394 protein-coding genes, 7 tRNA genes, 2 other RNA genes, 9 pseudogenes and 1 riboswitch (2 of these 413 only partly in view) are annotated in these 461,373 nt (G+C 41.7%); of the genes and pseudogenes, 250 read left to right on the forward strand and 162 right to left on the reverse strand.

Annotation, left to right across the window (positions count from 1 at the left end):
• From hpf to hisC, 6 genes are all read left to right on the forward strand, one after another.
• A protein-coding gene (hpf, locus tag O4M77_RS02685; RefSeq protein WP_004783414.1) for a ribosome hibernation-promoting factor, HPF/YfiA family crosses the window boundary here: on the forward strand, positions 1 to 136 show its 3' portion. Its footprint begins 197 nt before the window's first position; only the last 136 of its 333 coding nucleotides appear in the window; its start codon lies off the left edge, out of view; it ends in the stop codon at positions 134 to 136.
• Between the two features lie 135 nt (positions 137 to 271).
• Positions 272 to 523: a BolA family iron metabolism protein IbaG gene (gene ibaG, locus O4M77_RS02690; RefSeq protein ID WP_004783413.1), complete on the forward strand. Its 252-nt coding sequence runs from the start codon at positions 272 to 274 to the stop codon at positions 521 to 523.
• A gap of 7 nt (positions 524 to 530) precedes the next feature.
• Entirely contained in the window at positions 531 to 1,787 is a 1,257-nt protein-coding gene (gene murA, locus O4M77_RS02695) for a UDP-N-acetylglucosamine 1-carboxyvinyltransferase (RefSeq protein WP_323713776.1), read from the forward strand.
• Positions 1,787 to 2,488: an ATP phosphoribosyltransferase gene (gene hisG, locus O4M77_RS02700; RefSeq protein WP_005234128.1), complete on the forward strand. Its 702-nt coding sequence runs from the start codon at positions 1,787 to 1,789 to the stop codon at positions 2,486 to 2,488. The genes murA and hisG overlap by 1 nt, the downstream gene beginning before the upstream one ends.
• Before the next feature lie 187 nt (positions 2,489 to 2,675).
• Complete coding sequence (gene hisD, locus O4M77_RS02705; protein ID WP_166139574.1) at positions 2,676 to 3,977, forward strand: histidinol dehydrogenase; 1,302 nt, start codon at positions 2,676 to 2,678, stop codon at positions 3,975 to 3,977.
• A gap of 118 nt (positions 3,978 to 4,095) precedes the next feature.
• Positions 4,096 to 5,187, forward strand: a complete 1,092-nt coding sequence (hisC, locus tag O4M77_RS02710; protein ID WP_323713777.1) for a histidinol-phosphate transaminase — start codon at positions 4,096 to 4,098, stop codon at positions 5,185 to 5,187.
• Between the two features lie 99 nt (positions 5,188 to 5,286).
• Here the strand turns inward: hisC and O4M77_RS02715 are convergent, their stop codons facing one another.
• Positions 5,287 to 6,618 (reverse strand): anthranilate synthase component I family protein, encoded by a 1,332-nt coding sequence (locus O4M77_RS02715; protein WP_180053002.1) that lies wholly within the window; start codon positions 6,616 to 6,618, stop codon positions 5,287 to 5,289.
• Between the two features lie 261 nt (positions 6,619 to 6,879).
• On the opposite strand from O4M77_RS02715, the gene O4M77_RS02720 reads away from it, so the two are divergent.
• The 6 genes from O4M77_RS02720 (at position 6,880) to O4M77_RS02745 (ending at position 15,087) form a co-directional block, all read left to right on the forward strand.
• Positions 6,880 to 7,947, forward strand: coding sequence for a DUF6160 family protein (locus O4M77_RS02720; protein ID WP_323713778.1), 1,068 nt, complete (start codon positions 6,880 to 6,882; stop codon positions 7,945 to 7,947).
• A 189-nt stretch (positions 7,948 to 8,136) separates the two neighbouring features.
• Positions 8,137 to 8,970, forward strand: a complete 834-nt coding sequence (locus tag O4M77_RS02725) for a C39 family peptidase (RefSeq protein ID WP_179993145.1) — start codon at positions 8,137 to 8,139, stop codon at positions 8,968 to 8,970.
• 38 nt (positions 8,971 to 9,008) lie between these two features.
• Positions 9,009 to 10,262 (forward strand): hypothetical protein, encoded by a 1,254-nt coding sequence (locus O4M77_RS02730; protein WP_323713779.1) that lies wholly within the window; start codon positions 9,009 to 9,011, stop codon positions 10,260 to 10,262.
• Between the two features lie 12 nt (positions 10,263 to 10,274).
• Positions 10,275 to 11,939 (forward strand): OmpP1/FadL family transporter, encoded by a 1,665-nt coding sequence (locus tag O4M77_RS02735; protein WP_005234148.1) that lies wholly within the window; start codon positions 10,275 to 10,277, stop codon positions 11,937 to 11,939.
• Positions 11,940 to 11,946: 7 nt separating this feature from the next.
• Complete coding sequence (gene filE, locus O4M77_RS02740; RefSeq protein ID WP_323713780.1) at positions 11,947 to 13,131, forward strand: putative pilus assembly protein FilE; 1,185 nt, start codon at positions 11,947 to 11,949, stop codon at positions 13,129 to 13,131.
• Between the two features lie 21 nt (positions 13,132 to 13,152).
• Positions 13,153 to 15,087, forward strand: coding sequence for a hypothetical protein (locus O4M77_RS02745; RefSeq protein WP_323713781.1), 1,935 nt, complete (start codon positions 13,153 to 13,155; stop codon positions 15,085 to 15,087).
• Between the two features lie 36 nt (positions 15,088 to 15,123).
• Here O4M77_RS02745 and O4M77_RS02750 read toward each other — a convergent pair whose 3' ends face one another.
• The gene (locus O4M77_RS02750; protein ID WP_159124039.1) at positions 15,124 to 16,428 is read right to left on the reverse strand and encodes an IS4 family transposase; all 1,305 of its coding nucleotides are present in this window, start codon (positions 16,426 to 16,428) and stop codon (positions 15,124 to 15,126) included.
• A 107-nt stretch (positions 16,429 to 16,535) separates the two neighbouring features.
• Entirely contained in the window at positions 16,536 to 17,084 is a 549-nt protein-coding gene (locus O4M77_RS02755; protein WP_166136775.1) for an NUDIX hydrolase, read from the reverse strand.
• A gap of 123 nt (positions 17,085 to 17,207) precedes the next feature.
• Between O4M77_RS02755 and O4M77_RS02760 the strand changes: the two genes are divergently transcribed.
• The 12 genes and pseudogenes from O4M77_RS02760 to O4M77_RS02825 all read left to right on the forward strand — a co-directional run bounded on the left by O4M77_RS02760 (position 17,208) and on the right by O4M77_RS02825 (position 27,975).
• Positions 17,208 to 17,822 carry a CoA pyrophosphatase gene (locus O4M77_RS02760; protein WP_034705731.1) on the forward strand — a complete coding sequence of 205 codons (615 nt, stop codon included), beginning with the start codon at positions 17,208 to 17,210 and terminating at the stop codon, positions 17,820 to 17,822.
• Positions 17,823 to 17,836: 14 nt separating this feature from the next.
• The gene (locus tag O4M77_RS02765; RefSeq protein WP_159124261.1) at positions 17,837 to 18,367 is read left to right on the forward strand and encodes a gamma carbonic anhydrase family protein; all 531 of its coding nucleotides are present in this window, start codon (positions 17,837 to 17,839) and stop codon (positions 18,365 to 18,367) included.
• 140 nt (positions 18,368 to 18,507) lie between these two features.
• On the forward strand, positions 18,508 to 19,173 hold the full coding sequence (tsaB, locus tag O4M77_RS02770; protein WP_180053744.1) for a tRNA (adenosine(37)-N6)-threonylcarbamoyltransferase complex dimerization subunit type 1 TsaB: 666 nt from the start codon (positions 18,508 to 18,510) through the stop codon (positions 19,171 to 19,173).
• A 16-nt stretch (positions 19,174 to 19,189) separates the two neighbouring features.
• Entirely contained in the window at positions 19,190 to 20,014 is an 825-nt protein-coding gene (locus O4M77_RS02775; RefSeq protein ID WP_034705726.1) for an undecaprenyl-diphosphate phosphatase, read from the forward strand.
• Positions 20,008 to 20,826 (forward strand): class I SAM-dependent methyltransferase, encoded by an 819-nt coding sequence (locus tag O4M77_RS02780; protein ID WP_323713782.1) that lies wholly within the window; start codon positions 20,008 to 20,010, stop codon positions 20,824 to 20,826. The genes O4M77_RS02775 and O4M77_RS02780 overlap by 7 nt, the downstream gene beginning before the upstream one ends.
• Positions 20,827 to 20,950: 124 nt before the next feature.
• Positions 20,951 to 22,351: a C13 family peptidase gene (locus O4M77_RS02785; protein WP_159124258.1), complete on the forward strand. Its 1,401-nt coding sequence runs from the start codon at positions 20,951 to 20,953 to the stop codon at positions 22,349 to 22,351.
• A gap of 39 nt (positions 22,352 to 22,390) precedes the next feature.
• Positions 22,391 to 23,227 (forward strand): S-formylglutathione hydrolase, encoded by an 837-nt coding sequence (fghA, locus tag O4M77_RS02790; protein WP_179993140.1) that lies wholly within the window; start codon positions 22,391 to 22,393, stop codon positions 23,225 to 23,227.
• 160 nt (positions 23,228 to 23,387) lie between these two features.
• Positions 23,388 to 24,434, forward strand: a pseudogene (locus tag O4M77_RS15905) (YjgN family protein).
• 11 nt (positions 24,435 to 24,445) lie between these two features.
• On the forward strand, positions 24,446 to 25,540 hold the full coding sequence (locus O4M77_RS02810) for a M48 family metallopeptidase (RefSeq protein WP_323713785.1): 1,095 nt from the start codon (positions 24,446 to 24,448) through the stop codon (positions 25,538 to 25,540).
• 251 nt (positions 25,541 to 25,791) lie between these two features.
• A complete protein-coding gene (gene rpe / locus O4M77_RS02815; RefSeq protein ID WP_034170624.1) occupies positions 25,792 to 26,478 on the forward strand; it encodes a ribulose-phosphate 3-epimerase in 687 nt (228 codons plus the stop codon).
• Positions 26,479 to 27,105: 627 nt separating this feature from the next.
• Positions 27,106 to 27,423 (forward strand): quaternary ammonium compound efflux SMR transporter SugE, encoded by a 318-nt coding sequence (sugE, locus tag O4M77_RS02820; protein ID WP_159124254.1) that lies wholly within the window; start codon positions 27,106 to 27,108, stop codon positions 27,421 to 27,423.
• 69 nt (positions 27,424 to 27,492) lie between these two features.
• On the forward strand, positions 27,493 to 27,975 hold the full coding sequence (locus O4M77_RS02825) for a methylated-DNA--[protein]-cysteine S-methyltransferase (RefSeq protein ID WP_034170626.1): 483 nt from the start codon (positions 27,493 to 27,495) through the stop codon (positions 27,973 to 27,975).
• Between the two features lie 133 nt (positions 27,976 to 28,108).
• On the opposite strand, the gene O4M77_RS02830 is transcribed toward O4M77_RS02825, so the two are convergent.
• Positions 28,109 to 29,071 (reverse strand): IS30-like element IS18 family transposase, encoded by a 963-nt coding sequence (locus O4M77_RS02830; RefSeq protein ID WP_125279924.1) that lies wholly within the window; start codon positions 29,069 to 29,071, stop codon positions 28,109 to 28,111.
• Positions 29,072 to 29,157: 86 nt separating this feature from the next.
• Between O4M77_RS02830 and O4M77_RS02835 the strand changes: the two genes are divergently transcribed.
• Positions 29,158 to 29,748 carry a nuclease-related domain-containing protein gene (locus O4M77_RS02835; RefSeq protein WP_323713786.1) on the forward strand — a complete coding sequence of 197 codons (591 nt, stop codon included), beginning with the start codon at positions 29,158 to 29,160 and terminating at the stop codon, positions 29,746 to 29,748.
• Between the two features lie 32 nt (positions 29,749 to 29,780).
• On the opposite strand, the gene O4M77_RS02840 is transcribed toward O4M77_RS02835, so the two are convergent.
• From O4M77_RS02840 to paaZ, 3 genes are all read right to left on the reverse strand, one after another.
• The gene (locus O4M77_RS02840) at positions 29,781 to 30,716 is read right to left on the reverse strand and encodes a tRNA dihydrouridine synthase (protein WP_323713787.1); all 936 of its coding nucleotides are present in this window, start codon (positions 30,714 to 30,716) and stop codon (positions 29,781 to 29,783) included.
• 197 nt (positions 30,717 to 30,913) lie between these two features.
• The gene (locus O4M77_RS02845) at positions 30,914 to 32,353 is read right to left on the reverse strand and encodes an MFS transporter (protein ID WP_323713788.1); all 1,440 of its coding nucleotides are present in this window, start codon (positions 32,351 to 32,353) and stop codon (positions 30,914 to 30,916) included.
• A gap of 206 nt (positions 32,354 to 32,559) precedes the next feature.
• A complete protein-coding gene (gene paaZ, locus O4M77_RS02850; RefSeq protein WP_323713789.1) occupies positions 32,560 to 34,671 on the reverse strand; it encodes a phenylacetic acid degradation bifunctional protein PaaZ in 2,112 nt (703 codons plus the stop codon).
• Positions 34,672 to 34,933: 262 nt separating this feature from the next.
• Between paaZ and paaA the strand changes: the two genes are divergently transcribed.
• From paaA to O4M77_RS02905, 11 genes are all read left to right on the forward strand, one after another.
• Positions 34,934 to 35,878, forward strand: coding sequence for a 1,2-phenylacetyl-CoA epoxidase subunit PaaA (gene paaA / locus O4M77_RS02855; protein ID WP_034170631.1), 945 nt, complete (start codon positions 34,934 to 34,936; stop codon positions 35,876 to 35,878).
• A 28-nt stretch (positions 35,879 to 35,906) separates the two neighbouring features.
• Positions 35,907 to 36,194 (forward strand): 1,2-phenylacetyl-CoA epoxidase subunit PaaB, encoded by a 288-nt coding sequence (paaB, locus tag O4M77_RS02860; protein ID WP_004783374.1) that lies wholly within the window; start codon positions 35,907 to 35,909, stop codon positions 36,192 to 36,194.
• Positions 36,195 to 36,210: 16 nt separating this feature from the next.
• Positions 36,211 to 36,966: a 1,2-phenylacetyl-CoA epoxidase subunit PaaC gene (gene paaC, locus O4M77_RS02865; RefSeq protein ID WP_262738328.1), complete on the forward strand. Its 756-nt coding sequence runs from the start codon at positions 36,211 to 36,213 to the stop codon at positions 36,964 to 36,966.
• Between the two features lie 28 nt (positions 36,967 to 36,994).
• Positions 36,995 to 37,495, forward strand: coding sequence for a 1,2-phenylacetyl-CoA epoxidase subunit PaaD (gene paaD / locus O4M77_RS02870; RefSeq protein WP_180003062.1), 501 nt, complete (start codon positions 36,995 to 36,997; stop codon positions 37,493 to 37,495).
• Positions 37,496 to 37,559: 64 nt separating this feature from the next.
• On the forward strand, positions 37,560 to 38,618 hold the full coding sequence (gene paaE / locus O4M77_RS02875) for a 1,2-phenylacetyl-CoA epoxidase subunit PaaE (protein WP_323713790.1): 1,059 nt from the start codon (positions 37,560 to 37,562) through the stop codon (positions 38,616 to 38,618).
• 64 nt (positions 38,619 to 38,682) lie between these two features.
• Positions 38,683 to 39,474, forward strand: a complete 792-nt coding sequence (gene paaG, locus O4M77_RS02880) for a 2-(1,2-epoxy-1,2-dihydrophenyl)acetyl-CoA isomerase PaaG (protein WP_312157332.1) — start codon at positions 38,683 to 38,685, stop codon at positions 39,472 to 39,474.
• 442 nt (positions 39,475 to 39,916) lie between these two features.
• On the forward strand, positions 39,917 to 41,128 hold the full coding sequence (pcaF, locus tag O4M77_RS02885; protein ID WP_323714081.1) for a 3-oxoadipyl-CoA thiolase: 1,212 nt from the start codon (positions 39,917 to 39,919) through the stop codon (positions 41,126 to 41,128).
• Between the two features lie 58 nt (positions 41,129 to 41,186).
• Entirely contained in the window at positions 41,187 to 42,479 is a 1,293-nt protein-coding gene (paaK, locus tag O4M77_RS02890) for a phenylacetate--CoA ligase PaaK (protein WP_323713791.1), read from the forward strand.
• Positions 42,480 to 42,539: 60 nt separating this feature from the next.
• Positions 42,540 to 43,481 carry a phenylacetic acid degradation operon negative regulatory protein PaaX gene (gene paaX / locus O4M77_RS02895; protein WP_159123525.1) on the forward strand — a complete coding sequence of 314 codons (942 nt, stop codon included), beginning with the start codon at positions 42,540 to 42,542 and terminating at the stop codon, positions 43,479 to 43,481.
• A gap of 42 nt (positions 43,482 to 43,523) precedes the next feature.
• Positions 43,524 to 44,123, forward strand: a complete 600-nt coding sequence (locus tag O4M77_RS02900) for a gamma carbonic anhydrase family protein (protein WP_323713792.1) — start codon at positions 43,524 to 43,526, stop codon at positions 44,121 to 44,123.
• A 141-nt stretch (positions 44,124 to 44,264) separates the two neighbouring features.
• On the forward strand, positions 44,265 to 45,044 hold the full coding sequence (locus O4M77_RS02905; RefSeq protein ID WP_323713793.1) for a class I SAM-dependent methyltransferase: 780 nt from the start codon (positions 44,265 to 44,267) through the stop codon (positions 45,042 to 45,044).
• A gap of 55 nt (positions 45,045 to 45,099) precedes the next feature.
• Here the strand turns inward: O4M77_RS02905 and O4M77_RS02910 are convergent, their stop codons facing one another.
• Entirely contained in the window at positions 45,100 to 45,909 is an 810-nt protein-coding gene (locus O4M77_RS02910) for a cytochrome C assembly family protein (RefSeq protein ID WP_004783358.1), read from the reverse strand.
• A gap of 138 nt (positions 45,910 to 46,047) precedes the next feature.
• Between O4M77_RS02910 and ffh the strand changes: the two genes are divergently transcribed.
• From ffh to O4M77_RS02925, 3 genes are all read left to right on the forward strand, one after another.
• Entirely contained in the window at positions 46,048 to 47,454 is a 1,407-nt protein-coding gene (ffh, locus tag O4M77_RS02915) for a signal recognition particle protein (RefSeq protein ID WP_004783356.1), read from the forward strand.
• A 159-nt stretch (positions 47,455 to 47,613) separates the two neighbouring features.
• Positions 47,614 to 48,189 carry an RBBP9/YdeN family alpha/beta hydrolase gene (locus O4M77_RS02920; protein ID WP_323713794.1) on the forward strand — a complete coding sequence of 192 codons (576 nt, stop codon included), beginning with the start codon at positions 47,614 to 47,616 and terminating at the stop codon, positions 48,187 to 48,189.
• 137 nt (positions 48,190 to 48,326) lie between these two features.
• The gene (locus O4M77_RS02925; protein ID WP_323713795.1) at positions 48,327 to 48,932 is read left to right on the forward strand and encodes an RBBP9/YdeN family alpha/beta hydrolase; all 606 of its coding nucleotides are present in this window, start codon (positions 48,327 to 48,329) and stop codon (positions 48,930 to 48,932) included.
• On the opposite strand, the gene O4M77_RS02930 is transcribed toward O4M77_RS02925, so the two are convergent.
• Both O4M77_RS02930 and O4M77_RS02935 read right to left on the reverse strand, forming a co-directional pair.
• Positions 48,886 to 49,626, reverse strand: coding sequence for a type III pantothenate kinase (locus tag O4M77_RS02930; protein WP_323713796.1), 741 nt, complete (start codon positions 49,624 to 49,626; stop codon positions 48,886 to 48,888). The two genes, O4M77_RS02925 and O4M77_RS02930, sit on opposite strands and share 47 nt — an antisense overlap.
• 14 nt (positions 49,627 to 49,640) lie before the next feature.
• Entirely contained in the window at positions 49,641 to 50,396 is a 756-nt protein-coding gene (locus O4M77_RS02935) for a biotin--[acetyl-CoA-carboxylase] ligase (protein WP_284880215.1), read from the reverse strand.
• A gap of 27 nt (positions 50,397 to 50,423) precedes the next feature.
• Between O4M77_RS02935 and O4M77_RS02940 the strand changes: the two genes are divergently transcribed.
• From O4M77_RS02940 to rlmF, 6 genes are all read left to right on the forward strand, one after another.
• Positions 50,424 to 51,227 carry a sulfite exporter TauE/SafE family protein gene (locus O4M77_RS02940; RefSeq protein WP_180138565.1) on the forward strand — a complete coding sequence of 268 codons (804 nt, stop codon included), beginning with the start codon at positions 50,424 to 50,426 and terminating at the stop codon, positions 51,225 to 51,227.
• 194 nt (positions 51,228 to 51,421) lie between these two features.
• Positions 51,422 to 52,117, forward strand: a complete 696-nt coding sequence (locus O4M77_RS02945) for a GntR family transcriptional regulator (RefSeq protein ID WP_005234246.1) — start codon at positions 51,422 to 51,424, stop codon at positions 52,115 to 52,117.
• Between the two features lie 11 nt (positions 52,118 to 52,128).
• Positions 52,129 to 55,581 carry a chromosome segregation protein SMC gene (smc, locus tag O4M77_RS02950; protein ID WP_323714082.1) on the forward strand — a complete coding sequence of 1,151 codons (3,453 nt, stop codon included), beginning with the start codon at positions 52,129 to 52,131 and terminating at the stop codon, positions 55,579 to 55,581.
• Between the two features lies 1 nt (position 55,582).
• Positions 55,583 to 56,578 (forward strand): cell division protein ZipA C-terminal FtsZ-binding domain-containing protein, encoded by a 996-nt coding sequence (locus O4M77_RS02955; protein ID WP_323713797.1) that lies wholly within the window; start codon positions 55,583 to 55,585, stop codon positions 56,576 to 56,578.
• Between the two features lie 90 nt (positions 56,579 to 56,668).
• Positions 56,669 to 58,705 carry an NAD-dependent DNA ligase LigA gene (gene ligA / locus O4M77_RS02960; RefSeq protein WP_323713798.1) on the forward strand — a complete coding sequence of 679 codons (2,037 nt, stop codon included), beginning with the start codon at positions 56,669 to 56,671 and terminating at the stop codon, positions 58,703 to 58,705.
• A 222-nt stretch (positions 58,706 to 58,927) separates the two neighbouring features.
• Complete coding sequence (rlmF, locus tag O4M77_RS02965; protein ID WP_159123532.1) at positions 58,928 to 59,902, forward strand: 23S rRNA (adenine(1618)-N(6))-methyltransferase RlmF; 975 nt, start codon at positions 58,928 to 58,930, stop codon at positions 59,900 to 59,902.
• A gap of 120 nt (positions 59,903 to 60,022) precedes the next feature.
• On the opposite strand, the gene O4M77_RS02970 is transcribed toward rlmF, so the two are convergent.
• Positions 60,023 to 61,090, reverse strand: coding sequence for an SDR family oxidoreductase (locus O4M77_RS02970; protein ID WP_034170652.1), 1,068 nt, complete (start codon positions 61,088 to 61,090; stop codon positions 60,023 to 60,025).
• Between the two features lie 338 nt (positions 61,091 to 61,428).
• On the opposite strand from O4M77_RS02970, the gene ftn reads away from it, so the two are divergent.
• On the forward strand, positions 61,429 to 61,893 hold the full coding sequence (ftn, locus tag O4M77_RS02975) for a heteropolymeric bacterioferritin subunit Ftn (RefSeq protein ID WP_004783337.1): 465 nt from the start codon (positions 61,429 to 61,431) through the stop codon (positions 61,891 to 61,893).
• Between the two features lie 53 nt (positions 61,894 to 61,946).
• On the opposite strand, the gene O4M77_RS02980 is transcribed toward ftn, so the two are convergent.
• From O4M77_RS02980 to O4M77_RS03000, 5 genes are all read right to left on the reverse strand, one after another.
• Positions 61,947 to 62,366 (reverse strand): biopolymer transporter ExbD, encoded by a 420-nt coding sequence (locus O4M77_RS02980; protein ID WP_323713799.1) that lies wholly within the window; start codon positions 62,364 to 62,366, stop codon positions 61,947 to 61,949.
• A 20-nt stretch (positions 62,367 to 62,386) separates the two neighbouring features.
• Positions 62,387 to 62,812 (reverse strand): biopolymer transporter ExbD, encoded by a 426-nt coding sequence (locus O4M77_RS02985; protein ID WP_323713800.1) that lies wholly within the window; start codon positions 62,810 to 62,812, stop codon positions 62,387 to 62,389.
• A 15-nt stretch (positions 62,813 to 62,827) separates the two neighbouring features.
• Positions 62,828 to 63,712, reverse strand: coding sequence for a MotA/TolQ/ExbB proton channel family protein (locus tag O4M77_RS02990; protein ID WP_179992868.1), 885 nt, complete (start codon positions 63,710 to 63,712; stop codon positions 62,828 to 62,830).
• 39 nt (positions 63,713 to 63,751) lie between these two features.
• A complete protein-coding gene (locus O4M77_RS02995) occupies positions 63,752 to 64,456 on the reverse strand; it encodes an energy transducer TonB (RefSeq protein WP_175966796.1) in 705 nt (234 codons plus the stop codon).
• A 137-nt stretch (positions 64,457 to 64,593) separates the two neighbouring features.
• Positions 64,594 to 67,251: a TonB-dependent receptor gene (locus O4M77_RS03000; RefSeq protein ID WP_323713801.1), complete on the reverse strand. Its 2,658-nt coding sequence runs from the start codon at positions 67,249 to 67,251 to the stop codon at positions 64,594 to 64,596.
• A gap of 725 nt (positions 67,252 to 67,976) precedes the next feature.
• On the opposite strand from O4M77_RS03000, the gene O4M77_RS03005 reads away from it, so the two are divergent.
• Genes O4M77_RS03005 through O4M77_RS03030 form a run of 6 tightly spaced genes read left to right on the forward strand, consistent with a single transcriptional unit; the run spans position 67,977 to position 77,432 of the window.
• Entirely contained in the window at positions 67,977 to 69,734 is a 1,758-nt protein-coding gene (locus O4M77_RS03005) for an ABC transporter substrate-binding protein (protein WP_323714083.1), read from the forward strand.
• Positions 69,735 to 69,756: 22 nt separating this feature from the next.
• A complete protein-coding gene (locus tag O4M77_RS03010; RefSeq protein ID WP_323713802.1) occupies positions 69,757 to 71,559 on the forward strand; it encodes an ABC transporter substrate-binding protein in 1,803 nt (600 codons plus the stop codon).
• A gap of 19 nt (positions 71,560 to 71,578) precedes the next feature.
• Positions 71,579 to 73,582, forward strand: coding sequence for a M3 family metallopeptidase (locus O4M77_RS03015; RefSeq protein WP_323713803.1), 2,004 nt, complete (start codon positions 71,579 to 71,581; stop codon positions 73,580 to 73,582).
• Between the two features lie 17 nt (positions 73,583 to 73,599).
• Positions 73,600 to 74,538 (forward strand): ABC transporter permease, encoded by a 939-nt coding sequence (locus O4M77_RS03020; protein WP_004783323.1) that lies wholly within the window; start codon positions 73,600 to 73,602, stop codon positions 74,536 to 74,538.
• Positions 74,539 to 74,545: 7 nt separating this feature from the next.
• Positions 74,546 to 75,694 carry an ABC transporter permease gene (locus tag O4M77_RS03025; protein WP_034170660.1) on the forward strand — a complete coding sequence of 383 codons (1,149 nt, stop codon included), beginning with the start codon at positions 74,546 to 74,548 and terminating at the stop codon, positions 75,692 to 75,694.
• 10 nt (positions 75,695 to 75,704) lie between these two features.
• A complete protein-coding gene (locus O4M77_RS03030; RefSeq protein WP_159123538.1) occupies positions 75,705 to 77,432 on the forward strand; it encodes an ABC transporter ATP-binding protein in 1,728 nt (575 codons plus the stop codon).
• A 201-nt stretch (positions 77,433 to 77,633) separates the two neighbouring features.
• Here the strand turns inward: O4M77_RS03030 and rluB are convergent, their stop codons facing one another.
• The 3 genes from rluB to O4M77_RS03045 are packed head-to-tail and all read right to left on the reverse strand — an operon-like array spanning position 77,634 to position 80,101.
• Positions 77,634 to 78,677: a 23S rRNA pseudouridine(2605) synthase RluB gene (gene rluB / locus O4M77_RS03035; RefSeq protein ID WP_323713804.1), complete on the reverse strand. Its 1,044-nt coding sequence runs from the start codon at positions 78,675 to 78,677 to the stop codon at positions 77,634 to 77,636.
• A gap of 42 nt (positions 78,678 to 78,719) precedes the next feature.
• Positions 78,720 to 79,310, reverse strand: a complete 591-nt coding sequence (gene scpB, locus O4M77_RS03040) for an SMC-Scp complex subunit ScpB (protein WP_005234269.1) — start codon at positions 79,308 to 79,310, stop codon at positions 78,720 to 78,722.
• Positions 79,307 to 80,101, reverse strand: a complete 795-nt coding sequence (locus O4M77_RS03045; RefSeq protein WP_180104952.1) for a segregation and condensation protein A — start codon at positions 80,099 to 80,101, stop codon at positions 79,307 to 79,309. The genes scpB and O4M77_RS03045 overlap by 4 nt, the downstream gene beginning before the upstream one ends.
• A gap of 449 nt (positions 80,102 to 80,550) precedes the next feature.
• On the opposite strand from O4M77_RS03045, the gene O4M77_RS03050 reads away from it, so the two are divergent.
• On the forward strand, positions 80,551 to 81,114 hold the full coding sequence (locus O4M77_RS03050; protein ID WP_284880205.1) for a hypothetical protein: 564 nt from the start codon (positions 80,551 to 80,553) through the stop codon (positions 81,112 to 81,114).
• Between the two features lie 26 nt (positions 81,115 to 81,140).
• On the opposite strand, the gene O4M77_RS03055 is transcribed toward O4M77_RS03050, so the two are convergent.
• The 6 genes and pseudogenes from O4M77_RS03055 to O4M77_RS03080 form a co-directional block, all read right to left on the reverse strand.
• The gene (locus O4M77_RS03055; protein WP_323713805.1) at positions 81,141 to 81,413 is read right to left on the reverse strand and encodes a hypothetical protein; all 273 of its coding nucleotides are present in this window, start codon (positions 81,411 to 81,413) and stop codon (positions 81,141 to 81,143) included.
• A 38-nt stretch (positions 81,414 to 81,451) separates the two neighbouring features.
• Positions 81,452 to 82,069: an L-threonylcarbamoyladenylate synthase gene (locus O4M77_RS03060; RefSeq protein WP_323714084.1), complete on the reverse strand. Its 618-nt coding sequence runs from the start codon at positions 82,067 to 82,069 to the stop codon at positions 81,452 to 81,454.
• Positions 82,070 to 82,526: 457 nt separating this feature from the next.
• The gene (locus tag O4M77_RS03065; protein ID WP_323713806.1) at positions 82,527 to 85,598 is read right to left on the reverse strand and encodes a vWA domain-containing protein; all 3,072 of its coding nucleotides are present in this window, start codon (positions 85,596 to 85,598) and stop codon (positions 82,527 to 82,529) included.
• Between the two features lie 399 nt (positions 85,599 to 85,997).
• Positions 85,998 to 86,447: a hypothetical protein gene (locus O4M77_RS03070; RefSeq protein ID WP_323713807.1), complete on the reverse strand. Its 450-nt coding sequence runs from the start codon at positions 86,445 to 86,447 to the stop codon at positions 85,998 to 86,000.
• A 177-nt stretch (positions 86,448 to 86,624) separates the two neighbouring features.
• Positions 86,625 to 87,175: pseudogene (locus O4M77_RS03075) on the reverse strand (Sua5/YciO/YrdC/YwlC family protein).
• Positions 87,176 to 87,306: 131 nt separating this feature from the next.
• Positions 87,307 to 87,969 carry an elongation factor P hydroxylase gene (locus tag O4M77_RS03080; RefSeq protein WP_323713808.1) on the reverse strand — a complete coding sequence of 221 codons (663 nt, stop codon included), beginning with the start codon at positions 87,967 to 87,969 and terminating at the stop codon, positions 87,307 to 87,309.
• Between the two features lie 97 nt (positions 87,970 to 88,066).
• On the opposite strand from O4M77_RS03080, the gene O4M77_RS03085 reads away from it, so the two are divergent.
• The 6 genes from O4M77_RS03085 (at position 88,067) to lysM (ending at position 91,863) form a co-directional block, all read left to right on the forward strand.
• Positions 88,067 to 88,624, forward strand: a complete 558-nt coding sequence (locus tag O4M77_RS03085; RefSeq protein ID WP_004783305.1) for a YceD family protein — start codon at positions 88,067 to 88,069, stop codon at positions 88,622 to 88,624.
• A gap of 77 nt (positions 88,625 to 88,701) precedes the next feature.
• Complete coding sequence (gene rpmF, locus O4M77_RS03090) at positions 88,702 to 88,884, forward strand: 50S ribosomal protein L32 (protein WP_004783304.1); 183 nt, start codon at positions 88,702 to 88,704, stop codon at positions 88,882 to 88,884.
• Positions 88,885 to 89,130: 246 nt separating this feature from the next.
• A complete protein-coding gene (fabD, locus tag O4M77_RS03095; RefSeq protein WP_125278771.1) occupies positions 89,131 to 90,117 on the forward strand; it encodes an ACP S-malonyltransferase in 987 nt (328 codons plus the stop codon).
• Positions 90,114 to 90,848: a 3-oxoacyl-ACP reductase FabG gene (gene fabG, locus O4M77_RS03100; protein WP_159123542.1), complete on the forward strand. Its 735-nt coding sequence runs from the start codon at positions 90,114 to 90,116 to the stop codon at positions 90,846 to 90,848. The genes fabD and fabG overlap by 4 nt, the downstream gene beginning before the upstream one ends.
• A gap of 86 nt (positions 90,849 to 90,934) precedes the next feature.
• Positions 90,935 to 91,171 (forward strand): acyl carrier protein, encoded by a 237-nt coding sequence (gene acpP, locus O4M77_RS03105; RefSeq protein WP_004783299.1) that lies wholly within the window; start codon positions 90,935 to 90,937, stop codon positions 91,169 to 91,171.
• A gap of 182 nt (positions 91,172 to 91,353) precedes the next feature.
• The gene (lysM, locus tag O4M77_RS03110; RefSeq protein WP_180017045.1) at positions 91,354 to 91,863 is read left to right on the forward strand and encodes a peptidoglycan-binding protein LysM; all 510 of its coding nucleotides are present in this window, start codon (positions 91,354 to 91,356) and stop codon (positions 91,861 to 91,863) included.
• Between the two features lie 125 nt (positions 91,864 to 91,988).
• Here lysM and O4M77_RS03115 read toward each other — a convergent pair whose 3' ends face one another.
• The gene (locus tag O4M77_RS03115; protein WP_004783295.1) at positions 91,989 to 92,456 is read right to left on the reverse strand and encodes an Lrp/AsnC ligand binding domain-containing protein; all 468 of its coding nucleotides are present in this window, start codon (positions 92,454 to 92,456) and stop codon (positions 91,989 to 91,991) included.
• Positions 92,457 to 92,596: 140 nt separating this feature from the next.
• Here O4M77_RS03115 and O4M77_RS03120 point away from each other — a divergent pair, with 140 nt between their 5' ends.
• From O4M77_RS03120 to O4M77_RS03135, 4 genes are all read left to right on the forward strand, one after another.
• Positions 92,597 to 93,856, forward strand: coding sequence for a D-amino acid dehydrogenase (locus tag O4M77_RS03120; protein WP_034701616.1), 1,260 nt, complete (start codon positions 92,597 to 92,599; stop codon positions 93,854 to 93,856).
• 35 nt (positions 93,857 to 93,891) lie between these two features.
• Entirely contained in the window at positions 93,892 to 95,004 is a 1,113-nt protein-coding gene (alr, locus tag O4M77_RS03125) for an alanine racemase (RefSeq protein ID WP_323713809.1), read from the forward strand.
• Positions 95,005 to 95,042: 38 nt separating this feature from the next.
• Positions 95,043 to 95,405 (forward strand): RidA family protein, encoded by a 363-nt coding sequence (locus O4M77_RS03130; protein ID WP_323713810.1) that lies wholly within the window; start codon positions 95,043 to 95,045, stop codon positions 95,403 to 95,405.
• A gap of 152 nt (positions 95,406 to 95,557) precedes the next feature.
• The gene (locus tag O4M77_RS03135) at positions 95,558 to 96,997 is read left to right on the forward strand and encodes an amino acid permease (protein WP_323713811.1); all 1,440 of its coding nucleotides are present in this window, start codon (positions 95,558 to 95,560) and stop codon (positions 96,995 to 96,997) included.
• Positions 96,998 to 97,051: 54 nt separating this feature from the next.
• On the opposite strand, the gene O4M77_RS03140 is transcribed toward O4M77_RS03135, so the two are convergent.
• Positions 97,052 to 97,504, reverse strand: coding sequence for a CopD family protein (locus O4M77_RS03140; RefSeq protein ID WP_004783286.1), 453 nt, complete (start codon positions 97,502 to 97,504; stop codon positions 97,052 to 97,054).
• A gap of 23 nt (positions 97,505 to 97,527) precedes the next feature.
• Positions 97,528 to 98,757: a beta-ketoacyl synthase N-terminal-like domain-containing protein gene (locus O4M77_RS03145; RefSeq protein ID WP_005234293.1), complete on the reverse strand. Its 1,230-nt coding sequence runs from the start codon at positions 98,755 to 98,757 to the stop codon at positions 97,528 to 97,530.
• Positions 98,758 to 99,032: 275 nt separating this feature from the next.
• Here O4M77_RS03145 and O4M77_RS03150 point away from each other — a divergent pair, with 275 nt between their 5' ends.
• From O4M77_RS03150 to rimI, 7 genes are all read left to right on the forward strand, one after another.
• Positions 99,033 to 100,535 carry an EcsC family protein gene (locus tag O4M77_RS03150; RefSeq protein WP_180053772.1) on the forward strand — a complete coding sequence of 501 codons (1,503 nt, stop codon included), beginning with the start codon at positions 99,033 to 99,035 and terminating at the stop codon, positions 100,533 to 100,535.
• A gap of 155 nt (positions 100,536 to 100,690) precedes the next feature.
• Entirely contained in the window at positions 100,691 to 101,065 is a 375-nt protein-coding gene (gene rpsL / locus O4M77_RS03155) for a 30S ribosomal protein S12 (protein WP_004783283.1), read from the forward strand.
• A 180-nt stretch (positions 101,066 to 101,245) separates the two neighbouring features.
• Positions 101,246 to 101,716: a 30S ribosomal protein S7 gene (gene rpsG, locus O4M77_RS03160; RefSeq protein ID WP_004783282.1), complete on the forward strand. Its 471-nt coding sequence runs from the start codon at positions 101,246 to 101,248 to the stop codon at positions 101,714 to 101,716.
• 131 nt (positions 101,717 to 101,847) lie between these two features.
• Positions 101,848 to 103,983 carry an elongation factor G gene (gene fusA / locus O4M77_RS03165; RefSeq protein WP_159123545.1) on the forward strand — a complete coding sequence of 712 codons (2,136 nt, stop codon included), beginning with the start codon at positions 101,848 to 101,850 and terminating at the stop codon, positions 103,981 to 103,983.
• Between the two features lie 94 nt (positions 103,984 to 104,077).
• Positions 104,078 to 105,268, forward strand: coding sequence for an elongation factor Tu (gene tuf / locus O4M77_RS03170; protein ID WP_004781663.1), 1,191 nt, complete (start codon positions 104,078 to 104,080; stop codon positions 105,266 to 105,268).
• A gap of 234 nt (positions 105,269 to 105,502) precedes the next feature.
• Complete coding sequence (locus O4M77_RS03175; protein WP_323713812.1) at positions 105,503 to 106,384, forward strand: metal-dependent hydrolase; 882 nt, start codon at positions 105,503 to 105,505, stop codon at positions 106,382 to 106,384.
• Positions 106,385 to 106,497: 113 nt separating this feature from the next.
• Positions 106,498 to 106,956 carry a ribosomal protein S18-alanine N-acetyltransferase gene (gene rimI, locus O4M77_RS03180; RefSeq protein WP_323713813.1) on the forward strand — a complete coding sequence of 153 codons (459 nt, stop codon included), beginning with the start codon at positions 106,498 to 106,500 and terminating at the stop codon, positions 106,954 to 106,956.
• A gap of 27 nt (positions 106,957 to 106,983) precedes the next feature.
• Here the strand turns inward: rimI and O4M77_RS03185 are convergent, their stop codons facing one another.
• The 3 genes from O4M77_RS03185 to trxB all read right to left on the reverse strand — a co-directional run bounded on the left by O4M77_RS03185 (position 106,984) and on the right by trxB (position 109,595).
• Positions 106,984 to 107,799 (reverse strand): arginyltransferase, encoded by an 816-nt coding sequence (locus O4M77_RS03185; protein WP_005234302.1) that lies wholly within the window; start codon positions 107,797 to 107,799, stop codon positions 106,984 to 106,986.
• 21 nt (positions 107,800 to 107,820) lie between these two features.
• The gene (aat, locus tag O4M77_RS03190; RefSeq protein ID WP_034704429.1) at positions 107,821 to 108,552 is read right to left on the reverse strand and encodes a leucyl/phenylalanyl-tRNA--protein transferase; all 732 of its coding nucleotides are present in this window, start codon (positions 108,550 to 108,552) and stop codon (positions 107,821 to 107,823) included.
• 83 nt (positions 108,553 to 108,635) lie between these two features.
• A complete protein-coding gene (gene trxB, locus O4M77_RS03195; RefSeq protein WP_004783272.1) occupies positions 108,636 to 109,595 on the reverse strand; it encodes a thioredoxin-disulfide reductase in 960 nt (319 codons plus the stop codon).
• Between the two features lie 238 nt (positions 109,596 to 109,833).
• Between trxB and O4M77_RS03200 the strand changes: the two genes are divergently transcribed.
• Positions 109,834 to 112,884, forward strand: a complete 3,051-nt coding sequence (locus O4M77_RS03200; protein WP_180002417.1) for a DNA translocase FtsK — start codon at positions 109,834 to 109,836, stop codon at positions 112,882 to 112,884.
• A gap of 61 nt (positions 112,885 to 112,945) precedes the next feature.
• On the opposite strand, the gene O4M77_RS03205 is transcribed toward O4M77_RS03200, so the two are convergent.
• The 6 genes from O4M77_RS03205 to O4M77_RS03230 all read right to left on the reverse strand — a co-directional run bounded on the left by O4M77_RS03205 (position 112,946) and on the right by O4M77_RS03230 (position 117,510).
• Entirely contained in the window at positions 112,946 to 113,233 is a 288-nt protein-coding gene (locus O4M77_RS03205; protein ID WP_004783267.1) for a PA4642 family protein, read from the reverse strand.
• Between the two features lie 248 nt (positions 113,234 to 113,481).
• Entirely contained in the window at positions 113,482 to 113,754 is a 273-nt protein-coding gene (gene minE / locus O4M77_RS03210) for a cell division topological specificity factor MinE (protein ID WP_004783265.1), read from the reverse strand.
• Positions 113,755 to 113,756: 2 nt separating this feature from the next.
• The gene (minD, locus tag O4M77_RS03215; RefSeq protein WP_166137968.1) at positions 113,757 to 114,569 is read right to left on the reverse strand and encodes a septum site-determining protein MinD; all 813 of its coding nucleotides are present in this window, start codon (positions 114,567 to 114,569) and stop codon (positions 113,757 to 113,759) included.
• Positions 114,570 to 114,633: 64 nt separating this feature from the next.
• A complete protein-coding gene (gene minC, locus O4M77_RS03220) occupies positions 114,634 to 115,344 on the reverse strand; it encodes a septum site-determining protein MinC (protein ID WP_180002419.1) in 711 nt (236 codons plus the stop codon).
• 157 nt (positions 115,345 to 115,501) lie between these two features.
• Positions 115,502 to 116,566 carry a preprotein translocase subunit SecA gene (locus tag O4M77_RS03225; RefSeq protein ID WP_323713814.1) on the reverse strand — a complete coding sequence of 355 codons (1,065 nt, stop codon included), beginning with the start codon at positions 116,564 to 116,566 and terminating at the stop codon, positions 115,502 to 115,504.
• Positions 116,567 to 116,583: 17 nt separating this feature from the next.
• Complete coding sequence (locus O4M77_RS03230; RefSeq protein ID WP_180138560.1) at positions 116,584 to 117,510, reverse strand: acyltransferase; 927 nt, start codon at positions 117,508 to 117,510, stop codon at positions 116,584 to 116,586.
• A 253-nt stretch (positions 117,511 to 117,763) separates the two neighbouring features.
• Between O4M77_RS03230 and O4M77_RS03235 the strand changes: the two genes are divergently transcribed.
• The 9 genes from O4M77_RS03235 (at position 117,764) to O4M77_RS03275 (ending at position 127,302) form a co-directional block, all read left to right on the forward strand.
• Positions 117,764 to 118,417 (forward strand): OmpA family protein, encoded by a 654-nt coding sequence (locus O4M77_RS03235; RefSeq protein ID WP_159124472.1) that lies wholly within the window; start codon positions 117,764 to 117,766, stop codon positions 118,415 to 118,417.
• 135 nt (positions 118,418 to 118,552) lie between these two features.
• Positions 118,553 to 120,592 carry a DNA helicase Rep gene (gene rep / locus O4M77_RS03240; RefSeq protein WP_159124471.1) on the forward strand — a complete coding sequence of 680 codons (2,040 nt, stop codon included), beginning with the start codon at positions 118,553 to 118,555 and terminating at the stop codon, positions 120,590 to 120,592.
• 65 nt (positions 120,593 to 120,657) lie between these two features.
• The gene (dut, locus tag O4M77_RS03245) at positions 120,658 to 121,110 is read left to right on the forward strand and encodes a dUTP diphosphatase (RefSeq protein ID WP_004783254.1); all 453 of its coding nucleotides are present in this window, start codon (positions 120,658 to 120,660) and stop codon (positions 121,108 to 121,110) included.
• Positions 121,111 to 121,529: 419 nt separating this feature from the next.
• Positions 121,530 to 122,948 (forward strand): phosphomannomutase/phosphoglucomutase, encoded by a 1,419-nt coding sequence (locus tag O4M77_RS03250; protein ID WP_179992930.1) that lies wholly within the window; start codon positions 121,530 to 121,532, stop codon positions 122,946 to 122,948.
• 10 nt (positions 122,949 to 122,958) lie between these two features.
• The gene (gene argB, locus O4M77_RS03255) at positions 122,959 to 123,867 is read left to right on the forward strand and encodes an acetylglutamate kinase (RefSeq protein ID WP_159123314.1); all 909 of its coding nucleotides are present in this window, start codon (positions 122,959 to 122,961) and stop codon (positions 123,865 to 123,867) included.
• 268 nt (positions 123,868 to 124,135) lie between these two features.
• On the forward strand, positions 124,136 to 124,984 hold the full coding sequence (locus tag O4M77_RS03260) for a class II glutamine amidotransferase (protein WP_166137974.1): 849 nt from the start codon (positions 124,136 to 124,138) through the stop codon (positions 124,982 to 124,984).
• 294 nt (positions 124,985 to 125,278) lie between these two features.
• Positions 125,279 to 125,734 carry a bacteriohemerythrin gene (locus tag O4M77_RS03265; RefSeq protein ID WP_004783243.1) on the forward strand — a complete coding sequence of 152 codons (456 nt, stop codon included), beginning with the start codon at positions 125,279 to 125,281 and terminating at the stop codon, positions 125,732 to 125,734.
• A 159-nt stretch (positions 125,735 to 125,893) separates the two neighbouring features.
• Complete coding sequence (locus tag O4M77_RS03270; protein WP_180002422.1) at positions 125,894 to 126,973, forward strand: hypothetical protein; 1,080 nt, start codon at positions 125,894 to 125,896, stop codon at positions 126,971 to 126,973.
• Positions 126,973 to 127,302, forward strand: a complete 330-nt coding sequence (locus tag O4M77_RS03275; protein ID WP_323713815.1) for an RnfH family protein — start codon at positions 126,973 to 126,975, stop codon at positions 127,300 to 127,302. The genes O4M77_RS03270 and O4M77_RS03275 overlap by 1 nt, the downstream gene beginning before the upstream one ends.
• A gap of 103 nt (positions 127,303 to 127,405) precedes the next feature.
• On the opposite strand, the gene O4M77_RS03280 is transcribed toward O4M77_RS03275, so the two are convergent.
• Positions 127,406 to 127,804, reverse strand: coding sequence for an outer membrane protein assembly factor BamE (locus tag O4M77_RS03280; protein ID WP_004783238.1), 399 nt, complete (start codon positions 127,802 to 127,804; stop codon positions 127,406 to 127,408).
• A 112-nt stretch (positions 127,805 to 127,916) separates the two neighbouring features.
• On the opposite strand from O4M77_RS03280, the gene fur reads away from it, so the two are divergent.
• A complete protein-coding gene (fur, locus tag O4M77_RS03285) occupies positions 127,917 to 128,354 on the forward strand; it encodes a ferric iron uptake transcriptional regulator (RefSeq protein WP_004783237.1) in 438 nt (145 codons plus the stop codon).
• A 67-nt stretch (positions 128,355 to 128,421) separates the two neighbouring features.
• Here fur and O4M77_RS03290 read toward each other — a convergent pair whose 3' ends face one another.
• Entirely contained in the window at positions 128,422 to 129,543 is a 1,122-nt protein-coding gene (locus O4M77_RS03290; protein WP_323713816.1) for a PilT/PilU family type 4a pilus ATPase, read from the reverse strand.
• Between the two features lie 27 nt (positions 129,544 to 129,570).
• The gene (locus tag O4M77_RS03295; RefSeq protein ID WP_004783232.1) at positions 129,571 to 130,608 is read right to left on the reverse strand and encodes a type IV pilus twitching motility protein PilT; all 1,038 of its coding nucleotides are present in this window, start codon (positions 130,606 to 130,608) and stop codon (positions 129,571 to 129,573) included.
• A gap of 123 nt (positions 130,609 to 130,731) precedes the next feature.
• Between O4M77_RS03295 and O4M77_RS03300 the strand changes: the two genes are divergently transcribed.
• Positions 130,732 to 131,421 (forward strand): YggS family pyridoxal phosphate-dependent enzyme, encoded by a 690-nt coding sequence (locus O4M77_RS03300; protein ID WP_323713817.1) that lies wholly within the window; start codon positions 130,732 to 130,734, stop codon positions 131,419 to 131,421.
• A gap of 31 nt (positions 131,422 to 131,452) precedes the next feature.
• On the opposite strand, the gene O4M77_RS03305 is transcribed toward O4M77_RS03300, so the two are convergent.
• From O4M77_RS03305 to O4M77_RS03315, 3 genes are read right to left on the reverse strand one after another with little or no spacing between them, the layout of a single operon-like run.
• Positions 131,453 to 132,559 (reverse strand): acyltransferase family protein, encoded by a 1,107-nt coding sequence (locus tag O4M77_RS03305; RefSeq protein WP_323713818.1) that lies wholly within the window; start codon positions 132,557 to 132,559, stop codon positions 131,453 to 131,455.
• Positions 132,560 to 132,562: 3 nt separating this feature from the next.
• Positions 132,563 to 136,174 (reverse strand): AAA family ATPase, encoded by a 3,612-nt coding sequence (locus O4M77_RS03310; protein WP_323713819.1) that lies wholly within the window; start codon positions 136,172 to 136,174, stop codon positions 132,563 to 132,565.
• 8 nt (positions 136,175 to 136,182) lie between these two features.
• Positions 136,183 to 137,436 carry an exonuclease SbcCD subunit D gene (locus tag O4M77_RS03315; RefSeq protein WP_323713820.1) on the reverse strand — a complete coding sequence of 418 codons (1,254 nt, stop codon included), beginning with the start codon at positions 137,434 to 137,436 and terminating at the stop codon, positions 136,183 to 136,185.
• A gap of 629 nt (positions 137,437 to 138,065) precedes the next feature.
• Here O4M77_RS03315 and O4M77_RS03320 point away from each other — a divergent pair.
• Positions 138,066 to 138,512, forward strand: a complete 447-nt coding sequence (locus O4M77_RS03320; protein ID WP_125279465.1) for an ABZJ_00895 family protein — start codon at positions 138,066 to 138,068, stop codon at positions 138,510 to 138,512.
• Between the two features lie 195 nt (positions 138,513 to 138,707).
• Entirely contained in the window at positions 138,708 to 139,613 is a 906-nt protein-coding gene (locus tag O4M77_RS03325) for a TIGR01777 family oxidoreductase (protein WP_323713821.1), read from the forward strand.
• On the opposite strand, the gene thiO is transcribed toward O4M77_RS03325, so the two are convergent.
• Together thiO and hemB are read right to left on the reverse strand one after the other, a co-directional pair.
• Positions 139,602 to 140,723, reverse strand: a complete 1,122-nt coding sequence (gene thiO / locus O4M77_RS03330) for a glycine oxidase ThiO (RefSeq protein ID WP_313661269.1) — start codon at positions 140,721 to 140,723, stop codon at positions 139,602 to 139,604. The two genes, O4M77_RS03325 and thiO, sit on opposite strands and share 12 nt — an antisense overlap.
• A gap of 20 nt (positions 140,724 to 140,743) precedes the next feature.
• Complete coding sequence (hemB, locus tag O4M77_RS03335) at positions 140,744 to 141,757, reverse strand: porphobilinogen synthase (protein ID WP_261634960.1); 1,014 nt, start codon at positions 141,755 to 141,757, stop codon at positions 140,744 to 140,746.
• A gap of 105 nt (positions 141,758 to 141,862) precedes the next feature.
• Here hemB and O4M77_RS03340 point away from each other — a divergent pair, with 105 nt between their 5' ends.
• From O4M77_RS03340 to O4M77_RS03350, 3 genes are all read left to right on the forward strand, one after another.
• Positions 141,863 to 142,360 (forward strand): thioesterase family protein, encoded by a 498-nt coding sequence (locus O4M77_RS03340; RefSeq protein ID WP_034703122.1) that lies wholly within the window; start codon positions 141,863 to 141,865, stop codon positions 142,358 to 142,360.
• Positions 142,361 to 142,623: 263 nt separating this feature from the next.
• Positions 142,624 to 143,769 carry an HlyD family efflux transporter periplasmic adaptor subunit gene (locus O4M77_RS03345; protein ID WP_179992940.1) on the forward strand — a complete coding sequence of 382 codons (1,146 nt, stop codon included), beginning with the start codon at positions 142,624 to 142,626 and terminating at the stop codon, positions 143,767 to 143,769.
• Between the two features lie 6 nt (positions 143,770 to 143,775).
• Positions 143,776 to 145,302: a DHA2 family efflux MFS transporter permease subunit gene (locus O4M77_RS03350; RefSeq protein ID WP_284880526.1), complete on the forward strand. Its 1,527-nt coding sequence runs from the start codon at positions 143,776 to 143,778 to the stop codon at positions 145,300 to 145,302.
• Between the two features lie 50 nt (positions 145,303 to 145,352).
• Here O4M77_RS03350 and glpK read toward each other — a convergent pair whose 3' ends face one another.
• Positions 145,353 to 146,837, reverse strand: coding sequence for a glycerol kinase GlpK (gene glpK, locus O4M77_RS03355; protein ID WP_284880527.1), 1,485 nt, complete (start codon positions 146,835 to 146,837; stop codon positions 145,353 to 145,355).
• Between the two features lie 130 nt (positions 146,838 to 146,967).
• On the opposite strand from glpK, the gene ssrA reads away from it, so the two are divergent.
• From ssrA to O4M77_RS03395, 8 genes are all read left to right on the forward strand, one after another.
• Positions 146,968 to 147,327, forward strand: a transfer-messenger RNA (tmRNA) gene (gene ssrA / locus O4M77_RS03360).
• 183 nt (positions 147,328 to 147,510) lie between these two features.
• Entirely contained in the window at positions 147,511 to 148,650 is a 1,140-nt protein-coding gene (locus O4M77_RS03365) for a tyrosine-type recombinase/integrase (protein WP_323713822.1), read from the forward strand.
• Positions 148,651 to 148,977: 327 nt separating this feature from the next.
• Complete coding sequence (locus O4M77_RS03370) at positions 148,978 to 151,587, forward strand: hypothetical protein (RefSeq protein WP_323713823.1); 2,610 nt, start codon at positions 148,978 to 148,980, stop codon at positions 151,585 to 151,587.
• Positions 151,588 to 152,030: 443 nt separating this feature from the next.
• The gene (locus O4M77_RS03375) at positions 152,031 to 153,002 is read left to right on the forward strand and encodes a YagK/YfjJ domain-containing protein (RefSeq protein WP_323713824.1); all 972 of its coding nucleotides are present in this window, start codon (positions 152,031 to 152,033) and stop codon (positions 153,000 to 153,002) included.
• A gap of 316 nt (positions 153,003 to 153,318) precedes the next feature.
• Positions 153,319 to 154,350, forward strand: coding sequence for a DUF932 domain-containing protein (locus tag O4M77_RS03380; RefSeq protein ID WP_323713825.1), 1,032 nt, complete (start codon positions 153,319 to 153,321; stop codon positions 154,348 to 154,350).
• A gap of 137 nt (positions 154,351 to 154,487) precedes the next feature.
• Positions 154,488 to 155,552, forward strand: coding sequence for a YqaJ viral recombinase family protein (locus O4M77_RS03385; protein ID WP_416359241.1), 1,065 nt, complete (start codon positions 154,488 to 154,490; stop codon positions 155,550 to 155,552).
• Positions 155,553 to 155,639: 87 nt separating this feature from the next.
• The gene (locus O4M77_RS03390) at positions 155,640 to 156,530 is read left to right on the forward strand and encodes a hydrolase or metal-binding protein (protein ID WP_323713826.1); all 891 of its coding nucleotides are present in this window, start codon (positions 155,640 to 155,642) and stop codon (positions 156,528 to 156,530) included.
• Positions 156,531 to 156,614: 84 nt separating this feature from the next.
• On the forward strand, positions 156,615 to 156,845 hold the full coding sequence (locus O4M77_RS03395) for a helix-turn-helix transcriptional regulator (RefSeq protein WP_323713827.1): 231 nt from the start codon (positions 156,615 to 156,617) through the stop codon (positions 156,843 to 156,845).
• 74 nt (positions 156,846 to 156,919) lie between these two features.
• Here O4M77_RS03395 and O4M77_RS03400 read toward each other — a convergent pair whose 3' ends face one another.
• A complete protein-coding gene (locus O4M77_RS03400; RefSeq protein ID WP_323713828.1) occupies positions 156,920 to 157,324 on the reverse strand; it encodes a hypothetical protein in 405 nt (134 codons plus the stop codon).
• Positions 157,325 to 157,519: 195 nt separating this feature from the next.
• On the opposite strand from O4M77_RS03400, the gene O4M77_RS03405 reads away from it, so the two are divergent.
• The 8 genes from O4M77_RS03405 (at position 157,520) to O4M77_RS03440 (ending at position 172,524) form a co-directional block, all read left to right on the forward strand.
• On the forward strand, positions 157,520 to 160,228 hold the full coding sequence (locus O4M77_RS03405) for a type I restriction-modification system subunit M (RefSeq protein ID WP_323713829.1): 2,709 nt from the start codon (positions 157,520 to 157,522) through the stop codon (positions 160,226 to 160,228).
• Complete coding sequence (locus O4M77_RS03410; protein ID WP_323713830.1) at positions 160,221 to 161,435, forward strand: restriction endonuclease subunit S; 1,215 nt, start codon at positions 160,221 to 160,223, stop codon at positions 161,433 to 161,435. Before O4M77_RS03405 ends, O4M77_RS03410 begins: the two co-directional genes overlap by 8 nt.
• Positions 161,436 to 161,451: 16 nt before the next feature.
• A complete protein-coding gene (locus O4M77_RS03415) occupies positions 161,452 to 164,751 on the forward strand; it encodes an HsdR family type I site-specific deoxyribonuclease (protein ID WP_323713831.1) in 3,300 nt (1,099 codons plus the stop codon).
• Positions 164,751 to 165,449: a SprT family zinc-dependent metalloprotease gene (locus O4M77_RS03420; protein WP_323713832.1), complete on the forward strand. Its 699-nt coding sequence runs from the start codon at positions 164,751 to 164,753 to the stop codon at positions 165,447 to 165,449. Before O4M77_RS03415 ends, O4M77_RS03420 begins: the two co-directional genes overlap by 1 nt.
• Before the next feature lie 199 nt (positions 165,450 to 165,648).
• The gene (locus tag O4M77_RS03425) at positions 165,649 to 167,292 is read left to right on the forward strand and encodes a PspC domain-containing protein (RefSeq protein WP_032068274.1); all 1,644 of its coding nucleotides are present in this window, start codon (positions 165,649 to 165,651) and stop codon (positions 167,290 to 167,292) included.
• A 29-nt stretch (positions 167,293 to 167,321) separates the two neighbouring features.
• Positions 167,322 to 168,272, forward strand: a complete 951-nt coding sequence (locus tag O4M77_RS03430) for a hypothetical protein (RefSeq protein ID WP_223241183.1) — start codon at positions 167,322 to 167,324, stop codon at positions 168,270 to 168,272.
• 12 nt (positions 168,273 to 168,284) lie between these two features.
• Positions 168,285 to 170,804, forward strand: a complete 2,520-nt coding sequence (locus O4M77_RS03435) for an Hsp70 family protein (RefSeq protein ID WP_032068270.1) — start codon at positions 168,285 to 168,287, stop codon at positions 170,802 to 170,804.
• 7 nt (positions 170,805 to 170,811) lie between these two features.
• Positions 170,812 to 172,524, forward strand: coding sequence for an AAA family ATPase (locus O4M77_RS03440; RefSeq protein ID WP_323713833.1), 1,713 nt, complete (start codon positions 170,812 to 170,814; stop codon positions 172,522 to 172,524).
• A 47-nt stretch (positions 172,525 to 172,571) separates the two neighbouring features.
• Here the strand turns inward: O4M77_RS03440 and O4M77_RS03445 are convergent, their stop codons facing one another.
• The 3 genes from O4M77_RS03445 to O4M77_RS03455 form a co-directional block, all read right to left on the reverse strand.
• Positions 172,572 to 172,919 carry a hypothetical protein gene (locus O4M77_RS03445; RefSeq protein ID WP_323713834.1) on the reverse strand — a complete coding sequence of 116 codons (348 nt, stop codon included), beginning with the start codon at positions 172,917 to 172,919 and terminating at the stop codon, positions 172,572 to 172,574.
• Positions 172,920 to 173,084: 165 nt separating this feature from the next.
• Positions 173,085 to 174,512: a hypothetical protein gene (locus O4M77_RS03450; protein WP_104426533.1), complete on the reverse strand. Its 1,428-nt coding sequence runs from the start codon at positions 174,510 to 174,512 to the stop codon at positions 173,085 to 173,087.
• A 26-nt stretch (positions 174,513 to 174,538) separates the two neighbouring features.
• Entirely contained in the window at positions 174,539 to 175,393 is an 855-nt protein-coding gene (locus O4M77_RS03455; protein ID WP_104426532.1) for a hypothetical protein, read from the reverse strand.
• A gap of 325 nt (positions 175,394 to 175,718) precedes the next feature.
• Between O4M77_RS03455 and O4M77_RS03460 the strand changes: the two genes are divergently transcribed.
• Positions 175,719 to 177,584: a hypothetical protein gene (locus O4M77_RS03460; protein WP_228203543.1), complete on the forward strand. Its 1,866-nt coding sequence runs from the start codon at positions 175,719 to 175,721 to the stop codon at positions 177,582 to 177,584.
• A gap of 157 nt (positions 177,585 to 177,741) precedes the next feature.
• On the opposite strand, the gene O4M77_RS03465 is transcribed toward O4M77_RS03460, so the two are convergent.
• On the reverse strand, positions 177,742 to 178,473 hold the full coding sequence (locus tag O4M77_RS03465; RefSeq protein WP_104426531.1) for a Fic family protein: 732 nt from the start codon (positions 178,471 to 178,473) through the stop codon (positions 177,742 to 177,744).
• A gap of 695 nt (positions 178,474 to 179,168) precedes the next feature.
• Here O4M77_RS03465 and O4M77_RS03470 point away from each other — a divergent pair.
• Positions 179,169 to 179,252, forward strand: a pseudogene (locus O4M77_RS03470) (IS5/IS1182 family transposase); the annotation flags it as partial.
• A gap of 53 nt (positions 179,253 to 179,305) precedes the next feature.
• Here the strand turns inward: O4M77_RS03470 and O4M77_RS03475 are convergent.
• The 3 genes from O4M77_RS03475 to O4M77_RS03485 all read right to left on the reverse strand — a co-directional run bounded on the left by O4M77_RS03475 (position 179,306) and on the right by O4M77_RS03485 (position 181,058).
• Positions 179,306 to 180,238 carry an IS5-like element IS17 family transposase gene (locus tag O4M77_RS03475; protein ID WP_099475569.1) on the reverse strand — a complete coding sequence of 311 codons (933 nt, stop codon included), beginning with the start codon at positions 180,236 to 180,238 and terminating at the stop codon, positions 179,306 to 179,308.
• A 111-nt stretch (positions 180,239 to 180,349) separates the two neighbouring features.
• Entirely contained in the window at positions 180,350 to 180,598 is a 249-nt protein-coding gene (locus O4M77_RS03480; RefSeq protein ID WP_004730515.1) for a hypothetical protein, read from the reverse strand.
• A 103-nt stretch (positions 180,599 to 180,701) separates the two neighbouring features.
• Complete coding sequence (locus tag O4M77_RS03485; RefSeq protein ID WP_323713835.1) at positions 180,702 to 181,058, reverse strand: hypothetical protein; 357 nt, start codon at positions 181,056 to 181,058, stop codon at positions 180,702 to 180,704.
• A gap of 260 nt (positions 181,059 to 181,318) precedes the next feature.
• On the opposite strand from O4M77_RS03485, the gene O4M77_RS03490 reads away from it, so the two are divergent.
• The 7 genes from O4M77_RS03490 (at position 181,319) to O4M77_RS03520 (ending at position 192,916) form a co-directional block, all read left to right on the forward strand.
• Positions 181,319 to 183,052, forward strand: coding sequence for an AAA family ATPase (locus O4M77_RS03490; RefSeq protein ID WP_323713836.1), 1,734 nt, complete (start codon positions 181,319 to 181,321; stop codon positions 183,050 to 183,052).
• Positions 183,053 to 183,943: 891 nt separating this feature from the next.
• Positions 183,944 to 184,753 (forward strand): S8 family serine peptidase, encoded by an 810-nt coding sequence (locus tag O4M77_RS03495; RefSeq protein WP_323713837.1) that lies wholly within the window; start codon positions 183,944 to 183,946, stop codon positions 184,751 to 184,753.
• Complete coding sequence (locus O4M77_RS03500; RefSeq protein ID WP_323713838.1) at positions 184,668 to 186,794, forward strand: autotransporter domain-containing protein; 2,127 nt, start codon at positions 184,668 to 184,670, stop codon at positions 186,792 to 186,794. Before O4M77_RS03495 ends, O4M77_RS03500 begins: the two co-directional genes overlap by 86 nt.
• Before the next feature lie 606 nt (positions 186,795 to 187,400).
• Positions 187,401 to 187,551: riboswitch (cobalamin riboswitch) on the forward strand.
• Between the two features lie 126 nt (positions 187,552 to 187,677).
• Positions 187,678 to 189,486, forward strand: coding sequence for a TonB-dependent receptor domain-containing protein (locus O4M77_RS03505; RefSeq protein ID WP_323713839.1), 1,809 nt, complete (start codon positions 187,678 to 187,680; stop codon positions 189,484 to 189,486).
• Positions 189,487 to 189,829: 343 nt separating this feature from the next.
• Entirely contained in the window at positions 189,830 to 190,963 is a 1,134-nt protein-coding gene (locus O4M77_RS03510; protein ID WP_323713840.1) for a 5-methyltetrahydropteroyltriglutamate--homocysteine S-methyltransferase, read from the forward strand.
• Positions 190,964 to 191,122: 159 nt separating this feature from the next.
• The gene (locus O4M77_RS03515) at positions 191,123 to 191,419 is read left to right on the forward strand and encodes a hypothetical protein (RefSeq protein ID WP_323713841.1); all 297 of its coding nucleotides are present in this window, start codon (positions 191,123 to 191,125) and stop codon (positions 191,417 to 191,419) included.
• A 105-nt stretch (positions 191,420 to 191,524) separates the two neighbouring features.
• Positions 191,525 to 192,916, forward strand: a complete 1,392-nt coding sequence (locus O4M77_RS03520; protein WP_174659441.1) for a methylenetetrahydrofolate reductase C-terminal domain-containing protein — start codon at positions 191,525 to 191,527, stop codon at positions 192,914 to 192,916.
• Here O4M77_RS03520 and O4M77_RS03525 read toward each other — a convergent pair.
• Positions 192,913 to 193,581 carry an epoxyqueuosine reductase QueH gene (locus tag O4M77_RS03525; protein WP_323713842.1) on the reverse strand — a complete coding sequence of 223 codons (669 nt, stop codon included), beginning with the start codon at positions 193,579 to 193,581 and terminating at the stop codon, positions 192,913 to 192,915. The genes O4M77_RS03520 and O4M77_RS03525 overlap by 4 nt on opposite strands.
• Positions 193,582 to 194,024: 443 nt before the next feature.
• Between O4M77_RS03525 and O4M77_RS03530 the strand changes: the two genes are divergently transcribed.
• The 7 genes and pseudogenes from O4M77_RS03530 to O4M77_RS03560 all read left to right on the forward strand — a co-directional run.
• A complete protein-coding gene (locus O4M77_RS03530) occupies positions 194,025 to 195,326 on the forward strand; it encodes an MFS transporter (RefSeq protein WP_067728744.1) in 1,302 nt (433 codons plus the stop codon).
• 353 nt (positions 195,327 to 195,679) lie between these two features.
• Positions 195,680 to 196,678 carry a putative oxygenase MesX gene (locus O4M77_RS03535; RefSeq protein ID WP_166137904.1) on the forward strand — a complete coding sequence of 333 codons (999 nt, stop codon included), beginning with the start codon at positions 195,680 to 195,682 and terminating at the stop codon, positions 196,676 to 196,678.
• A 43-nt stretch (positions 196,679 to 196,721) separates the two neighbouring features.
• On the forward strand, positions 196,722 to 197,750 hold the full coding sequence (locus O4M77_RS03540) for a methionine synthase (RefSeq protein WP_166137901.1): 1,029 nt from the start codon (positions 196,722 to 196,724) through the stop codon (positions 197,748 to 197,750).
• A 97-nt stretch (positions 197,751 to 197,847) separates the two neighbouring features.
• Positions 197,848 to 198,342, forward strand: a complete 495-nt coding sequence (locus O4M77_RS03545; protein ID WP_166137898.1) for a flavin reductase family protein — start codon at positions 197,848 to 197,850, stop codon at positions 198,340 to 198,342.
• A 43-nt stretch (positions 198,343 to 198,385) separates the two neighbouring features.
• Positions 198,386 to 199,186, forward strand: a complete 801-nt coding sequence (locus tag O4M77_RS03550) for a sulfite exporter TauE/SafE family protein (RefSeq protein WP_166137896.1) — start codon at positions 198,386 to 198,388, stop codon at positions 199,184 to 199,186.
• A gap of 83 nt (positions 199,187 to 199,269) precedes the next feature.
• Positions 199,270 to 200,187: a LysR family transcriptional regulator gene (locus tag O4M77_RS03555; RefSeq protein WP_166137893.1), complete on the forward strand. Its 918-nt coding sequence runs from the start codon at positions 199,270 to 199,272 to the stop codon at positions 200,185 to 200,187.
• A gap of 483 nt (positions 200,188 to 200,670) precedes the next feature.
• Positions 200,671 to 200,943, forward strand: a pseudogene (locus tag O4M77_RS03560) (IS982 family transposase); the annotation flags it as partial.
• 5 nt (positions 200,944 to 200,948) lie between these two features.
• Here O4M77_RS03560 and O4M77_RS03565 read toward each other — a convergent pair.
• From O4M77_RS03565 to fahA, 5 genes are read right to left on the reverse strand one after another with little or no spacing between them, the layout of a single operon-like run.
• A complete protein-coding gene (locus O4M77_RS03565) occupies positions 200,949 to 201,596 on the reverse strand; it encodes a CoA transferase subunit B (protein ID WP_323713843.1) in 648 nt (215 codons plus the stop codon).
• Positions 201,597 to 201,598: 2 nt separating this feature from the next.
• Positions 201,599 to 202,300, reverse strand: a complete 702-nt coding sequence (locus O4M77_RS03570; RefSeq protein ID WP_323713844.1) for a CoA transferase subunit A — start codon at positions 202,298 to 202,300, stop codon at positions 201,599 to 201,601.
• Between the two features lie 21 nt (positions 202,301 to 202,321).
• Positions 202,322 to 202,897: a VOC family protein gene (locus tag O4M77_RS03575; protein ID WP_004783206.1), complete on the reverse strand. Its 576-nt coding sequence runs from the start codon at positions 202,895 to 202,897 to the stop codon at positions 202,322 to 202,324.
• A 20-nt stretch (positions 202,898 to 202,917) separates the two neighbouring features.
• A complete protein-coding gene (gene maiA, locus O4M77_RS03580; RefSeq protein WP_323714086.1) occupies positions 202,918 to 203,556 on the reverse strand; it encodes a maleylacetoacetate isomerase in 639 nt (212 codons plus the stop codon).
• 20 nt (positions 203,557 to 203,576) lie between these two features.
• Positions 203,577 to 204,860, reverse strand: a complete 1,284-nt coding sequence (fahA, locus tag O4M77_RS03585) for a fumarylacetoacetase (protein WP_323713845.1) — start codon at positions 204,858 to 204,860, stop codon at positions 203,577 to 203,579.
• Between the two features lie 188 nt (positions 204,861 to 205,048).
• Between fahA and O4M77_RS03590 the strand changes: the two genes are divergently transcribed.
• Positions 205,049 to 205,870: an IclR family transcriptional regulator gene (locus O4M77_RS03590; protein WP_051065369.1), complete on the forward strand. Its 822-nt coding sequence runs from the start codon at positions 205,049 to 205,051 to the stop codon at positions 205,868 to 205,870.
• 257 nt (positions 205,871 to 206,127) lie between these two features.
• On the opposite strand, the gene O4M77_RS03595 is transcribed toward O4M77_RS03590, so the two are convergent.
• Complete coding sequence (locus O4M77_RS03595) at positions 206,128 to 207,075, reverse strand: IS30 family transposase (RefSeq protein ID WP_323713846.1); 948 nt, start codon at positions 207,073 to 207,075, stop codon at positions 206,128 to 206,130.
• A 187-nt stretch (positions 207,076 to 207,262) separates the two neighbouring features.
• Here O4M77_RS03595 and O4M77_RS03600 point away from each other — a divergent pair, with 187 nt between their 5' ends.
• Complete coding sequence (locus tag O4M77_RS03600) at positions 207,263 to 207,694, forward strand: hypothetical protein (RefSeq protein WP_004783196.1); 432 nt, start codon at positions 207,263 to 207,265, stop codon at positions 207,692 to 207,694.
• Between the two features lie 350 nt (positions 207,695 to 208,044).
• On the opposite strand, the gene O4M77_RS03605 is transcribed toward O4M77_RS03600, so the two are convergent.
• The 4 genes and pseudogenes from O4M77_RS03605 to O4M77_RS15910 all read right to left on the reverse strand — a co-directional run.
• Positions 208,045 to 209,271 carry an aromatic amino acid transaminase gene (locus O4M77_RS03605; protein ID WP_004783190.1) on the reverse strand — a complete coding sequence of 409 codons (1,227 nt, stop codon included), beginning with the start codon at positions 209,269 to 209,271 and terminating at the stop codon, positions 208,045 to 208,047.
• A 29-nt stretch (positions 209,272 to 209,300) separates the two neighbouring features.
• Complete coding sequence (locus O4M77_RS03610) at positions 209,301 to 210,701, reverse strand: amino acid permease (protein ID WP_004783189.1); 1,401 nt, start codon at positions 210,699 to 210,701, stop codon at positions 209,301 to 209,303.
• A gap of 170 nt (positions 210,702 to 210,871) precedes the next feature.
• The gene (hppD, locus tag O4M77_RS03615) at positions 210,872 to 211,933 is read right to left on the reverse strand and encodes a 4-hydroxyphenylpyruvate dioxygenase (RefSeq protein WP_159123271.1); all 1,062 of its coding nucleotides are present in this window, start codon (positions 211,931 to 211,933) and stop codon (positions 210,872 to 210,874) included.
• Positions 211,934 to 212,437: 504 nt separating this feature from the next.
• Positions 212,438 to 212,594 (reverse strand): annotated as a pseudogene (locus O4M77_RS15910) (MFS transporter); the annotation flags it as partial.
• A gap of 274 nt (positions 212,595 to 212,868) precedes the next feature.
• Here O4M77_RS15910 and O4M77_RS03620 point away from each other — a divergent pair.
• From O4M77_RS03620 to O4M77_RS03745, 26 genes and pseudogenes are all read left to right on the forward strand, one after another.
• Positions 212,869 to 213,351 (forward strand): VOC family protein, encoded by a 483-nt coding sequence (locus tag O4M77_RS03620; RefSeq protein WP_004783184.1) that lies wholly within the window; start codon positions 212,869 to 212,871, stop codon positions 213,349 to 213,351.
• Between the two features lie 505 nt (positions 213,352 to 213,856).
• Positions 213,857 to 214,846, forward strand: a complete 990-nt coding sequence (gene bioB / locus O4M77_RS03625; protein ID WP_034590041.1) for a biotin synthase BioB — start codon at positions 213,857 to 213,859, stop codon at positions 214,844 to 214,846.
• Positions 214,847 to 214,933: 87 nt separating this feature from the next.
• Positions 214,934 to 215,656 (forward strand): alpha/beta hydrolase, encoded by a 723-nt coding sequence (locus O4M77_RS03630; protein WP_262737715.1) that lies wholly within the window; start codon positions 214,934 to 214,936, stop codon positions 215,654 to 215,656.
• Between the two features lie 87 nt (positions 215,657 to 215,743).
• Positions 215,744 to 217,024, forward strand: coding sequence for an adenosylmethionine--8-amino-7-oxononanoate transaminase (gene bioA / locus O4M77_RS03635; protein ID WP_034589968.1), 1,281 nt, complete (start codon positions 215,744 to 215,746; stop codon positions 217,022 to 217,024).
• On the forward strand, positions 217,021 to 218,190 hold the full coding sequence (locus tag O4M77_RS03640) for an 8-amino-7-oxononanoate synthase (protein ID WP_004783177.1): 1,170 nt from the start codon (positions 217,021 to 217,023) through the stop codon (positions 218,188 to 218,190). The genes bioA and O4M77_RS03640 overlap by 4 nt, the downstream gene beginning before the upstream one ends.
• The gene (gene bioC / locus O4M77_RS03645; RefSeq protein ID WP_004783174.1) at positions 218,187 to 218,939 is read left to right on the forward strand and encodes a malonyl-ACP O-methyltransferase BioC; all 753 of its coding nucleotides are present in this window, start codon (positions 218,187 to 218,189) and stop codon (positions 218,937 to 218,939) included. Before O4M77_RS03640 ends, bioC begins: the two co-directional genes overlap by 4 nt.
• The gene (bioD, locus tag O4M77_RS03650) at positions 218,936 to 219,586 is read left to right on the forward strand and encodes a dethiobiotin synthase (protein WP_004783173.1); all 651 of its coding nucleotides are present in this window, start codon (positions 218,936 to 218,938) and stop codon (positions 219,584 to 219,586) included. Before bioC ends, bioD begins: the two co-directional genes overlap by 4 nt.
• A gap of 452 nt (positions 219,587 to 220,038) precedes the next feature.
• A complete protein-coding gene (locus O4M77_RS03655) occupies positions 220,039 to 220,434 on the forward strand; it encodes a transposase family protein (protein ID WP_323713847.1) in 396 nt (131 codons plus the stop codon).
• Complete coding sequence (locus O4M77_RS03660; protein WP_004783171.1) at positions 220,382 to 220,852, forward strand: IS5/IS1182 family transposase; 471 nt, start codon at positions 220,382 to 220,384, stop codon at positions 220,850 to 220,852. Before O4M77_RS03655 ends, O4M77_RS03660 begins: the two co-directional genes overlap by 53 nt.
• A 344-nt stretch (positions 220,853 to 221,196) precedes the next feature.
• Positions 221,197 to 222,358 (forward strand): annotated as a pseudogene (ampC, locus tag O4M77_RS03665) (class C beta-lactamase).
• Between the two features lie 274 nt (positions 222,359 to 222,632).
• Positions 222,633 to 223,550 carry a LysR family transcriptional regulator gene (locus O4M77_RS03670; protein WP_323713848.1) on the forward strand — a complete coding sequence of 306 codons (918 nt, stop codon included), beginning with the start codon at positions 222,633 to 222,635 and terminating at the stop codon, positions 223,548 to 223,550.
• 205 nt (positions 223,551 to 223,755) lie between these two features.
• Entirely contained in the window at positions 223,756 to 224,238 is a 483-nt protein-coding gene (locus tag O4M77_RS03675) for a VOC family protein (protein ID WP_323713849.1), read from the forward strand.
• Positions 224,239 to 224,568: 330 nt separating this feature from the next.
• On the forward strand, positions 224,569 to 225,270 hold the full coding sequence (locus O4M77_RS03680; protein WP_323713850.1) for a VIT family protein: 702 nt from the start codon (positions 224,569 to 224,571) through the stop codon (positions 225,268 to 225,270).
• A 531-nt stretch (positions 225,271 to 225,801) separates the two neighbouring features.
• Complete coding sequence (locus tag O4M77_RS03685) at positions 225,802 to 227,142, forward strand: MFS transporter (protein WP_323713851.1); 1,341 nt, start codon at positions 225,802 to 225,804, stop codon at positions 227,140 to 227,142.
• Between the two features lie 40 nt (positions 227,143 to 227,182).
• Complete coding sequence (gene nirB / locus O4M77_RS03690) at positions 227,183 to 229,729, forward strand: nitrite reductase large subunit NirB (protein WP_323713852.1); 2,547 nt, start codon at positions 227,183 to 227,185, stop codon at positions 229,727 to 229,729.
• Positions 229,730 to 229,753: 24 nt separating this feature from the next.
• The gene (gene nirD, locus O4M77_RS03695) at positions 229,754 to 231,364 is read left to right on the forward strand and encodes a nitrite reductase small subunit NirD (RefSeq protein WP_323713853.1); all 1,611 of its coding nucleotides are present in this window, start codon (positions 229,754 to 229,756) and stop codon (positions 231,362 to 231,364) included.
• Positions 231,365 to 231,659: 295 nt separating this feature from the next.
• Positions 231,660 to 234,437, forward strand: a complete 2,778-nt coding sequence (locus tag O4M77_RS03700) for a molybdopterin-dependent oxidoreductase (protein WP_323713854.1) — start codon at positions 231,660 to 231,662, stop codon at positions 234,435 to 234,437.
• Entirely contained in the window at positions 234,437 to 235,060 is a 624-nt protein-coding gene (locus tag O4M77_RS03705; protein ID WP_323713855.1) for an NTP transferase domain-containing protein, read from the forward strand. The genes O4M77_RS03700 and O4M77_RS03705 overlap by 1 nt, the downstream gene beginning before the upstream one ends.
• 226 nt (positions 235,061 to 235,286) lie before the next feature.
• A complete protein-coding gene (moaA, locus tag O4M77_RS03710) occupies positions 235,287 to 236,348 on the forward strand; it encodes a GTP 3',8-cyclase MoaA (protein ID WP_278364551.1) in 1,062 nt (353 codons plus the stop codon).
• A 1-nt stretch (position 236,349) separates the two neighbouring features.
• Positions 236,350 to 236,616: a MoaD/ThiS family protein gene (locus O4M77_RS03715; protein ID WP_004809395.1), complete on the forward strand. Its 267-nt coding sequence runs from the start codon at positions 236,350 to 236,352 to the stop codon at positions 236,614 to 236,616.
• 1 nt (position 236,617) lies between these two features.
• Positions 236,618 to 237,208: a molybdenum cofactor biosynthesis protein MoaE gene (locus tag O4M77_RS03720; protein WP_323713856.1), complete on the forward strand. Its 591-nt coding sequence runs from the start codon at positions 236,618 to 236,620 to the stop codon at positions 237,206 to 237,208.
• 22 nt (positions 237,209 to 237,230) lie between these two features.
• Positions 237,231 to 238,154 (forward strand): bifunctional molybdenum cofactor biosynthesis protein MoaC/MoaB, encoded by a 924-nt coding sequence (gene moaCB / locus O4M77_RS03725; protein ID WP_323713857.1) that lies wholly within the window; start codon positions 237,231 to 237,233, stop codon positions 238,152 to 238,154.
• Entirely contained in the window at positions 238,154 to 239,383 is a 1,230-nt protein-coding gene (locus tag O4M77_RS03730; protein ID WP_323713858.1) for a molybdopterin molybdotransferase MoeA, read from the forward strand. The genes moaCB and O4M77_RS03730 overlap by 1 nt, the downstream gene beginning before the upstream one ends.
• A 15-nt stretch (positions 239,384 to 239,398) precedes the next feature.
• Positions 239,399 to 240,160, forward strand: coding sequence for a molybdate ABC transporter substrate-binding protein (gene modA, locus O4M77_RS03735; RefSeq protein WP_323713859.1), 762 nt, complete (start codon positions 239,399 to 239,401; stop codon positions 240,158 to 240,160).
• A gap of 26 nt (positions 240,161 to 240,186) precedes the next feature.
• Entirely contained in the window at positions 240,187 to 240,870 is a 684-nt protein-coding gene (gene modB, locus O4M77_RS03740; protein WP_323713860.1) for a molybdate ABC transporter permease subunit, read from the forward strand.
• Position 240,871: 1 nt separating this feature from the next.
• Positions 240,872 to 241,513 carry an ATP-binding cassette domain-containing protein gene (locus O4M77_RS03745; protein WP_323713861.1) on the forward strand — a complete coding sequence of 214 codons (642 nt, stop codon included), beginning with the start codon at positions 240,872 to 240,874 and terminating at the stop codon, positions 241,511 to 241,513.
• Here O4M77_RS03745 and O4M77_RS03750 read toward each other — a convergent pair.
• From O4M77_RS03750 to O4M77_RS03765, 4 genes are all read right to left on the reverse strand, one after another.
• On the reverse strand, positions 241,503 to 244,055 hold the full coding sequence (locus O4M77_RS03750) for an EAL domain-containing protein (protein ID WP_323713862.1): 2,553 nt from the start codon (positions 244,053 to 244,055) through the stop codon (positions 241,503 to 241,505). The genes O4M77_RS03745 and O4M77_RS03750 overlap by 11 nt on opposite strands.
• A 144-nt stretch (positions 244,056 to 244,199) precedes the next feature.
• Positions 244,200 to 244,727, reverse strand: coding sequence for a GGDEF domain-containing protein (locus O4M77_RS03755; RefSeq protein ID WP_323713863.1), 528 nt, complete (start codon positions 244,725 to 244,727; stop codon positions 244,200 to 244,202).
• A 39-nt stretch (positions 244,728 to 244,766) separates the two neighbouring features.
• The gene (locus O4M77_RS03760) at positions 244,767 to 245,699 is read right to left on the reverse strand and encodes an IS5-like element IS17 family transposase (protein WP_099475569.1); all 933 of its coding nucleotides are present in this window, start codon (positions 245,697 to 245,699) and stop codon (positions 244,767 to 244,769) included.
• 732 nt (positions 245,700 to 246,431) lie between these two features.
• Complete coding sequence (locus O4M77_RS03765; protein ID WP_004783133.1) at positions 246,432 to 246,929, reverse strand: Dps family protein; 498 nt, start codon at positions 246,927 to 246,929, stop codon at positions 246,432 to 246,434.
• A gap of 665 nt (positions 246,930 to 247,594) precedes the next feature.
• Between O4M77_RS03765 and katE the strand changes: the two genes are divergently transcribed.
• From katE to O4M77_RS03800, 7 genes are all read left to right on the forward strand, one after another.
• Positions 247,595 to 249,718 carry a catalase HPII gene (gene katE / locus O4M77_RS03770; RefSeq protein WP_323713864.1) on the forward strand — a complete coding sequence of 708 codons (2,124 nt, stop codon included), beginning with the start codon at positions 247,595 to 247,597 and terminating at the stop codon, positions 249,716 to 249,718.
• A 57-nt stretch (positions 249,719 to 249,775) separates the two neighbouring features.
• Complete coding sequence (locus O4M77_RS03775; RefSeq protein WP_166135421.1) at positions 249,776 to 249,985, forward strand: hypothetical protein; 210 nt, start codon at positions 249,776 to 249,778, stop codon at positions 249,983 to 249,985.
• A 51-nt stretch (positions 249,986 to 250,036) separates the two neighbouring features.
• On the forward strand, positions 250,037 to 251,020 hold the full coding sequence (locus tag O4M77_RS03780; protein WP_323713865.1) for an acyl-CoA dehydrogenase: 984 nt from the start codon (positions 250,037 to 250,039) through the stop codon (positions 251,018 to 251,020).
• Positions 251,008 to 251,790 carry a PIG-L family deacetylase gene (locus O4M77_RS03785; protein ID WP_323713866.1) on the forward strand — a complete coding sequence of 261 codons (783 nt, stop codon included), beginning with the start codon at positions 251,008 to 251,010 and terminating at the stop codon, positions 251,788 to 251,790. Before O4M77_RS03780 ends, O4M77_RS03785 begins: the two co-directional genes overlap by 13 nt.
• Positions 251,783 to 252,397 (forward strand): class I SAM-dependent DNA methyltransferase, encoded by a 615-nt coding sequence (locus O4M77_RS03790; protein WP_323713867.1) that lies wholly within the window; start codon positions 251,783 to 251,785, stop codon positions 252,395 to 252,397. The genes O4M77_RS03785 and O4M77_RS03790 overlap by 8 nt, the downstream gene beginning before the upstream one ends.
• Complete coding sequence (locus O4M77_RS03795) at positions 252,394 to 253,107, forward strand: glycosyltransferase family A protein (protein ID WP_323713868.1); 714 nt, start codon at positions 252,394 to 252,396, stop codon at positions 253,105 to 253,107. The genes O4M77_RS03790 and O4M77_RS03795 overlap by 4 nt, the downstream gene beginning before the upstream one ends.
• A gap of 204 nt (positions 253,108 to 253,311) precedes the next feature.
• Complete coding sequence (locus tag O4M77_RS03800; protein ID WP_312309261.1) at positions 253,312 to 254,559, forward strand: MFS transporter; 1,248 nt, start codon at positions 253,312 to 253,314, stop codon at positions 254,557 to 254,559.
• A 29-nt stretch (positions 254,560 to 254,588) separates the two neighbouring features.
• Here O4M77_RS03800 and O4M77_RS03805 read toward each other — a convergent pair whose 3' ends face one another.
• Both O4M77_RS03805 and otsB read right to left on the reverse strand, forming a co-directional pair.
• Entirely contained in the window at positions 254,589 to 256,022 is a 1,434-nt protein-coding gene (locus O4M77_RS03805; RefSeq protein WP_323713869.1) for an alpha,alpha-trehalose-phosphate synthase (UDP-forming), read from the reverse strand.
• A complete protein-coding gene (gene otsB / locus O4M77_RS03810) occupies positions 256,015 to 256,860 on the reverse strand; it encodes a trehalose-phosphatase (protein ID WP_323713870.1) in 846 nt (281 codons plus the stop codon). The genes O4M77_RS03805 and otsB overlap by 8 nt, the downstream gene beginning before the upstream one ends.
• Before the next feature lie 414 nt (positions 256,861 to 257,274).
• Between otsB and O4M77_RS03815 the strand changes: the two genes are divergently transcribed.
• Positions 257,275 to 258,097, forward strand: a protein-coding gene (locus tag O4M77_RS03815) for an IS5-like element ISAba27 family transposase (RefSeq protein ID WP_302699744.1) whose coding sequence is annotated in 2 segments (ribosomal slippage) — positions 257,275 to 257,655 and positions 257,657 to 258,097 — 822 coding nt in all. Because the reading frame shifts where the segments join, the coding sequence is not laid out codon by codon here.
• A 215-nt stretch (positions 258,098 to 258,312) separates the two neighbouring features.
• Here O4M77_RS03815 and O4M77_RS03820 read toward each other — a convergent pair.
• Positions 258,313 to 258,507 (reverse strand): hypothetical protein, encoded by a 195-nt coding sequence (locus tag O4M77_RS03820; protein WP_125279298.1) that lies wholly within the window; start codon positions 258,505 to 258,507, stop codon positions 258,313 to 258,315.
• Positions 258,508 to 259,020: 513 nt separating this feature from the next.
• Between O4M77_RS03820 and sbmA the strand changes: the two genes are divergently transcribed.
• The 5 genes from sbmA (at position 259,021) to O4M77_RS03845 (ending at position 267,160) form a co-directional block, all read left to right on the forward strand.
• Entirely contained in the window at positions 259,021 to 260,214 is a 1,194-nt protein-coding gene (sbmA, locus tag O4M77_RS03825; protein WP_323713871.1) for a peptide antibiotic transporter SbmA, read from the forward strand.
• A gap of 616 nt (positions 260,215 to 260,830) precedes the next feature.
• Complete coding sequence (locus O4M77_RS03830; protein WP_323713872.1) at positions 260,831 to 261,814, forward strand: hypothetical protein; 984 nt, start codon at positions 260,831 to 260,833, stop codon at positions 261,812 to 261,814.
• Positions 261,815 to 262,226: 412 nt separating this feature from the next.
• The gene (locus O4M77_RS03835) at positions 262,227 to 264,266 is read left to right on the forward strand and encodes a M13 family metallopeptidase (RefSeq protein ID WP_323713873.1); all 2,040 of its coding nucleotides are present in this window, start codon (positions 262,227 to 262,229) and stop codon (positions 264,264 to 264,266) included.
• A gap of 193 nt (positions 264,267 to 264,459) precedes the next feature.
• A complete protein-coding gene (locus O4M77_RS03840; RefSeq protein WP_323713874.1) occupies positions 264,460 to 266,508 on the forward strand; it encodes a M13 family metallopeptidase in 2,049 nt (682 codons plus the stop codon).
• Positions 266,509 to 266,665: 157 nt separating this feature from the next.
• On the forward strand, positions 266,666 to 267,160 hold the full coding sequence (locus tag O4M77_RS03845; protein WP_323713875.1) for a hypothetical protein: 495 nt from the start codon (positions 266,666 to 266,668) through the stop codon (positions 267,158 to 267,160).
• Between the two features lie 40 nt (positions 267,161 to 267,200).
• Here the strand turns inward: O4M77_RS03845 and yddG are convergent, their stop codons facing one another.
• The 3 genes from yddG to O4M77_RS03860 form a co-directional block, all read right to left on the reverse strand.
• The gene (gene yddG, locus O4M77_RS03850; protein ID WP_323713876.1) at positions 267,201 to 268,136 is read right to left on the reverse strand and encodes an aromatic amino acid DMT transporter YddG; all 936 of its coding nucleotides are present in this window, start codon (positions 268,134 to 268,136) and stop codon (positions 267,201 to 267,203) included.
• A 536-nt stretch (positions 268,137 to 268,672) separates the two neighbouring features.
• Positions 268,673 to 269,659: an IS110 family transposase gene (locus O4M77_RS03855; protein WP_096911503.1), complete on the reverse strand. Its 987-nt coding sequence runs from the start codon at positions 269,657 to 269,659 to the stop codon at positions 268,673 to 268,675.
• Between the two features lie 447 nt (positions 269,660 to 270,106).
• Positions 270,107 to 270,517 carry a hypothetical protein gene (locus O4M77_RS03860; RefSeq protein ID WP_257226153.1) on the reverse strand — a complete coding sequence of 137 codons (411 nt, stop codon included), beginning with the start codon at positions 270,515 to 270,517 and terminating at the stop codon, positions 270,107 to 270,109.
• Between the two features lie 97 nt (positions 270,518 to 270,614).
• Here O4M77_RS03860 and O4M77_RS03865 point away from each other — a divergent pair, with 97 nt between their 5' ends.
• Positions 270,615 to 271,787 (forward strand): hypothetical protein, encoded by a 1,173-nt coding sequence (locus O4M77_RS03865; RefSeq protein WP_163171869.1) that lies wholly within the window; start codon positions 270,615 to 270,617, stop codon positions 271,785 to 271,787.
• A 17-nt stretch (positions 271,788 to 271,804) separates the two neighbouring features.
• Here O4M77_RS03865 and O4M77_RS03870 read toward each other — a convergent pair.
• A pseudogene (locus O4M77_RS03870) lies at positions 271,805 to 271,984 on the reverse strand (DDE transposase); the annotation flags it as partial.
• 86 nt (positions 271,985 to 272,070) lie between these two features.
• On the opposite strand from O4M77_RS03870, the gene tnpA reads away from it, so the two are divergent.
• The 3 genes from tnpA (at position 272,071) to tnpC (ending at position 274,486) form a co-directional block, all read left to right on the forward strand.
• Entirely contained in the window at positions 272,071 to 272,454 is a 384-nt protein-coding gene (tnpA, locus tag O4M77_RS03875; RefSeq protein WP_004828545.1) for an IS66-like element accessory protein TnpA, read from the forward strand.
• On the forward strand, positions 272,451 to 272,786 hold the full coding sequence (gene tnpB, locus O4M77_RS03880; protein WP_000618087.1) for an IS66 family insertion sequence element accessory protein TnpB: 336 nt from the start codon (positions 272,451 to 272,453) through the stop codon (positions 272,784 to 272,786). The genes tnpA and tnpB overlap by 4 nt, the downstream gene beginning before the upstream one ends.
• A 74-nt stretch (positions 272,787 to 272,860) precedes the next feature.
• Entirely contained in the window at positions 272,861 to 274,486 is a 1,626-nt protein-coding gene (gene tnpC / locus O4M77_RS03885; protein WP_154320205.1) for an IS66 family transposase, read from the forward strand.
• 33 nt (positions 274,487 to 274,519) lie between these two features.
• Here tnpC and O4M77_RS03890 read toward each other — a convergent pair.
• The 4 genes and pseudogenes from O4M77_RS03890 to gatC all read right to left on the reverse strand — a co-directional run.
• Positions 274,520 to 275,650 (reverse strand): annotated as a pseudogene (locus O4M77_RS03890) (IS4 family transposase); the annotation flags it as partial.
• 111 nt (positions 275,651 to 275,761) lie between these two features.
• Positions 275,762 to 277,237 carry an Asp-tRNA(Asn)/Glu-tRNA(Gln) amidotransferase subunit GatB gene (gene gatB / locus O4M77_RS03895; protein ID WP_200229983.1) on the reverse strand — a complete coding sequence of 492 codons (1,476 nt, stop codon included), beginning with the start codon at positions 277,235 to 277,237 and terminating at the stop codon, positions 275,762 to 275,764.
• On the reverse strand, positions 277,237 to 278,715 hold the full coding sequence (gene gatA, locus O4M77_RS03900; RefSeq protein ID WP_004783101.1) for an Asp-tRNA(Asn)/Glu-tRNA(Gln) amidotransferase subunit GatA: 1,479 nt from the start codon (positions 278,713 to 278,715) through the stop codon (positions 277,237 to 277,239). The genes gatB and gatA overlap by 1 nt, the downstream gene beginning before the upstream one ends.
• Before the next feature lie 52 nt (positions 278,716 to 278,767).
• The gene (gatC, locus tag O4M77_RS03905) at positions 278,768 to 279,082 is read right to left on the reverse strand and encodes an Asp-tRNA(Asn)/Glu-tRNA(Gln) amidotransferase subunit GatC (protein ID WP_005234479.1); all 315 of its coding nucleotides are present in this window, start codon (positions 279,080 to 279,082) and stop codon (positions 278,768 to 278,770) included.
• A gap of 132 nt (positions 279,083 to 279,214) precedes the next feature.
• Here gatC and O4M77_RS03910 point away from each other — a divergent pair, with 132 nt between their 5' ends.
• From O4M77_RS03910 to O4M77_RS03935, 6 genes are all read left to right on the forward strand, one after another.
• Positions 279,215 to 280,261 carry a rod shape-determining protein gene (locus O4M77_RS03910; RefSeq protein ID WP_005234480.1) on the forward strand — a complete coding sequence of 349 codons (1,047 nt, stop codon included), beginning with the start codon at positions 279,215 to 279,217 and terminating at the stop codon, positions 280,259 to 280,261.
• A 16-nt stretch (positions 280,262 to 280,277) separates the two neighbouring features.
• A complete protein-coding gene (gene mreC, locus O4M77_RS03915; RefSeq protein ID WP_004783097.1) occupies positions 280,278 to 281,135 on the forward strand; it encodes a rod shape-determining protein MreC in 858 nt (285 codons plus the stop codon).
• Positions 281,122 to 281,613 (forward strand): rod shape-determining protein MreD, encoded by a 492-nt coding sequence (gene mreD, locus O4M77_RS03920; RefSeq protein ID WP_166139624.1) that lies wholly within the window; start codon positions 281,122 to 281,124, stop codon positions 281,611 to 281,613. The genes mreC and mreD overlap by 14 nt, the downstream gene beginning before the upstream one ends.
• A complete protein-coding gene (locus tag O4M77_RS03925) occupies positions 281,601 to 282,167 on the forward strand; it encodes a Maf family nucleotide pyrophosphatase (protein WP_323713877.1) in 567 nt (188 codons plus the stop codon). The genes mreD and O4M77_RS03925 overlap by 13 nt, the downstream gene beginning before the upstream one ends.
• A 39-nt stretch (positions 282,168 to 282,206) precedes the next feature.
• The gene (rng, locus tag O4M77_RS03930; protein WP_005234484.1) at positions 282,207 to 283,661 is read left to right on the forward strand and encodes a ribonuclease G; all 1,455 of its coding nucleotides are present in this window, start codon (positions 282,207 to 282,209) and stop codon (positions 283,659 to 283,661) included.
• A gap of 132 nt (positions 283,662 to 283,793) precedes the next feature.
• On the forward strand, positions 283,794 to 283,967 hold the full coding sequence (locus O4M77_RS03935) for a PA1571 family protein (protein WP_004783090.1): 174 nt from the start codon (positions 283,794 to 283,796) through the stop codon (positions 283,965 to 283,967).
• Between the two features lie 157 nt (positions 283,968 to 284,124).
• Here O4M77_RS03935 and O4M77_RS03940 read toward each other — a convergent pair whose 3' ends face one another.
• Together O4M77_RS03940 and O4M77_RS03945 are read right to left on the reverse strand one after the other, a co-directional pair.
• Positions 284,125 to 285,507 carry a wax ester/triacylglycerol synthase family O-acyltransferase gene (locus tag O4M77_RS03940; protein WP_323713878.1) on the reverse strand — a complete coding sequence of 461 codons (1,383 nt, stop codon included), beginning with the start codon at positions 285,505 to 285,507 and terminating at the stop codon, positions 284,125 to 284,127.
• Positions 285,508 to 285,679: 172 nt separating this feature from the next.
• Positions 285,680 to 286,414, reverse strand: coding sequence for a phosphoadenylyl-sulfate reductase (locus O4M77_RS03945; protein WP_323713879.1), 735 nt, complete (start codon positions 286,412 to 286,414; stop codon positions 285,680 to 285,682).
• A 208-nt stretch (positions 286,415 to 286,622) separates the two neighbouring features.
• Here O4M77_RS03945 and thrH point away from each other — a divergent pair, with 208 nt between their 5' ends.
• Positions 286,623 to 287,240, forward strand: coding sequence for a bifunctional phosphoserine phosphatase/homoserine phosphotransferase ThrH (gene thrH / locus O4M77_RS03950; RefSeq protein WP_179993412.1), 618 nt, complete (start codon positions 286,623 to 286,625; stop codon positions 287,238 to 287,240).
• 74 nt (positions 287,241 to 287,314) lie between these two features.
• On the opposite strand, the gene O4M77_RS03955 is transcribed toward thrH, so the two are convergent.
• From O4M77_RS03955 to O4M77_RS03975, 5 genes are all read right to left on the reverse strand, one after another.
• A complete protein-coding gene (locus tag O4M77_RS03955; RefSeq protein ID WP_323713880.1) occupies positions 287,315 to 288,535 on the reverse strand; it encodes an OmpP1/FadL family transporter in 1,221 nt (406 codons plus the stop codon).
• 278 nt (positions 288,536 to 288,813) lie between these two features.
• Entirely contained in the window at positions 288,814 to 289,782 is a 969-nt protein-coding gene (locus O4M77_RS03960; RefSeq protein WP_253105210.1) for an IS30 family transposase, read from the reverse strand.
• A gap of 169 nt (positions 289,783 to 289,951) precedes the next feature.
• Positions 289,952 to 291,223 (reverse strand): OmpP1/FadL family transporter, encoded by a 1,272-nt coding sequence (locus tag O4M77_RS03965; RefSeq protein ID WP_323713881.1) that lies wholly within the window; start codon positions 291,221 to 291,223, stop codon positions 289,952 to 289,954.
• Between the two features lie 337 nt (positions 291,224 to 291,560).
• A tRNA-Arg gene (locus tag O4M77_RS03970) sits at positions 291,561 to 291,636 on the reverse strand.
• 91 nt (positions 291,637 to 291,727) lie between these two features.
• Positions 291,728 to 293,080: an amino acid permease gene (locus O4M77_RS03975; protein ID WP_004783078.1), complete on the reverse strand. Its 1,353-nt coding sequence runs from the start codon at positions 293,078 to 293,080 to the stop codon at positions 291,728 to 291,730.
• A gap of 332 nt (positions 293,081 to 293,412) precedes the next feature.
• Between O4M77_RS03975 and prpF the strand changes: the two genes are divergently transcribed.
• Positions 293,413 to 294,603, forward strand: a complete 1,191-nt coding sequence (prpF, locus tag O4M77_RS03980; protein ID WP_004783077.1) for a 2-methylaconitate cis-trans isomerase PrpF — start codon at positions 293,413 to 293,415, stop codon at positions 294,601 to 294,603.
• 228 nt (positions 294,604 to 294,831) lie between these two features.
• On the forward strand, positions 294,832 to 295,740 hold the full coding sequence (locus O4M77_RS03985) for a farnesyl diphosphate synthase (RefSeq protein WP_323713882.1): 909 nt from the start codon (positions 294,832 to 294,834) through the stop codon (positions 295,738 to 295,740).
• A gap of 82 nt (positions 295,741 to 295,822) precedes the next feature.
• Here O4M77_RS03985 and putP read toward each other — a convergent pair whose 3' ends face one another.
• The 5 genes from putP to O4M77_RS04010 all read right to left on the reverse strand — a co-directional run bounded on the left by putP (position 295,823) and on the right by O4M77_RS04010 (position 300,597).
• Positions 295,823 to 297,334 (reverse strand): sodium/proline symporter PutP, encoded by a 1,512-nt coding sequence (putP, locus tag O4M77_RS03990; RefSeq protein WP_200229996.1) that lies wholly within the window; start codon positions 297,332 to 297,334, stop codon positions 295,823 to 295,825.
• Positions 297,335 to 297,547: 213 nt separating this feature from the next.
• Positions 297,548 to 298,399: an SPFH domain-containing protein gene (locus tag O4M77_RS03995; protein ID WP_005234507.1), complete on the reverse strand. Its 852-nt coding sequence runs from the start codon at positions 298,397 to 298,399 to the stop codon at positions 297,548 to 297,550.
• A gap of 3 nt (positions 298,400 to 298,402) precedes the next feature.
• Entirely contained in the window at positions 298,403 to 298,885 is a 483-nt protein-coding gene (locus O4M77_RS04000) for an NfeD family protein (protein WP_323713883.1), read from the reverse strand.
• Positions 298,886 to 298,985: 100 nt separating this feature from the next.
• On the reverse strand, positions 298,986 to 299,903 hold the full coding sequence (locus O4M77_RS04005; protein ID WP_323713884.1) for a patatin-like phospholipase family protein: 918 nt from the start codon (positions 299,901 to 299,903) through the stop codon (positions 298,986 to 298,988).
• A 64-nt stretch (positions 299,904 to 299,967) separates the two neighbouring features.
• Positions 299,968 to 300,597 (reverse strand): 1-acyl-sn-glycerol-3-phosphate acyltransferase, encoded by a 630-nt coding sequence (locus O4M77_RS04010; RefSeq protein ID WP_180052667.1) that lies wholly within the window; start codon positions 300,595 to 300,597, stop codon positions 299,968 to 299,970.
• 133 nt (positions 300,598 to 300,730) lie between these two features.
• On the opposite strand from O4M77_RS04010, the gene O4M77_RS04015 reads away from it, so the two are divergent.
• From O4M77_RS04015 to O4M77_RS04025, 3 genes are all read left to right on the forward strand, one after another.
• On the forward strand, positions 300,731 to 301,972 hold the full coding sequence (locus O4M77_RS04015; protein WP_323713885.1) for an MFS transporter: 1,242 nt from the start codon (positions 300,731 to 300,733) through the stop codon (positions 301,970 to 301,972).
• A gap of 136 nt (positions 301,973 to 302,108) precedes the next feature.
• Complete coding sequence (locus O4M77_RS04020; protein WP_323713886.1) at positions 302,109 to 303,281, forward strand: porin; 1,173 nt, start codon at positions 302,109 to 302,111, stop codon at positions 303,279 to 303,281.
• A gap of 137 nt (positions 303,282 to 303,418) precedes the next feature.
• On the forward strand, positions 303,419 to 304,114 hold the full coding sequence (locus tag O4M77_RS04025; protein ID WP_323713887.1) for an HAD family hydrolase: 696 nt from the start codon (positions 303,419 to 303,421) through the stop codon (positions 304,112 to 304,114).
• 2 nt (positions 304,115 to 304,116) lie between these two features.
• On the opposite strand, the gene O4M77_RS04030 is transcribed toward O4M77_RS04025, so the two are convergent.
• On the reverse strand, positions 304,117 to 304,794 hold the full coding sequence (locus O4M77_RS04030; protein WP_104426479.1) for a DUF421 domain-containing protein: 678 nt from the start codon (positions 304,792 to 304,794) through the stop codon (positions 304,117 to 304,119).
• Positions 304,795 to 305,272: 478 nt separating this feature from the next.
• Here O4M77_RS04030 and O4M77_RS04035 point away from each other — a divergent pair, with 478 nt between their 5' ends.
• The 3 genes from O4M77_RS04035 (at position 305,273) to O4M77_RS04045 (ending at position 307,588) form a co-directional block, all read left to right on the forward strand.
• Positions 305,273 to 305,959 (forward strand): carbonic anhydrase, encoded by a 687-nt coding sequence (locus tag O4M77_RS04035; RefSeq protein WP_200230797.1) that lies wholly within the window; start codon positions 305,273 to 305,275, stop codon positions 305,957 to 305,959.
• Between the two features lie 142 nt (positions 305,960 to 306,101).
• A complete protein-coding gene (locus O4M77_RS04040) occupies positions 306,102 to 307,145 on the forward strand; it encodes a molecular chaperone DnaJ (RefSeq protein WP_323714087.1) in 1,044 nt (347 codons plus the stop codon).
• 68 nt (positions 307,146 to 307,213) lie between these two features.
• A complete protein-coding gene (locus O4M77_RS04045; protein WP_323713888.1) occupies positions 307,214 to 307,588 on the forward strand; it encodes an endonuclease domain-containing protein in 375 nt (124 codons plus the stop codon).
• 139 nt (positions 307,589 to 307,727) lie between these two features.
• On the opposite strand, the gene O4M77_RS04050 is transcribed toward O4M77_RS04045, so the two are convergent.
• The 3 genes from O4M77_RS04050 to O4M77_RS04060 are packed head-to-tail and all read right to left on the reverse strand — an operon-like array spanning position 307,728 to position 312,499.
• Positions 307,728 to 308,723, reverse strand: a complete 996-nt coding sequence (locus tag O4M77_RS04050; RefSeq protein ID WP_323713889.1) for a 5'-nucleotidase — start codon at positions 308,721 to 308,723, stop codon at positions 307,728 to 307,730.
• Between the two features lie 2 nt (positions 308,724 to 308,725).
• Positions 308,726 to 309,580: a hypothetical protein gene (locus O4M77_RS04055; RefSeq protein ID WP_323713890.1), complete on the reverse strand. Its 855-nt coding sequence runs from the start codon at positions 309,578 to 309,580 to the stop codon at positions 308,726 to 308,728.
• Positions 309,581 to 309,604: 24 nt separating this feature from the next.
• Complete coding sequence (locus O4M77_RS04060; protein ID WP_323713891.1) at positions 309,605 to 312,499, reverse strand: valine--tRNA ligase; 2,895 nt, start codon at positions 312,497 to 312,499, stop codon at positions 309,605 to 309,607.
• Positions 312,500 to 312,674: 175 nt separating this feature from the next.
• Between O4M77_RS04060 and O4M77_RS04065 the strand changes: the two genes are divergently transcribed.
• From O4M77_RS04065 to O4M77_RS04080, 4 genes and pseudogenes are all read left to right on the forward strand, one after another.
• Positions 312,675 to 313,370 (forward strand): hypothetical protein, encoded by a 696-nt coding sequence (locus O4M77_RS04065; RefSeq protein WP_180002252.1) that lies wholly within the window; start codon positions 312,675 to 312,677, stop codon positions 313,368 to 313,370.
• Positions 313,370 to 314,176: an SDR family oxidoreductase gene (locus tag O4M77_RS04070; protein WP_159122835.1), complete on the forward strand. Its 807-nt coding sequence runs from the start codon at positions 313,370 to 313,372 to the stop codon at positions 314,174 to 314,176. The genes O4M77_RS04065 and O4M77_RS04070 overlap by 1 nt, the downstream gene beginning before the upstream one ends.
• Before the next feature lie 266 nt (positions 314,177 to 314,442).
• Positions 314,443 to 315,717: a glutaminase gene (locus tag O4M77_RS04075; RefSeq protein WP_125279214.1), complete on the forward strand. Its 1,275-nt coding sequence runs from the start codon at positions 314,443 to 314,445 to the stop codon at positions 315,715 to 315,717.
• A gap of 121 nt (positions 315,718 to 315,838) precedes the next feature.
• A pseudogene (locus O4M77_RS04080) lies at positions 315,839 to 316,224 on the forward strand (endonuclease domain-containing protein).
• 32 nt (positions 316,225 to 316,256) lie between these two features.
• On the opposite strand, the gene dhaK reads toward O4M77_RS04080, so the two are convergent.
• Both dhaK and O4M77_RS04090 read right to left on the reverse strand, forming a co-directional pair.
• On the reverse strand, positions 316,257 to 317,987 hold the full coding sequence (gene dhaK, locus O4M77_RS04085) for a dihydroxyacetone kinase subunit DhaK (RefSeq protein WP_323713892.1): 1,731 nt from the start codon (positions 317,985 to 317,987) through the stop codon (positions 316,257 to 316,259).
• A gap of 224 nt (positions 317,988 to 318,211) precedes the next feature.
• Positions 318,212 to 320,500, reverse strand: a complete 2,289-nt coding sequence (locus tag O4M77_RS04090; RefSeq protein WP_323713893.1) for a hypothetical protein — start codon at positions 320,498 to 320,500, stop codon at positions 318,212 to 318,214.
• A 41-nt stretch (positions 320,501 to 320,541) separates the two neighbouring features.
• Between O4M77_RS04090 and O4M77_RS04095 the strand changes: the two genes are divergently transcribed.
• Positions 320,542 to 321,474 (forward strand): IS5-like element IS17 family transposase, encoded by a 933-nt coding sequence (locus tag O4M77_RS04095; RefSeq protein ID WP_099475569.1) that lies wholly within the window; start codon positions 320,542 to 320,544, stop codon positions 321,472 to 321,474.
• Positions 321,475 to 321,605: 131 nt separating this feature from the next.
• On the opposite strand, the gene metH is transcribed toward O4M77_RS04095, so the two are convergent.
• The gene (gene metH, locus O4M77_RS04100) at positions 321,606 to 325,292 is read right to left on the reverse strand and encodes a methionine synthase (protein WP_323713894.1); all 3,687 of its coding nucleotides are present in this window, start codon (positions 325,290 to 325,292) and stop codon (positions 321,606 to 321,608) included.
• A gap of 516 nt (positions 325,293 to 325,808) precedes the next feature.
• Here metH and O4M77_RS04105 point away from each other — a divergent pair.
• A complete protein-coding gene (locus O4M77_RS04105) occupies positions 325,809 to 327,428 on the forward strand; it encodes an inorganic phosphate transporter (RefSeq protein ID WP_323713895.1) in 1,620 nt (539 codons plus the stop codon).
• Between the two features lie 415 nt (positions 327,429 to 327,843).
• Here O4M77_RS04105 and O4M77_RS04110 read toward each other — a convergent pair whose 3' ends face one another.
• The 4 genes from O4M77_RS04110 to O4M77_RS04125 all read right to left on the reverse strand — a co-directional run bounded on the left by O4M77_RS04110 (position 327,844) and on the right by O4M77_RS04125 (position 331,231).
• Entirely contained in the window at positions 327,844 to 329,385 is a 1,542-nt protein-coding gene (locus O4M77_RS04110; RefSeq protein WP_323713896.1) for a hypothetical protein, read from the reverse strand.
• A gap of 167 nt (positions 329,386 to 329,552) precedes the next feature.
• Positions 329,553 to 330,311, reverse strand: a complete 759-nt coding sequence (locus O4M77_RS04115; protein WP_323713897.1) for an ABC transporter substrate-binding protein — start codon at positions 330,309 to 330,311, stop codon at positions 329,553 to 329,555.
• A gap of 3 nt (positions 330,312 to 330,314) precedes the next feature.
• Positions 330,315 to 330,497: a hypothetical protein gene (locus O4M77_RS04120; RefSeq protein WP_257220288.1), complete on the reverse strand. Its 183-nt coding sequence runs from the start codon at positions 330,495 to 330,497 to the stop codon at positions 330,315 to 330,317.
• Between the two features lie 116 nt (positions 330,498 to 330,613).
• Positions 330,614 to 331,231: a rhomboid family intramembrane serine protease gene (locus tag O4M77_RS04125; protein ID WP_004783040.1), complete on the reverse strand. Its 618-nt coding sequence runs from the start codon at positions 331,229 to 331,231 to the stop codon at positions 330,614 to 330,616.
• A 158-nt stretch (positions 331,232 to 331,389) separates the two neighbouring features.
• Between O4M77_RS04125 and nfuA the strand changes: the two genes are divergently transcribed.
• Positions 331,390 to 332,028 (forward strand): Fe-S biogenesis protein NfuA, encoded by a 639-nt coding sequence (gene nfuA / locus O4M77_RS04130; protein WP_034705129.1) that lies wholly within the window; start codon positions 331,390 to 331,392, stop codon positions 332,026 to 332,028.
• A gap of 191 nt (positions 332,029 to 332,219) precedes the next feature.
• Positions 332,220 to 334,274 (forward strand): TonB-dependent receptor domain-containing protein, encoded by a 2,055-nt coding sequence (locus tag O4M77_RS04135; protein WP_323713898.1) that lies wholly within the window; start codon positions 332,220 to 332,222, stop codon positions 334,272 to 334,274.
• Between the two features lie 50 nt (positions 334,275 to 334,324).
• On the opposite strand, the gene O4M77_RS04140 is transcribed toward O4M77_RS04135, so the two are convergent.
• From O4M77_RS04140 to O4M77_RS04150, 3 genes are all read right to left on the reverse strand, one after another.
• The gene (locus O4M77_RS04140) at positions 334,325 to 335,476 is read right to left on the reverse strand and encodes an IS4-like element ISAbe18 family transposase (protein ID WP_323713899.1); all 1,152 of its coding nucleotides are present in this window, start codon (positions 335,474 to 335,476) and stop codon (positions 334,325 to 334,327) included.
• Positions 335,477 to 335,591: 115 nt separating this feature from the next.
• Positions 335,592 to 336,599 carry a hypothetical protein gene (locus O4M77_RS04145; RefSeq protein ID WP_323713900.1) on the reverse strand — a complete coding sequence of 336 codons (1,008 nt, stop codon included), beginning with the start codon at positions 336,597 to 336,599 and terminating at the stop codon, positions 335,592 to 335,594.
• 14 nt (positions 336,600 to 336,613) lie between these two features.
• Positions 336,614 to 337,651 carry an alpha/beta fold hydrolase gene (locus O4M77_RS04150; RefSeq protein ID WP_286965212.1) on the reverse strand — a complete coding sequence of 346 codons (1,038 nt, stop codon included), beginning with the start codon at positions 337,649 to 337,651 and terminating at the stop codon, positions 336,614 to 336,616.
• A gap of 308 nt (positions 337,652 to 337,959) precedes the next feature.
• Here O4M77_RS04150 and O4M77_RS04155 point away from each other — a divergent pair, with 308 nt between their 5' ends.
• Positions 337,960 to 338,574, forward strand: coding sequence for a carbonic anhydrase (locus tag O4M77_RS04155; RefSeq protein ID WP_323713901.1), 615 nt, complete (start codon positions 337,960 to 337,962; stop codon positions 338,572 to 338,574).
• 34 nt (positions 338,575 to 338,608) lie between these two features.
• Here the strand turns inward: O4M77_RS04155 and O4M77_RS04160 are convergent, their stop codons facing one another.
• A complete protein-coding gene (locus O4M77_RS04160; RefSeq protein ID WP_312318997.1) occupies positions 338,609 to 339,238 on the reverse strand; it encodes an arylesterase in 630 nt (209 codons plus the stop codon).
• 11 nt (positions 339,239 to 339,249) lie between these two features.
• On the opposite strand from O4M77_RS04160, the gene O4M77_RS04165 reads away from it, so the two are divergent.
• Positions 339,250 to 339,975: an ABC transporter ATP-binding protein gene (locus O4M77_RS04165; RefSeq protein WP_323713902.1), complete on the forward strand. Its 726-nt coding sequence runs from the start codon at positions 339,250 to 339,252 to the stop codon at positions 339,973 to 339,975.
• Position 339,976: 1 nt separating this feature from the next.
• Positions 339,977 to 342,472 carry an ABC transporter permease gene (locus O4M77_RS04170; RefSeq protein WP_323713903.1) on the forward strand — a complete coding sequence of 832 codons (2,496 nt, stop codon included), beginning with the start codon at positions 339,977 to 339,979 and terminating at the stop codon, positions 342,470 to 342,472.
• Between the two features lie 3 nt (positions 342,473 to 342,475).
• Here O4M77_RS04170 and O4M77_RS04175 read toward each other — a convergent pair whose 3' ends face one another.
• Positions 342,476 to 343,306, reverse strand: coding sequence for a rhomboid family intramembrane serine protease (locus tag O4M77_RS04175; RefSeq protein ID WP_323713904.1), 831 nt, complete (start codon positions 343,304 to 343,306; stop codon positions 342,476 to 342,478).
• 77 nt (positions 343,307 to 343,383) lie between these two features.
• Between O4M77_RS04175 and mtgA the strand changes: the two genes are divergently transcribed.
• Complete coding sequence (gene mtgA, locus O4M77_RS04180; RefSeq protein WP_004783023.1) at positions 343,384 to 344,058, forward strand: monofunctional biosynthetic peptidoglycan transglycosylase; 675 nt, start codon at positions 343,384 to 343,386, stop codon at positions 344,056 to 344,058.
• Positions 344,059 to 344,169: 111 nt separating this feature from the next.
• On the forward strand, positions 344,170 to 346,251 hold the full coding sequence (gene ppk1, locus O4M77_RS04185) for a polyphosphate kinase 1 (RefSeq protein ID WP_034704182.1): 2,082 nt from the start codon (positions 344,170 to 344,172) through the stop codon (positions 346,249 to 346,251).
• A 47-nt stretch (positions 346,252 to 346,298) separates the two neighbouring features.
• On the opposite strand, the gene O4M77_RS04190 is transcribed toward ppk1, so the two are convergent.
• From O4M77_RS04190 to rubA, 5 genes are all read right to left on the reverse strand, one after another.
• Positions 346,299 to 346,895 (reverse strand): DNA-binding response regulator, encoded by a 597-nt coding sequence (locus O4M77_RS04190; protein WP_323713905.1) that lies wholly within the window; start codon positions 346,893 to 346,895, stop codon positions 346,299 to 346,301.
• 232 nt (positions 346,896 to 347,127) lie between these two features.
• Positions 347,128 to 348,036: a LysR family transcriptional regulator OxyR gene (oxyR, locus tag O4M77_RS04195; RefSeq protein WP_005234587.1), complete on the reverse strand. Its 909-nt coding sequence runs from the start codon at positions 348,034 to 348,036 to the stop codon at positions 347,128 to 347,130.
• Between the two features lie 13 nt (positions 348,037 to 348,049).
• Positions 348,050 to 348,988, reverse strand: coding sequence for an esterase EstB (gene estB / locus O4M77_RS04200; protein ID WP_218945715.1), 939 nt, complete (start codon positions 348,986 to 348,988; stop codon positions 348,050 to 348,052).
• A 57-nt stretch (positions 348,989 to 349,045) separates the two neighbouring features.
• Positions 349,046 to 350,224 (reverse strand): rubredoxin reductase RubB, encoded by a 1,179-nt coding sequence (gene rubB / locus O4M77_RS04205; RefSeq protein WP_159122822.1) that lies wholly within the window; start codon positions 350,222 to 350,224, stop codon positions 349,046 to 349,048.
• An 88-nt stretch (positions 350,225 to 350,312) separates the two neighbouring features.
• Complete coding sequence (gene rubA / locus O4M77_RS04210) at positions 350,313 to 350,477, reverse strand: rubredoxin RubA (protein ID WP_004783011.1); 165 nt, start codon at positions 350,475 to 350,477, stop codon at positions 350,313 to 350,315.
• Positions 350,478 to 350,955: 478 nt separating this feature from the next.
• On the opposite strand from rubA, the gene O4M77_RS04215 reads away from it, so the two are divergent.
• On the forward strand, positions 350,956 to 351,498 hold the full coding sequence (locus tag O4M77_RS04215; protein WP_004783009.1) for an adenine phosphoribosyltransferase: 543 nt from the start codon (positions 350,956 to 350,958) through the stop codon (positions 351,496 to 351,498).
• A gap of 39 nt (positions 351,499 to 351,537) precedes the next feature.
• On the opposite strand, the gene O4M77_RS04220 is transcribed toward O4M77_RS04215, so the two are convergent.
• Entirely contained in the window at positions 351,538 to 352,032 is a 495-nt protein-coding gene (locus tag O4M77_RS04220; RefSeq protein ID WP_034704192.1) for a YqiA/YcfP family alpha/beta fold hydrolase, read from the reverse strand.
• 387 nt (positions 352,033 to 352,419) lie between these two features.
• Between O4M77_RS04220 and lysS the strand changes: the two genes are divergently transcribed.
• Positions 352,420 to 353,946 carry a lysine--tRNA ligase gene (gene lysS, locus O4M77_RS04225; RefSeq protein WP_034704199.1) on the forward strand — a complete coding sequence of 509 codons (1,527 nt, stop codon included), beginning with the start codon at positions 352,420 to 352,422 and terminating at the stop codon, positions 353,944 to 353,946.
• 271 nt (positions 353,947 to 354,217) lie between these two features.
• Positions 354,218 to 355,669, forward strand: a complete 1,452-nt coding sequence (locus O4M77_RS04230; protein ID WP_159122821.1) for a capsule assembly Wzi family protein — start codon at positions 354,218 to 354,220, stop codon at positions 355,667 to 355,669.
• Between the two features lie 344 nt (positions 355,670 to 356,013).
• Here O4M77_RS04230 and trpS read toward each other — a convergent pair whose 3' ends face one another.
• Positions 356,014 to 357,027, reverse strand: coding sequence for a tryptophan--tRNA ligase (gene trpS, locus O4M77_RS04235; protein WP_005234596.1), 1,014 nt, complete (start codon positions 357,025 to 357,027; stop codon positions 356,014 to 356,016).
• Between the two features lie 190 nt (positions 357,028 to 357,217).
• Here trpS and O4M77_RS04240 point away from each other — a divergent pair, with 190 nt between their 5' ends.
• The gene (locus O4M77_RS04240; RefSeq protein ID WP_284879836.1) at positions 357,218 to 358,144 is read left to right on the forward strand and encodes a DUF808 domain-containing protein; all 927 of its coding nucleotides are present in this window, start codon (positions 357,218 to 357,220) and stop codon (positions 358,142 to 358,144) included.
• 48 nt (positions 358,145 to 358,192) lie between these two features.
• Positions 358,193 to 359,095 (forward strand): neutral zinc metallopeptidase, encoded by a 903-nt coding sequence (locus O4M77_RS04245; RefSeq protein ID WP_284879837.1) that lies wholly within the window; start codon positions 358,193 to 358,195, stop codon positions 359,093 to 359,095.
• 49 nt (positions 359,096 to 359,144) lie between these two features.
• Here the strand turns inward: O4M77_RS04245 and O4M77_RS04250 are convergent, their stop codons facing one another.
• Positions 359,145 to 359,699 carry a hypothetical protein gene (locus O4M77_RS04250; protein ID WP_179992116.1) on the reverse strand — a complete coding sequence of 185 codons (555 nt, stop codon included), beginning with the start codon at positions 359,697 to 359,699 and terminating at the stop codon, positions 359,145 to 359,147.
• A gap of 217 nt (positions 359,700 to 359,916) precedes the next feature.
• Here O4M77_RS04250 and O4M77_RS04255 point away from each other — a divergent pair, with 217 nt between their 5' ends.
• Together O4M77_RS04255 and O4M77_RS04260 are read left to right on the forward strand one after the other, a co-directional pair.
• Complete coding sequence (locus O4M77_RS04255) at positions 359,917 to 361,416, forward strand: cation:proton antiporter (protein WP_004782994.1); 1,500 nt, start codon at positions 359,917 to 359,919, stop codon at positions 361,414 to 361,416.
• 65 nt (positions 361,417 to 361,481) lie between these two features.
• Positions 361,482 to 361,778: an MGMT family protein gene (locus O4M77_RS04260; RefSeq protein WP_284879869.1), complete on the forward strand. Its 297-nt coding sequence runs from the start codon at positions 361,482 to 361,484 to the stop codon at positions 361,776 to 361,778.
• Positions 361,779 to 361,817: 39 nt separating this feature from the next.
• On the opposite strand, the gene O4M77_RS04265 is transcribed toward O4M77_RS04260, so the two are convergent.
• Positions 361,818 to 362,258, reverse strand: coding sequence for a universal stress protein (locus O4M77_RS04265; protein WP_004782991.1), 441 nt, complete (start codon positions 362,256 to 362,258; stop codon positions 361,818 to 361,820).
• Between the two features lie 417 nt (positions 362,259 to 362,675).
• Positions 362,676 to 363,089, reverse strand: coding sequence for a hypothetical protein (locus O4M77_RS04270; RefSeq protein WP_081400934.1), 414 nt, complete (start codon positions 363,087 to 363,089; stop codon positions 362,676 to 362,678).
• A gap of 325 nt (positions 363,090 to 363,414) precedes the next feature.
• Here O4M77_RS04270 and O4M77_RS04275 point away from each other — a divergent pair.
• A tRNA-Met gene (locus tag O4M77_RS04275) sits at positions 363,415 to 363,491 on the forward strand.
• A 201-nt stretch (positions 363,492 to 363,692) separates the two neighbouring features.
• Here O4M77_RS04275 and O4M77_RS04280 read toward each other — a convergent pair.
• From O4M77_RS04280 to gltA, 3 genes are all read right to left on the reverse strand, one after another.
• The gene (locus O4M77_RS04280) at positions 363,693 to 365,318 is read right to left on the reverse strand and encodes an NAD+ synthase (RefSeq protein WP_323713906.1); all 1,626 of its coding nucleotides are present in this window, start codon (positions 365,316 to 365,318) and stop codon (positions 363,693 to 363,695) included.
• A 372-nt stretch (positions 365,319 to 365,690) separates the two neighbouring features.
• Positions 365,691 to 366,194 carry a hypothetical protein gene (locus O4M77_RS04285; RefSeq protein ID WP_159122815.1) on the reverse strand — a complete coding sequence of 168 codons (504 nt, stop codon included), beginning with the start codon at positions 366,192 to 366,194 and terminating at the stop codon, positions 365,691 to 365,693.
• Between the two features lie 169 nt (positions 366,195 to 366,363).
• Positions 366,364 to 367,638, reverse strand: coding sequence for a citrate synthase (gene gltA / locus O4M77_RS04290; RefSeq protein WP_004782984.1), 1,275 nt, complete (start codon positions 367,636 to 367,638; stop codon positions 366,364 to 366,366).
• A 1,004-nt stretch (positions 367,639 to 368,642) separates the two neighbouring features.
• On the opposite strand from gltA, the gene sdhC reads away from it, so the two are divergent.
• The 9 genes from sdhC to sucD all read left to right on the forward strand — a co-directional run bounded on the left by sdhC (position 368,643) and on the right by sucD (position 380,673).
• Positions 368,643 to 369,041 (forward strand): succinate dehydrogenase, cytochrome b556 subunit, encoded by a 399-nt coding sequence (sdhC, locus tag O4M77_RS04295; RefSeq protein ID WP_034705238.1) that lies wholly within the window; start codon positions 368,643 to 368,645, stop codon positions 369,039 to 369,041.
• Positions 369,041 to 369,406, forward strand: coding sequence for a succinate dehydrogenase, hydrophobic membrane anchor protein (gene sdhD, locus O4M77_RS04300; protein WP_004782980.1), 366 nt, complete (start codon positions 369,041 to 369,043; stop codon positions 369,404 to 369,406). The genes sdhC and sdhD overlap by 1 nt, the downstream gene beginning before the upstream one ends.
• Positions 369,407 to 369,418: 12 nt before the next feature.
• Complete coding sequence (locus O4M77_RS04305) at positions 369,419 to 371,317, forward strand: FAD-binding protein (protein ID WP_004782979.1); 1,899 nt, start codon at positions 369,419 to 369,421, stop codon at positions 371,315 to 371,317.
• A gap of 14 nt (positions 371,318 to 371,331) precedes the next feature.
• On the forward strand, positions 371,332 to 372,042 hold the full coding sequence (locus tag O4M77_RS04310) for a succinate dehydrogenase iron-sulfur subunit (RefSeq protein ID WP_004782977.1): 711 nt from the start codon (positions 371,332 to 371,334) through the stop codon (positions 372,040 to 372,042).
• An 822-nt stretch (positions 372,043 to 372,864) separates the two neighbouring features.
• Positions 372,865 to 375,687, forward strand: a complete 2,823-nt coding sequence (locus O4M77_RS04315; RefSeq protein WP_180104507.1) for a 2-oxoglutarate dehydrogenase E1 component — start codon at positions 372,865 to 372,867, stop codon at positions 375,685 to 375,687.
• A gap of 18 nt (positions 375,688 to 375,705) precedes the next feature.
• Positions 375,706 to 376,926, forward strand: a complete 1,221-nt coding sequence (gene odhB / locus O4M77_RS04320) for a 2-oxoglutarate dehydrogenase complex dihydrolipoyllysine-residue succinyltransferase (RefSeq protein WP_005234619.1) — start codon at positions 375,706 to 375,708, stop codon at positions 376,924 to 376,926.
• Between the two features lie 60 nt (positions 376,927 to 376,986).
• Positions 376,987 to 378,420 (forward strand): dihydrolipoyl dehydrogenase, encoded by a 1,434-nt coding sequence (lpdA, locus tag O4M77_RS04325; protein WP_004782973.1) that lies wholly within the window; start codon positions 376,987 to 376,989, stop codon positions 378,418 to 378,420.
• Between the two features lie 184 nt (positions 378,421 to 378,604).
• The gene (sucC, locus tag O4M77_RS04330; protein WP_004782971.1) at positions 378,605 to 379,771 is read left to right on the forward strand and encodes an ADP-forming succinate--CoA ligase subunit beta; all 1,167 of its coding nucleotides are present in this window, start codon (positions 378,605 to 378,607) and stop codon (positions 379,769 to 379,771) included.
• A gap of 11 nt (positions 379,772 to 379,782) precedes the next feature.
• Entirely contained in the window at positions 379,783 to 380,673 is an 891-nt protein-coding gene (sucD, locus tag O4M77_RS04335; protein WP_004782969.1) for a succinate--CoA ligase subunit alpha, read from the forward strand.
• A 101-nt stretch (positions 380,674 to 380,774) separates the two neighbouring features.
• Here the strand turns inward: sucD and O4M77_RS04340 are convergent, their stop codons facing one another.
• From O4M77_RS04340 to O4M77_RS04350, 3 genes are all read right to left on the reverse strand, one after another.
• Positions 380,775 to 382,493, reverse strand: a complete 1,719-nt coding sequence (locus tag O4M77_RS04340) for a flotillin family protein (protein ID WP_159122812.1) — start codon at positions 382,491 to 382,493, stop codon at positions 380,775 to 380,777.
• A 51-nt stretch (positions 382,494 to 382,544) separates the two neighbouring features.
• Entirely contained in the window at positions 382,545 to 383,180 is a 636-nt protein-coding gene (locus tag O4M77_RS04345) for a YqiJ family protein (RefSeq protein WP_004782965.1), read from the reverse strand.
• A gap of 269 nt (positions 383,181 to 383,449) precedes the next feature.
• A complete protein-coding gene (locus tag O4M77_RS04350) occupies positions 383,450 to 383,992 on the reverse strand; it encodes a hypothetical protein (RefSeq protein ID WP_166136988.1) in 543 nt (180 codons plus the stop codon).
• 317 nt (positions 383,993 to 384,309) lie between these two features.
• Here O4M77_RS04350 and cysD point away from each other — a divergent pair, with 317 nt between their 5' ends.
• From cysD to O4M77_RS04380, 6 genes are all read left to right on the forward strand, one after another.
• Complete coding sequence (gene cysD, locus O4M77_RS04355) at positions 384,310 to 385,224, forward strand: sulfate adenylyltransferase subunit CysD (protein WP_034170514.1); 915 nt, start codon at positions 384,310 to 384,312, stop codon at positions 385,222 to 385,224.
• Positions 385,225 to 385,393: 169 nt separating this feature from the next.
• Positions 385,394 to 387,007: a sulfate adenylyltransferase subunit CysN gene (gene cysN, locus O4M77_RS04360; protein ID WP_323713907.1), complete on the forward strand. Its 1,614-nt coding sequence runs from the start codon at positions 385,394 to 385,396 to the stop codon at positions 387,005 to 387,007.
• Positions 387,008 to 387,155: 148 nt separating this feature from the next.
• Positions 387,156 to 387,422: a hypothetical protein gene (locus O4M77_RS04365; protein ID WP_180016796.1), complete on the forward strand. Its 267-nt coding sequence runs from the start codon at positions 387,156 to 387,158 to the stop codon at positions 387,420 to 387,422.
• 254 nt (positions 387,423 to 387,676) lie between these two features.
• Positions 387,677 to 388,192, forward strand: coding sequence for a PadR family transcriptional regulator (locus tag O4M77_RS04370; protein WP_323713908.1), 516 nt, complete (start codon positions 387,677 to 387,679; stop codon positions 388,190 to 388,192).
• Positions 388,193 to 388,201: 9 nt separating this feature from the next.
• Positions 388,202 to 388,513, forward strand: coding sequence for a DUF3861 domain-containing protein (locus O4M77_RS04375; protein ID WP_180002281.1), 312 nt, complete (start codon positions 388,202 to 388,204; stop codon positions 388,511 to 388,513).
• Between the two features lie 18 nt (positions 388,514 to 388,531).
• Complete coding sequence (locus O4M77_RS04380; RefSeq protein WP_034704953.1) at positions 388,532 to 388,792, forward strand: DUF2798 domain-containing protein; 261 nt, start codon at positions 388,532 to 388,534, stop codon at positions 388,790 to 388,792.
• Positions 388,793 to 388,810: 18 nt separating this feature from the next.
• On the opposite strand, the gene O4M77_RS04385 is transcribed toward O4M77_RS04380, so the two are convergent.
• Positions 388,811 to 389,161, reverse strand: a complete 351-nt coding sequence (locus O4M77_RS04385) for a thioredoxin family protein (protein WP_323713909.1) — start codon at positions 389,159 to 389,161, stop codon at positions 388,811 to 388,813.
• 24 nt (positions 389,162 to 389,185) lie between these two features.
• The gene (locus tag O4M77_RS04390; RefSeq protein WP_323713910.1) at positions 389,186 to 389,626 is read right to left on the reverse strand and encodes an N-acetyltransferase; all 441 of its coding nucleotides are present in this window, start codon (positions 389,624 to 389,626) and stop codon (positions 389,186 to 389,188) included.
• A 129-nt stretch (positions 389,627 to 389,755) separates the two neighbouring features.
• On the opposite strand from O4M77_RS04390, the gene O4M77_RS04395 reads away from it, so the two are divergent.
• From O4M77_RS04395 to O4M77_RS04405, 3 genes are all read left to right on the forward strand, one after another.
• Positions 389,756 to 390,748, forward strand: a complete 993-nt coding sequence (locus tag O4M77_RS04395; RefSeq protein ID WP_323713911.1) for an NAD(P)H-quinone oxidoreductase — start codon at positions 389,756 to 389,758, stop codon at positions 390,746 to 390,748.
• A gap of 237 nt (positions 390,749 to 390,985) precedes the next feature.
• Entirely contained in the window at positions 390,986 to 391,186 is a 201-nt protein-coding gene (locus O4M77_RS04400; RefSeq protein ID WP_159123322.1) for a hypothetical protein, read from the forward strand.
• Positions 391,187 to 391,325: 139 nt separating this feature from the next.
• Entirely contained in the window at positions 391,326 to 392,231 is a 906-nt protein-coding gene (locus O4M77_RS04405; protein ID WP_323713912.1) for a helix-turn-helix transcriptional regulator, read from the forward strand.
• Between the two features lie 131 nt (positions 392,232 to 392,362).
• Here the strand turns inward: O4M77_RS04405 and O4M77_RS04410 are convergent.
• Positions 392,363 to 392,448: transfer RNA gene (locus tag O4M77_RS04410), tRNA-Leu, on the reverse strand.
• A gap of 11 nt (positions 392,449 to 392,459) precedes the next feature.
• A tRNA-Cys gene (locus O4M77_RS04415) sits at positions 392,460 to 392,533 on the reverse strand.
• 153 nt (positions 392,534 to 392,686) lie between these two features.
• Here O4M77_RS04415 and folD point away from each other — a divergent pair.
• Together folD and O4M77_RS04425 are read left to right on the forward strand one after the other, a co-directional pair.
• Positions 392,687 to 393,535, forward strand: a complete 849-nt coding sequence (gene folD / locus O4M77_RS04420) for a bifunctional methylenetetrahydrofolate dehydrogenase/methenyltetrahydrofolate cyclohydrolase FolD (RefSeq protein WP_323713913.1) — start codon at positions 392,687 to 392,689, stop codon at positions 393,533 to 393,535.
• Positions 393,536 to 393,798: 263 nt separating this feature from the next.
• Positions 393,799 to 394,467: a class I SAM-dependent methyltransferase gene (locus O4M77_RS04425; RefSeq protein WP_034704932.1), complete on the forward strand. Its 669-nt coding sequence runs from the start codon at positions 393,799 to 393,801 to the stop codon at positions 394,465 to 394,467.
• Between the two features lie 55 nt (positions 394,468 to 394,522).
• Here O4M77_RS04425 and O4M77_RS04430 read toward each other — a convergent pair whose 3' ends face one another.
• From O4M77_RS04430 to O4M77_RS04440, 3 genes are all read right to left on the reverse strand, one after another.
• Positions 394,523 to 394,945: a hypothetical protein gene (locus O4M77_RS04430; RefSeq protein ID WP_034590028.1), complete on the reverse strand. Its 423-nt coding sequence runs from the start codon at positions 394,943 to 394,945 to the stop codon at positions 394,523 to 394,525.
• Between the two features lie 136 nt (positions 394,946 to 395,081).
• Positions 395,082 to 396,434, reverse strand: coding sequence for an MFS transporter (locus O4M77_RS04435; protein WP_218945520.1), 1,353 nt, complete (start codon positions 396,432 to 396,434; stop codon positions 395,082 to 395,084).
• A gap of 366 nt (positions 396,435 to 396,800) precedes the next feature.
• Complete coding sequence (locus O4M77_RS04440; protein ID WP_034706283.1) at positions 396,801 to 398,630, reverse strand: phosphoenolpyruvate carboxykinase (GTP); 1,830 nt, start codon at positions 398,628 to 398,630, stop codon at positions 396,801 to 396,803.
• Between the two features lie 414 nt (positions 398,631 to 399,044).
• Here O4M77_RS04440 and O4M77_RS04445 point away from each other — a divergent pair, with 414 nt between their 5' ends.
• The 4 genes from O4M77_RS04445 to groL all read left to right on the forward strand — a co-directional run bounded on the left by O4M77_RS04445 (position 399,045) and on the right by groL (position 402,913).
• Positions 399,045 to 399,983, forward strand: a complete 939-nt coding sequence (locus O4M77_RS04445; RefSeq protein WP_323713914.1) for a diacylglycerol/lipid kinase family protein — start codon at positions 399,045 to 399,047, stop codon at positions 399,981 to 399,983.
• A complete protein-coding gene (locus O4M77_RS04450) occupies positions 399,964 to 400,740 on the forward strand; it encodes a metallophosphoesterase family protein (RefSeq protein WP_323713915.1) in 777 nt (258 codons plus the stop codon). The genes O4M77_RS04445 and O4M77_RS04450 overlap by 20 nt, the downstream gene beginning before the upstream one ends.
• A 178-nt stretch (positions 400,741 to 400,918) precedes the next feature.
• Complete coding sequence (locus O4M77_RS04455) at positions 400,919 to 401,209, forward strand: co-chaperone GroES (protein WP_004646315.1); 291 nt, start codon at positions 400,919 to 400,921, stop codon at positions 401,207 to 401,209.
• A gap of 69 nt (positions 401,210 to 401,278) precedes the next feature.
• On the forward strand, positions 401,279 to 402,913 hold the full coding sequence (gene groL / locus O4M77_RS04460) for a chaperonin GroEL (protein ID WP_312331763.1): 1,635 nt from the start codon (positions 401,279 to 401,281) through the stop codon (positions 402,911 to 402,913).
• Positions 402,914 to 403,193: 280 nt separating this feature from the next.
• On the opposite strand, the gene O4M77_RS04465 is transcribed toward groL, so the two are convergent.
• The gene (locus O4M77_RS04465) at positions 403,194 to 404,162 is read right to left on the reverse strand and encodes an IS30 family transposase (RefSeq protein WP_253105210.1); all 969 of its coding nucleotides are present in this window, start codon (positions 404,160 to 404,162) and stop codon (positions 403,194 to 403,196) included.
• Positions 404,163 to 404,435: 273 nt separating this feature from the next.
• Positions 404,436 to 404,813, reverse strand: coding sequence for a hypothetical protein (locus tag O4M77_RS04470; RefSeq protein WP_179992096.1), 378 nt, complete (start codon positions 404,811 to 404,813; stop codon positions 404,436 to 404,438).
• A 510-nt stretch (positions 404,814 to 405,323) separates the two neighbouring features.
• Between O4M77_RS04470 and O4M77_RS04475 the strand changes: the two genes are divergently transcribed.
• Positions 405,324 to 407,000 carry a YadA-like family protein gene (locus tag O4M77_RS04475; protein WP_323713916.1) on the forward strand — a complete coding sequence of 559 codons (1,677 nt, stop codon included), beginning with the start codon at positions 405,324 to 405,326 and terminating at the stop codon, positions 406,998 to 407,000.
• 70 nt (positions 407,001 to 407,070) lie between these two features.
• Here the strand turns inward: O4M77_RS04475 and O4M77_RS04480 are convergent, their stop codons facing one another.
• Positions 407,071 to 407,577 carry a copper resistance protein NlpE gene (locus O4M77_RS04480; RefSeq protein WP_179992094.1) on the reverse strand — a complete coding sequence of 169 codons (507 nt, stop codon included), beginning with the start codon at positions 407,575 to 407,577 and terminating at the stop codon, positions 407,071 to 407,073.
• A gap of 230 nt (positions 407,578 to 407,807) precedes the next feature.
• Between O4M77_RS04480 and O4M77_RS04485 the strand changes: the two genes are divergently transcribed.
• Positions 407,808 to 408,962: a helix-turn-helix transcriptional regulator gene (locus O4M77_RS04485; protein WP_323713917.1), complete on the forward strand. Its 1,155-nt coding sequence runs from the start codon at positions 407,808 to 407,810 to the stop codon at positions 408,960 to 408,962.
• 38 nt (positions 408,963 to 409,000) lie between these two features.
• On the opposite strand, the gene O4M77_RS04490 is transcribed toward O4M77_RS04485, so the two are convergent.
• Complete coding sequence (locus tag O4M77_RS04490; RefSeq protein ID WP_323713918.1) at positions 409,001 to 410,185, reverse strand: hypothetical protein; 1,185 nt, start codon at positions 410,183 to 410,185, stop codon at positions 409,001 to 409,003.
• Positions 410,186 to 410,494: 309 nt separating this feature from the next.
• On the opposite strand from O4M77_RS04490, the gene O4M77_RS04495 reads away from it, so the two are divergent.
• Positions 410,495 to 411,073: a 1-acyl-sn-glycerol-3-phosphate acyltransferase gene (locus O4M77_RS04495; protein ID WP_125278720.1), complete on the forward strand. Its 579-nt coding sequence runs from the start codon at positions 410,495 to 410,497 to the stop codon at positions 411,071 to 411,073.
• Between the two features lie 64 nt (positions 411,074 to 411,137).
• Here O4M77_RS04495 and O4M77_RS04500 read toward each other — a convergent pair whose 3' ends face one another.
• The 3 genes from O4M77_RS04500 to O4M77_RS04510 form a co-directional block, all read right to left on the reverse strand.
• Positions 411,138 to 411,461, reverse strand: a complete 324-nt coding sequence (locus O4M77_RS04500; protein WP_125278719.1) for a hypothetical protein — start codon at positions 411,459 to 411,461, stop codon at positions 411,138 to 411,140.
• A 132-nt stretch (positions 411,462 to 411,593) separates the two neighbouring features.
• The gene (locus O4M77_RS04505) at positions 411,594 to 412,355 is read right to left on the reverse strand and encodes a 3-oxoacyl-ACP reductase (RefSeq protein WP_323713919.1); all 762 of its coding nucleotides are present in this window, start codon (positions 412,353 to 412,355) and stop codon (positions 411,594 to 411,596) included.
• 84 nt (positions 412,356 to 412,439) lie between these two features.
• Positions 412,440 to 413,189 (reverse strand): sulfite exporter TauE/SafE family protein, encoded by a 750-nt coding sequence (locus O4M77_RS04510; RefSeq protein ID WP_323713920.1) that lies wholly within the window; start codon positions 413,187 to 413,189, stop codon positions 412,440 to 412,442.
• 244 nt (positions 413,190 to 413,433) lie between these two features.
• Here O4M77_RS04510 and O4M77_RS04515 point away from each other — a divergent pair, with 244 nt between their 5' ends.
• Positions 413,434 to 413,640, forward strand: a complete 207-nt coding sequence (locus tag O4M77_RS04515; RefSeq protein WP_004782913.1) for a hypothetical protein — start codon at positions 413,434 to 413,436, stop codon at positions 413,638 to 413,640.
• A gap of 75 nt (positions 413,641 to 413,715) precedes the next feature.
• On the opposite strand, the gene rsmD is transcribed toward O4M77_RS04515, so the two are convergent.
• The gene (gene rsmD, locus O4M77_RS04520; protein WP_323713921.1) at positions 413,716 to 414,273 is read right to left on the reverse strand and encodes a 16S rRNA (guanine(966)-N(2))-methyltransferase RsmD; all 558 of its coding nucleotides are present in this window, start codon (positions 414,271 to 414,273) and stop codon (positions 413,716 to 413,718) included.
• Positions 414,274 to 414,276: 3 nt separating this feature from the next.
• Positions 414,277 to 416,319, reverse strand: a complete 2,043-nt coding sequence (gene mrdA, locus O4M77_RS04525; RefSeq protein ID WP_323713922.1) for a penicillin-binding protein 2 — start codon at positions 416,317 to 416,319, stop codon at positions 414,277 to 414,279.
• A 234-nt stretch (positions 416,320 to 416,553) separates the two neighbouring features.
• Between mrdA and O4M77_RS04530 the strand changes: the two genes are divergently transcribed.
• From O4M77_RS04530 to O4M77_RS04545, 4 genes are all read left to right on the forward strand, one after another.
• On the forward strand, positions 416,554 to 417,072 hold the full coding sequence (locus O4M77_RS04530; protein ID WP_034170492.1) for a hypothetical protein: 519 nt from the start codon (positions 416,554 to 416,556) through the stop codon (positions 417,070 to 417,072).
• Between the two features lie 65 nt (positions 417,073 to 417,137).
• Positions 417,138 to 418,454 (forward strand): membrane protein, encoded by a 1,317-nt coding sequence (locus tag O4M77_RS04535; protein WP_034170491.1) that lies wholly within the window; start codon positions 417,138 to 417,140, stop codon positions 418,452 to 418,454.
• 82 nt (positions 418,455 to 418,536) lie between these two features.
• Positions 418,537 to 419,196: an adenylate kinase gene (adk, locus tag O4M77_RS04540; RefSeq protein WP_004782907.1), complete on the forward strand. Its 660-nt coding sequence runs from the start codon at positions 418,537 to 418,539 to the stop codon at positions 419,194 to 419,196.
• Between the two features lie 82 nt (positions 419,197 to 419,278).
• The gene (locus tag O4M77_RS04545) at positions 419,279 to 419,488 is read left to right on the forward strand and encodes a hypothetical protein (RefSeq protein WP_034170490.1); all 210 of its coding nucleotides are present in this window, start codon (positions 419,279 to 419,281) and stop codon (positions 419,486 to 419,488) included.
• Between the two features lie 34 nt (positions 419,489 to 419,522).
• On the opposite strand, the gene nth is transcribed toward O4M77_RS04545, so the two are convergent.
• Positions 419,523 to 420,236, reverse strand: a complete 714-nt coding sequence (gene nth / locus O4M77_RS04550) for an endonuclease III (protein ID WP_323713923.1) — start codon at positions 420,234 to 420,236, stop codon at positions 419,523 to 419,525.
• Between the two features lie 4 nt (positions 420,237 to 420,240).
• Positions 420,241 to 421,032, reverse strand: coding sequence for an RnfABCDGE type electron transport complex subunit B (locus O4M77_RS04555; protein ID WP_323713924.1), 792 nt, complete (start codon positions 421,030 to 421,032; stop codon positions 420,241 to 420,243).
• A gap of 347 nt (positions 421,033 to 421,379) precedes the next feature.
• Between O4M77_RS04555 and gdhA the strand changes: the two genes are divergently transcribed.
• Positions 421,380 to 422,723 carry an NADP-specific glutamate dehydrogenase gene (gene gdhA, locus O4M77_RS04560; RefSeq protein ID WP_004782901.1) on the forward strand — a complete coding sequence of 448 codons (1,344 nt, stop codon included), beginning with the start codon at positions 421,380 to 421,382 and terminating at the stop codon, positions 422,721 to 422,723.
• 70 nt (positions 422,724 to 422,793) lie between these two features.
• Here gdhA and O4M77_RS04565 read toward each other — a convergent pair whose 3' ends face one another.
• The 3 genes from O4M77_RS04565 to rlmH form a co-directional block, all read right to left on the reverse strand.
• A complete protein-coding gene (locus O4M77_RS04565; RefSeq protein ID WP_323713925.1) occupies positions 422,794 to 423,576 on the reverse strand; it encodes an META and DUF4377 domain-containing protein in 783 nt (260 codons plus the stop codon).
• Between the two features lie 139 nt (positions 423,577 to 423,715).
• Positions 423,716 to 424,492: a class III extradiol ring-cleavage dioxygenase gene (locus O4M77_RS04570; protein ID WP_323713926.1), complete on the reverse strand. Its 777-nt coding sequence runs from the start codon at positions 424,490 to 424,492 to the stop codon at positions 423,716 to 423,718.
• 106 nt (positions 424,493 to 424,598) lie between these two features.
• On the reverse strand, positions 424,599 to 425,081 hold the full coding sequence (gene rlmH, locus O4M77_RS04575) for a 23S rRNA (pseudouridine(1915)-N(3))-methyltransferase RlmH (protein WP_004782895.1): 483 nt from the start codon (positions 425,079 to 425,081) through the stop codon (positions 424,599 to 424,601).
• A 155-nt stretch (positions 425,082 to 425,236) separates the two neighbouring features.
• Between rlmH and O4M77_RS04580 the strand changes: the two genes are divergently transcribed.
• Complete coding sequence (locus tag O4M77_RS04580; RefSeq protein WP_004782894.1) at positions 425,237 to 426,196, forward strand: M28 family peptidase; 960 nt, start codon at positions 425,237 to 425,239, stop codon at positions 426,194 to 426,196.
• A 63-nt stretch (positions 426,197 to 426,259) separates the two neighbouring features.
• Here O4M77_RS04580 and lon read toward each other — a convergent pair whose 3' ends face one another.
• From lon to O4M77_RS04605, 5 genes are all read right to left on the reverse strand, one after another.
• Entirely contained in the window at positions 426,260 to 428,686 is a 2,427-nt protein-coding gene (gene lon / locus O4M77_RS04585) for an endopeptidase La (RefSeq protein WP_034703702.1), read from the reverse strand.
• A gap of 147 nt (positions 428,687 to 428,833) precedes the next feature.
• Complete coding sequence (locus O4M77_RS04590) at positions 428,834 to 429,415, reverse strand: 5-formyltetrahydrofolate cyclo-ligase (RefSeq protein ID WP_159123362.1); 582 nt, start codon at positions 429,413 to 429,415, stop codon at positions 428,834 to 428,836.
• Positions 429,416 to 429,704: 289 nt separating this feature from the next.
• A non-coding RNA gene (gene ssrS / locus O4M77_RS04595) (6S RNA) lies at positions 429,705 to 429,889 on the reverse strand.
• 97 nt (positions 429,890 to 429,986) lie between these two features.
• Positions 429,987 to 430,274 (reverse strand): cell division protein ZapA, encoded by a 288-nt coding sequence (locus O4M77_RS04600; protein ID WP_005234746.1) that lies wholly within the window; start codon positions 430,272 to 430,274, stop codon positions 429,987 to 429,989.
• Complete coding sequence (locus O4M77_RS04605) at positions 430,271 to 430,828, reverse strand: hypothetical protein (RefSeq protein ID WP_004782884.1); 558 nt, start codon at positions 430,826 to 430,828, stop codon at positions 430,271 to 430,273. Before O4M77_RS04605 ends, O4M77_RS04600 begins: the two co-directional genes overlap by 4 nt.
• Before the next feature lie 65 nt (positions 430,829 to 430,893).
• On the opposite strand from O4M77_RS04605, the gene O4M77_RS04610 reads away from it, so the two are divergent.
• The 3 genes from O4M77_RS04610 (at position 430,894) to O4M77_RS04620 (ending at position 433,647) form a co-directional block, all read left to right on the forward strand.
• Entirely contained in the window at positions 430,894 to 431,526 is a 633-nt protein-coding gene (locus O4M77_RS04610) for a UPF0149 family protein (protein WP_159123338.1), read from the forward strand.
• Positions 431,527 to 431,679: 153 nt separating this feature from the next.
• Positions 431,680 to 433,014 (forward strand): Xaa-Pro aminopeptidase, encoded by a 1,335-nt coding sequence (gene pepP / locus O4M77_RS04615; RefSeq protein WP_004782881.1) that lies wholly within the window; start codon positions 431,680 to 431,682, stop codon positions 433,012 to 433,014.
• 393 nt (positions 433,015 to 433,407) lie between these two features.
• Positions 433,408 to 433,647, forward strand: coding sequence for a DUF378 domain-containing protein (locus O4M77_RS04620; protein WP_034703714.1), 240 nt, complete (start codon positions 433,408 to 433,410; stop codon positions 433,645 to 433,647).
• Between the two features lie 190 nt (positions 433,648 to 433,837).
• On the opposite strand, the gene O4M77_RS04625 is transcribed toward O4M77_RS04620, so the two are convergent.
• Entirely contained in the window at positions 433,838 to 434,839 is a 1,002-nt protein-coding gene (locus tag O4M77_RS04625; RefSeq protein WP_323713927.1) for an acyltransferase, read from the reverse strand.
• A gap of 1,242 nt (positions 434,840 to 436,081) precedes the next feature.
• On the opposite strand from O4M77_RS04625, the gene O4M77_RS04630 reads away from it, so the two are divergent.
• From O4M77_RS04630 to O4M77_RS04645, 4 genes are all read left to right on the forward strand, one after another.
• The gene (locus O4M77_RS04630; protein ID WP_004782875.1) at positions 436,082 to 436,522 is read left to right on the forward strand and encodes a BLUF domain-containing protein; all 441 of its coding nucleotides are present in this window, start codon (positions 436,082 to 436,084) and stop codon (positions 436,520 to 436,522) included.
• Positions 436,523 to 436,934: 412 nt separating this feature from the next.
• Positions 436,935 to 438,143 carry a 2-octaprenyl-6-methoxyphenyl hydroxylase gene (ubiH, locus tag O4M77_RS04635; RefSeq protein WP_034703738.1) on the forward strand — a complete coding sequence of 403 codons (1,209 nt, stop codon included), beginning with the start codon at positions 436,935 to 436,937 and terminating at the stop codon, positions 438,141 to 438,143.
• Positions 438,140 to 439,387 (forward strand): FAD-dependent monooxygenase, encoded by a 1,248-nt coding sequence (locus tag O4M77_RS04640; protein WP_166138271.1) that lies wholly within the window; start codon positions 438,140 to 438,142, stop codon positions 439,385 to 439,387. The genes ubiH and O4M77_RS04640 overlap by 4 nt, the downstream gene beginning before the upstream one ends.
• A gap of 174 nt (positions 439,388 to 439,561) precedes the next feature.
• Positions 439,562 to 439,813 carry a hypothetical protein gene (locus O4M77_RS04645; RefSeq protein WP_004782870.1) on the forward strand — a complete coding sequence of 84 codons (252 nt, stop codon included), beginning with the start codon at positions 439,562 to 439,564 and terminating at the stop codon, positions 439,811 to 439,813.
• Between the two features lie 68 nt (positions 439,814 to 439,881).
• Here O4M77_RS04645 and rsmI read toward each other — a convergent pair whose 3' ends face one another.
• Positions 439,882 to 440,724, reverse strand: a complete 843-nt coding sequence (gene rsmI / locus O4M77_RS04650) for a 16S rRNA (cytidine(1402)-2'-O)-methyltransferase (protein WP_323713928.1) — start codon at positions 440,722 to 440,724, stop codon at positions 439,882 to 439,884.
• 10 nt (positions 440,725 to 440,734) lie between these two features.
• On the opposite strand from rsmI, the gene O4M77_RS04655 reads away from it, so the two are divergent.
• The 4 genes from O4M77_RS04655 (at position 440,735) to O4M77_RS04670 (ending at position 443,814) form a co-directional block, all read left to right on the forward strand.
• Positions 440,735 to 441,694 carry a penicillin-binding protein activator gene (locus O4M77_RS04655; RefSeq protein WP_180104595.1) on the forward strand — a complete coding sequence of 320 codons (960 nt, stop codon included), beginning with the start codon at positions 440,735 to 440,737 and terminating at the stop codon, positions 441,692 to 441,694.
• A 9-nt stretch (positions 441,695 to 441,703) separates the two neighbouring features.
• Positions 441,704 to 442,117 (forward strand): YraN family protein, encoded by a 414-nt coding sequence (locus tag O4M77_RS04660; protein ID WP_159123344.1) that lies wholly within the window; start codon positions 441,704 to 441,706, stop codon positions 442,115 to 442,117.
• 136 nt (positions 442,118 to 442,253) lie between these two features.
• Positions 442,254 to 442,946, forward strand: a complete 693-nt coding sequence (locus O4M77_RS04665) for a BON domain-containing protein (RefSeq protein WP_159123345.1) — start codon at positions 442,254 to 442,256, stop codon at positions 442,944 to 442,946.
• Positions 442,936 to 443,814 carry an alpha/beta hydrolase gene (locus tag O4M77_RS04670; protein WP_323713929.1) on the forward strand — a complete coding sequence of 293 codons (879 nt, stop codon included), beginning with the start codon at positions 442,936 to 442,938 and terminating at the stop codon, positions 443,812 to 443,814. The genes O4M77_RS04665 and O4M77_RS04670 overlap by 11 nt, the downstream gene beginning before the upstream one ends.
• A 68-nt stretch (positions 443,815 to 443,882) precedes the next feature.
• Here O4M77_RS04670 and nudC read toward each other — a convergent pair whose 3' ends face one another.
• The 3 genes from nudC to dnaQ all read right to left on the reverse strand — a co-directional run bounded on the left by nudC (position 443,883) and on the right by dnaQ (position 447,805).
• Entirely contained in the window at positions 443,883 to 444,662 is a 780-nt protein-coding gene (nudC, locus tag O4M77_RS04675; protein WP_323713930.1) for an NAD(+) diphosphatase, read from the reverse strand.
• Entirely contained in the window at positions 444,662 to 446,305 is a 1,644-nt protein-coding gene (locus O4M77_RS04680; protein ID WP_323713931.1) for a chemotaxis protein, read from the reverse strand. Before O4M77_RS04680 ends, nudC begins: the two co-directional genes overlap by 1 nt.
• Positions 446,306 to 446,431: 126 nt before the next feature.
• Positions 446,432 to 447,805, reverse strand: a complete 1,374-nt coding sequence (gene dnaQ, locus O4M77_RS04685; protein WP_323713932.1) for a DNA polymerase III subunit epsilon — start codon at positions 447,803 to 447,805, stop codon at positions 446,432 to 446,434.
• Positions 447,806 to 448,013: 208 nt separating this feature from the next.
• On the opposite strand from dnaQ, the gene O4M77_RS04690 reads away from it, so the two are divergent.
• The 5 genes from O4M77_RS04690 to O4M77_RS04710 all read left to right on the forward strand — a co-directional run bounded on the left by O4M77_RS04690 (position 448,014) and on the right by O4M77_RS04710 (position 456,613).
• The gene (locus O4M77_RS04690; RefSeq protein WP_323713933.1) at positions 448,014 to 451,316 is read left to right on the forward strand and encodes a lytic transglycosylase; all 3,303 of its coding nucleotides are present in this window, start codon (positions 448,014 to 448,016) and stop codon (positions 451,314 to 451,316) included.
• A 16-nt stretch (positions 451,317 to 451,332) separates the two neighbouring features.
• Positions 451,333 to 453,165: an extracellular solute-binding protein gene (locus tag O4M77_RS04695; RefSeq protein WP_323713934.1), complete on the forward strand. Its 1,833-nt coding sequence runs from the start codon at positions 451,333 to 451,335 to the stop codon at positions 453,163 to 453,165.
• A 22-nt stretch (positions 453,166 to 453,187) separates the two neighbouring features.
• Positions 453,188 to 454,231, forward strand: a complete 1,044-nt coding sequence (gene yejB, locus O4M77_RS04700) for a microcin C ABC transporter permease YejB (protein WP_004782850.1) — start codon at positions 453,188 to 453,190, stop codon at positions 454,229 to 454,231.
• Entirely contained in the window at positions 454,231 to 455,241 is a 1,011-nt protein-coding gene (locus O4M77_RS04705) for an ABC transporter permease (protein ID WP_323713935.1), read from the forward strand. The genes yejB and O4M77_RS04705 overlap by 1 nt, the downstream gene beginning before the upstream one ends.
• A 127-nt stretch (positions 455,242 to 455,368) precedes the next feature.
• On the forward strand, positions 455,369 to 456,613 hold the full coding sequence (locus tag O4M77_RS04710; protein WP_180053185.1) for an NADH:flavin oxidoreductase/NADH oxidase family protein: 1,245 nt from the start codon (positions 455,369 to 455,371) through the stop codon (positions 456,611 to 456,613).
• A gap of 66 nt (positions 456,614 to 456,679) precedes the next feature.
• On the opposite strand, the gene O4M77_RS04715 is transcribed toward O4M77_RS04710, so the two are convergent.
• The 7 genes from O4M77_RS04715 to O4M77_RS04745 form a co-directional block, all read right to left on the reverse strand.
• The gene (locus O4M77_RS04715; protein WP_323713936.1) at positions 456,680 to 458,101 is read right to left on the reverse strand and encodes an iron-containing redox enzyme family protein; all 1,422 of its coding nucleotides are present in this window, start codon (positions 458,099 to 458,101) and stop codon (positions 456,680 to 456,682) included.
• Between the two features lie 314 nt (positions 458,102 to 458,415).
• Positions 458,416 to 458,491: transfer RNA gene (locus tag O4M77_RS04720), tRNA-Glu, on the reverse strand.
• 45 nt (positions 458,492 to 458,536) lie between these two features.
• Positions 458,537 to 458,612, reverse strand: a tRNA-Glu gene (locus tag O4M77_RS04725).
• A 24-nt stretch (positions 458,613 to 458,636) separates the two neighbouring features.
• Positions 458,637 to 458,712, reverse strand: a tRNA-Glu gene (locus O4M77_RS04730).
• 131 nt (positions 458,713 to 458,843) lie between these two features.
• Entirely contained in the window at positions 458,844 to 459,755 is a 912-nt protein-coding gene (locus tag O4M77_RS04735) for an alpha/beta hydrolase (protein ID WP_323713937.1), read from the reverse strand.
• A gap of 248 nt (positions 459,756 to 460,003) precedes the next feature.
• Positions 460,004 to 460,894 carry an alpha/beta fold hydrolase gene (locus O4M77_RS04740; protein WP_323713938.1) on the reverse strand — a complete coding sequence of 297 codons (891 nt, stop codon included), beginning with the start codon at positions 460,892 to 460,894 and terminating at the stop codon, positions 460,004 to 460,006.
• Between the two features lie 84 nt (positions 460,895 to 460,978).
• Positions 460,979 to 461,373, reverse strand: the 3' end of a protein-coding gene (locus O4M77_RS04745) for an amino acid permease (RefSeq protein WP_323713939.1). It continues 1,018 nt past the right edge of the window; 395 of the gene's 1,413 nt are visible here — the last part of the coding sequence; its start codon lies beyond the right edge, outside the window — the gene reads right to left on this strand; its stop codon occupies positions 460,979 to 460,981.

A 461,373-nucleotide genomic window follows, 5' to 3' on the forward strand; every position in this document is an offset into this window, starting at 1 on the left:
ACCGGGTATTGAGTTTTTTGCCCATGCCAATGCTGATGACATGTATACCTCGATTAAAATTTTGACGGAAAAATTAAAAAAACAGATTGACCGATATCGCGAAATGCAGCTGAATCATCAGAGTTTAGCCATTTAAGCGACCAAATGGGGAAAAAGAGGTTTTTAAAAGCCTCTTTTTTTATATATATAATGTATGTGACTAATGAATTATTTTTTACATTTATAGTAAAATGACTCGTTTTACACCCTTAGTCCTATAAGAGGTCTTGTGATGAATAATGAACAGCTCGCTGAAATTTTAAAAGCCGCTTTTCCTGAGGCGGATGTTGCTGTGAGTGGTCAGGGCGGAAAATTCGATCTCCGTATTGTGGATGATCAGTTTGAAGGTAAACGTCCGGTTGCACGTCAACAAGCTGTTTATGCTCCTCTCAATTCCCATATTGCCAGTGGTGCAGTGCATGCTGTGACCATTCGTGCATTGACCAAAGAAGAATGGCGTAAAGCAAGCTTATTTGGAGCTTAATCAATTAATGGATAAATTCTTAATTCAGGGCGGTATTAAGCTCGACGGTGAAGTGCGTATTTCTGGTGCAAAAAATGCAGCGCTTCCATTATTAGCAGCAATGATTCTTGCTGATACGCCAATCACACTTAAAAATGTTCCAAATCTAAAAGATGTAAATACCTTGGTAAAGCTGATCGCAGGTCTTGGGATCACGATTAGTTATGAAGGCGATACAGTTATTGCAGATACCTCTACTTTGGATAACCAGTTTGCACCTTATGAACTCGTAAAAACCATGCGTGCTTCTATTTTGGTGCTTGGTCCTCTATTGGCGCGCTACGGTAGTGCAAAAGTATCCCTGCCAGGTGGATGTGCGATTGGTTCTCGTCCAGTCGATCAGCATTTGAAAGCACTAGAAGCTTTAGGTGCCGAGATTGAGGTTGAGGCCGGCTATGTCCATGCTAAAGTCGATGGTCGTCTGAAAGGCGGTGAAGTTGCCTTTGATATGGTGACTGTGGGTGGTACTGAAAATATTCTGATGGCTGCAGTATTGGCGGATGGTGTGACTACGATTCGTAATGCGGCTCGTGAACCTGAAATTACCGATCTTGCCCAAATGCTGATCAAGATGGGTGCGAAGATTGAAGGTCTGGATACCGATACGCTAGTGGTAACCGGTGTAGAAAGCCTGCATGGCTGTGAATATGCAGTGGTTGCCGACCGTATTGAAACCGGTTCTTACTTGGCTGCTGCAGCCATTACTGGTGGACGTGTTAAAACCACGCATACAGATCCGGCTTTAATGGAAGCTGTACTGGATAAGTTTGAGGAAATGGGCGCAGAAGTCACTCGTGGTGATGACTGGATTGAACTGGATATGATGGGTAAACGTCCGAAAGCAGTGAGCTTCCGTACCTTGCCACATCCAGATTTCCCAACAGATATGCAAGCCCAGTTAATGGCAGTCAATGCCATTGGCCGTGGATTTGCCACAATTTCTGAAACGATTTTTGAAAACCGTTTTATGCATGTTCCTGAATTGGCTCGTATGGGAGCCAATATTCAGGTCGAAGGTAATGATGCTGTCGTAACAGGTGTAGAAAAACTTTCTGCAGCGCCTGTGATGGCAACAGATTTACGTGCTTCATTCTCTTTAGTTCTTGCAGCACTTGCAGCCGAAGGAGAAACATTGATTGACCGTATTTATCATATTGACCGCGGTTATGAAGATGTCGAAGCAAAGTTACAAGGTTTAGGTGCCCAAATTAAGCGAGTAAGTTAATGAGTGATATGAGAAACGATGATCCAAACTTTGACGTAATGGGCAATTTTGATCATGGTTTAACGTTAGCATTAAGCAAGGGCCGTATCTTAAAAGAAACTTTACCTCTGCTTGAAACGGCAGGGATTAATCTGCTGGAAGATCCGGATAAATCACGAAAGCTGATTTTTCCAACCACGCATAAACAGGTGCGTATCCTGATTTTACGTGCCTCTGATGTGCCGACTTATGTTGAGAATGGTGCGGCAGATATCGGTGTAGCAGGTAAAGATGTGTTGATGGAACATGGCGCGCAAAATGTCTATGAACCATTAGATCTTAAAATTGCCAACTGCAAATTGATGACAGCAGGTAAAGTCGGCATGGAGCGTCCGAAAGGCCGTTTAAAAATTGCGACTAAATACGTGAATCTGACCCGTCAATACTACGCGAGCCTCGGTGAACAGGTTGATGTGATCAAGCTTTATGGTTCAATGGAACTTGCACCATTGGTGGGTTTAGGTGATTACATTGTTGACGTGGTCGATACAGGCAATACACTGCGTGCCAATGGTCTTGAGCCACTTGAAGAAATCTGCAAAGTCTCTTCACGTCTGATTGTGAACAAAGCCAGCTTTAAACGTAAGCAAGCATTGCTGAATCCAATTCTTGCCCAGCTTGAACAAGCGGTTGAAGCACGCGAACAGGCGAAAAAAGCTTAAATTTACGCTGTATTAAAGACCGTCCACTTTGGGCGGTTTTTTATTTGTGTTCAAAAAGATAAGAAGTCTAATGCTTTCATCAATTTTATCAAAAGCTATTTCCAATAAAACTCATAGCACAAGTCTGTTCTAGCTACCGACAAAGTCTTTGAAAACAGGTAAACTAAAGCCTTCGAATTCAAACCTTATGGGTAAATTGATGCGACGTTTATCGACACAAGATCAAAACTTCAAGCAAGCGTTTGCTGACTTGTTGGCTTTTGAAACCGTGAATGATCCTGAACTTTTAAAAACTGTAGACCAAATTATTGCTGACGTACGTCAGCATGGTGATGCTCATGTTCTTAAATTGACTCAGCAGTTCGATCGACATCCAGCGCATCAATTTTCAGATTTGGAACTGACTCAAGAGCAACTTAAAGCAGCTTTCGAAGGCTTAACGACTGAAGTGCGTGAAGCTTTAGAATTGGCTGCAAACCGTATTCGCGAATTCCATCAGGCACAAAAACAGGATGGTTGGACGTATGTCGATGCTCTAGGTAATACCTTGGGTCAGAAAGTGACGCCATTGGATCGCGTAGGGATCTATGTACCAGGTGGCTTGGCTTCATATCCATCTTCGGTGTTAATGAATGCTGTTCCTGCACATGTGGCAGGTGTAGGTGAAATTGTTATGGTGGTGCCTGCTCCAAATGGTGAACTGAATCCATTGGTCTTGGCTGCTGCCTATCTGGCTGGCGTACACCGTGTATTTACCATTGGTGGCGCACAAGCGGTTGCTGCATTGGCCTATGGTACAGAAACCATTCCACGTGTCGATAAAATCACTGGTCCAGGTAACCGTTTTGTGGCTGCGGCAAAACGTGCAGTATTTGGTCAGGTCGGTATCGACATGATTGCTGGTCCTTCAGAAATTCTGGTCTATGCAGAAGGGCAGAACAATGCCAAATGGTTAGCGATGGATTTGTTATCTCAAGCTGAGCATGACACTGTTGCTCAAGCTGTATTTATTACGCCTGATGAACAGCTTCTCAATGAAGTAGAACAAGCAATTGAAGAGCATTTGCTAGCTCTACCAAAAGCAGAAATTGCCCGCACTTCAATTGCCAATCGTGGTGCATTAGTGCTTGTGAAAGATCGTGCTGAAGGTATTGAGCTGATTAACCAAGTAGCACCTGAACATTTAATGCTGTGTTTGGATGAAGCTCAAGAAATGGCTGAAGAGATTCGCCATGCCGGTGCGATCTTCATGGGACGTTATACGCCTGAAGCGATTGGTGACTATTGTGCAGGTCCAAACCATGTATTACCGACATCGGGTACAGCACGTTTCTCATCACCACTGGGTGTGTATGATTTCCAGAAACGTTCAAGCCTGATTATGTGTTCTGAAGATGGTGTGAAAACCCTTGCGAAAACTGCAGATGTTCTGGCACAGCAGGAAAATCTGGATGCGCATGCCCGTTCAGCACGCTACCGTTATCAGTAATTAAATACTTATATTAAATAAAAGATATTTCTTTCCCTTCGGGAGAGGTTAGGTAAGGGGAATTATTTGACCTCTCCCTAACCCTCTCCTAAAAGGAGAGGGAATTTGAGAATAGAAAATGTCGAATATCACAATAGAGCAAATGCGTTTTTGGAGCCCTGAAGTCCGTGAGCTAGAGCCTTACGTTCCAGGCGAACAGCCCAAAATTCAAAACCTTTTAAAATTAAATACCAATGAAAATCCGTATCCACCATCACCGAAAGTCGTGGAAGCGGTGCAAAAAGTTTTAGCCAATGGCGCAGATGTTTTACGTCTTTATCCAGATCCAGATGCATCTGAATTAAAATATGCCATAGCTAAACAGCAAAATGTTACTGTTGAAAATGTCTTTGTAGGCAATGGTTCTGATGAAGTCTTGGCACATATTTTTAAAGCCTTCTTTATTCAGGAACAGCCACTGCTTTATCCAGATATTACCTATAGCTTCTATCCGGTTTATAGCCAGTTCTTTGGTGTCAAAACCAAAATCTTGCCACTCAATGAAAATTTTGAAATTGTGGTAGATGATTATAAACAGCCAAATGGCGGCATTATTATCACCAATCCGAATGCGCCAACCAGTATTGCGCTTAGTTTGTCTGCCATTGAAGAAATTCTGCAGGCGAATCCTGATTCAGTGGTCGTCATTGATGAAGCCTATGTAGATTTTGGTGCTGAATCAGCAGTGAGTTTGATTGATAAATACGAGAATCTAGTAGTCTGTCAGACGACTTCAAAATCCCGCTCTTTAGCAGGCCTACGTGTTGGTTTCGCGATTGCTCAACCTCATCTGATTGCGGCGCTTGAAGCGGTAAAAAACAGCTTTAACTCTTATCCAATGGATCGTTTTGCGATTGCGGCTGCAGTGGCTTCATTCGAAGATCAGGAATACTTTGAAGCACAAAATGCTAAAGTGATTGCCAGTCGTGAAAAACTGGTTAATCAGTTGAATGAGCTCGGTTTCAAAGTCTTGCCATCAAGTGCGAACTTTATTTTTGCTTCACTACCATCAAAAGATGCAGGTGAGTTAGCAGCTGAATTACGGGAACGCGGCATTATCGTACGTTACTTTAATAGACCTCGTATCAATCAATTTTTACGTATTACCATTGGTACAGATGAGCAAAATCAGCGTTTAGTGGATACATTGAAAACCGATATTTTGGCGTAATCCCAAACCTTCTATTTAATAAAGAACAACTCTATTCCTCTCTTTTTAAAGGGAGGTTAGGAGGGATTAAAAATGCGACTCGGTTGAGCCGCTTTTTATTTATTCGGGTTTATACCAGGTATTGAGTAAATCCAGCATGGCCTCGACTTTATCAAAACACTCCTGATATTCTGCATCACAGTCAGAAGAAATCGTAATTCCGCCACCAGCCCAAAGTGAAACCTCATCTTGATATTTCTGAATCGAGCGAATCAGAATATTCCAGCTTCCTGTTCCATCAAAATTAAAATAACCTAATGAACCACAATACGCTCCACGTGGAGCACCTTCTAACTCTTCAATAATTTGCATGGCACGAATCTTTGGTGCACCGGTAATTGATCCACCTGGAAGTGCAGACAGCAATACATCAAAAGGATGCACACCTTCTTTTAAGGTCGCTTCGACTTCGCTGACCATATGATGTACCTGATTAAATGACTCAATATTGAATAGTTTAGGTGTCTTGACTGAACCTGTTTCTGCATAAACACTGAGGTCATTGCGTAGTAAATCTACAATCATGACATTTTCAGCCTGATCCTTCTTTGAGTCTTTTAAGCGTTGTTTGGATTGCTCATCAAGCACCGGATCGGCAAAACGTGGCATGGTACCTTTAATCGGTTTGGTGACAATTTTTCGATGTGCTTCAAAATCAATAAACAGTTCAGGTGAACAGCTCAATAATTCAAAATCACCTATACGAAGATAGCCCGCATATGGCGCATTGGTTAATGTCCAGAAAGCATGTGCAGTTTCTAATAATGAACCTTCAGCCAGTGCTGTAAATTCCTGGGTCAAGTTAATCTGGTAACAATCACCGGCTAGAATATAATCCTGAATATCCTGAAATGCCTGTGCATAGCGAGATTTGTCCCAACGTGGGCTGCAAAGGGTTTTTAATTGAAATTGTGATGGTATAGAGGCTTGATTTAATAGATTTTGAAGATGATTGAAAATATCTTCTGCTTGCAGATCATGACTATAGAATACCCATTGATCAGCTTCAAACTTAATATAAGAATCAAACTGACCGATAAATAGGCCAGGTTGAGCTCGTTCTGGGTACTGGGTGTGCTGTCGAGCAGCGTAATCATAGCCAATAAACCCAACATAGCCCCCAGAAAATTTATTCGCTTTAATATCTGGAGTTTGCTCAAGCTCTAAGATGAGTTCAGCTATATCAGCCTGATATTGCTCGATATCCACTCTCTTAAATGACTGAATTTGTCCATCCTGCACCATGAAATATTTCTGTGCACAGCAGGCAATAAAAGGCTGCCCATTATTATTTAAATATATCAGGTGATCTAAGGGGCTTAATGCATACAATAGATCTTTAAGCTGAAGAGATGCAAAACTTAAAGGACAATGGTAAGTAGCTTCGTTCATTCAGTAGCGCATATTCCGATATGAGCCGGTATTTTATATCAAGAATAGGAAAAAATATTTCTAAATCATCAAATACCGTTTGTCGGTAAGCTCAATATTGCGACCAACGACAGTTGATCAAAATATGACTCGACGTTAAGTTAAGTGGGCGAGCAAAATTACTCAAGGAAAGATGCTTTGCGTTGTCAGAAAATAAAAAACACAACGTCGGCACTGAGTGATTCACAACCAAAAAAAATAGTACTCTTGGGAGAGTAAACAATGAAAAAATTCACAAAATTGGCTTTAGCTGCTTCAGTTGCTTTTAGTGCAAACGCAATGGCGATGCAATCACTGGACGATGCATCTCTAAGCGCGACTACAGGTCAGGACGGTTTGAAAATCGGTATCGGTATTTCAAAAATTGAAATTGAAAAACTATTTATCCATGATAATGATGGTTTAGCTGAAGATTCTACTGCAACAGCGGGTGTTATTGAAATTTATAATAATGATGGAGTTGTTCTTCGCCCTGGAGAGGCTGCTAAGGGTATTGTGGGTGGTACTGGTGAAGCAGGTGCGATCTATATCAAAGCAAATGGTAAAGGTAGAACAACAGCTAATGGTATCGTGATTGGTGCAAACTACGATGACAATGGTGCGTATTTACTAGCTTCACGTAACCTTGCAGATTTAACCATTGACTCAGATGCTGGTGCTGGTAACCCGTTTATCAACATTGCAGCAGAAGTATCTGGCTTAGATATCAACATCGGTGAAATTGGGGTTGTGGGATCAGCTTCATCTCTTACAGATTATGAAAGTGGTTTAGCTTCAGCTACTAGTATTCGCCGTGGTGGTGCTGGTAAGGAAAATGCGATTTTATCTGGCCTATCACTTAAAACAGGTCCAATGTCTGCCAATATTCAATTAGGTGCTGCTCCACAGGGTGCAATGATTAAGTTGAATGCAACAATGACTGGCGGCTTAACAATTACAGATTTGGGTATTTTCGATAACTCAACAGCTGGTCAACAAGTTGCTACAGGTGTAAACACCTCAGGCCCAGGTGAAATCTTCATTGAAAGCATCAAGTTAACCGATGCTGGTACTAAAGATTTGACATTGAACCAAAGCATCAGTGTATTTGGCGAATCAACTGCAAACGATGGTTTCATTCGTATTGTGAGTACAAGTGGTGCACATGATAACTATGTGAAAGGTATTCACCTAGGTAGCCAAAATGCAGCATCAATTGGTGATATGGAAATCCAAGGTCTGCAAACTTACTTTAGCCCTGGAACTGGCCAATATGCAAAAGGTGCAATTATTACCATTTCTGGTCACTAATTTTTACCTTAAAAAAGCGCGTGTTTACACGCGCTTTTTTTATGACTACAACATCTATCTAAAAAAATAAAAAAAGACTGTATTTTTTTGAAAAAGAAGGTATCTTTCTAGTTACAGGGAAGTAGAGTGAAGACTCTATAAAAAGAAAAATTAGGCACATCATGCCAATGATAAGAAAAGTAAAAGAATATGTTAGAGATTGCATTGGGCTCGGCATTGATGTATTACGCTGCCAAAGAAGCTCTGGATATTAAAAAACAGCCACCAGGCGCTGTTCACTATACTGAAGTTCTTGATTCAAGAAATGATTCTTTCGTACGTATGCACCGCGAACATGTGGAAGTCAAACCTGCACTGTTAGACCAGTTTCAGGGGATTGTGCGTCAGGCTTACGATTATAGTTGTGGTTCAGCAGCACTTACGACTTTATTAAATGGCTATGTGGGTACTCGGCTGGATGAGCAGCAAGTCATGAATGGCCTAATGAAATTTGGTGAAACGGATAAAATCATCGAACGTCGTAGCTTTTCCCTTCTTGATATGAAGCGTTTTGTTGCTGCCTTAGGCCTGGAAAGTGGTGGCTATCGCGGAGAATTTGAAGATCTGGTTAAACAGGGACAACCCGCCATTGTTCCTATTTCCTATGCAGGATTTAAACATTTTGTCGTGTACAAAGCTTATAAAAATGGACGGGTGTATGTTGCCGATCCAGCACTGGGTAATATCAGTTTTGATGAACAGCGATTTAAGGAAGTTTGGGAAAACAATACTTTATATTTAATTAATGTTCCTGAACAATATCGAAAAAACTTTTTGGCATTAAAAGAGTCGGATATGCGTCATGTCGAAGATGCAACCATTAACCGTTATGCTTTAGTTGATATGCAGTATCCACAGTTCTATATGGATAAAATTGCCGATAAAGCATCGACCATCCGCATGGATCGTAACCGTAATGTAGATTCAGAAAAATTTGGGGAATATCAATATAATTTTCTCAGACTTTATTACAAGAATAAATAAAACGAAAAGATGGCTATAGAAAAATTAAAAATGGTGAAATGGATATGAACAGTAAATGGATGAACAAGACATTCTTGGCGCTCAGCATTCAGATGGTCATGGGAGTGGCATGGGCTGCGGATGAGCCTGAACTGGGTGAGTATGAAACGGTTGAGGAAGAAGTAGTCGAGACTGCTGCATCCGTTGATATTCAGCCTGAACCAGCAGCAACTCAAGCTGTAGAAGAACCTGAACTTGGGGGGTATGAAACAGTTCAGGAGGAAGCTGTAGCAGAGCCTGAACTGGGAGGATATGAAACCGTTCAGGAAGAAGTTGTTGTTGAAACAGCTGCACCTGCTGAAGCTCCAGCCACTCAAGCAGTAGATGCATCTCAAGCCTTACAGAAAAAAGAAGGAGATGCTACTCAGGAAGCAAGTCTAGAAGAAGTATTTACTTCAAATGAGCGTCAATACTCACTTATTAAACAAGGCGAAATTTCATCCTATTACGATATTGATTATACCTATTATCGAGATACACAACTCGATATGGAAATGGCACAGGGCCAGTTGTATCAGCTCCGTGTTCAGGAAAATGCAACACATAGCCTGACCAATACTTTCACTTTTCAGTACGGGGTGAAAGATAACCTGACCTTAACAGCTTCCTTACCTTTAGTGGCTAAAACAGATTTATTAAAAGATACCTCTACAGCAGGATTAGGGGATATTAGTCTAGGTGCACGTTGGGAGCCATTCCCTTTAAAAGCAGGTCGTTTACCACTTATTTTATTTGCCAATTTGTCGACTAAAACAGGTGATAGCCCATATGAAATTAATGCAGCAAAAGATCTGGCTGCAGGTAAGGGGTATTACTCAGCAGGTGTAGGGGCGAGTACACGTAAATATATTGATCCAGTGGTGCTATTTGCCTCTGTTTCTGCAAATTATGGGTTTAAGGAATCAGGCTTAGATCAGCGTCGTGGTACACGAATTATTGAAGAATTTGAACCAGGAATTAGTGGTGGTTTCGCTTTCGGTTTTGCTTATTCATTTAACTATGATGTTTCCATGACTATGTCTTATCAGCAAAGCTTTAATACTGGTGCCGAATTTAAGTATCACACGGGTGAAAGCTATTCAGCCGCTGATCAGACTAGCTCGACTTTTGCGATTTCTTTAGGAGTGCGTGTATCCCCAGAAACCATTGTAAATGGTACGGTCGGATTAGGGCTGACCGAAGATGCACCAGATGTTTCACTGGGACTTTCATTCCCACTTGATATTTTAGGTTTCGGTAAGAAATTCAGTTAATAGGGGTGTCGTATGAAAAACATTCGACTTAGCCCGTTATTAACAGGAATTATTCTTGCGGGCTGTTCAAGTTATACCTTTGCACAATTAGGGACCAACCTTTCTGTTGACCTGCGTGCATTGTCTATGGGGAACGCAGTTACTGCAGATCCGCCAGGAGTGAATGCAATTCACTTTAACCCGGCTGCATTGGCTAAAATTGAAGGCTTACAAACCGAACAGCAAATTATTGTTGCGAACTTTGATATTCAGCGTGAATTTACGGTTCCTGCTGGATATAACGTTTTTGGTTATTCAGATGATCCAATGGTCTGTAATGATGGACCTGAAGTGTCTTCTGATTTATGTACAGATTTTAAGGGCCCAGTGAAGGGTGATGTAGAGTATGTCAGTCTCTACGTACCAATTTTGAAAAAAATGGTGGATTTGGGTGAAGGCCTCCCGATGGCAGCACCTACCATGGGGGTCTCTTATAAACCACCAGGCTCTAAAGCAACTTATGCAACTGCCGTTTATGCACCACTAGTGGCAGGTTTTGGTCATGAAGATGGTAATCCTGCCAATTTTATGGGACAACAGGTTGCTCTGGAGCGGATTACATATTTATCTCCATCAATTGGTTATGAAGTCAACGACCAGCTTTCGATTGGTGCTTCAATCGGGATGTCTTATCAAGCCATTGCCATGAAAACAGATTTACGTTTTCCCAATGAGCTGATTGGCATGTTGCGTATGATTGATGAAGTCGTATGTACACCATTTAAAGAAAATTCTGACATCATTACTGATATCTTGTTGCTCGGGATCTGTAATGCTGATGAAGGAATGAACCCATTTGGTAAATTTGGCCAAATGCAACTTTCATTAGAACAAAATTTAAGTCCAAGCTATAACCTGGGTGTTCTATGGGAGCCTACTGAAGATTTCAGTTTTGGTATGGTTTACCAGAGTGCTGCCAAAATGCGCTTAAAAGGTAAATATCATATCGATAATGCCAAAGCACCACAGGAAATGATTAAAGGTCTGATGACCTCCCCAACTGGCCAGATTTTAGCTGCAATTCTTGGTTTTCCAAATTATATCCCTTCAAGTGAATCGGGTCTGGTTTCCATGGATTTCGAATACCCAGCTCACTTTCAGGCGGGGATCAAATATAAGGTAATGCCAGATCTACAAGTCAATTTTGATATTGGCTGGACAGATTATGCTGCTTGGGACCAATTCAAGTTTGAGTTCGACCGTACCCTGTCTGCCTTGAAGATTGCCAAACTGTTATCTGCCAATGTAACGGATTCTTCACTTGCATTACCGCTTAGGTTTGAGTCGCCATGGAACTTCGGGATCGGAGTAGAGTATTCAGCAACTGACCGACTGAAACTTCGTGCTGGCTATGAACCACGTACCAGTGCCATTCCAAAAGATAAACGCAATACTATGGTACCGATTAATGGTGCGCAGCTATTTGGTTTAGGAGTGGGCTACCGTTTTGACGCAGATACGGATCTGGATCTATCTATTGGTTTCTTACGCAGTAAAGATAATATTCCAGCAAATACCAGTAGCCTAGCGAACCAGACCGGGGTAAATAACCTGTTACTGAATCCATATGCAGGCTTGAATGTCAAAACAGATACCAAGATCACAATTTTAGGTTTGAACTATCGCACCCGTTGGTAAGGAAGAAATGATCAGAACAGGGAACTTAGGGATAAAAATGGTACTGGCATTAAGTCTGGTACCATGGTCTTTTTATACAAATGCCAGAGAGTTTATTACGATCATTGGGCCCGATGGGCGACCATTAGTTGTGCCACGTCAAAATAATGAGCAGAAAGAAACAACAAAAAACCAAGCGGCCACTACTCCGAAAAAATTGACTACGCCCGTTACATCTACTGCACAGGATCTGAAAAAATCCGAGCCAAAGGCGGTGGAAAAAAGTGTGACAACAGGTGAGCAAAAAAATAATATGGTTGTACAACCAGTACAACCAGTACAACCAGTACAACCAGTACAACCAGTACAACCAGTACAACCAGTACAACCAGTACAACCAGTACAACCAACTAAACACGTTGAGTCTAGATTACCGCAACAATTACCACCAGTGGCACAGCCTCAAATCTATGAACCTGTCATTCAGACAGTACCTGATCCTGTTCAAAAACAGGGTTTCAGTCAGATTGAAGGTGTGGAATATGTGGATAGTGAATATCTGGAAAATAAAGAATTTAATCTGGAAGGTAAAAAACGTTTCTACAGCATGCCTGAAGGGATAGTTGATAAAAATATTGGGTCAACACGTGTACAGACGATTGAGCGTGAAAAAGGAGTGGGACAGTCGATTATAAAATCCTTGTTTCAGCAACCTGCTGTAGATTCTGGTCCAGTCGTACTGGCCCAAACCTACTACCGTATTTCTCAGCCTGAATCTGTAGAAAGCTTAGGTAAGCAGTGTTTTAAAGATAAAAAAGTTAAGAATGCGAAAGAGATTAGTGCAGGTAAATCCATTAATCTGTGGCCACGGGCACCGCTGAAATCAGATGAGTTTGATTATGAAATTGTGAAGCTAAAATCTGATATTAAAAATATTCAGATTCAGTCTTATGCTTCCCGTCAGAATAATCCTGCCTATTACTGGCCATTTGTTGTATTTCTGGATGAACGAGGCTGTGTTTTAGAAGGGGCGGGCGGTTTTAAAAATCAGGAAGCACAAGCCAATATTATTCAACATGAGAAGATACAGGGAATTATTCAGATTCCTGCGCAAAGCCAATATGTATTAATGACCCCACTCGCTTCAGCCATAGATGTTGAAGACAAGATGCTGACAAATTATGGACAACTAAAACTAGTCGCCATTCGATAAGGACGATTCGAGTAGAATAAGATGAAAAATAAAATATTATATCCATTTGCTTTCACTGCTTTATTTGCCGCCCTCAGCGGATGCGGAGGTGAAAGTGCGAATGTCATACCAGAACAAAATGATGAAGCCACCACGAACGGTTCATGCTCTGCTACTGCAACGAATTGTCTGGAATGGGGGCTTGAATATCCAATTGATGGTCTTAATTTTAATTGTAGTGGTGATAAAGAAAATACCTTTATTACTTTATTTGACCAAAATGATGGGGTGGCGTCAGGTACTTGTCAAAAAGCAGATAGTATTGAATTTTATCTGAAAAGTTTTAGTGATACCAAAATCAAATTGGGTACTGTGAAGCTTTCTGAATATATGAACCTCAGTACATCGAGTCAATTACCCCGACTAAGTGTACTTGATATTGCCAAGGGAATTACTGGTCGTAATATTGCCAGAATCGAACAGACAGATCCAACCGTACAGGTGGCGATGAAACTGGTCAAAATCTGGCAGACCTTGGCACTGGAAAAAGGCCGTATCTATAATCCGACGGATGTACAGCCCTTGTATATCACAGAAGATATGCGAAAGAATCTGGGCAAAATTAATAAAGATATCAGCCTGACAGATGCAAATTTGGCAGAAATCCTTAAACCTTTTATTGATATTAGCCAGATTAGTGATGATCAGGCCTTTGAAGTTGTAAAAAAACTGGCCAATATTGCCAGCGCAGCAGTATATCAACCGGAATTTTCTCTGTTCTCAACTTCAGGCATTATTAGCAGTAACTTGACTGGTTCTGATGGTCTGGCGGGTTGTAATAAATCTGTATGTGACATTAAAGATAAAACGACTAAATATTTATTTGGACATTTTATCCTGATTACAGACCGCCAGGGTTATACCTTCGGCAGTGGACTACAGTGGCGCGATACCCAATTAAAACTGGGCTCCAATAATCTGGGATCTTTGGGTGGCATTAATGCGGAATTGATCCGTAAAGTCAAACCACAGCAAATTACGGCAGTACCGCAAACCAGTTGGATTAGCCCTGCCACGAGAATGCTTTCATCAAATGCACCATATAAAATGAATGTGGCTAACAACAGCAATCCATTAGAAATTTACCAAGGTCGTTTGCTGAGCGATTATGTGATTGCCGGTAAAGAAGCATTTTATAAGATGGCCACAGGTAAGACTGAACTCAGCGATGCTGATCGTGCCAGTCTTGGCTTATGGCGTTTTAATGCCGATGATGACAACTATAGTGGCTCAATTGATCTTTATAAAATTTTCCCGATCAGCTATCTGGATCGTCAAGTCTTTAGAACAGCTGAAAATGTAGAGCCAGGTGAAGAATATATTTTCCCAATGTATGGCAACATGGAGTTTAAATTTAGCGAAAACTCAATTAGCCCTGTTACAGTGGGTGTTGTGATTGATAGTAATGGTGATGTGCGTACCAATATGCAGTCCGCGAGCAATCTTGCAACTGATAGCATTAATGGTTGCCAGGGAGATATCTTACCGGCTGGACTTAAAGACAATAACGGCGTTCAACAATATCGTCTCGGTACCTTAGGCCGTGCATTTATAGATGAAAAAACAGTATCTATGCGACTGGTCTTCGCTGATCCTGTATTTGGTTCATTAAATGGTGCCTTGGTAGGTATGAACTCCACTATTCAGGCTTCAACCAATACAGATGATAAGATTGTGATTGGTGGGGCATTACTCAATTTATCTAATGTATTGAATGGAACCAGTCGTGTGGGCTTTACCAACTCAGCTGGAGAAAGTGTAGGCTGGGCAAATACTTATGCCAGCTTCCAGAAAGTCTATAACAACAATAATACTGATGAAACGACAGAAGAGACCAATCTGGCCAAGCTAAGTGGCGGAAGTGTTTCATTCAAATTAGCGGATTGTTATAACATCAAAACTAAAAACAAATCATGAAATAAAAAAGCCCATCAAATGATTAATGCCAGTCAGTTAAGAAATTGACTGGCATTTTCTTGGGTATTTCAGTGGTTTACCTTTCACAACTCTTGGGCAACTTCTAACCCTCCTCTCAGGCAAAACATACCTCCTAGATTTCTCCAGTAAACTTTCTAGATGTTTGGGTAAATTTCCTGCGGAGTCTAAAGAGTCGAATCTTAATATATTAAGGATGCCGATAGATGCAATATGAAAGCTGATTCTCAAAGGACTGACTTTTGCACGTTGAGCCATATATTTCATTTGTCTTCTTAGAATATTATAAGCAATGAAGACACCCCATAATTCTTGATAAATTAAATCAGGTTGCTTGCTCCTCAAATGCTTACTTTCCTGTAAATCACTTTTGATTTCTCGGTAACACATTTCTATTTCCCAGCGCTGAGCATAAAGCTTTGCTAAGGCTAGCAGTGGATATATCTTTGAATCTATTAATGAAGTGATATAGCGTCTAATTTTTCCTGCCTGCTCAACTTCAATCAAACGCGCTTCCCAATAATCCCCTAATGTTGAATTCAGCTTCTTGGCTCTTGCTGATATTGGCATCCTGATATGAAAGTCATGCTGGGAATTACGCTTAATGATCTCATAGCGTAAATTATCTTTTGCGCGCATAAGCCAATGGCTTGCCTCTGCACGTGTTTGCCATCCTATTAGAAAATCAGCAGAAAAATAGGCTCGATCAAACAGAGTAATACTATGCGATGGAGGACATAATCGATTTGCCAGTGTAAGTTCACCTTGATCCATGCTACCTATTTGGGCATCAATGATTTCATGGGTGTTGGTATTCACCAGACAGGTTGCTCTCACTTGCGGATAAGGTGCTACCGCAGTTTTACCCTTAGATGAGCCAAAGTGTGCAAAATTCTCATCTGTATAAGGCATAGACCAAACCACCCCGTCAACAGCACATACACTAAGGCCATGAAAGTTTGAGTATTGCTGTTGGGATTCTTCAAACCAGGCTTGGCTGAGTAGAGAAAACAAGGCATTCAAGGGCTCTCGCCCTAAGCGTTGTCGTGCTTGTACTGCTGCACTGGGAACGCAATATTCTGTGGTACCAAACACAAGTTTTAGTTGCTCTACCACATACCCGATCGGTTGATCTCGAAACAGGGCAAGCCCAATCACCAGCCATACCACATGTTCGGCAGGTAATTTTCTTCTCCTGATAGAAGCCTTACCTGTTTGACGCAGGCTCTCTTCAATCCAATTTAAATCAATGAATTCACTGAAATGGCTAAGTGAAGGTAGAGAATGTTGAAGAGTACAATCTAAATTTTCAGATAAAGTCATAAAAAAATGAGCGTATTGGCATACACTCATTTTTACTACATTTTTCTAATGTCTGCTTAACTGACTGGCATTACATCAAATGATGGGCTTTTTTATAAAAAGACATTTTAACCTGTATGATCCAAACGAGTGCCCAAGGTCTCAAGATGCATCGGGAAGTTATTGGTTTTACGGTCTTCAAAATAATGACGGAGTGTATGTTCTACACTCGGGAAAGCCAGTTCACTCCAGGGAATTTCATCTTCATCAAATAAACGTGCTTCAATGGTTTCTTCACCTGCACCAAATTTTCCATCAATCAGTTGAGATTTAAACAGGACATAAATCTGGCCAATCCGCGGAATATTGTACATGCAGTACAGCTGTTCAATATCTACTTCAGCTTCGGCTTCTTCACGGGTTTCACGTGCTGCGCCCTGTTCCATGGTTTCAAACAGTTCCATATAACCGGCAGGGAGGGTCCACAGTCCATAACGTGGTTCAATCGCACGGCGGCAGAGCAGAACTTTATCTTCCCAGAGCACCAATGCACCGCAAATCACTTTTGGATTAATGTAATGAATATATCCGCATGTAGTACAAACCTTGCGAACCTTCTGATCGCCTAAAGGAATTTTCTCTGTTGTTTTATGTCCACAGTTCACACAGAAGTTCATATTCATCATCAATGATAACAGTAAGGTCAGGATAACTGAAAAATCAAAATTTGGCATCATTTCTATCCCGCCAAATCAAAAATCAGCTATGATGAAATTATAGTCGCATAGGGAGCTGAATGAATGGATGAGCTGGGATTAATACAACGCTTGCAGAAACATTTACGATTTTCCAAACGGATTCAAACTGCACAGGCTGCTGTATTAATTGCGATCACAGATGAAGCTGATCCCAAAGTTTTGCTGACACGTCGTTCAGCTTATATGAATAATCATGCAGGGGAAGTCTCTTTTCCAGGGGGTAAACGCGACCCGCAAGATACCAGTAATATTGTAGTGGCTTTGAGAGAGGCGTATGAGGAAACGGCGCTTAACCCATTTGATGTGCATCTGATCGGGGATCTCCCGATGCAAAAGGCACGTAATGGAATGCTGGTCAAACCTGTGGTAGGTATAATTCCGCCTACCATTCAACTCATTCCTCAGCCGACGGAAATTGACCGGATTTTCTTTGCTTCCTTACAGCATTTGCTGGAAGCCCAGCCGATGCCTTATGAAGTACGGTTTGCCCAACAGTCTTTATATTTTCCAAGTATGCGGGTGGAAAATGAGATTGTCTGGGGACTGACCGCACGTATGCTGATCTCACTATTTCAGTACGGGCTTGACTATAAAAAAGACTGGCCATTTTTACTTAATTCACCTGCGTTTAAACGCTCAAAATTTTTTAACCGTTGAACAGGATTTCAGCCATGTTATATCAGTTTCAGGGACATACACCAAAAGCAACATATCAGCCATGGGATGGTTGGGTGGCACCTACAGCGACGGTCATTGGGCAGGTTGAATTAGGCAAGCAGGTGAGTGTCTGGTTTGGCGCCGTCGTTCGTGCAGATAACAGCAAAATTCGGTTAGGTGACTTCACTAATGTTCAGGAAAATGCAGTGCTACATACTGATGCCGGAATTGAAATGAACATCGGAAATTATGTGACCATTGGTCATCAAGCCATGCTGCATGGTTGCACGATTGGCGATAATAGCCTGATCGGGATTCAGGCAGTGATCTTGAATCATGCGGTGATTGGCAAGAATTGTATTATTGGTGCCAATGCTCTGATTCCAGAAGGAAAAGTGATTCCTGATAATTCGGTGGTAATGGGCTCACCAGGCAAAGTCGTGAAAACTTTAGATGAAGCCAGTATTCAGAAACTGAAAATGAGTGCCATGCACTATGCTGAGCATTTCCAGAAATTTCAGGACCTGGAAGAAGTACAGCTTTAGGCTGTTATCTGAATAATGTCCTCAGTTAAGCCTAGAATTTTCTAGGCATTTTTGTATCTGGCTTGGGAAAATCTCGCCTAGAAGATATGAGTGGAGTATTATATTCGACGTTTTTTATATTCTCTGAATTAAGGTTGTGCATGAAAGTGCTGGCATTGGAGACTGCCAATGAGCAGTGTTCCGTTTCTGTGATCGATGATACTCAAGAACTATTTTTTCAGCTTGATGCGCGCGCCAAGGCACAAACGCAAACCATTCTCCCAATGATTGAACAAGGTCTCAATGATCTGGGCTTGGCTGTATCTGATCTGACAGCGATTGCCTTTAGTCGTGGCCCGGGATCGTTTAGTGGTGTTCGTATCAATGCGGCTGTGACCCAAGCTTTGGCTTGGTCAAATGATCTGCCTGTAATTCCGGTATCCACTTTACAAGCTTTGGCGCAAGCGGCATATCGTTTGCATGGTTTAACTACAGTAACTGCCGTACTGGATGCACGGATGAATGAAGTCTACGTGGCCAGTTATCAGTTAGATGCTCAAGGGATTATGCAGGCTGTTGATGAAGAACAGCTTTTGAGTTATGAACAAAGTGCTGAAGCAGTAAAATTTACTGTGGTGGGTTCAGGTGCCAATCTAGTTCAAGAAACAGCATCTGAATATAAAAATGTCAGTGCAACAGCGCAGGATATTGCCATGATTGCGCGTGCAGCAGCAAAAACAGAAAATTGGGTCAGTGCAGAATTGGCACTTCCGGTATATTTACGTGATAACGCATGGAAAAAAATTCCAGAACAAGGCAAAGCATAATTAATCAGGATTAAGCATGGATCTTTTACTGCTGCTGAAAGCAGCAATTATGGGTATTGTTGAAGGTATTACTGAGTTTTTGCCTATTTCCAGTACTGGGCATCTGATTTTGGCTTCAGAATTAATGAATTTCTGGACTAAACAAAAAAGCGATGTTTTTGTCGTCGCAATTCAGATGGGGGCAATTGCCGCGGTTATTTATGAATATTGGGCACGGCTTTGGGGTGCAGCAACCGGGATCGTAAGTGGTGAACCGCAAGGACGCCGTTTAGGGATTGGCCTGATTCTGGCCTCTATTCCCATTGTGCTGATTGGTCTGACCCTAGGGCAAACTGTAAAAGAACTGCTATTCAATAATATTGCAATTGCCATTGGCTTGATCGTCGGTGGTCTGATCATTATCTGGATTGAAAAGAATCCACCTAAGGTACGTGCCCAGGAAGTTGAAGATCTAACCGTAAAAGATGCGATCTGGATTGGTCTGATTCAGGTCTTATCCCTGATACCGGGAACTTCACGTTCAGGTGCGACCATTATCGGGGCGATGTTCCTTGGCGTATCACGTAAGGCTGCAACTGAATTTTCATTCTTCTTGGGGATTCCGGTTATTATCGGTGCAGGCCTGCTCGATCTGTATCAAAGCTATGATGTTTACAGTACCACAGAAGACTGGACGGTTCTGGCAGTCGGTATCATCGTATCGTTCATCTCGGCGCTTTTATTAATCCGTGCCTTGGTAGCCTATGTGGCAAAACGTGATTTCATGGTTTTTGCCTGGTATCGCATAGCCTCAGGTTTACTGATTTTATTATTTGCCTTTACAGGTTGGAGATTATGGTAAGCACGATTCGCTTATATACCGAATCTGAGTATCAAGAGAAAGCACAGCACTTCGAGGCTGTGCTTTCTTCTCGTGGTGTAGAGGTTAGTATTGAGGTTATTGAAAAGCTGAATGCACGTTTCTTGCGTTTACATCCCGAACTGGCCCTGTGTGTTGATGCTGACGGCCTATGGCTCTGTGCCAATGGCATGAAAATGCAACCAGATTGGCAAGCAGAAGTAGGGCGTTTAAAACGTGCCTCTTTAAAATCGGAAATGATTGCTCGTGCTTGTAACCTCGGAGAAAAGCCGACTCTTATCGATGCGACAGCTGGTCTAGGTCATGACAGTCTGTTGATGGCACATTTGGGTGCTCAGGTGACCTTGGTCGAACGACATCCTATTTTATTTACCCTACTTGAAGACAGTCATAGTCGAGCCAAAAAGGATGCTTTCCTAAGTCCGGTGGTTAACCGGATTCACCTGGTTTTTTCCGATTCTGCAGACTATCTGAAATTACAGGCTGAGCAGAATGCGGTCGTCGATGTGGTTTATCTGGACCCGATGTTTCCACAACGTGACCAGAATCAGCAGGCACCGAAAAAGCAGGCACAGGTGAAAAAACAAATGCAGTTATTACATTTGCTTTTACCGGAAGATGGTGAAATGGATCTTGGAGATAATCTGCTGGAACTGGCACAAAAAATTGGCAAGCGGGTGGTGGTGAAACGTCCTCGTCTGGCCGTATTTTTAGCTGGAAAAGAGCCAAATCATCAATGGTCTGGTGATGCTTGCCGTTTTGATGCCTATTTTCAGCATGAACTGGTTACTTAATATGAGAATTGCTTCAAAATAGATCAAGGATTTGTTATATATTTAAAAATTGGCATTGATAAAACTTATATCAAGCATAAACTTATTGGGCACATTAGCGAGCCACTCATCTCCCTGAAATCATATGATCGACTTTAAACCCTCCATCAATTTTTGGCACGATTTTAAAAGCAACCAAATTGCCGGGATGTGGTTATTTCTGGGATCTCGGCGTTCGCTGCAACTGGTGCGTCCCTCTATTCTACAACTGGTGTTCTGGGGCATTTTGGGCGGCTGTGCTAATAGCCTGTTTAGCTGGCTCAGTTCCGGCCGCATGGGAGATTTTAACTCTCAAGGTTTGATCAGTTATGCACTTTGGCCCTTTATTGCCTTGATTGTCGGGATTTTCTTGTCCCAGCGAGTGAATAATCCTCGTCTGATGCTGGTGCCTGCATTACTCTGGCTAGTGCTGGATACGCATATCATGCTGTTCCAGAGCCTGATCCAGTATCTGGGTGATCTGGATTATCTACCCTATATTTTCTACGCCTATATTCCGACCCTATTTGTCATGCTGTTTGTCTGGCAAAGTCTGGCTGTGGTCTGGGTAATTTCACGTGAATTAAAATGGCCGTGGTGGGAACGGGCACTGATTATGCTGGCCACCCTGTTTACTTTGGTGGTGTGGCAGATTTCGGTGAAAGATCAGCCCATCTGGAAAGTTGAAGAAATTCCACCAAGTTTTGCTGAAGATGCTTTCTATACTCAGCCGATCTTGCTGAACAAGGCACTAGATGCAATTGAATATGGCGAATTTGCACAATCGCACTGGTACTTCATGGGCGTCGCTGGCGCGAGTTATCAGGATGTGTTCTATTCAGAAATAGAGCGGATTAAAAAGCAGTTTGATACCCGGTTTGGGACTTTCGGCCGTTCGATTATGCTAGTCAATCATCCGGCAACACGGACTGAAATTCCACTAGCTTCCAAAACCAGCATGGAATTGGCCTTGCGCCGTATTGGCCAGCAGATGAACCGGGAAAGTGATGTGCTGTTCCTGTACATGACCTCGCATGGCTTGCCAAATGAATTTGAAATGGAAAATGCACCGCTAGATCTGGCATCAGTTGATCCAAAATGGTTGCGTGATACTCTGGATGCCTCAGGTGTACGCTGGCGAGTGATTGTTATTTCTGCCTGTTTCTCAGGTAGTTTCGCTTCGGCTTTGCAGAATGATAATACTTTAATTATCACAGCCTCTGCTGCTGACCGTCAGTCTTTCGGTTGTTCAAACGAAGCTGATTATACCTATTTCGGCCGTGCTTTCTTTGATGAGGCCATGCGTGAAAATAACAGCCTGAAAGCCTCTTTTGAGCAGGCCAAGACTACAGTGGCTAAATGGGAAGCAGCTCAGGGATTTGAACCGTCAGAACCACAATGGGTGATTGGCAAAAACATGGAATTGATGTTGCCACAACTGGAACAGCGTCTTTTCCCTCCAGCGACGACCACTTCAGCATCTCCGTCTGTCGCTTTGACTCCATAAACCAATCTACAACTTTAGAAAATAGAAAAAGGAATGATGATGGAACTGGTACAGAATAATCGAAGCTTTGAGGGTGAACAGCGGATTTATAGCTTTGAGTCTAAAATATTAAAAAAACCAACCAGATTTGGAATCTTCCTGCCGCCACAAGCTCTGGAAGGCCAAAGTTGTCCTGCTTTGTTTTATTTAGCTGGCCTGACCTGTACTGAAGAAACTTTTGCAATCAAGGCACATGCCCAGCGTCTGGCGGCCCAGCTTGGTCTTATTCTGATTACACCAGACACTTCTCCGCGTGGAGATGATGTTGCCAAAGGGGATCACTGGGATATTGGGCAAGGTGCCGGATTCTATATTAATGCCACTCAAGCACCGTGGGCTGAACATTATCAGATGGAAAGCTTTATCGTCGATGAGTTGTATGAACTGGTGTGTGAAGAGTTCGTAGTTCAGGCAGATAAGATCGGGATTTTCGGTCATTCCATGGGTGGACATGGCGCTTTAACTTTGGCTTTTAAATATCCGGAAAAATTCTGTTCAGTTTCGGCATTTGCACCGATTTGTGCACCAAGCCAATGTCCATGGGGTGAAAAAGCATTCTCAAATTATCTGGGCGAAAACCGCAAAGAATGGTTGAAGCATGATGCAACTGCGCTGGTTCAGGAAAAAGGTGCACTGTTTAGCGATATCCTGATTGATCAGGGCTTTTCTGACCAGTTCTATAGCCAGCTGAATCCGGCGTTATTTCAGCAAGCTTGTGATGCCGTGAACCAGAAATTAACCTTACGTGAACATCAAGGTTATGATCATGGTTACTATTTTATTCAAAGCTTTGTAGATGACCATCTACAATTCCATGCTGTGCAATTAAATCCATAAGCCAAGCAGTAAAAGCGAAGCAAACTTAAAAGTACAATGAAGCTCCAAAAATAGGTCATGTTTTTGGAGTTTTTTATATGAATATCAAATAAATATAATAAAAATGGCATATAAGTTGCTATTCAAAAATCAGGTAGAACCAGTTGCAGTTAAGAACACGATGCACAATAAGCCTGAACCAGAGATTGACCAGCCATCACCTTCACTAGAAAAACATAACTTCCGATTTCATGGCAGTGCCACGGAATATTTTAGAATCTGGATGGTGAATCTGATGTTAACCATCATTACGCTTACTTTGTGTAGCCCTTGGGCAAAGGCACGCCGTATCCGCTATTTCTACGGTAATACCCAATTGTTAAAACATCGCTTTGACTTCATTGCCATGCCAAGCCGAATTCTGCTAGGTCGTCTATTGGCATTGGAGTTGTATGTGGTGACAGTGATCTTGACCAATTACTCCATCTTGGCCACCAGTTCATTATTTCTGATTGCTGCGATCTGCCTACCCTGGTTAATTCGGATGACTCTGAAATTTAAGGCTCGGAATAGCAAATATGGTAATGTCCGGTTTCATTTTAGTGGAAGTAATCGAGAAGCCTATAGAGTCTTATGGCTCGCGATATTGGTCAACATTTTTACCCTGTTTCTTTTCAGCCCAGTGGTGATCTGGCTATACAAACGTTACTGCTTTAATCATTTATCGATCGGACAACTTCAGTTCAGGCTGGGGATTCAGTGATCTAAATTTATGTCGGCAGTCTATATCCCCTTATGTCTGTGTCTGCTGATTGGCATTGCATGGAGCGCAGTAATCGTTTACTGGGTCGATTTGATCGGTACAAACCTGTTTACCTTAGGTGTTGTATTGAACTATCTGTTTTGTCTGGCCTTGGTCTGGCCGATGATCTCTGCACGTTTATATATATACACCTGGAATCATGTAGAGCTTGGTCAAAGCTATTTTAAAACCCGGGTAACGACATGGCGCTATAGCTGAATTGTACTGAGTAACTGGATTGTGCGTGCGCTCAGTTTGGGACTCATGACCCCTTGGGGGAGCATACGTCTATATGAATATCAACTGGCTAACCTGGAACTCTATCTGGCAGAGAACGAAACTAATCTAAAAAATATCTTGCAGCGTGATCCAAGTGCTATAGCCGATGAAGTACTGGATATCTTTGATTTCGATGCATCGTTATAGGGGCAAGTAGGATGAAGCGACCTGTTGAAGTCAGATTTTATGATGGGATTTTGGCTGAAGCTCAGTGTGCATGGATTGTCCCTGATCAGCAACGCGGGATTGCCTTGAAACTCAGTGAAGAAACACCCAAGCAAGTGAGTGAAGCTGACTTTTATTTTACTTATCCTGATATGGCGTATATTGGCGGGGTCGGAGGCGTAAACCGATTATCGAACTGCCTGAAGATTAAATCCAAAGAAATCTATCATGCCATATGGAAATTTGAAGGTTCTCCACTCCTGATTTTCTTCTCGATGATTATCGTGATATGTGCGGTAATTTTTATTCTTAAATGGGGGATTCCTTATACCGCCCAGCAGCTCGCTCAATTATTTCCCGAACAGACCTTGATCGAGGTAGGAAATCAAACTGAGCAGAAATTAATTGAGCAAACTGAGCCATCTAAGCTCTCCGCAAAGCATCAATCACGTCTAAAAAAATTGTACGAACAAAAAATTGCAGTAGGGAAACCTGCTAAGATTATTTTCCGTCAAGGCGGAGAAACTATGGGACTTAATGCAGCTGCGATTCCAAACAATACCATTATTGTTACCGATGAACTGGTCAAGCTCAGTGGCGCAGATGAAGAAATTCTTGCAGTACTGGCGCATGAACAAGGTCATCTGGTACAAAAACATAGCATGCAAAAAGTGATTTCCAACCTGGGTGCAGCAGGACTATTTGCCTTGGTAACAGGAGGCTTAAGTGATGTCGTGGCGGCATCTATAGCGGTACTCGCCGATGCGGGATATTCACAGGCACTTGAACTTGCTGCGGATGATTATGCCATGCAACATTTACATCAACAGCAGATATCCAGTATTCATTTGTCGAACTTTTTGCAGCGGGTTGAAAACGCTAGAATCTTGGCAGAGCAGAGTAAAACGATAAAAATGAAAAACTTTACCCTGAATATTGATGGAAAAGAACGGCAAATTACCGAGTCTGAACTGAAATGGTTGCGTTTGATTGGAAAACTCAAAAAATATCTGGAATCGCATCCCGAGCTGGACAAAAGAATTGAACGGATTCATGCATTCGAAGAAAAAATGAGCCAACCTGTTTAGCCCTGATATTGAGTATAAAAATTCATATCTCTATATCCTGAGGATCGAGGCGTGTTTAGCCTCGATTTTTTATTGATGGATATGCGAGTTTTCCTGTCTTAATCAATCATTTTCATCCAGGCCAAGTGATATTAAGCATAAATACTGTCCAGCGTTACATAGCATTGTATTCACATAACATCCAAGTCACAGTAGCAGGACTGGATTTGGTATAATGAGAAAAATCCAATTTCAGTTAGCCAGGTCCTTTCATGTCCAAGCCTTATTTAATTGCACCTTCTATTTTGTCTGCCGACTTTGCCCGTTTAGGTGAAGAAGTTGAAAATGTACTTCAGGCTGGTGCAGACGTTGTGCATTTCGATGTTATGGATAATCACTATGTACCCAATTTAACCTTTGGCGCAGGTGTATGTAAGGCATTGAAAAAATATGGTATTCAGGCACCTATTGATGTACATCTTATGGTGAAACCTGTAGATCGCATGATTGGTGACTTTCTGGAAGCAGGCGCAGATATTATTACGTTTCATCCGGAAGCATCTGATCATATTGACCGTTCTTTACAGTTGATCAAATCGGGTGGTGCTAAAGCCGGTCTGGTATTTAATCCAGCGACACCATTGCATTATCTGGATTATGTACTGGATAAGGTTGATCAGGTATTGCTAATGAGTGTGAACCCTGGCTTTGGCGGACAGAAATTCATTCCAATGACTTTGGATAAATTACGTCAGGCGCGCAAGATTATTGATGCTTCAGGTCGTGATATCCGCTTAGAAGTAGATGGCGGTGTGGGACCAGCAAATATTCGTGAAATTGCAGAAGCTGGTGCAGATATGTTTGTGGCCGGTTCAGCGATTTTTGGCAAGCCAGATTATAAAGCTGTGATTGATGAAATGCGTAGTGAGCTGGCTAAAGTCGGTCAAATTCAACTTTAATCTCTAAAATGTTTAAGGTGTATAAATCTGTGGATAACTTTATGGATAAGTGTGTAGATATCTATGTTGATAACCATATGGATATGTTGCATATTTTGTAATCGTTTGTAGCCTGATTGATTGCATCTTAGACAAAATTTGTATAAAAAGAACTCAATTTGGGTTCTTTTTAGATATGTCAGCCCTTGATTTTAGTGATCGTTTATTCATCAAAGGTTAATAATCAAGCCAAACAAAAAGTGATCAATAGGTCTTAGTTTTGTGTTTCATTGTGTAAGATCTCCATGCTATTTTTAAATTTAATTCATGTGCATAACTTAATAATATGGACTTATTCCTTGTTTGTTTTTCTTACTCAAGTCTCTGTAATGCCATAACACGATGTCCCATGTTGGCGTTCCTTAAGATAGGCTGAAATCTTGAAGTTGTCCTGAGCATTTGAGTAAGACATGGTTAAGTTAATTCTCATTCAGTCAAATTTTGTAAACGGCAGTTTGGTTTTGTCATCTGTTTTATAAGATGTTTATTTTTTTAGGGGGAACGACCTCCCTTGTTGATTAAATTTATAAAATTCAACAAGAAAAATCGTCAGGACGGCCTGACTCTGTTAATTAGGAGGAAGGCAATATGGCCTGGATTATACTTGTATTCGCTGGACTATTTGAGATTGTCTGGGCCTATTCCATGAAGCTCTCAGAGGGTTTTAGCAAACTCACACCGAGTATTTTTACGATTGTTTTTATGGTGCTCAGTTTTGTATTGCTGGCCTATGCCATGCGTACTTTGCCTCTAGGAACTGCCTATACCATCTGGACGGGCATTGGCGCAGTCGGCTCATTTCTGGTCGGTGTTATAGTTTTAGGTGAACCTGCTTCTGCTATGCGTATGCTCGCTGCGGTGCTGATTATCTCCGGACTTGTTTTGATGAAATTATCCTCCTCCTAAGAGCTGTTGAGCAGTTCTGATTTCGAGTAAAATAAAAACTGGCAAGCTTGATTCTGTAGGAGTAGGGCCATGCAGCTCAGTTATATTTATATGGACTCGCCTGTAGGGCAGTTGCAGCTGGTTGCAAATGAAACGGCGCTGGTAGCTGTACTCTGGGATTGTGAAAAACCGAATCGGGTTAGATTGGCAACTCTGGTTGAAGATCCACAGCATCCTGTATTGATAGAAGCTCGGCGTCAGCTTCAAGAATATTTTGCCGGTCAGCGCAATGTTTTTGAACTGCCTTTAGATTTTGCCGGTACTGATTTTCAAAAAAAAGTCTGGCAGGCTTTGCTGAATATTCCTTATGGACAGACCCGAAGCTATCGGGAAATCGCTGAACAGGTCGGTAATGTTAAAGCAGTACGCGCCGTGGGTGCTGCCAATGGTAAAAACCCGATCTCGATTATTGCACCTTGTCATCGGGTGATTGGCAGTAGCGGTAAGCTGGTAGGCTTTGCGGGTGGTCTGGATAAAAAAGAAATTCTGTTAAATATTGAGCGAACCCATTAAGATCAAAATCATAAAATTAATGAAAATTAAAATATGGATCAGTTCGTAACACTAATCTTAGGCCAACTCTGGTCCAGTTTATGATGGGTTCTTCTACTTTTTATTGGTTTAATCATTTTTAAGTTAGGCGGATTCAAGCGGCAAGTGCAACAGTATAAAAACCAGCCATAACTTCACTCGGTGTATACCAACCTAGTGTTTTTCTAGGACGATGGTTGAGTGCAAATTCTATCTGCTCTATTTGTTCGTTTGACACGCCATCAAACGATGATGATTTTGGCAGATATTGACGGATTAAACCATTCGTATTTTCATTTCTAGCTCGCTGAATAGACTTGTAAGGATCAGCAAAATACGTCTCTATGCCAGCATCAGTAATTCTTTTGTGTTCGGAAAATTCTTTGCCATTATCAAATGTCACACTATAAGCATGGCTCATTTGTAAACGATCTAATGCACAAGTAATCGTTTGAGAGGATGCTCTTGTTGGCCCTAAATGAACAATATGTACATACAGGCTCTTTCGATCAACGAGAGTCAATAAAGCACCTTTATGATGTTTACCAATCACCGTGTCACCTTCGAAATCTCCTAAACGTTGTCGTTGATCAATGACCTGGTCTCGGCAGTGAATACTTGTTTTATCAATGATTTGACCCCTACGATCCGTGTTTTTGTAACCGCGTTTTCGATATTTCTTCTGATGCCTTAAATGTAGATGAAGTTTACCGCCTTTTGATTTATCTTGATAAATGTACTGGTAAATCCACTCATGTGAAGGTACATCCAGCCAACCGCGTTGTGTTAAAGCACCTGAAATTTGTTCGGGTGACCAGTCCAAACCAATCAAATAATCAATATAAGCGAAGGCAAATGCTGTCATTGATGATGAAGGACGGTACCGTCTTTGACTTGCAAATTTAGCTGCCTGTTGAGCTCTATATCCACGTTGCCCAGTATTTCTTTTTAATTCACGGTAGATGGTTGATCGTGAACGTCCTAATTCCCGAGCAAGGGTAGCGATTGAACTTTTACTTTTCAAAGTAGCATAAATTTCGTATCTTTCATCTTGAGAAAGTTGGGTGTATTTCTTCATTGTGTGCTTTCCAATTGCGAGTTGAAAAAGTCTAATGATTCTATGAATACACCTAACTTTTTCAACTAACTACAAATGTGTTGCACTTGGGATTTGAATCTGCGTTATTTAAACCATTTTTAAAAGGGAAGCTGGGAGAGTTCGCTGTTGCCACGCATGTCAAACTTTATCTGAAAGACCCTGAGTATCGGTTATTAAACGATTTGACTCTTCCAGATGGAGAAGGGAGCACAACACAAATTGATCATTTCTTATTAAGTCCTTATGGCCTGTTTGTGATTGAAACCAAAAACTATAAAGGCTGGATCTTTGGTAGCGAGCGACAAAAAACCTGGACGCAAAAACTTTATAAAAATAGCTATAAATTTCAAAATCCGATTCATCAGAATTATAAGCACATCAAAGTTCTGGAGCAGGTGCTGGTTGATATTATTGAGCCAGACCAGCTGCATTCTGTGATTGTATTTATGCCAGATGCGGTATTCAAAACCCCAATGCCGAATTATGTATTTCGGGGTGCAGGTTGGACAGATTATGTAAAAAGCTTTAATCAGCGAGTTATTTCTGATACCAAGATTAAACATATCCAGATTCGATTGGAGAAGGAAGTACTAGAAAAATCCTGGAAAATTAATCGTGAACATGTCGCAAATTTAAACAGGCGGCAATCCGAATAAAAAAGCCTTTGAATCATTCAAAGGCTTTTTTCTTAATTTTTCGAGGCTTTTAGCTTTTCAGTAATTTCAACCAGCTGTTTAATCCGTTTGACCTCATCCCAGAGTGCTTTAGCTTCAGGATAATGCTTGGACATCATCCCCAGCCATTGTTTGTAACGGCCGACCATATTCATTTCCTTTTTATAGGAACCATTCAGGAAACGGATTTGCAGTTCAAGCAGTTCATTCCAGGTGATGAGCGGCTCATCAGAATTCTGGCGAATACATTGGGTCAGATCAGGTGTAGTGACCGCACCACGGCCAATCATCAGATCTTCACAGCCCGATTCTAGCTGACATTGCTTGGCGTCGGCATTGGTCCAGATTTCACCATTGGCAATCACATTGATTTTTAAGGCTTCACGGATCGGTTGCAGCTGATCCCAGAAGGCTGGCGGAGTATAGCCATCGGCCTTGGTCCGCGCGTGGACGGTGACCCAGGCCGCTCCAGCATCTTCAATGGCATGTGCATTTTCCATCATGAAGTTGCGATCCATATAACCCAGACGCATTTTCGCCGAAACCGGGATATGTGTGGGCACTGCATCACGAACAGCTTTGACCAGTTCATAAACGACTTCAGGTTCATCTAGCAGTACTGAACCACCACGATGACGGTTTACGGTTTTGGCTGGACAGCCGAAATTCATGTCAATTGCAGGGGCGCCCATGGCAGCGACTTTCACTGCATTGGCTGCCAGCATTTCCGGATTATTTCCGAGAAACTGTACATGCACCGGCGTGCCGGCAGCAGTTTTGCCGTCATTTAACAATTCAGGGCAGTAGGTGTGATAGATATGATCCGGCAGCACCGAATCCGTGACACGAATAAACTCGGTTACACACCAGTCGAAGCTCCCGACGGATGTCAGTACATCGCGCATAATCGGGTCAGTTAAGCCTTCCATGGGTGCAAGAACAAGTTTCAACGGTCAACACCTGTTAATTCGAAAAACGGTGTTATACGGCTTTTTGGTGGGAATGTCCAGGCAGTTTAATTTTCATATGAATTGCAGAAAAAGATTGAGTGTGAATGAGTATCTATTGATCTTTTGTGATCTAAATAAAAAACCTTAAATCGGCTGATTTAAGGTTTGGATTTAAAGCTTGAAAATCTAATATTGTCTTAATCGATTAGTTTTTCGACTTTCATACTTTCACGATAATACTGACAGCCTTTATACAGCAGGAACACACCAACCAGGCCGGCTATCGCATTGACGATAGAAATTGAATTTCCCACCATTAAGGTATTCTCATAATATCGGTCTGTAATCAGCGCCACAGCAGTTGTACCCACACCGAGTGCAATCAGGTTAGAAATCAACAGGAATTTGGCTGATACCTGAGAGCGCAACTGGTTCGGTGTCAGCATCTGGGTAGCAGCTGCTGATGCTGGAATCGGGAAGGTGGAGAAGAACATCGCGACAAAGATCAGTGCGAATGAAAGCTGCATATTGTCGACCTGAGTAAATAGCACACTTGGAATGATCAGGGCAGCACAGCCAATTGCACCGGCACGGATTGCTGCATCGCTATAGCCACGTTTAGAAAAGAAGTCGATCAGCCAGCCACAGAATAGGGCGCCTGAAGTATTTGCGACAAGAATAATACTTCCAAGGATATATCCGGTCTGGCTTGCATCCAGGCCAAAGTGACGCATGTAGTAGGCCGGTGCCCAGCCGAGCAGGGAATACAGCATCATAGTGTAGAAAGAGAAGCCAATAAAATGACAGAAGAAAGTCCTTCTATGGGTTTTGATAAAACCCATCGAATTCTTAAAAGATGCTTTCACTGCGACACCATTCGCATCCATTTTCAGGCCTTTACGTTCTGGTTCACGTACGGTCAGAATCATTAGTAATGCCAGCAATACACCCGGTAAACCGACAATCATAAAGGTCAGCTGCCAGGTTTTGATTTCACCAATCATCGGTAAAGTGACAAAGCTCACATCTTTGAGCAGACCAATCACATAACCACCGATCAGGAAAGCCAGTCCTGAACCGATAAAAGCACCAATGGCATATACGCCTAGCGCACGGCCCAGTTTATGTTTCGGGAATAGATCCGCCACAATGGAATAAAAGGCAGGAGATAGGGCTGCTTCACCGGCACCGACACTGAGGCGAGCCAGGAACATCTGGATAAAGTTTTTACTGAGGCCACAGGCTGCAGTGGCCAGACTCCAGAAAGCGATCCCAACCGAAATAATTTTCACACGTGATTTCTTGTCGGCCAGTGCGGCGATCGGTACGCCCATAAAGGCATAAAACAGCGAAAAGGCCAGCCCCTGCAATAGGCTGAACTGGGTATCACTGAGCATCAAGTCGGCCTTAATCGGCTCAATCATCAGGGATAAAATCTGACGGTCTACGAAAGACAGAATGTAGGCCACCATACAGATGATTACCACATACCATTGATAGCTGCTACGTTCCGGAGTTGCTGGTGGAATTTCTGTAGCCACCTGTTCAGGGATAGGCGTAGTAATTTTTAGATGAGAATCGAGTGGTTGGACGTCATTGTCAACCTTGTCTATGACCAATGTTTTTTCATTCATCATGCAACATCCTGTGCAAGTTATAGTGATTGGTTTATTTGATACAAATTTAATTATTTTTATTTTTAATGTGTATCAATTAATCTAATCTAGGAGTAATTTGCACAGCCGTCAATATGTCTGGATTAAAAAGATACAATTATTTTTAAATCAATAAAAAAGGGAATCAAATAGATTCCCTTCTTACTTTAAGTGTCTGAAAATATTTGTTAAGCAGCTTTTTCTACGAGAGTTAGGATGTCATAGGTCGCGACCAGTTCATTGCGCTGGTTTTTCACCTTGATGTCCCAGACCACGACACCATGCGGTCTCTGCTCATCACGCAGCGGTTTTGGGGTTTTCTGCTTGCAGGTCAGTTCTACCTGAATGGTATCACCAATTTTCACCGGTTCTACGAAGCGCAGGTTGTCCATGCCATAGTTGGCAATAACTGGACCTGGAGCAGCATCAACAAACAAGCCGGCAGCGGCAGAGACAATGAAGTAACCATGTGCGACGCGTTCACCGAACAAGGATTCCGCAGCCGCAATCTTATCCATATGTGCATAGAAGTAATCTCCACTTAAACCACCAAAGTTGACAATATCAGCTTCAGTAATGGTACGGCGTGCAGTCAGCAGGCGTTCACCGATCCGCAGTTCATCAAAGGATTTCTTGAATGGATGCACGCGGTCTTCAAATACCTCCGCACCCGCGGTCCAGCTATGACCAACCTGAGTCAGCACATTTGGTGAGCCTTGAATAGCAGTACGCTGCATATAGTGTTTCACTGCACGCAGACCACCGAGTTCCTCACCACCGCCAGCACGCCCCGGACCACCATGCACTAACAATGGCAGTGGTGAACCATGACCGGTACTTTCCTTAGCGCTTTCACGATCCAGAATATGCACACGACCATGCCAAGGCGCGATCTTGCTGAGTAGCTGTTCAATATTTTCATCATGGTTACGCACGATTGAAGCGACCAGACTGCCTTCACCACGAGCTACTAATGTTGCCAGTTGTGGTAGGTCACTATAGGGCATCAATGTAACCACTGGGCCAAAGGCTTCGATATTATGAATCTGTTGGGCCTGTACCGGATCTTTACATAACAATACTGTTGGTGGATAGAAAGCAGATTTTTCCGGATGTGCGACCTGGATGGCAAAGTCCTGGCGCAGGTGGCTACCTATGATGATTTCAGCTTCCTGTGCCAGCTGTTCTACCTTGGCAGCAACATCATGCTTCTGTTTAACGCTGGCCAGAGCACCCATGGTTACGCCGTCCTGTGCAGGATCACCGATGACTACTTTCTGTAATTTTTCAGTCAGGCGTTGCTGTACGGTATCGAGCAATGCTGCTGGCACAAAGGCACGACGAATTGCAGTACATTTTTGGCCGGCCTTGGTTGTCATTTCACGGAAGACTTCACGCACAAACAGGTCAATGGTTTCATCGTTGGCTTGCTGGGTCAGAATGGCGCTGTTCACCGAGTCGGCTTCCATGCTGAATGGAATAGAGTGGGCATTCAGGTGTGGATGAGCACGCAGTTTCTGGCCGGTAGCAGCCGAACCTGTGAAAGTAACGGTATCCTGTGCATTCAGGTGATCAAACAGGTCATAAGTCTGTCCGCAGATCAGCTGCAGAGCACCTTCTGGTAGTAAATTGCTGGCTAAAATGTCTTTAACGACTGTATGTGTCAGTTCTGCACCTTCTGTTGCTGGCTTGACAATACAAGGTACGCCGGCTAGTAGAGTAGGTGCAATTTTTTCTAGCATGCCCCAGATCGGGAAGTTAAAGGCATTAATATGCACTGCTACACCAGCTTTTGGGCTCAGGATATGTTTGGCACCAAAGCTACCCTGTTTGGATAGTGGAATCCAGGCATCTTCCACCAGTGCCGTTTCATCGCTGAGTTCACGGCGAACCAGACTTGAATAGGCAAACAGGGTGCCAATCCCACCTTCAATATCAATCCAGGCATCTTTGCGGGTACAGCCAGTTGCGGCTGCCAAGCGGTAATAATCTTCCTTACGTTCCAGTAAATATTGTGCCACCTGTTTCAGGGCGTTGGCACGCTGGTGGAAGGTCCAGTGGGCAATGGCAGCACCTTTCTGTTTGGCATATTGCATTACGTTATGCATGTCGATGCCGTGGCTACTGACTTGGTAAATCGCTTCACCGCTAATGGCGTGATAAACCGTACGCAAGTCATTTTGTGCGCTATGTTCACCACCTAAAACCAGTGAACTCAATACTTTAACTTTAGCTGAGTAATTCGCCTGTGTGTCGTCCTGAAGATCCGTGCTCTGGGTTGTGCTGTCCAGTTCCAACATTGTATAACTCCATTTATGATACGTTGTTGAGTTTATTTTTACTTTTGATGTTTCATAAATTGCAATCAAAAAGCTTAAATGTCAATCATAATCCGCAAACAAAAAAGTAACTTTGATGTAATTAAAAATTTAAAAACAATAAAAACAATAGCTTAATAGAAAATGCTTTTAAAAAATATATGATACTTAAAAAATAGTATTGATTTTATATTTGTATCGTTTTAATTTGATTGTATCAGCACTTGGGATAAGTGAGACAAACATGAATAAGCAACAACAAACATTCGATCAGAAGATAGAGCAGGACATTTCGATTGAAGCGAAGGACTGGATGCCGGATGCCTATAGAAAGACCCTGATCCGCCAGATTGGCCAGCATGGACATTCAGAAGTGATTGGCATGCTGCCAGAAGGTAACTGGATTACCCGCGCACCGACTTTGAAACGTAAAGCGGTATTGCTGGCTAAAGTACAAGATGAAGCAGGGCATGGCCTATACCTCTACAGTGCAGCAGAAACGCTTGGTGCAGACCGTGATGACATGATGGAAAAGCTGATTGCTGGCCGCATGAAATATTCATCCATTTTTAACTATCCAACCCTGACCTGGGCAGATGTTGCTGCGATTGGCTGGCTGGTAGATGGGGCGGCAATCGTCAATCAGGTGGCGTTGTGTCGTACTTCTTATGGTCCTTATGCACGTGCCATGGTACGTATCTGTAAAGAAGAAAGTTTCCACCAGCGTCAAGGCTTTGAGGCCATGATGCAACTGGCACAAGGTACGCCAGAACAGAAACAGATGGCACAGGATGCAGTGAACCGTTTCTGGTGGCCGGCACTGATGATGTTTGGTCCAAGTGACGACAATTCTCCAAACAGTGCACAAAGCATGCAGTGGAAAATCAAATTATTCAGTAATGATGCATTGCGTCAGAAATTTGTCGACAACACTGTGCCGCAAGTATTGCAGCTTGGCCTGACTGTGCCGGACCCAGACCTGAAATTCAATGAAGAAACTGGCCACTATGAATTTGGTCAGGTGAACTGGGATGAGTTCTTCGATGTGCTGGCAGGTAAAGGTCCATGTAACCATGAACGTATCGAAGCGCGTCGCAAGGCTTGGGAAGACGGCAAATGGGTGCGTGAATCAGCAGCAGTTTATGCCAGCAAGCAACAGCAGCAGTCAGATCAACGAAAAATCGCTTAAGGCAACGGAATAGCACAAGGATATGCAAATGAACAAGAATAACTGGTCTTTATACGAAGTATTTATTCGCAGCAAACAGGGTCTGAGCCACCGTCATGTCGGCAGCCTGCGCGCCCCTGATGATGAAATTGCCCTGCAAAATGCCCGTGACGTCTATACCCGTCGCAATGAAGGTGTAAGTATCTGGGTCGTGAAATCTGAACTGATTACCTCATCTCAACCAGATGAAAAATCGGAGTTTTTTGATCCTTCATTGAACAAGGTCTACCGTCATCCGACCTTCTATCACATTCCAGATGGCATCGAACACATGTAAGGTGGAGGGCAGAGTAATGACGAATCAGGTATTGGCACAATTTTTACTGCATGTTGGCGACAGCCAGCTCATCCTTTCACACCGTCTGGCGGAATGGTGCGGTCACGCACCGGAGCTGGAGCTGGATATTGCACTGGCAAATATCGGCCTAGACTTACTGGGTCAGGCACGTACAGCACTGAGTCTCGCCGGTGAAATTGAAGGGCAAGGTCGTGATGAAGATAAACTGGCTTATTTTCGTACCGAGCGTGAATACCGCAATTTGCTGTTGAGTGAACAGCCAAATGGTGACTTTGGTCAAACCATCGTACGTCAGTGGTTGATGGATCATTACCATGCTTTGCTGTTTGCAGCACTCAGCAATAGCAAGAATGAAGACATTTCTTCATTCGCCATCAAGTCGCTGAAAGAGGTGAAATACCATTTGCGTTTTTCAACCTCATGGATGGAACGTCTGAGCTTAGGTACTGCAGAAGCACATGAAAAGATCCAGAATGGTCTGAACCAGCTATGGCGCTTTACTGAAGAGCTGTTCAGCCTGACTGCAGATGAACGTCAGCTGGTTGATGCTCACCTGATTCCGGATCTGGAACTGCTGAAACCGAAATGGTTGGAAACTATATCTGCTGAGTTGCAACGTTTTGAACTGAGCTTGCCAGAAAGTGGTGCTTACCGTAGTGGCGCCAAGCAGGGACTACATACCGAACATCTGGGTTATGTACTGGCGGAACTGCAATATATGCAGCGCAGCTATCCAGGCATGAACTGGTAAATCCAGCACATCACAGGGAGTGAGTGGCATGAATTTGATTAGACATGTAGAAGATCAATGCTGGGAGGTCCTGGCACAGGTTTCCGATCCGGAAATTCCAGTCCTGTCAGTCCTTGACCTGGGCATGATTCGTGGAGTGGAGATCAACCCACAGGATGAAATCGTGGTTCGATTGACCCCCACTTATAGTGGCTGTCCGGCAACCGATCTGCTCAAGGCGGAAATCACCCAGGCATTTGCAGCACATGAGCTGACGCCGGTCAAAGTCGTGGTCGATCTGTCAGAAGCATGGACCACTGACTGGATGAGTGAGGAAGGTAAACATAAATTGCAGCAATACGGTATTGCTCCACCTAAAGGTGAATCGAATAGCTGCGGCACTCATGTTGCACTCAGTGATGGTATCCAGTGTCCACATTGCCATAGCCATCACACCCGATTACTCAGTGAATTCAGTTCAACCGCTTGCAAGGCGCTGTACAAATGTCAGGAATGCCTGGAGCCGTTTGACTATTTTAAATGTATTTAAGGGCTTAAGCGCACAAGCCATAACAATAAAGCGTGAGATCGCCACAGCTTAGAAGGATTTTGAAATGAGCCAGTTTATTCCGTTAACCATTAAATCGATTCAGCCTCAGACTGAACAGGCAATTTGCATTGCTTTTGAACTGAGTCCAGAACATGCCGATAGTTTTCAATATCAGCCGGGCCAACACCTGACCATCCGTCATATGACAGGACAGGAAGAATTGCGCCGTTGCTATTCGATCTGTAGCGATAGTGATGAAGACATGAGTATTGCGATCAAGAAAATTGATCAGGGCCAGTTCTCGACCTGGGCCAATGAAAATCTGAAAGTCGGCGATGTACTGGAAGTGATGCCACCACAAGGTGTGTTTTTCCAGAAAGCGGCCAAGACTGGTGGTAAACATTATCTGGGTTTTGCTGCAGGTAGTGGCATTACACCAATTTTGTCTATTGTCAAAGCAGTGTTGAGCCGTAAGCAAGATGCCACTTTTACACTGGTTTATGGTAACCGTTCCTGGAAACAGACCATGTTCTCTGAACAGATCATGGATCTGAAAGACCGTTTTAAAGAGCGTTTGCAACTGATCAATATTTTCTCGCGTGAGCTAAATGACAGCGAGATTTTCAATGGTCGTATTGATGAAGAAAAATTGCAGCAGTTGTTCCAGGCAGGCCTGATTCCAGCAGAAACCGATCACTGCTTTGCCTGTGGCCCTGAAGAAATGATGAATGCAGTAGAAACCGTTTTGCCAACCCTTGGGATCGAACGCAGCAAAATTCACACCGAACGCTTTAATACCGGTACTGCACCAAAAGCCTCTACACAGCAGAGCGAAAGCCGTACCGAGGAAAAGGTCAACATCATTCTGGATGGTCGTGAGCTGATCATCGAAGTGTCCAAACAGGATGACAGCATTCTGGATGCGGCTTTACGTGCTGGTGCAGATCTGCCATATGCCTGCAAGGGCGGGGTATGCGCAACCTGTAAATGTAAGGTGCTGCAAGGTGAAGTGGAAATGGCAATCAACTATAGCCTGGAAGAAGAAGAAATCCAGAAAGGTTATGTGCTGAGCTGTCAGGCGCGTCCAACCACTCGAAATGTTCGTCTCAGTTTCGACGAGTAAAGATTTTAAATTAAGCACCATGCAGATAAATGCATGAACGAAATAGAAACTTAAAAGGTGTGTAATGGATTACCAAACAATTATTGTTGAAGAAAAAAATGCAGTGGGCTACCTGACTTTTAATCGTCCTAAACAGCTCAACAGTTTTAATGAAACCATGCATCAGGAAGTATCTTCTGTCGTAAAACGCTGGGCGCAAGATTCAGCAATTCGCGCAGTGGTGATTTCTGCAGAAGGTCGTGGTTTCTGCGCTGGTCAGGACCTGAACGACCGTGTAGTAGATCCAAATGCTGATGCTCCAGATTTAGGTTTATCCATTGAAAAATACTACAACCCGCTGATTAAACTGATTACTGAAATGCCAAAACCGGTGATCTGTGCCGTAAATGGTGTAGCAGCGGGTGCAGGTGCCAATATTGCTCTGGCTTGTGACATCGTGGTAGCAGCGAAATCTGCTTCATTTATTCAGGCCTTCTGCCGTCTCGGTCTGGTGCCAGATTCAGGGGGTACCTGGTTCCTACCACGCCTGGTTGGCCGTGCCCAAGCGATGGGTCTGGCGATGCTGGGTGACAAAATCTCGGCTGAACATGCGCTACAACTCGGCATGATCTGGCAGGTAGTTGAAGATGATCAGTTAAAAGCAGAAGCTGAAAAAATGGCTGAACATCTGGCGACTCAGCCGACTTATGGTCTATCCCTGATCAAGAAAGCGATACATGCCGCTGCAGACAATAATCTGGATGAGCAACTGATTCTGGAGCGGGATCTGCAACGTCTGGCAGGCCGTTCTAATGATTATCGTGAGGGCGTTCAGGCCTTTATGCAAAAACGCACACCACAATATAAGGGCTGCTAAATCTGCCGGAGATGGATTTGACTCGGCTCAAAGTTGTGCGATTTTTTCCTTTCAGTTGTCGCTTAGCCACTTGGTCGAGTTGAATTATTCCTGACAGGTATGAATATGATACCTATTTGATCTGATGGTTAGCTAGGTCCTATGTTATATGTTGTATTACTCTGATAGTAAATGAAATCTGAAAACATGGGTTTACGTAATATTTTTCTAATCAAGCTATTGATATGTAATTTGTTTTTTATTTTATTTATTCAGATAAATGATTCGGGTGAGTAAATAGAATTTAATATGACACAAATTTACAAATCTTAAAAAATATGTATCGTATTTTTGGTGAAGAGTGATACAACCTGGTATATATTGAACTAAGCAGACAGCGCTAGGACAGGCGCAACAAGTATCGCCAACACAGTTACGTGTGGCGGGCTAAGGAATAAAAATGATGGAACATGTTTATATTTTTGACGGTATTCGTACCCCAATTGGTCGTTACGCAGGTGGTTTGAGCAGTATTCGCGCCGATGACCTTGCTGCTTTACCGATCCAGTATTTAAAACAGCAGCATCCTAACCTGCCATGGGCAGAAGTTGATGAAGTGATTTTAGGCTGTGCCAATCAGGCCGGTGAAGATAATCGTAATGTCGCGCGTATGGCAGCACTTTTAGCGGGCCTGCCGGAAAGCGTACCTGCTATTACTGTAAATCGTCTCTGTGCTTCCGGTCTGGATGCGGTCGGCCTGGCAGCACGTGCAATTAAATCGGGTGAAGCGCAATTTGTAGTGGCCGGTGGGGTAGAATCCATGAGCCGTGCGCCATTTGTACAATCCAAGCCAACCACAGCATTTAGCCGTACTCCGGAAATTTATGACACCACCATTGGCTGGCGTTTTATCAATCCAAAATTCAAGGCAGGTTTCGGCGTAGATAGCATGCCGGAAACGGCAGAAAACGTAGCTGAAAAATATCAGATTAATCGTGAAGATCAGGATCTGTTTGCTTATCACAGTCAGCAAAAAACTGCACAGGCACAGCAGAATGGCATTTTTCAGGCAGAAATCCTGCCAGTAGAAATCAAAGGTGCTAAAGGTTCTACTCAGGTGATTACTGAAGATGAGCATCCACGTGCCGATACTACTTTAGAAAAGTTATCTTCTTTAAAAGCACCATTTCGAAAGGAAGGTGGTTCGGTAACTGCGGGTAATGCGTCTGGTGTCAATGACGGTGCAGCCTGTGTGCTACTGGGTAATAAATATTTCGCAGAACAATATGGACTGAAACCGCTAGTACGGGTGGTAGGAATTGCCAGTGCAGGTGTAGAGCCACGCTATATGGGGATTGGACCAGTACCAGCGATACAGAAAGTATTAAAACAGACAAACTTAAGTCTGGAACAGATGGATGTGATCGAACTGAATGAAGCCTTTGCCGCACAGGCACTTGCAGTGCTACGTGAGCTAGGCCTTCAGGATGATGATCCACGAGTCAATCCAAACGGGGGTGCTATTGCCCTTGGCCATCCACTCGGAATGAGCGGTACACGACTCGTGATTACTGCCATGAAAGAATTACAGCGCAAGCAAGGAAAATATGCCCTTTGTACCATGTGTGTCGGTGTTGGACAGGGTGTCGCACTGATTCTGGAAAATGTGGCTTAAGGACTGAATCAAAAGAGAAATCATCAGCAGTCAGGATGACTGCAGCAGGAGCAAGAATATGAATAACAATGCAATGGAACAGATTGAAACCGCTTCAGTAGATGAATTACGTAGCCTGCAATTGGAACGTATGAAAAAAATGCTGCAGCATGCCTATCAGAACAGTACGGTTTACAAGAAAAAGTTTGATGAAGCCGGTGTGCATCCGGATGATCTGAAATCACTGGAAGACCTGGCAAAATTCCCCTTTACCACCAAGCAGGATCTGCGCGAAAACTATCCATTTGGCATGTTTGCTGTGCCTCAGGAGCAGATTGTCCGTGTACATGCTTCTTCAGGAACCACAGGTCAGCCTACTGTAGTCGGTTATACCCAGAATGACATTAATACTTGGTCAGATGTGGTGGCACGCTCGTTACGTGCAGCCGGACTCAGCAGTAAAGATACGATTCAGGTATCTTATGGTTACGGCTTGTTTACTGGTGGCCTAGGTGCACATTATGGCGTAGAACGTCTGGGTGCCACCGTAATTCCAATGTCAGGTGGCCAGACCGACAAGCAGGCACAGCTGATTCATGATTTCAAGCCAACAGCTTTAATGGTCACGCCATCTTATTGTCTGAACATTATTGAGTGTCTGGAGAAAAAATTCGGGACTGCCAAGGACTGTTCCATCAAGACCGGGATCTTTGGTGCGGAACCTTGGACCAATGAAATGCGCCGTGAAATCGAAGAACGTCTGGGTATTGATGCACTGGATATTTATGGCCTGTCTGAAGTGATGGGGCCAGGTGTGGCGATGGAATGTCTGGAATCCAAAGATGGACCTACCATCTGGGAAGACCACTTCTATCCTGAAATTATCCATCCGGAAACTGGTGAAGTATTATCTGATGGTGAATTAGGTGAACTGGTATTTACCACTATTACCAAAGAAGGTATGCCAGTGATTCGTTACCGTACCCGTGATCTGACACGCTTATTGCCAGGTACAGCACGTACCATGCGTCGTATGGACAAGATTGTCGGTCGCAGTGATGACATGATGATTATTCGTGGTGTGAATGTGTTCCCATCACAAATTGAAGAGCAAATCCTGCATATTCCGCAGCTTATTCCAAATTATCAGATTCAGATTTGTAAACAGGGTCACCTGGATACATTGCATATTCGTACCGAAATGCGTAAAGATAATGCTATAAATATGACACACCAATTGGCAAATCAGCTGAAAGTACAAATCAAGACCATGGTCGGGATTAGTGTCAGTGTGGAAGTTTTACCGGAAGGTAGCTTGCCACGCTCTGAAGGTAAGGCTCAGCGGGTGTTTGATATCCGAAAGTCCGCTTAAATACGTCTGGATGACAGGCTCAGGTCTGTCATCCGGCTTTAACAAGGTAAATTGAACGTAATGAATCCGAAATTAAAACAAGTAATTGATGATTTCATTCAGAATGAGACCCTTAGTGGAACCTCATTGGTAATGACGATTTTTGGTGACAGTATTTATCACCGCGGGGGAGTCATTAGTCTTGCCAGCCTGATTCAACTGATGGATGTATTCGGCTTCAATGAGCGTTCTGTGCGTACCGCTGTATTCCGTCTGGTACAAAATGGCTGGCTGAGTTCAGAAAAGATTGGCCGCACCAGTTATTACCGTATTACCGAAAGCAGCCGTCAGCGTTTTATTACCGCAGACCAGAAAATTTATAGCTTCCAGCATAATGAATGGGATCAGAAATGGGATCTGGTTCTGCTCAGTTCAGTTGAACTGGAAAATAAACAGACACTGAAAAAAGAACTGGAATGGTTAGGCTTTGCCAATATCGCGACCAATGTCATGGCCTATCCGGGGTGTGATCAGCAGAAACTGCAAAACCTCTTACTGAATAACAAGATGACTGATCAGGTGGTAGTATTCCGTGCAGAAACCCTGCAGCTTTGGCAGGAATCTTATCCAACCATTAAACGCATGGTTGAGACTAACTGGCCAATCCCGGAACTGCATCAGCGTTATGAAAAATTTATTAGCGATTTCCGTGAATTTTTCTATCTGGTGGAAAATGAAGAGGAACTGGATCCGGTACAAGCCTTTCAGATCCGTATCCTGCTGATCCACCAGTATCGCCGTATTTTATTGAAAGACCCGAATCTGCCATTTGAACTATTGCCAACAGACTGGTTGTCACTGATTGCACGTAACTTAAGTACCAATCTATATCAGGCGGTATTTGCAGCAGGAGATGAGTTTTTTCTGGAGACTGCCCGGACAGCGGAAGGTCTTATGCCACCTGCGCATCCACAATTTTATAAACGTTTTGGTGGTTTAAAGCAGCCGGAATTGACCTTTTAATATTTAAAAAAATCATGAATGTAATAGCTCAAGGAGGAGTCTATGCCATGTTATGCGATTGATGGGGTGATTCCTGTCGTCAGCCCTGAAGCTTATATCCATCCTACGGCTGTGCTGATCGGTGATGTGATCATTGAAGCCGGAGTTTATATTGGTCCGTTCGCTTCGCTGCGTGCCGATTTTGGCCGGATTCATATCCAGAAAAATGCCAATGTCCAAGACTCCTGTACCATCCATGGATTTCCGGACAGTGTGACCTTGGTTGAAGAATATGGCCATGTCGGTCATGGTGCCATTCTGCATGGCTGCGTGGTACGAAAAAATGCCCTGATCGGTATGAATAGTGTGATTCTGGATGAGGCCGAAATCGGGGAGAATGTCATTGTTGGGGCCAACAGTACAGTCAAGGCTAAATTCAAAGTACCAGCAAATAATCTGGTACTTGGCAGTCCGGCGAAAGTAGTTCGTCCTTTAGAAGAAAAAGAAATTGTCTGGAAAAGCCATGGCACCGAGCAATATATCCAGCTCACTGCACGTTGTTTGAATACCTTGCAGGAAGTAGAAGCTTTAACTGAAGATTCCGCAGAGCGACGTGATTATCAGAACTTTAAAGCGGATTATCAGATCAAGCAAAATAGTTAAACTCGCTGATTTTTCAAAACTATAAATAATTAAAATACGCTAATTTTTTAGTTTTAAAAATTATTGGAAATGAAACTAAATTACTATTGCCGCCTTTCTGGATCGAGTTAAGCTGTGAGAAAACAGGTCAGGAAAGTGCAGATGGAAAGTCAGGAATTTAAAGACCATTTCTCCCAGCAGTCCCAAGATTATGCCTTGTTTCGCCCGCATTATCCGGATGTTTTGGGAAAGATATTGGCAGAGTTGGCACCGAGTACGAAAGTAGCTTTAGATGTTGGCTGTGGCTCAGGACAGTTTTCAGGGGTTTTGGCACATTATTTTGATCAGGTGATTGCCATTGATGCGAGTAGTGAACAAATCGCACAGGCCCAACCTCATCCGAAAATTCAATATCATCAGGCCTTAGCCGAAGAAATCCCATGTGTTGACCAGAGTGTGGATCTGATTTCAGTTGCACAGGCTGCACATTGGCTGGATCTGGACAAGTTCTATGCGGAGGTTCGCCGTATTGCAAAACCCAATGCCATTCTGGCTCTTATTAGTTATGGGGTATTCAGCATCGATGAAGAACATCTGAATCATTATTTCAGACATTTTTATGAAGTGACCATTGCGCCCTATTGGGCACCTGAACGTCGCCATGTCGATGAAGGATACAAAAATCTGCCATTTCCATTTCAGGAAATTTCTGTGCAGCCGCCGGTATTACAAGTCGAGTGGAACTTTTACCAACTGATAGGCTATATGAGTACCTGGTCAGCCGTAAAAGCAGCCACCCAGGCACTCGGACATAATCCGCTGAATGTACTGGCAGATGCCTTATTGCCAGAATGGGAAGATCCAGAATTGCCCCGGGTGGTGAGTTGGCCGCTATCGCTACGAGTGGGAAGGATAAATCCAGATAAAGGAATGGATAATTAAATAAAAAGCCCAGTCTTAGCTGGGCTTTTATAATACCGATCGAAGATCAATCAGCTTATTTATTTAACAGCATTTCTAGCACAAATTTGGAACCGATAAAGCCGAGCGCCAGCAGGCCAAACCCAAGCAGGGTAAAGCGCACTGCTTTCTGACCACGCCAGCCAAATTTCCAGTGGCCGATCAGTAATGCACCATAAACCAGCCAGGACACAATACTAAAGGCAGTCTTATGGGCCAGATGCTGGGCAAAGAAATTATCGATGGTAAAGAAGCCGAAACCCAATGCCAGTGTCAGTAAAATGAAACCGGTCATCAGCATATCGAACAATAAAGATTCCATATCCTGATAGGAGGGCAACAGATTCACCCAAACCCGACGTTTCTGTTTTTTCTTCAGTTCACGATCCTGAAACCGCAAAATGACGGCCTGAATCGTCGCCATCAATAACACAGCATAAGCGGATAGGGACAAGATAATATGAATATCAAGACCTAGGGAATTCTGTGCAATGACTTTCGCTGGCTGGGTAAAACTGAAACCGAGAATCAGGCCGGTCGCAGCGACGGGAATACCAATCAGGTTTAGCGCAATAATCGGCCGATAGGTACTGTAAATGATACTTAGCAGTAGCATTAGCCCTGAAGTAAAGGAAAGTAAGGCGAATACATCATAATTCATCCCCATCGGGGTATACATGTCACCTGATAAAACCAAAGCATGCAGTACCAGTCCGACTAAAGCTGTTAAGCCGACAAACCATTGATTTGGAGTACGTTTAGTCATTAAATGAATGAACAGATACCAAAAAGAGGAGGTATAAGCGATTAATGCTAAGATCGTGTAAACCAAGGGTAGGCTAAGCATGTCAAACCTTTTTAAGGGTGATGAATATTCATTTATATAAATTCAGTGCGAACTACAGTATCCTATAGCATTCTATGCATAAATTTTCTATTTTAAGAAACAATTTTTTGCTACTGGCTATTTTAAGCGGATTTTGCAATGTTTGATACCTTAACAGAACGACTCACGCAGAGTTTAAGAAATGTTACTGGCTCAGGGCAGCTAACCGAAGACAATATTAAAGATACGTTACGTGAAGTACGTATGGCACTTCTTGAAGCCGACGTTGCGTTACCTGTAACTCGTGAATTTATCGCGAAAGTTAAGGAAGAAGCATTAGGCCAGGAAGTGATGACTCAGTTATCACCAGGGCAAGCCTTCGTCAAAATCGTCTATGACGAATTGACCAAAATGATGGGCGAGGCTAATGAAAGCCTTGACCTTGCAGCAAAACCACCGGTGGTGGTACTGCTTGCCGGTTTGCAGGGTGCGGGTAAAACCACGACTGCAGCCAAACTTGCGCGCTTCCTGCAAGAGCGTCAAAAGAAAAAAGTAGCTATGGTGTCTGCCGACGTTTATCGTCCGGCTGCGATCAAGCAGTTACAGACAGTGGCTGGTGAAGTTGGCGCGATTTTCCTTGAATCGAGTGCTACTGAAAAACCAATCAGCATCGTTAATCGTGCAATTGAACAGGCAAAAATCCAGTTTGCCGATGTGTTGATTGTCGATACCGCAGGTCGTCTGCATATCGATGACGATATGATGGAAGAGATTAAAGAGCTGCATGCAGCGATTAATCCGACTGAAACCCTATTCGTGGTTGATGCCATGACCGGTCAGGATGCGGCAAATACGGCCAAAGCATTTAACGATGCGCTTCCTTTGACGGGTGTGATCCTGACCAAAACCGATGGTGATGCGCGTGGTGGTGCAGCACTGTCTGTTCGTGCGATTACTGGCAAGCCAATCAAGTTCCTCGGTATGGGCGAAAAACTGGATGCGCTTGAGCCATTCCATCCGGAACGTGTGGCACAGCGTATTCTGGGCATGGGTGACGTGCTTTCTTTGGTCGAAGAAGTTGAACGCAAAATCGACAAAGAAAAAGCCGAGAAAATGGCGAAGAAATTGCAGAAAGGTGGTAGCTTCAACTTTGAAGATATGCTGATGCAATTCGAGCAGATGAACAAGATGGGCGGCATGATGGGCTTCCTGGACAAACTTCCAGGCATGAGCAATTCTGGTATTCAAGATGCGATTGCGCAGGCGAATCCTGAAAAGCAAGTGAAGAAAATGGAAGCGATTATCCAGTCGATGACCATTAAGGAACGTCGTAACCCTGACCTGATGAATCCAAGCCGTAAAAAGCGTATTGCGGCAGGTTGCGGTATGGAAGTGTCAGAAGTCAACAAGCTGATCAAACAGCATGCGCAAATGGCGAAGATGATGAAGAAATTTGCTAATCCGTCGGGTATGGCAAAAATGATGAAATCACTGAGCGGTCTGCAAAAACAGTTTGGTGGTGGCGGTGGCATGGGTCCACTGTTCGGCGGGAACGACAAAAAATAAATGTTTTAAGTAAGAAAGGCGCGTATAGCGCCTTTTTTATTGTCTGTATTTTCTTTTATATCCAGTTTAAACAAAACAACATTTGCTTACCCAAATTTCTAGAAAAATCAGGCAGACTCGAAAACATTCGAAATAAAATAATATAGAAGGATGTATCTAATGACTCAAGTGATTGTGGTGCATGGCTATACCGCAAGTCCTGAAGAAAACTGGTTTCCATGGATTCAGGAAAAAGCCCAGCAGGAACATGTCAGCTTGAAAGTACTCAGACTTGACCCGTCAACTACGCCAAAATTAGAGGTCTGGGAACAGCAAATGCGTGAACAGATTGACGGGATTGACGAAAACAGTATTTTTATTGCACATAGCTTGGGATGTCTGGCTGCATTACATTATTTAAGTCGCGAATTAAAAAATCAGAGAATTAAACAACTGGTATTAGTGGCCGGTTTCAATGGCAGACTGGGACGTCTGGAAGAAGTTAATCCGTTCATTGACGTGGCTGAAGTGGATTTTGATTTACTAAAACGCCAGATTGATGAACGTGTAGTGATTTATTCGGAAGGTGATGATCGGGTTCAGCCTGACTTTAGTTTGGAACAGGCGGAAAGTCTGGATGCAATCGTAGTCTGTGCCGAACATCAAGGGCATTTCATTAATTCTCAAGGCTGTATTGAACTGCCAGAAGTCTGGCGAGTGATTCAGCCTTATCTGATCCAATCTTCCACTGAATAGGGAGGATGATGAACAGATTGGTTCAATGATGACAGGATGAAGTTGAATAAGGAATATTGAATTTCATCCGCTAATAAATAATTAAAAACTTAACTTTTGTCGGAGCATTTTGCTCTCAATATAATAAGTACAATGCTATGAAAAATATAACGAAGAAAGTCTATATCGTGCCTGACTATCAGGCGACCTCAAATGACCACTGGTATCCGTGGTTGAGCCGGCAGATCAAAGACGCGGGATTCGAGGCCAAACGGATCATGCTGGCTAATCCCTTTCAACCTGATCTGGAAGAATGGCAGCACAACCTGAAACTGCAGATTCCGCACCTAGATGAGCATAGTTTTATTGTTGCGCATGGCCTGGGTGGCTTGAGTGCTCTAAAGTTTCTTGAAGAACACTATAGCCGTACACAATTGAAAATTGGCGGGCTCATATTAGTCGCAGCTTTTGATACACCCCTGGTGGCCTGGTCGGAACTGAATAAAATGGTGCAGGCAGTAAAGCTAGATCTGAACAATCTATCACATGGTGCCAAACGCTTTGTAATGCTGCTTTCCAGCAATGATCCTTATGTACCTGCACCGATTTCACTGCGTTTGGGCCATAGCCTGAATGCACAGATTTTTGAAATCAAAAATGCAGGGCATTTTAACAAGCTGGATGGCTATGCCGATTTTTCAAAGTTGCTCGAGCTGCTCAAACTGTGTCTGGCAAATGATCTGCAAAATGCTGCAGGCCTTTAAGTAATAAGTCTGGTTCAATAATAGGCTGAAACCGTTCGAGATGCTGGGCAAACAGCGCAGCATCTCCACCAGTCAGGATCAACTGTGCCGGAAAATCTTGCAGTACTTTTTCAATGGTGCTGAGCAGACCGAATAAAATGCCATGATGCACGGCATCAATGGTATTGCGCCCAGGACTGAGTTCCTCGAAAGCTGCATCCGGGATTTTAATGCCTTTGGTATTCTGGATCAGGGAATCGCGTTGTAAATACAGATTCGGCAGGATATAACCGCCGAGATGTTTCTGACCTTGGGCTAGATCAATGGTCAGGGCAGTCCCGCAGCTAATTACACAATAATTTTTCTCAGCTGACTTGGCAACGGCCAGCACCTGCAACCAGCGGTCAATCCCAAGCTGGGAAGGATCATCATAGCCACAGATCAAACCGGCATAGCGTGCCTGTACCGTGGCAAAAACTACAGGAATGTTCAGGCAGGTCAAAATCGATTGAATTCGGACATTATTTGCTTTGTCTAGTACTGAAGAAATTCCGACCTGATGCAAGCCCAAACTCTTAAAATGCTGAATCAGACCGAGAAGTAAGTCGGCAGGGGATTGCAAATGCATTTCCGCAGCATGTTCAATGATCTGGTTCTGCTCCGTAATCCAGTACTTGAGTCGTGTATTGCCGATATCCAGCCATAGTTTTTTCATTGAATGATGCCTGTTCAGCCACCGTTTTTAAGACGGAGTTGCCCCTGATAAAATGTCTGCGTACCTGCATCCGTTTCGATAATGACCGCACCATCGTCTTGAATGCCGAGGAAAGTTCCGGAATATTGGCCTTGAATATCGGTAAATTCAACTGTTTGCTGGAAAAATGCAGCATATTGGTTAAACCGTGCTGGCAGATTCTGACTACCATAATTAAACCATTCACCCGCTTGTTGAATAGCCAGATACAACTCGGCAATCAGATCTACACGTGAAGCATGCGGTAGTCCCAATTCAGTCAGAGAAGTCACCTGCTGGTCTGGAATGCTTTCCGTGAGTGGACTGACATTGATCCCGACACCAACTACCACCTGTTGGGTCGAAATCGGTTCAATCAGAATGCCGCCCCATTTCCCCTGCAGGCTGTACAGGTCATTGGGCCATTTCACTTGCAAGTCCAGTCCTTTTAGACTTGGCATTTGCAGGATATTTAACGCAATTTCCAGCGCCAGACGACCATCGATTGCTTTTTGTGTATGCAGCAATGTGCTTAAATAGATGTTCCCCTCAGGAGAAATCCACTGACGTTGACGCTGTCCACGTCCTTGGGTTTGCACGCGGCTACACACCAGTACCTGTTGTACCCCTTTGGTTGCCAGTTCCCGGACATCGTCATTGGTCGATGTGGTAATGGGCTTGATCAGCAACACTTCAGGAAGCTGGCCTGCTTGACTTAAACGTTGCTGCAGTTCGCGAGTTTCTACATCCATTTGAATCTAAACGTGGTAAATGTCGTTATGGAGTTAATCATATATTTATTGATTGGTGCAATTGCAGGATTTGCCGCAGGCCTGTTTGGCGTTGGTGGTGGCCTGATTATCGTGCCAATTCTGTACATTGTTTTTACCCAGCTCCAGTACGATCCAAGCGTGATTATGCATATGGCAGTCGGAACTTCTCTGGCCACAATTATTGTGACCTCAATCAGTTCGGTGATGGCACATCACCAAAGAGGAGCAGTGTTATGGGATGTAGTGCGTAATCTGGCACCTGGCCTGGTCATTGGCTCATTCTTGGGAGCTGGTATTGCAGATTATTTATCGGGCCAAGGTCTGCAATTGCTGATTGGCTTCTTTGCAGTCTGGATTGCATTCAGAATGTTTAGAGGCGTGCATTATCAGGTTGATCCGAATCAGAAATTGCCTTCAGCCGCATTACAGTTGGCAGCGGGTGGTGGCATTGGCGTGGCATCGGCCATATTCGGGATTGGTGGCGGCAGTTTGACTGTGCCTTTCCTGAATCGTTGTGGTGTCGTCATCCAGAAAGCAGTAGCCACTTCTGCTGCCTGCGGTTTGCCGATCGCAGTGGCTGGTGCCTTAGGTTTTATCTGGTTTGGTCAGAAAGCTGAAGTCGAAGTACCAAATACGATTGGTTATATTCATATTTATGCGTTTATTGGTATTAGTGTGATGAGTTTTATCACTGCAAAATTTGGTGCAAAAGTGGCGCATTTATTATCACCAGTTCTATTAAAAAAATGTTTTGCGGCCTTATTGACTACAGTTGGTCTGTATTTTATCTATCAAGGCTTTACTGCCTGAACTACTCATTTTTTATCAGCTAAATTTTTTGAGGAGAATGGGTCACTATTCTCCTTTTTCTTTGACTGGGTTGGCTGTATAGACACAAGATTGTCTGACAATGTCAAAGTATTTTCTGCAAAAAAGCCGTTTAATAACTGAAAAGTCATCCAGAATGACTGCACTTGCATCAATAAAAATAAGACAGGAACAGTATGCAACAACAAGAAGCACACAGTTTGTCTGAACAGATTGCCAAGCATATCAGTGAACAGATTATCCGGGGTGAACTGGTTGAAGGCGAACGCATCCAGGAACTCAGAATTGCATCGGAACTTGACGTCAGTCGGGGATCAGTCCGTGAAGCCTTGCTCTTGCTTGAACGTACCCAGCTGATTGAAATCTTCCCGCGTCGTGGCGCCATTGTTTCGGAAATGTCGGCCATGCAGGTTCGTGCCCTGTTTGACCTGACCTCTTTATTGCTGGGGCAGATGGTACATCGCATGGCAGAGACCTGGCGCAGTCATGAGGCAGAGCGCATTCAGCTACTATTAGAACAATTGGAAGCCGAAACCCGCCAAGGCCATACCGAAAAGTTTTATGATTTGATCTTTCAGGGAATGGCCCAGCAACAGGAGATGGTCGGTAATCTTTACCTGATGCGCTACTATCAGGAACTATTACCATCTTTACGCCGTAGCTATTTTCTGACCCTGAATATTTCAAGACGTGAGCTACAGGAATCTTTTGAATTATTTAAACTGGTGACGGAAGCGATTTTAATTCGTAAATCCCATCAGGCGACGTTATTTATGGAAGATTTTTGTCGACACTTGCGCAACCTTGTGTTGGAATCTCTGACACGGATGAAACAAATTGAACTCGCGTGGGCCAGACGCTCACGACGTTAAATCAGGACACTATGCGTTTAAGCAGTTTAAAACTTTCAGGCTTCAAATCTTTTGCTGACAGTACCACCTTACACTTCAAGGATAACCGGACTGCAGTGGTGGGACCCAATGGTTGTGGTAAATCAAATGTGATTGATGCCATACGCTGGGTGATGGGTGAGTCCAGTGCGCGCCAACTACGTGGTGGCAGCATGCAGGATGTGATTTTTACCGGAACAGCCAAGCGCAAACCGGTGGGCATCGCCAGTGTAGAACTGCGTTTTGATAATACTTATGGCAAGCTGGGCGGTGCGTATAATGCCTATAATGAGCTGGCAGTGCGTCGTCAGGTCAACCGTGATGGCAAGTCTGAATATTTCCTGAATGGCACTAAATGCCGACGTCGTGATATTACCGATATTTTCTTGGGAACCGGTCTGGGGCCGCGTTCTTATGCAATTATTGAACAGGGCATGATTAACCGTCTGGTAGATGCCAAGCCGGAAGAAATGCGGGTTTTTATTGAAGAAGCTGCCGGGGTTTCCCGTTATCAGGCACGTCGCCGCGAGACCATGCTGCATCTGGATCACACGACGCAGAACCTGTCGCGTCTGGAAGATATTGCCTCTGAACTCAAGTCTCAGCTTAAAACCTTGAAACGCCAGTCAGAAACTGCCATTCAATATAAGGAACTGGAAGGCCAGATCCGTACCATCAAGATTGAAATCCTGTCGTTCCAGTGTGAGCAGAGCCAGCGTCTGCAAGAAGAATATACTGTGCAGATGAATACGCTGGGCGAGAATTTTAAGCTGGTACGTTCTGAATTGACTACTGTTGAGCATGATCTGGGAGCGACCAGTGAACTGTTCCAGCGCTTGATTCAACAGTCCACACCGCTACAAACTGAATGGCAACAGGCTGAGAAAAAGCTCAGCGAACTGGAAATGACCCTGCAGCAAAAGCAGTCCTTATTGCAGCAGAACTCAAGCAGTCTGGTGAAGCTGGAAGAACAAAAAGCACAAACCAAAGAACGTTTACAGCTGATTGAATTGCAACTGGACACCCTGCATCAACAACTCGAAGATCAGACTGCACAATTGCAGAAGCAGGAAGGTCAAAGTCAGGAACAAAACCAGGGTCTGACTGATCTGAAATCCCAGCAAGGCACAATTGCTGCCCAGTTTGCTCAAATTAAAACCCAGGTTGAGCAACAGCAACAACGTAAACAGCAAATGCTGGCGCAAAGTGAACAGCTGGCTAAAAATATTGTCCGGATTGAACAGCAAAAAGAAACCTTGCAACAGCAGGCAGCACAAATTCAGCAGCAGGCGCAGCAAGATGAGCTGGAACAGTATCAGACTGATAGAGCTGAAACTGAACAGCAAATCACTGGCTTTGAGGCTCAGCTCAAAACACTGAAAACTGAGCTTGAGCAGCTACAGGCAGAACAGGCAAGCCAGCAGCAATTGCTCATGCAGCTGAAATCAGAAATTCAGGTGCTGCAATCAGAACGCAAAAACCTGAGCCAGTTACTGACCAAAGCCAATCCAAACGCCAAAGCGGATGCGGTGCAGTTAATGCAAGTGCTGAAGCTGAATCCACAGGCCAAAGCTTATGCCAGTTTGATTGAAAAGTTCCTGGCGAAATGGCTTTCTGCACAAGTATTAGAAGAAACTGAGCATTTTCTGGAAAATAGTGCACGCCAGCTCAAAGCTCAGACGACACAGGATAATATTCAGCTTGATGGACTCCCTTGTTTAGCAGACTGGATTGAAGCACCTCAATATTCGCTCTGGCAACAGGTGGCCGTAGCTGAGAACTTTAAACAGGCGCTTGGTTTACAAACGCAGTTGCATACAGGCCAGTCGATCTTAAGTCTGGATGGCTATCATGTCGGTCCCGACTGGATGATTGCACTGGATTATGATGAAGCCAGTCAGGCGGGACAAGGGGCACTGAGTCATCGTATCCGTCTGGATGAAATCGAGCAGCAACTGGCTCAGCTTGAACCGAAATTCGCAGATCTAGAGCAACAGCTTCCTGAACTCACTGCTCAAGTAAAAGCTTTGCAAAGCCAGATTCAAAGCATCAATGAGCAGCAGAAGCAGGCACAAAAGCAGTTACAACAGCTTGATCTGAACATTGCCAAAGTTCAGAGTGCGACGCAGGCCTTTGCGGTACAGAAACAGCAATTGCAGAACCAGTTACAGCAACTGGATGAGCAGCTGGAAGAAGATGCGATGCAGAAAGATGATCTGGAAATTGATCTGCATGCACTGAATCTGAAACTGGAACAGGCACTGCCCAACTACAAGACCTTGCAATTTCAGTTGGAAGAACTCAATGCTCAACTTGAAGACTCACAGCTAGTCACTCAGCAGGCGCAGCAGGAATTAGAAGTACTGCGCCGTCAAACAGTACAAAGCCAGCAGCAGGCTGAACTGCTAGAAAAAGACCAGCTGTTTTTAAAAGAACAATATCAGCAGATTATTGCGCAAATAGAACAGGCCAAAAAGTTTGTCGATCCGGTACAGCTGGAATTACCTGCTTTACAGAGCCAGTTCAATGAACAGGCACTGATCACGGAAAAACTGCAAAAAACCTGGGCAGACTGGCAGATCGAGCTGAATCAGATCCAGAGCAAGCAGCAGCACCTGAATGAGCAGCGCCATACTTTCCAGCAGCAAGATGAACAATTGCGTACTGAACTTGAAGCCAAACGTCTGGCCTGGCAGGCAGCAAAATCCGATTTACAGCATTATTCAGAGCAGCTGAAAGAGTTGAATAGTGAAGTAATTTCAGGGCTAAATATTGATGTAAAAGTACATCAGGCTAAACTGGAAAAAGCACAGGCTCAATTCGATAAACTGGGTGCGGTGAATCTGGCAGCTTCTGAAGAGTATGAAGAAGTTTCGAAACGCTATGGCGAACTCAGCCATCAGATTCAGGACCTGGAAAATACCGTTGAACAGCTGCAGGCAGCAATGAAAAGTATTGATCAGGAAACCCGTAAGCTGTTTATGAATACTTTCGATCAGGTCAATGCCGAGCTGCAAAACCTGTTCCCGAAAGTATTTGAGGGTGGTGAGGCGAGTTTAAGTCTTGAAGATGGATGGCAATCGGGTGTAAAACTGATGGCACGCCCACCAGGCAAGCGCAATAGCTCACTGGCACTGCTTTCTGGTGGTGAAAAGGCTTTAACTGCATTAGCACTGGTCTTTGCAATTTTCCGCTTAAATCCGGCACCATTCTGTGTATTGGACGAAGTGGATGCACCGCTGGACGATGCCAATGTGGGACGTTTTTGTAATTTAGTCAAAGAGCTTTCTGAACAAGTGCAATTTATTTATATTACCCATAACAAACTTGCAATGATGATGGCGACTGATCTTTTAGGTGTAACCATGCCTGAACCGGGAACCTCAAAATTAGTGACAGTAAATTTGGAACAGGCAAAAGAATACGGCTTAGCTGCGGAGGTATAACATGGAAATCACCACAATTATCGGGATTGTTATTGCAATTGTGATTATGCTATTCGGCATAAGACTGATCTTGAAAAAACCTGCGGAGGCTGTACCGTCACTGGATGCGGATCTTCATATTGATCCTGACAGCCAGACTCCGGTTATTCCGAGGCATGTACGTTCTCAACTGTCTAAAACCGAAAGTCCGGCAGCTGCACGTGTTGAACCGAGTCTGAATGAAGAAGTGGTAGACAACATTGCACCTGAGACAGAACAAAAAGAAGCAGTCAAAGTAGAGCCAACTTTGACTGAAACCGCCCAGCCAGAAACCAAAGCAGCAAGTCCGCTCGATACACAGGTGGTTGCAGAGGAAGCAGCCAAAACAGAAGAAAACACTACGTCAGCTGAACAAGAAAACAAGCCTGAAACAGTAGAAGTAGCAGAAGAAGAAAAAGAGCCTAAAGCCGCTGAATTTAGCCTGAATAGTAATATTGAAAAAGCTGAAATTTCTGACTTTAATGATGAAAGCAGTATTCTGGATGCACATCTCCATGAGCAAAAAATTGTGGATGAAGAATGTTCGCTAGCCAATGCTGAAACGATTATGTCATTGCATGTTTATCCACAAGGCCGTGCACTGTCAGGTGAAAAAACCTTAAAAGTTTTACTGAAATATGGCCTGCGTTATGGTGAGTTGGCATGTTTCCATCGCTATAGTGAAGATGGCTCAAAATTGCTATTTTCGGTGTTGCGTATGGCGGATACCGGTATGGAAGGTTTTGACCTAGAAACCCTGTCGACTGAAGAAGTCAAAGGTCTGGCATTCTTCTTGGCTTTACCGCATAGCGATGTACAGAATGCTTTCGATACCATGGACAGCATTTCTCGTCTGATTGCGCGTGAAGTGGATGGTCTGGTTTATGATCAGAACCAGCAGGAAATGACCCCGCAATTACGTGAATTCTGGCGTCATCAGGCGATTGATTATCGTGCTGGGCAGACTGCAGAAGTTTAAGCTTCTTGAAACTAGATATTAAGATTTTTTAATAGCCAAAACTGAAGAATATACAGGGCGGGCTTTTCCGCCCTTTTTTATGGTGAAATTATGACCCAAGATGCCACTGTCATTGCGCAAATGCGTCAATTGATTCAACTGATTGCCAAACATAATCATGCTTATTATGTGATGGATCAACCTACGATTGAAGACAGTGAATATGATCAGCTCTTTCACCAGCTCAAAGCTTTAGAAGAACAATATCCACATTTACAGCAGCCGGACACACCGACAGTCAAAGTAGGTGGACAAGCCCTTTCTAAATTCGTGACCGTAACGCATGCGGTGCCAATGCTGTCTTTAGGTAACGTATTTAACAAAGAAGAACTATTTGCTTTTGCGCGTCGTATTGAAGAGCGTTTACCCAATCAAAAGATCGAATACGATGTTGAACTGAAATTTGACGGTCTGGCGATTTCACTCTGGTATGAACATGGCGTACTGGTTCGTGGTGTCACCCGGGGTGATGGGGAAACTGGCGAAGATATTACCCAGAATGTCAAAACTATCCGTAACCTGCCAAAAATTTTATGCGAAGGGAATTGTAAACCTCCAGAACTACTAGAAGTACGTGGTGAAGTTTTAATGCCGAAAGCAGGTTTTAAAAAATTAAATAAACATTTAAAAAAGCATGGTGAAAAAGAATTTGCAAATCCACGTAATGCTGCTGCAGGTAGTTTAAGACAATTAGATTGTCAAATAACAAAAACACGTCCCTTAGCTTTTTATGCTTATGGAATTGCTCAGTGTCAACCTGGAAATAATATAGAAACGATTGCAGAAAATTTAGATTGGTTAGAGCAATTTGGATTTGAAAATTATAACCATTGGGTAGTAAACAGTATTGAGGAAGTACAAGCTAAATATGAACAACTAATTATCGAGAGACCTAATTTAAGTGTTGAAATTGATGGAATGGTTGTAAAAGTAAATAGCTTAGAGCAACAAAAAAAATTAGGATTTATTAGTAGAGCACCACGCTGGGCGACAGCTTATAAATTCCCTGCAGTGGCTGCATTGACCACCGTCGAAAATATTGACTGGCAAGTGGGCCGTACCGGGACTCTAACGCCTGTGGCACGATTGAATCCGGTTGCTGTGGGCGGCGTGACGGTTTCCAATGTGACCCTGCATAATATTGGTGAAATTCACCGTCTGGATGTAAGAATCGGGGATACCGTCAGCGTTTATCGTAGTGGTGACGTGATTCCTAAGGTTGAAAAAGTCTGGCCAGAATTCCGTCCTGCCGATGCAGTCGAAGTCCATTTGCCAGAAAATTGCCCGGTCTGTGATTCTCCAGTCGTGATGCCGGAAGGCGAAGCTTTGGCTCGTTGTTCTGGTGAGCTGTATTGTGCGGCACAACGCATTGAAACCATCCGCCACTTTGTTTCACGTAAGGCCATGGATATCGAAGGTCTGGGCGATCGCTGGGTGGAGTCACTGTTACATCTCAATCTTTTAAAAGATGTCTCGGATATTTATCACTTGCATGAGCATCGTGAGCAATTACTGCAAATCGAAAAAATGGGTGAAAAGTCCGTTCAAAATCTCATTGATTCGATTGAGAACAGCAAGAAAACTACATTGGCAGCGTTTATTTATGCGCTCGGGATTCGTGGCGTAGGTGAAACGACAGCACGTATGCTGGCCAATACTTTCCAGACTCTCGACGCTTTACGTAGTGCTGATGTAGACGCTTTAAAGAAAACACCGGATGTGGGTGATATTACCGCAGAATGGATTGTTGATTTCTTCCAGGCACCGCATAACTTGGAAGTATTGGATCGCTTGTTGGCTGCCGGTATTCATTGGGATGCGCCAATTGCACCAACGCGTCAACCACTGAATGGTGAAAGCTGGGTAGTGACTGGAACTTTAAGCTCTATGGGACGTGATGAAGCGACGCAATTACTGCAAGCCTTAGGTGCACGGGTCAGTGGCAGTGTCTCTAGCAAGACCAAATGCGTGGTGGCGGGTGAAAAAGCCGGTTCTAAGCTCGATAAAGCAGAAAAACTCGGTGTGCCCGTGATCAATGAAGCGCAATTTATTGCTTTGATGAAGGAGCATGGGCAAATCGAAGAATAATTAGCTCTAAACAATGACTCAAATAAAAAAGACACCCAGGATGATGAATCTTAAGGTGTCTTTTTTATTGCTAGTTCAAAACTATAGGTGAATGAGAGGGGAGGATAGACAAATACAAGGACGGGTTCGGTAATGTAAGTTGAATTCACGTACAATAGATTCATTTGCAGGTATAGATCCTGCCTGATTGATTCTGTTCTCCCTTTGATGATTGGCATACACATGGCGCAAGCAAAGAAATCTTTTCCGCAACAAAAATCGCAATTACATGCACGAAATCTGCATCGCAGTCGTTATGATTTTCCTCAGCTGATCAAGACTTGTCCGGAACTTGCGCCTTTTGTCAGCCCGAATCAATATAACGATCTTTCAGTCAATTTTTCTGATCCACTGGCTGTGAAAATGCTCAATAAAGCATTGCTCAAGCATTTTTACGGCATTCAATATTGGGATATTCCTCAAGATTATCTTTGCCCACCGATTCCGGGTAGAGCCGACTATATTCACTATTTGGCTGACCTGTTAAGTCTCAATAATAACGGTCAGATTCCAACAGGACACGCCGTTCACGTATTAGATATTGGGGTAGGGGCGAACTGTATTTATCCGATCATTGGGCATCGTAGTTATGGTTGGAAATTTGTCGGCTCAGACATTCATTCGGCATCGGTTAAAAGCGCTCAATTTATCGTGGAGGCAAATCCGAATCTCAGGAAGGGGATTCAGATTCGATTGCAGAAGACACCCAGCAATATCTTCAAAGGTGTGATTAAACCTTCAGATCGTTTTGATTTGACCCTGTGTAACCCACCATTTCATGCTTCGCAAGATGAGGCAAATGCCACAGCAACGCAAAAATTACGCAAACTTGGCAAACCGGTTGATCGCTCTAAGGTGGTGTTAAACTTTGGCGGACAAAAGAACGAGCTGTGGTGTGACGGTGGAGAAGAACGCTTTGTTTGCCAGATGGTACAAGAGAGCACACAGTTTGCTGAGCAATGTCTTTGGTTTAGTACACTGGTTTCTAAGAAAACCACATTGCCTATGCTGTTAAATACCTTGCGTAAGTGCGGTGCAGTGGATGTAAAAACTATTAAAATGACGCAGGGGCAAAAAGAGAGTCGTTTTGTGGCTTGGACTTTTCTAGATACAAAGCAACAGCAAGCGTGGAAAAATGCGCGTTGGACTTCTGCTTAGCTTGTTTTTATGCAGGAATAGTGAGCTTGTGGGCGCATAAGTCGGTGTAGTAGCTCAAATTTAATCTGACAGACACCATAAAAAATCGGTCACTGTCAGATCAGGTTTGAGCTCGTATAATTAAGGAATATATTTCTTCACCACACCATCATCCAGCAATTGCTGGAAATGTTCGACCAAGCTTTCTTTTACTGGACGATATTCCAGACCGAGTTCATCCTTACTTTTTTGTGCATTAAAGAAAATTGGATAACCCATATTGAGTTCAACAAATTTACGGCTAAAGCCGGCCAGAGGACCAAAAATCTTGAAGGCCGTTTTTGGCAACTGGTTGCGTGGAAACGGGAATTTAGGACCAAACGCTTCACGCAGGATTTTACCCATTTCTAGCAGGCTCAAAGTCTCACTACAGATAATATAACGGCCATGCGCTTCCGGATTAAATGCAGCACGGATATGGGCTTCCGCAACATCTTGAACATCCACCACACCATTCCACATTGGTGGAACACCCAGCAAGGTCATGCCATTGGCAAACTGTTGCAGAACTTCCACACTGCCTGATTGAGTATTAGGCGTTAAGGATTCCCCAAAGACCAGTGCCGGATTGATACAGATCAGGTCCCAGCGATCCTGTGCTTCCGCCATTTCCCAAGCTTTGCGTTCTGCCATGACTTTGGAATATGGATAAGGCTGATGGGTTTCTGAACTGGTGGTATTCCAGTGAGATTCATCAAAACTGGTATGCTCGGTTTGCAAAATATCAATCGCATCGCCATACGTTGAGGCAATACTTGAGGTGACAATCACACGTTTGACAGATTCAGTTTTATTGACGCTATTCAGCACATTTTGCGTACCCAGAATTGCCGGTTCAATAATGTCTTTGAGCGCATCTTTATAATTGGTGACCACAAAAGGCGAGGCCATATGAAAGACAATTTCACAACCTTCCATGGCCGCATCAAAAGAACCGGGCTTGAGCAGGTTAGCTTCAAACAGCTTTAAGGTCCCCGGGCTGCTGTCTGCAATTTGTTCAAGGTGCGTATAACTCTGGGTTTTATTCAGGTCACGTACAGTGGCGTGTACGGTATAACCTTGTTTTAAAAGTTTCTGGATCACCCAACTGGCGATATAGCCAGATGCGCCGGTGACCAGGACAGGTGCTGTGCTATGTTGTAATGTCATATTTAAACCGTTGTTGTTTTGACTTCTTTCATCGTAGGCACAATTATGCATGAACCAGGCCAAACAGGTGAGTCCAAGATAAAAATAAGCAACAAGATAAGTGCTTATTAATATTTACAAAAATTAACGTTTGAATATTCCAGCTTGCTGGATTGAATAAAAACGGAACGAAAAATGCAAGATATTGTTTTATAAATGGGATTTGGCCGAACAGAGAGCGTAAATGCAAGTGCTTCTCATTTTAATTATATAAAAATCAGACATTTACCATAATTTTACTTTTGCAAATCAAAAATCTTTTCTCCATAATAAGATGATAAAAGCAGGGAGTAATTCAAATGCGCGGTAATCCAGAAGTCGTAGATTATTTAAATATGCTGATCGGTGGCGAACTGGCTGCTCGTGATCAATACCTGATTCACTCTCGTATGTATGAAGATTGGGGTCTGACGAAAATCTTTGAACGCATCGACCATGAAATGCAGGAAGAAGCACAGCATGCAGATGCCCTGATTCGTCGTGTCCTGTTCCTTGAAGGTACGCCAAATATGCAGCGTGACGATATTGAAGTTGGTGAAGATGTGGTGACCTGCCTGAAAGCTGACCTGAAGCTTGAGTATCATGTCCGTGAAAAGCTGGCTCAAGGGGTAAAACTTTGTGAAGAGAAGGGTGATTATGTGACCCGTGACATGCTGCGCCAGCAAATGTCAGATACGGAAGAAGACCATACTTACTGGTTAGAAAAACAGTTACGTTTAATCGAGCTGATTGGTCTGCAAAACTATATCCAGTCGCAAATGTAAGATATTGAATAATAAAAAACCCAGCACATGCTGGGTTTTTTGATTCTGTAGATTTAAGAATTGTTATTGCTGACAATCCCGATTTTTTTCACTTCCAGACGCTGAGCCGCAGCCATCACCATCGCGATATGCTTGTATTCAGTTGCACGATCAGCCTTGATTTTAATCTGATCCTGATCGGCTTTTTGCGCCACGGTCTTGAATAAGGCTTCCAGCGCTTGAGCATTGGCCACCGGCTGATCATTCCAGAAGATCTGGCCTTGAGCATCGAGACGCAAATTCACAATCTCTGGCGGTTTTTCCTCAGTCGGTGGTGGTGTACCATTCGGCAGGTTGATATTAATCAAATTATTCGGCAATGGAATAGTGATAATAAACATAATCAGCAAGACCAGCATGACATCAATCAATGGTGTCATGTTGACGTCCAGCATTACATCATCATCCTGATTTGAGCCAACATTCATTCCCATAACTGGATTCTCCCTCAATCTTAAGGTGAAGTGGGCGGGGTCGTGACAAATGCAATCTTGCCAATACCTGCTTGCTGGGTAGTACTGATGACCTGATCAATCGCTTCAAAAGCTGTTCTTTGATCACCGCGAATATGCACCTCAGGCTGAGGACGTTTCTGGGCTTCTGCCTGTAAACGGGTCAGTAAAATTGCCTTGTCCGGAATATAGGATTCATTCCAGAAAATATCGCCATTTTTATTGACTGCCAGCTGGATATTTTCCGGCTTGGTTTCATACGGGACATTACGTTCTTCAGGCAGATCGACCGGTACGGTATGAATTGCAACCGGTACTGTAATCAGAAAAATAATCAGCAGTACCAGCATCACATCAACCAGAGGCGTGGTATTAATGGTACCAATGACCTCATCATCGCTGTCGTTTGAATTGACCATCATTCCCATGGTTGACCCCCATTTTTATTTTGTGTCGCGGTGAACAGGATTGTTTGAGCTGATTTCGCCGCTCAGTAGTACAGCATGCAGGTCAGAACCGAAGGTACGAACTTCTTCCATTACAGCTTTATTACGGCGAGTTAACCAGTTGTAACCAAGTACTGCCGGAACTGCCACAGCCAGACCGATTGCAGTCATGATCAGTGCTTCACCGACCGGACCAGCAACTTTATCGATTGATGCCTGTCCTGAAATACCAATTGCAGTCAAGGCATGGTAAATGCCCCAAACGGTACCAAACAGACCTACGAAAGGTGCTGTAGAACCGACTGTAGCAAGGAAGGCCAGACCGCCACTCAGATGGCTTTGAATCTTGTCGACTGCGCGTGAAATAGAAATCGTAACCCAGGTATTAAAGTCGATACGCTCAAGTAAAGTACCGCCATGGTTTTTGGTTGACTTGATGCCTTTTTCAGCGATAAAACGATATACGCTGGCTTCATCCAGATTTTGCGCTGCATTGTCCAATGAAGAAGATTCCCAGAACTGATGCTCTGCTTCTTTGGCTTGTTTGCGAATCTTGCCTTGTTGCAAGCACTTGGTGATCATGATGTACCAGGTACCGATTGACATGATCACCAGAATGAACAGGGTCACTTTAGACACCATGTCACCTTCTTTCCACATGGCTTCCAGACCATAAGGGTTGCTGGCAGGTTTTTCAGCTGCAGCAGGTGCTGGCGGTGTAGGCTCAGCGACAGTCGCAGGAGTTGGGGTTGCCGTTTCAGTGACTGTCGTTGCAGGTGTAGGGGATTCTTCAGCAAATACGGTTTGCAAAGGTAGTAAAGTACTTGCCGCAATGACACTTGCAGCAGTGATATTTTTTAAAGTGTGTCGTGCGTTTTTCATAATGAATCTCCTCATTTTGTTTTTAATCTGTTGTCTGGATCAGTCCAAGATAAATTCGTAGGGAATGTCGTACCAAGATTCTTGTGGTTCACCATTTTTCATTGCAGGTTTAAAGGTACATAAGCTGAAAGCCTTGGACGCTGCACGGTCAAGTGAACGGCTGCCACTGGATTTTTTTACTTTGGCATCTTTCACTTTGCCGTCGGTATTCACAAAGACAGAGATCAGCACATTACCTTGCTCTTCATTCATTAATGCATCACGTGGATAATCTGGACGCTTACAGCCAGCTTCACCTTGAGATACGCCGCGTGTAACGCCAGTTGGTTGCGGTGGAGCAGCAGGTGCCGCTGCAACAACTGGAGCTGGTGCAGCCACCGGACTTGGGGATGGTGTTGCTGCAGCTACAGGCGTTGGTTCTGCAACCGGTTGAGTGACTGTTGGTGTAGGCTGTGTTTTCTGTACCGGAACCACTTTTTCTACCGGTTTAACCTCAGGAACCTGTGCCACTTTTTCTACAATTTTAGGTGGCTCAGGTGGGGTTTCTTTAGGTGGCTCTGGTTCTGGTGGTTTAATATCCTGAATAATCATCAATTCAACCGGTTCTTCTGACGGTTTGATGATGTCTTTTGCCATACCTGCCATTAGCACCAGGCCCACCAGGATATGCAAGAAAATCACGACACCAATTCCAGTCAACTTTTTGGCGGAGCTTTTTTCTATGTCTTCAAACGTTGTGCTCATCATGACTCCTGGAATTTAAGACAAACAAGAAATAACGGTTTATTTCAAAGCTGATGTAGCTGCATTATTTTTTGTTTGGCTAAAATGATATGAATACTGCAAATACAGCATGGCGCTGTATTTGCAGAAAGCTTGTCTTAGAATTTGTAAGTACCACGGATGTAGTAAGTACGACCTGTAGGATCTGAGTAACGAGGGTCATAACCGTATTGGAAGTTATCCAGAACATCAGATGCAGCAGGCTCTTCATCAAAGATGTTGAGGATACCGCCAGTCAACTCCAGGTTTTTGAAGCCTTTATAAGTTGTTGCGAAGTTATAAAGTGTGTAGTCACCCACATCACGTTCGCCAGAGTAGTCTTCATAACCACGAGTGAACTGTTGTTCAAAGATCATTTTCCAGTCTTCATAAGACCAGTTCAGGTTGGCAACATGTTTCCAGCGAACTACTGCCGGGTCTTCATATTTGCCTACCAGACCAGACCATTCACCGCCTGGTTCACTTTGGTAGTCCAGATTGATCACGTAAGTACCATCAATACCGAAACCGAAACGACCAGTAGATGTTTTAGGTGTCAGGTAGTTCAGGCTCAGGTCTACACCTGAAGTTTTTAAACCGCCAGAGTTCATCAGGGTAGTACGGATGTGCTGGATACGGCCTTCGCTATCACGTACGAAACGGTCAGCATAAAGGTCTGGATCATCAAAGATTGATGATTCACCCACTGTACCTACCAGACCATCGATCTCGATATTGAAGTAGTCAGCAGTGAAAACCAGATTTTTGATTGGTTCAAATACTAAACCAGCAGTGAACGATGTAGATTCTTCTGGTTGCAGATCAGGTGAACCACCTTGGGTACGCTTGAACTGGGTATTACATTCAACCTGGTATTTAGGTTCGACTGGCGTGCCACCTGGACATAACACAGGGTCATTGTATTTTGCACCTGTCCAGGTTTCACTGATTGGCGCGTTGATTTCGTACAAGCTTGGTGCACGGAAACCGGTGCTATATGATGCACGGAACATGACTTCCTTCATTGGTTCCCAACGAAGACCAACTTTCGGGTTGAAGGTATCACCGAAGTCGCTGTAGTCATCATAACGGGCAGCAATTTGAGCTTCCAGACTTGGCAAGATTGGAATCTGGAATTCAGTGAAGAATGCTGTGATGTCACGATCACCCTTACTGATTGGTTTGCTCGGATCAATACCAGAACCTGGTACTTGAGCCACGATTTCAGAGTTTACTTTCGCTTCCCAGTCCTGAGTCGTGAAGCTGCCACCGAAGGCAAAGCCAACATCACCTGCAGGTAATTCAAAAATTGGACGACTAATCGTAAAGTCTGCAGTTGTAGACTCTAAAGAGGCGATGTTAGTTTCGCCATTAATCACAAATGATTCCCAAGGGGTATCGCCTGGACGTGCTGGACCGAATGGGTTGATACGACCTTCATTCAATGCAGTTTGCAGGTTGCTACGGTGTAAGTAACCACCTGTAAATTCATCAGTTGCTTCGCTTTTCGCGTATGACACGCCTGCGTTGATATCCCAGCCTAATGCCTCACCTTCAATACCGGCAAAGAAGCGGTGTGAGTCATTGGTTGACATACTTTGACGGTTACCTGCCTGAGAACGGAGGTAAAGTTGAAGTGGGTCACCGCTTAACTCACCATCTGTAATAGCCGGAGTAATACCATTACCTGGATAATATTGGCTGCTTGAAGGTAAAGTCACGGTACGGCCATAAACGTCTGGTGCAATTGAAGTGGATACTTCAGAACGTGTAAACACGTATTCACCAACCGCATTTAATGAATCATTAAGCTTGAATGTACCTTTACCTAATGCAGACAGTGTTTCAACCTGTGGTTTGATCGCAATTAAAGCCTGCGTATTCAGGTAGCAGAAGCCGTCATCTGGAGAAGACCATGGAACATTATTACAGTCATCTGGATATGGGTTACCTAAATAACCAGTGGTTGGATCATAGATGTTTGCCGGGAAGCCACTTGCAGAGCCGGCATCAATACCTAATTCAGGAATTACACCACCACGGCGGCTGACTTTACGCTGTTGAGCATGGATCTGGTTAGATTTACGGTAGTCCAAGACACCCATGACGTTAAAGCCATTTTCATCCAGATCACCGAAACCACCGAAGATCGCAGCCTGTTGTTTCTCACCACCTGAATGTTCGGTTTCATGTAAGGCTCCGGTAACGCCTAAGCCATTGTATTCAGATTTGGTGATGAAGTTGATTACCCCCGCAATCGCATCTGCACCATAAACTGCAGAAGCACCATCACGTAAAATCTCAATACGGTCAATCATCGCCATAGGGATGATGTTTAAGTTGGTACTATCTGTACTGAATGCACTATAGGCAAGACGGCGGCCATTTAAAAGCACAAGCGTTTTGTCTGAGCCTAGACCACGTAAGTTGGCTGTAGAACCTGAAGTATTACTTGCACCTACATTTTGAGCAGTAGAGAAACCAGCCTGGTTGGCGCTGACTTTTACTAAAGCTTCTTCAACAGTAGTTACACCCTGGTTCGCAAGATCTTCACCTTTGATGACGGTGATTGGTGAAGAACTTTGTGCAGCAACCCCCTTGATTGATGAACCCGTCACTGTCACTTTCTGAACTTTAGTTGGCTGTTCAGCAGATGCAGCTTCTTCGGCATGGGCCAGCGGCAGACACATCATACTTAAGCTGAGTGCGCTTAACTTGAGTAGTCTTTTGCTGACGGTTGGAGCCCCCATAGATCCGACCAATTTATTTTTTTTCATCGTAAATTTCACCCTTTTGTTATGTGAAGTAGTGCTGGGTTGATCTAAGCAAGGCGGATGCCAACTTATAAAATTTTATATTTTTATATTTTTAAGTAATTGAAAAATATTAATTTAATTGAATTTGGTTTGATTTAGTCGAGTTATACTGAAGAAAAATTAAGAAGTCTGTGTATCGAATCTAAAGAAAGAAGGAAGTGAGACCCCTGTCAAAGCAATAAATAAATATTTAATGAATAAGAAAGTAGTCCAAAAATGAGAGGGAAATTGAATAAAGTTTAATCATGGTGCATAATTTTTACATAAAATATACAATATTTTTTTAAAATAAATTATTTATAATACAAGTACTTGTGTTTATTTATTGTTTACCTAAAGGTATACAATAGTGCAATAAGATGAAACAGGGTTGAGTTATTTTTGTGCGAAATGAACTTTAGTGAGAATTTTAAGGATAAAAATTTAATTAATGATTCATGGAAAATATTATGTTATTCATAATGTTTTAAATAATTAATAAAAATAAACTTTTTTCAGTTAAAAACAGGAAGAAATCCCTATTTTTTGCAAGGATGGCATGAAATTCGCTTTGTTCAGTTTATTCCATCTGTCCAGCTTTGACCCATCCATTGAAGCAAATATGGGATGATGTATTTAAAACTTCCTATAGCAATAAAACTTCAAGATAAAGAATAGGTACAAATTTGAAATCAGCACTTTTTAGTATGACGATTTTGGCCTTGGCTATGAGCTCGGGGCAAACTGCCTGGGCAAAATCATCTGCACATCCGGATAAAATTTTAAACCTGGCTTTCGAAGCACCTGATGATGGTTTTGATATGGTCAAAACCTATAATTTTTATAGTGGTAGCGTAGCTGAGGCCATTTTCGAGCCTTTGTTGCGTTATGACTATCTGGCCCGGCCTGCAATTTTGGCTCCGAATACCGCCGAGTCTTTACCCGTGGTTAAACAGGATGGCAAAGTTTATACTTTTAAAATCAAGCCAGGAATTTATTTCAGTCCGGATCCGGCCTTTCAGGGCAAGAAGCGTGAACTGGTTGCTCGGGATTATATTTATTCCATGCAAAGGGTGATGGATCCGAAAAATCATTCGCCTTCTTTTTCCTTTATCGAAGGCAAAATTCTTGGCGCGGATCAAGTTATCCAACAAGCCAAAAAAACGGGCAAATTTAACTATGATGCTCCGATTGCCGGTTTAAAAGCTCTAGATAAATATACTTTACAAATTACCCTGACCCGTTCAGACCTGAACTTTCCTTACATTCTGGCCTATGTCGCTTTTGCTGGTACTGCACGTGAAGTCATCGAACATTATGGCGATCGGGTAGGTCAGCATCCAGTCGGAACAGGGGCATACCAGTTACATAAATATGTGCCGCGTAGCCGTATTGAATTAACCGCTAATCCAAATTATCGCGGTTTTGTCTGGAACTTTAAGGGGGATGGTTCAGAGTGGGATCAACGGATTGTTAAAGCCATGCAAGGCAAGCAGATGCCGCAAATCGGCAAGGTCAAGATCAGTATCATTGAAGAAGAACAATCACGTTGGCTGGCCTTAAAATCTGGACAATTAGACTATGACAAACTGACTGCAAGCGGCGCTGAACAGGCACTGGAAAATAAACAGCTGAAAAGTGAATACAAGAAAAAAGGCATTCTGCATTATCCGAATAAAGAACCGGAAATCACCTATACCATCATGAATATGCGTGATCCGGTGATTGGTGGGAACTCACTGGAAAAAATTGCACTACGCCGTGCCATTGCCTTGTCCTATAACCAGAAAGAAGCCATCCAGCAGCTATATAAGGGGCATGCTGTTAAAGCTGAAATGATTCTTCCTGAAGGCGTGGGCGGATATAACCCGAATTATAGAAGCAGTATTGCCTATAACCCATTACTCGCCAATAAACTGCTCGATCGTTTTGGCTACAAGAAAGGCGCCGATGGTTATCGTACCTTGCCTGATGGCAAACCATTGGTTCTGAAAATGAACTCGACCAGCTCAAGTTCTTCCGTCATTTCTGCGGAACTATGGAAAAAGAACCTGGATGCAATCGGAGTAAAAGTTGAATTTAAAGTCAGTAACTTTGCCGACAATTTAAAAGAAGCCACCCAGTGCAAACATATGATGTGGGGTGGCGCCTGGATTGCAGATTATCCGGAAGGGGAAAACTTTGCCCAATTGCTGTATGGCCCAAATGCCCAGCAAGGTAACCTGAGCTGCTATACCTCTAAAGCCTATGACGCGCTGTATCAAACTGCGATGAAACTGCCGCCTCAGCAACGTACTCCATATTATGAGCAGATGAACCGCCAGATGGAGGCAGATAATCCGTGGATTTTGCACAATACCCGGGTACGCAACTGGCTGATTCACCCACAGGTACAGGGCTTTAAGGCACATCCGGTGACCAGGGCAGTTTGGCAATATCTGGATATTGAACCTGTTAAAAAATAACTTGAGAAGATTAAGAACCAGTATGAATGTGAATACAAACACTTTAAAAAAGCTGGCCAGTGGGGTTTTAATGGCCAGTTTAATGATGGCAGGTGCTGCACCCACATGGGCTGCCAATCCTGCCAATCCGAATAAAGTCTTAAAAACGGTCTTTCCTGCGGCTGAAACCGGTTTCGATCCCGGTTATATCCATGACCGTTATTCGGCCAAGATTAACTCGGCAATTTTCGAAACCTTATATACCTATGATTATCTGGCCTCACCAGCGAAACTGGTGCCATTGACTGCGGTAGATATGCCTCAAGTCAGTGCAGACGGTTTGACTTATACCATTAAAGTTAAAAAGGGCATTTACTTTGCAGATGATCCGGTCTTTGGCGGTAAAAAACGTGAACTGACCGCCTATGACTATGCCTATTCTCTAAAGCGTCTCTTAGATCCAAAACTTAATTCACCAAATAGCTGGTTGCTGGATGGTCGGATCAAAGGGCTGGAAGCATGGACAGCCATGGCGAAAAAAAATGGCAAAGTCTATGAAAATCCATTTGAAGGTATTCAGACTCCAGATCGCTATACCTTGGTACTCAAGCTGAATAATCCGGATCAGAACTTTCCGATGTTGCTGGCCCACGGTCCAGCTGCCGCAGTTGCACGCGAAGTCATTGAAAAGTATAAAGACAAAGCTGGCTGGGTAATGAGTAAGCCGGTCGGTACAGGGCCTTATGTGCTTAGCCGCTGGACACCGGGATCACGCATTATCTTAAAGCCGAATCCGGCTTACCGTGGTTTTGTCTGGAATTATAAAGCCAATAGTGCAGCAGACCAGGCGATTGTCAGTGCGATGCAGGGCAAAAAAATGCCTCAAATCGGCACCATTGATGTGCGTGTCATTGAAGAAGCCCAATCACGGATGTTGTCATTCAAGAAAAATGAATTGGATCTGGTTGAAATCGACGGCGATCTGGTCGTGCAGGCATTGGATGGTGACAAGTTAAAACCTGAACTGGTCAAGCAAGGCATCAAGCTGTCGCGCATGTTGGAGCCATCGATTAACTACCATTATTGGAATATGCAAGATCCGGTAGTAGGTGGCTTTACGCCAGAAAAAATAGCCTTACGTCGTGCGATGGCAATGGCTTTTTCTGTTGAAAATATGATTAGCGTATTACTAAAAGGAGATGGTGCAAAACTACACATGCCTATTCCGCCAGGAGTTGCAGGCTATTCACCCGCTTATAAAACCAGTACGCCATATTCGGTCAAGGCAGCCAACATGTTGCTGGATCGCTATAACTATAAGATCGGTGCGGATGGCTGGCGGAGAACTCCTGAAGGCAAACCTCTGGTGATTGAACTGATTACAGCCAATACCAGTCGTGGTCAGCAACAGGGCGAATTCTGGAAAAAGACCCTAGATAATATTCATATCAAACTGACCAGTAAGGCCATGCCATTTGCTGAAGGCATTAAGCTGGAAAAGCAATGTAAAACCATGTTTAAAAGCTCTGCATGGATTGCCGACTATCCGGATGCTGACAACTTCATGCAGTTGTTCTATGGCAAAAACGTCAATGTCACCAATAATGCCTGCTTCAAGCATGCGGAATATGACCGTTTATATGAACAAAGTCAAAGCATGCCACCGGGTCCTGAACGGGATCTGGTTTATCGCAAAATGACCCGTATTCTAGAGGTCAATATGCCAACCATGATGCTGTATAGCACTTACCGTAATGCACTAGCGCAACCTCATGTTATTGGACACAAGTCCCATCCGATTCTGTCCACAGAATGGATGTATATCGATATTGATACTAAAAAGTAAGAAAAAGCTGGAGATGATGATGACATTAAAACACTTGAAATTTACCACACTCTGTCTGGCGATGATCGGGGGATCTCAAACCGTCATGGCAGAGACCCAAACCCAGCTTTTGCCTTTATTCAAGGCTGCAGAAATTCCGGCATTGTGCGATGCCAATCTGGATAAAATGCAAAAAGATATCCAGAAATTTGAAAGCCAGAAAATCAAAAATAAGGCTGAAGCCCGTCCTTATCTGGCAGCTTGGGATACATTGCAGGCATCAATTGGTGATTTTGTTTCACCTATCGGTTTATATAGTAATGTCGATCCTGATCCGGCCTTGCGTCAGGCAGCAGATGACTGTGAGCTGAAAATCAGTAAATACCTGACTTCCATGTATCAGAGTCCAAAACTCTATGCCCAGTTCAAGAAACTGAAAGCCACAGATCCGGTCGATGAGAAATTCCTGAAAGATATTCTGAATCAATTTGAAAAAACCGGGGTACAACTCAGCGCAGAGAAGCAGAAGCGTCTGAAGGAAATTATTGAAGAAAGTACCAAACTGGGGCAGGACTATTCCAAGAATGTACGTGATAATCCTGAAAAAGTTGAATTCACTGCTGCAGAACTGAAAGGTTTACCTGCGAGCTATATCGCCGGTTTAAAGAAAAATGAAAAGGGCAATTATCTGCTCGGCTTCGACTATCCGGAATATCAGCCATTTATGGAGCTGGCAGAGAGTGATGAAGCACGTAAACGCTATCAGACTGCCTATACCCGCCGAGGGACTGAGAAAAACCTCGAATACATGAAAAAGGCCATTGATCTGCGTTATGAACTGGCCCAGCTATTCGATAAAGACAGCTATGCGTATGTTGCCCTAAAAGATCGCATGGCCAAAACTCCAGAAGCAGTCAATAGTTTTCTGGATGAGGTCTATGCCAAAGTTGCGCCATTAGAAAAGCAGGATGTTGAAGAATTACGTCAGTTCAAGGCAGAAACCTTAAAAATTCCGCTGGAAAAAGCAGAGATTGAGCGCTGGAGCCAAGGCTACTGGAGTGAAAAACTGCGTCAGGCCAAATACAAGGTAGATCAGGAAAAACTGCGTGATTATTTCCCGACTGAAGCGGCGCAAAAATGGTTATTTGCCGTATCCTCCGAATTATATGGGATTGAATTCAAGCCGGTAAAAGTCAAAGCCTGGCACGATGAAGTTGAATACTATGCCGTGCATGACAAAGCCACTGGTGAGTTTATGGGCGGACTTTATGTCGATAAATACCCGCGTGAAGGCAAATATGGCCATGCTGCAGTCTGGGGCGTTTATGGTGGCAGCCGTTTAAATCATCGCCGTCCGGTCTCTGTTTTGGTGACCAACTTCAACCGTAAAGGTCTGAACAGTAATGAGCTGGAGACTTTTGTACATGAAATGGGTCATGCGCTACACGGAATATTATCGAAGACCCGTTATACCGAGCAGTCAGGTACATCGGTAGAGCGTGACTTTGTTGAAGCACCTTCGCAAATGTATGAAGAGTGGGCGCGCCGTTTCGAGACTTTATCTAAAGTAGCGGATTACTGTGAACCTGCTTGTCCTCGTGTCGATGAAGCCATGACCGAGCGCTTAAAGAATGTGAAAAATTATGGTCGCGGCCTGCATTATGCCCGTCAGACTTTATATGCTCAGTACGACATGGCCCTGCACGGTAAAGATGCGAAAAGTATTGATCCATTAAAACTCTGGCAGGATATGGAAAGTAAAACTGCGTTGGGCTCTGTTCCAGGTCAGCAATTCCCGGGTCAGTTCGGACATTTGATGGGTGGCTATCAGGCGGGTTATTACAGCTATATGTGGTCTGAAGTGCTGGCACTCGATATGTTGTCTGCTTATGGTGACCATCTGATGGATCCAAAAGTCGGCATGCACTATCGCGAGACTGTACTAGCACAAGGCGGACAAAAGCCGGGCGATCAGATGGTTAAGGATTTTCTGGGCCGTGATCCGGACAGCAAAGCTTTCTTTAATGAAATTTCAGGACATTAAGTCAAGGAAGGAAAGCGATGCTGGCATATATTATTCGAAGGATTTGGCAAATGATCCCCACCATGCTGGGGGTGATTCTGCTGATATTCCTGTTATTTAACTGGGTCGGAGGAGATCCGGCCTATATCTTGGCCGGTAAAATGGCCAATGCTGAGCAGATTGAAAATATCCGCCAGCAGCTCGGGGTCGATCAACCTTATTACGTACAACTGTGGATTTTCATCCAGCAGATTTTGACCTTTGATTATGGTGTGAGCTGGAGTACCGGTGAGTCGGTATCCCAGATTATTACCACGCGTTTGGGGCCATCACTGACCATTTTGATTCCACTCACGATTCTGCAAACGATTGTTTCAATCATTCTGGCGCTCGGGGTGGCTTCAGTGCGTGGTTCGCTGACTGACCGCATGATCATGATGCTGTGTACCATCGGTATGTCGATCAGTATTCTGGTCTATATCATCGTATTCCAGTACGTCTTGGCTTATGAACTGAGCTGGTTCCCGGTACAGGGCTGGAGCGATAACTTTACTGAAAATTTATTCAAATATGCACTATTGCCAGTATTAATCATGCTGGTGGTGAGTATTGCACCGACTTTACGTCTCTACCGCAGTTTTGTTCTGGATGAAGTCAATCAGGATTATGTCCGTACCGCACGTGCCAAAGGTCTGGGCGAAAGCCGCATTCTGGGCGTGCACGTACTGCGCAATGCTTCGATTCCAATCATTACTGATGTCATGGCGGGACTTCCGGCTTTACTGATCGGTGCTTTCCTGATTGAACGTTTCTTCGGTATTCCTGGCATTGGCCGTGAAGTGATTATCGCAGTTGAACGTTCTGACTTTCCGGTAATTAAAGCGATTACGGTCTATGTTGCGGCTGCGACCATGTTATTTAACCTGATTGCCGATCTGATCTATAAATGGGTCGATCCACGTGTACAGTTGAAGTAGGTGAATTATGCTGAGTGCGATATTTAAAAAAGAGCAACATGCTTCAGCAGTGCCTGAGTCTGCTTCAACCGGATTATGGCAGCTGGCGTTGCGTCGTCTGAAACGTGACCGTATTGCGATGTTCTCCCTATTTGTGGTGCTGTTTTATCTGCTGATGTTGCTGCTTTCCATGACAGGTGTGATTGCCAAGGACTGGAATAAAGAAGTAGCGGTGAGTTATGCACCCCCAAGCTTTATCTATACACCGTCTATGCCTGGAGCGGCAGGTGAAGATCAAAGTACTGAATCTGCCGTAGTACCAGTTAATCCAGTTGATCCTTTAAAAGATGTGATTGCAGAACTGGAAGCAGAAATTGCTGCTGAACAGGGCGCAGGTGTGATTGATTATTATGGTGTAGTCGATCCACTGGCTGAAGATATGAAAGCCATTGATCAGGAATTAGGGGGGCAGTTACTGGATCAGAGTAGTGAGCTTAAACAGAGCCTGTTCTTTGGCGCAGATAAATGGGGTCAGGATGTACTACTGAAAACCATTAAAGGTGCAGAAACTTCAATCTTGGTTGGCCTGATTGCTGCGCTGGTTGCGGTGGTGATTGGTACAGTACTTGGTGCGATTGCTGGCTATTTCGGTGGTTGGGTCGATGATGTGTTGAACTGGTTCTACAATATCTTTACTTCTATTCCTTATCTGTTGCTGGTGTTAGCGATTGCAGCAGTACTGCAACAAAAAGGGATCTTATCGATTATCCTGATTTTGGGTCTGACCGGCTGGACCGGGGTATTCCGCCTGGTTCGTGCGGAATATATGAAGCATACTGCACGTGAATATGTACTGGCAGCGAAAGCCATTGGGGTAAGCAATATGCGCCGTATCTTCGTGCATATTTTTCCGAATGTCAGTCATATCGCTTTGGTTCAAATGTCCATTCTTGCAGTGGCCTTTATCAAGTCCGAAGTCATTCTCAGCTTCTTAGGCTTTGGCGTACCGATTGGTGTGGTGTCATGGGGTAGTATGCTGAATGAAGCGCAAAGCGAGCTGATTTTAGGCAAATGGTGGCAGTTGACTGCGGCATCGGTGGCGATGGCGGTACTGGTGACAGCTTTCTCAATGTTTACTGATGCATTACGTGATGCATTAGATCCAAAACTGAAATAGGAGCGCAGCGATGTCTGAAATGAATCCAAGCACAGCACCCGCGTTACTTCGCGTAGATAACTTACGTGTCAGTTTTAAAGGTGAAAATAAACAATATGTGGAAACGGTCAAAGGAATTTCATTTGAAATTCCGGCCAATACCACAGTGGCGTTAGTCGGTGAATCCGGAAGTGGTAAATCTGTGACTTCATTAGCAGTGATGGGACTTTTGGCGCCAGAAAATTCTAAGGTCGCTGAAGACAGTCAGATCCTGTTTGAAGGTCGGGACTTATTGAAACTTAAGTCGAGTGAAATGCGTCAGATCTGTGGCAAGGAAATTGCCATGATCTTCCAGGAACCGATGTCCTCATTAAATCCGGTGTTTACCGTAGGCATGCAGATTTCTGAAATTCTACGCCTGCATTTGGGCATGAATAAAAAGCAGGCCCGTCAAAGAACACTGGAACTTTTGCAGGAAGTCGGTATTCCTTCACCGGAAACCAAGATTGATGCTTATCCGAGTCAGTTATCTGGTGGACAGCAGCAACGGGTCATGATTGCCATGGCCATTGCCTGTGAACCGAAACTCTTGATTGCTGATGAACCAACGACGGCATTAGATGTGACTATCCAGAAACAGATTCTGGACCTGCTTGAATCCTTGCGTCAGCGCCGTCAAATGTCGATGTTATTCATCAGTCATGACCTAGCGGTAGTTGGTGAAATTGCGGATCAGGTCATTGTAATGCGTTATGGCGAGATTCGTGAGCAAGGTTCGGTGACAGAAGTCCTGAACAATCCTCAGGATATTTATACCCAAGCCTTGTTGCATTGCCGTCCACAGCTGTCGCACCGTCCTTTGCGTTTGCCGGTGATTAGCGACTTTATGAAACAGGATAGTCTGGCGCATGACCTGCATGCGAACGCTCCGCTACAACAGGAGCGTTCTCGTGGTTTAAAAGGTAATGAAGAGATTATTCTGGATGTGCGCGATCTGAAAAAATCTTTCTATAGCCGTAAAGGCCTATTTGGCAAAGATGAATTTCAGGCCGTGAAAGGGGTGTCTTTTCAGCTGGCTAAAGGTAAAACCTTAGGACTGGTTGGTGAATCAGGCTCTGGCAAAACTACAATCGGTTTGCTATTGATGCGTTTACAGCAGGCCACAGGCGGCAAGGCGTTGTTTCAGGGTAAAGATATCTTGTCGATGACGGAAAAAGAGTTTACGGCCTATCAACGTAAAATTCAGATCATTTTCCAGAATCCGTATGCTTCGCTGAATCCGCGTTTTACCGTGGGACAAATCCTGATGGAGCCGATGCAGATTCATCATATCGGCAAGGATGATGCAGAACGTAAACAGATGGCACTGGATCTGCTGGAACGGGTCAGCTTGCCGGCTCAAGCTTTCTATCGCTATCCGCATGAGTTCTCAGGTGGTCAGCGTCAGCGGATTGCAATTGCACGCTGTCTGACCTTAAAGCCTGAAATCCTGATCTGTGATGAATCCGTGTCCGCACTGGATGTATCGGTACAGGCACAGGTGCTGAACTTATTGCAGGATTTACAGGATGAGTTTGGTCTGAGTTATATCTTTATTTCGCATGATTTATCAGTAGTGAAATATATTGCTGATCAGATCATGGTGCTAAATCATGGTGATCTGGTGGAAATTGCCAACTCAGATGACCTGTATCAGTCTCCGCAACACGACTATACCAAGCGTCTGCTAAGTGCGATTCCCCAGGGTATTCCGCAGTAACTTGCTAAAACACGAAATAAAAAAATGTCCACATTGCTGGGCATTTTTTATGATGGGAATTCACTTTCAGGAAATAGGAGGGAGATATTCGCCTTTTATATCGGGTTCTATTGAGAAGACTAGGGATAGATAAAATTAGGTCATTATTATTGTTCTTGCAAAAAAAAAGAGCCACCGAAGTGACTCTATCTTATTCAAAGCCTAGAACTTTTTAAAGCCTTTATTCGCACCATATAAACCGCGTGGTGCATTACCTTCACGGTTTTCGCGGCGGCCAAACTGGTTCTCTTCACGGTTGTCACGACGTGCAAACTGGGTGCCATTCTGGTTTTCACGACGACCAAAGCCTTGATCATCGCGACGTTCACGGTTGTTGTATTGCGGCTGCTGCTCATCGGTATCACGGCGTTGCTGACGCAGGTAACCACCACGGCGCGCTGCCATTGGTTTTTCCTGCATACGCTCATTACGACGTTTCGCCATACCGAATAAGCCGGTACCTTGACGCGGTTTCAGCTCAACTGATTTGGTCAGGTTGTCGATATCCTGTTTATCCAGTTCAATCCAGCGACCTGTACGAAGTTCACGTGGCAGAATCACGGTACCATAACGGGTACGTAGCAAGCGGCTGACTTTCAGACCTTGTGATTCAAAGATACGACGAACCTCACGGTTACGACCTTCTTTCACGACAACTTGATACCAACGGTTGATCCCGTCACCACCCAGTTCAGAGAATGATTCAAACTTCGCAGGACCATCATCTAGCACCACGCCTTTCAGCATGTTGTTTTTCAGTTGTGGAGTCACTTCACCCATGACACGAACCGCATATTCACGTTCGATTTCATTGGATGGGTGCATTAAACGATTTGCCAGTTCACCGTCATTTGTGAACAGTAACAGACCGGTCGAGTTAATATCCAGACGGCCGACCATGACCCAGCGATCGCCTTGAATTGATGGCAGGTTGTCAAATACTGTTGGACGCTGTTCAGGATCATTACGTGAACAGATTTCGCCTTCTGGCTTGTAATAAATCAGAACACGACGACGGATTTCGTCTTCGATCTGGAACTGCACTTTACGACCATCGATGCGAAGCTCATCACCTGGTTCGATTCGTTCACCCACTTGGGCAATCTGCCCATTCACACTCACACGACCTGCGGCAATGACTTCTTCCATATAACGGCGAGAACCCAAACCAACACGTGCAAGCACCTTTTGCAACTTTTCACTCATGACAGCATAACCTTAGAAATAATTATTCAACAGTTCACCTATTTATGACTTCGGTGCATTCGCATCGAGCGCCATAAAAGCTTCCTTGGCATCCTGCAGGGGAGGCAATTGGCCTAAAGAATTTAAGCCAAACGCATTTAAAAATTGTGGCGTTGTCACTAACAACGCAGGTCTTCCAGGGAGTTCACGAAAGCCGGATTCTTTAATCCAGTTCCAGTCAAACAGCGTACGCAAAATCTGACTGTTATTCGTGACACCACGAATTTGTTCAATATCAGCTCGGGTCACTGGCTGATGATAAGCAATCACCGCAAGCATCTCCAGTAATGAAGGGGACAGGCGTGTCGGTCGCTCAGGCCAGGTCTGTGCAATAATATTACGATATTTTACACGCACTTGAAAACGGTAACCTTGCACAGTTTCAACCAGTTCAATAGAACGGCCATGCATCAGCATGGAAAGCTGTTGTAAATACTGGCGCAGCTCCTGCTTGCTATAGCGATCCTGAAATGCTTCTTTCAGTCGAGCTAAGGAAACCGGGGAGTCACTGGCAAAAATAATGGCTTCCAGCTGCATCAGAATTTCATGCAGATTATCTTCCGCAGACAAGGAGATATTATGTTCTGTGTTCATGCGTGTGCTCCTTGAATTGCGAGCGGTGCCTCAACACCTGAGGCAATAATTTGAATTTTTTGCTGGCGGGTGAGTTCTAGCACGGCCATAAAGGTCACGACTACACCCATGCGTCCCTGACTTGGCTTGAGTAAGTTATCAAAAGACAAGACTTCACCGGATTCCAGACAGCTTTCAATATAGGCAATCCGTTCTTCGAGTAAAACAGGCTCCTGTTGTACCTGATGAATGACCGGTTCAGGACGGTTAAAGACACAAAGCAAGGCATCACGCAGCAGATCGGCACTATGACCTTCATTGGGCTGGATAAACTCGCCTAAGTGAACATTGGTCTGAAAGGTATCACGTTCCAGAATCGTCATCTGACCCAGACGTTCTGCAGCTTGTTTGATCCGTAAATAATTTTCCAGACGCTCAATCAGGTCCTGTTTTGGATCCTGTTCAACTGCAGCCACGCTTTTCGGTTTAGGCAGTAATAAACGGGATTTGAGATCGGCCAGTAAAGCAGCCATCACCATATAATCCGCAGTTAGCTCAATATTCAGGGATTTCATCGCATCCATATAGGACAGATATTGGGAGGCAATCGGCGCGATATCAACCTGCAACAGGTCAAAACCATTTTTCTGGATCAGGTAGATTAAAAAGTCGAGGGGGCCTTCAAAATGTTCTAACAGAATTTCAAACGCTGCTGGAGGAATATACAGATCCTCTGGAATCGTATTTTGCCATTCATCCAGAACCCGGATGTTTGGAGCAGATTCCATAGCGTTATGAGGCATTTGAGTCATTACAATTATAAGCCACGCGAATTTTCAAAGGCATGAAATGGCTTATTCCCCGAGCTCTTGTCAGGAGAAAAAGCACATAATTTAGTAGTTGGCATTGTACTGGAAAATTGTCGTTAAATAAAATAGATATGCATTCAAAAGCAAAAAAACCATATTTATTTTAGGAGAAATTTTATTTTTTTAATTTGGTAAAATGCACAAGTCTGATATTAAACAGCATATTAGCTAAAATTAAATACAATATAGTCTGGGTGGCTTAAGAAACTGTAACTTCATATAGAAAATTTTTAAAAGATTCTCAACACCTATTAAATAGTGACTGAGTTAAAGCTCATCAGGAAATATGTGATAAAAATAAGAAAAAACAGTTATCTATCGCCTAAAAAATAAACTAATATAGCCAAAAAAATATTGATAAATAACAATCATAGATCAGGTTAATTATAAAAATGCCAATCATACTTGTGTTAATCGGCGTCATCGGCTTAGGGGTATTCTGGGGCTATCCTCAATATCAGCTCATGCAGCTTGAAAATGAAATGCGTACCAATCTGAAGTCTGGCGGCTTTTCCAGCTTTGTCGAGCAGGCCAAACCAGTGATGCAGGCCATGAAACTGGATTTTAGCGTACTGGACCAGTATCCTCATATTCGTTTCTATATGCGTAATACGCTTTATACGGGCAAAGATTTACCCGACGGTGTTACTGCAATGGTCAAAACCATGAGCTGTAATTCTATTGATTCTTTTAGGACTATGGAATCCACAGCCCGGACTGCGTTATTGAATGTGCTTGAAGAGGATCAAATCACTTTTCATGTTTCAGTCAAAAACAGGTTTGGTGCTGAACTTGCAACTCATCAGCAAAAACTGTCGGAATGTCCCAACTTCTTGCAGTTAAAACATTATAAAGAAGGTGATCCGTTACCCCCAATGCCAAGTTTGAATAATCAGGTTCCTTCGGTTGCACCAGCGGTCAGTACATCTACTCAGGATCGTGCAGCGAGCTATTAAATCTTGGCATGCGTGATAAGGTTATTTTAATTCTGCTCTCGCAATACATATTCGATGATACGTTGGCAGGTAGCTGCCAGACAAATATTGTTCGTTGAATAAACTTGTAAAAGCTTTCTTGCCATCGCGACATCAAGAAAGTATGAGTATTCAATATTGTTGATATTCAGATTTAATTCTGGCTTGGAATTTTTATCGATAGATATTGCCTTGGATTCCAGTGTCCAAGGCAATTCAGCATAGATCAGATGATCGGCAGGAAATTCATTCAGGTTCAGGAGGATATAAAACAAATCCATTTTATTTTCTTCTGAGACTTCATTAGAAGCAGCTTTATTTATTCAAAAGCACTGACATCACCAACACCACGACGAATCACTTCAGGCTGATCTCCTGATAAATCCACAATAGAAGTCGTACTTAATGTGCCTAGTCCACTGTCGATAAACACATCAATACGCTTACCAAGCTGCATTTCAATGTCATAAGGATCATCAAGAGGATCAGTGTGGTCTGGCAGGATGAGTGTTGAAGTTAGCAGCGGTTCGCCCAGTTCTTGAAGCAGCATCTGACACACAGGATTGGTAGGGATACGCAAACCAATGGTTTTTTTCTTTGGATGCATTAAACGTTTAGGCACTTCGCTGGTTGCCGGAAGAATAAACGTGGTCACAGCAGGTGTATTATTTTTCAGCAAACGATAGACGGCATTGTCGACTTTGGCATAAGTCGCAAGATCGGATAAGTCACAGCATAAAATAGCGTACTGATGTTTGGCATCTAAACGACGAATTTGTGCAATGCGCTCCATGGCTGACTTATTTCCAATCTGACAACCAATGGCATAAGCGGCATCCGTTGGGTAGATCACAACATCGCCTGCACGAATACGTTCAACGGCTTGGTTAATCAAACGTGGTTGCGGATTGTCTGGATGTACACGTAAATGCAGCATCATTCTGCTCCTGAATGATTGATAAGGCTATGATATTGAAATTAATGCAATGAAAATATCTTTATTTGTTATTTTTTGAATATTCAATGAAAAATGCTAAATAAAAATCAACTCTTCAATTGGACTGAAAAACAGGTTGAATCATCCAACCCAATATGACTATTTCAAAAGGTGAATAACATTGTATTGAGGGTACACCTAGTCATTAGAAACTTTACATCTAACTTACGACGCATTAAATGCTGCTGGACACATCCCATCAAGATGTTAATGGTGCCTAATTCCTCAAATATCTCTATATCATCACACACATACACATCCGCTATCTCGCGTGTTTTATAGAGTCTCTTTTTAATTGTTTCGTTTAGAGACTAAGCTAATGATGCATTTAGTGACATCATTAGCTTAGGATTACATACATTGAAAAATCTCAGGACATCTCATAAGACTTTTTAAACTACTTCAGCTTTCTTCGTAGGAGAAGCAAACTCACGATTCCACCAATGAAGAACAAAGACATACTGCCTGATTTGGTTTTTTTCTTCGCTTCGCTCTCTTGTTCTCGGTAAATGCTGAATTGGATCGACTTCACGCCACCAATATGTGTGATTTTATCTGCCTCAGGTGCTAAATCATAATCATCATTATTTTTTAACTCTAGTGTGAAGTGATTGGTATGTTTAGAGAATGGGATTGCCTGACTTGAAGATAATGCTTGATTGAAACTAAAATAATCTTTAGCAATCACATTGTTATGTAGATATAGATTTAATTTCGCCCCCATCTTAACATTGCCGGTTAAAGAGAATTTACTCAAGTCATAATCATAATCATCTGATTCAGTATGATCTAATGAAATGGAAGAAGTTTGACTGAATTGGACATCCTGAGGTGCAGCGTAAGTTAAATAGCCTCGTTTTTGGCGTGAAAACATTGAGACTACATTGGCTTGTTGCCAATCTGCGATTCCATCATCATTGCCATCAAAATCAGGATTTAAACCATAACCACCTTGTTCAATACGATCTGAAATTCCATCGTTATCAGTATCTTTATCTAACTCAAACACGTAATTAAAGGTCTGCTGCTCACCCTTACTATTGGTCGCTGTGACCAATATCAGATGCTGTGCATTGAGTTGTGCTTCACCAGTTGTAACATCAATAGAGATCTGTGCTTCTGTGTTGCGATCTAAAGTCACTTCTTGATTTGAAATTGCCTGAACGTTCGCGGCATCAGATTGGGTTGTAATGGTATAGGTGTCTTTTAAATCAAAATTCTTCAGCTTAAAGCGAAGTTGTCCTGTTGCGTTAGGCATTAACTCGGAAGCATTGGCTAATTCTAACAGGAAGCTGCGTGGTGAAATTTGAATTGCATAGATACGTTCAAAAAGTTGATTGGACGCATTTTTAGCTTTGATGACAACACGTGCAGTTTCTGCAGTCACGTCAGTGACACCCGAAAAATTAGTATCATTTTCCCTAGAAAGCTGGACTTCTTTAAGTACAGCACCTTCACGATCAAGTAAGAATGCAGATGCCTCAATCATGCCTTGAGAGAGTACCAATTCGATACGATTTTGACCAACAACGGGCTCATTGCCGTAATTTTGATAACCTTCATGACCAAATTTACCTGTCGGTGTCGGATCAAGAAAACGTACCGCTTTAATGTATGTTTCACTCGAAATATCTGAGCGAATACTATAGTCTGCTGTTGAATCTGGACTTAAGCGAATGCGCCATTTACCTGGACTTGGATTGGTGACTTTCAAACCTTTACCACCAATGAATTCATTGACTTGAATATCAGTTGAAGGTGAGATCTCTACACCATTTGGAGCAATAAAGCGGATATCGCCATTGCTCAAGTTGGTTAAAATCGATAAACGTTTAGCATTTGGTTCAACATTGACTTCAAAAATGCGCTCTTCTTTAAGCTGTCCTGTGCTGATCAATGCAGGTTGTGTATTGGTTGCCATATTGTCGATTGCAATCGAAGTAAATGCGGCACTAACAGCCTCACTAGTGTGGTCAACAAGAATCACTTGACCACCTGAGGCATGTGCAACTTCATAATAGCTTGGGTCAATAGGGGAGCAAGAACCTGAAACTGCGTAATTGATGGTGATATTCTTTTCTTTTGCAATTGCACTAATTTGACCAGCTAAGTGTCGATCATTTGATGAAGCATCGGTGAATACAAATAATTTACTTTGTGAAGGTGCTGCTTGAACGGCTTTTAAAATACCAGTATTGGCCTTTTCAGGACAATCACCACCGGCATGTGCATACAGGTTGGCTACAGCATTTTTAATTGTTTCTGCATCAGCAATTTTAACCTCACCGACATGAGGATCGTTAAATGAAACCATTAAAAATTGGCGCGTTAATATACTTGAGTCATCACTGCCTGCTTCGTTAAGGACACGGTCAATCAAATTTTGAATTTGATTTTTTACACCATTAATAATGTCACTCATACTGCCCGTATCGTCGATAATGAATCCATATAATGGTTCATCTTCAATGCCGAGTAGTGCTTTGATCATTTTGTCTTGATCTTCTGCGGTACCAAAGCGCTTGATATCTGAGATTAATTGACTTAGAAATACTTTTGTGTGTTGAGCTGCTTGATTCGATGCTCGACTATGGATCTCTGTGGGTGTTGTCCGATCTTTTAGTGTTTCTACGTCATCTAAAGGAGCATATGGTACGTCTTTGGATATGCCTGATAACCATAAGCCAGACATTTCCACACCATGATCGCATTTCACACCGCCGATATCACTTGCAGTAGATGTGCCTAAAAAAGAACGTTTAGTGAAATAGCCAGTGGTATATTTTGTTTTGTCTAAGCCTTTTTCGATAAGTTTGAAATTACCACCATTGGTTGAGAAACCACCAATAGGTTTGCTAACAGACCAAGATCGTGATTGGCAGACAGTGATGTCTTTTGCCCATGCTGAAATCGGTGAGGTTTTTGTAAGTGGTTGATAAGTAGTGACGTGAGTGTTTAAGTCTGCAAAATTGCTATGGGCATAGAAATCTTGAATTGTATGGAGCGCTTTACCTAAGTTTCCACGTGCATGCCCTAAGCTTTGTGGATTTTCAGTTTTAATATATTCGGAAAGTAGATAAATTACCTTAATTTTCAGGGCCTCAATACGGCTACGACATTCGTCAATTAATTCATCATCGCAGTGGGCAACTGGATTAGTAAGTTCTCCTTCTAGGTCAATTTTTTCCCCTTTGACTTTAAAGCTTGCCCAAGCTTGGTCAGTAGAACGGTTTCCTTGATAAACGTGTTCAGCAGCTTCAGGCGTGAAAGAAACAGTTTTACCATCATTGAGTTGTGTTGAGAATTTATCGATGGAGAAACCCGCATAGTGGTAGTTTTCATCTAAAATGCCTAAGGTGATCTTTTTATGACCATGAGCGGTTTCTGTGGGTTTAAACGCTTGTAATGAGATAGTCGTGGTTAATGCACCTGCCATAGAGAGTGCGACAACGAGATATTTGATTTTCATTTTTCTAAGACCTTATTTTAATTATTTGCACACTTGCTGAGCGAGTTGATCAATCGCATGTTGAATGCTTTGGGTGCTCATTTTTAGACATTGCTTTGGCTTGTTATTATTTTGATGATCGATGCAAACCGAATTTTCTTTTTTATTTATTCGAATAAGTGCAATAGTATTCGTATTACATTTGACGTGATATGTCTTAATCTTTGATCCTTTTAAAGAATGGTCACTGATTTGATAAGCATGGCTAGCTGTGTTCAACAAGAACCCCGTGACGAGCGTGATTAATATTCTATTTTTATAGAAGTTCATAGTTTTCTCTTGTTATGGTAGTGTTGATAAAAAAAAAGTTGTTATTTGTATTAATTTTTATGATGCATATTTTGATAAAATCGATTTGCATCAATGTCTATAAAACAAAAACTGTAATAATTTAGATGCTGATGAGCGTTGATAAAATATCGAACCCAATTTGCTATTTTTACAGGTTTCATGAAGTGTCACTGTATCAGACACAATTAATTTTTTTTCTTCCCCTATATGATAACGATAAAGTTTTAAGTGAAATTTAGACTTATTTTTTAGGTGTTCTGCTTTATCAAGATGCAGAATGTAATACTGAGGATAGGTTGTAAAAAATTCTAACGGTTCTGTTGAAACACCATATTTTAAGTTAGATAAATAAAAGCTTCCCAATTGAGATGGATGAATAAAAATTTTATGTCCATCTACTGCTACTGCAATCGTCTGTTTTTGATCATTATATAAATGGCTGATGCATGTATCTCGATTTGCCTCTGATTGATATTGCTGTTGTTGTACAGGTAAAAAAACAGTTTGTGAAAATGCCATGGAACAGGGCAGAGTAAATATCAAAAGCTTAAGGCATATCGTTTTTATTTTAAAATTGAGCATAAAAAAACCATTGTAAATTTTTAATTAAAATTATTGTTTGATAGAATTATATACAATTTGACAAGAATGTGCGATATCTGCACTCAAAACAGTGAGCACATGATTCAAACGTAGTTACTCACTGATAAGGCGGTGAATGACTTCAGATTGATCACCTGATAGATCCATAATAGAGCTTGTGCTCAATGTACGTAGACCACTATAAATACATCCATGCGTTTACCAAGTTGCCTTTTAATATCGTAAAGATCATCAAGCGGATCTGTCTGACTGGGTAAGATCAAGGTTGAGGTTAACAGCGGTTCGCCAGGTTCCTGTAATAACATTTGGCAAACAGGATTGCTCGGAATAAGTAAGCCAATGGTTTTTTCTTGGAGCGCATCAAACAACGAGGCACTTCGTTAGTTACTAGAAGAATAAAAGTGCTCATGGCAGATGTATTATTTTTCAGCAAATAATATGCGGCATGATTAACTTTTTCATAAGTCGCAATAGTAGATAACTGATAGTGAAGAAGGGCATCTTGGTGCTTAGGGCTTAAGCTACCAGTCTGGACAATCTATTCATCGTATTTTTATACTTGATCTGGCAGCCCATTGTATAGGCTGCATCAGTTAGTTTAACAATTGCATCGCCAGTACGCATACATTTCATAGCTGTGAGATGAAACGCGGCTACAGATTATCTAGGTGTACATGCATATGCATTATAAATGCCTACCTCAGATCCTGTGCTGAGTTTATGGTGAGATAGACCGCATAGAACATGCAATCAATCACGCTAAATTTGTATAAATTTAATCAAGCATTTCACGAATAAATTCGTCGGATTGTAAATTTTTGCCACCGCGGGTACAGGCACAAATATAGCTAATGAAGCGGGCTGCATCACGTGGTAATTTAGCTTCACCTGAAAAATAGCGTTGTACTTGAGCATAGACATCGTCTTTAAAACTGCTGCCATCGCCACCTTCACCCGTTAGATTGTCGAGCGATACACGAAACTTACGTCCGAAGGCTTTAGAGAATAGCCATTCAATTGCCTGTGGCTTAATTTCCACCTGTTCAAACAAAGCTTGCTGCTCGGCAGTGCGCCCATCGGGTGCATACCAATAGCCCAGATCTGGTAATAAGCGACGTTTTTCACCTGCAATCGTCCAATGACTAATTTCATGTAGGGCACTATTAAAGAAGCCATGAGCGAATTGAATTCGGGCAGGCATATTGTCTGTGGCAGGGAAATATTCAGGTTCAAAATCGCCTTTAACCAAGGTCACATTCAGATGGGAAAACCAATGATTAAAGTGTAAGATGAGCCAATCAACCTGTTCTGATTCTGTTTGTAAATTGGCCCATGGCGAGAGTTGCACTTGTGGACGTGAGCTGTCAGAATTAGAGCTTGAAAGTGTGCTAACAAGTGATGAAACATTCACTTCTGTTTGCGGCTGCAACAGATGCATGACTGAAATTACCCAATTGGTCTGTCTAAATAAGTACAAAATTGTATCTTAATCTTTGACAGAGTTCTGATGAATTTGTAGAATTGCCGCCTTAATTATGTCAGCAAATACCTTTCCGGCACAGATTGAGCCGTTTAAATGGGCTGAACAGGGCTTTAAATGGTCAGGTCAACTGCCTTTATCCCGCTTTGTTCGTATTGCTCGTGAAGCTGTTGGATCAATTGATGATCAATTGATTAACATAGACTGTAAGCTATCAATGGATGCCTATCATCGCATTGCATGGTTGGATGGTCATGTTGAAACGAAAGTTCCAATGGAATGCCAGCGTTGTCTGGAGACCGTTGAAATCGAACTCGTTTCAGATTTTCATCTAGCTCTTGTGGATGATGAGTCACTGATAGAGCGCTTGGATGAGGATGCTGATTTCATCGTCTTAGGTGAAAGTGAAGCAACGACGAAGGGTTCATATGATGCACCTGCCACCGCTGACTTACTCGCACTGATAGAAGATGAATTGTTATTGTTGATGCCGCTGTCTCCTAAGCATGACGTTTGTGAGCATAAGCATCAACCTGCCGCAGAAGAAGTTGTTGAAGAAAAACGGGATAATCCGTTTGAAGTTTTGGCAGCTTTGAAGGGTAAACTTAACTAATTTTTGTGTTATACTCATGCGTATAAGACAATCGAATTTGTTCTGATCCATTTTTTCGATATTTGTAAGGAGCCATCATGGCCGTTCAGCAAAACCGTAAAAGTCGCTCTCGCCGTGACATGCGCCGTTCACATGACGCTTTAACTGAGAATGCATTAACTGTAGACCAAACTACTGGTGAAACTCATCGTCGTCACCACGTATCTAAAGATGGTATCTACCGTGGTCGTCAATTATTCGCTAAAGCATCTGCTGAATAATTGATGATGTATTAAGCGTTAAAGCTTAGTAGAAAAAATGGGAGCGTTAAGCTCCCTTTTTTTATGCCTGATTTTATGCACAGGTTTTGCGGTCATCCTGTGAAGTCGCGGTTTTTGTTGTATTTGGCAATTACCCAAGCCAAAATTACGTGTTAAATTGCGCTCCACAATGGGTAAGGTGATCTGATCGGCCAATTTTTAGGTCTAAGAAAAGATTCGCACCTCTTGAATGAAAGGATTTTATTTATGTCTGCTAAACAACTCGAACAAGCAGCTCAAGCAACTAAAACTGCATTTGTGTTCCCAGGCCAGGGTTCACAAAAAGTCGGCATGCTCGCTGAACTTGCAGAACAGTTTAGTGGTATCCGCAATACATTTGCTGAAGCATCTGAAGCGGTGGGTTTTGATCTGTGGCAGATTGCACAGACGGGTGAAGGTCTGGATCAAACCGAATTTACTCAACCGGTACTATTAACAGCATCCATTGCTTTATGGCGTGTATGGTTAGAGTTGGGTGGGGTAGCACCAAAATATATGGCGGGCCATTCACTCGGTGAATATAGCGCGTTAGTTGCAGCGGGTGCTTTAAGTCTGGGTGATGCAGTCAAGCTGGTGAACCTGCGTGGTAAGTTGATGCAAACTGCTGTACCTCAAGGCGTAGGTGCAATGGCAGCGATTCTGGGTCTGGATGATGCCAAAGTGATCGAGCTTTGTGCACAAGCAACAGCAGCAGGCGAAGGTTCAGTTGAAGCAGCCAACTATAATGCTCAGGGGCAAGTCGTAGTTGCCGGTAATAAAGAACGTGTAGAAGCCGTGATGGCACTAGCGAAAGAAAATGGCGGTAAAGCGATTGCACTGCCAGTTTCAGTTCCTTCACATTGTTCACTGATGAAACCTGCCGCTGAGCAGTTCGCAACAGCTTTGGAACAAACTGCCATTGAGATGCCACGCATACCTGTATTACAAAATGTAGGCGCAAAAGCAGCTGCGGACGTGAGTGAGCTTCGTCAGGCTTTGACTGAGCAGCTGTATGAGTCAGTACAATGGACTAAAACACTACAATTCCTTCAAGATGAAGGCGTTGAGTACATTGTAGAATGTGGCCCAGGTAATGTACTGGCCAATATGGCAAAACGTTTACCAAATATCGAAAAAGCACTTCCATTAGATACTCAATCTCGTCTGGAAGATGCGCTTAACACCGTATTGGTGGCAGAAGGGAAAATTGCATGACACAGGAACGTAAAGTTGCCTTGGTGACAGGTGCAAGCCGCGGCATTGGTGCTGCAATTGCACAACAATTAATTCAAGACGGTTATTTTGTCGTAGGTACTGCAACTTCTGAAGCGGGTGCAGAGAAACTTAACGTACAATTTGCTGAACATGGTGCCGGTAAAGTTTTAGATGTACGTGATGGTGCTGCGATTGATGCACTGGTCAGCGATATTGAGCAAAACTATGGTCCTGTGCTGGTACTGGTGAATAATGCCGGTATTACCAAAGACAATCTGTTATTGCGTATGTCGGAAGACGACTGGGATGATATTTTAAACATTCATCTGAAAGCTGTTTATCGTTTATCTAAACGTGTGCTGAAAGGTATGACTAAGGCACGTTTCGGCCGTATCATTAATATCAGTTCTGTGGTGGCGCATTTTGCTAACCCAGGTCAGGCGAACTATTCAGCTGCCAAAGCAGGTATTGAGGCGTTTGGTCGCAGTCTGGCTAAAGAAATGGGTAGTCGTCAGATTACTGTCAATGCTGTTGCACCAGGCTTTATCGCGACTGAAATGACTGAACAGTTAAGTGAAGAAATTCGCAAGAAAATGAGTGATCAAGTGGCTTTAAACCGTTTAGGTGATCCACAAGATATCGCGAATGCCGTAAGTTTCCTGGCATCGGACAAAGCCAGTTACATTACAGGTACAGTCATTCACGTTAATGGTGGTTTATACATGAGCTAAACGGCACATGTATTAACTTTCCAAATTTTATAGATTCAATTAAACTAACGGCATTAAAAACGCCACAAGCAATGAGGAGAATTCCTGTGAGCGATATCGAACAACGCGTTAAACAAGCGGTTGCAGAACAACTTGGTATTAAAGTCGAAGAGATTAAAAACGAAGCATCTTTCATGGATGACTTAGGTGCTGACTCTCTAGACCTAGTTGAACTTGTTATGTCTTTCGAAAATGACTTCGACATCACTATTCCTGATGAAGATTCTAACGAAATCACAACTGTTCAATCTGCTATTGACTATGTTACTAAAAAACTTGGTTAATACTGATTTTCAGCTTTGCTGAACCTAAAGACCACCGCAAGGTGGTTTTTTTGTGCCTGTAGAATAGAAATAGGGTGATTTTACAATCGATAACCTTTTGCTTACCAATGACTAACTTTGTATCTGCTGCTTTCCTTGTACAAATAAGAATGATCTGATGAATAACAAGAATGGAGTCCACTATGGGTCTTTTTGATTTTGTAAAAGGCATTGGTAAAAAGAACACTGCAGCTGCGGAACCACAACAGACACCGGCAGCAACTCAACAGGCACCTGCAGCTGCACCTAAGGCAGCACCGGCTGAACCTTCTGCACAGGAAATAGCAAATAAGTTGTTAGGGCATGTCAAAAGCCTAGGACTGCCAATTACAGGATTGTCGATCAGCTATAACTCAACCTCAGATCTGGCAACCGTACGCGGACAGGTACAAAGTCAGGCGGATCGTGAAAAGATTATTTTAGCGGTAGGAAATGTTGATCATGTCGCTAAAGTGGATGACCAGCTGACTGTAGCGAATCCGGAACCTGAAAGTAAGTTCTATACGGTTAAATCGGGTGATACCTTATCTAAAATTTCGAAAGAATTTTATGGTGATGCCAACCATTACAACAAGATTTTCGAGGCAAATCGCCCTTTACTGAAAAATGCGGATGATATTTTCCCGGGTCAGGTACTACGTATTCCTGCCTAGTTTTAGATAATCATCAATATAAATTAATAAAATTTTATTTTAAACTTATCTAATTCAGATAAACGGTTCACAACAAAGCCCCTTATGGGGTTTTGTTGTATCTACCACTTGAACCCTTGTCAGAATTAGATTCCTACATCCAGATATGAACTTTCCTTTACTTCTTCCATCACCACATAACTATGTGAGGAAGCAGAAGATGGGAGCTTTTTTAATAAATCCCCAAGCAGACGCCGGTAAGCACTCATTTCCTTTAGGCGTGCTTTCACCAGATAATCAAAATCTCCCGAGATCAGATGACATTCCAGCACTTCAGGAATTTCACTTAAGTCACGCGCGACCTGTTCAAATACATCACCGGATTTGGCAGAAAGTTTGATTTCCAGAAACACTAACAGGTTCTTTTCCAGCTTTTCCGGATTGAGCCGGGCATGGTAACCCATGATGATCCCATCCCGTTCCAGTCGCTTGACCCGCTCGGAACAAGGTGTGGTGGAGAGGTTGACTCGGGAGGCAAGTTCACTAATGGCAATGCGTCCATCGCGCTGCAAGATATCTAAAATCATGCGATCAATGCGGTCTAATTTACGCATCTATTATTCCCTTAATTTTTAAAAATGACGCGAAAAATCTAGTGAATTTGCTGAATATATTAGTTTAAAACAGTGAAATTCACTATTGATCCAAAAATATACTGGTGAAATAAACTATAAATGTCATTGAGGGTAATGTCATGCGCGTAATTGTATTAGGTGGTGGTGTCATTGGTGTAACAAGTGCCTACTATCTTGCGCAGCAGGGAGCAGAAGTGACTGTCCTTGACCGTCAGGCAGGTCCAGCTGAAGAAACCAGTTTTGGTAATGCAGGCCAGATTTCTCCTGGTTATTCGACACCGTGGGCAGCACCTGGCATTCCATTTAAAGCAGTGAAATGGATGTTCCAGCATCATGCACCATTGGCGATTAATGTCGATGGTAGTCTGTGGCAGTTACAGTGGATGGCTCAGATGCTGAAAAACTGTAATGCCCAGCATTATGCAGTGAATAAAGAACGTATGGTGCGGGTCGCTGAATATAGCCGTGACTGTTTACGTAATCTACGTCGTGATATCGGCATTTCTTATGAAAACCGTTCTAAAGGAACCTTGCAGATTTTTCGTAAGGAAGCACAGCTCGATGCAGTGCAACGTGATATCGAAGTGCTGAAAGAAACCGGCGTGGATTTTGAATTGCTGGATCGTGAACAGCTAGCAAAAGTTGAACCGGCACTGGCAGAAGCTAAAGATAAACTGGTAGGTGGTTTGCATCTGCCAAATGATGAAACTGGAGACTGCTACCTGTTCACCAATGCGCTGGCCAATTATGCCAAAGGCATGGGCGTACAGTTCAAGTTTAACCAGCATGTTGAAAAACTGCTGTTTGAAGGTGACCAGATTAAAGGTGTGCTGGTCAACGGTCAGGTATTGACCGCAGATAAATATGTGCTGGCTTTCGGTAGCTATTCCCGTGATTTCCTGAAGCCGTTACACCTGGATCTGCCGGTGTATCCGGTTAAAGGTTATTCATTGACCATTCCAATTGTGGATCAGACTCATGCACCGCAATCGACTGTGCTGGATGAAACTTACAAGATTGCATTGACTCGTTTTGATCAGCGCATCCGTGTCGGTGGTATGGCAGAGCTGACAGGCTTTAATTTGGGTCTGAATGAAGATCGTCGCGCAACCTTGGAAATGGTCACTCGTGACCTGTTCCCGGGCGGCGATATGGCGCAGGCCAGTTTCTGGACCGGCTTACGTCCAATGACGCCGGATAGTACACCAATTATTGGACCGACACGCTTTAACAATCTGTTCCTGAATACTGGGCACGGTACGCTTGGCTGGACCATGGCCTGTGGCTCAGGAAAGCTGATCAGTGATCTGGTACTGGGTCAAGCACCTGAGATTAGTACTGAAGGCTTGTCGCTGAATCGTTATCAGCAGGTTGCTTAAGCTTTTAAGGATTATCAGTTTCAGGGAAGAAATTTATGCCACGTCCAATACACGCGGTGATTCATCAACAGGCATTGCAACATAACCTGCAAGTTGCACGTTCCTGCGCACCTCAAAGCCAGGTCTTTGCAGTGGTTAAAGCTGATGCCTATGGGCACGGTATTGAGCGGGTTTATCCCGCATTAAAAAGTGCTGATGGTTTTGCCTTTCTGGATCTTACTGAAGGAAAGCGTTTGCGTGCCTTAGGCTGTGACAAACCCTTATTGTTACTGGAAGGCATTTTTGGCCTTGAAGATTTATTCGACTGCGCCAAGTACGGGATAAGTTTTGCAATTCATGCCCAGCATCAACTGGAATGGTTAAAAACCTTTGTCGACTTACAACCAGACGTACAGTTTGATGTCTTTTTAAAAATGAATAGCGGAATGAACCGGCTCGGTTTTGTACCTGAGCAGTATCCTGTGGCTTTTCAGGAATTAAAGAGCATTGAGCAAGTACGCTCCATCAGTCATATGACCCATTTCTCCGATGCGGATGGCATGCGATTTGGACAGGAAGGTATTGAACATCAACAACTGGTCTTTACCGAAACCATTCAAAATCTGCCGGGCAAAACTTCACTCAGTAATAGTGCTGCCATTCTGCGTCATCATCAGCATATACAGTCAGACATTGTACGTAGCGGCATCATGCTTTACGGCAGCTCACCTGACTATCCCGCCCATACGATTGATCACTGGAACTTAAAGCCGACCATGAGTCTGCGTAGCGAACTGATCGCGATTCAGCAGGTTCGGGCAGGAGACAGCATTGGTTATGGCTCTACTTTTATAGTTGAGCAAGATATGCAGATTGGAATTGTGGCCTGTGGTTATGCGGATGGTTATCAGCGAATCACACAAACTGGAACACCAGTTTTGGTAGATGGGATTCGAACCCAAACGGTCGGTCGCGTCAGTATGGATATGCTGGCGGTTGATCTAGGTTCTGTACCTGATGCGCAGATTGGTAGCGAAGTTGTGCTGTGGGGACAATCCATACACGGCACAGTATTGCCGATTGATGAAGTGGCCGCGGGTTCGGGTACGGTTGGCTATGAGCTGATGTGTGCCATTACTCAACGTGTGCCCGTGCAGATTGAAAGCTAAAGATTAAACAAATATTAGAAATAAGAGAGGATAAAATTATGACGGAACATGCAGATATTCAGCGTTTGAACAGCAATCAGGTGATGAGTGCTGTCACCATTCACAATAAAACGGTGTATTTATCAGGGCAGGTGCCGGACAGCACCAGTCTAGATATTCGTGGTCAAACGCGTGAAGTGCTCATGAAGATTGATCAACTCCTTAAACTGGCAGGTACAGACAAAAGCCGTCTGTTATCTGCACAGCTCTTTGTTAAAAACCTGGAAGACTTTCAAACCGTCAATGCACTCTGGATTGAATGGCTCGAGGGATGTGGCACACCAGCACGCGCAACCATTCAGGCGGATCTGGTAAATCCCGCCTGGTTAATTGAAATTGCAGTGATTGCAGCACTCCCTTAAGTTGCTTCAGATTTTTATATCTCCCAACTTGATTTTGTAAGCACATCAGGCCTGATCATTTAATCCATTAAATGAAACTGCATCTGCAATCAGGATTTCAGGAAGAAATCCGATCAGATAAGCGAAGGCTTGATGTGAAAAAGGAACCGAATATGAATACAGCCTCTTCTAAAGATGATGCATCATCATCTCCCCATGAATTACAACGTAAGCTCTCTAACCGCCATTTGCAGTTAATTGCCATTGGTGGTGCCATTGGTACAGGCCTGTTTATGGGTTCTGGTAAAACGATTGCACTGGCAGGGCCTTCAATCTTGTTTATCTACATGATTATTGGAGCCATGTTCTTTTTCCTGATGCGTGCATTAGGGGAAATCCTGTTATCCAATTTGCACTATAAATCCTTCATTGATATGGCGCATGACCTGATTGGTCCGGGGGCTGGCTATTATATTGGCTGGTCGTACTGGCTGGGCTGGATTCTGGTCGGTATTGCCGACTTAGCGGCAATTATCAATTATCTGAATTTCTGGCTGCCACCCGATATGGCTTTTACACCCATGGGACAGGCCATGATCAGTGCGGGCTGTGTATTGCTGGTACTGGGAATTAACCTGCTGACCGTGAAGCTGTTTGGTGAAATCGAGTTTTGGTTCGCCCTGATTAAAATTCTGGCGATTCTGGGCCTGATTGTGATTGGCGGATATATGATCTTCAGCGACTTCCAGGCACCAAGTGGATCGGCTGCCAGCCTGACCAATGTCTGGGCCTATGATGGTATGTTCCCTAAGGGCACAATGGGCTTTCTGGCTGGCTTCCAGATTGCGATGTTTGCTTTCGTAGGTGTAGAGCTGCTGGGTACGATGGCGGCTGAAACCAAGGATCCGGAAAAGAACTTGCCTAAAGCAGTGAATGCGATTCCTACGCGAATCATCCTGTTCTATGTATTGTCTCTGCTGGTGATTATGTCTGTAACGCCGTGGGTAGAAATTCCTGCTGATCAAAGCCCTTTCGTGACCCTTTTCCTGCATGCGGGTATTCCAGTGTCAGCCATTATCATGAATCTGGTGGTGCTGTCTTCTGTGATGTCCTCCATGAATAGTGGCGTGTTCTCTACCAGCCGGATGCTGTTTGGTCTGGCACGTGATGGTCAGGCACCTCAGGCTTTGGCTGAGCTTTCAAGTCGCGCAGTTCCGGCTAAAGGTCTGTTATTTTCTTGTGCCTTTATTATGGCAGGTGCGACTTTCCAGTACTTTGTACCGAACACGATGGAAGCCTTTACGCTGGCCAGCTCACTCTGTGTGATTCTGTTTATCAGTATCTGGGGGCTGATTATGGTGTGTTATATCCGTTACCGTAAACAGCAACCTGAAAAACATGCCACTTCGACCTTCAAGATGCCGGGCGGAATCTGGATGTCCTATCTGGTGCTAATCTTCTTGTTCTTTGCCTTAGTTATTTTAAGTCTGGAAGCAGATACCATGAAAGCACTGATGATTAGCCCGCTGTGGTTGGTGATTTTGTTCGCCACCTATCATACTTTGTATAAACCACGTCTTCGTAAACGTCAGCAACTTCTCTCCGGAGAATAAAGTGCAGACATAAAAAATCCCCGATCAATCGGGGATTTTTTATTTTAGGGAATTTTAGAAAGTAGGTTTTACCACCACTAAAATCACTACTGCAAACAGGATCAAGGTTGGCATTTCATTAAAGAAGCGCCAGAACTTGTGTGACTTGTAATGGGCATTTTCCATCAGTTTCTTACGATAATAACCACATACCAAATGGTAAATGACTAGCAAGCCAACCAAGCCGACTTTCAGATAGAACCATAAGGCTTCATGGTAATGACGCGTTGCATCACCCCAATCGACTAGAAAGTGTGCTGTGATCAGCGTGGCGACCATAGCTGGCCACATAATCCCGCGATACAGCTTGCGTTCCATAATTTCAAAGCGTTGATGACTTACGACATCTTCGCTCATGGCATGGTAGACATAAAGCCGTGGCAGATAGAACAATGCAGCAAACCAGCAAACCACAGCAATAATATGTAATGCTTTTACCCACAAGAAAGCATCAGAAGGAGCATCCATCAAGTCACCCTAAAATGGGCGGCTTAGCCTTCCCATTTTTTGAAAACGAGACAAGCATTTACGCCGCCGAAACCGAAACTGTTACTCATCACAGTATTCAATTTTGCGTCACGTTTTTCAAGTACGATATCAAATGGTTTTGCGCCTTCATCCAGTTCAGTCACATTGATGTTTGGTGCAATAAAGTCATTTTGCATCATCAGGATAGAGTAGATCGCTTCCTGTACACCTGCAGCACCCAGGCTGTGACCTGTCATAGATTTAGTCGAGCTGAGTGGAGGAACCTGACCTTCACCGAAGGCACGTGCCATAGCTTTAAGTTCAGTAACATCACCTGCTGGGGTAGAAGTACCATGTGTATTCACATAGTCAATTTTATCTACACCATGCTGTTTGGCTTCTTCTAGAGCCATCAGGATACAACGTGTTGCACCTTCGCCAGATGGAGCAACCATGTCAGCACCATCAGAGTTAGCTGCATAAGCCACAACCTCAGCCAGAATATTCGCGCCACGTGCCTGAGCATGTTCCAGTGACTCAAGCACCACAAAACCGCCACCACCAGCAATCACGAAACCGTCACGGTCTGCTGAATATGGACGAGAAGCTGTTTCAGGTGTGTCGTTGTATTTAGAGCACAGTGCACCCATCGCATCAAACAGCAGGCTTTGAGACCAGTGATCTTCTTCGCCACCACCGGCAAGCATTAGATCCTGTTTGCCTAATTGAATCAGGTTATAAGCATAACCAATGGCATCGGCAGAAGTTGCGCAGGCGCTGGTAATCGAGTGGGCAATCCCTTGTAATTTGAATGCCACACCGACGTTTGCTGTAATGGTATTCGACATGTTACGTGGTACGAAGAATGGACCAACTTTGCGTGCGCCTTTTTCTTCCAGCAATTTTGTCATTTCTACTACAGAAGCTGTCGAGTTGCCACCTGAACCACCCGCAATACCATAACGTGGATTATTCGCCAGATCTTCCTGCTTTAAACCCGCATGCTCAACAGCAGCCACAGCAGCATTATAGGCATACATCGCGCACACGCCCATAAAGCGTTTCAGCTTACGGTCAATACCATCAAAATCCTGTTCAGCAGCAGCGCTAACATGACTCTTGAAATTCAGTTCAGCATAAGTCGGATTAAAACGTGTTCCTGAAATCCCGTTTTGTAAAGAGTGATTCACATCCTCTAATGTATTACCAATGCACGAGTTAATACCCATACCAGTGATGACAACACGTTTCATCTACAGATCCTTATAGTTTATCTCTGGGGCAGCGGGAGATATCTGGCGTTGATAAGACAGCAAAATATAGCGCTGACCCCTATTTCACAATGCAGAACATCATAGCAGAAAGATTTTTGAAATCTTATGGCAAATGTTATGCCGTGTGACAGTAGGTTGAGTTTATAAAGTACTGTGTAGAGCTTTTACTAAATGAAACAGAATAAGGTTGAGATAAATGCTGACTACACCTAGTATTTATACCAAATACAAGCACGTGCATGCTGAGGTAAAAAATGGTAAATGCTAATAATAAACAATCTAATGGTCTGATTTCGAATGCCTTTGGAGTGGCGAAAAAGTTCAGTTCAACAGGTTTGGAACTGTTAAATCATGTTGCACCAGATTCTGTGACTAAAACCTTCAATACCGATCATGCTGTTGATGGCTCGGCAAAAGTCAAAAGCCCTTTTGCTTCAAAAAAATATGAAAATCCTAAAGACATGCTACGCGAACATCTTCCAAATGTTTCCCGTCAGCTGCTGGGCCGTCGTTTTAATACCGTGAATAATGTCGCGCATTTTGTTTCTCCCCAGCTGGCCGACAAAGTATCTGATTACTTTTATAATCACCTGAATCAGTTCAGCAATCAGATGAGTTCGGTTGATGCCATTCTGAATGAAGCAGGGGCGAAGGATCTGGAAGAACTGACTCAGGATACTACGCGTTCTCAACGCATTTCTCAGGCATTTGCTGAACAAAATAAATGGATGGCGACAGTACAAGGTGCGGTAAGTGGTGTCACTGGGGTATTGGGAACTGCGATTGATATTCCAGCTTCTTTACTGATGGCACTGCGTACCATCTATCAAGTGGGACGTTCTTATGGTTTTGATTTGAGCAAGGAAGATGATCAGGAAATCGTACAGCATATCTTTAGACAGATTGATCTCAGTCTGATTGCAGAAAAACAAGCACTCTTAATGGGGCTTAAAGCGCTGAGCAGTACCTTAAAGACACATGACCTGTCCCAGCTACAGACCATGCTCGGGTCAAGCAATGATATAGAAACACTGAAAAAATGGCTCAGTAATCAGGATGGCAGCATGAAGTGGGAATGGATGAACCATTTTCCGAAACTGTCTTTATTAGAGCAGCTAACCAAACTGACTCCATTGGCAAGTGCAGGGATTGGTGCAGTCTATAGCCATCGCTTTGTGAATGATGTGAACCAGAAAGCTCAAGAAGTATTCTCGCATGCTCGTCAGTATTTGCAGCAGCATCAGGATCTAGGTTTGTCGCCATATGCTGCCTATGAAAAAGCCGTTGACCTGCTCCAGCAGGCGACCCCGAAGCTGATGGAAAATCTTGATCATTCAGCCGCTGATAAAGATAAGCCAATTCTAGATAAAGAAATCCCAATTGAAGGCAATCAAACCATCAAGCAAGTCAAACTGGTTAAGAAAGAGCAGGAAAGCTTGAGCCCGGAAGAAGCTGAAGTGAAAAAAGATGAAAAGGTCAGTGAAGGTCTGGATGAATTGACCGATAAACTGGTTGAACATGCCGACGCTAGACAGGAACAAAAACCGGCTATTCCAAAAGATTCTTTTGATGCAGATGCAGCCCTAGAAGAAGAGCTCGGCTTGCAGGAAAATGACACAGAAATGTTACAGGCAGCCGCTGAAGAAGAGACGGATACAAACAATCCAGAAAACTCCGAGACTGCAGACAAACAAACGCAAGCTAAGGAAACTACGGAAGATGTTACAAAAAATGCTGCCACGAAATCGAAAAAATGAATGATTTTCACCATAAAATAAACGCTTAAAGTCGAGATGCGATCGTGTTTTGCCTGACTCCGGCATATTGACCGATTTTGCATCTTGACATACAATTGCATGCCCTCAAAAAGTAGTATTTTTTTGGGGCTTTTTATTAACGGGAGAATTGCCACATGGCAACAACAAATCAGTTGATCCGTAAGGGTCGTACGACTTTAGTTGAAAAATCTAAAGTTCCTGCGTTGAAGGCTTGTCCACAGCGCCGTGGTGTTTGTACACGTGTTTACACAACTACACCTAAAAAACCTAACTCAGCAATGCGTAAAGTTTGCCGTGTTCGCTTAACTTCAGGTTTCGAAGTTTCTAGCTACATCGGTGGTGAAGGCCATAACCTGCAAGAGCACAGTGTTGTTCTTATCCGTGGTGGTCGTGTTAAAGACTTACCAGGTGTACGTTACCATACCGTTCGTGGTTCTTTAGACTGTGCTGGTGTTAAAGATCGTAACCAAGCTCGTTCTAAATACGGTACTAAACGTCCTAAGAAATAATCTTTCGAGATTAAGCTCTTAGTTCGCTAGAACTGCAATCCTTTATCGTCTCGCTTGTCTGATTTCTGCATTTAATTTTGTGAAAATTCAAGCGACGTGTAGTAAGGCCAGCGAATGCACACGACACTTTGTGCTACTGCTGGATTAACCTGAAGTGTCATATTTATAGGTAGTTTTAAAATGCCAAGACGTCGCGTAGTCGCTGCTCGTGAAATCCTTCCGGATCCTAAGTTCAGCAGCCAAACAATCGCTAAATTCATGAACCACGTAATGCAAGATGGTAAAAAATCTATTGCTGAAAGTATCGTTTACGGTGCTTTAGACCGCGTTCAAGAAAAATCTAAAGTAGATCCAGTTGAATTTTTCGAGACTACTCTTGAAAAAGTTCGTCCTATGGTCGAAGTAAAAGCACGCCGTGTTGGTGGTGCTACATACCAGGTACCTATGGAAGTGCGCCCATCCCGTCGTACTGCCTTGGCTATGCGTTGGTTAGTAGATGCTGCTGCTAAGCGTTCTGAAAAAACTATGGCTTTACGTCTTGCTGGCGAGTTGCTTGATGCAGCTGAAGGTAAAGGCGCAGCGGTTAAAAAACGTGAAGATGTGCACCGTATGGCTGAAGCCAACAAAGCCTTCTCTCACTATCGCTTCTAAGCGGTTAAAACAGCCCCTATTCAGGAGGATGATGAGCCAGTTTTCGCTGTTTTGTCATCGAATCGCTTTAAGCTGCCCAGCAGCTTAAAGCGTCCTGTTTTAAACAACAAAATTTAGGAATGCAAGAAATCATGGCTCGTCAAACCCCAATTTCTCGTTACCGTAACATTGGTATCTCAGCGCACATTGACGCTGGTAAAACAACGACTTCTGAACGTATTTTGTTCTACACAGGTGAGAGCCACAAACTAGGTGAAACTCACGAAGGTTCGGCAACTACGGACTGGATGGAACAAGAGCAAGAACGTGGTATTACCATTACTTCAGCAGCTGTAACATGCTTCTGGAAAGGTATGGGCAACCAGTTCGAACAACACCGTATTAACGTTATTGACACCCCAGGACACGTTGACTTCACAATCGAAGTTGAGCGTTCTATGCGTGTTCTTGACGGTGCGTGTATGGTTTACTGTGCTGTAGGTGGTGTACAACCTCAGTCTGAAACTGTATGGCGTCAAGCGAACAAATATAAAGTTCCACGTATTGCGTTCGTTAACAAAATGGACCGTACTGGTGCGAACTTCTTCCGTGCGGTTGAACAAATGAAAACTCGCTTGGGTGCTAACCCAGTGCCAATCGTTGTTCCAATCGGTGCTGAAGAAAACTTCCAAGGTGTTGTTGACCTTATCGAAATGAAAGCGATTATCTGGGATGAAGCATCTCAAGGTATGAAGTTTGAATATGGCGACATCCCAGCTGACCTAGTTGATACTGCTAATGAATGGCGTACAAACATGGTTGAAGCAGCTGCGGAAGCATCTGAAGAGCTTATGGACAAATACCTTGAAGAAGGTGATTTGACGAAAGAAGAAATCGTAGCTGGTTTACGTACGCGTACGCTTGCAAACGAAATTCAACCGATGATGTGTGGTTCGGCGTTCAAAAACAAAGGTGTTCAACGTATGTTGGACGCAGTAATTGAATTCCTTCCAGCGCCGACTGACGTTGAAGCAATCAAAGGTATCTTAGACGACAAAGACGAAACTGAAGGTTCTCGTGAAGCGTCTGACGATGCACCGTTTGCTGCGTTAGCGTTCAAAATCATGAACGACAAATTCGTTGGTAACTTAACGTTCGTACGTGTTTACTCTGGTGTTCTTAAAGCGGGTAGCCCGGTTTATAACCCAGTGAAAATGAAACGTGAGCGTATCGGCCGTATCGTACAGATGCACGCAAATGACCGTCACGACATCGAAGAAATTCGTGCGGGCGACATCGCGGCATGTGTAGGTCTTAAAGATACAACAACTGGTGATACATTATGTGATGAAAACCACGTAATTACACTAGAGCGTATGGAATTCCCAGAGCCAGTAATTGCACTTGCAGTTGAGCCTAAAACTAAAGCTGACCAAGAAAAAATGTCAGTTGCTTTAGGTCGTTTGGCGAAAGAAGATCCATCGTTCCGCGTACGTACTGACGAAGAATCTGGTCAAACAATTATTGCTGGTATGGGTGAGCTTCACCTTGACATCATTGTTGACCGTATGAAACGTGAATTCAACGTTGAAGCGAACATTGGTAAACCAATGGTTGCTTACCGTGAAACGATCAAAAAATCTGTTGAACAAGAAGGTAAATTCGTTCGTCAAACAGGTGGTAAAGGTAAATTTGGTCACGTATACGTACGTCTTGAGCCAATGGACCCTGAATCTGGTAAAGACTACGAGTTCGCTGAAGAAGTTGTCGGCGGTGTAGTACCGAAAGAATTCTTCGGTGCGGTTGACAAAGGTATCCAAGAACGTATGAAGAATGGTGTCCTTGCTGGTTACCCAGTAGTTGGCATCAAAGCGACATTGTTCGACGGTTCTTACCATGATGTCGACTCTGACGAATTATCGTTCAAAATGGCGGGTTCTTACGCATTCCGTGATGGTTTCATGAAAGCAGATCCTGTTCTTCTTGAACCAATCATGAAAGTTGAAGTAGAAACTCCAGAAGACTACATGGGCGATATCATGGGTGACTTAAACCGTCGTCGTGGTATGGTTCAAGGTATGGACGATCTTCCTGGCGGTACTAAAGCAATCCGTGCTGAAGTTCCACTTTCTGAGATGTTTGGTTACGCAACTCACATGCGTTCTATGTCTCAAGGTCGTGCGACTTACTCTATGGAATTTGCTAAATATGCTGAAACTCCACGTAACGTGGCTGAAGGCATCATTGCTAAGTTCCAAGCTGGCGGCAAAAAAGGTGACGACGAGTAATCTTTCGATTACTATATTGCCTAACTAAATTTATAGTTAAAATCTAATACTCATGCAGGTTTACTGCATGAGTAATCTACAAAGGAAGATGAACATGGCTAAGGCTAAGTTTGAACGTAATAAGCCACACGTTAACGTGGGCACAATCGGTCACGTTGACCATGGTAAAACAACTTTAACAGCTGCGATTGCAACTGTATGTGCTAAAAAATTCGGTGGTGAAGCGAAAGACTACGCTGCAATCGACTCTGCACCAGAAGAAAAAGCACGTGGTATTACAATTAATACTTCACACGTAGAATACGATTCTCCAACTCGTCACTACGCTCACGTAGACTGCCCGGGCCACGCCGATTATGTTAAAAACATGATTACTGGTGCTGCTCAGATGGACGGCGCGATCCTTGTATGTGCTGCGACTGACGGTCCAATGCCACAAACTCGTGAACACATCCTGCTTTCTCGTCAGGTAGGTGTACCTTACATCGTTGTATTCTTGAACAAATGCGACCTTGTAGACGACGAAGAGCTTCTTGAACTGGTTGAAATGGAAGTTCGTGAACTTCTTTCTACTTACGACTTCCCAGGTGATGACACTCCTGTAATCCGTGGTTCAGCACTTGCTGCACTTAACGGTGAAGCTGGTCAATACGGTGAAGATGCAGTTGTAGCTCTTGTTGAAGCGCTTGACTCTTACATCCCAGAACCAGAACGTGCAATCGACCAAGCATTCTTGATGCCAATCGAAGATGTATTCTCAATTTCTGGCCGTGGTACAGTTGTAACTGGCCGTGTTGAAACTGGTATCATCAAAGTTGGTGAAGAAGTTGAAATCGTGGGTATCAAAGACACAGTTAAGACTACTGTAACTGGCGTTGAAATGTTCCGTAAACTTCTTGACGAAGGCCGTGCTGGTGAGAACTGTGGTATCTTGCTTCGTGGTACTAAACGTGAAGACGTACAACGTGGTCAAGTACTTGCTAAACCAGGTTCTATCAAACCGCACACTAAATTCGATGCAGAAGTATACGTACTTTCTAAAGACGAAGGTGGTCGTCACACTCCATTCCTTAACGGTTACCGTCCACAGTTCTACTTCCGTACAACTGACGTAACTGGCGCGATTTCTTTGAAAGAAGGCGTTGAAATGGTTATGCCTGGTGACAACGTAGAAATGTCAGTAGAACTAATTCACCCAATCGCAATGGACCCAGGTCTACGTTTTGCGATCCGTGAGGGTGGTCGTACAGTTGGTGCTGGTGTAGTTGCTAAAGTAACTGCATAATCGCTGATTGTGTGAAAAAAGCGTCCCTTTGGGACGCTTTTTTTATATCTGTAAATTCAACCTACTCATTTTCAAGCATATTTAAATTGTCTAACAATATATTTACAAGCTGTCCTTAAGTGATATTTCACTGACCTTATCTACCCTTATGTGAAAAATTCAACGCAGTAATATAACTATAAGAATTTTAATAATTAGATTTCAGCTCTATATAGAACTGATGGGAGTAAGTGTATGAATGCTCAAGTGAAAATTACCAATCGTGCAGGCGCAAGTTTTCCGGTACGTCGTATGAGTTTTGATTTTGATCAAGTGCCAGAATACTGGATGAATGGTTCAGCAGGACTGACTCACTTTATGACTGCACTCTCTGCATTATTCCCGGCAGGCGAAAAATTCTTTATTGATTCTGTTCGCGCTGTACGTCAGCACCCAGCAATTAAAGACAATGAAGCATTGCAAAAAGAAATTTCTGCCTTTATTGGTCAGGAAGCCATGCATACCCAGGAACATGTTGGCTTTAATGCCTCAGCGCAACGCCATGGCCATGATGTTGATACGCTAGATCATTATACTGACCGAGTCATTCAAACTGCACGCAAAATCTTTGCGGCAGTCGGTAAGCCAGTTGGTATTACCCAGGAAATGGTCGACCTCACTGCGACGACTGCACTAGAACATTTTACTGCGACCATTGCATCTCAGTTACTGACCAATCAGCATATTCAGGAACTGATGAAAGATGACACCATGAAAACCATGTGGCTCTGGCATGCAATTGAAGAGAATGAACATAAGGCCGTGGCCTATGATGTATTCGAAGGTGTTTTCGGTAAAGGTTTAAAATCTTATCTACTGCGTACCACTTCACTGGTTGAAGCGATGGTCACGCTATTCTTTGTACAAAGCTACTTCGTATTGCGTTTATTGAAAGAAGACCGTCAGTTAAGTCTTGGAGCTTTAAAAGAAATCTATACTTATGGTTATAGCCCATCTAAAGGAATTATTACCGGTATGGGTAAAGAAATGCTGATGTACTTTAAACCTGGTTTTCATCCAAATGATCATGACACCCATAGCTTATTACAAAGCTGGAAACAAAAACTGGGCCTTTAATTTAAAACTAGATTAAAAGACTGAAGAGCAACCTAAGTTGCTCTTTTTTTTGCTCGATTTTTTAAATAAAGTTTCTATAATGCGGAGGTTAATTCTAGATAAGATGAACGAAGATGATTCGTTTGATGCAAGCTGCGGATGTGCCAGCTGTTGCCAAGATTGAAATCAAAGTACAATCCCATCCCTGGACCTTTAAACAATTTGAAGATGCTGTTACTGCCTATCAAAGCACTGTGATTGAACAAGCAGGGCAAGTCGTAGGGTTCTGCATTTTACAGCCGGTGTTGGATGAAGCCAATTTATTACTGATGGCAATTGATCCTGCGCAACAGGGCAAAGGTTTAGGTTATCAGTTGCTAGATGCCTCAATTGCATTATTGAAAAATAGTCCAGTACAAATCTTTCTGGAAGTACGGGAAAGCAATACTGCTGCAATTAAACTGTATGAAAAAACCGGTTTTCATCAGATTGATCTGCGCAAGAACTATTATCCGAATTCGAATGGCACTCGGGAACATGCCATTATTATGGTGAAGTCCTGTACTGATGATTTTGCCAGCCTGTTTAAATAATATTCCAGCTCTTATTTGACGACTAAATTACTTGATAATGGGATTATTCCATCCGCTAGGCAAGGTCGTCATCAAGGAGTTTCCCAGATGTTCAATCTCCACAGGGGTAAGGGTGCGGTTTAATCGGCGCCATTGCCCGTCAATCAATAATTCAAGTGGCAGGTATTGAGACTTGTAGTTCATTTTGGCTGAATGTGGCACCCAGTAGCCCAGATAAACAAACTGTAAGCCAAGTTTTTGAGTGTGCTCAATCTGTTTCAGAATCGCAAAGGCACCAAGGGAACGGCGGTTCTCATCAGGATCAAAGAAAGTATACACCGCTGAAACGCCATCATCGAGCAGGTCACAAGTCGATACACTGATGAGACGGTCATCTTTCCATAATTCCAGAAAGAAACTATCGGTACAGCTTTGCAGTAAAAACTTTTCGAACTGGTCACGGCTAGGTGGATACATATCACCATCTGCATGACGTTCATTAATATAACGTTCATAGAGGGCGTAATGTATATCTGTGGCCTGTTCAGGATGGGTAATTTTAACCGTCAAATCCTGATTACGTTTCCAGGCTTTTTTTTGCGAGCTGTTCATTTGGAATTCATGAACAGGAATACGTGAAGATAAACATTGACGGCACAGGTGGCATTCAGGCCGATAGACAAAATCACCACTACGACGGAAACCGGTACGAGAAAGCTCGGACAGCGTCACTACATCAATACGGTGCGCTGGATCAAGAAAAACCATGCGCGCGGACTTGTTGGGCAGATAGCTACAGTCATGCGGCGGCGTAATATAATACTGTAAATCGTTCAGTAGGGACTGTGGTTGATAAGAGTTCATAACAAGTGCCCTCTGTTATTTTCATTCACTTAATCGCGCAGACTGCGCTATTGTTTTACTTGAAAATACACCGTCTTGATACTTTTTCCAATTGATCGCAGGCTGTTTTATCACATCTTGTAACGATTTAAGATATGTATGGCGAGAAATTGTACAGGCACCTAGACTCATCAAGTGATCATTCACCAATTGACAGTCAATCCAGGGCAGCTGATTTTCTCTGCCAATCAGCATCAGGGCATAGAAAGCCATTTTAGAAACATCGGTTTGGGTACTAAACATGGATTCACCGAAACAGCCCTTGCCGATAGTCACCCCATAGAGTCCACCTACTAGGCGATCTTCATCCCAAACCTCAATACTATAACCATAACCCGCATTAAACAGGTCGCAATAACCTTGAATGATCTCTTCACTAATCCAGGTCTCATCTGCATAAGCGCGAGGCAATGAGCAGGAACGGATGACTCTTTCAAAAGCATGATTCACCGTAATTTTATAATCCTGTTTTTTCATGCTTCGAAGCAGGGATTTACTTGGATGATAATCTTCTGGCCGAATAATACAGCGTGGTTCCGGACTCCACCAGCAGATCGGATCACCTTCAGAAAACCAGGGGAAGAGACCATGGGTATAGGCCTCATACAAAGTAGAAGGGGAGAGGTCTGCACCGATACAAATCAGGCCTTCACCCTCAAGATCTGCTTCTTCAGGATTGGGGAAAATGTACTGTGAAGGAGGAAGAAGATGCATGCAGAACCCTGATCTTGAAATAGACTGTTTTTATCATACATAAAAAAACCGCCCATGATGGACGGTCTTTTTATTTTCGCTGCTTAGTCTAATTTGCCCATGGCATCGAGATATTTTTCTGCATCCAGTGCCGCCATACAGCCTGAACCTGCAGAGGTAATTGCTTGACGGTAGATACTGTCTGCGATATCGCCTGCAGCAAATACACCCGGGATAGAGGTTTGAGTGGCATTGCCCGCGGTACCACTTTGAACCTGAATATAACCATCACGCAGTTCTAGCTGGCCTTCGAACATAGTGCTATTTGGTTTATGACCAATAGCAACAAATAGACCTGATACTTCAACGTCCTGAGTTGAATCATCTTGAGTTGATTTTAAACGTACCGCAGTGACGCCAGTGGTATCACCCAACACTTCTTCTACCTGATGATTCCAGATAATGCTGATTTTTCCTTCTTTTTCTTTTTCAAAAAGATGGTCTTGCAGGATTTTTTCAGAACGTAACGTATCACGACGGTGAACTAGAGTCACGTGAGAAGCGATGTTAGAAAGATATAATGCTTCTTCAACAGCGGTATTACCACCGCCCACAACCATCACTTTTTGCTCTTTATAGAAGAAACCGTCACAGGTTGCACACGCGCTCACGCCTTGACCCATAAATGCAGCTTCTGATTCCAGACCCAGGTATTGCGCAGTTGCACCAGTACAAATGATCAGGGCATCACAAGTAAACTCTTCCATATCGCCTTTCAGGACGAATGGACGAACGTTAAGGTCAACTTCATTGATATGATCATAAACAATTTCAGTACCAAAACGTTCTGCATGAGCCTGCATACGTTCCATTAAAGCTGGACCAGTCAGACCTTCAGGATCGCCAGGCCAGTTATCTACTTCAGTCGTTGTGGTTAATTGACCACCCAGTTGCAGACCTGCAATCAGGGTCGGTTTTAAGTTTGCACGCGCTGCATAGACTGCTGCGCTATAGCCAGCAGGGCCAGAACCTAAAATAATCAGTCGTGAGTGACGTGCGCTCATTCGCTGTATCCTTTTTTATTTAGAAATTTATTGAATTATACGTGAAACTGTATAACAGTGGTGTGAGATTAAAGTCGATATTATTGATCATCGAAATCGATTTGGGCTATATAGAAGAAGTACACAATAATGCATCTTTTTTGATGCAACAGGTGCATAATATGCATTTTATTGCGACGCTTTTTTTGAAGCATACCAGCAAAAGAATATTCATGAAGAATTGGTTACAGGACAGTATATGACAGCGGTGTCGAGTGCCTATGCACAGCGCTTAGTAATGACATTATTTTTAGTCTCATTTGGGATTTATCTGTTTCTTGCAACAGTGACCTATACACCATTTGATCCGGGGTGGATGCATATCTCTAGTGATACGCAGACAGTTTCAAATGCCAGTGGGGTTGCAGGGGCCTGGATTTCAGACCTGTTATTTGGTTTTCTCGGTTGGGCAAGCCTGCTGATCCCTGTGTATCTGTTTATGGAAGCAATCCAGGTCTGGTGGCCGCGCAGCTTCCTGAACCGTCCATTCCGTTATGCTGCCCAATTCTTCCTGTTATTGACTACATCGGCGTTGCTGTTCCTGTTCTGGCAAGTTCCAGCCGATACGCTGGATAATTCTTCAGGCGGGATCATTGGCTATGAACTGGGCCAAAGTCTTGAACAATTACTAACTGTCTATGGCGCAGCTTTTTTCTTGCTGGTGCTTTGGGTGGTTCTGTTTACCTTGGCATTTGGTGTGAAATGGAACAAGACCTGGAGCAGTCTCAAGGCAACACCTGCTTATCTGCAAGACCTGTTCTACCGTAATGTGCCAGAAGGTATGTCTGATTTTGACCGTACCGCACCTGTAATTAAAAAAGAAGCGGTAAAAGCAGCTGCCAAAAAAGTGACAGTACCAGTCACTGCCGCACCTGAGCATGATCTGGTAGAAGTCGACCCTGTAGTTCGCGATCATGTCGCTGAACGCCTGTTTGAGGATTTTGCAGATAAAGAATCGCACCAGCCTCACCACTATGAAGAAGATATTTCTGAACCTGTACAGACATCAGCTTCAGAACCTGTTCAGGAACAAGCACCGCGAACAGTAGAGCCGGATCGTGTGGTGGCAACAGGGGAGGTGTGGCGTGCGTTACATTCCAATGAAGACCAGCGTCACAAGCAGGATATCGATGCTTTGCTTAAAGCTGCAGAAGAAGAGCAAGCTGATTTTTCTCCTGATGCATTTGCAGCTGCGTCAACGAATCACAATGCTCATGAAGTGACATCATCATCTACCGCCAAGAATAATCTGGACTGGGATGATGATGAAATTTTTGATGAGTTATTGGCCGCAGTCCCGCAAGGTAAAACCGCAACGGATGTGCATAGCCCGTTCAATTCAGCAGCAGCTGAAAAATCCCTCAGAATTGTAGAAGATGCTGGAACAATCAGCTCAACTGCGGCTGCTCCACTTATGGCTGCACATGCGATTAAAAATACCAGCCTGGAAGCGGACTTTGAGGATCTGGACGATTTACTGGTTGAAGCTGATGAACCAAAACCTGCACCTGTACGTGCATCAAGTTATGCCCAATCTTCTGCTTTTGTTCAGGCACCGATTCAGCGTGTAGAGACAGCAGCTCAAACCGCAGCGACCAATGCAGCAGTTCGGGAAGCATTGTCCAAAGAAGAATTTATTGAAGCTTGGCATGAAACTGCCGGTAAGCCTCAGGATGAAGACGAGTTTGACTTCGATGCGCCACTGACCGATGCCGCTGGTCGTCCAATGTCACGTGCCATGCAGGTCGCTGAGCGCCGTAAAGACCTGTCACCATTGCCGGGTCTGGAATTGCTGGATAAAGTCGATCCGAACAAAAAAGTGAATTTCACTGAAGAGCAATTATCCCGTTTATCAGAACTTCTGGAAATCAAGCTTCAGGAATTTAACGTTAAAGCTAAAGTGGTCGAGGCTCAGCCAGGCCCAGTCGTGACCCGTTTTGAACTGGACCTTGCGCCTGGTGTGAAAGCTTCCAAAGTCACTAATATTTCACGTGACTTGGCCCGTTCGATGTCAATGGCTTCAGTACGTGTAGTCGAAGTTATTCCAGGTAAGCCTTATATCGGCATTGAAGTTCCGAACAGTAGCCGTGAAATGGTGCGTTTGATTGAACTGGTACAGATTCCAAAATTCAATGATCCAGATGGCATTTTGTCGATGGCCATGGGTAAGGATATTTCGGGCAATCCGGTGATTACTGAACTGGGTAAAGCACCGCATATGCTGGTAGCAGGGACTACGGGTTCTGGTAAGTCGGTGGCGGTTAACTCGATGATTCTATCGATGCTATTGAAGTACACACCAGACCAGTTACGCCTGATCCTGATCGATCCGAAACAGCTTGAATTGGCCAACTATAACGATATTCCACACCTGTTAACCCCAGTTGTGACCGATATGAAAGATGCAGTCAGTGCCTTGAACTGGTGTGTGAATGAAATGGAACGTCGTTACAAACTGATGTCTTTCCTGAAAATTCGTAAGCTCAGCGACTATAACCGTAAGGTAGAAGAGGCGCTTGCCAATGGTGAAGAGCTATTTGATCCAACCTGGAAAGCGAGTGAATCAGTCGCAGGGGAACGTGCACCGCGCTTAACGCCATTGCCATCGATTGTGATTGTTGCCGATGAGTTCGCGGATATGATCATGCAGGTCGGTAAGAAAGCTGAAGAGATGATTACCCGTCTGGCACAAAAATCCCGTGCTGCCGGTATTCACCTGTTACTGGCAACTCAGCGTCCCTCAGTAGATGTGATCACTGGTCTGATCAAGGCGAATATTCCGACACGTGTCGCACTTCGTGTGAACTCGAAAATCGACTCACGTACCATTCTCGATGCAGGTGGTGCAGAAGATCTGCTCGGTCATGGTGATATGCTGTTCCTTGGCCCGGGTAAAATTGAGCCGGAGCGCGTACACGGTGCCTTTATTGCCGATGATGAAGTGAACCGGATCTGTGATGCATGGCGTGAACGTGGGGCGCCTAACTATGTGGATGAGATCCTGACTCCATTTGATGAAGAACCGTCTAGTCGCGGCTTTGAGGATGGTGGAGATGGTGGATCTGATCGAGATGCGCTGTATGATCAGTGTGTGGCTTTTGTTTTGGAAACCCGCAAAGCATCAACTTCATCTTTGCAGCGTAAGTTCAGTCTGGGTTATAACCGTGCTGCACGGATCATTGACCAGATGGAAGAAAATGGCATTGTCAGCTCAATGGGTGCCAATGGGAAGCGTGAGATCTTGGTTTAAATCCAGAATCTCTAGCGATTAAAAAAGCCTGCTTTAAGCAGGCTTTTTTATGCATTACAACTTATGCAAATTTTTCTAATACTGCGAGGAACTCGGCACTTTGACGCGGATAAGTGGCAATCACGTCATGAATGCGCTGTCCTTCCGGATTGGTGGCGTTAAGATCGCGACCGTCTGCGACAAATTTGGTTAGTAGGCGTTCATAATCAAAAGGGCGCATATGCTTGAATGCATGATAAAGTACATGAAAATCTGCATTGACGCCTGCAGGAGGAAGCTGATTCAGGTAGGCATATACACGCTCATCTGACCATTCTTCGTTAAAGGTCGCTGGTTGAGATAATGCCATCGCAATCTCCTTGATGTAATTCTTCGGCATGAAAAAAGGCAAAATATGAGTTCGCAAGAGGCAAAGTCTTATCATGCACTTTGTCTATTCGAAGTATCACTTCACGTTTTGAGATGAGGTAAAAAAATACTAATTACTATCAAGTCTACGCGAAGCCAAGCTTCTGGTCTTGCGTCTCAACAAAGCGGCGCTTTGTTGAGGCTCATATTTTGCCTTGAATCAATTTACTTGACTAATCAAAATTCAGATTATCGCTCTTCAGGTAAATTGATATTCATTTCAAGCATTTCAATGTTTGCTTCAGAACGTACCTGCATCTGAATGTGCTGTTCATCAACCCCGCGGACGTAGCGATTGACCACTTGCATGATCTCTGTCTTCATCTGGTCAATTTTATCCTGACTCAAACGGCGCCCCAAACCCTGTTCAGAAGCAACAATGACTTTCAAACGGTCTTTCGCGGTTTGTGCGCTTGATGGTTTATCCTCGCTACTAAAAAGTTTACTCCAGAATCCAGCCATGTTTACGCTCCAAATAATCGTGCTAACCAGCCCTTAGGTTTTACTTCAATATGACGGTAAGGACGCTCTTCACCCAGGAAACGTGCTACAAGGTCATCATAAGCCTGACCTGCGGCAGATTCGGTAAAGTGAATCACTGGTTTACCTTCATTCGATGCCTGTAGAACGCTTGGACACTCAGGAATAACACCTAAGGTTGGAACACGTAAAATATCTTTAGAAATATCGTCAATCGTTAACATTTCCTGTTTATCGGCACGTTCCGGATTGAAACGGGTAATACACAGGTGTTTACGGATGCGACCTTCGTTTTGTTCTACTTTTTTAGTTTTACTGTCTAGCATGCCAATGATGCGGTCAGAGTCACGTACTGAAGAAATTTCAGGGTTAGTCACAATGATAGCTTCATCTGCATGGTACATGGCTAAAATGGCACCACGTTCAATACCTGCAGGTGAGTCACACACGATATAATCAAATTCCTGTGAAAGCTCATCCATTACACGTTCTACGCCTTCATCAGTTAAAGCATCTTTATCACGTGTTTGTGAAGCAGGTAAAATATATAAATTTTCAATATCTTTATCGCGAATCAGTGCTTGTTGTAATCGTGCTTCGTTATTGAGAACATTTACAAAATCATATACTACACGGCGTTCACAGCCCATAATCAAATCAAGGTTACGCAAGCCTACATCAAAATCAATTACCACAGTTTTGTGGCCACGTAGGGCTAAACCTGTTGCAAAAGATGCACTTGTTGTAGTCTTACCTACGCCACCTTTGCCTGATGTTACGACAACAATTTTCGCCACCGAATCCACTCCTGTTATGGTTCAAATCCCCTATAAAATGGGGTTTTTGGTGTTTATTTATACATTAAAATTGTAGAGCTTCAAATACAAGCTCTTGTTGATCATTCAAGTAAATATGCACGGGTTTTTTCACAACATTCGGTGGAATGTCGTCGGCCACACAGTAAGTACCTGCAATAGAAATCAGTTCGGCCTCCAGCGCATGGCAGAAAATACGCGCTGCAGTATTGCCACCCGCACCTGCAATCACACGGCCACGCGCGCTGCCATAAATATGGATATTGCCTGAAGCAATCACTTCTGAACCACTGTTTATTCCGGCCGTAATAATAATGTCACCCTGATTCTGCACAATGCATTGGCCGGTGCGCAGAATTTCATCGTGATAAGAAGTCACATGCGCGACGATCGGTGCTGCATCAGCTTTTTCATCGTCAGCAGCAGATTCGGATTTGACTTCCATGACCTGTTCTTTGGTCGCCTTAATTTCCTGTAACTGACGGTCTGGTGGCAGAACAGGGAACTGAATCGCACGAGCCTGATCACCCAGAATCCCTTCAGTCACCGCCATAGGCTGAACTTCGAGATCAATCAGTAACTGGATCAGGGCAATCAGTTCCTGGTCGACTGAACTTTCAATTACCGCCAATGTGCCTGGCGGAAAAGCCGCTTGTAATTTTGGTTTCAGTTGCTGGCGGATTGCATCATGATCATTGGTATCGAGGCTAATGCGTAGCGCATTGACCATTCTGCCTTTTATCCGTATGTCAGCCATAATTTTTCCTTAATACTTCTGACTTGCTGTTTTATGTCGAAGCAATGTTGTAAATAGTGCAAATCCTAGAACAAATTTCGTTAATTCTCTAGCGATCCAAGTTATTTTTTTATACGAATAGAATCCACTTATCTTAGCCGATTCCACAAATGAAAACTCATCTATCTATTGAGCCCTGATTTTGTTCGTGTTCTTCTAAAATCTGTTGCCACTGTTTTACTTTGACCTGTTTTTGAATGGCTTCAAGTGTTTCAAAAACAGCCGATTCGACTAATTTATCAATATGTGGATTATGTTCAATCTGAATCTGGCTAATCTTATCTGAAATCATGGCAAAAGTCGGGTTTTCTTGTGATCCGCTATGTGTAAAAGGATCGATCAGGCCTTGAGTGATATTTTCTCCCAGACGTTGACCAATACTCTGGATCTGGCGTTCCAGCCGTCCACCCACAATGGGAATCAGACGCAGAAGCTGGGTGAGCTCAGGTGTATCTTCAATGGCCTGATTGACGACTTGCCCGACATTTTTTGAAATCATGAAGCGCTGTGCCTGTAATTCCTTGCCCAAAGACTCTTGCAAGATATCTGTCAAAGCAACAGCCAGTAATTTACGGTGATGTTCCACCAAATCATCAATTAATTGTTTATGTGATGTGCTGGTGCTGAGTTCACGTTTAATGCCATCCAGTAACGTCAATACTACACGGCTCGAAAGTTCTTCCATCAGCAGGTTATAGTAGAAATTACCCCGTCTATACCAGCTTGCCGGTATGACTTTGTATCCATGGCTATGCAGGTTGTAGCCAATCGCGACTGCACGTAACAAACGCAGAAAACGTAGCTGTGGGATGATGGATAAAATTTCATACCAGTGCACAAAGGGAAAGAACCACCAGCGGGCATGGTGGCGTATAACAATGGCAATGAACCAGCGAACGATGAGTTCAATAATCAGGAAGGTGGTAAACCATCCCTCGGTAATCATTACCCAGGGACGTAATTCACTTTTATAAAACTGCAAGACATCAGGCAAGCGAATGAAGTCAAACAACCAGTGCCCAAAATCGCTCATCAGAATGGCATTGGCACAGAGACAGAACAAATTGATGATGATGACAACCATCATGAAAATGTCATAAATCAGTGCAATTTTCCAGCCCCAGGTGCCTTTGCGAATAAACTTAAATGAGCTGGACACGAGGTCCGGGTTGTCGTTCTTCATAGTCTCTCTGGCAAATGTCAGGCAGAAGCGGAAATCAGGTTCTGCTGCATTTGCTCAATTAATTGGTCTTTTTCAGTCCAGATTTGGTCTACCCATTGCTGGAAACGCGCACGGTAATCTGCATCATCTTCATAATTGCCGCCGAGTACCCAGTCTGGAATGTCAATTTTTCTCAAGTTCACGGCAATACGCGGGACTTCGCCTAACCAGAATTCCCCATAACCTGGCACACCGTCAGGATAAACAATAGTCATATCCACCAGTGCATCAATTTTGTCCCCCAGAATGTTCAGTGCCAGCGCGAGACCGCCCGCCTTAGGCTTCAACAAATGCTTATAAGGCGATTTTTGCTGTTCATGCTTTTCTGGGGTAAAACGTGTACCTTCCAGATAATTCAGCAAGGTAAATGGCTGGCTAACCAGTTGTTCACATGCCTTACGTGCTTCTTCCATATCCCGATATTTCAGGGAAGGGTTTTTGGCAATCTGTTCCTTGCTATGCCTTTTCATCATCGGGAAGCCCAGAATTTTAAAGGCTTGACCTACAAATGGAATAAAAATTAGTTCCCATTTTGTAAAAAAGCGGGTGAGAGGCATACGCGTTAAACCGAAATACTGGTTTACCGTGGTATCCACCCAGCTCTGATGATTACAGGTCATTAAATAACGCCCCTGCATGTTCAGATCCAGAGATTCGTCAATACTGATTTGCCATTCGGTATTTTTCAGGACATTGTCAATCAGCCAGTTATTTACGCCCAACCAGCTATTGGTAATCTTGATATTGGTTGCATCAATCTTAGAAGATTTCTTAAAAAGTTTGGTCAGCCCCAAAGCCAGTACGGGTGGTCCATGAAAAAAAGTACTGCCAGTCATGACAGATGTCACCGTGAGGCCACGGGTAAGTTTTTTTAAAGTCGTTTGTTGCTTGCTTTTAGATGACATATAAAAACAGTCCCAGAGAATAATCGTCTAAATTTCATCACATTTTGAACAATATAGAGGGAGTTGAGCGAATAGAAAAGTCCGATCGTTAAACTATGAAGAAACTATGATGAAATTCAGGAAATTGGTTACACATAAACATTATAAAATATTACTAAAAGATTTATTATTAACAAAAATTCAATGGTTATCCCATTATTTTTAAATCATTATCTGACCTAAGATACAAATTACACTACAAAGGAGGCATGCAATGCGTGCACTATTAATTTCAGCAGCTGTAGCAGGGGCAGTAGCACTTACAGGTTGTCAAACTACTGGCAATAACCTGGGTGGTGTTGAGTACGACAAAACAGCTTTGGGTACAGTAATTGGTGCTGCTGCAGGTTATGGTATTTCTAAAAGTAATGCCAATACTAGCCGTCAAAACAACCGTGCAGCTGCAATTGGTGCAGTACTTGGTGGTGCAGCGGGTGTTTACCTTGACAATAAAGAGAAAAAATTACGTCAAGCGACTGCGGGTACTGGTGTAGATGTAAACCGTAATCCAGACGGTTCAATCAACTTGGTAATGCCTGGTGCGATTACATTTGACACTAACAAGTCAAACATCAAACCAAACTTCTATGCAACATTGAATAAAGTTGCCCAAGTTCTGACTGAAGACAGCCAAAGCGGTATCTTGGTAACTGGTTATACAGACAGCACTGGTAATGACTCAATCAACATTCCATTGTCTCAAGCACGTGCACAATCTGTTGCGAACTACCTTGCTGGTCAAGGCGTAGCACGTACTCGTATTAATGCACAAGGTCTTGGTTCAGCGAACCCGATCGCAGACAACTCAACTGCGGCTGGTAAAGAACAAAACCGTCGTGTTGAAATCGCAGTATATGCCGTTCAGTAATCACTGATTTTGCAGAAAAACCACCTTCGGGTGGTTTTTTTATGTCTGAAAGATGACGCAGGAAAATGAATTTTCAATTAGGCATCTGGGCATGAGATGACTATAATCGGAGCCGAATCTAGAAGAGGAAGCCATATGTCACTCGCCAGTCAGTTAAATGACAAGCAACTTGAAGCCATGAAATATACTCAAGGACCCTTGTTAGTACTTGCCGGAGCGGGTTCAGGCAAGACCTCGGTAATTACAAGAAAAATCGCATATTTGGTCAAGCATTGCGGGATTCCGGCCCACCGGATCACGGCAATGACCTTTACCAACAAGGCAGCACGTGAAATGAAAGAGCGTGTCACCAAATTGCTGACCCGAGAAGAAGCCAAGGGCCTTTCAGTCTCGACCTTCCATACTTTTGGTCTAAATTTATTACGTTTAGAGCTCAAACACACACCGCTAAAAAATAATTTTTCGATTCTGGATGCCGATGACTGTAAGCGGATTCTGATGGATCTGATGCATCGCGATAATCTTTCAGGTGCTGAAAGCAAAGAATTGATCGCCAAAGCCATGAAGATGATTTCGGACTGGAAAAACGATCTGATTCCGCCAGAGCAGGCGCATACCACCTGTGAAACACCAGAAGATGTTCAGTTCGCGCATTTATACCAACTTTATGAGCGAAATCTGCGTGCCTATAACGCTGTCGACTTTGATGACCTGATTGTCATGCCAACGCGTCTGTTACAGGAAAATGCCGAAGTTCGGGATAAATGGCAGAACCGTGTACGCTATTTGCTGGTCGATGAATATCAGGATACCAATACGGCACAGTATATTCTGGTGAAATTACTGGTTGGGGTTATGGGCCAGTTCACTGCGGTAGGGGATGATGATCAGTCAATTTACGCCTGGCGTGGTGCTAAACCTGAAAATATGGCGCTGTTACAACAGGATTTCCCGAATCTGAAAGTGATCAAGCTGGAACAGAACTATCGTTCCACTAGCCGTATTCTAAAAGCTGCCAATACCGTAATTGGCAACAACCCGCATATCTTTGATAAAAAGCTCTGGTCAGATAAAGGTCACGGTGAAGTGATTCGGGTCATCACTTGTCGTAATGATGATGATGAAGCAGAACGCGTAGTGAAAGACCTGATCACGCATAAGCTGATGAATGGTAAAAACTGGAAAGATTACGCGATTCTGTATCGTGGTAATTTCCAGGCACGTATTCTGGAAACTCAGCTGCGCCAGATGCAGATTCCTTACAAGCTCTCTGGCGGTCAGTCTTTCTTTGCGCGTGCAGAGATCAAGGACATTATGAGTTACCTGCGTCTGATCATTAACCCGGAAGATGACAGCGCTTTCCTGCGGATTATTAACACACCGAAACGTGCCATTGGCCCGGTGACGCTGGAAAAACTCGGTCTGTTTGCCCAGGAAAATAATCTGTCTCTACTGTCAGCAGCAGGCGATCAGCGTTTAACTATGGTCATTCCAAAGAAAGCGACCACACAACTAGCAGAATTTTCAGATTTCATTAATAACTTTACCCGCAACTTGCTGGAAGACGATGAACCTGTACCAATCATCCGTCAGATGATGGTGGAAGCCGGCTATATTGACTATATCAAGGAATCCGCAGCGACGCCGGCACAGGAAAAAACCAAACTCGATAATATTGAAGTGCTGTATAGCAGTATTCAGAGTCTGATCAATCGTGCAGAAGATGTCGATGAGAAAAATATCGAAAGTGTCATCCGTAAGATGGTGCTTCTCGATATGCTGGAACAGCAGCAGGAAGAAGAAGATACCGATAAGGTTAACCTTCTGACCTTGCATGCATCCAAAGGTCTGGAATTCCCTTATGTCTACTTAATCGGACTGGAAGAAGAAATTCTGCCACATAAGAACTCGATTGCTGCCGAAACAGTCGAGGAAGAACGCCGTCTAATGTACGTGGGGATTACTCGTGCGCGTCAGGGCTTGACTATTACCTTGGCTGAGCAACGTAAGGCGGGTGGACAGATGAAACAGATGACCCCAAGCCGCTTCCTGGATGAGCTTCCAGAAGATGAACTGGAGTGGTTAGGTCGCAAGAAAAAACTTGCAGGCAATATTGATCCAAAACAGCAGGCTCAGCACTATCTGGATAATTTGCGTGCCTTGATTAAACGGTAAAAGTAACAGAACGCTACAATTTTGATTCTTTAAATTTTTTGATATTAAACAACAGGAATAAATACATGAAAGTTCAGGTGAAAGTCCTTGATTCGCGTCTGGGGCAGGAATGGCCATTGCCGACTTATGCAACAACTGGCTCAGCAGGACTCGATCTTCGTGCATGTGTCAACGAAACGACTGTAATTGAACCAGGTCAAACAGTTTTAGTAAAAACTGGTTTGGCGATTTATATTGAAGATCCAGCATTTGCTGGTTTGATCTTGCCACGTTCTGGTTTAGGTCATAAACACGGGATTGTTTTAGGTAACCTGGTTGGCTTGATCGATTCAGATTACCAAGGCGAGCTGATGGTCTCTGTATGGAACCGTAGTCAAACTGCATTTAGCCTGGAACCTGGTGAGCGTTTAGCCCAATATGTATTAGTCCCTGTGGTACAGGCTGAGTTTGATCTGGTGAATGAGTTTGAAGCAACCGAGCGTGGCGCAGGTGGTTTCGGTCATACTGGTAAAAACTAAAATTAAAGGATGACTTAACTTGGATGTTCTGGGTTAAGTCATCTTTTTTTAGAGTTTTAATCATAAAAACAATAAAAAAATGACAGAGCTATTTAATAAACTTTATTCTTGAATTTTATTTCAATGAAAAATATTTAAATAAATTTTTAGTATCATTTAAATAGAAAAATAAAATCATTCAGAATTTAAGAAAATAGATGATAAATAATGCAAGAAGTCATTTTTAGTCAGGTTTATTTATTTTACTAGTTATACAAATTAAATACATAAAAGATTAATAATTATACTTTTATAATTGATTGTCACATTCAATTCATATAAAAATACAGAGTCTTAAAACAAAAACAAATGTTTAAAGTCATGATGATTGCTTAATCATTATTTTATCTCCTTATATTCAATAGTGAAAAGAACAGTTTATGGGATCCATGAATCAACCCTTTCCGGCTCACATTTTTCGTGCCTACGATATCCGGGGTAAAGTCAGTTTACTCAGTACAGGTGTGATTGATGCTATTGCGCATGGTCTGGCTCAGCAATATCAAGCTGCGGGGCAGACTCGGGTTGCGATTGGCTATGATGCCCGCATCAGCAGTCCGGCTTTTGCTGAAACCATTCGCCGTATTTTTCAGGACTATGCTATTGAAGCTGCCATTATCGGCTGTTGTTCCAGTCCGATGTTGTATTACACAGCGCGTCAGTTTGATGGTAATGGTGTGATGGTCACGGCCAGCCATAATCCTAAAGAAGATAATGGAATTAAATGGATTATTGTAGGGGAGCCGCCTTGTCCCGAGATGATTCAGCAGGTCGCACAAAAAGCAAAACTTCATGTAAATAGTTCTTTATCGTGTTTGAATGATTTGCCTCACCAAATTATTCCCGAATTTTGTCTGCAATATCAGCAGGAAATGCTTGAAGATATTCAGTTGAAGCGCCCATTTAAAGTAGTGCTGGACGGTCTGAACGGTTCAGCAGGACGTTGTGCCAACTTGGTGCTGCAAAAACTAGGTTGTGAAGTTACCGCCTTACGTTGTGAAGCCAATGGGCATTTTCCTGATCATGCGCCTGATCCTTCTCAGGAAGCACATTTACAAACCTTACGTCAGGTCGTCATGCAACAGCAGGCGGATCTGGGTATTGCCCTAGATGGTGATGGGGACCGGTTGGTACTGGTGGATGAGCAGGGTGTCATTATTAGTGCTGATCAGCTTCTCTGTTTATTCGCAGAAATTTGTATGACTGGCACAAAAGCATGTCAGTTTGTTTATGACGTTAAATGTTCAACCCTGATTCGCGATACAGTTCAACGCCTGGGCGGAAAACCGGTGATGATTCGTACTGGTAGCTCATTCCTGCGAAAATATCTGGCGCAGTCCCAGCATCAGGCCATTTTTGGTGGTGAATATGCCGGGCATTATGTTTTTAATGACGGACGTGGCTGGGGCTATGATGACGGTCTTTATGCAGCGCTTCGGGTCATGGAATATCTGGATCAGAAAAGTATGACTTTAAGTAAGGCCTTGCGCGCTTATCCAAAACGTCATGGGACTGAAGATTTATATATTTCCACTCATCAGGTGCAGCCTGTTGAGCTTTTAAACTTTGTTGAGCAGCAATCTACGCAATTAAATGCACAAATCAGTAAAATTGACGGGATACGTCTTGATTTTGATGATGGTTTTGGCATCATTCGAGCATCCAATACGGGTGAATATTTCACGGTGCGCTTTGATGCCAATGATGCACAAGGCCTGAATGAAATTCGACATCTGTTTGTATCCATGTTGCGTGACCGTTATCCACAGATCGCTCAAGACATTTTAGATGCTCAATAAGGAGAGGCGAATGCCAAATCAGCATACAGGCATCGACAAAGCACAAATTTTGACTGAAGCTTTGCCGTATATCCAACGCTTTGCGGGTAAAACCCTGGTGGTAAAATACGGTGGCAACGCGATGACGGATCCTGAGCTAGAAAGCTCTTTTGCACGTGACATCGTTTTATTAAAAACAGTCGGTTTAAATCCGATTGTGGTACACGGCGGTGGTCCACAAGTCGATTCTATGCTGAAACAGCTAGGTCGTGAATCTGACCGTATTGATGGTATGCGCGTGACAGATCCGGCAACCATGGAAGTGGTCGAGATGGTTCTGGGCGGTAGCGTAAACAAATCAATTGTGAACCTGATCAACAAACATGGTGGCCGTGCAATTGGTTTAACCGGTAAAGATGGCAACCTGTTACGCGCCAAAAAGCTGTTAATGGAAAAGACGGCTGAAGACGGTTCAATCCAAAAAGTAGACCTGGGTATGGTCGGCGAAGTCGTTGGGGTGAAAACTGATGTACTGGAAATGTTTACCAACAGTGATTTCATTCCAGTGATTGCACCACTCGGTGTCGATGAAGAAGGCAATACCTATAATATCAATGCCGATCTAGTCGCGGGTAAAGTGGCAGAAGCATTAGGGGCAGAAAAGCTGATTCTTCTGACCAATATTACCGGTGTGCTCGACGAAAATAAAAATCTGCTGACCGGTTTAACGACTCAGGAAGTTGATCGTCTGATCGAAACAGGTGTGATCTATGGCGGCATGATTCCTAAAGTCGGCTGTGCGCTTGACGCAGTAAAAGGCGGCGTGATCAGTGCACATATCGTGGATGGTCGTGTACCACATGCGAGCTTGTTAGAAATCTTTACTGATCATGGTGTAGGAACTTTAATTACCAATCGTTCTAATCCACATCGTCCATAAAGATAAATTGAATATCAAAGAGTCTCACTTGAGGCTCTTTTTTATTTCTTTTATTTTAAGATTTTGATCACTAGAAATATGAAAGTTAAATCTAAAGTATTTATTTTTAAGCTAAGTTTTGAAGCTTAAACTCCTTTTGCTAAATTAAATATAAAAAAATAGTTTATTAGCATTTTTAGCGCATAGCATTGCAATGATCGAGATTTGAAAAGGTTCAGCCTGTGATGCACAATAACCTTAAGAACACTCTGTGACCTGAATGAAGATTATGTGCCAGCTACTGGGAATGAATTGTGCGACACCAACAGATATTACCTTTTCATTTCGAGGTTTTTCTCAGCGGGCGGGGATTACCTCAGATCATTCTGATGGTTTTGGGATTGCTTTCTTTGAGGATAAGGCCTGCCGATTATTCGTTGATAATCAGTCTGCTGTTGAGTCACCCATTGCAGAACTAGTGCGCAATTATCCAATCAAATCCCGTAATGTAATTGCACATATCCGTAAAGCGACACAAGGCAAAATTAATCTGGAAAATTCGCATCCGTTTAGCCGTGAATTATGGGGACGACAATGGATCTTTGCTCATAATGGTGATTTAAAAGATTTTTTACCTGAGCTTTCTGGACGTTTTACGCCAGTTGGCAATACTGACAGTGAGCGTGCTTTCTGTTATTTGCTGGATCAGCTGGTGAAACATTTTGGTTATGATGAACCGAAGCTGGATCAGGTTTTTGATTTGTTGGCCGAGATTTCTCCATCCATTGCAGAGCATGGCACTTTTAATTTCTGTCTGTCCAATGGTCAGGCTTTATTTACCTATGCAACGACTAAACTGCATTGGCTGGTTCGTGAATATCCATTTAAGCCAGCCCAACTCATTGATATCGAAGTTGAAGTTGATTTTAGCCAAGTCACCACGCCTGAAGATCGGGTCGCTGTGATTACCACAGAGCCGCTAACGCAGAATGAAGAATGGACAGCATTTCAGGAAGGTGAAATGATTTTGTTCAGAGATGGAGCCAAATATCGTTCCCAATTGACACATGTCGCCCGTCTGGAAAGAGAACGTTTGGATCCTTCGCTTAAAAGAGTGACTAAAGCAGATTTATATTAAATCTGGTTAAAATTCGATATTAAAAAACAGGACATCGCTCCTGTTTTTTTGAATTTGATATTTATTTTATAGTGAAATCATTAAAATAAATAAACCATGAAATATAAAATCGATCAAAAAATACTTTATTCTTGTAGTCGGGTTTAAAATATAATTGATTGGATAAACAATGATTTACATTAATTAAGTAGAAAATAAACTGAAAACCAACCGATTTACTTCATTTTTATTTAAATTAATTAGATATATGATCTTTTTCAAGCGATAAATCATTAATATCAATAGGTGGTCGTAATGAAAATGAAATGGGTTCCAGATTATAATACTGGTATCGATGTGATTGACGATCAGCACAAACGAATTCTCGATTATATCAATGAGATTGATGGAATTGATGCCAATACCGATCGTGCTCGTATTAAACAGATTCTAGAAAATATTATTGATTATACTCAGTCGCATTTTACCTTTGAAGAATCACTTCAGGAAGAAGCGGGTTATAAATATCGTGTGCCGCATAAACGTGTGCATGACCTGTTTATTAAAAAGATTGAATCTTATCGTGACCGTTTTGAATTGGGCCAATCTATTGAAGCGGAATTACATGAAGTATTATCTAAATGGCTGATCAATCATATTCAGCACGATGATGCAGATTATGTCGGTGCGGTAAAAGAAAATATGATGGGAATCATTAAAGATAAAGAAAAGAAAAAGGGTAAAAACTGGTTTGCCCGTTTCTTCTCATAACTCGATTGTTCTTAAAATAAAAACAAATCGGGAAAATAAAAAATAAAGCTTAATAATAAATTTGCGCAGCAAATCACGAGCATGGTGGTTTGCTTTTTTGTTTTTGATTTTCATCGCCTCACAAGGCAAAATAGCGCTAGATTTTTATAGGAATACATCATGCAGGACAATGCTATGTCAAAATGGTTATCGCCTCTGATGGCTTTCTGTTTATCCTTTCTTATTATTGCGACACTCGCACCGATAACAGGTATTCAGATTGACCGTCAGCTTGATTTCTGGATGTTGTGGTTAGCGACCATGCTAATACTAGCTCTTCCAGTCTGTTATCTGGAAATTGCTCTGGCGAAACGCTCAAAAACCACTGCATTACAGGCATTGTCGAGCCTTACCCGTGAAGCTGATAGTTCTCAGCGCTGGCGGATCGTCGGCTGGCTGGCGGTTGTATTTATCCCATTCCTTGCGGGTGCGATGCTCAATCATGCTTCTAATGTGATTGCAGTGGCCAATCTCGATGTTCAGCAGCCAGTGATTTTTGCGGTGCTGGCAATTGCTGCATTTGTCTTATCGCTGGTGCCACGTTTAATTCTGGTTGGGATTACCACGATCGGCGTACTTGCATCTTTGATCATGGCGAATGTGATGGGAACTGAATTACCGGCTTGGCAGGTAACACCCGTCCAATTCGTAGAGTGGGGCAATGCCACTGTATTGGCTTTGGTGGCGAGTGGTCTAGGTATGGGGCTGTATTGGCAATCAAGTCTGGCTGTCGTAAAACAGCAGGATGTTGCGACTAAAACAGCCTTACCGATTTGGGTGGCGCAGCTATTAGCGATCATCGCCTTTGGTTTCTTTGCAGTAAAAGCTGAAATCCCTGCATTTGCTTTAATCGCAGCCATTGTCGCAGCCGCTGCTTTGCTTATGCAAATGGCACGTGAGCAATTACAGCAACGTCAAATGAATATTATCATTCAGTGGGCGATTGTGATCGCTGCCACCTTGGTCTGGTTAATTCCAAATGTTGCTCCAATTTTCAATAATCTGCTGATTCTTTGGGGACTGGTGATCAGTCTGATTTATGCCTTGTTTGCTGGCTGGATCATGAAAATCAGTCATTTGCGTAAATCGATGAACTTCAGTTCAGAAGCGGTGTATAACATCTGGCGTATCGCAGTGCGTATCGTCTTGCCAGTTTCAATTATTCTGGCGATTGTTGCTGTACTAGGACAATTTTTCTGATGACTGAGGCAGTGATCTGGGTGGCCTATGCTACCCCGGAACAACAGTTTCATATTGCCGTACCTTTCCAGCCCGGCATGACCGCATTGGATGCAATCGAGCAAAGCGGAATCCGTGCACAGGTGGAATTGCCTGAACCTCTGAATCTGGGTATTTTTGGCGCTAAGCTACAGGATCATACCCAGCCATTGGCAGCAGGGGACCGGGTAGAGATTTATCGTGCTTTAACCATTAATCCCAAGGATATCCGCCGTAAACGCGCTGAGAAGAATCCGGTAGGACGTTATGCCAAAGGTAACCGTTTCAAGCAAAATAAACGTTCTGATTAGTGGAATGTGGCTTTATTGAACAGATGGTCTGATTATTTGATAAATCAATCTATTTAATTAAAAAAACCCCTGATCATACAGGGGTTTTTTTATGCAAAACCGATTATAGTGGTGGGGCATTTAAGATCGCTTCTTTGGAACCTGGTAGACCTGGTTGAGATTCTGGAATGGTTTCCAGACCTTCAATACGCTCTACGATACCAGACTGATTAAAGTAAATTTTTAGATGCTGGCCTTGGGCTGCTGGGATCTTGGCTTTTTTAGCATAGGTTCCTGGGGTATAGTTGTAGATGTAGTCCCAGCGTAGCGGATTGAGCGGATCAGATACTGTTGGACTACCGAGCAGGAAACGCACCTGTTGGTGGCTCATTCCTACCTGAATTTTAGAGGCTTGTGCTTGAGTTAAAGGTGTTCCTTGAGGAATATCAACTTTGTACACACCTAATGTCGAACAGCCGACAAGCAATGAAGTGACGAATAACGTCAGCATGATTTTTTGCATTTTGCTACACTATCCCAAATTAATTATGATGCATTTGATCCAAGGATAGATCATACTGCATCTAAACTTTGTTGCCTATTCCAACTTTGATTTTGTTGAGAGACCTTTTTACATGCCTATTTCAAACCAAGATTTACGAAAAGCTGGACTGAAAGTTACCCTTCCACGAATTAAAATATTAGAACTATTAGAAAACTCTAGACGGCATCACCTTAGCGCTGAAGACATTTATAAGACTTTACTCGAACAAGGGGAAGATGTGGGTCTTGCAACTGTGTATCGTGTGTTAACACAATTTGAGGCAGCAGGGATTATCGAGCGTCATAATTTTGAAAATAATCATTCAGTTTTTGAAATTATGCAGGAAGATCACCATGATCACTTGGTTTGTCAAAATTGCAACAAAGTCGTTGAATTTACAAATGATGTGATTGAACATGAACAGCACGAAGTTGCGAAGAAATTTGGTTTTGCATTGACTGGACATTCACTTAATCTTTACGGTTATTGTGACGCGCCTGAATGTCAGGAAGCTTACCGTAAGAAATAATTTAGCTTTAGGCTGAAATAAAAACAGGCTTTATTAAAAGCCTGTTTTTTTTATGCTTTGAAAATGATCAGGTTTGACCATCAAAAGTAATATTGGAATGCGCACGTAATAAATGCTCGCCACCTTCTTCTGACAGTTTGATTTGCAGACGCAGGTCGTTTGGTGAGTCGGCGTGTTTTAGTGCATCTTTATAGCTAATCTGCTTGGCCTTATACAGGTCATATAATGCCTGGTCGAAGGTTTGCATGCCCAGTTCGCGTGAACGTTTCATCAAATCCTTGATTTCATGCACATCGCCTTTACGGATCAGATCCGCAATCAATGGTGAATTGATTAGGATTTCAATCGCTGCACGGCGGCCATTGCCATCAATGGTGGGAATTAGCTGCTGTGCCACAATGGCTTTCATGTTTAGGGACAGATCCATAAACAGCTGGCTGTGACGGTCGGCTTCGAAGAAGTGAATGATACGGTCGATGGCCTGGTTGGCGTTGTTGGCGTGCAGGGTCGCAAAAACCAGGTGACCGGTTTCCGCAAAGGCAATTGCATAGTCCATGGTTTCACGAGAACGGATTTCACCGATCAGAATCACGTCTGGTGCTTGACGCAGGGTATTTTTCAATGCGACTTCAAAGGAGTCAGTATCAATGCCGACTTCGCGTTGGGTAATGATACAACTCTTATGCTGGTGCACAAATTCGATCGGGTCTTCAATGGTAATGATATGACCTTTGGAATTTTCATTACGGTAGCCAATCAAAGAGGCGAGGGAAGTTGATTTACCGGTACCGGTTGCACCCACAAAAATAATGATACCGCGTTTAGTCATTGCCAATTCTTTTAGAATAGGCGGTAATTTCAGCTCATCCATAGTCGGAATGACGGTTTCAATACGACGCAGTACCATACCTGGCTGATCGCGTTGCTGGAATGCGCTGACACGGAAACGTGCCGATTTGTCCGGGTTGCTGATGGCGAAGTTACACTCGCGTGTGTCCGCAAATTCCTTGCGCTGCTTCTCGGTCATGATTGAGTTAAGTAGCTGTCCCACAGCTGCACCCGGTAATTTTACCGAGCCAATCGGTACAATCTGACCATTAATTTTGATAGAGGGTTCAACATCGGCTGTAATGAACAGATCCGAGGCCTTTTTCTCTACCATGTAGTTGAGTAAGCCGTTAAAGTCCATGATAAAACCCCAAAAAATTAATTATTTTTATAAGAATGATTCAGGCTGTTTTGCTGCAGTACGGGCGACTTGCGGACTGATAATGCCTTTCGATACCAGCGTTTTCAGGCTTTGATCCAGTGTGGTCATGCCATAGTTGGCACCGGTTTGAATCGCAGAGTACATCTGTGCCACTTTGTTTTCACGGATCAGGTTACGGATGGCTGGAATACCGATCATGATTTCATGTGCAGCCACACGCCCCCCCCCATTTTTCTTCAACAGGGTTTGCGAAATAACAGCTTGCAGCGATTCTGACAACATGGCACGCACCATGTCTTTTTCTTCAGCAGGGAACACGTCAATCACACGGTCAATGGTTTTTGCCGCTGAGGTGGTATGCAGGGTACCGAAGACCAAGTGACCGGTTTCCGCAGCAGTGAGTGCCAGACGGATGGTTTCAAGGTCACGCATCTCACCGACCAGAATAATATCCGGGTCTTCACGTAATGCAGAACGTAATGCTTCATTAAATCCATGCGTATCACGATGTACTTCACGCTGGTTGATCAGACATTTTTTTGATTGGTGTACAAATTCGATTGGATCTTCGACTGTCAGGATATGGTCATAGCGGTTGTCATTGATATAGTCCAGCATTGCCGCCAGCGTCGTTGATTTACCCGAACCGGTTGGTCCTGTCACCAGTACAATACCACGTGGATATTCACAGATATCTTTAAAGATCTGACCCATGCCTAGATCTTCAATAGTCAGTACTTTAGATGGAATGGTACGGAATACTGCGCCTGCACCGCGGTTCTGGTTAAATGCGTTCACACGGAAACGGGCTACGCCTGGAACTTCAAAAGAGAAGTCAGTTTCCAGATTTTCTTCATAATCACGGCGTTGCTTGTCGTTCATGATGTCGTACACCAGTTTGTGTACTTCTTTGTGTTCTAGTGCAGGCAGGTTGATGCGACGTACTTCCCCGTCCACACGAATCATGGGTGGTAAACCTGCTGATAAGTGTAAATCCGACGCACCATTTTTAGCAGAAAAGGCTAACAGTTCTGTAATATCCATAAGGTCCCCGAGTTCATTAAAATGTTATTTATTTTGCTAGAATAATAAGGCTTTCCCACAGCTTAACCAACACTTAGTTGATGAGCAAGGGAAAAAAATCCGCACGAAATGAGAACCCCATCAATGAATATGCTGCAACAGTCACGAAATCAGGTTTTAGCTCAGATCCAGTCCGCCTGCGCTCTGGCCGGGCGTGAGCCGGATTCGGTGCAACTTCTGGCCGTCTCCAAAACCCAGCCTAGCCCTGTGCTGGCAGAAATGTATCAGGCTGGTCAGCGTGCTTTTGGTGAAAACTATTTACAGGAAGCGCTGGAAAAAATCACGGCACTCAAAGACCTGGATATTGAGTGGCATTTTATCGGTCATGTGCAGCGCAACAAGACCAAACATCTGGCAGAAAACTTTGCCTGGGTGCATGGGGTGGATCGTCTGATTATTGCTGAACGTTTATCTAATCAGCGTAATGATTCTCAAGCTGCGCTTAATATCTGTCTGCAAGTCAATATTGATGGGCAGGATAGCAAGGACGGTTGTCAGCCTGAGGAAGTGGCCGATCTAGTAGCACAGATCAGTCAATTACCGAATTTGCGCTTACGTGGTTTGATGGTCATTCCTGCGCCAGAAAATACTCAGGCTTTCGCAGATACCAAAGCCTTGTTCGAAGAGGTCAAAAGCCAACATGCAAAACCTGAAGACTGGGATACTTTAAGTATGGGAATGTCTGCCGACATGACTGAGGCGATTGCAGCAGGTTCTACCATGGTACGTGTGGGAACTGCCTTGTTTGGCGCACGTCCTAAAAAAACGGACTGATTTGTACTGACAATTGAGTTTTGGGAAAGCGTTATTGCAGAGTAGTTGATAACGCTTTTTTTCTTTGGGGTTCCAGCCATTGGGCCATGAGCCAGGCAAAGGAAATTAAGCTGCACATGCTCATAAATAAGGATAAAACGGCACCCTCAAGACCATGATCAAGCGTTGCAGGAAAGCAGCCCAGAATAAAAAGCAGTAAAGGGAAATGAGTGACATAAAGTGTATAGGAGAAATTTGCAGACTGAGGCCAAACTGGTTGATATTGGCTTTGTTGATGTTGCAGCTGCACAATCCAGCAGACAAAGGCGAGCCCCATACACAGGTTAAATGGCACAAAATAATTTACACGATATAAGTCAGCCTGTTCAATGACATGAAACTGGTAAGCATCCGCACAGGCAATCATAAATGCCAGACCAAATAGGCCCAATTTAATGGGTTGTAGTCGACTTAAAAAACGCAGCTGGATCTGCCGGAATGAATTGGCAAAGGCAACTAGCCAGAGCAGGAAATAAAACAGAAACTGATAGTTCAGTAGAGAAAGCCCTAGAAGCAAGATAAAAAAGCCGATTTTAGCGATTCCAGAATCTTTTAAAAAAGGCAGAAATCCGGCCAGTACATAAAACCAGACTTCAAAGCTCAGGCTCCAGAGCGGCGCATTGGCAGATACCGTCGGTGTAATAAAGCCGTTTAGAAAGAATAAAGAACCTAAAAAATCCTGAGTATCAATGTTATAGGCAGTCCGAATCATCATGCCAAAACTGTTCTGGAACTCATGGCTATGTGAAGCAAAAAATGTAGGTGCTAGCGCATATAGAATCAGACTGAAAGCGGATGCAAACAGAAAGGGCGGTAAAATGCGCCGATAACGCTGCCGTACATACTGCCGCAGATTAAAATTTTCATGTTGTTGGATGTTGTTCTGGATCGAAGTCCCGATTAAATAGCCACTGAGCACAAAAAAGATCATCACAGCAGCCTGGCCTAATAGACGTACCCAGGAATATAGGCTCAGATCAAAAGGCGCGATAAAAGCCTGAAAACTATGACTGAATAGCACCACAATGGCACTGATACCCCGTAAGCTCTCAAGTTGTAAGCTGAAATAGGGCGAGAGCTTGTTCGGGATAGAGTTCATGCTTTAACCTATAATCTGAATGGTACTAGCACCGGCACCGACCGGTTTAACCTGAATCTGAACCGGAATCCGTTCATGCATCTCCTGTACATGTGAAATTAGCACCACTTTACGGCCCTGACTCTGCAAATGATCCAGTGCATTCATGACCATATGTAAGGAAGCCGGGTCTAAAGTACCAAAACCTTCATCAATAAATAGCGATTCTAGTTTCATTGAGCCGGAAGCCATATTGGCAATCGCCAAGGCCAGAGCCAGAGAGACCAGGAAGGTTTCACCGCCAGAGAGTGACAGGACAGGACGCACTTCGCTGTTCATATCCAGATCGATAATCGCCAGACTTAAACTGTCTGGAATCCGGTACAGCTGATAACGCGGAGCCAGGGGCTGTAATTGCTGATTGGCATATTCGACCAGAATATCCAGGTGATGTTCCTGCGCGATTTTCTGGAATTTGGTGCCTTCCTTATGGCCGATCAGGTCATAGATCCGACCCCAACGATATTCTTCAGCTTTGACCTGTTCAATCTGATGCTGGTAGCGTTGTAAGGTCGATTGGTTATTGGCATGTATTCTTAATTTGGTGGCAACCTCATTACAGGCATTTTCCTGTTCAGCTTTTTCCTGTGCCAGACTACTTAAGCGCAGTTCAACTTCTTCAAAGCTAAGTTCAGGCTTGGATTTCAAATGATGCTGATATTGTTCCTCCAGAATATCCCAAGCCGTTTTGGCATTTTCAACCGCCTGATGTTGTGCCTGTAATTGCTGGCGAATTTGCTGATGCTGTTGCAAGTCAATATTCAGGCAATGCTGGATATGCTCGGCATCAAACGCAGGATATGTATTTTGCCAGTCCTGAATAGATTGCTGGCATTGCTTGATCTGCTGTTCTAGTTGCTGAATCTGGGTGATGAAACTCTGTTTTTTCAGTTCAGCCTGTTGTAAACGCTGATCATGCTGCTGGGTCATCAGACTCTGTGCCCGTAACTGTTCATCCAACGCCTGTTGTTGTTGCTCCAAACGGTCACGCCATTCCTGTGCCTTAGGATAAATCTGTCCGGCATGGGTAAGGGTCAGGTGGTTGAGCTGTTCACGTAGCGCTTTACCCATATTCAGCGCCGTATTCATCTTTTGCTGTAACTGTGCATCATATTGCTGATGCAGGCTGAGCTGATCACGTGCCTTTTCAATCTGCTGATTTAAGCTTTGCATGTGAGTCTCTAAGGTTTTGAATTCCTGAGTCTGTTTCTGACGTTGTTGCAGTTGGTGAGATAGCTGCTGACAGCTTGATGAGGCATCAGTAATCCAGGATTTCTGCAAGGACTCAGGCAGTAGATGAAGAACTGGCTGAATCATTTGTTCTAGCTGTGAATGCTGCTGCATGCTAAAACGTAGTTGATCCAGCTGTTGCTGTTGCTGACGCCATTGTTTCCAGTCACTTTGCTGATTTTGCAGGGTCTGTGCTAGCTGCTGTTGCTCTTGTTGAAGTTGAAGCACATGCTGGCCAAGCTGTTGCTGCAAATGATCTGTACTCTGGTTTAAATCAAACAGCAAATCAAATTGCTGCAAATCCTGATTTAACTGAACCTTCTGCTGTTGTAGTGTCGTATTGAGCTGACTGCTGCGTTGCTGATGTTGCTCAATTAAGGTTTGTAGTTGAGATTGCTGGATTTGTGCTTGCTGCCATGTCTGAGTCAGTTGCTGTAGTTTTTTCTGAGCTTCCTTAAGCTGCTGGTCATGTAGCTGTTGCAAAGCATTTTCTAGCAGTTCCTGATGCTGTACAAAAGGATGCTCATGACTGCCACAGACCATACAAGGCTCATTTGGTTTCAGCTGTGCACGTAATTCCTGAACACTTTGTGCCTGTAATAAACGTTGCTGAGCCAGTACTTGTTGCAATTGTTCGAAGGCCTGTTCTGCTTCCTGACGTTGTTGCTGTAATTGAACCAGCTCAGTTTCTAGTTGCTTTAAACGATCATGATGGTTTTTTAAATCCCGGTTCAATTGTAGGTTTTCAGCTTCTAAGCCAGCCATTTGCTGTACGGTTCGCATTAAAGCTTCAAGCTTCGAATGCTGGGTACTGAGTTGCTGTTGTTGGGTCTGGAACTGTTGGATTTGCTGTTCAAGCTGGTCCAGATGAGTATAGCGCTGAGTGAGTTCCTGCAAGCTGGCAGATAAAGCCTGTTGCTGCTGTTCCAGTTCAGTCCGGCTAGATTGGAAAAGTGCCGGGTGCTGCCGCATGAATTTCTGGTGAAGTTCCTGATAGTCCCGCAGGCGTTGCAGAGTCGCCTGCGGTTCGTCATCAAAAACCGCTAAAAAGCTCTGTTGTTCTAGTTGCTTTTGAATCTGCTGGTACTGAGCCTGAACCTGTTGTAACCGTTGCTCAGTCTGCACCAGTTGATTCTGAACAGGCTGAATCTTCTGGGTTCTATAGGTCTGCTGTTCAGCTGCAAGCTGTCTGTACTGATCGCCAATCGACAGCATTTCATGATCCAGCTTGAGTCCCTGATTCAGATAAGGTTTGATCTTCTGGAACTCTTGTTCCTGCTGTTGTTGCTGTTGCTGAATATGCTGCAACTTGTGCTGTTCGCTATCACGCTGCTGCTGAACTGACATGAATTCGGCAACAAAGTTTTGCTGCTCAGTCAGTAAATGGCTACGCTGCTTTTGAAACTGATGTTGCTGGACAAACTGTTCCCGAATCTGCTGAAACTGGTCCAGTTGATCTAATAACTGTTTTTGCGGTGTCATTTTCTGTTCAGCATCCAGCTGAACCGTATAGATTTCTTTTTTGGCCTGAATTTCAGTATAGAGATAATGCTGCTGGCGATGCCATTTCAGGTCATTCTCCAGTACCTTTTCGCTCTGGTTTAGATGTTCAACCACCTGTTTTAAAGTCGTGTGTTGCTGCTGCAGAGCAGCAATATCTTCTTCAGATAACAGTTCCAGATGACCGATTAATTTTTCCAGGTCAGCACGTTTCTGCTTCACTTCACTGTGTTTTTCAAATGCTTTCTGGCTGACCAGACTGAAAATCTGAGAATTGGTCAGATATTCGAGTAAATCGGCACGTTCATTATCTTTGGCTTTTAAAAAGGCACCAACCTCAGACTGTGCTAATAGAACCGCACGGGTAAACTGCTCGAAACTCAAGCCGACCAGTTTTTCAATCAGCGGCGTGCATTCAGAAATTTTCTGGTTCAGCACCCGTTGATCATCCAGACAGGTAATGGCACGATCGACCTTTAAATTACCATCCACTTTCTGCCGGGCACGACGAATTTCCCAGCGTGCCGTATAGCGTTTCTGGTCTAAGGCAATAAACTCAAGCTCGGCAAAACCCTGTACGCAACCACGGCGCAGAATATTTTTGGAATCCTTGATCGAGACATCCTGTCCACCTGCATCTTTCAGACTACCTGTGGCACCTTTTAAACGTGGAATTTCGTTATACAGCGCCAGACACATGGCATCGAGCAGAGTAGATTTACCAGCACCGGTTTTTCCGGTAATCGCAATCAGTCCGGCATGTGCCAGAGGATTTGATTCAAAATCAATATGATGCGTACCAGCGAGAGAGGCGAGGTTATTTAGGCTCAGACGGATAATTTTCATGGCTGATCCTAAGCTTGTTGTTTTTGTGTAAGTTCATGTTGGGCTTCGACCAATAACTGCTGAAAATCCTGCTGCACCGAATGATCCTGGCTATAGCCCATTTTTTCCCAGATATTGAAAAACAGTGATTCAGGTGTTGGAGGTGCCAAGTCAATTTTAGAGCTATCAGCCTGATCTTCTGCCTGACGTTGATAAATCCGGCTGATGCGTAGCAGACGATAACGATCTGGTGGCAGTGCCTGTTCAATCTGCTGACGTAAATCTACCGGTGGCGGTGCATCGGTAGTGTATTCAATTTCCAGAAAATGTCGTGCTGCCAGATGCTCAATTTCCCCAGTCGGCAGTGCTTTTACTTTGCTGAGCAGATTTTCCAGATTTTCCCGAATTCTAAACAGCTCGACAGTACGAGGAACTTTCAGCGCTTCAAACTGAAAACGCTGTTCAGCATTTTGTTCAGGATCGATTCTGACTTCAACAACCTGATGCGAATAGTTGATCTCACTAAAGGATAGGGGAATCGGGGAGCCACTATAGCGAATATGCGGCTGACCGACTTTCTGCGGTTTATGCAGATGTCCCAGAGCGACATAGTCAATAACTTCATCAAATAGCGCCGTTGAGAGAGCCTCTTCATTGCCGACGATAATTGGACGTTCCGAATCGGAAGTTTCACCGCCTTGCATATGTGCATGTGACATAAGAATCAGTGCCTGATGTGGCTGCTTACGTGCTTTGGCTTCGGCAATCAACTGTTGGTGCAGATAGCTGATGGCATTCTGGCTATTATGGGTATGTTCATTAATACCGGTAATTTCGGCACTGCGCAAATAAGGTAGAGTTAGGCACCAGGCAATAATCTCTTGCTGCTGGTCATAAATCGGAACCAGCAAACGATCCAGATCAAGACCATTGTCCGCAGTCCGGCCGACAATACCCACCGCTTTGGCATTGAATTTAGTGAGTAAAGGCTGAACCTGTTCAATCCGGTAACCTGAATCATGGTTGCCGGCAATCATCAGGGTTTGCATATGCGGTGCCAGCTCATGAGCATCGGCAAGGAATTGATAAAGCTGTCTTTGGGCACTGGAAGCGGGATTGATGACATCAAAAATATCACCGGCAATCAGTAGGGCATGTGGTTGTTTTTCCTTGATTTGTTCAAGGAGCCAATTCAGGAATTGTGCATGTTCAAATTCACGGTCATGGTTATGGAAAAACTGTCCCAAATGCCAATCAGAAGTATGTAGAAAATGAACTGCCATGTATACTCACCTTTATTTTTGCCTTCCTACTATAGAAAAAAGCCCAGCTAAAAATCTACTTGAAAAAAATATTTTGATCTATTTCATTGCTACACATCATTAAAACTATTTTCAGCGTAGTTTTGAATATTAGAATAATATCTATGAAATCAATAAAATATGATGTTTATATATAAAGTATTGAATACAGCGTTTTTATTTTAAATTTTACTTCAGGCATTTTTCATAGCATCTGGGTAGCAGAACCAATATTTTTTATAAAAATTGCTAAAAACAGACTTGAAAAAATGCAGCCGATCATTATTTTATGCTGCATAAGAAGCTGATAAAAATTTGCAGGCGAATTGCTAAAAACGGTTCGTCCAAAAAATAAAAACCGACGATTCGAGTGATGATGAAATCGTCGGTCAAAGATTTGTGTATAGTGAAAATTTTGGCTGCTATTCAAAATTTTCTAAAACACTGGACTTATTGCTTTAGCAAAGAGAACGAAAATTTGTGGATGCCAGTCCAAATTTCCGAACCTTGTACCCTATATAACGTCAGCATCTCACTTTAGGTTGACAATAAAATGAAAAAAAAATTAATTTTTTTTATACTAGTTGATTAATCGTCCTTGAGTCCTGCTAATGGTGTCTCTAACTCGCTATTTTCTCTGGTTTTTCTTCCTATGCTTTATTTTTACCTGCATTTGCGGGGTTGTGGCGGCATTAATGCCGACTGGCATGGGTGCAGTATTAACCATTGTGCCTTATCTGGTAGCGATGATCTGGGTACTGTTTAAATTTTTAAAAAAGGAACAACGGGCGCCAACCCAAGCGGAGCGTAAAAAATTCACCTTGGGATTTAGCCTGATTTATTGGGGCTATAACCTGGCATTTTTAATTTTAGGGATTGCCATTGCGACGCGTTCCAATCCGAATGCCTGGCAGGACTTTTTACTATATCTGCAACAGCCACAATTTATGAGCATCGTCGTGATCATGTTCCTGCTCATCGCGATTCCGCTCTATCTGCTGACCTACTGGTTTTATGGCAAACAGGCACAGCGTATGGCAGCAAAAATGTTTGGCTAGGATTTCAACTCTTTATATCAAAATCGTTGAGATTAAATTCAAGATGCTAAATCAGGCTATATAGAAAATTAGAAGTTTTCTGTATGGCATGATGAGACAATTTTGCATTCATCGACCCATATCACTTTCCCGAATATTCTGATTCATAAGTGACGTATAATTTGAGCAATACAATAATAATGGCACAGAATAACCATGTATAAACCTATAGTCCTCATGACAGGCGCCAGCGGTTTTATTGGCAGCCATCTGGTGAAATTTTTACTGGCTCGTGATTATGCCGTGATCGGCCTGACCCGACAGAAAAAATTGCGAGAAGAACATCCTGATTTTCACTGGATTAATGATCTGGAAGAACTGAAAAACCATCAAATTGACTATGTAATTAATCTGGCCGGTGAGAGCATTGGTCAGGGCCGCTGGACAGTCGCACGCAAAAAGAAATTGCTGGACAGTCGGCTAAATACCACCAGGCAGTTATATGACTATCTAGAGAAAAATCAGATTAAGCCCAAACGTATTATTTCGACTTCAGCGGTCGGCTACTATGGAATCGATCCGCAAGAACACTGGGAGACGGTGTGTACTGAACAAAGTCCACCACAATCCATTTTTATGTCAGAACTGTGTGAGAAATGGGAAAAACTGGCCTTGTCCTATACCGGGCAGGACACCAAAATTGTTCGCTTTGCTGTGGTGTTTGGTCAAGGAGGCGGGATTCTTCCGCAGATGTTATTGCCAATTAAGCTGAATATATTTGGCCGGATTGGTCATGGGCGTCAGCCGGTGACCTGGGTACATCTACAGGATGTCATGCGGGCGATCGAATTTCTGATGCAGCAGCCGACCCAGCAACAGGTATTTAATGTGGTTGCTCCGGAAAAAGTCAGTCAGGCGCAATTTGTCCGGATCGCAGCACAGGTGCTGAAGCGTAAACCTTTATTACCGTTACCAGCTTGCAGTATGAAAATGATGCTAGGTGAACAGTCACAACTGATTCTGAATGGTCAATATGTCCAGCCCAAAGCTTTGCAGGAAGCCGGATTTGAATTTAGCTATCCGACCCTGAAAGAAGCCTTGATTGAAATTTTAAACCGTTAAAGAGTGCGGCTGTAAACGCTGTACCGGACTATAAGGCTGTGGATCTACGATGGTCGGTTGTTCCAGGATTAACTGAGACAGCAATTTTCCAGAAGCAGCACCCATACATAAGCCATTACGGAACTGGCCAAAATTGGTCCAGAGATTGTTCAGATGCGGAATTTTGCCGATATAGGGAATGCCATCCGGGGAGCTTGGTCGTAGACCAGCCCACTGTTTCACAATTGGGAAATCAGCCAGCTCCGGTACCATTTCCAGGCAGGCTTCCAAAATATCCTGACGGATTTCAGCAGAAGGCGAAGTATCAAAACCGACCTGACGCATGCTGGAACCACACAGTACATGACCATCACGACGTGGAATCAGATACATGACCTTGTTCATGCACATGGTTGGTAGCCAGTTTTCTGGTGTTTTAAAGAGCAACATCTGGCCTTGAACCGGATGAACTGGAATGTCCAGACCGAGCTGTTCAGACCAGCGTGCAGACCATGCACCGGTGGCAATGACGAACTGATCTGCTTTAAAGCTCAGGCCATTTTTAGTGGAAACACTGTGTACATGATCTTGCTGGATATTTAGCTGACTAATATTGCAATGCTCTTGCCAAGTGACACGCGGATGCTGTTTAAGGTAAGCAATAATGGACTGTAACAGTCGCGGATTGCGGATATTGGAAAGTTCTGGAAAATAGATCGCCTGTTTAAATTTCGGATCTACTTTGGAATTGATTTGCTGGATTTGAGGCTGATTCAGATATTCGGCATGTTGCTGTGGATCCTGATATTGCTCGGCATAGCGCAGTCCAATTTCAAAATCCGTTTCATCAAAAATCAGCATACCGGTTTCATGAATCTGGAAATCAATCCCGGTGATCGGTTGCAGTTTCTGGTTCCAGGCTTGATACAGCGGTTTGGCATGGCGGGCGAGGGCATTGACGGCATCGGGATAACGCCAGGGATACATCGGGGAGAGGATACCACCTCCGGCCCAAGAGGCTGCCTGTCCAGCCGCTTGTTGATCAAAAATCGTAATGGAACATCCCTGTTCAAGCAATTCCAGAGCTGACATCAAACCGGTGATGCCCGCTCCGATAATGGCGATATGCATTGCGCCAAGGTCCTTCTATTTTATTTCATGTCTTTCAGTTTGAGCGCCGCTTCTTCCGCGAAGTAAGTCCAGATACCATCTGCGCCGGCACGACGGCAGCACATCAGGGACTCTAGAATTACACTATCAGATAACCAGCCATTCTGAATTGCAGCAGCCAGCATGGCATATTCACCACTAACCTGATAAATAAAGGTGGGTATACCGAAGGTATCTTTGACTTCACGAACCACATCCAGATACGGCATTCCCGGTTTAACAATCACCATATCTGCACCTTCTTGGATATCCAGTGCAATTTCATGCAATGCTTCGGCACGGTTAGCGAAATCCATTTGGTAATTGTATTTATTGCCGCCTTTCAGGTTGCTGGCAGAACCAACCGCATCACGGAATGGACCGTAGAAACTAGACGCATATTTGGCTGAATAAGCCATAATAGAGGTATAGATATGGCCATTCTGTTCAAAGGCCTGACGAATTGCGCCGATGCGGCCATCCATCATGTCACTTGGCGCGACAATATCAGCACCGGCTTCGGCATGGCTTAAAGTCTGCTTGATCAGTGCTTCAACCGTTTCATCATTCAGCACGTAACCGGTTTCATCAATGATGCCATCCTGGCCATGCGTGGTATAAGGGTCTAGCGCGCCATCAGTGATCAGTACCATTTCCGGTAATTCTTTTTTCAGCAGGCGAACGGTCTTCTGTACCAAGCCATCTTCATGCCAAGCGGCTTCTGCAGTCAGGCTTTTATCTTCTTGGGGTGTAACCGGGAACAGCGCCAGCTTATTGACACCTAGTTCGAGCAAACGTTCTGATTTTTTTAACAACAAGTCAGCAGACAAACGCTGCACATTTGGCATACTTGGAATGTCTTGGGTCTGATTTTGTCCCGAAAGCACAAATACTGGATAAATCAAGTGATCAGCACTGAGATGGGTTTCACGTACCATAGAACGTAAATGCTCATTTTTACGAATACGACGCATGCGAGTTGCAGGAAACGCGGGACGATTGAACGTATAGGTCATAAAAATCTCAGTAATCAGTATTAAACTAGGCCCCTATTGTAACCCTATCTGAATTTTTTGGGCATAAATTAGCGGTTTTTTATTGTTGTAGCTTCGGGCAGACTTATGACTAAGACAGAAAGAAATTGGACAGGTAATATACATTTAGGTGCAAAAGTGGATATTGAAGTGGTCTTAAACCAGTTGGTACACGCTTTTAATACCTCTCCTTTTTTTAAGCATAATGGCATGACCATGCGGGTGGTCGATGGTCAGATCGAAGCATATGTTGAAATGCAGGATTTCATGATTGGCAATGTGGCATTTCAGATTCTGCATGGTGGTCTTGCAGCGACCATACTCGACAGTATTGGCGGAATTGTGGCGATGGGTGAGCTGTACAAGAAAGCTGAACCGGAAACTATTGCCGATACGATTAAAAAGGTATCACGTCTGGCGACGGTAGATATGCGCGTGGATTATCTGGCGCCCGGTCGTGGCAAATATTTTATTGCCCGTGCAGAAACCTTACGTTTGGGGCGTAAGGGTTGTACCATGCGTATGACCATGGTCAATGATGATGACAAGCCAATTGCTACAGCGATTGCTTCATATGCCTATTAATTAAGTTTATCTCCTCAATCCTGGCTCACTTCGGGCCCGAACTAAGCCCTTATTCCTGGAATAGGGGCTTAGTTTTTTAAACTTCCGAGTAATATTTTTTTGCATATTTTCTAATTTTTATTATTAGAATGCATGAAAATTAAATTAATACGGCTTTCTCATTTTACCCATTGATCAATAAACGGGATATGAATCTATACATTCATGTCAGTGCTGGTCAGTGTGGCTGCGTGACCAAGTCTGTTGGATTTAGGAAAAAATCAATGACAGATGTACAAGACACCCTGCCAGAAAACGCATCAGATACAACTTCGGATCAAGCTTTAAAAAATAAACGTAAAAAAGCCCTGAGTATTGTTGCCCTCCTTATGGTGATTGCACTGGTGCTGTTTCTGGTGTGGAAATTCTTTCTGAACAATTCAGTCAGTACTGAAAATGCTTATGTCGGTGCTGAAACGGCTTCTATCACGTCTATGGTGAGTGGCCAGGTTGCTGAAGTATTGGTTCATGATACCCAAGCGGTCAAACAGGGCGATATCCTGGCCAAAATCGATGACCGTGATGCCAAAATTGCAGTGGCTCAGGCACGTGCAGAACTGACCAAAGCCAAGCGCCAGTACAAACAGACTGCGGCCAATAGCGGGGCTTTAAGCTCACAGATTGGGGTTAGTGATGATGCAATTCGCAGTGCCGAAGCCCAGCTGGCTCAGGCTCAGGCAGCCTTACATAAAGCACAAGATGAATATACGCGTCGTGAAAAACTCAGTGCGAGCGGTGCAGTGTCTAAAGAAGAACTCAGTACAGCACAATCTGCATTGGATACGGCCAAAGCTGGCGTAGCTTCTGCTGAAGCGGGTCTGGCACAAGCAAGATCCAGCCAGAAAGCCGCACAAAGCAATTTAGCGGCGAATGAAGCCTTGATTCAAGGCGCGAATGAAAATTCGACTCCTGATGTACTTGTGGCTGAAGCCAAACTGAAACAGGCCGAGCTAGACTTAGAACGTACTGTAATTAAAGCACCTTTTGATGGGGTGGTTTCACGCCGTTCAATTCAGGTGGGTCAACGTGTTGCGCCAGGTACAATGCTGATGATGGTCGTACCAGTAGATCAGCTCTATGTTGATGCCAATTTCAAAGAAAGCCAGCTGGAAAAAGTCCGTGTCGGGCAGAAAGCTGAACTGACGTCTGATCTGTATGGTAAATCGGTGAAATATCACGGCACTGTGGTTGGCTTCTCTGGCGGTACAGGTTCAGCTTTTGCTCTGATTCCGGCTCAGAATGCAACGGGTAACTGGATCAAAGTGGTACAGCGTTTGCCAGTGCGTATTCAGCTGGATCCGAAAGAGCTGGCTGAGCATCCGCTACGTGTGGGTCTGTCGATGGAAGCTGAAATCCACTTTAAGAAGTAATTCCCAATGAATAAATATGTTCCATATGGGAATCTGACTGGCGGCAAGCTGATGCTGGCAGCCTTTGTTCTGGCATTGGCCAATTTCATGGTCGTGCTGGACATGACCATTGCCAATGTCTCGGTGCCGCATATTACCGGTAGTCTGGCAGTGTCCAGCTCGCAAGGCACCTGGGTCATTACGTCTTATGCAGTTGCAGAAGCGATCTGTGTACCTTTGACAGGCTGGCTGGCGGGTCGTTTTGGTAGCGTACGCCTGTTTGGTGTCTGCTTACTCGGCTTTACTATTTTTTCGATTCTTTGTGGTATTTCGACCAGTCTGGAAATGCTGGTGTTTTGCCGGATCGGGCAGGGGCTATTTGGCGGTCCAATCATGCCGCTGAGCCAGACTTTGTTGCTACGAATTTTCCCACCTGAAAAACAATCCCAAGCGATGGGGATGTGGGCGATGACTACTGTTGTTGGTCCAATTCTAGGCCCAATTCTTGGTGGTACCATCAGTGATAATCTGTCTTGGCATTGGATTTTCTTTATCAATATTCCGGTGGGTCTGTTCTGTGGTCTGGCTGCATTGAAGCTATTAAAGCCAGCTGAAACTGAAACCAATGCCTTGAAGATTGATAAAGGTGGTTTGTTCTTACTGATTCTTTGGATTGGTGCGCTGCAATTAATGTTAGATCTCGGTCATGAACATGACTGGTTTAGTAGTTCCTTTATCAGCACATTGGCGGTGCTTGCCATAGTTGGTTTAATCATCTTTACCATCTGGGAACTGACCGAGCGACATCCGATCGTAGATATCCGGATCTTCCGATATCGCGGGTTTACCTTTGCTGTGCTGTCATTGGCCTTTGCCTTCGGTGCCTTCTTTTCCAGTATTGTTCTCATTCCGCAATGGGTGCAGATTAATCTAGGTTATACGGCCACTTGGGCCGGTTATCTAACCGCGACCATGGGTTTTGGTAGCCTATTGATGTCACCGATCGTGGCAAAGATGGCAACCAAATATGATCAGCGCATTCTGGCCAGTTTTGGTTTGACCTTGCTTGCCGTGGTTACTTTGATGCGCGCTTTCTGGACCACGGATGCGGATTTCATGGCATTGGCCTGGCCACAGATTCTGCAAGGTTTTGCAGTGCCGTTCTTCTTCATTCCACTCTCCAATATGGCGTTGGCCTCAGTACAGCCACAAGAAATGGCATCGGCCGCTGGTTTGATGAACTTTCTGCGGACCATGGCTGGAGCGATCGGGGCTTCAATTGCAGTCACGATCTGGGATGATCACAGTAAAGTGGCCCGCAGTGAGCTGGTAGGTAAACTGAATGTTGAAGAAACTCAGAATACCTTAATGGCACAGGGCATGAGTTCGGACAGTGCCTTGGGTTATATTTCCAGTCTGGTCGATAAAGAAGCATTAACGCTGTCTGCTAATCATCTGTTTTTAATACTGGCGATGGTCTTTGTATTTGCTGCTTTAATCGTCTGGTTGGCACCACGACCGAAAGCGGGTGTGGGTGGAATGCCATCACATTAAAATTTTCCAAAATAAAAAACCGCTAACTATTTAGCGGTTTTTTTATGGGCTTATAAATCAGATTTGGCTCGTTTCAAGGCATTTTGCCATTTAACTAAATGTGCTTCACGTTCATCGGACTGCATTTTCGGTTCAAAGGCCCGGTCTAGCTGCCAGGATTGAGAAATTTCATTTAGGTTAGAAAATACCCCGGACTTTAGACCTGCCATGGCTGCTGCTCCCCAAGCCGTGGATTCCAGCATCTTCGGACGTAAAACAGGCACATTGAGCAGATCAGCCTGGAACTGCATCAGCATATCATTACAGCTCGCACCGCCATCAACCCGTAACTCTTTTAAAGGGTGGGCAATATCAGATTGCATGGCAGTCAGTACATCGGAGACCTGAAAGGCAATCGATTCCAATGCAGCACGGGCAATATGAGCCTTATTAGTTCCTCGTGACATACCACAAAGCAGGGCACGCGCTTCACTATCCCAATGCGGTGCACCCAGTCCGGTAAAGGCAGGAACTAAGACCACGCCGTCGGTATCTTTAACTTTACAGGCTAGCTTCTCTATATCACTGCTTTTTTGAATGATGCCAAGCCCATCACGTAGCCATTGCACCACTGCACCGGCCATAAAAACACTACCTTCTAAGGCATAACTGGTCTGTTCCTGTGCCTGCCAGGCGAGGGTAGAAAGCAATTTATTCTGGCTGAGCTGAATGTCATGGCCGGTATTAAATAGCATAAAACAGCCAGTGCCATAGGTATTTTTTGCCATACCGGGTTCGAAACAAGACTGGCCAAACAAGGCAGATTGCTGATCACCCAGAATGCCGGTAATGGGAATGGTGGCTCCTAACAAACCCGGTGCTGTATCTGCAATATGACAATCGGAACTGATGATTCGTGGCAGGACTGAAGCAGGGATATTAAATAGGTCTAGTAGTTCCTCATCCCAGCGTTGAGTATGCAGATTCATCAACATGGTACGGGACGCATTACTGGCTTCGATGATATGCTCAGCCCCTTGGGTCAAGTTCCAGATCAGCCAGCTATCAATAGTGCCAAAAGCGACATGACCTTGTTCTGCAAGTTCACGTAAGCCATCCACATGTTCCAATAACCAGACCAGCTTGCCAGCACTGAAATAAGGATCAATCCGTAGCCCGGTTTTTTGTTGTACCTGATCCATCTGGCCTTGCTGTATCAGCTGATTACACCAGTCTGTTGCACGACGATCCTGCCAGATAATCGCTGGTGCAAGAGGCTTCCCATTACGACAATCCCATACCACAGTCGTTTCACGCTGATTGGTCAGGCCAATCGCTTTAATATCTTTGGCCAGAATCCGGGCGGTAGCAAGCGCCTGTTGTACCACTGCAATTTGCGAGCTCCAGATTTCCTGTGCATCCTGTTCGACCCAACCGGAGTGTGGGGTCTGAATATGGGTTTCGCGTTGAGCTGTTGCCTGAATCTGTCCGTGTTCATTAAAGATGATTGCACGGCTAGATGTCGTTCCCTGGTCGAGTGCCAATAAATAGCTCATAATTTTTTTAAATGCTGACTTGAATTATGAAATATTAGCGCAATTATGTAATCAGGCGCATTCAAAAGTGTATTTGTGTAGAAAATGCATCGTATTTTTTGCCAGTTATGCTATGATGAGCTTGTACTTTGGGGATGTTCTTGGCTTCGACGCCGATGATGAAACTCATAGATGCATGCCGAGAGCGCATTTTCTCTCGTAAATAAAATTTGCATTTAAATAGTCGCAAACGACGAAACTTACGCTCTAGCAGCCTAAGGGCTGCTTGTCCGCATCTCTGAATACTTGTGGTTAGAGATCCCGACTGAAGCGAACGCACACAAGTCCGTATAGAGTCAAGCCTCGGGGCTTTATACCAAATCTAGAGGATCGCACCTTGAACCCTGTTCGTCGGGTCTCTTGGTGTTAAAACAATAGACGATATCTAAGCATGTAGTATTCTCGAGCGTAGTGTTGGCGGACGCGGGTTCAACTCCCGCCATCTCCACCAAAATTCCATTCAGAGATGTTCGACTGAATATAAAAAAGCCTTTAAACTCAATGTTTAAAGGCTTTTTTATTGGTTGTATCGTCCGATCCTGTCCTAAGCTGTGTGACCCAATTTTTGCCTTCAGCGGGTAATTATTGGGAAAATTTACCCAATAATTTTACGATTGATGAAGGGTAAATACACATGAAACTGTCTGATGCAAAGTGTAAAAAAGCACAACCAAAAGAAAAACTATATCGTCTTTCGGATGAGAATGGTCTGTCACTTCTCGTGACGCCAGCAGGACAAAAATACTGGAATGTACGTTATACCGTTCATGGTGAGCGTAAGTCAGAATCACTTGGTCCATATCCTGATATGAGTTTAAAGAAAGCACGAGAGCTTGCACTTGAACTTAAATACAAACATTCCAAGTCAGTCTTATACGAAGACATCAAACCATTTTTTAAAGAGGTGGCTGAGGATTGGTTTGAGAATCAAAGAGAAACTTGGTCATCTAAGCATATTAGTAATGTACGAGCTTCTTTAGATGAGCTCTACAGTACGCTTGCCAATAAACGGATTAATCAGATTCAAGCACCAGAGATTTTGCAAGTCATCAAAAAGATTGAGGCTAGAGGGTCTACGGAAATTGCTAAGCGTACATTATCCCGTTGTGGAATGGTGATGAAGTATGCCATTGCACATGGCTATCGATATGACAATCCTGCAAGTGATTTGGTTTATGCACTTAAGAATAAAAAAGTGAAGAATCTGGCTTCACTACCAGAAAGTGAAATGCCTGAATTTCTTAGACGTATTAAAGCTTATCCTGCCGATGCGCAAACGCACCATGCGATTATTCTGATCATGCTTACAGGCGTTCGAGTAAGTGAGTTACTACAAGCACGTTGGGACGAGTTTGATTTAGAAGAGCGTAAATGGGATATCCCTGCGGAACGTATGAAGAACGGATTACCCCATCGTGTACCTCTAACAGATATGATGATCGATGAACTTCAGGCACTATGTTTGACACATAATCAAGATTTATTGTTTCCACATCGTTTGAATAACAAAGAGCCCATGCGTAGCGAATCAATTTTGGCTGTAATTAAGCGCTCAGGTTATGCAGGTCGTATGACAACACATGGCTTTAGATCACTTTTCAGTACCGTCTTGAATGAGTCAAATTTATTTAATCCTGATGCCATTGAACGCCAGCTTGCACATGTACCACAGAACCGTATTCGCTCTGCATATAACCGAGCACAGTATTGGGAGGAGCGTGTGAAGATCATGGAGTGGTATGGGGAAAAAGTGAAGGAGTGGATGGAATACTGAGATTATCTATACAAGACTGAATCAACAGAAATCCCCCTTGAACCAATATGGTTCAAGGGGGATTTTTTATGTCTGACAGAAATATTGGTTGGTGGAAATACTTGTCTAGTGTGTTGTAATTGAGTGCAATGATTATTGTAAGTTATAAAATTTGCTGTTGTATTGGTAAAAAAATGCTGTGATAAAAATCTAAATTTGCTGTAGTAAAAAAAGAGTAAATAATTCATTATAGAATAATAAAACAATAACTTATGGTGTTTTAGAGTGTCTAATACTACTTATTTGAGCAATTCGTTCCTCGTGCGGAGCAGTGATTTATTTAAGATTATGGAACTCCGTTATTCACATTCTATTTTTGATAAGGATGGTTGTTTTAATATCAGCTCACCTGTTTCGAATTCTTTAGAGTTGATTCGATGGTATCGTAATTGTGAAGGTTATTTTTACCAATTGTCCGTCGAAGCTACATCTCCTTTTGAAAATGATTTTGCGTCCTTTCAAGCAGAATTGGATAGGCTAATAGTCAAAGATGAAGTGCTTGGAAATTTTGGAATAACAGAATACTCACAAGATTGTAGGAAGCTATACTCTGATTTGAGGTTACGTGAATATCGAAATTTGGTACTAAAAAAATATGGTGACAATGGACTGACCCATTGGTTAAAGGAAGTGTACCCCGTCCGAGAACAGCTAAAATTATTAGCCAAAAATGAAGCGCGATTTGATTTAGATTTAGAATATAAATATCAACTTGAAGACCTACAGCTATTTTTAAAAAATACCGAGAGTGCATACTTTTTAGCATTTGATATTGAAATTAAAGCGGATCAGTTCAAAGGGGATGCGATTGAAAATTGGCGAGAAAATGCTTTTTTGTTAAAACCTCTATTAGAAAATGCGCTGAATGATATTTTGAAACAACAGTCGGATACTTTGCGATTTTATGTGAAGTTTGAAGATGATGGGGTATATGGCTTTCGATTCCATGTAGTCATGTTTTTGCAATCTTTGACTCTAACTGAATCATCGTGGCTAGCAGAATTTAATGAAAAATTGCAACATAGATTGTCTGATAAAGTATTGTTAAATGAGTGGTTGAAGCCACTTTACACAAAAAAAATAAACGAATGGCGGAATCATAGGGATTTAAATGAATTATGTTATTCCAAAGAAGATTTGGATGAGATGGAGCAAAGTATCCACTGCACTTTTCAAAACTATCAGCACGATATTATCTTTAAAATTATCAATTGGAATGAGCAATTAAGAAAGCTTCAACCTGAATTAAAGTTTGAAATAGATGATTCTTTCAGTAATAAAGATAGGCAAAAATTAGAGTACTGGGGGATTAAATACTTATTCATTTCTAGTAAGTATCTATATTTCCAGCAGTATCATGAGGATTTACATCCATCTATAGTTAGCTTTGTTTATCGATCCTCAACCCAGCCAAAAAAAATTCAGACTAAATTAGCAACACCTGAAAAACAGGAAAAATATAGTCGTTCTAGGGATGAGCAGAAGATGGAAAACTCAAATCAGTTAGGAAGAAAAAAATCTCAAGCGAATCAAGAGACTGTAATACATCAAAGAAGAACTGAGGTTAACCAAACTTCTTTCTACAGTGATAAATTTGATATTACCAATAATTTACCTTTGGCTGATATTCTTGAATCAAAACCTAGACCAAAATTTCAAAGTAAACCTATTTTCAAAATAGAAAAACTTCATGTTGGTGCACCTAAAGATGAAGATTTAATAAACCCATCAAAAATCCTCATTTTGAAAGACTTTATTGATTACGTCTTGGATGAGAAAAATGGCATATGGAAAACTGAAATTAAAAATAAGCAACGTGTCAGTTGGGCTGAAATATTATTTAAAAATGAGATTCTTGATGTAGAACTTCTAGGTTTTCTGATCAGGTTTGAGCATTTTATTGATAATTTACTAAGTGCTTCAAATCCTTATTTTGCAGTAGTATCAAAACTCCAATGTAATCCTGAAGGAATGACTGTTGTTGGGGGGCAGTATCTTTCTTTACTTTATGACTTTCATACACAAGATATTGAAAATAAGTTAAATGAGCTGAGTATTCAATCAGGTTATTGGATTTTAGTTACTACGATGTTTGAATCTCGTGCTAATGAAGAATATCAGTCCGATTTTTCACAATTGAAGATGCATCACCAGCAAGTTCAAAAGCTTAATGAATTGATGAAAAAGGCGCGAGTATTGGTCGCAGAGTATCAAAAGAAAATGAAACAACCTTTAACATATCTAAAGTATGCAAATGCAAAGTTATGGCAAAAGGCTTTTGATAAAGAACGCATTCTTATGCGTTGGCAATTTAATCTGCCAAGTGACTCCAATGTAAAAGCAGGATTAATGTCACTTTTTAATAAATTTAAAACGAGGTTATCAGGTAAAGAACGTCACTTTAAGGATGTTCAACATATTCTATTGGAATGTGAGAAACCTCAAAGTGTTTCTTTGGATGTTGTATTGATTTTTGATAGTGCTGAATTAGCGGAAAATCAAAATAAGCTGAGTGAGCATGTTGTGGAACTATGGACAAAAACTGTAGAAGCTGAAATGAAAAAGTCAGGAGGCCAAGTGAATTTTGGTCAGCTTGAAGATTTAGCACATAGTATTAGCTTGATTCCAAAACATGAACAATTGGGAGTGAAATATCTATTTATTAAAAATAGCAAGATGGCTAATGATAAATTAGTGATTTCTGATCTTATTCCATTTTTTATTTCGCAGGCTATTTTTTTACAGGATGTTTCATCTAACCAAACATACAAACTCAGCATGAGTCAATCTCTAACAAACTTGTTTGTTAAAAAAGAGTCTGTCAGCAAGAGAGCTTTAAAATCCACTATTAAAAAAAAGCCATTGGAAATGGAAGCACATATAACACAACCAAGCTGAACGATCGACGAATCAGTGGCCTAACTTTAGCTTGACTCAACCACCTCCATATAGCCCGTAATATGGGGGTGTTTAAAAAAATACCCATGTCTACATAGGACTATTGAAGCACTTTTCAGGCATTTCTTATTCGGTAATTTATATTATAAATAAATTATAGGATTACCAATAGTTTACTGAAAGAGTCCTAAACATCAATCTAGCGATATCTTAATTTTAATAAATTATACAATTTCAACTGCATTAACTAATGACAGTGGACACGCATGATCTACATCTAATTGGATTAATCATATATTTATTCTGGCTTTCATTCCAAACTCATAAGAGTAAGTGAGTTCAATAGCTGACCGATATTCTTACAACAAGATAAAAGATAGCTTTCAAAATAAAAAAATACATAAGTGACTGATGAGATGAACCAAACAAAGGAAATTCACACAATGACATCTCAAATACCAAATCAACCACTTTCAGAAAGCCAAATTCTATTGGATATTGAAAAATTCACACAAGAAATTATTAGTTCTGGACTTTATTGCGAACAATTGATGTACTTCAAATACCTCTTGGAGCAATTTGATCTTATCTATGATATAGATTTGTTTTACTGCGATTACCTACAAGCATTCATCAAGCTGAAATTAATACTAGATGGGATGCGCTATAGTCCTTTTCCCCCTATAGGATCAGATTATCAAATAGCGGGTAACTATGACTTTGTACTTTCACTGACACCTGAACAATTACAGGAACTACTGCAACAGGCTCAGCTTTGTAAGAGCAGTATCTATACAGATATTCAGCAGTTTCAGTTACAGGAAGTTGATAATGCAAAAAGTCTTGCAGAATATCTCACGAAACTTTTTAAGCATTATTCGCGGATACTAGTGGTACGGGTGGACTTGAAGTATACAAAAGAAGCTCAGACAGACATCAATATTAAACAGTTTTATCAGCATTTTGAGAAGATGCGAAATCGCATATCAAATCAAGATACCTGTTTTGAAAATCTACATGGTTATGCTTGGGCAATGGAGCAAGGCACAGAAAATGGCGGTTATCACGTACATTTGCTATTGATCTATAGTGCGGATAAACATCGTAGAGGTTCATATCTGGCACAGCAAGTTGGTGAGAAGTGGATTGAGCTGACTAACCAACAAGGGACTTATTACAATCTGCATAATAAAGCGTATATCAATCAATTGATAATGCAGGGTAATGAGATAGGCATCGGCACACTGTCACGGGAGGTAGAAGGCGATTTGGAGAAATTACTCAAAGTTGGCTTGTATCTCACAAAGGAAACTAAAGAAAGCCAGAGGTTGAGGGTAAAGACTACTAAGGGTATGCAAACTTTTGGTCATGGACAATTTGAAATAGACAGCAGACGAGGGATCAAAAAAGGCTAAACACAGCACTTTTGATTTATACATTATTACTTAAAAAAGCTGTCTTGCATAAAACTAGAAAGTTAGTGTGTAAATGCATCATGCAACTACTGCTAGGTGATAGCTATGTAGCTAGTGTCATGGAATCTAAATTTCTTAGGACTGATTGAAATATATTTCAGTTATATAACACTAATATGAATCAATCAGGAATTGGATTTATCAAGCGATGAGTCCGTTCTAATTACATCAATCAAATAGAAGACTGCTCGATTTCATTCCTATGATAAAGGGAGTGAGATTGAGCAGTCTTTTTTGTTTATTAAGGACAATTATCATGGCACATCAAATTGAACAAATGGCATATGTTGGTGAAACCCCATGGCATGGTTTAGGCAATCAGCTTACTCAAAATCAGCCAATTGAAGTATGGGCGAAGCAAGCAGGAATGGATTGGCGTATTGAATCTTCAGACGTCAGCTATATGGCAAAGAATGAACGTGGTCAGAGCATTATTATGCCGTTTGAAGAACAGCGTGTACTGTACCGTTCAGATACGTTGGCCCCTCTATCAGTGGTCAGTCAGCGTTATCAGGAAGTACAGCCTATGGAGATTTTAGAGTTCTACCGTGATCTCACTGAACAATCAGGCTTTGAGTTGGAAACTGCGGGTGTTTTAAAAGGTGGTAAGAAGTTTTGGGCTTTGGCTCGAACTGGGCAAAGTGGAATGCTAAAAGGAAAGGATGTCAGTAATGGGTATATCCTTCTTGCTACTGCGTGTGATGGGACCCTTGCAACTACAGCTCAATTTACCTCCATTCGTGTCGTATGTAATAACACCTTAGCAATTGCATTAAAGGGATCGAATGCGAGTGCAGGCGTTGTGAAAGTTCCACACAGCACCAAGTTTGATGCGGAGAAAGTGAAACAGCAATTGGGAATTTCTGTACGTCAATGGGATGACCACATGTATGAAATGAAACAGCTCACACAACGTAAGGTCAGCCAACAGGAGGCAGCAGCCTACTTTGATGCTGTATTTAATAATACAACCTTAAGCATTCCTGAACAGGAGGAGGGAATCATTCAGTTCTACCGTGACGTTGCTAATCAGGCTAACACTACCAAGTCGGAACCAAATGGTCGTGCGATGACAAAAGCGATGAACATGTTCAATGGGCAAGGACGTGGTGCAGAACTTTCTTCAGCGAAAGACACCGCATATGGTTTGCTATGCGCTATTACTGAGTTCGCTGATCATGAACGTCGTGCAATGAGTACAGATCATCGATTGGATTCAGCATGGTTTGGCGCAGGAGCAGGATTGAAACAGCGTGGATTAGAACAAGCTTTGGCCATGATTGCTTAATTGATGTACTGAACATAAACCAACACTATCTTAGATATAAAGCTACCCATGATGACGGCATAGAAAACCATTTCTAGTGAAAGCTAGAGATGGTTTTTTTATGCCGTTTTCATAAAGATCGGAATAAGGAGAACCCAGTGAACCAAATTGCACCTATTCATCAACCACTAATGGGACCAATGCCATTAGCTACAAAACATCAGACAATGCATTCAAACACTAAACAAAGTCGTACAGCGAAGCGTTTAGCAAATACTAAAAATATGGACTATAAGGAATGGCTAGAAGTTCGTAAGCAGGGTATTGGCAGCAGTGATGCTGCAACTGCATGTGGCTTAAATCCGTATATGTCGATGTTAGAGCTGTGGATGATTAAAACAGGTCGTACACAGCAGAACCTTGAGGATGAGAGCACTGGTCTTGCACCTTTATATTGGGGCAAACAGCTTGAACCTTTGGTTGCTGAGTATTACAGCATGCACACCAATAACAAGGTACGTCGAGTCAATGCAGTGTTACAGCACCCAGATCCTGATAAGCATTTCATGTTGGCAAACTTGGACTACGCTGTTGTCAGCAGTGATGAAGTTCAGATTCTTGAATGTAAAACAGCGGGTGAGCATGGAGCCAAGCTATGGCGTGATGGCGTGCCACTTTATGTATTGTGTCAAGTTCAACATCAGTTAGCGGTGACAGGTAAGCAAGCAGCCCATGTTTGTGTATTGCTATATGGACATGAAACTAAAATTTTTAAAGTCACTCGTTCTGAATCAGTTATTGAACATATCGTGAATGCTGAACGTTACTTTTGGGATTGTGTGGAATCAAACACTCCACCTTCTGTTGATGCAAGTGACTCAGCAGCGAAAGCGATTCAACAACTTTATCCTGCACATGTGCCACTCACTGTGGAAGATTTATCACAAAATGAAAGTGCCAATTTGATGTTCGACAAATTGGTGAAAATGAAAGAGGAGATACAGCATCAACAAGAGCGTTTTGACCAGCTGAAACATCAGATTCAAATGATGATGAAAGACAAAGAGCGTGCGGTTTTTGCGCGTGGGTCAGTGGTGTGGAAGAAAACCAAGGATACCGTTAGTTTAAATGCTAAAGCTTTGTTAGAGCATCAGCCTGATTTAATTCAGCTTTATCCACTGCATAAGACAGGCGGTCGAAGATTTAACATCTATACAGACTAGCTATTTTTAATCCAAGTAATTCTACAAAAGCCTTTTGTTCTTAGAGCAAAGGGCTTTTTTTATATCTGTTCCATAAGGAGATTTAACATGATTAAAGGTTTAGCAATTACACCGCCTGCACTTGGCCGTATCAGTATTGGCCGAGTGGTAGAAAAGAATGGTAAGCGTCTACCTGAAAAAGATGACCAATTCACTATTACCTCACAGATTCAAAACAAAGAAGGATGGGTCAAACATCCCTTAGATGAACAGCTTCGGGCTAATGCTCCGAATCAGAAACTCCGTTCTATCCCTGTCCGCATGATCTTTAATGATCCTGATCTGAATTTACGGGCAGAGTACACCTTGTTTGATCGACAGACAGGACGACCTGTTTGTGTAGGAGATGGAGAAACATGTCAGCGTTTGACTAATCAAGGCGTTGAACAGCACCCGTGTCCTTCACCTGATTTGTGTCCATTAGCTCAGGGAGGGCACTGCAAGCCCTATGGACGTTTGCATGTGAACCTAGACGAGTCAGATGAATTTGGCACATTCGTTTTTAGGACGACGGGTTTTAATAGCATACGGACTTTGGCAGCTCGATTGAGCTATTACCATGCAGCATCAAATGGTTTGTTGTCATGCTTACCGTTGCAACTTACCTTGCGAGGAAAGAGCACGACCCAAAGTTATCGTCAGCCTGTGTACTATGTAGACTTAACATTAAGAGAGGGTGTTGATTTGCAGTCCGCGATTCAAACAGCACGTGATATTGATCAACAAAGTAAGCAGGCTGGGTTCAATCAAGAGGCACTTGATCAAATGGCACGAAAGGGATTTGCGAATGCTAGATTTGAATTTGATCTAGGCGAAGGAGTGGAGGTTGTTGAAGAGTTCTATCAATCTGAAGAGAGTGCTCATCAAGCTGACCAAAAAGAAACAACAAGCTTAAATTTACAGAATGAGTTAAAGCGTTCTGTACAAGCTCTAAATTAACGATTTTTAGGAGATTAAATTTTTACAGAGCTGCGTATCATTTGAGCGAATAACCGCTCGCATCAATGATTTGGAGTCAGCATCATGAATGCGTTTGTTGGTCAAACTTTTCAAATGAATCAACTCATCAATATCAAACAGGTTGTAGAGTTTGTAGGGGTTGGACGTTCAACCATCTATGAAATGATGGATGAGAACTCGCCCTACTACGATCCTACATTTCCGAAGAAAGTCAAAATCACCCAAAACCGTATCGGTTGGTCAGCTTATGAGATCCATCAATGGATTGAAAATAAGTTGGCGAGCCGTGAATAGTAAGGGAGCCAATGCTCCCTTATTTTTTTGTTCCCAGTAGATTTAGCTTACCAAAGCTGACTTAAGTTAAAGACCTAAAACTTGTAAATTCCGCTGATCTCTTTTAAAGCATTGGTATAGAGTGAGGACTTTAGCTCTTGTAGATTACCTTGTTTAGTTAAAAAGCCTTGATGTAAGACGATCCAATTAGGGTCAGTTTTATTCATTTCTATCGGAGAGTGAAGAATTGAACGTTTTGCATCGTATGCACACACAAATTCATCTGATAAAAATGAAGGGAGTGTGATCCGATCGCGAACGATGAAACAATCCACTAAAGAAAAATTAACAGGTGGTTTACCAGTAAATACTCCCTGAGTCATCCAAACGATATCGTCAGTTTTTAAAAGGTTGTTTTTCTTGGAGTAAACCATAGGGAAAGGCAGCTCGTGGTAATAGATTGAGCCCTTTTCAGTAACATCAACCTTATGATAAGCCAACTAATGTTTTCTCATAATCGTAGCAACGTAATTGTCAAAATATTTAGCGAATTTTAACTTAATTTTAGGCGGTAAAATAATTCTAAAATCGATGTTTAAAACTGAAAACTATCCATTACAATGGATCAATTTTTGAATTTTATTGACCTGTTTTTTAGAGTTTAAGCGGGTCAAAATTTTAATTGTAGGTAAAAAATGCCACTAACGTTAAGCCAATTAGAAAATCATCTTTTTAAAGCAGCAGACATCTTGCGTGGAAAGATGGATGCATCTGAATTTAAAGAATATATTTTTGGTATGTTATTTATTAAACGCTGTTCAGATGTTTTTGAGGAAAATAGAGAGCGTTTGATCAGAGAGTTCGTTGAGGCAGGTCATTCTGAGGAAGAGGCTCAGGAAGCAGCTAAGCTTAAGGACTTCTATAAAGAGGAGGGCTCTTTTTGGGTTCCTGAAGAATCACGCTACGATTTTCTTGTAAAACATGCGCATAACAACGTTGGCGATTACCTGAATAAAGCCCTTGGTGGTCTTGAGGTGAATAATGTCAGTCTAGAAGATGTTTTAGAGCATATCGACTTCAATAGAAAAATTGGTAAAAGCCGAATTAAGGACATCAATTTACGACAGCTTATTTCGCATTTTGCGACGTATCGCTTAAGAAATGAGGACTTTGAATTCCCTGATTTACTTGGAGCAGCATACGAATATCTGATCGGTGAGTTTGCAGATTCTGCAGGTAAAAAGGGCGGTGAATTCTATACACCTCGATCAGTTGTTCGATTAATGGTACGCATGATGCGTCCTCAACAGCATCATCATGTTTATGATCCATGTTGCGGTTCTGGCGGTATGCTGATTCATGCAAAAGAATATATGGATGAGCATGGTCAGGATGGTCGTAAAGCTAATCTCTATGGGCAAGAAGCCAATGGGACAGTTTGGTCGATTGCTAAAATGAATATGCTGTTACATGGTATTAGTTCAGCGGATTTGCAAAATGATGACACGCTTGAACATCCTCGCCATTTAAAAAATGGTGAATTACGTCGTTTCGACCGTATTTTGACTAACCCTCCATTTTCGATCCCATGGGGGAGTAAAGATAAAAATGAAAAAGGAGAAATTGCTTGGAAGCCTGATTTTTCAGATATTCGCTTCCCTTATGGTGAGGTGAAGTTAGGTTCTAAAAAAGCAGATTTGATGTTTGTGCAACACATGTTAGCAGTCTGTGCAGATGAAGGTCTCGTTGCGACAGTGTTACCTCACGGTGTGTTATTCCGTAGTGGTGAAGAAAAAACTATTCGTCAGGGCATTATTGATGATGATTTATTAGAAGCAGTTATCGGTATTGCACCAAACCTGTTCTATGGCACTGGTATTCCAGCATGTATCTTAATTTTACGTCAGCGTAAAAACGATGCATCTGAGCGTATTAGTGGAAAACCGCAAAATCGACAAGGCAAAGTATTATTTATTAATGCGGATCGTGAATATTTCGAAGGTCGTGCTCAAAACTATCTCTTGCCTGAACATATCGAAAAAATCGCTTCAACCTATGAGAATTACTCAGAACTAGATAATTTCTCTAAAATTGTCGATTATCAAGAGATTGTAGATAACGATTACAACCTTAATATTCGTCGCTATGTAGATAATACGCCTGAACCAGAACCTCAGGATGTTCGGGCCCATTTAGTTGGTGGTATTCCTAAGCGTGAAGTCTCAAATAAAGCGCCTTTATTCCAAGCGCATGGTCTAGATGCTTCAACTTTGTTTGTTGAACGTGATGAAAAGTATTATGACTTTTTACCTGCGATGCAATCAAAGGCTGAGTTTAAGTCTTTAATCTCACAGCAAGCTTCGGTCGTGGCGAGAGAAGCAGAAGTTAAAGCCTCATTTGAAAAGTGGTGGTCAGAAAATGCAAGCTCAATCACAACTTTGGTTGGTGAAAAAAGCTTTGTAAGTGTCCGTCAGCAATTACTTGAAAGTTTTAGTCAAACATTGAATCAAGTCGGGATGCTCGATAACTTCCAAGTGAAAGGGATGATTGCAGGTTTTTGGTATCAAGCAAAATATGATTTCTTAACCTTAATGGCACGAGGCTCAAGTGGTGTAGTAGATGCTTGGCGTACGGGGATCGTGACTGCACTTGAGGACAAGACTCGTAAAGAAAGTCCACTTGAACATAAATTGGTAAAATTCCTAATGGGGGATTTCGTTGATGACTTAGAGCAGTTGAATGCGAAAAAAACTGAGCTTGAAGGTCAGTTAGCTGCTTTAGAGGGCACGGAATCAGATGAGGAAGAAAGTGAGTCGGATCAAGTTTCTATTAAAGACTTGAAAGAGCAGAAGAAAACAAAAGAGGCTCAAATTAAGCCACTCAAGCAGTCTGTGAAAGCACTTGAAAAAGAGCGTAAAGCTTTAAGCGCACAACTGAAAAAACTGCAAAAAGATGCATTTCTAAATCAGGATATGATCGCAAGCATTGATGCACAAACTCAAGGGATTGATAGTCAGACCAGTAAATTGCATCGTCAAATTCAAGTGATTGAAAATGAGCTTCAGCCAGTTTATGAAGCTTTGGAAGCTTATGCTGCTGTAGAGGCTGATTTAAAAGAAGCAAAACAAGCGGTGTCTGAAAAAGAAGCGCAATTTGTTGAGCACTTAAATCAAGCAGTAGATGGTTTAGATAGCGAGCAGGCAGCAACTTTAGTTTTGAATATTTTGCATAACGATATGACTCAGATTTTAAATCGTTATATCAATATTCAACGTCAGGCTGTGGTGCAATGTTTTGAAACGTGGTGGGATAAATACAAAGTTACTTTGAATGAAATTGAGCAAGAGCGAGAGAAAGTCGCATCTGAATTATCAGGTTTCTTAAAGGAGCTTGGTTATGTCTAAAACAATTGCTTTAGAAAATTGTGTTCAGATACTTGATAATCTTAGAAAACCAATTAATTCTGATGAGAGATATTTAAGATCTGGAAACATTCCTTATTATGGAGCTAATGGTCAGCAAGGGTGGATTGATGATTTTTTATTTGATGAGAATCTTGTACTCCTAGCAGAAGATGGTGGAGATTTTGATAATTATCATACGAAACCTATTGCTTATAGAGTCAGTGGTAAAAGTTGGGTGAATAATCACGCGCATGTACTCAAAGCCATACCAGAAGTTTTAGATAATGATTATTTATATTGGGCACTTGTACATAAAAATATTGTGAAATTTGTTTCTGGTGGTACTAGAAGTAAATTGAATCAAAGCGAGTTAAGAAAAATAGAGATCCCATATTTTTCTATTGAAAAACAGAAAAAAATCTCATTTGTGCTTAACAAAATAGAAATTCAAACAGATTTAACAAAAGATCTAATTGCAAAATTGAATAAAAAGAAGCGAGGGCTTTCAAACGACTTGCTTACTCGTGGTGTAGACTCACACGGAAATCTGCGTCCAAGTTATGACGATGCACCTGATCTTTATCAAGAGACAGAATTAGGATTTATTCCAAAAGAGTGGGATGCGCAAAAGATTAATGCTTATTTAGTTTCTGATGCTGGTATCAAACCTGGACCCTTTGGCTCAAGTGTGAAAAAAGAGTTTTATAAAGCTGATGGTTTTAAAATTTATGGTCAGGAGCAAGTCATTGCAGGTAATCAACATATCGGAGATTATTATATTTCAGAAAGTAAATTCAATGACTTGATTGACTTCGCTGTTAAAGAAAATGATATTTTAATCAGCTTAGTTGGTACTATTGGGAAAGTCCTAAGGCTTTCATCACCTCTAAAGAAAGGAATAATTAATCCTCGCTTAATGCGACTAAGACCTAATATTCAGCTTTGTAATCCAAACTTTTTAGCCATTTTATTAGCATCAGATTTTTATGTAAATCAAGTTATTGCAAAGGCTGGTGGGGGGACGATGCCTGTAATAAATAAGTCAATTATTTCTAGCGTATCTGTACCAATTATCCCAATTGATGAACAAATGAAAATAGTGGAAATCTATAATGGTATTGATACGAAATATAAATTAGAAATTAATAATCTTAAAAAGCTACAAAAGATGAAAAAAGGCTTATTGCAAGATTTACTTCAAAATTAAATTATGGAATGAATAAGTGAGCAGAGAATATTTAGATGTAGAGCTTCCATTGATTGACCAGCTAAGAGGGTTAGGCTGGTCACATTATATTAATGGCAGTGTAGAAGATTCAAAAGTAACGTTACGTCAGAACTTTACAGAAGTTTATCTTGAGTCTATCTTGCGAACAAAGTTACGTGAAATTAATTTGCGTGATGGCGAAGAGTGGCTTGATAAAGAACGTATTGATGACACGATCAAAGCGCTACAACTAAATGCCAAAAATAAACTTTTAGAAATCAACAAACAGGTAACGGAAGACTTACTGCTTAAGGGACATGAAGTTGATGGATTGGAAGGGTGGAATGGTGGGCGTAGCCAAATCATTCAGTTCTTTGATTGGGAAAATGTTCACAATAACCAATTCACGATTGTTCGCCAATTCCGAGTAGATTGCCCACCAGGATACGATAAGGGCAAGGGCTATATCATTCCTGATATTGTTCTATTTGTGAATGGTCTGCCATTGGTTGTCATTGAGTGCAAATCTCCTGCTGTTCAAGAACCTATCATTCAAGCGATTGATCAATTGAGACGTTACACCAATCAACGCTTTGAAGCAGGTGAAGTACACGATAAAGAAGGTAATGAAAACCTATTTATTACTAATCAATTACTGATTGCAACAAGCTTTGATGAAGCCCGTGTTTCTACAATCGGTGGTTTGGCTGAGCATTACTTGCCTTGGAAAACAACCTATCCAGAAAAAGAAGAAACGATCTGTGAGAAATTAGGTGTTTCACAACTAAGTGAACAGCAGCGTTTAGTTCAGGGGATTCTTGAGCCAAAAAATTTACTCGACCTCGTTCGACACTTTGTTATTAATCAAACTGAAAATGGGCGATTAATCAAAATAGCACCTCGTTATCAACAATACAGAGCAGTGAACAAAGCCGTAGAAAGATTAAAAAATGGTGATACACGGGCGATTGATGGCGAACATGATAAACGTGGTGGGATCATCTGGCATACACAAGGTTCAGGTAAGTCCTTAACTATGGTTTTCTTGGTACGCAAAATGCGTTCTGATTACCATTTGCAAACCTTTAAAATTGTGATGGTTACAGATCGTAAGCAATTGCAAAAGCAATTAGCTGCCACCTCTATTTTGACTGGTGAAAAAGTTTATGTAGCTAAAGATGCTAAATCAGTGAATAAGCTGATTGAAAGCACAACGCCTGATATCGTCTTTGCCATGATACAAAAATATCAGGATCAAGATCTCAAAGCGATTAAAGCAGATGAAAAGATGGCTTTAGATCAATTGACCAGTACGACTAAGAAATCTTCTAGAGTAAGAAATGCTAATGAAAATATTCTGATCTTGATTGATGAAGCGCATCGAACTCAAGCTGGTGACTTGCATGCCAATCTCATGGCTGCTTTACCCAATGCAGCCAGAATTGGTTTTACAGGTACGCCGATTATCATGGGTAAAAAGAAATACACACATGATATTTTTGGTGAGTTTATTGATCGCTATACAATTAAAGAAGCTGAAGAGGATGGTGCGATTGTACCTATCCTCTATGAAGGTCGTACTGCAAAAGGTGCATTAAAAGATGGTGCAACTTTGGATGAGCTTTTTGAAGATCTCTTTGCAGAGAAATCAAAAGAAGAGCTAGAAGAGATTAAAAAGAAATATGCAACTAAAGGGGATATCAGTGAAGCCCCGTTGCTTATTGAAGATAAAGCTTACGATATGTTGTGTCACTACGTGACGCATATCATGGCAAATGGGCTGAAAGCACAGGTAGTGGTATATAGCCGTTTGGCAGCGATTCGTTATGTTGAAGCATTAAATAAAGCCAAAGAAAAACTACTTAAACAATCTAGTTTAATCTCGGAAGCAGATAAGAAAATATCTGACGAAGAGTTAGTGCAAAAACCATTGAAGAAACAAGCATTAATTCAAGCTTATCGACAAAAAGATCTATTACAGAAAATCGATTTCGCTGCGATTATTTCTGCTGATAATAATGATGATCCAACATGGAAAGAATGGACAGATCATAAGGCACAGGAAACACGAATTGAAAATTTCAAAAAGCCGTTGATCCACTCAAATCCTGAAAAAGTTCATCATCTGAGTTTTATTATTGTCAAATCAATGCTTTTGACAGGTTTTGATGCTCCAATTGAAGGTGTTCTATACCTAGATCGTTCGATTCAAGAGGCTGAACTGCTTCAAGCCGTAGCCCGTGTAAACAGGACTGGATTCGGTAAAAAAGCAGGTTTAGTTGTGGACTACTATGGTGTGGCTGAGCATCTAAAAGATGCTTTATCGCAATATAGCCAAACGGATATCGAAGGAGCATTAACAAGCATTAAAGATATCTTGCCAAGTTTGAGAGATGCTTATGCGCGTGTAATGAAGTGTTTTACGACACATGGTTTAGATATCTACAGTGATTTAAACGAATGTGTACATTTGTTAGAGTCAGAAAAACTGAGGGCTGAATTTACGGTGAAGCTAAAGAAAATGTTAGCTTTACTTGATATCGTTTTACCTAGACCTGAGGGCTTAGAGTTTGTAAAAGGAGCAAAACAGCTTGCTTATATCTATGCTCGAGCACGTAATCAATACCAAATGAACAGTACGCCAATTGGTAAAGATGTGGGCGCTAAGGTAAGACAATTAATTGATGACCATGTAATTGGGATGGGCGTTGATCCAAAGATTCCACCAATAACATTATTGGATGCTGGCTTTAGTGATTATCTAGAGCAAATTGAAAAGCAAGCAGGTAAGCGTGCGAAGGCGTCTGCAATGCAACATGCTGTGCGAGCTCATGCAACTCAAAACATGGATAAAGATCCTGTCAAATATGCAAAATTAAGTGAGTATGTTGAAGAAATTCTAAAAAATATGCATGAGCATTGGGATGAGCAAATTAAAGCATTCCAAAAAATCATGGATCAGGAATTAACACAACAGGCCTTTGATTTTGAAGAAGAAAAACAGCCTGAAATGTCTGAGGAATACAAGCCATTTTATAATGTAATTGTGGATGAGGTCTTTAAAGAAATTAAGTTAACTGAAGAGCAACAGGCGCAGATCAGTGGCGTTGTTCATGAGTTAGTTGATATGATTGCTGATGAATTAACAGAGACATTTTGGGAGTCGCATAAAGCTGCTACGCGAGAATCATTGAAGTCTAGGATCGTACAGGATTTGTTTAAATCTAAGTTGGTACCGATTACTAAGGCGACTTCTCTTGCAAATAAAATCATGGATATTGCACAGGCGAACCATGAAGCTTTATTAAAATTGTAATGCAGAAAAAGATTGGCGAATTTGATATTCAGGTCAAACACAGCAGAATCAGAAATTCGATGTGCTTAACCGTAGAGAGAGATGGATCAATCTCTCTTGCTCTCCCTCTTGAAGCGACAGAACGAGAGGTAGAGGAATTCGTCAAATCTAAGTCTTTTTGGTTGTATAGCAAGTTGGCAGAAAAAGAAGAGTTGCGACATAAAGCAATTCCGAAAAAACAATTTGTGAATGGTGAAGGGTTCTTATATTTAGGTCGAAGTTATCGCCTGAAGATAGTTAAAAACATTGAATATCCAGTCCAACTTAAACAAGGACGATTTGTCATGTCATCAACGGACATTGATGAAGCACAAAGTTATTTGGTTAAATGGTACAAGAAAAAAGCCCAAAAATGGTTGGAGGCAAGACTTGAAGATTTTAAAAATCAAATTAGCGTTCAACCTGAGAATATTCATATTCGAGATTTAGGTTATCGTTGGGGCTCTTGTAGTAGAAATAAAGACTTATACTTCCATTGGAAAGTTATGTTATTGCCTAAATCATTAATTGATTATGTTCTAGTACATGAGTTAATGCATTTAATTGAACCTGAGCATAATGAGGCTTTTTGGAAGTTAGTGTCTTTGATTTTGCCTGATTATGAAGATCGAAAAAATAAGTTGGATAAAATAGGAATTGAAACTGACTACTCGTTTTAGCTTTGGGTTATTATGGGTAAGTTATCAGGATACTAAGTCTATAAAAACAATAAATTGCAATTCGAGTTAAACTGCCACCACCGCACCATCAAAGATCTTGTTCTTAATAATTTAAAGTGCAATTATCTACTAATAAATTGTTATTTTTATGTAAAAATGTGATTAAATTACTAAAAATTAAATATTAGTAGAGGGTAACTTGCACTTCATAATTAATAATCCATACCGTATTTTAGGGCTCACTGCAAATGCTTCATCAAGAGAAGTAGCAAAAAGAGTAGCAGATTTAGAAACATTTGCTGAGTTTGGAAAAATTAAAAAATATCCTCTTGATCTAGTGGAAATAGTTCCTCTTACAAGAACAGTAGATACAATTCAGCAAGCTGCAAAAGATATAGAAAATGATACTGACAAATTGGTATACGCTTTCTTCTGGTTTGCAAAAGTTGATAGTGTTGATGAATTAGCAATTGAGTGTATTGAAAATAATCAAGTTCAAAAAGCTTTCGAAATATGGGATCAGCAAATTAATAAAAATGGAAATGATGCTAAATTTTCATGGCGGCTTAATCGAGCAGTTATTTCATTATTTAGATGTCAGATTTCCAATTTTAGTACTGAAAATTTCGAATCAGCATTAGAGGATTTAGGATATCTAACCGATGACCATTTTCAGGATGTCCAAAGATTTGTATTTGGGGAAAATAATTTAAAAATTGATAGAGAACAAGTTAATAAAAAAATTAGTGATGAGATCATTAGCTTTGTAGGTATTTTAGAAGAACAACCTTATGGTGAATATTGCATTGGTCTTTTGAATGAGTTTTGGGCGTTTTCATCTAGTACAAAAGATTATGTAGAGACAAAATTATTTGCACCTTGTATTAATCAGATAGAGACTGCGATCCAAAAAAGTCAGCAGTTACGGGATGATGAAAATTCAAGTTCTATAAATCAATATAATGGTTTGAAAGAAGTTGAAGATCTGATTTATGAAATAGATGAATTTTCGGAAAATTATAAAATACAGAATATTATCAATGAATATGCCAATGAGGTGAGAAGATGCTCACTATATGCATATAATCAGATTGATAACCGTGATTTGGCTTATGAATTGATTATATGGGCAGAGGAACTGCCATCCTATGGGCAGGTGGCTCAAGATATTGAGAAAAATAAAGAAGAATTAGTTGATTTAATAGAAAGCGATAAATTTGAAGAGATATATGCAACTATTACTGAGTATATAAAGCGAGATTTGCATTCCATAGATGATGCTAGAAAAGTTTTAAATGTCTTTAAAATTGAACTGGCAAAAGTAGATGTACATAACGAAATGTACTATACAGTCTCATCATACTGTGTAACCAAAATTTTGAATTTCTTAATTGATGAATTTAATGAAGCAAGTGATCGATTAGAACGAGATAAAAATTTAGAAAGTTTTTATAGAGTTGCTGTTTCGGTTCGTGATGTTATGGCACAACTTAGGAATTTTGAAAAAAATTCAGAAGTTAAAGAACGATTAGAAAATAATTATCAAAGTATCAGTTCACAGGCTGATGAAGCGAATAGATTTTTAGAATCCATAAATAGAAATGTAAGCTCAAGTCATTCCAATGATAACTCAACATATCCTTCAACTTATAGAGAGCCTGGATTCTATAAGTCAGATAAAGATATTGTATTTAGTGGGGCGCTAGGTGGTTTAGCTGAACTTTGGGGGTGGAATGCTGGTTTTCTACGAATTTTGTTTGTTGTAGTTAGCTTGTTTATGTCTATTTGGCCAGGTGTAATTGCATACATCGTACTTAATATGATCATGCCTAAAAGAAATTAATAATTGAGTGTTTAAAAATGAAAAATTCAATGAAAAGAATTGCTGTATTTATTGTATTGGCTGGGATGTTAGGACATGTATCAGCGGCATCTAATGAGCAAATACCGCAAGACGTTAAAGTTAAACTGGTGGAACTTGAAAAAATAAACAGACAAACACTAGAGAAATTTGACCAGTTTAAAACAGATAGTCTTAAACAACAAAAAGCTTTAACAGTAAAAATTAGTGAACAAGACAAACAGCATCAACTGGAAATTAAAAAGTTAAATGAAAATATTGGCATTTTAGAAAATAGATTACAGGAAAGCATCAAAGCTCAACAACAAACTGTAGATCAGCTCAATCAGCTTGATAAAACAACAGCACAAACTACGGCAACAATTTATGACAGCATTACTGCACGCACGATAGCTGCTTTGATTGGACTTATTTTTGCTGTGGGTTTAATTGCGGCAAGTTATCTTTTACTTCGTAAGAAGCAATCACAATCGAATGAAGATCTATCATCTCAGGTGAAGTTAGCGTTGGATAATGTGCGGCAAACTGAAGAAAATATTGTGAAGTCTGATATCCAACTTGCTGACCGTTTACATGAAGTATTAACTCAGTTAAAAGAACAAGCGAAGATAGTCCCAGTAGTTCAACAAAATAATGAACCGGATCATAGTTTGCCTTTAAAACTCGCAGATGAAATTCATCGTATGCGTAAACGTCTTGCAGCACTTCCTGAAGATACAAAAGGGTTGAAGCCACTAAGCAAGTCGTTAGAGCGTTTAGAAGATGAATTATCTGAGCAAGGTTATGAAATTATTGATCATACAGGTATGGAATTCAGTGAGAATTTATCAATTCAATCACGATTCATTCCAAGTGATGATCTAGAACAAGGTCAAAGTATTATTTCTAAAGTTGTTACGCCTCAAGTAAATTTCAAAGGTGTAATGATTCGTATGGCAGATGTAGAAGTCAGTGTGGGTTAAGGAACTATAAAAATGCGTCAAAAAATTGATTACGGTATTGATCTAGGTACTACGAATTCAGCAATTGCTCGGATGGAAGATGGTGAAGCAGTAATTATAAAAAGTGATGATAATCAAATGGACACTACCTCATCAATTGTTTCTTTTAATAAAAAGCAAACAATTTTTGTAGGGTTGAGTGCAAAAAATGCGTTAGAACGAGAAGCAGCTTCAAATTTCCGGAATAGAAAGCAAATTGAGCCTAATGGCTATCAAGAATTTAAACGTACAATGGGAACAGACCATCAGTATGCGTCTTCTAATATGCATAGAACATATTCTTCAGAAGAGTTGTCTGCGGAAGTATTAAAAAAACTGAAAGGTTATATCCGTGATGAAGAAATTATCTCTGCTGTTATTACAGTTCCTGCAATGTTTAGACAGAGTCAATTAGATGCAACACAGAGGGCAGCTGAATTAGCGGGTTTTAATTATTGTGAATTATTACAAGAGCCGATTGCTGCTTCAATTGCCTACGGTATGAAAGCAAACAATGCAAATGGGTATTGGTTGGTATTCGACTTCGGTGGAGGAACTTTTGATGCAGCATTAATGCATGTTGAAGAAGGGATAATGAAAGTAGTAGATACCGAAGGTGATAACCATCTTGGTGGTAAAAATTTGGATAATGCTATTGTCGATCAGTTATTAATTCCAGAATTAGAAAAACAATGTGAATTAAATGATACTCTCGAAAATGGAAGTACTAAAAAACTACTTCAAGATGCATTAAAAAAATATGCTGAAGAAGCAAAAATCACTTTATCTTCCAAAGAAAAATGGGGACATTTCCTTGAAGACCTAGGTGAAGATGATGATGGAGAAGAAATTCAAGCGGATCTCGATATTAGTTTAGAGCAGTATGAAAAAGTATGTGTTCCAATTTTTCAGCGTGCAATCGATATTGTTAAAAATGTATTATCGCGTAATAACTTAAGTGGCCAAGATTTAGAGTCACTGATTTTAGTTGGGGGGCCAACTTTCCAGCAAACATTACGTAGAATGTTGAAAGAGCAAATCACCGAGAAGATAGATACTAGTATTGATCCAATGACAGCGGTTGCAAAAGGAGCTGCTTTATTTGCTTCAACAAAAGACATCCCTCGTGAATTACAAAAACGCGATAGTTCAAAAGCTCAGTTAAGTTTGAAATATCCAGAAACGACTGTAGAAACCCAGGAAAATTTAGGGATACGTATCGATCGTGAACAATCAACAGCGAATTTACCCGCTACTTTTACTTTAGAAATCATTCGCGGAGATAGTGGTTGGTCTTCTGGTAAGGTGTTAGTTGAAGGCGATGTAGAAATTATAGAATTAATGTTGAATGAAGGAAAAACCAACCAATTTAATATTAAGCTCTCTGGTCCAGATGGTTCGAATATTCCGTGTGAGCCAAACTCAATTACCATTATTCAGGGTATGAAAATTGCCAATGCAACACTGCCATATCACGTTGGTATTGAAGTTTACGATACGGTAGATAATAAGCAAGGTGTATATCCTTTATCCGGACTAGAAAAAAATAAGACACTGCCAGCAAAAGGTAAAGGTTCTTTCAAAACCATGAAAGATATACGTCCAGGTCTTAAGGAAGATCAGATTCTAATTCCAATATATGAGTTAAGTCGTGGAAATGATGGATCACGGGCAATTCTAAATACTTTTTTTGGTAAATTTGCTATAACAGGCCAAGATATTTCAGCTTTCCTTCCAGCAGGTAGCGATGTTGAAGTTACTTTAAATATTGATGCATCACGTCGTGGTAAGCTGTCGGTGTATCTACCTGCATTAGATGAAAGCTTTGATGTTGTGATTGAAACCACAATTGAAAAAGATATTAAAAAAGAAGAATTACAAAAAGAGATTGTGGTAGCAAAATCTACTGCACAACGTCTTGCTAATGAAGGGAGTTCAGAAGCTGAGAAGCAGCTTGTACAGTTGGATGAGGCTGAACAAGTGTTAAATGAACGAGGTCATGAGCGTTCTAGTAAAGAGGAAGTAAAAGCTAAACTTCAAGACTCCTTAATTGAATTGGATAAGCAAGAAGCAGAAGGCGAGTGGCCAAAAGTGAAGCAAGAGCTTCAAGAGGCACTGAACGATTTAATCATGCAAAATAAACGATATGGCAATGCTCAGACAAATCGCATCGTTGAAGAGTCAGAAGAGCATGTACGTCAAGTAATTGCTGCTAGAGATATTCAGTCTGCGAAGAAGTTAACGGACCAATTATCATCAATGGCTTTTGAGCTACAGGGGCAAGATATTAGTTTCTGGGTAGGCGCTGTATATTATTTAGATGAGTGTTTTGAGGATATTAAATGGACAAATCGCTCAGAAGCCTATCGTGGAGTACAGAATCTCAAACAACTACTCAATATGAACCCTAATAAAGATCGACTTGAGCAAGCTGTATGGGAAGTTGTGCAATTGATGAGTCCTGAAAGTAAAGCGGCTATGCAGAATGTAAATAGTGATCTGTTGAGACGTTGAGGTTAAGATGACACGAGTCGGTACATTTCCAAAAGAATCTATTATTGCTAATCGATATCAAGTACAAACATATCTTGGTGAGCATGATTGCTGTGAAGTGTACCGCGTCGTTGATATTGAAACTTGTGACCTGAAGTTACTTAAAATTATTCAAAATAAACAGCTCCCAAGTATAGATTTAGATTTATTAGAAAAAACCTTACTTAAATATTCGAAATTACGACATCAAAATTTGATAATTCAATCTGAATTGAAAAATTTTATTGATAATCAAATAACATATTACTATTTTCTTAATAATTATATTTCAGGTGAACCACTCGAAGATTTATTAAGACGAAAACTTAAATTAAGTATATTTGAGAGTTCAGAAATTTTATTTCCAATTTTGGACACATTAGATTATTTGCATTCACAGAAAATAATGCACAAAAATATTAATCCTAGTTATATATACTTAGATTATAGTTTAAATAAAATTAATAGTTTTTTATGTTTGGTTAAAGTTAGTGAATTTAGTTCAGAAGAAGCTAAAAAAATTTACTTGGCATACCAATCTAATAACCGTCTTTTTAAAAAGAATTATATTGGAAACGACGTTTTTTCATGGATGATTATATTTTATAAATCTATTACAGGTGTTCAACCATGGAATTATGATATTGATTGGGAAATTGACGATATTATTTCAATTAGGCAGCGTATAGAACTTCATAGAGCTAGCTATTCATCAACCCCTTTATCTTTTTATGAAAGCACCTATGAAAAGGTAGATAATGTTTTTAAAATAGTTTTCGATAAAAATTGCCAAAATTTATTTTTAAATTTTCAAGAATTAAAATCAGATTTAATATCTGGATTTAATTTGGATTCTAAGTATCAGTTTTTAAAGATGATAAATAAAAAAGAATCTAACGCTAATTTTCAAATCAAAAATAGTAAGATCGAGAATAAAAAAGGATTACAGAAAATTGCTGGTATGGATGATCTAAAACAACAGTTAGATATAGATGTTATTCAACCTTTAATCCAAAAGGATAAATATCAAAAATATGGAGTGGAACCATTAACCGGTATACTACTTTATGGGCCTCCAGGTTGTGGTAAAACATTTATTGCACAATGTCTAGCAGAGGAAATAGGTTATTCATATTTTGAAATTAAACCATCTGACTTAGCTAGTGTATATATACATGGTACACAAGAAAAGATAGCTAAGTTGTTTAGAAAAGCGGAAGAGAGTAATCCTTCGCTTATTTTTATTGATGAAATTGATGCATTATTACCTAACCGAAGTCAGGAAAATTTGACTCACCATTACGCAAGTGAAGTGAATGAGTTTTTATCACAAATAACAAATTGCGGTGAGAAGGGTATTCTTGTGATTGGAGCCACAAATCGCCCCAAAGCTATAGATCCTGCGATGTTAAGAACAGGACGATTAGAAAAGCATATTTATATAGATTTTCCAGACTTTAATGCTCGATTGGGAATGCTAAAACAGTATTTAGAAAATAGACCTTGTTCTGATGATTTGGATTTGTTCAACTTAGCTATATTAATGGTTGGTTATACTTCTAGCGATCTCAGATATATAGTAAATGAGACTGCTAAATTAGCATTAAAGGAAGATTGTCAGATTAACGATATATTCTTTAAAACGATCATTGAGAAGTATAAACCATCTGTAAGAAATGATGATAGGTTCAGTCAGTTTTAAAAATAATAGATAGTTTGATATTACAAACTATCTATTATTACTATTAATTATTTTATCAGTCTATCAATACTGTCTCTGAGTCCATCTGCGCTGCGGCCTTCTTCGAGACTGATTTTTTCACGTAGTCTTGTGAGAGCCCGTTTTGCGTCTTCATCATTTCTTAATAGTTCACGAGCTTTATATTGATTTTGGTTATTTATGGCTGCTAAAGCTAAAGCTCGGTTACTTGCATTACTACGTTCTGAAGTATTATTTTGCTTATAGAAATCAATAAGTCTACTTTCTGATGCGCGCTCCATTTTATCCCATTGCTCAAGCTGCTTTTTTGTTACAGCATCAGTCATTGCCTTTCCTGCAGCTTTTCCTGCACTTACTAAAGAATCAAAAAAACCCATAATTACTCCTTATTTCATAGTTAATTGAATTTTATTTTTTAATAAAATTATCAACTTAATTTAACTTTAGATCCCATTTCAATCAAGTAATTTTGTTGAAAAATATATATTAAAATTTGCGGTTTTTTTACCTTAGTTCATTTACTTTGCATATGTCTAATTGTTTTAGTCAAACAAAAAACTTTGTAAATCATTTTCATTTTTCAATATTTTTGATTCTTCGACTCCATAAGCACGAGCTAACATAATACTGGACTCTACAATTGAAATATTTGTACTCAAGTCAAAAGCTTTACTTCTTAAATCAGCAATTTTTTCAAATTCAGTATTAATTTTATTTATGACATTTATATAAACTTCATCAACCTTAGCTACAAAAAGTTGCATGGAAGCTTCCATCTTCTGTGCTAGCTTTTTATCTTCACCTAATAAAATTTCACATACAAACTTTCCTGCGATTGAACCAATGACAGCGCCTAAGACTGGTATAGGGATAAATGTTTGTCCTGCTAGGGCAGCAAGACCAACACCTGCGCTATCAGCACAAACAAAAATTGAATTCATTTGAAACTCTTCGAAAGTTAATTTCCCTTGGTAAAAGTCATGTACTAATGAGCTTACCCCTTTTGATGCGGTAACAAATGCACCGGCTAAGGGGGCAGCTAACCCCGCACAATTAGTCAAACTATAAACTGCAGCACCAGTTACACCTGCTAATGCGGATGCTTTAGCTGTATCTAATCCAACTTCTTTCCAGTCTTCTTTAGTTAGCTCGCCCTTAAATAAATTTTTTCCTTCATTTTTATATTTAAGATATAAAGAGGAACTCAAGGCAATAGCACCACCAACAGCTGCTGCAGCTCCAGCTGCTTTTAGCCCTTCTGTTAAGTTGGCTTGATGTTTATCGTGAATAATGTCTTTCAGTTTTTCATTTTGTTGTTCTAGGTCAACACTGTGCTTATTTAATGTTTCATGCACTTGTCCTTGTTGAACTTCAGCATAATCAGATACCCCAGGACGAACCACCTCATTAAATGGCTGTCCAGACTTGGTTTGGATTTCTTCAATTTTTGCTTGAACAGAATTGATAGTCTTTTGACTTAAACCTTCAATAGATTCACCGCGATGAATTTTAGAAATCAATTCATAATGATCTTTTGGAATATGATAATAAGATCCGTCACGACCAAAGTTTTCATACTTGTCCATGTGTTTGAGCACATGATCAAGGTTGTTACGCAAACCATTAATAAATTTTGATTGAACCTGAATCCCATCAATCAAATAATCTTCGGGCGCAGTGCGTCCCACTCCTTCAAAGGTAGCTCTGACTGTATCACCTGCAAGAGCATCTCTTGCATTACGAATACCTACTTCGACTTGTTCTGCAATTTCTCCATGTTTAGTAAGATCGCTACCTAAAATATTTTCAGGTGTTCCAATAAACTCTCGAACTTGATCAACATGCTTCATTGAATTAATAAAGCATTGATCCTGCAAATTAAGTTGAGTAATTTCGTCGTGCAGTCGAGCAACATTAATGCCATCGACTATGGCACTAGAAATCTGGTCTTGTACTGAAGTTGTTTGCATTAATATTGCCTGATGATTTAATTAAATTAGAGCTCAACTTTCTTTTTCATAAGTAGACATAAGCTCTCTACATGATTTTTCAATGAAATCATAAGTGCTTTTTGGCCGCCATCTAGTTGATTATAATCAAGTGTGGTGAGTGTTGAATCTAGCGTTCTTAATTGAGATTGCATCCCCACAATATGCTTCTGTGTCTCTTCCGTAAGTTTTTCCACTTCTAAGGACGCGGCTTTAAATTGTCTATTTAGAACTTCGATTTCCTTTCTTTTTTCATCAGCTTCTTTAGCAATTTTCTCATTTCTACTGCGTGCAAAAAGTGCACTTCCGACTAATGCTGTACCACCAATTGCCCAGCCTACTGGTCCTGCAAGTGCCAATAAAGCATTACCTGCAGCCATACCACCACCACCTGCAGCAAGAGCTCCTCCACCTAACCAAGCTAATGCAGCATTAGTAGCTGCAGCACCACCTAATGCAGAAATGGCCGTGCCCGTAGATGCTGTGCCAAAAGTAGTTGCAATGGCCATAGCTGCAGTAGGTGCAAATGCAGCAACTCCAGCGCCAGCAGCAACTCCAGCTCCCGCAGTGCTACCAGCTTGTAGGTCGACCAAGCGAGCATTTTCTCGAATCTTCTCTAAGATGTCGCTAAAGACTTTAAATTCAGCTTTGTATTCAGTAAATGTTTTATCAAATTCTTTAGGCTTATTCGCAATTGCACTAAATAGAGCCTCAATTTTTGAAATAATTTTGTGGGCATCATTTTTTCTGAGATTCATTAACTTTTCAGACTTTGAACCTACTTCTTGCCCTAGGTCTTCATAAATCTTTTTAGCATTTTCAAATTTATCGATAGCATTTTTTTTTAAATCACCGTTTAACATTTTGTACCCTTACATATTTATGTGATTTTTGTGAAGTCTGTTTTATATATATTATTATTTTTTATCAGAATTGTAATTCAATATTTTTTTAATATTCACATTTTGGCTTGTTGACAAAAAGTTTTAGTTTGCCTATGCTTCAAATGAGCAATCATGCTTAGGTTGAGTTTTAGCCTGCGGTTAAGAGTTCATACTCTCTTAAACAAAAAAACCTCATCTTATATTCTTAAATAAGACCAAATCCGTTATTTCGTAAGTATGTCTCTAAATCAAAAGATTTAGTTGAAGGCTTTTTATTTCCTGTCGAAATATAACGGATGTTAATATGTTAAAAGCATTTTCTAAAAGACATTTTTTTACCCAATTACCTGTTGTGGGTTATTTACCTCTTAAAAAATTTCATATTCTGCCAATATTTGGTTTAGAACCTAAATTAATTAAACAATCGGTTGACAGCGTAGCTCGCGATCGTGAAAAAATAGGTCATTGCACGCTCTTAAATGCTCTTGTTCATTCATTGGGTTTTAAAGGTGGTTTTTCAGGATTTTTGGATGCCTATGAGCAAATCCTAAAACCTTTTATGGAAGACCATAACTTAAGCCAATATGCGGATTTGATTGAGCCAAGGTTTCCATGTGATGGAGCAAGTCGTTTAAAACATCAACGTCAAGATGTATCTGATCGACTGTTTTATAGCGATAGCCCTATTCCAGACAAAATTTTTACAGGATATAACTTTCGTTATGATCAATACTTCGATGATGGTATAGGTATCTACAATTTTGAAATTGATCATTCTGATTATGGATTACATCAGAACCCCTATGATGAAAATGATTCATCAAATGTAGATGTAGCTCTTCAAAACCCTACATTAGAAGTACCTCTGAAGCGTAAACAGCCAAATACGAGATCACTGATTGATATCGTGATTGGTGGAGATTTATTTTATATCCAGGCTGGTTTCAACCTGCTTGGAGATCAGCTGATTCAACCTAGGGAAAAAGAGCTAGTTTTTCAAATTTATAATAACAATGAATCAGCTTTAGAAAAATGTCTGATACATTGTAATAAAAAGATGAACTTGTTTATTCAGCGCATTGAGGAAGTCAATCAAGGTTGGATTGAAGTAATCCCTTTTAATGAAAATCTTATTTTTTTAAAAGGTGAAAAAGGTGAATATGACTTCCTTTTTAAAAATCAACGTGATGAAGAATTTAAACATCAAATTTACGAACCGTACTTGAAAAGAGCTGACGTACCTAAATTTGATGATGAATATCATTTTAAGCGTTGGTTCTACTTTGAATTTAAGGGAAATAGGCAACAGCAGTCACATCAAGCAGAAACAGAGTATTATTTTTCTGGTGGTAAAGCATGTGACTATCCTGGCACAGAAGAGTTATTAAAACGCTCTTTGTATATTGATTATGCCAAAACACTCGTAGATTTGGGCTCTTCTATTGAATTGCCAAAATTTCAAAAGATTAGGTTAGAAAATGGCAAATGCTTGATGGTCTCAGATTTAATCCCAATTGAAGACTTTCAGGAATTTTTAATTTCAAACCCATTGTACTTAGAAGGTAGAGCGGATGTTTTTGAGCAAGAAGGTTTGCTTGATAATCTAGAATCAGTAAATGCTGATGAAGATACGTCGTTGCCTGTATCATTGACTTGGTATGATGTAATGGCATTTATCAGTTGGTTTAATCGGAAGAATAAAGTCGAGAGCCGCTTATTAACTTATGATGAGTTTATAGAGGTTTCCCCCTTTTCTGAAAAGATCGATGATGATTCGGGATTGAGTTTTTATTCGCCACCTTTAAACAGAACTTTTAATGGAGAAACATCTTTTATAGGTCAACCTAATGAAGAGTTCGAATACAACTGTCTGAGTTTTTATGATGAAAATGGAGACAAGATTTTTGGTCATCCACCTTATATGAAGGAAAAATCTTTCCAAAAAATTCAATTGAAATTTGAAGATGTGAAATACTTAGAAAAGCACGAACTTAGATTTATTGATTCCAAAAATTTTGGAGAATGGTTAAATAATAAAACTTGTGTTTGTTGTAAAACATTAACGGGATTTTATAACTATATTGCCAAACCAACTCCAGTATTGGATTCTACAGGTAAATATAAAGGTAGAAAAACTGGCTTTAGACTTTGCTATGAATTAAAAGATTAAAGCTATTAAATATGGGCAAGTAAGTAACTTGCCCATATTGTTATTAAGTCGTCAAAGGCTAAGTTTTTCAGTTGCTGAAGGAGCTATCGAACTCGGTGGCTATTCAGGCTTGCCTACACCCAAAATTTGATATTTTTTGTGTACAAGCTGAGCTTCTTTAAAGACCTAAAATAACTTGATACGGTTTAAATCCTTCTAATACAGCATCGGAAACTAGTTTGATAAAAGATTCTGTTTTTCCGAAAGCCATCCATTGATCCAATGCCTCATAATATGCCAATCGATTTTCAACTGTGATGACACAGGGTGGATAACCAGCTTTAAGCAATTCGAGGTTCATCAATAAGCGTGATGTACGACCATTCCCATCAATAAATGGATGAATGCCTACAAAGTCTGCATGTACTTTAGCTGCACGTTCAATAGGATGTAGCTTATGTGCCTCAGTATTGTACCAATCGACAAGCTGAGCCATTTTATCATTCAACAGTGTATAGTCGGGTGGGTTAGTCGTAGCACCTGAAATCAACACGTTTTGTTGGCGATAACGTCCTGCATTGTCATCATCGATATTTTTTAGAATGAGTTGATGGATATTACGAATCTGCCATTCAGAAAAAGGTTCTTCTTTACGAATAATATCTTCAACATAATAGATCGCATTTCTATGGTTAATTGCCTCGAAATGTTCTCGTAATGCTTTTCCACCAACGGTAATGCCTTCCAAAACCACTTTTGTTTCTAGCAATGTCAGTGTATTGCCTTCAATTGCATTTGAATGATATGTCCAGCGAACAATAAGATCTTCTTGTAGATTTTTTACAATTGCAGGAGAAAGAGGACGATGCTGATCTAATTTTGTTTTTAAAGCATCTATATTGTCAAACATAACTTTCACCCTGAAGTTGTACTCTTGAATGATACATGAAAAAAATAAATATAAAAAAGTAATGTTATAACATTACTTTTAATATTGAATGCGTACGTGTTAATATCGGGACACCATTTCAAATCCTGTTAATGGATTTGAACAAAATAAATTTTGTGATTCAATGCACTAAATCTAATTTGGGTAAAAAATGGGTACAGGAAAAATGCTATTGGCTTTATGGTTCACTAAATCAATAGCTTAGGAGTTGAGTTCAATTGACACCATCTCAATCTTGCTCTTATCAACTTATTGACTTTTATTAAGAGAAATACAATTAAAAAAATTCCTTAAGATATTCAGTTTGTTAGATGATGGATATTCCTAAGGTGAGTTGTGAATCCGAGAAGATGCTTTAGCTTATTTTTTAATGATCTTTATGCACCTATACAGCTGAGAAATTTCAATTATTAAAAGTTGGTGCGCAGGTTTTAATATAAGCTAATGAAATACAAAAGGCTCCGACAAACCCGGTACGATTCAAGAAAAGAAAAAACCCGCTCAATAACTTGAAGGGGCTGTTAGTGCCGGAAGAATTTCGGCTAGGAGAGAAATAATTTTTTTCAAGAAAAAAATCTGTTTAACTCTCCCAAATTAAACAGATCAATTTATAGTAGACCTCTTGCGAAAGTAAAAACTGCCTCAATATAGATTTCATGAAATATCAGAAATTAAATCGTTTTTCAGATTCTGAATTCCAGCGCTTGGTTGGTGTACCTCGAGCAGTTTTTAGTGAAATGGGGCTTTGTTGCACAAAGATTTGAAATGCAAAGCGCCCCTAATTGATCCAAATTTAAGGCGTAACTTGGGTAAGTGGGCGACCTAATTCCGTAAATCTGTTAAGGACTGCTACACGTGCATGGATCTCATTCACCTGACTAGGAAAGCTTCTTGCCATTAATTTATCGCCTAATAATTTGATGCAATGCATCTTGGTTTCCACCAAACTGCGGCGATGATAGCCTGACCATTTTTTCCATAATGTCCTGCCTAAATGTTTAACTGTTCGAAGTAATTCATTTCGCTCTAGCGAGCTACTCTTTGTATCTTTCCATGGTTTCGCATTTTTTCTAGGTGGAATCACCGCATGCGCTTGCCGATCTGCAATGACCTGACGGCATTGCTTGGTGTCATAAGCTCCATCGGTATAAACAGAGTCAATCTGCTCATCTTGTGGAATCTGATTAAGTAAATCACCAAGCACCTGTGAATCACTGACATTATTGGTTGTGAGCTGAATAGCGCGTATTTGTAGGGTTTTGGCATCTATACCAATATGTAGTTTACGCCATTGGCGACGATATTCAGCTCCATGTTTCTTGCGTTTCCATTCGCCCTCACCTAGAAACTTCATGCCTGTAGAGTCTACGAGTAGATGCAGCCCATCGCTACTTTTTTGGTAGCTGATTGCAATATCAATATGCTTTTGTCTTCTACAAAGCGTACTGTAATCTGGTGCGGTCCAATTTAATCCGCAAAGTTTAATCAGACTTTGCACAAAGCCAGTGACCATACGTAAAGACAAACGGAATAGAGATTTAATCATTAAGCAGCATTGGATAGCTGCGTCGGAGTAGGTTTGATTTCGCCCTTGTTTGCCTTTTGATGGAGCATACCATTGCGTAGCAGGATCAAACCAAATGGCAATATTTCCGCGACTCATGAGTGCTCGGTTATATGCGGGCCAATTGGTTGTGCGGTAGATTTTGTGTGTAGGCTTCTTCATTTGAAAATTATATCGCTGAAAAAGCCTTTACAGATAGGTTTGTGCAACAAAGCCAATAAATATCAAAGTCTAAAATAGTCAAAAATGATACTTTCGCAAGAGGTTTAAAAATTAAAGCTTTCTAAATAATTCTTTTGCATTTAGATATTCTTGTTGGTCAATATCTAAATATCTTAATAAAGCAGGTGTTTTTATTGAATCTAAATTATATAAAGCCCAATAAAATGTTTCATATCTATTTTGCTTTTTAAAATCTTTTATTTTTCCATTTATATAGGATTCATCTAAATCATCTTCAATAAATAATTCAATTATTTTTAAAGCGATACGGTTTAAATTATTGATGTCAATATTTTTCATTTTTTCACCTATTTGGATGAATTTTAATACACAGAATTATGTATTGCCAATTATTGTTATTTAAAATTCATTGAAAAGTGAAATAGTTTTTTTTGGTTAATATTTAGAAATTGACAGGGTTTTTAAATATTGTCACATTTACCACATTTACCACATTTACCACATTTACCACATTTACCACATTTACCACATTTACCACATTTACCACATTTACCACATTTACCACATTTACCACATTTACCACATTTACCACATTTACCACATTTACCACATTTACCACATTTACCACATTTACCACATTTACCACATTTACCACATTTACCACATTTACCACATTTACCACATTTACCACATTTACCACATTTACCACATTTACCACATTTACCACATTTACCACATTTACCACATTTACCACATTTACCACATTTACCACATTTACCGCATTTACCGCATTTACCACATTTCAGTGAATTGATTTTGGTATTTTTATTAGTGGAAGTGTAATGCGTAAATCTGTTGTGCCGCAGTTGTTTGGTTTTTTATAAAACATTGATTATTAAATTAAAAAAAACTTTATATATACTTTTTTTTGATTTTACGAACCAAATTAATCATTGAATTTCTAAGTTTGATTTAATGCTCCTGCAGACTGAATTGAAATATAAGTATGTTGGTTAGTCTGTCTACTAAATATTTGTTTTTTAATTATTTGAGGTAAAAGTGAATAATTTGATTAATGGTTCGGATTCTAAGCAAGATTTAATGATTGATGGGGATGTATTTTTTTCTATTATTAATAAGAGGAATGAGGTTGAGTATTTTAAATCAATTGAGGATTTTGAAAATAATTTTTTAATTGAGGATTATGATAGTGGATTATATAAGGTTAATCAGATGAGTAATATATATGCAAAATATCCTGATTTTGATTGTGAAGGTTGTAATGCTATAAAGTTATGTGATGAAAGTGATATTAATAAAGCAACAGGATATTTAATTAATGGTGTTGCATCTAAATGGGATGAGTTAAGTGAGCCTCAAAAAAAGATTGAGGAAATTAACGTTAATTTTTCAATCGGTAAAGGAATTCCAGTTGCTAATTTAGATATCAAATATAAATCTTGGGTTTTTACAACAGATGATGTCTCTATTTTTAAGCTTTTCGCTAAAAACAGACAGCCTATTGTCTATGTTTCTGATAATGATGATGGTTTTTATATAATTAATAATAATTTTGGAGAAGATATTTTTAAAGTTATGCTTGGCACGCAACCGCCAACAATGAATGAGGATTTATTTATTAGTAGTAATAATCTTCAACATCTTAATGATGAGCATAAATATAAATACCTAATGGAACAGGTAAGTCATTTAAAAAATATTGAAGATGCAAGATTGAACATGATAGGTCAGGAGCCACCAATTGAAGCAACAATGCAGCTGAACACTGCATTAGTTGTAAGAACACTGTCTCAAATTGAAGAAAAGCCAACTGATTGGATTTGGGAGGGATGGTTAGCTGCTAGAAAAATAACTGTATTAGCCGGTATTGGAGGTTGTGGTAAGACGAATCTCATGCTTTCAATTGCAGCAACAATTTCAGTTGGGGGGGTATTTCCTGATGGCAGTAAATGTGAGAAACCTGGAAAAGTATTAATTTATTCAACAGAAGATGCTGCAGATGATACGCTTAAGCCTCGGATTATGTCCTATGAAGCTAATTTAGATAATATAGCTGTGATGGATGGAGTAGTTGATAGAAAGGGAAAAATCAGGTCGTTTGGGATAGAGGATATAACAGCATTAGAAAACTATGCCAAAGCAAATCCTGAACTTCGGCTTTTAATTATTGATCCTGTCGTAGGGTTAGTACAAGGTGATTTAAATAAAGCCAATACGGTGCGACAAGCGTTAGATCCCTTGAGTAAATTTGCGGAAGATTATAACTGTGCGGTTGTCTGTATTACTCATCTATCTAAAAGTGCAGGTAAAGAGAATATGCCTTTAGTTGAAAGATTTTTAGGATCTCAAGCATTTACAGCAAAAGCAAGAATGGCACTATGTGCTTTAAAAGATGAAAGTGAAGATAATTTTTATTTATCTAGAGTGAAAACGAATACAACTAAACAATCGGATACTCACATGAGATATCGAATTGAATCAGCTACTGTTGGCAAACGGATAGAAACGTCTAAAACTACTTGGCTTGAACCTTTCATTGGCTCATTTGACACTAAATCAGGTAATAAAAAGGAAAAAGCAACTGAAATTAATAGGGCAAAAAAACTTATATTAGATCTATTGTCTAAAAATGAGATTATAGCGTCTAAACACTTGAAATCATTATGTTCGGAAGAAGGTATATCAGATGCCACTTATGGTAGAGCAATCAGAGATATAGGCGCAATAAGCTTTAAAAGAGAGCAAGCGTGGTATTGGAGACTACCTACATAAATAGTAAATTAATAAGATGCAATACATGCAATACATGCAATACATGCAATACATGCAATACATGCAATACATGCACTAATACAACTAATTAATTGGCTTATTGTCTTAGGGGACTTCATATTGATTATAGTCCCCTTAATAATTTCAACTTTTCAACTTTTCAACTTTTCAACTTTTCAACTTTTCAACTTTTCAACTTTGCTAATTAAGTAATTATTAAACGTTAAAAATCAGCTATAGCTAAATTCTAAGAACACTAGCACATGGAAATATCTGTAAAACCTCATTTCCTATGGTTTTAGGTGTGATAATAAATTAAGTATTCAGCTATATAATTTATATATAAGTACAATTTTATAGGGTCTTGGGTTTCGGAAGTTAAATATTGGTATTCAGGTTTATATAAACAGGAAATTAATGCTGAAACGCTCTTTCTCTGATTTCAGGGGTATATTTTAATTTTGTCATCGGGATAGTCTCTCAGAATATTGACTCTCCGACAAATCCGGTACGGTTCACTTTTTTGAATCCGTCAATGCGTAAGTCCTATACTCCATAAACCCTTTAAATTAATTAGGTGGTTTATGTCGCACTTCAAGTTTTACTCTGCCATGCATTCAAAATATTTATAAATTTTAAAAATAGTTTCATGATTTCTTATAAATAAATTATATGAATATTAGACCTCTCGCGAAATTATCATTTTTGACTATTTTAGACTTTGATATTTATTTAAAAATCAACGCTTATCACTGATTAAATTTTGACTAACACAAGAGGTGTATTCTACTTTTGAATAATTGTTCTAAGATTTTTTTTAATTATAATTAAAATTATATATTTGTTTTAAATAATTATATATTTATTTTAATTGAAAAATAGGGGTGTTGAGTGTTCAATAATTTCTTTACAAAAACGGTTTTATCAGTAGCAATAACCTCCATTTTAATTGGTTGTGGTGGTGGCGGAGGTAATTCTGCATCAAATGGTCCAAATGTAACCACACCACCAGTGGGTGGGGTTGAGAATCCAGATACAGGCACTGGTTCAGATACAGGTACTGGTTCAGGTGATAAAGAACCAACTACAACTCCTGAACAAGATTATGTGTATAAGAAAGAAAACTTTAATGTTGTAGAACCTGATACATCTGCAAATAAAGTGAAAGTTGGTGTTATCGACTCTGGCGTTCGAAAAAATGATATTTTAGAGCATGCAGTTAAAAAAGTTTATAAATACATTGAAGATTATGAAGCAGGTGAGATCACTGTTACCGATCTCACAAACGCAGGAATTGATATTCAGGATTTAAGTATTAACAATCACGGTACTTTAGTTGCAAGCGTTATTGCTGCTAAGTCAAATGGTGATCCAGAGTACGAAAATATTCCTGAGGGTGCTGCTAAAGATATTGCTGAAATCTATGGCGCACGCACTTCAGATCAAAATGGTGGTCTGGGCTATACATCAGGTGCTCTCCTTGCTATGCAAGACTTGCATGATAAGCATGGTGTGAAATTGTTTAATGGTTCATTTGGGACACGTACTGCCGAAACTGAATACAAGAAAACACTTACTAAATATGCAATGAATTTGGCCGATGGTGGTTCATTGATTGTTTTCTCAACAGGTAATGATGGTTCTTCTACGCCTAATATTGAAGCCTTGCTTCCAACCTTCGTTGGGGGGGGAGGGTATTGAGAAGGGGCTTTTAGCTGTAACTGGTCTAGATTCTACCAAAAAAGCTCTTTACCGTGCAAAAGATGGTACGGGTGCAAATGCGTGTGGGGATGCTGCTCGCTGGTGTATTGCTGCTGATTATGAAGTTCCTGTTTATAGCGAAAATTTAAATGGTAATGCTGTTTTTGTAGGTACATCTGCATCTGCACCTCAAATTACTGCATTGGCTGCTCAAATCTGGTCTAAATATCCTTGGATGACAGCCGATCAAGTGCGTCAAACTATTTTGACTACTGCTGATTATGTTGATGATGGTTCAGGCCAAAAATTATTTAATAAAACTTTTGGTTGGGGTTATTTTAATCAAGCTTCGGCTTTGAAAGGCCCTGAAATGTTCAGCCAAATTTTTGGTGAAACTTTTAATGCGGAAGTTAATTCAGGTCTAGCTATTTTCTCTAACAACATCACTGGTGATGCAGGGTTAGTAAAAGGCGGTAAGGGTACATTGGTACTAAGTGGCAACAATACTTTCTTTGGCAATACTGTTGTAAGTGATGGTGAATTGCGTGTGAATGGCAGTATTGAATCTCCATTAACTGCTGTATATAGCACAGGTTTATTAACAGGTGCTGGTAAGGTTGGTGCTGTTGATAATGGTGGTACTGTTTCAACGGAAAAAGGTCGCTTAACTATCGCTGGTGACTACAATCAGTATGAGCAAGCAAAATTAGTGTATGGCTTGGAACACTATTTAACTGTTACTGGTGTTGCTAATCTAGATGGTGCGTTAGAAGTTACTGCTCAAGATCAAAAAATGGTTACTGCTGGTAAACATGATGTAATTAAAGCAGGTTCTATTACAGGTGATTTTGATACGGTTACTGCTAAGAGTGCATTCTTGCAAGTCGGTGAAACCACTAAGGATGCTAATACTTATTCAGTAGATGTTCAGTTAAAAGATGCTAAAGTAGCAGGTACTTTGAACGGTGGTCTGTCTAATGCTTCTGGTGATTTAGTTAACCAACTTATGGCTAAAGCGAATGCGCAAGCTGTGAATGGTGAATCAACTGAATTAACCAGCTATGTAGCGAAAGTACAGCAAGCGGTGACTGCTGAGCAAGCACAAGCTGTCTTGAATACTAATGCGGGGGCGTTATTTGCGGAAACACCATCTGTATTATTGCACAACGATGCAATGACCAATGCGCAAGTCGCTCAACGTGCATTCCAAGTATCTAAACAAGGTGTAACAGGTGCGTGGGTAAATGGCGCTTATCAGGAGACTTCTACAAAAGCTAAAGGATGGGATAAGGTTGATTCAGAAATCTCAACTTTGACCGCTGGTTCGGATTTCCAAGTGGCTGATAATGCGATTTTAGGTGCTTATGTTTCAACTTACAAAGATGACTCTAAGTTTTCAGAATCAAATGGTACAAGTGAAACTGACCTGACTACCTTTGGTGTTTATGGTAAATGGAATACCGCATCAGACTTGTATTTCGCAGCTAATGCTCAATATGGTTTTGGTGATGTTGAATTTAAACGTAGCGTAACAAACGGTGTGGATTCAGAGCAAAGCAATGCTAAATCTGATTTAGATAAGTATGGTGTATACGGTGAAGTAGGTTATAGCTTCATTAACAATCAATGGTCTGTATCCCCATATGCTGCACTAAGCTTTAACAGTGTTACTTTGGACAAGGTTAATGAATCTAGTGAAATGGGTGTTACTGTTGATGATGTAACAGCTAAAGAAAATAAACTGCACGTAGGTGTTCGATTCGACTATCAAGTTACTAAAAACTTGGCGCTAGGTGGTTATGGTGAATATGCTAATGCGGTAGATCGCTCTTTACCAAATGTTAGCTTGGCATCAAACGTAGATAATACTGTTGGTGTGAGCTACCAAGCACCTGCTTACGACAAGGATTACTTCTTGTATGGCATTACATTCAACTATCTAACAAACAACTCTAAATGGAATATGTTTGGTGATGTAGCAGGAAATGCGAAAAATTCTGATGATATACAAGCTCAATTAGGGCTTAAGTATATGTTTTAATGTGAAATTATTTTGTAAAATTTAATCATTAATCAGATTGTTGGGCGAGTTTAAGGCTATTGAAATATCTTATAAATTTTAAATAAATAGGTATTGAAATTTCAATTATGTATGCTTTATTGACTAACATCAAATGTTAACTTAGATAAATTAGTATATAAAAAAGGCTATTTTCTAGGAAAATAGCCTTTTCTCTTCAAATTGAATGAGAAGACATGTCGAAATTTTGGGAGAAATTGGATTAGCTACTTTTCTAAGAAAGAACGTCTGTTTCTATGAAAAGGTTATGCAAACTTAAGATTTATTAGTTCTAAGCTAAATAAATCTTTGCCACATTTTTTGCCACACTTTTTTTAATGGCTATCACAAACTATCATATGCAAGTAATTGAATAATAGATAATTCAATAACTTATATTAGATAGAAATTGATAGGGTTGAGTTCTAGTGAGTGAATAGCCACCAATTTTGTAGACATCTTTTAATTAGATATGGAGGTTAAGTTGACCTTAAATATTATTACTTCCTATATTCCTTAGAAAATTTAGCTTTATGAGAGTAATACGAATAATCAGAAACAGTTTGACTTAGCAAGGACTTAGTTTTAGTCTCTGCACCTGCTTCAGGTGCTTCTATAGAGAAGTGAAACTGGGAAGTTAGTACAATTCAAATTGTAAGCTAACACTGCCCCCGCAACGGTGAATAGGTTATTTCAATATCCTTAAGTCCGGAGACCGGCCTGTTGCATAACCTAACTAATGCGGCGGGCGTTAAAGAAGGGATTGCATACTTCTATTATATTGAGTTGGTATTGCTTACCCAAAATCCGTCCGCGCGCTTCACATTTATATTTGCACGGGCGGTGCGAAATTTTGGGGTATATCATGAATAAAATGTATACAATCGCTTTAGGTGGTTTGTTAGTCTTATCTCCATTGTCTATGGCAATGGCAGCAGAAAAAACTGTTTTCCAACTTCCTAAAATTAATGTCGTTGCTAACTTGGTTGAGCAAGCAAATACTGATACGTTAGCTGCTGTAACAGTGATTGAACGTGAAGAAATTGAACGTAAACAGTTTAGCTCTTTACAAGATTTATTACGTACGATTCCTAGTATTAGTTATGTCAATACAGGTGGATTAGGTCAGACAACGGGTCTTTCAATTCGCGGTACAAACTCCAATGCTGTATTGGTTATGGTTGATGGGCAAAAACTAGCATCAGCAACAACTGGTCAAACAGCAATTGAACATCTACCAATTGATCAAATTGAGCGTATCGAAGTTGTTCGTGGCCCACGTTCTAGTTTGTATGGTTCTGAAGCTGTAGGCGGCGTTATTCAAATTTATACACGTAAAGGTACTGCAGACGGTATTAAACCTTACGCATCATTAAAATATGGATCACACGAAACTTATGATGCGAATGTGGGTGTTGATATCCGTAAAGAGAATACCTGGATGAGTGCGAGTTTAGCTGGCCTAAAAACGCAAGGTCTAGATGTTCTTACGTCAAAAACCGAAGAAGATAAAGATGGCTATAAGAATGTTTCTGCATCTTTAAAAGCGGGTCATCAATTCAATGAACTCTTCGCTATCGAAGTCAATGCTTTACATGTTCAAGGGGAAGCTGAGTATGATGGTGGAGTGAATCCTGAAAATGAGATTCAACAGAATGTATATGGTGCTGGCTTAACGTTTACTCCAAATGATATTTGGACAAGTAAATTCAATGTTGGCATTAGCCAAGATAAGTACGAGACTTTCGATTCAAAGAAAACAACCGGTAAGTTTGATACAGAAAAACAAACTGTTTCATGGTTAAACACGATTGAATTTAATAAAAATCATAGCTTGGTGGCAGGTGTTGATTATCTAAATGATAAAGTAACCAGTTCAACCGACTATGATGAAAAAGAACGTAATAACATTGGTTTGTTTACACAATATATCGGTCAATTTAATGCAGTAAATTTACAAGCTGCTTTACGTTCGGATGATAATGAGCAATTTGGACAGCATACGACAGGAAATATTGCTTTAGGTTATCAATTTAATGATTACTATAATGCTTATATGTCTTATGGAACGGCTTTCCGCTCACCAACATTTAATGATCTTTACTATCCTGGTTGGGCGAATCCAAACTTAGAACCTGAAGAATCTGAAAATATTGAAATTGGATTCAAAGGCTCGCAGTTAATAGATTGGGAACTTATTGGTTTTGTAAACAAAATTGATAACCTGATTGCCAACCAAAATAACGGTCAAGCAAAAATTAAAGGTATTGAACTCAGCTTGGGGCAAAATTTTGATGCTTTATCATGGAATGTAAACTATACCTACCAAGATCCGGAGAATCAAAATCCAAATGCTAAAGGTAAACAGCTAACATTTAAACCTGCACAATTATTTAATGCGAGTCTCGATTATAAAGTTGAAGATTGGACAATTGGTGGCTCGGTACATGCAGAAGAAAAGCGTTATACAGATGCGCTAAACACAGCAAAATTAGCAGGTTTTGCAATCGCGGATGTGCGTGTAGCGTACCAAGTAACACCTGAATTTAGTGTACAAGCTAAATTAGCAAATATGTTTGATAAAGAGTATTACACCAACAACTCTTGGAACGGTGATGTTTATCGTCAAGATGGTCGTACTGCTTGGGTGACCTTGCGTTATGCGATGAAATAATAATTCGTATTGGAAACTGAGGGATCTTCATTTATACGTGAAAATCCTTCAGTCAAAGCTCATGTAATAATAGTTATAATTCATTGTTACTATTGTTTTTTATAGTGTTTTTTAGCCAAATTTACCTAAGCAAACACCAGTACAGTTTTGTTGTTATACCTTCAATACTCCCGTTTTGAAGGTAATGCACCTGAAAGCCAGACGATTCGTCGTCTGGTTTTTCATTCATAGCTACAAAATACTGGAAAGACATCTTTTTCCGTTGGGGGAGTATATCCATCAACGATAATTCTATTTTTTACAAAATGTGCTTTTCAGAAGTCATTTTTCATTTGGTTTATTTATGCAAAGTAATACATCTCCTAAAGCGAAGGCTCAATATGCGAATAATAAGGTGGAACATATCGGTAGTTTTTTAAGAGCGTTGAAACTCAAAAAAGCACGTTACGATTTTGCTGATCGAGTGATTTATGAGGAAACTTTAAGACAAGTTGAAGATGCAGAAATTGATAATCTGATTGATATTCAGCTTGATCTAGATTGCTCTGTAGTGACTGATGGTGATTTTCGCCGTACTTGGTGGCATTTCGATTTTCTTGAGCAATTGCAAGGCATAGAAAGCTACAAAACACGTGATGGATTGAAATATAAAGATGCGATCAGTAAACCGATTGACATCCGTATCACAGGGAAAATTGCTTGGTCAGAAGAACACACAAGTCTGATTCATTATCGTTATCTACATAAAGCAATTGAAGGTTTTGCAACTGCTAAATATTGCATACCAAGTCCAACTATGTTGCTTTTTCCACACTTAAGAAACAATCGGTTCTATGCAGATCGTATCAATGACTATATTGCAGATATTGGGCAATCTTATCGAGAAGCAATTCAAGCGCTTTACCAAGAAGGTTGTCGATATTTACAACTGAATGATGAGTTTTGGGCCTATTTAAGTGATGAAGAATATAGAGCAACTGAAATCACTTCTGGTATGTCAGATCATGACTTAGCAATGCTAGGTGTAGAAATACTCAATCTTGCACTCAAAGATAAACCAGAAGATTTATTTATATCGTTGCATATTGACCGTGGCAACTTTAGTTCGAGCTGGTTGTATCAAGGTGATTATCACTTTATCTCTACATATATTTTCAAACAGTTGACCAATATCGATCGTTACTTATTGGAATTTGATACAGATCGGGCAGGTGGATTTGAACCTATTGCGCTACTCAAAGGCACACAAACAGAAGTATTTTTGGGCTTAGTCTCTTCGAAAAAAGAGTATGTGGAAAGTGAAGATGACATTTCACAGCGTATCCATGACGCAACTCAATTTTTACCCATTGAGCAATTAGGGCTGTGTTTACAGAGCGGTTTTGCTTCAACTGAGGAGGGCAACAAAATTTCCTATGATACCCAGTGGGAAAAAATCAAGTTAATGAATAAGGTCGCAAAAAAGTTCTGGCCTTAATTTCATCATGGATGTCTTGTAAAAGTGATCAGTCAAAGTATGCGTATTATTGCCTTGGTAATAACTGTAAATGCTTTAATTAATCCTTTTGCAAGATATTCAAATTAATCAGCATGTTTAAAAGTTTTAAGTAAGTTATCCGTTGGTTTGAGAGTAAATATGTTAAAGGATAAAGAGTTTATTGGTCGTGTATGTCGAATGATACATAGCAATAACCCAATTGATTTTAGTGTGTTCAAGGTAATACGTTCGAAAGAGAATTCGATTCTAGGTTTTGAGATAGCTAGAAAAAATACTAATGATGAGCAATCTGAAATTGTTCTAAAGGATGAGTTGAGATTTCAGGATCATGATACTTGGATCAGTGGTTCTGACTTGATTATTCAATTACTTGAGCAAAAAATTAACACGCTACGCCGTCAAGTGAAGATCAGCTCATCCCAAAGGAAAAAATAGAATTTTGGTTGAGTTCATCAGAATATCTTTAAATGGGCTAGGTAGCGATAGGCCTTTAAGCCATTGAGCGTTTTTTAATCAATGATGTTGGATAGATCAAGGCACATGCTTAATTTTTCACAATACCTATCTAAAAATCAATTCTGTATTTTGTTGGAATATTTAACGACATCTCAAGATACTGCTGTGCCACAGTCTTTGGCAGGATATCCTGTAGTGACGACATTGGCAGATCGCGTGCATGCAGATGATGACCTTGCACCACTTGAAGTAGCCAAGTCATTCCCATCACACATTGAAAAGCTGCTGCATTATTCAGGAAAAGGGCGAGATATCCAAGATTTTGAGATGTTTCTTCAACGAGCCCAGAAAGCGAATATTCAAAATTTGTTATTACTCACTGGAGATAAACTGAAAAACCATAGTGATGGGTGTGATGGTAGTTCTCGTACACGCTATTTAGAGTCAGTTAATGCTGTTATGGTTGCTAATAAGCATGGAGGTTTTCATATTGGTGTCGCCTTTAACCCGTTTAAATATGCAGAAGCTGAACGTGACGCACAGTATCTAAAACTGCATAAAAAACTCAAAGCCGGTGCAGGCTTTATCATTACTCAATTAGGTTATGACATAGATGCTTTAAAACAGGCAAAGGCATTTTTAAAGCATCACCATTATCCTCAAAAAATGCTGGTTTGTGTCATGCCACTCAGTTTTGCACGTGCCAATTTTATGCTGAAAAATAAAGTGGCTGGAATTGTGATTACACCACATATGTTGCAAGTCTTATCTGAAGAAAAACAAGCAGGATTACAAGAAAATGCCTATAAACGCTGTGCTTTACAAATTTTAATCTGTAAACAGCTTGGATTTGCAGGAGTACATTTATCAGCCTGTCATAAGCCTGAAGAGCAGATACTTTTGGAAAGCTATATAGAACAATATCAGCATCTGGATTTGGAGGCACTTGAAGATATCTGGAATTCACTATGGCAAGTGAAGACTGGAAAAGAATTTGTACCGGAATTACCGTATTATTCACGTCAACCGACATCCACTCAGCTGATTAAATATCAACACCTGCATTTCATGCATGAGACGTTGTTTGAATCTAAAATTGCTAAGGGGATTGGAGGTTTTATTTTTAAAGCTTCATTTTGGGAAAATAAGTCTGTAGCAAAAGCATTACTGCAAACTGAATTTATCAGTAAGCATGGTGTCGTGGGCTGTGAAAGCTGTGGACAGTGTCGATTAGCGGATACACTTTATATTTGTCCTGAAACTTGCCCAAAAGGCTTGGCCAATGGTCCTTGTGGAGGAACCTGTTTAGATCGTTGTGAATTTGGTGATCGGGAGTGTATTCACTCGGTGAAAGCGCGACTTGCCAAGGCAATAGGGCAAACAGAGCTTTTAAAACAACAACTGATTCCAACTGTACCCATTGAAGTGCGTGGAACCAGTTCTTGGAAAAATTGGTACTTGGCAACAGAGGCTTAAGTCTCGTCATCCATTGCATTTGAATAGAATTTTACACCGAGTTTGATGCGATCACGTCCTTGGCTCATACGCCAGCGATTGGTATCACGCAAGGAATACACACAACCACAATATTCTTGTTGATAGAACTCTTCTTTTTTACTGATTTCAAGCATACGAACAGCACCGCCATTTTTACGCCAGTTGTAATCCCAATAGGATATTCCGTCATAATGTGAAGCAGAGCGATGACCACAGTCATTAATTTGCTTCATATCTTTCCAACGGGAAATGCCAAGTGAGCTACTGATGAGGCTAAAACCATTTTCGGCGGCATACAGGGCTGTACGTTCAAAACGCATATCAAAACACATGGTACATCGAATGCCTTTTTCAGGCTCATTTTCCATACCTTTCGCACGTGCAAACCAATTATCTGTGTCGTAATCGCAGTCAATAAACGGAATATTATGCTTTTCCGCAAAGCGAATATTTTCTTCTTTACGGATAATATATTCCTTAATAGGATGAATGTTTGGGTTATAGAAAAAGATTGAAAAGTCGATACCTGATTCAATCAAGGTTTCCATCACTTCACCTGAGCACGGCGCACAGCAGGAGTGAAGCAGGAGTCTGTCATGACCTTCTGGGAGAGTCAGTTTTTGACGTTCAAGTTTATTTGACATGGAAATAGGGCTTAAATCTAAACCCTACATCTTAACAATCTAATCTCATGGTTAAGGTGATTTTTGCTCATGTTTAAATGAGTGATCTTCAGGATGTAAGTTGTGAATTAAATTCATCTTTTGGTGAGGAAATATCGTTTTACTCATGTATTGGTGTGGGTATAAATTGCACTGGTGAAATATGATTAGAGCTTAAACAAATCAATTGAATGAAGCCAAATTTTAAAATTGAAGGCTGAGCTATTTTTTCTTTGGAAAAGCTAAAAATAGCTCATTAATTTGAATACTTAAATTTCGCTAAAAGTCATAAAAAAATTGAATCGGGTTCTAAACATATTTTGTTCAGTGTATATCTAAGCCGTCATCATTTTTTTTGTACAAATATAAATGAGAGCCGACTTATTTATATCTTTTGATTTTTTATCGAATGATGATGGTCTTTCATGGAATATGTAGAACACAACACCTCCACGGTCAATCCAAATTCTAAAACACGTGTTTTATTTGCGAGTCTGGTAGGTACAACAATTGAATTTTTCGACTTTTATATTTATGCCACGGCTGCTGTACTGGTTTTCCCGCATTTATTTTTCCCTGAAAGTAGTGGTAGTGCCGCATTACTGCAATCTTTAGCCACTTTTTCAATTGCATTTATCGCACGTCCAATTGGCGCTATTATTTTTGGACATCTTGGTGATCGAATTGGCCGTAAAGCCACACTCGTTTCTGCATTGCTATTAATGGGGATTTCTACAGTTTGCATCGGACTATTACCGACCCATGCACAAATTGGTGTGGCTGCACCCATCTTGTTAGCATTGTGTCGTTTAGGGCAAGGGCTTGGTTTGAGTGGCGAGTGGAGTGGTGCGGTATTATTCGCCACAGAAAATGCACCAAAGGGTAAACGTGCATGGTATGGCATGTTCCCACAGCTCGGTTCTCCAATTGGTTTTATTCTTGCGGCAAGCTCATTTTTATTATTAGGTGCATTTTTATCAGATGAAGCCTTTATGCAATGGGGTTGGCGAATTCCGTTTATTGCAAGTGCATTGCTAGTATTCGTTGGCTTATATATTCGATTAAAACTACACGAATCTCCAGCTTTTCAAAATGTTTTAAACAAGCAATCAGCAGTTAAAGTACCTTTGAAGGATGTGCTCACCAAACATATTGGAAAAGTGGTATTGGGTATGTTGGCGACAGTATGTACCTTGGTTGTATTTTATTTGATGACGATATTTGCATTGAATTGGGGGACAACCGCATTAGGGTATAGTCGAGATACTTTTTTAAAAATCCAACTGATTGCAACAGTGTGTTTTGGTCTGTGTATTCCTATCTCTGCATTATCCGCTGAGAAGTTTGGTAGAAAAATAACATCCATTGCCATTTGTATTCTGACCATGATCTTTGGATTGTTCTTCTCAACATTTTTTGTTGCTGATAACGTATTATCAGTATTGGTGTTCCTGTGCCTTGGTTTAAGTATTATGGGCTTAACTTATGGACCACTTGGGACCATTTTGTCTGAAATTTTCCCTGTTTCAGTTCGATATACAGGAACAGCCTTGTCTTATAATTTTGGTAGTATTTTAGGCGCATCATTTGCCCCTTTGATTGCAACTCAATTGGCTCAAAATTATGGTTTGCATGCTGTGGGATATTATTTATCTATCGCGGCAGGTGTTTCTCTATGTGCTTTCATGTGTATTCGTGAAACAAAAAATGAAAACATTATGAGCTGATTGTTTTATTGCACATGATGCTCAATTTCGGGCTTATTCAATCGTATATTTTAAAATGAATAAGCCCACAACTCAGATACACCTTATCCCAACTCGTTTTCTCATTATTAAATGTTCATCATTGTATCGATATACAGATGCATTCGATTTCTATTTAATACGTGTCCAACACTTGATCTTTCAATATGGATATTTGATGAGGCGATCTCATCCATTGCATGTTAAAAAAACACCAACATGAGATTTACTCATCTTATCCTGAATTTATATCGTTTTACTCATTTTATGATTCACGTTTAAATAAAGCCATTCAGAAATTTAGATTTTGTAAAATTTTTTAGGTGGCAATCTCCATGAGTCAGAAATTTGCATGTTCAATCAAACGCATTCGTTTCGATGAAAACTATGAACCAGCAAACAATACCCGTTTAACCACGAATTTTGCTAACTTGGCCCGTGGTGAAAGCCGCCAAGAAAATCTGCGCCGTACATTGGCGATGATCAATAACCGTTTCAATAGCCTTGCAACTGTAGATAATCCTAAAGGCGATCGCTATTCACTTGAAATTGATATTATTTCAGCGGCGATTGATATTGAAGGTAATGGTCAAACTTTCCCATTCATTGAAACTTTAAAAAGCACCGTGATCGACCATAAAACCGGTGAACGTCTTGAGGGTATGATTGGTAACAGTTTTTCTTCTTTTGTGCGTGATTATGACTTCAGCGTGGTACTGCCAGCACATGGTTGTAAGTTCAATGAGCAACCTGAAGGCTTTGGTGATCTACACGGTAAATTGTACTTACACTTGGTGAATTCAGACGTATTTAAAGCAGAATTTAAGCAAAACCCAGTGATTTGTTTAAGTATCTCAACCACGAAAACCTATTACCAAACAGCCAATGTGCATCCAGTACTCGGGGTTGAATATACCAATGACGATTACTCACGTACCGATGCCTATTTTGCCAAAATGGGTTTAAGTGTTCGTTACTTTAAGCCTCAAGGTGCCAATGCACCGCTCGCATTCTACTGCGCCGGTGATTTATTACGTGATTACACTGATTTTGAATTGATCAGTGCGATTGCGACCATGGAAAGTTTCCAAAAAATCTATCGTCCTGAAATTTACAACACCAATTCACCTGCAGGTGTGGAATATCAACCAAGTCTCAGCTATGGCGATTATTCTTTGACTCGTGTTGTCTATGACCGTGTAGAACGTGGCGAATTGGCAGTGAAACAAGGGAAATGGACCGAAGAAAACTTTATTAAGCCTTATAAAGACATTCTTGATGAATGGGCAGCCAATTTTAAAGTTGAAACAGCACAACAAGATACTGCTGCTTAAGCTGACACAATTTAACGATATACAAATTTAGAGAAAGAAGACTATGGCTATTTTACTCCCAACATCAACAGCAGGCAGCTTACCGAAACCCACTTGGCTGGCAGAACCGGAAAAATTATGGTCTGCTTGGAAACTTGAAGGTGAAGAATTATTGGAAGCAAAACGTGATGCTTTAAAATTATCACTTCATGAGCAAGTGACTGCGGGTATTGATATTGTCAGTGATGGCGAGCAGACCCGTCAGCACTTCGTAACCACGTTCATTGAACATCTTGAAGGTGTGGATTTCGAAAAGCGTGAAACCATGCGTATTCGTAACCGTTATGAAGCAAGCGTACCTTCAGTGGTCGGTGAAGTATCACGTAAAAAAGCTGTATTTGTAGACGATGCTAAATTCTTACGTAGCCAAACCAATCAACCGATTAAATGGGCGTTGCCTGGTCCGATGACCATGATTGATACACTTTTTGACGGTCACTACAAGAGCCGTGAAAAATTGGCTTGGGAATTTGCCAAAATTCTGAATCAAGAAGCTTTAGAGCTCGAAGCGGCAGGTGTCGACATTATTCAGTTTGATGAGCCTGCATTTAATGTGTTCTTTGATGAAGTAAATGATTGGGGTATTGCGACATTAGAGCGTGCGCTTGAAGGACTCAAATGTGAAACAGCTGTCCATATTTGCTATGGCTACGGCATCAAGGCAAATACGGATTGGAAACAAACATTGGGTAATGAATGGCGTCAGTATGAAGAGTCCTTCCCTAAATTACAAAAGTCAAAGCTAGATATCATTTCGTTAGAGTGCCAAAACTCACGTGTACCGATGGATTTAATTGAACTGATTCGTGGCAAAAAAGTCATGGTTGGTGCAATTGATGTAGCAACCAATCAAGTTGAAACTGCAGAAGAAGTCGCAAATACCTTACGTAAAGCATTGCAATTTGTTGATGCAGACAAGCTGTATCCTTCAACCAACTGTGGTATGACACCTTTATCTCGTAATGTTGCACGTGGCAAGCTTGAGGCGTTAAGTGCAGGTGCTGCCATTGTTCGTAAAGAATTAGAGGCTTAAATCAAACGTAGTTTGATGCTGAGCAGGGTAAATGGTGACTGAATCATTTGTCCTGTTCTAAGCAAAAGCACGTGATTATACATTTGAGATGAAAGAGATGATTGAAGCAACAGACTTTAGAAATGCAATGTCTTTACTCACCACAGCAGTGAATGTTATTACGACTTCGGGTGAAACAGGTATGCATGGATTTACTGCATCTGCCGTATGTAGCGTGACGGATACACCGCCAATGTTATTAGTCTGTATGAATCAATCCTCCCGTTCACATGCCCATTTTGTTGAAAATAAAGTCTTGGCTGTAAACGTACTAAGTACTCAGCATGAACAGCTTTCAAATGCTTTTGCTTCAAGTAAATTCAGCTCAGAAGATCGTTTCAAACTCGGTGATTGGAGTACGATGGAAACTGGTTCACCTATTTTGAAAGATGCCTTGGTCAGTTTTGACTGTGAGATTCAAGATATTCAGCAAGTCGGTACACACAGTGTTTTCATGTGTCGTGTTCTTAAAGTTCAACAAAGCGATCAAGAAGAAAGTCTGGTGTATTTTAACCGTGCTTATCATCAAGTGGGTCAATTGGAACACGTTTAACCCAATGCCTTAATTCCTTCATCTTTTTAAAAGTTAGTCTATTGTGGAACTTATAACCTTTTTAATCATCGGTGCTTTTGCTGGTTTTGCAGCAGGGTTATTTGGTGTTGGTGGTGGAACGATCATCGTCCCATTACTCTTTATTGTTTTTACTCAGATGGACTACAGTCCTGATGTGATCATGCATTTGGCATTAGGAACCTCATTAGCCACCATTGTTGTGACATCAATCAGTTCATTCATGGCACACCATAAAAATGGTGCAGTGATGTGGCCGGTATTTAAAAATCTGGCGCCACCGATGGCGATTGGCTGTTTTGCCGGAGCTGCGATTGCGGGATGGCTCTCAGGAATACATCTTCAACTCATCGTTGGTTTATTCTTGATTTGGGTGGCATATACTATGTTCATGGGGGCTAAAAAGGTCGTGGACTCAAGTAGAACACTGCCTTCAACCGGTAAACAGGTTGCTGCAGGTTCAGTGATTGGAGTGGCTTCAGCTATTTTTGGGATCGGTGGTGGCAGTTTAACCGTCCCGTATCTCAACCGTTATGGCGTCGTCATGCAAAAGGCAGTGGGAACATCCGCTGCCTGTGGTTTACCCATCGCGATTGCAGGTGCGTTAGGTTTTATGCTTTTTGGAGTGAAAGCGCATGCTGCTGTACCTAACAGTATCGGCTATGTACATACTTACGCATTCTTAGGCATTAGCCTGATGAGTTTCTTTACAGCTAAGTTGGGTGCAAAAGCGGCACATGCTTTATCACCGCAAATGCTGAAAAAATGTTTTTCGGTATTGTTGAGTATCGTTGGATGCTTTTTCCTGTTTAAAGGGTTGAGTTAAGAGATATTCAATTAATTTGATATGAAGAACAGGCTCACTCAGTGTGGGCTTTTCTAACATTATAGTTATTGTCTGGGATTTACATGATAGAAATACGACATTTAAAAACACTGACAGCCTTGAGAGAGCACGGTTCATTGGTTGCAGCAGCAGGTGAACTATGTCTGACTCCTTCGGCTGTATCTCACCAGTTGCGAGAGCTAGATCAATGGTTTGGTGTAGAAGTAGTAAATCGTCGTACACGTCCTATCAGTTTCTCTAATGTTGGCTTACGTCTATTGAAATTGGCCGATGAAGTATTGCCACAAGTTCAAATTGCACAAAGCGACATTACCCGTATTATTCATGGGCAAACTGGTCGGATTACTTTTTCTTCTGAATGCCATAGTTGTTTCGATTGGCTCATGCCCTTACTCAATCAATACCGTATTCAATATCCCGATGTCGATTTGGATTTTGCATCAGGATTTGAAGAAAATCCACATGAGTTATTGCAAAATGGCGAATTTGATTTATTGATTACTGCAGATCCGATTGCTTTGAAAGGTGTTGAATACTTTCCAGTGTTTGAGTATGAGTCTCGACTTGTCTTATCGACAACACATCCATTGGTGCGTGCAGAACACATTACTGTTCAAGAGTTAGCTGAAGAAACGCTTATTACATATCCAGTGGATAAACATCGTTTAGATATCATGTCGAAGCTATTTATTCCTGCAAATATTCAGCCGAAAAATATTCGAACTACAGATTTAACCCAAATGTTGATTCAACTTGTTGCTAGCGGTCGTGGTATTGCCGCATTGCCTGATTGGGTGGTGAATGAATATGAGCAAAAAGGTTGGGTCACTTCACGACGTCTTAATTGTGTTGCACCTGAAGGTTTACGTCGTACCTTATATGCTGGTTTTAGAACGGATGAAAAAGACAAAGATTACTTTGATGGTTTCTTAAAGCAGCTTGAGCGATTCTCAAAGAAAAGAATCTCTTACTACAGTTAGTTCTCTGAGTCTTTATCATTGCATTATCCTAGGGGGATTTAGACAATAATAGTTTTATGATTCAATGCACTAAATCAAATTTGGGTTCACATTGGGTAAAAAATAATTGCCACATTTTTTGCCACACTTTTTTTAAATCCTATCAAAAACTATCAAATGAAATTATATAAATTATTGAAAATACAAACAATTATATTTGATAGATTTTGATAGAGTTAAGCTTTAGCGGGTTCAACTCCCGCCATCCCACCAAAATTCTTGTTATAAATCAGACACTTATATAAGTGGTTTTTTTATTGGCTACATGTTTATTTTAAGCGTTTACCAAATTCAGTTTAAGATGAAAAAGTTTTTTAATATTAGCTGATTACTTAAAGTATTTAATTAATCATACCCGAATCGCGGATAAAAAATTGACTTGAAAAATAAGAGGACTAGAGCCATCAGTTGAGTTACCACACAAAACTTAAAACTCTAGTCCCGATGTTTAATAGTACCGAATTATTTTGCGTAATTGATGATTTCTTTCTTAAATTTGAAGCAACCTACTGGAATTTCCTTAAACAAAGTCGTCGTTTCTCCAGAGTCCGAACCGCTCACTTGAGTATCTCAGAAATCACTTTTATCGCGATCTGGTATAAATGTTCTCATTTCACTAATTTCAAAGCATTTTTCACATGGTTGAAACAGGATAAAAATCATTTATTTAAAAGCTTACCCTGTTACCAACGGATGATTCATCTGATTAATAGACATCTTAATCAGGCAGCCTTAAGTCTATCTGTAATCAGCTTAACTCCAGTCGCAGCTTTAATCTGGTCCAGTGTGACATCTTGAGCGAGTTCTACCAGAACCACTCCGCGTGAAGTAATATCCATAACGCCGAGATCCGTAATGATCCGATTGACGACACCTTTACCGGTCAGCGGCAGGGTACATTGAGGAACGATTTTCGGTGAACCGTCTTTCGCCGTATGCTCCATGAGCACCACGACTTTCTGCACACCTGCCACCAGATCCATGGCGCCGCCCATACCTTTGACTTTCTTGCCCGGAATCATCCAGTTGGCCAGATCGCCTGTTTCGGAAACTTCCATTGCGCCTAAAATCGCGATATTCACGTGGCCACCACGGATCATGGCAAAGGATTCTGAGCTGGAGAAGAAAGCCGCACCTTTTCGGGAAGTGACTGTCTGTTTACCAGCATTGATCAGGTCTGCATCAACTGTTTCTGCAGTCGGGAATTCATCAATGCCTAGCAGGCCATTTTCAGATTGAAGCCAGACATTGATATTTTCTGGAATATAGTTAGCTACTAGAGTGGGTAGACCAATACCGAGATTGACATAGAAACCATCTTCCAGTTCCTGTGCCGCACGCTGAGCCATTTCATTTCGAGTCCAGGCCATGATTATGCTCCTGCCTTTAAGGTCATCTGTTCAATGCGCTTTTCCGGTGCAGCATTGACAACAATTCGGTTTACATAAATTCCAGGGAGATGAATATCATCCGGATCAAGTTCACCAATCTCTACAACCTGTTCAACTTCAGCCACAGTGATTTTACCGGCCATGGCACATTCAGGATTGAAATTACGCGCAGTTTTACGGAAGACCAAATTGCCGGCCTTATCCGCTTTATAGGCTTTAACCAATGCCACATCTGCGGTTAATGACTTTTCCAGAATAAACTCTTTACCATCAAATTCACGGACTTCTTTGCCTTCGGCAATCAATGTGCCAACACCTGTTTGAGTGTAGAAAGCAGGAATTCCAGCACCGCCAGCACGTAATTTTTCTGCCAGTGTGCCTTGAGGTGTCAGCTCTACTTCCAGTTCACCATTCAGATATTGGCGCTCAAATTCCTTGTTCTCACCGACATAAGAAGAAATCATTTTTTTGATCTGTTTAGTTTGCAGCAATTTGCCCAAACCAAAATCATCCACACCGGCATTATTGGAAATACAGGTCAGGCCAATCACACCAGTATTTTTTAAAGCTTCAATGAGTGCTTCAGGAATACCGCATAAACCAAACCCACCAACGGCGAGCGTTTGATGATCTGCCACGATATCCGCTAAAGCTTCCTGCGCATTAGCAACGACTTTATTCATCAGAAATCCTTTTCTTAAAATTCAAGCGTCCATCTTGGCTTCGCGAGCGCTATGGTCTAATTCATCCGCATGCAGGAAGTGGGTATGTGAAGGCGCGCGTTTGGTTTTGCTCCATTGTTCCAGCATGTCATATTTCATTTCTTCAGTAATCATGGCGATTTTCTGAGGTGCTTTTTCATCATCATAAGCCAGCTCCAGACGGTGACCATTTGGGTCGAAGAAGTAAATTGAATGGAAAATGCCGTGATTAGTAATGCCCAGTACATCTACGCCATTGGCTTCCAGATGCTCTTTGGCCTGAACCAGTGCCTGACGATCTTTCACTTTTAAGGCAATATGCTGCACCCATTTCGGGGTGTTTTCATCGCGGCCCATTTCCGGTTGGGTGGGCAATTCAAAGAAAGCTAATACATTGCCATTGCCTGCATCTAAAAACAGGTGCATATATGGGTCGAAAGCCTTGGTAGACGGGACATGATCCTCAGCAAAAGCCAGAATAAAGTCCATGTTCAGGTTTTTTTTATACCATTCCACGGTTTCTTTGGCATCTTTACAGCGGTAGGCGACATGGTGAATTTTTTCGATTTGAATGGTCATAGTTATATCCTTATATGTTCTTATGCTGCATCGGGCTGCGCTTCAGGTGCAGCTTTTTGAAATGCGTCCAGTGAATTGCAATGTTCATAAATCGATTCAATTTTCGGAAAATCCGAAAGATCGATGTTGAAACGTTTGGCGTTATATACCTGTGGAATCAAACAGCAATCTGCAAGGCTAGGCTGATCTCCAAAACAGAATTGGCCATTTGAATGCGTTAATTGAGCTTCAAGCGCTTTTAAGCCGGTGACGACCCAGTGTCTGTACCATTCAGTTTTCTGTTCGTCGCTGGCATTCAGGATTTTACTGAGGTACTGAAGTACACGTAGGTTGTTGAGTGGATGAATGTCACAGGCAATATTCAGACTAAAGGCCCGAATCAGCGCACGCTGTTGCAAATCCTTGGGTAACAGGGGAGTTTCCGGAAATTTTTCTTCCAGATATTCAATCATGCTGAGCGACTGGGTCAGTGTGAAATCATCTTCAATTAAGGCAGGGACCAGTTCACCTGGATTGACCTGACGAAATGTTTCACTATGCTGTTCGCCGCCATTGTTCACCAGATGAACCGGGATATGTTCTGCTTCGAGTCCTTTCAGGTTGAGCGCAATACGAACCCGGTAAGCGGCTGAACTACGAAAATAGGTATACAGTTGCATGGTCATGATTTCACCCCGGACTATTCAGTAAAACCGAAATCAATCGCCGGCAGGATTTTGCCGCTCACAACACCAAAACCGATACGCAGGCCATCTTTTTCACAATGACCTTTCATGATCACGGTATCGCCGTCCTGAATGAATGTGCGCTGTTCACCATTCGACAACGTCAGTGGCTTGGTAGCATTCCAGGTAATTTCCAGCAATGAACCATAAGAATTAGGTGTAGGACCGGAAATTGTGCCTGAACCCATCAGATCACCGACCTGAACATTACAGCCGGCAATCGTGTGATGAGCCAACTGCTGTGCCATGGACCAGTACATATATTTGAAGTTAGTTTCACAGATCACATCAGCCTGGTCTGAATTTTCAGGCTGGATTTCAACCGACAGATTGATGTCATAACTATTACTGCTGTTATCTTCACGCAGATAAGCCAGAGGTTTTGGCTCCTGAACAGGTGAACTGATTTTAAACGGTTCAAGCGCTTCCATGGTTACGATCCATGGCGAGATCGAAGAGGCAAAAGTCTTGGCATTAAACGGGCCTAGCGGTACATATTCCCATTGTTGCAGATCACGTGCGGACCAGTCATTGAATAGCACCATGCCAAAAATATGATCCCAGGCATTTTCAATCGCAATAGGTTCGCCTAAGTTATTTGGCTTGCCGATGATAAAGCCGGTTTCCAGTTCGAAGTCGAGCTTGCGACATGCTGAAAATACTGGACGATCAGAATCCGGTAATTTGATCTGTCCTGATGGACGCACGATTTCTGTCCCGCTAACAATCACGGAGCTGGCACGGCCGTTATAACCGACTGGAAGTTCTGACCAGTTTGCTAACAATGCATTTTTCGGATCACGGAACATACAGCCGACATTAGTGGCATGTTCTTTGGATGAATAGAAATCGGTATAGCCTGGGATATGCACCGGTAGATGCATTTTGACATCTGACTGTTTCAAGAAAACCAGATCACGTAGCTCTTTATTGTCACGTAATTCGGCATGATCCGCTGACAGTAGCTTTTGTAATTCCGTACGTACTTTAGACCAGTTGGCTTTACCCGACTCAATAAAACTATTCAAAGTTGGCTGATTAAAAAATTGCTGATCTTGTTCCAGCTTTAAATAACCCTTTGCTTCCAATGCTGCTAGATCAACCACCCATTCTCCAAGTGCCACCCCAGCACGTGGTTGGGTGTTTTGCTCATTACTGAAAATACCATAAGGCAAGTTTTCTAAAGGGAAATCTGAATCAGGAGCGATGTCGATAAATGACTTTAAACGCGTCGTCATAAATATGAATCCTTTCCATGGAAAATTTAAGTTCTATACAGAATCATACTTATATTTTTAAATTACGCAATAAATAATTTGATTATGTATAATGTAAATTTGTTAATATGCGGCTATGATCTGAATCTGGAATCAGATTTGGCCGAACAAGATTTTTGATTTCGGTAGTACAATGGTTTTATAGAGCCATGAAAATTAATGCGTATATGCAGGATGAAACGATGAGCGTTGAGGAAGAAAAATTACAGGGAGGGGTGCAGTCTCTAGAAGTAGGATTAACTGTACTCGATGCATTGACTGAACATAATGCACCGATGATGTTAAAAGAGCTGTCGGAAGTCCTGTCCATGCATCCTGCAAAAGTGCATCGTTATGTGGTCAGTCTGATACGTAAAGGTTATGCCCAGCAGCTCAGTGACGGGCGATATAGCCTGGGTGAGCGTGCTCACGCATTTGGCGTTAATGCCTTAAAGCGTACCGATATGCTGGAATTAACCCAAAAATATATTACGCAGATTCAGCAGCATTTAAATTGCAGTATTCATGTCAGCAAATGGTTCGCCGATGGTGCTGTCGTGGTTCAGTCGCTTGAATCCAATCATGTATTTAATATTATTACCCGGGTCGGCTCGCGTATGCCTTTGCTAAAATCGGCAACTGGTCGTTTACATGCTTGCCTCCAGCCAGAATACATCATCAAGCCTCTGCTGGAAAAAGAGTGGGCGAGTAGCGCGAAAGCAGGTCAATATCCTGCGAACTGGGAAGAATTCTTGCAACTTAAAGAGAAAATCCTGCAACAGGGCTATGCTTCAGTAACCGGTGATATGATGGCAGGCATCCATGCGGTGGCGATTCCGGTATATAACTTCAGCCGACAGCTTGATCATGTTATTACCTGTATTGGCACCGAAGACCAGTTGCCAGCAGACCAGATGCAACAGGCTATTGATTATCTGCTCGGGATTCAGCAACAGATTGATGCCTTGTTTAATCCACAAGTGGCTGTCTAACACTTTATTTTACATATAATTTATAGTCATTACATAGGTCCAGACCTGATTGAGGTACTGGATCTTTTTTATATCTAACTTTTGATCGTTAGAGAGAAATTAAAAAGGTGGCTTAATTATGAAAACTAGAATTCTTATTTTAATGGATACGAAAGAGAAGAGTTGAACAGAGGCTCTTACCTCTTAGATGCTTTAGAGTTTGTATAACAGCCTTTATTTTAAATTAAAGTATCAATTTGGTTTAACTCATTTATTTCTTAGATTAGCATTTGAAGTGCAACACCATGTTGTTGCCATAATACCTGACTCGGACTTTTAAAGCCGAGTCTTTTTCTTGGACGATGATTCAAGCGTTGAGTAATTTCTGCAATATATGAATCCGTATAGTCATTCAAGTCACTGCCTTTTCTAATATATTGTCTGATCAATCCATTCGTATTTTCATTTGTTCCACGCTGCCAGGCGCTATAGGGATCAGCGAAATACCAATCTATATCTAATTCCTGAGCAGCATACTCATGCAGGCTGAACTCTTTACCATTGTCCGCGGTAATTGTTTTTAGATGCGCTTTGATGGGTTCCAATAATCTGATCGTAGCCTGGCAAACTTCCTCAGCCTTGCGCGTGCTGCACTTTTTCAGCCAAAGATAACCTGTCTTCCGATCTACAATTGAAACCAGGGATTGTTGGTGGTTCTTGCCAACTATCGTATCTATTTCCAAATCACCAAAGCGAGAGCGCTGCTCAATCTCAGCAGGTCGATCATGGATACTTTTGCGGTTTGTCAGTTGACCACGAGTTTCAATAGAGCCATATTTTCTCTTTCTTTGATTTCTGAAACGTAAGTTGTGGAAGAGCACACCACCTCTGCTTTTATCCTGCTGTATAAACCTGTATATGGAATGCAGACTGACTGAAACATGAGAAGCAATCTGTTCGGGACTCCATTGGAGATCAAGATAAGCTATGACTTGTACCCAAGTATCATAAGGGATTCTTTTGGGATTAGGACAATGCCGTCTGCGAGCTAATTTATGGGCATGTTGAGCGAAATAACCATTCCTTGCCCGATTGCGTGCTATTTCTCTGGAAATAGTGGAAGGTGAGCGATTTAGCCTCCAGGCGATATAACGTTTAGAAAAACCTTCACGTAACAATGTGGAAATCTGATATCTTTCTTCTTGAGTAAGATGAGTATAGTTCATGATGCAACTTTGACTTTGGTCGGTCGGAAGCAAAATGCTAGCTCATCTTGCTTCCTTCCAATAATTTAATCTCTGTTGCACTTCATTTGAGAATCCAAGTTTTTAAAAAATTAAAAATTATGTCGCAATATAGACAATTTTTATAATAACTTTTATTTTTATAATTCAATATTAAAGAATAAAAATTATGACCTTATTAAAAACACATATAGAGTTTCGATCTGATAACTTTCCTCCAACCTCTGAAGAGAAAGAAGAGTGGGACAGACAAATTTGGGGACATACATTAGCAAAATACTTATCAGAAGAACTTCCTAAGTATGGCTTAAATGTATCAGATTTCATAAATGAGGATTGGGGATATTTAATACCCTTAGCGGACGAAAAATTTAAAGGTATTTGGGTTGGATGTAATCATTATCAAGAGTATGAAAATGGTTTTTGGGTTTTCATAGATCCTTGCAGGCCAATAATTAAGAAAGGATTTTTTAAGAAAATTGATATATCAGAGCAACTAACATTTGTAGCTGATATTTTGAATGAGATACTTACAAGTAATCCTGAAATCTATGCTCAACATTGGTGGGATGAAAAGGATATGAAATTGATTGGAGAATAATCTTAAGATCTCCTAAAATTAACATAATACACGTTATACTTAATTATTTTTATTTATATAAATCATATATTTAAATTGTGATAAGAAGCTCGATCATCTTAGATTGGGCTTTTTTTATGATTTTTTATGTTTCACGAATAATAAAGAAGTAATGTCCCACGGTTTCATACAATCTCATTAATTCCAAATCAAAAAGTATCCAGATGAAATAAGAATAGATATCCAAGTGGTTACGGATTTTGCCCAAGAACATGACCTGACTCTATTTTTATTTAAAAAGATCAAAGTGCCATTTATAAAAAAAGCCTTCGAGCACTCAAGCTAGAAGGCTTCTAACAACTTAATTATTTCTAAGCGATCAGTGGTTCTGCTTCATTTTGCATTTTGATCACTGCAGCCATCGACTCGGCAACATAATCAATATTGCTGAGGTTCAGGCCTGCTGTACACATCCGGCCACTACGGACCAGATAAATACCATAATGCTGTTTTAACAGATCGACCTGTTCAGCAGTTAAGCCGGTATAGCTGAACATGCCTTGTTGCTGGGTCAGGTAACTGAAATCAAGTTCTGGCAATGCCTGAGATAATTTTTCTTTGAGTAAGCCACGCATGCGTAAAATACGCTGGCGCATTTCTTCAACTTCAGTTTGCCATTGTTTAAATAGTTCAGGATCATTTAACACCTGGCTCACCAATAGGGCACCATTGGCCGCTGGACTTGAATAAATCCGGCGAACAGTAGCTTTTAACTGGCCTAAAACATTTTGTGCGCTTGTAGCGTCATCACAGACAAAACTTAAGCTACCAATACGTTCCCCATATAAAGAGAAGATTTTGGAAAATGAATGACTGACGATAAAGTTCATACCGGCTTGATCAAGTGCACGAATGGCATAGGCATCCTGTTCCAGACCCTGACCAAAACCTTGATAAGCCATATCCAGGAAGGGAATTAAGGATTGGGATTTCAAGACTTCAATGACCTGATCCCATTCATGTGGCTGTAAGTCTGCCCCAGTCGGGTTATGACAACATGGATGTAATAACACAATACTTTGAGCGGGCAGCTGTTTTAAGCAATCCAGCATCGCCGGGACATTAACGGCATTGGTCTCTGCATCATAATAAGGATAGAAATGGGTTTGAATACCAGCGCCATTAAAGATCGCAATATGGTTTTCCCAAGTCGGCTGGCTCACCCAGATTTCAGATTCTGGAAAATATTTCTTTAAAAAGTCAGCGCCGACTTTTAGTGCACCTGAGCCACCCAAAGTCTGAATTGTGACCACACGGCCTTGCTCACGGGCAGGACCGGAAGTTCCAAAAATTAATTCCTGTGCAGCCTGGTTAAAGCTGTTCAGTCCATCCATCGGTAAGTAAACACGAACTTTATTATAGTCAGGGGTTAGATAAGTATAGGCTTTCTGCACTGAGTCTAGCTGCGGCACAATATTGTCTTCGTTGTAATATAGGCCGATGCTTAAGTTGACTTTGTTATTACGCTGATCTTTGTTGAATTCTTCCATTAAAGAGAGAATCGGATCACCGGCATAAGTATCAATATGTTGAAACATGAATCTATCCTAATCTAATCAATATGCGATTACGCTTCTGGTAAGGTGCTAATTTTGCTGTTGTCTAATATTGCAGTCTGAGATTCCTGTTTGCGCTTAAAGAAGTAGGCAACTAAGAGAATACCAATCCAGACCGGAATCATGATGACAGCAACACGCATATCCGGGGTACTGCTCATAATCAGCAGAATACCGCCCATAAATGCGATACATAAATAGTTGGTGAATGGATAAGCCACACTTGGAAAATCGGTTTTGGTCTGCGTACGATTCATGGATGTCTTGAATTTCAAATGGGTATAGGAAATAACAAGCCAGTTAATCACGATGGCAGCAACTACCAGCATCATCAGCATGCTAAAGGCTTTTTCCGGCACCAGATAATTTAATAAAACGCACATCAAGGTGAAAAATGCTGAAACCATCACCGCATTCACAGGGATGCCACGCTGATTAATTTTGCTTAAGAACTTCGGCGCATTACCTTGCTGGGCTAAACCTAACAGCATACGGCTGGTACAGTAGTTAGTACTGTTATATACTGAAACCGCCGCGGTTAACACCACGAAATTCAAAACTCCGGCAACTGTCTGACTGCCGAGAGAATCAAAAATCATCACAAATGGACTACCACCTTGCGCCATCATGTTCCAAGGGTAAAGTGATAAAATCACTACCAGACTCAGGATATAAAATAACAGGACACGGTAGACAATCTGGTTGACTGCTTTAGGCAAAGTCTTTTTCGGATTATCGGTTTCAGCGGCTGCGATCCCAACCAGCTCAATGCCGCCAAAAGCAAACATGATCATGGCCATCGCCATAATCAGGCCCATGATTCCATTCGGGAAGAAGCCGCCGAGTTGCCATAAATTTTCCAGACTGGACTGGCTATGGCCGCTACCACTGGCAAGCAGATAACTGCCGAACGCAATCATGGCAATAATTGCACCAACTTTAATGATCGCCAGCCAGAACTCCATTTCACCGAATAATTTCACGTGAAGCAAATTAATGATATTGATGAAAATGAAGAAGCCGAGGGCAGAGACCCAGGTCGGAATTTCTGGCCACCAGTAATGGATATAAAGACCGACGGCACTTAATTCGGCCATACAGACCAGAATATTCAGCACCCAGTAATTCCAGCCCGACATAAATCCGGCAAACTTGCCCCAGTATTTATAAGCAAAATGACTAAAAGAACCACTCACAGGTTCATGGACAATCATTTCACCGAGCTGGCGCATCATTAAGAAGGCAATCAAGCCTGCAATGGCATAACCTAAAATAACGGAAGGCCCGGCAAGCTTGATCGTTTGTGAAATTCCAAGAAACAGTCCGGTGCCAATTGAACCACCGAGTGCGATGAGCTGAATATGCCGGTTACTTAAACCTTTTTTCAGGTTTCCTTGTTCAATATGCTGCATTTTTATTCATCATCCATGTGAGATTAAGCGCTGAACTATGATGTGCTTTATTATTTTTATGCCGTCATCGATGCAGAATCTTAAGTGTTATACGAGCGTATACGTTGAAACAGAGGCAACCATACCGATGCATATGAGACTACATAGACACCGGTATGGTTTTAAAAAGGTCAGGCTTTAGAAATGTCTAAAACACCACGTTTGATCTGATCACGTTCGATTGATTCAAATAAGGCCTTAAAGTTACCTTCACCGAAACCATCATCGTCTTTGCGCTGGATAAACTCAAAGAACACTGGGCCAATCATATTTTCAGAGAAAATCTGTAATAGCAGGCGTTTGTTACCATCTTTGGTATTGCCATCGAGCAGAATGCCGCGTTTTTGCAGCTCATCCGCTGGCTCACCATGATTTGGCAGACGTTCATCCAGCATTTCATAATAAGTGCTTGGCGGTGGCGTCATGAACTTGGTGCCTAAAGCTTTCAGCTTGTCCCAAGTTTCAAGCAGGTCATCACAGATAAAGGCAATGTGCTGAATGCCTTCTCCATTGAATTCGTTCAGGAACTCAGCGATCTGGCCATTACCTTTGTCTGAATCTTCATTCAGTGGAATACGGATCTTGCCATCTGGTGCTGTTAGTGCCTTAGAAGTCAGGCCAGTGTATTCGCCTTTAATATCGAAGTAGCGGATTTCCTGGAAGTTGAAAATCTTTTCATAGAAATCTGCCCAGTACTGCATACGACCTTTATAAACATTATGCGTTAAATGATCGATTTCATTCAGGCCAGTGCCGACTGGACGCGATGGAACATTATCAAAGAAGATAAAATCATTTTGGTAAATGTCACAATCGACCAGGAAGATTGGAGAACCACCGATTCCTTTAATCGCAGGGATGTTAAGTTCCATAGGGCCGACTTTGCTGTAAATCGGTTCTGCGCCGATTTCGATCGCCTTTTGAAAAGCTTTTGCCGCATTCTTGGTACGGAAGCCCATTGCGCAAGCAGAAGGACCGTGCTCTTTATAGAAATAGGCTGCATATGATTCAGGCTGATAATTCAGAATGATATTAATATTGCCCTGGCGCCATAAATAGACATTTTTCGATTTATGCTTCGCCACTTTAGTGAATCCGATGGCTTGGAAAACAGGATCCAGCTGGCCATCTTCAGATACAAATTCAATAAATTCGAATCCACATAGTTCTAATGGATTGGCTAATTCATTCATACAACATCCTCATTTTTTAGAAGCAATCCTATTGCTCATCTTTTACTGTCTGTTCAGGCTCTACGGAGGTATCACTGCCGTTTTATATTGAGAAGACAAATCCGTTTGCCTGACTTCTTTGACTTGCTGAACTGCATCGATTCCTGATGCACACAAGAAAAAGAAGGAATTTAACTCATCATACTGGATCTTGAATATTATTCAATACGTAATTTAATTACGTAATAAATAATTTAGTAAAATATGGGGTTAATTTATAACATAAATTAATGTTATTCATAAAAAATATTTTTTAGATAATTCCAGGAAATTAACGCACTGGAAATGTAGCTTTTTGTAAGGCTAAGTCGTCTTGAACGAGCTATTTTGCAAGGCTTGCTGAGCTCAGGTTTTTAGGAAAAGAACCTGAAAAATTGAAATATCCAGACCTTGGTTTTAAATTGATTTTTCACAAAGAAAGAAAAAACCCTTAAATGATTGAGGGCCTTACTGTGGGGAAGGAATTTAATCTGTCAGTTTTTCCACTTCTATACTTTCACGATAGATACTGGCAGCCTTTATACATTAGGAAAACACCAATTACCCCAGCCATCGCATTGACGATAGAAATGGAGTTTCCGACCATTAAGGTATTTTTAAAGTAGCAGTCTGTAATCAGTGCAAATGAAAAAAAGGCATATTTTCGACTTGGACATCGACAATTTTATAGACATTTTAGTGGCTTATAACAGCTACAAAGCATTTTATAAAATCTGCAGCAGATCAAGAAATACCTGCTATTACAATTCGAAGAATAAAAACACAACAAAGAAACTGGCCTTTTGCCAGCTTAGGTCGAATATAGAACGCATAGATAAATTTGTTTAGCCACTCAAAAGCGTAAAGCAGGGTTAAACAAATGCGTCATCTCTTAATCTCTAAGTAGAGGTGAGATCATGAATATTGCAAAAAATACCATTTGCCTTTGGTACGATCACGATGCTGAAGAGGCTGCACGCTTTTATGCAGAAACCTTTCCAGACTCGTCAGTAGGAGCAATAGTCCTTGCGCCTGGAGATTATCCGTCAGGAAAAGAGGGAGATGTCATTACAGTCAATTTTACGGTATTGGGTATTCCATGTATTGGTTTAAATGGTGGACCAGAATTTAAGCATAATGAAGCTTTTTCCTTTCAAGTGGCCACACAAGATCAGGAAGAAACGGACCGATACTGGAATGCGATTGTGAACAATAGTGGGCAAGAAAGTGAATGCGGCTGGTGTAAGGATAAATGGGGAATTTCCTGGCAGATTATCCCAATGGCTTTACTTGAAGCATCTTACAGTTCAGATCCTGCAGTAGCAAAAAGGGTATTTGATGCCATGCTTAAAATGAAGAAAATTGATGTAGCAATAATTCAGGCAGCGGTTCGTGGTTAAGTTATGTGGACTGATACAGCTTATATATCTGATGTTTCCGATGAAGCGAGTCACTTTATGAATAGACATAGATTGAGCTAAATTTTAAAAATCTCGCGCTTTTTATTTGTACCGACTCAGATTTAAACTTTAATGAATTGTCAGCTTGAGTTAAACAATACTTTTATAAAAAAGCCCTTGGATTTTTAGAGCCAAGGGCTCTAAATTTTCTGCCATAAGCTTGGTTTTACTGGCTTTTGGGAGCTTGATAGTGAGTAAGTTGCAAATTCATTATTAATCTTTATCAAGACAGAAATTGAGAATTTTATTTATAATTTTTATATATAAATAATAAGGATTAAAGCAGCTTAAATCATAAAATCTTGCAGCATAAAATTGTAATTGATTGAAAAGCTCAGCTTATAAATTAGCGCCATTCCTTCAAATTTTGATAGAAAAGGCTAAACCATTTTTTAAAAAACCGCGTATTATTTCTGCATTCTTTTTTAACATTGATGTTGAGACTATGATTCGCAATGACTGGACGCGTGACGAGATTCAGGCACTTTATGATCAACCACTGATGGATCTGCTATTTCAGGCACAGCAAATTCACCGTGAGCATTTTGATGCCAATACCGTACAGGTCAGCACCTTGCTCTCTATTAAAACCGGTCGTTGTCCGGAAGACTGTAAATACTGTTCCCAGTCTGCCCATTACGATACTGATCTGGAAATTGAAAAAAGAGTAGAGGTACAAAAAGCCATTGCTGAAGCAAAGCAGGCGAAAGAATCAGGATCGACCCGTTTCTGTATGGGCGCAGCATGGCGGAATCCGCACGAGCGCGATATGCCTTATGTACTGGAGTTGATCCAAGAAGTAAAAAAGCTGGGTATGGAAACCTGCATGACCTTAGGTATGTTGAATGCCTCCCAGGCAGAACGTTTAAAAGATGCTGGACTGGATTATTACAATCATAACCTCGACACTTCGCGTGAATACTACGCGAATGTCATTAGCACCCGAACTTTTGACGATCGCTTAAATACTTTAGACCATGTTCGTTCAGCTGGAATTAATGTATGTAGTGGCGGGATTGTCGGCTTGGGTGAAGGTAAACAGGACCGTGTGGGATTATTATTTGAACTGGCGACCATGCCAATTCACCCAGAATCGGTGCCAATTAATATGCTGGTGCCAATCGAAGGAACACCGCTCGCCGATGTAGAAAAACTGGATGTGATTGACTGGATCCGGACGATTGCCGTAGCACGTATCATCATGCCAAAAAGCTATATCCGTCTGTCTGCAGGCCGTGAATCTCTATCTGATTCCGATCAGGCCCTGGCATTCATGGCAGGTGCTAACTCACTGTTCTCAGGTGATAAATTACTGACTGCACCGAATAGTGGTGAAGGCAAGGACAAAGCCCTGTTTGCCAAACTAGGACTAAAAGCTGAAACACCGAAGAAAACCGGCCGTGAGCTTGCTATGGATGCCATGCAGCCTGCTTAAATTTTGCAGCTGTATATCAGGGATCATTCCGAAAGAGATTGGTCCCTTTTTTATTGAATAGATGACAAAAAATAGGGAACAAGATTGATGAAAATTCTGCTCATCAGCGGCTGGGGACTGGGGACTCAGGTACTGAATGAATTTGTACAGCAGCTAGAAGAGCAGTTAATGCCACAGCATCAGATCGAAGTCTGGGATATCTTTGATCCGAATAATGCAGCAATACTGGCAGAAAAAGTACAGGTTGCAGCTGATAAAGATGTACTGATTGGCTGGTCACTTGGTGGACAATTAGCTTTATTATTGGCTAATGCAATCTATCAGCAGATACAAGTCACCAAACCTGTAATTGCCTGTATGTCAAACCCCTGCTTTGTGGCACAAGAAAACTGGCCTCATGCTATGCCCAAAGTGCAGTATGAGCAATTTAAGCATGCGGTGATGTTACAACCTCAACAGGCTCTAAAACGTTTCTGTGCACTGGTTACTTTAGGTTCAGTAGCACCACGAGAACGAGCGAAACATTTACAAGAGCAATTGGTAAATATTGATTTATCCTATCAGCATTCTCATCTCTATCTTTTAGAACAATTAAATTTGGTAGATATCTTAAAAAGCTATCCTGGCAAGATGCTATTTATAAATTCTGAGAACGATATGTTAGTTCCCTACAAAGTTATACAAAATATTGCACATTTCAATGCAGATCATCTGAACTTGGTAAAAATTTCAGCTGCGCACGATGCTATCCTGTTCGATACCAGTTTGGTCATTGAGCCAATCTTGCAATTTTTACAAAAACTTAGTTAATCAGAAAAATGCTAAAGGTCAGCTAGATGTTCATTTCAGAATTAAACCGTTAAGATCAGGACAGCGCTATTGTTTAGGTTATTTTCCGTGCACGATTCTTTTGATCAGCAGCATATCTGGCATCCATATACTTCCATGACTCATCCTTTGCCTTGTTACAAGGTGAGGGCGGCACATGGTGCTGTAATTGAACTGGAAGATGGCACACAGCTGATTGACGGGATGTCGTCCTGGTGGTGCACGATCCATGGTTATAACCATCCAGAGCTGAATCAGGCGGTGCAGACCCAGTTGCAATCCATGTCCCATGTCATGTTTGGTGGCCTGACCCATCAGCCGGCGATTGATCTGGCTAAATTGCTGATTGAGATTACTCCAGAGCCACTGGATCGGATTTTCTATGCCGATTCCGGTTCGGTTGCTGTGGAAGTGGCTTTGAAAATGGCGGTGCAATACTGGCATGCCCGTGGTCAGGCACAGAAAAGCAATTTTGTGACTACACGTTCTGGCTATCATGGCGATACCTGGAATGCCATGTCAGTCTGCGATCCGGTCACGGGTATGCACCAGATTTTTGGTTCCAGTCTGCCAAACCGTTATTTTGTTCCGGCACCACAAAGCCGCTTTGATGGGGAATGGCAAGCTGATGATATCCAGCCACTGGAACAATTGTTAGCAGAAAAGCATGAACAGATTGCAGCCATGATCATTGAACCGATTGTGCAGGGAGCAGGTGGTATGCGCCTGTATCATCCAGAATACCTGCGCCAGGTACGTCAGCTGTGTGATCGTTACAATATTCTGTTAATTCTGGATGAAATCGCGACTGGTTTTGGTCGGAGCGGCAAACTGTTTGCCTGTGAACATGCGGGTGTTAGCCCGGATATCATGTGTCTGGGCAAGGCGCTGACTAGCGGTTATATGACTTTGTCAGCCACACTGACGACTGCGCATGTCGCAGAAACCATTTCCAGTGGTGAAGCAGGCGTATTTATGCATGGCCCGACCTTTATGGCGAATCCACTGGCCTGTGCAGTGGCACTCAAAAGCACCCAGCTTTTATTGTCACAGGACTGGCAGGCAAGAGTGCAACAGATTGAACAAGTATTAAAAGACCATTTACAGCCATTAAATGCCTTGCCGCAGGTTGCGGATATCCGCGTACTTGGCGCGATTGGAGTCGTGGAGTTACAGCAATCTGTTGATCTGGCTAGCTTCCAGGCAGAATGTGTACGCCGTGGCGTATGGATTCGTCCCTTTGGTCGGTTGGTCTATGTGATGCCACCATTTGTGATTTCTGCTGAACAACTTAAAACTTTACTGGTGCATATGTGCGAGATGATTCAGGCAATGGGAGCAACAGCATGAAGCATCTGGAATATTTTCAGCAGCAACTGGATGATTTGAAACAGCAGGGCCAGTATCGCCAGTTTAAGCAGGGGATTTCCAGCCAGCCTTATCTTCAGCTGAATGGAATTGAGATGCTGAATCTGGCATCCAATGACTATCTTGGTCTGGCGGCCGATCTGCAGCTGCGGGAAGAGTTTTTTGATCTGACACCGCTTGCTGAACGACAGATGAGTGCCAGTTCTTCGCGCCTGCTGACTGGAAATTTCCCGGCCTATGAACAGCTGGAGACCAGCATGGCGCAGGCTTTTGGTCGTTCGGTGCTGTTATTTAATAGCGGCTATCATATGAATATCGGGATTCTGCCAGCATTGGCGGATAGCAAGACCGTTATTATTGCCGACAAGCTGGTACATGCCAGCATCATTGATGGTATCCGTTTATCCAATGCCAGCTATGTACGCTACCGGCACAATGATCTGGAACATCTACAGCAGCTTTTAGTAAAGTATCAGGCAGATGAAAATATTCAGCGCATCATTGTCGTCACTGAATCCATTTTTAGTATGGATGGTGATGAAACGGATCTCGGTGCATTAGTGGCACTCAAACAGCAATTTGATAAGGTTATGCTGTATGTGGATGAAGCCCATGCCATTGGTGTGCGTGGTGAACACGGGCTGGGTTGTGCTGAGGAGTATCAGGTCATAGACCAGATTGACCTGCTGGTCGGGACTTTTGGCAAGGCGCTGGCTTCAGTCGGTGGCTATCTGGTCTGTCATCCGCTCATTCGTGAATATCTGATCAACAGCATGCGTCCGCTAATTTTTAGTACTGCACAGCCCCCAATCTGTATGGTCTGGACGCATTTTATTTTCCAGAAAATGCAAGCAATGAGGGAAGAGCGCCAACAGCTTGCCAGTCTGGCCAGTCGCTGTCATCAGGGCATTCAGGCCTTGGGTTATGTCTGTCCATCCAGTTCTCAAATTGTACCGGTAATTATTGGCGATGCAGCTAAAACCGTCGCTGCAGCAGAATATGTACAGCAAAAAGGTTTTTATGTCCTGCCAGTACGTCCACCGACTGTACCTAAAAACACTTCCAGATTGCGAATCTGTTTACATCAGCAGGTCAGTCCGGCACAGTTGCAACAGTTGCAGGATGCTCTGCAGGAGTTGCCACGATGAAAACTGATCAGGTCGCGCAGCGCTTTGCTCAGGCACAGTCTAGCTATGAACAGCATGCTATTGCCCAGCGTCGGGTAGCAATGGAACTGGTCCAGTATATGCAAGCGCATATTCCGGTAAATTTACAGCGTATCCTGGAAATTGGCTGTGGTTCAGGTCTGTTTACCCGCCAGCTGATGCAGCATTACAGTTTCGACCAGTTGTTTTTAAATGACCTTTATCCAGAAGTTAAACAGCATTTTGAGGAAGATGGCCGGATTTACTGGGGAATTGGCAATATTGAAACTTTGCCACTGCCACAATCGCTGGATCTGGTGGTGTCCTGTTCTGCCTTGCAATGGGTGCAGCATCTGGACGCTTTATTTGTGAAAATTTATCAGGCTTTAAATCCCTCTGGTTTGTTCTGCTTTGCCAGCTATGCACAGGATAATTTAAAAGAAATTAAGGTACTAACTGGACAGGGGCTGGAATATCGCTCACCTCCACAAATGGTTGAACTGCTGGAATCTTGTGGTTTTGAGGTCCTGATGCAGGAGGAACAGCATCTGATTCTGGAGTTTGAACATCCTCGCGAGGTACTGAAACATATCAAAGCCACCGGCGTACAGGCAACGGCAGAGGGTTTCCGCTGGAGCAAATCTTCCTTACAGCTTTTTTATGAGCGATATCAAAAATTCCAGCTATCAGATAGCCAGAAGTATCCTTTGACCTATCACCCGATTTATCTCATTGCACGGAAGCACCCATGAACGCAAACATCTATTTTGTCAGCGGTATAGATACCGGTATTGGCAAGACCTATGCCACCGGTTTTCTGGCCAAAATCTGGAATGCGCAGGGCATTCGTACTATCACCCAGAAGTTGATCCAGACTGGCAACACTGATCTGTCTGAAGATATCGAACAGCATCGCAAGATTATGGGCTGCGGCTTGCTGCCAGAAGATCAGCAAAAGCTGACTATGCCGGAAATTTATAGCTATCCGGCATCGCCCCATCTGGCAGCACGTTTGGACCAGCGTCCAGTAGATTTTCAAAAAATTGAACAGGCTACACAGCAACTGGCCGCACAGTTTGACCGTGTTCTGCTGGAAGGAGCAGGTGGCCTGATGGTACCACTAACAGAAGACCTGCTCACCGTAGACTATATTGCCGCACAGCAGTTTCCTGTTATTCTGGTGACCTCAGGTCGTCTTGGCAGTATCAACCACACTCTGCTCAGTCTGGAACTGCTCAAGCAGCGTAAGATTGAGCTGTATGCGCTGGCATTTAACCATGCCGATGATGCTCAGGATGCAGTCATTGCACAGGATACTATTCAGTATCTGCAGCAATGTTTGCAAAAGGATTTTCCAAATGCACAGTGGCTAGATATTCCGGTATTTCAGGAAATCTGAATTTCTGTTTTAGCCTGGTAGTATGGCGCTATGCAATAAAGAAAATTCATCTGAAACAGTTTCTGTTGACCGGAATTGAGCTATCGAGAATGTGAAATTTATAGCGTATTGCAACAAAAGCCAGCCTGATCCGGACAGGGTGGTCATTCAGCTAAACTTTTTTCTGCCAGAAAATATTTTAAGTTGAAGCGTAGCTCTCTGTCTGATCCTGCTACTGTAACAAGATGAAATTCTCAATTTAGATATTATTTTTGTGGCTCGGCGCATTCCTGTTCAAAGTATGCGGTTGTGCTTTTCCTGAGATGAATAAGCTCTGGAACATGAAAATTAATTTCTTATATTCAAAAATCTATAAAAATTAAGAATAGGCCTCTTTCATAAATCAAAAAACAAACAGTCTCTTGCTGATTATTTGTACCGAAGAATTTTAAATATTCATGCATAATCTGCGGATGAAATACATCGATTCAAAGAAGCTTTCTGATCCTCAGTTCAAGCGATACACAGGCATCTCATGGTCAACTTTCTATTTGATGGTTGAGCAATTGCAGAAGCATGTCTCTGCCAAAGGCAGACTGCCCAAGTTAAGCCTGGAGGATCAGGTCCTGCTCTGTCTGAGCTATTGGCGGGAATACCGAACCTTATTTCACGTTGCGACGAGTTACGGGGTTTCAGAGCCCACAGCCTCAAGAATTGTCCGTCATGTTGAAGACTGCCTGATTCGGTCCAATCTGTTTAATTTACCCAAAGATTTACCCGAGGGCGAAGGCATCGACTGGAATGTTGTAATCGTGGATGCCACGGAAATTCCAATCCAAAGGCCTAAAAAAACAGAAGAAAAGCTATAGCGGCAAGAAAAAGACCCATACCTTTAAAGTACAGGCCATGATTCACTACAAAACTCAGCAAATTCTGAGTTTATGTACGAGTCGTGGTGCAGTGCATGATTTCGAGTTGTTCAAACGCAATTTAAACCAGATTCCTTTTGGGGCTTTTATCCCTGCAGATAAAGGCTATCAGGGGATTTATGTGTTGTATCCGAATAGCCTGTTGCCATTAAAAGCCAAAAGACACTGTAAATTGGATCCTGAATTGAAAATCTATAATCAAGAAATCAATAAAAGAAGAATCGGAATTGAGCATGTATTTGGCAGCCTGAAAACCTTCAAAATCCTTGCTGAGCGTTATCGAAATAGAGGTAAAAGGCTTGGTTTGAGATTCAATTTAATCGCTGGAATCTACAACTTGGAACTGAGCAAAAAATGATTTATGAAAGAGGTCTATTGAAATTCGATTTAATAATTTTTTAGTCAATAAAATAAAAGCTTAAGTTTAGAGATATAGCTAAATTTAGCTTATTTTTATTTAACTCTTATATTTTATTTTCAAATTTTATAGGTATGGCAATTCTACCATTTTTATAAAAAAATGGAGAAAGCTTGGAAGGACTATATGTCCTCTATGAGGGAGCAACTTATAGACAAGAGAGATTGAATAGTTCAGAAATTGAATTCACTAATTAATAGAAAGAGAAATAAAGAATCTATTAAGGATGAGTGGGGAAATAAGTGAGAAGATAACCACTTTCTTAAATGGGATAAAAAATAAGAATGGTTTTAAGTACTGTGAAAGGATTTAAGGCAGGAATCATTGCCTTGGCTATAGGATGGAGCGTTCAGGCAAATGCAGATGACACAAAGGGAAATTATATTAAGGCTGCTATTGATCAGTCATTCAAGCCGCTCATGCAACAATATGATGTATTGGGAATGGCAGTCGGGGTGATTTATCAGGGAAAAAATCATGAATACTATTATGGCCTGCAATCTCATATCGACCATAAAGCTGTAAATCGGCAAACAATTTTTGAATTAGGTTCTGTAAGTAAAATTTTTACGGGCATTGCAGGGGGCTATGCCAAGAGTCAGAGCCAAGCTTTCTTTTAATGATCATCCAGCTAAGTATTGGCCTGATTTAAAGAATTCAGAAATCAACAAAGTCAGTTTGCTGGAATTAGCCACTTATACGAGTGGCAATTTACCTTTGCAATTTCCGGATCAGGTTAAGACAGAACAGCAAGTTTTAGAGTATTTCCAAGATTGGCAGGTTAAGCATCCGCCTGGCCAATATCGGCAATATTCAAATCCCAGTATTGGCTTATTTGGTGAGTTAAGTGCAAGATCAATGAATGTTCCTTTTAGCGTATTGCTGGAACAGACGATTTTTCCAAAACTCAATTTAAAGAATACCTATATTAATGTTCCGAAAGCACAAAGGGTTCATTATGCTTTTGGTTATGATCAGAACAATCATCCGGTGCGAGTAACCCCGGGAGCTTTGGATGCCCAGGCCTATGGAGTGAAATCTACACTTCCCGATATGCTGAAATTATTAGATGCCAATCTGAATCCGAAAAAGAACAAGACTGATATTAAACAAGCGCTTCTGGAAACTCATCATGGATATTTTAAGCTTGGAAAAATGACCCAAGCACTCGGTTGGGAGAACTTTTCATATCCGACGACGCTCGATATTTTGCTGGAAAGTAATTCTGAAAAAGTCGTGATGCAAGCAAATCGGGTAGTCAAAAATACTGTTCAGGAAAAATCACAAGTTTTTCATAAAACTGGTTCAACCAATGGCTTTGGAACCTATGTGCTGTTTATTCCGGAAGAAAATTTTGGACTGGTGATGATGATGAATAAAAAAATTCCCAATGCAGAGCGAATTAAGGCAGCCTATCAAGTCTTTCAGTCCATAAAAAACAGTTAAGTTTATTAAGCCTGAGTAGAAGGAAATGTCTCATGATTTTTGAGCTAGGGTATTTCCTTCTTTTGAAAAGAGGTTGATTCTTAAACTCTAACTGAAGTAAAAGCCTCCTAATTTCGGAGGTTTTTATTTTGTATCGATAAGAGTGGTAGATTTTACTGGTTGAGAAAAATTCATCCTATAAATTTTAAAATGAAATTTAATAATATTAAAGTTCAAAATAGGGTAAGCTTATTTAATTAAGATTGAATCAGATTAGATAGATTTCAGGTCATTCATGTTAGAACTTCGTCATTTAAAAACCTTAGTCGCGTTACGGGAACATGGTTCACTGGTTGCAGCAGCAGGAGATCTTTGTCTCACGCCTTCAGCTTTATCCCATCAGCTTCGTGAATTAGATCAATGGTTCGGAGTCGAAATCGTCAATCGCCGTAGTCGCCCGGTCAGTTTTTCCAATGTCGGGCAGCGCTTACTGAAGCTGGCAGATGATATTTTGCCTCAAGTCCATGTTGCACAGAGTGATATCATTCGCATTGTGCATGGGCAGACAGGACGGATCATTTTTTCTTCCGAATGCCATAGCTGTTTCGACTGGTTGATGCCTTTACTGAATCAATATCGTATTCAATATCCAGATGTAGATTTGGATTTCGCTTCTGGCTTTGAGGCCAATCCGCATGAACTGTTACAAACTGGGGAATTCGATCTACTTATTACCGCCGATCCGATTGAACTAAAGGGCATAGAGTATTTCCCGATTTTTGAATATGAATCGCGTCTGGTTCTTTCTAATACCCATCCTTTAGTGCGTTCCCAAAGTATTAGCGTCCAGGAATTGGCGGAAGAAACACTGATTACTTATCCAGTGGATAAGCACCGTCTGGACATCATGTCACATCTGTTTATTCCAGCGAATATTTTACCGAAACAGATTCGAACCACCGACTTAACTCAAATGTTAATTCAGCTGGTTGCCAGTGGTCGGGGAATTGCAGCCTTGCCAGATTGGGTAGTGAATGAATATGAACAAAAGGGCTGGGTGACTTCATGCCGTTTGGAGTGTGTAGCACCTAAAGGATTACGTCGGACTTTATATGCAGGTTATCGAACTGAAGAAAAGCAGAAAGATTATTTCGAAGGATTTTTAAAGCAGCTTGACCGATTCTCTAAAAAGAGAACCACATATTATGATTAAGGGGTGATTAAGGTTTCTTCTCGACTCTTTAAAAATATTCTTTCAGATGATGCTCTCGGCCAATTAGATCAATAAATATACAATTCTAAAACAGGCTTATCTTAATTTTGGGTGAAAGATGGGAAGAATAGGACTCAACTAATAGATGAGATATTGAAGAGTTCTTAAGTAGTCTAAAACCTATTCTGAAAGAAGAGGTGAGATCATGAATATCGCAAAGAATACCATTTGTCTTTGGTATGATCATGATGCTGAAGAAGCTGCACGATTTTATGCAGAAACTTTTCCAAATTCATCTGTAGGTGCCATCGTTCTTGCACCTGGAGATTATCCCTCTGGTAAAGCAGGTGATGTCATCACAGTAGACTTTACCGTACTAGGTATTCCATGTATTGGTTTAAATGGAGGACCTGTATTTCAACATAATGAATCTTTCTCATTTCAAGTCGCCACAGAGGATCAGGAAGAAACTGACCGCTATTGGAATGCGATCGTCAATAATGGTGGTCAGGAAAGTGAATGCGGATGGTGTAAGGATAAATGGGGAGTATCTTGGAAAATCATCCCTAAAGCTTTACTTGAAGCGTCATACAGTTCAGACCGTGATGTTGCTAAAAGAGCCTTTGATGCCATGATGACTATGAAGAAAAGTGATGTCGCTGCAATTGAAGCTGCCATCCGAGGCTAAGAAGTAGTGTTGATATCAATTATTTGATGCAATGCATTTAGTTCAAGCTTTTGACCTTATTACTTATCTAAAGTGAAAGGTCATTGTTAATAATCAGAAGTTCATCCTTTAAGGTATAACCAGTGAGTTGCTTATGGCGGCCGCTGGCTAAAATCTATTTAAGCCTTCACAATAAATAATTTTTCTTTTTTAAAATAAGTAGATGAAACTCGAAGATATCTCTGAAGGTGAAGATTCATATTTGAAATATTTGGCTTAATGTAAGATGATAAAATAGTAAGTGGCTAAAATTTAAAATCTTATTTCATCAGCTAGAAGAACGAGAAAGACATGCCTCATTCCCATCATCATGAAAAACACTATATACAACGTTCTGGCTGGTTGCGTGCCGCAGTGCTTGGTGCCAATGATGGAATTATTTCCGTGACCAGTCTGGTTGTTGGGATGGCAGCCAGTGGTGCTTCCTCACAAACACTTTTGATTGCTTGTGTTGCTGGCCTGATTTCTGGTGCAGCCTCGATGGCAGCTGGGGAATATATCTCGGTCAAATCGCAACAGGATATTGAAAAAAATGATCTCGCCATGGAAGAGCGGGAATTAAATCTGCATCCCGTACATGAATTAAAAGAGCTAAAAAATATTTATATCAAGCGAGGTTTAGAAGCTGATCTGGCCGAAGAAGTGGCAAAACAGCTTACTGCACATAATGCATTGGATGCGCATGCGCGTGATGAAATTGGAATTCTGGAACAGACAGCTGCCCGGCCCTTTACGGCGGCATTTTCTTCAGCATCAGCATTTACGGTAGGTTCTTTATTTCCATTGGTATCCATTTTGGTTTTGCCTTCACATTTGCTAGATCAGGGCGTCATGCTGGTGGGAGTGCTTAGTCTGGGAATGATGGGAGCATTAGCCAGTTATGCAGGTGGTGGCAGCATGTGGAAAGGCGCACTGCGTGTCATGATTTGGGGCATCGTTGCCATGCTATTCAGTTTCTGGATTGGCTCTCTATTTAATATTGCTACCACCTAATCATTTAAAAAATATGGAATAAATTTTTATTAATCTAGATATATCCAAAATTTAATTGAAGTAGATAACTTGAAATTAAAATTTTCCAAATTTAATTGTATTAGACACATTTAGATGCTTAATTAGCTAACTCATTTAAAAAATTTAAATTTTAACTACAAGTTTTTCTTTAATTAAAAATACTTAGTTTAATTATGTTCTTCCTTGCACTAAAGCTGTGCCAAAAGGTGCATTGAAGTGGCAATTTTAAAATCCAAATATAAATATGCTGAGAAAAATAAGAGAGAGCTTGGTTCTCAGTCACTATAATTTAGAAAAAATATAAAAGTACCTCTCGATAATTAATATAAATACAAATACTTATTCGTATAACTATTTTATTGGCACGCTTTGTGCTTATTAGAATTTGAGTCAAAGACGACTCTAAAGAAATTTGTAAGACGGCCAATGACGTCCGTTCTGATCGCATCTGGTGTGCAGCGATTCGCATAGCAGATAAGCCTATACGTTCAGTTCTGGAAGGAGATGGTGATGTCTTCAAATTTATATGAAAAGAAAGCAACAAAAATAAGTCTTTTGAATTTCAGCAGCGCAGCAATGAGAGCCTTCCATATGAGTTGGCTCGCGTTTTTTGTCTGCTTCTTTGCCTGGTTCGCCTGTGCACCGCTGATGCCTGTAATCGCAGGTGAATTCAGCTTAACCAAAGATCAAATCGCCAATATCAATATTACAGCAGTCGCAATCACCATTCTGGTTCGACTGATTGTCGGTCCGCTATGTGACAAATATGGTCCACGGAAAACCTATACCGCATTACTCGTGCTCGGCAGTATCCCGGTTTTTGGTGTTGCCTCTGCGAATAGCTATGAATCCTTCCTGTTTTTCCGCTTACTGATTGGTGCCATTGGTGCCAGTTTCGTCATTACCCAATATCACACCAGCATCATGTTTGCGCCGAATGTAGTGGGTACAGCGAATGCAGCATCTGCAGGCTGGGGTAATGCCGGTGGTGGTGCGACTCAAGCTCTAATGCCATTACTTCTGGCTGCACTGGTAATGTTCGGTGTTGAACAGGCGATGGGCTGGAGAATTGCCTTAATTGTTCCAGGCCTGATGATGCTGATTGTCGGTGCCTTGTACTGGAAATTCACTCAGGACTGCCCACAAGGCAACTTTAAAGAACTGCGTGCAGCAGGAATTCAGGTTGGTAGCGAGAAAAAAGGTGGCATGGCAATTCTGATGCATGCTGCACGTAACTACCGTGTCTGGATTCTATTTGGCGCTTATGCGGCCTGTTTCGGTATCGAAATCTTCATTCATAACATCGTAGCTATGTACTACGTAGAAAACTTCAGCTTTGGTTTAAAAGAAGCAGGTATGACGGCCGGGATCTTCGGTCTGCTAGCACTGTTTGCCCGTGCACTGGGCGGCATTGTTTCAGATAAAGTCGCCATCAAAAAAGGCTTGGACGGACGTACCAAAGTGCTGTTTGCCATGATCTTGATGGAAGGCTTATTCCTGATTTTATTCTCGCAAATGAACAGTGCCATGCTGGCCATCATCACAATGACTGTCTTCGCATTATTTACCCACATGGCATGTGGTGCAACGTATGCGCTGGTGCCATTTATTGACCGTGATGCCTTAGGTGGTGTGGCCGGCATTATCGGTGCAGGCGGTAACGTGGGTGCGGTCGCAGCAGGATTCTTACTCAAAGGTATGCTGGATATTCAAACTTGCCTGATGGCGCTTGGCGGCCTGGTCGTGATTGCAGCAAGTTTTGTTCTGATGATTCGCTTCTCGGTTGAGCATAAGGCCAAAGAGCAAAAGCTATATGAAGAAGCTGTTCTTGAACGAAACAACCTGGCTTAAAACACAAGATACAAGATTTAGAAAATTTAGGAGAAGGAATATGAAACTGGTAATGATTGGCCATGGCATGGTAGGACACAAATTTATTGAATCTGTGCTTGAGCATGCAGGTGATGACGTTGAAATCACGATTCTGGCAGAAGAGCCGCGTCTGGCTTATGACCGTGTGCATTTAACTGAATATTTCACTGGAAAATCAGCCAAGGATTTAACCCTTTGCCGTAACGATTTTGCAGATGCGTATGGAATTGATCTGCGTTTGAGTACCAAAGCGACTGCAATCGATACTGTTAATAAAACAGTCACCACTAATCATGGCGATGTGATTACTTATGACAAACTAGTTTTAGCTACCGGCTCCTATGCTTTTGTTCCACCAATTCCAGGCAACGACCGTGAAAACTGCTTTGTTTACCGTACCATTGAAGATCTGGATGCAATCCGTGCAGCGAGTCTGAATGCCAAAAACGGTGTCGTGATTGGTGGTGGTTTGCTGGGTCTGGAAGCGGCAAAAGCGCTGCGTGACCTGAATCTGGAAACGCATGTGGTCGAATTCGCACCACGTCTAATGGCAGTTCAGATTGATGATCTTGGCGGTAAAGTATTACGCAGCAAAATCGAAGATCTAGGCGTTAAAGTCCATACCCAAAAAGCTACCTCGTCTATTGAAGATGGCGTAAATGCTAAACATGTGATGAAGTTCGGTGATGGCGCTGAGCTGGAAACAGACATCATCCTGTTCTCTGCAGGGATCCGTCCACGTGACGAACTGGCACGTCAAAGTGGCCTGGCGATTGGTGAGCGCGGCGGGATCATGATCAATGATTACTGCCAGACTTCGAACTCGGACATTTACGCAATTGGTGAATGTGCACTGTGGAATAACAAGATTTTTGGTCTGGTTGCTCCAGGCTACGACATGGCACGTATTGCTGCGAAACATGTCCTGCAAGAAGAATGTGCAGCATTTGCTGGCGCAGACATGAGCACCAAGTTGAAACTTATGGGCGTTGATGTTGCATCAGTTGGCGATGCACATGCCATGACACCAGGTTCACTAAGCTACTTCTATGCCGATGAAGCGGCACAGATCTACAAAAAAATAGTGGTCAATGCAGAAAAAACCAAACTGCTCGGTGCAGTGCTGGTCGGTTGTGCCAAAGAATATAACGACCTGCTGCAAATGATGCTGAATGGTCTGGAAATTCCAGAAAATCCGGAAAGCCTGATCATGCCGGGCTTTGATCAAGCGACTGCAAAAGCAGGCGGTAGCGGTGTAGATCTGCTCCCAGACAGCGCAACGATCTGTTCATGTAATAACGTATCTAAAGCGGATATCTGTTCAGCGATTGCCGATGGTTCAACTTCACTAGGCGCTCTGAAAAAATGCACCAAAGCAGCTACTGCATGTGGTGGTTGTGCACCTTTAGTCACTCAAGTATTGAAGTCTGAACTGCAACGCCAAGGCGTGACAGTGAATAACCATCTGTGTGAACACTTTGCTTATTCACGCCAAGAGCTGTATCACCTGGTGCGCGTCAATGAGATCAAAACTTTTGATGACCTGATCCAGCAACATGGTCATGGTCTGGGCTGTGATATCTGTAAGCCAACAGTGGCCAATATTCTTGCATCTTGCTGGAACGACTTTGTCCTGAAACCAAGCCATGCCGGCCTGCAAGACAGTAACGACTACTACCTCGGTAACATTCAAAAAGATGGTACTTACTCTGTCGTTCCTCGTATGGCAGGTGGTGAAGTCACTCCAGATGGTCTGATCGTAATTGGTCAAATTGCTAAAGAATATGGTCTGTACACCAAATTGACTGGCGGCCAGCGTGTCGATATGTTTGGTGCGCAACTGCATCAATTACCAGAAATCTGGGAAAAACTGATCAATGCCGGTTTTGAATCGGGGCATGCTTACGGTAAATCGCTGCGTACCGTTAAATCTTGTGTCGGTAGCACCTGGTGCCGTTATGGTGTAGATGATTCTGTGGGCTTGGCGATCTATCTGGAAAACCGTTACAAAGGTCTGCGTTCTCCACACAAACTGAAAATGGCGGTATCTGGCTGTACTCGTGAATGTGCCGAAGCACAAAGCAAAGACGTCGGTGTGATTGCCACTGAAAAAGGCTGGAACCTCTATGTCTGCGGTAACGGCGGTATGAAACCGCGTCATGCTGAACTACTGGCTTCTGACCTGGATACTCAAACCCTGATCCGTTATATCGACCGTTTCTTCATGTTCTATATCCAGACGGCTGATCGTCTGCAACGTACTTCAGTATGGCGCGACAATCTCGAAGGTGGCCTGGATTATCTGAAAGATGTCATCGTGAATGACTCGCTTGGTCTGGCAGCAGAACTCGAGCGTCGTATGGAGCATGTGGTGGGCACTTATCAGGATGAATGGCGTACTGCAGTTGAAGATCCAGAAGTCCGTAAACGTTTCAAAACCTTTATTAATGCCAAGGCTGAACAGCAAAACGATCCGCACGTTCAATTTACTGAAGTGCGCGGTCAGATCCGTCCAAAAACTGAAGCTGAACGCAATGCCAGCCGTATTCCGGTAGTTGAAGCCTGATTCAAAGAATAAAGGAGCAAGAATATGACAATGTTTAAAGATATGAATGAACTGAATTGGGTTGAAGTGTGTGCACTGGATGACATCACGCCTAATACTGGCGTTGCAGCGTTGGTGGAAGATCAGCAAATTGCGATCTTTCGTGTAGGTTCAGAAAAACGTGTTTATGCACTCAGTAACCAGGATCCATTTAGTAAAGCATTTGTGATGTCACGCGGCATCATTGGTGACTTGCAAGGCGAGCGTGTTGTCGCTTCACCAATTTACAAGCAGCATTTTAGTTTGGCGACTGGCCGCTGCCTGGAAGATAAAGATCAAAAACTGCTGGTTTTTCCAAACAAAATTGAAAATGGCAAGGTGTTCATTAGCCCCGTGCCACAAAAAACCTATATCACCAACAACGGTGTTTCACCGGAAAAAATGAAACTGGTACTGGTCGGTAATGGTCTGGCAGGCATGCGCTGTCTGGAAGATCTGCTGGATATGGCACCAGAACGTTATGAAATTACTGTGATTGGTGAAGAGCCTTGGGGCAACTACAACCGCATCATGCTGTCGCCAGTGCTTTCTGGCGAGAAAACCATTGATGACATCATGCTGCATCCACATGCCTGGTATGCCGACAAAGGTATCCGTCTGATTGCTGGTGATCCAGCAGTACGTATTGATCGTCCGCGTAAGCAGGTGTATACCGAAAAAGGCGAAATGATCAGTTATGACCGTTTGATTCTGGCGACGGGTTCCAAGCCATTTGTTCCGCCAATTCCAGGTAGCGACTTAAAGGGCGTACTTAGCTTCCGCGACATTTATGACGTGAACAACATGCTGGACTACTGCAAAACCAAACAAAATGCGGTCGTCATCGGCGGTGGCTTACTGGGCCTGGAAGCTGCTTATGGCCTGAAACAGCAAGGCATGAATGTCACAGTATTGCACCTGATGGATCGTATCATGGATCGTCAGCTGGACAGCAAAGCCAGTCAGATGCTGAAAACAGCGATTGAGCAGAAAGGTATCACCATCCTGACTGAAGCCAATACCGAATGCTTAATTGGTGAAGAAGGTCATGTGACCCAAGTGAAACTAAAAGATGGCACCGTGCTGGCTGCTGATTTGGTGGTCTTCGCAGTTGGTATTCGTCCAAATATCGCATTGGCGCAAAGTGCCGGTCTGCGTTGCAACCGTGGTGTGCTAGTGAATGACACCATGCAGACTTTTGACCCAAGTATTTATGCGATGGGTGAATGTATCGAGCACCGTGGTCAAACCTTTGGTCTGGTTGAACCACTTTGGGGCCAGGCGTTCATTTGTGCATCACATCTGGCCGAGCATGGCAGCCTGACCTTTAAATCGCCAACGGTTCCGACTCAGCTGAAAGTGAGTGGTTGTGATGTGTTCTCTGCAGGTGACTTCGAACCAAAAGATGATTTTGAAGATATCGTACTGAATGATGAAAAGCGTCAGATCTATAAACGCATTATTATTCAAAAGGATAAAGTCATTGGTGCGGTGCTGTTTGGTGATACGGAAGACGGTACCTGGTATGCCGAACTGATTGCAGATCAAACCCCAATTGCAACGATTCGTAACAAGCTGCTTTTTGGTCGGGATTTTGCATTAAAGAAAGCAGGGTAAAAAATTAATTTGTCATGGTGAAACCAAGATCCGCGGAAACGTCATCCGCAACTGTTTGAGCCAAGACAAAATATGAAAATGAATGTTTCTGCGACCTTTTTGATACATGCCGGATGAGGGCGAGTTTTGCGGATCTTACACCACAGTGTGGCTCAGGTTTTGCCTACTTTTCCCGAAAGAAAAGTAGGTCGAACCGAAGGTTGATCCAAATAAATGAGTTGCATTGAAAAGACACCGTTGTAATGAACCCTTTTTGAAAAGAATTAAATTGTGTTTCAACTCCTAAGGAGCATCCATGAACAGTATTCCCGTTGTGGAAATTGAAAGCTCCACAGAATTAAAAACTAAAACCACACAGACCACGTGCCCATATTGTGGCGTGGGTTGTGGTGTAACTGTACATGTAACGTCGACCACATCAGGTCCGAAAGTGACTGTTGAAGGCGATGCTAACCATCTTTCCAATTTCGGCAAGTTATGCATCAAAGGCAGTAATCTAGCAGATACTTTAGGATTGGAAACCCGTCTACTACAGCCAATGCTGGGTCGGAAAGATCAGCGTGAAGACACGAGTTGGGATACTGCAGTTTCGTCCATTGCCAATAAATTTCAGCAATGTATCGACCAGTATGGTCGTGACAGCATTGCCTTTTATGTCTCGGGTCAGCTGCTGACTGAAGACTATTATGTAGTGAACAAATTCGTCAAAGGCTATCTCGGTACTGCAAACATCGATACCAATTCACGTCTGTGTATGTCTTCAGCTGTTGCTGCACATAAACGAGCTTTTGGCGAAGATTTGGTTCCAGCCAGCTACGAAGATTTCGAACATACTGACATGGTGGTACTGGTCGGTTCCAATACCGCTTGGTGTCATCCAGTGCTGTATCAGCGCATTATGAAAGCCAAGGAACAGCGCGACCTGTTTGTGGTCGTGGTTGATCCGCGTTTTACCAGTACCTGTGAAGCAGCAGATCTACACCTACCAATTCTGCCAGGTCAGGATGTGGCGCTGTTTAATGGCTTATTGCAGTACCTCTGGAAAAATAGTCACGCAGACCAAGAATTTATTGCTCAACATACACAAGGCTTGGAGCAAGCCTTAGTACAAAGTGAAGCTGAGTCTCCGATTCAAGAAGTTGCTCAACGTACCGGTATTGCAGTCGAGAAACTGCAAACTTTTTATCAGAAATTCGCTCAAACTGAAAAAGTCATGACTCTATTTTCAATGGGGGTCAATCAGTCTTCGCAAGGGGTGAATAAAGCCAACAGTATTATTAACTGTCATTTGCTCACCGGTAAAATCGGTAAACTCGGTGCAGCGCCATTTTCCATGACCGGTCAGCCAAATGCGATGGGAGGGCGTGAAGTCGGTGGTCTGGCCAATATGCTGGCTGCACATCTGGATTTAGAAAATTCGGGACATCAGCAGTTGGTACAAGATTTCTGGCAAAGTCCGTATATTGCTAAACAAGCAGGACTGAAAGCAGTTGATTTATTCCAGGCCGTTGAAAGTGGCAAGATCAAGGCGATCTGGATTATGGCCACCAATCCGGTGGTCAGCTTGCCCGATGCCGATCAAGTGAAGCGTGCTCTGGATAAATGTGAATTCGTAGTGGTCTCTGATATCTGTCAGGATACGGATACTACTCAATATGCTGATGTATTACTTCCAGCTTTAGGCTGGGGCGAAAAAGATGGAACCGTCACCAATTCGGAACGCCGTATTTCAAGGCAACATGCCTTTTTAGATGCGCCGGGTGAAGCCAAATCCGACTGGTGGGCGATTGCACAGGTGGCGAAGCAAATGGGCTTCAGAGGGTTTGATTTTCACAATAGCCATGAAATTTTTAAAGAACATGCCGGACTCTCTGCCTATCAGAATGTAGAAATTTCCCAACGTCTAGAAACCCCATATTTCCGTTATTTTAATCTGCAAGGCTTGAGTAATTTAACCGCAGAAGAATATGACAAACTGGAACCAGTGCAATGGCCGGTTTGGGATAAACAGCAACCTGCTCAATCTGTAGGACGATTATTTGCCCAAGGCCAGTTCAGTCATGCTGATAGTAAAGCCAAGTTTATTGCCACAACTGCGATTGATCCGGTTAATCAGGTTTCCAGTGAATATTCTTTAATTCTGAATACCGGCCGGATTCGTGACCAATGGCATACCATGAGCCGCACTGGATTATCTGCCAATCTCAGTACACATCGTGCCGAACCTTACTGTGAAATTCACCCGAATGATGCACTGAAATACGGGATTCAGGATGGTGAACTGGTCGAAGTTCGTTCTGAATGGGGACAATGTATTTTACGTGCTCAGGTTAGTGACGATATCCGTCGTGGTCAGGTCTTTGCACCAATCCACTGGAATGATCAGGCGGCATCCGATGCACGTATCGGCAAGCTGGTGAATCCGGTGGTCGATGCCATTTCTGGCGAGCCTGAGTTTAAGCATACGCCAGTGTTGATCCAGCCATTCCATACCCAGTGGCAGGGCGTGCTGTATGTACGTGAAGGTTATGAAAGTTATGTGCAACCCTTTATTGATAAAACCATCTGGTGGACCAAGGTAAAGGCTATTCGTGCGACACGTTATGAAATTGCGGATCGTCAGAAATTCAATACCACAACCCAACAGTTAAAGAACTTATTGCCTTTTACTGAAGAGGACTTTGAATGGCTAAATCTGGAGGACCAGACCGCGCATATCAGCCATAGCATAGTGTTGCAGGACGGCAAGCTGATTGCCAGCCTGTATATCGCACCAAAAGAGCTGTTGCCAGATCGCGACTGGTTATCGGGGCTATTTCAGCGTGAACGACTCAGTGCCATGCACCGTAAAGCGTTGCTGGCCGGTCAGGCGATCTCAATGAGCAAGAGTGAAGGTGCGCTAGTGTGCAGCTGTTTTAAAGTCGGTAAAAATCGCATCATTCAAACCATAAAAGAAAAAAATATCACCAATGAAAAACAGGTGACCGCATGTCTAAAAGCCGGCGGCAACTGCGGTTCCTGCTTACCTGAAATTCGTGGCCTGATTAAAGCTTGCCAGACGGAGTCCGTATAATGAAAAGAATCCATAAGAGCATGAACTATCCACCCACCGATTTAGTCATCCTGGCCGGTGGCCAGGCGCGTCGGATGAATGGCATTAACAAGCTGCTGCAAAAGTTTGATGATGAAATTCAACTGATCAAGATTCACCAGCAGCTTAGATCGCGTGTTGGTCAGGTCTGGATCAACAGCCACCGTGATCACTCCATTTATGAACGCCTTATTCCATCAATCCGTTATTTTCAGGATGATGAACCGGGCTTTCACGGACCCTTGATGGGCATGAAAAGTGCCTGGTCTCATGTGCAATCTGACTATGTGTTATTTGTACCATGCGATGTAACTTACATTCCAAAAAAGGTTATTTCTGGATTACATCGGGCCATGCAGCGAGATCCTCTTTGTGAAGTGGCTGTAGTGGAAATAAATGATATAGCGTTGTATCCATTCTGCTTACTTAAACGAAGCAGTTTGCCGACACTGGTTCAGCATCTCGAACAAAATCAGCGCAGTTTAAGACATTGTTTTGCGAAAATGCACATGCAAATGGCACGATTTAAAAATCATGCACTTTTTTTTCACAGCATTAACTCCTTTGATGAATTGCAGCAACATCAGCAACTGCATTTTCTCTAAGTGCTGATTGAGTAGTGCTTAAAAGCAGGGCAATACACCTGTTTCAAACCCTTATTTTTCTTAAATTCCAATAAATCGCACTCAAATATTAAAAAGCCGCAATTTCTGCGCAAAGTTGGAACACTTATTGCAATTTAACCCTAGAGCAATAGCAATTTAATAGGGCATCGGTCAGCAAAAATTTGGCTAGAAACAAAGTTGATGATCGATCCTGATGGAATAAGCAATGAACCACATCAATCCTTTACAGCAGGCTGAACCAGTCCCGGTATTTCAGGATCAGTTTGGACGCAATAAGCGTAAGCTCCGTATCTCTGTGACGGATCGCTGTAATTTTAAATGTGTTTATTGCATGCCAGAACATCCAGAATGGATGAAAAAACACGATTTACTCAGCTTTGAAGAACTCTATCATTTTTGTGAATTCATGGTACGCCGTGGTATTGAACAGATCCGGATTACCGGTGGCGAACCTTTAATGCGCCAAGGTGTGGTGCATTTTATTGCCGAACTACAACAACTGAAAAAAAGCGGCCTGAAACGTATTTCAATGACTACGAATGGTCATTATCTCAAACAATATGCAGCAGAATTAAAGCAGGCCGGGCTAGATGACCTGAATATCAGTCTGGACAGTCTGGATGCAGAGCAATTTGAACAGTTAACTGCAAAAAAACTGCAACCCGTATTAGAAGGCATCCAAGCAGCCCAACAGGCTGGCTTTCAAATCAAAATTAATACGGTGCTAATTAAAGGTATTAATGATAACCAGATTCTGTCTTTGGCACACTGGGCCAAATGCGAACAAGTTGAATTGCGTTTTATCGAGTTTATGCCACTCGATGGCGACCAAAACTGGTCACGTGATCATGTGGTTAGCGAGCAGGACATTCTGGATCAACTGGCACAAGCATTTGAAGTAAAGATCAGACAAGGTCAGAGGGCTAATCCAGCACGAAGCTATTACATTGACGGCATGTCGATAGGCATTATTTCAACGATTACCAATTCATTCTGTGGTAACTGTGACCGACTGCGACTGAATGCTCAAGGTGAATTCTTTAACTGCTTATTCTCAACTCAAGGTCTAAAACTCAAAAACAGTATTCAACAGTTAAGACCGCACCTAGCATCAGCTGAACAAACCCTGCAACAACAGCTGCAACCCTATATCTGGAATAAAGCTGCTGGCTTTCATGCCATTCAGGCTCAGCAAAGACTGTTCAATCCATCCCATAAAACCCATTCAAATTTCCGAAAAATCAGCATGCATATGATAGGAGGCTAAGATGACTACAAAACTTCAATCATCGATTACCGTCAAAATCGAATCTTTCGGTGCGATCGAACGTCAGTTACCTCAAGATTTAACTGTGCAATGTCAGATAGACAGTCTGGTCGCCGATGTACTCAATAAAGTCATTCAGTCCTTTCCAGAAGCTTTCAACCTGTTAGAGCGTTGTGCCTGTGCCATCGGTGAAGACATTATTTCTCGTCAGACTCGATTAAATCAGGACAGTACTCTAGTGTTGCTGTCACCGGTCGCAGGAGGTTGAGATGGAACTGAAACAATTTGCCCGTATTCAGGACACACCGCTGCAACAGGACGTATTTGATGGGATTCAATATTTTCCTGAATGTGGGGGAATCGGTATTTTTATTGGAACAGTACGAAATCATCATGAAGGTAAAGCGGTTAAAGCACTGAAATATACCGCTTATGCACCTGTTGCTGAAAAGATGATTCGCCAGATCGAGCAGGAAATTCAGGCTGAATATGACGTGTCCTATGTCCGAGTTGTACATCGTATCGGTTCATTGGATATTGGTGATATCGCCATTATTGCCATGGCCTATGCACCACATCGTAGGGAAGCTTTTCAAGCCTGCGAAGAAGCCGTGGAACGGGTCAAGCATGAGGTACCGGTCTGGAAAGAAGAATTCTATATGGATGGCAGTAGTCAATATGTCGAAGGTTGCTGCATTCGTCGTGACCAGGGTTCAGATCATCACACTCATAGAAAGCATGCACATACTCATAACTGTACTGATGCACATAAATCGGAAAAATTGCCTTTAAACCTGATCCAGCCAGATGTTCCTGTTTTATCAATGGCCGCTATAAATTCAAGTTTGAGTAAAAAATGAAAAGATTCAAGAAGGATAAGCCATGAAAGATGTCGGCATGAAACCGGAGAGTTACCGCACTGCTATTGCCACCGGAATTCTGCATGCGCCGCCACACTGCATTGAATTACTGCGTAATGGTAATACCGACAAAGGTGATGCGCTAAAAACCGCCCGGATCGCAGGGATTTTAGGCGCAAAACGTACTGATGAACTCATTCCTCTATGTCATCCACTGCCAATTTATCGGGCTGATGTGAAATATGAGCTTGAAGAAGCCCATGTAGTGATTACTGCGGTAGTGGAAACGATTGGTCCAACGGGTGTGGAAATGGAAGCACTGACAGCAGTCAGTCTGGCAGGTTTGACCCTTTACGATATGCTGAAACCACATTGTGAGCCGGAAGAATTATGTCTGGATCAGGTTAAACTGGGGCAAAAAAAGGGTGGAAAATCACATTTCACTCGTGTTTTGAAAGAACCTTTACCAGCCTCTGTCATTGTACTTTCAGATACGGTCGCTGCCGGTAAAAAACCGGATACAGCAGGGCAAAATGTCCTGGAAATATTACAAGAAGCCAATTTTGAAAATATTGCCTATCAGGTAATCCCAGACGACCCTGAACAGTTATTGGCACTAGTTGAACAGCAAAAAAATGACTATCCATTGATCCTGACTGTAGGTGGAACAGGCTTAGGTCCTAAAGATCTAACAGTTGAAACTTTACAGCCTTTACTGAAACGGGAAATTCATGGACTCATGGAAGCTTCACGCAGTTTCGGCCAGAAACGCACGCCGTATGCAGCTTTAAGTCGTGGCGTTGCGGGCTATATTGATAACAGTTTGGTAATGACTTTACCGGGCAGCCGACAAGGAGCTAAAGAATCTTTAATTGCTGTACTACCAGCGTTGGTACATTTATTTGATGTGCAGAAAAATATTCCACATCAAGGTGGTTATCAATAATGTCTGGATGCGGAGCAGAACATGGCCTGATTACAGTAGATCAGGCTTTAGAATTGATTTTGCAGCATATTCAAGTGTTAGTAACTGAACGACTGAAGTTGAATCAGGCCTTAAATCGTTATCTGGCAGAAGATATTTATTCTGGGATTAATCTACCGTTATTTTCGCAAAGTGCCGTAGATGGTTATGCACTGTGTACCCAAGCTGCAATTGAACCAGAACGCGAATTCCAACTGATTGGTGAAATTCGGGCGGGACAACAGGGTGAACTGCAACTTCAGGATGAGCAGGCAGTCAGGATTTTTACCGGTGCTAAAATTCCGCTTGGGACTACTACGGTCGCACGTCAGGAAATTGTTCAAGTGATCGATTCATCCAGAATCAAAATTACTGAACAGCTCAGCGCTCATGCCGATATTCGCGATGTGGGCGAAGAAATTTCAGTCGGGCAATTATTGGTAAATAAAGGTCAACAGCTGTCAGTCGGTGCAATTGCCTCTTTAAGCATGGCGGGAATCAATACTGTTGAGGTTTTTCAATATTCTAAAGTGGCCGTGGTCATTACAGGTGATGAAGTTGCTGAAAGTATAGAAGACTTTGTAGCAGGTAAAATCTTTGATGCCAACGGTCCCTTGATTGAAGCCTGGTTTCAGCAAGCCGGGCAGCAGGTTGAAATTTTTCATGTTGCAGATACTGAGGCGGCAGTACGGAATCTCATTCAAGAATTATCAGCAAGCTATGACCTGATTTTAACCACAGGCGGTGTATCTGTCGGAGATTATGATTTCATTCGGCCTGTAGCACTAGATTTAGGCTTTGAACAGATATTCTGGAAAGTAAAACAGAAGCCGGGCAAGCCGATGTTCTTTGCCCAGCTACAGCGCAATGATAGTTCACATTGTTATCTGCTGGGTTTGCCGGGCAATCCCGCAGCAGTGTATGTGGGCATGCAGATCTACACCGCAACTTTATTAAATGCCTTACAAGGACACAAATCTCAGCCGAACTGGTTTAATGCTGTACTCACCCATGATCTGAAAATGAATGCCAGAGAGCGCTTTTTAAGAATGTCTGCCAGCTTTGAGCAGTCGGTTTTACGAGTTAAAAGTCTGTCTAAGCAGCAATCACATATGCTGAGCAATCTCATGCAGGCTAATTGTCTGGTTCGAATTCCGGCAGGAAAAAGCCTGAAAGAAGGGGATCTTGTTCAAGGCTTATTTATTCACTGATAAGGGTAGATGCACATGAAAAAATCTCTGTTTTTATCCATGTGCATTGCCATGATGTTTTCCTCAGTCCATGCAGGAACAGTGAAGGTTTACGCCGCAGCGAGTCTAAATAATGTTGTGACCGAAATTTCCAGGATTTACCAAGCCCAACATCCACAAACTAAGATTATTTCCGTATTTGGTGCATCTTCTGCTTTAGCCAAACAGATCGAAGCAGGAGCCAGCAGCGATCTATACTTTTCAGCTGATCAGGATTGGATGAATTATCTGGTACACAAGAAACTTATAAATTCCAGTTCAGTTCATCCCATCCTGTTAAATCAGTTAGTGGCGATCAGCCCGAAACATCTGAATATTCATTTTAAACCCCAGTCCAGTTTTAATTTTGCCCAGTCCTTTAAAGGTTATGTATGTACCGGGCAAATGGAATCAGTGCCTGCCGGAAAATATGCCAGGCAAAGTCTGACCAAACTGAACTGGTTAAATGGCTTGAAAGGACGAATTGTTGGAACGGATGATGTGCGCTCGGCTTTGGCTTTCGTCGAACGCGGTGAATGTGAAGTGGGGATTGTCTATAAAACTGATGCCTTGATCAGCCGAAAAGTCAAAATCATCGGTACTTTCCCAGCAAATTCACATAGTCCGATTGTTTATCCTTTAGCTTTGACACGGCAAGGCGCACAGAATAAAGAAGCAGTTCAATTTGAGCAATTTATAGGAGAAAGTGCGCAGGCCAAAGCCATCTTTCAAAAATATGGATTTAGGCTGAATCCCTAGACAATGACTGGAGAAATAACTGCAAGATGTTAAGTCCAGAAGAACTCAGTGCGCTCTACCTGTCTGCCAAGGTGGCCAGCTTTGCGACCTTATTTTGCTTACCTTTTGCAGTAGCATTGGCTTGGGTTTTGGCCAGATATGAATTTCGGCTTAAGTTTGTGGTCGAAGCATGTTTGCAATTGCCGATGGTGCTGCCACCTGTGGTCTTGGGTTATCTGCTTCTGGTGCTGTTTGGCAATCAAGGCATGATTGGCCAATATCTCAATACACTCGGGCTGCAACTGGCATTTAACTGGAAAGGAGCAGTACTAGCCTCGATGATTGTCGCATTCCCATTGATGGTGCAACCGATCCGTTTATCATTTCAGCTCATGAATCAACAACTCGAACACATTGCAGGTTCATTGGGCGCAGCACCGTGGAAAGTGTTTTGGAGTATCAATTTACCTCTGTCAATTCCCGGTATGCTGATTGGCAGCATCTTATGTTTTAGCCGAAGTCTGGGTGAGTTTGGCGCCACCATTACTTTTGTGGGCAATATTCCGGATGAAACCCGCACTATTCCCATCGCAATTTATTCCTTACTGCAACAACCGAATGGTGAGGAAATGGCGATGCGTCTGGTGGCTTTATCTATTTTCTTGGCATTTATTGCTTTAATTGCCAATTATTTTATTTTGCAAAACTATCAACGGAAATTGGGAGGCTGAAATGTTGAAATGTAATTTTCATTATCAACAAGCCGATTTCGGGTTGAATATTAAACTGGAAATGTCGCAGCAACTGTTAGGGATCGTGGGTACATCTGGAAGCGGAAAAAGTACTTTACTCAAAAATATTGTTGGACTATTAAAACCTGACCAAGGATATATTCAGTTTAATCAGCAGGATTTAATCAATACAGAAAAGAAAATTAATATTCCAATGCATCAGCGCAAAATTGCATTAGTTTTCCAGAATGCTTTGCTGTTTCCACATATGAACATGCAGCAGAACCTATGCTATGCAGAAAAACTGGTATCTAGAGCCGATCGAAAATTCCAGTTTGAAGACATCGTGGAATTATTAGAACTAAACCCTTTAATGCATCGTAAAGCACATCAACTTTCAGGCGGAGAAGCGCAGCGCGTTTCTATTGGTCGAGCATTACTGTCTTCACCGAATCTATTGTTGCTAGATGAACCTTTAACGGGACTGGATCAACAGTTAAAACAACAGATTTTACCTTTTCTAAAACGGATGAAAGATGAGTTAAATCTACCCATGATTTATGTGACCCATCATTTAGAAGAGTTAGCTTACTTAGAAGCTGAAACTGTACAGCTCAAACAGGGCATACTCATCAGGAACTGATCAACTCTAGCTGATTGAGCCGGGCAGGTTTTGCATAGTAAAAACCTTGCAGATAATCACAATGATGTGATTTTAAACACTCAGCCTGTTCAGGATTCTCAATTCCTTCCGCAACGACTTCCAGATCCAGCTTATGCGCTAGGGTAATCATGGCTTCAATAATGGCCTCATCTCGTGGATTGCCAGGTAAATGCTGAACAAAGCTACGATCCAGTTTGATCTCATCGATCGGAAGACTACGTAAATAACTTAAACTCGAATAACCAGTGCCAAAGTCATCCACCGAAACTTTAATGCCCAAAGCCCGGACATTTTTTAAGATCTCAATGGACTTATCACCGCTGGCAATCAGCATGCTTTCAGTCACTTCGAGTTTTAGTAACTCATGCGGGAATTCAATTTCCGCTAATAATTGCTGGAGATCACTCAGGAATCCACTTCTTTTAAACTGTAAAGGAGATAGATTGACGGCAACCGAAATTTGAGTCTCATGCTGCATATTCCAGGCTTTAACTTCCTCACAAGCCTGTCTAAGTACCCATTCGCCAATTGAGACGATTTGCCCGGTCCTTTCTGCAAAAGGAATGAAATCGGCAGGAGAAATAAAGCCTTTTTCTGGATGTTGCCAGCGGATCAAAGCTTCCAGACATTTGACCTTGCCCGTTTCACTGTCCAGAATCGGCTGATAAAACAGTTTAAACTGCTGTTCATGCAGAGCGACCATCAGTTCATGACGAAGCTGTACATAATCTACCTTCGGTAAAGGCTCTTTCGTGAAATTATACCAGTGCCAGGTATTACCCCCTTCGGCATTGGCGTCACGCATGGCATCTTTAGCAGCATTGATAAACTGCTTAACACATTTAATGTCTGGATCAGCATCAGCCACACCAATACTGGCACTCAGATGAATGTCATAACCATCTACGTGAAAAGGCTGAGATAATCCGGCGATGATTTCTTCGGCACGTACAGCGACTTGCTTGAGATCAGTCATTTGAGTTAATAAAATTGCAAACTCATCCCCTGAAAATCTGGAAATCACATCTTCAGGCTCCAGGTTTTGGCTCAGACGATTGCCCACTAGTTTTAAAATTTTATCGCCAATATCATGACCGAGGCTTTGATTCAAAGGTTCAAAATCATCCAGATCCAGATATAAAAGCACTAGATTTGCAGAACCACTCTGCGCTAGATGCAGTTTTTCCTGAACCACTTCTTCAAACAGCTTATTGTTGATAAAGCCGGTTAAATGGTCATGTGATTCCTGATAAGCGATTAGTTCTTGCTGGGCAACATGCTGACTCACATCCTGTTGAATGGCAATGAAATGAGTGCACTTATGATTTTCATCAAAGACTGGACCTAGGTTTAGCTTGTTCCAGAACCAGTGTCCATCCTTACGATAATTTTTCAGGACAATCTTGATTTCAGATTTATTCTGAATGGCTTCGCTGATTTGCTGGACGCTTTCCTCGGAAGTATCAGGTCCCTGCAAGATGCGGCAATTTTTTCCTTTGAGTTCTTCCAGGCTATAACCGGTAATCTGCTCAAAGGCCGGATTAACATATTCAATAGGCTGGTCATTTTCTGCCGAGGTTAAAATAATGCCATGCGGATTTGCATCGACACTGCGTTTCATTAAGCGCAGCATTTCATTGTTTTGATAACGTTCAGTAATGTCGCGTGCCACGCTAAAAATACCGACAATTTCCTCATTCACTTTAATTGGCAAAAAAGTTAAATCGAGCCAGTATTTCTGTCCTGCCGAGTTATGTGCCTGAACTTCAAGGTGTCCAGTCAGACCATGCTTGGCCTGCTCAAAGGCTTCTAAGGCAAGAGGGCGATGTTCAGGTTCAATAAAATGATCAATTTTAGTTCCGATATGCGATTTAACACCAACTTCGTTAAAAAATTTGGTGGCCAGGTTGGCATCTACAATATTGCCGTCCAGATTATGCTCAAAAATTGCATCGGGATGAAAAGAGAAAAATGACTGATATTTATCTTTGAGCTGATTTCGTTTTTTGCGTTCTTCATACAGCTCAAAGGTTAAGGCGATCAGCGAAGCTGCATATTGCAGCAGGTCAATTTCATTGGGAGTAGGAGACTTGATCGAACGATAATAAGTACCAAAAGAGCCAAAAAGTTTGCCACTCCCGTTGGCAATTGGTACCGACCAGCAGGCTCTTAAACCATTTTGTTTAACCAGATCTTTATATGCGACCCAGTTCGGATCATTGAGTAAATCCTCACAGACCACTAAACGACGATGATATGCAGCTGCACCACAAGCGCCAACATTCGGGCCGATTTTTAGATCTTTTGAAGCTTCTACATATTCTCTGGAAAAATAGGCTGGTTCTTTTATTAAATTAAGCGTTTGTTCCTGTTCCGAATACAACATGACAGATACCAGTGCATCCGGGATTTTGTCCCCTAACCATACGGTAATCGCATCTATGATATCCTCTAAGGCAGCAGCTTGACCAATCAGATTAAAAATCTCTTGGCTGGTGCCTCCATTATAAAAAGAAGTCATATTGTATCCTTAAGTATAAACCTCTATATAAACCTAGAAGTATTAGAGAAATTATACTGTTTTTTTGAATAAAAGATCTAAACCCCATAACACAATAACAAAATAATATATTTAAATTATCTACTTAATAACTGTATAAAAATATTATAACTGAGCACTTTTTTCACCTGTCACCACACGATTTCTCCCTAAATGTTTGGCTTGATATAAATTCGTATCTGCTTGTTTTAAAACTTCTTTGATATCAGACGAAGTTAAAGGCCAGTGTGCAATACCGAGTGAAGCAGTGACTATTCCTACTTCAAGTAAATAAGTCGATGCCAGTTTATGTCTTAATCTTTCAGCGATTTTAGTTGCATGTGAAATCTCTTTGACTGGCGCAAGAATAATAAATTCTTCACCACCAACGCGACAGCAAATATCCTGTTCACGAAAACTTTCCCGAATAAATCCGGCAACTTTGGTTAATACCACATCACCCATATCATGCCCATGACGATCATTGATTTTCTTAAAATAGTCAATATCCAAAACCACCACAGCAAAATAAGTTTTATTGCTAATCAAATCATTTAAAAATAGTTCAAAGCCACGACGATTATAAAAGCCGGTTAAAGGGTCGGTTAAAGTGTCCTGTTTAAGCTCTTCGATCTCCTGATGGCTTTGTTGCACAAAGATTTGAAATGCAAAGCGCCCCTAATTGATCCAAATTTAAGGCGTAACTTGGGTAAGTGGGCGACCTAATTCCGTAAATCTGTTAAGGACTGCTACACGTGCATGGATCTCATTCACCTGACTAGGAAAGCTTCTTGCCATTAATTTATCGCCTAATAATTTGATGCAATGCATCTTGGTTTCCACCAAACTGCGGCGATGATAGCCTGACCATTTTTTCCATAATGTCCTGCCTAAATGTTTAACTGTTCGAAGTAATTCATTTCGCTCTAGCGAGCTACTCTTTGTATCTTTCCATGGTTTCGCATTTTTTCTAGGTGGAATCACCGCATGCGCTTGCCGATCTGCAATGACCTGACGGCATTGCTTGGTGTCATAAGCTCCATCGGTATAAACAGAGTCAATCTGCTCATCTTGTGGAATCTGATTAAGTAAATCACCAAGCACCTGTGAATCACTGACATTATTGGTTGTGAGCTGAATAGCGCGTATTTGTAGGGTTTTGGCATCTATACCAATATGTAGTTTACGCCATTGGCGACGATATTCAGCTCCATGTTTCTTGCGTTTCCATTCGCCCTCACCTAGAAACTTCATGCCTGTAGAGTCTACGAGTAGATGCAGCCCATCGCTACTTTTTTGGTAGCTGATTGCAATATCAATATGCTTTTGTCTTCTACAAAGCGTACTGTAATCTGGTGCGGTCCAATTTAATCCGCAAAGTTTAATCAGACTTTGCACAAAGCCAGTGACCATACGTAAAGACAAACGGAATAGAGATTTAATCATTAAGCAGCATTGGATAGCTGCGTCGGAGTAGGTTTGATTTCGCCCTTGTTTGCCTTTTGATGGAGCATACCATTGCGTAGCAGGATCAAACCAAATGGCAATATTTCCGCGACTCATGAGTGCTCGGTTATATGCGGGCCAATTGGTTGTGCGGTAGATTTTGTGTGTAGGCTTCTTCATTTGAAAATTATATCGCTGAAAAAGCCTTTACAGATAGGTTTGTGCAACAAAGCCGTTGCATACTCATAATTAGTTGCAAGAGAATTATTAATCAGTTGCTGTCGGTGAATTACATTGCTCACAATCAATGTAATTGAAAAAAGAATCACCAGACTCACAAGTAAAAGGATTAAAATCAATTTAGGTAAATTAAGTTTGAGTGAAATGAACAACTTTTGAACACTCATAACTTAATCCCCTGAATCTTTCAGAAATACAAAATATATACAATATATTTCAATAATTATATTGTGTGATGTAGTTCTCTATTTTAGATGAATAATATTCAGTTTGTAAGCATTTTTGAAGCTTAATCTGTTGCTTATTTTGTAAGCAGAAATGGTTTGGTCCATTTGTTCAATATATTTAAAAGATATGGAAAAAGACTGAGATCAACAAAATAATAAAATACTGATTTAGTAAAAATTATATTTTTATAATATAAGAAATTTTTATTTAAAAGCCAAATTTTCTGTCTAACCTAATATAATTAAATAGATAATAAATAAAGATTTATTGATTAAAAAATAATCTTTTAAAAGGTAAATATTTATTTTTCAAAGCCTTCACTATAGGGTGAAAGGTGGGATAAATAAGTGCTCAAAAGGATATCAATTAAATTTGAACACTTATTTATTTTAGGAAAAGCTAATTTTCTGATTTTACAGTTGTTTTCTCAATGAGAAAAATTAATTACTCTAAAGTACTTCTTAACATCCAGGCTGTTTTTTCATGCACATCAAGACGTTGCGTGATTAAATCTGCAGTCGGTTGATCGTTGACTTCATCAACAACTTCAAAAAGATTGCGTGCGGTACGAGCTACCGTTTCATGAGCATTTACCAATAAACGCAGCATTTCTTGGGCATCTGGTACACCTTCTACTTCTTTAATAGCAGTCAGCTTAACAAATTGCTGGTAAGTGCCGGGTGCGGCAAAGCCTAAAGCCCGGATACGTTCTGCAATCAAATCAAGAGCATTCCACTGTTCAGTATATTGGGTCATAAACATGCTATGCAGACTATTGAACTGTGGTCCGGTGACATTCCAGTGAAAGTTGTGGGTCATTAAATAGAGGGTATAGCTGTCTGCCAATAATTTAGATAGACCTTCGACGATTTTGGCACGGTCTTCGTAAGAAATACCAATATCAATTTTCATAGCTTTAGCATTTTTTTCTGAAGAGCCCATGTTTTACTCCTTAACAATTTTGTAGAGAGATATCTTTTAAAATAGAAGTTTGCCAGTCATGGCTGAAAAGATAGGAAATCTTGGCAGCATGACCTTTTATATGAAATAGATTTTTGCCACTATTTATATGTGGAAATAATTTTAAGTACTTCTGAGTTATATAGTTTATAGGACGGGCAAAGATATAAGTTTAGGCGTTCTGTATAGCCTGGTGACAGGATTGTAACTGTATAAAGAAATTAATTTTGCCTTATAAAACTCAAATGTCTGGATCAGTTTCTTAAAAACTTGTTTTCATTTTTAGATGATTAAGCCTTTATTTCATGATTTTATCTTTTAGTAAAAACTATCAGCTCTAAATTTTTCGAACTTTGTGATCGTTACTCGGTAAAAAAAACTGTGTAGTTAAGAAAAATAACAGAACTGTGCCTTTATTAAACAAGCCACTACAAAGACTCAGCAATGTATTCGTCAAATCTCGTTATGTTAGGGATACAGACGAAATCAATAAAAAGATTTTCATACTCAGCAACAGCTCACCATATACAGATAAAAGTGGAACTTTATTTTTCTGTAAAAACGCCAAGATGTTGAATAAAACTCAAGCGAATTTGAGATAGGCAAAAAAAGACTTCACTAAACTCAAGATCAGCAAGGAAAATGTCATGAAAATTAAGGCGAACAGTCCAGCCACAGGTAAAAATGGTTTAGATAAGCAGAATACCAATAAAAAAAGTGAGCAGCTTGATGTATACCGTAGCGACTCAGCCGAACAGACACTGACTACCAACCAAGGTGTCAAGATTTCGGATAACCAGAACAGTCTAAAAGCGGGCGTTCGTGGTGCGACTTTAATGGAAGATTTTATTCTCCGTGAAAAAATTACCCATTTTGACCATGAGCGTATTCCAGAGCGAATTGTGCATGCACGTGGTGTTGGGGCACATGGTTTTTTTGAAGCTTATCCAGGCAATGAAAAATGGACTAAAGCCGGGTTTCTAACCAATACCGGTGCCCAGACTCCTGTCTTTGTTCGATTCTCTACAGTACAAGGTCCTCGCGGTTCAGCAGATACGGTACGTGATATTCGTGGTTTTGCGACCAAGTTTTATACGGATGAAGGTAACTTTGACCTGGTGGCCAACGATGCGCCAGTGTTCTTTATTCAGGATGGCATCAAGTTCCCTGATTTTGTCCATGCGCTGAAACCTGAACCACAAACTGAGATTCCATCAGGTGCGTCAGCACATGATACTTTTTGGGACTTTGTCTCTCTTGTACCTGAATCTGCACATGCGGTGATGTGGGCAATGTCGGATCGTGCTATTCCACGTAATTTACGCTCGATTCAAGGTTTTGGCGTACATACCTTCCGTTTGATTAATGCTGAAAATAAAGCTGTCTTTGTGAAGTTCCACTGGACGCCTAAACAAGGTTTGACACAGCTGGTATGGGATGAAGCGCAAAAACTGGCAGGTAAGGATCCGGATTTCCATCGTCGTGACCTGTATGAAGCGATTGCTTCCGGTAATTACCCGGAATGGGAATTAGGCGTACAGATCGTTCCTGAAGAAGATGAGATGAAATTTGATTTTGACTTGCTGGATGCAACCAAAATCATTCCGGAAGAACTGGTTCCAGTGACTCCAATTGGCCGTATGGTGTTGAACCGTAATGTTGATTATTTCTTTGGTGAAACTGAGCAGGTCGCTTTCTGCCCAGGTCATGTCGTACCAGGCATTGACTTTACCAATGACCCACTACTACAGGCCCGACTGTTCTCTTATACTGATACTCAGCTGAGCCGCCTAGGTGGTCCAAACTTCCATCAGATTCCAATCAATAAGCCGGTTTGTCCATTCCATAACAATCAGCGTGATGGTCTGCATCAACGTCTTATTCACACCGGACAGGCCAACTACGAACCAAACTCGATTGATGACAACTGGCCAGCTGAAGCACCAGGTGCGACTCAGGCAGGTGGCTTCGAAAGCTATCAGGAACGTATTGACGGTAATAAAATCCGCCAGCGTAGTGAGTCTTTTAATGATCATTTCACTCATGCCCGTTTATTCTATCAAAGCCAGGCACCGCATGAGCAGAAGCATATTATTGATGCCTATGTCTTCGAACTGAGTAAAGTACAGCGCCAAAATATCCGTGAACGTGAAGTGCTTGAAGTGCTGTGCAATATCGACTTGACGCTGGCTCAACAGGTTGCGGACCAGTTAGGAATTGAAATCCCAGCTGAGAAAAAAGCCGCAAAACTGCCTGATGTTCTGATTTCTAAGCGTCTGTCTTTTGAAGCGTTTAAACCTGCCGATATTAAGGCACGTAAAATCGCAATTCTGGCACATGACAAAGCCAATGAAGCCAGTATTAAAGCTGTACAGGCTTGGGCTGAATCAGAGAGTGCTGTGGCTGATGTGTTAACACCTCGTCCAGGACCAGTTCTGAGCCAGCAAGGTACAGTGATCCCATCTGATGGTATGCAGAAAGCTGAACCGTCAATTGCCTATGATGCTGTAGTTATTGTCGATGGCGATAACTATGACATGGTGCTGAAAGATGGTATCGCGACTCACTATATGCTTGAGGCTTATAAGCATCTGAAACCGATTGTCTTCCTGGGAGATAAAGGTCAGCTGATTGAAGATCTAAAACTGATCAGTGATGAAGGTACTTTAGCAAATTCTCAATTCGATACTGTGCAAGATAGCTTCAAGACCTTGATCATGAATCACCGTGTTTGGGCGCGTGAATTGATCTCAGAAACTATTCCTGCATAAATACCATGAGAATAGAAGCTTCGGCTTCTATTCTCTATTTCAAGGAATAAAACTTTTATGGCGAGACCAGATCCTAAAAAATTACTGGCACAGATGCAAAATGCGCAATGGAGCAGGGAGCAGGATATTTATCTGATCGAACATAACCATCTACCTATGAGTCAACTCAGAGAAGAGTTGCCTTTTAGTGAAGAAGAAATTATGGCACGCCGTAAGGTACTAGGACTGATGACCCGTTTAAAACAGATGAAAAGGCTTTTTCCTTAACTGGCTTTCATCAAATGACCACAATATCGATATTTTTGAGGAAGCACTTTTATGGACCTCAGTTCAATATTAGAAAGATTTAAAAATTCATCATTAGAACCTAAAGAAAATATTCAAACGACTTTGAAGGAACTGGTGCAACTTTCGGATCAGGTTCCTTTTCCTGCATCAGGGGAAACTTTAAAACGCTGGCAAATTTTAAGCCAGATCTCGGCAACCAATTTAAGTCTGGGTAAAATATTTGAGTCGCATCTGGATGCAGTCGCAATTCTGCATGAATTAAATATTCCGGCAAATCCTCATCAGCTCTGGGCAGTCTGGGCAGCAGAAGGTGGGCCTCAGCCATTGCAGCTGGATGAAGGCAAGCTGACTGGCATCAAGACCTGGTGTTCCGCTTCTAGCTGGGTAGAGTCAGGCTTACTGACGTATCGGGATGAAAAAAATCGCTCTCAGTTATTAATTGTAGATATGCGGCAGCCCGGTATTCAGCATGACCATACTGTCTGGCAAGCTGTGGGAATGCAGCATACGTCCACGGCTCAACTTGAATTTAATCAGGTCCCTGTCAAAAAAGTTGCCGATCCACATGCTTATCTGGATCGGGTGGGATTCTGGCATGGAGCAGCAGGCGTTGCCGCTTGCTGGTATGGTGCGACAGTAGCTCTTGCTGAATATCTGCAGCAGGAACAGTTAAGAAAACCACATATGTATAAAGCCATGTATCTGGGTGAAATCAGCCGTGATCTTTTAGCTACTCAGGCTTTGTTCTATCGGGTTGCAGAATTGATTGACCAGCAACCTAAATTTCCTCATCAACTTCAGATTCAGGCTTTGCGTGCGCAGGTTGAAGCTACTGCATTAAATGTGCTCAACCAAGTTGGAAAAGCGCTTGGCGCATCGCCTTATTGTACCAATTCTTATTTTGCCCAGCTCGCAGCAGATCTGCCGGTATTTATCTGTCAAAGCCATGCTGCTTTTGATCTTGAGCGTATTGGAGAACTAAGCGCACAGGAGGAAGAACTATGGGCACTTTAAAACATGAGATTGTCGAAGATCGTGTGATCCATGGGGAAGGGACGCGGGTGGAAGAATGGCGTAACTGCGAAATACTGCAACAGATGCCAGAATTCGATATTTCCAGTGTAATTCCTGCAGATGCCAGAGTCTGTATTGTGGCACCGCATCCGGATGATGAAATTCTGGGATGTGGCGGACTGATGCAACGTCTGGATAAACTCGGCTATAAGATTGTACTGTTTGCAGTGACTAATGGTACGGCCAGTCATCCCGGTTCGAGTCTGTATACGCCAGAAGAACTGAACCAGATTCGTCCAGCAGAAACTCGCCAAGCTCTGGAAGAATTGTCCTTAGAACAGCCAGTTCTTCGGATTGCTTTGGATATTCAGGATGGAAAAGTGGCTGAGCAGCGAGACTTGCTCAAACAGCAATTGTATTCATATTTACAGCCTAATGATGTATTGGTCACGACTTTTGTTCATGATGGACATCCAGACCATGAAATAACCGGCCAGGTCGCCCAGCAACTCGCGACTGAGCTACAGTTACCGTATATTCAGGTTCTAATCTGGGCGTGGCACTGGGCCACACCAGGAGATACCCGAATTCCATGGACGGTTGCGCACAAACTCAGGCTGACAGATGAAGAATTAAAATGTAAAGCCCGAGCTGCACGATGTTTCAAGAGTCAGATTGAGAATGACCCGACGACAGAACAGGCACCGATTGTTCCTGAGCATGCATTAGAGCGTGTTTTACAGCCATGGGAGGTTTATCTGTATGAATAGTAAATCAACCTATGATCATGCTTATTTTGATGCTCTTTATGCGCTGAATCAGGGAGATCCATGGCATTATGAACAGCGCTGGTATGAACAGCGTAAACGTCAAATTTGTAAAGCACTCTTGCCCAAACTGCATTTTGAATCTGCCATAGAAATCGGTTGCAGTAATGGCATGCTAAGTCAGGAACTAGCCCCACATACAGGAGAACTCATCTGTCTGGATGCCAATACGACAGCGATCCGGCTGGCGCAACAACGTCTGCAAGATTATTCTCATGTCAGTTTTGTCCAAGGCGTTGTTCCGGAAGACTTGCCAGAGCGTAAGTTCCAGCTAATTGTACTGAGTGAGGTTTTATATTATCTGGATCAGGCCGCTTTAGAGAAATTGACCCACTGGCTGCAGCACGCCCTTGATGCAGAAGGCTGTATTCTGGCTTGTCACTGGCGGGCATCGATTTCAGGTTTTAGCTTTACTGGTGATGATATTCATGACCATTTAAATGCACACTTACTTTACAGAAAATGTTCACAACTTCAGGAACCTGATTTTCTAATTGATGTCTGGATGAATAGCCCACAATCTGTGGCAGAGCAAGAGGGCCTTAAATGAATAAAATTGGCGTGGCTATTCCTGCCTGTAATGAAGAAGCCTTTATAGAACGCTGCTTGCTGGCCTTAAAAAAAGCACAATTTGAATTTTATCAATACCTTGGTTCATCAGGAAATATTCCCGAGATTAAGATTTTAGTTGTCTTAGACAGTTGTACCGATCAAACCGCGATCAAAGCGATGCGACTGGGGGTGGAAGTTATTAGTTGTGACTTTCGTTCAGTGGGTAAGACCCGTCATTTAGGAATTCAAAAAGTAATTGAACAAGGATGCGACTGGATCTGTTGTACTGATGCGGATTCATGTGTTCAGGAGGACTGGTTCAAGATCATGTGGCAGCACCAACCCACTGATGCAATTTGTGGAGTCGTTGATGTCGACGAGTGGAAGCATTTAAGCTTGGAAGCCCGATTGAAATATTTAGGTCACTATCAGGATAAAATGGATCATCGGCATATTCATGGTGCAAATTTATGTTTTAAAACAAGTATATATAATGATTTTAATGGGTTTCGCCAGCTAGATTGTCATGAAGATGTCGACTTTGTTCGCCGTTTACAACAGGCAGGAGTCAACATTACCTGGTCCAATCAATTAAGGGTAACAACCAGTAGTCGTCTAAGGTCAAAAGTTACTGAAGGTTTCGCCTGTTTTTTACAAAAGCTTGAGTTACGGGAAGCAATGAAAAAACCGATCAGCGTATACAAATAAAACTATAAAATTATAAATTTTATACAATCAATTACTTGTAAAAAATTTAAAAATTCATCTCTAAAAGCTATTTCATTTAGAAAAATTCTGTTTATAATTCACACAAATTAAGCCCTGCTACTTATATTTTTCAGCTATAAGTCCGCGGGGTTTTTCTATGGATGATCGGTAATGGATGCCTGAGCTCTTTCTTTTGGAATGACAATGTTAAATTCACAGCTAATTTCTCGTCTTCAGTCTCCATCACCGTATCTCTGGCAGAAAATCGCCACTGCACTGTGTTTTTTTAGTCTAGGTTTTAGTACAGCTGCCTGGGCGCCATTAATTCCTTATGCGCAGCAGCGCTTATTGCTGAACCATGCTGACTTTGGTTTACTTTTGCTATGTGCCGGAGTAGGTTCAATGCTGGCCATGCCATTGGCAGGTCGTATGGCAAGCAAGTTTGGTTGCCGTACAGTACTGGCTGTTATTCTGGCTGCATTTCTGTTCATCCTGCCAGCGCTAGCGATTAGTCCTACCAGCTTGATGATGGCAATTACCTTGTTTTTCTTTGGGGCCAGTGCAGGCGCTTTAGGTGTAACTGTAAATATTCAGGCTGCCCAGATTGAAAAACTCATGGATAAAAGTTTGATGTCGGGTTTCCATGGCGTATGTAGCTTGGGTGGTCTGGTTGGTGTATTAGGCATGACCACGTTAATGGGATTTGGTCTGGCACCTTTAACTGGCGCACTGGTCGTAAGTGTGATGTTGCTTGCGATTGCGATGCTGGCAATTCCATTCTGCTTAGGTGGTCAGTCATCAACTACAGAAGAAACTAATACAGCTACAGCAAAACCTGCGAAAAAAGCGCTACCAACATTCGCAATTTTAGGTATTGGTCTGATCTGTTTTGTATCCTTCCTGTCTGAAGGCGCAGCGATGGACTGGAGCGGTATTTATCTGGCAACCCAGTTTAACGTACCTGCGGCGCATACCGGTTTGGCTTATAGTTTCTTTGCTGGCTTGATGGTACTTGGACGTTTTAGCGGTCATCTCATCATTCAAAGCTTGGGTGAAAAAACCACTATCTTACTAAGTGCTTTACTGGCTGCAGCAGGCTTATTCATGGTGATCTTTGCACCAGTATGGCAAGTCGTTTTAACCGGTTATGCGATCTTGGGTCTAGGTAGTGCTAACATTGTTCCATTGATGTTCTCTCGTGCAGGCCGTCAAAAAACTATGGCTTCTCATGTAGCATTATCTTATGTATCGGTATTTGCTTATACCGGTTCATTGATCGGACCAGCGCTGGTAGGTTTCGGTAGTGAAATTATTGGCTTACGTTTAGTATTTACGGTCATCGCAGTTGCTTTAATGAGCATTGTAATCCTGAACCATCTGACTGCCGGTCACAAAGAATCAGAAAAAGCAGAAGGTCTTATTGCCGGCCTAGACCATAAAACACCAGCATAAAGCTGTTGTTTTTTATGGGCTTTTCAGACTTATGCATGCATATTGAACTGGGTCGAGATGCCTTTGGCCACTGGTCGATAAATTCGCAAGCTTTGTGATTTTTTCAGGTCCGACAGGAACTGATCACGCCAGCGAATGATATCGAAATTCTTTAAGCCTTGCTGTAAATAGCGGTAACGTTCCAAACGTTCTGACTTAGGCATACGCAAGGCTCTTTTCAAGGCTTTGGCCATACTGTCCTGATCATAAGGATCGACCAGTAAGGCTTCCTTCATTTGCTCGGCAGCCCCGGCATATTTAGACAGAATCAATACGCCTGGATCTAATGGATCTTGCGCAGCAATATATTCTTTGGCGACCAGATTCATCCCGTCACGGATTGAATTCACCCAGCAAATATCCGCCTTACGATAGAGCTGCATCAGGGCTTCATGACCCAAAGTGTCATAGCTACAGTCAAAAGGCAGCCAGTCTACATTGCCATGCTGATGGTTTAAATTCTGCACCGCAGCCTGGAACTGTTCATAAAGTTTTTTATAGCTGTTCACATCTAGTCGACATGGGCAGGCAATCTGTAATTGCTGGAACTGATTTTTAAATTCAGGCTGTTCATCCAGCAACTCCTGGAATGCATGAATTTTCTCCAGCAGCCCTTTACTGTAATCAATCCGGTCAACCGAAATAATGGTCTTATGGGCATGTGCTTTATCCAGATCAAAGGGCAGGTCAGTGACTTGGCTCTCAGCAGCCTGCTTCTGAATCTGCGCCGGGTGTACACCGATTGGATAAGCTTTCACATAAATCCGTTTAGACTGATAACTCAGGATTTCATCATTGCAATGCTGGATATTTAATACCTGTTCCAGGAAATCAATACAGTTGGCCTGATCGCGTGGAGTTTGCAGACCGATGACATCAAAATCTCCCAGATGTCGGGCCAGTTCCTGATAAGGAGACAGCGTTTGCCAAAGTTTCAGTTCCGGGAAAGGAATATGCAGGAAGAACCCAATCCGGTTGCGCATGCCTAATTTACGACAGTAATGCGCAACACTCAGAAAATGATAATCATGAATCCAGATGATGTCATGCGGTGAAGCCACCTGTTTCAGGTGTTTGGCAAAACGCAAATTGACATCTTTATAGGTTTTAAAATCCTGCGGCTGATATTCAACACGTTGATGCTGGTCATGCATTAACGGCCATAAGGCATTATTAGAAAAACCACAATAATAACCCTGGTACTGGGCTTCGCTCAGTGCACTGGTATGATATTCCACATTCTGATGTTTCAGAATCTGAAATTTCTGTTCCTTGTTCTGGTCAACTCTGGAGCCATTCCATCCAACCCAGATACCGCCTATATCTTGCAATGCATCCTGCAATGCAACAGCCAATCCACCAGCCTTCATACTTTCTGGGTTAGGTAGATTCACACGGTTTGATAACACAATGAGTTTAGACATGTGATTTCTCCAATCGTTGTTGTTCTTGTACTTCAATTACCTTTAAAAATTCTTTCAGGAAGGCCTGAACTTGAGAGACGTTTTCCAGTCTGTACCGTGCTAGGGTCTGGCCAGGGCCTACTTTGATTGAGCAGCCGTGAAGGGCATTGATGACTTTGAATCCGGCTTCATCGGTCAGGTCATCACCGATAAACATGGGATAATGATCATTGAGATGGTATTGCTGAATAATCTGTTGAATCGCTGAACCTTTATTGGCGCCTTTGGGCACCAGTTCAAAAACATACTTGCCAGCTTTTAACTCAAAGTCGGAAAACTGGTTGAGACATTCCAGCGCAAAAGCATGTACGCGATCTTCTAGTTGAGGATGTTCACGAAAATGTAGTGCAACAGAATAATCTTTAACCTCGATCCGCAAATCAGGGATTTGAACTGCCTGTTCCTGAATATATTGTTTTAGGGCTTGTAGCTGCGACTTATTTAAAGAGATTAATGTCTTTAAATTAGCTTGATAGATTAATTCCAGACCATGTGATCCAGCGATATTCCATTGCAGAGGGTGAATAAGTTTTTGTGCTTGTAAAATAGAACGACCAGTAACTAATATCAGCTGAATATATTGTTGTAAATTTTCCAATATATTTATAATTTTAGGTTGAATTATACTTTTATCTGGATCTGGGTGAAATTCAGAGATTGTTCCGTCAATATCAAGAAATAAAACAACCTGGTCTGAGTCCATATTCAGGTTGCAATCATTTAAAATCATCTTTGGCGATATATAAAAAGATGAGCTAGATGAATCTTCTAAATCTTGTTCCCTATGTATGCCTGACATAAATCCACCTAAGTACTTGATATAAAATAGATTAAAATTTATAGTTAAACTGTGTGATTTTTAATCTAATTAGTTTTATAACATATTCTATTTTTCAAAATGGCTTTAGGCGCAGAAAAGAAACACTTTTGACATGTAAAGTTACTTTGTAAAATTTGGAAATATTCAGCAGAAAAAGTTGATATTCTTTGTATATTTGTAAAATAATTTTTCAGTGATTTTTAATATATTAATAATGATATTTAAGGTATTGCATATTAAGTGATTGAGTAAGTTTGAGTGCTATAAATAAGATTCTTTTGATTATTTAATGTAAAAAATGGTTTTGATTTATATTTCTAAAAATTAATTCATTGGCTTTCTATTAAATAATAGATCTCTTGCGAAAGTAAAAACCACCTCAATATAAATTTCATGAGATATCAGAAATTAAATCGTTTTTCAGATTCTGAATTCCAGCGCTTGGTTGGTGTACCTCGACCAGTTTTTAGTGAAATGGTCGAAGTTTTAAAAGAAGCAGAATCACTTAAAAAGAAATCTGGGCGTCCTCATACTTTAGCTATAGAGGATCAATTATTATTAACACTCAATTACTTACGGAATTACAGCACTCAATTGGAATTGGCTGCAAATTACCATATCGCTGAAAGTAATGTGAATCGAACCATTAAAAAGGTTGAAGATGCGTTGATGAAATCAAGACGTTTTACTCTGCCAAAACGAAGTATTACCACAGCAGACGAACACTTTAACTGGGTCATTATTGATGCGACAGAATGTTCAATAGAACGTCCGAAAAAAAAATCAGAGTAAGTTCTACAGTGGTAAAAAGAAGAAACATACGCTAAAAGCACAAGTGATCTATCATCCGAACAGCAAACAAATCATAGGGCTAGATATATCGAATGGCAGTCAGCACGACATTAAATTGGCAAGAAAAACGGTTAAAAAATTCAAACATTGTAAATATGTTATGACCGATTTAGGGTACTACGGATTAGAGCAAGATGGCTTTAAATTATTGCTGCCAATAAAGAAAAAGAAGAATTTACCCTTATTTGATGTTGAGAAAAAGTACAATAAAATGATTGGAAAAATACGAGTTGTGATCGAACACATTAATAGTCAATTGAAAACATTTAGAATATTAAGTGAACGCTATCGAAATAGACGAAAAAGATTCGGTTTACGCATTAACCTAATCGCTGCACTGGTAAATCGGATGAACTTGCAATAACGACTTTCGCAAGAGGTCTAATAGGTATTAAATTGGAAATATTAAAAAACACATTTAATATAAAATAAGAATATAGTGCAGCCTATTAATTTTTTATTAAAGCCAGTTTTGAAAGGAAGGATAAATTATAAAATCTTGGTGCTACATAGAAGAGAGAGGGTTATATCGTTGAGAGACTAGGTAGACATAACCCCATAAAGAGGAGAGCAGATCGCTTATAGCTCTCTCCAGACATCGTTCTCATCTTTCAATGGAATAGTAAAGTTAAAGTCATCATCATTACTGACTAAAAGACTGGTAGGGGTTTGCATCAAAACTTTTAAAACAGTACCAGCTTCAAAAATAATCGGGTGACAGTTTTCCTTTTCCAAGGTCACTGGCTTAAGTAATTCAATCACAGAACTTTCCATATTTTTATTCCCAAATATTGATACTTCGCTGTTTTTTAATCTTAACATGATTTTTGCACATTTAACTAATTTTTGAAAAACCGAGACATAAGTCAACAAGTCGGTCAATTTTTCTTAAAAAGCGCTTAAGTCAGTAAATTAAAGGGATAGAGATTAAGATTTAATTTTCAAACGATTTGTGTTTCTTAAACTCGAATATTTTCAGTTTATTTACCGACGAAAAGAAGAGAAGGAGACAAACGGCCCCAAATAGTAAATCTAGCGCAAAATCTACTTGTCACTTTTTGACAGGCCAGTCATGATCTCCTCCATTCTATTGCGTACGTTATGCGCTAGTATTAAAGCAAGAATCATATAATCTGATATCAATTTGGCTTTAGCGATTTTGTGTTTGTATGTAATTTTTTACATTGAATTGCAAATTTATGCTGCAGTTCGTTGAAAGTCTGAAAATAAGAATAAACTGTGCGTCATTTGGATGACCCGTACATCTATAAGGAGAATTAAGCCCCAATGTTTAAGTCATTTTTTCCACAACCAGTGTGGTTTTTTAGTAGTCTGGTACTGTGGTTTCTGATCAATCTTGGCCTTTGGCATAGTGGTGGATCAGGCTGGGGTGTCTATTTAGGTATGACTGAAGGTTATCATGATCTTAAAATGCCGATAGGAATCAGCCGTTTCTGGGCGCCAAAATTTCTCTGGTTCTATCTCTGGTTTTTTGTGAGTACCGCGATATTTGCTACCTTCTGGTATTTTAAAGCGAAACATCCCTGGCAGCGCTGGTCCGTATGGGGCTCGGCCTTTATCCTGTTCAATATCTGGTTTGGGGTGCAGGTTAATGTGGTCTTAAATGAATGGTATAGTCCGTTCTATGACCAGATCCAGAATATGCTCACCCAAGGGGGCGGAGATGTCAGCCTACTATATCAAGGTGCATTGACCTTTATTTATATTGCCATGGTCTATGTCACGCTGGCGGTGTTTAACCTGTTCTTTGTCAGCCATTATGTATTCCGCTGGCGTACGGCGATGAATGACTACTATACGGCGCATTGGGAAAAGTTACGTCATATTGAAGGGGCATCACAGCGTATTCAGGAAGATACCATGCGCTTTGCCAAAACTACGGAACAGCTCAGTGTCTCGCTCATTGAATCTCTGATGCTATTAATGGCATTCCTGCCAATTCTGTATGAGTTATCTAGTCATGTAAGAGTACTGCCGATTGTCGGTGAAATACCGCATGCATTAATGTGGGCGTCGATCGGATGGGCAGTTCTGGGCACTGTGATTTTAATGATTGTCGGGATGAAACTCCCTGGACTGGAATTCAATAATCAGAAAGTAGAAGCGGCTTATCGTAAAGAGCTGGTTTATGGTGAAGATTATGCCGATCGCGCTCACCCGCTCACCTTGCAAGAACTGTTTAGCCGGGTACGTACGAATTATTTCCGGCTATATTTCCACTATGCCTATTTCAATATGGTCCGCATCTGGTATCTGCAACTGGACAATATTTACGGATTATTTATTTTGTTTCCAAGTATTGCCGCGGGTGCGATTACACTCGGTTTGATGATGCAGATCCTGAATGTGTTCGGTAAAGTTCGTGAATCCTTCCAATATCTGATTTTATCCTGGCCTACGATTATTGAATTGCTCTCCATCTATAAACGTTTGAAAGCATTTGAATCCCATCTCGATTAATTTTTCTTATATTCATAGACAATTTTAAAAGCCAGATCATTATAGGTCTGGCTTTTTTATTGATTAATTTTTATTCAAAATCTAATTGAAAATTACGATCTAGAGAGGTGCGAAAAAATTAGGATGAATGGCACTAAAACATCCCAATATTAGGGTATTCAAGCTATTTTTTCTTGTCTAGAATTTTAAAGGCCAGCCAGGGTGCTGTTTAATTTCCAATAATATGACGTATAAAAATAATTAGTGTACGTAAAGGAAATTATTCAAATTATAATCTCATTCAGACAGCGATAGAGAGCATAATTGCCGTTATTGTCCATGATAATAATATCTCTAATTTTTGTTGAATGAGTAACCGGAGAACTGATCTGTTTCTTCTGTTTTTTTATATCTTTTTTCTACTGCTTCATCTTTCAATTGATGAGTAATCCAGCGTATTTGTTGACTTGAAGAATGTTAATTTGATCAATTTATCTGGATTAAAGCCGGATGAATTAGGCATTTTATTCCTCATTTTTAGTGATAGGTCTCGCTATATTTTTATATTTATCAATCTGTTGAGATTGTTGTTTTGGCACATTTGCTATATGTTATAGAGGCCTGGGGGAGATAAGCAGTGAAGCTAAAATTAATAATTCCAACAATATGTGTAGCAAGTCTGGCTGGATGTAATAGTATTCAGCAAATGAAATCAGATATGCAGCATCCTTATGCAAGTCCTCAAGAACTGATCGTTACAAGAAACCTGAATCAGGCTGATGGTTCGGCAAAAGAATATGTTTATTCATGGGAAAAATCCAAGCAGCATTTAGAGCCACAATCCCTCTATCCACGAACCACTTTAAGCCAGTACTGTCATGAACGGGGCGGCAAGTTTTCACTGTTATACAAAAGCCAGTTGGCTTCAGTAAAAGATTCTGCCCAGAAGAACCGTTTAAGCAAAAACCGTTATGTCACCCAAGGTATTGGTGCCTATCAATGTACGATGCCTCAAGGGCAAAACTGGATTGTTTCTATTGAGCCGATCTCTGAACGTCAGCCAGAAAAAAATAATACTACCCGTGTAGTCCGGATCCTGAGCAAACTTCAAAGCTCGGCTGAAGCGCGTCATTTCTATCAGGGCCATAAGGCTACGGCTAAGTCTAATAAAATTGCTGAAAAGAATGCGGCCAAAACCTCAGTCAAAGATGAGAAAAAGGAAGTAGATAAAAAAGAAGCCGATAAGAAAGAGATAAAAATCCCTGCTGTTGAACCGGCAGTGATTGCTGTTCCCGCTGCTCGTACAAGTAGTATCGAAACGCCACAACAGCAGCAGATGAAACTGTATGTAGCTGCACGCCGTGATATCAATAGCGGTAAGAACCTGAACAATGCCTGCAATAATGCCCAGCGTGCCTATAACTATGGCAAATTACAGGGTACAGAAGGAACACGTGTCTATACCGAATCCGGCATGCTAGTGGCACGCTGTTTAAGCAGTATTCCAGTCTATGCTAACCGTATTCCAAATTCCAAGGTTCAGGCCAAACGAGTACTGCAGAATCTGGCCACCAACTATAACCATACTGGGGCGAAGAATCAGTTGAGACAGTTAAAATAAGTCTATTATTTTCACATGCAGTTTGATCATTTATTTGGCAAAGTAGATGCACATGAAAAGTCATCTACTTTAAGTATTGGTGATATTTAAAAAAGTATTTCTTAAGCATAGCAGAACTTAAAAATAATATTTTTCTTTTGAAGATCAATGATAAAAGATAAATAGTTATTCTGTTGATAGGAATAAAAATTAATTATTATTGGGTCGCAAATCGAACCTCATTTCAGAGTAAATTTCCCGCCACCATCTCAGATTTTCTCCTCTATCTCTCTTGTTAAATACAAGCCCATTCAACGGCATATTCTAAAAATTATTGGTATATCTCTTGCTTAAAAATTATCAGTTTTGTGCTTATGGCCAGAGCAAGAAAAACTAATTGATTTTTAACATACACAATAATGAGATTTATCGCTTGAGAAAACATATTTTAAGTCATTTGATTCTTGTGGGTGCATTTCTACATTCACCTGTGAGTTATGCAGTGAGTACAACTTCATTAAAATCGGCAATTGATCTGAATGCGATTGATCGGACGGTTGATCCAAAGCAGGATTTTTATCAATTCGTGAATGGAAACTGGCTGAAAACCGCAAAGATTCCAGAAGATCAGGCATTGTCGGGTGCATTTGCTGAAGTGAGTATGAGATCAACCCAGCAGTTATTTGGCATTTTTAATGAGCTGGCCAAAAAACAGCATCCGCAAGGTAGCAATGAACAAAAGGTCGCGGATCTTTATGCCAGTTATATGGATACCGATCGGCTAGAACAGCTCGGACTTGAGGCATTGCAACAAGACCTGCAGCGGATTGAAAGTATCAAGACCAAAAAAGATCTGGCAGAATTTTTTGCCTATGCGGAAAAAATCAATCTGAATTTGCCATTCTCTACCCGTTTTTATCAGGACCGTAAAGCTTCTTCCAAGGCGATGATGTATGTAGGGCAAGGTGGCTTGGGAATGCCTGACCGTGATTTTTATTTGAGTGAGCAGCCTCGACAACAGGAAATTCGCAATACTTATCTGCTTTATATCGCCAATACCCTGAATTTTGCCGGTCAGCCCAAGCCGATTGAAGATGCTCGCACTATTCTGGCTTTGGAAAAGGCACTGGCAAAAATTAGCTGGTCCGCTGTGGAGCTGCGCAATGATGAGGTGAGAACCTATCTCGTTGAAACTAAAAATATTATTAACTATATGCCTTCTTTTGACTGGATGAATTATTTCTCAGAACTGGGCTTAAAAGGTGCAAGAAAAGAGGTTGCGATCTCGCAGATTAATTATTTGCGTCAGCTGGATCAGTTATGGAAGGTTGTTCCAATTGAAACCTGGCAAACCTATTTGAAATTCAATCTGATCAATAGTTATTCGCCATTTTTAACAGAAGTTTTTCAAAATCATCATTTTGAATTTTATGACAAAACGCTAGAGGGTGTACAAGCACGTTCTCCACGGAATGAGTCTGCCTTGAAGCTAACTAACGGTATTTTAGGTAATGTACTTGGCAAGCTCTATGTAGAAAAGCACTTTAATGAAAGCCAGCGCCCAGCGATGCTGGAAATGGTAGAAAACGTCCGTAAAGCCTTTCATCTGAAACTGGATCAGGCAGACTGGATGGGTTCGGATACCAAAAAACAAGTGCGGCATAAGCTGGATAGCATCAATATCAAAATTGGTTATTCGAAAACATGGCGGGATTATTCAGCCCTAGAGATTCGTAAAGATGATCTGATTGGGAATATCCAGCGGACCCGGCTATTCAATTACCAGCGTGAACTGGACAAGGTGGGAGAACCGATTGATCCAGAAGCCTGGCACATGTCGCCACAAACAGCCAATGCTTACTATAACGTTAAGCTGAATGAAATCGTATTACCTGCGGCCATCTGGCAGGCACCATTTTATTATGATGATAGTCATGATCCTGCAGTGAATTATGGTGCCATCGGGGCTGTTATCGCACATGAAATTAGCCACGGTTTTGACGATAGAGGAAGCCGCTTTGATGCCAAAGGCAAGGGTGAAGAAACCTGGAACGAGCGCGACCGTAAGAAGTTCAATGAACGCACCAAAGCCTTAGTCGAGCAATATAAACAATATGAAGCTCTGCCAGGGCATAAGGTGAATGCGGAATTAAATAAAAGTGAAAATATCTCTGACAACCTAGGCTTAGGGATCGCTCATATGGCCTACAAGTTATCACTCAAGGGTCAGCCAGCACCTGTCATTGATGGCTTTAGTGGAGATCAGCGTTTTTATATAGGCTGGGCACAAGTCTGGCGTAGCAAAAGTAATCCTGAATATCTGTTAAATAGCCTAAACCTTGCCAGCCACGCGCCAGGTCATGTACGTGGCAATGGCGCCGTCCGCAATCAGCAAAGTTTCTATGAAGCTTTTGGGATTAAAGAAGGGGACAAGATGTATTTATCACCTGAAAAACGAATCTCCATCTGGTAACAGGATTTAAAAAAACAGGTCTGTTTATCTGAAAAGAGACAGGCCTATTTTTTATCTAAACGACCAGCAGGCAGAGTCAAGAACAGTTTAAAAATTGGCATATATGCTGCTTATAAAGATTTAAGTGTTTGATTATCAGGTCAACACGCATTGATAAATTCAACTGCGCAGTGAAGCGCGAGGATAGCAAGCTTTGAAAATTTTTCTAAAAACCGCATTGGTAAGTGCTTTATTAGCCGTTTCCTCTGCAAATTATGCTTCAGATCAAACCGCTATTACAGCACTTGGTTCGGGGATTCATCTTCAACACTTTGATAAAAAAATCGCACCACAACAGGACTTCTATCAGCATGTAAATGGACACTGGTTAGAGCATGAGGAAATCCCGGCTGATATGCCAAACTGGGGTGCATTCACGATTTTGCGTGAAAACTCGACCCAGCAATTACATGACATTGTAGAAGAGCTGGCGAGAACCAAATCGGAATATGGCAGCAATGAGCAGAAAGTGGGGAGCTTGTATGCCAGCTTTATGGATACGGAAACTTTAAATGCAAAAGGCATCCAGCCGCTGAAAGCAGATATCGCTAAAATTGATGCCATGAAAAGCAAGAAAGATTTCACTTTGTTGCTTGCAGACTATGCAAAAAACCATGTCAGTACGCCTTTTGAATTTGGCGTGATTCCTGACTTGAAAAAATCTGATCAAATGGCAGTGTTTTTGGGTCAAAGTGGTTTAGGTTTACCGGATCGTGACTACTATTTAAAAGACGATGAAAAACTGAAAAGTGCCCGTGAAACCTATGTTAAACATATTGCTAAGCTGTTGACGCTCTCGGGTGAAACAGAAGCAGAAGCGGCTGCACATGCACAATCTATCCTGAACTTAGAAACTGAAATTGCCAAAATTCAGTGGGATAACGTGCAGAACCGTAATCTCGAAAAAATGTATAACGTCTATACATTAAAAGATGTCAAAAGTCTGGTGCCAGAGTTTGACTGGAAAACCTATTTTAAAGCGACGGGTTTAGATAAAAAAACCAAAACCGTGATTGTGGCGCAAAAAAGTTATTTTGAAGATTTAAACAAGATTTTAAGCAGCACCCCCCTCGATGTATGGCAAACCTATTTCAAATTCCATCTGATTGATGGTGCTGCACCTTACTTAAGCCAGGAATTTGCTGATGCCAACTTTGAAATGTACAGCAAAACCTTACGCGGCGTGACCGAGCAACGGGCACGCTGGAAACGTGGGGTTGATATGACCAATGCCGTACTCGGTGAAAGTCTGGCACAAGTCTATGTCGCAAAACATTTCCAGCCTGAACAAAAACAACGTATGGAAATACTGGTAGAAAACCTGTTGCTGGCATGTGAACAGAATCTGGAAAAACTGGACTGGATGGGGGCAGAAACCAAAGCACAGGCACACCGTAAGCTGAAAAGCTTTAGAGTGAAAATCGGCTATCCAAGTAAATGGCGTGACTATAGCAAGCTGGAAATTAAAGATGGCGACCTGATTGGTAATCTGCGTCGTACCAACAGTTTCAATTATGACATCGCACTGGATAAACTGGGTAAACCGGTCGATCGTGAAGAATGGCATATGCTGCCGCAAACAGTAAATGCTTACTACAACCCGATGGGCAATGAAATTGTTTTCCCTGCTGCAATTTTACAGCCGCCATTCTTCGATATGAATGCCGATGATGCCGTGAACTATGGCGCAATCGGGGCAGTGATCGGGCATGAAATCAGTCATGGCTTTGATGATCAGGGCAGCCGCTTTGATGCAGATGGCAACATGAAAAACTGGTGGACCGAAGAAGACGATAAAAAGTTCAAGGAAAAAACCAAAGCTCTGGTCGAGCAATATAATGCTTATGAAGCGATACCGGGCTATCACGTCAACGGTGAGCTGACCTTAGGCGAAAATATTGCCGATAACTCAGGTCTGGCGATTGCCTATGAAGCTTATAAATTGTCACTAAATGGCAAGCCTGCTCCGGTGATTGATGGATATACCGGAGATCAGCGTTTCTATATTGGTTGGACACAGGCATGGCGTGCCAAAGTTCGTCCGGAACTGGCATTGCAGCTGTTAAAAACAGACCCGCATTCACCAGCAGCCATTCGTGGCCGAGCCACTTTACTTAACCAGAAACCTTTCTATGAAGCTTTTAGCGTCAAGCAAGAAGATCCAATGTATCTGGAAGAAGATAAACGGGTAAAAATCTGGTAAGTCTGAAATTTAATTTATAGGTTCCCAAAATCCTGACTGATGTCGGGATTTTTTTTATCTCTCAGGTTACAGAGTTCTACAGGTTTTCCAACCTTTTACGTGCTACAAAGAAACAGCATTGTTCAAGCAGTTTGAACGGGTGAAAAAGGAAAGAAATATGGGGTTCAAAGCTTTATCGGGTCTTCGGGCAGTCTTTATGACTACAGTATTGCTGGGTGCAACTCAAGTTGCGACAGCCGGCCCAACAGTTGATCAGCTCAGTGACTGTTTAATGAAATCCACGACGGCCACCGATAAAGCCACAGTCTTGCAATGGACCTTTGTGGCATTGGGAAATCATCCTGATCTAAAAGCTTTTAGCAATGTAACTGCAACTCAAAAGGAAACGCTCGACAGAAATTTAGCGACGGTTTTACAGCGGATTCTGGTTGAGGAATGTCCAACCCAGACCAAAGCGGTCATTCAGGCTGAAGGGGTACAAGCAGTGGGTGAAAGTTTCCAGGAGCTTGGGCAGGTCACGGGTGAGGAAATTCTCAAAAATCCCGAAATCAAAAGTCAGCTGAATGGTGTACTCAAATATATCGACATGAGCAAACTGGTTACGACGTTTTTGACACCTGACGTGTGGAATAAACTAGGCATCACCCGTTAATGGATTGCAGATGCAGTAAACTTAAACCGCAAAATGTGGTTTAAGTTTTATAAAGCTTGCCTGGAAACAGTCGATCCCGAATTTCATTCCAGTTGGTCGACAGCCAGCAAATAAATGAACCTAAGGTGACCATCATCGTGCCGATCCAAAAGGTGTGGGATAGACTGGTATTCAGCACCCACATCGAAATGACAGACGAAAAGATCGGACTAAAATAAGATAACGCGACCAGCATTGCGATATTGCCCTGATTAATCCCGATATTCCAGGCTGCATAACCTAGGCCAGTCACGATCGAGACCAGCAACATATACAGCATAATATTCAAGTCAATATTAAGAAGTTGCGGCAGTTGTTCGTGATCTAACAGCAGCGTCTTGCTCCAGAGAACCACACTTACCATCGCGAAAAAGAACACGATCGGGTTATGTCCTTGGCTGTATTTTTTGGTAAATACACAATACAGCGACCATAAACTCGCTCCAATAAATGCCAAGATGTAACTGGTCGGATTGGCTTGAATGTTATGAATGACGGTTGCTAAATGAATATCGCCGTTGCCTGTCTGGATATAAAAAATACCTGCCAGACTAATACTAAGCCCCACCACCACCAAGCTATGAAATTTTAGTTCATGAAATAAAATCAGCATGGCGATGGTCATACTGGGCCACAAATAATTCACCAGACTAATTTCAATGGCTTGCTGTGCAGTTTGTGCGAGTGCTACGGCATAGGCAAAGCAGATTTCATATACCAGAAATAATGCAGCTGCACTGAGCAGATAGAACTTGGGTATGGTTTTGAGTTTGGGAACGCCAAAAACAGCCAGTAAGAGCAGGGTGCTTAAGCTATACATCATAAGTACAGCCAGATCAGGTCCAATACTAAAACTGATTTTTTTGAGTAATCCCACGATAGATGACCACTGTAAAATGGCACTTAAGCCAATCAGCGTAGCGAGATTTTTCGACATGATAAGGGCGGGATGGGAGAATGTGCAGATTGTATTCCTGTTGAGTGATTTTCAATATGGGATAAACACGATTTTATGATCAAATTCAAAAAAATCGTTAACAACCGCTTTATGATTTGAATATCCCGATCATGAGTTTAATGATCCAGAAAATGGGTGTGAAAATTAGCTCGATACCATCGGAAAGGTTGGCAAGTTTGCTTTCTCTGGCTGTGTGCCTCCGTGGTTTGATGGGTTTGCGTTGTCTTGACTGATATGCGCCAATGATGAATACAAGAATGATCAGGATAATGCTGAGTAAGATAATGTGATTTGGCATTTTTTTGTTTTTCTTCGGTTTGTTTTTGATTTTATAGCATGAATTTAACCTTTCTCTAAGCCTCTCTAGTGCTTCATTTTAGAAATACCTCTCCCTAACCCTCTCCTAAAAGGAGAGGGGATTATTCACTATTAAATTAATGCAGTCATGAAATTATTTGATACTCCCTCTCCCTATGGGATGAGATACCGTCTTGGTAGTCAATCAGGTTTTGAGATTATTCGACCACTAAATAATCTCTTTGATAGGCAGTCTGATGTTTTAAAACGCCATAACACAGATGTATAAGCTTGCGCATTGCAGCACCTAAAGCACACATTTTATTTTTACCCTGGCTTAATAATCGTTGATATAAAGCTTCAATGTGTGGATTATATTTAATCGCTGTTAATGCCGACATATACAATACTGAGCGTATTTTACTGTCACCTGCTTTTGATAAGTGACTTTGCTTGTTGACTGAACTGCCAGACAACTGATGTACTGGAACCAAACCTACATATGCAGCAGCTTGACTTGCTTTTTCAAACTTGTGCGAATGAAATAACCCCAACAGTAATAAGCCTGATCGTTCACCGATTGAAGGAATAGTTTGCAGTAATTTCAAATCCTGTTTCAATGTTGGATCTTGATCTATGTGATTATTTATTAACTTATCAATATGTTCAAGTTGCTGATTTAAATACTCAATATTCTCTTCAAGTAATTTAATCACAACAACGGAGGTATGAGTGGACTGCGCCTTTTCAAGTCGATTCTTTTCCTGCAATAGACTACCTAGATAGACATCTCGTCTGCCTAGTAAAGCTTTTAATAATCTGACATTTTCAGGTTCAGGCTGCCATATGATTAACTTTGCGGTGTAACCATAACGTGAAAGAGCTTCACTATCAGCTTTATCCGTTTTATTTAGCATGGACATGCCTTTGGCAAAGGCTCTTACTCGTGAAGGATTAGCCACACAAACCTTTACACCTGCATCATATAGATAATATCCCAAATTCTCGTGATAAACCGAAGTCGCTTCCATGATTGCTGTCACTTGATCAGGTTCAATTTTAAGAGTGATGAGCCATTTGAGCAGACTGCCAAAGCCACTTTCTGTATTAGTAAATATTTTATTTTTTCTTTTTCCAGTCAAACCTTGAGGGAAAATGCAACAATCTATTTTGGTTTTACTGACATCAATACCTAGCATAATCATGGTGATATTCCTTGAGTTTAAGCTATGATTTTTATCCCATTAACCATCATCTTACCTTGTGAATACAGCATCAAAGTGCTTAGTTACCGTTCAGAGTTGTATGAGGGATAAGGGCAAATTGTAGGTTTTATCTCAGGTTCAAATTTAAGATTTTAGCAGCACTCCAAACTCTACAATTTGCGTATAGTGGTAGCTAATCACTATATCAATCAAGATACAAGAAGCACTGCTTCGCAAGGGGGTGAGGGAGAATTACAAAAAATCAGGATAAAACTTCTCAAACTCCGGATTTACAGCTTCACCCCGCAGCAAATTACCTTTTGGCTGAATATAACTATAAATTTCCCGCGTAGGCTGCTCGTGCCAGCCGATATTAAAAGCGCAAAGTTTTGGGAAAAATTGTAGGTGGCTATAGTTCAGGTTGTTATGAATCCAATAAGCAAGTTGTTACCAGGTGGTTTGATCTTTTTCATACAGTTCTAGAAATGAAGGAATAACGATACACGCTGTTGCACCATAACCTTTTTCGTCTGGATAATCCCAAATATGGCTAGCAAAGTTTTTCTCGTTGCTGGCGCAGTTATGTCCTTTTTCATTACCAAGTTGGTTGACGCTTGGTGAGCGATACGCCGAGCGAATCGCAATACGTCCAAACTTTTCTTGTATAGGTTCGAGCAGTTGTTTGCACAGTTCTGTGCCTGTTCGAATGGCAATGTCAGGATAATCGGGAAAGTTGGGTACACCGTACCAATTAGCGATTTCGCTATACAGAAAGTCACGCATAAAGAAAGACTTTGAAAGTTGAATTCGTCCTAAGTCTTCGAGTTTAGCGATGGAGGATACTTTTTTGATGATCATGTTATTTTACGTTGAGAATTATCACTTGAATAAAGTTGGAAAGATTTTATAAATTAACATGTTATACCGTCATAATTAGAAAAGTGAGAGTTTTTCCTTGAAATTAGATGAAATACAGAAAAATATCGAAAAAATTTCAATAGAAAATTGGAATAAATCATTTGGTGGAACCGCTAGTTCAGAAATAGCAAATGAAATTGAAATTGATAATTCAATTGTCATGCGTGCTATGGAAGATTTAGTAGCTGCGAATTATGGGACTATCAATGCAAATGTCGAATTGTCTCAAATATCAATAGACTCAGAAACGAGAGAATTTGAATTTACTCCGATTAAGGTGCATATATATTTTCCTTCAAAGCAGATGCTAGAAGAATTTTTTTACTCTAGTGATTTAGTTAGAAAAAGTATTCCAGAGTATAAGAAAAGATTATATCTAGGAGCTCATCAGTTATCACAGGTACTTTTTGATGAATCTGTATTAGCTCGATATTTTGATTATCCTGAATATTATGAACTCGATGATTCTAGATCAGGTGGGCATATCTATATTTGTTCTGAAGAAACACCTGAAGAAAGATATATCCATGTTAGACATGGTAGAAAAGCATTAGCAAATGGAAAATCAGCCATTGTTGCCATATATAAAGATTTGGCTAACATGAGCGAATTTGAACAAAGATATTGGCATTCGCACGAGCTTAATATCCATGAATTAGATTTTCTCCCTAATGACGAAGCCTATGAAAAATTCTTTAATAGAAATTATGAAGGTGCGTGGGTGAACTATACTGATGAATTATCAGATTTAACTAACAACTTAGAGTCATTAAACTCACTGTTTGAGAATAATATTTTTAATAAAGTACAAAATATTTATTGCCGTCCTCCAGTCGAAAATACTCAAAAATCTTATTTTGATAGTTGTAGTGAACTCTTTAAATTAGTCGGACCAGATAATATTAATCAGAAAACTTTAAAAGATTTTCTTAGAAATAATAAAGATTGTTTAGATAAAGATTTTGTATATGAATCAGGACGAGATATTAGTAAGTTAGAGTTATTAGGATTGTTTGAAGAAAAAATAGGATCTTCAAAAAAATTAACCAAAGCAGTACGTCTTTTGCAAAAAGATAGAACAGAAGCCGATCATAAAATCATTGAGTCTAAAATTGCTAGAGAAAACTTATCAGAACAGTTTTTTAATCATGTAGAAGAGATTAATGCCAACATTAAAGAAATTATTGAAAAAATAAAAAACCCGCTCTAAAGCGTAATGCCAGTCAGTTAAGAAATTGACTGGCATTTTCTTGGGTATTTCAGTGGTTTACCTTTCACAACTCTTGGGCAACTTCTAACCCTCCTCTCAGGCAAAACATACCTCCTAGATTTCTCCAGTAAACTTTCTAGATGTTTGGGTAAATTCCCTGCGGAGTCTAAAGAGTCGAATCTTAATATATTAAGGATGTAAGCGTCCGCTGAACACACCTTATGAATTCATCCTATAAGCCTTAATTTAGTCCCCACTTAGAAACAAGTGGGGACTTAAATTTATGACTACAAATCATCAGACATCCATCGCATCTCTTGCGAAAAAACGAAGAACATACAGTGCTGAATTTAAACAGCAGATCGTTCAGGCTTGTAAAGCACCGGACGTTTCAATTGCTTCAGTCGCTTTGCAACATGGATTGAATACAAATCTTGTATCCAAATGGATTCGCTTAATTGATGCTAAGCCAGGGAGTGATCGCTCACCACTACCGAATAAACCTGCATTTATTGCCTTATCTTGCTCTGCACCATTAGATCCTACTCCTACTGACATGTTAAAAGTTCAAATTACTTTACCCCACTCAAAAGCAGAAATTGGCTTGAAATGGCAAGTATCAGAAATACCTGCCTTGGCAGAATTACTCAAGGTGCTGGCAACATGATCCGTATCGATGAAATCTGGCTTTCTACCCAACCTCTGGATATGCGAGCAGGGATGGATACTGTCATGGCTCAGGTGGTGAGAGCCTTTGGCTACATTAAACCGCATTGTGCTTACCTGTTCTGTAATAAACGTGGCCATCGCATGAAAGTGCTGGTACATGATGGACTGGGCATCTGGCTGTGTGCCCGGCGGCTGGAACAGGGAAAATTCCACTGGGCTCAAGTTCACCAAGGTGAAACCGTGGCCCTCAGCCCGGAACAGTTACAGGCATTAATCCAAGGTTTGCCCTGGCAGAGAATTGGACGACAGCAGGTGGTGACGATGCTTTAAACCAGGCTGTTCCATTCTGCTATTCTCCAAACGTTCTATTTCATTCTTCTCATGACCTCAGGCATACTGCGGTCATGAATACGCTGCCTGACTTAAGCCAACTGACCCATGAACAACTGCTGGAATTCACCAGGCAGTTGGCGATGCAGCATCAGTCTCTGGCACAATCAAACCAGCAATTAGATGCCAGAGTTCAACATCTTGAAGTCACCAATCAGCAATTAGATTCTAAAGTTCAACATCTTTCTATTCTCAATCAAAAATACGAGCATGAACTGGCGCTGTTTAAACAGCATAAATTCGGCAGTAAAAACGAACATCTCACCGCAAAACAAATCCATCTGTGGGACGAAGCGGTCGAAGAAGATATCGCAGCCGTTGATCTGGAATTAGAACGATTAAATGCAGATAAAACCGATGCAGCGACACAGAAAGCCAAAACCAATAAACCTAAACGTCGACTGCTGCCAGATCATCTACACACCATCCGTATTGAGCATGAACCTGCATCAACCCAATGCAGTTGTGGCTGCCAGTTACGTCGTATCGGCGAAGATATCAGTGAAAAACTGCATTTCAGACCGGCACAGTTCTACAAGGAACAGCATGTTCGTGGCAAATGGGTCTGTGATCAGTGTGACACCCTGACTCAGCAAGCGATGCCTGCCTATGTGATTGATAAAGGCATTGCTTCACCTGAACTGCTCAGCCATGTGCTGGTATCGAAGTATGCCGATCATTTGCCGCTGTACCGTCAGCGCCTGATCTATCAGCGGGCTGGCATTGATCTGTCCAGATCCACTTTATCTGACTGGATTGGTCGCTGCGGTGTGGAACTGGAGCCTCTGGCTAATGCCTTAAAAGAGGTGGTGCTGCAACAGCAGGTGCTGCATGCAGATGAAACACCAGTCACCATTATGCGGATGGGTGAGAATGAGAAAAAACCGAAGAAAGGTTATGTCTGGGCCTATGCCACCACACAGTACAATCCAGTTCAGGCGGTGATCTATGACTTTCAGGATAGTCGTTCAGGTCAGCATGCTGAAGCGTTCCTGAAAGACTGGCAGGGCCATCTGGTCTGTGATGATTACAGCGGTTATAAAGCACGCTTTAAATCAGGTCAGGTCATTGAGGTGGGCTGCATGGCGCATGCGCGTCGTAAATTCCATGAACTGCATGTGACCAAAAAAAGTCAGGTCGCTGAACAGGCATTAGTGCTGATTCAGAAACTGTATGCCATAGAAGCAGAACTCAGGAAAAAGACCGATGGTACAGCAGAACAGCGCCGCGAATACCGACAACAGCATAGTCAACCGGTGATGCAACAACTGTATGAATGGCTCAACCAACATCAACTGACTGTGCCATCGAGTTCTCCAACCGCCAAGGCGATCAATTACACTCTGAAGCGTTGGCCAGCTTTAAGCCGCTATCTGGATGATGGCAATCTACCGATTTGCAATAACTGGGTGGAAAACCAGATGCGCCCCTGGGCGTTGGGACGTAAGAACTGGTTATTTGCAGGTTCGCTGCGCAGCGGTCAGCGAGCAGCCAATATTATGACATTAATCCAGTCAGCAAAGCTGAATGGGCTGGATCCCTATGCCTATTTAAGTGATGTGCTGAAAAGGTTGCCGACACATAAAGTGACTCAGATTGAAGAATTGCTACCACACCGCTGGAAACCTAAATCGAATTAAAAAATAGGCATGGGGTTCAGCGGACGCTTACTTAAGGATGCCGATAGATGCAATATGAAAGCTGATTCTCAAAGGACTGACTTTTGCACGTTGAGCCATATATTTCATTTGTCTTCTTAGAATATTATAAGCAATGAAGACACCCCATAATTCTTGATAAATTAAATCAGGTTGCTTGCTCCTCAAATGCTTACTTTCCTGTAAATCACTTTTGATTTCTCGGTAACACATTTCTATTTCCCAGCGCTGAGCATAAAGCTTTGCTAAGGCTAGCAGTAGATATATCTTTGAATCTATTAATGAAGTGATATAGTGTCTAATTTTTCCTGCCTGCTCAACTTCAATCAAACGCGCTTCCCAATAATCCCCTAATGTTGAATTCAGCTTCTTGGCTCTTGCTGATATTGGCATCCTGATATGAAAGTCATGCTGGGAATTACGCTTAATGATCTCATAGCGTAAATTATCTTTTGCGCGCATAAGCCAATGGCTTGCCTCTGCACGTGTTTGCCATCCTATTAGAAAATCAGCAGAAAAATAGGCTCGATCAAACAGAGTAATACTATGCGATGGAGGACATAATCGATTTGCCAGTGTAAGTTCACCTTGATCCATGCTACCTATTTGGGCATCAATGATTTCATGGGTGTTGGTATTCACCAGACAGGTTGCTCTCACTTGCGGATAAGGTGCTACCGCAGTTTTACCCTTAGATGAGCCAAAGTGTGCAAAATTCTCATCTGTATAAGGCATAGACCAAACCACCCCGTCAACAGCACATACACTAAGGCCATGAAAGTTTGAGTATTGCTGTTGGGATTCTTCAAACCAGGCTTGGCTGAGTAGAGAAAACAAGGCATTCAAGGGCTCTCGCCCTAAGCGTTGTCGTGCTTGTACTGCTGCACTGGGAACGCAATATTCTGTGGTACCAAACACAAGTTTTAGTTGCTCTACCACATACCCGATCGGTTGATCTCGAAACAGGGCAAGCCCAATCACCAGCCATACCACATGTTCGGCAGGTAATTTTCTTCTCCTGATAGAAGCCTTACCTGTTTGACGCAGGCTCTCTTCAATCCAATTTAAATCAATGAATTCACTGAAATGGCTAAGTGAAGGTAGAGAATGTTGAAGAGTACAATCTAAATTTTCAGATAAAGTCATAAAAAAATGAGCGTATTGGCATACACTCATTTTTACTACATTTTTCTAATGTCTGCTTAACTGACTGGCATTAGCTCTAAAGCGGGTTTTTTATTCCAAAATTAATCAGTTTTAACCAATCAATTTCTTCATCAATTCATTCACTTGAGCAGGGTTGGCTTTACCACGTGACGCTTTCATCACCTGACCAACTAGACCGTTAAAGGCTTTCTCTTTACCAGATTTATACTCTTCAACCATCTTCTCATTGGCAGCGAGCACTTCTTTAATGATTGCTTCAATCGCACCTGTATCAGTTTCCTGTTTCAGACCTTTCTCAGCAATAATTTCATCCGCAGTTTTGCCTTCTTCCCACATAAAGCCAAACACCTGTTTCGCGATCTTACCGCTAATGGTGTTATCAACAATACGTGCGATCATGCCACCCAGCTTCTCAGCAGATACAGGAGAGTCAGCAAGGTCTAGGCCAGCTTTGTTTAAAGCACCTGAGAATTCACCCATCACCCAGTTCGCAGCAATCTTACCTTGTGCAGCACCGCCAGCAGCCTTAACGACTTCTTCGTAAAATTCTGACATTTCACGAGTCAGGGTCAGTACGTGAGCATCATACTCAGTCACACCGAAGTCAGCCACGAAACGCGCACGACGTGCAGCAGGCAGCTCAGGCATTTGCGCTTTAATCGCTTCGATTTGCGCATCTGGAATCACCACAGGCAACAAGTCTGGATCAGGGAAGTAGCGGTAATCGTTCGCTTCTTCCTTAGAACGCATTGAACGGGTTTCCATCTTCACAGGGTCGAACAGACGAGTTTCCTGATCAATGGTGCCGTCCCATTCCAAAATTTCCATTTGACGTTCAATTTCAACATTGATCGCCTGTTCAATGAAACGGAATGAGTTCAGGTTTTTCAATTCACAACGTGTACCGAACGGTTGACCCGGACGACGTAAAGACACGTTACAGTCGGCACGGAACGAGCCTTCTGCCATGTTACCGTCAGAAATACCTAACCAGCGAACCAGCGTATGAATTGCTTTGATGTAGGCAACAGCTTCTTCAACAGAACGCATATCTGGTTCAGATACGATTTCAAGAAGCGGCGTACCGGCACGGTTCAAGTCGATGCCTGACATGCCTTCAAACTGGTCATGGATTGATTTACCTGCATCTTCCTCAAGGTGCGCACGAGTCACGCCAATACGTTTTACTGTGCCATCTTCAAGCTGGATGTCGATATGACCCAAGCCCACAATCGGGTTGTCCATCTGGCTGATCTGGTAGCCTTTTGGAGAATCCGGGTAGAAGTAGTTTTTACGTGCAAATACAGAAGCCTGATCGATATACGCATCGATCCCCAGACCAAAGCGAATCGCAAGATCAACCACTTCTTTGTTTAATACTGGCAATACGCCCGGCATCGCAAGGTCTACAAGGCTCGCCTGAGTGTTTGGATCATTACCAAATTCAGTTGATGAACCAGAGAAGATTTTAGATTTAGTCGCAAGCTGAGTGTGAATCTCGATACCAATAACGACTTCCCAACCATCAATCAGGTTAGATTTTGGTTTAGCAGCGTTTTTAGCCATTATGCATTCTCCTCAGCAATTGCAGCGCGTTTAGTATGCCAATCGGTTGCTTGTTGATACTGATGTACCACAGACAACAATTGAGATTCTGACCAGTAGTTACCAATCAACTGTAAGCCAACTGGCAAGTTGTCTTTGTCAAAACCAACAGGCGCGTTAATCGCAGGAAGACCGGCAAGGTTGACCGCGATGGTGTAGATGTCACCTAAGTACATTTCAACCGGAGACAGGTTCGCACCGATGCGATATGCGGTAGTCGGTGCAGAAGGCGCAGCGATGACATCTACAGATTCAAATGCTTTTAAGAAATCTTGCTGGATTAAACGACGTACTTTTTGTGCTTTCACATAATAAGCATCGTAATAACCCGCAGACAGGGCATAAGTACCAATCAGGATACGACGCTGAACTTCAGCACCAAAACCTTCTGAACGAGAACGTTTGTAAAGGTCGAGTAGATCTTTTGGCTCTTCACAACGGTAGCCATAACGTACGCCGTCATAACGAGACAGGTTAGAGGATGCTTCAGCCGGTGCGATCAGATAGTAAGTTGGAACATAAGCTTCTGTCATGTTGAGATCAATCTCAACCAGAGTTGCACCCATTTCTTCCAGTTTTTTCAGTGATTCTTCAACACGTGCTTTCACGTCTGCATCTAAACCTTCAACATTGAAGTACTGTTTTGGAATACCAATGCGTAGACCTTTTACAGAAGTCCCGTTCAGGTTGGCAACGTAGTCATCAACATCTTTATCCATTGATGTTGAATCTTTAGCATCATGACCAGCCATCACATTCATCAGGTAAGCACAGTCTTCAGCTGAACGTGCCATTGGGCCGCCTTGGTCTAGAGATGATGCATACGCGATCATACCAAAACGTGATACACGGCCATAAGTCGGTTTTAGACCAGTCAGACCACAAAAAGATGCTGGTTGACGGATTGAACCACCGGTATCCGTACCGGTTGCAAAAGGTGCCAGATCAGCAGCCACAACCGCAGCAGAACCACCTGAAGAACCGCCTGGAACGTGATCTAGTGCCCAAGGGTTTTTGGTCGCGCCAAAATAAGAAGACTCGGAAGTTGAACCCATGGCAAATTCATCCATGTTCACTTTACCAAGTGTGACTAAGCCCGCAGCTTTACCTTTCGCTACAACGGTCGCGTCGTAAGGAGAGATAAAATTGTCCAGCATTTTAGAACCGGCAGTGGTTTTAATGCCTTGGGTACAGAAAATATCTTTATGTGCAATGGGCACACCAGTCAGGGCGGTGGCGTTGCCTGCTTTGATTGCAGCATCGGCAGCATCAGCTTGAGCCAATGCCTGTTCAGCAGTCACGGTCACATAAGCCTTGACCTGTGCATCAATTTTTTCGATGCGTTTTAAATAGTGTTGAGTCAATTCGCGGGATGAAAATTGAGCATTTGCCAAACCTTCAGTCAGTTCACGAATGGATAAGCGATGTAAATCTGTCATGAGAAATAATTCTTTACGTTTAATTTAATAAAAAGAATGAACTGGGTAGTAATTACTCAATCACGCGTGGGACGAGATACAAACCGTCCTGTACAGCAGGTGCAACTGCTTGGTATTCCTCACGATGATTGCTTTCCGACACGACATCTTCACGTAAAGGCTGTGGGTGGTCGAAAGGGCTTTTCAGTGGTTCAACACCGTCAGTATCGATGCCTTTCAGGGTTTCCATCATGCCTAAAATTTTATTTAAACTTTGAGCATATTCAGCAGATTGCGTATCATTAAGAGATAACCTTGCGAGGTTGGCAATAGCTGAAACTGTTTCTGCATTTAAATCTGCAGAAGACTGTGCATCCGATGTAGACATAATATTACCTAATCAGTATTAAAAAAATTCAAATTATCATGCGTTATGATAAGCGATTGACTTGTCCAAATCATCACATTTAGTTAAAGTGGCCACCTTGCGTCCATATAAAGTTTAACTGAGAACGTCCCCGTGATTCTAAAACGACTAATAGGCTTGTTTTCGCCAGATCTCGCTATTGATTTAGGTACTGCAAATACACTTATTTATGCGCCAGGACGAGGCATTATATTAAATGAACCGACGGTTGTAGCCATCCGTCACAGCGGTTCACATAAAATTGTTGCTGCCGTAGGTCTTGACGCGAAACAAATGCTTGGTCGTACCCCAGCAAATATTTCTGCAATCCGTCCGATGAAAGACGGCGTGATTGCGGATTTCGAAGTGACCGAAACCATGTTAAATCAGTTCATTGGTAAGGTACACGAAAAACGTTTATTCCCGCCAGCGCCACGCGTGGTGGTTTGCGTGCCATGTAAATCGACACTGGTTGAACGCCGTGCGATCCGTGAAGCAGTTTATAATGCGGGTGCGCGTGAAGTACGTCTGATTGAAGAGCCGATGGCAGCTGCAATTGGTGCAGGCATGCCGGTTGAGCAGGCGTGTGGTTCGATGGTTGTTGATGTGGGCGGCGGTACAACTGAGATTGCAGTAATTTCATTACAGGGCTGTGTATATGCAGACTCGCTGCGTATTGGCGGTGATGTATTTGATGAACAGATCATCAACTACGTACGTAAGGCACATGGTTGCGTGATCGGTGAAACCACAGCTGAAGTGATCAAAAAAGAAGTTGGCATGGCACTTCCAGATGAAGGTGCAAAACCGCTGGAAATTGAAGTTCGTGGCCGTAACTTGGCTGAAGGTGTGCCTCGCGCGATTGTGGTGAACTCGGATGAAGTCACTCAAGCGATTTCTGATCCACTACAAAACATCGTGTCTGCGGTGAAATCTGCATTGGAACAAACACCTCCTGAACTGTCTTCTGACATCGCTGAACGCGGGATCGTGTTGACCGGTGGTGGTGCATTGCTGCGTAACCTGGACAAGCTTCTTGCAAAAGAAACAGGTCTGCCTGTTGTGGTTGCTGAAGATCCACTGTCTTGCGTGACTCGTGGTGGTGGTAAGGTACTCGAATTCTTCGACAATCCAAATCATGACATGTTATTTGTAGGCTAAGACAAGGATTCGGCGGGTGCAAGCACATCTGTTTTCTCGACAACCGCCATCTTTTCGCTCTTTTATCATTGCACTGATAACATGTCTGGTGGTGCTGTTCTTTGACTGGCGCATGCCACATGTTGTTCAACCTGCAAGGGATGTCTTGTACGCGGCCTATAATCCCATTTATGCCGTGGCCAGCTATCCGGTACTGTCGCGAGAATGGCTGAATCAACAAACCAAATCTGAAGCACAACTGCGTCGTGAGAACACCGCGATGCGGGCTGAGCTATTGCAGGCGCAAGTTCGCTTACAAAAAATTGCAGAGCTTTCTGCGGAAAATACCCGTTTGCGTGGTCTTTTAGATACCCCTCTGATTCTTGATGGGCGTATGGAAATTGCTGAGGTGATTGGTACCGATGCTGATCCGCTGCGCCATATCATCGTGATCAACCGTGGTTCCAATAACAAGCTGAAAGTCGGTCAGACCGTACTGGATGATATGGGGATTATGGGACAGATTATTGATGTCTATCCGCATAGTAGCCGGGTCATGCTGCTCTCTGATAAAGAACACTCCTTGTCAGTGCGTCTGGAACATACTGGTATGCGTGCCATTGTCTCGGGGACCGGGGATCTGGGACGCCTGAAAATGGAATATGTACCGACCAGCGCCAATATCAAAGTCGGTGAAAAAGTTTACAGCTCGGGTCTGGGACAGCATTTTCCGGCAGGTTATCTGGTGGGGACGGTCTCTAACGTGAAACGGCATAATTCAGGGGAATTTGCCCAGATTGATGTTACTCCAGCGGCACAGTTGGCCGGTGGTCATCATGTCGTCGTGCTGTTCTCTGACTCATTAGCGATGGAGCAACCGCATGTCAATCGCTAAGATGCGACCTAAAACACATCGTGATCCTTTATTTGCCATTGTCATTTCGGTGATCGTGGCTTCTGTTCTCTCAGTCTATCCACTGTCTTACGAGACCTCGGGATGGCGTCCATTATTTATGTTAATGGTCATGCTGTTCTGGGTATTGTGTCAGCCGACCTGGTGTGGAATCTGGTTTGCATTTGCTACCGGGATCTTCATTGATTTACTGCTTGATGCGCCTTTAGGTCTCAATGCACTTAGCTTTATCATCATTGCTTTTGTGGCACGTTTCCTGACCCGTGAGCGCCGTATTCTGACCTTTGCTAATTTATGGGTCATTACGGCAATTGCGATTCTGGCACATTTGATGATTATCTTCTTTGCCCAGATTTCGACCGGCGTACAATTCTCATTTGCACGACATTGGATTCCCATGCTGACTAGTGTCATCATATGGCCAGTGCTTTATTACTTTTTGAGAAAATGGCGCATTTAATCCTCGCTTCCAGCTCACCCCGACGCCGTGAACTTTTGCAGCAACTCGGGCTGAACTTTGAGATCTGTAGCCCAGATGTAGACGAATCTGTACTGGAAAATGAGTCCATTGCAGCCTATGTCGAACGTCTGGCGCAAGTCAAAGCGGAAGCGGTGGCCAAGCTGTTTCCGGATGCCATTATTATTGCTGCGGATACCAGTTTAGGTGTGAATAATGAGATTTTGGGGAAACCTGAATCCAAACAGCATGCCTTTGAAATGTGGGAAAAAATTTCAGGGAGATGGCATGATGTGTATACTGGCGTGTGCGTCCGCACAAAAGAAGAAAAATACAGTATAGTAGTTCGTACACAGGTTGAATTTCAGCCAATAAATAGCCATGATATGGAAAGTTACTGGGCAACAGGTGAGCCGCTTGGGAAAGCAGGCGCCTATGCAATACAGGGAATTGCAGCGCGTTATATTCCAAGAATAGAAGGTAGTTATTCTAATGTAGTGGGATTGCCACTATATGAAACAGTACAGTTATTGCAGACGGTTAAGGCACTAAATTAACTGCTGAAAAAGAATTCTTATAATGTTTTGAGTGTTGTTATGTCTGACGAGTTGTTGATTAACGTCACACCGATGGAATGTCGGGTGGCGTTGATTGAAAACGGCACGGTGAATGAACTGTTTGTCGAGCGTACGGCCAAGCGCGGATTGGTCGGGAATATCTATAAAGGAAAAGTGGTCCGGGTCTTGCCGGGCATGCAGGCCGCTTTTGTTGATATTGGCCTGTCCAGAACGGCATTTTTGCATATCAATGACATGGTCTGGCCACGTAACCAGCCAACGCCGAATGTATTCGAACTGCTGCAGCCGGGTCTGATTCTTACCGTTCAGGTGATGAAAGACATGCTCGGTACCAAGGGCGCACGCCTATCTACTGATCTTTCTATTCCTTCACGTTATTTGGTCCTGATGCCATATGGCAATCATATTGGCGTATCGCAGCGGATTGAATCCGAAGATGAACGCAATCGTTTACGCTCGATCATTGAGCGTATTCAGGCAGAACACAAGTTGCCTGGCTCCGTGATTGTCCGTACTGCTGCGGATGGCATTGAAGAAGAGGCGATTGCACAGGATATGGCTTACTTAGCCAAACTGTGGGAATACATCCAGCGCAAACAAAAAGTTATTGCAGTGCCTTCATTGATCTTTGAAGAGCTGCCTTTGCCACAGCGTGTCATTCGTGACCTAGCCAATGAAGAAACCGAAAAGATCTATATCGATTCACGCGAAATTCACGGCAAGTTGAAAGAGTTTGTGGATGAGTTCGTGCCGAATATGAAAGACCGTTTACTGCATTATCCGGGCGAGCGACCAATTTTCGATTTGTACAATGTCGAAGAAGATCTGCAAAAGGCTTTACAAACCCGTGTCGCACTGAAGTCCGGTGGTTATCTGATGATTGACCAGACTGAAGCCATGACCACCATTGATGTTAATACCGGTTCTTATGTGGGCGGCCGCTCGCTGGAAGATACGGTGTTTAAAACCAATATGGAAGCCACACAGGTGATTGCACGTCAGCTGCGTCTGCGTAATCTGGGCGGTATTATCATCATCGACTTCATTGACATGCAGGAAGCCCAGCACCGTGAAGAGGTGATGAACCAGTTTGTGAAAATGCTGGAACGTGATCATGCCAAAACCAAGATCACCCAGGTGTCTGAACTGGGGTTGGTGGAGATGACGCGTAAGCGTACCCGTGAGTCTTTGGAACACTTGTTATGCGAGTCCTGTCCGACCTGTCAGGGACGTGGATATGTGAAAACAGCAGAATCAGTGTGTTACGAAATCTTTCGGGAAATCCTGCGCTATGCTCGCGCTTATGAATCACAAAGTGGCTTTACTGTTGTTGCTCATCCGGCAGTGATTGATCGGCTGTTGACTGCAGAAGCCCCGGCTGTGGCGGATCTGGAACACTTTATTAATCGTGTAATTAAATTCCAGGTCGAAAATTTATACACACAAGAGCAATACGATATCATTCTTAGCTGAAATTGTAACAGAATATCGTTAAACACTTGTTACATCTGAAATTTTACAACTCTACTGATATTTACAATACTAGAAACATCAAATTAGCCAAAGCCTTTCTCCCAGTTCTAGGCTTAGCAAAAGGAGTCTATGATGAGTATGAGTAAAGTTGTAATCAATAAAAGCTTGAAACACGTATTAGAACCAAAGGCTGTGCATGCAGGATATATTGTGGATGAACGCGGGAATGAAGTTCAGATTACAGCTTCTATGATTCGCTCTGTCTGCCATCAGTTATTGAAACAATGTCGTACTATTAAAAGTTAATTAAACCAAAATAGATTGCGGTTGTATGAATTTCATTCAAACTGTAAAAAGAATAAAATAAAGGGGCTTAAATTGCCCCTTTATTTTTTACTAAATGATTGGCAAAAGTGCTCACACACTTTTTAGCAGTCCATTGCCAGATTTTATTCGTCCGCGGCTAACTGACCGCTTTCAACTTTGGGACGGGTTCACCATCCACAATCCGTTCGAAGCGTTGAATTTCTTCTTCAAGATGAGTCAATAGATTCTGCATTTTGGGTAGAGCATTACGGCAAGCAGTAAGACCTACTTCAAGCTTGTCCATATAACTGGTCATGGTGATATTCAGTGCCTGTCCATCCAGTACAATCGAAGCCGGATATAAGGCTTCCAAACGTGCGCCATTCCAGTACAGAGGTTTCTGAGGACCAGGGACATTGGAAATGATCACGTTAAATGCCTGACGTTTTGGCATTAAGCCAGATGCAATATTGAATCCTGCAAGACCGTAGACAAAAGCACTATAGTTCAGAATCTGATTGGCATTCATGCGCTTAAAGCGTTCTTTAGCACTGAGTACACTGCGACGTACCGTTTTAAGACGCTCCAAAGGATCATCCTTATGCGTGCCCAGATTCGCCAGAATCATGGTAATACGGTTGGAAACATCGGAGTCATCGCTACGTACAGAAGCGGGCACCATTGCAATTAATGGTTTTTTCGGCAAGGCATTTTGTGTGAGTAAATATTCGCGTAAGGCACCTGAACAGATCGCTAACACGATATCATTAATCGTTACACCTAAAGCTTTAGAAATATGACGCAGACGCGAGAACTCAAAAGATTGGGCTGCGAAACGACGAGAGGCACTGACACGCTGATTTAAAATAGAACTTGGTGCTTGAAAGCTGGACACATAATCCGGATTACGCCCCATATCTTTTAGTACGGTTTGTGATAATTCATAAGCCACTCGTGGCGTACATTCCAGCTGGCCTTTAATCGCCTGTAACACATTCTTCATGCGGCTGACTTTCGGCGCTTTCAGACGTTTTGCTCGTGGACCTTCTACACACCAAGGTGGCACAATACTTTTCGCATGTGGATCATGGGAAAGTGATTTTTCTACCAGACGCATGCCTGCAATACCATCTACCATCGCATGGTGAATCTTGAAGTACATGGCAAAACGGTTGCCTTCAATGCCTTCAATAATATGACAGGTCCATAAAGGTTTAGCGCGGTCAATCAGTGCGCTGTGTTCTTGGGAAATATAAGTCAGCAGCTCGCGGATACGCCCAGGTTTCGGTAAGGCAATATGACGAAAATGATGATCTAAATCAAACTCTTCATCTTCATCCCAAAATAAACCGTTTAAATAGTTATTAAATGGAGGAATCGGTGAGGATTTGGAATTGCGAATATCAGTCACCAGATCCCGGATAAAAGAGGCTGGTGCATTGTCAGGAATTTGAAACAAAAATAACCCGCCTACATGCATAGGCTGCTGCCGTTTCTCTAAAGACAAAAAAATAAAGTCAATCGGATGTAATGGACGCATAGCGTAGATTGCCTCACTGCATTTTCTTCAGCTGCTCATGTATAAGCAACCTTGTTAGAATTATTGGTATCACATTACAAAGTATAGCGATTTTGTCGCATAAAGGTACTGATTTTTCTGTAGCCGATTGGTTCACAAAAAAACCACCCGACGAACGGATGGTTTTTTAAGATTATTTTTTCAAGTTCCCGGCATGCAAGCCACATTCTTTATGGGTGGCTTCTTCCCACCACCAGCGTCCTTCACGTTCATGCTGATTTGGCAGCACAGGACGGGTACAAGGTTCACAGCCAATGGAGATAAAACCTTTTTCATGTAGTGGGTTGTATGGAATTTCCATCATTCGGATATAATTCCACACATCTGCACTAGACCAGTTGGCAAGGGGATTATATTTAATCAGCTGTTTGCCTGGACCAGAAAAACCTTCATCAGATTGAACCACTGGAATGTCATTACGTGTTCCCGGGCTTTGGTCTTTACGCTGACCGGTAATCCAGCCATCTAAAGTTGCCAGTTTTTTGCGTAAAGGTTGCACCTTGCGGATTCCGCAACATTCCTGATGGCCGTCACGGTAGAAACTGAACAAACCTTTTTCAGTCGTCAGTTGTTGAATCTCCTCTGTTTCCGGGAAACAGATTTCGATATCAATATTATAGTGCTGGCGAACTTTTTCAATAAATTGATAAGTCTCAGCATGCAGACGCCCTGTATCCAGGCTAAATACCCGGAAAGGTTTACCTAAATTGGATGCCATATCAATCAGTACGACATCTTCTGCACCAGAAAATGAAATGGCAATTTCGCCTTCCTGCTCGAGAGCAAGCGCTAAAATTTCACTTGGTGATTTATCTGCATATTCAGATGCAAGCGCATCTACCATAGCAATAGTGGGGATTTTGGTCATATGAGTCCTGGCGGCATAGGCTTGGAAATGACGTGGCCTATATGAATTTATTTCAGATTTATTCTATTTTAATAGAAATGCCCAAAGCTACTTATCACTAAAAAATAAATACTTATGAAAAAAACAGATTTAAAAAAGAACAGTGCAAAATCTTTTTCTTCAGCTATGATAGGGCAAAATTTTTTCAATACAACTGAGGGGATGCTTCATGGAAGTCGTATGTCTAGATCTAGAGGGCGTTTTGGTTCCAGAAATCTGGATCAATTTTGCTAAAAAAACAGGTATTAAAGAGCTCGAAGCAACGACACGTGATATTCCTGACTATGATGTGTTGATGACCCAGCGTTTGAATATTTTAAAACAGCATGGTTTGGGTCTAAATGATATCCAGGCTGTGATTGCGGATATGGGGCCATTTGAAGGCGCCAAGGAATTTGTAGAATGGGTAAGTACTCATTTTCAGCTGATTATTCTGTCTGACACTTTCTATGAATTTGCTCATCCTCTAATGAAGCAACTAGGCTGGCCAACGATTTTCTGTCATAAGCTGGAAACTGATGAAGAGGGCATGATCACTGCTTATAAACTTCGTCAGCCGGACCAAAAACGTCAAGCCGTAAAAGCATTACATGGCTTGAACTTCCGTGTGATTGCAGCAGGAGATTCTTATAATGATACCACGATGCTAGGTGAAGCAGATCATGGTTTCCTATTTGATGCGCCTGAAAATGTGATTGCTGAATTCCCGCAATTCCCGCCAATTCGTGGTTATGATGCGTTAAAAGAAGCGATTCGTAATGCTTCAGTACGTGATATTCCAGCTTAATATTTAAGTGTATGTAATAAAAGAAAGGGCGCTTATAGCGCCCTTTCTTGTTGAATACTAATTTTTTAACGCAATTAGAAACGGTAACCGATTTTCATACCATAGCCGATTGCATGGTTGTCTTCAAAGCTACCTTTTACTTCACCACCTGTTTGTGCTTGTGCATCTCCTAGCCAGAAGTATTTAACCCCAGCCTGGATAAAATAGTTTTCTGCAGGGCTGTATTGGCCGCCTAGACCGACACTCCAATAACCTTCAGTTGGACCCAAGGTGGTTACCGGGTTTCCTGCACCAGAGTCATAACCTACAGCAGCAGAGCCTGACCATTTAACGTTAAATTTATGACCTAAACCCACATTTGCAGACCATTGATCATCTGAATAATCGACAAGATTCTGCTGTTTTCCGGTGAGTGCGCCAGTTAGCTGAGATAAATAAGCAGGTTTTACTGCAAACTGATCCCAATGTACCCAGCGAATATTAGCAAAGGCTAAGGTATTTTTTGCAATGCCTGACTGTAAGTCAATGTTGACTGATTGTGGTGTAGTAATTTCCGCTTTATGGTAAGTTGGAATTACTGGTTTACCCAATAATGTGCCAGTTAATCCAGGAATATATAAAGCCCCATCTGTACCAAAACCGAAGGTTTCTGTGGTATCTAATTCATGTTTAATTTCAGAGCGATAAGTCACAGCAGCTTTTAAGGCAATTTCAGGAATAGAATATGCAAAACCAGCTAACCAACCGTAAGCTTCACTTTCTTTAAGGTCAATATCATAACCGCCAAGAACTTGCGGGCCTCTATAAGCTGTACCACGTAGGGAGACTTTCGCCTTTACGCTTTGATAGACAGGTCCGGCATAAACATTCCAGTTCTCATTTGGCTGATACCCTATAAGTGCTGTAATGCTATTGGTTTTTACTTCAACAGAAGTGCCCTCCAATACACCAGTATTGGTATTTACTGTAGCAAAAGCATTAGATTCAGGCGCATATTGAGCGTCAGCTCCAAATGGCTGGTCATAAAGTAAACCCAGAGATATTTTATCAGTTGCCTGAATTTTTATAGCAGCAGTAGGGAAGTAGTAATCTTCAGCCATATCGCTGACTTTATTGCCGGCATTGTCTTTACCTTGAACTTCTGGATCTAAAACAGAAATACCCGCTTCCGCATAGTTACCAGGTTGTAAAAAAGCCTGAATAGACTGGCCTGAACGGTCTAAACCGGCAGCGAACACGAGAGAAGTAGGCAGGCTAGAAAGAAGAATAACGATAGAGATTGGCTTAAGCTTCATGGCTCATCCTTGACAATGTTGCATAAATATTAATAAAAGTTGTGGAAAAGTAACACAAATTTAAAAAGAGTAAATGCTCCACTTCGTCCAAGAAATGAACTATGGCGGTTATAAAAAATGATTGCTTAGAGTATTTATACTATATTTTTTTGATTAACTTAATGAAAATAAACAAATAATAATTTTTATCAAAATATATTAAAAACAAAATTTAGGCAAAAATTTGATTGGTGATAAAAGCATCGAATAGTATACAGGTGTATAAAAATATGGCGAATTCAAACATGAGGTGCGACAGTTTCAAAAGCCTTATGATAATCAACAAGCTGAGCAAATTTCTCTAATGGTGTAAGCCAATCTAAAGCTTTTCTAGGACGAGTATTCAGTGACATGGCGACTTGATTTAAATAATGCTGATCTGCCTGATTTAAATCAATCCCTTTAGGTAAATATTGCCTAATTAAACCATTCATATTTTCGCATGTACCTTTCTGCCATGGCGAATGTGGGTCACAGAAATATACATCTATGCCTAAATCTTCTTCGAGGATTTTATGTTCTGACATCTCACGTCCACGGTCATAGGTCAACGTTTTACGTAGTTCTGCAGGTAAATATTTCAGAGCTTCAGTTAAAGCCTTGCGCACTGATTCTGCCTTTGCATCAGGTAATGTTGCCAAGATACAGAGCCGTGTATTTCGTTCAATAAGTGTTGCTATCGAACTTTTATTGTCTTTACCTTTAATTAAATCGGCTTCCCAATGACCCGGTATTTTTCTTTCTTGAACTTCGGCTGGGCGCTCATGAATAGTTTTAATATCCTGTAATATAGAATCTTTTTTAGGTTCACCGTTAGCTTTTCGCTTTTTATTTTCATGACGCAGACAGGATAATAAGTCTTTTTTCAACTCACCCTTTGGTAATGCTCGTATAGTTGAATAAATCGTTGTATGGCTTACATTCATTGTTTGATCCAAATCAGGAAATGTCTTTAAACGCTTTGCTATTTGCTGAGGAGACCATAAACAACGGATCGCTTCAACAATAAATCTCCAGAGAATTGAGTCGATTTTGAGTTTTCTGTGACCGCGTCTACGTCTAGCGAAGGTGTTATCAGAAGCATATTGAGCTTGATAAACGTCATTGATGCTATTTCTTTTAAGCTCACGATAGATCGTACTAGGATGTCTTTTAATGAGTTCAGCAAATTTTCTGGCTGAAAAGCCTTCTTTTCTTGACTCAAGCATTAATGCAGTACGATCTTCAAAGTTAAGATGATGGTATGACAATTTTATATACTCCATAAACCCTTTAAATTAATTAGGTGGTTTATGTCGCACTTCAAGTTTTACTCTGCCAAAATATAATTGGGATAATAAAAACCACCTGAAGGTGGTCTTTATTAACTATCAGGAATTAGAAGCGATAGCCCATTTTTAAGCCATAACCTAGAGCATGGTTATCTTCAAAGTTACCAACATTTGGATTAGCAACAGTTAATGCTTGAGCATCGCCTAACCAGAAGTACTTCACACCACCGGCAATAAAGTAATTTGGAGCAGGTGAGAATTGTAGACCTAGGCCAACATTCCAGTAGCCTTCAGTTGGGCCTAAAGTTGTTATAGGATTACCTGCACCAGAATCCCAACCTACAGAGACATTACCTGCCCACTTTTCATTGAATTTACGACCAACACCTGCTGTAGCTGACCATTGATCTTTATTATATTCAACTAGGTTTCCACCCTGTAATGAAGTTAAGAGTGCTTTAGTTGCAGCAACTTCTGGAACTGGAACATCTGGAATTGTATTACCTACATCTGCAAGTTGGTCTAGAGCTTGTCCAAATTGAGTAGGACGAATTGCGAAACCATCCCAATTAACCCAGCGCACATTTAGGAAAGCCACTGTATCAGCCATAATCCCTGATTGGAAATCTAAGTTTACAGACTGTGGGGTGGTAACATTAGTTTTACCTGGCGCATAAGCAAATGCTTGAGGAGGTACACCAACTGGGGCAATTCCTGGGAAACCTGGTACAACGGTACTAGCATTTTCTGTTGTACTAAGCTCATGTTCAACTTCTGAACGATAAGTTAAAGAAGCTTTTAGGGCAATATCAGGAATTTGGAATGCTAAACCAGCAATCCAACCTAATTCACCATCTTTCTTCATGTTTGCATCATAGCCTTGTAAAGAGCTATATGCACCGCCGCGAAGATGTACTTCACCTTTAGCATTCTGATATACAGGACCTGCATAGAAGTTCCAGTTTTCATTAGGCTGGAAACCAAATAAGAATGTTAAATTTTCGGTATGTACTTCAGCTTGTGTACCATCTGTTCCAGTAGGATTAAATGCAGCAGATTGAGCTTTATATTCAGCTTCAGCACCAAAAGGTTGATCATAAAGAAGACCGAAAGAGAAATTATCTGTTACTTGAAGTTTTAAAGCAGCAGATGGGAAGTAATAATCACTAGCCATATCACCAGTAGATTGTCCGCCTAATCCTGCAGATGTAACACCAGAAACAGAAGGATCTAGGACTGAAATGCCTGCTTCAGCATAATTACCTGGTTGTAAAAACGCTGCGATAGATTGGCCTGAACGGTCCATCGCCGCTGCAAACGCGCCTGTCATAGGTACAGTTGCAAGAATCATTGCAGTAGTTAATGTTTTTAATTTCATTTACGTCTTTCCTTGAGGTACAAATTTATATCTAGCGTTGTTGTTTGCACTTATTAAATTCTTGGAGATTTCGGGTATTTATCCGCAATCATTTGTTACTCCATGTGACAAAAATAGCACAATTAAAATAAGAGTAAATGCTCTAGAAAAAACTAATTAGTCTAAAAAAGCACCAAAATAGAGTTTTTGCACCAAAAAATAGCCTTATTTTGAAATAAGTATTTGAAAGTAAAAGAAATAAAATAATGGAGAAAAAATGATTTTTTGTATAAAAAATATTCTAAAAATATGAAGATTAACGCTAATTTTTTGAAGTATAGATCACATTTTGAAAGGATGGTGCGCCCTGCGGGACTCGAACCCACGTCGGTCGCTTAGGAGGCAACTGCTCTATCCAGTTAAGCTAAGGGCGCGAAAAGAAGGCTATTGTACTGTAAAAAATACAAAAAAAAAGTTATTGCCGCAGCAATAACTTTAAAAATCATCGATTAAAAGATTTTTTGATTAATTCTTAGGGCGCAGTGCCTTAAACAGAATAAACATGATCACTACCCAGATCGGAAGCATCAGTACTGATTCTTTAAAGCCTTGTGTCCACATGATGTAAAGAATGGTTGCAATGAAAGCTAAAACCAGAATATTACTTGCAGGTGACCACAATGCAGGGAAACTGGTCTTTTGTCCTAACTGCTTCATGCTTTGCATAAACTTGAAGTGGGTCAAGCTAATCATGGCCCAGTTCAGTACCAATGCACCTACCACCACATAAATCAGGTGACTTAAGGCATCTTCAGGAACAAAGTAGTTTAGGAGTACACAGCCGAAAATCAGCAGGGCAGAGAACAGTACTGCAGGAATAGGAACCCCTTGTTTGTTCACAGTCTTGAAGATTTTAGGGGCATTACCTTGCTGTGCCAGACCATAAAGCATACGGCTATTGGCATACATACCACTGTTATAAACAGAGAGTGCCGCTGTCAGGATGATGAAGTTCAGTAAATGTGCTGCCCAGTCAATGCCTAGTTGGCTGAAGATCATCACAAACGGGCTTTTATCTAGGCCGCCAAGCTCTAACTGATTCCAAGGTACTAAAGACAATAGAATGGTCAATGCACCTACATAGAATACCAGAATACGGAATACGACCTGATTAATCGCTTTTGGAATGGTTTTTTCTGGATTTTCAGCTTCTGCTGCCGCCATCCCGATCAGTTCAATCCCACCGAAGGCAAACATCAGGAAGGCCAGCATATAGAATAAGCCTTCAAAACCATTCGGGAAGAAACCGCCTGCTGTCCAAAGGTTGCTGAAAGAAGCTCCTGAAGATGCATCAGCAGTCAGGATCAGATAGAGACCAAAGACGATCATGGAAATGACTGCAGTCACTTTCACAATGGATAGCCAGAATTCTGATTCACCGTAGAATTTCACATTGCCGAGATTGACCAGCGTAATTACGATGAAGAAAAACAGGACTGAGGTCCAGGCAGGAATATGAGGCCACCAGTAATTAATATATTTTGCAACGGCGGTAAGCTCGGTCATAGCCACTAGGATATATAAGATCCAGTAGTTCCAACCCGCAAGGAAACCAGGGAATTTACCCCAATATTTATAAGCAAAATGGCTGAATGAACCTGCTACAGGTTCATGAACAATCATCTCACCCAATTGACGCATGATTAAGAATGCAATTAAGCCACCAATGGCATAGCCAAGAATAATAGAAGGACCCGCAGATTGGATCACCTGTGCGGAACCTAAGAATAAGCCTGTGCCAATTGCACCGCCCATGGCGATCAACTGAATATGACGGTTCTTTAAGCCACGCTGAAGTTGTGAAGACTCGTTATTCAAAGTGTTCAGCCCGACAATGTAAGAAATAGGTATAAAGATTGTAATGGAACAAAGATAAGAAGCCTAGAGCACCCGTCTGGATGAAATATTATTATCGTATTTATAAAAAAAAATTATAAAAATAAATAGAATAAAAGATATGTGAATCAATATATTAATTTTATTGAAAATGTAACTGATGAGTTTGCTGTTTTTTTAACTCGACACAAATGCTGTTTTTTTATACTTAGGTCGGGCAAGGCAGCTACTTGGCTTTAAACCGATTATACTCGTCTCAGAAATATTCAATAATTTTGATCAGAATAAAGACAAGCCAGAGGAAGAAAGTATTCATGAGTTTCGCTGCCCAAATCAAAATCCCGGCCACTTACATGCGCGGAGGCACCAGTAAAGGGGTGTTCTTTAAACTGGACGATTTACCTGCTGCTGCACAACAGGCAGGCCGAATTCGGGACCAGTTATTATTAAGAGTGATCGGCAGCCCGGATCCATATGGCAAGCAGATTGATGGGATGGGCGGTGCCAGTTCAAGTACCAGCAAAACCGTGATTCTGACTAAAAGTCAGCAAGAAAATCATGATGTGGATTATCTTTTTGGTCAGGTATCGATTGATCGACCTTTTGTGGACTGGAGTGGTAATTGTGGCAATCTGACTGCAGCAGTTGGGGCATTTGCGATTTCCAATGGCCTGGTCGATCCTGCACGTATTCCTGAAAATGGGCTGTGTACGGTGCGAATCTGGCAGGCGAATATTCAGAAAACCATTATTGCCCATGTACCAATGCAGAATGGTCAGGTTCAGGAACTAGGCGATTTTGAACTGGATGGCGTAACTTTTCCAGCAGCCGAAGTGCAGATTGAATTTCTGGATCCTGCCGATGATGATGCCGAGGGCGGTTCAATGTTCCCAACAGGAAATTTAACCGATACGCTGGAAGTACCGAATATTGGCAGCTTTGAAGTAACGATGATTAATGCCGGGATCCCGACAGTTTTCTTAAAGGCAGAAGATCTGGGCTATAACGGTACCGAGTTACAGGACCATATCAATAATGATGCAGCTGCCTTGGTGAAGTTTGAAACCATCCGAGCCTATGCTGCTCAACAGATGGGTCTGATTCAGGACATTAGTGAAGCTGTTACACGTCAGCATACGCCAAAGATCGCTTTTGTGGCTCCGCCAAAGACTTATACGTCCTCTAGTGGTAAGGAAGTCACTGAAACAGATAGCGATATTCTGGTCCGTGCCTTATCGATGGGTAAGTTGCATCATGCCATGATGGGGACAGCGGCTGTCGCGATTGGAACCGCTGCTGCAATTCCGGGAACCTTGGTCAATCGTGTTGCAGGTGGCGGGGAGCGTGAATCAGTCCGCTTTGGTCATCCTTCCGGTACCTTAAGAGTGGGTGCGCAAGCAGTGCAGGAAAATGGGGAATGGAAAGTGAAAAAAGCCATTATGAGCCGTAGTGCTCGTGTGCTAATGGAAGGTTGGGTGCGTGTCCCTGAAGATGTTCTCTCTTAAAATTATTCCTTGAGAAAATTAGCCTAAGTAAAACCATCAGTTCTCTGGTGGTTTTTTTATTAAAAAAGATATTTCTGATTTGATTATTTTCAGTCTCAATACAGAATTATGAAACAACATTTGGATTTAAGAATGAAAATTCAATGCAATTCTAGGTACAATGCCTGATAACAGACAGGCACTTATAAACTGTCATTTTATTATTCTGGCTACGTATTCGAGGCGAATGTGTCATCTATCACTGACGTATCAACCCATGCACTAACTCAAGCACAACAACGGATTCAACACGATTTACTGACTGCCTTGGAAGCCTTTTCCATTCCGGAACCGTTAAAGTCTGCAGTTCATCATGCCGTAATGCTAGGAGGAAAGCGGGTACGTCCAGCACTCTGTTATGCCACTGCCGCATTAAAGCCAAATCAGAATAGTGCTGCGGTACGCCGTGCCGCAGTTGCGATCGAGTTTATTCATTGCTATTCACTGGCACATGATGATCTGCCATGTATGGACAATGACTTGTTACGTCGTGGTCAGCCAACCTGTCATGCTGCTTTTGGTGAAGATACGGCTCTTTTGGCGGGTGATATTTTGCAATCTATGGCGTTTGAAATTCTGGGTAGTCGTCTGTTTGATCAGGGGCCTGCAGTAGAACCTGCGATTGTCTTGAAGCAGATGCAGATTCTGGCGACTGCTTCCTCGAAAATGGTCAATGGTCAGGTACTGGATTTACAGGCCGAAGGCAAAAAAATTGATCAGGAAGCATTGGAAACCATTCACCGAAATAAAACCGGTGCCTTGATCAGTGCAGCGATTATGATGGCAGCGGTGACCATCTTTGAAGGGACTGATCTGGCCATTCCAAAACTGCGTGAATTCGGGCAAGCGATTGGTCTGGCTTTCCAGGTGCAGGACGATATTCTGGATATTATTTCTGATACAGAAGTGCTGGGTAAAACGGCGGGCAAGGATGAACAAGTGGAGAAGTCAACTTATCCAGCATTGATGGGTTTAGAGAAAGCCCAAACCTATGCACAGCAGTTACATGATCAGGCCATGACTGCACTGAATCATTTTGAAGGACAAGCCGATGACCTGATGCAGATTACCCAGTTCCTGCTGACACGTAAAAGCTGATTTTAAAACTAGTCTTCTTGAAATTAGCTTAAAACGAGCATAAAAAAGAGGACTTAAAGTCCTCTTTTTGTTTTATATTGAATTATTTGCTTTCGTTATACAGACGTTCTGCCTGTTCAAAGCGTGTCGTAATTTCAGCTGTTGGCGCTTTGCCTAATAGACTCACAACCACAATCGCAATCCAAGAACAGATAAAGCCTGGAATAATTTCATAGATGCCGGCTGGAATAAAACCAAGACCTGTTCCACCAATAGTATTTTTCCACAGAATCACCATGCATGCACCGACAACCATACCTGCCAAAGCACCATTTAAAGTCATACGTTTCCAGAACAAAGACAGAATAATCAGTGGACCAAAAGCAGCGCCAAAACCTGCCCAGGCATACGCCACCAGACCCAAGACTTTAGATTCAGGATTACCAGCCATCCAGATTGCCAATAAAGCAATGAGAAGCACCATCAAACGACCGACCCAAACCAGTTCTTTTTGTGAGGCATTTTTACGTAGGAATGATTTATAGAAGTCTTCAGTCAGGGTACTTGAACAAACCAGTAACTGACAGCTAAGCGTACTCATTACTGCAGCAAGAATTGCCGCCAGAACCACACCGGCAATCCATGGATTGAACAGAATTTTAGTGAGTTCCATAAATACGGTTTCAGGATTGGCATTCACCACAGCAGCGAGTTCCGGATGTTGCTGGAAATAGGCAATACCAAAGAAACCTGCAGCTACAGCGCCACCGAGACAAAGGGTCATCCAGGTCATCCCGATACGGCGTGCATTTGGAATCGACTTCACTGAATCGGCGGCCATGAAACGCACTAAAATATGCGGCTGACCAAAATAACCCAAACCCCATGCCATTAATGACAGGATCGCGATGGTACTCAGATCACCGACCAAGTTCATGGCCTGTGGACGTGCGGCTTCCAAAGCGAGCGTAACTTGCGACATATCTGAAAAAGTCAGGATGGTTACGATTGGTGTAAGAAGCAGGGCGAAGATCATCAGGGTTGCCTGAATGGTATCCGTCCAGCTGACTGCCAGGAAACCGCCAATAAACACATAACTGATCGTTGCAATCGCACTGATCCAGAGCGCTGTACTATAAGACATGTCGAACATACTTTCGAACAGACGTGCACCTGCCACCATGCCTGAAGCACAGTAAATTGCAAAGAAAATCAGAATGACAAATGCAGAAACCACACGCAGTACTTTTTTCTGATCGTTAAAACGGTTCGAGAAATAGTCCGGTAGGGTCAGGGCATTATGCTGGACTTCGGTATGGACCCGTAAACGACCCGCAACCAGCAGCCAGTTCAGCCAGGCACCGATAATCAGACCAATCGCAATCCACATTTCAGACAGGCCTGAAAGATAAATTGCACCCGGCAAGCCCATCAGCAGCCAGCCACTCATGTCGGAAGCCCCTGCAGAAAGTGCAGTTACGAAACTACCTAAACGTCGGCCCCCTAAGATGTAATCAGAAAAGTTGTTTGTCGCGCGGTATGCCATCAGGCCAATCACGACCATGCCGACAATATAAAAAAGAAAGGTAATTAAGGTTGGATTTAGGGAGCTCATACGGTATCCATTTTTAAGTTGGACAGTAGATCGAAACAAGGATTATGACAGATGCGAAAGACTTTAATCCGAAAGCCAGGCAACATCGAATCCAGAGGATTTCAAAAATAAACGCGAAATTTAACCATAAATTCACAATCTTTGCTGAGATTTTCTTATTTTGAAAGAAAATAGGCAACCAATTGGCTGCCTATTGTGAAGTATCTCTGAAATTTAGTGACGTCCCATCACACCGCGAATGGTATTCAGCACATCGGCAGGCAAGACCACAGTCTTGGCATTTGGAGACTTGGCCATATCCTGCATGGCTTTGACATATTGTTCACCCAACAGATAAGCCACAGGAATTTCCTTATCGCCAATTGCCTGACTCACCATATCAATCGCACGCTGTGAAGATTCTGCCAGTACGACTTGCGCTTCTGCATCACGACGTGACGCTTCCAGACGACCATCAGCTTCCAGAATGGCGGCCTGTTTTTCACCATCCGCTTTAGTGACGGTTGCACGACGTTGACGCTCTGCCGCTGCCTGTTCTTCCATCGCCGTCTGCATGGTTACAGAAGGTTTGATATCCTGGATTTCAACCGTCTTTAAGGTGATACCCCAGTCTGAAATATCATCAGAAATACTAGACTTTAAACGCGCCTTGATATGATCGCGTGAAGATAAGGCATCATCCAGATCCATTTCACCCACGATTGAACGTAGCGAAGTTTGTACCAGGTTCTGAATTGCCCATGAGTAGTTCTCAATCCCGTACACCGCTTTTTCAGGAGTTGTCAGGTTGATATAAGCTACCGCATTCATCAGCAGAACAGCGTTATCGCGGGTAATTACTTCCTGAGAAGGGATATCCAGGACGATATCTTTAGTGGTGACTTTATAAGCCACTTCATCTACATAAGGAATAACAAAATTCAGGCCAGGATTAAGTGTGGTGTGGTATTTACCCAGACGTTGTACGATCCATTTATAGCCTTGTGGAACAATCCGTACACCTTTAAAAATGGTAATCGCAACAAAGGCCAAGAACGCAATAACAATGATAGTGCCAGCAGACATAATTTATTCACCTTTTTCGTTTTGATATTGAGTGCTGTGGGGCTGTACAACCAGGTCATTTCCCAAGATATCGACAACACGGACACGATCTCCAACCTGAACTTTATCCAGAGCACGGCAATCCCATTCATCCGAGCCTAAAACTGGCAGCGGAAAACGAACCCGAATCTGATCCTGTTCAAGATCGGTCTGAATCACCATGCCAATTTGGCCAATAGTGGCCTCACGCGACAAGCCGGCTTTGGTCTTGTCTGTAGAAAGCGGCTTGATAAACTTAAACCAGAGCAAGGTACAAAGAACAGACAGGATGATCCAGGTCAGGATCTGAGTGGTCAATCCCATCATTGGGAACATCCAGTACAGAATGCCAACCATAATGGCACCAATCCCGAACCAGAGGGCAGCAAAAGCGGGCAGGAGTAATTCTGAAAGAATAAGAAGTATTCCCAATACAAACCAGTGCCAAGGTTCAAGAACTAATTCCATATCGTGACCTATATTGCTAAGTATTTAATTAATCATCATCTTTATATGATTTACTTCCAATGTAGCAGATGCAGCAGCAGATGAATATAAAAAATTCTGATTAAAATTTTGCCGGTCGTACAGGCTTGAATGCAGCCGGAGACTGCTTAAAATCACTGATGGCTTTTTCAATTGAACGGATTTTTAGTTGCGCGGCTTTTTCACCTTCGAGAATGGTTTCATTGCTGGCTTTTAAATCTAGCGTACCGATATGACCTACTTTAGGCTGGATCACGATATTAGCTTGCCTGAGTTCTTCATTGATACTTTGCTGACCCATAATATTAATAGTCTGGTCCAGTACGCCCCACATGTTGAGTGCTTTATTGCTGTCCGGACGTGCAGATATATCTACGGCAATAACAATATCTGCTCCCATATCTTTGGCCGTTTTTACTGGAATTGGACTAACCAGACCGCCATCGACATATTTTGTACCGCCAATTACAGCGGGCACAAAGACATTCGGAATACTGCAAGAGGCACGCACGGCTTGTCCGGCATTGCCTTTGATAAAGTCAGCTTTACGGCCATTGTCTAGGCGGGTTGCCACTGCCGCGAAGCGAATCGGGAACTGTTCAATCGGTTTATTCGCCACATTTTTATTGACGAAATCCTGCAGTTTCTGTCCGGCAATAATCCCTTGGCGGTTCAGGGTTAAATCACGAATATCGGATTCTTTAAAGTTCAAGGCGATTTGCTGCAACTGATAAGGAGATTTGCCGCTGGCATATAGACTGCCCACGAAGCTTCCGGCACTAGTTCCAGTAACAATCTTCGGTTTGATGCCGTGCGATTCGAGGACTTTGAGTACCCCGATATGGGCAAAGCCTTTGGCACCGCCACCACCGAGCGCAATAGCCACCACAGGTTCACGAGCCTGAAGAGGAGTAGAGGTTGTTGGGGTTTTAGTAGCTTTATCACATGCTGCAAGGCTTAAACCCAAGCAGCCAATCAGAGCATAACGGGTTAATTTCATTATAAAAAACTGGCGATTAAATCAACAAAATTCAGGCTATCACATCAAAAAAAGCCAGTTTTGCCTAGTCTTTTTTCAAAAGCTTTTGTAACGGCTTGGCGACCCAATCCGGATTTTTGGCCGAAAATTTACCTTCATAATGCTTATAGATCTGTTCCAGATCATATTCATAATCACCTGTCAGGTGATATACACCGAGGATATGAACGGTCTTGATGTCATAGTCAAAGGAAAACATCACAATCGGCAAATGGGCTGCCTTGGCAATATGATAAAAACCACTGCGGATTTTTTCTGGCGCCTTGCGAGAACCTTCCGGTGCCATACCTACCCAGATCCGATCAGTCTTATTAATGACATCAACAATCTGTCGGGTATGTCCTTGAGGGGTATCACGTACAACCGGAACCACACCAATCCATTCCAGGATCGGTTTAAGTGGTGTGCGGAATAAACTGTCCTTGCCAAAAATCGTGATCTGAATGCCGAGACCGAGCAAAGCATTGAAGCCCAGCCAGGCATCGATATTCGAGGTATGCGGGGAAATAATCGCTACTGCTTTAGGCAGGTTAGGGAATTCGCCTTTGAGCTGCCAGCCCTGAGCCAGAAATAGCTGTTTAAACAGGGCTTGGCTCAGTTTACCTCCGCGGGAGGGAACTAATGGAGGGAGTCTGGGGAAACGTGTTGTACTCATCAATGTCTCATCCTGAAACGTATTTTTCTTTATTTTTGATCATATTAGACTGTTGTAAAATCTGGATCATTGGCAAAATGTATAGCGATGATGGATGCTTTTAGCATTTTTACCTTAAGGACCTGCGCTGAATATGCGGAATACTTATATTTTACTGTTTTCCCTATATTGGGCACAGGGGCTTCCGGTCGGGTTTATGACGCACGCTTTACCTGTAATTTTACGAGCTGAAGGCGTATCTCTGGCACATATTGGTGGCTTTGGTCTGCTCATGCTGCCATGGTCGATTAAAATCTTCTGGGCACCTTTAGTCGATCAGCATGGATCAAAATCTCGAGGCCATTATCGAAGCTGGATTATTCCTTTACAATGGCTTTCTGTCGCTGTGCTGATAGGACTGTCTTTTTTGCCGATCCAAGCTTTAAACCAGCCGCTGTATCTGCTGATCTTTTTTATCACGTTGTTAGTGATGAATGGGATCGGTGCTACTCAGGATATTGCTACAGATGGACTGGCAGTCAATATTCTGAAAAATGAACAGCAACACTGGGGTAATACCTTTCAGGTGATTGGCTCCCGCTTGGGCTTTATTGTTGGAGGCGGAGCAGTCCTATGGTTACTCGATTTTTTGCATTGGCAGATGACCTTTTTACTGCTGGCAGCTCTGGTCTTTCTGAATACTTTACCGGTGTTATGGTTTAAAGAGCCGGATCACCAAAAGATGATTTCTTCATCATCTGAAAAATTACCTGCTCGGACTAGAATCAAAGCTTATTTTCAATATTTTTTAGCTGATTCTACCTTGGCGAAATGGCTGCTGATTTTACTAACCTTTAAAGTGGCGGATGGTCTGTCTGGGCCTTTATTAAAACCTTTGATGGTCGATTTGGGACTGAGTTTTAGTCAGATCGGTATTTATGTCACCATGCTTGGTGCTTTTGCAGCATTAATTGGCGCAGGGCTAGCAGGCTGGTGTTTGAAATACTGGTCGCGCAGCTGGAGTTTAATGATTTTCTCTATTCTGAAAATACTCAGTCTAATCGCTTATGCCTGGCTGGCTGCACAGTATGAAGCCCAAAACAAAGTAACAAACTGGATCATTTATCTTATTAATGCTGCTGAAGATATGATATCGGCCATGCTCTTAGTGGTTATGCTGACCTTGGTGATGCAATACAGTCGCAAGCATCTAGCAGGGACTGATTTCACCTTTCAGGTCGCCTTGATGGCTACTATAAGCGGGGGGCTTTATAGCCTGAGCGGGCTACTAGGGGACGCTTTGGGTTACCAAAACTATCTAAATTCGATCGTAATCATCGCGATTTTTTGCCTGATTCCTATTTTCCGATGGATGAAAATAGCGAGAAATATTTAAAATCCCTTATGAATAAATAGGTTAATTAACTCCCCACCTAAAGTATTAAAAAGAATATGTAAATATTTTTTTAATAATTTTGTAATATAGGCGTCGTGTGTATTATTTGTAACAAAATAAGTTAAAGGATTTTTTAATGAAAACTAAGTTAGCAACAGCAATCGCACTCAGCCTTTTAGCGGGGACTACATTTGCAGCACCAACTTTCTATGGTGAAATCGATCTTTCTCTAGATCATGTACAAGCAGATAATAAAAATGGCGTAGAAGATCGTCATATTACTGACTTGAACTCTAATAACTCATTCTTGGGTTTAAAAGGGGATGAAAAATTAACTGACCGTTTAAGCGCGTTATACCAAGCTGAATTCACATTCTATAGTGATGAAGGTTCAAACAGCAGCAATGACGTATTCGTACCGCGTAATATTCTCATTGGTTTAAAAGATGAGAAATTAGGTGCGTTAAAAGTCGGTAAGATTGATACGCCTGTAAAACAGCTTTCTGCTGTAGTTGATACTTTCAACAACTATGTAGCAAACAATGCTGACGTAAACGGTATTATGGCAGGTGAAAACCGTATCGATAACGTATTGGTTTATGAAACTCCTGCATTCAATGTGGGTGAAGGTAAGGTTGAGGCAAAACTTCAGCTTGCAACTGGTGAAGGTAACGACACTATTAAAGCAACTAAGGGCGGCTCTACTGTTGCTGGTCGTGGTTTAGGTGATTCTTGGTCTTCTTCAGTTGTTTACTCAGACAAAACATTTGTCGCAGGTCTGGGTTATGACAAAGCAATTCCATCTCGTCTTTTAGCACGTGGTTTTCTAAATGCTGATTCACGTGATGTAGGTGAGCGTTCTAATTTTACTACTGAACTAAATACACTACGTGCGATTGGTCGTGTGAATTTGGATAATGGCTTGTCAATCCGTGGTTTATACCAAGTTTCAGATGTTGAAAATGCAGATGCTAGTGTTCCAGTTAACGTTACTGTTGAAGGTGTAACAACTAACATCGCCCCAACATTTGCGCGTAATATCGACGATGCTCAAGCATGGTTGATTGGTGCTGAATATAATCTACCAAACGCGAAAAAATGGACAGTAAAGGGTCAATATAGCTACAGCGATGTAACTTTCAATAATGCAACTCCAGACTTTGAAGCTAAGCAAATTCTTGCTGGTGTAGACTACGCTTTATCTAAGCAAGTCAAAGTGTACGGTACGGCAGGCTACCTGACTATTGAACAAGGTTCTGATGAAGATAACCAGTTACTTGTTGGTACAGGCGTCGAATACAAGTTCTAATTTTAGAACAAAATAAAAGCGGTGCTTCGGCATCGCTTTTTTTATGCCTAAAACAACAAAACTTAGCAATTTTAGATCTAATCCTGAAAGTTCCCAGCTGTTACCATGACAGAAAACCTTCTATTCCTTTTTAAATTATGACCATTCAAGCCGTTTTATTTGATCTCGACAATACCTTGACCCATCGTGATCTGACGACACAGGCCTATAGCCGTTATCTGGCGGAGTATTATGCTTCGGCACTAGCACAGATTGAACTTGAGAAAATTATCGAAATTGTACGACGCATTGATAATGGCGGTTATCCGAAAAAGGAATTGCTGACCCATGGCAGTATTGGCGCTTCAGCTGCCTATGCATTGTTGCAGGAATTATCCTGGGTGACTCCACCAGATCTAGATGAATTGGCGCAGTTCTGGTTCAACCAGTTTGGCCGTTTTGCCGTAGAGATGCCGCAAGCAGGGCAAGTATTAAAACAGCTTAAAACTGAAGGTTATCGCTTGGCCATTGTATCCAATGGCGGACATGAGACCCGATTAAATACCATTCGCGGTTTAGGTATTGCAGAGTATTTTGATGAGATTGTCAGTTCAGGATTGGTCGGCTTTAATAAACCGCAACCGGAAATTTTCCAGATTACCGCAGAGCGTTTAGGCGTGCAGCCAGAGAAGTGTCTATATATTGGTGATCATCCTGTCAATGATATTCAAGGCGCAACAGCCGTAGGTATGCATGCTTTGTGGATGCAAGGTTTCCATCCGGATGCCGGACATATTCAATATAAGATTCAGCAATTACCAGAAATCTTTGATCATTTGCAGCGGCTTAAGTAGCTTTAAGTAATCCGGTGACTATTCATGGCTTTTGCCCATTGGTGAGAATGACAGCGTGGACAAGTTTGTTCCGCTTCTTTTAAATGCTGGACTTGACCGCAATAAATACAAGCATAAAGCTCTTCTGGCTTGACTTCTTTGACTATGCAGCAGGATTTAGGGAAAAGCGGGAGCCCATGCCGAACATCATCTGGATGGAAATATAGAATACTGAATTTACCATCTGTTTCCAGTAAACCTAGGCGCACCTGACCCAAATGTTCAATGCCTTGCTGACGCATCTCAGCAAAGAATTCATCATGAGACATTTTGCCTTTTTTAATTTCATCAATGACCAGTAAACCATCTTCCACAATATGAATCGGTTTGCCTTCGAGCAGGTCTTCAAACCATTGAAATTTCATCATGAGCCAGGTGGTCAGACGATACAGGAAAATGATCACCGACATGATCAGTGCTGCCTGAATCAGGGGAAGATCTTCTGTAAACATCGGATCGCCGGCAATGGAACCCAAAGCAAGAATGATGGTGACTTCAAAGATCGAAAGTTGTCGTACCCCACGTTTACCTGTCAGCCGCAGAAACAGGATAATCATCGCGTACATCACTACACAGCGCAGCAAAATTTCTGTGGCAAATTCCCAGGTCGTATCATTTATAAATATGGTGGCCCAGTCCATTGTTATTATTCCAGATCACTCTTTGTTACGAGTCTATCAATCTCGGCTGTTAGTTTGCTGCTGTAATTGTGTAAGTTTTTGAATAAAAATAAATTATGTTTTTTGAATGTGATTGCTATGAGTGAAAGATATAGCGATTTTAAGAAAATAAGATAGATATTTCATGTAAATATTGATTGATTATTCAACAGATTAAATTTGAACCAGTTCACATTTTACTCTGTGTGATTTTTAATCAGTACAAATAATATCCTACTGAAATATATCAAGATAAAATCTGAGCAATTTCCTAGGAATAATGAGAACTATTTAATGATTTGTAATCAAATAACTTGATAATTATAAATTTCTGTATGTTGTGCCCTGAAAAATATAGCGATTAGATCAAGCTAAAAATCTGTTTTTTAAATTAAAAATATTGATTTTGACTTCCAAGAAAGGATGTATTGTGAAAAAGATATTCACGCTTTTAACGGTTATGGGCTTAAGTACAGCGGTATTTGCAGATGCAGACTGGAACTATGATCAGCCTGAACAATGGTCGACTCTAAACCAGAAATATTCAGCCTGTAATGGACTGAACCAGTCACCAATCAATATCGAGCGAACAGTCAAAGCTGAACTGGAACCGCTCAAGTTTAGCTATAACACTATGATTCACACAATTGAAAATAAAGGTCATACCGTTCAGGTAGACTTTGCTCAAGGCGGAGAATTACAGCTGGATGGTGAAACTTTTGTGCTGAAACAGTTTCATCTACATAGCCCAAGTGAGAACCTAATTAAAGGCAAGAGCTATCCTCTAGAGATTCATTTTGTCCATGCCAATACTCAAGGTGAACTTGCTGTAGTGGCGATGATGTTTGCGCAGGGTACAGAAAATCCGATGCTTAAACGTATGTGGAATCGCTTGCCGAAAAAGCAAAGTGAAAAAGTCGTCTTGAAAACTCCGCAACCTGTAAATGAGATGTTGCCTAAGAATCTGGATTATTACCGCTTTAGTGGTTCGCTGACGACACCACCATGTTCTGAAGGTGTGCGCTGGTTGATTTTGAAAGAGATCCAACAGGCCTCTGCGACACAGATTTCAGAATTTTCCAAGTTAATGGGTCATCCAAATAACCGTCCAGTGCAGTCCTTAAATGGCCGTGTGGTACTGGAATAAAAAAAATCTGGATGAAAAAGCTGACTTAGTTCTGCTTTTTTTAATTCTGATACAAATTTCAATAGCCTAAGGTCAAAAGAACTTTGTGGCGAAAGCTGAACGAATTAATATAGATAAGATTTCCTTGGGTCTTTCTGCTGCCATGCTCTTTGACTTAAAAACCATGATCCAGCCATTCACAGCGCTTTCGCCACAGCAGAAGAAGCTGGATCGTCTGATTGATAAAATCGAACAGCAGAAGTTGGAGTTAAAACAATGGCAACAGGCTGAAGAAGACCTACAGCAATATACGCATAAAACCTTCATGCCGGTCTATCATGAATTGTATGGTGTTCTGTTTGAGCAGCTCGAACAGCTCTGGACGCATTTACAGGAAACAGATTTCACCAAGGCCGAGTTGATAGTACTGGATGAGAAGATTCAATACCTGGCAGATTATCTGCAAGATTCTCAGGCGATGTCAGCGCAAGAAGCCAATAAGGTCAATGAAATCTTCACCTATTATCAGCAGCGTGCTGAACATACCCAATTCAGAAAAAGCCAAAAAAAGACCAATGAACTGGAAAGATTCTTTAAGAATGAAAATATCCCAGATCCGGCAGATGCTGAGGGATTTGAAGAATGGGCTTCTGATCATTTTCAGCAAATCCGCGAGCAGGCCAAACTAAAACGCCAGCAGGAAAAGCAGAAACAGGCAGCCGCAATGGCAGAGCAGTCAGTGAAATCGGTATATTTGAAGATTGCTGCAGCGATTCATCCGGATCGTGAAGCAAATGATGTAAAAAAGATTAAAAAAACTGAATTATTGCAGCGTGCCAACGAAGCCTATGCAGAACAGGATTTGTTTGCCTTACTAAAAATGCAGCTTCAGATTGAGCAAGATCGAGATCCTTCGCAAAAGAGTTTAAGTGCAGAGCAAGTCAAGCTGTATCAACTGGCTTTGGATGCGCAGAGCCAGAAGTTACAAGAGCAGATTGATACCTTAATTCATAGATTGGTCTGGTCATCGAAAACCAGAATTGCAGTCAAAAAAGCAAAGGGAAAAGTTCAAATTGCTGATCTGTATAAACAGATTGATGAAGATACTTCCACTATCAAGCAGCAGATTAAGGTCGAAAAAGAACGCCTGATGTATATCAAAAAGGTAAGTGGATTAGAGATGTTTTTAAGGCGTGGGATGCTTTAAGGTTTTTCTACCTCTTCCTTGGGGAGAGGTTATAAAATCTGCTAATCTCACAAAAAATAAAAAATACCATGAACAAAAAGCTTGATCCTCAACTTTTAATTTTCGCCAAATTCATGCGCCACACTGCCACCGATGCTGAGCACCTCATGTGGCAAATCCTTCGTGCCAAACGTTTTATGAATCTTAAATTTCGTCGTCAGCATGTGATTGAGCCTTATATTGTGGATTTTTACTGTCATGAAATTGGTTTGGTGATTGAGTTGGATGGCAGTCAGCATGGAACGGATGATGCTATGGAATATGATGCTGAAAGAACCAAGTTTTTGGAGGCTTTGGGTTTGAGAGTTGTGAGGTATTGGAATAATGAAGTGTTGGGGCGGACGGATGTGGTGTTGGAGGATTTGTGGCAGAGGTGTACTGAATCAAAAAATACCTCTCCCTAACCCTCACTTGCGCTTCGTTTTAAAGCAGTGCTTTAAAACTTGCTTATGAGAGGGAATTCCAATGTGAAATTCATACAGGAATTAAATTAAATGACGCTCCCTCTCCCTAGGGGAGAGGGTTGGGGTGAGGGTATGAAAATTAGCTATCCTCTTTTACTAGTTCGTTTATATCATTAGAGGTGGCAGTTTGTTTCAGTTCAGCTTTTTTATTAGCTATACCAAAAGGAATATGAACAGATGCAATACTCTCGGCAGTTCTCTCAAGGTGAGTAACTTGATCGTCAAAGAAAATATGAGGTTGTAGTATTTCTAAAACTTTACGTTTTTCAATTCCACCTAAGAAAAAGGCTTCATTGACGGTTTCTATTCCCCATGAGCGTAAAGAATTAATTACACGTTTATGAGCAGGTGCATTGCGGGCAGTGACAATAGAAATTCGTAAACGACTTTTATAATCTAAATTTTGGGATTGATATTTTAGTTCTGCTTTTTGCAAAGTAGATAGTTGTTTCAAAAGTTTATGAAGTGGGCCTTCATTAGCAGGTTGGTCTGCAAGATTCTTCTCATTTTCAATAAATGCGCCAAGTCCACTTTCTTTGTAGACCTGTTCTGATGAATCATCAGCAATAACTCCATCAAAGTCGAAAGCAATACGAAGCTCTTCATCGTGTGCTATATCAAATATTTGTCCTTTCAAAATTAGGCCAGCGGGATAGCCTGCTGTAATTGCTTGATTCACGTCTGTTTCATTTGCTGAAAGGAATAAACTAATATTTAAAGCATTAATATACTTATAAGGTGTACGACCTTGTAAAAAGATAGCTCTTCTAATACCCAATCCATAGTGTTCGATTGAATTCATAACACGTAAGCCAGTGTTAGGGTCGTTCCGAGAAAGCAAAATGACCTCAACAAATGGCTTATCTGGTGGAAAAATACTATTTAAACTAAGCAAGCGCTGAATAAATGGAAAAGCTACACCTTGATCTAAAAGAGTGTTTTCATGCTCTCGTTGGTATTCTCGATAAGCTAATTCGCCTTGAGTTCTATAAACTGCATCTGATTCTTCTAAATCAAATAAAGCACTTGAAGCTAAGCCAATAACAAGTTTTTGTTCTAAATTGTATCCACTCATAATTATTCATCTCGCATATTTAATTCTTTTATTTCATTTGAGTCATCGAAGCCGTCTTGTCTATTTGGAATAGCTTGATTTCTAATATCAATATTGGTTATAGATTTTCCTGGTAAGCCATTAATGATACCTGTATTTTTTAAGTACTCATAACTAGTGGCACCCCATTTAGTGGTTGTAAATAAAGTTATAAGCCAAATACATAGTAAAAATCTTCCAACTTGAATAGGAATTTTACTTACAGATGGTTTTGTGAGAATACGATTTCTGGTAAAAGTAAAAGGATTATAAGTTCGGAATAGTTTATATGGGTTTGTAGAATAGTATTTCGACCAAAATAAGCTGAATTTATTAATATATTTGCTCTGCAATTTTTCATATACTTCTTTTTGAACAATTTCTGTTTTTTTATCAAAAAGTTGATGAAATTCCTTACCTTGATTTTCATAAAATAATTTTAATTTTTTCTCTGATTTATTGACTTCTATTTCCCAATATTCTTGCCAAAATTTTGCACCTGAGGCAGCTTGCATTTGATAAAAGGAAATGCCTATACCAACTAAACATATTAAAGTATGTATCAAAGGAACAGTATTATTAGAATTGATGATACAAGCTACTAGTACTCCTTGAAATATCATAAAAAAATTATTGCGTTGTACTAATTGAATTATTTCAAAATTTCTAGTTTCAATTGCAACTTCATAAATACGCTTTAAACGACGCTCTTGTTCAGAAAGTTCCTTATTTTGAAATCTATTTTGCAATATTGATTCTGATTCAATGCTTTTTTGGAGGAATGAAGAAAAACTTTTTTTCATAAGTATAAAGGGCTGAATAATCAGCCCTTTATACACAAATTAGATCAAACTAACAACACATTAAAGCGCTGCAATTTGCTCCATATTCGCTTTGATTTTCGCTAACTGGTCAGCAAACTCAGCCAGTTTTGCACGTTCACCTTCAACTACAGCAGCAGGTGCTTTTGCCACGAAACCTTCATTCGAAAGTTTGTTAGCAATCTGGTCATGCTGTTTTTGAACTTTGTCTAAGTCTTTTTGCAGACGGCCCAATTCCGCTTTAGGGTCAATGAGGCCCTTCATTGGAACGAATACAGACACGTGACCAACCACAGAAGAAGAAGACAATGGAGGTTGCTCGCCATCCGCCAAGAAGGTAATGCTTTCAACTTTCGCCAATGCTTTGAACAGTGCTTCAATACGTGTGATCTGTGCTTTTTCAGCTTCAGTGGTGTTCTGAAGAAGAACTGGTAACAGACGCGCATTACCTAAGCCCATTTCACCACGGATGTTACGTACAGCACCGATCAAACCTTGCAGCCATTGCATATCTGCTTCAGCTTGTTCGTTAATCTTCGCTTCATCTGCAACAGGGTATTGAGCCAGCATGATAGTTTCGCCAGAGATTCCCAGTTTAGGTGCAAGCGTTTGCCAGATTTCTTCAGTCAGGTAAGGCATGATTGGGTGAGCAAGACGTAAAGACGCTTCCATCACAGCCAATAACACACGACGAACTTCAGCTTTACGCTCTTCAGATACGTTTTCATCGTTTAGAACCGGTTTAGTCAGCTCGACATACCAGTCACAGTATTCATTCCAGATGAACTCGTAGATCGCTTGTGCAGCCAAGTCCAGACGGTAAGTCGCAAATGCTTGCTGAACTGCTTGTTCCGCTTTTTGCAGACGGCTCACGATCCATTGTTCAGGCAATTCCCAAAGATCAGGACGTGCAGTTTGACCAACCGTTTGACCTTCAACATTCATCATCACGAAACGGGTACCGTTCCAGATTTTGTTGGCGAAGTTACGGTAACCTTCAACACGTTTCATGTCGAACTTGATGTCACGACCAGTGTTGGCAAGCGCACAGAATGTGAAACGAACTGCGTCGGTACCGTAAGCCTGAATACCTTCAGGGAATTCTTTACGGGTTGATTTTTCAATCTTCGCTGCCTGTTTAGGGTTCATCAGACCGAAAGTACGTTTTTGTACCAAGGTTTCCAGATCAACACCATCAATCAGGTCTAATGGATCAAGTACGTTACCCTTAGATTTAGACATTTTCTGACCTTCACCATCACGTACCAGACCGTGTACATACACAGTTTTGAATGGTACTTGTGGTGTGCCATCTTCATTTTTCATGAAGTGCATGGTCATCATGATCATCCGGGCAACCCAGAAGAAAATGATGTCGAAACCAGTGACAAGAACATCAGTCGGGTGGAAAGTATTCAAGAAATAGTTTTCTTTATCTTTCGCTTCGTCGCCAGTCCAGCCTAAAGTTGAGAATGTCCACAAACCAGAAGAGAACCAGGTATCCAGTACATCTTCGTCCTGTTTCAATTCAACTTCAGGTGCAATACCGTGTTTCGCACGAACTTCTTCTTCGTTACGACCGACAAATACATTGCCTTCAGCATCGTACCAGGCCGGAATACGGTGACCCCACCATAATTGACGTGAAATACACCAGTCTTGAATGTTATTCATCCATGACATGTACATGTTGCTGTACTGCTCAGGAACGAACTTGATACGGCCATCTTTAACCGCTTCAATTGCAGGTTCAGCCAGTGGCGCAATTTTTACATACCATTGGTCTGTCAGTAATGGCTCAACGATCACACCTGAGCGGTCACCGCGAGGTGGTTTTAGTGTGTAAGGTTGGATTTGGTCTAACCAGCCTTCAGCTTCTGCTTGCTCAACCAGTTTTTTACGTGCTTCAAAACGCTCTAAACCAATGTAGTCTGCAGGCGCAGGGATGGTTTTAGAAATCTGTTCGCCGGCTTTCGCAATGTACTCAAACTCAGCAAGAACTTCAGCATTTTTGTTGAAGATGTTGATTAGTGCCAGACCACAGCGTTTACCCACTTCATAGTCATTGAAGTCGTGCGCAGGCGTAATTTTCACACAGCCTGTACCGAATTCTTTTTCTACATATTCGTCAGCAACAATGGCAACGGTACGGCCAGTAATAGGCAAAACGATATTTTTACCGACAAGATGTGCATAACGCTCATCTTCAGGGTTGACCGCAACCGCAGTATCACCGAGTAATGTTTCTGGACGAGTGGTTGCAACGACAATATGGTCTTTGCCATCTTGAGTGCGAAGCGATTTATCTTCAAAGAAATATTTGAAGTGCCACAATGAGCTTTGTTCTTCTTTATCAGATTCTACTTCAAGGTCAGACAGGGCGGTTTGCAGTTTAGGGTCCCAGTTCACCAGACGTTTGCCGCGGTAAATCAGGCCTTCTTCATGCAGTTTCACGAATACTTCTTTAACCGCGTTGGATAAACCTTCATCCATGGTGAAGCGTTCACGTGACCAGTCTACTGAAGAACCCAAACGACGGATTTGACGGGTAATGTTACCGCCAGACTGTTCTTTCCATTCCCAGACTTTTTCGATGAACTTTTCACGGCCCAGATCATGACGACTTACGCCTTGAGCACCTAACTGACGCTCAACAACCATCTGAGTTGCGATCCCCGCATGGTCAGTACCTGGCTGCCATAAGGTATTTTTGCCTGACATACGGTTATAACGAGTCAAGGCATCCATGATGGCATTGTTAAAACCATGACCCATGTGCAAGCTACCAGTGACGTTTGGCGGCGGAATCATGATACAGAATGATTCACCTTTTTGAGACGGCTTGAAGTAACCGCGCTCTTCCCAGGTTTGGTACCATTTTTTCTCGATCTCGGTCGGATCGTAGGTCGTAGCAATATTTTGCGCTGAATCAGTCATAGTCTAAACAGATCAAAAGTGGATAAAAAATTGCATCTATTGTAGCAAAAAAATCAAGGCATGCGGCAGCTTAACCAAAAGCAAACTTTCGCCAATTGGCAGTTGCCTGAACTCAACGTATGATAGATTGATAAAAACGCGACTCATCGCAGACGATTAAAAAAAGGATAACAAGATGAGCTATAGCATTTCTCTCAAGATTCACCCCGATACCCATCAACGCTTTAAAGACCTGCATTCCCGATTTAATGCCGGTGAGCAGGAAAGCCTGGCCAAACTGCTCGGTGAAAATCTGGCCGATATTGCCTGTGAAATTATTGACCAGATTTTTGGTCGTGTGGTGCAGCTCTCTAGCTCCCCAGATCAGGAATCCGAAAAAGTCATTCAACAGATTTTAGAAACGACTCGCAAATATATGCCATGGTCGGTTTCTTTCTTTGGTAATGATCGGCTGATTCCTATGGTGAACTATCTGTACAAGATGACCCATGAAAATGAAGATGGATACTTTGTTCGCTATCCGGTAGAACGCATGCTGATCACGGAACTGCTGGGCTGCGTGGAGCAGATGAAAAGTGGCAATAACCAGTATGTCTCACCGGCATTGAAAGCTTTTATTCAGGTGGTGGATCAGGGTGTGACGCATCTGGTGCGTGAACCAAAAAAGATGCTGAAATTTAATGTGGTGGTGGATAAAACATTGAATGGTGTGATTCACCTGACCACACAACTGGGTTATAAACGTTTTGATAAACTCGGTAGCCTCTATGATGCGGATACCATGAGTTATTATTTTGAGCAGTTGCTGGCATTTCTGGAAGATGAAATGCCGCCAGGAACACATTCATATAAAGAGGGTGACAGGATTTAATGGCAAAACTAGAAAATTTACAGGGAAAAGTAGTCTGGATTACCGGAGCATCTTCAGGAATTGGTAAGGCACTGGCTGAAGAATGTGCTGCCCAAGGTGCACAGATAGTATTGACTGCACGACGTTTGGAAGAACTGGAAAAAGTCCGTTCAGGACTGGTGAATCCTGATCAACACATCTCAGTCGTGGCCGATATTACTGATGAAAGTCAGGTACGCACGGCTTATGAACAGGTGCTAAGTGAGAAAGGCCGCATTGACTGGCTGATCAATAATGCCGGACTCAGTCAGCGTGCCCTGATTCAGGAAACCACCATGCAGACTGAACGCGCCATTATGGAAGTCGATTATTTCTCTCAGGTGTTTTTCACCAAAACAGTTTTACCGACATTTTTAAAACAGAAATCTGGCCGGATTGCTTTTATTTCCAGTGTGGCCGGCCTGCTTGGAACTCAATATCGGGCGTCTTATTCAGCAGCCAAAGGCGCGATTCATATGTGGGCGAATAGCCTGCGCGCTGAAATGGCAGATCAGGGTATTCAGGTATCCGTGATTTTTCCGGGCTTTATTAAAACTAATGTGTCTTTTAATGCCTTAAATGGGGAAGGCAAACCTCAGGCCAAGCAGGATGAAGCGATTGAAAATGGTCTGGAACCGGCTGATTTTGCCCGTCAGACTGTAGAAGCGTTGAAACGTGGTGAAGAATATATCGTGGTGGGGGGCTCTAAAGAAAAACTGGGTGTTCTAGTGTCACGTCTATCGCCAAAAGTATTGTATAAGATGATTCGCAAAACTAAGGTGAAATAATCTGTTTGCAAGATCAAGCTGGTTGTCATCGGTTACAGGTTTATTGCTCGATAGAAATAGACCTGTAATCTGAAAATAGTATGCTCATCTTTATAATTTATCTATTTTAAGCTTCCTGATCTTGTCCAATGAATTCATTTATTTCCTCTATCTCTTTTGTCCATATCCCATTTTCACAACATAAAACTGCATAAAAGTAGCAAAACCGTCTTCAGTATTCAGTTTTAATAAAAATGATATAAAAGATTGAGATGGGAGCATTTGCCATGAAAACGCCGGTACCGGATTACTTGAATCATGTGCTTTCTGCTTGCCATGATAATAAAAAAGGCGCGCTGGCAGATTACATTCCTGAACTTGCTGCGGTTGATCCTGACAAGCTCGGACTTGCACTATCGACAGTAGATGGAACCATCTATTCTGCCGGGGATGATGACGTTGAATTTACCATGCAGTCTCTTTCCAAGCCTTTTGCCTATGCGCTAGCAATCAAGGAACTAGGGCTAAAACAGGTACTGGAAAAAGTGGGTGTAGAACCTTCGGGAGAGGCCTTTAACCAGATTTCGTTGGAAAAAGAACGCAATATTCCAAAAAACCCGATGATTAATTCTGGTGCGATTACCACGCATTCTCTGATTCCTGCCAAGAAAACAGTATCACGTGCTGAACAGTTACGCCGTTTTTTAAGTGGACTGGCTGGACGTGAATTGTCCTTTGATGAGCAGGTGTATAACTCTGAGATTAAAACGGCTTTTCGGAATATGTCGATTGGCTACATGTTACGTACTGTTGGGGTGCTGGACGAAGATCCTAAAGAAATCGTGCATGGCTATATCAAGCAGTGTGCGATTAAGGTCACCGTCAAAGATCTAGCCGTGATCACCAGTATATTGGCCAATGGTGGTGTGCATCCCAAGACGGGTAAGCGCATGCTGGATCGGGCCTTAGTCCGGCAATTACTCAGTGTGATGCTAACCTGCGGTATGTACGATGCTGCAGGTGACTGGCTGACCACAGTCGGTATTCCGGCCAAGAGTGGTGTGGCAGGTGGCATTATTGGAGTACTGCCAGGGCAAGTGGGGATTGCGGTCTTTTCACCGAAAATCGATGAGCATGGTAATAGTGTACGTGGGGTCAGAATCTTTGAAAATCTGTCGCACGATATGGGACTGCATCTCATGGAAGGTACGCCGTCAGCACAGACCATTTTGCAAAGTCGTTACACAGTGGGGAAAAAGAATAACGTCGTGGTTTATGAACTGCGTGGCGTATTGCAGTTTACCGAGTCTGAAATGCTGCTACGCATTTTGCAGGATGAACCTGAAGGTAAAAGTACCATTATCCTTGATTTGACTAATCTCACTTTGATGCATGATGTCGGTGCCCGAATGCTGTTTGAAGGTGTAGATCGTTTAAAACAGGATGGACATAAAGTACTAGTCGTAGATTCAGAAGGTTTGCTGGATAAGGACCAGTTGAAGGGTAGAAAAAGGGTGGTGGTGACGGAGGAGTTGGAGACACATTTGCAGAAATATAAATAAAATAATCCCTCCCAACCTCCCTTTAATAAAGGGAGGAGCTGTCACGTAATTTATTTGTTTACCTGGAGTTCCCCTCTTTGGAAAAGAGGGGTCAGGGGAGATTCTAAAAAAGAGAATAAAAATGAAACCCTATCATAAAAATTTAAAACAAGTTTCACGCAATCTACGAAACAACATGACTGAAGCTGAAAAGCTGCTCTGGTCTAGATTACGTGGAAAACAATTATTAGGTTTGCAGTTCTACCGACAGAAACCGATTTTAAATTACATCGTGGATTTTTATTGTCCATCAGCAAATCTAGTGATCGAGTGTGATGGTAGTCAGCATTTTACTGAGGAGAATTTAGAAGCAGATCGAATAAGAGATGAAGCTTTGGCTCACTTGGGATTGAAGTATTAAGATTTGATAATAGAGAGGTGATAGGGAAGATTGATGGTATGGTGGAAATGATTTATCAGTATTGTTTGAATGATTCCTTAAGAGAATCCCCCTTTATAAAAGGGTGAGAAGCACCGCTTCGCAAGGGAGGGATTTTTAATTATTTAATATGCTCAGCAATATCAGTAAAGATCACACCTAAACCATGCGCGCCAGCATCCGGATAACCCAGACTACGATCACCCACAGTCCCGGCACGGCCCATACGTGCCACGATATCTTTAGTTGATTCCGCACCTTGAACTGCCGCTTGAGCACCTAAAATAAAGTTCTCTTTAAAAGTCTTGTCAGTATTGACCGACCAAGAATCTGCACATGGCACCAGAGCATCAATTAAGGTTTTATCACCCACAACTGCACCTCGACCAAATGAACGTTCGCCTGTGACTTGAATGCCTTTTACCGCTGCTTGTAACATCTCGGCAAAATCAGCCACAGTTAAAGTGGTTTTGCTTTTAATGGCTTTACTGGCTGCACGGAATGCTGAACCCCAGATTGGACCTGATGCACCGCCACAATGTTCCATGATGATCATAGAGCAGTTCAGCAGGAAATCATCCATCTGTTCAGCTTGAACCAGTTCATGCCATTGACGTTTTAGCTGTTTAAAGCCTTTAGATACGCTCATACCGAAGTCGCCATCACCTGCATGAGCATCCAGTTCACAGAAAGGCACTTCATTTTTAATAATGCAGGCACTCATCACATCGACCACATAGCGCATGTTTTCAATAGTGAATTGTTCATTGGCAATCACAGCATGTTCAGGATGCGTTTCAACATCTGTATTTATTGTGCGTACAGCAGCTTCGTCTTTGGCTGCAAACTCAAATGGCAGTGCAGTTGAACCATCCATTTTAAATGCAGGAGTATTGGCTTCTGCATCCAAATAAGTTTTCAATTCATCATCCACCGCCAACAAGGAAACAGATGCACCTGCCATGTCGATACTGGTCATATAGTTGCCGACAAAAGTACGATAAATCTTGATGCCTTTGCGCGCCAAATGTTCGCACACATCATTATTAAAGACATACAGCTCTTGCATTGGTGTTGAACCAAATCCATTCACTAGAACAGCAACTTCTTGCGTGTCAGGACGATCGAGGAACAGGTCATCGATAATACGTTGTGCCAGTTCTTTAGACGGCAGAATCTTTTCACGACGAATGCCCGGTTCACCGTGGATGCCTACGCCGTATTCCATTTCATCATCAGCTAAAGTGAAGGTTGGGGTGCCTTTGGCTGGAACGGTACAAGAGGTATAGGCAAAACCAAGGCTAATCACATTGTCCGCAGCTTTTTGTGCAAGTTCTTTCACACGTGCAAGTTCATAACCTTTTGATGCGGCAGCACCGGCAATTTTATGCACGAAGATTGTACCGGCAACGCCACGACGGCCAACTGTATATAGACTGTCTTTTACTGCGATGTCATCCGCTACTTTCACGTAATCAACTTTGATGCCATCTTCAGTGGCTAAGGCTGCGCCATTCTGGAAATTCATCATATCGCCAGAATAGTTTTTAATAATCATTAGGACGCCTTTGTCAGTCGCGACTTGCTGCAAGGCTTTATAGACCTGAATTTGTGAAGGAGAGGCGAACACGTCACCACATACGGCAGCATCAAGCATGCCTAGACCGACAAAACCGGCATGGGCAGGTTCATGACCGCTACCACCCCCACTGATCAGGGCGACATTTTGGTGTTTTTCTTTTCTAGAAATGATTTTATAAGATTCATTAAATGCCAGTTCTGGATGTGCCAGGACAAAGCCTTTGCACATTTCGACAACGATGTTTTCAGCACCGTTCATGAGTTTTTTCATTGGAACACCAATAGTCATTGATTTGGGAGACTAATAAGTGCTTATTATTAATGAAATTATTAGATAAAGAAAACCTAAAATAAAAAAAGGTTAAAAAGATAAATATAATTATATTAAGGAATTATGAATTTACTTAAGTTATTTTATGTAATTGTTTTAAATTATTAATGAAATTTAAGATGCTTCAAATATTGAAGCATCTTAAATTTTTAGCACAATATGTACTATGCATATTGTTCAATTTTGTTTTTAATTTCATCAATATAACTTCTACTAGTATTGCTTCTTAATTCATTCTCTATTAAGAGTTTGGCAGAATCTACCTTATTTTGTAAGGCAAGCAATATAGCTTTATATTTCACATAAGATCTATTAGATTGATTTAATTCGTGTTTTTCGTAGTGTTTCTCTAGCATGTTAACTGCAATTTGTAATTGATGGACATTTCTATCTTGTACCGCTATATCGGCTAAAGAAAGTTTTGGATAACTAACATTCGGGAATTTATGAATTGCATTACCTAATATTCTATAAGCCTCTTGGAATTGTCCCTTTTTGGCTAAAAGTTGAGCTTTTGCTGAAAAGCTCATTTCAATAGCTTTATCGGTATTTATACTTTCTAAATTATCTATTACCTCTTGAATAAGTGGAATATTTATCTCAGACTTATTGCCGTGAAGTAAACATTTAAGGTAATTAATCGCATTTATAGGATTATTTGGATAAGTTTCATAAAGATTTTTGGCTAAATCTATTGCTTTATCATGTTGATCTTTTTGAATATATAACAATACTAATTCACTTATGACCCTGAAATCTTTTGGTCTCTTAGTTAATACATATTCATAATCTTTTATAGCTTGATCTGGATTACCCATTAAACGATGATAAAAACCACATAAGAAACTATTATCAGGTTGTGGAACTAATCTTACAGTCTCAAAAAATTTAGAATCTTTAAGACGTGCTAAAGACTGACATTTATAAAAATAAATTTTATTAATAATACTGTCTTCAATAAACTCAGTATTCTCTAAAACTCTATCAGCAAGTTTTATACATTCTTTAAAATTATTAATACCTTTTTTATTGTAGAGTTCAATTATTGTTTTTAAGAAGTATGATGGGATAAGTAACCTATGTGGTACAGTTTTTCCTTCTTTAAGCGCTGTTCGTATAGAAAAATTAATATCTGATAAGTCTTTATCATTTAAATCTATATCTAGTAAGAATTTATCTACGTGAATATTTAATATTTTGTCAAACTTGGTATTTGTTCCAAAATTGTTTCTTAAAATATATTCTTTAATAACATTATTTACCCGAATATAATCACTATTATTTCCTATTTTTTCACAAATAGATTTTGATAATAGTATAGTTAATTTTGGGTAATATAATTCAATATCTACTAATTCAAATAGAAGTTTATAACTTATAAAATCAAATTTAGATAATAGATATAATAGATCTAGTAGATCTTTTTCATCTTTAAAACTTTCTAGAATAATTTTTGCTTTTTCTGAAGCATATTGTTGAATTAAGTGAGTTTGCCGTTTTGCTTCAAATAGTCCTTCAATATTTATTAAATCAACTGCAAATTTTACTTGATCAGGATAACCTGTTAATATGGATGAAAACAATATTAAATCTTCTTGCTCAAGTTCAAGACCTAAAAAGTTACTATATCTTTTTAAGAAACCATTTCGTTCAGGTTTTGTTAATTCAAAAAGTTCTTGTTGAAAATAATGCTCTTCATTATAAATTCTAGTTGGCTTATGTATACATGCAATAACTAAAGATAAATAATTATCAGATTTTAGTTGATCTAAAATTTTTGAAAACCAATCAGCTAGATTTCCATTTCCCTGAACTAATACCCCATTATCTTCAATTAAAAGCCTTTCTTTTTGAGGTTTTAGATTTTTTAAAATTTTTACAGCAATTTCAATTTTATTATCAATCGATTTTGTTATTAAATTTTCTTCGAGAGTGTGGTCTGTAAATCCCAGATCAATTAATTTTAATATAAAGTCTTCAATACCACTATTGCTTTCTAATGATATAGTTAAGAAATTATAATAGTCTCTAATAAGATTAGCCTTAGTTAAAGAGTGTTTAATAAAGGTTTTACGGCCAATTGATGGTAAACCTGTCACAAAAAGAGTAGAAACAGTTTTTTTTGCAAAATCATCTAATCTCATTTCGATATTAGCAATTTTATCATTTCTTCCAACAAAAAAATTATGTTTAGATTTTAAACTTGGATGAGTTTCCCAAGCTAATACCGTAAGACGTTGATTAATTTTTCTAGCAGCTGTTTTAGGTGCAACAATATGTTGTATATTTTTTGTTTCTTTCATCCATTGGGGTATACGTACATCTTCATAAGAAATGTTTTTATCAATAATTATAGGAAAAATACGTGATAGGGCGCCTTGATCATATAAATTTTTTGCTAAATTGATTTCTTTTTGAACCCAATCTGAGTTAAGTGAACGGCTTTGTTGCACAAACCTATCTGTAAAGGCTTTTTCAGCGATATAATTTTCAAATGAAGAAGCCTACACACAAAATCTACCGCACAACCAATTGGCCCGCATATAACCGAGCACTCATGAGTCGCGGAAATATTGCCATTTGGTTTGATCCTGCTACGCAATGGTATGCTCCATCAAAAGGCAAACAAGGGCGAAATCAAACCTACTCCGACGCAGCTATCCAATGCTGCTTAATGATTAAATCTCTATTCCGTTTGTCTTTACGTATGGTCACTGGCTTTGTGCAAAGTCTGATTAAACTTTGCGGATTAAATTGGACCGCACCAGATTACAGTACGCTTTGTAGAAGACAAAAGCATATTGATATTGCAATCAGCTACCAAAAAAGTAGCGATGGGCTGCATCTACTCGTAGACTCTACAGGCATGAAGTTTCTAGGTGAGGGCGAATGGAAACGCAAGAAACATGGAGCTGAATATCGTCGCCAATGGCGTAAACTACATATTGGTATAGATGCCAAAACCCTACAAATACGCGCTATTCAGCTCACAACCAATAATGTCAGTGATTCACAGGTGCTTGGTGATTTACTTAATCAGATTCCACAAGATGAGCAGATTGACTCTGTTTATACCGATGGAGCTTATGACACCAAGCAATGCCGTCAGGTCATTGCAGATCGGCAAGCGCATGCGGTGATTCCACCTAGAAAAAATGCGAAACCATGGAAAGATACAAAGAGTAGCTCGCTAGAGCGAAATGAATTACTTCGAACAGTTAAACATTTAGGCAGGACATTATGGAAAAAATGGTCAGGCTATCATCGCCGCAGTTTGGTGGAAACCAAGATGCATTGCATCAAATTATTAGGCGATAAATTAATGGCAAGAAGCTTTCCTAGTCAGGTGAATGAGATCCATGCACGTGTAGCAGTCCTTAACAGATTTACGGAATTAGGTCGCCCACTTACCCAAGTTACGCCTTAAATTTGGATCAATTAGGGGCGCTTTGCATTTCAAATCTTTGTGCAACAAAGCCTTTTGATACAAAAAAAAACCTCTAGTAAGAGGTTTTTTTAGAGAGTTAAAATTGAGTCATCTAAATTTTATATAAAGTATTACACCACTGAATCATCCAAATTCGGCGCTAACCAGCGTTTCGCTTCATCCAGTGTCCAACCTTTACGTTTCGCATAATCTTCCAACTGATCGCCAGAGATTTTGCCCACGTTAAAGTATTCAGTTTCAGGGTTTGCATAATAGAAACCGCTGACTGATGAAGGTGGCCACATCGCAAAGCTAGAAGTCAGGTAAGTCCCCATCTTCTCAGTAGTACCTAACCAGTCGAACAATGGTGCTTTTTCAGAATGTTCAGGACAAGCAGGGTAGCCCGGTGCAGGACGGATGCCGATATACTTCTCTTTGATCAATTCATCATTGTCCAGAGTTTCGTCAGCCTGATAGCCCCAGAACTCCTTACGGATCCGCTGGTGCAGATGCTCTGCAAAGGCTTCCGCAAAACGGTCACCCAAGGCTTGAACCATAATCGCATTATAGTCATCACCTTTGGCTTTATATTCCTGAGACAATTCTTCCGCACCGAAGATCGAAACGGTAAAGCCACCCAGATAATCCTGAGCCACATCTTTAGGCGCAATAAAGTCAGCCAATGAGTAGTTAGCCTTACCGGTTACTTTGTCAGATTGCTGACGCAAGTGTTCGAAAGTATGCGTTATATTGCCAGCTTCATCAGTCACCGCAACAGTATCTGCCGCCACACGATTCGCAGGGTAGATACTGAAAGTTGCACGCGCATCGAAACGTTTATTTTCAATGATGTCTTTCAACATCGCCTGTGCTTGTGCATACAGGTCACGTGCGGCTTCACCCACGACTTCATCTTCAAGGATTTTCGGGAATTTGCCCGCAAGACTCCAAGAAATAAAGAACGGTGTCCAGTCAAAGTATTCCACCAAGGTTTCTAAAGGATAGTTGGTGAAAGTTTGTGAACCGATGAAGTTTGGTTTAAATGGTGCATTCTTATCGAAGTCGATTTTAAAACCATTTTCAACCGATTCAGCATAAGACAGTTTCGCTGCTTTCGGCTGCTTGTTGGCAAGACGGATACGAATTTTTTCATAATCCGCTGCATAGTCTGCTGCCAGTTTTGGCTTCATTTCGGCAGAAAGCAATTGAGTCGCCACACCTACAGCACGAGAAGCATCAGCCGTGTAGTACACGCCATCATTCTGATATTGCGGAGCAATCTTCACTGCAGTATGCGCTTTAGAAGTCGTTGCGCCACCAATCATCAATGGAATGTTAAAACCTTTACGCTGCATTTCTTTAGCAACGAAGACCATTTCATCTAGAGAAGGGGTGATCAGACCAGACAAACCGATGATGTCAACTTTCTCATCAATCGCAGTTTGCAGAATCTTTTCACATGGCACCATCACACCAAGATCAACCACGTCATAACCGTTACAGCCCAGTACCACGCCTACGATATTCTTACCGATGTCATGTACGTCGCCTTTTACGGTCGCCATCAGAATTTTACCTTTGGCTTCACCTTGGGTTTTTTCCGCTTCGATGTACGGGTTCAGCCATGCCACAGCTTGTTTCATGACACGTGCAGATTTCACCACCTGTGGCAGGAACATTTTACCAGCACCGAACAAGTCACCAACGACGTTCATACCCGCCATCAATGGGCCTTCGATTACATCGAGTGGACGAACTGCTTTCAGGCGAGCTTCTTCAGTATCCTGATCGATGTAGGTAGTGATACCTTTGACCAGCGCATATTCAAGACGCTTTTCAACGGGTTCATTACGCCATTCAAGGTTTTCTTCCGCTTTTTGAGCGCCACCTTGACCACGGTATTTTTCAGCAATTTCAAGCAGTTTTTCAGTGGCTTCATTGCCGCTTTCACCCTGGTTACGATTCAGGATCACATCTTCAACTGCATCTTTCAGGTCTTTGTCGATGTCATCGTAAATCGCCAACTGACCGGCATTTACGATACCCATAGTCAGACCTTGCTGGATACCGTAGTACAGGAATACTGCATGGATCGCTTCACGTACCGGCTCATTACCACGGAATGAGAAAGATACATTCGAGATACCACCAGAGATCATCGCATTTGGCAGGTTCTGTTTAATCCAGCCAGTGGCTTCGATGAAATCTACAGCATAATTGTTGTGTTCTTCGATACCGGTTGCAACAGCGAATACGTTCGGGTCAAAGATAATGTCTTCAGACGGGAAGCCAACTTCATTCACCAGCACGTCATAAGAACGCTTACAGATTTGTTTTTTACGTTCAGCTGTATCTGCCTGACCATTCTCATCGAATGCCATCACAATCACCGCTGCACCGTACTGACGGCAGAGGCGGGCACGTTCTACAAACTCGTCATAACCTTCTTTCAGGGAAATCGAGTTAACAACCGCTTTACCTTGCACGCATTTCAGACCAGCTTCAATGATTTCCCATTTTGATGAGTCAATCATGATTGGCACACGAGAAATATCAGGTTCAGATGCCACCAGATTCAGGAAGTGCACCATCGCACCTTCTGAATCGAGCATGCCTTCATCCATGTTGATGTCGATGATCTGTGCACCGGCTTCAACCTGTTGACGGGCAACATCTAGTGCTTCAGCGAAGTTTTCTTCTTTGATCAGACGCAGGAATTTTTTCGAACCGGTCACGTTGGTACGTTCACCGACGTTCACGAACAATGAATCTTTGGTGATGTTAAATGGCTCTAAACCACTTAAACGACATGCTGGTTCAATTTCAGGGACCTGACGCGGAGCAATACCCTCAACTGCTTGAGCAATCGCGCGGATGTGATCGGGAGTGGTACCACAACAACCACCGGTGATGTTGATTAGACCACTTTCAGCAAATTCTTTAATGAAGGCTGCAGTTTCTTCCGGCGTTTCATCATAACCACCGAAGGCATTTGGCAAGCCGGCATTAGGGTGGGCAGATACAAAAGTATCTGCCACATCAGATACGGTTTTTACGTGTGGACGCATGGCATCTGCACCAAGGGCACAGTTGAAACCAATTGAGATTGGTTCTGCATGACGCATTGAGTTCCAGAACGCTTCCGCAGTTTGACCCGTTAATGTACGGCCAGATGCATCAGTAATCGTACCTGAAATCATGATTGGCAATTCAGTGCCCAGTTCTTTAAACACTTCCTTCACTGCAAAGATCGCAGCTTTGGCATTTAAAGTATCAAATACGGTTTCGATCAGGATGATATCGACGCCACCTTCAATCAAGGCCTTGGTTGATTCGATGTAATTCACTTTCAATTCGTCAAAAGTGATATTACGGAAGGCAGGGTCATTTACATTTGGAGAAATCGACGTAGTACGTGATGTCGGCCCAATCACACCTGCCACAAAACGTGGTTTTTCAGGCGTTGAGTATTTTGCACAGGCTTCTTTGGCAAGACGCGCCGCTTCACGGTTGATCTCAGGAACCAGATCTTCCATGTGATAGTCAGACATTGAAACACGGGTGCCGTTAAAGGTATTGGTTTCAATAATATCGGCACCGGCTTCAAGATATGCTTCATGAATGCCTTGAATAATCTGTGGCTGAGTCAGCACAAGTAAGTCGTTATTGCCTTTAAGGTCGTATGCCCAATCAGCAAAACGCTCACCACGATAATCGGCTTCTTCCAATTTATGGCGTTGGATCATGGTACCCATCGCACCATCGATAATTAAAATTCTCTTGGCAAGAAGTTCTTTTAGGGTGGCAAGTGTGGACATTCAAACTTTCTCAGTAAGCATCAAAAACGGCAATAATCTTAACAGATTAGTGCGCAGTTTTCTGTAGTGCTTATACAGAATGCTGGATATGCTTGATATGAAAATTTGATAAAGAAACTTAAGTTGGTATAGGAAGCTGAAAACAGATGGAAATCTGGAAATTAAAGTTTCTGATAAAAGGGTACGACTGGAAAATAAAATGTAAGCAGCTTTCATCAGAGTGTCATATTACAAAGCTAATCTTTAGCCAAATATGGCAGACTCGGAAATATGACAGCCGAGTAGGAACGATCAGATATATTGCAAAACATGAATAAAGCCGGGTGATTCAAACGTTTTATTTTTAATAAATATTTGATTATATTTGTATATTTTTAAAATTCAGAGCATGTGGTTACAGGATAAACGGCAACGAGAAAGTCTAAAAAACTGGTTTATATGACAGCACTTTGTCATATAATTGTCACAATTTAACTGAACAATATGGGGATTCTTGAATCCTCTATTCCTGCTTGCATGAATTCTAATCAAACTCCCTTAGGTTCAGCACAACAGTCGCCTTCTGATAAGCCGGCCAATGTTCATGTGCCCACACCGAAATTTTTTATGCCGGTGTTTCTGACTCTAATTATCTCCACGCTGATCTATATCGGCTTCCAATTGACTTCAGATTTAGCTCATGTCCCACCGATCGGTCTGTATTCAATGCTTCTTTTAGGCACGGCGTTATTCATTGCGCTAGGCTTCGAATTCGTCAACGGTTTTCACGACACGGCCAATGCGGTTGCGACCGTGATTTATACCAATGCATTGTCTGCACCGGTTGCAGTCATGTGGGCAGGTTTTTGTAATTTCCTTGGGGTAATGGTGGCCAGTGGTGCTGTTGCATATGGGATCATTGCATTATTGCCTGTCGAGCTGATTATGAATGTCGGCACAGGTGCCGGTTTCGCTATGGTTTTTGCCATGCTGATTGCCGCGATTCTCTGGAATTTGGGTACCTGGTTCCTTGGCATTCCCGCTTCCAGTTCACATACCCTGATCGGTTCGATTCTGGGGGTAGGTATCATGAACTACCTGTTGAATTCAGGTGGTGGTGCTTCTGGTGTGGATATGGAACAGGTGCTGAAAGTTGGTAAAGCATTGCTGTTTTCACCTTTGATCGGTTTTGCTTTTGCTGGAGTGCTATTCCTGCTGGTGAAAAAGATCTTCAGAAAGCAACTTGAATTGTTTAAGCCACCTGAAGGCAACAAACCACCACCACCGCTGATTCGTGCCATTCTGATCTTTACCTGTACTGGTGTAAGCTTCGCGCATGGTTCAAACGATGGTCAAAAAGGTATGGGCCTGATCATGCTGATCCTGATCGGCTGTGTACCTTTGGCATATTCATTAAACAAAAATCTGGATGCAGCTCATATCCAGTCTTTTGGCCAGTTGTCTGCGCAAACGGCTGATGCGATTTATCCGCAGCATGAAGATATTCCGAACGAAAAAGCACGTGCCATCATTACCACATACATTCAAACCAAAGAATTGAATGCTGAGGTTGTTCCTGCACTGGCAAGTCTGACCGATCATTTGGGTGATAAAGTTGGTAGCTACAGCAACATCAAGGATGTTCCAGAAGCACAAGTTTCAGAATTCCGTAACGACATGTACCTGAGCACCACAGCATTTAAACGTCTGGACAAAGCAGAAGCTTTACCGGCAATGAGCGAGGCTCAGGAAAAAACCGTTGATGAGTATCGAGACAACTTGGATTCATTCCTGCAATACATTCCGACCTGGGTGAAAGTGGCAACAGCCTTGGCATTGGGTTTAGGTACCATGGTGGGTTGGAAACGAATTGTCGTAACTGTCGGTGAGCGGATCGGTAAAGAGCACATGACTTATGGTCAGGGGATGTCTGCCGAACTGGTAGCCATGTCTACGATCGCTGCTGCTGATGGCTTTGGTATGCCGGTTTCTACCACTCATGTCCTGAACTCTGCAGTTGCAGGTACGATGGTGGCGAATAAGTCCGGCCTGAATTTCAAAATGGTAAAATCGATTCTGTCTGCCTGGGTATTTACACTGCCAGCAACGATCTGTTTATCAGGTGGTTTGTACTGGATTCTTCTGAAAGTTTTCTAAGAAGATTCGATGTAAAAAACGCTGCTTAGGCAGCGTTTTTTTATGGGTGCTAGAAAAGTTTTAGCCTTAAGAAATAGCGATTTTCTTTCTGGAAATAAGAGACTTTTTATTATCTCATGGCTTTTAGAAATATAAGGGATGCTCCCTCTCCCTATGGGATGAGTAGCATTGCTGCGCAAGGGGGTGAGGGTAATCAGAAGGCTAAAAGTACTTTAATAGAAGGATTAATAGCTAATTTCAACTAAATGTAAAAAATGAGTATTTCTTAGCCTTACTTTTGAAAGATGAGAAGTGCACTTCGCAAGGTAACAAAAATCTTTTGTTAGGCTGATGATATGTCCCTATATCACAGCCTAACGGCGACATGCATGTCGCCTGACCAATAAAATTGATTTCGTCTTTATTTCAGAAAAAATTACTTCTTCAACTTACCCAACAACCCTTTCGGTAGTTTATCCGTTGCAAAACCATACAACGCAGCAAAAGGCAGAGCAGTACGTGCCAGATAAGCCACACGCCATAAACCGCCATGATTCGCGCCTGACATCATCAATTCAAGTGGATGATTAAGTTGTACATCAGGATTTGCAACAGACTCAGAGTTGCGTAAGTCATGAATCCACAGTGCAGCCATAATCGCATTGGTGGTTTCAGGAGCGAATGCTTCTACATCAAACAGGCTGGCACCGTTAAATGCAGCTTTTAATAACGGATTCTTGGTCACTGAATAAGTTGTGGTTGAAGGAGCGATATTGATGCTCACTTGCTGCCCGTTAGCACGAGCCAATGTTGCACGCCATTGCTGGATGCGTTTAGCCAGTGCATAGTTTGGACCTTGCTCAACGACCAGACAGTCGCAAACACCATAGGACTTGTCGCCAACCTTAAACAGATCCTGTTCATTCTTCTGGAAAAAATGCTTGCGTGAAATCAGTGAAATGCCTTTGGTTAAGGTACTTTCCAGTTTCGATAACTGCTGGTATTTGCTTTGTGAAGCCTGCACCACTTCTTCTGGAACTGCATATACATCCGTCGGGGTGCACATATACATCAGGCTGGTATTGGCTTTCTGCTCACTGACATATTTCATAATGGCATCCATCGCCATGGAAACACGTACGTGCTTTTCACCGTCCAGATAAGCAATCGCCGCGAGATCCAGATCCTGTTCAAACTGAATCAGCCATTGAGCAATTTCAGGAATCTGGGTGAGCAGGTTGGCACCGAGTTTTTCTTTTAAAACTTCCAGTGAAGTATCAGCAGGAAGGGCTTCAACTGATGGTGCATATAAAGTAGCGTTGCCTTGACTTACTGTATCTAAAATCTTGCCCCAGACACGAGTATTCGGCAGGTCAATCGCGACAATATTGGCTTTCCATTTCGACAACCAGGTTAGTGGACCTGCTTCAGAAGCGGCACCAAATAGAACAGTGGTACGATCGGATAGGTCAAACCATTCCGGATGAGCAATACATTCACGTAGCGCATTGGCATGACTTGGCTCGACAATGCCACGCTCTTCCCATGATTGGATCTGATCCAGTAATGCTTGTCCTTGCAGTTTTTTGCCATGATAAGGCACATACCATTCTGGGGCTTTTTCAGACTGGCCTTTCAGCTGGAAAGTATTCAGGTTCTGCGCTGGTAAAGACATGACATCTTTCAGTAGATGCTTCTGGCCATCACGATAAAATTCAAAGCTGGCATGTGCAGTTTCCAGACCTTGCTTGGCAATACTCAGTGCTGCACCCGCAGAGCGTAATCCATCTTCAACCAGATGTTTAAAGTGCAGCGGATATTGCTTACGCCAGTTCTTTTCCTGCTGCGCTGCGGTAGCATGTACAGGATCGACTGCGCCTAAGGCTTCAGAAATAATATTACGGCCGATTTTCGATGTGCTTGGTTTTTGTTGTGAAGCAGAAATGGGAAATTGAAGACCGTCTAGGGAAGTGGACATGCAAAATATCTCGCGATTTACAGCAATTAATATACAGATGTATACATTATCGCTGCTAAGTTGCTTCCTGAGTTGGCATTAAATTCCAGTCTTGGGTCTTAATTTATTACTAGATGTTTCAAATAAAAAGGAAGCTTGAAGCTTCCTTTTTAGTAATGGGTTAAAAATTAATTCGCTGTGCCTTTGATCAGTTCTTCCAGCATGAAAGCGGTATTGTCCAAACCCGCACCAGTGATGTACCAAGCATCAGCATTCACATAGATCACTTTTTTCTCTGCCAAGGCTTTGGCATTTTTTAGGGCAGGGTGTTTCTGAATATTATCCTGAGCGGTGTATTTCTGGGTATTCACCGCACCACGATCCAGGATAATGATGTAATCAGGATTCTTCTCAACGGCTGCTGTAATACGCTGAACATTTTTCTCCGCTGCTTTCAATGCTTCCGGAGAGCCGGCTTCTGGACGGGGTGCATTAGACTGTTCAGATGGATCCAAGACTGGTTTAAAACCTGCTAATTCATAAACAAAGCCAAAACGGTCATTTTCTGCATGTGGCATAAAGTTTTCACCAACCGCAAACAACATCAGTGCAGTTTTGTCTTCAGTTTGCTTTTTAAGCTGTTGCTGCAGCGTTGCAATTTTACCGAGCTTTTCAGTAGCAATTTTCTCTTTACCAAATGCACGAGCCAAGACATGGGTACGTTCCGTCAGATCGACAATATATTGGCTAGTATCTGGAGAAAGATCTAAAGTCGGAGCAATACCTTTAACTGCCTCGGCTTTAGAAGCCGAACGGCCACCGACAATAATCAGATCAGGTTTTGCAGTTTTTAGTACATTGAGATCCGGTTCGAACAGTGAACCAGCTTTGGTGAATTTGTCCTGCTGGTATTTGCTTAAGTTGCCTACAAAGTTTGCTGCAGGCACCAGTTAAGCTTCAAGCCCTAGTGCATTCAAGGTATCCAGTGCCGAAAGGTCATATACTGCGATCTTTTTCGGGGCTTTTTTGAGTTGAATATTTTGGTCTTTATAGTCGAAAGTGACCTGTGCAGAAACTGTAAAGGAAGTTGTCAGTCCTAATATTGTGGCAAGTGCTAAAGTCTTAAATTTCATGTTTATTCCTCTAAATTCGCGACAAGATTAGCATAATTTTTGGAAATGAAAATCATTTTCATATGTGAATGATTAAAAAAGGGATACTGGCTATCCCTTCTTAATCATCCAAGACTTTAGAAAGGGATTTGGGTTAGTTTATTCAGGAAATGTGGAATAAGTCGCGGCTCCAGAATAATCGTCATCACCACACCATAAGCTGCACCCCACAGATGGGCACTGTGATTGATATTACTGTTGCCGCGTTTGCCCGACCAGATACTATAGGCCACATATAAAACAGCAAAAATAATCGCAGGGACTGGAATAAAGAATACGAAAATCAGCTTCCATGGCTCAAATAGAATGTAAGCGAACAGAACGGCGGATACTGCACCGGAAGCACCCAAGCTGGCCCAGCGCGCATCATTTTTATGTTTCAGATAACTTGGCAGAATCGCTGCAACCAGACCACCCAGATAAAACAGGATAAAGCCCAGATCATATAAATACTGCCGATAAAAACTTTCAATAATACTGCCGAAAAAGAACAGCGTGATCATATTGAACAGTAAATGCGTGCCATCTGCATGAATAAAACCATGGGTAATGAAGCGGTCATATTGACCACGTTGCATGGCAGGCGGCCAGAAAATCAGACGATTCATTACCGTTTCTTTTGAAAAAGCAATAAAAGAAACAATACAGGTGATCAGAATAATAGTGACAGTATGATTAAAAGGTAAATCAAGCATATAAGTAATTCTGGTTCTATCTATTTGACAATGATCATGCCATTAAAACAAATCTAAAGTGCGACTTTTATAATAAATCCGACAATTTTGGTTGAATTTTTATAATTACCCCGCATCTTCAGTTAAAATAGCAGCTTCAGCTTGAGGAAATTATTGTTATGTCGACTGAGAACAGCAACACTCCGGTTGCAGAAGAAATTCCAAATCTTTTGATTACACCGACAGCACAAGAGTATTTAAAGGATCTATTGGACAAACAGAATACACCAGGTATTGGCGTACGTGTGTTTGTAGAAAATCCGGGTACACCGCGCGCTGAATGTTGCATGGCTTATAGTGCACCTGATGAGGTTGTACCTACAGACTATAAGCAGGAATATCCAGATTTTCCGGCCTATATTGACTCTCCGTCAATTCCATACTTGCTAGATGCAGTTATTGACTACAATAAAGACCGTTTTGGTGGTCAGCTGACTTTCCGTGCACCAAACTCTAAAGTGCCACGCGTCGGTCCTGATGCCTCTGTAGAAGAGCGTATTACCTATGTGCTTCAGTCAGAAATTAACCCGGGTCTGGCAGGTCACGGTGGTAACTGTGCACTGGTTGAAGTGATTGAAGATCCTGAGCATGGCTTAACTGCAGTTCTTAAGTTTGGTGGTGGTTGCCAGGGCTGTTCAGCAATTGATGTGACTTTAAAACAAGGCGTTGAAACAACCTTGAAACAGCATATTCCTGAATTGGCACGTGTGGTTGACCAAACTGACCATACCCAAGCTGAAGGTGCTTATTTCAAATAAGTCTCTAATAAAATTAGCTTGTAAGAAATACCTCGAATGCTCGGGGTATTTTTTTATCTAGATTTAATAATGATAGTAATTATCAATACTAATTGTATTTATAGTTACATTTGATACAATGCGTCACAATTCCAGCAATATTTCTTCATAAATCAACTTTTGGGGCACCTTCGAATATGAGTAAGCCGTTTATGAAATCGACTTTGGCCTTTGCAGTGCTTTCAGCATTAGCTGTTTCAGTACAAGCACAAGACCAGGTAACTGAAGAACAAAAAGCAACATTACAGACTGAAACTACTAAATTGCAGACCATTGTGGTAACCACAGCGGGCGGTTTTGAACAAAATATTGCAGATGCACCCGCTTCTATTTCAGTCATTACCGCGGAAGAATTACAAAAAAAATCATATACAGATGTAATTGATGCTGTAAAAAATATGCCAGGCGTCTCTGTGCAAGGTGGCGGCAATAATAAAGAGATTACAATCCGAGGTATGGGTGCAACCTATACGAAATACCTTGTTGATGGCAGACCAATTAGCGCCGGTAGGGCAGTGAATGGTAATGGTACAGACGGTGGGAAAATTGGTGCATATTTACCACCAATTAACATGATTGAACGGATCGAAGTCGTACGTGGTCCAATGTCATCACTTTATGGTTCAGATGCTATGGGTGGTGTAATTAATATTATTACTAAAAAAGCGTCTGCTAGTAATTGGTATGGAAGTATTTCTCCTGAATATACGAAGTCTGATAATGATTATGCAAATGATAGTTATGGCGTCAGCATGTATGTCACAGGCCCATTAATTCAAGATAAATTATCTTTAAGTATAGATGGTAACTTCCAGGGGAATGACGAAAGTGACTTTGTCGGTGGAGAAGGGCAAAAATCTGGTTCAAGTGAGTCTGAGAAGAAAGTGAGAAAGCTCGGTACTGAACTGGTTTGGAATGTCGATGAACATAACGATATTGGTTTGAGATATGATTTTACAGGGCAGCAGTACACTACAACACTGGGTAAAAGTGTGGATGTTGCCACTCAAGCCTCTATCAATGAAAATGAGAAAAATCTATATACCTTAACGCATAAAGCACGTTACGATAATTTTACCCTTGATTCATACTATCAAGATGAGACAACTAAAAAAGTTTATAGTGGTGTCGTTGCTGACGAAAAAAATGAAGAATTAAAAGTCTTTAATACACAAGGCTCATTCTTTTTGGGTAACCATGCATTAACAGTGGGTGGTCAATATCAAAAAGAAAAAATTACTGATACCACAAATGGTCTAGCCGATATTACTGGGGTCACTTCACTCGACCGTTGGTTATTTGCCTTATATGCAGAAAATGAGTGGAGCATTACCGATGATTTCGCTTTAACTGTGGGCGCCCGCTACAATAAAGATGAATACTTTGGTGGTGAAATTACACCGCGCGTCTATGGTGTTTATCATTTAACTGATGCTTTAACTTTGAAAGGTGGTGTAAGTACAGGCTATAAACAACCAACGATTAGCCAAATTTCAGAAGGTTTTGGTAGCAGAACAGGAAAAGGCAGTGCTGTCATCATTGGTAACCCTGATTTGTCTCCAGAAAAAAGTACGAGCTATGAATTCGGATTTAACTATTCGGCTCCTGAACTTGGTTTAACAAGCAGTTTAATGGTCTTTAAATCTGATTTTAAAGATAAAATTGTTGAAGATCGTTTATGTGACACGCCAGGAACAACAAATAGTTCTCCTGTAGAAGAATGGAAATGTTCGGCAAATGGCAAGCCATATCGATTTGTTAGCCAAATGAAAAACGTTTCCGATGCAGAAATGAAAGGTGCTGAATTCACATTAGACTATGATGTACTGGATAATCTTCACGCGAGTACAAGTTATACTTATACAAAAACTGAGCAAAAAAGTGGCGAATTTAAAGGCCAGCCTTTAAATAAAATGCCAAAACATATGCTGAATGTCGGTCTGGATTATGATGTTTCAGATACCTGGACGACCTGGATGGACTATAATTACCGTGGCAAAACCAGTGATTATTTAAGCCGTACTTCTATGGATAATGGGACACCGGGATATGGTACTTTTGATGCCGGTGCAGTCTTTAAAGCGACAGATAACTTAAGGTTGACCGCTGGTATTTATAACATTGCAAATAAAGAAATTACCAATGGCGATTATGACATTGTACTTGATGGTCGTAGATACACCGTGGGTATGAATATCAAATTCTAATTCATAGATATGAAAAAGCCGCTTTAAAGCCATTGCTGTCCCACAATTTTTCACAAGAGGAAGCTCAAATGAGCTTCCTCTTGTTTTATGGGTATTTTATCGGGTGAAAATAAAGCTTTTAAAGTTCTTCTTTCAAACAAATTCACTTGAATTATTCTGAGTAAACGTTGAACTGTCCAACCTGTTTTTCCTAAATGTTGAGCGAAACTCACCAATAAATAGGCGATCATCGCAATCCAGATTTGTGTCTGAATTGCGTTCCTGCTGCGGCCTAGAAACGCTTTTAATTTGAGATTCTGCTTAATCGCCTTAAAGAACAGCTCAACTTTCCAACGATCTTTATAAATCGCCGCAATGGTGGAGGCGGCTAAATGAAAGTTATTGCTGAGAAAGCTAAAGTGCTTGCCACTTTGCTGATCTCTATATTCAATTCTTCTTAACACTGGGGCTTTTCTTTTTAGGGCATGTGCGCTATTCAGCTGAATGGTTTCATCTTTTAGAATACCTTTGGATTCAAGCACTGGATGTTGCTGGATCACCTGATACACAGATTTAGGCCTAAAACGTGTGACAAATCCAATGTTTTGAGCAGTCAGATTTGCATACCATTGGTAATCGACATAGCCTTTATCAAAAACTACAATGCTGCCAGCAGGAAACTGGAATTTGCGGCCTTGTACCATGTCATTTTCTTTGCCATTTTCAACTGCAACAAACTCAGGAATATCATTGCTGTGATTCAATCCTATACTGAGTTTCATGCTGGCTTTTGAGTCGTGAACTTTGGCCCATTCACATAAGGAAAGCGACAGGTCAATATGACTGGCATCCAAGGAATACAAGGGATTCTTAAAGCGAAATTTATGAGCGACTTTTGAGTGGTCATAGTATTTAAGCAACTTGTAAAATAGCTGTTGATACAAGGCAGCAGGCTGCTGCTCATTGATTCGTGCCAGCGTGCTTCGGGGAATAGACTTTGCTCCGAGATGACTTAGCTTTTCCTGTTGGCACTCCAAATTGGATTGAATATCTCTCAGACTTTGCCTACAAGAGAATTGAGACATCAATATGGCAATAAACTGATCCCACCGGGAAGCCGCTCTAAATTTCTGTCCAACATGGTGCACTTTAGCAAGTTGTTCAAAATCCTGTCGCACAACAGGTTTAATTAGCTCATGAAATACGGTATTCTGATGTAACAAAACCTGAATCCTGGTCGTTAAAGTGTTTGTTTGCACTCATATTTTAACTGTTAGGACTCAGGTTTTTTTATTTAAAGCAAACTATGGGACAGCAGTGGCTTTAAAGCGGCTTTTTTTATTCTGCAACCTTTAAAATTTTTAAGGTATTTTCAGCATAATAGAATTTTGCCAGATAGGCACGGGCACGTTCACGTAAATAGCCCTGATGAATCATCTGCTGAATTATCGGTGTTAGCGATTCATTCAGTTCATATTGAATCAACGATTCATCAATATTCAGATCTCGTAATAACTGATCAAATGTATGTTCCTGATTGCGTACATACCAGGTATAAATCCCGTCATGCAGTTGCTGCTGCATATATTCCGTCTGGCGCATATGATCCCAGATTTCGTGCCCCAAACTTACCGTCTGGTTCAGATCCTGGGTTTCAATATAGTTCTTGAGCACGGACAGCGGCATGTCTTTGATCTTATGCCAGAGATTGGCCTGAAAATGGTATAGCTTGTCATCATCAAAGTGCTGGTTCAGCACATGCTCACTCATTTGGCTGAGTTTTAAAATATTTTTTTGCAAATAACGGGCAACTGTATTGTCCAGACTGGAATCCGTAACATTTTCCAGAACAGATTTGCCCATTTTCATGAAGCGGGAAACGCCCGGAACACTCTTGGCAATCACAGAATTATCCAGATAATCCTGAATCGAATGTTGGATCAGTTGCGTAATCATGGCTGAAAAAGCAGGATTATTCACCACCGCTTTGATTAGGCGCTGACGATGACCACTTTTGCTGGCCACATATTGTGCAATTTTATCTATGGTCAGTACCGGAATGACATCGGCGATTTTGGTTGTATCATTGGCCGGATGGACCAGTGCAAAACGGATATGTTCGGCAATCTGCTCAATTAGAAAAGAACTGGCAGCAGTATCCAGAATCTGCTTTTGTAGCAGCTGATTGATCAGTTCACAGCTCCACAGATCTTTTAGGGTCTGCTTGCGCAACCAGAGATAAAACTCATGAAACTCGCTTTGAATGGTTTCAGATTGAGAAAATACCTGATCAAGAAAATCAAGTTGAGCATCAATCAACTGCTCAATCATCGGGTGTTTCTGCATAACTTCTCTGAAACTTAATTGAAAGGAATGAGTTTATCAGCAAGTGGATTTTTTAGGGTCTGTGTCTTGGCCAGGAAAGGCAAATAATGTTGGGCAACCTGTTTCTCTGCTTCCAGAATCGGCATATGACCAACATTATTTAAAATTACCGGAGTTTCAGCACGTTTCAATAAAGAATATAGCTCTTTCACCACTTCGACATTAATAATTCGATCCTGTTTTCCCCATAAAATTAAAGTCGGGGCTTCCACTGTACGGGTCAGACGGGCAAAGGTATCAGGCGTATACAGCCGGTTGAGCATTACCACCTGATCAATCGATTTGCTGGTTTGTTCCGAACGGGCAATCAACAGTTTTTCCTGCGCATGTCTTAACTGGTAAGGCATCGCTGGTGGATTCTGCATCAGCTGTTTGGAGACATCTTCCAGATCGCCCGGTTTACTGACAATCAGATCTTTGAGCGCATGTGGGTCTTTGGTATAAGGCGTATTGCCCATTTTATAGATGCCGGCACTATTTACTAGAAACAGGCTTTGGGTATCGAAAGGGTATTGGGATGCATAAACTGTCGCAATTGAACCGCCCAAAGAATGACCGGCCACATGCAGATTTTTTTCAATCTTCAGGGTTTCGACAAAAGTACGTAATTGCGAAGTGACATTGGGTACAGACAAATCAAAATCTGCTGGAACTCGAGTATCGCCATTGCTCGGCAAATCTGGAATGATGACATGATAATACGGAGTCAAAAACTGGGCGACACGATTCCAATTGTCGCGTGTGCCTGCTAGGCCATGAATCAGGATAATCGAGGGTTTGTTTTTTGCACCGCCTTCGCTATAACTCCAAGTCACATCCCCGACTTTCAAGGTTTTGGATTGTAGACCCGCCTGGATGCGTTGCTGGCTCAGGTAAAGCTGTAAAACTTCGGCAGATTTGGCTTTCGGCGGCGTAAACAGATATTGGCTATGGCTCAGGCTAGATAGGCTGAGACCCAGAGCGACTAAAGTGGAATAGATAATTTTTGAGCGCAATTTTATTATTTTCTTCATTAGCACTGTCCCCTGAAAAAACTGAGCAAAAACGCTCAAAATACTTCCGTGTTATCGATTTGCAATTTATAGATGAATCAAATCGTAATCTTTCACTTATTTTAAAGCATTCCTTAATATTGTACATCTGTTAATTATTAGCTTGAGCAGAAAAAATGCCCAAAAAACGTGATGAACTTCACAGAAAAATTCCCAGAACAATAAATCATCAAAGAGCTAAAAATTTTACAGCTAATTTTTTTTGCAAGTGACATTCAAAAAATCTAGCAGTAAGATATTCCCACTAAAAACATCGATGGTAAAAAAGAATGCTCACAGCTCAGGAAGCTATAGATCGTCTTAAAAAGGGTAACCAGCGCTTTGTCAATGGTGAAACGCAGCATTTAAAATTATTATCGCATCAGCAACGTGCTGAGATGGCAGAAAGTCAGGAACCATTTGCTATTGTTTTAGGATGTTCAGATTCACGTGTACCCGCAGAAATGGTTTTTGACCAAGGGTTAGGTGATCTGTTTGTCATTCGGGTAGCAGGTAATATTGTTGCACCGTCTCAAGTCGGCAGTGTCGAATTCGCAGCAGAAAGTTTTGGCTGTCCGGTTGTGATTGTTTTGGGTCATACGCATTGTGGCGCTATTCATTCAACAATTGAAGCATTAACCAATCCGGCAACACCGCCATCTGCAAATCTGATGTCAATCGTGAACCGTGTACGTCCATCAGTTGAAATTCTAATGCAGACTGAACTGAAAGATGACCTGAATAAACTGTCTAAACATGCAGTGCGCTCTAATGTGTTTGCTTCAGTAAACCAATTACGTCATGGTTCTGCAGTTCTGGAAAGCCTGATTGCTAAAGGTAAGCTACAGGTGATTGGTGCAGAATATTCACTTGAAACCGGTGAAGTAACTTTCTTTGACTTCTAAGGAAACTTTAAGATTTGATTCAGTTAAAGGCGCCTTAGAGGGCGCCTTTAATATAAGGATAAGCATTATTTAATAAAATAGACTGGGCTTTGGTGTTGGGATGAATCTGATCCTGTTGCATCAGACTTTTATTACCAGCGACGCCTTGCATAAAGAAGGGTAGTAGTTTGACCTTATACTGCTGACTGACCACCTTATAGTTATTTTCAAAAGCCTTACTATATGCCTGGCCATAATTTGGTGGCATTTTCATTCCAAAAACAACCACATTCGCCTTGGCTTTCTGACTTTGTTGTACCAGAGCTGCTAAATTTTTTTGAATCATTTGGGGTGGCTGTCCACGCAGGCCATCATTCCCGCCAAGCTCAATCACCACAATATCTGGACGGTGCGTCTGTAGCAGTTTCGGCAGCCTTGCCAAGGCACCACTGGTGGTTTCACCGCTCACACTTGCATTGACCACTTTATGCTGTTTCGGATAGTGTTGGTCCAAACGCTTTTGTAATAAATGTACCCAACCTTGCTGTGGTTGCATGCCATAACCAGCACTTATACTGTCACCCACAATCATAATGGTCTTTGCCGACAGACTAAAAGGAATCAGGCACAGTCCAAAGAATACCAGGCAAGGCAATACACGATTTTTCTGATTTAGATCTTTCATATAGGACACGTATGATTCAAAGCAGCAACGATTCGACCATCATGCCACAAGCGATTATTTCTGCCCAGAAATTGACACAAAAGATACAACTTTCACAAAAACAACTGACTATTTTTGAAGATCTTTCGCTGGAAATTTTGACTGGAGAACAGGTCGCCATTACCGGACGTTCCGGTTCAGGAAAGTCGACTTTACTGGGCATTTTGGCCACTTTGGATCAGGCCAGTGCCGGGCAGTTAACGGTTTGTGGGGAGCTGGTATCGAGCTTGAATGAAGAACAGCGTGCTTTAGTCCGGCTAAAAAATATTGGCTTTGTATTTCAGTCTTTCCAGCTTTTACCTCATCTTACTGCGCTTGAAAATGTCATGCTGCCTTTACGTTTACAGCTAGATTTTAAATATAGTGATGCCGAACAAAAGGCGCTGGCATTGCTACAAAAGGTCGGATTAGACCGTCAGGCTCAGCAAACACCAAAAGTACTGTCGGGTGGGGAGCAGCAACGTGTCGCCATTGCCCGCGCATTGGTCAGTGAACCCAAAATCATTTTTGCTGATGAACCGACAGGTAATCTGGATGGGGAAACTGCCCAAGAAATCGAACAGCTGCTCTTTCAGTTGAATCGTGAATTAGGCACTACGCTGGTTCTGGTTACCCATGATCCTGATCTGGCCCGACAATGCCAGCGTCATTTTGGACTGGTCAATGGTCAGCTGATTGAACATGCGAGTGGAGGCTGATATGCAGCATCTGTTTCGTCCTTTACTCAGACAAAGTTTTAATACGACAGGGATTTATCTGTTGATTATTGCTTTGACCTTAGCCATTAGCGCCACAACGGCGCTCAAGTTCAGTAATGAACAGATTCAGAACGCCGTTGCTTTACAGGCAGCTGAAATGCTGGCGGGAGATTTGGTACTTTCTGATAATGAGCCGCTAGCTCAGGAATGGCGTGATCAGGCCAGGCAGCTCGATTTACAGCAATCTGAAGTCACATTTTTCAGTACGATGGCTTATACCAATGATCAGTTTGTCATGGTCAATGTTAAGGCTATTGATCAGGCTTTTCCTTTACGAGGAGAGCTACGGGTTCAGCCTGCAGCAGATAAAATCCAAGCGGGGGAAATCTGGCTGAGTTCACGGGCCATGGATCTGCTCAAGGTCAAACTGGGTGATGAACTGAATATCGCCGATGCCAAATTTAAGGTTACTGCAAAAATTGAGCAGGATTCTAATCAGGAGCTGGGTTTTTCTGGCTTTTCGCCGACTGTGATTATTGCTCAATCAGAAGTGGCGCGCACCAATGCGATTCAGGTCGGTAGCCGGATTGATTACCGCTTATTAATGGCAGGCAATCCAGCCGATACCCGGCAATATGAAACCTGGTTCAAGCAAAAGATAAAATCTGAAAATGGAACTTCAGGTGAAGCAGATGCTGAGGTTGAGGGACAAGAACTGGAACAGCAGGGCAGTCTACGCTTGCGTAATGCAAGCGAAGGCAATACCCGTTTAATGAAACCAATTGCCAATCTGGATACTTTTCTGCAACTGGCCAATATTCTCACCATTTTATTATGCGGGATTGCCATTGCTTTAACCGCACAACGCTATGTACAGCAGAACCAGGATCATATTGCCCTGATGCGTTGTATTGGCGCGACCAAAAATCAGATTCTGGCCGCTTATCTGGCTTTGCTGGGTTTAGTGCTTTTAATCGCCATGCTGATTGGTAGCGTGATAGGTGTTGCATTAGGTTATGGCTTGCTGCAACTCATGCTACAGCTGATTCCAAACTTGCAGCTTGAGTTCTCTGCTACGGCGATGCTGCTGGGGCCCTTGCCAATTGCCATGCTGACCAGTGCAGTGGTGTTACTGGGCTTTGTCATGCCGAGTCTGTTTCAACTCTTAAATACTCCTCCGATTCGGGTCATTCGTCAGCAGGAAAAATCCGTCCATTCGATGTTGTGGATGTTACTGACCGGAACCTTAAGTCTGATTATTTTCAGTGTGATTTTAACGGAAAATATCGTGCTGACAGCTTGGGTGATTGGGGCCATTATTCTGCTTTGTGCTGTTCTGTATTTTACGGTCTGGAGTATTTTAAAACTGCTGCGTAATCTGAAATTCAATCTATCTGCCTATGTACGGACACCGTATCAGACCGCTTTACAGATTACTGCCTTAGCTTTAGGACTCAGTTTGATTAGTGTGCTGGCTGTACTGCGTACAGATTTACTTGATCGATGGCAGCAACAGTTGCCGGAAGGGACACCCAACCAGTTTGTCTATGGTCTGCCGCCTTTTGATATGCCTGACTTAAAAGCTCAGTTAGAACAGAATGGCTGGAAAAGCACGCCGCTTTATCCCAATATTCGCGGGCGTCTGGTAGCGAAAAATGATCATCCTTTTGCTGCTGAACTGGTCAAAAAGAGTAATACCTTAAGACGTGAACTGAATCTGACCCAGTCGGATCGCTATCCTCAGGATAATGTCATTGTGCAAGGGGAGGCAGGATTGAAACAGCCGGGTGAGGTTTCGGTCGAAGCCAATACTGCACAAGAGCTGGGCATCAAACTGGGAGATAAGCTCAGCTTTAGCCTGCCTGAAGGCATACTCGAAGCCAAAGTGGTGAATCTCAGAACGGTAGAGTGGGAGAGTTTTAGTCCAAACTTCTTCTTTATCTTTGCACCGAATACTATGGATGCCAATGCGGGCAGTTATCTGGGCAGCTTCTATGTACCGGAAACAGACAAAGATAAACTGGTGAATCTGGTTCAGCGTTTTTCGAATACGGTATTTATTGATGTCAGCCTGATTCTGGAAGAAATCAAACGAATTGTGAATGTGCTGGTACAGATCATTACCATTCTGGCTGTGCTGGTCAGTGTATCCGGTTTTCTGGTACTGATGGCCTGTCTAAACCTGCTCATGGATGAACGTAAACGTGAAGTGGCTTTGCTCCGGTCTTTTGGTAGTTCCAAACAGAAGCTGAAAACCATGATGAGTCTGGAAATCGGTTTTATCGGACTATTCGCCGGTATTGTTTCATGTCTGTTTGCAGAAGTGATCAGCGCCATTGCCAGCTATAAGATGGATCTGATCATTCAGCCCCATTGGGAAATCTGGATTATCCTGCCTGTATTTATGACTGTGTTATGTACCCTGATCGGGCGTTATCGTCTGAGTTATCTTTCCGAGATTCCGCCCTTGCAAAGCCTGCGTGAGATGAATCAATAAGATTTATCTTACGGGTTGATCCGCCAACTGCTGTTGTAGCATTTGTAAAATTTCTTGCCAGAATGGGCGGATCGGTTCAAGCAGGGCCAGATTATATTGATACAGTACGACACAGGCAGCGACGCCGAACAGTAAGGCAACCAGACTGACTAGACGGCCACGCTGCATTTTCTGACCGAGATACCAGAGCGCTGTCAGTCCGGCCCCCATGATCATGCCGCCAATATGTGCGGCATTGTTAATTCCGCTAATCATAAAGCCCATCGCCAGGTTAAGGCCCATGATCATTACGAGCGTCTTTTTATCCAGAATAAAAGGCTGACGGGGCAACATTGGCAGTAAAGATAGAACAGTCAGGGAGGCACCGAGACCCATGACTGCACCCGAAGCACCCGCACTAACACCCGGCAATAAGCCAGGATTGGCTACACCGCCTTCGATTAAGGCATAACTGTCCTGGATACTCATATAGCCACTGAGCAAGCTACCCATCAGGCCGGCACAAATATAAAGACCTGTAAAATAGACCCGGCCAAAAATTTGTTCAGCGACACTACCAAAAATATACAGTGCCCACATATTCAACATCAGGTGAATTAAGCCAAAATGAAAAAACATGCTACTAAACAGGCGTATGGGTTCCGCTAAATACGTTAAAGGTGCATAATCTGCTCCCCAGCGAATGGCATCTGGAGAACTTGGCTGTGTGATGTCTATTCCATTCAGAACCTGCCAGCCAAACAGGCCGACATTGATACAGATCAGGAGTGCGGTCATCCACCAGAGCTGCATTTCCAGTTTGCGATGTGTTGTTGGGGGAGAATATTCAGGCATGCTATTTTTTTGCTGTGATTGTATATTTCGAATAAGCTTAACACGAAAAATTGAATTTTCAGGAGTAACGCACTGACATGAAAGCCTTTCTGACCCGCACCCTTCTCGTGATTGTCAGTGTGATTCTACTTGTTCAACTGTGGATTTTTGCAAGTTTAGCCTGGTGGCGGACCAATCCGGTGAATACCACCATGATGATGCGGATCGATTATTGGACTGAACCCTCCAAACCCATTCAACATCAGTGGCGCCCTTATGATGAAATCAGTACCAATCTCAAGCGGGCGGTAGTGACTGCAGAAGATGGAAAATTCATGCACCATCATGGCTTTGACTGGGATGGTATTCAGACTGCGCTCAGCCGTAACAAGAATGAAGGCCGTGTCGTGGCAGGGGGGTCAACCATTTCCCAGCAGCTGGCTAAAAACCTGTTCCTTGTCAACAAGCGTTCATTCCTGCGTAAAGGTCAGGAAGCTGTCGCGACCTGGATGATGGAACGCATGTGGTCTAAAGAGCGTATTCTGGAAGTGTATTTAAACTCGATTGAGTTTGGAGACAATATCTATGGAGCAGAAGCGGCAGCCAAACATTATTTTGGTAAGACTGCAGAGAGCCTGACCCGTGATCAGGCCATCTTCCTGGCAGCGATTCTCACCAATCCAAAATATTTTGAAGATCATCGTAATGCATCTGCACTAAAAGCACGTAAACGTATGATTCAGCGTTATATGCGCTATGCTGAAATCCCTTAAATAAAAATATCAAGATAAAGCCCAAATATTTGGGCTTTTTTTATGAAAATGTCATTAATTTGAAGCATACTAAAAGCAATAAGCAAGACTTGAAAATAGCGTAGGTTTGATATGAATACGGCAGCCAGTACGACTTCGGCACCAACCGAATATACTTATAATGATCGTTACATTAATCGTGAACTGTCTATTCTGGATTTCCATTTGCGAGTGCTGGAACAGGCGGTTGATCCTCTGCATCCTTTGCTGGAACGCATGAATTTTCTACTGATCTTTTCACGTAATCTGGATGAGTTTTTTGAAATTCGTGTGGCTGGCGTCATGGAACAACTGGATTTGGGCAATGAAAGCCGCAGTCCAGATGGTTTGACGCCAAAACAAGTATTAGAGCAGATTGCCGAAACTGCACATGCCGCCATTGAACGTCAGTACCGTATTTTAAATGAAGAGATTTTGCCTAAACTGCGTGAGGAAGATATCTGCTTCTTGCGCCGTGGAGAGCTAACACCGGCACAATCGGCCTGGGTGAAAAAATATTTTCAGGAACAGGTTGCTCCAGTTCTTACGCCTATTAGCCTTGATCCGGCACATCCATTCCCACGTCTGGTGAATAAATCCCTGAATTTTATTGTGACACTCGAAGGGAAAGATGCCTTTGGCCGTCAGATTGATCTTGCGGTTGTTCCTGCGCCACGTTCATTGCCACGTGTTGTGCGTTTACCGGATGAACTGACTGATGGTAAAGAACATCATGTGATGTTATCCGCCATCATTCATGAACATGTGTCTGACCTGTTCCCGGGCATGACCGCGACTGGCTGCTATCAGTTCCGTGTTACCCGGAATGCCGATCTGGCCTTAAATGAAGATGTTGAAGACCTGGCCAAAGCCTTAAAAGGCGAGCTAAGTTCGCGCCGTTTTGGTCGTGCAGTCCGTCTGGAAGTGACTGAAAATTGTCCGCAGCATATTTATGAATATCTGCTGGAAGAATTTGATCTGGATGAAGAACAGCTCTATAAAGTGGCAGGACCGGTTAATCTGGCGCGGTTACTGTCCAACTTCAAACGTCCACATTTACGTTATGATTCACATACGCCAATTCTGCCTAAAGTACTGAAGAAATCTGAAAATGTTTTCAGTGCCATGCAGAAGCAGGATATTTTGCTACATCATCCATTTGAATCTTTTGCACCAGTGATTACGCTGTTACGTGAAGCGGCACGTGACCCTCAGGTACTGGCAATCAAGCAGACATTGTATCGTAGTGGTCCAGATTCCGAGATCGTGCAGGTGCTGGCAGAAGCGGCCCGTAACGGTAAGGAAGTGACTGCAGTCATCGAGCTGCGTGCACGTTTTGATGAAGAATCTAATATTGCAGTTGCCAATGTGCTGCAAGAAGCGGGTGCTGTCGTGGTCTATGGCATTGTTGGTTATAAAACCCATGCCAAAATGATTCTGGTGGTACGCCGAGAAAATAACAAGTTGGTGCGTTATGTGCATCTGGGAACCGGGAATTATCATGCGGGCAATGCACGGATTTATACAGATTATGGCTTGTTAACCACAGACAAGGATCTGTGTGAAGATGTGCATCGTATCTTCCAGGAATTGACCGGAATGGGGAAAATGGCCAAGCTGAAAAAGCTGCTCCATGCACCATTTACATTGCATGCCCAGCTCATCAACTATATTGATAATGAAATTGCCAATGCCAAAGCGGGCAAGAAAGCCCAGATCATCGTGAAGGTCAATGCTTTAACTGAGCTGCAACTGATCAATAAACTTTATGAAGCTTCTCAAGCAGGTGTACAGATTGATCTGATTATCCGCTCGATTTGCTGTCTGCGTCCAGGCTTGCCGGGACTTTCAGAGAATATTCGGGTACGTTCAATCGTCGGCCGTTTCCTGGAACATACGCGCGTATTTTATTTTAGCAATAATGGCAATTCCCGCATTTATTGCTCAAGCGCAGACTGGATGGATCGTAACCTGTTTAATCGTGTAGAAGCCTGTTTTCCGATTGAAGATGAAGCATTAAAGAAACGCATTTACCAGCAAGGCTTATTAAATTACCTGAAAGACAATCAGCAGGCCTGGTTGTTACAGGGAGATGGAACCTGGGTGCGTGCCCAAGTCGCTGAAGGTGAACAACCACATAATGCACAGCGTACCTTGCTGGAAACCTTTAAATAACTCAAAAAAACTAAAAAGGCTGATGATTCAGCCTTTTTTATACCCTATTAGGTTTGGAAACCAGTTAATGGCTTCACGAGCTTTTGATAGATTCTGCGAATAGCAGCATAAATCTGGTAATCGTGCAGACTTAATCTGTTTTGAATTTCGGCCAAAGTCAGGTCTTGGCTGAAATACTTTAACATCTGTACTTCAGTCTGATTTAAAAGATGTATCTTTGTTTCCTGACTCACTAAATAACGGGCTAATTCAGGATGTAAATAGGAACCGCCACGTAGAATGATTTTCAGGCTTGCCACTATTTTCGAAACAGGATGCGAAGCAATCAGATATCGATCCACGCCAGATGACAAGAATAAATCGATCATTTCAAGTGAATCATCAGCTAAAACTATAATCAGATGAGGAATCTGGATTCGTGCTTGAATTACATTAAGATTCTTAAGTTGTGCTTTCTCATGAATCTCATATAACACGAGATTGGGAAGATACTGTTCAATATGGGATTGAGCAGACAGATGATCGGTATAGGACAGCATATCCGGTTGATAACCGAGCTGTAGCAATGCAAGATCAAGATTGGAAGAGAGCGGGGGGGGATAAGGTTGCACCAATAATACGGGTGCGGGCAAAAATGAGGCCAAAGAAATCTTATCCTGAGAGTAATTAATATACAGATGTATTTTGGCTTAAATTGGTTTCAATGCCAATCCCCAGAAATAGGGATTTAATTTTTATATATTATAAATAGTTAAAGTTTGAAAAACTGGTTTTTGGATCATTTTAATTGACTGAATGTATAAAAATTACTTTAAAAGAAGACGCAGGCAAGAAAAAAGGAGCAATCTAAGTGCTCCTTTTTTTCTTAGGGTTTAATTAAGCTGCATCATGGGCAGTAATTTTTTGCAAAATTTGTAATAACACATCGAACTCGCTTTGTAACGGTGTGCTCTTACGAGTGACCAACGCCAGAGTACGGCTTGGTGCAGCATTAATTGGATTAATACGCAGATCCGGATTGGCTTTGATCATATTGGTATGCAGCGCAATTTCTGGCAACAGGGTAAAACCAAGATCAGCAGACACCATTTCGATCAACGTCGGTAATGAACTCGCTTTCAGGCGATGATCATTTTTGCGCTCACCAATCGGGCAGGCACTCAATGCATGATCACGCAAGCAGTGTCCTTCTTCCAGAAGCATCAGGCGAGACAGATCCAGATCTTCCAGAGATTTGGCTTGAGCTGCATTCTGGTCAGATTTGTGATGCACCAGATACAGATTCTCTTTGGCAATTTCAGCAACTTTCAGGCTACGGGTATCGAAAGGCAGCGCTAGCACCACCATATCCAGATTACCATGCTCCAGTTTCTCTACAATTTTCTCACTTTGAGCTTCATGTAAATGTAGCTGGATTTTCGGTAGCTGCTGATGCACTTCATCCAGAAATTGCGACAGGATGAAAGGGGCAATGGTTGGAATAACGCCAAGATGCAGATCACCGGTTAATGGTTCACTCATTTCACGACTTAAACGCATTAAGTCCTGAGCATCAGCCAGTAGAACACGGGCACGTGCAACCACTTGTTCACCAAGCGGCGTTAAACGTACATTCTGGCGATCGCGTTCAACAAGAACGCCACCGAGTAAACGCTCCAGCTCCATAATACCGCCAGACAAAGTTGACTGGGTAACAAATGAGCGGCGAGCAGCTTCTGTAAAATGCAGCGTCTCAGACAGTGTTACGAGGTATGACAGCTGTCTTAGGGATGGTAATGCAGCCATAGTGTCCTAATGTTTATGATTTAAAATGATCAGCAAATAATTCGCTAAGATATGGAATAAAATGCGGAGGGATATCATGCCCCATTCCATCAATTAATTCAAATTTAGCCCCTGAAATTGCTTTTGCAACAGCCTTACCATGACTAGGAGGCAGCAATCTGTCACGAGCACCATGAACCACCAGGGTCTCTTGTTGGATTTGCTTGTCCAGTTGCAGCAATGAACCCGTACATAATATTGCTAAAAACTGTTGAAGTACACCCGCTGGATGGTAACTTCGCTTATATAACTTACGGGCGGTCTGAATCGCTTCCAGATGATTCACATAACCCGGCGAGCCAATAATATTAAACAGCTTCAAGCTATGATCGACAATGCCATCTTCATCTGTGGAAGCGGGTTTGTCAATTAAACTAAAGAGTTGCTTTGGAAAAGGCGGAGGTAACAGTGGCTGGTTATTACTGGTAAACAGTAAACCCATTTTTTTAACTTTGTCAGGATAACGTGCGGCCAGAATCTGGGCAATCATGCCGCCCATAGAGGCACCGAGCACATAGACCTGACCCAGTCCCATTTTTTCAATCAGAAGATGTACATCATCTGCCATATCGTACAGCGTATAAGGCGCGCCCTGATTGCCTAAACCCAGTACAAAACGGCTCATCATTTTTAAAGTGTTTAAGCGAGGCCCTTTATGGTGAATTTTGGAAGATAAACCAATATCCCGGTTGTCAAAACGCACCAGATGATAGCCCTGATCAATGAGGGATTTACAGAAGAAGTCCGGCCAGTACAGCATCTGTGCCCCAAGCCCCATAATCAGCAGAATGGTCGGGTGTTCAGGATTTCCTCCGACTTCCACGTGCAATTCGATGCCATTGCCAAGATCGGCCTTGGTTTCACGCATGAAAGCTGTATACGGAGAATGATTGAACTGCAGGGCACTGTGCATGATGTATTTCCTGATTAAAGGACATTTCGCTTAAAAAATGTCCTTTGTATTAAACATCTAAACTGTAGCTGGAATCAAGTCAGGAACCTGCTTGGTCAATGCCAGGCGTTGTTTGGCAGCAGTGGCACCAAGCAGGACAAATCCACGCAAAGTACCGCTGGCATCAAAGGCTTTGGCCAGCATACCGTCATCAAACTCTTCATTTTCCCAAGTTACTTCGACATCAACCGGAGCAGGAAGGACAGTCAATGGCGCAGCTGGCGTTTTTACCGCAACAGGCATTGCTGGATAATGGACTGCAGTATGTTCGCCATTCAATGTTTTAGACAGGGCGCGGGCCTGCTGCATGATTGGCATGACATATGGCAAAAGCATTCCATTTACTTCCGCACAGTCGCCTACTGCATAAATATCCGGTTGATTGGTTTCTAGTTTTGTATTGGTCAGAATCCCGCGACTGGTATGAATATCGGCTTCTTTTGCGACAGAAATATTCGGTTGTAAGCCCACAGCAGACAGCACCACATCAGCAACAACTGACTGACCATTGGCAAGTGTGACCAGATAATTACCATTTTCAACTTTAGAGACTTTTTCAACTGTTGTCCCTAATACAAAATGAATACCCGTCTCTTCAAGATTTTGCTGGAAAGCATCTGCGACATGAGCTGGTAATAAGCGACCTAAAGGCTGGGGTGCCAGATCAATCACGGTGACCTGATGATTGGTATGCTGCAAGTCATTGGCAAATTCACAGCCGATCAGGCCTGCGCCTAGAATCACCACGCGTTTATCCTCACGTGCTGCCAGATTATGACGGAAAGCTTTATAGTCAGTCAGGTTATTCACCATATGAATATCGTCGCTGGCATCACCGGCAATGGCTAGGCGTACTGGATTGGCACCTACAGCTAGCACCAGTTTAGAATAATCCTGTGTGCTTTCCTGACCGTCTTTTTCTAAAGTTAGCTGATGTTGTTCAGGATGAATCACTTTGACCCAGGTGTTTTTTTCGATGCGCATTTTCAGCTGTGCTGACATTTTTTCTGCATCACCCAAAGGGATGTGTTCTGGCGCTTTGTTTCCTGCTAAAGCATTAGAAAGCGTAGGTTTTGCATAATTAGTCGCATCATCAGCACAAATCATGACAAGTTCATGGTCTGGGTTGAGTTTGCGAAACTCACGGGCAACAGCATAACCCGCCATGCCCGAACCAATGATGACGATAGGATGCATACGATTCTCCATGCTTTTTTAAATTAGTTTTTTTCAGGTATAAAGGACATAAAAAAGACCATTCAATATGGTCTTTAAAAGAACATGATTAGATTTCAATCATTTCAAAATCGACTTTAGAAACACCACAATCCGGACAAGTCCAGTCATCAGGAATATCTTCCCATTTGGTTCCAGGAACGATTCCGTCCTGAGGCCAACCTTCTGCCTCGTCATAAATCCATCCACAAACGATGCATTGATATTTTTTCATATAACTCTCCAAAACTGACCAACTGTAGCTGTCAGCTTAAAATCCACAAATGGCAAGACCCTAAAGAATATGACTTTTAATAGTAAACATATTTGGCTAAATTTTTACGCAGTTCTATTCATAAAGTAAAGCGAATAAAAGTTTAATCAGTGAAATTAACAGCAGAAAGGGCAGTCCCTAGGTATTTCATTACTAGAAATATATTTAAGGTTAGGCAAAGAGTTGTATTTTTAGTTTCATAAAACACGTTTCTGGCTTAGATTTTAAGTTGTAGACCAAAGTCGGGCAGAAAAAATGATTAAAATCAGTTAACTTAGACTTAGAAAAGTCTTTATTAAATATTTTTTAAAATAAATTTATATATTTAAATCAATTGGTTATTATTATTTTCTGCTTTAATATTGCACAGTTGTTGTTGTTACACATTGTTAATTTAGTTTAAAATTCACCTATTCCTTTCCTTGTTTAAAGATCTCCCATGAGCAATTTGTCTACTTCTCTGTGGTCTCACATTCGTACTGTCCAGAATTTCCCAAAACCAGGCATTTGTTTCTTCGATTTGACTCCATTATTCATGAATAATCTAGGGCCATTAACTGATGCTTTGATTGCCAGCATTCCTGAAGAAAAGCTTGCTGAAGTAGACAGCTTTGTGGCAGTGGAAGCACGTGGTTTTGTGCTGGCAAGTCTGTTGGCGCAGCGTACTGGCAAAGGCTTATTGCTGGTTCGTAAAGCAGGTAAATTGCCGCCTCCAGTGGTAGGTGTAGGTTATAGCCTTGAATATGGCCTGGACCGTCTGGAAATGTCTGCAGAGGTTCAGGGACAAAAAGTAATTATTGTGGATGATGTACTGGCAACTGGTGGTACATTGAAAGCAGTTCATGAATTGGCTGAGAAATGTCAGCATCAGGTTCTAGGTGCGAGCATCTTCCTTGATCTGCCAGATTTACACGGTGAATTAGGCTTGGACATCTGGTCAGTACTTGACGATAAATCTCAGCCTGAAGCTGCAGTTGCTTAAGTCTGAATGATCAAAAAAGCCCCAACTATTGGGGCTTTTTTATTGCCGGATAAAATGATATTCAATTTCCTGAATCAGGTCGTTAATCTGTTCGGGATGTTCCAGACGATGATGACCACCTTCAATGGCATGAATTTGCATATAGTCTTCAAGCTGAGCTTGTGCCGCATGCATATCCAGAATTTCATCACCTAATTCCAGATAGGCCATTTGCGGAATATCATGCTGCAAATCACTGTCACAAATCGCAGGATAATCATCGCGGAAATTCGGTTGCAAGCTAGGATTCGCGATCACACAAGGGATCTGATGAGCTTGTGACATTTTTAGCGCCCAATAACCGCCCAGACTGTGTCCGACCAGAATATCCGGTTTAATGGTTTCAACCATTTCGTGGTAGAAATCGGCTACCGACTGGTAGCTCAGATTGCGATAATCCACATCTATACAATATTTATGCATTGCATCAATTGCATGAAATTTCGTGGACTGTTTTGACGAATCCAAGCCATGAAAAAACAATATTTTAGACATATTTTTACTCATTTTTATCGGACATGGCAAAGTCGTGGTCAGGGTGTTAAGACACCACCTTCTAATATGGTCATTATTGTAAAACGTCTATTTCGAGGAAGCAGTTAGCTATTGGTCTAAGCTGATACGGGATATAAAGGCAGAATTTGTGCAGAGGATTGAGGTCTTGGACTTTCATCTAACAAAAGTTGGGCAATATTCTAAAAAAACCAATCATAAAATTCGAAACTGAAAATAATGAAAATCATTTGTTTTTAAAAATTTCATATATCCAGAAATTTTTCTCAAGAAAAGCCACGTGTGGGAAGTCTTTACGCTACGATTTGATGCAGATTTCTGCTATTCTATGCAACTTCTATTTTTTAACTAATCTTATCCGAGGCAGAGATGACGCAAAATAACGCTCAATCGACTTCTGAACAAATCATTTCCGAAAACGATTTAATTGCACAGCGTCATGCCAAGTTAAAGCAGATTCAAGACCACGCAAAAGAAACTGGTGTTAGCCCATGGCCAAACACATTTAAACGTGAACATTATGCGCAAGATTTACAAGACCAGTTTGCTGATAAATCTAAAGAAGAAATTGAAGCTGGCGAACACGTTCATGTAAAAGTAGCAGGTCGTGTGATGTTGAACCGCGGTTCATTCATCGTGATTCAGGATATGACCGGTCGTATTCAGCTTTATGTTCCACGTAAAGAACTTGAGCCAGAAGTACTTGCAACGATCAAAGGCCTGGATCTGGGCGATATCATTGCAGTTGAAGGTTATATCGGTCGTTCTGGTAAAGGTGACCTGTATGTTCATATCGAACATTTTGAATTACTGACAAAATCATTACGTCCACTTCCAGACAAGTTCCATGGTTTGACTGATACTGAAGTGAAGTATCGTAAGCGTTATCTTGATCTGATCGTAAATGAAGAAACCCGTAAAACTTTTGAAGTTCGTGCCAAAGTTGTTGCCGGTATTCGTAGCTTCCTGAACGACAAACGTTTTATGGAAGTTGAAACCCCGATGATGCACGTAATTCCTGGTGGAGCATCTGCGCGTCCATTTGAAACGCATCATAATGCACTGGATATGCCGTTGTTCCTGCGTATTGCACCTGAGCTTTATTTGAAACGTCTGGTTGTGGGTGGTTTCGAGCGCGTATTCGAAATTAACCGTAACTTCCGTAATGAAGGTGTTTCTACTCGTCATAACCCTGAATTCACTATGATCGAATTCTACCAGGCGTATGCAGATTACAAAGACCTGATGGAATTGACAGAGCAAATGCTGGAAAAACTGGCAATTGATATTCTGGGTACCACTGATGTGCCTTATGGCGATGAAGTCTTTAGCTTCAAAGGACCATTTAAAAAGATCTCAATGTTTGACGCCATTCTTGAGCACAATCCACAGTTCACTCCAGAAAATGTCAATGACCGTGAGTTCCTGGCGAAATTCATTCAGGAAGAACTGAAAGAACAGGTAAAACCAGGTTTTGGTCTGGGTAAACTGCAAACAATCGTATTTGAAGAAACGGTAGAAACTCAACTACGTCAGCCTACATTCGTGACTGAATATCCAGCGGAAACTTCTCCACTAGCTCGCCGTAATGATCAAAATCCGCATATTACAGACCGTTTTGAATTCTTTATCGGTGGTCGTGAACTGGCAAATGGCTTCTCAGAATTAAATGACCCGATTGATCAGGCTGAACGCTTCCAGGCACAGGTTGCTGAGAAAGATGCGGGTGATGATGAAGCAATGCACTATGATGCTGACTTCATTGAAGCTCTGGAATATGGTCTGCCTCCTACAGCAGGTGAAGGGATCGGTATTGACCGTCTGGTGATGATCTTTGCGAATGCACCAAGTATCCGTGATGTAATCTTATTCCCGCATATGCGTCATAAACACTAATGACTTATTCGAAAAAAGGCAGTTTTTAAAACTGCCTTTTTTATGTGTTCAGTATTTATTTTAAATAAAATTAAAACCCAGCATTATTTAATTCTATTTTTTACATTTGTAATTTCATTTTTGTATTTCTATCTCATTTCTCGAAGCGATTTATTATTTTGAAAGTCAATTAAATCTAGGGTTTCATATTATACTGATACAGTTTCGCCATTGAATATTGTTTTTGAAATATCTATGGTTAGGCAAAAATAAACTTGAGAATATTGATCCCATGTTTCTAAAAAAACCATTATTAAGTGTACTTCTTACGACACTTTCACTTCCTGTTTTTGCTCAAGGGCTGGTTCTGAATGATGCAAATCTTCGTACTGACTTGAACTGGTTAAACCAGCAAGGGGTGATCCAGATCAGTACCTCGACCTGGCCGCTCAGTGGTGATGAAATTCAACGTGCTCTATCCAATGCACAAGTGAGTAACAAAGTACAACAACGTGTTATTGATTCAGTTCTGGCAAAATTAACAGCAGACAATCAGCAGCTCAAAGTAGGCTTATTTGCGGAAAGTGATCCAAAAGATATTCCTCAAGCCTTTGGCGATCAGCAAAAGGCACAATTTCAGGCAGCTTTAGAGTTTAATGCAGGCGGCGAAAACTGGGATGCCAAACTCCGGGTTAATGCCGAAAAAGATCGACAAATTGAGAATGATCAGGATGTGAATCTGGAAGGATCTTATCTAGCAGGGAAACTCTGGAATCAATGGCTGATTGCCGGCCAAATTCCGACCTATTGGGGTCCAGGACATGATGGCAGCTTGATTCGTGGCGATGCTAGCCGCCCAGTATATGGCTTTATGGCACAGCGTGCAGAACAAACAGCTTTTGAAACTAAATGGCTGTCCTGGATTGGACCGTGGCAATATCAGGCTTTTGCAGGCCAATTGGATGATTATACTGCCGTTCCAGATGCCAAACTTATTGGCCTTCGTGTAACAGCACAACCTTTATCTTACCTGGAGCTAGGTGCTTCTCGTGCGATTCAATGGGGTGGGGAAGGACGTCCTGAAAGCTTAAGTTCATTATGGGATGCTTTTGTCGGGAATAAAGATAACGGTGGTACGGGTGAACCTGACCCATCGAACCAGATCGCGGGTTTTGATGCACGCCTGAACCTGTTTCCTTTGACACAGGTACCTATGGGCTTCTATGGGCAATATGTAGGTGAAGATGAAGCGGGTGGTCTGCCTGCGAAGAAAATGTATCTGGCTGGAATAGACTATTCTTCGACTGTAAGAAATATGCCATATCAACTTTATACAGAATGGGCAGATACACGTACTAACGGCAAGGTGCGAGGTATTTCTTATAACCATACCAATTATACTGATGGTTTTTATCAGCATGGTTATCCGCTGGCACATGCTTTAGGTGGTGATGCACAGATGGTTTCAGTAGGTGGTGATATCCGTTTTGATCCGATGAACCGTTTATCTGGGCGGGTATTGTTTGCTGAAGTCAATCAGTCTGAGCGTGCAAGTGTAAATAATGCTGCTTTTGCTTTTGATGATGAAATTAAAGCACTAGATGTCACCTGGTCGCATTATATTCGTCCAGAAATGCCACTTAAAATTAATGCCTGGATAAGTGACTCAGATGTAAATGGTCAGGATGGCGGTGCCTCTATTGGAATTGAAATTCCATTAGAAAAAGGCTTGTTCAAATATTAATATTCAAGACACAACAAAATCCTGCTCATCTGGCAGGATTTTTTTATATTTTCAAAAATTACAGACAAAAAAAACGCAATGATTGGGGTTGTCATTGCGTAGAAAAAGGAAGTTTCTTTCAAAACTAAATCAAGATTAACTGTGGAGAGAGTTAAATTTGATTCCTTACTGTATGTAAGTATATTAGGACTCATTCTCATGTGACTCATCAGTATTCATGTTAATAGATGTTAAGTAAGGTTAAAACTATGAAGAATCTGTGTGGAAACTTGCCTTATTTTTGCGCATTTTGGCCTTAAATAAAAAAAGCCCTTTATGAAGGGCTTTTTTAAATATTGTCTAGCTTAGAAATGGAAAACACCTAAGCCTGTTTTCACTTCATCTAAAGTGGCCTGTGTAATGTCACGGCATTTATCTGTACCCGTTTTCAAAATATCCATGATGTAATCCGGGTCTTTAGCCAGTTCCATACGACGTTCACGAATCGGACCGATTAGCTCTTTCAGAATACCTTCCAGACGTTTTTTTACTGTACCATCACCTAAACCACCACGGCGATAATGTGCTTTCAGTTCTTCCAGTTCTTCTTTATTGGTGTCGAATGCATCCAGGTAAGTAAATACCACATTGCCTTCAACTTGGCCTGGATCTTCGATGCGCAGGTGATTCGGATCGGTATACATCGCATTGACAGCTTTTTTGATGTCTTTGTCAGAGGCATCTAGAACAATAGTATTACCTAATGATTTAGACATTTTCGCTTTACCGTCAAAACCTGGTAAGCGTCCCACATTAGAAAGCAGCGCCTTACATTCAGGCAGTAATTCACGGCCAATCTGACGGTTAAGGCGACGTACAATCTCATTGGTCTGTTCGATCATTGGAATCTGGTCTTCGCCCACCGGAACTACAGTTGCTTTAAAGGCTGTGATATCTGCTGCTTGAGCCACTGGATAGCATAAGAAACCTGCAGGAATATCACGCTCAAAACCACGCATCTGAATTTCTGATTTAATGGTCGGGTTGCGCTCTAGACGTGAAACTGTCACAAAGTTCAGATAGAGCATAGTCAGTTCGTTTAAGGCTGGCAGGCAAGACTGAACACAGATAGTAGTTTTGGTTGGATCAATACCGACAGCCAGATAATCTGTTGCTACTTCAATAATATTGCGACGTACTTTTTCAAAGTTGTCTGCATTATCTGTCAGGGCTTGAGCATCAGCGAGTAACAAATGTTGATGGTGAGAATCTTGTAAACCTACGCGAGAGCGTAATGAACCGACAAAATGGCCAAGGTGAAGCTGTCCGGTAGGACGGTCGCCAGTCAAGATTACTGGACGATTATCTTGATTACTCATTATCTATTCCAAAAAGTAGTCTGTACTACATCTATATTTTAACGAATGGCCACATTGTACGGCATTCTGTTTTTGAATGTCAGCCAGAAAAAAAGCCGCAGTAAAAAAATCTTATTAATTAAACAAGTGAATACAATATTTTTTAAATATTTTCATTAAAATATGTCTAAAGATGATAAGGATAACAAGAATGGCGAGCAGCTTATTAATATTATTGGATGATATTGCGACTGTTTTAGACGATGTTGCCGTGATGAGCAAGATGGCTGCAAAAAAGACGGCAGGTGTCTTGGGGGATGACTTGGCATTAAATGCCCAGCAAGTCAGCGGTGTACGGGCAGAACGTGAACTTCCTGTGGTGTGGGGGGTAGCGAAAGGTTCTTTTATTAATAAGCTGATTCTTGTTCCTTTGGCTTTACTTATTAGTGTGGTTGCGCCTTGGTTAATCAATCCTTTACTGATGATTGGCGGTTTATTTCTCTGTTATGAAGGCGTAGAAAAAGTTCTACATAGTTTAAAGCATAAGAAAGCCAAGACTGAAGAAGATGCTGAGGCTGAATTCACTACGATCGAAACCGATTTGGCCACATTTGAAAAAGAGAAAATTAAGGGTGCGATCCGAACTGACTTTATTTTATCTGCGGAAATTGTGGTGATTTCTTTGGGCACGGTGGCAGCTGCAGCTTTTACCACCAAGGTCATCGTACTGGCAGGGATTGCTGTATTAATGACAGTCGGGGTGTACGGCTTCGTTGCCATGATTGTTAAAATTGATGATTTAGGCTTATACCTGACTAAGCAGGCATCCAGCTTCAAACAAAGTATAGGCCGTGGATTACTGGCTTTTGCTCCTAAATTGATGAAAACCCTCACGATTGTAGGTACGATTGCGATGTTCCTGGTCGGAGGCGGGATTATTGCCCATACCATTCCATGGTTTCATCATTTTACTGAAGATTCGGTTGAGTATGTAGAGCATATGCCTAGTCTGGGCAGTATCGTAGGGGCTGTTACGCCTACACTGATTAATCTGGTGATTGGTTTTGTGGCAGGGTTAATTGTATTTATCTTGATTGGCTTTATTCAAAAAATCAGATCGAAACCAAAGCAAGTATAAATCAGGCCCGTTAAAATAAGCTGAATTTAAACTATAAGGAATCTCACTATGCGCTGGAAAGGACGTCGTGTTAGTAGCAATGTAGAAGACCGTCGTGGCGGTGGTGCCAAAGCCGGTGGAATCAGTATTCTCGGGTTAATTATTGCTTTCGTGGCCTGGAAATTTTTTGGTGTTGATCCACAGCAAGCCTATCAAACCACCAAGCAAGTTACGCAAGGTGTTTCTAGTGCAGAAACACGAGGTCTGGAAAATCCAACGCCAGAGCAGCAAGAAGCGATCGATTTTGTAGGAACTGTCCTTGCCGATACAGAAGATACCTGGTCTCAAGTATTTCAGCAGCAGCTGAACCAGCAATATACTCCGCCTAAACTGGTTCTATTTAGTGGGGTAGTAAATTCTGGTTGTGGTACAGCGCAATCGGCTATGGGACCTTTCTACTGTCCGGCAGACCAGAAAGTTTATATTGATACGGCATTCTTTAAAGATATGCGTACTCAAATGGGAATCAGCGGGGAACAGAACTCAACCGAGTTATCTCGCAATGATCAGGCAGGCGATTTTGCTCAAGCCTATGTGGTAGCACATGAGGTGGGTCATCATATCCAGACCATTTTAGGTATTTCTTCAGAGGTACAGCAGGCACGTCAACAAGCCACTCAAGCTCAGGGCAATCAGCTTTCTGTACGTCAAGAACTACAGGCGGATTGTCTGGCTGGGGTATGGGCTTATCATAACCATGAGCGTACGCAGTTCCTGGAGCAGGGTGATGTACAAGAAGCTATGGATGCGGCACACAAGATCGGTGATGACTATCTGCAGAAAAAGGCACAAGGCCATGTCGTGCCGGACAGCTTTACGCATGGTACCAGTGCACAGCGGGTAAAATGGTTTAATACCGGTCTGAAATCAGGTCAAATGTCTGCTTGTGATACTTTTAATCAAAATATCTAAAACTAAAGATCAAAAAAGGGGAGCAAATGCTCCCCTCATGATTGAATAGTTATTTTTCCAGAAAACGACGGAAGTTTTTCAAAATCTTGATACTGACAAATAGGGCAGCCAAGGCAAATAGCGAAATCGCAAAGAGAATATATTTTAAATTGCTGATGTCATTATTATAAAATTGCTTCAATTCATTTTTGGAATAGCTGAGTGTAGTGATTTGACCAGTTCGACTATCTTGGAACTGAATATTTTCAATATAAAAATAATTTCTCGCTTTTAATAAATTAACATTTTGAATCTGCCGGGTATGTGACTGGTTATAGTCATCAGTACATAGGGCAGCATAATGCTCACAGCTGATTTTTGCTACATAACCATTTCCGGCAATCAGGATAAACAAGGCATTGTCTGGACGTTGATTATTAGACACTAGTACATATTGCGCTTTGGCGCTGCTTTTTAAAGGAATGCTCACGGCTTGCTGATAATGTTGATCTGCTTTCAGAATTTCCTGAACTTTGGCAACACAGGTGAACATCAAGGAAAGTGTGACCAGAAAAATGACAGCAGCGAGACACAGACGGAATATGGTTTTGACAGTTTGATGCATGGGAGAAAATTTCTAAATATAAAGAAGAGGTGAGCAATAAAGTGCTTTAAGGCTGTATGTTAAATCATCAGTTGTGAATATTGAAAAGAAACTTAACTTAATTCGAAAAAAAATGGGACTAAACTTGATCCGCTAAAATATACTGTTTTTTTTAAATTTATATTTCAAGTAAATCTTTCAGCTCACGGCTGCAAATTGCCAAATCTTAGGAAACCTAATGGGAAGTTTCTTTTTTTTACAACTGTTGACGGTGGTCTTTGCTCTGTCAATTGCCACTACCATGTTCAACAAACGTGTTCTAAGTTTTCCTCAGGCCATTGGTGTGCCGATTGTTTCCGCTATTTTTGTTTTTATCCTGCAATGGTGCGCCAGCCTGTTACAGGGTAATCCATTTTTTAGCATCAATATTGATAATATTGAGAAAGCAGTCCGCCATGTCGATTTTTATGACTTCCTGATTAATGGTGTGATCTGTTTCATTCTGACATCATCCGCATTGAAGTTTAAGGTTTCAGATTTACGCAATCACTGGCGGCCGATTGGTATTCTGGCCAGTCTGGCATTGGTTTTCTGTGCAGTTTTCTTTGGTATTGCGCTGTACGGTTATCAGTTCCTGATTGGTAACCACGTCGATATATTGGTTCTACTATTGCTGGGTGCTGCGCTCGGAGCAACGGATCCCATTGGGATTAAAGGTGTACTCAGTTCGGTACGCGCACCCCATCATTTGATCGTGAAGCTGGAAGGCGAGTCGCTGTTTAATGATGCGATGTGTATTGCATTATTTATGACCTTACTGAATGTACTGCAAGGTGAAAACTTTACCGTACTCGCTGTCCTGCAAACATTGCTTTATGAAATTGTCGTGGCAGTTTTGATCGGAATCGGTTTTGGTCTAGCGATTCTACGTATTCTGCGCGGTAAGCATGAAATGGAATCACTGATATTAACTACTGCACTGTTGGCTTGTGGTTCATATCTGGTTGCTTTACTGGCGCATGCTTCTGCACCAATTGCCTGTGTAATTGGCGGCTTGATTGTCGGTAATAAATGGAAAGAAATTCTGGCTGATGCAGACATCGGTGATGTAAACCATTTCTGGCATACGGTAGAGGGGATTATCAATTCCTTCCTGTTCACCTTGATTGGTCTGGAACTGTTCATTATTGATCTAAGCACCAGTCTGGTTCTGGGCGGAATTGTTGCTTTCATAATTCTGCATTTGGCACGCTTCCTGGCCAACCATCTGTCTTTTGCATTATTCCCTAGAATGCGTAAGAAAAGTTATAATGGCAGTTTAACCATTCTGTCTTGGGGTGGTGTACGTGGCGGAATTTCCTTAGCTCTGATTCTGGCGGTTGCCAATATTCCACAACTGGAAGCATATAGCAGTATTCTGATTGGATATACCTTCATTGTGGTACTTCTTTCTGGGGTGGTTTGTGGCCTAGGTTTGCCAGCCGTAATGAATGCTTTCTATTACAACCCGAATGAAGAAACTCAAGGCTTTAAAGGCTGGTATCAGCGGATGTGCCACAAGATGAACCGTCGCGGTTTTCAGTATATTGTGGGGGAGGATGCAAATGGAAATGAAACCATCACCATCTTCCAGCCTGAGATGCTGATTGATAAGAAAGATGCCGATGGTGTAGCAACCGTGCATCATCCTGACAAAGTACAAGAAGTGAAACGCTTAGAGAATCCGGAGAATTTCTAAGCATTAGAATTTTCTATCAAGATTGAAAGCCTATGACATCAAGTGCAAGCCAGGAAATGGCACAAATGATTCTGAGTGTAGTCAGCCAGATTCCTTATGCGAAGGTAGCGACCTATGGACAGATCGCTAAGCTGGCTGGCTTGCCCAAACATGCACGTCTGGTAGGTAGGGTTTTAAGCCAGCTTGATACAGAAACCGATTTGCCTTGGCATCGTGTCCTGAACGCTCAAGGTAAGATCAGTCTCAATAAACTGGATGAATATGGACATAATATTCAACAGCAAAAATTAGGCGCAGAAGGAATTCTATGTGTTGGAAATCGGGTCAGCTTAAAGCAGTATCAATGGGATGGATTTGTTTGAAAGAGAAATCCCCACTTGATTGAAGTGGGGATTTTTTTATTATTTACGGATAACCATTACAGGAACATTGGCCTGTCCCAAGATGCTTTGCGCAACACTACCCAGGAACAGTTTCTTGAAGCCAGTACGGCCATGTGAGCCAATCACAATCAGATCAGTATTCAAGGATTCTGCTGCTTTGACAATTTCACTATAAATCACCTGACCTTCGAGTAGCTGGGTCTCTGCATCAATACCTGCCGCAGCAAATTTCGCTTTCGCTTCATCAAGTGTCTTCAGAATTGCAGTACGGGCACGTTCAACCAGGTCATTGGTTTGAGCTGCTGTAATGTATTCAGCAGCGATATAGGGATCAAGTGCCAGCACCTGAACCACTGTCACTTTACTGTTAAATGCTTTGGCAATTTCGACAGCTTTATCGACTGCAGCGTAGGAAGTTTCTGAACCGTCAACGGGTACTAAAATATGTTCAAATGACATTAGAATTCTCCTTATCGGAAATAAGTTTTATAAAAATATGACGCGTTAAAATCGTATACGAATTGTTGTTTATACTTTGATCATAACGCGTATTTTATAAAAATAAAACCAAGTAAATACCTCAGTATTATGTTTAACAAAGCAATAATTTTTAATGGTTGGTATATTTTATAAGTTTTTGATTTATATTTATATTTTGAGATTAAAATAATATGATTTTAGAATATTAATGAACTAACTTAAAAAAGCCATCTGATTTTAATACTGCGTTATTACCTGTAATTTTAGATTCAAAAAATCCCTGTTATATAAAACTATAGGAACAGGTTTAAAATTGAGATTTTAATAATGAAAAATCTATCAAACTGCATAAAGATAGACTGCTATTTCTAATAGTAACCTTCTATCAGCATAATTTTAGTGTTCTAAAACTTCCCTTTCCAAGGGTGGGTTAATACCGTTATTTTCTTTTTTAAATTGAGCACGATCTGTAATGGATTTCTCACATTCATTATAGTGATCAATTGCAAAGTTTTTAATTAAGGCGGAACGTCCAGACTGATCTTGGGGTATTTCATATTTAAACGCTTTTTCAGTAAGTTTTATACCAATCAGAGTATGGAGATCATTCGCTGTACCGTAGTGCTGTTTTATTTGCTGAATCATCCATTTCTGTGGTGCACCTTTCAGTCTAAAGAGCATGACTTCTTGAGCCAAACTTTTCACATCATCACATCCTGAAAATCTGCTGCTTGGATGAATAACAGTTGCATTGGCTAAACTTATAAAACTCAATAGGAGCAGGCTTAGGTATATTTTGAATTTCGTCATCTTCAGTTTTGCTTTAATCCAGAGATACTATTGGCCATATTTGGAAAAGCATTATAGCGATAGGAAAAGGTCCTAGATTCACTTTTTATTTTTTTTCTTCAGCAAGTTATTCTTAAAATTAAATATTATGTGATACGACTTTGATTCAGATTTGGCTTTAAAAAAAGATACTAATTTTCATAGTATTTGCTAATAGGTTTCGAATTAAAGCATGATTTGTACAAAGTTTAAGAGTTTATGATTAATTTGCATAAAGACTGAACATTTGTGGTTTAAAATGCTTGACGATACAACCTGAAATTACGATAATGCGCACACAGTTTACGGCTATGTAGCTCAGTTGGTTAGAGCACCGCACTCATAATGCGGGGGTCACAGGTTCAAGTCCCGTCATAGCCACCATTTTTAAAGACCAAGCTCTCAGCTTGGTCTCTTTTTTTGTGCCATAAAAATATCAATAAAAAATTAAGAGAAAGTTCTTCTAAATATCTGTCTGTTTAAATTTTTGAATCTTTTTTATTTTTTAACCCGAATCATTTTTTAAAGATAAAAAATGCCCAAGCATTTACTTGGGCATTATGGCTGATCTGGTTTAGTTAAAACTTAGATACCTGCTTTCCAACCATTAACGATCGGATAGCGACGTTCACGACCATAAGAACGCGAGCTAATACGTGGACCAATCGCACCCTGACGACGTTTGTATTCGTTAATATCAACCAGACGAATCACTTTTTTCACGACTTCAGCTTCAAAACCTTTGGCAATGATGTCATCCTGGCTCAGATCTTCTTCAATATAAGCATAAAGAATCGCATCAAGTACTTCATAAGCCGGTAATGAATCCTGATCGACCTGATCTGGACGAAGTTCTGCTGATGGTGGGCGAGTAATGACACGCTCAGGAATCACAGGAGTTTCTGCGATGCTGTTACGGTATTTCGCCAGTTCAAACACAATGGTTTTATAAACATCTTTTAATACCGCGAAGCCGCCCACCATATCGCCGTATAGCGTACAGTAGCCAACGGCAAGTTCAGATTTATTACCAGTTGCCAGAACTAGATTGCCGAACTTGTTAGAAAGCGCCATTAATAGCGTACCGCGTGCACGTGCTTGCAGGTTTTCTTCAGTGGCATCTACAGGGGCATTGCCAAAGAATGGATACAGCGTTTGCAAGAAGCCACTTACAATCGGGTTAATCTCGGCAATACCGAAAGTTACACCCATGGTTTTTGCCTGTTCAGTAGCATCTTCTACACTGATCTGAGCAGTATAGGTATAAGGCATCATCACTGCTTGAACTTTGTCAGGGCCAATCGCATCTGCTGCGATGGCAAGAGTCAGGGCAGAGTCAATACCACCAGACAGACCCAGAATTACACCTGGGAAACCTGAACGCTGTACATAATCACGGGTTGCCATCACCAGACTTTGATAAATCTCGGCCATAGTTTCTAGGGCTGGAGTAATCGTACCTTTGCTGAACTCTAATTTTTCTGCATCATATTCAGCGATATACAGGCCTTTTTCAAAGCTAGGTGCTTGCAGAGCCACTTCGCCTGATTTATTGAGTACAAAGCTGGTACCATCAAAGATTAGATCATCTTGGCCACCTACCTGGTTGCAGTACACCAGATTGATATTCAACTGTTTGACCAGCGCAGCCATGGTATCGATACGGTGTTGCGGTTTGCCGACTTCATATGGAGAAGCATTCAGAACCAGTGCAGTATCAATATTCAATTGAGCCAGCTGTTGAACCGTAGATAATGACCAGACATCTTCACAGATCAGAACACCAAACTTGTGTCCCAGATATTCGAAGACCAGATGCTGATGTCCTTCACCAAAATAGCGTTTCTCATCAAATACACCATAGTTTGGCAGAGTCTGCTTATTATAAACCCCTAAAACTTCACCATCTTTCATGACGGCTGCTGAGTTATAACGTTCACCATCTTCAGTTTGATTGACAAAACCGAAGACCATGACGATATCTTTTACTTCAGTCAGTTTCTCAAACGCCAGTTTTGTACGTTTAGCCAGACTTGGACGAATTAATAAATCTTCAGCCGGATAACCTAAAGTTGAAAGTTCAGGGAAAATAATAAGATCAGCATTAGCTTTTTTGGCCTGATTTGCCAAATCTATCATTGTCTGCGTATTTGCATCTAAATTGCCCACATGTGGAGAGAATTGAGCAATCGCAATTTTAAAACTTTTCATTCCAATTAAGTCCTATTCCTATAGGTGAATACACTAAATCACTGATTTTTAAAATTCTAATTATCCAGCTGAGTGCAGTTTGATACGAACAAAATGCCAAATGGCCAAAATTAAAAAAGTCATGACCGCATGATCATTAAATCTTGATTTGCGAGCTAAAAATATCATACTTGGCTTATTTTATCGAAATTTGAGGCAGATGCTAGAGCTGTTTCAGGAGAATTGAAACAGATGCAAAAGTTATGGTCAAAAATGACTTATTATGGTGCTTTTTTATTCTGATAAATGCACAAAAATACTCAATTGGATTTAAATAAGTTTATTTTTCATAAATAGAAATCAACAGAATACTTGAGTGAAAAGTATTCAATATCATCTGCTTATCTGATTTTTTAAAATAATATTGGGAATTTTTTTTAGAAAAATATCGCGTGCAATATCTCCCTGTTGTTCAATGTTATAGTCTAAAAAGGATTTGTTGGGATTAAATTGATATTTGTAAGGATTATATTTTCCCATACTTAAAAAATAAGCGGCTTGTAAAAAAGCGCCCTTAAACAACACATTAATATTCTGCTGATATTGATAAATATGCGCCATTTCATGAATGAAAAGCGCCTGATAAGAACGGCTTTCTTTAGAATAATCGTCCCGATAATTCAGGTTGCGGACGTGAATATAACCACTTGGTGCCATAATCACATGCTTGGATTGCCAAGGCAGGAAAGGGTGATTCATGACACGGACTGCTGAATAGTCAATCCGGTCAGCAAAGACTTGCTGGCAAAGCTTGATTTCCCCTGAAGTTAAGTTCCGGCTTTTAAACTGATCAAAACGAATCATTCTCAGGATGAAGGGAAGCAGGTAAAACAGCATTAAAACTCAATCCTTAACGATATAAGAGTAATTTCTAGAAATTTGTAGAAATTGAAAATTCTTCAGGTTTACTATTTTAAGTTTTTCACATCTTGGTTGTGTTGGTTTTTGTCAGTCATAAAAAAACCACCCAGAAGGGTGGTTTTTACGTCTTTCAACGCTAACCGAATTAACGGTTGATGTCGCGTTGAACTTCACCAGTGTAAAGCTGACGAGGACGACCGATCTTGTAAGGACCGCTGTGCATTTCTAACCAGTGGCTGATCCAACCAACTGTACGTGCAAGCGCGAAGATCACAGTAAACATTTCTGTTGGGATACCAATCGCTTTAAGGATGATACCTGAGTAGAAGTCTACGTTAGGGTAAAGGTTACGTTTGATGAAGTATTCGTCAGAAAGCGCGATACGTTCAAGTTCCATAGCAAGAGCAAGCTGTGGATCGTTGATGCCAAGAGCACCAAGAACTTCGTCACAAGTTTCTTTCATTACTTTCGCACGTGGATCGAAGTTTTTGTACACACGGTGACCGAAGCCCATGAGTTTAACTTCTTTAGTTTTCACTTTTTCCATGAAGCCAGCAACGTTTTCTACAGTGCCGATTTCATCAAGCATCTTAAGAACAGCTTCGTTCGCACCACCGTGAGCAGGACCCCAAAGTGCAGAGATACCAGCAGCGATACATGCATATGGGTTAGCGCCAGTAGAACCAGCTAAACGTACTGTAGACGTAGAAGCATTTTGTTCGTGGTCAGCGTGAAGCGTGAAGATACGGTCCATTGCTTTCGCAAGGATTGGATCTACTTTGTAGTCACGGTCTGCAGGAGTTGCAAACATCATGTACAGGAAGTTTTCAGCGTAAGTCAAATCGTTACGTGGGTAAACGAATGGTTGACCAACAGTGTATTTGTAGCTCCAAGCTGCCAAAGTAGGAATCTTAGCGATTAAACGAATCGCAGTGATTTCACGATGGTTAACATCTTCGATGTCCAGATTGTTGTGATAGAACGCAGACAACGCACCAACAACACCAACCATGATTGCCATAGGGTGAGCATCACGACGGAAACCGTTATAGAAGCGGCTTACTTGATCGTGAACCATAGTGTGGTTACGAACTTTAGCGTCGAATTCTTCTTTTTGCTCAGCTGTTGGAAGCTCGCCATTAAGAAGTAAGTAGCAAGTTTCTAGGTAATCAGCTTTAGTTGCTAACTGGTCAATTGGGTAGCCACGGTGTAAAAGAACACCTTTATTACCATCGATGAAAGTGATTTTAGACTCGCATGCAGCTGTTGCCATAAAACCAGGATCAAAAGTAAAGTGACCTGCAGCCAACACATCTTTAACGTCGATTACATCTGGGCCCAATGTGCCGCTGTAAATTGGTAATTCAATTTCTTTGCCATCAAGCTGTAAAACGGCTTTCTTGCCAGTTGCTTCAGACATTCAATAGATCTCCTGTCCTGGTGAATGTATATCCGAGTTGCCTATCAATCTTTTAATGCACAAAACGGACGGATCAAAAATTTGCTATAAGATTAGTGGCTACTGAAATTTTGTCAATTATACTTATGGATGAAAAATGACATTCTCACAGTGGTTTAGTCATTTATCTTGGTATAAAAAGTTTAATAAAATCACAGTACCAAACCTCTATAATAAGTCAAATTGAACAGAAGGTGCAGAAAAAAATATAGTCTTTGCCGTATTTGTAAGCGTTTTTTCCTAGCAAAAAATAAAGGAGAAATTGAGAAAATATTCTAAGACTGCAACTTAAAATTATATAAATCTCGTAACTTACATCGATTTCCTTAAGTTTTTACTTCAAACTTGAATTATAAATAAAAGCAATAAATTTTCTTTTTGGCTCTGTTTAATCGGCTAAAAAATAGCTCGTAAATTTGCTTCACTTTGTTTAATACAACTTAAACAAAAATAAATAAGTGTTTTTTTGAATATAAAATGTCTAAAAACATTAAAAAAACTATGATCTACAAAGAGATAAGTAGGTTTTAGTATAAAAATTCTAAATTGAGATGCCTTTATATAAATAGTCATTATTTATTTGTGAAATATATCCTTATGATTTTACTTGGGATTAATAAGGACTTAGGATCGAAATTATATTTTTGCTGTTCATCTTTAGTCTAAATCTACTTAGTCAAAGCTTGGCTAGATAACAGACTAAATTAATCAAGTTAATTATTAAAAAACAAATATCTAGAATGAGAATATGAAGATAAAGTAAGTGGGGGAGAACTTAAAGTTGTTGTTAATGATTCTTATTTAAAGGTTTTTTGTTCAAAAAGCCAAATACAGTTGTTTGTATTTTAATAGTTCACGTTTTATAATTCAGTGTCGTTTTATGTTTAGGCATGTATTTGCCTGATAATGCCAGCTTTCCTTCGAATTAATTCCAACAAACTCCGGATGGAGTTTTTAACTACAGGATGCCCGCTGTGAAAAGCAACAGACCTGTCAATTTGTCCATGGGTCAAGTTTTAGAAGTAAACTTAAAATCACCCGTGGCTATTGCATCAATTCTACACCGTCTTTCAGGTGTCATCGTATTTTTACTCGTACCGGTCCTTTTGTGGCTGTTGGATAAATCATTGTCTTCAGCAGAAGGTTTTGCTGAAGTGCAGGAAATCTTTAACGGTTTCTTTGTCCGCTTTATCGTATGGGTATTTGTAGCCGGCTTAATTTATCATTTGTTCACTGGTATTAAGCACTTACTTGCAGATATCGGCGTTGCAGAAGAACTGCAAAGCGGTCGTACTGCAGCTACTATTTCATTAATCTTGTCTGCAATCGGTATTGTTGCAGCATTTGTATGGATCGTACTCTAATGAAAAGTGCTACTGGTTTAACAGGTTCAGGTTCTCGTGATTGGTTTGTCCAACGCATCAGTGCTGTAGTTCTAGCTGTTTATACCGTTGTGGTGTTTGGTTGGATCCTACTGAATGGTGGCTTCAACTACGAGCAATGGTACGGCTTTATGATGACAGTTCCAATGAAGATCATGTCTTTGTTGGCAGTCTTATCTCTTGTTGCGCATGCATGGATCGGTATGTGGCAGGTATTCACTGACTATGTGACTACTCGTCAAATGGGTCCATCAGCATCAGGTTTACGCCTTGTACTGACTTCAGCAGTGATTATTGCTGTATTTGCATATGCGATCTGGGCAATCCAGATTTTTTGGGCGAATTGATAGGAAACAATCATGGGCGCTATAACCCCTAAAGAAGATTACACAAATATTCCACACGAAACTTTCGATGCAGTTATCGTTGGTGGTGGTGGTTCTGGTATGCGCGCTTCTTACCAACTTGCTCAAGCAGGTTTGAAAGTTGCGGTACTGACTAAAGTATTCCCAACACGTTCTCACACTGTAGCAGCGCAGGGTGGTATCGGTGCATCTCTTGGTAACATGCAAGAAGATAACTGGCACTACCACTTCTACGACACAGTTAAAGGTTCTGACTGGTTAGGTGACCAAGACGCGATCGAGTTCATGACTCGCGAAGCACCGCAAGTGGTATACGAATTAGAACATTTAGGTATGCCATTTGACCGTAACGCAGACGGTACGATTTATCAACGTCCATTTGGTGGCCACTCTGCAAACTACGGTGAAAAAGCAGTTCCACGTGCATGTGCTGCAGCCGACCGTACAGGTCACGCTCTTCTTCATACGCTTTATCAAAGCAACGTGAAAATGGGTACTCAGTTCTTCGTTGAATGGATCGCGCTTGACCTGATCCGTAACGAAGCTGGTGATGTACTGGGTGTGACAGCAATCGATCAGGAAACTGGTAAAATTGCTGTATTCCAGGCGAAAGCTACATTATTCGCTACAGGTGGTGCTGGTCGTGTTTACCGTGCATCTACTAATGCTTATATCAATACTGGTGATGGTCTTGGTATGGCAGCTCGTGCAGGCATTCCATTACAAGATATGGAATTCTGGCAATTCCACCCTACAGGTGTTGCGGGCGCAGGCGTACTGTTAACTGAAGGTTGTCGTGGTGAAGGTGCAATCCTTCGTAACAAAGACGGCGAACCGTTCATGGAACGTTATGCACCCACTCTGAAAGACTTGGCTCCTCGTGACTTCGTATCACGTTCTATGGACCAGGAAATCAAAGAAGGTCGTGGTTGTGGTCCTAAAGGCGATTATATCCTTCTTGATATGACTCACTTGGGTGCTGACACCATCATGAAACGTCTGCCATCTGTATTCGAGATTGGCAAGAAATTCGCGAACGTTGACATTACTAAAGAGCCAATTCCTGTAGTACCAACAATCCATTACCAAATGGGTGGTATTCCTACGAATATTCATGGTCAGGTAGTTGTTCCTGAGTCTCCAGAATCTGAAGCTCTAGTAACGAACTACGACAAGAATACTGATACCTATTCTACTAACCAAGAAGGTCGCAACTTCACGAAACCAGTGAAAGGCTTCTATGCGATCGGTGAATGTTCATGTGTATCTGTACACGGTGCAAACCGTTTAGGTACAAACTCACTGCTTGATTTGGTTGTATTTGGTAAGGCTGCTGGCCAGCACATCATCGACTACGTGACTAAACACCACGGTGATGAGTATGAACCGCTTCCTACAACTGTGCTTGAAAACACAATTAAGCGTGTTCGTAAGCTGGATGAATCAACAACTGGTGAGAATGCTCAAGAAGTTGCTGATGCAATCCGTGACATCGTTCAAGACCACGCGGGTGTATTCCGTACAACTGCGCTGCTTGAAGAAGGTGTAAAACAAATTCTTGCAATTGAGCCGCGTGTTCGCAACATTCACTTGAAAGACAAATCTAAAGTATTCAATACTGCACGTATTGAAGCTCTAGAAGTTGAAAACCTGTATGAAGTTGCTAAAGCGACCTTGATTTCAGCTGCTGCACGTAAAGAATGTCGTGGTGCTCACACTGTGGTAGATTTCGAATTACCACCAGATCACCCAGAGTATCCATATGGCCGTCGTGACGACGAGTGGATGAAACACACCTTGTGGTTCTCTGCTGATAACCGTCTTGAGTACAAGCCAGTGCGTTACAAACCACTTTCGGTTGATGCAATTCCACCGAAACCACGTACATTCTAATCAGGAGATTAAAGATGAGTAGAGGTACTCGTACATTTCATATCTACCGCTACGATCCTGATAAGGATAAAGCACCGTATATGCAAACTTTTAAGCTTGAACTGACTGATAAGCACCGTATGTTGCTTGATGCGCTTCTTGCATTAAAAGTACAGGACGAATCTTTGACATTCCGTCGTTCATGCCGTGAAGGGATCTGTGGTTCTGATGGTGTGAACATTAATGGTAAAAACGGTTTGGCGTGTCTTTGGAACCTGAACGATTTACCAAATGAAATCACGATTCGTCCACTACCTGGTCTTCCAGTAATCAAAGACCTTGTAGTTGACATGAACCAGTTCTACGACCAGTACAACAAGATTCATCCGTTCTTGATCAACAACCAGCCTGCACCTCCTAAAGAGCGTCTGCAGTCTCCTGAAGAACGTGAACACTTGAATGGTCTGTATGAATGTATTCTTTGTGCATGTTGTTCAACTTCATGCCCATCATTCTGGTGGAACCCAGACAAGTTCTTGGGTCCTTCAGCATTATTGAATGCATACCGTTTCATCATCGATTCGCGTGATACAGGTACTCAAGAGCGTCTGGCTCGTCTTGACGATCCGTTCTCTCTGTTCCGTTGTAAAGGTATCATGAACTGTGTATCTGTATGTCCTAAAGGCTTGAACCCTACTAAAGCAATCGGTCACATCCGTAACATGCTTCTAGATATGGCTGGCTAATTTAGACTGCAATAAACAGTTTTTTAAAAAGCACACCACTTGGTGTGCTTTTTGCTTTATAGGGCTCCATAAACGAACAGTGGTCGTGAAAACTGCTGTTATTGGTGCTGTATCTCATATGATCAAATCGGGTAATGAATCATTGCAGAACATTTTGGTCGGATTTATGCACTATTATGACGTTGTTTGAGGTATTTATGATTTTTAGATGTAATTCTGGACTGAAAAAGGTTTTCAATAATGTTATTATATAACGCAAAGTTGCAAAGGGAGTGGATTGGAAGATTTACTCTCTTTTTGTTTATCAAAAAGATGTAGGACTTTGGTCTACGCTGAATGTGTTTTTCATTTAAAGCTCCCTATGTTAGAGTAATTTCTGATAGAAGTATTTGACTAAAAAACATGCGTTCCTCGTCAAAAAAATCAATTGATTAGTCGAGATCGTGATAGCATTTAGCACAAGACTATATTTAAAAAATGTGTGGGCCGATGTACATTTTTTAAACACGGAAGAGGTTGAGAATAGTATATAAGTGTAAGTCAAAGTCGCTTTAGAAAAAATATAGTTTAAATCTTTGTTTTTTCTAAGTCGATTTGCAAAAAATTGCTCGGTCACGATCGGGTATTCAATGAGTGATGATGCCGCTGAGGGGCGTTATTGTTCATTAAACATATCAAGAATTTTCTTGGTGTGGTGATAACGCCTCATGGCTTATGCCTTATGGGGGACTAATGTTGAATTATCAATTTGACATTACTAATCCTGGGTTTTGCTTAAAAAGCATCCTGAAAATGTTTTTGCAATAGGAAATGGGTCCACAAATGCAAGAAGTTGCTGACGCTCTGCGTCTTGACACTGAACTTTCCGCTGATAGTGCAGCGTATATTGAAGAACTTTATGAGCAGTACCTCACTGCTCCAGACTCAGTGGGTGCTGACTGGAGAGCGTACTTCGATAAATTCCCAAAAGGTGATCAACCACACAGTAATGTACGTGAGCAATTCCTACTTTTAGGTCGCAATTCAAGCCGTATTCAGCCTGTTATCCAATCGACAGTAAGTTCAGAGCATGAACGTCGTCAAATTGGCGTTTTACAGCTGATTGCTGCGTACCGTAACCGTGGCCACCAAAAAGCAAAATTGGATCCATTAGGTCTGGCTAAACGCGAAGTTGTGCCAGATCTTGATCTTTCTGCGCACGGTTTAACTCAGTCTGATCTGGACACTATATTCAATACCGGTAACCTTGCGATTGGTAAGGAAGCAGCGACTTTGGGCGAAATGGTCCAAGCGATGGAAGCGACTTACTGTAGCTCTATCGGTGCTGAATACATGCACATCGTGGATACCAAAGAAAAACGCTGGATCCAGCAACGTCTTGAAAGCGCACGTGGTCAATATGGCCTGAGTGCTGATCAGAAAAAACATGTTCTTGAACGTTTAACTGCGGCTGAAGGTCTGGAAAAATACCTCGGTAATAAATTCGTGGGTGCAAAACGTTTTGGTGTTGAAGGTGGTGAGTCTTTCATTCCTATGGTGAATGAATTGATCCAGCGTGCCGGTTCTGTAGGCTGTAAAGAAGTCGTAATCGGTATGCCACACCGTGGTCGTCTGAACCTTCTGGTTAACATCATGGGTAAAAACCCGGCTGACCTGTTCGGTGAGTTCGAAGGCAAATCACTACACAAGAAAGGTTCTGGTGACGTTAAGTATCACCAAGGTTTCTCTTCTAACGTGATGACTCCAGGTGGTGAAGTTCACTTGGCATTGGCGTTTAACCCATCTCACCTTGAAATCGTTGGACCTGTAGTTGAAGGTTCTGTACGTGCACGTCAAGTCCGTCGTAAAGACATTGGCGGTGATGACGTATTGCCAGTCATTGTTCACGGTGATGCTGCATTTGCAGGTCAGGGCGTAAACCAAGAAACCTTCCAGATGTCACAGACTCGTGGTTACACAGTAGGTGGTACAGTTCATATCGTAGTGAACAACCAGGTTGGTTTCACCACATCTGATCCACGTGATGCGCGTTCTACAGAATACTGTACTGATATCGCGAAAATGATTCAGGCGCCGATCTTCCATGTAAATGGTGATGATCCTGAAGCTGTGTTGTTTGTTGCTCAGCTTGCCCACGATTTCCGTCATACTTTCCGTAAAGACGTTGTGATCGACATGTTCTGTTACCGTCGTCGTGGTCATAACGAAGCGGACGAACCAGCTGCAACTCAGCCAATGATGTACCAAGTGATCAGCAAAAAAGCGACAACTCGTACGCTTTATGCTGACAAACTGGTTCAAGAAGGTGTACTTGATCGTGCTACTGCAGATCAAATGGTTGAACAATACCGTTCTGATCTTGAAGCAGGTAAACATGTTGCCAATGCACTGGTTCTAGAACCGAACAAAAAAATGTTTGTAGACTGGACACCCTACCTGGGTCATGAATACACAGACGAGTGGGATACTACTTGCGATCTAGAACGTCTTAAAGAGCTTGGCCGCAAAATGCGTGAGCTTCCAGAAGGCTTCGTGATGCAGCGTCAGGTATCTAAAGTAATTGACGACCGTCTGAAAATGCAAACTGGTGAAATGCCGCTGAACTGGGGTGCTGCTGAAACTCTAGCCTATGCATCACTGCTAGATGATGGTTATCTGGTCCGTTTAACTGGTGAAGACGTGGGTCGTGGTACATTCTCACACCGTCATGCAAAACTGCATAACCAGGTAGATGGCTCAACTTATATTCCACTTTGCCATATTAAAGAGAACCAACCGCGTGTTGCGATCTATGACTCTTTATTGTCTGAAATGGCAGTACTGGCATTTGAATACGGTTACGCGACTACTCTTCCTAAGAGCCTGATCATCTGGGAAGCTCAGTTCGGTGACTTTGCAAACTGTGCACAGGTGGTGATCGACCAGTTCATCTCATCTGGTGAAACCAAATGGGAACGTGTATGTGGTCTGACTATGCTTCTGCCACACGGCTTCGAAGGCCAAGGTCCTGAGCATTCATCTGCACGTCTGGAACGTTTCTTGCAGCTATGTGCTGAAGACAATATGCAAGTGATGACTCCAACTACACCTGCACAGATCTTCCACGCGTTACGTCGTCAGGCAATCCGCCCGATCCGTAAACCAATGATCATCATGTCACCTAAATCATTGCTTCGTCACAAATTGGCGGTGTCTAACCTGGAAGAACTGGCTAACGGTACATTCCAGACTGTGATCGACGAAGTAGACAACATCAGCAAAGCAGACGTAACCCGTCTGGTATTGTGTGGTGGTAAGGTTTACTACGATCTGGTTGAAAAACGTCGTGAAAAAGAATTGAACAACACTGCAATTGTACGTATTGAACAATTGTATCCGTACCCAGAAGCACGTCTTGCAGAAGTTCTTGCTCAGTATCCAAACGTGAAAGAACTGGTTTGGGCACAAGAAGAACCGAAAAACCAAGGTGCTTGGTTGTTCATCGCGCCTCGTTTATATGACGATGTGATGAAAGCGGGCAAACAAATCCGTATTAGTTACGCAGGCCGTGAAGCTTCAGCTGCACCGGCGTGTGGTTCACCATACTTGCATGCAAAACAACAAGCTCAGCTCGTTAACGACGCTCTAGCGATCGATGCTGAATAATCCAGGAGATTCTAAATAATGGCAACCGAAATTAAAGCACCGGTATTTCCAGAGTCAGTTGCGGACGGTACGATCGCAACTTGGCACAAACAACCAGGTGAAGCAGTATCACGTGATGAAGTGATCTGTGATATTGAAACTGATAAAGTTGTTTTAGAAGTTGTTGCTCCTGCAGACGGTACAATTGCATCAATCGTTAAAAATGAAGGCGATACAGTGCTTTCTGCTGAAGTGATTGCACAGTTTGAAGAGGGTGCCGTATCTGGCGCAACTCAAACTCAAGCAGTTCAATCTGAAACTGAAGCATCAGTAGAGCAAGCTGCTGCAAAAACTGAAGCGGGTAATGCACCGATCGTTGAGCGTCAACAGGTTCAAGACCAAGCTCCAGCAGTACGTAAAGCATTGACTGAATCTGGTATCAATGCTGCTGACGTATCTGGTACAGGTCGTGGCGGTCGCATTACTAAAGAAGATGTTGCGAACCATCAGTCTAAACCTGCAGCGCCTGCTGCTGCACCGTTAAGCGTTGCGGTTGGCGAACGTATTGAAAAACGCGTTCCAATGACTCGTCTGCGTAAACGTGTTGCTGAACGTCTGCTTGCTGCAACTCAAGAAACAGCAATGTTGACTACGTTCAACGAAGTAAACATGAAACCAATCATGGAAATGCGTAACCAGTACAAAGAAGCGTTTGAAAAACGTCATGGTGCACGTCTAGGCTTCATGTCATTCTTCGTTAAAGCTGCGACTGAAGCACTGAAACGCTATCCAGCAGTGAATGCGTCTATCGATGGCGATGACATCGTTTACCATGGTTACTATGACATCGGTGTAGCAGTTTCTTCTGACCGTGGTCTAGTGGTTCCTGTACTTCGTGATACAGACCGTATGAACTATGCTGAAGTTGAAAATGGTATCCGTGCATACGCTGGTAAAGCGCGTGAAGGTAAACTTGCGATTGAAGACATGACTGGTGGTACTTTCACAATTACCAACGGTGGTACTTTCGGTTCATTGCTTTCAACTCCAATCTTGAACACTCCACAAACTGCGATTCTGGGTATGCATAAAATCCAGGAACGTCCTATGGCAGTGAATGGTCAGGTTGAAATCTTGCCAATGATGTACCTAGCGCTTTCTTATGACCACCGTCTAATCGATGGTAAAGAAGCTGTAGGTTTCCTTGTAACAATCAAAGAATTGTTAGAAGAACCAGCTCGTCTGATCCTTGATCTTTAATTCTAAAGAATAAATCCATGGGCTTAGGGTGATCCTCTAGGCCCATTTTTGGAGAGAATAATGTCTCAACAATTCGATTTAGTTGTAATCGGTGGTGGCCCAGGTGGCTACGAAGCTGCAATTCGTGCTGCACAGCTTGGTTTTAAAGTTGCGTGTATCGAAAAACGTATTCATAAAGGTAAACCTTCTTTAGGTGGTACTTGCTTAAACGTCGGTTGTATTCCTTCTAAAGCACTTCTAGATTCTTCTCACCGTTATGAAGATACTGTTAAGCATTTAGATGACCACGGTATTACAACGGGTGAAGTTGCTTTCGATTTGTCTAAAATGCTTGCGCGTAAAGACAAAGTCGTTGAACAATTGACTGGTGGTGTTGCGCAGTTACTTAAAGGTAATGGCATAGAATGGTTACAAGGTACTGGTAAATTACTTGCTGGTAAAAAAGTTGAGTTCGTACCGCATGAAGGCGAAACTCAGGTTTTAGAGCCTAAATATGTCATCCTTGCATCTGGTTCTGTACCAGTCAATATTCCAGTTGCTCCTGTAGATCAAGACCTGATCGTAGACTCAACTGGTGCGCTTGAATTCCCAGAAGTGCCTAAACGTCTTGGTGTGATTGGTGCTGGTGTAATCGGTCTTGAACTTGGTTCAGTATGGCGTCGTCTGGGTGCGGAAGTTGTTGTATTTGAAGCAATGGACGCATTCTTGCCAATGGCTGACAAAGCATTGGCAAAAGACTACCAAAAACTGCTGACCAAGCAAGGTCTTGATATCCGCATTGGTGCAAAAGTTTCTGGTACTGAAGTTAACGGTCGTGAAGTGACTGTTAAATACAGCCAGGGCGGCGAAGACAAAGAGCAGACTTTCGATAAGCTGATCGTTTGTGTAGGCCGTCGTGCTTATGCTGAAGGCCTATTGGCTGAAGACTCAGGTATCAAACTGACTGAGCGCGGTCTGGTTGAGGTAAACGACTGGTGTGCAACTTCTGTTGAAGGCGTATACGCAATCGGTGACTTGGTACGTGGTCCAATGCTTGCACATAAAGCAATGGAAGAAGGCGTAATGGCTGTTGAACGTATCCACGGTCATGCTGCTCAAGTGAACTACGATACTATCATTTCTGTCATCTACACTCACCCGGAAGCGGCTTGGGTAGGTTTAACAGAAGAGCAAGCCAAAGAAAAAGGTCATGAAGTGAAAACTGGTCAATTCGGTTTTGCTGTAAATGGTCGTGCTTTGGCTGCTGGTGAAGGTGCCGGTTTCGTGAAGTTTGTTGCTGATGCAAAAACTGATCGTCTACTTGGTATGCACGTGATTGGACCTGCTGCGTCTGATATCGTTCACCAAGGTATGATCGCACTTGAGTTTGTCTCTTCAGTTGAAGATCTACAGTTGATGACTTTCGGTCACCCAACATTCTCTGAAGTCGTACATGAAGCTGCTCTTGCAGTCGATGGTCGTGCGATCCACGCGATCCAACGTAAGCGTAAGTAATTCTTCGAAGAGCGGCTCAGGCCGCTCTTTTTACATTTGGTGGTTGTTTTTGAATGAATAATCATCTAAAAATAAAGATAAGTAAAATCTAAGATCCAAAAATACCAATATTGATTGATGTGAACCAAGAAATATTGGGAAAACGTGTAATAACAAAGTCAAATAAGTAGTAAAAGGTTAATCAATGAATTTACATGAGTATCAAGCAAAAGCGTTATTAAAAAAATATGGGATGCCTGTACAAGAAGGTATTCTTGCTACCAATGCTGAAGAAACAGTACATGCTTTTGAGCAGCTTGGTGGGAAGTTTGCAGTATTAAAAGCGCAGGTTCACGCAGGTGGTCGTGGCAAAGCGGGTGGGGTAAAAGTGGTAAAGTCGGCTGAAGAAGCAGCTGAATATGCCAATCAGATTATTGGTTCACGTTTAGTGACCTATCAAACCGATGCAAATGGTCAACCAGTCAATAGTATTTTGGTTTCTGAAGATGTTTATCCGGTCGAGCGTGAACTCTATTTAGGTGCAGTGGTAGACCGTTCTAGCCGTCGTATTACTTTCATGGCATCCACTGAAGGTGGTGTCGAAATTGAAAAAGTTGCAGAAGAAAATCCTGAAAAAATCATTAAAGTCGAAGTTGATCCTTTAGTAGGATTATTGCCATTTCAGGCGCGTGAAGTGGCGTTTGCACTTAAGTTAAAAGATAGCCAGATCAATCAATTTGTTAAAGTCATGACAGCTGCTTACCAAGCCTTTGTCGAAAATGATTTTGCTTTATTTGAAATTAACCCACTCTCTGTTCGTGAAAATGGTGACATTCTCTGTGTCGATGCCAAAGTCGGTATTGATTCAAATGCGCTATACCGTCTGCCTGAAGTTGCTGCTTTACGTGATAAATCACAAGAAAATGAGCGTGAGCTGAAAGCATCTGAATTTGACCTGAATTATGTTGCTTTAGAGGGTAATATTGGTTGTATGGTCAATGGTGCCGGTCTTGCGATGGCAACCATGGACATTATCAAGCTTTATGGTGGTCAACCAGCTAACTTCCTGGATGTAGGTGGTGGTGCAACCAAAGAGCGTGTCATCGAAGCATTTAAAATTATCTTGGCAGATTCTTCTGTACAAGGTGTCTTGATTAATATTTTTGGTGGAATTGTACGTTGTGACATGATTGCTGAGGCAATTATTGCAGCGGTTCAGGAGGTAAATGTCACTGTACCTGTAGTCGTTCGTCTTGAAGGGAACAATGCAGAGCTTGGTGCCAAGTTACTGGATGAATCTGGTTTGAAATTGATTTCTGCAAATGGCTTGGCCGATGCTGCAGAAAAAATTGTTGCTGCAGTAAAAGCTTAAGGAGTATCACAATGAGCGTATTAATTAATAAAGACACCAAAGTTTTAGTCCAAGGCTTTACAGGCAAGAACGGTACATTCCACTCTGAACAGGCTATTGCCTACGGCACTAAAGTTGTTGGTGGAGTAACACCGGGTAAAGGTGGTCAATCACATCTGGATCTGCCAGTATTTAATACTATGCGTGAAGCGGTGCAAGAAACTCAAGCTGATGCTTCTGTGATTTATGTGCCTGCACCTTTTGTCCTCGATTCTATTGTAGAAGCTGTTGACTCAGGTATTGAGCTGATTGTTGTGATTACTGAAGGTGTACCAACACTGGATATGCTAAAAGCTAAACGTTATCTGGAAACCAATGGTAATGGTACGCGTCTGATCGGTCCAAACTGTCCGGGTATCATTACGCCAGGCGAGTGTAAGATCGGGATTATGCCGGGTCATATTCATCAGCCAGGTAAGATCGGCATTATCTCACGTTCAGGTACTTTGACTTATGAAGCGGTTGCACAAACCACTAAATTAGGTCTTGGACAGTCAACCTGTATCGGAATCGGTGGTGATCCGATTCCAGGCATGAATCAGATTGATTGCTTGAAACTGTTCCAGGAAGACCCGCAAACTGAAGCCATTATCATGATTGGTGAAATTGGCGGTACTGCGGAAGAAGAAGCAGCTGAGTATATCCAGTCGCATGTGACCAAGCCGGTGGTAGGTTATATCGCTGGTGTAACAGCGCCGAAAGGTAAGCGTATGGGTCACGCAGGTGCCATCATTTCTGGCGGTAAAGGAACTGCTGAAGAGAAGTTTGCAGCTTTTGAACGCGCGGGAATGGCGTATACACGTAGTCCTGCAGAGTTGGGTTCAACCATGCTTGAGGTTTTGAAAGAAAAAGGTTTGGCTTAATTTATTAAGCTGATAAAAAGCCCTCAATATTGAGGGCTTTTTTATAATTGTTGCAAAAGGAGATTAAAGTCTAACTAAATGATAATTCGAAAATTGAGTATTTAGTTATCTATACCAGCTTTAGCTTTCAGGCTTTGAGTCATCCCATTGATGTCACCACCCTGAATGCCTAATTCATTCATCAGGCTATCAATCAAAGGTGCCTGGCTACGATAACGCAAAGCACTATTCACCACCTGATCGGAGAGGGCAACATTGCCGCCTTCATGATGGGCATCTGCTTGGCAAGAACCCGCATATGTGCCATGTAGGCCATTGACTTGCAGAATCTTGATGTCATCAATGTTTTCCATCGGCTTAACACTTTCACGAATGATTTCAGGTAAGTATTTCAGCATGGCTAGCCGGATTTGCATTTCCACCTGTTCAGATGACAGTACATTATTTGCTTCATTCACTGCGCGAGTACCTTCAGCATCGACTTGATACTGTTTCTCCATCGCTTGAGCAAGTAATACTTTGGCATCCGCTTCACCTTTAGCTTTCAGGCGAACTTTTTCAGCTTCGGCTTCAGCGGCAATACGAACCGCTTCTGCATCATCAGCTGCTGCCTGTTTGCCAGCTTCTGCTGCAACGGTAATGGCAATTGCATCTTTCTCAGCCTGTTCTTTCGCTGCAACCAGTTCAACCGCTTTTTGACGTTCTGCTTGCTGGATCTGGCGGACAGTGACGACTTCTTCTTCCGCTTTAACCGCTTGAGCACGTGCCTGATCAGCTAAAGCTTTGGCTTCAGATTCAGCACGGGATTTTTCTGCAATCGCAATTGCACGATCCTGTTCAGCCAGTTCAATCGTTTTCTTCTGTTCAACTTGGGCTTTTTGAATAAGCTGAGCTTTCTGAATGTTTTCATTTTCAACATCACGAGCTGCCAGAATGCGTTTCAGTTCTACTTCACGTTCAGCAGCAATACGGGCTTCTTCCGCTTCACGTTTTTTTGCAGCTTCCTGAGCTGCAATTTCAGCTAACTGTTCAGCGCGGCGAATCGAAATTTCACGTTCCTGTTGCAGTTTGGCATATTCTTCTTCACGGATAATTTGTAGACGTGCTTGCTCAGCTTCCAGATTTTTGGCTTTAATGGCCAGATCTGTATCCTGTTCAATATGATTACGCTTACGGCGACGATCTTCAATCGTTTCAGTGAGTTTGGTTAAACCTTCAGCATCGAAAGCATTTTGTGGATTGAAATATTTAAAGCCGGTTTGATCCAGACCTGTTAAAGAAACAGTTTCCAGTTCCAGACCATTTTTGTGCAGATCTTCAGACACCACTTGCTGTACTTTTTGTACGAAGTCGACCCGTTTTTCATGTAATTCTTCCATGGCCATTTCAGCGGCAACGGCGCGTAAAGAGTCGACAAATTTCCCTTCAACCAGATTCTTTAATTCATTTGGCGACATGGTCTTTTGACCAAGAGTTTGTGCTGCCGTAGCAATCGAATCAGCCGTTGGTTTCACACGTACATAGAATTCAGCCATGACATCGACACGCATGCGATCACGGGTAATCAGTGCCTGATCATCGGCACGACGGACTTCCAGACGCAAGGTATTCATATTGACTGGAATGATTTCATGTAGCACCGGTAGCACCAAAGCCCCGCCGCCTAAAATCACTTTTTCACCACCCCAACCGGTACGTACAAAGGAAATCTCTTTACTGGAACGACGGTATAAACGCGCAATGATTAATCCGAAGGTGACTAGGCCAACGAATATAATCCCCGCAATAATCAAAACATTATATAAATCAAAATTTAGCATTGTTATAAAGTCTCTTTGGGCAAGCTTGATTTTTATAGGAAATTGGTTTAATTAAAGTTCAATAGCCTGAAAGCCATTTTTAGTTTTTTGAGTCAAAACCACTGTCTGACCTTGATTAAATATTTCATTGCGTTCAGGTTCGACCAGCACATAATGGGTCTTACCATGCTGATCCTGAACTTTGGCCTGAGCAGGGGAGTTAGCTTTGGCATCTCCCAGAATAATCGTGGCGGTTCGTCCGATCAGTTCATCGCTATAGATCGCGATGGTTTCATCCTGAGGCAGAATTTTGGCAGCAAGCACGGACAGCCCACGTACAATCGGCATGCATAAAAATAAACAGGCAGGGGAAATAATCCATGCATTTAAAAGCTGACTGGTAAATCGTTCGAACAGGCCTTGGATCAATAAACCGCTCAGACCATAACTGGTCAGGAAAATAATGAGCCAGATAAAGAGAGGCAGGCGACCCAGATAAAGCCAGTCGAATACTTTATTGAACAGGCCGGTCTGCTGATCAATACCTACTTCCGGATGAAGCGGTTCTTCAGGCAGAAATTGTTCGAACATATTCTGGGAACCACCTCCTAGCATCAGCAAGACACATTCCAAGGCAGCAAACATCAGCATCAGGCTTAAACTGATACTAAATACAATGTTGGAAGGATGAATGAACAGTTCCCACATGAGTTTCTGTCTCTAATTATGGTTTTATAGAAATTTTATGACCCTGTTAAAGATAACAGTTATTAATAAAATTGTAAGCAAAAAACAACAAAAATCCCAATCGGGATAGCTTGATAAAATCCAAAATTTAACAATATGTGATGAGCTTTTCTTAGCTGCAAATAAATGTCGACTATTTTATAGGTGGGCGAATCTGAGGTTTTATCTCAAGAATAGAAAAGCAATTGTGTACATTTGCTTTTCTGTCCCTAGGTAGATGTATAAAAGCATTAAAGGATGGCGGTCTGGATACGGACTTTCATTTCTAGGGCTTGTTGCAGGATATAGTTCTTCATCCATTGCACCTGTTCGCCCATTGGATTGGTTTTTACTGCAGTCTCCAGAAATTTAAGTTCAGGCTGATTAAATAGTTGTTCATCGAGAGCCTGTTCCAATGCCTGAGTATTTGCAGACAAAGGAAGGGCCACCAAGAAAAAGGCTTTAGGATAGTTATAGAAAGCATAAAGCAGATTGAAAGCTTTTTGATCACTTCTCAGATTGCCGGCACCTATTTCGTAACCTGCCTGCTGGTTGCTATAAGTCATACCGAGCAGGTATTCCCATTGACCGTTCAGCTTACGCAGGCCAAACTGCAGGCCAATCTGATCCGCGGTCAATTCATGCTGGATATAAATGTTTAAAGGACTGCCATCTTCAGTATAGGGTTCCTGAAGAACCAAAATATGTTGCTGGTGCTGGTAAATAAAACCGGCAAGTTTTGCCTGTTCCAGACGGGATTTTAAAGTATCTAAATCAAATTCGTTATAAGGCATACATAGTTTATAAATTGGAAGAACTAATCCTACTCTAATTTTTTTTCACCACGATGTGAACTGTCCGTTTAGATGATTAATATATCATTTCATTGCTAAAAGTAATCTTCCAGAGTGCTTTGACTAAACAATCAATTGTCTTTATTTAGCTAAGCTATCAGATTCATAAAAACTGATAGTTGATATTAGTGAATTTTTATATGACGTTTTAATATATGAATATCACAAAACAAGCAATCGTTATGAAAAGTTAATCACTATAATGAATATAAATTTTATAAAGTGTAATAAGTACACGTGTAATACGCAGGTTGTCCATGTCATTAAATGAGGAAAGACTTACTCATCTTAAACAGCTTGAAGCTGAGAGTATTCACATCATTCGCGAAGTTGCTGCCGAGTTTGAAAATCCGGTTATGCTTTATTCAATCGGTAAAGATTCAGCAGTCATGCTGCATTTAGCACTGAAAGCGTTTTATCCTGCAAAACTTCCATTCCCGCTACTTCATGTAGATACCGGCTGGAAATTCAAAGACATGATCAAGTTCCGTGACAACATGGCCAAAGAACATGGCTTTGATCTGATCGTGCATCAGAACAAAGAAGGTCGTGATGCGGGCGTAAACCCATTCGACTATGGTAGCTCTAAATATACTGACATTATGAAAACCCAAGGCTTGAAACAGGCACTGGATAAATATCAGTTTGATGCTGCTTTCGGTGGTGCACGTCGTGACGAAGAAAAATCACGTGCCAAAGAACGTGTTTATTCATTCCGTGATTCTAAACACCGTTGGGATCCGAAAAACCAGCGTCCAGAACTTTGGAACCTTTACAATGGTAAAGTGAACAAAGGCGAAAGTATTCGTGTATTCCCGCTGTCTAACTGGACTGAGCTGGACATCTGGCAATATATCTACCTAGAAAATATCAAACTTGTTCCATTGTACTTAGCTGCTGAACGTCCAGTCGTTGAGCGTAATGGTACACTGATCATGGTTGATGATGAGCGTATGCGCCTGAATCCAGGCGAAGTGCCACAAATGAAATCGGTTCGTTTCCGTACTTTAGGTTGTTACCCATTAACGGGTGCGGTTGAATCAACTGCAACAACTTTACCGGAAATTATCCAGGAAATGCTTTTAGCGACCACATCTGAACGTCAAGGCCGTATGATCGATCATGACGAAGCAGGTTCGATGGAAAAGAAAAAGCAGGAAGGTTACTTCTAAGAATCTTAAGAAATCTCCTCCTAAGAATCTCCTTGCGCAGCAGTGCTGCTCACCCTCTTTACCAAAGAGGGGCTTAAAAAAGCGGAGGAAAGTCCTCCTTTAGTAAAGGAGGATTTAGGTGGATTTGAAGATTAGAAACGATTTCAACGTATTTGTGGAGCTATGAGCGATGTCTCACCAATCAGAACTTATTAGCCAAGACATTTTGGCTTATTTGAAACAGCACGAAAATAAAGACTTATTGCGTTTCCTGACTTGCGGTAATGTGGATGATGGTAAATCAACCCTGATCGGCCGTCTGCTTTATGATTCAAAACTGATTTATGAAGATCAGCTGCAAGCGGTTACCCGTGACTCTAAAAAAGTAGGTACCACAGGCGATGCACCTGACTTGGCGCTGCTTGTCGATGGTCTGCAAGCTGAACGTGAGCAAGGTATTACCATTGACGTAGCTTACCGTTATTTCTCTACTGAAAAACGTAAGTTCATCATTGCCGACACCCCAGGGCACGAACAGTACACTCGTAACATGGCCACTGGTGCGTCTACTGCGGATCTTGCAATTATCCTGATCGATGCGCGTTACGGTGTTCAGACTCAAACACGTCGTCACTCATTTATTGCGAGCCTGTTAGGTATTCGTAATATCGTGGTTGCAGTGAACAAAATGGACTTGGTTGAATTCTCTGAAGCACGCTTCAATGAAATTCAGGCTGAATACAACGAGTTCGTGAACCAGTTGGGTGATCGTAAGCCGGAAAACATTGTGTTTACACCGATTTCTGCGTTAAACGGTGATAACGTTGTAAACAAATCACCAAATACGCCGTGGTACCAAGGTCAAACCTTAATGGAGACTCTGGAAACTGTAGAAATTACACGTAATACCAGCAAAGATGAATTCCGTTTCCCAGTTCAATACGTTAACCGTCCTAACCTCGATTTCCGTGGTTTCTGCGGTACCATCGCACTGGGTAAAGTGAAAGTTGGTGATGAAATTGTTGCGCTGCCATCTGGCAAGAAATCAACAGTAAAAGAAATTGTCACTTTTGATGGCAATCTGGATCATGCTGTAGCTGGTCAAGCTGTTACGTTAACACTGAATGATGAGATCGATATTTCACGTGGTAACGTGTTGGTAAAAGCTGGCGAACAACCACTGATTTCACGTTCTGCACGTGCGTCTGTAGTGTGGATGAACGATCAACCGCTCGTGGTTGGCAAACTTTATAATGTGAAGTTTGGTACTCAAACTATTCCAGCGAAAGTTGCGAAAATTAACTACCGTACCAATGTCAATACATTGGAAAAACTACAAGTAGAGCAGCTGGATCTGAATGCAATTGCTGATGTGACCATCGAATTTGATGCGCCAGTGGTATTTGACCGTTATCAAGACAGCCGTTACACCGGTTCATTCATCTTCATCGACCGTCTAAGCAACGTGACTGTTGGTGCGGGTATGGTTGAAGTTGCAGTGGAATGGACTGCACACAACGAGCCTGTAACTGCCGAAGCACGTGCTGCACGTTTAGGTCAAAAACCTGCTGCGGTCACTGTAACTGCGAAAGCACTGGAAAATGCTCAAGCACTTGAAAGCCTGTTGATTCAGCAAGGTGTAGTTGCAATTGCGAAAGCGGGTCTGACTGCTGAACAGGTTGCACTTGTTCGTGAAACTGGTGTGGTAGTGATTACTGACCTTGCAGAAGGTACAGATGTGACTTACACAGCCGATGCAGTTGAAGAACTGGCTGAGAAAATTGTGGAATTGGTTCGTCTATAAGACTGGACTGATTTTAAGAAAAACCCGCTGTAAGGCGGGTTTTTTTATTGCCTGAATTTTGAATGTTTGAAAATCATTCGGTTATTCAAAATGTGATCTTTCAATTTATATGTAGCTTTATACAATGCTCCGTAGATGGGGGGAATGTATGAAAAAATTATTATTACTAGTTGGACTATGTGTAGCTTTTGGAGCAGAAGCCAAGCAGAGCAGCCAAAGTACGGAAGCAATTAAACAGAAGATTATTCAACAGTCGATTGAAAGCTATCCGGGAAATTGTCCTTGTCCATACAATACAGCGCGTAATGGTAGTCGTTGCGGCAAGCGTAGTGCTTATAACCGTGCTGGTGGTTATGCACCGTTTTGCTATCCGGAAGATGTCAGTGATCGGATGGTGCGAGAATATAAAAGTTAAAATTTAAGTTGAGGGACTAAGATTATAAATCATCTATTTTTATACATTTAGATAAGACAGTAACTATAAAAAAAGTTCCTAGTTAATTGTTGTAATCTCCACTGAGAAAATGGCTTTATAAGGAAGGATTTTTTCACAAGTATTTCGTGCCTATTTTTTCTTCTTAAATTTAACTTTTATTGCTTCACTTGAAATAAATTCAATATTATCTATGATAAGATATATCTTAATTAAATTTAAGATATATCTTTTGTATGTCTAGAACTTCTGATTCTGCATTAAAAGAAGAGCGAAAAAACTCTCCAAAACCTCGTAGACGGCTCTTTGAAGCAGGTGAAATGAAACTGCTCATGCTGCATTTTATTGCTCAAGCGCCCAAGTTTAGCTATGACATTATTAAAGATGTAGCTGCGCTGGTTGGAGGTAACTATAAACCGAGTACAGGTACGATCTGCCCAACAATTAGCTATCTTGAAGAACAGCAATATACCCAAGTGATCATGAGTGCTGATGAGCGTAAGCAATACCACATTACAGACAAAGGTCGTGAGCATCTTAAAGATAGTCAGGAAACTCTACAAAGAGTTCTTAGCCGTTTTGAAACCCGTCGCCGCATTCAAGAAGATGAGCGCTATATCGATATCCATAATTCAATGGAAAGCCTGAAAGCTTCACTACGATTCAAACTGCAAAATGAACTTCGTCCAGAGCAGATCAGTGATATTGCTGCCCAGATTGAACAGGCTGCAATTAATATCCGTCAACTGTAGGAGCAGGACATGAAACAACATCTCTATGAAGTGACTGTTCAACATCTGGCTGATGCCCAAGGTAATCCATCAACCTATACTGAGGAGCTACAGTTTCAGGTGGGTAATCACGATGACATCTTTAAAATACTGGAAAAACTTCAAGCCAGTCAGTTGCTAGATGAGGAAAGTACCAAAGCATTTGTTATCGGCTTAAAACTGTTTAGTGAAGTCATGCTGGAAAATAAAGAGTTGCCACTCTTCAAGGAATTCATGCCGCAATTTGCCCAGTTTATGAAATCCTTAAAACAGACAGTGAAAGCCCAAAGTGAAGAACAGTAAGTATTCTAAAGGTCATTTATGAAAAAGAATCTCCCAAAATTTCACCCAAAACATCTGAACTGGTTAATGCCCTTAATCCTTTCCGGCATTATGAGCGGTGCGATTTCCTGCTTTAATATGCTGCTGAATAAAGGTTGGAGCGATGCGTTTATCTCGCTATGGTTACATGCTTGGGGGCTGTCATGGCTGGTGGCATTTCCACTGATTCTGCTTGTATTGCCGCTGGTACGCAAATTCCTGATGCAGTTTGTGCAGATGTCAGATCAATCTGCTAAATAAAAGATTGATTCGCTTGAATCAGCCGGAATCGGATGATTTATTTAGAACTTGAGATAAAATAGATTTCATTTCAGTTAGGCTTTTCACACCAGCAATACGATGAATGATCTGCCCATTTTTAAAGATCAGGGTAGAGGGCAAGCCATAGACGTTATAGCGTAAGGTCAGAATCGGTGATTGATCGACATTGATTTTACCGAACTTAATTTCTGGGTTGTGCCCAGCATATTGTGCTGCCAGTTCCTCAAAAACCGGAAAATTCTGTACACAGGGCTTGCACCAGTCAGCATAGAACCGGATCACAGCAAGGCCTTCAAACCATTCGAAGTCACTGTAATTATCTTCATTGTAGGTGATGACTGCTGACATGAATTTGCTCTCATCATTTCAAAATTAAGATTTAAACCAGCTCATAGTAAGTTCAGCTTGACCGGTATTCTCATCGATTCCTTGATTGATAATCTTAAAACCTTGCTTCTGATAAAAGCTGACTGCTGATGTATTTGCAGCATAGACATTTAAATGCAGCTGATTACATTGCTGTTTTAAGAAATTAACTAAACGGCGACCATAGCCAGCACCTTGCTGCTCAGGATCAATGAAAAGTGCAGCTAATACATTTTCCGATTTTAATAATGAAACAAAGCCAAGTACCGTATGATTTTCTTTAAGGACATAGTTTTCTGCTAAGGGTAAATATACATCTCGCATTGGAAGTAGCTGATTTTCCCAATAACTAGCAGGAATAAAATCATGCGCCTTTAAAGAAGCCTGGAACCAGATTTCAAGAATAGCGTCGATATCCTCGGTTTTCGCTTTTGTAATTATTGTCATCAGTGGTCTTATATCAATTTACTAAATAGGCAGCTGATTATACATAAGTCCATGCTGCTTCAATCCATAGCATTTCTATGTTCAAATAAGTTCGAAAAATATGAAACGTGAATATTAGGGAAAGAATCCATGACGCAACACAGCATGCAACAAGTCATCATTACAGAACCGGGTGGTGTAGAGAAACTCGCATATGAAACCGTTGCCATTCCAGAAGCAAAAGCAGATGAAGTTCTGGTTAAGGTTCATGCTTTTGGGATTAACCGTCCGGATATCTTGCAGCGTCAGGGTTTGTATCCAATGCCTAAGGGTGTGACTCCGGTACCGGGTCTGGAAGTTGCCGGTGAAGTGGTTGCAGTCGGAAGTGAAGTAAGTCAGTTTAAAGTGGGTGATAAGGTTTGTGGCCTGACCAATGGTGGTGGTTATGCAGAATATTGCGTTGTGCCAGAGAGCCAGACTTTAAACATTCCTGAAGGCGTGAGCTTTGTACAGGCTGCAGCGATTCCTGAAACCTTTTTCACTGTATGGGCAAATGTGTTCCAGATGGGTAAGGCTAAGGCAGGAGAGACTGTGCTGATTCATGGCGGAACTAGCGGAATCGGAACCACGGCCTTAATGCTGTGCAAATCTCTAGGCATCAAAACCTTTGCGACAGCAGGCAGTGATGAAAAAATCCAGGCGATTTCACACCTGACCACTGGAATCAATTACAAGACCCAAGACTTTGAGCAGGTCATCAATGAAGCCACGGATAATGCTGGTGTAGATGTGATCTTGGATATGGTAGGTGCACCGTACCTGGAGAAAAACCTGAATCTGCTGCGTCGCGATGGCCGCCTGGTTTATATCGCTTTCCTGGGCGGTGCTAAGGCTAAGGAGGTAAAACTGGGTCAAATCATGATGAAGCGTTTGACCATTACCGGTTCCACCATGCGTGCACGCAATACGGCTGAGAAAGCTGGAATTGCCCAGGGCCTGAAAGAGCATGTGGCACCACTCTGGGCAACAGGTGAATGTTTACCGATGATCTATAAAACCTTCAAGTTTGACCAGATTCAGGATGCGCATGCAGCGATGGATACAGGTGAACATATCGGTAAGATTGTGGTGGAAATCATCTAATTATTCTTGTGATAGAAATATTAAAAGCCAACTTTTGTTGGCTTTTATTTTGCATAAAAAACGATAACTAATTTAAATTAATTGCTTGAAATAGGAGTATAAATTTTAAAAAACGGTAAAAAGTGTCGATTGTTCGACACAACCTGTCAAAACTGAGGAGTAAATTAGCGCTTAAATATAATCTGACTAAATTGTTTGGTATTTGATGAAATGTCACGTATTAAAAGGAAGTATATTATGAAGATAGTGTCGGCCCCTTATACGCATGAACATGGCTTTCGTGCATTGAAGCGTTTGCATAAAGCGATTATCCGTAATCAGTTACTTCGTTCCGATTTACACAAGCTGTATCAAGCCATGTTGCATCTGGAACGCTATATGGAACGGCTGAGCCACTCAGCACCAAAACCTCACTACAAACGTCGTAAAAAATCTTAAAAAACATCTTGCCTATTAGCCTTAAGTTGAAGTGAATAACTCTAATCTTGTTTTTATTTGGCTGTATAATTTTCCCATAATTTAAAAATTCTAAGCAAATGATTCATTGTGCTGCACAAGCGGCACGAAGAGGGTATTTATGAAGGGCAATGCGTCAACGCATGAGCGCCTCGCAGACCGTTTGGCAAATATTTTAACCAAACTTAATATAGGGCATCAGTTAAGTGTACAGGAGCTGGCACGAGAATTTCAGGTCAGCACCCGTACCATTGAGCGTGATTTTGTTCGTCTGAATGCGTATTTACCGCTCATGCAGGATCAAAATACCAAACGCTATTATCTTGAGCCTTCATATTTAGGGCGTTTCAAGTTGCAGGATATCCAGAATTTTGCACAGTTGTCCGGAATCAGTGAGCTGTATCCGGCACTGGATATGTCTTTTATTCGTGAATTGCTGGATGAGCGGGCAAATCAGGTATTTTCGGCAAAAGGCTATTATTTTGAAGATGCCAAACAGTTTGCCGAGCATTTCAAGCTGCTTGCAGGGGCGATCTATAAACGGCAGCAGGTTGAGCTGCAATATTCCGATCAAGCACGAATCATCCAGCCATACCGGTTGATTCATCATCATGGCATCTGGTATCTGGCCGGTGTCACTGAAGCTGAGCTCAAAACCTATCGTTTAAGTCAGTTGCAGGAAGTCAAACTGGTTTTTGAAAATGAAAGCTTTGAGCATGATCCTGAAGTTCTGAAAATGCTGGCAGATGAAGACAGCATCTGGTTTGGTCAGCAAAAACAGCAGGTTTTGATGAAGGTGCAACCTGAAGTCACGGTATTTTTTAAAGAGCGCCGTTTATTTCCGGAACAGCAGATCGAACAGGAATCAGAGTCTGGAGAATTGTTAATTAGTTGTCAGATTCGTCATGAAATGCAGTTATTGCCACTGGTACGTTACTGGCTACCGTATGTAAAGATCATTGAGCCGATTCATTTTCAGGAAAAACTGGAACAGGATCTGGAAGGTTATTTACGCTCTGCTGGATAATATTTTGAAAGCAGAGCAGGTTGGCGAATGCTTATAGAATTCTATTGAGAATTAGATTTAGCAAATTACAGGCATAAAAAAACCAGCTTTCGCTGGGTTCTTTATTTGCACCATCTTCAGTAGTAGAAGAATGGTGCCCGAGGCCAGACTCGAACTGGCACGCTTTGTGGGCGGGGGATTTTAAATCCCCTGTGTCTACCGATTTCACCACTCGGGCTTTAACAAGATTGGAGGCGGAGGTCGGAATCGAACCGGCGTCCACGGAGTTGCAGTCCGCTGCATGACCACTCTGCCACCCCGCCGCGTCTTGTTGATGCGTATATTATCAAGCTCTGAAAAAAAAACAATAGGATATTCATTTGTATGCGCATAAAAACAGCATATGGCGGAAAATATTCAGAATTATCATGTAGAATGTGCAAAATTGATTCATATCAACACTTGGGAGAAGTGCCGTGGCATTAGTTCTAGACGGTCGTGCATTAGCGAAGCAAATTGAAGCTGACTTGTTAACTCGCGTAGAAGCGCTGAAAGCAAAGTCAGGTCGTACTCCAATTCTTGCGACTATTTTGGTGGGTGACGATGGCGCATCTGCAACTTATGTACGTATGAAAGGTAATGCTTGCCGCCGTGTTGGTATGGATTCATTAAAAGTTGAGCTTCCAAAAGAAACGACTACTGAAGAATTGCTGGCTGAAATTGAAAAATTGAATGCAAATCCGAATGTTCACGGTATTCTGTTACAACATCCGGTTCCTGCACAAATTGATGAACGTGCTTGTTTCGATGCAATCTCGCTTGAAAAAGATGTAGATGGTGTGACTTGCCTGGGTTATGGTCGTATGGCGATGGGTGAAGCAGCTTACGGTTCTGCTACTCCTGCAGGTATCATGACCATCCTGAAAGAAAACAATATTGAAATCGCAGGTAAACATGCGGTAGTGGTTGGTCGTTCTGCGATTCTAGGTAAACCAATGGCAGCAATGTTGCTTGAAGCGAATGCTACAGTGACTATTTGCCATTCACGTACTCAAAACCTTCCAGAATTTGTAAAACAAGCTGACATTATCGTGGGTGCGGTGGGTAAAGCTGAACTGATCCAGAAAGACTGGATTAAACTAGGTGCAGTGGTTGTTGATGCTGGCTTCCACCCACGTGATGGCGGTGGTGTGGGTGATATTCAATTAGTCGGTATCGAAGAAATCGCTTCTGCTTATACCCCAGTTCCGGGTGGTGTAGGTCCTATGACAATCACTACGCTGATTCGTCAAACTGTAGAAGCTGCTGAGAAGGCTTTGGGTTAATTGAAATTTTAATTAGTTACGGCGGAGTTGTATCGTTGTGACTATAGATGTAAGAAGCTCATTCGTTACTTTTGTTTCGGCAAAAGTAACCAAAACCATTTGTCATTCGCAGAACTCGTCATATTTCTTTTGCGTGGTTGATGTGTCGCAAAAACAGGACGAATTAGATTTCAGTCTGCCTCGAACAGCTGCGAATGACGTGGTCATGTATCCGATTAATGTATAAATTCCAATAAAGATATTTTCGCATCAAGGCTTTCTTCATGAGCTGTACTTTCCAATTTCCTAAAGCCCCTGAGCATTTACTTCAAGCCTTACACCAAGTTATTCCTAATTGTGAACTGATGGCACAGCAGCTACCAGAAACACCGATTTCACTCTGGCTGATTCCACCAGTCTTTCCGACAGACAAACTAGATGATGAAGTGATTCGTCGTATCTGGAATGATACGCCGTACTGGATCTTCTGCTGGGCATCAGGATTGGCCATGGCACAGTGGTTGCTGGCTGAACCGCATCATGTCAAAGACAAAGTGGTACTAGATTTTGGTGCAGGATCAGGTGTTGTTGCTATTGCAGCGAAAATGGCAGGAGCCAAACGTGTGATCTGTTGTGATATCGATCAGGTCAGTCTGAATGCCTGTCGTGCCAATGCTGAGTTAAATGATGTTGAGCTGGAATATCTGGATGATCTCTATAAAGCAGAACAGGTGGATATACTGCTAGCGGCAGATGTGCTTTATGATCAGTGTAACCGTTTCTTCCTGGATGAATTCCTGAAATTTGCACCAGAAGTCTGGGTCGCAGATAGTCGGGTGAAAAATTTTAGTCATCCGCAATATCTCAAACTGGATGAACGTAGTGCGACTACCTGGCCAGATCTGGATGAATCACCAGAATTCCGTAATGTCAGCTTCTATCGAACTAAATAACATCCAAGAATTGAAAAAGAAAAAAAGGGCATCAAGCCCTTTTTTATGCTCTGTTTTATGAGCAGGTATAGCGAATCACACGTACAGTGGTAGGGCGAGCTTCTAATGCCTCTCGGGCACCCGGATTTTCACTGTTATATAAATCAGGTGTATTACTCAAACTGATTTGGGTGCGGCTATCCCCGAGTTGACGGCCATACTGAACCTGTTCAGGAGTTGGGTTAACTATTTCCTGACTATTAATAATCTGGATATTATAACTTTTAGAGGTTCCAAGAACTTGTCTGCAAGCAGCCTGTAACCTGTTTTCATCCTGACTTGGTCGTCCTGCTAATGTATAGCTTAAGGTTGCGGAATTTTCTGAACGTTCCAGAATTTCATAACCGGTCTGACCGTTAAATTGTTGAGGTGCCGTCTGACATGCTGTCAGGCCTAAAGTGCCGATAGTTAAGCCGAGTAAAAAAACTGTTTTTTTCATCATGATGATTTCCCGTATTTTTATCAGACAAGTATGCCATAGCAACGAAATAGCGGAATGGCAGTAAACATAAAATTCCAATAAAAAAGCTTTCCGAATGTTTCCATCCGGAAAGCTCCTAAAGCAATACAGTTACTTAGTCATCAGTAATCATGCTGTGCTTTTTAGTGTCTTTCATAAAGACATAAGTGAGCAGCGACAGGCCAATCATAAAAGTAATGTAATAGAAGAAGTAGTTTTCATGGCCGGCATTTTTAAAACTTAAAGCTACCAGTTCTGCTGTACCGCCAAACAGGGTGTTAGCAATTGCATAAGGTAAAGCTACACCTAGGGCACGAATGTGTGCAGGGAATAGCTCAGCTTTTACCACTGCATTAATCGCTGTATAACCAGTTACAATTACCATACCGCTCATACACAGCATGAATGCAGTTGTTGGGTTGGTAGTTGAGCCTAAGCCATTAAAGATAGGAATGGTAAATAGTACACCAAGCACACCAAAAGCAATCATGATTGGCTTGCGGCCAATTTTGTCAGAAAGTGCACCCACAACTGGTTGCAATAACATGAATACAAAGATCGCAAGGGTAGTAATTTCAGTAGCAGTAGTTTTTTCAAAACCTGAAGTGTTCACCAGATATTTCTGCAGATAGGTAGTGAAAGTATTGAAAGCTAAAGTACCACCTGCGGTCAGCATGATCACGGTAAATGCCTGTTTAGGGTATTTGGTGAATAATGCTAAGGCACCGGATTTAGGACCACCTTTTTTCGCCTGTTCAACAGCCTGTTTTGAAGATTGTGTTTCTACCAGACCGCGACGGATCCAGAACACTACAATTGCCAGGAATGCACCGATCAGGAAGGGAATACGCCAGCCCCATTCAGTGAGTTGTGCTTCAGTCAAAGTGCGTTGTAGGAAAATCAAGACACAGAGTGCCAATAGTTGACCTGAAATCAGGGTCACATACTGGAAGCTTGAGTAGAAACCACGGTGATTTTTACCTGCCATTTCGGTCAAGTAAGTGGCACTTGAACCGTATTCACCCCCCACACTCAGACCTTGCAATAAGCGAGCAAATAACAGCAGCGCAGGGGCGAGCATGCCCACTGAATCATAGGTGGGTGCACAGGCAATAATCAAGGAACCTACACACATTAGAGAAACGGATAGGGTCAAACCTGCTTTACGACCTTTGCGGTCAGCGTAAATTCCCATAATCCATGCGCCAATCGGACGCATCAAGAAACCAAGTGCGAATACAGCAGCAGCCTGAAGAAGTTTGACGGTATTGTCGCCATCAGGGAAGAACTGTGAAGCGAAATATAAGGTAAAGGCTGCATAAACATACCAGTCGTACCATTCGACCAGGTTACCTGCAGAACCACCGAGAATAGATTTAACCCGCGTTTTACGGTCAAGCTGCGGTGTAGCAGCTTCAGGAAGTGGCTGATTCACAACATTGCTCCAAAGGAATGCTGTAAAACACATCTTTTTTAAATTTTCATTGCTATAAAATCTAAAAAGTTATGTTTTAGTGAGAGAGAAAGTGAGGAAATTTCATATACTTATACGCCTCCAAGTTTTCTCTTTTTATAGGACTTTAGTCTTAATAAATAATGTAGTTTTCAAATATTTTTATAAAACATAAATTTACCATTTGTTTAGAGTAATTGCTTGATTTTTATATTGGATTAACTGGTTAAATGCTGTTCTTTAAGGAGATTAATGAACAGTAAATGTGGTTTTTATTTAGTTTTTATTTAGATGTAAAACAGATTAAACGATTGGCTTTAACCTTATCTTAAGGTAATAAAAAAGGCCGCTTACGCGACCTTTTTAAAATTAAATCAGCAATTAAGCAGATTTAACCGCTTCAAGAAGTTCAGCTTGGCGTTTTTTCAACGCTTCTGGCAGACGATCACCTAATTTGTTGAACAATTCAGTGTGGCTTTCAAGTTCTTTGATCCATTGATCTTTGTCTTGAGAGGTTACCAGGTCAAATTGTTCTTTAGTGAAATCAGAACCAGTCCAGTTTAGCTGTTCGTAAGTAGGTACACGGCCGATTGGAGTTTCAACAGCATCAGCACGACCTTCACAACGATCGATGATCCACTCAAGAACACGCATGTTTTGACCGAAACCAGGCCATACGAAGTTACCTTCAGCATCACGACGGAACCAGTTCACGTTGTAGATACCAGGAAGCTTGTTACCAGCAGCAGCAGCTTTCTCGCCAACTTTCTCACCCATTTCTAACCAGTGAGTGAAGTAGTCAGCCATGTTGTAGCCAGCAAATGGAAGCATCGCAAATGGGTCGCGACGAACGATACCTTGTTGACCAACAGCAGCAGCAGTTGTTTCAGAACCCATGGTTGCAGCTTTATAAACACCATCAACCCAGTCAAATGCTTCTGAAATCAGAGGCACTGTGTCTGCACGGCGACCACCGAAGATGAACGCAGAAATTGGAACACCTGCTGGATTTTCCCAATCCGCATCGATAGAAGGGCATTGACCAGCAGAAACTGTGAAACGAGCGTTCGGATGAGCCGCTTTTTCTTCGCCAGTGTGTGGTTGACCTTTCCAGTTAGTCAGATTCGCAGGTGCTTCTTTAGTCAGACCTTCCCACCAAACTTCACCGTTGTCAGTCACAGCAACGTTTGTATAGATTACGTCTTTATGAAGAGTTGCCATACAGTTCGGGTTAGTTTTGGTATTTGTACCAGGAGCTACACCGAAGAAACCAGCTTCAGGGTTGATTGCATATAAGCGACCATCTTCACCTGGTTTGATCCAGGCAATATCGTCACCTACAGTTTCAATTTTCCAACCTTCATAACCTGCTGGTGGAATCAGCATCGCAAAGTTTGTTTTACCACAAGCAGATGGGAATGCAGCTGCGATGTAGTGTTTTTCGCCTTTAGGGCTAGTCACGCCAAGGATTAGCATATGTTCAGCTAACCAGCCTTGTTGACGACCCATATAAGATGCAATACGTAAAGCCAGGCATTTTTTACCTAACAATGCGTTACCGCCGTAACCAGAACCAAATGACCAGATTTCACGAGTTTCTGGGTAGTGCACGATGTATTTTTCTTTGTTGCAAGGCCAAGCAACATCTTTTTGACCTTCTTCAAGTGGTGCACCCACAGTGTGTACGCAAGGGACAAATTCGCCATCTGTACCTAGAACGTCATAAACAGCTTTACCCATACGAGCCATTTTAGACATGCTGACTGCCACATAAGGAGAGTCAGTTAATTCGATACCGATGTGCGCAATGTGTGAACCCAAAGGACCCATAGAGAATGGAACCACATACAGGGTACGACCTTTCATTGAACCGTCAAACAGACCATTCAATTTTTCGCGCATAACTGCTGGATCTTCCCAGTTATTGGTCGCGCCAGCGTCTTCTTTATTTGCAGAACAGATAAAAGTACGGTCTTCAACACGAGCAACGTCAGAAGGATCAGAATTTGCAAGATAAGAACCAGGATGTTTCTCTTGGTTAAGCGCTTGCATTGTGCCGTTAGCGATCATCAAGTCGATATAACGTTGATATTCTTCTGCGCTACCGTCACACCATTCAATTTTTGCTGGTTTTGTTAATTTAGCAATTTCTTCCACCCATGCAATAAGCTTAGGGTGACGAACGAATTCTGGTGCGTTCACTTGGGTCATGGTGAGGCCTATCTCAAATGTGTACAAAATTTTGTACAAAGTACAATCTGGTCAATAAAATACTGGCCAGATGAAATATGAAAAAAAGTGGCTGTATTAAAGCATAAAATCATCAAAAAAATAAGACTAAAGAAGTGCTGGATTTTATTTGGAATATTATGCTATTTTCTGTTTAAATTTATATAAAACAATAAGATATAAATAAATTCAAAATCTTAAATATGTATTTATTAACTTTATGTGTGGTATTTATTTTAATTATTTTTATTTAAATCAAACCTTTAAATAAAATTGTTCAGTTATATTTGTTATTGATTAAATAAATGGTCGCCATTCGAATTTTACATAAAGCAACTATTAATTGTTTATGAATTGGACAAAATGCCAATAGGTGTGCATCAATCTGTGTAAAAAATGTCTAATCAATCTAAACCCTTATCCATTATTTATAATCATAATTCTGGTTTCCGTCTATTCGACCAACAAGAAAAATATGAGCAATTACTAGATATTTTTGCAGCGCATGATTTTGAGACTAAAGCCTTTGAAATCAACGATCCAGAACAGTTCAAAAAAGTCATTGCTGAAGTGCTGCAACGGCATCAACAATCGCCGGATCATGGTGTGGTCGTGGCAGCAGGAGGAGATGGAACGCTCAATTCAGTCGCCAAACACCTGCTTGAAACTGATATTCCAGTCGGCATATTGCCTCTAGGTACTTTTAACTATGCGGCAAGATTGCTGGATATTCCCTTAGATTTGGTTGAAGCCGCACAAGTCATTGCAACGGGTCAAACCAAACGTATCCATGTGGCACGCATCAATCAGGAAATCTACCTGAACAATGCTAGTCTGGGCTTATATCCCTTATTTATTAAAAAACGTGAAGACTATAACCGTATTTTTGGTCGACTACCTTTACATGCCTATACCTCAGCACTCGATGTTTTGATTCGTGACCGTAAAGAATTAAAACTAGAAATCTGGGTAGACCAAAAGAAATATCCGGTCAAAACTCCACTGATTTTCTTTGGTAATAATCCACTTCAATTGGCTGATATGAAAATGCGGATTGCCCAAGCTGCTGAGCAAGGGAAGGTGGCTGGGGTTGTGGTCTCTAAAAGTGACAAGCTGACGTTATTCAAGCTGGTATATCAGTTAATTCGGGGCAAAATTGATGAAGCCTCCGATGTCTATAGTTTTGCTGCAGATCAGGTGCGAATTGAGTCTAAACGCAAAAAATTAATGATTGCCATAGATGGGGAAACGGTAGAAATGACACCACCGTTAAATATTTCAGTTTTAAAAAATAGTTTAAGTGTAATGGTGCCGCATGATTCTGCATCTCTCTGATCTACATTTTGGTACAGAAAGACCTGAATGTTTGGAAGCCATCCAGCAATTTTGTCGGGATCATGCACTGGAAGCGGTGGTAGTCAGCGGCGATCTCACCCAGCGAGCACGTTTAGGGCAGTTCTTTGCATGTAAACGGTTTCTGGATCAGTTGAATACGCCTTATCTGGTGATCCCGGGGAATCATGACATTCCGCTTTATCATTTATGGAATCGGCTATTTACTCCATTTACCCGTTATCAATTGTTTTTCGGTGAACTCGAGCCTGTTTTAGAAACTGAACATTTTTATCTGATTGGGGTAAATTCAATTAGACGTCGATATCATACCAAAGGCCATTTATCCCTTGAGCAGATTCAAAGGATTGACCTAAAACTACAGCAGGCACCTGCTTCCAAAATTAAGATTATTGTCAGTCATCAACCTTTTTATGTGCCATTTCAGAATAGGCGGGGGTTTAAGGATATTCCCCTGATGGCCAAAATTGCATTGGAGTCTTGGTCGCAACATGGTCTGTTTGCTGTATTGCATGGGCATTTGCATCATACCGCAGTCTATGATTTGAACCGTATATTCGAATTGGGAGGAGATCATCCGGTTTATGATGTACATGCCGGGACTTCTGCCTCGCATCGACTACATAAGAATCAGCCGAATAGCTTTAATGCAATTGATGCAACAGGAAAAATTACGCAATATTGTTTTGATGAACAGTTAAAAACCTTTGTTCCACAGCCTGATTCCATAAATAAATAGACAAAAAATACGCAATCCATCAAAAAATTAAAAAAAAACCAATTTTTTTTCATTTTTGCCCTTGAAGCGTTTTATTCCATCTCCATAAAAAGGACATCAAAAAATTTTGATGATGACCAATGGAATAAATAAGTCGTCATCGGTGATCTAAAAAAGACTTAGTCTGATGGAGTTATTTATGAGCAACATTCGTCCATTACATGACCGCGTTGTTATTCGTCGTGTTGAAGAAGAAACAAAAACAGCTGGGGGCATCTTACTTCCAGGTTCTGCTGCTGAAAAACCTGCACAAGGTGAAATCATTGCAGTTGGTAATGGTCAAATCACTGACAATGGCGTACGCGCGTTAGACGTAAAAGTTGGCGACAAAGTATTGTTCGGTACTTATGCAGGTACAACTGTCAAAGTAAACGGCGAAGAACTTTTAATCATGAAAGAGTCTGACATTCTGGCAGTATTAGAAGCTTAATCTGCGCCAGATCGTTTTACTCATTCCAATTCAGATTTTGTAAAGATACAACAATATTCGGAGTCAAATATGTCAGCTAAAGACGTAAAATTTGGTGATTCAGCTCGTTCAAAAATGATCGCTGGTGTGAACATCCTTGCAGATGCGGTGAAAGTAACTTTAGGTCCTAAAGGCCGTAACGTTGTGATCGACCGTTCTTTCGGTGCACCGCACATTACTAAAGATGGTGTGACAGTTGCGAAAGAAATTGCCCTGAAAGACAAATTCGAAAACATGGGTGCGCAACTGGTTCGTGAAGTTTCTTCAAAAACCAATGACATTGCAGGTGACGGTACAACAACTGCAACTGTATTGGCTCAAGCAATCTTGAACGAAGGGATCAAGTCAGTAACTGCGGGTATGAACCCAATGGATCTGAAACGCGGTATCGACCTTGCAGTGAAAACTGTTGTTGAAAATATTAAACAAACTGCAAAACCAGCTTCTGATTCTAAAGCGATTGAGCAAGTCGGTTCGATCTCTGCAAACTCTGACACCACTGTTGGTTCTCTGATTGCACAAGCAATGGAAAAAGTGGGCAAAGAAGGCGTAATCACTGTTGAAGAAGGTTCAGGCTTCGAAGACTCGCTTGATGTTGTAGAAGGTATGCAGTTTGACCGCGGTTATATCTCTCCATACTTTGCAAATAAACAAGACACTTTAACTGCTGAACTTGAAAACCCATACATCCTGTTGGTTGACAAGAAAATCAGTAACATCCGTGAATTGATCACTGTTCTAGAAGCTGTTGCGAAAACTGGTAAGCCTCTTCTTATCATCGCTGAAGATGTTGAAGGCGAAGCATTGGCTACACTTGTAGTGAACAACATGCGCGGCATTATCAAAGTATGTGCGGTTAAAGCACCTGGCTTCGGTGACCGTCGTAAAGCGATGCTTCAAGATATCGCGATCCTGACTGGTGGTACTGTAATTTCTGAAGAAATCGGTATGCAGTTAGATCAAACTTCACTTGAACACTTAGGTACTGCACATAAAGTAACTGTATCTAAAGAAAATACAGTGATTGTTGATGGTGCTGGTGATGCAAATCAGATTTCTGAGCGTGTTCAGCAAATCCGTGCACAAATCGAAGAATCTACTTCTGAATATGACAAAGAAAAACTTCAAGAACGCGTTGCTAAATTAGCAGGTGGTGTAGCAGTCATCAAAATCGGTGCTGCAACTGAAGTTGAAATGAAAGAAAAGAAAGACCGTGTAGACGACGCACTTCATGCAACTCGTGCTGCAGTTGAAGAAGGTGTTGTTGCGGGTGGTGGTGTTGCACTGGTACGTGCTGCATCTGCACTTGATGGTCTGACTGGTGCTAACGATGACCAAAACGTAGGTATCAACATTCTTCGTCGTGCAATCGAAGCTCCTCTTCGTCAAATCGTAGCCAATGCTGGTGATGAGCCATCTGTTGTGATCAATGCTGTGAAGAACGGTGAAGGTAACTATGGTTATAACGCTGCGACAGGTGAATATGGCGACATGCTGGAAATGGGTATTCTTGACCCTGCGAAAGTAACTCGTTCTGCACTTGAGCATGCAGCTTCTGTTGCTGGCTTGATGTTGACAACTGAATGTATGATTACTGAAATCCCAGAAGAAAAACCAGCGATGCCTGATATGGGCGGCATGGGTGGAATGGGCGGTATGATGTAATTCATTACCCGATTATATGCTCAAAAAATCCCCGCTTTTGCGGGGATTTTTTTAATTTTAAATAAAATAAAAGTGAGATTTTCATGAAAAATATAGTAGAATTTGAGACTTAAGTTGACTTATAGTCATAAATGATTGATGAAGTATTCAATTTTTTTTAAATAAATGAAAAATGTTTACTTTTGTAATATTTTTAGGCTTGGTTTTTGTAAAGTTTTGATTTATTATTTGATCAAAATATAATTGATATATATGGCAATATGAGCAATACAGGGCGAATTCAAACATGAGGTGCGACAGTTTCAAAAGCCTTATGATAATCAACAAGCTGAGCAAATTTCTCTAATGGTGTAAGCCAATCTAAAGCTTTTCTAGGACGAGTATTCAGTGACATGGCGACTTGATTTAAATAATGCTGATCTGCCTGATTTAAATCAATCCCTTTAGGTAAATATTGCCTAATTAAACCATTCATATTTTCGCATGTACCTTTCTGCCATGGCGAATGTGGGTCACAGAAATATACATCTATGCCTAAATCTTCTTCGAGGATTTTATGTTCTGACATCTCACGTCCACGGTCATAGGTCAACGTTTTACGTAGTTCTGCAGGTAAATATTTCAGAGCTTCAGTTAAAGCCTTGCGCACTGATTCTGCCTTTGCATCAGGTAATGTTGCCAAGATACAGAGCCGTGTATTTCGTTCAATAAGTGTTGCTATCGAACTTTTATTGTCTTTACCTTTAATTAAATCGGCTTCCCAATGACCCGGTATTTTTCTTTCTTGAACTTCGGCTGGGCGCTCATGAATAGTTTTAATATCCTGTAATATAGAATCTTTTTTAGGTTCACCGTTAGCTTTTCGCTTTTTATTTTCATGACGCAGACAGGATAATAAGTCTTTTTTCAACTCACCCTTTGGTAATGCTCGTATAGTTGAATAAATCGTTGTATGGCTTACATTCATTGTTTGATCCAAATCAGGAAATGTCTTTAAACGCTTTGCTATTTGCTGAGGAGACCATAAACAACGGATCGCTTCAACAATAAATCTCCAGAGAATTGAGTCGATTTTGAGTTTTCTGTGACCGCGTCTACGTCTAGCGAAGGTGTTATCAGAAGCATATTGAGCTTGATAAACGTCATTGATGCTATTTCTTTTAAGCTCACGATAGATCGTACTAGGATGTCTTTTAATGAGTTCAGCAAATTTTCTGGCTGAAAAGCCTTCTTTTCTTGACTCAAGCATTAATGCAGTACGATCTTCAAAGTTAAGATGATGGTATGACAATTTTATATACTCCATAAACCCTTTAAATTAATTAGGTGGTTTATGTCGCACTTCAAGTTTTACTCTGCCCAGTTATAAATGAGGGTGAGAATTCAGATGATCAATCTAAACTTGTATTGGTGAGTAAGGATGAATTAAAATCTTTATACCGAAAATTAAGAGAGTATGAAGATCGTTTAAAGAAAAGTGAATATGAACATAGAAAGCTATTAGCTTACTTCACTCAAAAGATTACAATTGATTAAATTCATCAATCAACTTTTTAATAATATCTTTCTGGGTATTTTTTAAAGAGCGAAACTTTAAATAATAATCCAAATCTTCAGTATCATGTTCTGAAACTTGAGGGGCAGGATTAAAATCATGGTCTCCAAATCTTAACCATTGGTTGGAAACATTAAGCCAAATTGCGAGTATTGCCAATTTATCTTGGCTAGGAATTGCCTTTCCTAACAACCAGTTATTTGCTGACTGTACTGAAATAGCTGGACCGTCATAACGATAATTAAATTCTTTTGATAAATAAGTAGGACTTATAGGATGTCTTGCATTTGTTAAAGCACTTTTCAGCCGTTCAGCAAATAGATTTTTTTCTTTTTGGCTGCTCATAAATTCCTTCTATCTATTCCTATACTTTTAAGCCTAGCCTTAAAAAGTATTTTAAATACTACAATGTTTCAGAGCCTAATTTTAAGAAAACTTCGAAAATATTTCAATTGTAACAACTTTATTTAAGATAACTTGTTGTAATTATTTGTAATGAATTTTCTTTATTTCTTAAATCAAATTTATTTAGCTCAGCTTAATTCAAATATTAGTAAATAATTCTAACAACATAAACTTTTAGTTGATGATTATAATCCAATTATATATGCAATAAAAACATAAAGTTATACATATAAATTAATATTAAACATAATAGATAAATTAATATTTAAAAAATAAATCAAATTTTGATTGATAAATTTGTTATGTTTTGTATATTATTGCCTCAGGACCGCGGTGGCGGTGGGGTATGAATGGCGTAATTCCCTTTTAACCACGCATTCGTAACAGTTTTGCTGGTTTACATGATCCTAGGGTAGGCCAGTCTTTTTATAAAAATTGAAGGAAATTTATATGAAATTTCAAAAAACCTTATTGGCAGCTGCATTAGCAGCAGTAAGTTTTGGTGCGCTAGCAGCAGTGAACCAAGCAGATGTAGTAAAATACGCAAATGCTGAAGGTGATGTTCTTGTTAAAGTAGAAGATGCTAATGACAGCAATGGGGTTGTTCAAAATGGTTGGTATAAGCTTGAAGGCAATAAGCTAACAGCATTTACAGGTGAAACAAAAGATTACACAATCGTAGTGTCTGCTGGTCAAGTCCAAATTACAGAATCAACTCCATCTACAACAGGTGGTACTACAACAGGTGGTTTAAGCTTTGATGGTAATGTAGACCAAAATAATTATTGGTCTTTTGGTGGATCAACCACCACCACAACAACAACAACAGCCGGAACTTATACTCTTGAAGGTCAGTTAGTAAATACTGACTGGCATGGTAATAATGGTCTAGTTGATGAGAAAATCACTTTTACAGGTGAAACATCACCAGCAACTACTGCAACTGATGTAGTTTCAGTTAAAAAAGATGTTCAAATTGGTAACATTACTGAAGAAGATCGTGATACAGCTGGTAAAGCTAAATACGATTTCACTTTAGCTGGAAAAAATGTTCAAGGTACTCTTGCAACAATTAAAACTGAAGCTGATGCCAATACTGCTGTAGCTGGTGTTACAGGCAATGGTTTAGCTGTCTTGGATGTGGCGAAAGGTGGAGTGGTTGATCTTGAGAAAGGTACAGTAACTACAACTTCAGTTACAGGCACTACTACAACTGCACCAACAGCAGTACTAAATGCTTACGATGATAAAGATGGTAATCGTGTAGTTGAATTTAATGGTAAATATTTCAAAGCAACTGATAATACTTTGACTGCTTACACTGGCGATACTAGTGATGCTAACTTAACTAAAGTAGGTAAAGGTACACCTGATGAAACAACTGGTGGCGATCGTACTACTACAGTAAATACTGGTTTAGTATCAAATCTAAACGTTACCTATGGTGAGTCTGTTTCTAAAGCCCCAAATGCTGGTGAAATCAAAATTTCTAGTACAGACCCATTAGTTGCAAATGATACAAGTGGTAATAAATATACAGTAACTTCTAATGCTCCAGTATCTACATCAACTAAGGATGTAAAAACTGGCATTATTGCAGTAGATGAAGCAGGTAATAAAACTTACGGTTTACAAGCTACAAATACTACAGATGGTAAAGTTACAGCGCAAACTACAGTAACTGCAGCTGGTATTGAAACCACTGGTGACATCGCTTTTGTTGACGCTGCTACTGGTTCAAAAACTTCTGTGAAAGGCTACTTAGAAGAAACTTCTAAAGCTGTTGATGCTAAAGTTGATGCTGCTCTAGTGGAAGTTGATTCTCGTTTAACTCAATTCAATTCTACAGCAGCTCGTTTGAACAGCCGTATTGATGACGTAGAGCAAACTGCTTACCGTGGTGTTGCAATTGCTTTAGCTGCTCAACAACAAATTCCTAACATCGGTGCTGGTCAATTCGCAGTATTCGGTGGTGTAGGTCACTATGAAGGTGAAACTGCCGGTGCTTTAGGTGTTGCAAGCGTATTCGCTGATGGCCGTACTTCTCTAAGTGCTGCTCTTGGTTTCGCTGGCGGTAACGAAGTTGGTGGCCGTGTAGGTGTTTCATATGTGTTTGGCGGTAAATAATTTACCCTCAACATAGTTGAAATAAAAAATCCCCGCATTTGCGGGGATTTTTTATTAAGTTAGAAAATGATTAAGGTGATTTTTTAACTAATTTATAATTCAGATTACTCTGTATTTCCTTACCTGTTTCTATATCACGAGCTTCAACGAAATTATCACCTACATAAAACTTCCGGTTTTCAGCTTTTCCATCTAGGACGATAATAGAAGGTTGTTGAGAATCGAAAGTGAAGCTACCTTTGGTCTCAGTTTCATTATTTCCAGTTTTACCTAAATATTCCTCACTCAATTCATAAGTTTTGTCAGGATTAAGATCTAGTTCAACTTTAATCCCTTCGCAGTCAGCACACGGGAAAACACCCTCATATTCGCCTGCCCAGTTTGAGTTGACAGTAGCATTACTGCTCATCTCAGTACTCATATTGCTTTGACTATTTGTAGTCTCTGTAGTAACAGGAGCATTTGTGGTATTAGATTGAGTATCTGCACTGGCCATATCGCGGTCATTCTGTTTAGAACATGCACTTAAACTAGTAACTGTTACTACCAATAAAGCAGGCCATAATATTTTTTTCATTGAAGATCATCCTCTTGTTCTTCTGTATTAGGATTTACATTAAAAGTATGAGCTATCAATATACAGAGAGATCTTGTTAAAAATTGATTCGTTAAGTGAAACGGATTAAATATATGTAGATGAGAAACTAAGATAATTAAAATACAAAATAAGCGATAGGTTTTCTTTAGTTTTATTTTATAAACCTTAAGGTTATGATTTGATAGAAATAATTATTAATAAGAGCGGTCATGAAAGCAGAACAGGAAAATAATATCATCGCGAAAATATATGATGCTGCTTTATTGCCTGCTTTATGGCTAGAGGTCATTCAGGATATTGTGCAATATACCCAGAGTCATAGTGCAATTTTTACCGGTCTTGATCAATTCAATCCCGCCTATGACTTTGTTTATACTTACAATATCCCGGAAGAAAGTCTGGCTGCTTATCAGGATGAACGGATTCGGGTCATTGACATGAAGCTGCATATGCCTTTATGGAATGAAATTGATATGGGGGAGGCACTTAATCAGGACTGCCGTCATTATGCAGATCAACCTGGAACAGAACAGTATATCTTTTATGAAAAATGCCTTAAGCCTACAGGGATAGGATATATGGCGGGAGTATTGCTGGACAGAGGAAACTATCGCTGGGCAGTCATGGGACTACATCGTGCTCCACACACTCAAGGTTTTGAAGCAGCTGAACTGAATTTTCTCAAACGGATCGGCATACATTTGCGTCGCTCTTTACAGATTCATCGGCAAATCAGTTTGGTACAACAAGACAATATCAGCTTATATACCGTATTAGACTGTTTAAAAATCGGTATTATTTTGCTGGATCAGGATCTCAAGTTATCTTATTCAAATCCACTAGCACAAAGCATGATTGAAGCTTCAACATGTCTGGAAATGGATATGCATAACCGGCTGAAAACACCGGTAGGTGATCAGGAACGTCTGGAAAGATTGCTATCGAGTGCTTTGCTGGAAGATACCAGTATGTCGAGTGAAATAGGCGGGGTCTTGGCTTTGCAGGATTCTAAAGGACAGCAATTGATGCTCACTGTTGTGCCTTTTAAAAGGTTGAGAAAAATGCAGCAATTTTCTGAAGCTCAGCATCAGATTGCTGTATTTATGACAGACAAAAACCGGCATTATTCATTATCTAGAGCTTATTTGCAGCAAGCATATCAACTGTCAAAACGTGAATTTGATTTGTGTGAACTTTTAATCAATGGCTATAAATTAGAAGAAATTGCAGTGAAATGTGGGATCACTTTAAGTTCAGTACGCACTTATTTTAAAAATATTTATGAAAAAACTGACTGCACTTCACAAATTGAACTGATGCACTTATTGATGGGATGTACGATTCATTTTGAACATATTGATTAAACCTACCTAAAGATAATTCTTTAGGTAGGCAGTGCTCATTATCTAACGCGCTGTAATGTTACAGGACCTTCACCTTGTGGATGCAAGATCAGAGTTTCAGCCGATACATTGATGTTTGCAATGGTCTTGCTGCCATCGGAACTGTCTTGTAATCCGCCACATTCATTGGTATCGAATAAAACTTCAGTGGTCGTAAGTGTATTACCTGAGAGGATAAATTTGCCATATTCAATACCAGGCCAGCCACAATCATCTCCGCCTTCAGTGTCCAGGAAGAAATAATAGTTTGTGTCAAAGAAGGCAAATAAATGGGTGTCACTAAATCTCCATGCACCTACCAGACCATTAGTAGACTGTTTGACGCGGCTTAAACGGTATTCGGTATTGATCCCCGGTTCTGTCAGAATTAAGGTCGTTCCATCATAGTTTAACGTATAAGGTTTGCCTCCTGCAGGATGTGAGAGTCCCCATTCACCATTACTGTCTTGAATAATACGCGGTGAAATTACACTGGTAGTTGCATTCCAGTTTAACTCTCCAGTTTCAATGCCAGGCGTTCCATCACCATCAGCAGCTTCTGCTTGACCTAAGGCATAACGGCCATCTTCTAAAATATGGATTAGAACAGCGCTGTTTGCATTACGGCCAATTTCCCAAGTACCGGCAATATCTTTATAGAAAGTTGACTGGAAGTTTTCTGCAGCTTTTTCAGGTGTAATCAATTTTTCTGTGGTAACTACGCCTGTTGATACCACGTCTGTAGCAAATGCTGTAGGGGCCTTAGAAAAATCTAAACTTTTATTAAGAAGGGCATTAGCAGCTTCAGTACTGATGCTAATCCCATTGTCATGATTACTATCTGTATCTAAAGACTGTAAAAGCACCATCAGATTGGTACGTGCATTTTCAGTTTGTGCTAAATCTAACGGAGTAACACGTTCTTTCGCTTCAATTTCTTGACCTAGTTGTACGTCACCAATCAGGAATTTAACCTTTTCTCCATCATTAAATTTAAATTCACCTTTTTCATTAGTAACCCCTTCCGCACCGCTGCTGGTGATATATGTTACCCCTGAGATAATTCCATCTGTCAGTACACCAGTTTCGGTCCCGACCGGAGCTGTAGGTGGAACAGGTGATGAACCCTCTGTACGATCATTATCTGAACCGCCACATGCTGTAAGTAACCCCGCTAAGGCAAGACAAATTAAAGTCTTTTTCATGAAAATCTTCCTGAAATTTATTATGTCAGCGAAGTATAGAAAGAAAGCCAAAATCGACATATCCTAAAATTAGGATGGAAAAATATATAAATCAGTAAAATAAATTGAACTCACTATTTGCTTAAAAGAACGAACTTGTTATAAGAAGTGAAAGAAGAAATATTCAAATAACAATAAATTGAAAATTCTTCCTAAAATTTAAAAATACAAATATATATTAATTGGTGCTTTATTGATCAGTATGCACTATCTATATTCTGCTGCATTGTTAGACTGTGGCGAAATTTTGATAATGATTGTGATGTAGCTGTGTTTGAAAATTTAGCTGAGAAAACTTTAAATTTAATGGGCTGGAAAACCGATGACCAATGGCCCGAAGACCTTGATCAATGTGTGATGATTGCAGCGCCACATACCAGTAACTGGGATGCACTATATGCACGTTTGGCCTTAAAGGCATTAAAAGTGAATGTGCGTCTGACCATTAAAGACAGCTATATGAAATTTCCATTTGGGCCTTTTGTACGTGCAATGGGTGGAATTGGTATTGACCGTCGTCCCAAACAACCGGGTGAGCCACGTCCAAGCATGGTTCAGGTCATGACAGGTCTATTTAAAGAGCATCCTAAACTAGTCATGCTGGTTACGCCGGAAGGCACACGCGCCCGTCAGGAACAATGGAAAACTGGTTTTTATCATGTGGCGATCAATGCGGGTGTGCCAATTGCGCTGGCTTATATGGATTATGCAAAAAAAGAAGCGGGCGTAGGTAAAATCATTTATCCAACAGGAAATTATGAACAGGATATGGCTGAGATCATGACGTTCTATGCCAATATTGAACCTAAATTTCCTGAAAAATTCAGTATTGATCAACGCTATTTTTAATTTCAGGAAAAATAAAAGCAGAGGGATGGACTCTGCTTTTCTGTACGATATATAAATACCGAATTTAATTTTGATTCTCTTCAGATAAAATTCCCCCCAGATTCTGGCAGGCATCTTTATAAAGATTGTATTGCTGTTCTACCACTTCATATAAAGGCAGGTCAAAAAGCTCTTCTCCTTGATGATATTGCTCAATATAAGATTCGACCTTGGTTTTGCTGCTGTATAGCATGTGTTGATAATAATCCGTCATACTACTGTGTGGCATTTGCGCTGTATCAATCTTGGCACAATTGAAGTTTCGCAGAAGCTGTTCTGACTTTTTAAGATCATTGGACATACAACCTGCCAGTAACATGCTACTGAGCAATGCCGTTAGGAGTTTCATAGAAAATAGATGAACTTTGATGGGGAGCGCACTATTGTAGAAGTAAATGCGCTATGCAAAAGTAGTTTTATTCAACAACTGGTCAAAAAATAGAAGAATAAAATTCAGAATCTCATTCTTCCTTGGCGATCTTTAACCTTTAACCAGTCCGCCATCGACAATCAGGTTTTGACCTGTCACTGCACGTGAATAAGGTGACAGGAACATTAAAATAGCAGACGCAAATTCTTCAGGTGTAATCACGCGACGTAAAGGAGTGGATTGAGCAATCAGGTCAAAGACAAAGTCAGGCGTTGCTTTACTTGCATCTGTAGTTTGCAGTAATCCGCCTGAAAGCATGTTCACGTTAATCCCATACTGACCCAGGTCTTGCGCAGTAGTTCGGGTAAAGGCCAATAGCGCCGCTTTCCCAGTCGTATAATCATGATAAGGAACGACAGGGTTTTGAACCAGGTTAGTCCCAATATTCACGATACGACCAAAATGTGCCTGTTTCATATCTTCTAATGCAGCTTGCGTCGTATTTAAACAGGCTTGAACTGCTCCACTAAACTGACGGGCCATGCTTTCCCAGGTCAGATCTTCAACTTTAGGTCGCTCATCGCCATTAAACTCAAACTGCACCAGCGCATTATTAATGACGGAATGGATGGCTTCTCCAAAATGGGCCTTGCTGGCAGTGAATAAAGCTTTTACCTGATCAGCTTGTGTTACATCTGCCTGACAGGCAAAGACCTGATCAGGATACTGATTTTGCAAAGCTTCAGCTTGGGTTTTGCTGCTATGGTAATTTACTACCACACGTGCACCTTTCTGAATCAGGAGCTGGGTAATGGCTAGTCCCAATCCACGAGCACCACCAGTCACAAGGACAATTTGATCACGAATTTGCATTGCTTATATCCGCCTGAGAATCATTCGGGCTAACATAACAGCAATAGGGCTGAAAGCAAAGTGATGTAAGGTTTTAGAGCTGCTCTATCGCGCAAATGAGTCAATGCCTTCCTTGATCAGGAGAAAGCAGCCCGAGCTGAAGAGCAAGCTTAAGACAATCTGTTTAAAACGTAATTCTGATATTCGATGAAACAGACGTGCGCCTAAAATAGCGGGAATACTTACAGCCAGAATGAGTACCGCCATATAGGGGAGGTGAGTCTGATTTAAGGTCCCTTGCAGTAAATAGGCGGCTAAGGTAAACACCTGTATGGCAAAATTAAAATGACGCAATATATAGCGCTGCTGTTCTTTCGGCAGCTGTTTCAGCATCAGCCAGGCAGATGGCACAGAACCGCAGAATCCCCCTAAACCTCCTAAAATACCACCGATCAAACCAATGCCTACGTCCGCAGTTTTGCCTGAATGCTGAATCAATTTAACCTGTGGATTAAGCAACATCAGTGGACACCAGATCACGAGAAATATACCAAGCAAAATACGAAAAGTACTCGCCTCAACGATATTCAGTAACCAGGTGCCGAGTGGGACACCGATCAGACCAGCAATTAAATAAGGTAGATATAAGGTTCGGTGCAGATGAGGAAGTCTAGGTTCATTGGATAATGAAATGAGGTGACTCCACACCGAGGCAAAAACCACTAAGGGCGCAGCAAGTTGAGGACTTAATCCCCATACCCAGAATGACATGGCAATTAATGCAAAAGCAAAACCGGTAAGTCCCTGTACAAATCCTGCGATAATTGCACCAAGAATAAAGAGTAGCCAGGTCATAAAAATCAGGATATTGGAAAAGTTTGTAGTATTCAAAATATGGCTAGAAAAACCAAGCAGATCCTTAGCTGTATTTATGCGAATCTAAGTGTAAATATGCATAAATGATTTTTATTAAATCCGAGACAAATCCTTTAATTAAGTATGGAAAATGAACAAAATCATACAAGAGTGCAACAATGGCTCCGCGTACTCTTCATGAAATCACTTGATACTAATTGAGTGCGGTATAGAGGTGATGAAAATGAAAAAAATGATATTACTGTCATCTGTATTGGCAGTAGCGCTAACAGGCTGTGTGGTTGATCCTTGGGATGAAGGTTATCGCGGTCATCATGATCGTAATGGACATTATGATCGGGATCGTGGTGATAAGGACTGGAAAAAACATAAAGATCATCGTGACTGGAAACGTGACAGAGGCGATCGGGACTGGCGTCGTAATCGTTAACCGTTACCTTCTATTTATAAAAAAGGATTCCTTTAAGGAGTCCTTTTTTATTTGAATATTTAATATAAGTAGGTCTTAAGCTGCTTTTTTTTGATACAGCCCTGCGCGTACTGTACCGGCTTTGGTATTTTTAACTAAACGCCATGAACTTGGTAACTTCAATGTACTCAGTTCACGATCGGCTTCTACATAGATAAAACCATCTTCTTTAATCAGTGAATCAGCCTGAGTAGCCAGAGTTTCCCATAGGTCCAGACTATAAGGCGGGTCTAGAAAGACCAGATCAAACTGCTGTTTCAGGCTGGTTAATGCTTGTTGTGCTGTCGCAATTTTAAGTTGCGCACGTGCTTTGGTGACTTTGAGTAATTCCAGATTTTGGGTGAGGAATTGCGCCTGAGTACGATCCGGCTCAATCATCACCACTGAAGCTGCACCACGTGATAATGCTTCAAAAGATAAAGCACCTGAACCGGTACACAGATCCAAGACACAGGCATTCTGGACATCCCACATCAGCCAGTTAAATAAAGTTTCACGCACACGATCAGGTGTGGGGCGTAATCCTTCGATACTGGCAAAAGCCAATTGACGGCGTTTCCAGTCACCCCCAATAATTCTAAGTTGATTTTTCATGAATTATTCCTGATCGTCATTGGCTGAAGGGGTAGAGCGAGAAGTTGCAGGTTGCGGATTGTTTGGCTGTGCGTGGGTCGCCTGACCGCCTTCTTGGGTTGGGGTCGCATTCGGATCAGCACTTAACAGGTTTGGTCCACTTGGCAATTCGCCTGGTTTAATACCTGCTGTCATGAGACCGCCACTAATTTGATGGCCGGCAGGGTGAATCGGATTTTTATCGCGAGACAGTAACCAGTAGTCAAATAACGGTTTAGCCAGTTGCGCAGCAGAACCCCCATGTCGGCCATTTTCCCAGACAACGACTACTGCAATTTCAGGGGCTTCAGCAGGTGCAAAACCAACAAATAGACCATGATCCAGCTGGCGTTCAGTCAGCAGGGCTTCATTATAGCGCTTACCTTGGGCAATACTTTTTACCTGTGCCGTACCGGTTTTACCTGCGATTTGATACATCGGCGTGCGGATTCCGCGACCTGTCCCTGACTGAACCACATCGATCATCGCATCACGCATTTTGATCCAGTCATCTGGTTGACCATTAAAGTCGATTTTACCATTAGGGGCATTATGTACGGTGAAAGGTTTGGCACCTTTACTTTCACGCAGTACGTGAGGCGTAACATGTGAGCCTTGATTTGCTGTAATAGCAGTTGCCATGGCGAGCTGTAATGGTGTGGCGGTAAAGGCACCCTGACCAATACTCACCGAGATGGTTTCACCACGTGACCATTTAGATTTACGGGTACGCATTTTCCATTCCGGACTTGGGTAAAGTCCTGAGCTTTCACTTGGCAGATCGACACCAGTTTTTTCGCCAAAGCCGAACTGGCGCATCCAGCTATTCATTTTTTCAATGCCCATACGGAACGACAAAATGTAGAAGAAGGTATCGCACGAGACCACTTGCGATTTATGCAAGTTGACTACGCCGTGTCCTGACTTTTTCCAGTCGCGGAATTTATGCGAATCGCCCGGAAGTGTGAAATAGCCGGGATCGGAAATTGCTGTATCCCAATCGACCAGTCCATAATGCAGACCACCCATACCAAACATCGGTTTGATCGTTGAACCTGGAGGATAAGCCCCTTGAACAGCACGGTTATAGAGTGGTTGATCTAAACTGTCACGAAGGCCTGAATAGTCTTTGCTACTAATCCCGGTGACAAATAAATTAGGGTTAAAACTTGGACTGGAAACCAGCGCCAGAATTTCACCTGTACGTGGGTCAATCGCGACAATAGCACCACGACGACCGGCCAGTTGTTCAGTGGCAATGGTTTGTAGACCATAATCTAGTGACAAATACAGATCATTACCGCGTACCGGTTCTTTACGGCCTAAGTGGCGCAGGACATTACCGAAAGCATCAGCCTCAACAGATTCATTACCCGGTACACCATGTAAGAGATCTTCATAGTATTTTTCTACCCCTATTTTCCCGATCAGGTTAGACCCGGCATAGAGGTCCTTATCAATTTCTTTGAGTTCTTTGTCATTAATACGGCCGACATAACCAATCACATGCGCGAAGAGTTCACCATGTGGATAGTAACGCGTCATCTGGGTTTCAATATTGACGCCTGGAAATAGATATTTTACTTCACTAAAACGGGCAATATCATTTTCATTCAGATTCAGCTTGATCGATACCCGCTCAGTTTTACGCGCCGTCTTGATTCGTGCCTGAAAACGTTCAATATCTTCTTCGGTTAACTCCAGAATCGGTGTAAGACGTTTCAGCGTATCATCAATATCCTGCACATCGGCGCGGCTTAAGGTAGCTGTGAAAACAGGATAATTATCGGCAAGTAAAATACCGTTACGATCGTAAATATAACCGCGTGCTGGCGCTAAAGGCTGCAGACGAATACGGTTCTGGTCAGAAGCCGTAGAGAAGGTTTCAAAATTAAAAATTTGCAAATAGGCATAGCGGCTGACCAGCAGCAGCATAAAGAAAACCACAATACCGACAGAGATCCAGACCCGACTGCTATAGATGCGCTTTTCTTGTTGTGCATTTTTTAAAGGAAAGTGCTGCTTCATACGCGATCGACTTAAGACCAGAGGGAAAGGAATCAAAGTGGAGTATTCTAGCGCAACTGTACGGGATTTGATAATGGAAAACTGGCTGTAGCAATTCCTGTGTTTAAACTTTGACTTTGCAGACATGAAAATTGTAAAGTGCTGTATACAAGAGTTTTAATAATTCTGATAAAGTCAAAATTAAATAAAAATAGGACTCTACCAAAAACTATAATTAAGGAAGATGGTGAAGGAATGAACAAAGTTTACCCTTTGTTGGCATTTGCATTCTTTGCAAATGGGGTATATGCACATGATCAAGTGAATAATACGACAAACAGAACTGAGGATCGTGAGCCTAAAGCATTTAATGTTGGGGTCGGTTTTACCCAGAAACTTATCCATCTAAACACTGAATGGGTGAATCCTTATGGGATTGCTTATGTGAAAGGTGGTGCTTTTCTCAACGATGATCGTACAGTTGGAGCACAAGTTGGCTTTCGTTATCCTGCACACCTCACCGGCAAGGACAAAAATGGTTATTATGTAGGGGCTTATGCCGGTCATATCGATAGCAAACAGGTTGATGGCAAATACGAAAGCCGTTTAGGTGGGGGCATTGATCTGGCGTATGTTTTGCTTAGTTCAGAACGGATCAGCAGTTTTAGTATCGGTATTGGGGCGGGGGAGAAATTACAGGACAGTAATGGTCGCGTTGTAGCCAAAACTGAACCCAGACTACAATTCTCCTATACTTTAAGTATCGGTTTATAGACAAAATATTCAACTTTATTAATACCTGTATTCTGTGAACAAAAAATTAAATATGGAATTTATGCATGCTTGAGTACGTCAATGAATTGTGGCAAGCCTTCTTGAATCGCCCAGATTTTTGGGCAGTGCTCAGCATTATCCCGGTGACCGCATTCGTAACATGGGCTCACGTGTGGATGGCGCTAAAAATGGTGTTTTATCCAATTAATTTTTGGGGTTTTCATGTCGGGCCTGTTCCTGTTGGCTGGCAAGGTATTGTGCCGCGTAAAGCTGGAAGAATCTCAGGAATTATCACGGATAATACCTTGTCTAAATTGGGTTCTATCCAAGAGTTCTTGCAGGCAATGGATCCGGATGATATGGCACGTATTATCGGGGAACAGGTCGGTTTTGAACTGGAACATCTGATTGATGAAGTCATGATGGACCGAAATGCGGTGTTATGGGAAAACTTGCCTTATTCAATCAAGCGCCGTATTTATGCCCAAGCCCATAAACAGCTGCCACAGGTATTAAAAGAATTGGTGACTGAACTGACCATGAACGTCGAGTCACTGGTCGATATGCGCGACATGGTGGTCAGTCAAATGGAAGGCGATCGTCGTTTAATGGTGCGCATGTTCCTGAAAGTCGGACAGAAAGAAATCAACTTTATCTGGCATATCAGTGCCCTGATCGGGATGTTCTTTGGCCTGTTCCAGATGGTGGTCTGGTTTGTGGTGCCATGGCACTGGACCGTACCGTTCTGGGCTGCTATCTGGGGCTTCCTGACTAACTGGATTGCGATCTGGATGGTGTTTAATCCGGTAGAACCGCATTATATTAAATACCCGCAATTCTTTAAGCGTACAGCCGATCATAGATTCCCTTGGATCAAGCCGGTGATTCCAAGAATTGGCACCTATAACATACAAGGCGCATTTATGAAACGTCAGGAGGAAGTCTCTGACGTATTTGCAAGTGTGGTCACAGAAGATCTGATTACGCTAAAATCGATCATGACAGAAATGATGTATGGTGGTAAAAAAGATAAAACCCGCCGTATTGTCAAACGTCATATTAACGAAATTATGGAAACACCGCTGGTTCGGACCTCTTTACAGTTGTCTTTAGGACCAAAAGAGTATGCAAAACTCAAGACAGACTTGATCGATCGCTCGATTGAAATTACGATGGTGCCTGTAAGCGACCCTGCGTTTAATGCGAGCCGTGCACAGAAGATCTACCAAATGTTTAGAGACCGCATACGTGATTTGACGCCTAACGAGTTTCAGAATCTATTACGTCCTGCTTTTCAGGAAGATGAATGGATCTTGATTGTCCTGGGGGGAGTTACCGGTTTTGTTGCGGGTTTAATCCATTTGTTTGTGGCTTTCTTATAATTAGATGCCAAAGAGCAGCACACGTTTTGGTCGTGTGAAGCTGGGTATCTTATACATAGTTAAAAAATGAGGATGTTTATATATGCGCATTATCTTACTCGGACCACCTGGAGCAGGTAAAGGTACACAAGCTCAGTTGATCTGTAAGCGCTACAATATCCCACAAATTTCAACCGGTGATATGCTCCGTGCTGCAATTCGTGAAGGAACTGAATTAGGTCTACAAGCTAAAAGCGTCATGGACAATGGCGGTTTGGTTTCTGATGAATTGATCATTGGTCTGGTCAAAGAGCGTATTGCACAACCTGACTGTGCAAATGGCTGCATCTTTGATGGTTTCCCACGTACGATTCCTCAAGCTGAAGCGCTGGAAAAAGAAGGCATTGCAATTGATCATGTAATTGAAATTGATGTGCCGGATGAAGAAATCGTTCAACGTCTATCTGGTCGTCGTCAACACCCGGCGTCTGGTCGCGTTTATCACATCGTTTACAACCCGCCAAAAGTGGAAGGTAAAGATGATGAAACTGGTGAAGATCTGGTACAACGTCCAGATGACCAAGAAGAAACTATTCGTCGCCGTTTAGGTTCATACCACACTGAAACTGAACAGCTGGTTGGCTTCTATCAAGGCCGTGCAGCTTCAGGCGAAAATGCACCGACTTATGACAAGTTAAACGGTCTACGTCCAATCGAAGAAGTTCAAAAAGATCTTTTCGCGATTCTGGATCAAGCAAAATAATCGGTTTCCGATCATTTTGACTTTCAAAGAGCCCTAAGTCATATTAGGGCTCTTTTTATTGTATTGTTCAAAAGGATCTGCTGTGAAATTTGCTGTATTGGGATTGATGATTGTATTTCTGGCAGTACTGTTTGCGCTGTTCTATGTGAGCTTTAAGATGTTAAAAAAAGTACGCCAGGAAGAACGTGCTGAGAATGCCGGTAAGGTGCCTGAGCGTCAGCTGCATCCCAAATTACAGGCTGAGCTTGAGCAAAAGCGCAAGCAAGAACAGGCTGAGCAAAATAAAAAATAAAAACTTTTCGAGTACTTAAATTAAAAAGCTGAACCTAGCGTTCAGCTTCAATATTTTTCACCGGAATTGCGCGACCTGCGCAAAATTCAAAACGGTCTGGCCAGTTACAGACATCGGCGACCACACATTCATGACACTTCGGTTTACGTGCGATGCAGCAATAGCGGCCATGTAAAATCAGCCAGTGATGTGAATCAATAATAAATTCTTTTGGAATCACTTTGACCAGACGATGCTCGACCTCAAGCACGTTTTTACCCACCGCCAACCCGGTACGGTTACCAACACGAAAAATATGCGTATCCACAGCCATGGTCGGTTGGCCAAAGGCGGTATTTAGCACCACATTCGCTGTTTTGCGTCCTACACCCGGTAAAGCTTCCAGATCTGCACGATTGTCCGGTACTACGCTGTTATGCTTCTTGATTAACATTTCACAGGCTTTAATGACGTTCACAGCTTTGGAATTATACAGGCCAATCGTTTTGATATATTCCTTCAGCCCATCCACGCCGAGTGCATAAATCGCTTCCGGTGTATTGGCGACCGGAAACAGTTTATCGGTGGCTTTATTCACGCTCACATCCGTAGCTTGGGCAGACAGGGTCACTGCAACCAGTAATTCAAATGGACTGGAATAATTCAATTCAGTTTTTGGATTCGGACGCTGCTCACGCAGGCGCTCAAAGAAAGTCTGAATCTGTTTTTTAGTCATGTTTTTTACAGGCTTAGCTGTTACTGTAGTCATGATCTTATCCCTGTAAAGCCTGTAATTGCTGCATCAGTTCTTCAAGTTGCAGACGTTTGCGTGCATCCTCACGGACCGAAAGCTGTTTTTCTAACTTTTTGATTTGTGTACGTAATTTTGCAAGTTCAATCGTGGTTTTGGCATCAAGTGTAACCACTTCATCTGCTGGTTTTTGCACGATTTCAATGACAGGAACCTGATCGACCTGAGCAGAGAACTGGGCAAATAGGGTTGTATTAATCTCGGCACGAACGACAGGTCCCTTACGGTTGATGCGACGTTTTTCTTCGCGTTGAATATGCGCGTAGTAACGTTTGCGCAAGTCATCCTGTTCAGCAATACGTTGAGCTTCAGTTGGCAAAGGCTGAAGATCTTCAACTAGATCAATACAGTCTACCGGGCAAGGCGGAATACAGAGTTCACAGCCGGTACACAAGTCAGTGAGCACGGTATGCATCAATTTGCCTGAGCCAATGATCGCATCGACCGGGCAAGCGCTAATGCATTTGGTACAGCCAATGCATTCATCTTCACGGATCATGGCTTTCATGCGCTGAGGACGACCATCCGCCTGAATGGGCCAGACGCTTTCTTCAGCGGGCAGTTTAGAACGATTTAACAATGTTGCCAGAGCATCAGCGACTGGCTGTCCACCCGGTATACATTTATTGGCATCTTCGCCCTCAGCAATGGATTGAGCATAGGGCAAGCAGCCATCACGATGACCACATAGACCGCACTGGGTTTGGGGCAATAAAGCATCAATAGACTGGACTAGAGAGATTTGCGAATTCATGAATAACCTAGGCTGCTCAGGCTGAGCCTTAGAGTGAATGAAACAAAATATGTCAATTTAATGATTTTAACATGTTTTTAAGGAACTAAGTTATGCACGAATAAGGGTCACTTTGTGCATTATTATCAGGCATAAATTAACAATTAAGCATTGATTCAATTGGCATTTAAGCACACAGAAAAAATATTCATAATCAATATAAATAATTGTTATCAAATTAAATTTAAACTATTTTTAAAAAAAGTATTGTAGATTAGTTACAAAAGATATTTAATATTTTGCGCCAAAATTTAACATTGATTGTAAATTTGACCAATTTTGATCCATTTTCTGCTGAGGATTAAGCGTTGAAATACAACACACTTAATGAGTTCCTAGATTACGTAAAATCACGTGATGCACATCAACCCGAATTTCTTCAAGCTGTAGAAGAAGTGATGACCAGTTTGTGGCCATTCATTGAAAAGAATCCACAATACGCAGCACATGGTTTACTAGAACGTCTAGTTGAACCTGAGCGTGCGATCCAGTTCCGTGTTGCTTGGGTAGATGACCAAGGTCAAACACAGGTTAACCGTGCGTTCCGCGTACAGTACAACTCAGCGATTGGTCCATTCAAAGGTGGTATGCGTTTCCACCCGTCAGTGAACCTTTCTATTTTGAAATTCCTCGGTTTCGAGCAAACTTTCAAAAATGCCCTGACTACATTGCCTATGGGCGGTGGTAAAGGCGGTTCTGATTTTGACCCTAAAGGCAAATCAGAAGGCGAAATCATGCGTTTCTGCCAAGCGTTAATCATCGAGCTTTATCGTCATCTTGGTTCTAATACAGATATCCCAGCGGGTGATATCGGTGTGGGTGGCCGTGAAGTTGGTTACATGGCTGGTATGATGAAAAAACTCAGCAATGACACTTCATGTGTATTCACTGGTAAAGGCCTGACTTTCGGTGGTTCTCTGGCTCGTCCAGAAGCAACTGGTTACGGTACAGTGTATTTCGCTGAAGAGATGCTGAAAACTCGTGGCGAAAGCTTCAAAGATAAAGTGGTAACAATCTCTGGTTCTGGTAACGTTGCCCAGTACGCTGCTGAAAAAGCAATGTTCCTGGGTGCTAAAGTTGTTTCTCTATCTGACTCTGCGGGTACTGTTCACGTTAAAGACGGTTTCACTGAAGAGCTTCTTGCTGAAGTGATGGAACTGAAAAACATTAAACGTGGCCGTATCTCTGAATTTGCATCTAAACACGGTTTTGAATACCTTGAAGGTCAACGTCCTTGGGGTATCAAATGTGATATCGCGCTTCCATGTGCGACTCAAAACGAACTTGATGCGAATGATGCAGCAGCGCTTCTTGCAAACGGCGTAATTTGTGTTGCTGAAGGCGCGAACATGCCTTCTACACTTGAAGCAGTTGAGAAATTCGTTGAAGCGAAAATCCTTTATGCTCCAGGTAAAGCATCTAACGCCGGTGGTGTAGCAACTTCTGGTCTTGAAATGTCTCAAAACGCATTGCGTTTAGGCTGGACTTTCGAAGAAGTTGACGAACGTCTGCATGCGATCATGAAAGAAATTCACCGCAACTGTGTGAAATACGGTACTAAAGAAGACGGTACTGTAAACTATGTAGACGGCGCAAACATCGCTGGCTTCGTAAAAGTTGCTGATGCAATGCTTTCTCAAGGCGTATTCTAAGTCTGACTTAGTTTAAGCTTAAAAAAAACCGAGGTGAATGCCTCGGTTTTTTTATGTTCAGATTTTATCTTTAAAGAGTGCCTTTGACTGTTTCACGCTCTACAGCCATGTCGAATATATAGGCATATTTAGACTGGTCAGCTGCCGGATTTTTGATTTCATAACGTTTAACCCGAATAATCTGACGCTCATTCGGTGAATGCTGAAAACCTTCAATCTGGTCGTAAAATAAAGTCCAGTCTTTATCGACTTGAGTCTTTAAGCCTTTTTCATCATATTTGATTTCTTTTACTTGCAAGCAGGTTTGTTGAGCTACACCCGTACAGGCTTTAGTCTGGGGTGAAACTTCCAGGAAAATAGTTTCTGCCTGACCTTGGTATTTGGTTTCCGGTGTCATTTTTCCGGTAAAGACATATTTTTGACCATCAGCTGCAGTAATACTCAGTTTCGGCTGATTGGCATCACTTGGATCCAGGCTAAACGGAATATCACGCTTTTGCAGAAGCTGGCTGATAAAATGTTCCTGTTCCATTAATGGTGCATCACACGCCATCATGGTGCCCATCATGTCACCCGTACTCAGGGTATTATCTTTAACAGTCCAGCTCGTGCCAAGGCCATTACAGCCAGAAGCTACACTCAGTCTGCCTTGCTGATCAAAGCTCAGAACAATCGGGCGTTGCAGCCCACGATCAAGTTCCCAGGTATAAGCGGGCAAAATTTGTGTAGGCGTTTTTAATGTGGTGGATAGAGTAGAAATAGCCGGATCTCCTGAAGTGGCAGGAAGATGTGAAGATTGACATGCAGTTAAAGCCAAAGGGAGCAGGGCAAGCGCAAAAATACTGAATTTCATTGGTTTATATTCTATGTGCTAAAGTTTCAACGTGATTATAATCAAGAGATTAACAAAAAATATGGATAAAAATCGTAGCTTTTGCTAACAAAATGTATCCAAATTAAAAAGTCAGATTTTAAATAAGCGGAGCTATCGGTTAGTCAAAACGGTAAATATCCATTCCCAAAGCGCCCATCGTAAAGCTGCTATGCACGATACTGAAACGGTTTCCAGTGCCCATGGCAAAGAACAGTGGAGCAAAGTGTTCCAGCGTTGGGTGATTACGTTTTAACTGAGGAATAGACTGCCAGTCCAGAACGGCATCAAAATCGCTATGGGTTAATTTATTGGCCACATAGTTACGGAAGGTCGATGCCCATTCCGGAACTTCATCGCTATTTCCCTGCCAGGACAATTCACGCAAATTATGGGTAATGCTCCCTGACCCGATCAGAAAAACCTGCTGCTCACGAAGTGGCGCCAACGTCTGGCCAATCTTGTAAATCTCTTCTGCACTCATCGACATTGGTAAAGAAATTTCAACCACCGGGATATCTGCTTCTGGATACATATGTAAGAGCGGCATCCAGACGCCATGATCACGTGGACGGGTGCTGTTGGCATGTGCAGAGAAACCGGTATTGGCCAATAAGCCCAAGACTTGCTCAGCCAGCTCTGGGTTGCCAGGAGCAGGATAGCGTAACTCATATAACTCAGATGGAAAGCCACGGAAATCATGCCAGGTTTCAGGACGAATACCTGTATTGACTTCCAAAGCTTCACTTTCCCAATGTGCCGACATAACAATGATGGCAGTTGGACGTGGCAGATTCAGGCTTAAACGGTGCAATGCCGGGCCAACCTGCTCAGGATTGAGCGCGAGCATGGGAGAACCATGAGAAATAAATAAGCCGGGCAAAGTCTGTAAGTTCATAAGTCAAACCACATTAGTTCAATGTCTTAATCATGCAATAAAAAGGGAAACAAAGGCAGGGGTGATTGTTCAACAAAACGTTGCATAATCAGAACGCATCAACGGATCATCCTGCACGGTGATAAGGATGATTATGGTTGATGCTCATAGCGCGATACAGTTGTTCAATCAGCATTACACGGACTAGCGGATGTGGCAAGGTGAGTTTAGAGAGGGACCAATGCCAGGCTGCTGCTTTTCGGACTGCTTCAGAATGGCCATCTGGCCCACCAATCGCCAAAGCAATATCATGACCTTCCAGCATCCAGCCTTTCATGGTTTCAGCCAGTTTTTCCGTACTAAACTCACGGCCACCAACTTCCAGTGCAATCAGGACTTCATTCTGTTTTAAGGCATTTAAAATACTGTCACCTTCAATATTCCGGTATTTCAGAATATCGGCTTCAGAATCGTTTTTGCCCCGTTTCGCCATGGGCAATTCAACCACCTGAGTCTGTACAAAAGGCTGAATACGCTTGAAATAATCTTCAAAGCCTGTCAGCACCCAAGCCGGCATTTTCTGGCCGATGGTTAAGATACGGATTTTCATAGAACTGGATCAATAATTAGATACTTCATTATAACGATCAAACAACACGAAGTTGAGCTAGGGAAACAAATTGAAATTGAAATCATGAATTTAATGTTGCTTTAATATCCATAATTCAAGTATCCGCTTGATAATAAAGGAATGGATAATAAGAAATGCGGACCAGTCTCATTATTAAAAGATATTGTACTTTTCTACTAATTATTCTCGGTTTAACCAGTTCAGGCATGAGCTTTGCTGCACCTGCAAATTTTTCCTCCAAACAGGCACAGACAGAACATCTGGAACTGTTTATCAAACAAATTATCAGTGTAGATGAATACCGGAATTTTAAAAATACCAGTGAATTAAACCGGGTCTCAGCATGGCTCAAAGAACAGATGCGTTTACTTGGCATTCCTTGCCAATTTCAAAACTATATTGTAAATAGCCTAAGCTATAGAAATGTGGTGTGTCAACTGAATGCCAAAGCCAAAACCAAACTGGTTATTGGCGCGCATTATGATGTCTTTAGTGATCTGTATGGAGCAGATAACAATGCTTCCGGTGTAGCAGGGGTACTGGAAACAGCTCGATTATTGGCCTTACAAAAGTCAAAACTCAAACATAATATCGAGTTTGCCTTCTATACACTGGAGGAGCCACCCTATTTCAAGACTGAACATATGGGAAGCTATCTACATGCCAAAGCATTAAAGGCCCAGAAACAAAAAGTGAAAGGTGTCATTATTCTGGATTCTATTGGTTATTATGATGAAAATCTGGTGCAGACCTATCCGACAGGATTAAAATGGATCTATCCCCGACATGGAAACTTTATTGCTGCGATTGGACATTTGGCATCAGCCGGTTTGACAGGAGATTACTGCACGTCCATGCAACGTTTCAAGCGGCTAGACTGTCAGCGTTTTATTAGTCCGGCATTTGCTCAGGACATGAATTTTTCTGGCTATTTGAATTATGCCAAGTTTAACTATTCAACTATGCTGATTACAGACACAGCGCATTATCGTAATCCTTACTACAATACCGAGCAGGATACCTTAGATAAACTGGATCTGACCAAGATGGCTCAGGTCGTGAATGGTTTGGTCGATATGGTGATTCGCCTTTAATTGTCTTCACCTAGATACAAAAACACCCTGCCAGAGCAGGGTGTTTTTCAAAGCCTTTAGGTCTTAATGACGTGCAGCTTTAGCTTCTTCACTTGCTTTCACAATTGGTGGTTTCACCAGTGCTTTCGGCATATCGATCAAAGCCAGAGGTAAAATCTCATCAATCGATTTCACAGCTTTGATTTCTAAGCCTTCTTTTACATTTTCAGGAATTTCCGCAAGGTCGCGAACGTTTTCCTGTGGAATGAACACCAGTTTGATGCCACCACGGTGCGCAGCAAGCAGTTTCTCTTTCAGGCCACCGATACGCATTGCACGACCACTTAAGCTGGTTTCACCTGTCATCGCAATATCTGGACGAATCGCGATACCGGTGAATGCAGACACTAGGGCAGTGGTCAGTGCCAAACCTGCAGATGGGCCATCTTTCGGAGTCGCACCTTCTGGTAAATGCACGTGCACATCAGTTTCTTCAAAGCGAGACGCTTCGATACCTAATTCAGCCGCACGGGTACGAACGACAGTCATGGCAGCGGTAATCGATTCTTTCATTACATCACCAAGTGAACCGGTGGTAATGAATTTCCCTTTACCAGGTACTGCTGCAACTTCAATAGTCAGTAATTCACCACCCACTGAAGTCCAAGCCAAGCCATTTACGCGGCCGATTTGAGCTTCTTCTTCTGCCATGCCGTAGTCAAATTTATGTGGACCCAAGTAATCTGGAAGATTACCCGCATTCACTTCAACCTGAAGATTTTTAGCTTTCTTGCTAACTGCTTCTTTCACTACCTTACGTGCAATTTTAGACACTTCACGTTCAAGGTTACGAACACCGGCTTCACGCGTATAACGACGCACGATGTCACGAATCGCTTCTTCATGCACAGTCAACTCTTTAGCACGTAAACCATTGTTCTTGATTGCTTTAGGAACAAGGTAACGGTCAGCAATGTTAACTTTCTCTTCTTCGGTATAGCCAGGCAGACGAATCACTTCCATACGGTCCAAGAGGGCTTCAGGAATATTCATGCTGTTGGCAGTACAGATGAACATCACTTCTGACAGGTCAAGGTCCAAATCAAGATAGTGATCATTGAACTTGTTGTTCTGTGATGGATCAAGTACTTCAAGCATCGCAGAAGCTGGATCACCGCGGTAGTCTTGAGCCATCTTGTCAATCTCATCGAGCAAGAACAGCGGGTTTTTCACGCCAACTTTGGTCAATGACTGCACGATCTTACCTGGCATCGCACCAATGTAGGTACGACGGTGACCACGAATTTCTGCTTCGTCACGTACACCACCTAGGGCCATACGGACAAACTCACGGCCAGTCGCTTTGGCAATCGATTCACCCAAGGAAGTTTTACCTACACCTGGAGGACCAACTAGACACAGGATTGGACCGCGTAATTTTTTCACGCGAGACTGAACCGCCAGATATTCCACAATACGGTCTTTGACATCATCCAGACCATAGTGATCGGCATCCAGGATTTCCTGAGCTTTATTCAAGTTAATGCTAACTTTGCTGGCTTTGTTCCATGGCGTATCCAGAATCACTTCCAGATAGTTGCGAACTACCGCAGCTTCGCTAGAGGCTGGTTGCATTGCTTTGAGTTTACGGAACTCAGATTCCGCTTTTTTACGCACATGCTCAGGCAGATCAGCTTCAGCCAGACGTTTTTCGATTTCCGCAACGTCATCTTCCGCACCGCCATTCATATCGGAAAGCTCGCGCTGAATGACTTTCATTTTTTCATTCAGAAAGTATTCACGCTGGTTTTTTTCCATCTGGCGTTTAACAGAGTCATGCAAAGTCTGTTCGATCTGCTGTTCTTCAGACTGTTGCAATAAATACGTCATCAACTCAGTTAAATGTGCATCGAACTCGTCGTATTCCAGGAATTTCTGTTTCACTTCGATATTCAAAGGAACACGGGTCGCTACGAAGAATAACAATTGCAACAAGTCTTCGATTTTATTCGCAGCTGCAATCAGCTCACGAGCATTACGAAGTTTTGCTTCAGCATACTGAGCGAACAGGGCACGCAGCTCCTGCAAGCGCGTAGCTTGAGTTGTTTCATCGACTGATACAGTCATTGGGCTAAGTTCATGCTCAGCAGTCAAATACTCATTTTCATCAATGATGGTTTTGAGCTTGGCACGATACAGTCCTTCAATCAGGACTTTAATACAATTTTCATCATTTTCGTGATTCACAACTTGCACAATCTTCGCGACAGTACCGTATTGATATAAGTTGTCGTGATCAATTTCTTCTGTAAGCGAATCTTTTTGCGCAACTACAAATACTAGATTGTCACTGTTACGAGCCACATCAACTGCATTGATCGATTTTTCACGACCGACAAATAGCGCAATTTGCATGTGTGGGTACACCACCACATCACGTAGCGCCAAAAGTGGTAATACACTTGGAACCTGAGGCTCTAAGGTTTCTTGATTCATAATAATTTCAGACATGGGCACTCCTAATGAGTGACAACGGTGTTGCCATGTTTTTAATAGTGATGGGTAATTTAAAAATTACAAGGGCTATAGCGACTAAATTGTATAAAAAATGACTAATTATGTGATTTTAAAGTACTTATGTATTTGGAAATACATTGTTTAACGCTTAAAACGTTGTAAAAGTGTAGGCGTAAGCAGGGCATCTAGAGGCTGGTCCCAAACTTCTCGGGTTAAAGGCTGTGGGATCAGCTGAAAGTCATGTGCTAACCCCAGACGAAAAGGACGGTGCGGTGCTGTTGCCAGCGTACGATCATAATAGCCACCACCCATACCAATTCGGGTGCCATATTGATCACAGGCTAATAGTGGCATAACTAAAAGATCTAGTTTTGAGACATGCAGACCACGTGTAGCCATGGGTTCACGCATTCCCAACCGATGATGAGCAAAACGCTGGGAACGATATTGATTCTGGCTGATTTCTACCCAAGTGAGTTGCTGGTTCATATTGCAAATATTGGGGAGATAAACCCGTTTATGGTGCTTAAAGCAGTATTCAATCAGTGCCTGAGTCCGAACCTCACCGAAAGCATCCAGATAAACCCCCACAGATTTGCTTGCATGAAATTCTGGCAAAGTCCGAATCATATTCAGGATACGTTGTTGAGTCTGTTTCTGGGTAAAACGAGAGAGTTGACGGCGCTGTTTACGTAGCTGTTTGCGAAGTTCGGAAAGATTCATCGTCGTCATAAATATGGTCTTCAGGATTTTAAGGCATTAGATTAATAAAATGCCATAACTTAAATAGAGGGTAGCAACATAACGAGTATTATAGGCATCTGTATGAATTTTTGATTAAATTTTAAAAATAATAAAACACGAATCATTAATTGATTGATCTGTAATTAGATCTAGTCAACTTTTTAAAAGACGAAAAAAGATACGGGTATAGGACGCTAAACCAAGAAAAATATAATAAATTTGAGCTTTAGAAAAGAAGATAAATGATGAAATATTTTGAGAAAAATAGAAGCACTCCGAGGATGCCGCTGCATGTCATTACCCTTGAACCCTAAAGTTCAAGGTGGACGAGACGCATACTTGCTGGGTTTCCCATACCGGATGGGCATACACTCTAAATATGCAGAACTCAATCCTAAGATTTAAATATCGGCTCAGGGGAATCTGACCCGCTGGCGAACATCTCAGAGTTAGACTAAGTATAAACGATAATGCTGATGTGGCAACTCTATGCTGTTCGTGAACTGTAAACAGTTTAGTCGAACGACCGAAGTTTATACAAAAAACTCGATTATTCAGTTAGTTCTTCAACTTCTTCCAAAATAGTTTGTAACAAACGTTCGCAGTGTGCATATTGTTGCAGGGATTTATTCATCGTCAATACTTCCTGCATCAGTTCCAGTGCCACCATAATGATCAGTTTACTTGGTTCCATACGAGGTGCTTTACGGCGAAATTCATCGTATTTTTCATTGAGTAATTGCGCTGCACGTTGTAGTTCATCCTGCTGATCCGCAGTGGAGGCCAGACGGAAACTGTGACCCAATACCTTTAAGTCGATTGCGATTTGTTCACTCATGATGAAGCTTCCTCAGTCACTTCAGTAGGATGGGCCAATTGCTGAATTTCCTGTGCATTTTGATCCTGGGCTGTTCCCAAAATTGCCAGACGTTGAATAATGGCTTCAACTTTAGCTTTGGCATTTTCATTTTTCTGGGTAAGACGTTCAGATTCCTGATTCAGCCGCTGAATTTCCTGCTGGGCATGACGCTGTTCCAGCAATAACTTTTCTTTCAGCACGCGTAACTCATTGCGTTCAGCCAGAATTTCCTGAAAACGGTTCTTTAGATCAGTACAACTTTTTTCCAGACGGCTATAACGATCTGCCAGTGCTGTAGCATCCTGGTTTAAATGCTGAAACTGGTTACGTGATTCTGTCAGTTGCTGATTGAGGTTCTGGATTTCTTGTTGTTTTTGCGCAATAAAGCTATTTTTTTGTTCAATTTGAGTTTCATGTTGCACGCTTGAAGCCTCTTGCTTCTCACGTAAACTGGTATTCTCACTTTCAAGTTGTGCAAGTCGCGTTTTTAAAACGCCAATATGCACTTGTAGACGCTGTAATTCTTCTAACATATCGAGGTCGCACAGTGTTGCAAACAAAGGTAATATATAAAGCAGTATAGAGATTGGATAAACGAATGCAAGACGATATTTCAGGTTGGTCAGAATGGTACCGCAATTTTTCCTCAATTGAAGAAATTTCTAGCCCAAGCGAACTGCATGGTTTGCTTACCGGAATTGTCTGTGTCACTCAGGCACCTTCAAATGATGAATGGGTACAGATTCTAGAAACGCTAGATGTTCCTGAACTGAACCCTGAAGCATTAGAATTGTTAACGGGTGAGGCAGAAGACATATTTCATGCGCTGTCTGAAGATGAGCTGGATTATCTGCCATTACTACCAGATGATGAGCATAGCTTGGCTGAACGCGTTCAGGCACTGGCTGACTGGTGTGCAGGCGTAGTGCTTGGTTTCGGTCTGGCTTCAGGGCATATCCGCAATGATGAAATGGAACTGATTGAACATTTACAAGATGTTGCAGCAGTCGAGTTTGAAGATTCTGATGACGATGCCGAAGGCGAAGAAAGCTATCAGGAGCTGTATGAGTTTGTTCGTCTGATTCCGGTAAGCCTGTCCGTCGGCCGTAAGAAATTAGAAGTTGAAGAAACACCTTTATTGCAGAAATTCACGCAAAAAGCACCAGCTCCAGCTTCTGCAACTGAAGCGCAATCTGTAGTTGAAATTTTCTCGCCGAAACGTCCGAGTTAAGTTCAAGTGGTTCTAGACACAAATTAAAAAACGGTTCTGAAAACCGGCATATTTTTTGCTGATCCTTCTCATGATGATGATAGTAAATTAATCTGACCTGTTTTCAGGACCAAATTTTAAATAACAGTAGTAATTGATAAGAAGTAAGGTGTAATGAAGAAACTGACTCAAGCCGATTTTCAGGAACGTCGTGACATCCTCGCAGGGGAAATGGGATTACGTAGTATCGCGATTATTGCCACCAGCCCGGTCGCCCTGCGTAACCGCGATGCAGATTATAAATACCGCGCGGACAGCAGTTTCTTTTACCTGACCGGATTTGCTGAGCCTGAAGCAGTTGCAGTAATTGAAACTTTTGATACTGAAGAAGAAGGCTATACCTATAGTCTGTTCTGCCGTGAACGTGATCGTGAAATGGAAATCTGGAACGGCTACCGTGCCGGAGTAGATGGCGCCGTTGACGATTATGAAGCGGACGAAGCCTACGCGATTGATCTACTGGATGAGGAAATCCTCACCAAGCTTCAGAACAAAGACAAGCTTTTCTACCGGATTGGACACAATGCCGAATTTGATGCACGTGTAGCTAAATGGATCGTAACAGCCAGTGGTGAAAGCCGCCGTGGTACTTCTGCACCGGCACAGATCATGCAGCTGGATCGTATCATTGATGAAATGCGTTTGCATAAAGATGAAAATGAAATTGAACTGATGCAGCTTGCATCAGATATTTCTTCAGAAGCGCATACACTGGCTATGCAGAAAGTTCGTCCAGGCATGATGGAATATGCTTTAGAAGCAGAATTAAATTATGTTTTTGGTAAAAATGGCTGTGTACCATCCTATAACAGTATTGTTGGTGGCGGTGAAAATGCCTGTATTCTGCATTATGTAGAGAATGACAAAGAACTGAAAGATGGTGATCTGGTTCTGATTGATGCTGCATGTGAATATCAGTTTTATGCTTCGGACATTACCCGTACTTTCCCGGTGAATGGTAAATTCAGTCCGGAACAAAAAGCGTTATATAATGTCGTACTGGATGCACAGATTGCTGCCATCAATGCAGTTCAAATCGGGAACTCTTATAAAGAGCCGCATAATGTGGCGGTTCGCATTCTGGTTCAAGGTTTACTTGATCTGGGGATTATGCAGGGAGATCTTGAAGAAATTATCCAGACGGAAAGTTTCCGCCAGTTCTATATGCACGGTACTGGACATTGGCTGGGTATGGATGTACATGATGTAGGTACTTATAAAGCCAACGGTGAATGGCGTGCATATGAAGAAGGTATGGTCGTGACAGTTGAGCCGGGTCTTTATATTGCGCCAGATGATGAAACTGTAGATGTTAAATGGCGTGGTATCGGAATCCGGATTGAAGATGATGTGGTTGCTACCAAAAATGGCCCACTAGTGCTAACTGCAAAAGTTGTGAAAACCGTGGAAGATATTGAAGCCTTAATGGCCAAAGCCCATGCTGCTTAAATAAAAGATATAAAAAAGCCGGTGATCTCACCGGCTTTTTTATTTAGTAGAAAGTTAAAAATGTATTCGTGAATGATAGTAATTTTTTAATTTATTGATATTAAAATGAATATTTATAAAATTTTAAGAAAAAATGGATTAATTTCTTAGGCAATAAGTTATCCAATGGCTACATAAAACAAAGATACTATCGAGAAACATGCAAGACTTTTACTTACGTTAATCGCGACTTATTCAAATAAAATTAACTTTGTTAAAATTGAGAATTATAAGATGACAGGAATTCAACACAGCAATTGAGTTTTTAGCATCAAAGCAACATATTAATTCCGATTTCATTCTCATACTTGACCTGTTCCTTAAATAAACTCAAAGAAGAGCAGGAGAAAAATGATGAGACTAAATACGCTTGACTGGATTGCTTATGCTTTAGCGATTATTGGTGGCATCAACTGGGGTCTGGTTGGTGCGTTTAACTTTGATTTAGTCGCTGCCATCTTTGGTGAAATGAGTGCACTATCTCGAATTATTTATGTATTGGTTGGTTTGTCTGCCTTGTATCTGATCTATACTGGTACAAAATTGGGTCGACGTGATGTACATCATGAGTCTCAAGCTCGAGTAGTACGTTAACTGACTAAAAGTTAATTAAAGTCATTGATATTTTTTTAATTAACTGATTTTTATAAAAAATTAGTTAATCTAAAAGATATACAGGATTTTTAACAGAAACGGAGCTTAAGCTCCGTTTTCCATTTGTAAATTAGTCAACCTAGATAAAATTTTAAATCGATAAAAACTGTATAAAGTGATCAAAAAATCTCTATAAGTTTTTTCTATCAACCGGATAAAAATACCTAAAGAAGTTAAATGGTTCTTTGCCTAATTTAATTAACCTTTTTTCTAAAACTAGATACGTAATAGAGCCTGCCAAGATCGAAGAGGTAATAAGTATAGAGCTAAATAGGTAAGGGTTTAATATATTAAGTTTGTTTAAAACCATAGCAACTGGGCTTAAAGTAAAAGGATGAATCAAATATAAAGAGTAAGATGAATCTCCAAGATGATTAAAGAATCTTAAAATTAGTGATTTAGTTTCTGTGATTAAGTCTTCTAAAGCTACACATCCAACAAAAATGAAAAACATTGGGATCCCGATTTTTAATGATCTCAAGGTGATGAAATCAGGTAGTTTATAAAAGTTTTGATAGGCTAATAGGGAAGCACCGACAAGAATCATAAATATAGACATTAATCGGGAAAGACTAGTATTTTTTATAATGATAAATGCCAGAACGCCTAAAGCGAATTCAAGCAAAAGATTATGGGTTAAAAACATCAGAAATTCAGATTTTGGTTGGAGTATTAAACCTATAGCCACAACAACTGAAAAACATAGAATGATAAAAAGATATTTATATAAGTCTTTTAATAAAAAGATTAGGAAAAAAGAAAATATAAAATAATAATAAAATTCGTAGCTTAAAGTCCATCCATTATTAATTAAAAATTTACTGCCATTCGGAATTAAAAAGAAAGATTCGAAAATTCCTGTTTCACCACCGGATGAATTTATAAGATTTGGAGAAATCAGAAATACGATTAAAGCAAAAAAACTGAGAACCCAATAAAGAGGAATGATTCGGATGAATCGGTTTCTCATGAAATTTAGAAAATTAACTTTTTTATTATATGTTGTATAACACATAATAAAGCCAGAGATTATGAAAAATAAATCAACACCAGAACCGCCTATGTGATACCACTGAAGCGTATCAACATTGTATTGTTGTCCTTTAAAGGAGGTATGACTTATAACTACCATTAAGGCAGCAATCCCCCTAAGAAATTGCACTGAATAAAGCATAGTTATTATTTTATTAAAGTATTTAATTTAAACTACCATACTCAATGTTTGTCTAACAAATATACCTAGTGAAAGACCGTGAATATTACTAATTATTTAATCTAAAATCATTACGGTTGGTTTTATATAAAAGTAGCCGTATTTTACGGGAACTCAAATATTCACTAGAGTTTAGAAACTGGTAAAAAATGAATTTTTTATTAATTATTATTATTTATTAACCGGCTTAAAATATGTTTCAAAATTTTAATAAAAAGTAAAAGTACTCAGCTTAATAAAAGAAATTCCAGAAACCATTGATGAATTAATTCAAAGATCACGTATACATTATTAACTTCACACCAAAATTTGGGAATTTTCTATAAGTAGATGAAAGATATAGGTAGTAGTGATTGCTAAGATTTCTGTTTAGAAACTTCAGTATCATCTTCAAATTTTTAATCATTAAATAATAAAAAACCCCGGCATCCTGCCGGGGTTTTTCGTATTGGTTAGCTTGGTATAACTCCTGTCGTACCTTACTGTCCTTGTGCTTATCTATTGTTATTCTTATGTGGAACTCCCTGTTCCTGATGTAATCATCATATGAAAATTCATTTAACTAAAATAGGGGTAAAGGACTTGAATAGCTGTAAGTCAAAGAGTACAAGATTGATTATTAAATAAGCATGTTTTTTGTATCATTCAGAAATTAAAAACAATTACCCTTTAAAAATATTTTGAGAAAAGAGGAAGAATGTACATACTTAATAAGTTGCTTGAGCTCGACTTGGCTGTCGTTTCAAAATTGAATAGAGCGACTCATTTAATCCTTTCCTTCATCTTTGCTAGTGGATTTGTAACAGTTGCACTACTGATAGAGAATAAATCACTGATTTGTATTTTGGTCGGGTTGCCGCTGTTCTGGCAAAGATAACTGATGCTCAAATTACATGGGCATTTAGAAAGTAAAAAACTGATACTTGATGGCAGATCTCAAATAGCAAAATTTTGAAGCTTTTTAATATAGAAATATTTAAAAAATACATGTTCAAAGCAAGTGGCTGAATTTATATAAAAATTCATTTTATTTTTCAAGTTATTTTACTATTCGATAAATTATTTTGTATCTGATCATAGAAAATTTTTATAAAATCAGTTATATATATTAAACAGAAAAATATTGAGTAATGTACATAATCTAAAATATTGAGGTAGACAATGAGCGACGCAAGACTTTTATATGTTAGTAAGTTGTATGATTGCGAAGATCCAATGAATGATCTATTCAATATTCTGACAGAAGCGTTGAATTTCAATTCACGTAATGCGATTTTTGGGGCTCTGTATTATGGAAATGGTTACTTTGTTCAATGTCTGGAAGGAGATAGGAACAAGATTGAAGATCTGTTCTATAAAAAAATCTTGAAAGATCCTCGACATAAAAATTGTGAAGTTCTGTATTTTGAAGATGTGAATGACCGTCTCTTCTCAGACTGGCATATGAAATATGCCAATATCCATCAGGATATTCTTGGATTCTTTGCCGAACATAATCTGGATGAATTCAATCCTTATACCTTGAATGCCGAGACCATTCCTCAATTTATACAGATATTGGCAAGTTTGAATGACCATGCCTATACATTGAAAGCAAGTTAATCCTTACATCATCATGCGATATAAGCTAAAGCTACGTATCGCATGATTTTTTAAAATGAGTATTTACTTTAAATAAGTTAAATAAAAAATATTATATAAATTCAAAAACATAAATATTGTTAATTCAAAAAATTATATCCAGATCCCATCTTCATCATTTCATACCAAGCCAAGCTTTTAAACCTAACAATCAGTGCCAAAATTCTTCTGCTTTTTATCAGGCAGATGATACTTCTGTATTTTGAAAAATTTAAGTAGGACGTTGAGGTGAGCTATAAATTAACCACAAGCAGACTTCGCTTCGAAACCGCAACCTAATTTATTATAAAAAAGAAATTTTTTAGGCTAATATAAAATTCATCATGATTATAAGTATCTATGTATATAGATACGATATTGAAAGGATTACAGCATGCAACAAGAAGTCATCATTGTCGGTGGTGGTATGGTCGGCCTGAGTCTCGCGCTGATGTTGGCGAAAACCAATATTGCAGTCAAGCTTTTGGAAGCGATCAAATATCCAGATTATGATGATGTAAATCTTGCACCCTATCATTCCAGTTTTGATGCACGTAATAGTGCCTTGTCACGCCGTAGTGTACAGATTTATCAGGAACTTGGGCTTTGGGATGCCTTGCAGGAACATGCAACGCCGATTCTTGAAGTGAATATCACTGAGCAGGGCAGTTTTGGTAAGGCGCGCTTAATTGCAGAACAGGAAAAAGTCGAAAGCTTTGGCCAAGTGATTGAAAATGCCTGGCTAGGTCGTGTGCTATTAACTCAAGTCAAAAAAGAACCTTTAATTGAACTGATTGATGGGGTTCAGGTCAGCTCTCTGACTCAAGATGCTGAGTTTGCTTATCTTGAAGCACAACGTGGTGATGCTTTATTGAAACTTCAATCCAAAGTGGTGATTGCTGCTGATGGGCGTGATTCTTTCTGTCGTAAAGCGCTCGGTATTGGGGCTTCAGAACATGACTATGATCAGGTCGCCATTGTCACTACCGTTCAAACTTCTAAGCCACATAATCATGTTGGCTTTGAACGGTTTAGCCACTTAGGCCCATTAGCCTTATTACCACTTCCAGGTGAATATCGTCGTTCTGTAGTCTGGCCTGTGAAAAAAGGAACGGAAGGAGAATGGCTGGGTGAAGAAAATGACCAGCATTTCCTGAACGCCTTACAAGAAACCTATGGCGATCGTGCCGGTAAATTCCAGAAAACAGGTAAGCGCTTCAGTTTTCCATTGTCCCAAGTATTAGCAGAAAAACAGGCTGTGGGCCGCGTGGTCTTGATGGGTAATGCTGCACATACAATTCATCCAGTAGCGGGTCAGGGTTTTAACCTGTGTATGCGAGATGCGCATGTATTGGTGCGCTACCTGAAAGAACAGCAGTCACAAGGTGCAGACTTAGGTGATGCAGCAGTATTACAGGATTATGAAAAATCCCGTTTGAATGACCAGCAAAGAGTGATTAAGTTCTGTGATTCAGTCGTACGTGGATTTAGTAACCAGAATCCATTCTTGAAACTGATCCGTAATACCGGACTGATTGCTTTTGATACCATTCCTGGTATCAAGCCACTAGTCGCTAACTATGCCATGGGGTTAAAAGCATGAGTCTGAATCCAAGTTCTGATGTATTAGATGTCGTGATTGTTGGTGGCGGTCTGGTAGGCGGTCTAACGGCTTTATTACTCGCTCAAGGTGGTGTGCAAGCGACTGTTCTGGATGCTGCGCCTATTCTGGATGCAGACAAAACTTTAAGCGTAGCCAATCCGCGGGTTTTGGCTCTAAGTCAGGCGACTATTCATTTATTAAAAACCGTAGGTGTGTGGGAAAAACTTGCACGCCAGCAGCCATATACTGGAATGCAGGTCTGGAATAAAAATGGCTATGGTGAAATTAACTTTGGTCATTCTTCGGAAAGAACACCTTCTGTAGAGCAGGCGCTAGGCTCAATGGTGGAACCGAGTATTCTGAATCTGGCCATCCAGCAAAAGATGCTTGAAGAGGTGCAAGATTACCGCACACAGGTCAAAGTTAACCGGGTTGAACGTGGAGTAGATGTTTGGATCATTCATCTGGCAGATGGCACCCAGCTCAAAACTAAGTTGGTCATTGGCGCAGATGGCGCGAACTCCTTTGTGCGCGAGCAAGCCTTTATCGATATCGATGTACTGGACTATAAACAGGCCGGAATCAGCTGCGCAATTAGAACAGCCCAGCCACATCAGCATGTGGCCCGTCAGATTTTTCTGGAAACTGGTCCTTTGGCTTATCTGCCAATGGCGAGTCTTAAAGAAGAAGAGCAAGGCCACTGGCAATCCATAGTCTGGACATTACCTGATGATTATGCCGATGAGTATGCAGCGCTATCAGATGCTGACTTCACTCAACTATTGACCCGTGAAAGCTATCATATGCTGGGTGAAGTGCTGGAAGCGACAGCACGAGCGAAATTCCCACTCAAAGCTCGTGCTGCACAGCAGTATGTACAAGATGGCTTGGCACTAATTGGTGACGCTGCGCATGTGATTCATCCGCTCGCTGGACAAGGGGTTAATATCGGCTGTCTGGATGCTGCCGTACTCTGTGACGTGTTGCTGCATGACAAAGCGCGTGGAGTGTGGGCCCATGAACAGACCTTGAAACGTTATGAGCATCGCCGTAAAGGCCAGAATGATGCCATGATGCATAGCATGTCGGCGATTGGCTGGATGGAAACTACAGAGCTTTTCCCAGTGGTGTGGGCACGTAATTTCGGGCTGAAACAGGTCGAGCAACAGACAGTCCTGAAAGATGCATTTATGGCTCAGGCGAATGGTTTAAGTTTACTCAAAGATACACGTTATTCAGCCTAGCGACCGAATGTAAATTTTTTAAACAAACATCTATAAAGAGTAACCATTTTGTTTAAAAAAGATACGATTTTTTGAAAATTAGGGCTAGGCGAAGACCAAAGAGATTGCTAAATTTCAGTTAATTTAAAGCTTGGTTTAATAGATAAAAGCGAAGCCATTTGTGGGGAGAGCAAAATGACAGACGTAAATGATTATGATGATGTAGAAGATCCTGTAATCGACGACGATGAAGCAAAAGCAGCAGAAAAAGGTGCTGCAAGTAGCGAAGAAGTTGTGAATGATACAGACGTATTAGAAGCTGAAACTTTAACTGTAACTGCTAAGCAGAAAAAACGTCAGGCACTTGAAGATGAAATTGCGGCTTTCCTGGCAAGCGGTGGCCGTATTACTGAAGTTCCAGCTGATGAATCTGTTGCAAGAGAATAATTGCACTTGATATTAACGAATAAAAAAACACCACATTGATTGTGGTGTTTTTTATGGGTAAAGAAAAATTAATCGTTGGCAGAGGTTAGTTCCAAAGCACGTTGATAGGCGATTTTTTTCTTAATCCCGGTCAAATCGGCAGCCAGTTGTGAAGCTGCTTTGACAGACAGATCCTGCAATAAACGCAGTAACAATTTATCCAGTTTTTCCTGATCCAGATCTTTCTCTTCGATAGAACCACCAATCACCAGTACGATTTCACCTTTTTGCTGGTTATGGTCATTGGCAACAAATTCGACCAGTTCACCCAGTGTCATTTTCTTGATGGTTTCAAAGGTCTTGGTAATTTCACGGGCAAAACCGACAGGACGCTCTGCACCGAATACCGTTGCCAGATCTTTAACACATTCCAGAATGCGGTGTGGTGCTTCATAGAAAATTAAGGTCTGGGTTTCATCTTTCAGTTTTTCCAGAGTCAAGAGTCGCTGACTTTGTTTAGACGGTAAAAAGCCTTCAAAGCTGAAACGGTCACTCGGTAAACCTACTGCGCTTAAAGCGGCAATTGCAGCACATGCACCCGGCACAGGAACCACACGAATATTATGTTCTTGCGCAGCACGGACAAACTTGAATCCTGGATCGCTAATCAGTGGTGTGCCAGCATCACTGATTAATGCCATATCTTCACCATTGAGCAGGCGTTGAATCAGCTGATCAATCTTGTTGCTTTCATTATGTTCATGACAGGCTGTCAAAGGTGTTTGAATATTAAAATGTTTAAGTAATTGTGCAGAAGTTCGTGTATCCTCAGCTGCAATAAGACTCACCGATTTCAATACATTAATTGCACGATAACTAATATCATCTAAGTGCCCGATTGGAGTCGCAACAACAAATAACTGAGCACTCATAGGTTTCTCCATGTGGAATAAATCGAATAATAAAAAATGGAAGATTCAAAACAAAATTCTGGGCTTGGGGTTACTGGCCTGCGTCAGCAGCGTACAAGCGGAAGTGCTGATTATTCTACCTGAAACCGGCCCCTTGGCGCGAGCCGCTTCGAGTATCAAGCAAGGATTTCTCAGTGCATATACGGCGTCCGGACAGAAAGTACCATTGAAATGGGTCAATTCAGACCAGAAAAAAATCTCTCAGTTACTCAAACAGCATGTCAGTAAAAAGACGCAAATGGTGATCGGCCCTCTGGCACGTCAGGATGTAGAGCAGCTGGTGCAGACTAAACCCAAGATTCGTACACTGAGTTTGAATGAAACTAGCCTCACGGCCCCAAATATCTGGCAATTTAGCCTGTCGAAAAAAGAAGATGCAGCTGCATTACAGAAGCAGATTGCGCTAGATGGGATTCAGCAACTGTTTGTGCTGCGTCAACCGGGCAGTGAGTCAGAACATGAACTCTTGCTAATGTCACTACTTAGCCAGAGTGAGCTGCAACTGGAAATGATCGAGAAGCCGCCATTTTTTCTGAAGAGCAAGCAGGGGATACTATTGCTTGGCAATGCAGACTGGCTGGAATCCTTACATGGTTTAGGACATAAACGGATTTATACAGTCGCAAATGCAATTAATGAACAGCATGTTCCGCCACGAGGCATCAAGTTCTGCGATGTGCCGGTACTTTATTTTGCTAACTGGCCTGATGTGATGCAGGCTCATCAACAGGCACCGGTGAATATGTCCTATCAGCGCTTGATTGCTTTTGGTGGCGATGCCTGGCAAATCACCCAGTATTATTTAAACAATAAAAAAATACGCAATATTGAATTCCAGGGTCGTACTGGAATGATTCGGGTATCGGATCAGGGCATACAACGTACACCATCCTGTTTTCAGCAGAGTGCCAAAGGTCTCAAGGCACTATAAGAGTCAGCGATGCAGAAACAATTAGGTGTATGGGCAGAACAACAAGCTGCGCAACTGATGCAACAACAAGACTTTCAGCTCATTGCCAGAAACTGGCATAGCCGCTATGGTGAACTTGATCTGGTCATGCAGCGTGAGCAGGAACTGGTCTTTGTCGAAGTAAAAGCACGAGCTAAAACGGGTTATGCATTGGCTTATGAATCTGTTTCCTCTGCCAAGCAACGAAAAGTCCTACAAACGGCTGTATGTTTTATTCAAAAAAATCCACAGTTTGCACATTATTACTATCGTTTTGATGTGATTTGTTTTGATTTTAATCGGTATTTTGCAAAAACCATACAGCATGATTTTTCTCAATACCCTTATGATCTGCACTGGTTTGAAAATGCTTTTACTTTTGATCAAGAGTTTATTAATCTTTGAATAAAATAAGATCTGATGCGGCAGATAAAATTTGCAGCATCATGGGAAAGTTCAAGTATGATGAAGAACATCTGGCCTTGAAAAAACAGATTATTATATTGAAATAAGACTGATTAAAATTAAGGAGTCTTGCTGAGTGGTTAAGCGTATTGCAATAACAATGCTGTGTGTCGCAAGTTTATCGGGTTGTGCCAGCTTTATTTCTAGCGGTACTGGTACGGCTCCTGTAGGTACCGAAAATGGAGCTCGGACGCTAGGACAGGTATTTATCGATTCTTCTATTGTACGTACTGCAAAAATTAATCTTTATAAACTGGATTCACGTTTTAAACAGTCAAGGGTCAATATTGAAAGCTTCCATGGTAATGTCCTGTTGACCGGGCAGGTGCCGGATGCGCATCTCAAGCAATTGGCAGAAGATAATGTCAAATCCATGAGTGATGTCAGAGCGGTGCATAACTTTATCACTGTGGGTAACCAGAGCAGCTACACTACGATCATGCAGGATACCGCCGTGACGGCGAATACCCGTGGTTTGATTATGAAAGCACCGGTGGTGTCTGACAGCAAAGTGCATGTGCATACTGAAGATGGTGTACTGTATGTGATGGGACGTCTGAACAGTGCTGAAATCGATGACCTGAATCAGGTGCTGCAACAAGTGGGGAATATCACGAAAATTGTCACGCTCATCGACAACGTGGATCAGCGCTCTGGTTATAGTACTAACCAGAATTTTGCAGCGCCTGCATCTTATGCACAGTCGGGTGTTGAACAGACTCCAGTCGCCATCGATCCTGATACAGTTGAACCGACCGATGTTCCATAAGGTCAGTCAATTTAAAACGCAGCTGTCAGATCAGATCCTTGAAGTCCAACAACGTTATAAAGATTTCCGGATCTATGATTTTGGCAGTTATGCGCTGAACCGGTTAACCCCCAAACAGGGTTATAGTGTTGAAACCCAGTTAGCCTATGGCTTAAAAGCCCGTCAACGTTTTGATCTGTTTTTAAGCCATCAGCCATTAGCACATCGCCCCCTGATTGTCTTTGTCCATGGGGGTGCCTGGCTGCATGGTGATAAAAAGGATTACCACTTCATTGGTGAAGCCTTTGCCAAAGAAGGCTATGATGTGGTGGTGATGAATTATCACCTAGCGCCTGAACACATTTTCCCGATCTATATTAATGATCTGCATTTATTGCTAAATCATTTGCAGCAGCATGCAGACCAGTTAAATATTTCTACGGAAAATCTGGTCTTGATGGGGCATTCAGCCGGGGCATTTAATGTCATGTCAGCGCTATACCATCCACAAAAGGCCATGATTGAGCGGGAACAGATCCGCGCCATTATTGGACTGGCAGGTCCTTATCATTTTGACTATAAAGATGATCCGATCTGTGCCGATGCTTTTGACCAGTCGATTCCGTATCAGCAGGTCATGCCATATTATTTTGTGGAAAATACCTCCACCAAACATTATCTGTTCATGGCAGGGCGGGACAATATTGTCGGTCATTTCAACAGTCAGGATCTGGACCGGGTTTTAAAAGACCATGGCAATCATAGTGAGCTGATTACCATTCCGAAACTGGGTCATATTACGATGATCGGTTCATTGTCCAGTTTGTTTAGCCGGTTCTTTGAAACCAAGCCGCGTGTGATGTGGGCGCTAGAAGATGCTTTCAAGTGAAGATCTGTGATCGTGGTAATTCCCATAAAAAAGCCCGGTATAAAAACCGGGCTTTTTAATTGAAAACCTTAGAGCCATTTACGGGTATCATCTGCGACCGGTGTACCTTGAGTCACATGCATGATCATGGCATGGGCAATACTGCCTTTAAATGGAATTTCAGGCAGCTGATCAAACTTGAAGAATTTCGCATCGCTAATTTCTTCTTCCTGCAATTGCAGCTCACCGCCAGCATATTCTGCTTTGAAGGCAATCATCAAATTACTCGGGAAAGGCCATGGCTGACTGGCCAAATACTGGATATTTTTCACTTTCAAGCCGACTTCTTCCAGCGTCTCGCGATGTACCGCTTCTTCAAGCGTTTCCCCAACTTCGACAAATCCGGCAATCAGACCATACATCTGGCTTTTGGTATTACGTGCATTTTTGGCCAGCAGAATCTCATCTTCACCGCGGGTAATCACAGTAATCACACAAGGTTGCACCCTTGGATACTGACGATAATGGCAAGCTGGGCAAACCATGGCATATTCAACAGCATGGGCTTCAGTCGGAGTACCACAATGGCTACAGAACTTGTGATTCCGGCGCCATTCCAAGAGTTGCACAGCACGACTGGCCTGTTCAAATTGCTGAACATTCCAAAACTGTAATAATTGACGGATTGGAACCAGTTGCAAGCCTTCAGGAATCGGCTCATCTGGAAGAAGATCGCGGGCAATCACTTGATCACCCGGATTCAGCAGCAAATCACTTGCCAGAGCTTCAACTTGAGGCAGTTGAAAGTGTTGATCGACCAGCAACTGTTGCTGCTGGAAAATATAAGCAAGTGATAATTTTTTAGACATTAGGCGACGATTTTCAGTTTCTCACTACTGTCTAATGCTACCTCAAACATGGACTGTAATACAGGCTGTTTGTTCTTTAAGTTGTCGATCATCATGTCGGCACTAGCCAATGCATCCAGCGCATGATGAATTTCTGCCGGTGTTAATGCAACTGACTGTTCAATACGGTTTTTAATGAACAGGGCAGTTGTATTGAATGCAGCTTTCACATGTTCAGCATTCAGGAACAGCATAGCACCGCCAATTTCACAGAACTGGATGGGTACAGGTTCAAGTTTGGTCAGATCTTGATCCTGCAGATAATCAGTCAGAATCTGGCTAGATAATTCAATCAGTGCCTTGGTTTCATTCAACAAAGCGTTATGTGCTTCGTCCAGACGATCCAGCGAGATATTCATGTTATTCACACGTAGCTGCAAGCGGCTCGAAGTATGATGGCGTTCCAATACACCAATCGAGTTCATCGCGGATAGAATCACATTCATCAACTGCTGGGCAAAAGACTCATCTTTCAGAATATCTGCCTGGCTGAGTGAAGCTGCCTGACGGTTTAAGTCATGATAGGCTTCATTCAGATTCAGAACCTTGAAGATATTGGCCAAGCTATTCAGCTGAGTCTGGAGTTCCTGAGTTTTTTCAGGTGTCATGTGCTGATAGTTATATTCGATATCATTGCGGATCTGGGTCATTTCCGCAGTCACCAGTTCGCTAATGGTATGCATGGTTTCGAAGTCCGGACCATATAGGTGACGGCTGAACACCTGAAGTTGCATATCTGTCAGTAGATCATCACCAATATTCAGCTGGCTACGGATTTGCTGTGCAGTTGCATCTTCCTGACTAATACATAAGCTTAATACATTTGCCAGATCGGACAGAGAGGCTTTGAAGCTGTCGGCTGAACTAAAGTACTGCGCCATGTTGCGTTCAATACTGATTAAAGTACGTAAACGTGGTTCATTGATGAGCAGGTGATCAATATTATCAAAAGCAACATGTACCAGATGCCAGTATTGCTTGCTTAGATGACTTGCTGAAAGACCTGCCAGATAAGTACCGACCAGTTTGATCGCTTGCAGGTCCATCTCGCTTTCTTCCTGTTTCAGCAGTTTGTTAAGAGACAGCTTATACAGGCGTTGCACATATTTGGATTTTTCCAGACCTGGTACTTGGGGTAACTGGAAGTCTGGAGTAATCAGATCAAGCAAAGGTTCAATATGCTGACCTTCGGTCGTCAATGGTTTACCAAGCGCAAGTTCCAGACGGTTCAGGGTATCGAGCAGGAACTGTGGAATTTTCACTTCACGCAAGCAGATAAATTCGATATAGCGTTTCAGCATGGTGGTGCCTTCACTCAATGCGATCACATCCTGAGTGTTGACCTGCGCCGGATTCCCCATAATCTTGCGCATCAGTTCTGCTGAATATTGTGCAATTTGTGCCAGATTCGGCATATCAATCAGTGCCAGTACCTGTGCACATTGTTCGAACTGATTTAATGCATCGTCAATGCCAAAAGGTAAAGTTTGATCTTCTACCAAGGTGCTTACTGCTGATTCGACTAACTTGATCGAGTTATCAACCTCATTTTTTATTATCAGTAAAGCTGTTGGATCAAAATGTATAGAGGTTTGGTAAGACATGGATCTGCACCTTTCCTTGAGTATTATCTATATATGAGCCCCGCTTTATCGGACGGGGCCTCTTTGGAATTACTATAACTGAAGAACTGTATTTTAAAAGCGAAATTACTGCTTGAAATTTAGATTTTATTTGGCAAAAAGGCAAGGCGTTCCATGCTTTTCTTCAAATTGTTTGACCCATTTCTCATGTTCGGCAAGTTCTTCATCTGATGGAAGAATCACAGGCAATTCAATTTCGATTTTTACAGTGCCTGAACTGCCGCCTTGTTCTTCGGTATGTGACAGGGCATCCATATCAAAAGAGACCTGTCCACCGGTCATGGCCAGATAAACATCGGACAGAATTTCCGCATCGAGCAAGGCACCGTGGAAGGTACGGTCACGCTGTGGAATTTCATAACGACGGACGAGGGCGTCCAGAGAGTTTTTCTGTCCCGGATGCTTGGATTTGGCCATTGCCAGGGTATCGGTCACTTCACAAACTTCAGAAAGCGCGACAAAACCTGCGCGCTTGAATTCCATATCCAGGAAGTTCATATCGAAGGTCGCGTTATGCGCAATAATTTCGGCACCTTGCAGATAGTCAAACAGTACCTGTGAGATTTCCTCAAACAGCGGCTTGTCTTGCAGGAACTCGTCGGTAATACCGTGGACATTCACCGAATCGCCAACCGGTTTTTTCGGATTGATATAAATATGGATTGAGCTGCCGGTAAGTTTCCGGTTAATCATTTCGATCGCACCCACCTCAATGATCCGGTCACCATCCTGATAATAGAAACCGGTGGTTTCCGTATCCAGAATCAATTGACGGGGGCCATGCAGCTCTAAGGTCGGCGGTGTAATCACAATTTGCGGATGTAGTTCGGTTGAATCTGAAGTGACTGAAGCAGACTCATCGGTATTTTCAGTTGTTTCTAAATTTTCAGTCTGTTCCATTTCTTCTTCGGCCATTTCCATGCTCTCTTCGAGTTCTTCTTCGCTATCGACAAGATCAAGCCCAAAAGGGTCGTCTAGAAGCCAGTCAGGTTCAGATTTTTTTTTATTTTCAGTGATTGCAGTAACTGATTTGGATTTTTTCAAGGTTTCATCTGCGCCTTGGTTGGCCAGTTGATCGGCCATTTCATTGCCAGGATGTCCGGCATGGCCTTTGACCCAGTGCCATTCAATATCGCGGCTTTGACAGGTGGCATCCAGTTTTTGCCATAGATCCGGATTTTTAACGTCTTTCCAGTTTTTCTTTTTCCAGCCATGAATCCATTCGGTAATGCCTTGTTTGACATAATTGGAATCGGTATAAATGACCAGCTTGGCATCTTTCGGACAGAACTGGATGCCTTCGATCGCCGCGGTCAGCTCCATGCGATTATTGGTGGTATGATCTTCGCCACCGCAAATTTTGTGTTCCTGCTGTTCGGTAATTATGTACGCACCCCAACCGCCTAAACCCGGGTTGCCGCGACAGGCGCCATCAACATATAGCGTGATAGTGTGAGACATAAATTAAAATCCGATCAAAAAAGAACTTGCTGAAGCGGATATTGTATAACGCAAATACGCTTGATGCGTCTAGATGCACCAGTTTTTTTAATTTCTTGTAACATTTAACGTGAAATCGGGGTAAATTAATGCCTTGTGTCCACGACATGCTTCACTACAATGGCATATCTAAAAAATAAATTTATATACGAATTGTTTGGATTTCTTTATGTATAAACCAACCGCAATTTTGTGGCAGCCCGCATTACCAGCATTTTTAAAATTTTCTGTACTTGGAACGGCTCTCGCTTCCTTGGGACTGACGGGCTGTTCTTCTACACAAAGTGCGACCCAGAAAGCGTCAAGCAAGCAGGTTGGCTCACAATATCTAGATGCAAGCAGTTTGGATGGGCTGGAAGATTTACTTTCTGCAACGGATATGCGTGCGGTTGAAGGTGACCGTTTACTGATTTTGAAGCATGGTGATATCTGGAAACGGATGACCGTGGGTTTCAAGATGGATCTGAATACCTGGAATCCGCGTATTGATGCACAGCGTGGCTGGTTTATTTCCCGTCAGCCGTATCTGGACCGCCTGAGTGCCCGTGCATCACGCTATTTATATTATACGGTGAAAGAAGCAGAGCGTCGTGGCATGCCTACGGAACTGGCTTTATTACCGATTATTGAAAGTTCTTATGACCCGGCGGCGACCAGTAGTGCAGCAGCGGCAGGTTTATGGCAGTTTATTCCGAGTACTGGCCGTATTTATGGTCTGAAACAAACCTCACTTTACGATGGCCGTCGTGATGTCGTTGAGTCGACCCGTGCGGCTTATGAGTTTCTAGGCAGCCTATATAACCAGTTTGGTTCGTGGGAATTGGCTTTGGCCTCTTATAATGCCGGTCCAGGCCGTATCCAGCAGGCGATTAACCGTAATAAGGCCGCAGGTTTACCTACCGATTACTGGTCCTTGAAACTGCCTCAGGAAACCATGAACTATGTACCGCGTTTCCTGGCAGTTGCGCAGATTGTGAAAAATCCGGGTACTTATGGCGTGAGTTTGCCACCGATTGCCAACCGTCCTCACTTCCGTGAAGTGACTGTGGGTGCAGCCAATTTAAATGAGATTGCATCGATTACGGGTTTAAGCCGTGCTGAACTGTATCAGCTTAACCCGGGACATCGTGGTGACCGTATTGATCCTGAAAGTCCACGCCGTATTTTGATTCCGGCTGACTTAAGTCCATCGATTGATGAAAAACTGAAAAAACTGCAGTCGAGCTCAAGCGGCTTATGGGCAGGTACTGTCAGTAACTCGCCTAAAACGACCACTACAGTAACTCCAAAGCCAACTGTAGCACCAGCATCAACCAGTACCACCATCGTACCTGCCAAGCAGACTCCACCGGTGCTTGCAACTACGACTGCTAAGACTGCAACAGCAACTAAAGCTCCAACTGCGACCACAACACCTAAACCAGCCACGACTGTACCAGCAGCAGTGTCAACCACGACGACACCAAATTTAGCTGCACAAACCACCAAACGGGTCAGCACGCCACGTGGTTCCGAAGCACTTGCTGAATTTGCTGTAAAAAGTGAATTGCCTATTCCAAGCGCGCCACGTATTCCGGTTGCTGTGACGCCAGTGGCTTCGGTGAAGCCTATCCAGGTCGAGCCACCAATTACCGCAGCTGAACGTCAGCAAATCCAGAAAGTGGTGTCAGCAGAAGAAATTAATAAAACTGTGGATGAGCTTTTACAACCTGTGGCGACTGCGGCTGAACAGGCACAGGTCATTGAAGAGCTGAAAGCACTGGCACCTGCAGGCACAGAAATTGTTGACCCTTATGATGGCAAGATCAAACTGACTGCAATTCAGACCAGTCAGTCTATTGCCGAGCAGCAGGGTAAGGAGCTGACCAAAGGATTCTCGTATCCGAAAGAAGTCGCTGTAAACACCAGTGCAGATTCAGTTGAAGCTCGACTCAATCAGGGCAAAAACTATGTAAAAACTGATTCAGAAGTCGTGGTTGTGGCACCGAAAGGTAAGCGCAGTACCTATAAGGTTTTACCGGGTGATAACCTGGCATTGATTGCAGCCAAAAATGGCGTGAACTGGCGTGATGTCGCGAAATGGAACCAGATTGATCCAAACTCTACATTATATGTGGGCACCACAATTTATCTCTATGATGCCAAGCCCGTGCAGGAAGCACCGAAAGCTAAAGAGAAACCGGAAAGCTATGTGGTTCAGGCCAATGATTCTTTGACCAGCGTTGCCAGCCAGTTCGGCCTGAGCGTTAAACAGTTGGCTGATTATAATGATCTGAGTACGACCAGCGGTTTATTTGTTGGGCAAAAGCTTTCCCTGAAAGAAAGTGCCAGCAAAGCGAAAGCTGAAGACAGTAAAAAAGCCGAAACTGCCAAAGTTCAGACCAAGTCCTATACCGTTAAACGTGGTGAGTATCTGAAATTGATTGCAGATCGCTACGCATTGTCGAATGCAGAACTTGCTGCACTAACTCCGGGTTTAACTGCGGGTAGCAGTTTGATGGTCGGACAGAAGATTAATGTTCCTCTTAATGAAGTTGAAGAACTGACTGCGAGCAGTAAGAAAACCGAAAAAGTCGAACAGAAGTTTGAGAACGTTAAGGTTGATCATACGCCAACAGAAAACTATCAGGTCAAACGTGGTGAAACCCTGTACAGCATTGCCAATCAAAGTAAATTGACGGTATCTGAACTGGCAGCGTTAAATGGCCTGTCTGCAAGCAGTGGCTTACGCATTGGTCAAACCATCAAGATTCCGGCCGGTAGTCAGGTTCCTGACAGTTATACGGTTCAATCGGGTGATACGCTGACCGGGATTGCAGCAAAATATAATCTGTCGATGGATCAAATTGCTAACCTGAACAATATTTCCCGTAGTGCCAATCTGCGTGTGGGTCAGCATCTAAAATTATCTGGCAGTCCTGAACCTGTGCAGGAAGTGGTCACCGAGACTCAGGAAAAGAATGTTAAATCAGATACTCACATCGTGAAATCTGGTGAAACCTTAAGCTCGATTGCCCGCCAATATCATCTGCAATTACGCTATCTGGCAGACTTGAATGGTTTGAATACCAATAGCAATGTGCGGATTGGACAGCGTTTAAAAATTAATGAAGATATTCAGATCGCCAAAAAAGAGCCAGCATTGAAAGTCGCAACAAAATCTGCATCTTCTAAGGCGACAGAATCCTATACGGTAAAATCCGGGGAATCTCTGATTGCGATTGCCAATCGTGTAGGAGTACCCGTTACTGATCTGGCGAGCCTGAACAATCTTAGTCCACGTGCCGGTTTACGTGTGGGCCAAACGCTTCAGCTTCCAAAACTTGTCACTGAATACAAGGTGAAGCGTGGCGATACCTTGATCGGCCTGGCATCCCGTTATGGTATGGCAACCAATGAACTGGCAGAAATGAATGAACTGAAACCCAATACTCAATTGCGTATTGGTGATGTGATTAAGGTTCCAAACTAATTTCTGGATCGTGAAATTGTTTAATCCCGTCCATATCTTATGGATTCTTGCTGCCCCCTGGATCATCAGTTCCAGCGGGGCAGCAGTCATTACGACGCCTTATATTGCACTGCATAGTGTACCCAAATATGCACAGGCTAAATCTCTGCCTTATGCCAATCCGCAAGCGCCCAAAGGTGGTGTCCTGATTCAGGCAGCCGATGGCAGTTTTGATAATCTGAACAGTATGAATGGTAAGGGGAATGTCACTGAAGGGATTAATTATATTTTTGACAGCCTCATGTCAAAATCCCTGGATGAACCCGGCGTTTATTATCCCTTGCTGGCGGAGAAAGTCAGTTTTGACCCAAAGCAGACTGCTTATATAATTTTCCATTTAAATCCTAAAGCCAGATTCAGTAATGGTCAGCCAGTGACGGCTAAGGATGTAAAATACAGTTTTGATCTGTACCAGACCCAGTCTAATTTCGGCTTGCAGATGTATCTGGCAGATATTAAAAAAACCGAAGTCCTTTCACCTTCAAAAGTTAAGATTAGTTTTAAATCTCGCCATAATCCGGAAATGGCGATGATTGTGACGCAAATGCCGATCTATTCTCAGCAGGAGTGGCAAAAGCGCAACTTCAAGGACATTAACCTGAAACCGATCTTGGGTTCTGGGCCCTATGTGATTGAACGTATTGATGCAGGACGCAGTATTTCCTATAAACGTAATCCATATTACTGGGGTAAAGACCTGTTAGTTAATCGCGGCCGTTATAATTTTGATCGCATACAGTATCGCTATTACCGTAGTCCGGAAATCAAGTTTGAGGCATTTAAATCTGGCCAGTTTACGCTGCATGAAGAAAAACAGGTCAACCGCTGGGTAAGTGATTATCGGTTTCCTGCGGTACAGCAAGGCCAAATCAAAACCTATCGTTTTCAGCATCACAATCCGATTCCTACACAAAGCCTGATTTTTAATACGCGACGTCAGCCCTTTGCTGATATTCGCTTCCGGCAAGCTTTAACTCTGGCCTATGATTTTGAATGGCTAAATAAAGCCTTGTTTCATGGAGAATATCAGCGTCTGAACAGCTTTTTTAGTAATAGTGAACTGGCATCTACAAGCAAGCCGAGTGCTCAGGAGCTGGAAATATTACAGCCAAATTTATCAAAATTGCATCCGGTGCAACGTCAGGCGATATTACAGGATTGGCATTATCCGCAATCAGATGCCTCCGGGTTTAACCGCAAAAATTTATTACAGGCGCGACAAATTTTATTGAATGCCGGTTACCGTTATCAGCAGGGGAAACTGGTGACTGCTCAAGGTAAACCTGTACAGATTGAATTTCTGTTGCATCAGGCTGCACAGCAGCGTCATCTGATGCCTTATCTACGGCATTTGAAACGTTTAGGAATTCAGGCTCACATTCGGATGGTGGAAACGGCTCAGTATTATGAGCGACTAAGAAATTATCAGTTTGATATGATTATGGATACCATGCCGCAATCGCTGACACCGGGGCAGGAACAGAAACAGTTTTGGGGCAGTGAGGCGGCACGTCAGCCTGGCAATTATAATTATGCCGGTATTCAAAATCCGGTGATTGATCGGGTAATTGATCAGGTGGTTCAGGCACAAAGCCGGGAGCAGCTGATTTATAGTACCCGAGCTTTAGATCGTTTATTGCGAGCCGGTTATTATCATATTCCGACCTATGGTACGGGTGAATACTGGTATGCTTACTGGAATATGTATCGGCAGCCCAAGATCAAGCCCAAGCTTTCTGCGGGTATTGATTACTGGTGGGTGGATACAGCTAAAGCCAGACAAGTGGCACCGTACTTAAAATATCGCTAGGTTTTCAGCTTTGGGGAGTGCCATGAGCACTTATATCGTCAAACGTTTGCTTCTTATGATTCCGACATTATTGATGGTTTTACTGATCAATTTTGTGGTGATTCAGCTTGCACCGGGTGGTCCAGTGGAACAGGCTATCTATCAGTCACAGCATGCAAATAATTTGGCGATCGGTGGCTTACAATATCAGGGACAGCAAGGCCTGACCCCTGAAATGCTGGAACAGATCAAAATTCAGTATGGATTTGATCAGCCGGTTCATTTACGGTTCTGGGAAATGTTAAAAAGCTATGCTCAGTTTGATTTGGGCCAGAGCTTTTTTAAAGGCCAAGCTGTGACTGAACTGATCTGGGAAAAACTGCCAGTTTCACTGTCTCTAGGTTTCTGGAGTACCTTGCTCATTTATCTGGTTTCTATTCCTCTTGGCATCCAGAAAGCCAAAAAGCATGGCAGTCTGTTTGATCAAACGACGTCTTTGCTGCTGGCTGTGGGCTATGCCATTCCAGCCTTTATCTTTGCCATTTTGCTGATTGTATTTTTTGCAGGTGGTTCCTATCTGCAATGGTTTCCTTTACAAGGATTAAGCTCGGAAAATTTTGATGAATTATCTTTCTTTGGAAAAATTCAGGATTATTTCTGGCATATGGCTTTGCCGCTACTGGCTATGGTACTCGGTGGTTTTGCACGGCTGACTTATCTGGTGAAATTTTCCTTTATGGAAGAACTCAGTAAACACTATGTACTGGCAGCAAAAGCGAAGGGACTACAGGAAAGGGCAGTACTCTATCGGCATGTACTGCGCAATGCAGTGCTGGTGTTGATCGCTGGATTGCCAGAAGCTTTGCTCGGTATTTTATTTGTCGGGAACCTGTTTATTGAAATCATCTTTAATCTGGATGGTTTGGGCATGCTGGGATTTGAAGCGATTCTGCAGCGGGATTATCCGGTCATTTTTGGAACTTTGTTTATTTTTACTTTATTGGGCTTGGTGCTACGTTTGATCAGTGATGTGCTGTATCGGGTAATTGATCCCCGGATTCATTTCGATTCGCGAGGATTGAAATAATGTCACCAATGCTACGCGCCAGCCTGCAACGTTTTAAAAATAATAAAACCGGATTTGCCTGCTGCATTGCCTTTGTCATTATTTTTATCTTGTCACTTGGTGCTGAGCTGATCGCTAACGATAAGCCTTTACTGATCAAGTATGAGGACTCCTATTATCTGCCAGTAATAAAGTCATATCCTGAAACGACTTTTGGGGGTGTCTTTGAAACTGAAGCCGAGTATCAGGATCCTGCGGTACAGCAGCTGATTAATGCCAAAGGCTGGGCAATCTGGCCAGTGATCCGTTTTGCATATGACACCCCCAATTTGACACTCGATATTCCAGTGCCTTCAGCACCAAGCCAACAAAATTGGCTGGGGACCGATGATCAAGGACGTGATGTGCTAGCACGGATTTTATATGGTCTGCGTATTTCCTTGCTGTTTGGCTTTGCACTGACTTTGCTGTCGGCAGGATTAGGTGTGCTGGTCGGTGCAGTTCAAGGCTATTATGGTGGCTGGATTGACCTGATCGGACAACGTGCACTTGAGGTCTGGAGCAGCCTGCCGATGCTGTTTATGGTCATGATTCTGGTCAGTGTGTTTAGTCCGAATATTTACTGGCTATTTGTGATCATGCTATTTTTTGGCTGGACAACACTGGTGTCGATGGTGCGCGCTGAATTTTTACGGGCCAGAAATCTGGAATATGTCTGGGCAGCGAAAAGTATTGGTGCAGGGCATGGCCGGATCATGTTCAGGCATATTTTACCCAATGTGATGGGTTCCAGCCTGTCACAACTACCTTTTATGCTGACTGCCAATATTAGCGCACTAACTGCACTGGACTTTTTAGGTTATGGTTTGCCACCCGAAACCGCTTCTCTAGGTGAATTATTACTGCAGGGTAAAAATAATCTCAATGCGCCGTGGTTGGCTTTATCCGGGTTTCTGACTTTAGCCATTGTCTTGTCTTTACTCATCTATATCGGTGAAGCCATCCGGGATGCTTTCGATCCCAAAATTTAAAATGATTTTTTAAGACTGATTTAATATCTACAAATAAAATTTGTATCCATTTGACAATATGAATTGTCAATTATGGCAAGTTAGGTTATAACACATACAAAATAAGATAAACATTTCAGGAAAGTACATGACACAATTGGCCGATTCCATCCAGATCCGTAATACCCAGTTTAAAAACCGTATCATTAAAGGTGCCATGAGTGAGGCGTTGGCCAATGATGCAGGCCAACCCAATCAGGCCCATTTAAAGTTGTATGAGGCGTGGGCCAAAGGTGGTTTAGGCTGTGCGATTACGGGTAATGTCATGGTGGATTTTCGTGCCAAGAATGAACCGGGTGTGGTCGTGGTAGAAACTGAACGTGATCTGGAAAAGTTAAAAGCTTGGGCGAATGTCGGCAAACGTCATGGCATGGTGCAACTGGTACAGTTGTCTCATCCTGGACGTCAATGCCCGAAAGGCTTGAATAAAGAAACCGTAGCGCCTTCAGCTGTGCCTTTTAGTCCGGCACTGGCGATGAGTTTCGGTACGCCACGTGAACTGCGTGAAGATGAAATTTTAGATATTATCCAGCGCTTTGCGACTTCAGCTGCCATTTGTGAAAAGGCGGGATTTGAAGGCGTGCAGTTACATGGGGCGCATGGTTATCTAATTAGCCAGTTTTTATCGCCCCTGACCAATAAGCGCCAAGACCAGTGGGGTGGCAGTATTGAAAACCGCAGCCGATTTTTGCTAGAAGCCTATAAGGCGGTACGTGCAGCAACTTCAGAGAATTTTATCATTTCAGTGAAATTAAACTCGGCAGACTTTCAGCGCGGTGGCATTAGTGAAGAAGACGTTATTTATGTTTTTAAGGCGATGGATGCAGTCGGGATCGATATGATTGAAGTTTCTGGCGGAACCTATGAAGCACCTGCAATGGCCGGAGTAAAAGCAGAGAAACGTAAAGCATCAACGGTTGCCCGCGAAGCCTATTTCCTCGATTTTGCCGAAAAGATCCGTCAGGAAGTTAATTGTTATTTAATGGTAACGGGGGGCTTCCGTACCGCAGTGGGTATGAATGCAGCCCTTGACAGCGGTGCATGTGATTTTGTCGGTATTGCACGTCCATTTGCGGTCGAGCCTGATCTGGGTAACCGTCTGGTGGCTGGACAGGATGTACGTTATGCAGTGGAGAAAATTAAAACCGGTATTCCAATGATCGATAAAATGGCGATTATGGAAATCATTTGGTATGCCGCACAATTTAAAGAAATTGCCAAAGGTAATCGACCAAATCCAAAACTGTCGCCTTTAAAGGTATTTTTAAATTACGTAAAAGGTAATGTGAAAGCTGTGATTAAAGGTCAGATCAATTCACGTAAATCGGCTTAATTTGTATAATGCATTGAAGCAAAAACAGGGCATATAAAATGCCCTGTTTTTTTATGAATGACCTTTTTAAGAATAAGTCATGGCTTGAGTCTGAAAAGGGAAGAGCAACTGAGAAAGCTGACGTGTTGCCCACAAGCCCACTTCCTGATGATGCATATGCGGTGCCACATAAGGAATCAACAGATCAATCTTCTGTTCGGCAGCAGCACAGCGATTCAGACGGCTTTTCAGTTGATGGATCTGTTGCTGGTCGATACGGTTCAACACCGGTTCCATCTGGTTATGTACTTGAGATCTGCTACGTGATGACAGACGAGCGGCAAAAGTCTCACCTTGAATCCAGTCTTTAATAATCTGTTTTTCAGTCGCATTAAATACACCAAACATTTTGCCATCTGGATTATCAATCATTTTCCAGAACCGGCTTTGTTCTACAGGTGCATCTTTTACAATCCAGCCTTTTTCAATCATGACTTTCAAGAAGTCTGCAATCTGTGCCGGATCGGATAACCACTCATTAATGGTCTTGCCACTAAACTGGCATTTCTGGTTATGGATATATTGTCCAATCAGCGCTTTGTTCTGAAACACTTTCAAAGCCAGTTTTTCAGTATCCAGCTGCTTGATGATCTGGGTGGAACTTTTACCAATGTCATTCAGCACATAACCTTTTTTAATCAGGTCTAGATACTGGGCAGGATCTTCAACGAGTGCATACTGATCTAAATAGGCTTGCAGAGATTTTTGTGCATGACCGTTGTGAGCATTATCAATGGTAATGTGTACATTGAAGTAATGCGGATCAATACCGAGTTCAGACAGCTCATAATTGGTAATTAACAGGTGTAAGGGCAGCTGCTCATAACCCAGATTAAAACCAATTACTAACGGCAAATATTCGGGTGGTGCGTAGGCCAAAGCCAGCTGCACGGCTGCTTGTTCATAATAGCTGGCATCCAGTTGCTCAGCATAGCTGTTCAGCTCATAATGATTCAACAAGTCCTGATACATGGTGACATGATTGGCACGGGTATGACCCATGCCTAGTTCTTCCAGATAGATATAAATCAGGTCTTTGGTTTCCGGACGATTCCAGTTTTGCACAGTTGAATACAGCCATGAGCCGTCTACCAGTTTTACAGGTGCGACTTTGGCCAGGAACTCAAATGCATGTGACACAGTCGGGAAGTATTCACGTCCTTGCTGCTGTCTACGCCGCTCTACATAGGACTGGAAGATTGCGCAGGTTTGGTGGTGCTGTTCCAGAAAATGTTGTTCTACATGTCTGGGTTGATCCAGCCATTCCAGCCCAGCCACATCAACTTGCTGGATTAAATCTCTTAAATAGTTCTCAGCCTGTTCGGTCTTTACTGCCGTCGAAATCTGTTGATCTTGAAAGAAGTTGACCCAATCTTTAAAGTTATTAAATTGATGATTATGATTTTTAATAGATGATTCAGGCGAACTTAACTTTGTACTGACGAACATAATCTGATCCTTGCAGATATATTATGCTTTCTACCTTAACGGCATGCTTATACCACCGGTGTTGATTTTTTGTTCGGATTTATAGTGCGATTGCTGTAAATGAAAATGAATGGATAACGAGTTGAAGAGAAATGTAAAAGAATAAGATTTTTGAATGAATTATTTATAAACAAATAAAATTGCAATCGAGACAATTTGATCAAACGTTAAAAACAGGAATGAAGGAACAAGCAAAAAAACAAATAATAAAAAAGCCCGAGTCATCATGCTTGGGCTTTTTTATGAGAAGTTAATTAAATTAACTATCTCGAATATGGCGTCCCTACGGGGATTCGAACCCCGGTTACCGCCGTGAAAGGGCGATGTCCTAGGCCTCTAGACGATAGGGACAGTGTAGAAGTGATATTTTAAACCAGAACTTTTGGTTTGAAGTAATGGCGTCCCTACGGGGATTCGAACCCCGGTTACCGCCGTGAAAGGGCGATGTCCTAGGCCTCTAGACGATAGGGACTTAATAAAATATTACTTCTGAAATTGGCGTCCCTACGGGGATTCGAACCCCGGTTACCGCCGTGAAAGGGCGATGTCCTAGGCCTCTAGACGATAGGGACGTTTCAGAGGTGGGCGTATATTAGGGTGAAAACAGGGGGGTGTCAAACGCTTTTCCAGAGTTTTTTGGAAATTTTCTTTTGAGTGCATAAATTTAAAACAATATTAGCAGAATACTTGAAAAATGCAGGATTTAGGCCGGATTTTTAAGCAATTCCAGAATGGCTTCAACAACCTGAGGATGCAGTAAATAGCCAGTAATATCATGTGGACGGTGAATATGCGTACGAATGCCATGATTGATGATTTCAGGTTCAAACTTGAATGGCGGTTCGGTAAGCGGAATGGCGGTGAGATAATCATCCGTTGAGTAGAAATTGATCCAGTCGCCTTTAATTGCCTTAGGTCGTGCCACCGGCTGTGCCAAGCTGGATTGAATCACCTGAAAGGCTAATGGCGAACCTAAAGTAATAAAACGCTGTACATTCAGTTCAGGGTGCTGGATAAGATGATTATAGGCAATCACACTTCCTAAAGAATGAGCAATGACAATGCAGGATTTGCGACCACTCAGTTGTCGGGCAATCCGTTCATGTACTTCTCTCATGAAATCAGGATTATCGAGATAAAGATAAGTTTCAATCAGAAATCTCTGCAATAGAGTGCGATGCAGAGTGGGAAAATAATTGAGTAATAAGGCAAAATCCCGAAGCGCCACATTCTTGCCGAGGGCGGTAAAATAATTGAATTTCTGTCTGAAATCCATGGTATCACTTGGGCTGGGTTGGGCGAAATCGGTAATTGTGGGCCTACGCCAACCAGGACGTGGAACAGGGGCGGGAAGCTGAGGTTGAGCAGGCTTACGAAAAGGAAAGCTAGGCCATTCCTGGGGCATCAGGGTGCCAGCTTCTAGAATATTACGGACGTTATAACGTGAAAGCAGATCGCCATAAAATGGAATACGAATGTGGCGTTTTAAATAACTAAATCTGGCATCTTGTTGATGTTTGCGCATCCCTTTTTGAAGTATATGGAGCCAGCGCTGGCGGATGGAGGCAGCGCTATGATGTTGCTGATTCATTCCATGAATAAAAATAACTTTCATCGACACCCCACTGAGTTCGATAGAATTATATTTACAGTATAGAAAATATTAACGTAGCAAAAGCAGCGCTTTTTGTGGTGTTAATGTGTAAATTATCTTTGATAAAACAATAATTAACAGACATATGTATATTTATAAAAGAGTCATAAATAAACCACAAAATGAGTAGGTATGAATAAAGAATTTTACTCAGCAGAAAAATAATGCAAAGGAAATAGTAAAATTAAATCTGTAAATTAAGATGCTTTTTAGAGCATTTCCAGCAGGGCTTCGATGACTTCCGGATGCTGGACATAGCCATCAATATCATGCGGACGATAAATTGAAGTACAAATCTCCCGATTGATAATTGCCGGCTGAAACTGAAAAGGCGGTTCTGATAATGGAAAGGCAGTTAAAAAGTCATCACTGCAATAAAAATTAATCCAGTCACCTTTAATAGCTTTTGGCCGATGAACAGGCTGTGGCAAATGTTCCTGAATGACCCGGAAAGCCATTGGTGATCCCATGCTGATAAAACGCTGTACATTCAGTTCCGGGTGCAGAAGCAGATAATGATAGGCAATCACACTTCCTAAAGAATGAGCCATCAGGATACAGGGTTTATCGCCATGCAGTTGTTGACCAATTCGCTGATGTACCTGCTGCATGAATGTGGAATTCGCTAGATAAGAATAGGTTTCGATCAGAAATTTTTTGATCAGCGTATCATGCAGGCGAGGGAAATGATTCAGTAAAATCACAAAATCCCGTAATAGAGTATTCCGGCTTAATATACTAATAAACTTCAGCTTCTGGTTAAAGGTCATGGCATCCTCAACCTTTAGCTCGGGAATTTCACAAATTTCAGGTGAATATTGATTGAGATGGGGTGGTGGCTGGGATTTAACTGGCTGATGGAAGGGAAAGCGAGGCCAGTCTTGTGGCATCAAGGTGCTGGCATTTAGCACATTATGTAAATGATGACGGGACAGCAAGTCACCATAAAAAGGAATACGGATATGCCGTTTCAGATAAGCAAAATGTGCCTGTTGATGTGACTGTTCCAGACCGCGTTTTAGCAGACTGAGCCAGCGTTGACGCAGGGAGGCAGAGCTGAATTTCTGCTTGTTCATGCCATGAATATAAATAATTTTCATCGACACACCACGCTGGCTGCCTAGAACATTTTCAGTATAAATAAAAAAGAGCAGCCGAAGCTGCTCTTTTGGTCATTTTAATGTTTAAGTATTTTTGTGATAGAACTTGTAGTAGCTGGCATAGCACAGTGCGATAAACAGCAAGCAGCCAAAGAAACTGATACGCATGCTCGGATCAAACACCATACTGATACAGGTAATCAGACAGAACAGAAAACCCAGAATCGGTACGATCGGGAACAATGGCGCAGCAAAATCAAGATCCTTCGCTGTTTTACCCTGTTTGTACCATTCACGGCGGAAGTTGAACATGCTGAGACAGATGCTCATCCAGACCACTACCATGGTAAATGCTGCAATACCTAGCAAGTTAGTGAAGATAGTTTCCGGTGCGAACTGTTCAGACAGCAAACCAGGCATACCGCCAATCATGGTGACAATGACTGCAATATAAGGTACACCACGCGCATTTAGGCGTG

This window comes from Acinetobacter sp. YWS30-1 (assembly GCF_033558715.1).
Lineage (GTDB): Bacteria > Pseudomonadota > Gammaproteobacteria > Pseudomonadales > Moraxellaceae > Acinetobacter.

Excerpts from the sequence above, each read along its gene's own strand:
- O4M77_RS02995 (WP_175966796.1), bottom strand. The coding sequence starts at position 64,456 with ATGAGCACAACGTTTGAAGACATAGAAAAAAGCTCCGCCAAAAAGTTG.
- minC (WP_180002419.1), bottom strand. The coding sequence starts at position 115,344 with ATGGCTGACATACGGATAAAAGGCAGAATGGTCAATGCGCTACGCATT.
- nth (WP_323713923.1), bottom strand. The coding sequence starts at position 420,236 with ATGACTACAGTAACAGCTAAGCCTGTAAAAAACATGACTAAAAAACAG.
- O4M77_RS03965 (WP_323713881.1), bottom strand. The coding sequence starts at position 291,223 with ATGAAATTAAAAACATTAACTACTGCAATGATTCTTGCAACTGTACCT.
- hisD (WP_166139574.1), top strand. The coding sequence starts at position 2,676 with ATGGGTAAATTGATGCGACGTTTATCGACACAAGATCAAAACTTCAAG.
- O4M77_RS04065 (WP_180002252.1), top strand. The coding sequence starts at position 312,675 with ATGAGCTATAGCATTTCTCTCAAGATTCACCCCGATACCCATCAACGC.
- O4M77_RS04345 (WP_004782965.1), bottom strand. The coding sequence starts at position 383,180 with ATGTGGGAACTGTTCATTCATCCTTCCAACATTGTATTTAGTATCAGT.
- bioC (WP_004783174.1), top strand. The coding sequence starts at position 218,187 with ATGAAAACTGATCAGGTCGCGCAGCGCTTTGCTCAGGCACAGTCTAGC.
- groL (WP_312331763.1), top strand. The coding sequence starts at position 401,279 with ATGTCAGCTAAAGACGTAAAATTTGGTGATTCAGCTCGTTCAAAAATG.
- O4M77_RS03805 (WP_323713869.1), bottom strand. The coding sequence starts at position 256,022 with ATGTCTAAACTCATTGTGTTATCAAACCGTGTGAATCTACCTAACCCA.
- O4M77_RS03660 (WP_004783171.1), top strand. The coding sequence starts at position 220,382 with ATGCCACGGAAATTCCAATCCAAAGGCCTAAAAAAACAGAAGAAAAGC.
- O4M77_RS04250 (WP_179992116.1), bottom strand. The coding sequence starts at position 359,699 with ATGCATCAAACTGTCAAAACCATATTCCGTCTGTGTCTCGCTGCTGTC.
- O4M77_RS02930 (WP_323713796.1), bottom strand. The coding sequence starts at position 49,626 with ATGAAAAAACTATGGCTGGATATCGGCAATACACGACTCAAGTACTGG.
- O4M77_RS04350 (WP_166136988.1), bottom strand. The coding sequence starts at position 383,992 with ATGCCTTATAACGAATTTGATTTAGATACTTTAAAATCCCGTCTGGAA.
- O4M77_RS02780 (WP_323713782.1), top strand. The coding sequence starts at position 20,008 with ATGGTAAGCACGATTCGCTTATATACCGAATCTGAGTATCAAGAGAAA.
- O4M77_RS03685 (WP_323713851.1), top strand. The coding sequence starts at position 225,802 with ATGTCTTCAAATTTATATGAAAAGAAAGCAACAAAAATAAGTCTTTTG.
- paaB (WP_004783374.1), top strand. The coding sequence starts at position 35,907 with ATGAACAAGAATAACTGGTCTTTATACGAAGTATTTATTCGCAGCAAA.
- O4M77_RS02935 (WP_284880215.1), bottom strand. The coding sequence starts at position 50,396 with ATGGATGTAGAAACTCGCGAACTGCAGCAACGTTTAAGTCAAGCAGGC.
- O4M77_RS03405 (WP_323713829.1), top strand. The coding sequence starts at position 157,520 with ATGCCACTAACGTTAAGCCAATTAGAAAATCATCTTTTTAAAGCAGCA.
- O4M77_RS03790 (WP_323713867.1), top strand. The coding sequence starts at position 251,783 with ATGAATAGTAAATCAACCTATGATCATGCTTATTTTGATGCTCTTTAT.
- scpB (WP_005234269.1), bottom strand. The coding sequence starts at position 79,310 with ATGAACACAGAACATAATATCTCCTTGTCTGCGGAAGATAATCTGCAT.
- O4M77_RS03675 (WP_323713849.1), top strand. The coding sequence starts at position 223,756 with ATGAATATCGCAAAGAATACCATTTGTCTTTGGTATGATCATGATGCT.
- lpdA (WP_004782973.1), top strand. The coding sequence starts at position 376,987 with ATGTCTCAACAATTCGATTTAGTTGTAATCGGTGGTGGCCCAGGTGGC.
- O4M77_RS02775 (WP_034705726.1), top strand. The coding sequence starts at position 19,190 with ATGGATCTTTTACTGCTGCTGAAAGCAGCAATTATGGGTATTGTTGAA.
- O4M77_RS03055 (WP_323713805.1), bottom strand. The coding sequence starts at position 81,413 with ATGGATTTGTTTTATATCCTCCTGAACCTGAATGAATTTCCTGCCGAT.
- O4M77_RS03010 (WP_323713802.1), top strand. The coding sequence starts at position 69,757 with ATGAATGTGAATACAAACACTTTAAAAAAGCTGGCCAGTGGGGTTTTA.
- nfuA (WP_034705129.1), top strand. The coding sequence starts at position 331,390 with ATGTCGACTGAGAACAGCAACACTCCGGTTGCAGAAGAAATTCCAAAT.
- nirD (WP_323713853.1), top strand. The coding sequence starts at position 229,754 with ATGACAATGTTTAAAGATATGAATGAACTGAATTGGGTTGAAGTGTGT.
- O4M77_RS04020 (WP_323713886.1), top strand. The coding sequence starts at position 302,109 with ATGAAAACTAAGTTAGCAACAGCAATCGCACTCAGCCTTTTAGCGGGG.
- bioD (WP_004783173.1), top strand. The coding sequence starts at position 218,936 with ATGAACGCAAACATCTATTTTGTCAGCGGTATAGATACCGGTATTGGC.
- O4M77_RS03225 (WP_323713814.1), bottom strand. The coding sequence starts at position 116,566 with ATGAAGAACGACAACCCGGACCTCGTGTCCAGCTCATTTAAGTTTATT.
- rep (WP_159124471.1), top strand. The coding sequence starts at position 118,553 with ATGTCACTCGCCAGTCAGTTAAATGACAAGCAACTTGAAGCCATGAAA.
- O4M77_RS04110 (WP_323713896.1), bottom strand. The coding sequence starts at position 329,385 with ATGTCCACTTCCCTAGACGGTCTTCAATTTCCCATTTCTGCTTCACAA.
- O4M77_RS03175 (WP_323713812.1), top strand. The coding sequence starts at position 105,503 with ATGAATGCTCAAGTGAAAATTACCAATCGTGCAGGCGCAAGTTTTCCG.
- O4M77_RS02810 (WP_323713785.1), top strand. The coding sequence starts at position 24,446 with ATGAAGCGACCTGTTGAAGTCAGATTTTATGATGGGATTTTGGCTGAA.
- O4M77_RS04505 (WP_323713919.1), bottom strand. The coding sequence starts at position 412,355 with ATGCAAATTCGTGATCAAATTGTCCTTGTGACTGGTGGTGCTCGTGGA.
- O4M77_RS03610 (WP_004783189.1), bottom strand. The coding sequence starts at position 210,701 with ATGCAGCATATTGAACAAGGAAACCTGAAAAAAGGTTTAAGTAACCGG.
- dut (WP_004783254.1), top strand. The coding sequence starts at position 120,658 with ATGAAAGTTCAGGTGAAAGTCCTTGATTCGCGTCTGGGGCAGGAATGG.
- O4M77_RS04000 (WP_323713883.1), bottom strand. The coding sequence starts at position 298,885 with ATGGAATTAGTTCTTGAACCTTGGCACTGGTTTGTATTGGGAATACTT.
- O4M77_RS03185 (WP_005234302.1), bottom strand. The coding sequence starts at position 107,799 with ATGAACTCTTATCAACCACAGTCCCTACTGAACGATTTACAGTATTAT.
- O4M77_RS02920 (WP_323713794.1), top strand. The coding sequence starts at position 47,614 with ATGACTCAAGTGATTGTGGTGCATGGCTATACCGCAAGTCCTGAAGAA.
- O4M77_RS03350 (WP_284880526.1), top strand. The coding sequence starts at position 143,776 with ATGAATAAATATGTTCCATATGGGAATCTGACTGGCGGCAAGCTGATG.
- rpmF (WP_004783304.1), top strand. The coding sequence starts at position 88,702 with ATGGCCGTTCAGCAAAACCGTAAAAGTCGCTCTCGCCGTGACATGCGC.
- O4M77_RS04535 (WP_034170491.1), top strand. The coding sequence starts at position 417,138 with ATGCTTGAGTACGTCAATGAATTGTGGCAAGCCTTCTTGAATCGCCCA.
- maiA (WP_323714086.1), bottom strand. The coding sequence starts at position 203,556 with ATGCAACTGTATACCTATTTTCGTAGTTCAGCCGCTTACCGGGTTCGT.
- O4M77_RS03005 (WP_323714083.1), top strand. The coding sequence starts at position 67,977 with ATGACGATTTTGGCCTTGGCTATGAGCTCGGGGCAAACTGCCTGGGCA.
- O4M77_RS04240 (WP_284879836.1), top strand. The coding sequence starts at position 357,218 with ATGGCGAGCAGCTTATTAATATTATTGGATGATATTGCGACTGTTTTA.
- O4M77_RS03115 (WP_004783295.1), bottom strand. The coding sequence starts at position 92,456 with ATGCGTAAATTAGACCGCATTGATCGCATGATTTTAGATATCTTGCAG.
- tnpA (WP_004828545.1), top strand. The coding sequence starts at position 272,071 with ATGACTACAAATCATCAGACATCCATCGCATCTCTTGCGAAAAAACGA.
- O4M77_RS03715 (WP_004809395.1), top strand. The coding sequence starts at position 236,350 with ATGACTACAAAACTTCAATCATCGATTACCGTCAAAATCGAATCTTTC.
- tnpC (WP_154320205.1), top strand. The coding sequence starts at position 272,861 with ATGAATACGCTGCCTGACTTAAGCCAACTGACCCATGAACAACTGCTG.
- O4M77_RS03230 (WP_180138560.1), bottom strand. The coding sequence starts at position 117,510 with ATGTCATCTAAAAGCAAGCAACAAACGACTTTAAAAAAACTTACCCGT.
- O4M77_RS04515 (WP_004782913.1), top strand. The coding sequence starts at position 413,434 with ATGAAAAAAATGATATTACTGTCATCTGTATTGGCAGTAGCGCTAACA.
- O4M77_RS03030 (WP_159123538.1), top strand. The coding sequence starts at position 75,705 with ATGTCTGAAATGAATCCAAGCACAGCACCCGCGTTACTTCGCGTAGAT.
- O4M77_RS04230 (WP_159122821.1), top strand. The coding sequence starts at position 354,218 with ATGTTTCTAAAAAAACCATTATTAAGTGTACTTCTTACGACACTTTCA.
- paaG (WP_312157332.1), top strand. The coding sequence starts at position 38,683 with ATGGATTACCAAACAATTATTGTTGAAGAAAAAAATGCAGTGGGCTAC.
- O4M77_RS02905 (WP_323713793.1), top strand. The coding sequence starts at position 44,265 with ATGGAAAGTCAGGAATTTAAAGACCATTTCTCCCAGCAGTCCCAAGAT.
- adk (WP_004782907.1), top strand. The coding sequence starts at position 418,537 with ATGCGCATTATCTTACTCGGACCACCTGGAGCAGGTAAAGGTACACAA.
- O4M77_RS03205 (WP_004783267.1), bottom strand. The coding sequence starts at position 113,233 with ATGGCATTATCTCAACCAGCGACCTTTAACGAAGAATGGTCAGATGAG.
- paaZ (WP_323713789.1), bottom strand. The coding sequence starts at position 34,671 with ATGTTGGAACTGGACAGCACAACCCAGAGCACGGATCTTCAGGACGAC.
- O4M77_RS04390 (WP_323713910.1), bottom strand. The coding sequence starts at position 389,626 with ATGACAATAATTACAAAAGCGAAAACCGAGGATATCGACGCTATTCTT.
- O4M77_RS04040 (WP_323714087.1), top strand. The coding sequence starts at position 306,102 with ATGCTCTTTGACTTAAAAACCATGATCCAGCCATTCACAGCGCTTTCG.
- O4M77_RS04715 (WP_323713936.1), bottom strand. The coding sequence starts at position 458,101 with ATGTTCGTCAGTACAAAGTTAAGTTCGCCTGAATCATCTATTAAAAAT.
- O4M77_RS03290 (WP_323713816.1), bottom strand. The coding sequence starts at position 129,543 with ATGGACTTTAACGGCTTACTCAACTACATGGTAGAGAAAAAGGCCTCG.
- O4M77_RS03270 (WP_180002422.1), top strand. The coding sequence starts at position 125,894 with ATGCAGGACAATGCTATGTCAAAATGGTTATCGCCTCTGATGGCTTTC.
- pcaF (WP_323714081.1), top strand. The coding sequence starts at position 39,917 with ATGGAACATGTTTATATTTTTGACGGTATTCGTACCCCAATTGGTCGT.
- O4M77_RS03855 (WP_096911503.1), bottom strand. The coding sequence starts at position 269,659 with ATGATTATGCTAGGTATTGATGTCAGTAAAACCAAAATAGATTGTTGC.
- O4M77_RS04160 (WP_312318997.1), bottom strand. The coding sequence starts at position 339,238 with ATGAAAGATCTAAATCAGAAAAATCGTGTATTGCCTTGCCTGGTATTC.
- O4M77_RS04340 (WP_159122812.1), bottom strand. The coding sequence starts at position 382,493 with ATGCTAAATTTTGATTTATATAATGTTTTGATTATTGCGGGGATTATA.
- hisG (WP_005234128.1), top strand. The coding sequence starts at position 1,787 with ATGAGTGATATGAGAAACGATGATCCAAACTTTGACGTAATGGGCAAT.
- ibaG (WP_004783413.1), top strand. The coding sequence starts at position 272 with ATGAATAATGAACAGCTCGCTGAAATTTTAAAAGCCGCTTTTCCTGAG.
- O4M77_RS04465 (WP_253105210.1), bottom strand. The coding sequence starts at position 404,162 with ATGCTTGAGTCAAGAAAAGAAGGCTTTTCAGCCAGAAAATTTGCTGAA.
- O4M77_RS04430 (WP_034590028.1), bottom strand. The coding sequence starts at position 394,945 with ATGAAAAAAACAGTTTTTTTACTCGGCTTAACTATCGGCACTTTAGGC.
- O4M77_RS03455 (WP_104426532.1), bottom strand. The coding sequence starts at position 175,393 with ATGTTAAACGGTGATTTAAAAAAAAATGCTATCGATAAATTTGAAAAT.
- O4M77_RS04610 (WP_159123338.1), top strand. The coding sequence starts at position 430,894 with ATGCAAGACGATATTTCAGGTTGGTCAGAATGGTACCGCAATTTTTCC.
- O4M77_RS03250 (WP_179992930.1), top strand. The coding sequence starts at position 121,530 with ATGGGATCCATGAATCAACCCTTTCCGGCTCACATTTTTCGTGCCTAC.
- O4M77_RS03760 (WP_099475569.1), bottom strand. The coding sequence starts at position 245,699 with ATGAAGAAGCCTACACACAAAATCTACCGCACAACCAATTGGCCCGCA.
- glpK (WP_284880527.1), bottom strand. The coding sequence starts at position 146,837 with ATGAGCTATTTATTGGCACTCGACCAGGGAACGACATCTAGCCGTGCA.
- tsaB (WP_180053744.1), top strand. The coding sequence starts at position 18,508 with ATGAAAGTGCTGGCATTGGAGACTGCCAATGAGCAGTGTTCCGTTTCT.
- O4M77_RS03410 (WP_323713830.1), top strand. The coding sequence starts at position 160,221 with ATGTCTAAAACAATTGCTTTAGAAAATTGTGTTCAGATACTTGATAAT.
- O4M77_RS03925 (WP_323713877.1), top strand. The coding sequence starts at position 281,601 with ATGGCGCATTTAATCCTCGCTTCCAGCTCACCCCGACGCCGTGAACTT.
- fghA (WP_179993140.1), top strand. The coding sequence starts at position 22,391 with ATGGAACTGGTACAGAATAATCGAAGCTTTGAGGGTGAACAGCGGATT.
- O4M77_RS04170 (WP_323713903.1), top strand. The coding sequence starts at position 339,977 with ATGCAGCATCTGTTTCGTCCTTTACTCAGACAAAGTTTTAATACGACA.
- O4M77_RS04735 (WP_323713937.1), bottom strand. The coding sequence starts at position 459,755 with ATGAAAGTTATTTTTATTCATGGAATGAATCAGCAACATCATAGCGCT.
- O4M77_RS04600 (WP_005234746.1), bottom strand. The coding sequence starts at position 430,274 with ATGAGTGAACAAATCGCAATCGACTTAAAGGTATTGGGTCACAGTTTC.
- rpsG (WP_004783282.1), top strand. The coding sequence starts at position 101,246 with ATGCCAAGACGTCGCGTAGTCGCTGCTCGTGAAATCCTTCCGGATCCT.
- O4M77_RS04070 (WP_159122835.1), top strand. The coding sequence starts at position 313,370 with ATGGCAAAACTAGAAAATTTACAGGGAAAAGTAGTCTGGATTACCGGA.
- O4M77_RS03720 (WP_323713856.1), top strand. The coding sequence starts at position 236,618 with ATGGAACTGAAACAATTTGCCCGTATTCAGGACACACCGCTGCAACAG.
- O4M77_RS04175 (WP_323713904.1), bottom strand. The coding sequence starts at position 343,306 with ATGCCTGAATATTCTCCCCCAACAACACATCGCAAACTGGAAATGCAG.
- O4M77_RS04400 (WP_159123322.1), top strand. The coding sequence starts at position 390,986 with ATGAAGATAGTGTCGGCCCCTTATACGCATGAACATGGCTTTCGTGCA.
- O4M77_RS02970 (WP_034170652.1), bottom strand. The coding sequence starts at position 61,090 with ATGACATTACAACATAGCACAGCACCTGTCCTGGTCACCGGCGCATCT.
- O4M77_RS03375 (WP_323713824.1), top strand. The coding sequence starts at position 152,031 with ATGACATCTCAAATACCAAATCAACCACTTTCAGAAAGCCAAATTCTA.
- O4M77_RS04045 (WP_323713888.1), top strand. The coding sequence starts at position 307,214 with ATGAACAAAAAGCTTGATCCTCAACTTTTAATTTTCGCCAAATTCATG.
- O4M77_RS04060 (WP_323713891.1), bottom strand. The coding sequence starts at position 312,499 with ATGACTGATTCAGCGCAAAATATTGCTACGACCTACGATCCGACCGAG.
- O4M77_RS02900 (WP_323713792.1), top strand. The coding sequence starts at position 43,524 with ATGCCATGTTATGCGATTGATGGGGTGATTCCTGTCGTCAGCCCTGAA.
- O4M77_RS04510 (WP_323713920.1), bottom strand. The coding sequence starts at position 413,189 with ATGACCTGGCTACTCTTTATTCTTGGTGCAATTATCGCAGGATTTGTA.
- argB (WP_159123314.1), top strand. The coding sequence starts at position 122,959 with ATGCCAAATCAGCATACAGGCATCGACAAAGCACAAATTTTGACTGAA.
- O4M77_RS02730 (WP_323713779.1), top strand. The coding sequence starts at position 9,009 with ATGGATATGAACAGTAAATGGATGAACAAGACATTCTTGGCGCTCAGC.
- O4M77_RS04125 (WP_004783040.1), bottom strand. The coding sequence starts at position 331,231 with ATGCTTGATTTACCTTTTAATCATACTGTCACTATTATTCTGATCACC.
- O4M77_RS03450 (WP_104426533.1), bottom strand. The coding sequence starts at position 174,512 with ATGCAAACAACTTCAGTACAAGACCAGATTTCTAGTGCCATAGTCGAT.
- fur (WP_004783237.1), top strand. The coding sequence starts at position 127,917 with ATGCCTATTTCAAACCAAGATTTACGAAAAGCTGGACTGAAAGTTACC.
- O4M77_RS04530 (WP_034170492.1), top strand. The coding sequence starts at position 416,554 with ATGAACAAAGTTTACCCTTTGTTGGCATTTGCATTCTTTGCAAATGGG.
- O4M77_RS03200 (WP_180002417.1), top strand. The coding sequence starts at position 109,834 with ATGACAGCGGTGTCGAGTGCCTATGCACAGCGCTTAGTAATGACATTA.
- O4M77_RS03395 (WP_323713827.1), top strand. The coding sequence starts at position 156,615 with ATGAATGCGTTTGTTGGTCAAACTTTTCAAATGAATCAACTCATCAAT.
- fahA (WP_323713845.1), bottom strand. The coding sequence starts at position 204,860 with ATGACGACGCGTTTAAAGTCATTTATCGACATCGCTCCTGATTCAGAT.
- aat (WP_034704429.1), bottom strand. The coding sequence starts at position 108,552 with ATGCATCTTCTTCCTCCTTCACAGTACATTTTCCCCAATCCTGAAGAA.
- O4M77_RS04490 (WP_323713918.1), bottom strand. The coding sequence starts at position 410,185 with ATGAAAAAGACTTTAATTTGTCTTGCCTTAGCGGGGTTACTTACAGCA.
- O4M77_RS03150 (WP_180053772.1), top strand. The coding sequence starts at position 99,033 with ATGGTAAATGCTAATAATAAACAATCTAATGGTCTGATTTCGAATGCC.
- O4M77_RS04500 (WP_125278719.1), bottom strand. The coding sequence starts at position 411,461 with ATGAAACTCCTAACGGCATTGCTCAGTAGCATGTTACTGGCAGGTTGT.
- O4M77_RS03320 (WP_125279465.1), top strand. The coding sequence starts at position 138,066 with ATGGTGTCTCTAACTCGCTATTTTCTCTGGTTTTTCTTCCTATGCTTT.
- O4M77_RS03050 (WP_284880205.1), top strand. The coding sequence starts at position 80,551 with ATGCCAATCATACTTGTGTTAATCGGCGTCATCGGCTTAGGGGTATTC.
- O4M77_RS04270 (WP_081400934.1), bottom strand. The coding sequence starts at position 363,089 with ATGACGAAATTCAAAATATACCTAAGCCTGCTCCTATTGAGTTTTATA.
- O4M77_RS04255 (WP_004782994.1), top strand. The coding sequence starts at position 359,917 with ATGGGAAGTTTCTTTTTTTTACAACTGTTGACGGTGGTCTTTGCTCTG.
- O4M77_RS02745 (WP_323713781.1), top strand. The coding sequence starts at position 13,153 with ATGAAAAATAAAATATTATATCCATTTGCTTTCACTGCTTTATTTGCC.
- O4M77_RS03955 (WP_323713880.1), bottom strand. The coding sequence starts at position 288,535 with ATGAAGCTTAAGCCAATCTCTATCGTTATTCTTCTTTCTAGCCTGCCT.
- O4M77_RS03430 (WP_223241183.1), top strand. The coding sequence starts at position 167,322 with ATGAAAAGAATTGCTGTATTTATTGTATTGGCTGGGATGTTAGGACAT.
- O4M77_RS03295 (WP_004783232.1), bottom strand. The coding sequence starts at position 130,608 with ATGGATATTACAGAACTGTTAGCCTTTTCTGCTAAAAATGGTGCGTCG.
- O4M77_RS03515 (WP_323713841.1), top strand. The coding sequence starts at position 191,123 with ATGTTAAAGGATAAAGAGTTTATTGGTCGTGTATGTCGAATGATACAT.
- O4M77_RS03680 (WP_323713850.1), top strand. The coding sequence starts at position 224,569 with ATGCCTCATTCCCATCATCATGAAAAACACTATATACAACGTTCTGGC.
- O4M77_RS03525 (WP_323713842.1), bottom strand. The coding sequence starts at position 193,581 with ATGTCAAATAAACTTGAACGTCAAAAACTGACTCTCCCAGAAGGTCAT.
- O4M77_RS04470 (WP_179992096.1), bottom strand. The coding sequence starts at position 404,813 with ATGAGCAGCCAAAAAGAAAAAAATCTATTTGCTGAACGGCTGAAAAGT.
- O4M77_RS02785 (WP_159124258.1), top strand. The coding sequence starts at position 20,951 with ATGATCGACTTTAAACCCTCCATCAATTTTTGGCACGATTTTAAAAGC.
- smc (WP_323714082.1), top strand. The coding sequence starts at position 52,129 with ATGCGTTTAAGCAGTTTAAAACTTTCAGGCTTCAAATCTTTTGCTGAC.
- O4M77_RS03505 (WP_323713839.1), top strand. The coding sequence starts at position 187,678 with ATGAATAAAATGTATACAATCGCTTTAGGTGGTTTGTTAGTCTTATCT.
- paaE (WP_323713790.1), top strand. The coding sequence starts at position 37,560 with ATGAGCCAGTTTATTCCGTTAACCATTAAATCGATTCAGCCTCAGACT.
- prpF (WP_004783077.1), top strand. The coding sequence starts at position 293,413 with ATGAGTTTCGCTGCCCAAATCAAAATCCCGGCCACTTACATGCGCGGA.
- O4M77_RS04310 (WP_004782977.1), top strand. The coding sequence starts at position 371,332 with ATGAGTAGAGGTACTCGTACATTTCATATCTACCGCTACGATCCTGAT.
- rlmH (WP_004782895.1), bottom strand. The coding sequence starts at position 425,081 with ATGAAAATCCGTATCTTAACCATCGGCCAGAAAATGCCGGCTTGGGTG.
- O4M77_RS03340 (WP_034703122.1), top strand. The coding sequence starts at position 141,863 with ATGACTAAGACAGAAAGAAATTGGACAGGTAATATACATTTAGGTGCA.
- fusA (WP_159123545.1), top strand. The coding sequence starts at position 101,848 with ATGGCTCGTCAAACCCCAATTTCTCGTTACCGTAACATTGGTATCTCA.
- fabG (WP_159123542.1), top strand. The coding sequence starts at position 90,114 with ATGACACAGGAACGTAAAGTTGCCTTGGTGACAGGTGCAAGCCGCGGC.
- lon (WP_034703702.1), bottom strand. The coding sequence starts at position 428,686 with ATGTCTGAAATTATTATGAATCAAGAAACCTTAGAGCCTCAGGTTCCA.
- O4M77_RS03020 (WP_004783323.1), top strand. The coding sequence starts at position 73,600 with ATGCTGGCATATATTATTCGAAGGATTTGGCAAATGATCCCCACCATG.
- O4M77_RS03945 (WP_323713879.1), bottom strand. The coding sequence starts at position 286,414 with ATGACCAAAATCCCCACTATTGCTATGGTAGATGCGCTTGCATCTGAA.
- O4M77_RS03260 (WP_166137974.1), top strand. The coding sequence starts at position 124,136 with ATGTGCCAGCTACTGGGAATGAATTGTGCGACACCAACAGATATTACC.
- O4M77_RS04245 (WP_284879837.1), top strand. The coding sequence starts at position 358,193 with ATGCGCTGGAAAGGACGTCGTGTTAGTAGCAATGTAGAAGACCGTCGT.
- O4M77_RS04285 (WP_159122815.1), bottom strand. The coding sequence starts at position 366,194 with ATGCTGTTTTACCTGCTTCCCTTCATCCTGAGAATGATTCGTTTTGAT.
- O4M77_RS03700 (WP_323713854.1), top strand. The coding sequence starts at position 231,660 with ATGAACAGTATTCCCGTTGTGGAAATTGAAAGCTCCACAGAATTAAAA.
- paaA (WP_034170631.1), top strand. The coding sequence starts at position 34,934 with ATGAATAAGCAACAACAAACATTCGATCAGAAGATAGAGCAGGACATT.
- tuf (WP_004781663.1), top strand. The coding sequence starts at position 104,078 with ATGGCTAAGGCTAAGTTTGAACGTAATAAGCCACACGTTAACGTGGGC.
- ubiH (WP_034703738.1), top strand. The coding sequence starts at position 436,935 with ATGCAACAAGAAGTCATCATTGTCGGTGGTGGTATGGTCGGCCTGAGT.
- O4M77_RS02755 (WP_166136775.1), bottom strand. The coding sequence starts at position 17,084 with ATGAACTTCTGTGTGAACTGTGGACATAAAACAACAGAGAAAATTCCT.
- O4M77_RS04215 (WP_004783009.1), top strand. The coding sequence starts at position 350,956 with ATGAGCAATTTGTCTACTTCTCTGTGGTCTCACATTCGTACTGTCCAG.
- rpe (WP_034170624.1), top strand. The coding sequence starts at position 25,792 with ATGTCCAAGCCTTATTTAATTGCACCTTCTATTTTGTCTGCCGACTTT.
- O4M77_RS03670 (WP_323713848.1), top strand. The coding sequence starts at position 222,633 with ATGTTAGAACTTCGTCATTTAAAAACCTTAGTCGCGTTACGGGAACAT.
- O4M77_RS03265 (WP_004783243.1), top strand. The coding sequence starts at position 125,279 with ATGAAAATGAAATGGGTTCCAGATTATAATACTGGTATCGATGTGATT.
- modA (WP_323713859.1), top strand. The coding sequence starts at position 239,399 with ATGAAAAAATCTCTGTTTTTATCCATGTGCATTGCCATGATGTTTTCC.
- sucD (WP_004782969.1), top strand. The coding sequence starts at position 379,783 with ATGAGCGTATTAATTAATAAAGACACCAAAGTTTTAGTCCAAGGCTTT.
- O4M77_RS04425 (WP_034704932.1), top strand. The coding sequence starts at position 393,799 with ATGAGCTGTACTTTCCAATTTCCTAAAGCCCCTGAGCATTTACTTCAA.
- bioB (WP_034590041.1), top strand. The coding sequence starts at position 213,857 with ATGATTCGCAATGACTGGACGCGTGACGAGATTCAGGCACTTTATGAT.
- O4M77_RS04145 (WP_323713900.1), bottom strand. The coding sequence starts at position 336,599 with ATGCAGAAACACCCGATGATTGAGCAGTTGATTGATGCTCAACTTGAT.
- O4M77_RS03015 (WP_323713803.1), top strand. The coding sequence starts at position 71,579 with ATGACATTAAAACACTTGAAATTTACCACACTCTGTCTGGCGATGATC.
- tnpB (WP_000618087.1), top strand. The coding sequence starts at position 272,451 with ATGATCCGTATCGATGAAATCTGGCTTTCTACCCAACCTCTGGATATG.
- O4M77_RS03025 (WP_034170660.1), top strand. The coding sequence starts at position 74,546 with ATGCTGAGTGCGATATTTAAAAAAGAGCAACATGCTTCAGCAGTGCCT.
- O4M77_RS03480 (WP_004730515.1), bottom strand. The coding sequence starts at position 180,598 with ATGAAAAATATTGACATCAATAATTTAAACCGTATCGCTTTAAAAATA.
- moaA (WP_278364551.1), top strand. The coding sequence starts at position 235,287 with ATGAACCACATCAATCCTTTACAGCAGGCTGAACCAGTCCCGGTATTT.
- O4M77_RS04690 (WP_323713933.1), top strand. The coding sequence starts at position 448,014 with ATGTATAAACCAACCGCAATTTTGTGGCAGCCCGCATTACCAGCATTT.
- O4M77_RS03940 (WP_323713878.1), bottom strand. The coding sequence starts at position 285,507 with ATGCGTCCATTACATCCGATTGACTTTATTTTTTTGTCTTTAGAGAAA.
- O4M77_RS02720 (WP_323713778.1), top strand. The coding sequence starts at position 6,880 with ATGAAAAAATTCACAAAATTGGCTTTAGCTGCTTCAGTTGCTTTTAGT.
- thrH (WP_179993412.1), top strand. The coding sequence starts at position 286,623 with ATGGAAGTCGTATGTCTAGATCTAGAGGGCGTTTTGGTTCCAGAAATC.
- murA (WP_323713776.1), top strand. The coding sequence starts at position 531 with ATGGATAAATTCTTAATTCAGGGCGGTATTAAGCTCGACGGTGAAGTG.
- O4M77_RS03545 (WP_166137898.1), top strand. The coding sequence starts at position 197,848 with ATGATTGAAGCAACAGACTTTAGAAATGCAATGTCTTTACTCACCACA.
- yddG (WP_323713876.1), bottom strand. The coding sequence starts at position 268,136 with ATGTCGAAAAATCTCGCTACGCTGATTGGCTTAAGTGCCATTTTACAG.
- O4M77_RS02980 (WP_323713799.1), bottom strand. The coding sequence starts at position 62,366 with ATGGGAATGAATGTTGGCTCAAATCAGGATGATGATGTAATGCTGGAC.
- sdhD (WP_004782980.1), top strand. The coding sequence starts at position 369,041 with ATGAAAAGTGCTACTGGTTTAACAGGTTCAGGTTCTCGTGATTGGTTT.
- O4M77_RS03140 (WP_004783286.1), bottom strand. The coding sequence starts at position 97,504 with ATGGATGCTCCTTCTGATGCTTTCTTGTGGGTAAAAGCATTACATATT.
- O4M77_RS02955 (WP_323713797.1), top strand. The coding sequence starts at position 55,583 with ATGGAAATCACCACAATTATCGGGATTGTTATTGCAATTGTGATTATG.
- O4M77_RS03235 (WP_159124472.1), top strand. The coding sequence starts at position 117,764 with ATGCGTGCACTATTAATTTCAGCAGCTGTAGCAGGGGCAGTAGCACTT.
- ligA (WP_323713798.1), top strand. The coding sequence starts at position 56,669 with ATGACCCAAGATGCCACTGTCATTGCGCAAATGCGTCAATTGATTCAA.
- O4M77_RS03765 (WP_004783133.1), bottom strand. The coding sequence starts at position 246,929 with ATGGGCTCTTCAGAAAAAAATGCTAAAGCTATGAAAATTGATATTGGT.
- O4M77_RS03475 (WP_099475569.1), bottom strand. The coding sequence starts at position 180,238 with ATGAAGAAGCCTACACACAAAATCTACCGCACAACCAATTGGCCCGCA.
- O4M77_RS03315 (WP_323713820.1), bottom strand. The coding sequence starts at position 137,436 with ATGGCAGTTCATTTTCTACATACTTCTGATTGGCATTTGGGACAGTTT.
- O4M77_RS03555 (WP_166137893.1), top strand. The coding sequence starts at position 199,270 with ATGATAGAAATACGACATTTAAAAACACTGACAGCCTTGAGAGAGCAC.
- yejB (WP_004782850.1), top strand. The coding sequence starts at position 453,188 with ATGAGCACTTATATCGTCAAACGTTTGCTTCTTATGATTCCGACATTA.
- O4M77_RS03510 (WP_323713840.1), top strand. The coding sequence starts at position 189,830 with ATGCAAAGTAATACATCTCCTAAAGCGAAGGCTCAATATGCGAATAAT.
- paaK (WP_323713791.1), top strand. The coding sequence starts at position 41,187 with ATGAATAACAATGCAATGGAACAGATTGAAACCGCTTCAGTAGATGAA.
- O4M77_RS03280 (WP_004783238.1), bottom strand. The coding sequence starts at position 127,804 with ATGCAAAAAATCATGCTGACGTTATTCGTCACTTCATTGCTTGTCGGC.
- O4M77_RS03960 (WP_253105210.1), bottom strand. The coding sequence starts at position 289,782 with ATGCTTGAGTCAAGAAAAGAAGGCTTTTCAGCCAGAAAATTTGCTGAA.
- hemB (WP_261634960.1), bottom strand. The coding sequence starts at position 141,757 with ATGACCTATACGTTCAATCGTCCCGCGTTTCCTGCAACTCGCATGCGT.
- O4M77_RS03390 (WP_323713826.1), top strand. The coding sequence starts at position 155,640 with ATGATTAAAGGTTTAGCAATTACACCGCCTGCACTTGGCCGTATCAGT.
- lysM (WP_180017045.1), top strand. The coding sequence starts at position 91,354 with ATGGGTCTTTTTGATTTTGTAAAAGGCATTGGTAAAAAGAACACTGCA.
- O4M77_RS02845 (WP_323713788.1), bottom strand. The coding sequence starts at position 32,353 with ATGATGAATGAAAAAACATTGGTCATAGACAAGGTTGACAATGACGTC.
- fabD (WP_125278771.1), top strand. The coding sequence starts at position 89,131 with ATGTCTGCTAAACAACTCGAACAAGCAGCTCAAGCAACTAAAACTGCA.
- O4M77_RS03120 (WP_034701616.1), top strand. The coding sequence starts at position 92,597 with ATGCGCGTAATTGTATTAGGTGGTGGTGTCATTGGTGTAACAAGTGCC.
- O4M77_RS03575 (WP_004783206.1), bottom strand. The coding sequence starts at position 202,897 with ATGACCATTCAAATCGAAAAAATTCACCATGTCGCCTACCGCTGTAAA.
- nudC (WP_323713930.1), bottom strand. The coding sequence starts at position 444,662 with ATGTCTAAAAAATTATCACTTGCTTATATTTTCCAGCAGCAACAGTTG.
- paaD (WP_180003062.1), top strand. The coding sequence starts at position 36,995 with ATGAATTTGATTAGACATGTAGAAGATCAATGCTGGGAGGTCCTGGCA.
- gatB (WP_200229983.1), bottom strand. The coding sequence starts at position 277,237 with ATGGCTAAAAACGCTGCTAAACCAAAATCTAACCTGATTGATGGTTGG.
- O4M77_RS03460 (WP_228203543.1), top strand. The coding sequence starts at position 175,719 with ATGTTAAAAGCATTTTCTAAAAGACATTTTTTTACCCAATTACCTGTT.
- O4M77_RS04630 (WP_004782875.1), top strand. The coding sequence starts at position 436,082 with ATGAGCGACGCAAGACTTTTATATGTTAGTAAGTTGTATGATTGCGAA.
- O4M77_RS03620 (WP_004783184.1), top strand. The coding sequence starts at position 212,869 with ATGAATATTGCAAAAAATACCATTTGCCTTTGGTACGATCACGATGCT.
- O4M77_RS02945 (WP_005234246.1), top strand. The coding sequence starts at position 51,422 with ATGCAACAACAAGAAGCACACAGTTTGTCTGAACAGATTGCCAAGCAT.
- O4M77_RS04485 (WP_323713917.1), top strand. The coding sequence starts at position 407,808 with ATGAAAGCAGAACAGGAAAATAATATCATCGCGAAAATATATGATGCT.
- O4M77_RS02725 (WP_179993145.1), top strand. The coding sequence starts at position 8,137 with ATGTTAGAGATTGCATTGGGCTCGGCATTGATGTATTACGCTGCCAAA.
- paaC (WP_262738328.1), top strand. The coding sequence starts at position 36,211 with ATGACGAATCAGGTATTGGCACAATTTTTACTGCATGTTGGCGACAGC.
- O4M77_RS04015 (WP_323713885.1), top strand. The coding sequence starts at position 300,731 with ATGCGGAATACTTATATTTTACTGTTTTCCCTATATTGGGCACAGGGG.
- O4M77_RS04605 (WP_004782884.1), bottom strand. The coding sequence starts at position 430,828 with ATGTTAGAAGAATTACAGCGTCTACAAGTGCATATTGGCGTTTTAAAA.
- O4M77_RS04035 (WP_200230797.1), top strand. The coding sequence starts at position 305,273 with ATGGGCTTAAGTACAGCGGTATTTGCAGATGCAGACTGGAACTATGAT.
- O4M77_RS04025 (WP_323713887.1), top strand. The coding sequence starts at position 303,419 with ATGACCATTCAAGCCGTTTTATTTGATCTCGACAATACCTTGACCCAT.
- rng (WP_005234484.1), top strand. The coding sequence starts at position 282,207 with ATGTCTGACGAGTTGTTGATTAACGTCACACCGATGGAATGTCGGGTG.
- O4M77_RS03640 (WP_004783177.1), top strand. The coding sequence starts at position 217,021 with ATGAAGCATCTGGAATATTTTCAGCAGCAACTGGATGATTTGAAACAG.
- alr (WP_323713809.1), top strand. The coding sequence starts at position 93,892 with ATGCCACGTCCAATACACGCGGTGATTCATCAACAGGCATTGCAACAT.
- O4M77_RS03365 (WP_323713822.1), top strand. The coding sequence starts at position 147,511 with ATGAAACTGTCTGATGCAAAGTGTAAAAAAGCACAACCAAAAGAAAAA.
- O4M77_RS03445 (WP_323713834.1), bottom strand. The coding sequence starts at position 172,919 with ATGGGTTTTTTTGATTCTTTAGTAAGTGCAGGAAAAGCTGCAGGAAAG.
- rsmD (WP_323713921.1), bottom strand. The coding sequence starts at position 414,273 with ATGAAAAATCAACTTAGAATTATTGGGGGTGACTGGAAACGCCGTCAA.
- estB (WP_218945715.1), bottom strand. The coding sequence starts at position 348,988 with ATGCACAGTGCCCTGCAGTTCAATCATTCTCCGTATACAGCTTTCATG.
- O4M77_RS03785 (WP_323713866.1), top strand. The coding sequence starts at position 251,008 with ATGGGCACTTTAAAACATGAGATTGTCGAAGATCGTGTGATCCATGGG.
- trxB (WP_004783272.1), bottom strand. The coding sequence starts at position 109,595 with ATGAGCGCACGTCACTCACGACTGATTATTTTAGGTTCTGGCCCTGCT.
- odhB (WP_005234619.1), top strand. The coding sequence starts at position 375,706 with ATGGCAACCGAAATTAAAGCACCGGTATTTCCAGAGTCAGTTGCGGAC.
- gatA (WP_004783101.1), bottom strand. The coding sequence starts at position 278,715 with ATGACAGATTTACATCGCTTATCCATTCGTGAACTGACTGAAGGTTTG.
- rubB (WP_159122822.1), bottom strand. The coding sequence starts at position 350,224 with ATGCATCCTATCGTCATCATTGGTTCGGGCATGGCGGGTTATGCTGTT.
- lysS (WP_034704199.1), top strand. The coding sequence starts at position 352,420 with ATGACGCAAAATAACGCTCAATCGACTTCTGAACAAATCATTTCCGAA.
- O4M77_RS04095 (WP_099475569.1), top strand. The coding sequence starts at position 320,542 with ATGAAGAAGCCTACACACAAAATCTACCGCACAACCAATTGGCCCGCA.
- O4M77_RS03605 (WP_004783190.1), bottom strand. The coding sequence starts at position 209,271 with ATGTTTCAACATATTGATACTTATGCCGGTGATCCGATTCTCTCTTTA.
- rlmF (WP_159123532.1), top strand. The coding sequence starts at position 58,928 with ATGGCGCAAGCAAAGAAATCTTTTCCGCAACAAAAATCGCAATTACAT.
- sugE (WP_159124254.1), top strand. The coding sequence starts at position 27,106 with ATGGCCTGGATTATACTTGTATTCGCTGGACTATTTGAGATTGTCTGG.
- O4M77_RS04030 (WP_104426479.1), bottom strand. The coding sequence starts at position 304,794 with ATGGACTGGGCCACCATATTTATAAATGATACGACCTGGGAATTTGCC.
- O4M77_RS03655 (WP_323713847.1), top strand. The coding sequence starts at position 220,039 with ATGAAATACATCGATTCAAAGAAGCTTTCTGATCCTCAGTTCAAGCGA.
- O4M77_RS04455 (WP_004646315.1), top strand. The coding sequence starts at position 400,919 with ATGAGCAACATTCGTCCATTACATGACCGCGTTGTTATTCGTCGTGTT.
- O4M77_RS04150 (WP_286965212.1), bottom strand. The coding sequence starts at position 337,651 with ATGAAGAAAATAATAAAATTGCGCTCAAAAATTATCTATTCCACTTTA.
- O4M77_RS04365 (WP_180016796.1), top strand. The coding sequence starts at position 387,156 with ATGAAAAAATTATTATTACTAGTTGGACTATGTGTAGCTTTTGGAGCA.
- O4M77_RS03595 (WP_323713846.1), bottom strand. The coding sequence starts at position 207,075 with ATGAACTATACTCATCTTACTCAAGAAGAAAGATATCAGATTTCCACA.
- O4M77_RS03795 (WP_323713868.1), top strand. The coding sequence starts at position 252,394 with ATGAATAAAATTGGCGTGGCTATTCCTGCCTGTAATGAAGAAGCCTTT.
- otsB (WP_323713870.1), bottom strand. The coding sequence starts at position 256,860 with ATGTCAGGCATACATAGGGAACAAGATTTAGAAGATTCATCTAGCTCA.
- putP (WP_200229996.1), bottom strand. The coding sequence starts at position 297,334 with ATGAGCTCCCTAAATCCAACCTTAATTACCTTTCTTTTTTATATTGTC.
- dnaQ (WP_323713932.1), bottom strand. The coding sequence starts at position 447,805 with ATGTCTCACACTATCACGCTATATGTTGATGGCGCCTGTCGCGGCAAC.
- O4M77_RS03800 (WP_312309261.1), top strand. The coding sequence starts at position 253,312 with ATGTTAAATTCACAGCTAATTTCTCGTCTTCAGTCTCCATCACCGTAT.
- O4M77_RS04555 (WP_323713924.1), bottom strand. The coding sequence starts at position 421,032 with ATGAATTCGCAAATCTCTCTAGTCCAGTCTATTGATGCTTTATTGCCC.
- O4M77_RS03705 (WP_323713855.1), top strand. The coding sequence starts at position 234,437 with ATGAAAAGAATCCATAAGAGCATGAACTATCCACCCACCGATTTAGTC.
- O4M77_RS03065 (WP_323713806.1), bottom strand. The coding sequence starts at position 85,598 with ATGAAAATCAAATATCTCGTTGTCGCACTCTCTATGGCAGGTGCATTA.
- O4M77_RS03420 (WP_323713832.1), top strand. The coding sequence starts at position 164,751 with ATGCAGAAAAAGATTGGCGAATTTGATATTCAGGTCAAACACAGCAGA.
- O4M77_RS04570 (WP_323713926.1), bottom strand. The coding sequence starts at position 424,492 with ATGAACTTACAGACTTTGCCCGGCTTATTTATTTCTCATGGTTCTCCC.
- hppD (WP_159123271.1), bottom strand. The coding sequence starts at position 211,933 with ATGAATGAATTAGCCAATCCATTAGAACTATGTGGATTCGAATTTATT.
- O4M77_RS03370 (WP_323713823.1), top strand. The coding sequence starts at position 148,978 with ATGGAACTCCGTTATTCACATTCTATTTTTGATAAGGATGGTTGTTTT.
- O4M77_RS04395 (WP_323713911.1), top strand. The coding sequence starts at position 389,756 with ATGACGCAACACAGCATGCAACAAGTCATCATTACAGAACCGGGTGGT.
- gltA (WP_004782984.1), bottom strand. The coding sequence starts at position 367,638 with ATGTCTGAAGCAACTGGCAAGAAAGCCGTTTTACAGCTTGATGGCAAA.
- O4M77_RS02765 (WP_159124261.1), top strand. The coding sequence starts at position 17,837 with ATGTTATATCAGTTTCAGGGACATACACCAAAAGCAACATATCAGCCA.
- O4M77_RS03130 (WP_323713810.1), top strand. The coding sequence starts at position 95,043 with ATGACGGAACATGCAGATATTCAGCGTTTGAACAGCAATCAGGTGATG.
- O4M77_RS02985 (WP_323713800.1), bottom strand. The coding sequence starts at position 62,812 with ATGGGAATGATGGTCAATTCAAACGACAGCGATGATGAGGTCATTGGT.
- O4M77_RS03325 (WP_323713821.1), top strand. The coding sequence starts at position 138,708 with ATGTATAAACCTATAGTCCTCATGACAGGCGCCAGCGGTTTTATTGGC.
- gatC (WP_005234479.1), bottom strand. The coding sequence starts at position 279,082 with ATGTCTACATCGGATGCACAGTCTTCTGCAGATTTAAATGCAGAAACA.
- oxyR (WP_005234587.1), bottom strand. The coding sequence starts at position 348,036 with ATGGCTGCATTACCATCCCTAAGACAGCTGTCATACCTCGTAACACTG.
- O4M77_RS04645 (WP_004782870.1), top strand. The coding sequence starts at position 439,562 with ATGACAGACGTAAATGATTATGATGATGTAGAAGATCCTGTAATCGAC.
- O4M77_RS03440 (WP_323713833.1), top strand. The coding sequence starts at position 170,812 with ATGACACGAGTCGGTACATTTCCAAAAGAATCTATTATTGCTAATCGA.
- O4M77_RS02715 (WP_180053002.1), bottom strand. The coding sequence starts at position 6,618 with ATGAACGAAGCTACTTACCATTGTCCTTTAAGTTTTGCATCTCTTCAG.
- rluB (WP_323713804.1), bottom strand. The coding sequence starts at position 78,677 with ATGAGTGAAAAGTTGCAAAAGGTGCTTGCACGTGTTGGTTTGGGTTCT.
- O4M77_RS02830 (WP_125279924.1), bottom strand. The coding sequence starts at position 29,071 with ATGAAGAAATACACCCAACTTTCTCAAGATGAAAGATACGAAATTTAT.
- O4M77_RS04740 (WP_323713938.1), bottom strand. The coding sequence starts at position 460,894 with ATGAAAATTATTTATATTCATGGCATGAACAAGCAGAAATTCAGCTCT.
- O4M77_RS04375 (WP_180002281.1), top strand. The coding sequence starts at position 388,202 with ATGAAACAACATCTCTATGAAGTGACTGTTCAACATCTGGCTGATGCC.
- O4M77_RS04680 (WP_323713931.1), bottom strand. The coding sequence starts at position 446,305 with ATGTCTTACCAAACCTCTATACATTTTGATCCAACAGCTTTACTGATA.
- O4M77_RS03780 (WP_323713865.1), top strand. The coding sequence starts at position 250,037 with ATGGACCTCAGTTCAATATTAGAAAGATTTAAAAATTCATCATTAGAA.
- dhaK (WP_323713892.1), bottom strand. The coding sequence starts at position 317,987 with ATGAAAAAACTCATGAACGGTGCTGAAAACATCGTTGTCGAAATGTGC.
- O4M77_RS03080 (WP_323713808.1), bottom strand. The coding sequence starts at position 87,969 with ATGCATCTGTTGCAGCCGCAAACAGAAGTGAATGTTTCATCACTTGTT.
- O4M77_RS02760 (WP_034705731.1), top strand. The coding sequence starts at position 17,208 with ATGGATGAGCTGGGATTAATACAACGCTTGCAGAAACATTTACGATTT.
- O4M77_RS02940 (WP_180138565.1), top strand. The coding sequence starts at position 50,424 with ATGGAGTTAATCATATATTTATTGATTGGTGCAATTGCAGGATTTGCC.
- O4M77_RS03860 (WP_257226153.1), bottom strand. The coding sequence starts at position 270,517 with ATGATCATCAAAAAAGTATCCTCCATCGCTAAACTCGAAGACTTAGGA.
- O4M77_RS04480 (WP_179992094.1), bottom strand. The coding sequence starts at position 407,577 with ATGAAAAAAATATTATGGCCTGCTTTATTGGTAGTAACAGTTACTAGT.
- O4M77_RS04405 (WP_323713912.1), top strand. The coding sequence starts at position 391,326 with ATGAAGGGCAATGCGTCAACGCATGAGCGCCTCGCAGACCGTTTGGCA.
- O4M77_RS04620 (WP_034703714.1), top strand. The coding sequence starts at position 433,408 with ATGAGACTAAATACGCTTGACTGGATTGCTTATGCTTTAGCGATTATT.
- O4M77_RS04050 (WP_323713889.1), bottom strand. The coding sequence starts at position 308,723 with ATGAGTGGATACAATTTAGAACAAAAACTTGTTATTGGCTTAGCTTCA.
- O4M77_RS03000 (WP_323713801.1), bottom strand. The coding sequence starts at position 67,251 with ATGAAAAAAAATAAATTGGTCGGATCTATGGGGGCTCCAACCGTCAGC.
- rimI (WP_323713813.1), top strand. The coding sequence starts at position 106,498 with ATGATTCGTTTGATGCAAGCTGCGGATGTGCCAGCTGTTGCCAAGATT.
- O4M77_RS03570 (WP_323713844.1), bottom strand. The coding sequence starts at position 202,300 with ATGAATAAAGTCGTTGCTAATGCGCAGGAAGCTTTAGCGGATATCGTG.
- O4M77_RS03565 (WP_323713843.1), bottom strand. The coding sequence starts at position 201,596 with ATGGCCTGGACTCGAAATGAAATGGCTCAGCGTGCGGCACAGGAACTG.
- O4M77_RS03135 (WP_323713811.1), top strand. The coding sequence starts at position 95,558 with ATGAATACAGCCTCTTCTAAAGATGATGCATCATCATCTCCCCATGAA.
- nirB (WP_323713852.1), top strand. The coding sequence starts at position 227,183 with ATGAAACTGGTAATGATTGGCCATGGCATGGTAGGACACAAATTTATT.
- O4M77_RS03845 (WP_323713875.1), top strand. The coding sequence starts at position 266,666 with ATGGGGTTCAAAGCTTTATCGGGTCTTCGGGCAGTCTTTATGACTACA.
- O4M77_RS04315 (WP_180104507.1), top strand. The coding sequence starts at position 372,865 with ATGCAAGAAGTTGCTGACGCTCTGCGTCTTGACACTGAACTTTCCGCT.
- O4M77_RS04450 (WP_323713915.1), top strand. The coding sequence starts at position 399,964 with ATGATTCTGCATCTCTCTGATCTACATTTTGGTACAGAAAGACCTGAA.
- O4M77_RS03750 (WP_323713862.1), bottom strand. The coding sequence starts at position 244,055 with ATGACTTCTTTTTATAATGGAGGCACCAGCCAAGAGATTTTTAATCTG.
- O4M77_RS04590 (WP_159123362.1), bottom strand. The coding sequence starts at position 429,415 with ATGAATCTTTCCGAACTTCGCAAACAGCTACGTAAACAGCGCCGTCAA.
- O4M77_RS04220 (WP_034704192.1), bottom strand. The coding sequence starts at position 352,032 with ATGTCTAAAATATTGTTTTTTCATGGCTTGGATTCGTCAAAACAGTCC.
- O4M77_RS04475 (WP_323713916.1), top strand. The coding sequence starts at position 405,324 with ATGAAATTTCAAAAAACCTTATTGGCAGCTGCATTAGCAGCAGTAAGT.
- O4M77_RS04660 (WP_159123344.1), top strand. The coding sequence starts at position 441,704 with ATGCAGAAACAATTAGGTGTATGGGCAGAACAACAAGCTGCGCAACTG.
- O4M77_RS03995 (WP_005234507.1), bottom strand. The coding sequence starts at position 298,399 with ATGTCTGCTGGCACTATCATTGTTATTGCGTTCTTGGCCTTTGTTGCG.
- paaX (WP_159123525.1), top strand. The coding sequence starts at position 42,540 with ATGAATCCGAAATTAAAACAAGTAATTGATGATTTCATTCAGAATGAG.
- hisC (WP_323713777.1), top strand. The coding sequence starts at position 4,096 with ATGTCGAATATCACAATAGAGCAAATGCGTTTTTGGAGCCCTGAAGTC.
- O4M77_RS02825 (WP_034170626.1), top strand. The coding sequence starts at position 27,493 with ATGCAGCTCAGTTATATTTATATGGACTCGCCTGTAGGGCAGTTGCAG.
- O4M77_RS03540 (WP_166137901.1), top strand. The coding sequence starts at position 196,722 with ATGGCTATTTTACTCCCAACATCAACAGCAGGCAGCTTACCGAAACCC.
- O4M77_RS03070 (WP_323713807.1), bottom strand. The coding sequence starts at position 86,447 with ATGGCATTTTCACAAACTGTTTTTTTACCTGTACAACAACAGCAATAT.
- minE (WP_004783265.1), bottom strand. The coding sequence starts at position 113,754 with ATGGCTGGATTCTGGAGTAAACTTTTTAGTAGCGAGGATAAACCATCA.
- O4M77_RS03820 (WP_125279298.1), bottom strand. The coding sequence starts at position 258,507 with ATGGAAAGTTCTGTGATTGAATTACTTAAGCCAGTGACCTTGGAAAAG.
- O4M77_RS03085 (WP_004783305.1), top strand. The coding sequence starts at position 88,067 with ATGTCAGCAAATACCTTTCCGGCACAGATTGAGCCGTTTAAATGGGCT.
- O4M77_RS04445 (WP_323713914.1), top strand. The coding sequence starts at position 399,045 with ATGTCTAATCAATCTAAACCCTTATCCATTATTTATAATCATAATTCT.
- mreD (WP_166139624.1), top strand. The coding sequence starts at position 281,122 with ATGTCAATCGCTAAGATGCGACCTAAAACACATCGTGATCCTTTATTT.
- O4M77_RS04380 (WP_034704953.1), top strand. The coding sequence starts at position 388,532 with ATGAAAAAGAATCTCCCAAAATTTCACCCAAAACATCTGAACTGGTTA.
- thiO (WP_313661269.1), bottom strand. The coding sequence starts at position 140,723 with ATGCATATCGCCATTATCGGAGCGGGCATCACCGGTTTGATGTCAGCT.
- O4M77_RS02910 (WP_004783358.1), bottom strand. The coding sequence starts at position 45,909 with ATGCTTAGCCTACCCTTGGTTTACACGATCTTAGCATTAATCGCTTAT.
- O4M77_RS04705 (WP_323713935.1), top strand. The coding sequence starts at position 454,231 with ATGTCACCAATGCTACGCGCCAGCCTGCAACGTTTTAAAAATAATAAA.
- O4M77_RS03935 (WP_004783090.1), top strand. The coding sequence starts at position 283,794 with ATGAGTATGAGTAAAGTTGTAATCAATAAAAGCTTGAAACACGTATTA.
- O4M77_RS02750 (WP_159124039.1), bottom strand. The coding sequence starts at position 16,428 with ATGACTTTATCTGAAAATTTAGATTGTACTCTTCAACATTCTCTACCT.
- O4M77_RS04135 (WP_323713898.1), top strand. The coding sequence starts at position 332,220 with ATGAAATCGACTTTGGCCTTTGCAGTGCTTTCAGCATTAGCTGTTTCA.
- O4M77_RS03300 (WP_323713817.1), top strand. The coding sequence starts at position 130,732 with ATGAATATGCTGCAACAGTCACGAAATCAGGTTTTAGCTCAGATCCAG.
- O4M77_RS04580 (WP_004782894.1), top strand. The coding sequence starts at position 425,237 with ATGCGGACCAGTCTCATTATTAAAAGATATTGTACTTTTCTACTAATT.
- O4M77_RS04435 (WP_218945520.1), bottom strand. The coding sequence starts at position 396,434 with ATGTGTTTTACAGCATTCCTTTGGAGCAATGTTGTGAATCAGCCACTT.
- O4M77_RS04075 (WP_125279214.1), top strand. The coding sequence starts at position 314,443 with ATGAAAACGCCGGTACCGGATTACTTGAATCATGTGCTTTCTGCTTGC.
- O4M77_RS03775 (WP_166135421.1), top strand. The coding sequence starts at position 249,776 with ATGGCGAGACCAGATCCTAAAAAATTACTGGCACAGATGCAAAATGCG.
- O4M77_RS03535 (WP_166137904.1), top strand. The coding sequence starts at position 195,680 with ATGAGTCAGAAATTTGCATGTTCAATCAAACGCATTCGTTTCGATGAA.
- sdhC (WP_034705238.1), top strand. The coding sequence starts at position 368,643 with ATGCCCGCTGTGAAAAGCAACAGACCTGTCAATTTGTCCATGGGTCAA.
- O4M77_RS03435 (WP_032068270.1), top strand. The coding sequence starts at position 168,285 with ATGCGTCAAAAAATTGATTACGGTATTGATCTAGGTACTACGAATTCA.
- rpsL (WP_004783283.1), top strand. The coding sequence starts at position 100,691 with ATGGCAACAACAAATCAGTTGATCCGTAAGGGTCGTACGACTTTAGTT.
- O4M77_RS02735 (WP_005234148.1), top strand. The coding sequence starts at position 10,275 with ATGAAAAACATTCGACTTAGCCCGTTATTAACAGGAATTATTCTTGCG.
- katE (WP_323713864.1), top strand. The coding sequence starts at position 247,595 with ATGAAAATTAAGGCGAACAGTCCAGCCACAGGTAAAAATGGTTTAGAT.
- O4M77_RS03590 (WP_051065369.1), top strand. The coding sequence starts at position 205,049 with ATGAAAATTAATGCGTATATGCAGGATGAAACGATGAGCGTTGAGGAA.
- rsmI (WP_323713928.1), bottom strand. The coding sequence starts at position 440,724 with ATGAGTGCTCAGTTATTTGTTGTTGCGACTCCAATCGGGCACTTAGAT.
- O4M77_RS04005 (WP_323713884.1), bottom strand. The coding sequence starts at position 299,903 with ATGAAATTAACCCGTTATGCTCTGATTGGCTGCTTGGGTTTAAGCCTT.
- mtgA (WP_004783023.1), top strand. The coding sequence starts at position 343,384 with ATGAAAGCCTTTCTGACCCGCACCCTTCTCGTGATTGTCAGTGTGATT.
- O4M77_RS04280 (WP_323713906.1), bottom strand. The coding sequence starts at position 365,318 with ATGAAAAGTTTTAAAATTGCGATTGCTCAATTCTCTCCACATGTGGGC.
- O4M77_RS03310 (WP_323713819.1), bottom strand. The coding sequence starts at position 136,174 with ATGAAAATTATCCGTCTGAGCCTAAATAACCTCGCCTCTCTCGCTGGT.
- ffh (WP_004783356.1), top strand. The coding sequence starts at position 46,048 with ATGTTTGATACCTTAACAGAACGACTCACGCAGAGTTTAAGAAATGTT.
- rubA (WP_004783011.1), bottom strand. The coding sequence starts at position 350,477 with ATGAAAAAATATCAATGCATCGTTTGTGGATGGATTTATGACGAGGCA.
- cysD (WP_034170514.1), top strand. The coding sequence starts at position 384,310 with ATGTCATTAAATGAGGAAAGACTTACTCATCTTAAACAGCTTGAAGCT.
- ppk1 (WP_034704182.1), top strand. The coding sequence starts at position 344,170 with ATGAATACGGCAGCCAGTACGACTTCGGCACCAACCGAATATACTTAT.
- O4M77_RS04010 (WP_180052667.1), bottom strand. The coding sequence starts at position 300,597 with ATGAGTACAACACGTTTCCCCAGACTCCCTCCATTAGTTCCCTCCCGC.
- modB (WP_323713860.1), top strand. The coding sequence starts at position 240,187 with ATGTTAAGTCCAGAAGAACTCAGTGCGCTCTACCTGTCTGCCAAGGTG.
- O4M77_RS03520 (WP_174659441.1), top strand. The coding sequence starts at position 191,525 with ATGCTTAATTTTTCACAATACCTATCTAAAAATCAATTCTGTATTTTG.
- metH (WP_323713894.1), bottom strand. The coding sequence starts at position 325,292 with ATGTCCACACTTGCCACCCTAAAAGAACTTCTTGCCAAGAGAATTTTA.
- O4M77_RS03530 (WP_067728744.1), top strand. The coding sequence starts at position 194,025 with ATGGAATATGTAGAACACAACACCTCCACGGTCAATCCAAATTCTAAA.
- O4M77_RS03600 (WP_004783196.1), top strand. The coding sequence starts at position 207,263 with ATGACCTTATTAAAAACACATATAGAGTTTCGATCTGATAACTTTCCT.
- O4M77_RS04265 (WP_004782991.1), bottom strand. The coding sequence starts at position 362,258 with ATGTCATTTGAACATATTTTAGTACCCGTTGACGGTTCAGAAACTTCC.
- O4M77_RS04105 (WP_323713895.1), top strand. The coding sequence starts at position 325,809 with ATGAATTCTAATCAAACTCCCTTAGGTTCAGCACAACAGTCGCCTTCT.
- O4M77_RS04710 (WP_180053185.1), top strand. The coding sequence starts at position 455,369 with ATGACACAATTGGCCGATTCCATCCAGATCCGTAATACCCAGTTTAAA.
- O4M77_RS02990 (WP_179992868.1), bottom strand. The coding sequence starts at position 63,712 with ATGAAAAACGCACGACACACTTTAAAAAATATCACTGCTGCAAGTGTC.
- sucC (WP_004782971.1), top strand. The coding sequence starts at position 378,605 with ATGAATTTACATGAGTATCAAGCAAAAGCGTTATTAAAAAAATATGGG.
- O4M77_RS04165 (WP_323713902.1), top strand. The coding sequence starts at position 339,250 with ATGATTCAAAGCAGCAACGATTCGACCATCATGCCACAAGCGATTATT.
- O4M77_RS03275 (WP_323713815.1), top strand. The coding sequence starts at position 126,973 with ATGACTGAGGCAGTGATCTGGGTGGCCTATGCTACCCCGGAACAACAG.
- trpS (WP_005234596.1), bottom strand. The coding sequence starts at position 357,027 with ATGAGTAATCAAGATAATCGTCCAGTAATCTTGACTGGCGACCGTCCT.
- filE (WP_323713780.1), top strand. The coding sequence starts at position 11,947 with ATGATCAGAACAGGGAACTTAGGGATAAAAATGGTACTGGCATTAAGT.
- O4M77_RS03060 (WP_323714084.1), bottom strand. The coding sequence starts at position 82,069 with ATGCTGCATTTACGTGTACATCCAGACAATCCGCAACCACGTTTGATT.
- O4M77_RS03145 (WP_005234293.1), bottom strand. The coding sequence starts at position 98,757 with ATGAAACGTGTTGTCATCACTGGTATGGGTATTAACTCGTGCATTGGT.
- O4M77_RS03045 (WP_180104952.1), bottom strand. The coding sequence starts at position 80,101 with ATGACTCAAATGCCTCATAACGCTATGGAATCTGCTCCAAACATCCGG.
- O4M77_RS04565 (WP_323713925.1), bottom strand. The coding sequence starts at position 423,576 with ATGAAATTCAGTATTTTTGCGCTTGCCCTGCTCCCTTTGGCTTTAACT.
- O4M77_RS03305 (WP_323713818.1), bottom strand. The coding sequence starts at position 132,559 with ATGAACTCTATCCCGAACAAGCTCTCGCCCTATTTCAGCTTACAACTT.
- ftn (WP_004783337.1), top strand. The coding sequence starts at position 61,429 with ATGCGCGGTAATCCAGAAGTCGTAGATTATTTAAATATGCTGATCGGT.
- O4M77_RS03745 (WP_323713861.1), top strand. The coding sequence starts at position 240,872 with ATGTTGAAATGTAATTTTCATTATCAACAAGCCGATTTCGGGTTGAAT.
- O4M77_RS04640 (WP_166138271.1), top strand. The coding sequence starts at position 438,140 with ATGAGTCTGAATCCAAGTTCTGATGTATTAGATGTCGTGATTGTTGGT.
- moaCB (WP_323713857.1), top strand. The coding sequence starts at position 237,231 with ATGAAAGATGTCGGCATGAAACCGGAGAGTTACCGCACTGCTATTGCC.
- O4M77_RS03465 (WP_104426531.1), bottom strand. The coding sequence starts at position 178,473 with ATGTTTGACAATATAGATGCTTTAAAAACAAAATTAGATCAGCATCGT.
- O4M77_RS02925 (WP_323713795.1), top strand. The coding sequence starts at position 48,327 with ATGAAAAATATAACGAAGAAAGTCTATATCGTGCCTGACTATCAGGCG.
- O4M77_RS04120 (WP_257220288.1), bottom strand. The coding sequence starts at position 330,497 with ATGAAATTTAAGACTTTAGCACTTGCCACAATATTAGGACTGACAACT.
- cysN (WP_323713907.1), top strand. The coding sequence starts at position 385,394 with ATGTCTCACCAATCAGAACTTATTAGCCAAGACATTTTGGCTTATTTG.
- O4M77_RS03380 (WP_323713825.1), top strand. The coding sequence starts at position 153,319 with ATGGCACATCAAATTGAACAAATGGCATATGTTGGTGAAACCCCATGG.
- O4M77_RS04305 (WP_004782979.1), top strand. The coding sequence starts at position 369,419 with ATGGGCGCTATAACCCCTAAAGAAGATTACACAAATATTCCACACGAA.
- O4M77_RS04625 (WP_323713927.1), bottom strand. The coding sequence starts at position 434,839 with ATGGTAGTTATAAGTCATACCTCCTTTAAAGGACAACAATACAATGTT.
- O4M77_RS04260 (WP_284879869.1), top strand. The coding sequence starts at position 361,482 with ATGATTCTGAGTGTAGTCAGCCAGATTCCTTATGCGAAGGTAGCGACC.
- sbmA (WP_323713871.1), top strand. The coding sequence starts at position 259,021 with ATGTTTAAGTCATTTTTTCCACAACCAGTGTGGTTTTTTAGTAGTCTG.
- O4M77_RS04385 (WP_323713909.1), bottom strand. The coding sequence starts at position 389,161 with ATGTCAGCAGTCATCACCTACAATGAAGATAATTACAGTGACTTCGAA.
- mrdA (WP_323713922.1), bottom strand. The coding sequence starts at position 416,319 with ATGAAGCAGCACTTTCCTTTAAAAAATGCACAACAAGAAAAGCGCATC.
- O4M77_RS03730 (WP_323713858.1), top strand. The coding sequence starts at position 238,154 with ATGTCTGGATGCGGAGCAGAACATGGCCTGATTACAGTAGATCAGGCT.
- pepP (WP_004782881.1), top strand. The coding sequence starts at position 431,680 with ATGAAGAAACTGACTCAAGCCGATTTTCAGGAACGTCGTGACATCCTC.
- O4M77_RS03630 (WP_262737715.1), top strand. The coding sequence starts at position 214,934 with ATGAAAATTCTGCTCATCAGCGGCTGGGGACTGGGGACTCAGGTACTG.
- O4M77_RS04155 (WP_323713901.1), top strand. The coding sequence starts at position 337,960 with ATGCTCACAGCTCAGGAAGCTATAGATCGTCTTAAAAAGGGTAACCAG.
- O4M77_RS04655 (WP_180104595.1), top strand. The coding sequence starts at position 440,735 with ATGTGGAATAAATCGAATAATAAAAAATGGAAGATTCAAAACAAAATT.
- O4M77_RS04670 (WP_323713929.1), top strand. The coding sequence starts at position 442,936 with ATGTTCCATAAGGTCAGTCAATTTAAAACGCAGCTGTCAGATCAGATC.
- O4M77_RS03345 (WP_179992940.1), top strand. The coding sequence starts at position 142,624 with ATGACAGATGTACAAGACACCCTGCCAGAAAACGCATCAGATACAACT.
- O4M77_RS04370 (WP_323713908.1), top strand. The coding sequence starts at position 387,677 with ATGTCTAGAACTTCTGATTCTGCATTAAAAGAAGAGCGAAAAAACTCT.
- O4M77_RS04440 (WP_034706283.1), bottom strand. The coding sequence starts at position 398,630 with ATGACCCAAGTGAACGCACCAGAATTCGTTCGTCACCCTAAGCTTATT.